This window comes from Sodalis sp. (in: enterobacteria), from assembly GCF_036327475.1.
Lineage (GTDB): Bacteria > Pseudomonadota > Gammaproteobacteria > Enterobacterales > Enterobacteriaceae.
Window position 1 is genome coordinate 1,268,363 of the sequence record NZ_CP132913.1, and the last position, 461,373, is coordinate 1,729,735.

The following is a 461,373-nucleotide window of genomic DNA, read 5'->3' on the forward strand; positions in this document are numbered from 1 at the left end:
ACGTTAATCTTGATCTCTTTGACGATTCCCGCAAACGGAGCCGGCACTTCCATGGACGCTTTGTCGCCTTCCACGGTAATCAGTGACTGCTCGGCGTCAACTTTATCGCCCACGCTGACCAGAACTTCGGTGACTTCCACCTCATCTGCACCGATATTCGGTACGTTGATTTCAATAGTCATGATTTACTCTACCTCTTACGTCAGACGCGGGTTGACTTTGTCAGCGTCGATGCCGAATTTTCTGATGGCCTGCGCCACCACATCAGCGCCGATATCGCCGCGTTTAGCCAATTCACTCAGCGCCGCAACCACCACATAGCTGGCGTTCACTTCAAAGTGATGACGCAGGTTCGCGCGGCTGTCGGAACGACCGAAACCGTCGGTGCCCAAAGCGTGGAACTCGCTAGCAGGGATGAAGTTACGGATCTGCTCGACGAACAGTTTCATATAATCGGTGGACGCTATCGCCGGAGCATCATTTAGCACGGTGGCCACATAGGGTACGCGCGGCGTTTCGGTTGGATGCAGCATGTTCCAGCGTTTGCAATCCTGGCCATCGCGCGCCAGTTCAGTGAACGAGGTTACGCTGTACACGTCGGAACCCACCTCATACTCTTTCGACAGGATCTGCGCCGCTTCGCGCACGTGGCGCAGGATTGCTCCCGAGCCCATCAGCTGCACTTTGCCTTTGCCGCCTTCCAGCGTTTCCAGCTTGTAGATCCCTTTGCGAATCCCCTCTTCTGCGCCTTTCGGCATGGCGGGCATAGCGTAGTTTTCGTTCAGCGTGGTCAAATAGTAGTAGACGTTTTCTGGCTTATCGCCGTACATCCGGGTTAAACCGTCATGCATAATGATAGCGACTTCATAGGCATAGGCCGGATCGTAGGAAATGCAGTTTGGGATGGTCAGTGACTGAATATGGCTGTGGCCGTCTTCATGCTGCAAGCCTTCACCGTTCAGCGTGGTCCGCCCAGACGTGCCGCCGATAAGGAAGCCGCGCGCCTGCTGATCGCCCGCCGCCCAGCACAGATCGCCGATACGCTGGAAACCGAACATTGAATAGTAGATGTAGAACGGAATCATCGGTAAATCGTTGGTGCTATATGAGGTCGCTGCCGCCAACCAGGAAGACGCCGCGCCCAGCTCGTTGATTCCTTCTTGCAGGATCTGCCCCTTTTCGTCTTCGCGGTAGTAGGCGACCTGCTCGCGGTCCTGCGGCATGTACTGCTGACCGTTAGGGCTATAGATGCCTATTTGGCGAAACAAACCTTCCATGCCGAAAGTACGGGCTTCGTCGGCGATGATCGGCACCAAGCGATCTTTGATCGACCTGTTCTTCAGCATCACGTTCAGCACGCGAACAAAAGCGATGGTGGTGGAGATCTCTTTCTTCTGCTCTTCCAGAAGTGGTGCTAAATCCTCAAGCGTCGGCAGTTCCAGCTGCTCGGTGAAATCCTTCAGGCGGCTCGGCAAATAGCCGTGCAGCGCTTTGCGGTGCTCATGTAGATAGTTGTACTCTTCGGACCCTTCTGCAAAAGTGATATAGGGCAGCGCTTCAATATTATCGTCAGTAATGGCGCTCAGGTTGAAGCGATCGCGGAAGTAGCGTACCCCTTCTATATTCATTTTCTTCACCTGGTGCGCGATATTCATGCCTTCCGCGGTCACACCCATGCCGTAACCTTTGATGGTGTGGGCAAGGATGACCACTGGCTTGCCGGTTGTGTTCTTGGCTTTTTGCAGCGCGGCGTAGATTTTTTTCGGATCGTGTCCACCGCGATTCAGCGCCCATATCTTATCGTCGCTCATGTCTTTCACCAGTGCGGCGGTTTCCGGATATTTACCGAAGAAGTGCTCGCGCACGTAGGCGCCGTTCTTTGATTTAAAGGTCTGGTAGTCGCCGTCGACGGTTTCGTTCATTAATTGAATTAGCTTGCCAGAGGTGTCTTTACGTAGCAGCTCGTCCCAGTGGCCACCCCAGACCACCTTGATCACTTCCCAGCCAGCGCCGCCAAACACACCTTCCAGCTCGTTGATGATCTTACCGTTACCGGTGACCGGCCCATCCAGACGCTGTAGATTGCAGTTGATGATGAACACCAGATTGTCCAGCTTCTCGCGCATCGCGATGGTGATGGCGCCTTTGGATTCCGGCTCATCCATCTCGCCGTCGCCCAGGAAGGCGTAAACTGTCTGATTACTGGTGTCCTTCAGCGAGCGGTGATGCAAATATTTAAGGAATTTAGCCTGATAGATAGCGCTTATGGCCCCCAGACCCATCGACACCGTCGGGAACTGCCAGAACTCCGGCATCAGCTTGGGATGCGGATAGGACGAGAGGCCCTTTCCGCCTACTTCCTGACGGAAGTTGTTCATCTGATCTTCGCTCAGGCGGCCCTCCAGGAAGGCGCGAGCGTAGATGCCAGGGGAAACGTGGCCCTGGAAATAGACCAGGTCGCCGCCGTCTTTGTCGTTGCGAGCACGGAAGAAGTGGTTAAAGCATACTTCATAAATCGTGGCAGAGGACTGGAATGACGCCATATGGCCACCCAGCTCTAAATCTTTCTTCGACGCGTGCAGCACGGTCATGACGGCATTCCAGCGTATAGCGGAGCGGATACGGCGCTCCAGCTCTAAATTGCCCGGATACTCAGGCTCTTCCTCGACCGGAATCGTATTGATGTAATCGCGTCCGGCGGCACCTTGCGCGATGCTTACCCCACCTTTGCGCGCTTCGTTCAACACCTGATCAATCAGGAATTGCGCGCGTTCAATACCTTCTTCACGGATAACCGATTCGATCGCCTGCAACCAGTCGCGTGTTTCGATCGGATCCACGTCATTGTACAAACGTTCTGACATGGTGGTGTTCCTTATCTATCTTTAATATTGGTTTAGTTGGAGCCTATCCTCCTATGCTCTGGCGGCCAGAGCATAGGAGGATAGGCTCATAGCTCCCGCTGCCGTGTAGGCCGCCGTTCCCGGGGCTTAATCCTTACGTTGCTGGAGACGTCGAAGTGATCGTTCGCGCCGGCTATGTTCCCGGCCAAGGTCCAGCAAAATCTCCTCAATAAACTCCAGATGGCGATGTGACGCCTCGCGCGCCTTTTCCGGCTCGCGCGCGACTATCGCGGCGAAAATCTCGGCACGGTGGGTGCTCACTTGAGCCAGCATTTCCCGACGATAGTAAAGCAATTTAAAATTTTGACGCACGCTGTTTTCTAGCATCGGCTCTATACTGCGCACAAGATGCAATAAAACCGTATTATGCGCGGCTTCGGTGACGGCGATTTGATAATTCATGACGGCATCAGCTTCCGCATCGAGATCGACGCTATCCTGCGCCGCCTGAATCGCCTGATGGCACTCACGGATATGCTCGAAATCCTGTTCGGTTCCGCGCAGCGCCGCATAATAGGCGGCAATGCCTTCAAGGGCGTGGCGGGTTTCCAGCAGGTCATATTGTGATTCAGGATGTTCTGCAAATAGTTCGGTCAGCGGATCACTGAAGCTTTGCCACAAATTACTTTGTACAAACGTCCCTCCCCCCTGCCGCCGCAGTAGCAGGCCTTTAGCTTCCAATCGCTGGATGGCTTCCCGCAGCGATGGGCGAGAAACGTCAAATTGCTTTGCCAGTTCACGCTCGGAAGGCAATTTTTCGCCTGGGCGCAGAGTCCCTTCTAGAATCAAATATTTCAATTGCTGTTCTATGACATCCGATAACTTGGGTTGGCGGATCTTACTATAGGCCATTTCTTGTCTTCTCAGCGGATGGCGCATGGTAAATTGGTAATACCAATTAAATTTTAACGGTGCTAAAAGTAGCAAAGTATTCACCTTCTGTCTATCGTGGCTTTAACCTAAATCATCAAATCGCGCACATTCTCACAAAAGCCTGACATCTAAGCTGCGTCAGGTCCGCTGCGTAGCAAAATTATTTTCATACGAAAGGTTATTATTAACGACCATGAAGCGTTCCGTGTAAGCCATGGAAGATGATCTACACTGGGAACCAAGAAAAACACCGCCAAATACATAATTATACAACCCTGATACGACCTTACGAACCCCGGCGATTTTCCGATCGCCGTTACGCCAATCGTCCAGCAAACGACGGCGCCGGTTTATTGCGCGCAAATGTCATAAATCCAGTGCAATGCCACACCGTGACGCGTAAATTAAAACATACAACAACCGTAACTTTGGATAGACACAGCGCTGATTCGGAATCCAGATATCTGCCCGCCATAACGACAGACCATAACGACAAAGATGATTCGATGATGGAAGGCTAACAGCGTGCCGAGACGCTGAAACGCAGGCCAAATCGCCATACTGAGGATTGCGCAAACCATACAAATAGCCGGCCATTCGGTTATTTTGGCTACGCTATTCTGCGGCGTTATCCCTTGGGGCGGCAGAGACTGGACCAGCGTCAGCCTAGTGCTAGCGCAGCACCTAGTGCACTAACTCTGCCACGACTTCCGACGCGCTTTTTGGAGCGGCGAGCTTATCACACGCTGAATGAGGTCCTGGCGCAGTGTCATGGCGAGCAGGCACGGCAAAAGGCCGAATGGTTGGCGCAACTGGCCGAGCCCGCGCTGCTGCTGATGGGCACTATGGTGTGCGGACTGGTGATAATACTTTATGTGCCGCTGCTGTAGTTGGGGGAAGTTTTGACCAATTTAAGCGCAGGACAGCCGTTACCGTCGCGCTCGGCGGCGAGCTAGGAAATATGCAGGTCGACCACGCTTTGCCGCGTTACCCGCGCGAGCTCGACGGCACCAGCATAGCTGAGGTAAACGACAGTTAGGGCGCATCAACGTCACATTAAGGCGTCGCAGGTTACAGTTGAGTGAAGTCCGATTTTCCTGCTCAGCGACACGGATGAAAGTGGTGTGTTTGGTCAACTCCCTCAAGCGCGATGCCCCAACTGATCCACGCTATAATGCTTATACATCGCGGTCAGCACGTCGAAGACGTCAGCACCTTTGCCATGAGAAAAGTTACAACGATATCCATGTTCGCGGCGATAACCGACACGCCGGATCAGCGAAGGTCAGGATATTTGAAGGTGAAATCACGCTGCAGTTCAACATCGGATCAACTTTTCAGCGTGGAGCTTTCAGTCGGATAAGCACGTCCCTGAAACATAACGTTACATCTCCTATACACATAGGGTTTTCCTGATGAAAAGTGGTGAGTCGCTAATCAAGATCAGATACAATTTGTCTGTTCCAGTAGCGGCATCATGCGCGTGCGCGGGATTAAGGTTAGAGCAAGACTGCAGAATCTGCCCGTTTTACGGTACAATCGTACCAATTATCTTGGGTCACGAGAGCCCTTCAGAGTGAGGCAGTTAACGTGATGCAATACATTGTTGCTATGACCGGCGGTATCGGCAGCGGTAAAAGCACGATGGCTAACGCCTTCACTGCCCTCGGCGTGCCAGTAGTGGATGCCGACGTAATTGCACGGAAGGTGGTCGAGCTAGGCAGCCCGTCCCTGCGTGCCATCGCGCAACGATTTGGTCCGGCGGTGCTGAACATGGACGGGTCACTGGATCGCGCCGCGCTTAGAGCGCGTATTTTCAGCGATCCAGAAAAGAAAGCCTGGCTTAACGGTCTACTCCATCCGCTTATTAAACGGCAAACCGAGCAGCAGTTGCGCTCCGCCTGCGCGCCGTACGTGTTGTGGGTCGTGCCGCTGCTTATTGAGAATAAGCTGCAACAACGCGCCGATCGGGTGCTGGTGGTGGATGTGGCACGCGAGGTGCAGATCGCGCGCACACTCAGCCGGGACGACGTCAGCCGCGAGCAGGTAGAGAACATTTTGGCGGCGCAAGTGCCGCGTCAGCGGCGTCTGGCCTGTGCGGACGATATTATTGATAATAGCGGGCGCCCAGAGGAAGTAACGGATTGCGTTGCTACTTTGCATCGACGCTATCTTGCGCTTGCGGCATCAGCAACCCGACAGGATAAATCACTTATGAGTGACGTTTACTAGACAACAGCGCTACTTGAATATCCGTTAGATGAAAATGCGGACTTGTCTGCGGTTGACGTTCCTATGGATGCTTATCTCCAAACGCGGGATTCGCTCGACGCCGCGCTGACCCGTATTCTGAATATCGTGCACCACATTCCAGACCCGTTCAAAAACAAATCAGCCTGAACGGCTTCTTCCAGGATAACGCTAGAGGAGGGGATTTGCTGTGGTTGTGCGTTCCTGTCGAGTATTAACTCTATCTGCAAGCTTTCGGCCATAAAATCCGTTGTGCTATCAGCTTATCCCTGGACAGCGCGAGCGGCGTGATGCCGAATTATCTCCCTGTTTGAACTGGCCAGTTGTGAGGAGTAATTACATGAGCGACGATATTGTTAACGTCACCTGTCCAACCTGCAGCCAAGGGGTGGAGTGGAGCCAGAAAAGCCCGTTCCGACCGTTTTGCAGCAAACGCTGCCAGTTGATAGATCTTGGCGAATGGGTGGAAGAGGAAAAGCGTATTTCAAGCGATGTGCAAATCACTGATAGCGACGAGTAGAGTACACCCGCCACGAGCGAACGGCGACAGCGGCGGCAATGCGTTACACCGTCGCTTGCGGTACATCTTAGCGGTAGGTGTCGCGTCCACCGCCTCTTTCCCTCGGTTTTCTTTTATATAGAACCGCTAATGTCACGCCGACCCCGTCGAGAAATAAACACGTTTGCCGTGCAGGAACCGCCGCCTACCGAGACATCGCGCCGCAGGGGAGTGCCACGCCAGTGCTCCGCCAAAGAAATAAAACGCCAACTGTCGCTCGGCGAAGTGATTCTGGATCGTCGCCAGCAAATGGGTCTGCTTGACATCAAGCCGGTCTCTTCACAGGTTCACGGTACAGAGCCTGTTCGTGGCTCTCTCCTAGCTCAACTGTACCGCCGAAAAACTCCCAAAAACCGCCCATACGGACTTCTGCCGGGCGGCGCGGGCGATAAATATTTCCCGCCTGGCGCTACAGATGATACCACCGAGATGGTTCGTATCGTCATAGCTGTCAGCGCTCCTTAAGATCCACACGCCTTTTTAATAAAATACCCGGCGAACCGGGCGTAGATGAACGACTGCTGGCCGCTTGACATCAAGCTTACCGCAATTTACCGTGACAGTATTTGAATTTCTTGCCGGAACCGCACGGGCAAGGATCGTTGCGCCCGACTTTGTGGCCTTTCTGCGCCAAAGAAGCGCTGCTGGAGGCGAGTTCCGCTATCGACGCCTGATGGCTGAGCTGCTGCTGTTTAGCCAGACGCTCAGCTTCTTCGCGCCGTTGCTGCTTCATTGCCTCTACCTCTTCCGGCACGCGTACCTGCACCTTGCTCAGGGTGCTGATTGCTTCATATTTCAGCGACTCCAGCATAGCGGTGAACATCACAAAGGATTCGCGCTTGTACTCCTGCTTCGGATCTTTTTGCACATAGCCGCGCAGATGGATGCCCTGACGCAAGTAGTCCATCGCCACCAAATGCTCTTTCCAAAAGGAATCAAGCGTTTGCAACATAACACCTTTCTCGAAGTTGCGCATCATGTCGCTTCCGACAATCTCCTCCTTACGCTGATATTGCACCAACATCTGTTCAAGCACGCGCTCACGCAGGGCCTCTTCGTGCGGGCCCGGCTCATCGTCCAGCCATTGGCCGATAGGCATCTCCAGATCAAAATCATCTTTCAAACGCTGCTCAAGTCCGGGCACATTCCACATTTCTTCCAGCGATTGCGGCGGAATGTAGCTATCGAGAATAGTTTTCAACACATCCTCGCGGATGCCCTTAATAGTCTCGCTAATATCCGCCACATCGAGCAATTCGTTTCGCTTGGTGTAGATCGCACGACGCTGATCGTTGGCGACGTCATCATACTCCAACAGTTGCTTACGGATATCAAAGTTGCGGCTTTCCACCTTACGCTGGGCATTGGCAATCGCCTTTGTGACCCACGGGTGCTCAATGGCTTCGCCCGGTTTCATACCCAATTTACGCATCATGCCGGAGATGCGATCTGATGCAAAAATGCGCATCAGAGCATCTTCCATCGACAAGTAAAAACGGGATGAGCCGGCATCACCTTGGCGGCCGGAGCGGCCGCGCAGCTGATTGTCGATACGGCGCGATTCATGACGCTCGGTGCCGATGATGTGCAGGCCACCGGCGGCCAGCACCGCCTCATGGCGCCGCTGCCAAGCATCTTTGATAGCGGTGATCTGCTGCTCATCCGGCGCTTCCAGGGCTGCGATTTCCGCCTCCCAGCTGCCGCCAAGTACGATATCGGTACCTCGGCCGGCCATGTTGGTAGCGATGGTCACTGCCCCTGGCTGGCCAGCTTGAGCGACGATCTCTGCCTCCATGGCGTGGAATTTGGCGTTGAGCACTTTATGCGCGATGCCGGCTTTTTCCAGCTCGCCGGAAACCAACTCTGATTTTTCAATAGAGATGGTCCCTACCAGAACCGGCTGGCCACGTTTGGTACAGGTTTTGATGTCCTCGATTATCGCGTCGATTTTTTCTTTTTCCGTCATGTAAACCAGATCGGCCAAATCTTTGCGGATCATCGGACGGTTAGTGGGCACAACGATGGTATCAAGTTTATAGATAGAGCTGAATTCAAACGCTTCGGTATTGGCAGTGCCGGTCATTCCGGCAAGTTTCTCATACAGGCGGAAGTAGTTCTGGAAAGTGATAGACGCCAGCGTCTGGTTTTCATTCTGGATCGCCACGTTTTCTTTCGCCTCCACCGCCTGGTGCAGCCCGTCGGACCAGCGGCGGCCCGGCATGGTGCGGCCCGTGTGTTCGTCAACGATAAGAACTTCACCATCTTTGACGATATAATCCACATCTCGGGCTAGCAACACGTGGGCGCGCAGAGCGGAGGTCACATGATGCATCAGCATGATGTTGGCGGGAGAGTAGAGCGATTCGCCCTCCTCCATGATCCCGGCTTTCACCAGTAGTTCTTCAATCAGCACTAGCCCCCGTTCGGTCAGGTTCACCTGGCGGGATTTCTCATCCACCGAGAAGTGCCCCTCGCCCTGAAAGCTTTCGGAATCCTCTTTGTCCTGGCGAATCAAATGCGGGATCAATTTGTCGACGCGGCGATACATATCGGAGCTGTCTTCCGCCGGGCCGGAGATAATCAGGGGGGTGCGGGCTTCATCGATCAGAATAGAATCCACTTCATCCACCAGCGCGTAATATAATTTACGCTGCACCCGCTCCTCCGGGCTGAATGCCATATTGTCGCGCAGATAGTCAAAGCCGTACTCGTTGTTGGTGCCGTAGGTGATATCGGCGGCGTACGCGGCTCGCTTGGCCGGAGCCGGCAGCCCCGACAAGTTGATGCCGACACTCAACCCAAGAAACTCAAATAGCGGACGGTTGTTTTCCGCATCGCGCTGCGCCAAATAATCGTTCACCGTGACCACATGGACGCCTTTGCCGCCGAGGGCGTTAAGGTAGGCCGGCAGTGTGGCTGTCAAGGTTTTCCCTTCACCTGTGCGCATTTCGGCGATACAGCATTTGTTAAGCACTATACCGCCCATCAATTGCACATCGAAATGACGCATACCGAATACACGCTTGCTGGCCTCGCGCACTACGGCAAAGGCTTCCGGCAGCAGGCTGTCGACGGTCGCCCCTTTGGCAATACGCTCACGGAATTCGATGGTTTTGGCCGTGAGCTGTTTGTCGCTCAACTGCTCCATTGCCGATTCCATCTGGTTGATAGCGTCTACCGCCTTACTCATGCTACGCATGGTACGATCATTACGGCTGCCAAAAATTTTGGTAAGTAATTTTGCTAGCATAGTCAGTTACATCTCATCACGGCCACGCCCATCGGCGGCCAAAAGGGTTAAGCGGCCTCGTGCGCAGCTGTCCGCCAAATCTGGCCGTGACCATCCAAACAGGAGGTGCGGCTAGAAATAACGTCTGCCAAATTGTCGTCAACGATTTAAAATACCCATTGCACGATAATGTCTTCTGCCGGAGTGTTGTTATGCGCCATAGTCGTCCACACCCCATCGACAGCCTATTTGGCGATGCCGCTGAGACGGGCCGCCAGTCCCTCTCAAAGATTAAGCAGCGGGCCATCATGTTGCTTAATCTCAACCACGCGGTTAGCACGTTGTTGCCGGCACCGCTGCGCCCCTGGTGCTGCGTTGCCAACGTCCGCCAGAGCGTGATGGTGCTGGAAACTGCCAATGCCAGCTGGAAGATGCGGTTGCTATATGAACAACCTCAATTATTATCCGCATTAAGAGCGAAAATTCTACCATCATTGTCGTCCATCGACATCAGGATTAACCCTGGCTTGGAGAGAAAACAGGAATTAAACGCGCAAAATAACGACAGCGGCCGGCAACATCGCCGGCCGCTCAAGGAAAAGCCGAGGCAATTGAGCGCGCAGAGCGCGGTATCTATTCGCCATGTGGCGGCACGCAGCGAAGGGAAATTAAAGAGCGCGCTGGAACGACTGGCAGAGCTGGCCGGAGAGAGTGCCAACCCCGCCAGTCGTGGGAAATAGACGCCCAACCACTACCCCTGCCGGCGTAAGCCGGAACGCCGTCTTGAAACGCTACGCCACTGTGCACCGACGACCCTCATGCCATAACGAGGGAAGGTTCCTTGAACGCCAACGGCAGTTCCGCCTCGTCCTCGAAGGTCACCAGTTCCCAAGCTTCCTGGCACGCTAGCACCGCCTGCAACAGCTTGTTGTTCATGGCGTGGCCGGATTTGAAAGCAGTAAAAGCGCCAATGATGTTATGGCCGCACATAAACAGGTCGCCTATGGCGTCGAGCATTTTATGGCGGACAAACTCATCTTCAAAGCGCAGGCCATCTTCATTCAGTACCCGGTAGTCATCGACCACGATAGCGCAGTCGAAACTGCCGCCAAGGGCTAGCCCGCGAGATTGCAGGTACTCAATATCGCGTATGAAGCCAAAGGTGCGTGCGCGGCTTATCTGGCGAACGAACGACTCCGCGGAGAAGTTCAGAAAATAACGTTGCGAGCTGGCATCAATCGCAGGATGTTTGAAGTCGATGGTGAAATCGAGCGTAAAGCCGTTATACGGCGCCAGCTCGGCCCATTTATCCCCATCCTCAACGCGCACCGCCTGTTTAAGACGCAAGAATTTTTTGGCGCAGTTAAGTTCCTCAATACCGGCATCCAGCAGAAGGTAAACGAAGGGGCTGGCGCTACCGTCCATGATCGGGATTTCAGGTGCATCCACTTCAACGATGATGTTGTCGATCCCCGATCCCGCCAGCGCTGCGTTCAGGTGCTCAACGGTGGAAATGCGCACGTTATGCTCACTCACCAAGCAAGTGCACAGCATAGTGTCGCGCACCGACCTGGCGTCTGCGGGGAAATCCACCGGCGGGTTTAAATCGGTTCGACGATAGATGACCCCGGTGTTTGCCGGTGCAGAACGTAGTGTAAGTGTGACCTTTTTGCCGGTATGTAATCCCACACCGGCGGCTTGCACGATACGTTTTAATGTCCGCTGTTTGATCATCTATTTTTCTCGTAATGTTTAACCACACCGCTTACCCTGCCTAGTACAGAGGAGAGTGGACTGGCCAGTGTAGCACAAAGAGCGATGCTTCCCAAAGCGGCACGGTTTAATCTGCCTGTTTACGTAGAAACGCCGGAATATCCAGATAGTCAGGTTCCTTACTTCCCTGGACGTTTTGCTCATTGAGCGCCTTGACCACCGTCTTCTGCTCCTGAGCGAGTGAAGACAAGCCCGCGGCATGATCGCGGTAGCGGTTATCCATAACCGGCGGGTTGTTCTGCTTGTTAGTCACTAGCGTGATTTCTGGGCGCTTATCCATGCCGATGCCGGTGGCCACGACGGTAACGCGCAGTTCGTCGTTCATATCTGGATCCAGCGAGGTACCGATGACAACGGTGGCGTTGTCGGAGGCGAAAGCGCGAATAGTGTTACCTACAGTTTCAAATTCGTCCAGACGCAGGTCGAAGCCGGCGGTGATGTTGACTAGTACACCACGGGCGCCGGACAGATCGATATCTTCAAGTAGCGGGCTGGAAATCGCTATTTCCGCCGCTTCTTCCGCGCGATCCTCGCCGCAAGCGACGCCGGACCCCATCATAGCGTAACCCATCTCCGACATGACGGTGCGCACGTCGGCGAAGTCGACGTTCATCAGGCCCGGACGAGTGATAAGTTCAGCGATACCTTGCACCGCACCTTTCAGTACGTCGTTGGCGGCGCCGAAAGCGTCCAGCAGCGAAATGCCGCGGCCCAGAACTTTCAGCAGTTTATCATTAGGTATGGTGATAAGCGAGTCGACATACTTTGAGAGTTCAGCAATGCCCTGTTCGGCGAACGCCATGCGTTTTTTGCCTTCAAAGTTGAAGGGCTTGGTAACCACGGCAACGGTCAAGATACCCAGATCCTTAGCGACTTCCGCGACAACCGGCGCGGCGCCCGTGCCAGTGCCCCCGCCCATGCCAGCGGCGATAAACACCATGTCGGCGCCCTCAAGAGCAGCCCGCAGCGCTTCGCGGTCCTCCTCGGCGGAGTTGCGGCCGACTTCAGGATTGGCGCCGGCTCCGAGCCCTTTAGTGATACTGCTACCGATCTGGATAGTCTGGCCAACGGACGTCTTACGCAATGCCTGTGCATCGGTATTTACTGCGAAAAAGTCCACGCCTTCGATGCGCTCGCGCACCATATGCTCGACCGCGTTGCCACCGCCGCCGCCGACACCGATGACTTTAATCACCGCGTCGTTGGTTAATTCCATAGGTTCAAACATAATTTCTCTCCGTTTTGTACCTGTCGCTTCGGAATCGGCCGCCTGTACAGCCGGATTCCGTCTTAAAAATCGTTAAAATTCTTTGCGCAGCCAGCCACTGAACCGATTCAACCATGTGCCGACCGACGTTCGTCTTTCCACATCCACTTCGCCGTTTAAATATGACTCTTTACCGTAATGCAGTAACCCAACGGCGGTCGAATAATAGGGCTCCTGCGCATAATCCGTCAGACCGGTGATATTCAGGGGCTGGCCGATGCGTACCTGGGTATGGAATACCCGCTGTGCGCAGGCTGCCAGACCGTCGATTTGCGCCGCGCCGCCGGTCAGCACGATGCCCGCGGCCAGATGATTCTTTACCCCCTGCGCCCGCAGCTGTTCTTGTAGCTGTAAAATTTCATCATTGACCAGGTTCAACAGCTCGGTATAACGCGGCTCGATCACCTCGGCCAGGGTCTGGCGCTGTAGGCTGCGCGGCGGTCGTCCGCCGACGCTCGGCACTTCAACGCTTTCGTCCTTACTGACCACTGACCCTAGCGCGCAGCCGTGGCGAACTTTGATCGCCTCAGCGTCGGTGGGCGGCGTACCGAAGGCATAGGCGATGTCGCTAGTAACTACGTTACCGGCATAGGGGATCACCTTGGTGTGGCGCAGCGCGCCGGCGGTATAGATCGCCATGTCCATGGCGCCGCCACCAATATCCACTACACACACGCCCAGCTCGCGTTCATCTTCCGTCAGCACAGCATAGCTTGATGCCAGACCTGCGAAAATCAGTTGGTCAACTTTCAGTCCGCAACGTTCAACCGCTTTAACAATGTTCTTCGCCATATCATTATGGCAGGTAATCAGGTGAACTTTGGCCTGCATCCGCACGCCAGACAGGCCAATCGGGTTTTTTATTCCTTCCTGATGGTCAATCGCGTAATCCTGCGGAATCACGTGTAAGATGCGGTGCTCGTCACGCACACGCACCGATTTGGCAGTATGCACCACATTCTCGACGTCTTCCTGCGTTACTTCTTCTTCGGAAATCGGCACCATGCCGATTTCATTCTGGCAGCTGATATGTTTGCCGGACAGGGCAAGATACACCGACGAGATCTGGCAGTCCGCCATCAACTCCGCCTGATCGATGGCGCGCTGCACGCATTTCACCACCGATTCCAAATCGTTAACGCCACCTTTATCCATGCCGCGCGACGGGCAATTGCCGGCACCGATGATATTCACCATACCATCTGGCAACACCTCCCCTACCAGCGCGGCTACCTTGGCCGTGCCGATCTCTAGTCCCACTACCAGTTTTCTGTCCGTCGCCTTGATCATTGTTGTTCTGCCTGTACCTGAATCTGTTGCTGATTACTGCCTTCCGGCTCGATATGGGCCGCTGCCCATCCGACGGCTAAGCCCGAGTCATAGCGCAGGTCCACGTAACTTATGTGCTTATTCTTGGCCTGCTGGAGTAGAACCGGATAAATCCCTATAAAGCGCTGCAGGCGCCTGGCCCTGTTCTCACGACCGAGCTCCAACCGGGTATCGTCCTTTAGCGTTAACTGCCACGAATGGCGGGCGCTCATGCTGACTGCCTTAAGCTGAAACTTGGCGGCCGTCAGCACTTCATTCATAGTACGGTAGACGGTCAAGACGTCTTGCTCGCTGCCTTCCGGACCATAAAGCATCGGCATGAGCTGATTGTCGATGCTCTGCGCCGGCGCGCTGAACACCTTGCCGCTGCCGTCCAACAGATGTAAATCATTCCAACGCGCTACCGGCACATACTCCAGCACGTGGATTTTCAACTCGTCCGGCCATTGTTTACGCACGCTCACCTGCTTAATCCACGGCATGCGCTCTATCTGCTGCTGGATGACATTGACGTCCTGGGTCATAAAGGCACCCGGCGCTCTCAGCGCCAGAATCGCCTGGCGAATGTCGTCATTGGTGGTGTAATGGCGCTCGCCGGTCACCACCAGCCGGGACAGCGGTAAACGATGGGGAGCTTTCATCCAGTCCACAACCATCCAGCCTCCCCAGACGATGGCACCAAGTACCATCAGCAGGAAAATCGACCCCCTGAGCTGGCCACCGCCGCTGCGTTCTGCAGCGGCCCTTTCCGTCTCACGGTTGCGTACATTTATCGCCGCCTGCGACATGTCAGACCGCTCCCGCCGCAATAACCGTCGGCGCATGTCGGAACTGGCCAGGCCGTTTAACCATGATGTCCCTCGCCCAGCTGCGGCTGCAGCTTGCTATCGGCCAGTTTACGGGCGATTTTGCCCACCGTGCCGGCACCCTGCATCAGCACCAAATCGTTATCCTGCAAGACCTGTGCCAGCGTCGATAGCAGCGCATCTATATCCAGTACCAAAATCGGGTCCACCTTACCACGCCCGCGTATGGTGCGGCACAGAGAGCGGCTGTCAGCGCCGGGAATTGGCGCTTCGCCGGCAGGATACACATCCAGCATCAACAGCACATCCACACCGGACAAGACGTTGGCAAAGTCGTCGTATAAATCCCGCGTGCGAGTGTAGCGGTGCGGCTGAAACACCATTACCAGCCGTTTGTTCGGCCAGCCTGCTCGAGCCGCTTTGATGGTGGCATCCACTTCGGTCGGGTGATGACCATAATCGTCAACCAGCATGACCTCGCCCGTTTTACCGTTGACGTGGGTCAAATCATAGCGGCCCAAATCGTCAAAGCGGCGGCCCGTCCCTTGAAATTGCAGCATCGCCCGCAAAATACTCTCGTCATTGATGCCCTCTTCGGTCGCCACCGCAATCGCCGCCATCGCATTCAGCGCATTGTGTCGGCCTGGCGCATTGAGCTCTACGCGCAAATCGGGCTTATCCTGGCGAGTGAAGGCAAAACTGCTGCGCAGGCCCTCCTGACGGTAATCGGTAATGCATAAATCAGCGTCGTCGCTAAAACCATAGGTGGTAATCTGTCGCCCAACGCGGGGCAGCAGTTCGCGGATCACCGGATCGTCGGTACACACCACCGCACGGCCGTAAAACGGCAAATTGTGCAGAAAGTTGATGAATGTCTGCTTCAAATTCTCAAAGTCGCCCTGGTAAGTATCCATGTGGTCGGCTTCGATATTGGTGATAATCGCCACCATCGGCTGCAAATGCAGGAAAGAGGCGTCGCTTTCGTCGGCCTCGGCAATCAGGTAACGGCTACAACCCAGGCGGGCATGGGCGCCGGCGGCTTTTACTAGGCCGCCGTTAATAAAGGTCGGATCCAGGCCGGCCTCGGCGTAAATACTGGCCACCATCGCGGTCGTGGTGGTTTTGCCGTGGGTGCCAGCGATGGCGATACCGTGACGAAAACGCATCAACTCCGCTAACATTTCTGCGCGCTGAATCACCGGAATACGCGCCTCTTTGGCCGCTACAATCTCCGGGTTATCGGGGGCGATAGCGCTCGACACCACCACCACGCTGACGTTGTTGATATTCTCAGGACGGTGGTTAAAAAAGATCTGCGCGCCCAGGTCAGTCAGTTGCTGCGTCACCGCGTTCGGCGCCAGATCGGAACCGCTGATTTGATAGCCCTCGTTTGCCAGCACTTCCGCGATACCACCCATACCGGCACCACCGATGCCAACAAAATGGATTTGCCTGACGCGGCGCATCTCGGGGACAAAAGTTCGCAATTTAGCCAGTTGTTGTGTATTCACAGTATTATCGCTTAAGTCAAAAACGCTCTGGACGGCACGGCCTGTCCGGTCTTGTCGACGTGCGACTTAGGCGCCAGCCGCCGCCACTTCCCGCGCCACCCGCTCCGTCGCGTCGGGAATAGCCGTTGCCCTGGCGCGCTGCGCCATACGCAGAAGCGTCAGTCGATCCCAACCTGCCAGCACGTCGCTGACCCGCTCGGCGGTAAAGGCCGGCTGTTCGATGATTTTTGCCGCGCCCGCCTGCTCCAGCGGCCGCGCGTTCCAATACTGTTGACGATCTTTGTGCATAAATGGCACAAACAGCGCCGGCAAACCGGCGGCGGCGATTTCGCTCACCGTCAGCGCACCGGCGCGACATACTACCACATCCGCCCAGGTGTAGGCGGCGGCCATATCGTCGATAAACTCCACCACCAGGTGCTGAGTCTCGCCGGCCGTTGCGTAGGCTCGGTTGACCTCATCCAGCGCCCCTTTACCCACCTGATGCCACATAGTCAAGGTGTTCGCCAAGCGGGCGGCAACCGCTGGCATGGTCTGATTCAGCACCCGTGCACCTTGGCTACCGCCGATCACTAAGACCCGAATCGGGCCGGTGCGTTCGAGAAAGCGCACGTCGGGCGCCGGCAGCGCCAGTACCGCATCACGCACCGGATTGCCCACCACATCGGCATGAGGGAACGCGCCGGAAAACGCTTGTAGCACTTTGTGTGCGATTTTCGCCAGACTACGATTGGTCAGGCCGGCAATGCCGTTCTGCTCATGCAGCACGACCGGGATGCCGCAGCTCCAGGCCGCCAGACCGCCTGGTCCAGAGACATAGCCGCCCATCCCCAGTACCACATCTGGCCGCCAGGAACGCATGATGCACCGCGCCTGACGCCAGGCGCGCCAGATACGCATCGGCGCTATCAGCTGCGCTTTCATACCTTTGCCGCGCAGGCCACTGATGCGAATAAAATCGATGTCGATGCCGTGTTGCGGCACCAAACTGGCCTCCATACGATCGGCGGTGCCGAGCCAGCGAACCTGCCAGCCTTGCGCCATTAGGTGATGGGCAACCGCCAACCCCGGGAACACATGTCCACCGGTACCGCCCGCCATCACCATCAGCCGCCTGGTCTTTTCCATCATCGCGTCCATCATCGCGGTCCCCTCGTAAATGCTTGCGCCTTGGCCAAGCGCGTCTCAAAATCCACTCTCAGCAGCATTACAATCGCCGTCGACATAATAAGCAAGCTTGAGCCGCCGTAGCTGATTAACGGCAGCGTCAGCCCTTTTGTGGGCAGCATGCCGGCGGCGGCACCCACATTGACCAGCGCCTGGAAGCTAAACCAGATACCGATGGAGCAGGCTAGGAAACCGGAAAAGCGCCGGTCGATTTCCAGCGCTTTGCGGCCGATGGACATCGCGCGGAACGAGACTAAAAAGACCATCAGTAGTGCCAGCACCACGCCAAAATAACCCAGTTCTTCCCCCAAAATGGCGAAAATAAAGTCGGTATGGGCTTCCGGCAAATACTCTAGTTTCTGTATTGAATTGCCCAGTCCTTGCCCCCAAAACTCGCCACGACCAAAGGCCATCAGCGATTGGGTAAGCTGGTACCCACTGCCGAAAGAATCATCCCACGGGTTCCAGAACGAGATCACGCGCCGCATACGATACGGCTCGGCGATAATCAACAGCACCACCGCGACAATACCCGCACCGATAATCGATAAAAATTGCCACAGTTTGGCGCCGGCCAAGAACAGCATCGCCAGAGTGGTGACAAACAGTACCACCACGGTCCCGAGGTCAGGCTGCGCCAGCAGTAGTACCGCCAGCACCATCATCACGCCCATGGGTTTGCAAAATCCCCAGAAGTTAGTACGCACTTCCTCTACTTTGCGCACCAGATAACTGGCCAAGTAGCAAAACAACGCCAGCTTGGACAATTCCGCCGGCTGGATACGCAGCGGACCGAGCGTAATCCAGCGCGACGCGCCATTAACTGAGCTGCCAACCACCAGCACCACCAGTAGCATCACCAAGGTGATAAGCAACATTACCGAGCTATAGCGCTGCCAGACCACCATTGGGATCCTAAGCGTTGTCAGCGACAACACAAACGCCAGACCGAGGTAGAAGGCATCGTGCTTGGCGAAATAGAGCGGGTCGCCCAACAGGCGCGCCCCGATGGGCATCGACGCCGAGGTCACCATCACAAAACCGATACCGGCCAGCCCCAACGTCAGCCACAGCAGCGTGCGGTCATACAGCACATGAGCCGGCGCTTCTGGCTCGCGCGGCCCCATCACCCATGCCTTTAGGCATGAAATCAATCCCAGATCGGAAATGCGCATCAGCCCACCTCCTGCGCCAGGCGCGTGAAGACCTCACCGCGCGCTTCAAAATTGCTAAATTGGTCCAGACTGGCGCAGGCCGGCGACAGCAACACCAAATCCCCTGCCCTCACCCGCGTACCAATGATGCGCATCGCCTGCTCCAACGTCTCAGTGAGAGTGGCGGCGTCGGGACGCAGGGACGCCAGCTGCTCGCCATCCTGCCCGAAACAGTACAGCTGCACCCGATCGCCCTGTACCAAAGGCGAAAGCGGGGTGAAATCAGCGGATTTACCATCGCCGCCCAGCAGCAAATGCAACGTACCCGCCACTGCTAGCCCGTTCAGCGCCGCTTCCGTGCTGCCCACGTTAGTGGCTTTAGAGTCATTAATCCAGCGTACACCATAGCGGTCGTGCACTAGCTCAAAGCGATGCGCCAGACCGCGAAACTGCCGCAGCGCCGCCTGGCTGGCCACCCGCGGAAGACCAATGGCGTCCGCCAGCGCTAGCGCTGCCAGGGCATTGGTATAATTATGACGGCTGCCGACGGTCATTTCGGCGCAATCCAACAGCGGTTCGCCGCGCGCCATTAACCAGGTGTTGCCCGCACGTTGGCTAAGATAATAATCGCCGCGCTCAACACCGAAGCTGACGCAGCGCATGTCATGTCCGCGTTCCGGCAGAGTGAGCGCATCGTCAGCGTTGACCACGCACACCGCTGCATTGCGATAAACTTTCAGTTTGGCCGCCCGGTACTGTTGCAAGCCTAGCGGATAACGGTTCATATGATCTTCGCTGATATTCAGTACGGTCGCCGCCACCGCTTTCAGGCTTTGGGTAGTTTCCAATTGAAAACTCGATAGCTCCAGCACATCCAACTGGCGTGGTGCTTCTAGCAACATCAGCGCCGGCAGGCCGATATTACCGCCGACGCCCACCCGCCAACCGGCGGCGGCGGCCATTTCGCTCACCATGCGGGTGACGGTGCTTTTGCCGTTGGAACCGGTTACCGCCACCATCGGCGTTTGCGTCTCGCGTGCAAACAGTTCAATATCGCCGACAACGGCTATGCCGGCCGCTGCCGCGGCGGCCAACGCGGGATGCGATAGGGGGATGCCGGGGCTGGCGACGATTAGGGTAGCATCGAGCAGCCACGCCTCGTTTAACGATCCCAGCTGACGCGGAACATCGGCTGACAGATGCTCCAGACCCGGTGGCGTAAAGCAAGTGTCCATCACCCGCGGTGTCACGCCGCGGTGGCGAAAGAAGTCAACGCAGGAAAGGCCGGTAAGTCCCAGTCCGATGATGACCACTTGTTCGCCACGATAGTCCGTCATGATTACCGTACCTTTAGCGTCGCCAGTCCTATAAGGACCAACATCAGCGAAATTATCCAAAAACGCACAATAACGCGCGGCTCCGGCCAGCCCTCCAATTCATAATGGTGATGAATAGGCGCCATACGGAAAATGCGCTGACCGCGCAATTTGAACGACCCCACCTGTAAAATCACCGACAGGGTTTCCAGCACGAATACCCCGCCCATAATCAGCAGTAAAAATTCCTGGCGCAGCAGCACGGCGATAGTGCCGAGCGCGCCGCCAAGCGCCAGTGAGCCGACATCACCCATAAAGACCTGCGCCGGGTAGGTGTTGAACCATAAAAACCCCAGACCAGCACCGACGATCGCCGTACACACCACAACCAACTCCCCGGAGAAGCGTACGTAGGGAATATGCAGGTAGCCCGCGAAGTTCATGTTACCGGTCACCCACGCCGCCAGCGCCAGGCCGGCGGCAACGAATACCGTCGGCATGATCGCCAGGCCGTCAAGACCGTCGGTCAGATTAACCGCGTTGCTGGTGCCGACGATAACAAAGTAGGCCAACAGCACATACCACAACCCCAGCTGCGGCATAATGTCTTTGAAAAACGGTACCACCAGCTGGGTAGCCGGCGTATCTTTTCCCACCGTGAACATGGTGAACGCCACCGCCAGTGCTATCAAGGATTGCCAGAAATACTTCCAGTGAGCGATAAGCCCCTTGATGTCTTTGCGCACCACTTTGCGATAGTCGTCGATAAAACCCACAGTGCCGTAACCCACCAGCACAAACAGCACACACCACACATATGGATTGAACGGATAGGCCCACATCAGCACCGAAACCGTAATCGACGCAAGGATCATCAGCCCACCCATGGTCGGTGTACCGCGCTTTCTGAAATGCGATTCCGGGCCGTCATTGCGTACCACTTGCCCGATCTGCAATTTTCGAAGCCAGTCGATAAGGCACGGCCCCATCCAGAGCGACAAGAATAACGCGGTCAGCAGGCTGACGATGGCGCGGAACGTCAAGTATGAAAAGATATTGAACCCCGAATAAAATTGGATCAGATATTCGGCTAGCCAGACTAACATGAAGTTTTCTCCCGTAACGCACGCACCACTTGCTCCATTGCGGCACTACGTGAACCCTTCACCAATACGGTCATTACTACCTGCTCTGACAACAACTGCGCCAGACGGGCGGTGAGCGCCGCTTTGTCCTGAAAATGCTCGCCCCGATCGCTGGGCTCACCGATAAGGTGGCTCAGATTGCCGACGCTTAATACCTTGTCGATACCGGCCAGGGCGACGGCTTCGCCCACCTGCCGATGGCGCTCGGCCGCTTCATCACCCAACTCCGCCATATCGCCCACTACCATCACCCGGTAGCCCGGCATTTCCGCCAGCACCTGCGCAGCGGTGGTCATGGAGTCGACGTTGGCGTTATAGCTATCGTCCAGCAGCAGTTGTCCGGCGCCGAGCGCGATGGGGAACAGCCGTCCTGGCACGGGCGTGAGCTGAGCTAGGCCGGCAGCGATGGCCGGTAATCCGGCGCCCACCGATAGCGCCAGCGCGCTGGCGGCCAAGGCATTGGCGACATTATGCCGTCCCGATAGCGGCAGTCGCACCGGATACTCACCGTGCGGGCTGTGTAGGATGAAGCGCACCCCCTTCTGATCGCCTACGATGTCGCTGGCAAAGAAATCCACGCCTTCAGCGGCGTGTAAGGCGAAACGCCAGATCGCTTTGTGACCCAAAACCTGTTGCCAGCGCGACCAGTCGTTGCTATCGGCATTAAGGATGCCGCGGCCGTTGGCCGGCAGTCCGGTGAAAATTTCACCCTTGGCCTGCGCGACGCCCGACAGCGAACCAAACCCGGTCAGATGCGCGGCGGAGAGGTTGTTTACCAGCGCGGTTTCCGGCCGCACTAGGTCGGTCGTCCAGGCAATTTCGCGGAGATGATTGGCGCCTAGCTCAATTACTGCGAAATCATGCTCCGGCGTCAGACGCAATAGCATCAGTGGTACACCGATATCATTATTGAAATTTCCCTCGGTCGCCAGAACGTGCCCGCACTGCCGCAGGACAGCGGCGGTCATCTCTTTGACCGAGGTTTTGCCAGAGGACCCCGTCAGGGCCACCACCCGCGCCGGCACCTGCTGGCGCACCCAGGCACCCAATTGTCCCAGCGCGCGGCGGGTATCGGCGACAATCAGCTGCGGCACATCCAGAAGTAGCCGGCGATTAACCAGCAGCGCCACGGCGCCGCTGGCGACCGCCTGTTCGGCGAAATCATGAGCGTCGAACTGCTCACCCATCAGCGCGACAAATACACTACCTTCGGTCTCGCTCGACGCCCGCGAGTCGGTGACCACAGACAGGATAGTGCGATCGTCGCCCACCCATTCGGCATTGAGCACCGGTGCAATAGCGCTGAGAGTAAATGGGATCATGCCATCACTCCCAGTAGCCGCGCCACAGTGGTGCGGTCAGAGAAGCCAAGCCGCTGCTGACCGATGATTTGGCAATCCTCATGGCCCTTACCGGCCACTAGCACCAGATCCGCCGGCGCGGCCTGGATAATGGCGCTGGTTACTGCCTCGGCGCGGCCTGAAATCGCCTGGGCGCGGCTCGCATCCAGCAGACCGCTCTTAATGTCGTTGATAATGTCCTGCGCTGCTTCTCCGCGCGGGTTATCGTCGGTAATAATTACTCGGTCGGCGTACTGTTCAGCGATAGCGCCCATCAGCGGCCGCTTGCCTTTATCGCGATCGCCGCCGCAGCCGAACACACACCAGAGTTTACCGTGGCAATACAGTCTGGCCGCCATTAGCGCCTTTTTCAGCGCGTCAGGAGTATGAGCATAGTCTACTAGCACCGTGGGGCGGCCTTTGGCGTGAAAGACTTCCATACGGCCACAAACCGATTGCAGGCGGCTGGCGCTGTCAAGTAGCGCCGGTAGTGGGTAGCCGAGCGCCAACAACGTAGTCAACGCCAGTAACAGGTTACTGGCGTTGAATTCCCCGATTAATTGACTGTGGACGATCCCCTCCCCCCAGCTGGAGCGGAACGGGATATCCGCGCCGCGCGCATAATAGCGCACCTTGCCCGCACACAACCAGTCGCTCTGCCGTTCCGGTGGCAGCGCACCGCTAACCGCTACCGCAATCGCCCGCGGCAATTGGTGCAACCAGCGACGGCCGGTGGCGTCATCGGCATTGATAATGCGCTGACCAACGTCAAACTCGCCGAACAGCCGCCATTTAGCCGCTTCGTACTGCGCCATATCGCCGTGATAATCTAAATGGTCGCGACTCAGATTGGTAAAGACCGCAGCGGTGAAATGCAGACTACTAACCCGGTGCTGCACCAGGCCGTGGGACGAGACTTCCATCGCCGCAAAGGTCGCGGCCTGGCGCTGCAATTGCGACAACAGCTGCTGGACTTCGACCGGTGAGCCGGTAGTGTTGTTGGCCGGATGGATGCGGCCCAGCACACCATTGCCGACGGTGCCCATCACCGCACTGGTCTCGCCCAATAACTGCGCCCATTGCGCCAAAAGATGCGTGGTGGTGGTTTTGCCGTTGGTGCCAGTGACGCCAATCAGACGCAGCGCGTGTGACGGTTGCTGATAAAAGCGCCCCGCCAACGCCGATAACCGCTCTTGCAACCGGTGGAGGTAGATGACAGGCACGCCATGCAGCTCACGTATTTCACCTTCTTCAGCCTCGCCTTCCGCTTGTGCCACGACGGCGGCAACGCCTTGCGCGATCGCCTGAGAAATATAGCGGCACCCGCCTGTTTGATGGCCGGCGACGGCCACAAATAGATCGCCCGCAGCCGCGGTGCGGCTGTCCAGCGTCATTTCCCTCAGCACGCGTCCCGGCGCGTTAGGCACCCATGGCGCGAGTAGCTCACGTAAATTACGATCGGTCACCTGATGCCTCTTTTTGATTATTGACGACCATGTCGGATTTCTCGCCAGGCTGCGGCAACGCATCCGGCTCTACGTTCATTGTACGTAAGACGCCGCCCATGATGGCACCAAATACCGGCGCGGAGACCGCCCCGCCGTAGTATTTGCCGCCCTGTGGATCTTGTATCACTACTACTAGCGCAAAGCGCGGATTACTGGCTGGCGCGATTCCGGCGGTATAGGCGATATATTTATTGATATAATTACCGTCCGGTCCGACCTTTTTGGCGGTGCCGGTCTTGATGGCGATGCGATAACCCTTAATCGCGGCTTTGGTACCGCCGCCACCCGGCAGCGCAACGCTTTCCATCATGTGCACTACGGTACGCACAAGCGATTCGGGAAATACTCGCTCTCCCGTCACCGGGGGATCGACCCGGGTAATAGAAAGCGGGCGTAAAACGCCCATACTGCCGATCGTAGCGTAGACCCGCGCCAATTGTAACGGCGTTACCATTAGACCATAGCCGTAAGAGAAGGCTGCCCTCTCCATGTCGGACCACCGTTGTTTATGGGGATAGAAGCCGCTGCTTTCCCCGACCAACCCCAAATTGGTCGCCTTACCTAATCCAAAGCGCGAGTAAGTTTCTACCAGCGCCGAGGAGGGCATCGCTAATGCCAACTTAGACACACCGACGTTACTCGATTTCTGCAAAATACCTGTCACGGTCAATTCAGCATAGCGCACCACATCCTTGATTTGGTGGCTGCCAATCATGTAGGGCAGCGTATTGAGTACGCTGTTTTCCCGAACTACGCCGCGCTGCAACGCGGTCATCACCACCATAGGCTTGACCGTCGAACCCGGCTCGAAAATATCGGTGATAGCGCGGTTTCGCATCACGTCCATGGTGGTGCCGGTCAAATTATTGGGGTTGTAGGAGGGGCTGTTGACCATGGCCAGCACTTCGCCGGTGTTGACATCCACCAGAACCGCCGTGCCCGATTCAGCCTTATTGAACGCCACGGCGTTATTCAGCTCGCGATACGCCAGCGCCTGTAGCCGTTCGTCGATACTCAGCGCCAAGTTGTGTGCCGCCTGACTATCCACCAAGGAAATATCCTCAATAACTCGGCCAAACCGGTCTTTACGCACCGTACGCTTGCCGGGCTGGCCTGTCAGCCAGTGGTCGAAGCTTTTTTCGATGCCCTCAATGCCCTGGCTATCGATATTGGTTACGCCGATAAGATGCGCGGTTACCTGACCGGCAGGGTAATAACGCCGTGACTCCTGACTCAGATAAATACCAGGAAGTTTAAGTTTATGGATGTAATCGCCGATAGCAGGGTCAACCTGGCGCGCCAAATAGACAAAACGCCCTTTTGGATTGGCGTTGATGCGTAATGAGAGCTGATCGAGGGGAATAGAAAGCGTATCGGACAGTGCTTTCCAGCGGCTGTCGGCGCTAATACCGCCATGATTGTTGAGCTCTTTCGGATCGGCCCAGATGGCGTTGACCGGCACGCTTACCGCCAGGGGACGGCCGGAGCGGTCGCTTATCATGCCGCGTGCGGTGGGAACTTGCTGCACGCGCAGCGAGCGCATATCCCCTTCACGCACCAGCTTGTCAGGATTGATAACCTGCAAATAAGCCACCCGCAGTATCAGCCCAACCAGCGCCAGCAGGATGCAACCGCACACCAAGGCGAAACGCCAGCTGACAAAGCTGGTTTGATTCTCTTGGCGTTTCAGTTTCATCGTGCGTGCTACGGCTTTCATGTATTGCTAGCGATCCCTATGTAGATTACGGTTGAACCACAATATTCTCTTGTGACGGATCCACATGCTGCATTTGCAGCTTCTCGGTGGCGACACGCTCAACGCGGCTGTGATCGCCCAGCGCGTTTTCCTCCAGGATCAGGTTGCGCCACTCAATATCCAGCGCGTCGTTCTCCAGAACCATCTGTTCACGTTCAGCAGTCAGCCGCCGAGTCTGGTAGGTGGTGGTCACCACCAGACCTGCCGAGACCAGGACCGCAATTAACAGCAGCAGCGGCAGCTTGCCGTGGCACAACAGATCGCTTCCGATGATTCCGATAAGGCCGTGTCGATCGTTGCCGATCATGGCGCCAGCTTCTCAGCGAAGCGCAACACCGAACTGCGCGCGCGCGGGTTATCGTTAATCTCCTGCGCCGACGGCTGTATTTTCCCGGCCGCTTTCAGTTGGCGCCGATCCTGGTGCTGCGCGGCGATCTGCGCTTCCGTGAGTGGCAGACCCGTCGGCAGCTGCGGCCCACGGCTATGTTGACGGATAAAATGTTTCACCAGTCGATCCTCTAACGAATGGAAGCTGATAACCGACAACCTACCGCCGGGGGCCAACACTGTCAGAGCACTGTCAAGCGCCCGTTCAACCTCTTCCAGCTCGCTATTGATATAAATGCGGATCGCCTGGAAACTACGCGTCGCTGGATGTTTATGCTTATCGCGAAATGGAGTGGCGTCGGCAACCAACGCCGCCAGTTCGCGGGTGCGGGTCATCGGCTGCTGGCGATTTCGCGCTACGATAGCCTGAGCAATGCGCTTGGCGAAGCGCTCTTCGCCAAAAGTTTTCAATACCCAAGCAATATCTTCCGCCGACGCTTGTGCCAACCACTGCGCGGCGGACTGGCCGCGCGTGGTGTCCATGCGCATATCCAGTGGTCCATCGCGCACAAACGAAAAGCCGCGTTCCGGATCGTCAAGCTGCGGCGACGAGACGCCCAGATCCAGCAATACACCGTCAACCTGGCCCAGTAGACCCCTTTCCGCCATGTAATCCGCCATGGCGGAAAACGGCCCATGAATAATGGTAAAACGCGCATCTTCAATGGCCCGCGCCGCTTCTATGGCCGCGGGATCGCGATCAATCGCGAACAGTCGTCCCTGCGCATTCAACTTTGACAAAATGAGACGTGAATGCCCGCCGCGCCCGAAGGTTCCGTCCAAATAAACGCCATCTGGCCGGAGGTTCTCCTTCACCGCTTCGTCCAGCAATACGGTGGTATGTAAATAATTCTCTGACATGGCTATAGCGATAAGTCTTGTAGCCGGTCGGTAGGCGGTAGTTCCGCCGACACCTCAGCGTCGATGTTATCCTTGACTTGTTGATACCAGATCTGTTCGTCCAACAACTCTAACTTATTGAATTGACAAGCATCATCACTTCTTTTTGACGGTCCCGCATGCTGCCGGAGCGTCGGTGCGAGCAGCATTCTGCTTGCGCCATCCATCTGAATACTCACCCCAACAATAACCGCTGCATCTGGCGTTTCGAGGGGTTCATGCTCGACAATCGCGACAGCTTTTGTTCAACGATTTTCCGTGTCGGCAAGGGTAAAACAGCAGACATGGCTGATGGAGATCAATGGTACACACCATTAAATCTGCCGATTCCTCATTCAACTTTTCCAGATGACGGGTAGGCACGGCGAGCCAGCCTTTGCTGTCAGGGTTAACCAAGGCCGCGCCACGAAACACGCGTTCGCTTACCTCTTAAAAACCTTAATCACTACTTTGCCCCAGAAATTTCCACGTAAAAGAGTGTACGAATGGTGTCAAAACATTGTCAAGCGACTAAATGACTCAGAAGGGATTATTTACATCGAAAATTACCATTTGGCAGGTGAATGTGTAATACATCGCAAAAAAAGCTAAAAATAACATCACTCTATACATCTTATATTCTGTACAAATTAAAATATAAATGTTCGCGCCTATCAAAACCCCTGATGGCCAAAAATCAGGGTATAACGTACAGGAAGCGGGAAAGCGCCGAGCGACGCTTTGGCGAATAAATCACAGGGGAGCAACAGAAAGGTTTACCATTCCTCTTTTTTATACTGCGCAGTTATTTTAACGTCTTTATTAATCTGGTAGAAGCGTTCTGTTCGGCGACTTAAATACACATTCGCTTTTATATGCCCTAATCTTTGTTGATTTTATCATCAGATATTTATTGGTTAAACGTCGGCTTTATTTTACGGCTAGACTATTCCTAAAATCGACGTAATTCATTTTTCTTACCGCGCTGGTGCATTAAAAGGTCGGCAGGGTCAGCGGCAAACCTTTCACATAAAACAAATTGATTATCATCATTTTTTGTCCCAAAGCCCTCAGGGGGTCATTTTTGGCATAAATATCACATTTAACATTTAACATTTAACATTTAACATTTAACATTTAAATAAAAATTATAAGCCACTTAACTTAGCGCTTGTGGTTTACTCTATGCAGCATAAATAATACCTTACAAATAACTTTATCTGCCGCTTCCCTCGCTGCACGCCCAGTGATTTTTTCGCACTGGAACCGTCACTTCATGTTTTATGATATAATTCAGTTTACGCAGTGCCCATGGCGGATACTTTTACCCTAATGGTGTCTGTTTTTACTTGGATGGAAATTGAGATCCTACTGCCTAGCATGAAGGCTATAGCAGCGCTGTCGTCACGACTACTGGCGATTCCGAACAATGCGATTATCGCCTGACCGTTTGGCCAGTATCGCGACATAGTGCTACGTCTGGCGCGGTTGCACGGGAAACAATTCTGGCCCCGTAATTTGTCGGATTTGCTAGCATATGTCAGCTTTCAATAACCAGTTTACGCAATATACTCTTCTGGCGGTATAGGAGGAATGGCAGCAGCTGATAGCGGCGGTGGATAGCAATGCGGTGATCTTTATTGTGCTTGGTGTAATGTACGGCCACTGCTTGGAAGATTGCCGCCCTCTGTTCCGTGTGACTTGGACATTGCCGGTCACCTCAGCACCGTCCAAACAGTAACGTCGACGCCCGGCCTGGCGCCGCGTGATTAATCCGGCTAAACGGAACAGGCTGCGGCGAATACGCGTCAGGCTCGACTGAGTCGACAGGGCTCGTCGAAGTCGGCGAGCCCAGCCCCAGCACTCTCTCCGGCACTTTCCGATGGAGCTGGGCAGCCGCCAGCACGGACATTCAAGAAAATCCAGCAGCTCGTTATCACCGAACATGGCGATAGCCAGATGAGTCGGCAGCCGGCCCGCCGCGTTTCAGCGTTACGTCCATCACACCTTGCGGCAGTAAAACGATGTGGTGAGATGTAGTGAACAGCACCTGCGGCATCGGATTGCTCTCCAGATAGCAGTCAAACAACCCCGCTGCCGCTGAACGTTCATAGCTGTTGACATAGAAAAGCCCGGCTTGCGCCGATCCTGAGCGCAGTCGCAGCGAACACCCTGTTCGCGCAGAAAACTCACCGACAGCTCCGATAGCGCACCAAGATATAGCACGTGCTCCCCGGAACTGGCTGAGCTCCTTGGACAACATTCCGCATCTTCCTCATCCGCCCCAACGACGCTGATAAAATGCTCGTGATCCAACACGCACGTGTCGGGTGCGGCGATAAGGAAAGGCGTCATTGGTCCAGCGCTGATAGATTGGCACCGACCCCTCAATCACCAGACCCAACTGAGCATCCGCGCGTTCGACGATTACTTCGGTTACCGGGGCGCTGATTGAGAGGTTAATATCTGGGTGCTCTTCTATACCACTGCCCGCAAGCCAGCATTTCTGGTCGCCGACTTGCGGACTGTTGCCGCGCTGGCACCATTCGCCGTAATGGGCTGCCGGCGACTAAACCACCAGAACTGACCCGACTGACCCTCACCTTATACCGCAATCATTTTAAATTCGACGTGCTTGCCGCCGCGCTGACTGCGCTGTTGGCGGCGCAGCATCTATCGAGGCGACGCGCCGATTTCTCGTTGCCGCTGGCGTTTGCGCTGTTTGCCACCCTTAAAATACCGCTGCTGCATCGTTACCTTCCGCCGACGCTTCGCGACGCGGCTGAGCGTTGGCGCCATCGTCAACTTGCCGATGGCGGAGTGGTGCCGGTCGCTAGTTGACGAACATGAATTTCATCTACTGTACCACAACTGGCTCAGCCTGCAGGGCAGCAGTAGGAGGAACATCCTGGGCTGGTTCAATTTCAATTTCAAATCGGCCTTGTTCGCGCCGCCGGCACCCTAGCTACACATGGGCTATCGGTGCCATGGTTACCATTTCCCTTGTTTTCCGTATTTCCGACTTCAAAGTCGGGATTTGCTGTTAATACGATTCGTAAGCGTTTACAATCAATGTCGTCCCTAAGGAAGTGTCACTCCACGTCGGAAGTCAGATGGGAGAAGACCCGCCTTGATCCGGTTAATACTGGCGAAGGGATTTGAGAGTATGCTCTTGCCTCAAAAACCTTTACCACCCTCATCTAAGGAGTGTAACGTGTTGAAAAAACAGTTATTCTGTCTGTTACTGGCCTCCGTCACGCCGGCGTGGGCCAAACCGACCCTGACGCTGTACACCCATAACTCCTTTTCTTCCGAATGGGGTCCTGGACCGGCGATAAAAACGGAGTTTGAAAAAGAGTGCAGCTGCGAGCTGAAATTCGTCGCGCTGGAAGACGGGGTGGCGCTACTGAACCGCTTACGCCTGGAAGGTAAGAATAGCCGTGCTGACATCGTGTTAGGCCTGGATAACAACCTACTGCACGCGGCGCACGATACCGGCCTATTCAACCCCCATCGGGTCGCTACCGACGCCCTTACGCTGCCAGGCGGCTGGCATGACGACACATTTCTCCCTTACGACTACGGTTATTTCGCGTTTGTCTATGACCAGACCAAACTTAAAAACCCGCCCCGAAGCCTGCATGAGCTGGTGGACGGCCCCGCATCATTAAAAATCATCTATGAAGATCCACGCACCAGCACCTCTGGGCTGGGGCTACTGCTGTGGGTGCAGAAAGTCTATGGCGACGGCGCGCAGGCAGCCTGGGAAAAACTGGCCGCGAAAACCGTTACTGTAACCAAAGGCTGGAGCGAAGCCTATGGCCTGTTCCTGAGAGGGGAAGCGGACATGGTGCTTAGTTACACTACCTCGCCGTCGTACCACATTATCGAAGAGAAGAAAAATCAGTACGCGGCGGCGGACTTCAGCGAAGAGTATTATCAGCAGGTGGAAGTGGCCGGGCAACTCGCGGCCAGCAAGCAACCGGAACTCGCCCATCGCTTTATGCAATTCATCCTCACGCCGGCGTTCCAGCAGGCCATTCCCACCGGCAACTGGATGTATCCGGTGACCCATACCCCATTGCCGCCCGGCTTCTCTGCCCCCGCGCGGCGGGCATTGAGTTACACCCCGCAACAGGTAGCCGTCGAGCGCGCTGGCTGGATCAGCGCTTGGCAGCAGGCCGTCAGCCGCTGATGATGGACCGCAGCGTCGGCTTTCCAGGCTGGTTATGGCCCGGCATCGCGGCAGCGACGGTCATTACAATCATCGCCATTGCCTCCTTCAGCACCCTATGGCGCCATGCGCTCACGCATCCCTGGCGCACGCTGCTGGCCGACAGTTATTTGTGGCATGTGGTGTCTTTTACCTTTATCCAGGCGCTATTGTCCGCGCTGTGCTCTACTTTGCCGGCCGTAGCGCTGGCCCGGTCCCTCTACCGCCTGTGGTTTCCCGGCCGCACTCTGCTACTGCGTTTTTGCGGTATGACGCTGGTACTACCAGTGCTCGTGGGCGTCTTTGGCATTATGAGCGTGTTTGGCCAGCAGGGCTGGCTGGCGCAGCTGTGCCGCTTGCTGCACGTGGAATATGGGTTTTCCCCCTACGGCCTGAGCGGTATCCTGCTGGCGCACGTCTTTTTCAATCTACCGCTGGCAACGCGATTATTGCTGCAGGCGCTGGAGAGCATTCCTGTGGAGCAGCGGCAACTGGCGGCTCAGTTGGGTATGTCCGCCTGGCCGTTTTTTCGACTGGTCGAATGGCCCTACTTACGCCGTCAGCTTTTACCGGCGGCCGCGCTGATTTTCATGTTGTGTTTCGCCAGCTTCTCCACCGTGTTAGCACTGGGCGGCGGCCCGCGGGCGACGACGATCGAGTTGGCAATTTATCAGGCCCTTAGTTATGACTTCGATGTCGGTCGCGCCGCCCTTCTGGCGCTCATACAAATGGTCTGCTGCCTTGGACTGGTGATGCTGAGCCAGCGCCTGGCCGGGGCGCTGCCGGCAGGCCATAGCCAGCACGCTCACTGGCGTAAACGCCAAACGACGCCGGGCGGGATCATGTGCGACGGTCTGATTATTCTGGCTGCGCTGCTGTTTCTGGTGCCGCCACTACTGGCGGTGGTCATTGGCGGTCTGAGCGGCAGCCTGCTGACGGTGTTAACGCAAACCGCGCTGTGGCGGGCGGTGTTCATCTCGCTGTCTATTGCCCTGTGCGCTGGCCTGCTGTGTCTGCTGCTCACTGGTATGCTGCTTTGGAGCAGCCGCGAGTTGCGCCTGCTCCAGCGCCACCTTGGCGCCCAGGTCTTGGATTTGAGCGGCATGGTGATCCTAGCGATGCCCGGTATCGTGCTGGCGACGGGTTTTTTTCTGCTCGCAATGGACAGCGGCGGATTGCCCGCGTCGCCCGCGCCGGTGGTTATCCTGGCGAATGCGCTGATGGCCATTCCTTATGCGCTGAAGGTATTGGAAAGTCCCATGCAGGACGTAGCCGACCGCTACCGTCAACTGTGTCTGGCGCTCAACCTCCGCGGCCTTAAGCGGCTACGCCTGGTGGAGTGGCGCGCGCTACGCCAGGCGGCAGGGCAGGCGCTAGCCTTCGCCAGCATCTTATCCCTTGGGGACTTTGGCGTGATTGCCCTTTTTGGCAGCGAGGATTTCTGTACCTTACCGCTTTATCTCTATCAGCAAATAGGCGCCTACCGCGGCCAGGATGGCGCGGTGACCGCGCTGCTATTGCTGCTACTCTGCCTGCTGTTATTTAGCTTGTTTGAAACCTTGTCTGGGGCCCATGATAACGCTGGATAACGTCACATGGCTTTACCGCCATTCATCTATGCGCTTCGATGTCCATCTCGACGCCGGCGAAAAGGTGGCGGTACTGGGCCCGAACGGCGCCGGTAAAAGCACACTGCTGAATTTGATCGCCGGCCTCCTGACGCCGTGCAGCGGCAGTCTATGGCTGGATGGCGTGCAGCATCACCAGACGCCACCGGCGCGGCGGCCGGTATCGATGCTGTTTCAGGAAAACAACCTGTTTTCGCATCTGACAGTGGCGGAAAATATAGGGCTTGGTATGCATCCCGGCCTGCGTTTGACGCCGGCGCAGCGCACCCAATTAGCGCAAGCGGCGCGGCAAGTCGGGCTGGAAAACGTGCTGGACCGGCTGCCGGCGACCATCTCAGGCGGCCAGCGTCAACGCACTGCGCTTGCCCGTTGTCTGGTGCGCCAGCAGCCGATTCTCCTGCTTGATGAGCCTTTTTCCGCGCTGGATCCGGCTCTGCGCGCTGAGATGGCGGGATTGCTCAATGACGTTTGCGCAACGCGCCGCCTAACGCTTTTGATGGTATCCCATAGCCTGGAGGACGCCCTGCGGCTGGCGCCGCGCACCCTATTGGTGGTGGACGGTCGGATTTGTTATGACTGTCCCACTACGGCGCTGGCGAGCGGCGAGTCGCCGGCGGCGGCGATACTGGGTATCAGTCGCTAAGCATTACCACGCCGCCCAACCACCGCAGGCGATTCCCTTACTGAGAAGACGCCAGCGGCCACACCGTCGGACGTCGCATTGCCGCCACCTCACTCGGGGACTAACGGAGCGGCTTATCTTGGGTATACCACGCAGAGTAGTGTAGTTGCCGCGCCGCCTAATATCATGCTCAGCCAATCCGCTCAATTCTACCCATAATCACAATCCAAGAGAAAATTCACAATCCAAGAGAAAATGCTGAGCAACGCCATGCTGCCAACAAACTGGTCGGCGCGGTGCAGCAAAAGATGCACGGGATGCTAATGCGCGGCGAACCCCTGTGAGCAACGGACACTAACGCTGATTGACGACGCCATGGCGCAGGCGGACCAACGCCTCGGCGCCGAACTGTGCCGGTTGCAGACGCTGCGGGGTCAACCCGGTTATCCGCGACAACGAACTGGAGGTGGTGGCGGCTATTGTTTCACGCCAAAACCCCTGGCCATTACTCATCCCTATTACGGCTCGCTGATTCATTTCCATTGCGAAGCGGATTTTTAAACTAAACTGCCGCTCTGGCTTTAGCTACTACGGCGAGCGCCGGGTACGACATGCCAACCTCGGCGCGCCATGCCACGACTACCCTAGCGCGACCTGCGCCAGGGTGGTTAGCTCTTGGCGTCATTTACCGCTTAGCGAAAACCCTTTTCCCGTTTTAAGAGATCATAGGCCTGCTGGATAGCTTGCGCTTTCTGTTTGGCCATTTCCACCATTTCCGGCGGCGGCCCTTTCGCCACCAGCTTGTCGGGATGATGCTCGCTCATCAACTTGCGGTAGGCGCGCTTAATTGTCGGGCCATCGTCCTGGGGGCTGACGCCGAGCACTTTGCAGGCGTTCTCCAGCGTCGGCCCATGCGCCCGCCCCGGCTGGCGGTAGCTGCCCTGGTAAAAATCATGTTGACTGCCGAACTGCGCGCTACCCCCAATCATGCTGAGGAACTGATCAAACTGGCCGCGGCTGATGCCCAGCTCTTCGGCGATGATGTACAGCACCTGTCTCTCGTTGGGGTGCAGCGAGCCATCCGCGAAGGCCGCCTGGATTTGGATTTCCAAAAACATGCGAATGAGATCGAAGCGGCCAAAGCAGACTTGGCGAAATTCGCGCAGCCGGGCGCGCAACGGGAAATCGCTATCTTTTCCTTCGCGGAACGCCTCCTGTGCGGCGCTTTTTAGCGCATCATTCAGCTGCATCCGCGTCATTAATCGATTGGCGTTTACGATGTCGGCCTCGGTGACCCGCCCTTTTGATTTAGTCAAATGGCCCATCACATGGAAAGTGGTGCGAAAAAAAACATTTTGCCGAGTTTGTTGATCGGGAAAATAGCTGGGATTGGTCACGCGGGCGCCACGCGCCTTATCCACCATATAGCCAATCAACAAACCCAATACGATGGCCCAAAAACCGCCGCCAGACCAAATCGCCACAATAACACCCAACAACTTACCCCAATAACGCATATACTCCTCAATTCATCGCGCCGTCGGTACAAAATTGCTTTATCATACCTGTCATTTAACACCAAGCCTAACGGTACGCGGTAGAATGGCAGGATGTAACACTGTCGCAACGCTTATGAGTGGCATAGTCCACGGCCGTTTTCGCGATAAGCCATGGATGACAGAACACCTGAAAACGCTTATGAAAAAACGTTTACCCATACTGTTGGCCGGCCTTATCTGGCCCGCTTTTTATGGCCAGCAGGCGCTGGCCGATCTGGCGGATCAATGTCTGTTAGGCGTGCCGACCTATGCCAAACCTCTTGTTAATGGCGACCCAAACGCGCTGCCGGTGCATATACAGGCCGATAAAGCCACGGCGAATTATCCCGAATATGTGCTATTTAGCGGCAACGTGGGTATTGAACAAGGCAACAACACGCTCACCGCCGATGAAGTGCAGCTCACGCAGCGCCAGGAGCAAAACCAGGCGCCGTTGCGTACCGTTACTGCTACCGGAAACGTCAATTATGTCAGCAATGAGATCAAATTGCAGGGTCCGAAAGCCTGGTCTAATCTCAACACTAAAGATACCGACGTCTATCAGGGTAATTACCAGATGGTGGGCAGGCAGGGCCGCGGCGACGCCGATACCATGAAGCAGCGCGGCGATAACCGCTACACGGCATTGGAAAACGGCAGTTTTACCTCCTGCCCGCCGGGGGACGACAGCTGGAGCGTAGTCGGGTCGGAGATAATCCACGACCGCGAGGAGCAAATCGCCGAGATTCGGAACGCGCGCTTTAAAATCGGTAAGGTGCCAGTCTTCTACAGTCCATATTTGCAAATGCCGGTGGGCGACAAGCGCCGTTCCGGTTTCCTTATCCCAAATGCTAAATACGACAGTAACAACAGCTTCGGGTTCAGCACGCCCTACTACCTGAACCTGGCGCCCAACTACGACGCCACTATCACGCCGAATTACATGAGTAAACGCGGTACCCAGATCCAGACCGAGTTCCGCTACCTGACGACCCCAGGCGAAGGACTGCTGGGATTCTACTGGCTGCCAAAAGATCGTGTTTACAGCAGCGAACACGCGAGCGATGGCGATAGTGACCGTTGGCTGCTCTATTGGCATCATAACGACATCATGGATCAGGTGTGGCGTTTCAATGTCGACTATACCAAAGTTAGCGACTCCAGTTATTTCGACGATCTGGATTCCAAGCACGGCAGTACTACCGACGGCTACGCCACACAAAAATTCAGCTTCGGCCATGCTGATGAAAACTGGGATTCCGCCCTTTCGTACAAGCAGTTCCAAGTATTTGACACCAATAGCAGCAATGCTTACCGCGCCGCACCACAGTTCGATTTGACCTATTATAAAAACGGCATCGATCTCTTTGACCTCAAGGTATTCAGCCAAGCAGCCAAATTTACCAACGTTAACAACAACTATCCAGAAGCCACTCGACTGCATGTCGAGCCCATACTCAACCTGCCTCTGGCCAACCGTTGGGGCAGTCTGAATACCGAAGCCAAGCTAATGGTCACACACTATCAGCAGGAAAATATCGATTATTACAACGAGAATACCACCACCGGCCGTCACCTGAATAGCTCTGTCAACCGGGTTTTGCCTCAGTTTAAAACCGACGGCAAAACGGTGTTCGAGCGCAATATGGATTACGCACCCGATTACACCGAGAGGCTTGAGCCGCGGCTGCAATACCTGTATGTCCCATATCGTAATCAGAACGATATCGGCGTTTACGACTCCACTATCCTACAAATCGACTACTCCGGCCTGTTCCGCGATCGCACCTACAGCGGCCTTGACCGTATTTCGCCCGCCAACCAATTGGCGGGCGGTGTGACCACCCGAATTTATGACGATCAGCGCATGGAACGATTTAACGCTTCCGTTGGTCAAATCTACTACTTCTCGCGGCCCCGTACCGGTGATATCACCGGTACCCGGGATAATTATGATAATACCGGCAGTGTAGTTTGGGCGGGAGATAGCTACTGGCGTATCAGCAATCAGTGGTGGGTCCGCGGTGGCCTACAGTATGATTCCCGTCTGAACAGCGTTGCGCTGGGCGATGTGGTGCTGGAGTGCCGGCACGACGAGAACCGCATCTTACAGCTGAATTACCGTTACGCCAGCCCGCAATATATTGAGCGGGTGCTGTCCGACATTAGCCACCCCGACTATCAACAGGGCATTTCGCAGGTAGGAGTCACTGGTAATTGGCCACTGGTTGACCGCTGGTCGCTGGTCGGCGCATATTATTATGGTACTAAGGCCAACCAACTGGCGAATCAGTTGATCGGGCTGCAATACAACACCTGCTGCTGGGCTATCAATGTGGGCTATGAGCGAAAGATCACCGGTTGGAACAATACCAACAGTTCTAGCCAGTACGACAACAAAGTATCGTTTAATATTGAACTGCGCGGTTTGAGCAGAAATTATGGCCTAAGTACAGATAAGATGCTGGAATCCGGCATTCTCCCTTATCAGCAGGCGTTTTAATGCTGTAGTCCCGACGCAAACATTGAACTTAATCTGCGTATGCGGCTTATTTATATATATGGGAAAATTATGAAAAACCGGAGAACATTTATCCTCGGCCTCGCCCTGTGTGCCCAAGGCGCATTCGCCGCCCTGCAGATCGTAGATAAAGTTGCCGCCATAGTGGACAACGGCGTCATTCTGGAAAGTGATGTGAACAGCATGCTGTTCACGGTAAAACGCGGCGCGCAGCAAGCCAATCAACAGCTGCCGAACGACGCGACGCTACGCCGTCATATCCTCGACCGGCTGATTATGGATAACATTATTTTGCAACTGGCCCAGCGCACTAACATCGCCATCAGTGACAAGCAATTGGATCAGGCCATCGGCAATATTGCTGCCAAGAACCACATGACCCTCGATCAGTTGCGCGGCCGCCTGGCCCATGACGGCATAGACTACAATACCTACCTGGCGCAAATCCGCAAAGAGATGCTGATTGCCGAAGTACGCAACAACGAAGTTCGTCGCCGTGTGACTATTTTGCCGCAGGAAGTGGAGTCGCTAGCACGGCAGATCGCCACCCAAACCAGCAACGGTGCAGAATTTAATCTTAGCCATATTCTGATTCCGCTGCCGGAAAACCCGCGCCAGGATCAGGTGGATAAAGCGGAAGCGCTGGCCAATGCTTTAGTCGAGCAAAGTAAAAGCGGCACGGACTTCGGAAAGTTGGCAATCACGTACCCTGATGACCCGCAGGTGCTGAAAGGCGGTCAAATGAGCTGGGGGAAACTTGAAGAGCTGCCGTCGCTGTTCACGGCGCGCCTGCAGGGCGCTCAGAAGGGCAGCATTGTCGGCCCGATCCGCTCCGGCGTCGGTTTTCATATCCTGAAAGTCAACGACATTCGCGACGGCGATCAGAAAGTGGCAGTTACCGAAGTACATGCGCGCCACATTCTTTTGCGCACCTCGGTGGTGATGACCGATCAGCAGGCTCGCGCCAAGCTTGAAGATATCGCGGCGCAAATAAAGGGTCGTCGCATCAGCTTTGGCGCTGCTGCTAAACAGCTGTCGGAGGATCCGGGTTCCGCCAATCAGGGCGGCGATCTGGGCTGGAGTTCCGCCGATGCCTTCGACTCGGCCTTCCGCGATGCACTGATGCATCTGAAGAAAGGGGACATCAGCGCGCCGCTGCGTTCATCCTTCGGCTGGCATTTGATTCAGGTTATCGACACCCGTCAGGTGGACCGCACTGACGCCGCCAAGAAAGACCACGCCTATCGCCTGCTGTTCAACCGTAAGTTCGTCGAAGAGGCACAAACCTGGATGCAGGAGCAGCGCGCGTCCGCCTATGTGAAAATTATCGACAACAATGAGCAATAACCAACGCATTGTTATCACTCCCGGCGAACCCGCCGGAATAGGTCTCGATCTCGTCGCTATGCTGGCCCAAGAGATGTGGCCGGTCGAGCTGGTGATCTGCGCTGATCCGGCACTGTTAACGGCGCGAGCGCGGCAGCTCAATCTGCCGCTGCAGCTGTACCCCTACTGTCCTGAAGAGCCGGCTATGTCGCGCCGGGCTGGAGAAGTGACGGTGTTGGCCATTGAGGCGCCGGCGCCGGTCACTACCGGTAAACTCAATGCCGCCAATAGCCATTATGTGATAGCGACCCTGGCCCGCGCCTGCGACGGCTGCCTCAGCGGCGAGTTCGCCGCGCTGCTCACCGGTCCGGTGCATAAGGGCGTCATTAACGACGGCGGCCTGCCATTTAGCGGCCATACCGAATATTTCGCCGAACGCAGCGGTCGTGATCGCGTCGTTATGATGTTGGCCACCGAGTCACTGCGCGTCGCGCTCGCCACCACTCACTTGCCGCTGCTGGCGGTGCCTGGCGCCATCACCCGCCAGTCCCTGAATGAAGTCATTACGATTTTGGTCCAGGATCTCAAGCGGCAATTCAGTATCACACAGCCGTGCATCCATGTTTGCGGGCTTAACCCCCACGCCGGCGAAGGCGGCCATATGGGTCGGGAAGAAATCGAAGTGATCATACCTGCCCTGGATACGCTGCGCGCCAAAGGATATAATCTGGTCGGTCCGTTGCCTGCCGATACTCTATTTCAACCAAAATATTTACAGCAGGCGGATGCAGTGCTAGCAATGTATCACGATCAGGGTCTGCCTGTGCTGAAATATCAGGGATTCGGCCGGGCGGTCAATATCACGCTTGGCCTCCCATTCATCCGTACCTCCGTCGATCACGGCACCGCCCTGGAGCTGGCCGGGTCGGGACAGGCTGAGGCCGGCAGTATCAACACGGCGCTTAATCTCGCCATCGACATGATAAAACGTCGTAATGAATAACCGCGTTCATCTGGGGCATCTGGCGCGCAAACGTTTCGGCCAGAACTTTCTGCACGATAGCTCAATTATTGACGCTATTGTTGCCGCCATTCATCCTGAGCCCGGCCAGGCCATAGTAGAAATCGGCCCCGGCTTAGGCGCCCTGACCGAGCCGGTGGCAGAGTGCATCGACGCCATGACCGTTATCGAGCTTGACCGTGATTTAGCTGCCCGCCTAGCCAAGCAGCCTTTTTTGCAGCCCAAGCTCAACATCGTACAGCAGGACGCGATGACGGTGGATTTCGCCGCACTGTCCGCCGGACGGGGCCAGCTGCGAGTATTCGGCAATCTACCCTACAACATTTCCACGCCGCTTATGTTCCACCTTTTCAGCTATACCCATACCATTCGCGATATGCACTTTATGCTGCAAAAAGAGGTAGTCAACCGGCTCGTGGCGGGCCCGAACAACAAAGCCTATAGCCGGTTGAGCGTGATAGCGCAGTACTACTGCAACATCATCCCGGTACTGGAAGTGCTGCCGACTGCGTTCCGTCCGGCACCGAAAGTGGATTCGGCGGTGGTGCGGCTGGTGCCCTATGCTACGCTGCCGTTTCCGGTCCGCGATTTAAGTAAACTGGTCACGTTGACCAGCCTGGCGTTCAACCAGCGCCGCAAGACGCTGCGAAACAGTCTGGGCAACCTTTTCAGTGCGCAACAGTTGGCGGAACAGGGTATCGACGCGATGCTGCGCGCGGAAAATTTAAGCGTTGAGCATTACTGCCGGTTGGCTAACGTGCTGGCGGAGCGCCCAGTTTCACAGGACTAACAGGAGTGCTTTGATGATAAACTCGCCCCGTGTCTGTGTTCAAGTTCAGAGCATGTATATAGAAACCCAGTCTCAGCCGGAAAAGAATCGTTACGTTTTCGCCTATACCATCACGCTTCACAATCTGGGACGGCACCCCGTGCAGCTGATGGGGCGCTACTGGCTTATCACCAACGCCAACGGTCAGGAGATCGAGGTGCAGGGCGAAGGGGTAGTGGGCGAGAAGCCGCGCATCCTTCCCGGCGGCGAATTTCAATACACCAGCGGCGCGGTGTTGGAAACTCCGCTCGGCACCATGCAGGGCCATTACGATATGGTCGATGATCAGGGACAAGGGTTTCACATTGCGATCCCCGTCTTTCGCCTGGCGATTCCTTCTCTAATAAATTAACTATGTCGACTTATTTAATTGGTGATATTCACGGCTGCTTCGATGAATTGAGAATCATGTTGTCCCAGGTTGAGTTCAATCCGGCGCTAGACACCCTGTGGCTAACCGGCGATCTGGTCGCACGTGGCCCCGGCTCGCTAGAGGTGCTGCGCCTGGTGCGCAGTTTTGGCGATAGCGTATATATGGTGCTGGGCAATCACGATCTGCATTTACTGGCGGTCTATGCTGGTATCGGCCGCAAGAAGCCGAAAGATCGCATCACAGCGCTGCTGAAAGCGCCTGACGCCGATGAATTAATCAACTGGCTGCGCCGCCAGCCCGTGCTACAGGTGAATGAGGAGAAAAAGTTGGTGATGGCCCATGCCGGCATTACGCCGCAGTGGGATCTCGCGACGGCGCTCCAGTGCGCACGGGAAGTAGAGTCGGTGCTCAGCAGCGACAGTTATCCGCTGTTCCTCGACGCCATGTACGGCGATATGCCGAATAACTGGAGCCCGGAGCTCAGCGGTCTAGCACGTTTGCGATTCAGCACTAATGTGTTCACCCGCATGCGCTACTGCTTTCCAAATGGCCAGTTGGAAATGAACTGCAAGGATATACCGGAGAAAGCGCCGGCACCGCTGCGACCCTGGTTTGCGCTTCAAGGGTCGGTGCCCGAATGCTATAACATCATTTTCGGCCACTGGGCTTCGCTAATGGGGCAGGGAACACCGGCGAATATCTACGGGCTCGACACCGGCTGCTGCTGGGGCGGCAAACTGACTCTGCTGCGCTGGGAGGATAAAACCTTTATCCGTGTACCCTCCAGCCGGCAGCCGGTAAAACGAGACAGGCATTGAAAATCCCATCAGCGCTTAAGGCCAACCCCGGCGCGAGCGACACCAGCGCTATAGGTCGGATCGCGTATCAGCCGCGGCCACAGGCCGGCTCGCACGACACGCGCGGTCGAGGATAAGCCGCGCACAGCCGCGGCGCTCCAGAATTTCAAAGCAGTAACTGTGAGTGTTTTTCTCGTCATCGTCATGGAATTCACTGAAGGTGGATTGCCATTCATCCAGCTCATAATCTGGAAACCAGGTATCGCCATCCACTTCCGCATCGACATGGGTCAGATAGAGCCGCCCGGCCTGCGGTAAAAAGATCTCATAAACTTCTCCACCGCCGATGACCATCACTTCTGCCACCGTACCCGCCGCGGCCAGCGCTTGCGCAGGTGTTGACACCCAGGTCACCACGTCATTACCGCCGGGATGACTGCTCAGCACGATATTGTGTCTTCTCGGCAATGCCTTGCCAATGGACTCAAACGTCCGGCGCCCCATGATAATCGGTTTGTCGAGCGTGTTACGTTTAAACCAAGCCAGATCGGCGGAAAGATGCCATGGCATGGCATTTCCCATCCCAATCACACGATCTACCGTCAGGGCGGCAATCAGGCTAATAATCATAAAAACCTTATAGGCAACAAAATTGCTGACACTATACGGAAAGAGATCCTGAGCGTCGATAGTTGGCTTTTGTAAAGCGTGAAAATTTCAGAAAGCACTTAAAAGTGCCGCACCGACAGAAGGAAATCGGTTAAACTGGAGCGAAACAGCCATAAAAGGATGCTTTCGCACCCTTTTAACACCGTTACACGCGGATTCAGCCGATGCTTTGCGCATGCATTTCCTGCATCGAAATTACCTGAGCACTGACGTCAGAGTTGAGGAACATCGCGGTAACGAACCCACCATTTAGCATTGTGTCGAAATGGACTTTATACTGCAAGGCGCTGCGCCAGCGGATGAGTTTGGAATCCTCAAGCTCCTAAGACGGCCGAAGATGGCATTAGCTGTATTCGCTGTTTTTAATCCGGATATGTGGCCGTTCCTCATGGACTTTATTTACCAGACGAGAATTGATACCGGTCTCACACAGGATTACTGTCGTGCCGTGGGTAGTGTCCAGATCAAAGCTGTGTTTCATCAGCAGTTTGGAAATCTACCACCTGGCTTTGTCGCCTCACGCACCGACAGCAGCGCATGGCCGCTTTTGCGCAACTGACTGCCGAGCATCACCTTGGAGAACGCCTTGGCGAAGGTCCGCCACACGCCCATGACCTTGCCGATAGAACGCACCTCCGGTCCCCAAATCGTGTCCACGCAGGGGAATTTGTAAACGGCAGTACCACTTCTTTCGTCGGGTAGTGCTGGAGATGACTTCACGCGCGCGTCACTCCCTGTGCCATCGAGGATTTGCCGACCATCACTCGGGCGGGCCACCTTTGCCAAGGCCACGCCAGTGGCTTTGAAACACATGGCGCTGTGCGCGCGGCGCGGAGATTGACTTCGATGAGCTACACCTCATTATCCTTCATCGCGCATCGCGAACTGGAGGTTCATCAGCCATATGACCTGCAGCTTAAGCACCAGTTCTCCACATGCTGTCGTATGACATCCTGAATTTCACGGCTCGGCATATACGCCGGCAGTGAACAGGCCGAGTCGCCGGAGTGCATCCCAGCCTATTCAATGTGCTCCATGATATCGCCATCGACATCCACTTCCCTTCCACCGTATCATCCAGGAATGGTCAAGCAGCACCGGCGCATCATTGGACACGCTAACCGCGCTATTGCCTTATCGAACGTTGGCGGTGTTCCGCTTTGTCGATCGCATCAGCGATGGCGTCGATCATCTCCACGTCGAACGCTTTCAGCGCCCCTTACGCTTGAGCTCCAGGGCACAGTTGAGCACCGTCTGGCTACCCCATGATTGTCAACAGCGCATCAGGCCGCTCTTTTTCGATTATCGCGCCATGCGATAGCCATCTTCGCGCAGGGCCTTGCACACTTGCGCACCGGAATAATCGAACTCGCACGCCTGACCGATAAAGATAGGGAGGCTGGCGCCCAGGACCTCAGGATGTCCCTGTAAACTGAACTCCGGTTTGTCGGTGCGGTACAGGCTCTGAAGCGTGCCGTCAAACAGTGAGATATGGGTTACCCTGAGCGTGGGCAACGTTTTTTCATCCGCCGCGAAGCCGTGGTTCTGGGCGGTGATCATCACCCAATCGGCCGCCAAATTTTTACAGAATGGTTGCCGTCGTGGTGACCGATTTCATCTTTACCATCTTGGCGCCACTGGCCAGCGCCAGCAATTGATGGCTCAGGCAAATGCCGAACAGCGGAATATCGGCGGAAAGGTTGGATGACTGCGTCGCATAAGCGTAGAGCGCTGGATTCCCTGCCATCGGGTTCATGGCCAGCACCGTTTCAGCCGGCGCTTGCGTCAGTATCATCGTTAAGCGGCAGCCCGATCCACCAGTGTGCGCATGATATTGCGCTTGATCCCAATATTGCGCTTGACCCATATAGTCATAAGCACTACATGGTAAGGCAGATCAGTCGCTGGCGCAGGTAATCCCCATCCAGAGTCCAACTGCCCTGGGTCTAGCTGTACTGTTCGGTAGTACTCACCTCTTGCGCCAGGTCTATTCCATGCCGTTCAGGTCGGGGAATTCGCGAACTTTCGTAGCACCAGCTGCGTATCCGGATTATCACCTGCGATGGTACAGCCGTTTTGTGCCCTTTTCCCAGCAGCAGACGCGTCAGCTTACGAGTATCGATATCGGCGATGCAGACAATATTCTGCTGCTTCGGATAATTCGAGAGCGATAGCGCATCGTAAAAGTTGCTGGCGATGAAGGCAGGTCGCCGGATCATCAGCGCCTGCACGTTGAAAATTCGTCGTCTGTTTCAAAAGAATATTAAGTCATTATGTTGCATATTCATTCAAATGACATGAATCAATGCAAAAACAACCTGTAAGGTAAAATTTCGGCAAATTTGGCGAGTTTTAAATACGGCTCAATAGTTTGTCTACCCTCAAGGGGTATTTTATTTGCTTTCATCCGCGTTAGCGTTAATGAGAGCATGAACAGCGTAAAAAGAGAACAAACAACCTAGGAAAACGGTTACTCGCTATTTTCGTAGTGCCAGAACGGCAAACGGTGCTCTTCGGCATCTTTGGCAACAGAAACCGCTGACGGTGCCGTATAATTCCCTGTTAATATTAACAGGGGAGTCTAACGAGGGAATCAACTTAAATTGGCAAAAACTAGACAACTTAAACGGCCAGCCCCTGATTATTCAATATGAATAAAAATAATTCAGAAGAAACCCTATAATTTGTCAAGACCAATCACATTCACCATATCAAAAAGGCCATTTTTCTGGCCCCAAAGCCAAACGGCAGCACGTACCGCTCCGCTGGCGAAAGTCATTCTACTTGACGCTTTGTGAGTGATCTCCAGGCGCTCGCCGACCTCGGCAAACATGGCGGTATGCTCACCCACGATGTCACCGGCCCGCACCGTGGCAAAGCCGATGCTTTTCGCTTTGCGCTCACCAGTATGGCCTTCACGGCTGTACACCGCGCAATCAGCAAGATCGCGCCCGAGGGCGTCAGCAATCGCTTCCCCATGGCTAGCGCTGTGCCTGACGGGGCATCTACTTTATGGCGGTGATGCGCCTCGATAATTTCAATATCGGCCTCTTCTCCCATCACCTGCGCCACTTTCTCCAGCAACTTAAGCATCAGATTGATCCCGACGCTGAAGTTGGCGGCGAAAACAATGCCCGTCTCCTGCGCTGCTGCGTAAATAGCCTCTTTCTGCGCATCGCTAAATCCAGTGGTGCCGATGACAATGCCTTTGTGATGCTGACGGCAAAACTCCAGGTACGTCAGGCTAGCGTCGGGTCGGGTAAAATCAATGAGGACATCAAAATCCTCTTTGGCCGCCGCGAGATCGTCGCTTATCGTGACACCAAGAGCGCCGATATCGGCTAGCTCACCGGCGTCTATCCCGCACAATCCTGAACCGTCGCGGCTTAACGCCACGCCCAGCGACGCCTGTTCAGACCGCGCCACCGCCTGGATTAGCTGGCGCCCCATACGGCCACCCGCGCCGGCGACCGCGATGCGGATTGGTGTGTTGCTCATGGATTCTCTCACTTTGTTGTCTGTTATTCCCAGGTTAACCGTGCCGGAGCGCCGCCGCCAGCAGAAATCCGTGGTGACGATAAATTTGCGCTCGGGCGCGCAAAGGATGAGCTAAACGGCTGGCCGACGATATTTTACGCCACGCAGCGCATTTGAATGCTTATTCATAGCCAAGGCGTTGTTACACTTTCCCCATCCGTAAAGTCGCTACACACTTAGCGCCTATCGACAAGCCAAAGTGAGATCAGGATGTAGATACTTTTAGCGGTAAGGTACGTCCGGTGTGCGATTATTGCGCCGAGTTTGGGCAATTCCCGATCCAGTGTAACCAAGGTCGTTCCCTGTTGTAGATCGATATTTTACAACGCCGATATTGACCGGAGCGGGATGCCATCTCCCCTGATGGTTCCCTGTGGTTCAGCACCATGGACGTTAACGAAGCGGCACCCCTCGGCGTCTGCTTTCGGTTTGCCCCGAGCGATACCCGGCCGGTCAAAATGGCCGGCGCCGTAACCATTCCAAACTGTTTTTCTTAGCCAGCGGCCTGGGAATTCTGCCGTAGGAGATGCGCAACCACGCCATCGCTGATATGACGCTTGACGGGTGGAGCACTCAGTCATGAGGGGGATTTGATAACGTCCTCTTCAGCCACAGGAGTCTTAGCCGCTACCGTATCCGCCACCTCGCCGAGCAGTGCCCTGCCGGTCCGCGACCCAGCTGCTGCGCCTTTAGCGGCCACAGAGGTGCGACGCTGTTTATCACCGGCGGTAAGCAGCTGGTGACCCCATGGCGAGCTGGACGGCGCATCTACAGGTTGCCACCAGCACCTGTGGAGCACCAACCTACCGTTTTCGGCTCGACTGACTCGTGGCTTAGGAGGGTTCGTTACGAAAACGTTGGGTAAGACGGTGATGATAGCATTACTCCACCATCTTCACGTCGACCGCAGCTCTTTCGGCACTTCAAAGACGATATTTTCCTCGCGACCGATGAGCTCTTCAGCATCTTCGGCGCCCAGCGAGCGCAGACGTTCGATTACCTGCTGCACTAGGATGTCGGGTGCCGAGGCGCCGGCGGCAACGCCAATTGCTTGCATGCCCTGCAGCCAGCGTTCCTGTATATCGCCGGCGCTGTCAATCAGATAGGCCGGCTTGCCAGCCCGCCGTGCTAGTTCTGCCAGCCGGTTGGAGTTGGAGGAGTTTCTCGAACCGACCACTAGCACCACATCGGCATCGGTAGCCAGATTGCGCACCGCTTCTTGGCGGTTGGTGGTCGCGTAGCAAATATCATCTTTGCGCGGTGCGATAATCGCTGGAAATCGCGCGCGCAGCGCGTCAATCACGTCAGAAGCATCATCTACCGATAGCGTGGTCTGGGTCATAAGGCATAGATTATCAACGTTTTTGACGTTAAGCCGCCAGACATCCTCTGGCGATTCGACTAGATACATCCCGCCGTCGGGGTTGTTGTATTGCCCCATGGTGCCTTCCACTTCAGGATGACCGGTATGGCCAATTAGAATGGCCTCGGTTCCATTACGGCTGGCGCGGGCGACTTCCATATGCACTTTAGTCACCAGCGGGCAGGTAGCGTCAAATACGGTCAAATCGCGACTAAGCGCTTCTGCCCTCACTGCCTTGGAGACGCCGTGGGCGGAGAAAATCAGGACGGAGCCATCAGGCACTTCAGCGGCTTGCTCGATGAAAATCGCTCCCCGCTGGCGCAGCATATCGACCACATAGCGGTTATGCACTACCTCATGGCGCACATAGATGGGCGCACCATAGATTTTCAGCGCGCACTCAACGATACTGATTGCCCGGTCAACGCCGGCGCAAAATCCGCGCGGATTAGCCAGCAGTATGCGCATCGTTCGCCTCCAGTTTGGGTCTATTCCACCTTACCGGCGAGCTGATGATTAAAATCGACGGCGATAGAATCGTCCGCCACGTCACTTATCAGCCCAGGCATTTCGCTGCCGTTGATGCCGGTAAACAACATAATGGTACCCACGTCCGGCACGCCGTTCTCAATAAAATTGCGGTGCGAATAAAACTGAATGAGATCGGGATTGGGCGGACTGAACGCCGACTCCAGCACCAAGGAGAAGCTTTTCTCGGTCCCCGTCCGCAGGCCGAACAGCGTCCACTCCAACTCGACAGACATGTTGCCGTCCCTTAAGCCGAAAAGGGCCGGTTTGCTCTCACGCCCGATCCAAGATCAAAATGCAACAACATCACGCTGTCCGGTTGCACGGCGTGATTGGCTATCACTTCACCCTTTCTGCATGGCGGTTTTGCCGACTGGACGGCAAAACCCTCCAGCACAAATCAGTACGGCGCCAATACAAATGCCTGCATCCGCCACGTTGAACGTAGGCCAGTGCCAATCACCGACATAGAAATCAATAAAGTCGATTACCACGCCGTGCACCATCCTGTCGAATAGATTGCCAAGCGCGCCGCCGATAATCATCGCATAGGCGGCGTTAGACAGCCTGGCCCGCTTGTCTGAACGATAGATCATGACCAGCAGCACCACCGCGATGATCACAGTTATGGCGGAAAACGCCCAACGTTGCCATCCTCCCTTGTTCGCCAGGAGACTGAAGGCGGCGCCCGGATTGTGGACATAGGTAAGATTAATAAACGAGACGACCGACATCGACTCGCCAAGCCAAAAATGCGCCATGATCCACTGCTTGCTGCCGAGATCCAGCGCCAGCACCACCAGTGCTAGCCAAAGCCAGCGCAGTCCCGTGGACATCATCGTTTTATTCATCAGACAAACCTACGCTCTTCACCCAGGCTGGCCACATTGGTGACACAGCGACCACAAATTTCTGGATGATCGGCGTGTTGACCGATATCCGTTTCATAATGCCAGCAGCGCGGGCATTTTTCCCCCTCGGCTTTTGCCAAGGCAATCTTTAGCCCCCTCAGCCCCTCGCACTGCACCGCGTCATCACTGGCGTCGCCATAATCTGCTACGACCGCGCTTGAGGTCAGTAATGCAAAGTAGAGTTCATCGCCTAATTCGCGCAGTGAAGCGGCAAGATCCGGTTCCGCGTACAGCGTGACACTAGCCTCTAGTGAGGCGCCGATGCGCTTGTCCGCCCTCGCCTGCTCGATAACCTTGTTGGTTTCGCTGCGCACCTGCAACAGGGTCTGCCAATAAGCATTGTTCAACGGCTGGGCGGCGGCGTCCAGTCCGAACAGGTCATCACACCACTCTTCGGTAAAGACATATCGCGCCCGTTCCCCAGGCATAAAGCCCCAGATCTCATCGGCGGTAAACGACATGATGGGCGCCATCCAGCGTACTAGGGCTTCAATGATATGATACAGCGCAGTCTGGCAGCTGCGGCGGGCGATACTGTCCACTTTAGTGGTGTACTGACGGTCCTTGATGATATCCAGATAAAAAGAGCCCATCTCGACGGAACAGAACTGCATCATGCGCTGTACGACATTATGGAAATCATAGCTGTCGTAAGCGGCAACGATCTCCGCCTGCGCTGCCTGCGCCCGGCCAACCGCCCAGCGATCCAGCACCACCATCTGCTCCGGGCTGACGCTGTGGCGCGCCGGATCAAAACCGTTCAGGTTGGCCAGCAGGAAACGGGCGGTGTTGCGGATGCGGCGATAGGCATCGGCGGATCGCTTGAGGATCTCATCGGACACCGCCATCTCGCTAGTGTAATCGGTGGAAGCGACCCATAGACGCAAAATATCCGCTCCAAACTTGTTCATGACCTGCTGCGGGCTAACTACGTTACCCACCGATTTGGACATTTTCCGTCCCTCCCCATCAACGGTAAAGCCGTGGGTCATCACCTGACAATACGGCGCCTTGCCGTGCATGGCGGTAGAGATCATCAGCGACGACATGAACCAGCCGCGATGCTGGTCGGACCCTTCCAGATACATGTCTGGCGCATGACCTTCAAATTCCGGCCGCACCGCCACCACGGAGGAGTGGGTGGAGCCGGAGTCGAACCAAACGTCGAGGGTATCCGGTACTTTATGATAATATGCAGCGTCGTCACCCAAAATCTCGGCCGGATCCAAATCCCACCAGGCCTGAATGCCATCCTGCTCAACCCGCTGCGCCACCGCTTCCATCAGTTCAATAGTACGCGGATGTAGCGCTTCGGTCTCGTTATGCACGAACAGCGCCATCGGCACGCCCCAAGTGCGCTGACGCGAAACGCACCAGTCGGGACGGTTGGAGACCATGGTTTCAATGCGCGCCTGGCCCCATCTGGGGATCCACTGCACGTTCTTGATTTCTGCCAACGACTGCTTACGCAGGCCGCGCTGGTCCATGCTGATGAACCACTGCGGCGTGGCGCGAAAGACAATCGGCGTTTTATGACGCCAGCAGTGCGGATAACTGTGCTTTAACTTTTCCACGTGCAGCAGGGCGCCGCTGTCACGCAGCAGATCGATGACCACACCATTGGCTTTAAACACCTGCAAACCGTCCAACGCCGGCAGCGTATTCGATAGATAGCAGCCATCGGGACCGACAAGATTGGCGACCTCCAGACCGTATTGCTGGCCAATGACATAGTCGTCAGGGCCATGGCTTGGGGCAGTATGCACCGCACCGGTACCTGCGTCCAGAGTCACGTGCTGACCTAGAATGACCGGTACATCGAAGCCCATGAACGGATGACGAAACCGCAGCAGCTCCAGTGCACTACCTTTGGCGCTGCCGAGCACCGTCCAACCCATGATGCCGGCGCGCGCCATGACGCTGTCCACTAGATCGGCAGCCAGAATATAGGCTTGCCCGTCAACCTCGGCCCATTGATAGTCGAAGTCGGGATGGACGGCGATGGCGCGGTTGGCCGGCAGGGTCCACGGCGTAGTGGTCCAGATAACCAGTGACACTTGACCGGTAAAATCAGCGATGCCAAACTTGGCGGCGACCGCGGCGGCGTCTGCGGTCGCGAAAGTTACATCGATGGACGGCGAAATCCGGTCATAATACTCTACTTCCGCCTCCGCCAGCGCGGAGCGGCAGTCGATGCACCAGTGCACCGGCTTGGCGCCTTTGTGCAGATGACCGTTGGCGATAATCTTGCCGAGGGCGCGAATAATATTCGCCTCGGTAGTGAAATCCATCGTCAGATACGGGTGCTCCCAGTCGCCAAGCACGCCAAGACGAATGAAATCCTTTTTCTGCCCCTCCATCTGTTCAGCAGCAAAACGACGGCAGGCGGCGCGGAATTCCGCGACGCTGACCCTCTCGCCCGGCTTGCCGATCAGTTGTTCCACCTTCAGCTCAATCGGCAGGCCATGGCAATCCCAACCCGGGATATAAGGTGAGTCATAGCCCATCAACCCTTTTGATTTAATGATAATATCTTTAAGAATTTTATTGACAGAGTGACCGATATGAATGCTGCCGTTCGCGTACGGTGGGCCATCGTGCAAAATGAAAGTTTTCTTGCCCTTCCTAGCGTGACGAATAATGCCGTACAAATCCTGTTCATACCAGCGTTGTAGCACGCCAAGTTCACGCTTGGCCAAATCGCCGCGCATAGGAAACCCTGTGTCCGGCAAATTCAGGGTGTTTTTATAATCAGCCATTCAATTCTCGGTTCCGTTTTCGGTTTGAGCATTATTGAGGCGTCGCCAGCCCGAAATAGTCGCGGGCGCTCACCACATCATTCACGATTTGCCGCTTTAAGTCGTCAAGCGAGGCAAATCGTTGTTCATTGCGCACTTTTTCGCGAATCACCACTTCGATATGGCAACCGTACAGGTTTATGTTCACATCCAGCAAATGCACTTCCAGTCGCTGGCGCACACCAGCCACCGTGGGCCGGATGCCGATACTCGCCACGCCGGGCAGCGAGCGGTCAGTGATGCCGTAGACTTCCACCGCATATACGCCGTTGATGGGAGCCTGCCGCCCTTTCAACGACACGTTGGCGGTTGGGAAGCCGATCGTCCGCCCCAGCGCGTCGCCATGTACCACACGACCGGAAAGGCGATAGGGATGACCAAGAAGCATTCCCGCCTCCATCAGACGATCCTGCGCCAGCGCCTCGCGCACGGCAGTGCTGCTTATGCGCTGACCCCTTTCGGCGTAGGTGGCGATGCTCATCACCTCGAATCCAGCCGCTTTCCCCACCTGCTGGAGCAGTGCGTAATCCCCCTGACGCCGAGCGCCAAAGCGAAAATCGTCGCCGACGCCGATAAAACGCACGCCCAGTTTTTGCACTAGCAGATCAGTCACGAAAGCGCCGGCGCTGAGTGCTGCAAACCGCTTGTTGAAAGTGACGCAGACCACCATGTCCACGCCGGCGGCCGCCAGGTATTTCACTTTGTCGCGCAGTCGGGTCAAGCGCGCCGGCGCGGCATCGCCGGCGAAATGCTCCTGCGGCTGAGGCTCAAAAATCATCACCATTACTGGCAGACCGCGACGGCTGGCCTCAGCCTGCAATTCCGCTATGAGCGCCTGGTGTCCGCGGTGAAAGCCGTCGAAATTACCAATGGTAAGCACGCACCCATGGTGACGTGGCTGTAAATTATGTATGCCGCGAATAAGCTCCATATCGGGCTCAAACACCTAAACAGTGGAAATCGGCGGATTATACCTTATACCACCGCTAAGGTTAACCCGCGATTCCAATCTTTGACACTGCGCGCAGAGAAAGCCGCGCTTATTTCCGCCCTGTTTTCACGTAGGTTATGCTGCCGCGAAACGCTTGTGGACGGCGCGTCCGCCCTTGCCCACGGGCGAATCGCCGGCTCAGCACGCCGGTAAACGCTTTTTCGCATGAAACACTTATTGTATCAGCCTGTAACAGGCATCGCACGTTTAGGCGGCACTTATTTGCACAAATCCATTGACAAAAGAAGACCGAACGGGCATATTCCCAGGCCTTTGAATTGTCTCATGGAACAAGTTTGGGAGTTTAACCTTGGCTAATATCAAATCAGCTAGGAAACGCGCTGTACAGTCTGAGAAGCGTCGTCACCATAATGCAAGCCGTCGCTCCATGATGCGCACCTTTGTGAAAAAGGTTTACGCGGCTATCGCCGCCGGCGACAAAGAAGCTGCGCAGAATGCCTTTTCTGCCATGCAACCGATTGTTGATCGTCAGGCCAGCAAAGGGTTGATCCACAAAAACAAAGCTGCACGTCATAAATCGAACCTGACCGCGCAAATCAACGTCATGCAGTAATGGAGTTGTGCTTTGTTAAGAAAATCGCCCTAGCCGGTTTTACAAGCCGGCGTTAAACGCTTGTCGAGCGCAAACGGAATTGCCCAGTTAGCTTTATCTCCTAGCGGGCAAGCGGATCTGGCAATGACCCTGTCTACAGCTACTGGTTTGTGATTAGGTGCGAGTATCTCCTTTCCCTGGCAACGCCCGAGCGACAAACGCGCTGCTCCCCTGCGGTCGCGGTAGAACCGCGCGTAATAACAGGTAGCCCAAAAGCGCCGCGATCACTGAGCCGGATAAAATGCCGACCTTTGCCAGCATGATAGTGGTCGGATCCCCCTGCCCAAACGCCAAATTGGTGATAAAGATCGACATTGTAAACCCGATACCGCACAGCACCCCCACTGCGGCAATGTGGTAAAACGCCATGCCGGCGGGCAGTCGGGCCAAGCGAAGCTTCACGGCTGCGGCGGTAAACAGCACTATCCCTAGCGGTTTGCCGACTACTAACCCAACGGCAATCCCCAATGTCAGCAGTGAAACTAAATGCCACGGCGCTGCACACCGCAGCGAGATACCGGCGTTAGCGAAAGCAAATAGCGGCAAAATCAAATACACCACCCACGGCTGCAGCCAGTGCTCCAGGGCACGCGCTGGCGATTTGTCGGTTGCCGGCAGCGTGAGCGGGATAAGCCCTCCTACTATTACGCCGGCGAGTGTAGGGTGAATACCCGAAAGCAAGATACAGCCCCACAGTGCCGTCCCCAGCAGCAAGTAAAGCACGAGAAGCCGGACGTTGGCGCGATTCATCAGCGCCATTACCCCGATGATGCCTCCTGCCGCGGCTAGCGCCAGCGGATTAGGCGCGCCATTGTAGAACAGCGCGATAATCACTATCGCACCAAGATCATCAATAATCGCCAGCGCCAGCAAAAACACTTTCAAGCTAGCCGGCACCCGCGTTCCCAACAGGGCCAACACGCCGACGGCGAAGGAGATATCGGTGGCGGCCGGAATTGCCCAGCCGGCGCGCAATGCCGGCGCGCCGGCGGTGATCAGGCCATAAATCAACGCCGGCGCAGCCATTCCTCCCAGCGCGGCAATGACAGGAAACGCCGCCCGCGCGCGGCTATTGAGTGCCCCCCGCAACAGTTCGTACTTGACTTCCAGGCCGACGGATAAGAAAAACACAGCCATTAGACCATCGTTAACGATCAGCTGCACGGTTAGATGTGCGGGGGTTTCGCCCCCGGGCCGTACTGGAAAATGAATGATGGCGTCATAGAGCGTGCTGGCGTCACTATTGACCATCACAATAGCTGCAAGCGCGGCGACAAAAAGCAAGACGCCGCCGGCAGCTGGGTGGTCAAACATGCGGTGTAAAGACGCAGCGAACATAACGATCCTCAATTTTGGCTGAGAAGGAATTTTGTGTGGCAAGGGTAAATGAAAAGCCTCTTTTCTGACGAAAATTCGCTTAGGGCGCCGGCGGCGCGGCAAAACCCGGCGCAGGGTCTGGGAGATTTACGCCACACTAGAGGCAGAGCCTATTCAGTGGGTCAAATCGTCAAAAAACCTTTTCACACCGTCGAGAAAGCTTTTCGAGCGCGGACTGTTCTGATCGCCGCTCGGCCCACCAAAGCTCTCTTCCAGTTCGCGGAGTAGCTGTTTCTGGCGCTCGTTGAGTTTTACGGGCGTCTCCACCACGACCCGGCACAGCAAATCGCCTTGCGACCCGCCACGCACGGACTTCACGCCTTTGCCGCGCATACGAAATAATTTACCGGTTTGCGTTTCCGCCGGCACTTTCAGCTTGACCCGGCCGTTGAGCGTCGGGACTTCGATCTCGCCACCCAGCGCCGCCATGGCGAAGTTGATCGGCACTTCACAGTAAAGGTTGTTTTCTTCGCGTTCAAAAATAGAATGTTTACGCACCTGGACCTGTACGTACAGATCCCCCGCACCCACCCCATGCTCGCCGGTTTCGCCTTCGCCAGTTAAGCGGATACGATCGCCTGTACCCACGCCGGCCGGGATCTTTACCGACAGCGTCTTGGACTTTTCTATCCGGCCATGGCCGTGACATTTGGCGCAAGGATTTTTAATGATCTTGCCATGCCCCTGACAGGTTGGACACGTCTGCTGTACGGCGAAAAAACCCTGGCGCATCTGCACCTGGCCCTGGCCGTGACAGGTCGGACAAGTTACAGCCGAAGTACCCGGCTTCGCGCCGCTGCCGTAGCAAACATCACACTCTTCAAGCGTAGGGATACGAATTTCACGAGTAACGCCGTGCACCGCTTCCTCAAGGGAAAGCTCTATGTTATAGCGTAAATCCGCGCCCCGGCCGGCGCCTTGACGCCGGCCGCCGCCAAAGATGTCGCCAAAAACATCGCCGAAAATATCACTGAAATCCGCGCCGCCGGCACTGCCGCTGAAACCGCCGCCGCTCATGCCGCCCTGTTCAAAGGCCGCATGACCATATTGGTCGTAGGCAGCGCGCTTTTGTACGTCTGTTAGCACTTCATAGGCTTTTTTGATCTCTTTGAATTTCGCTTCGGCTTCAGCATTCCCTGGGTTGCGATCCGGGTGGAATTTTATCGCCAGGCGTTTATAGGCCTTTTTGATTTCACGCTCTTCCGCATCCGGAGAAACACCTAAAATCTCGTAGTAGTCTGATTTCGCCATCGTCGTCTCTTTCTGTCCTCAACACGCTTGCACGGGCGCAGAGTTCGACGCCCGTGCCTATTACGGCGGGTGTGCGCCTCCGTGCCTATTCAGGACGATTATTTTTTGTCTTTAACTTCTTCAAATTCGGCGTCGACCACATCGTCGTCCGCCTTGGCGATGCCATCCGTGCCGCCTTCGCCAGCCGACTGAGCCTGCTTCTGAGCCACTTCGAGCAGTTTGCCGGAGACCTGAATAAGCGCCTGCATTTTCGCTTCGATGTCGGCTTTATCTTCGTCTTTCAGCGCGGTGTCGAGATTTTTCAGAGCTTCTTTGATAGCGGCCTTATCGTCAGCCTGCAGTTTGTCGTCCGCGCCTTCCAGCTGCTTACGGGTGCTGTGCAGTAGATGATCGGCCTGGTTACGGGTCTGAACTAGCTCTTCAAACTTGCGGTCAGATTCGGCATTGGCTTCCGCTTCCTGCACCATTCTCTGGATTTCCTCTTCGTTCAGACCCGAGGAAGCCTTGATGGTGATTTTCTGTTCGCGGCCACTGTTCTTGTCTTTGGCGGAGACATGCAGAATCCCGTCGGCGTCGATATCAAATGTCACTTCAATCTGCGGTATGCCTCGCATGGCCGCTGCAATGCCGTCCAGGTTGAATTGGCCTAGGGATTTGTTATCTCCGGCGCGCTTACGTTCGCCTTGAAGAACATGGATGGTTACGGCGGACTGATTATCTTCCGCAGTGGAGAACACCTGGCTGTGCTTGGTCGGGATGGTGGTGTTCTTGGCAATCAGAGGCGTCATTACGCCACCCATAGTTTCGATACCCAGCGACAACGGGGTCACGTCCAGCAGTAGCACGTCTTTCACATCGCCAGCCAGCACACCGCCCTGAACCGCAGCGCCAATGGCAACTGCTTCATCCGGGTTAACGTCTTTACGCGGCTCTTTGCCGAAGAAGTCGGTCACTTTCTTCTGCACCAGCGGCATGCGGGTCTGCCCACCCACCAGAATAACGTCTTTGATGTCCGAAACCGATAAGCTAGCATCTTTCAGTGCCACTTTCAGCGGCTCAAGCGTGTGATTGACCAGCTCTTCCACCAGCGACTCCAGCTTGGCGCGAGTCACTTTCAGGTTCATGTGTTTCGGACCAGAACCGTCGGCCGTGATGTAGGGTAGGTTGACATCGGTCTGTTGTGCGGAAGATAGTTCGATCTTAGCTTTTTCAGCGGCGTCTTTCAGGCGCTGCATCGCCAGCGGATCGTTGCGCAGATCGATACCCTGATCTTTCTTGAATTCATCCACCAGATGATTGATTAAGCGGCTGTCAAAGTCTTCACCGCCTAGATGGGTATCGCCGTTGGTCGCCAGGACTTCGAAGGTTTTTTCGCCGTCGACATCGTCGATTTCGATAATCGAAATATCAAATGTCCCGCCGCCCAGGTCATATACCGCGATAGTACGGTTACCAGTTTCTTTGTCGAGGCCATAGGCCAGCGCGGCGGCGGTCGGTTCGTTGATGATACGCTTAACATCCAGGCCGGCGATACGGCCGGCGTCTTTGGTCGCCTGGCGCTGCGTATCGTTAAAATAAGCTGGCACAGTAATAACCGCTTCGGTAACCGGCTCGCCCAGATAATCTTCCGCGGTCTTTTTCATCTTCTTAAGGATTTCAGCTGAAATCTGCGGCGGCGCCATTTTCTGGCCTTTGATTTCCAACCAGGCGTCGCCATTGTCAGCTGCGATGATTTTGTATGGCATAATGCTAACATCGCGCTGCACTTCTTCATCCTTAAAACAACGGCCAATCAGACGCTTGATGGCGAACAAGGTATTTTGCGGGTTAGTAACGGACTGACGTTTAGCCGGTTGGCCAACCAGAATTTCACCATCCTGCGTATAGGCAATGATGGAAGGAGTCGTACGATCGCCTTCGCTGTTTTCAAGTACGCGAGGTTTGCTGCCTTCGATAATTGCGATGCAGGAGTTGGTCGTACCCAAGTCGATACCAATGATTTTTCCCATCTAAACATCTCCACTAAAAGTTCAATTTCATTGTGGTCGTAAACCTGATATGCGGCTGCAAATGAACTTTTCAAGTTTTCGCCGCCCGATTATTTCCCAGGTTCAACAACGTTGGATGCAAGGTAAGATGAGGTCATATCGTCCTGCATCAATGGGTAACGGCAAAAGTCACGCGATAGGGCCTTATGCGCCGGACGTCCCCTATGACGCGCGCTGTTATCCGCCGCCGGTCAGCAGTTGCTGCCCTCTGGCCTAAGTCTTGCGCGGTCAAACCGGCAATTGGCCACTCCTACAACATCCCGCTTCAGCCCCATCGCTGCTGGGCAGCATACGCTTCGCGCTTCCCAGCAGCACCAGCCCAACCCCGATCAACGTCAGCACCAGCACGCACCAGGACGGCGGGCGCCATCGGTGTAATAAAGATTGCGCGCCAAAACCGATCAATCACCACATCGGCGACGATGTAGCCGAACGCCAGGGTGATAATTGCCACGCGATTGGCCTCCAGCGCGACGGGCGCGCTAATGCCGCGCACCAGAAGCGTTGCCAACACAGCTAATACCCTCATCCAGTTTGCCGAAAATAAACGGTAACGAGCCGGAAAGAATACCGGAAAACCGGGTCAACTCGTCACCGGAATTTAATAAGTTCTGTAAATTTTCGAAAACCGACAGCGCGCATTTTGATGGTAAAATAATCCATTGAGGCGGCATTGGCTTTTATTGAGCGTTACCACCTGGAAACCATCCGACAGGAAATTCTCATACTGGTTGGCCACCGACCTCACTACTGGTGCAATCGACGATCACCGGGTTAAGTAGGTGATACCGCCCCGGGTTGAACGGCTTGCACGCCTCCGCCAACGCTCCTGCCAGTTAACCAAGTCATGCCGTGCAGATTGGTCACAAAGCGCGCGAGTTGACTATACCCGTAAATCTATACACTGATCCTTTAGCCACGTGTGCTGACGGAGGATCTACTCGATCAGCGCGCCACCAACGTCCCCGAGCTGATGATGAAAACTTCAATAACCTAATCGGTATTGAACAGCATCTCATGCACGACCCGTGCACCGGTAAGGTGGTGCTGCCATTGTACACCACTACCAAGATGGAATACTCAGAGAGGATCCCCGGGCGATACGACGATGTTGATATTGGCGCGCGCCAGCGCCGCAAGAAGTTTGGCGGACAGATCGCGCTGAATGCGCATTCCGTCGCCGACCGCCGAAATAATCGCCAAGCGGGAAACCACACCTATCGGCTCTAGTAAGTCGTCTTCAACTCCAGGTTCAGCGCGCCGCTGGCGCCTCGTCAACTCATGCTGCGACACGCAAAAACTGATTACATTCCGAGAGGATTGCGTAATCAGCACCACGGAGCTGCCGGAGCGCGGCATTGCCGCGAAACCCGCGCTGCCATGCCAATCATGCCTTTCATTTTCAGGCTGGAAACATTGATCATTGCCATATTATTCAGATGGGTGAACCTTGACTGGGTTACCTTCCTCAGCGCTTGTGGGCCAGATTAACGTGCCTGGCGCCTGAGGATTGGTGGTTTTTGATAAGACAAGGAATTTGGAACTGCGCGATAGGGACGATAGTTCGGGGATGAAGAACTTTGGCGCCAAAGTAGAAAAGTTCCATCGCTTCTTGATAGAATAGCCGACTGAGTAAACCCGCGCATCTGGAACCTGATTGGGATCGCAGGTATAAACGCCGTTTACATTCATCCAGATTTCGCAGCAACCGGCGCGCAGAAAGGCCGCCGGAACCGCCGCCGAGTAATCGGATCTGCGGCCAGGTACTACCAGTTCACCGCGCTCGTTACCAGCGGTAAAGCCCGCCATTAGGATAGATCGGCGGGGGATATCGTTAAGGCGCCGGGTAGACTCGGCGATATCTATCGTCGATCCAAGATAGCCCATGCGCCATCAGCCTCTCCACCGAGTCGAATGACCGTCACGTTGTTGAAGCCGCGAGCGCGCAATAGCGCTTCCATTGGCGTGATGGAGAGTTATGGAGAGTTTTCGCGGCTGATGATCGCGGCGTTAACGCTATCAGCGCGGTATTGCGCAGTGAAATGCCGTGCAGTAACTATTTGAGCTGCGGAACTCCTACCCTACCTGGCTACGCAGCACCGGATGAGCAAACTCCGGCTTGGCTGTGGCCAACCCGTTCAACAGTCGGATAAAGATCTGTTCGGCGTCAAGGATATTCAGCTGGATATCAATGTCGTTTAGGGTATAGTATGCCACCGCAACCAAGTGGTTTGTGATTTTTGCCGGCGCGAATAATACCGCCGCCACCTTCCCTGGCGGATATTACTCTCAAAGATGTCGGCGATGCGGATAAAACGCTCCTCGTTGGCGACGGAGGAGGTACCACCGAATTTTCAGTGCTTGCATTTCTGTTTCATCTCCTGAATTAAGCTTAAAAATCGCACTGTCAAGATGCGAGCTTTTTCTGGGTTCCTATATACGTCAGTCCGCGCCGCTACCCGTGGTGGTATCAGTGATGGTAAATAATGGTGCCGTGGCTGAAGAGAGTACGCATGATGGTTGGCATTATCACTGTTTTTATTAGTATTCTGTTGGCTAAAGCAATCAGACGCTAAAGCCAATGAATATCTGCTTTACGGCCGGCTGCATGACTTGAGTCGGACCAGTCGATACCGTGCGATACCACGCACCTGCGCCAAAGGCACGCGGAAACGCATTATTATTACCGATAATGCAGGCTAATATGCCTAGCCATTATCGCTCACAGCATCGGGCCAAACGCCGGGCTGCGTCCCTCCGGCGGCCGTTCAGTTGCCTTATTTCACTCGAACGTCTTGTCGGGTTAAACAATAATAAGACAATGGCGCATAAAGAGACGTGAAAATTATCTAGCGTGCCACGCTGTTAACCTTATCTACAGAAATAGAACAGGTGTTAGGGTTTATTTTGATATACGTCAGAAAATGATATTATTCTTGAATAATAAATTCTGTTGACTCTGTTGTATTATTGTTAATAAGAGTAAGCTATGCAGCGTTTAAGCTCGAGAAAACAGGCCTCCAAGTAGGTGTCGCCGGTAACAGAGCGTTAATCACGATATGGCACGATATGCTTAGGCCTGAAGCCTTTGGGATACGTCTTATTCCTCCGCTCCGTTAAGGACTGACCAGCGGTTTGAGTACCTCCTCTTCTAAGTAGCAAAATATGCAGACACCGCCGTCAGTTACTCGTAATATCCTCAAAAGCATTTTGAAGCCGAAGGCTATATGGTCCATGAAGCTATCCACGACGCAGGGATACACCACGTTCTGTCAGAACGTGACATTAATTTGATTATGCTGAAATCAGCCTGCCAGGTAAAATGGTTTATTGCTGGCGTGAGAACTTTGTGAGCATGCCAGCGTCGCTTTGGTGTTTCTCACCGGCCGCTATCACGAAGCTGACAAGATCCTTGGGCTGAAAATCGGCGTCGACGATTCTATAGCCCTTCAACCCCCGCGAACTCCCTATTGTGTGCACGCAATTTGCTATCCCGCACCATAAGTTTGGGCGACATGCTTGGGGAGCGAAAATTGGTGAAGAGCTATAAATTCAATTGTAGCTTAATATCAATAGCCGTTCGCTGCTTAGCTCAGAGTGAGAGTTACAAGCTACCGCACAGCGAATTCCGCTCCATGCTGCATTTTGCGAGAATCTAGGCAAGATACGCTAGAAATCATCGCCACCACTCATGGCGAAGATTATCGTTTCTGCAGCGATTTGGCAGGCGGCCGATGTCTTTCCTCACCAACCTGTAAACGGCTTCCTGCCCCCTTGTAACCAAATTCCTTAGTGCGGGTAGGCTGCACAGGTGGTACCGCTGCTGAAAAGGTGATTACGGACGAGATTCGCCAAAGAGCATAATCGGCACCGCGCTCAGCGCATTTTGGGTGAAACCTCCATCACCCGAATCCGAATAGGAGAGACACACCAGCGCGTTGCGTTTTGGATCACAAAAGCGTACCGCCTGTAGGCGTTTGAAAATCAGCGAGGTGCATTTTGAAACATTACACTCCGTACTCAGGACGACTTTTGATCTCGTCACTTAAGGTGATTGACCCCGCTTTCTGGCAGGAGATCGCCGCATCGGAAGTATCCTCCGTCAGGCCGGGGCCGCCTTTGATGCCACTGGTATTGGCGCGGCTGAGAGATAGCAGGTCACATTGGGCACGTCGGGATCGTCAAACGCTTCCATCACGATTTTATGATCTGGTTCGAACAGCTTAGGCCCGAGCCATCCCGAGGCAGAAGGTGTAGCCCATCAGGGCGATAACGTTTTTTATTCGTAGTTCAGCATATTTTCGTATAGCGCCCATGGCTTCCGGGCGAGGGCACCGGTTGAACTCCTCAGTATTAACTGGCAATAATAAACTTGTAAATCTTTTGCAACTTGTTAGCTAAAATATTGCCATTATGCATCGACGCTTTTTAACGACACATCACCGCCTTCTGAGGATTGTTATGACTCAAGCCGGTATCGTTCGTGACCTGTTAAGCTAGCTCGGTAGCTAGCTGGATCAGCCGTTGTCGATAGACAACGTCGCCGCCAAAGTGGGCTATTCCAAATGGAGCCTGCAGTGCATGTTCAAAGAAGTGACCGGCCTGCCATCGGCGCCTACGTTCGCGCACGCAGATTATCCAAGGCGGCGGTGGCCTTATGGCTGACGAGCCGGCCAACACTGGATATCACGATCCAGCGCCGTTTTAATTCCCAGCAAACCCTACCCGCGTGCTCAAGAAACAATTCCGCCGGCATGCATTGCTGTTAAAGAAGAGTCGGATTCCACCGACATCCGACAGTCGATTCGTCTGGATCAAAGCGCGCTGCCCCAAGCCGAGTTCATTCGGCTATCGGCAATGAAACTGATCGGCGTCGCGCAAAGTTACACCTGCACGTTGGAGCAGCTCGGCAGCTTCCGTACCGAGCCAGACGCTATACAGTCTAAACACACACCCTAGAGAAAGAGGATAAACAGGAGGTGCTTTGTAGCCCGTTCATCTAGATGATGGAGAATACGCCCGCTCTAATTTATCAAGGCCTGCCCCCACAACCTATAAGATTTTATTCTACGGCATCTGCCCGCCGTCGCAAAGCCTGGTGCACCGCAAGAGATTCGACACCGAATGATTCACACGGAGCGCAAACCGAATACGGAGTTGCCGACACCATCCACTGCTAATATCTGATTCCCGTGCACCGTTAACGCTGCGGTTCGTCCAGGGCGGGCGTATCCAGATGAGACACATCACCTGCCGTTTCCACCACCCAACCAGGCGCTAACCACGGGCTTTGTTGGTAATCCATGCGGGAGAGGGAACAGTTACGCAGCCTGAGTCGGCGCTCGGCATAGGCCGGCAGGCCCAAAACGGTGCTTATCAGACAGCCAAGCGCCATGCCGTGGCTGACCAGCATCGGCGTACTACCCGACGGCAGCGTCAAGCAGTGGTTAAGGGCGGCATGCATGCGCATCGCCATTTCGGTCATCGACTCACCGCCCGGAATACGCCCGCCTTCGGTGCCGTTGACCAATTGCCGACGCCAATTATCTTCTTCACGGGTCAGGGTAGAGATATCGCGGGTTTCCAGTACCCCCATATCCAGCTCGCGCAGCCGCGCGTCCACCGTCATCGGGCAGCCGCAGCCGGCGGCAATGATCTCTGCGGTACGGCGTGTACGCCCCAGATCGCTGCTGATAATATGGGTGATACCCAATGATACGGCCCGTTCAGCGACCTGTTCTGCCTGGCGTTCACCCTTGGCGGTCAATGCACTGTCGGATTGCCCCTGAATACGGCGCAACGCATTCCATTCAGTTTCGCCATGACGAACAAGATAAACATGTAACATACTTTTTTTCCGTTATTCTGCGTGAGAAACGGGGTTAACCAAACACCATGTACAATGTAATCGCTGCCACCAATAACCCGGCCAAGATTGACGCCTTCAGCACGCCTTTTGACAATACGTTCGGTACGGATAATTGCCAAGTGACAGGCATTGATATTGCCAAGTGACGGGCATTGATGTTGACAGCAGCGTGCTGTTTCTGGCCGACGAGCGATCATCAGACCCGCAGCAACGCACGCAACCGGGCGACGACCACCCGCCAGGTAATCCCGAGACGGACTTTTGGTCGGCGTCGAGGCCGGCGTTGAGATGATAGGCCTTTGCCTGGATGGTGATTGAAAATGCACATCTGCGCTCCGCCAGCTTAATGTTACCTAGTAGTATATTACAGGGAATCACAGAAGGGCGAGAATTGGGTTATGAAATGGCACGATTAACTGGTATTGTGGACATTAAGCACCGCGGTGGCGACATTTGCGTGTTTACGGAAGGCCGCCTGACGCGCAGCAGCGTGTGCCAACAAACGCTATTTCTGGCGCTGGTACTTTCCATGACGCGATTATCAAGAACCTCGCCGACCGTGCAACTAGACTGGTGTATTCAGCAGCTACTGCATCAGCCAGCGTTTCAGCTCCGGCGGCACCGACTTCAGGCTATTCGTTCTCAAGTAGTGATCGTGATACCGGTTCCAAGCCCGTTTTTCAGTTCTCGTTGGCTGGCGTCGCCCAGACCAGCACAGGGCCTGAATAATGCGGATACGCATCGCCAGCGCCTCGCGTTCGTCGAGCGTAAGCATCAACTACAGTACGTGCAGTTCATCGGCATAGGTCTGGCTCAGCAGGCTGGCGCAGGAAATAGCAGTAAAACACACGCATAGGCCAGGACGTTCTTGACATAGCTGCGCGTTTCGAAAAAGAGAATACTTTCTGAACGCGATGGCGGCGGCGCGTCCGGCGCTAGGGCGCTAGTGTTAAACCAGCTGTTGACTCTGCCGGGCCGGCATTGTAAGCGATGTTTGGAGAATACCGTTACGGCCGAACATCTGATAGACATATTCCCAGTAGGCCGTGCCGAGAGCGATGCTAATTTGTGTTCCAATAGCCAGCCAGGCCGGGTAGGTTTTCCATATTAAACATCTGTGCCTCAATTACACAGGCAACCGGTATCCACCGGTGAACGCACCTTTTAGATTCCACGCGCTCTTCTGACGGGCGAAGGCCTGGCGTAATCTTGGCTGATTCCTTTACGTTGGTCGCCTGACAGAACGTTTAGTGACAGGCCAGCGGGAAGCACTCTTCCAGATAGTCGCACAGCTTGCCGGTGACATCAGCTCGCGCACCTGGGCGATAACCGGCTCCAACGCGCCAAAGCCTGGTCCGGCGTTGCGGCGTGCGCCACGTTAATGACATAGCGTTGGCCCAACGCCTACGTCGCCATGGGATAAAACTCGCGCGCTTGCATCAGAGAACGCAATAACGCCATTCATTCCTTTTTCGGTAACTGTTCCAACCAGGCGGGACCTCCTACATATGGCCCTGGTCAAATATGCGGGTGCGTCGTTCCAATAATTCAGTGAAATGGCCACGCAGAATAACCCCATCGTGCTAGCGCTCCCGTTCGGGATTTCGGTGCCAATCAGTCGCCAGGCGACGCTCTCTCTTCAAGCGCTAGGCGTTCGCTGTCGCGCATTCGCTGCGCGCTGACCACTATCGTGATCAGGGAACGGGCGTTTTCCACTCGGTGCGGGCCAGGCGGGCAAAGACAATTTGCGTCGCTTGGCAGGTTAAATCGGTAGGCCGACGTTGCGGGCGAAATCCGACAATGTCGCCGGGTTATCTTGTAGCGTCGCTAGTGCGTTGCCTATAGTTTGGTACTCGGCCGGCAGCTGCTTTGGCAGGTAGTTGACAAGACCGGTATTACCCTTCTCATCGGCAGTCGTATCCGTTCGAGAGTGACCCACAGGCTGCATTCGCCAGCCTGGACTCAAACGCCGAACAGTTTGTTGCAGCTGTCAGGAAGAAAATGCCCGTTAAGCCAGACGTCGCGGGCATCGTCCCAGGTCTCCTGTCGGCGGCTGCGGGCTAAAAGCCAGCAGGCTACATCAGTCCTGACGGTTCGTCAGTAGTTCGTAACATAGCGCGCTGTCAAGAAGCTGGCCGACAGCAGCGTCGGGTTGGCCTGGATAAGGACAGTGATTTGATCGGGACTGACCTGGGAGAGATCTTGTGATAGCTGCTGGTACGACAGATAAGGATGCGCAGGGTGGGTAGCATTGCGCTACCACGTCCATTTACTGCGCGTCCCAAGCCAAACAAACTGATAGCGCTGCCGTTGGGCCTCAAGGGAATCCGTCTATACCAGCACGGGCAGTGTCATCACCGATCGCCGTTACCTACAACCGCCATCTGTCCACCTTGACCGTTATTACTCATCCTCAGCTGATTACCCGTTCCGCCGCGGGGCATTGTTGCAAGCTTAACCAACCGGTTTGCGCCCACGACGCGTTCCTTTTCCCTTCTCCGTGGGCGGCAGCGGCGTTCTTTAACCGTGGTCGCAAGCCGGTGGTCGCCTTTTCCCATCCCGCGTTGTCTTGCCCAGCTCATTCCAGCCGTCGCGCGGGACAGTCAAAACCCATCAACATGAGGCTTATCGCAACATGGCTCAATTCGTCTACACTATGCACCGCGTTAGCAAAATCGTTCCGCCAAAATGCCATATTTTCCGGCGCCAAAATCGGCGCGCCAGGTCTTAGTGGCGGAAATTGACGCTGCTCCGCATCATGTCCGGCATCGATACCGACATCGGGGTGAACCCTGGCCGCAACTCGGCATTAATATCGGTTATTTGCCGCAGGAGCCTCGGTTTGACGATGAGAAAACCACGCCCGAAGAGTATTCTACCTAGAATAACCGGACGCCAACGTTTATAAACTGCCCAATAGAGCACAGAGAGCTGGAAACTATCACCCAGCCCTACGACGGCCACAATCTGGAATCTGGCAACCAACTGGAACGCGCCGCCGACACACTGCGCCTGCCGCCCTGGGATGCAAAATCGGCACCCTATTCGGTGGCAAACGCCGACGGAGCGCTATGTACTGCTGGAAAACTGGATATGCTGCTGCTCGACGAACCACCAACTATCTGGACACCGAGCCTGTCGCCTGTATTGAACGTTTCTTGCACAACTATGCAGGTATCGTGGTAGCGATTACCCATGACCGTTATTTCTGGATGATGTCGCCGACCGGATCCTGGAGCTGGGCCGTAGTAAGGGAATCCTTGGAGAGGCAACTATTTGTTCTAGCTGGAACAAAAAGATCAGCGCCTGGCACAAGAAGCCTCATTCGAGACAGTGTGGCACAAATCCATCAAAAGGAATTGGAATGGGTTCGGTCGAATGCCAAAGGTCGCCAGTTGAAAGGTAAAGTCAGCCTGGCCCTCTTTGAGGAGCTCAATAATGTCGAGTACCAAAAGCGCAATGAGACCAGCGAATTGCTTATCCTGCTCGAACCCCGTCTAGGTGACAAGGTACTGGAAGTCAGCCAGCTGCGTAATCCTACGGTGACCGACTTACTTATCGATGGTTTGTCTTTCTCCCTGCCAAAAGGGGGCGATAGTCGGCATCATCGGCCCCAACTGCGCCGGTAAACCCATAAACCACGCTGTTCTGATCGCTATCTAGCAAAGAACAGCCAGACAGCGGCAGCATCATGCTGTGGAATACCGTACAGTTAGCCTCGGTAGACCAGTTCCGCGACAATATGGATAACGGCAAAACCGTAATAGAAGGAGATCTCCAGCAGCTGCTCGATGAGCCGGCCAATGATTTGGGCGTCGAAACACTGCACGCGCTGGAAAACGCCCTGTTGGGGTTCCCCGGCTGCGCTATACTCATCTCCAATGACCGTTAGTTCCTCGAGTGCATTGCCACGCACATTATCGACTACCAGGATGAAAGAAACATCGAATTCTTTGAGGGAAACTTTACCGAATGCGAAGGGTATAATAAGGGACGCTGGGCGCGGAAGCGCTGCAACCGCACCGCATCAAGTACAAGAAAATGGCCTGACGGCCAGCAGTATGTTACAGCGCCTTCTTACGCCTGCGCCATACGAGTGACCTGCGCCAAACGCTGGTCGATGTGCTCGATAGTGCCGCGCGTTGGCCTCTACGCCTCTCGGAGGCGCTTGCAAATTTGGCGTCGGCGTCGGCCGACGGTGCCGTCAGCGCTCCCACAGCAGCTCTTCTTTTACTAAAGTAATGCGCTGTAAAAACGCTAGTCATAATCCGCCACGTCCACCAACACGTAAGGGATATGATTATCCAAGTAAGCGCTGGAACTCATCACAATCCGTCGGCGCGTCGAGACCACGAAGACCATCGACGACCCAAGTATTGTTCTTTCACTGAGATAACCAAATCGAAGCGGTACGCATCAGTCATTGCCTGCACGAAAGGGTGCTCACGGCGGTGATATTTTTGAAAAACGCCTAGTTGATGACGAAATCAATATCAATACAGGTCACCTCATTGGCGTATTTCACGGCGAAATCGATGAACTAGGACTGGCCATGGCAATTTATCGTAATCGGAATATTGCAGTGCCATTTCATTGCCGGCAAGGTTTATTAGCAAGCTTGTTGACCATGGTAGATTTGCCACTAGACTACTCGATAATCAACGCCGCAGTGCGAACGAAGAAGTGTTTGACCTCTATTGGAATATAGTTCCAATAGAGGAAGGGATCCTGACAGATTTGCTCTCTGCTGACGGACATAAACAAACGGTCGGAATCGATTAATGACGGTTTCAACCTCCAGATATTCACAATAGTGCGCGAGATTCTGTTTTCGCTTGAATAAATAAAATCCGCTTCGATGCCTTTGCCTTTGTTGGCCATGAAACCCTTTCGCCTCGGCTCCAGACATTGCAAACTGTTGGAGTAATGCTCCATCCCTTGCTCATTGAACGCATAATATGGATATTTTGGGTACTTGAAAGTTTGCAGCAATCAGCGCAGCCTACTCGTTGAGCGTGCGCTGCTGGGACATGGCGCCGTCCTAAACAGCCGCAGATCGCGCTAATCGTCGTAGTTAAGGATCATATGCAACTCATACATCGGATTAAGCCTGCTGAATCAAATAGATGTGCCCGGTATGCACAGGATAGAACTTGCCGAAATCACCCCGACCGTTTTCTACCGCCAGGGAAACTCCAATCCCAGGAAACGGCAGATGACCTCGAGCTTCTGGCGCTTGGGCTTTTGTTTTTTGCGTTCAGCAGCTGGCCAAGGTGGCCTTTGGTGACGCCGCAGGCTTCCGCCACCTGCTGTAAGGCGCATCCCTGCTGCTTGATAGCGCTTTTTAGATAGTTGAGCGACGACATAGTTTCCTCGGCGTCAAAGTTCTTCCAGTATCGCCAGCGCGTCGGCCAGTTTTTTTGCACCGAAGATCTGCATATTTTCCGGCATTTTTTTCGGCACGTTGAACTGCGGCACGATGGCGCGGCGAAAACCGTGTTTGGCGGCCTCGGTGATCCGCTCCTGTCCACTTGGAACCGGGCGGATCTCCCCTGCCAGACCGACTTCGCCAAATACCACCAGATCTTTTGGCAACGGTAGGTCGCGCAGACTGGATACCATCGCCAGCATCAGCGCCAAATCGGCGCTGGTTTCACTAACCTTTACCCCGCCGACCACGTTGACAAAGACATCCTGATCCGCCATCTGCAGCCCACCGTGGCGATGTAGCACCGCCAGCAGGATCGCCAGCCGATTTTGCTCCAGTCCCACCGCCACCCGGCGTGGATTGGCCATCATCGAGTGATCCACTAGCGCTTGGATCTCGACTAGCAGCGGGCGGGTGCCTTCCCACACCACCATCACGCTGCTGCCGGGCGTCATCTCCTTCCCGCGGCTTAGGAATATCGCCGAGGGGTTGCTGACTTCACGCAGCCCCTGCTCGGTCATGGCGAATACGCCAAGCTCATTCACTGCGCCGAACCGGTTTTTATGGCTGCGCAGCGTACGAAAACTGGAATCGGAATCGCCGTCCAGCATAATGGAGCAATCGATACAGTGCTCAAGCACCTTCGGCCCCGCCAATGAGCCATCTTTGGTCACATGACCAACTATGATTATCGCCACGCCATGGGTTTTGGCGAAGCGGGTCAAATAGGCGGCGGATTCCCGTACCTGGGCAACGCTGCCCGGAGAGGACTGCACATCGGCCATGTGCATGACCTGAATCGAGTCAATAACCATCAAGCGCGGTTTTTCCTGCGAGGCAATCAGGCAAATTTTTTCGATACTGGTTTCCGACAGCATCTTCAGATCAGCGGTGAGCAACCCGAGTCTGTGCGCACGCATCGCCACCTGCTGGAGGGACTCCTCGCCGGTGACGTACAGGGTTTTCATTTCGCCAGCCAGCTTGCAGAGCGTTTGCAGCAGCAGCGTACTTTTCCCGGCTCCGGGGCTGCCGCCAATCAAAATGGCGCTCCCCGGCACCATACCGCCGCCCAGCACACGATCTAGCTCGCTAAAACCCGCAGAGAAGCGAGGTAGCGTGTCCGGGCTGATGTCAGAAAGTTTTTGCACTCTGCTCACGCTGCTCTCGCCGGCATAGCCGCTGAACCGTTCGTTGCGCGTCACCGCCGGCGTGGCCGCAAGGCGCACTTCGGTGATGGTGTTCCAGGCATGGCAAACGGTACATTGCCCCTGCCAGCGGGGGTAATCCGCACCGCATTCGTTACATACAAAAGCGCGTTTTACCGCTTTAGCCACAGATTACCTCTTACCTCGGCAAGATAGGGCGCGCCGGACGCCGCGATCGATACGCCGCGGCGAGCACGCTCAGCGTTCATCGTGTTTGCTGCTCAGGATGCACAGCGCTCTCAGCAGATCGAATCGTTACTTTACTCTGTTCGTTGACTTTCGGCTTGGCGTGGAACGTCAGACCTACTGATTGTATCATCAATGAATCATTTGCACTGTCGCCAATAGCCACTATCTGGCTATGGGATGGCCAAGGGATGGGCAACCTGTCCGCTAGGCGCGTCAATCCGCGCTTTGTAACCAGCATCTACCATCAAGCGACCATCGCGAATTGAGGCGATAGCGACTGCCAGCCCAGACTCTGCAGCTTTTTAGTTGGATCAGGCCGGGCATCAGCGGTAACACCTCGCACACCTGCCTCAAAATATCGGCATCGGCCCATTGTCGGCATCGACCCCTTGAAAGCTGGCGGTGAAATCCAGCTCGCCGCGCATTTCCCGCTCGGTGACCTCGGCCGTCTCTGTACGTCAAGCCAGTTTCATGATGCGCTCGATTGTATCACCGTGGAGTCTATATCCACAATCAGCAGGCCCGGCGCGCGAAATGGGACGTCTTGCCAAAGAGGACCACGCCAGGCCGTGATCATGGGACAGCCGCGCGACGCACGCGGTCAGCGACCAAGCCAGACGCACCACTCGATAGTCGTCTATTTGCGGAAACCAATACTATCGCCGCGCCTAGCGCGCTAATACCACCGACAGGACTCTGTTTATCCAAATTTTGCTATCGGCCAGCGTGAAATTCTCTCGGACAGATCGTAACAGGTCAAACTATTTGGCATTTTGACTCCTGCGCTAGCAACGCTCAACAAGCTATTCTATCATTGGCTCTTCTGGCAACATAAAACGTCTAAAAGAGAAAGGAAACCTATAAGCCAGATCCGTTTATACCGCATGGTTATCGTGCTGATTTGCGTCGCACTGCTAGTGGTGTTGATGTAGGGCGCGATCTATTTCAGCCCGAGCCACCAAACGGCCCGCTCGGCGCAGGTGGAGGAGTTGGCGGATACGTTGATTCGCCAGGTCATCGGAGAGCTGACACCCTTGCCATTGATGACCAGCCGTGACAACAACAGCGCACCATCAAATCCTGGGTTGCCTCACGCGCGATAGCCGCATTCTCGATGCCAGCGTGTATAACATGGACGGCAGTCTAGTGGCCCGCTTGGGCGAAAACATCAGCGTACGCGATCGGCTGGCTATCGGCAACCAGCAGGCGGGCAGCTTCTTCAATCACCAGTTGGTGCGGACAATCGAAGAGATGACAAAGGCCGAGCGGTTTTGTCCGACTAACGCTGGATACCCACGTGTTGGATATTGAGGTCAAACAGTCGGATAACATCACTAACTTGATGCGTCTCATGATACTGCTGGCGCGCGCCATCGGCATTATCCTAGCACGCACGCTGCTGAAAACCGCCGCAGCTGCTGGCTGGCAACAGCAGTCGCCTCACCCGCTCACCGCCAATACGCCGCGCCGCTGGAGAAAACGACGCGCGGAAGAAGATAACGTCGTGTCACGGTCGACGCCAAGCCACCGACGTGCCATGAGTCGGCGCTGCCCCACAACTTTAGCGTGCGTCGCCCAATCACACCGATTCCAGCGCTTTATGCGCGATAATACGGAATGTATGCTGCCCGCGCGCGCTATTAAGTTACGCGTTACACAGTTTTGGGGCCGAACAGCGCTTTGCCCTCAGGTACGTGCCCTCTCGCTTTTATGGCGCCGCCCGGCGGGCGGATGACTTTTCACGGCAGGCTTTGCCAGCAGCACGAACAGACGCAGGCTATTATGATAAAGGGTCTCGGCAATCTCCGCCGGCGGCTCGCGGCGCAGATCACATAGCGTAGCGAAGGCTGGCGGATCCGCCGGGCAAGTTAGGCCGGCTTTGGTAACCTGACAGTGGCATATCAGGTGCATCCGTTCTCCAACAGCAGGCACGACAACGGCAATCTCGCCATGACATCACGGGCTTTACTGGCGCAGGAATACGTGATGGGTACCGCCAAGCGCAGTTGCGCCAATAACACAAGTTGGCGCAGTAGCTGCGGCTGCGGCATATGAGCATCCAGGCCGATTTCTCAGACCGCCGTCAGCCTCTTACGGTCTGGCGTAAATGCCGCTCTAATAAGTCGACATCCTCATCCTAACACTATTCGATGGCGGAAAACCGAGCGCGACATGCAGCATTGGATGCCGCTCTGTCAGCGCCAACACTCGCCCAAAACGACGGGAAATCGAAATGACAATGCATATCGATAAAGCGTGATGGGTTCATGAGACTCCCCCATGCCAGCGGCCGCGTGTTAGTAGGCCGAGCCGTGTTCCTCAACAAGCTTATAACATAAAGCACCTTCTGGCAGTGCGCGCTTTCACTCCTACGAACAGCTGGCAACCGGCTGTGCATCCTGCGCATCGCAGTAGCCACATGTCGATAAGCCACAGCGCCCTGCAGTACTTCAAGGTGGTCGCAACGCGTGGGGTGATAGTTAAAAGGTCAGGCTCGGCGCCGCAAGATTGCCTTTAATGACAGAGTCTATCTTGAGCAGCATAATGACGCCAGGGTTACGGTCAACGCAATACGCTAGAGAGGGAAAAAGGTGACGATGGCGGTAGTAAGTTGACAAAAGCGAAGCTTAAGTGAAGAACGGCGTCACAATAATCTGTCGCTGACGTGCGCGAACAGGCCACGGAATGGTGATTCAGTGGCAGGATTTGCTGGCCATCGGCGATACCGGTTTTGCCAATTTACGTAACCTTTCTGTAAAACGCCGGAGAGGTAATCATTGCTTCATGCAACCCGGCACAGTCGCTATCAAACCACCTGTCCATAACAACCACATCTGACTTTCCACTGTTTCAATCCGCCTATCACGATGTCATTATTCATAACCGGAAATAGCCGTTCTGTCGCGACGGCCGGTAAATGGGCTTATCAGGAACAGGAAATAACGACGAATACGATTTTCAAACCCCAATGCAGTTGCAATCAGGTAATAAACAGAAAATAATACCCCGAAGAAATACACTTCCTATGACGATACCGGTTGTTTTAGTCCCTTTAATCGCAAATTGACCGCGGTTACTTTACAAGCTGACCGGACGTCGTGTGATCTGTGTCGCATTTTCCACTTTACCGCTCAACTGCACGATACCGTCTATGGTTTCCACTGTAATCATCTGCGACTTAATCATCTGCGACGGTAGCTCTTGTTGGCCAGGAATTTCGCTTTCACTTCGCTTGTACTTCACTGCATCGCTGGCGTAGGTCTTAATCAACGTTTTGTTGGTTTCCTTGATGTGCCAGTTATCGATAACCGATTTCACGCCCTTCATCCGGGCTTTGGTTGGCGACAAAACTGCTCAGCATCACCACGTCTTCATTAGTTTCAACGAAAATGTCGTTAGTTTCAACGAAAATGTCGTTGTTGTTAACGACTTCATTGCCGACCAGCGCGCTTTTGACTTTCGCGGTACGCGGTAATGACGATATCGCCCATGTGTACCCCGACGCTGACTTCATTGAGCTATCGATCCTCTACCTCGTGGTGTTAGCCGCGGACTTGGCGTCCTGCATCACGGAGATATCCGCCATTGTGGTTGCACCAGCCGGCCAGAACTGAACCTAGTACGATAGCCGTCAGCGATTGCAATCTTGCTCTTATTCATCAATGTTTTCCTTTTGCCACCCAATGCCTGGGCAATAATGCGCCGCCGCTTAACGAGCTGGTCTGGCATCCAACAATTTCCGCGTCCTGCAACCTTACAGTGACCCTTCATTAAAAACGTAAGGTGACATCCACGCTTGCTGCGGTCTGATCTCCTTTTGGTCTCATTCTCTTCTAGAGACCGAATAACAGCCCATCTTCACGGCGCTTAAACAGCGAACTGCTCTGACTTCACTGGATTGATTAACATAATTAACCGCTCCGTCAGTGACAATTTAACTATAGACTGCCATAAGTAATTTGCATGCTAATGGAAAAGAAAATCGTCGAATCAAAAGCAGAAACAAGGAGTCAGTAGCTTTTCGTGACGCAAGCATCGGCCGCCGCGGGCCTGAACATCCAACGACTAACGCTTCGACGAGCAGGCATAAACGCAGGCGCACGGCAGGAACGTCGCGACAGTCGCCAGTGCTGATACAGAGGCGCGCCGGTATATTGGCTGGGAAGAGACCGACCGGTTATCAACAGTCGGCGGCGCCCGACGCGGTGCCAAAACAGCCATACGTCATCCACAACAACGTCACCGTGCGACGCTGCCTGATAAGGAAAGTATGACGCCGCTGCTTTCGCGGCGGCCCAGGACAGACGCGATTAGTGTTCGCGCATTTTATGGAACCGAACATCCGGATATCGTTCCAAGGTCAGATTTAAGTTTACCATGCTCGGGGCGATATAGGAGAGGTTATTGTCGCCGTCGAGAGCCAAATTGAGTTCATTTTTGTGCTTGAATTCTTTTAACTTTTTTGTGTCGCCACACTCCACCCAGCGAGCAGCAGAAACGTTTACTGACTCATACAGCGCTTCAACGTTATATTCGCTCTTCAGCCGCGCCACGACTACATCAAACTGCAGCACGCCGACCGCGCCGACAATAAGATCATTATTGGCCAGTGGGCGAAAGACCTGCACCGCCCCCTCTTCAGACAGCTGTATCAGCCCTTTAAGTAACTGTTTTTGCTTAAGCGGATCGCGCAGGCGGATACGACGGAACAATTCCGGCGCAAAATGGGGGATACCGATGAATTTCAGCTCTTCACCCTGGGTAAAGGTATCGCCAATTTCGATAGCCCCGTGGTTATGTAGGCCGATAATATCACCAGCATAGGCTTCTTCGATATGGGAGCGGTCGCCCGCCATAAAGGTCAGCGCATCGGCGATAACGACATCCTTGCCGGTACGCACCTGGCGCAGTTTCATGCCCTTTTCAAAACGGCCGGAGACAACGCGCAAAAACGCCACTCGATCCCGGTGCCGTGGATCCATATTAGCCTGGATTTTAAAAACGAAGCCTGTGAACTTCTCTTCGTCCGCGCGCACCATCCGAACGTCTGTTTGACGTGGCATGGGCGGCGGCGCCCATGCCACCAGACCATCCAGCATATGATCAACGCCAAAGTTGCCCAGCGCGGTACCAAAAAAGACCGGCGTCAACTTGCCAGCCAGGAAAGCCTGTTCGTCAAAGGGATGGGACGCGCCCTGCACCAGCTCTAGCTCTTCTCGCAGTTGCGCGGCCAGATTCTCGCCCAGCGCTTGATCCAGTTCCGGGTTGTCCAGCCCTTTTACCACCCTCACTGCCTGGATGGTATGACCCTGACCGCTTTGATAAAGGTAGGTTTTATCTTTCGCTAAATGACAAATGCCCTTGAACAGCTTACCGCAGCCGATAGGCCACGTGATCGGCGCGCAGATAATGCGCAACTCGCTTTCCACTTCATCAAGCAATTCCATCGGATCGCGTATATCGCAGTCTACCTTGTTCATAAAGGTCAGGATCGGCGTGTCGCGCAGGCGAGTAACTTCCATCAGTTTTCGAGTCCGATCTTCAACTCCTTTGGCGGCGTCGATCACCATTAAACAGCAATCCACCGCCGTCAGGGTGCGGTAGGTGTCCTCGGAGAAATCCTCATGCCCTGGCGTATCCAGCAGATTGACCAGCGCTTGGCGGTAAGAAAATTGCATCGCAGATGTGGAAATGGAAATACCGCGCTGCTTTTCCATTTCCATCCAGTCGGATTTAGCGTGCTGACTGGAGCCGCGACCCTTCACAGTACCGGCGGTTTGAATCGCCTGTCCGAACAGTAGCACTTTTTCAGTGATTGTCGTTTTACCGGCGTCAGGATGCGAAATAATCGCGAAGGTGCGCCGTGCCGCAATTTTGTCGACGTAGAGGTCACTCTTCATGGTCATGGTCACTTTCTCGATGAGCGCACGGCAAGCACGCGCCACAGTGTCTCTCTAAAAGGGATTTACTAGTTGCAGATTCTACATGGTAGCTCTCCGGCCAGCGGCGGCGTTAGCCCAACGGCAGCGCCATGATAACGGCATCCTCCCGGCCGTCCGCCGACGGGTAGTAATGGCGCCGAATCGAGACTTCATTAAACCCATCGCGCGATACAGGGCGATGGCCGGTCATTGGATTGACGCACTTCCAAGCAAGGCGTCAATGCTTGCCGCTGTTCCAGATTGGTGATCAAATAACCGAGCAGCGCCTGGCCGCGACCTTGCCGCTGAAAGTCGGGGTGAACTGCGATGTTAGAGTGATGGCAAGCTGCGATGCGATCGCCCACGCACAGTTTGAAATTTAAATAGCCTTCGCCTTGATTGCCGACAAAGGTCTTAGCTCTCTAAGGAAAGGCGTGGCTAACTTGTTCTATGTGCCAGGCTTCGGTGAGATCAGTCGGCAGCAGTGATAGTATAGTATTCATCATCACTTATCCGGCGCCATAGCTCGCGCTTAGCACCGGCATCCCCTGAAAGCGCCGCCAGTGGCGGCGTATGGAAAGAGATTCCCTTAAATTCACGCAGGGCGTCAAGGCCGAGCCACCAGCAATGGCAATGGACATTATCCGGCAGCATCATCGCCTGTAAAGGCGTCACCACGTAGAGCTGCGCTGGCGTCAGCGCCATGCTGCGAGCCACATCGGCCACCAGTGGATGATCTAGCGGCGGCGCCACATCGGCCACTAGCAATAAACGAACACGCCCCGGTAAGATGATTGCAACCTCCCCCCGTAACACAGCCGGGCGCCGGAGCGTCCATTGCGTAATGCCCAGTTGTTGTAACAGCCAATCGCGCCTTGTCGTCATTGTTCATCCCGTTGGCGATCTCGATTCCGCGCCGCTATGCTACCAAACTCATCGAACCCAGGGCAATAGAGCACTATACCACTCCCTGCTCGAATTATTGAGGGGCGTTTGTCGCATGTCTGCATTAACCCCACCATCTGCATTAACCCTCACCGTTGAAGTCATCAGTGTCAGGATACATTCTCAGATAAACAGGTATTAAGCCGGCAATGTGCAAATTTGCTGCCGGGCAAGCCTTGAGGCGTGAAGTACACGGGTTCATACCGCCGCCTGGTTTCACCAAGCGTATTCAGCCCTTCATAAACGAATTGGCGGCCGATACCTGCCCACGCCAGGCGTCGTCTACCGCCAGCGGCGCCAGCGCTACACACTGGTGATCCTCGCCATCTATATCAAACCGAGCAATAGGCGGCATAGCCGATCAGCCCGCCTTCGTCATCGGTCGCCACCGCGCCCAGGGTCAGCAGCCCGCCTTCCTTCCTTGAGTACGCGCACCAAGGCGGCTTCACTCTCCCGATTGAACGCCCGCTTGAGCAGACTGTCAATCCCCGTCGCATCAACTGAGATTTCCTTCGAATCAGCAGAGGACGCGGTGCAGCAGGGTCGGTTGTGCCCGGGATCGATGGTGTCCAACAGGTTTTGACCGTCAGGCCAAGTTCCGTATCTCCTTCGATAGGCAGTCGGCGAATGCGAAACCTGACGTCTCCATTACCCAAGCGGTAACCTGTGATGACGCATTCCATGGCAGGGCTGGTGGAGTGGTGCGCCTGTTGCCCTAGGACCTGTTTAGCGTTTCGCGCTATCAACAACATGACGCGCTGCTAAGCGGTCAGAAAGAATGACATGGCCATTAGTGACGCATTCCCGGCCTGGCGCTGACGTAAGGGCATCAATGCCAATGATGTTGAGCGTTAGTACCTGCGGCGAGGCGCGTCAACGTTGATGATATTGGCCTTCACGCCGGCGCCGCAACCGGCCACCGACTCATTAGAGGCAACACCCCTGGCGTCGCACCGCCCTATGAACTATCGTCAGCCTATCAACCATAATAAATAATGGGTTATTGCTGCCCATATTTTTAGTTAATACTCATAGTTACCATTAGCAAAGTTATGGCACAAACCTGTGAGTATGCCATCATAACTAAATAGATACTGATTTTGTCCTGGCTCTCGCTCTGGTGCTGCGCAGGGCGCAACGCCGCATGATACGCTCCATGCCTCCCTGGAAGCGCCCACGCTGAACGATTGGGCTACCACCGCCACTGAATGGTGGAACATCATAATAGACCGGCATCACCAGCGCTGCCACCTCGGTAACGCAACGCCCGCTTCTTGTTCACTTCGATGCAGCAACAAGTTATCAATCTGCGTCGTGGCCGGCTGGGCCCGTTGCCTCCGCCGGTGGAAGAATTGAGGCGCTGTGGTCATCGGGTGCGCAATACCGCGTTAATTAAGCTTTGCGGCTGTCGGTAGTTGGCGATGCAGCGCAGGTCAAGGGCGAGCTAATGCCCTGATATGATAACAGAGACCAGCGCCGACGAACTGATGATTAATAGCTAGATTTTGATCATCAGGCACATCTACGTTCATTTGAGATTGCCATGGCGGCACGGGAACACCTGAAGGATTAACAGTGGCGGCTGAGTCAATACCTATTGACGCCACCGGCGCGGCACACCATAAAACCGCCTGTCGGCGGATTTTTGATCATCAGCGGCACGGCATGAACGCTGGGCACACCTGGGTCTTAGGCACGGAGCCTGTCGCCTACCTTCATCATCCAGCGCACAATGCCGCCCGACGGCGACGTGCGTCATGCCTGATGACGGCCTCGACGACTATACATTTCCACCGAAACGGCAGCAGTCGACCGGTACACCGCACACTGATCGTCACAACATTCACCGCTGTGCGACCGCGCTTCACCGACAAACTGCATATTCATTGGCTTGTTCAGCATATACGTGCGGATGAAGTGAGGCAGCATTTTCCCGGCAACTCACATGGTCGAATGGGAGGCGAACAATTTAATGTTACCGATATAGCCGCTCCTGATATCCCCTTTGTTGGCGATTACCCCGATGAGCGCTCGTGCGATACATATCCAGATCGCTGCGTTCCAACTGATTTACACTTTGGCGGAAAACTTTGCCAGGCGACGGATGCTTAGCACCTCGGCGGCCGGTAGCTCCACTTCGGAGATGGTCAGTTTCATGATACGCTCAATATTGCACAACAGACAGCGCTCGCGGTTTTCCACGAACAGCAGCGCCAGACCGGTACGATCCAAATGATCAAGCGCCTGTTCGCGCCGCGCCTGGTTCATGTCGCCGTTCAGGGTAGCGCCATTGTGTAACCACTGCGCGCCGGCGCTTCAGCCACTTTCAGCGTGGCATTTTGTACGTACGAATAATGGCGGCGCGAAAGCTTCCGCCTCCAGGAACCACTCTGGCATGGTGACGGAGAACAGCGCGGCCTGATGCTGCGCGGGCGCCTGCGTCAGAACATTTTCTACATCTTCGATAAAGCCCATGCGCAACATCTCATCGGTTTCATCCGGTACCAGCCCGCTCAAATTGGACAAATCCAGAGTACCGCAGCTTCAGATGATCCAGCGGGTGGCCCGTGGTACAAGCCACAACCTGAGGCCCTTGGCGCAGCGCGTAATTGCACGTCATAACGCTGTCCGCCGTACAGGGCGACCACGTTAACACCTTTCATATGCTTGGCAAGTTGACCCAGGCTTCCACGATCTGTGCCGCCAATTCGCGGGTCGGCGCCAGCACTAGCACCTGCGGCGCGGCCAGTTCGGGATCGGCCGCGGTTTTACCGCTACCGGGCTGCGCCATGCCCGGTACGTCACGGCCGGCCAACAGATGCAGCATACAGACGGCCTGGATGGATGACGACTTTTAACCTAGATCGGTTAGTGCATTAAGGATAGGAGCTTTCAGCCATAGATCGGCAAAAGAGGTTGCTATTTTAGACATGTACACGTGTCTCATTTCTTAATGGAGGCTAGTCTACATATCTCGTCGTGAAAACTTTCATTCATTTTCATTACAAGTATGAAGCAGCTCAAATTGGATTTAAAACAAAAACAAACCTCACCCTCTCAGGTGAGAAGAGTAGTGTGGACTATGCATATCTTGTTCGTAGCTATTCCTGGTCTGATTCTTGGTCCAAAGTGCTAATTCCGACAATGCATAGAGGCGCTCAACAAATTATGCACGTTGTTAGCAATCGTCAGCTTGAACAGCGCAGAAGCGGCGTTCTTAACCTCGGACTCAAGTGGTGTTTACCTAAATAGAAGCCAGTTTCACTGAGATGCTCGGCGAGCGAAGTGTTATCCGTTGCATTGAGGCACGCCATCAGCGTCGATTCGCTAATGTCTCCCAGGTAGAACTCGACAATACTCCATCCCCATTGCGCTTTATTCGCCTTCACATAACGGCTTTGCAGCGCGTTACTGTTTTATCAACATCGATTTTCTCAAGAAAAAGCCATAGCGAACGGAAGAGATTGTTTGGGTCGATCATCCTGCACTAAGCTGTAGCGGCCGCCATAATACAGGGCAATGCCGCGATTAAAATACGTATAGTTGTAAGTTGGATCAAGCTCTACTAGTAAAGAATCAAACGCTTCATAGGCGGCATCGTAATTGACTGCCTGCGTTAAGTAATATGCCAAGACAATTAAAAACTTCCGGCATATCGGGCCGGATTGCCAGTACCTATGAAAAATCATTGCGCGTCAGCGCTCTCAACCCGAGACTATCATGCAGCACTCCGCGCTCATATAATAGCTGTGCTCGTTCATCACCGGTAAGGGTCGAGCTCGCCAGCATGAGCTGCAAAGTACGGGCAAAACGCTATCTGTATACTACACTAATCACTGTTGCATCCTGCCAACAGTAGCGCCATTGCAACGAACCATCAGCGCAAGCAAGGCCTCATTCCTACTCCTGAAGAAAGCATGAATGAACACCCTGTCTATCATCTGCTTAACACAAGGCGTCCCCACCCTTGTGACACGAACAGCCCCACCTTGGGTAAGGGGCTGTTAAATGCGCTAACAGTTTAGCGCTATCCTGCTTCAGTCAACACGATAATCCTGGCTGGTAGCACTTCCTGGATGCTCAGACGAACACGACCCTGACGGTCCACTTCCAGAACCTTGACCGGCACTTCCTGGCCTAGCTCAAGATAATCAGCCACTTTCTCTACACGCTTATCGGCAATCTGGGAAATACGCACCAATCCTTCTTTGCCGCTGCCGATGGCAAGAAGGGCGCCGAAGCCGACGATGCGGGGCACTAAAATCCGGCCTACTTCGATTTCACAGTGATCTCTTCAATGCGGCGAGTAACGGGCTTTAATCTTATCGGAACTGATCTCAATGGTATGAATGCCCGCCACGAATAATATAATCCCGCGGCGAGCTGATTGCCTGCTCCATTACGCCGAGAACGTGCATACGCGCGCCTTGTTCTGATTCAGTGCCATCTGCAAAATTTCGCGTGTGATGCCTTCAATTTTCATGTCCATTTGCAGTGCGGTGAGGCATTCACGACTGCCGGCAACTTTAAAATCCATATCGCCAAGATGATCTTCATCACCAAGAATATCGGATAACGCCATGAAGTTGTCGCCTTCTTACACCAGCCCCATGACGACACCGGCAACGGCCACCTTGATAGTTCTCGGGCATCCACCAGCGCCAGCGACGCGCGCTGCACACGGAAGCCATGAAGGAGGAACGGTTGGGATTCGGTGATTTCTGATACTGCATGCACGGTGTACAGGAACTCGCTGGCGTTCGGCATTACTGCCTGAACTCCGCGCTTCGCCAGACGGCCGTGACCGATTTCCCGGTGCTTCGGCGACCCAACCATCATGCCGGTTTCACCGACGCAGTACGGAGGGGAATTATGGTGTAACAGGAAACGGTCTGCCCGTTCACCCGTCAATTCATCAATATTCTGCGCATCGCGTTCAGTACCGAGAGTGGCAACTTTAATGCTATCCACCGCGGCATAGCGCTCTTGCGCTCTTGTTTTTCAGTGATGTGATAGGCGTCGGCCAAAATGAGACTCCGCCAGCTCACGTCCTGCGCCTACCATGACCACCTCGGCTTGCCGACTTCAACCACCACCAGATTAATGTTATCGATCATCACCTGCTGCTGATCGCGGCCGTACATCACAGCGCCAAGCATTTGGTCTTCATTTGGTCTTCATTAACAGTTGCGCTTTGGATCCCGCCATCAGCACCGCATTTTAGGTATTGACTACCACCAGATCTAGGCGGCTTGTAGCCAACCCAGCCTGATCACGTACTGACCGTTGATGTAGCCCACGTGCGCGGCGCTGACAGGGCCGCTGAACGGAATACCGAACAGGCTCAGCGCAGCAGAAGCGTCAATCGTCGCCACGATATCGGACTCACCTTCAGGTTAACCGATACTGCGGCGGCGATATAATCTGCATTTCGTTCAGGAATCCTTCCGGGAACAGCGGACGGATTGGACGGTCGAACAGACGCAAAATTAGCGTTGGCCTTCATGGCAGAAGAACGCGCCTGGGAAACGGCCAACGGCGTACACCAACTGATAGTTGACTTTGCTTGCGTGATGTTTACAGTGGTTAAAATACCACCGTTTCGTCCACGCTTACCATGACTGCGGTAGTTGCCTACGGGTCATCATACCAGTTTTAGTATGGCGGTATAATTTAACAAAACAATTCCGAGCGTGCAGCGCAAACCCACTGTTCACCATTGACGAACAACCTTCCCATCAACATCCTCGCGACTAAATCTTTATCTCTCAGTAGCCGCGCGCCACTCACCAACGGAAGAACCTACTTAGAGTCCATCGTTGTGCGGGCGAAACTATCCCCGCCCATCGTGGTGGAGCTGCCCAGAAGAAAGGGGCCACATAAGGAACTGTCTAGTTTAGCGACGCAGACCCAGGCGTTCAATAAGGCTAGTGTAACGCGCTACATCTTTGCCTTTCAGATAATCGAGCAGCTTTCGACGCTGTGAAACCATACGCAGCAAACCACGGCGGCTGTGGTGATCTTTTTTATGCTCCGCAAAATGCCCCTGTAAATGACTAATCTGAGCGGTTAAAAGAGCAACCTGAACTTCAGTGGAACCGCTGTCTTTGGCATCACGACCGAAATCAGAAACAATCTTCGCTTTCGCTTTAACGCTTAGAGACATTACAACACTCCAAAATGATTGTGAAGCAGATGGGCGCCAATCTCTAATTCAGCCATCCGCCTCATAAGTTACACTATTCTACTCTTAGCTCATAGCGATCGCAAGGCGATTATATGATCAGGCACGCGGTTCCACTATCAAGCGGCGCGGCGTCAGCCGGCCTGGCGCGGCGATTTCGCCGATGCCGAAAAAACGCCCGGTATCCCCCTCGGTTAAGCGTACCAGACCGGCTTGCGGCTGCGCTGTAACCGCTACCGTTTGTCCAAGCCGGGCCCGCGCGGCAACATCAGACGGCAGATTAACCGCCGGCATATCCACCACCGCGCTATCCATTGGCAACAATAACGCATCCAGTTGCGCCAGGGTTTCCGCCGTCTCCGGCGCGTCGGCGGCGATGGCTTGCAGTGCTCTAAGCGTTACCATACGCTCAGTGGGATAGTGGGCGACTGCCAACCGACGCAGCGCCGTGACGTGCGCGCCGCAACCGAGGCGTTCACCTAAATCATCGACAATAGTGCGGATGTAGGTGCCTTTGGAGCAATGAATTTCCAGTTCCACCTCCGCCAGGTCCCAGTGGTGTATCTGCAAATCGTATACGTGGATGGGGCGCGCCTCGCGCTCTACGGTAATACCTTTGCGGGCGTACTCGTACAGCGGGCGCCCCTGATGCTTCAGCGCCGAAAACATCGACGGCACCTGACGGCTTTCACCGCGGAAGTGGTTCACCGCAGCCTCCAACCGCGTTTTGTCGAGCGATACTGGCCGGACGCTGATCGTCTGGCCTTCAGCATCGGAGGTATCGATGCGTTCGCCGAGCCGGGCGGTCACCCGGTAGCGTTTATCGGCCTCTAGCAAATGTTGGGAAAACTTGGTCGCCTCGCCGAGGCAGACGGGCAGCATGCCGGTCGCCAGCGGATCCAGCGCGCCGGTATGCCCAGCTTTATTAGCGCGAAACAGGCGTTTTACCTTTTGCAGCAGATCGTTGGACGAAAGCCCGATCGGTTTATCCAGCAAGACGATGCCGTCGATATCACGGCCACGGCGACTTGGACGGCCCATCAGTAGTCTTCCTTCCCTTCGCCGCCTTCATCCGCCGTCGGGGTTGTGCCGCGACGGAGGTAGTCGTTTTGCATAATCTGGCTGACCAAGTTGGACATGCGCATGCCCTCTACCAGCGAATTATCGTAGGTGAACGTCAACTCCGGCACAACGCGTAGACGCATGGCTTTACCGAGCAGGCTACGGATAAAACCCACTGCATCCTGTAGCGCCCGGACGCCGGTTTTCACTTGTTCGTGGGTATTGTCATTCAAAAAAGTGACGAACACTTTGGCATAAGCCAGATCGCGCGAGACTTCGACACCGGATATCGTCGCCATGCCGACGCGAGGATCTTTGATTTCGCGCTGCAGGATGATGGCGATTTCCTTTTGCATCTCTTGTGCGACACGCTGGGTGCGGCTATATTCTTTAGTCATGATCAATTCTCCGAACAAGCAGGGGGTTTTCTGCCCCCCCCTGTGATGTGCGCTGACGATAACGCGTCATTAGACAATGGTACGTTGGATCTCGATAGTTTCAAAAACTTCAATCATGTCGCCTGAGCGCACGTCATTATAATTCTTCACGCCGATGCCGCACTCCATGCCGTTACGCACTTCGTTAACGTCATCTTTGAAGCGACGCAGCGATTCTAGTTCACCTTCGTAGATCACCACGTTTTCACGTAGCACACGGATTTTGTTGTGACGCTTCACCACGCCTTCCGTTACAATACAGCCGGCGATAGCGCCGAATTTCGGTGAACGAAACACATCGCGCACTTCCGCCAGGCCGATGATTTCCTGTTTGTATTCCGGCGTTAGCATGCCGCTCATCGCCTGTTTGACTTCAGCAATCAAATCGTAGATGACCGAGTAATAGCGCAGATCCAGGTTTTCCGTTTCGATGATGCGGCGAGCGGAGGTATCGGCACGCACGTTAAAGCCCAGTAGGATGGCGTTGGAAGCCGCCGCCAGCGTCGCGTCGGTCTCGGTAATGCCGCCCACGCCAGAGCCGACAATCTTCACCTTCACTTCGTCAGTGAACAAATTCTCCAGCGCGTCGCTGATGGCTTCGGCGGAACCCTGTACGTCAGACTTCAGCACAATGTTCAGCTCGGACACCTCCCCTTCGGCCATGTTGGCGAACATATTTTCCAGTTTGGACTTCTGCTGGCGCGCCAGTTTGACTGCGCGGAATTTGCCTTGACGATACATCGCCACTTCGCGCGCTTTCTTCTCATCGCGCACTACTGTCGCTTCATCACCAGCGGCCGGCACCCCGGACAAACCGAGGATTTCGACCGGAATCGACGGGCCGGCGGAAACCACATCGCGGCCCACTTCATCGCGCATGGCGCGCACGCGGCCGTACTCGAAACCACACAGGACAATATCGCCCCGATTCAGGGTACCTTCACGTACCAGCACCGTTGCCAACGGGCCACGGCCCTTGTCCAGGAAAGATTCGATGACGACACCGCTGGCCATACCATTGCGGATCGCTTTTAGCTCCAATATTTCCGCCTGCAGCAAGATAATGTCCAGCAGTTCGTCAATGCCCGCGCCGGATTTGGCGGAAACATGCACGAACTGGCTTTCACCGCCCCACTCTTCAGGAATGACGCCATATTGGATCAGCTCATTCTTGACCCGATCCGGATCCGCTTCTGGCTTATCAATCTTGTTGACCGCCACCACCACCGGTACTTTGGCCGCTTTGGCGTGCTGGATGGCTTCGATGGTCTGCGGCATCACGCCGTCATCGGCAGCAACCACTAGCACCACGATATCCGTCGCCTGTGCACCGCGGGCGCGCATTGCGGTAAAGGCCGCATGCCCCGGAGTATCAAGGAAGGTTATCATGCCGTTATCGGTTTCCACGTGGTAGGCGCCGATATGCTGAGTAATGCCCCCCGCCTCGCCTGACGCCACTTTGGTGGAGCGGATATAATCCAGGAGCGAGGTTTTGCCGTGGTCGACGTGACCCATGATGGTCACCACCGGTGCGCGCGATTCCGCAGCGGCGGAGCTGCCGGTATCGCGGTCAGACATCACCAACTCTTCCAGCTCGTTCTCACGGCGTAAAATCACCTTATGACCCATCTCTTTCGCCACCAGTTGCGCGGTTTCCTGATCGATTATCTGGTTGATGGTCGCCATGGTGCCGAGCTTCATCATCGCTTTGATGACCTGCGATCCTTTCACCGCCATTTTGTTGGCCAGTTCCGCCACGGTGATGGTTTCGCCGATGATAACGTCGCGGTTCACCGTCTGCGCCGGCTTGTTAAAGCCCTGCGTTAGCATGCTCGGTTTACGCTTGCCCTTGCCACCACGGCCAATGGCACGTGCTTCTTCGCGATCGGCCTTGGATTCGGACAAACGGCTAATCTTCTTTTGTTTAGTGGCTTTACCACCACGGGCACGGCTGCGGCGATCGCCTTCCACTTTGCGATCGTTTTCGTCTTCAGCTTCCCTAGCGTGGTGGGAGGTCGTAACATGGTAATCGGTGGTATCTTCCTCCACCGACTCAGGCGCGTTATCCCATGTGCCACCGCGCCCTTCGGCCATACGACACGCTTCTTCCGAGACCTGGAGAGCTTTTTCTTTGACCTTTCGACACGTTTCCTCTTCCGCTTTGCGTCTGAGCCCCACGGCTTCGGCTTCACGGCGAGCTTTTTCAGCCGCCTGTGATGACTTGGTCATAGTATTGATCTGCTGGTTAGTCAACTTATCACATTCCGCCGCCACACGTTTCGCTTGTTCAGCGACATCACGCTTGACATTCTCCTCGGCCGCGCGTTTTGCTTTTTCTGCGGCGTCACGTTTCTCGGTGATTTCACACTGGACCTGCTTTTCCGCTTCAGCCTGCTCTTTCGCCTGTGGATTGCGTTGCACATAGGTGCGCTTCTTGCGCACTTCGATTTGCACCGACTTACTTTTACCGCCGGTGCTGGGAATATTCAACGTGCTGCGTGTTTTGCGCTGCAAAGTTAATTTATTGAGCGTCGCGCCGCGATCGCGGTTCAGGTACGCTAGTAAGACTTCCTTCTCCCGTTGGGTCACAGAATCCACTGCGGTTTTATCAATGCCCGCATCAGCAAATTGCTGTACTAAGCGATCGACCGGAGTCTGTATTTCTGCGGCGAGCGATTTTATGGACACATCTGTCATGCTATTCCTTTCCTGCTACAATTTATTACGCGTTGTCGCCAAACCAGCAAATATTGCGCGCGGCCATAATCAGCTCACCGGCTTTTTCACTACTGAGCCCTTCAATATCTGACAGGTCGTCAACACTTTGTTCGGCAAGATCTTCTAGCGTACAAACACCACGCGCTGCCAGCTTGAACGCCATGTCGCGCTCAAGTTCAGGCAGACCCAGCATGTCTTCAGCCGGTACGCCCGCGCCGCGATTCTCTTCCTGCGCCAAAGCAAGCGTTGTCAGCACACTCTTAGCCCGTTCGCGCAGCGCTTTTACCGTCTCTTTATCGAGCCCTTGAATTTCAAGCAGTTCGTTTATCGGTACATAGGCCAGCTCCTCAAGAGATGAGAAACCTTCCTCTACCAGTACCTCGGCGAACTCTTCATCAATATCCAGATTTCGTGTAAAAATATCGATGGCCGCATAAGCTTCAGCTTGATGTTTTGCCTGCAGATCCTCTACCGTCATTACGTTCAACTCCCAGCCGCTAAGCTGAGAAGCCAGCCGGACGTTTTGTCCGTTGCGACCGATGGCCTGGGCAAGATTACCCGCTTCTACCGCGATATCCATGGTGTGCTTGTCCTCGTCCACCACGATGGAGGCGACATCAGCAGGAGCCATGGCGTTAATAACGAACTGGGCCGGATTGTCATCCCACAGCACGACATCGATGCGTTCACCGCCCAATTCACTGGACACCGCCTGGACGCGCGCGCCGCACATGCCGACGCAGGCGCCGACTGGATCAATACGCCTGTCGTTGGTCTTCACGGCGATTTTCGCCCGTGAGCCCGGATCGCGAGCGGCGGCCTTGATTTCAATCACTTCTTCGCCGATTTCCGGTACTTCAATGCGGAATAGTTCTACCAGCATCTCCGACCGCGACCGGCTGACAAACAGCTGCGCGCCGCGCGCTTCCGGACGCACAGAATATAGCACGCCGCGAATACGGTCGCCTGGACGGAAATTTTCACGCGGCAGCATGTCTTCACAGCTGAGCACCGCTTCGGCATTGCTGCCCAGATCGAGACTGATGCTATCTCGGTTAACTTTTTTCACCACGCCTGTGACAATTTCGCCTTCATGACTGCGGAACTGATCGACCACCATCGCCCGTTCGGCTTCACGCACTTTTTGCACGATGACTTGCTTGGCGGTCTGGGTGGTAATACGGTCAAACACTACTGATTCAATTTCATCTTCAATGTAGCCGCCAAGCTCTGCCTCAGGGTCATCAAATTGCGCCGCGTCCAAGGTGATTTCCCGGGTAGGCTGAGTCACTTCATCTACGATGAACCAACGGCGAAAGGTATCGAAATCCCCCGATTTGCGGTCGATGCTGACGCGGACTTCGATTTCCTGTTCGTATTTTTTCTTCGTTGCCGTGGCCAATGCCGTCTCTAGTGCTTCAAAAATCTTTTCCCGCGGGACGGCTTTCTCGTTGGACACCGCCTCAACAACAGCCAGAATTTCTTTATTCATCCTAGTTGCCTCAGTGAAACGTTAAAAGTGTGGCACCAGGTTCGCTTTCTGTATATTGTTCAAAGCGAACACATCATCTTTTCCTTCCACCGTCACGGTGATCATGTCACCGTCAACCGCTTTGATGATCCCCTTCCATTTACGGCGGTTTTGTACCGCGATACGGAGCACTACGCTGATGTTGCTACCGGTAAATTGGCGATAATGCGCGGTGGTAAACAGCGGGCGATCCAGGCCTGGTGATGAGACTTCAAGGTTATAGGCCGCAGAGATAGGGTCTTCGACATCCAGTACCGCGCTGACCTGGTAGCTTACATCAGCACAATCATCAACGGTGATGCCTCCGTCGCCATCGATATAAATGCGCAGCGTCGACTGGCGGTCACGAATAAATTCAACGCCCACCAGCTCGAACCCCATGGCTTCCACGGGTGCTGTGATCATCCCTGTTAATTTTTGTTCTAATGTGGACAAGGCCGCCTCCAAGGCATAAAAGGACCCATTAGCCCAGTATTACTGTAGTGGAATAACAAAAAACCCCGAAAATTCGGGGGTTAAGTGACTGGACTCTGTAAACCGCAAGCGGTTTTGAACCCATCCCAAAGAATCATTTTCAAAAGGCCTGTGACGGTAAACGTAACGCCTATAGGCAGCATATTTGAAAAAGCATTTTAATGGAATGTGGTTGCGGGGGTCGGATTCGAACCGACGACCTTCGGGTTATGAGCCCGACGAGCTACCAGGCTGCTCCACCCCGCGTCTGAAAACGCCAAAATATTACGCTGATAACCCTGAAAAAGCAAGTTATCTTTGGGATTGGTACCGAGGACGGGACTTGAACCCGCAAGCCCAACCGGGCACCACCACCTCAAGGTAGCGTGTCTACCAATTCCACCACCTCGGCACTTTCTATTGACTCTTATGCTGCTGTTTCGTTACGTTGCCTGGCAACGCTTAACGCTTGCTACCTGGTTCCGGCGCTTCGACTGGTCCTTTATCCGCCTGCTGAGTCTGACTCAAATTATCCCACTGGCTACCTTTTTGCCCATGATTTCTGCTCAGGTTGCCCAGCACTAGGCTGAGAACGAAGAACAGCGTCGCCAGCACGGCCGTCATACGGGCCATGTAGTTACCGGAACCGCTTGAACCAAACAGGGCGCCAGAAGCACCTGCACCGAACGAGGCTCCCATATCAGCACCTTTACCTTGTTGCAGCATGATCAGCGCAACTAAACCAACCGCTACCAACAGGAATATGACTAACAGAGCTTGGTACATAATCTCTCAATATCCGTGCGTCTACCACAGTACGTTAAGCTACCGCAGCCTTCAAGGCGGCACTCAGCATTGCCGACTGAAGCGAGTGTGAATACTAACCAAAGCGACCTTTGCGTGCAAGGGTGTTTTACGGCTGACTGACCCTTTGCGAAAACCCCAATGCCGTTCGCCGCTTAATCGCCGACGCCGGTTGACGGGGCTGGCCAAAGCCGCAGCGAACGCTGACGCGCTGCTTATGCTGACGGCCGGTGCAAGGCAGCGGCCGTCAGCATAAGCAGCGTCAACCTGCATATCCGTATGGGAGTGTTCACTGTATCAGTGTTGAAAATCTTACGTCTCGCAGCCCGTAGGTTTCATCATATTAACATCAAAAAGTTTGGCGTTTCAGTTCGCGGCTTAATCGGCATCAATATCAGGAGTCTAAGGCTTTAGCTCATCACATCCACCACATACGCGCCGACCTTTCGTACATTTTAGCCTGCGGCTTTTACGGTATCCGCGATCTGGTGCGCTAGCCGGCTGACCTGCTCGGTGTCATCCCCTTCCACCATAACGCGGATCAGGGGTTCGGTGCCCGACTTACGCAGCAACACCCGCCCGCGCCCGGCGAGCTGCTGCTCCACCTCGGCGCTGGCCTGTTTTACCGCCGTCGATTCCAGCGGATTGTGAAGTCCCGCAAAGCGTACATTGACCAGAATCTGCGGCAACAGGCGCATACTGCTGCAAAGGTCGTGTAAATTCATGTGATTACCGACCATCGCCGACAACACTTGCAGCCCGGCGATAATACCGTCGCCGGTGGTGGTTTTGTCCAGCAAAATGACATGGCCGGAGTTCTCCGCGCCGATACGCCAGCCTTTTTCCTGCATTTTTTCAAGTACATAGCGGTCTCCAACACGTGCGCGCGCGAACGGCACCCCCAACTGCTTAAGCGCCAGTTCCAAGCCCATATTGCTCATCAACGTACCGACCACGCCGCCGGATAATTGGCCCTGACGTAATTTTTCCCGCGCGATGACATATAGGATTTGATCGCCATCCACTTTCTGCTCCAGATGATCCACCATAATCACCCGATCTCCGTCGCCGTCATAGGCAATGCCCAGATCGGCTTTTTCCGCCAGCACCCGGCTTTGCAATAGACGCACATCGGTGGCGCCGCATTCCTGGTTGATGTTCATGCCATCCGGTTGGCAGCCAAGGGTCACCACTGTCGCGCCGAGTTCGCGCAGCACGCTGGGAGCGATATGATAGGTTGCGCCGTTGGCGCAATCTACAACAATCTTTAATCCCTTAAGACTCAGATCGCCCGGGAAAGTCCCTTTGCAAAACTCGATGTAGCGTCCGGCCGCATCGACAATCCGGCTGGCTTTGCCCAGTTCCGCCGATTCGACGCAGGTTAACGGCTTGGCCAGCTCCACTTCGATAGCCTCTTCCACCGCGTCAGGCAGTTTCGTGCCGTCGATGGAAAAAAATTTAATGCCGTTATCGTAGAACGGATTGTGGGAGGCGGAGATAACAATGCCCGCCTCAGCACGAAAGGTGCGGGTCAAATAGGCGATAGCTGGCGTCGGCATAGGGCCTGTAAAAGCGGCGGACAGACCGGCCGCGGCCAGTCCCGCCTCCAGCGCCGACTCCAGCATATAGCCGGAGATTCGAGTATCTTTTCCGATGATAATTTTACGCGAGCCGTGGCGCGCTAACACCTTACCGGCGGCCCACCCTAGCTTGAGGACAAAATCCGGCGTAATGGGGGAATCACCGACCTTGCCGCGGATGCCGTCAGTGCCAAAATATTGATGATTGCTCATTGGAAATAAGTTTCCTTCGCTGAAAGCGTGGCTTGCACCACGCGCATTGCTTCCACGGTTTGCTTGACGTCATGAACCCGGATAATTTGCGCCCCCTGCAGCGCGGCGATAACCGCGCAGGCAACGCTGCCTGTAACTCGCTGCTCTGGCGGAATGCCCAACAATTGACCTATCATCGATTTGCGCGACATCCCCACCAGCAACGGCAGGCCGAGATGATGAAAATTCCCCAGCTTGGCCAGTAGTCGATAATTATGCTTCAACCTCTTGCCGAAACCGAAACCCGGATCAAGCAGCAGACGATCTTTGGTGATGCCGGCCGCTTCGCAGCGCTCAATTTGCTGCACAAAATACGCCTCTATCTCCGACAGCACATTCTCATAGTGCGGCGCCTGCTGCATGGTGCTCGGGTCGCCCTGCATATGCATCAGACAGACGTGCAACTGGCTGGCGGCGGCAGCGGCCAGGGCGCCCGGCTCGCTCAGCGAGCGGACATCATTAATCAGATGGGCGCCGGCCGCCGCGCTTTCGCGCATAACCAGTGCTTTAGAGGTATCCACCGAAATGAAGGTGTCGAAGCGCTGCGCCAGCGCCGCCACCACAGGCACCACCCGTGCCGCTTCCTCTTCTGCGCTGACCGTCTCCGCCCCCGGGCGGGTGGATTCGCCACCGATATCGATAATGGCCGCGCCGGCATGCAGCATCGCCGCGGCATGATCGATTGCGGCGGCCAGATGCTGGTATTTGCCGCCGTCGGAGAATGAGTCCGGAGTTACGTTGAGGATCCCCATGACGCGTGGAATAGAAAGACTAAGGGTACGCTCTCGCGCTTTAAGTTGCATAACGCGGTTTCCTTGTTCTGCGCAAACTGTAAGGCCGCTATCTTAGCATCTCTTGCGCAAAAGTCCCGGCGTGTCTACTATGTAGGGTTGTCTGTAGTACTGCGCCGAAGCCTTGGCCCGCTGGCACGTGATGGAACCATTAACGGTTGCCGAACTGCTCCGACATAGTATCACCGGGATTCGGCGTGCGCGGCTCATCCACCGGCGTCGGCACGCCGCCGCTATTGCCGGAGACTGTATCGTCCCAGCCTGCGGGCGGGCGGACCGCCTTGCGGCTGATCAGATCCTCTATTTGCGGCGCATCGATGGTTTCATATTTCATCAGCGCATCTTTCATGGCATGCAGGATATCCATATTTTCCATCAGCAGCGTGCGGGCACGGATATAATTTCGCTCAATCAGCGACTTCACTTCCTGATCGATGATGCGCGCCGTTTCATCAGACATATGCTTCGCCTTGGCCACCGAACGACCGAGGAAAACTTCACCCTCTTCCTCTGCATACAGCAGCGGGCCCAGTTTTTCTGAGAAACCCCATTGGGTCACCATGTTACGAGCAATCGATGTCGCCACTTTAATATCGTTGGAAGCCCCAGTAGACACTTTCGCTGGGCCGTAAATGATCTCCTCGGCCAGCCGGCCTCCGTACAGAGTGGAGATTTGGCTTTCCAGCTTCTGGCGGCTTGCGCTGATAGCATCCCCTTCCGGTAAGAAAAAGGTCACCCCCAAGGCGCGGCTACGCGGGATAATCGTCACTTTATGCACAGGATCGTGATCCGGCACCAGGCGTCCGATTATCGCATGACCAGCTTCGTGGTAAGCAGTGGACTCTTTTTGCGCTTCGGTCATCACCATAGAACGGCGCTCGGCGCCCATCATGATTTTATCCTTGGCCTTCTCAAATTCCACCATCGACACCACGCGCTTGCTGCCACGGGCGGCAAACAGTGCTGCTTCGTTTACCAGGTTGGCCAAATCGGCGCCCGAGAAGCCGGGCGTGCCGCGCGCAATAACCGATGCATCCATGTCGGGCGCCAACGGGACGCGGCGCATGTGGACTTTCAGAATCTGTTCGCGGCCGCGCACATCAGGCAGGCCCACTACCACCTGGCGGTCGAAACGGCCCGGGCGCAGTAGCGCCGGGTCCAGCACATCAGGGCGGTTGGTCGCGGCGATGACAATGATACCTTCATTCCCCTCAAAGCCGTCCATTTCCACCAACATCTGGTTCAGGGTCTGTTCGCGCTCATCATGACCACCGCCGAGACCAGCGCCACGCTGACGCCCGACAGCGTCGATTTCATCGATAAAGATAATGCAGGGCGCTGCTTTTTTCGCCTGCTCGAACATATCACGCACGCGGGAGGCGCCTACGCCGACGAACATTTCCACGAAGTCGGAGCCGGAAATGGTGAAGAACGGAACCTTTGCTTCCCCCGCAATGGCTTTAGCCAACAGCGTTTTACCTGTTCCTGGCGGCCCCACCATCAGCACGCCTTTCGGAATCTTGCCGCCTAGCTTTTGAAAACGACTCGGCTCACGCAGATAATCCACCAGCTCGCTAACCTCTTCCTTCGCTTCATCGCAACCGGCAACATCGGCGAACGTCGTTTTAATCTGGTCTTCCGTCAGCATACGCGCCTTGCTCTTGCCGAATGACATGGCGCCTTTACCACCGCCGCCCTGCATTTGACGCATAAAGAAGATCCAGACCCCAATCAACAATAGCATCGGGAACCAAGAGATAAAGATCGATACCAGCAGGCTGGGTTCTTCTGGCGGCTCGCCCACAACTTTGACGTTTTTGGTCAACAAGATATCGAGCAGCTTGGAATCGTTGACCGGGATATAGGTGGTGTAGCGGCTACTGTCTTTTTTAGTGACGGCAATTTCACGACCGTTAATACGCGCTTCCCTAACCTGATCCTGATTCAATTCGGACATAAAGGTGGAATAATCCACTTTACGCCCATTGGACTCGCTGGGCCCAAAGCTCTGGAATACCGACATCAGCACGACTGCGATAACTAGCCAGAGAATCAGGTTCTTCGCCATGCCACTCAAGAGATTAACCTCATATTACAACGGTGTTAACAATTAGCGTAGGATACTATATTTTGCGCCCTGTCGCCACAATATACGCTTCGCGTGAGCGGGCCCGAGAAGCGTCTGGCTTACGGATTTTTGCCTTCGTAAACAGAGAGCGTATTTCCCGCAAGTACTCATCGAAACCTTCTCCCTGAAAGACTTTAACCAAAAAACTCCCACCCGCCGCCAGAACATCCCGACACATATCGAGCGCCAGCTCCACGAGATATATGGATTTGGAAACATCGACCGCCGGGATACCACTCATATTAGGCGCCATGTCGGATAGCACCACTTGCACCTTCTGCTCGCCTATGCGCTCAAGTAAAGCCCGCAGCACCAGGAGGTCACGGAAATCCCCCTGCAGAAAGTCAACGCCCACTATTGGTTCCATCGGTAGGATATCACAGGCGATGACACGCCCTTTGTCGCCGATTTGCGTGGCGACGTATTGCGACCAGCCGCCGGGGGCCGCGCCCAGATCCACCACGGTCATCCCCGGACTAAATAGCTTGTCGCTCTGCTGTATTTCATCAAGTTTAAACCAGGCACGGGAACGGAGTCCCCTTTCTTGTGCCTGCTGGACATATTTATCGCTAAAGTGTTCCTGCAGCCAGCGGCTGGAGCTTGTAGAACGCTTTTTGGTCACCATCTTATTTTCCAACTATCTTATATAAAGTGCAACGGTGGAAAGATTTGGCCACCATGCGCCGATATCGATGGACGCCGATTTAGCGATATATGTGAAATGGCGGTAAATATGCCGTTTCAATCCAACCTACCCAACCTAAGCAAAAACACACATGAATCTGAATAATAAGCAAAGCAGCATCTTAAAGAGCTAACCCATTTGCTGAAACCTATCGTCATGCTTGGCAATAACGGCTTGGCGGAAGGTGTGTTCGCCGAAATCAAACAGGCATTGGAGCATCATGAGCTCCTCAAGCAAATTACCACGGAAGAGCGTGAGACAAAAACGTTGATCGCCGACGCCATCGTTCGTGAAAGCGGTGCCGGCAAGGTACAGATTATTCTGGTGTTGTATCGGTCGGCTACAGAACAGAAAATTACGCTGTCCCACTAACATCATTTTTCGATAGAAAATACCACTCTCCGACCCACAGCAAAGGCCACTCGCGGCCTTTTGCTTTTCTTTACAAAGCCAGCGACGGCGCTGCCAGGATGCTTACAGATACTCCACCTTAAGGATTTCGTATTCCACCTCACCGCCAGGGGTTTGGATGACGACGATATCCCCCGCTTCCCTGCCCACTAACCCGCGGGCGATGGGAGAATGAATGGAAATCAGGTTTTGCTTAAAATCGGCCTCATCGTCGCCGACGATGCGGTAGGTTTGCTTCTCTTCGTTATCCAGGTTTTCCACGCTGACCGTAGCGCCGAAAATGACCCGGCCGCTCGGGGCCAGTTTGGTCACATCGATCACCTGCGCATTGGACAATTTGGCTTCAATTTCCTGGATTCGGCCTTCGCAAAAGCCTTGTTGTTCCCGTGCGGCATGATACTCGGCGTTTTCTTTTAAATCGCCGTGCTCGCGGGCCTCGGCAATAGACCGGATAATTTCAGAGCGACGGACGCTTTTAAGATTTTTGAGCTCTTCCCGCAGTTTTTCAGCGCCGCGCAGAGTCATCGGAACCTGATTCATAATTGTACCTCTATGCATCTTCCTGCTAAAATAATCGCCGTTCTGGGGCGGGCGGCGCTGGCGCGACGCGCGTTTCATACACCTCCCTTCAAACGAAAAGCAAAAGGAAACGATCCTAGAATTACTTCCCAGGCTAGCCCCAATTTTGCATTTTCATACGTATTTTATCGCAGAGTTCGGTGTAGGTCATCGTTTACTTTATCCCTGCTTGCACCGTAGTATGACAGCACGTTACATTGCTGTTGCTCAAATTATGTGTTTTAGGATTAGTCATAGGATTGACCAGTGTTGTCATGCGTTCCGCACAGGCGACGAAAACTATACGGAATATTTGCCCGACGGCGCTAACCTGGCGCTGGTGGTGCAAAAGCGGGGCCGCGGCCCGTTATTGATTATCACAGTTAGCAGCTGGCCTTGCCAGCTAGCGCCATAGAAGCTGCGCACTGCACTGGCAGCGCTGTTGAAGCTGGGCCTGTCGCTTTTACCACCGCCATCGAAGCGGCCTCCGCGCTGGTTGGCAGCGCGCTGCAAGGCAACCTGACCACGCACTTCGGCGGCGATCCTACGTTTACTTGACAGCGTTTGCGCAATCATGGTGGCCGAGCTGTGTAAGCAAGACATCAAAAAAAATCACCGGTAACCTAATTATCGACACCTCTGTGTTTGCCAGCCATGACAGAGCCCTCAGCTGGCCATTGAACGATCTGAAGCGGCGCTTTAGCGCCCCGCCGAGCGCGGCCATTGTCGATCGCAACTGTCTCTCGGTGTCGTTCTACAGCGCCCGGACGACCGGGGAGCCAACGTTTATCTACGTCGCCTCGTGTACCCAGTGCATATGTTCAGTCAGGTGCGAGCATGGGCCGCGGCGCAACATTGCGAGCTGGAGATGGTGCCGGAAGGGCTTGACCGCTATACCCTTACTAGCTGCATGACCGAGCTCAGCCCGCCGGGACACATTTGAGTGCAATCCTCTTCCGCGCGGCTGCACAATTTACTACATATTATGCTGATTACTACATATTATGCTGAAAATCCGGCAATATGATTGCCGACACGGTTTTCGCATGATTGGCCACGAACGCTTTAATGTGCCGGGCACCCAGCGCACGGACTCGGATGCGACGCACCAGATCCTGCATCAGCAGGCGGGAATCGATCTGGACAACAGTATCAGGGCGGATGGTTCCGGTCTGTCGCGCCACGATTTGATTTCCCCTCCACCATGATGCAAGTGCTGCAATATATTAGTCAGCACGATCAGACGTTGGACTTTATCTCCACGCTGACACTGGCGGGTTATGAGCACGCTCATGTACCACGCGGGTCTGCATGAAACTGTGGTCGACGGCAAAGTGGTTGGCGAAAACCGGCTCGCTATAAGGGCTACGGCCTAACGGGCTTTTTCGCCACTGCCAGCGGTCAACGTATGGCGTTTGTGCAATATCTCTCCGGCTATACCTCTCCGACTATGCAGCCGGTAGAATAACCAGCCGTTTCGCGCCAAGTTGGCCCACACGCCGACCAGGTGACACTCTTCTTTCCTACAAGCGGTCGGCGATGATTTTCAATTTCCGCAGATCATGGCAGCAGATGGCAGGCATCAGGTGTTCGATGTGCCACTGTCGTCGTTATCGTTGAAGCGACAGTGGTGACCTTGACCGATCTCGACGACATGCCATAGGAATGCACATGAACTGTGAAGCTATGCAGATACGCCATTACTCTGCCCTCCCCAATCTGCCCCTCACAACGTCGAATTTCGTTCCGCGCACAGTACGCTCTTGCCGTGGCATCTAAATCTTCGGTCAGTCCTGCTTACGCTCGAACAGGAATTACTCCTCGTGGAATGAATGAAACTAGCCAATCGCGACATAGGAAGAGGGGTGGCAAGTAGCTCGCCAGGGAAAAGCGACACGCCATACGCTATTGTGACGGCATCAGGTCATAGGTCGGCGGTAGGCGTCCGCAGGAGTAAGGCGGCCGATCCAGAGAGCATAGCGGCATCCACTACGCAACGAATGGGCGCTACTCTGTACCGCGCTTTGGTTCCCTCAATGACTTCGGCAAGGCATGTCAAAACAGTATCACATCCCACGTTATGTGTATTGAGGTACGAAAGCGTTCGCCAGCAGACGCAGCCATAGCCGGTGAACGCTTGCGGAGCAACAGAGATATTAGTAGCTCACGTGACACGGCAACGGCGAACGGGAATGCGGTGACAGACAAGTCCGCGGCAGCGGTGCAGCATGGGCCGGCGTGCCCTTAACATTAAGGGGCGCGGAGCGCTACTGGGCGCGCGACGGAGTGCTCACAGGCTCGCTCTTCGCCATAGCGACAGACGTCGCCGTAGCCCATGGCCTCTTGGGCGTCCGACATGTTGTCGTTGATGTCGGTCGCTACGGCTAATGCCCCTCGTACCAAGGGCGGCGGCGTCGCCGAGATCGGTAACCGCATCGCCAGAATACTGGTCATATCGGTCCTCAGCGGTCCTCAGCGGGCGTTAGGGGCCTGTACGGTCCATCAGCGTAGGGGCGCACGCGCGCGGCACCGGACGCAAGGCGTGTCCTTTGCCTCCGGTGCCGCGCCACTGGAATTTTAGCGGATTCTTCAGCGATAGTAGAAATACATTACAGCCTGAAAAGACATTCTCCCGGGCGCAATGCGCGGTTAGGCAGCGCTATCGTGTGGCTGGGCGGGCAAAGCCAGTAAACCAGCTATCGCCAACCGGGCCATGCCTTGACCACCGAGGGGAAAAGTTAATGATTCTCAGCGCTAATAGATCGTTTCCACGTCCTTATCCCCATTATCATCCAGAACCTCTTCGGCTTCCGTCTGCATGAGCTGATAGATCGCGGTGATAATCAGCTACATGCATTCCACTTTTTCTAATCCTGCCTCGGGCGTCGCCTGCTCTTTAGGATGTGCGTTGATAAACGCCATCAGATCCCGGCACAGCGCCTTTACGCCGTCGCGATTGCCGGCGGAAATCAGATAGTATTGCGTTTTCCAACCCAACGCCTCGGCAATAGCCTTGGCGCGCGCTGTCCCTTCCTCAGCGCCAAGCAGATCCACCTTGCTGAATACCAGCCAGCGCGGTTTGGCGGCCAGCTTTTCACTGCAGCGTTCCAGCTCAGTGACGATAATGCGGGCGTTTTCGAGCGGATCGGACTCGTCCACCGGTGCCAGATCGACAAGATGCAGCAACACCCGGCAGCGCTCCAGATGCTTAAGGAAACGCATACCCAAGCCAGCGCCATCGGCCGCGCCTTCGATCAGTCCGGGAATATCCGCCACTACGAAGCTCTGCTCGTTATCCATGCGTACCACGCCAAGGCTTGGTACCAGCGTGGTAAACGGATAATCCGCTACCTTCGGCTTGGCCGCCGATACTGCGCGGATAAACGTAGACTTACCAGCATTGGGCAAGCCGAGCATACCGACGTCTGCCAACAGAATCAGCTCAAGCTGGATCTCGCGGATCTCGCCTTTGGTACCGTCGGTTTTCTGTCGCGGCGCCCGATTGACTGACGATTTAAAACGCGTGTTGCCCAAGCCGTGAAAACCGCCTTTGGCCACCATCAGCCGCTGCTCGTGGCTGGTCATATCGCCAATGACTTCATTGGTACCCAAATCTAGTACCCGGGTACCCACCGGAACTTTGATAACGATGTCTTTGCCGCGCTTACCAGTACAATCCCGGCTCTGGCCGTTTTGTCCGCGCTCGGCGCGAAAGTTTCTCTCAAATCGGTAATCGATAAGGGTGTTCAGATTTTCATCCGCTAGTAGCCACACATCGCCGCCATCACCGCCATCACCGCCGTCCGGTCTACCGCGGGGGATGTATTTTTCCCGGCGAAAGCTGACACAGCCGTCGCCGCCATCGCCAGCCGCCGCCAAAATGGCGGCTTCGTCAACAAACTTCATGATAAGTCTCCATACCCATTTGCAGGACAGCTTATATAACGGCGATCGAGACCCGTCTGTTTCAGCCCGGGCCACCAGTGGTGACCGACAGCGAAACACATCGCACCTTGACCGCACTGCTATGGCCGACAAAGTTCAGCGACGGCGGCACGAAAGCTGCAGGTCAGAACAACGCCAGCAAATTAGAAAAATCATGGCAAACAACGGTGTCAGGGTAATAATTGCTCACTTGCGCCGCCTGCCAGTCCGATGACCTGGGAGGCGATAGGGTCCCAGCATTGTAGTGGCGTACCGAAAGACAAGGTTGCTCAAAAGCCGTGTGGTCTCTGCCGCGCCGCGAGCGCCGCCAGGCACCACTAGCGGAAAAATAACCGCGCCTGATACCGATCATAGTACCACTACGGTGTAAAGCTCCATGGTAGTAAAGACCCGCTTCATGGCATGGGGAGCCGCCCAGCACATAGCAGTGGTCAATGTGAGCGTAGCGCCGGTGCCAGCCTGCTATGCAGGCTGCTGCGTATTTTCATGATGAACAGTGAGCATAAGACAATGGAACAAGGCAAAAGGCCTCGTAACCAGGTGCGAGGCTTTACTCGGCTGTCGGAGAACGCAAAATTTATTCAGCAACGATGCTAACAAATTTACGGTTCTTCGGGCCCTTCGCTTCAAACTGAATTTTACCCGTCGTCAAAGCAAACAGCGTGTGATCTTTACCACAACCTACGTTGATCCCCGGGTGGAACTTGGTTCCACGCTGGCGGACGATAATGCTGCCGGCATTTACCGTTTCGCCGCCGAAGTGTTTAACACCCAGGCGTTTACCTGCTGAGTCGCGACCGTTACGTGTAGAGCCGCCAGCCTTTTTGTGTGCCATGAGTCTGCCCTTCTGTTAAGTGCTAATAGCGGTGATTTTAACGTCAGTAAACCATTGACGGTGCCCCTGATGCTTACGGAAGTGCTTACGGCGACGAAATTTTACAATCATAACTTTATCGCTGCGACCGTGAGCTACAGCTTCTGCCGTGATCTTGCCACCGTTCACGAAAGGACCGCCAATCTGGATGTTGTCGCCGTTAGCGATCATCATAACCTGGTCAAACTCAACAGCTTCACCCGTTGCAATGTCCAGCTTTTCAAGACGAACGGTCTGACCTTCGCTCACCCTGTGTTGTTTACCACCACTTTGGAAAACCGCGTACATAAAAACTCCGCTTTCCGCATGCTCAATCTGTAATCGTCTAGAGCGTGCTATAAATATTTACAACAGAACGTGGATTCTAGGCAAGAATCTCACTAAAGACAAGTACAGAATACATGCAAAAGCGAAAAGTGCAGTTTCTTCATCGCCATTTATCTCTTACATTTTTCAAGTACAATCAAGCAACACTCTTTCCGCCATTCGGTCCCGTGTACGGCATTACACTGACGGTATACCTATAAACCGATAGAAAATAATGAATCTTGAAAAAATTACTGAACTGACCGCGCAGGATATGGCGGAGGTAAACACGGCAATTCGCGAGCAGATAAACTCAGAGGTCGCCCTGATAAATCAGCTCAGCCACTACATTATCAACGGCGGCGGCAAACGCATCCGGCCCATGATTGCGGTGCTAGCGGCACGTGCGCTGCACTATGATGGCAATCAGCATGTTACCGTTGCCGCGCTGATCGAATTTATCCATACTGCCACGTTGTTGCATGATGACGTGGTGGATGAATCAGACATGCGCCGTGGCAAAGCGACGGCCAACGCAGCGTTTGGCAACGCCGCCAGTGTCTTGGTCGGCGATTTCATCTATACACGCGCTTTTCAAATGATGACCGCGCTGAAATCCCTGCGTGTGCTGAAGCTGATGTCTGAAGCGGTTAACATTATCGCTGAAGGAGAAGTGCTACAATTAATAAACCGTAACGATCCGGATATCACAATCGACAGTTATATGCGGGTTATCTATAGTAAGACTGCGCGGCTGTTCGAGGCGGCGGCGCAGTCCTCTGCCATATTGGCCGGCGCTGATGCCCGCCAAGAGGCGGCGCTGCGCGATTACGGCCGTTATCTGGGCACTGCCTTTCAACTCATTGATGACCTGCTGGATTACGGCGCGGACGGGAAAACGCTGGGTAAAAATACAGGCGATGACTTAAACGAAGGTAAGCCGACGCTCCCGTTGCTACACGCCATGCGTAACGGCACGCCAGAACAAGCGGCACTGATCCGCCAGGCGATCGAACAGGGCAATGGACGCCACCTGCTGGAGACAGTACTGGACACCATGCACCAGCACGATTCCCTGGGGTACACGCGCCGGTGTGCGGAAGAGGAAGCAGATAAAGCTATCGCCTGTTTAGACTGTCTGTCGTCTTCCCCTTACCGCGATGCGCTAGAGGACCTGGCCCACGTGGCGGTACAGCGTGGCGCTTGAAAGCGTAATCGTCATGAAGAAAGGAATCTCTCTAGAAAATTCTGTTACTCTTCTTGCAGCCCCAGCCGTACGATAAATGTGCTTGTTGCCTTCACGCGCAACAAAAGCAATCACCCGCTCTTTCACGGTCAACTACCTGTAGATGATTTTCAGGTAGGGCCACTGACCTCTTAGCGCTTCAAGAGCCCATTCGACGTCGTTCCTCGTCCCGTATTTTCCAGCGGATCGAACACATACTCCACGCTCCTGCCCCTTCTCCCTTTTGCGCCACCGGTGCCGTTTTCACGTCTGGCAAGATCACAAAGCCCTTGATGGGTACCGGGTAGTCCGTTGATGGGTACTGGGTAGTCCGGCGACGGACAGCAGGTTCTGCGTGTTGAATCAGGCATGTTTCATGAGATTTCATGCTAAATTTGACCTGCACAACAAATTAGAATTTATTTGGAAAATTAAAAGCTTTTAGGAATTTTTGTGCTATATATTTTAACTAAAGGCTATGATCATTGTCATCATTTTATCTGCATTGATCAGTTATACCATTAACCCGTGTTTGTCTCACAGCGCTAGAAATATGGGTGCAAGAAATATATTGGCGCCTGTGGATATCATCGCGGCACTCTGTAAATACGGAGCCTGCCTGGCTGCGGTACCGCGTGCGTCGGGATTGAGTTCATCCACGCTGACGGACGCCAAGTCCTGGCCAAAGATGAATGGTTCATCGCCGATGTACTGGAAGTCTATTCTCCGGTGATATGGCCCAGCCGCTGCTCGATAGAAAAAGCCTGATACGCCAGCGTTGATCCTCGGCGCCAAGGAAGAGCCATGCCTTTCCTGGCGCATTATTTCATTCCGGCCTGAGGTCGTTAACTGGCTCATCCGGATAGTCTAGAGCTTTAACATGTTCAACACACCTTCACGCACGATATAAAGAGACGATAAAAACGAAAAATCGCGCTCCGCATCGGAAAGTTGCCGATGAATTTCGTTCCAGGTTGCTGACGCCTCCTGTGAAGCCCTAAAGAAAGCGTCCTGTTATGTCGGCAAACTGTGCTAGGCACACGCTACTGCTTTGCCGCGCGCACCTTCGCGCCGCCTTTTTTCGCCTTCCTCCTTGGCTCGCCGATTCAATTCCTGTCGTGTTTTACCCAATCAATTCGTGTGTTGTAATCCATTCTTTTTTATTTCTGTTTTAATCCCCTCCTTGTATTGTGGCAAGCCTGGCGCTATCGCCATCGCGCGGTTTAGGCGGATACTGTGTTTAGGCGGATACTGTGGAACTTACAGCACCTGATTCCCATTCCGCTATTACGACAATATTTAACGTATGACATTACATGTTGTCGTAACGCTCATTACAATACAAAAAGCGTATTGGATCAAAGGTAGCATTAAAAAATAAGATCAATGCCAGCTATTAGAATAGAACATAAAATTTATATAATATTCTTTCTCTTAAGAAATAAGTTTTATGTGAAAACGAATGACAACCGGTTCACCATGAATAGCGCCTCGCCGATAGCGGCCCTACTTGACGCCTAGGCACGCCGCGCCAGCCAGCGCTTTGGCGTAGCAATACCCCTATCCGGGCGAAACGCTCGACGAAACAATGGCGGCTGTGACTATAAATGGCCACGCCGACGCAAGGATCATAGCACTATATCCTCACGGCAGCAGCAGGCTGCTGCTGCAGGAACTGGTCACCGAGCGCAATGTCATGATTGAGCGCCGCGCGCATTCCTATAATTCCTGCTGCGCGAAGTCACTTGAGGATGCCAAGCGGCTTCCGTTCGCTAACCCTACAGCCCCAGTAGCAATGGTTGGACAAAAGCGGGAAAACGCCGATTTGCTTACTGACATAGGCGCATTCGATAATGCCCTGCTTCCCCTCCTGCAGCGTCCGCACCAGCGATAGCGTAAAGCAGCGGGCTGCAGCTTATCCCACTGTAAACGTGGCCGATCCGGCGCCGGATTTAGCCTCCACTACCTCGGTGCCGTCGTTGCGGATGCGCCACGTCAGGAGATTCACTTCTTCATCACTGAAAGTGATCCCACACATGCGATAACAAAGGCAGAATGATAACGCCTGACAATTGCCTGCCACCGGCACCTCTATTTGATCCGGTCGCTGCCCTTTCATGTCCACTACATAACTGTCGGCACGGATGGCGTCTAGTGTGGTGATACAAAAAGCTTTTGCGGCTGATAGACTCCGGCCTGCGCCAGCACGCCAACGGCGATGGCAACCAGGGCATTCACCGGATATAATACCGATGAGCCCGCCACAATCAGCACGATATCGGCCCGAGTGACGCCGGTGACGTGTCTGGACCGCAAAAACACGCACCTTCACCGGCTCGATGTCATACAGCGAGAGTTCCCTATCCTAAACGGGTTGTCAGCACCAGCGCCTAGCCGATGCTGCCTGCCGCGACGAGCAGTGTGGCCTCCATTATAATCTTCTTATATCCCTACGAAGAACGGCATCTCATGCTCTACTGAAAAGTTAAAGGCATCGCCTAATGAAGACAATTGATGAATACCAGGATTGCGACAGCGCATGGAGAAGCAGGGCATCTGTAGACGTGTTGCAAGTTGTAGGCTTTTCACCCACCCATGGATAGCGAAAGCCGTCTTCTGTAGCAATTTCATTGCATAAAAATTCATAAACATGCACAATAATCTGTTAGATAATTGGCTTTCTCTGCGGTAAACATGCGAAATCAATCGAAACAGAAAGAACTGGCCAGGGCGTTCAATGCGCCACTGGAAGAGAAAAAATCAGCCCTCAGGGCGAGATTGTGCTTGCGCTGCAGGAGACGGGCTTTGAGAACATTAATCAATGCAAGGTCGCGCGCATGCTGACTGAATTCGGCGCCGTACGCACTCACCATGCCAAGATGGAAATGGTATATTGCCTGCAGGCGAAGCTGGGCGTTCCCGCCGCCAGCAGCGCGCTGCTGGCGATGATACGATCTTTACCACGCCCACGCCTGGCTTCTCGGTCAAACGACTGTAGAAATTATTCTAGTCCACTTTAACAAGAGCTCTGACGCCCAGCCGATCGTGTCCCGGCGCCTGCTAGCCTATGCTTGCCGCTCGGGCGCCGCCATTGCCGTGGCGGTCGCACGCGTGCCAAGAAGCTACCGCGCTTTCCTGCTAAATAACACAACGCCCGCGCGCCCTAATCTGCCATCATGCGCAAAGCCAGGTCCGATAAGTTCAACGGCGTTTTAAATATTGTCTTTACCCGGTAGGTTTTCACCTCGGCAAATAGCGTGAGATCGGATGCTACATGGCAGAATAAGGGACTTTATCTGTAGGCCAACAGGAAATCAGACTGCACTTTTAGCCACATCAACTTATTCGCATGCTTCTACAAGATTTTACATGATTTTACAAAATGCGCTTATTTTTTACGCATAGTTGATAACTTTTTCTTCTAACACAAAAACTATTAGTAAACTACGTCGCTAGTGTGTGCTTAGCTTCATGATAAGCACACACTAGGAGAAAGATGAGCATTATAAAGGGGTTAAAATGATGAAAACCAGAATGTACCGTGTAACCGAAGCCTACGCACACGCCACCGCAAATAATCAGTTCGCCAGAATCCGGACGGTTGCCCGCGGCAACGCCTGGCAGATTAGCGCCACCTGGCGGGCATGCTTTTGATAGCACCATACAATGTGTCATGTTGTGAAATACTATAGACGATGAGGGAATCATTTGAAGTCTAGCAATGAGTTACCCCGCTAGCGGGGTTGTCCTGGCGCAGAGCGCTTCCCTTCCTGCCGCGAGAAAGCGCTGTCCGGGTCTAACACCCCTCAGGAGTGACGGCGCCAGCTTATTTTTACACATTTCATGGTGTTGGAACGGGGCTCCAGTACCGCCAAGATTCGTGCCGTGCCACCGATTTTGCTGCGCAGCGCCGCAAGCGGCGCCAGGATAACCGTGGGATTGGGCAAAATCATCGTAAACCGTCACGCCGTTGGCGGTACCTTTCATCTCCAACAGCCGGCAGGCATTGATAAAGCAGTCCAGCGCCTGGCATGAGTCCGCCGGCTGTACGCCGACGTGGCGAACGGCGGCAATAGCCATCAGCCATCAGCGAGTTATGCGTACGCCCACCAGTTGCCAACTGACCGCGCCAACGGGCTCATCGTGCAAATACGCCATACACCTTCTTCACCGGTGTATTCCGTTTCGCTCTCGCATCCCCATTGCCAGGGTATGTTTAAGATTGGCGTCATTATCCGCAAAATGTTCTTTCCCTTATCAGTCACTAGCCGGATCAGATGGTGGAACTGTTTCTAGATCGCTTTGAGATCATCAAATATAAGCGTGGTCAAATTCCAGATTATTCAGAATAAGGGTCGCGGACAGTAATTGGACGGACTTGAGCCGTTTATCGAAAAAGGCGCAATCGTATTTATCCTCCTCAACCACAAAGAACGGACCCAAGTCTAGCGGAGACAGAGAAATTGTCCGGCACACCACCAACTCCGAGCCGATGGCCTCACGTCTAAGAGAACGCACCAGTATCGCCAGGACCACATATAGCCTGTAAAGATGCCGCAGATAGCAAGAATTAGCTGCGTGTACCGCCTGTTCTAGCGCCTTGGTCGATTGATAGAAATGGTATTTAATGATGTACTAGCAATCTGTTTAAGCAAAATTGAATAAACTGACTTGTAGCGGTAAAAGAATTGCACCGCTTTTCATCTGTAGTTTCATGGTCCTTTTAAGGTACAGGAAATATATCATGAAAGCGTTAGGCGAATTTATTGTTGAGAAGCAACATGATTTTCCGCATGTCACCGACGAGATAATCACGTTATTTGAGCGATAAAGTTCGGAACTAAATTATTCATTGTGATATTAACAAAACAGAGTTGGTGGATATCCTCGGTATTAGCGGGTTGGAAACATGCAGGCGAAGTCCAAAGAGACTGGATCTGTTCGCGAACGAAAGGCTAAAGGCCCGTGGCCAGGTCGCGGGACATTTGCCTCTGGGGAAGGAGATGAAATTGTCGTCTTTGAAAGGATGAAACGGCAAGTACGTAGTGTTGGTGGATCCATCGGACAGTGCGTCCGATATCGACGTCAATTGTCTCGGTTGCTACTATTTTCTCTATCTATCCAGCGCGTCGCGTCGACCGGTACGCCGGTAACCAAAGAAGATTTCCTCAACCTGGCAATAAACAGGTCGCCGCCGACTATGTGGTCTACGAACCCCTCCACGATGCTGGTGTACACTACCGGCTGTAGCATACACGCTTTTACCTACGATCCATCACAGAAGTCTTTTATCTGCCCCATGAAAGCATGCGCCTTCCCGGGACTGGCAGATACACTCCGGAAACTACATTAAGTTTCTCAGCGGGAAATATATCAAATACTGCCAGGAGACGGACGATAACTTATGAGTGCAATCCGATAGAGTTTCTGGTCGAGCAGGCCAGTGGCAGGATCAGCGATGACAAAATCGCACACTGAATATTGAGCCGTACGAGCTGCATCAGCGTTTCGCATTCTTCACTGGCACCGAGTCCACGATTGATGATGTTGAATGCTTTGACCGCGATTACTCGAATAACGTTTAAACCTGGGAGCCGCCGGTGAGCATCGCGGGATATCCGTGCCGTGCTACTTTGCGTCCGCGTCACGGGCCGGAGACGGCGCCGCATTGGTCGACGCAACAGAGTGAACCATCCGCGGACGACAAGCTTCCCACAGCAGCAATCGGTTATACTAGCCGTTTCGCCATTCTTGAGAAATGTAAGGAAAACGACATGAGTTTGAATCAGGTACCAGCAGGCAAAGATCTCCCGGAAGATATTTATGTTGTTATTGAAATTTCGGCTAACGCGTTCCCCATTAAACATGAGGTTGACAAGAAAAGCGGCGTCTTGTTTGTCGATCGTTTCATATCCACCACGATGTTCTATCCCTGTAACTACGGCTATATTAACAACACTCTCTCCCTGGATGGCGATCCAGTGGACGTGCTGGTGCCGACGCCGTATCCGCTACAGCCTGGCGCCGTGGCGCGCTGCCGTCCTGTCGGCCTGTTGAAAATGATCGATGAATCCGGCGAAGATGCCAAACTGGTGGCGGTACCGCACACTAAGCTGTCGAAAGAATATGACAACATTAAAGACGTCGATGATCTGCCCCAGCTGCTGCGGGAACAAATCACCCATTTCTTCGAACATTACAAAGATCTCGAAGCCGGCAAATGGGTGAAGGTTGGCGGCTGGGATAATGCCGAAGCAGCCAAAGCCGAAATTCTCGCCTCTTTCGAGCGCGCTAAAAAGAAATGACACCGCCGAAAACCGCTTACACTGAGCGGTTTTCGGCCATTAACCAACGGTCGGAAGGTCTTCATATCGGCCCATCCAATCGCTTTTGGTGCACAGCGTATTAGTTTCCAGGACGGTGGAAACGTGCGGTACACCTTGCCATAGACCGCATCGTCGCCTCCAACTACCGTCGGATAATGGCCGAGATCGCGAAGCGCAATAGCCTGGAATAGTGTAATCTCCCAACTATTGGGCGTTGGTCATCCAGTAACTACTCCCCTGCTTGCGTTGCAGATTACCGTATGGTTAAAACTCAAACCAATAGAGCAAATCTAATGCCTGATTAAGACCAGACACGGCTTCCAGGTAAAGTTTCGGCATTAAACGATAACGCAGCGTTAACGTTATCAGTGAGTCAAAAATACCAATACCGTATTTGACCTGCAAACCGGGCGCGATATAGCCACTGACAACGACCTGAGAGCGGTCGCCAACCCCTTGCGTGTCCAGCGATAAATCGCTGACCCCGAATGCTTGTCCGATTTTACCCACAACTTGCCCGCTTTGTGCAACTCCCATTCCAATTAACATCGATGTCATTATATTGCTATCGGTACCGGAGGCATCCAGACCCTGTCCGCGCAGCAAATAAGACAGCGCCTCCTGTTGCGATTTGACCGGATCGGAAAAGACTTCCACTTTCGGCTGGTCGGCCAAGCCGGTGACACGTACCCCTACCGTGACATCATCCTCGGTGGAATCCGGATTGCGGATGGCCTCGATGTTAAGATAAGGCTGATCAACCGGGTCGGAAAACAACAACTGTCCTTTGTTGACGATCAAATCCTGTCCATAGGCGTGGAAGCGGCCGGAGGGAATATCGATTTGCCCGTTAAGCCCCAACCCATGCTTATCCCGCACTATTTTCAAATCACCTTTAAGCTTGGCTTTAAGGCCAAAAGCGTCCAGGTGCACATCGTCGCCGACATGCACCAGCAAGTTGGAAGTAATGGGGATAGCGGTGCTCTTCTTCCGCAGATTATCGTCCAGTAGCACTTCATCACTGGAGACGCCGACCGCGCTCTGCGGCATATCCTTCACTTCAATATGTGCCGAGGGAATATCAACCTTGCCATTAAAGGCGAACAGCGTCGGCATAGCCTCGAACACAATATCCGGCGATATGTCCAGCCGTACCATGGGCGGCACGGTAATGCGCACCCGATTACCCTGGGCATTGATACGCGCACGCCAGGCTGCCATCTGCCTCCAGTCGGCATCGCCTCTAAGGTTGACCTGGCCGTGGGTGGTCCCGATAAGCCCCTGTAGCGTAGAACGGGTCCCAGTGAAAGAGAGCGCCAGGCGACTGTCGGTCATGACAAAGGGCATGAAGTTGCCTTTAATAACCAGACGCTCCAGCTCCAGTTGACCGTATAGCTGCGGCCGCTGCACATCGCCACAGAGACGCAACGCGACATTGACCAGTCCATCGACGTTCTCGCCCCGTGACATTAACGGTTTTAACAGCCCCAGCGAAAGTTGATTGATGTTGACGTTGCCGGACAGCGCCCGACGATTTTGGAGATCCGCCATCTGCACCTGACCGTTGAACTGGCCATTGTCAGCGATTTTGAAAAGCCAGTCGAGATGGGCCAATCTGCTATCCAGAACGACATTGAGCATCAGCGTCTCAAACGCTACCGGCAGAGTCTTGCCCTGCACCGTTTGACTGATCTTTACGCCGTTGCCCACTAACGCCAATTTGCCCTGCGGTAGGCCGCCCCCCGTGGTCCAACGCATATCGGCCCGGCCGGTGAAGATGCCGCTGACATGTGTTTCCGCCGGTAGCATGGGTTTCAACATCGCCAAATCGAAGTGGTTCAGCAGCAAACTAGCCTGACCGGATGCCCCTATCTCACTGTTTTGCGGTGCGCAGATTTGCGCGTTAGGGTGCTGCCAGCAATGCGGGCCGACAATGAGATTGTTCATAATAGCCTGATAATCCAGCATCATTGCACGCGTCAACCGCCATTCCCCTATCGGCGTGGCGAAACTGGTTTGGCTGAGCGTTCCTTGCCAGCGTTGCTGTTGCCGATCGAAACCGCCGTTTAATTGCAACTGGCCGGCAACCGGCTCACCCTGCATCGCCAGCTTGAGCTTATGCTGCTTTTCATCGCCGCTCGCGTCCAGGGTCAGTTGGGCGATGGATAGCGCCCCTTGTAGAAACCTATCCAGCTGCAGTCGAACGTTACCGCGCACGATTTCGCTGAAATGAACATCGCCATGCAACGCAATGCGTTCGACGGTTAACTTTCCCCAGCGCAGTGCATATGCGTTGAGATCCATCAGCAACTGCGGCGCACGCAGATTGCCACGTAGTTTGATATCACCCGCCGCCCGGCCGCCTAGCCCTGGCAAAGCACCGTTCAGCGACGGTGCGTTGAACGCAGCGTCCAGCGCGAAGGCATCGTTCAATTCGCCTTTTACCGTCAACTTGTTGCGCCCCAACGTCAACAGTAATTGTTGCACCTGCCATTGGCCGGCGGCGTTACCTCCGAGCGACCCCTTAGCGGTGAGCGCGTTTTGCCGGATATGGCCATGGAGATCCAGTTCAGGCACCTGTAGTTGCCAATTGCCGCCATACAGACTGCCGAGGCTGATGAGTTTTCCGTCCAGTCGCACGGGCCAGTCCGGCCACTGGCGGGCAGTATTAATCCCGCTTAACGACAGTTCGCTACGCCAGCTAATGACGTGCCGCCAATCCACTACCGCGCTCAGATCGGTATTGCCTTGTAGCGCCGCCAGCCGTAGGCGCGATAGCGTAAAGCCGTCGGTATTGCCCTTTGCGTCCAGACTCACATCCGCCGGCGGCAGACCATCACCACTGAGCGCCGCTTTCAACGTCAGCCGATAATCCCGCGCCGCGCCGTCTAAGCGCAGGGCTAGACCTCGCGCCTGATATTGCGGCGTACCGGTTAACGGCCACTGCACGGACTGGCCATCAAGCGTCAATGTCAGCGGTAGACCCGCCTGCGCAAGGCGCGTTTTCAGCGCCAACTGTGCGGTGAGCGGACCGGAGAGATTGAGCGCGGCGCGCAGTTCATCGCGCATGTCGCCGTCCACTGCGAGGTCGATCTTCTCGCCTTTTAATTGTGCGCTATTTACAATAATGTTGATCCTCATCGACACCGGCCAACGTCCGCTAAATTCGGCGTTGCCGGACACGTTGAGCAAGCCCTTGGGCGAGTCGATGTCCAGCAGTTTCAATTCGGCATACCGATCGCGGGTCGCTGCCTGTAAACGTAAGCGGGTAATAAGCAGATTAGTATCTCCGGAGAAACGCAGATTTTCTCCTTCAATATCCTCAACCGTCAGATTCAACGGCAGGGTAAATGAAAGCGGCGGCAGGAGCGGCTTGGCGAACAGTGCGCGCAGCGTCTCGGCCAGCGGCGGCTGTACGCGAATTGCCGCCAGCGCCACCTCAGCATCAGTAGTGCGTTTTTGTACCGGTGTGCGTATGTTGGGTTTTATCGCCTGCGCGATGGTGGTCGCCGCCTTATCCACCACCTGTGCTGCCGTCGGCAACACCACCGCCAAACCGGCGATACGCGTTGGCGTCACCGTCAGATTATTGCCCTGAAACTGAAGGCCGGTGCTAAATTCGTTAAGGGTAATGCGGGTATTATCCACTTTGACCTGCACATTATTCAGTGTCAGACGGCGCAGGTTAAGCGGATATGGGGTCGATATGGAACCGCCGCCTGACGCCTTCGGTGCTGGTGACACGAATTCGGCGGTGTTTATGCCAACATTCACATCGCGCAGAAAGAGACCGTTGAGGCACAGCTGGCGATTCCGCAGACAACCAAAATCCAGCACAAGACGAAATTCGCCGACGCAGACTGTAACACCAGGTATCTGGTAACGTAACTGCTTAATGATTAAATTTCGCCAACCGCCGCTTACGGAGGCCATTTCCAGTCCCGATACCCAGCGAGCCGCGCCGTTCAACATCAAGTACAACCCGCTAGTGGTGCTCACTAGAAACGCTAGCGTACCCACTAGCAGCACAACTCCCAGGCAGATTTTCTTAACTATATTCAAAATTCCGGCCCCAGCCCAACATAGAGTTGCACACCGTGCTCATGTTCATCCGCCACCGGAGCGGCGATATCCAGCTTGATGGGTCCGACGAGCGATTGCCAGCGCACGCCGACGCCGGCACCGGTCTTGAAGTTGCTCTGTTTGATATCATTAACCGCCTCGCCACTGTCCACAAATACCGCGCCCCACAATTTGCCGGTGACGTTATATTGATACTCCAACGATCCGGTGGCCAGTTTGGAGGCGCCGGTCAATTTGCCGTCATCGTCGCGCGGCGACAGGGATTTGTATTTATAGCCGCGAATACTGCGATCGCCGCCGACAAAAAAGCGCAGCGAAGGCGGGACGCATTCAAAATCGTTGGTTTCGATCCAGCCTAAGTTGCCGCGGGCTACGAAGCGATGTTTCTCCGCCAGCGTGCGGATCCAGACGTTCTGTGCCTGCAGAATGACAAAATTGATATCCGAACCCCAGATGGTATTGGAAACATCCACTGAATAGCGCTGGCTGTCGCCCCAGGTGGGCATCAGTCCACCACGCTGGCGAGTCCGATTGATGCTGACGCCGGGATGGATAAGCATCGTAGTATCGGTAACGTTGGTCTGGGTAAAGTGACCTAGACTCCAGCGCAAATTGATAGCCCGCTGCCAGTCGTTGGACAGATCCCAATAGCGCGCCACATTCAGCGTGGTGGAATCCGCCTGGATATCACCGAGGTCTTCGCGTTTGAAGCCGCCTTGCAGCAAATAATATTGCTCCAACGGATCTTTGAGCAGCGAAATTTTATGGCTGACATCGGCCGCTTGCTCCGGCGTCGACAAGCTAAGGCTGGTCTGCAAACTGTGGCCGCGCGAGTTAAGCCACGGTTTGTTCCAGATGGTTTTTACCCGCGGTCCCACACCGGTGAGGTAGCCGACACCGATTTCGAGACTGTTACGACTACGCGGCGTCACGACCGCGTCCAGCGGCAGCGTTTTGCTCTGCTTACCTGAGGAAAAGTTAGGGGAGATCACCACCGAATTAAACCAGTTGGTGGCCGCCAGCCGGCGGTTTATCTCCGCCAGCAATTCGGCGCTGTAAGGTTCGCCCTCGCGTACTTTGGCGAGATTTTGCAGGTAATCTTCGCGGATCTGGGCGCCGTGGAAGCGCGCTTTACCGAAGCGATAGCGCTGGCCGCTATCAAAATCGATATCCCAATAAGCCTGGTAGCGCGACGGCGCTATAACCAACTGGCTTTTGCGAAACTCAGCGTCGAAATATCCCTTACGCAGCGCCAGGCTGGCAAAACCGTTTTTGAATCTATCGTAAGCGCCGTGGTTCAATACGGTACCAAGGGTGGGCTTGCCGTCTGACACCCACTGGCGATAATCGCTATCCTGCCACGCCTCGCCATGCAAAATGACATTGACGCCGGCGATTTTTACCGGCTTACCCGGTGTGATGCGGGCGATAAGTACATCGCGACCGCCGTTCACTGCCGGCTTAAAGACGAAATCGATGGTGGGCGAATAATAGCCAAGCGCCCGCAGCCCCTCGCGCACCACGTTATCCACCCGGCTTTGGAAGCTCGCGGAGGCGGTCACCTCATCGCTGCCAATAGTGGACAGGCGCGCGCGTACATTGCGCTGCAGGTCGCAGCTGAGCATCTCCACCTGCAGGCGGACGTTGGCGCTATGGGCCTGCGGCATCAGCAACAGCACGCAGAAAAATAAGGATTTTCGGCCACACCGTACTTTCACGCTGATGACCTCTGATTGTTTCTTTCCTGGCAAAATCTCTCCATCCGAGGGCATTAATGATATTATTAGTAGACTCAATTTGCCATTGGCAAAATTGCCGGGTGGGTCTTGCACGGCCGCAGCCGTCTCTTCGTCGGGCGCTGAGTAGCACTTACTCACCCAATGCTCAGGTGTATCAACCCTCTATGGTCAGTGATTTCCAGTAAAATTGATTTATCTTCACAGCATCATGTAATGATGCACTTTATTGTCGGTAAAGTGTGCCGATTAAACAACCCCTGAGGGGTTCAAGGCGGCGCAAATTTCTCACGCTCATTACGCGAAGTGAGTGCTATCGGAGCGCATGACGCCCATGCCCTTTTCCCCCACGCATCCGGTGCTGTACCCATTTCATGAACCACGTCCTGGAGGCATGGCGCTAGCTATATTCACCATGGGCTGTTTGGGGGCATGGAGCGGCTGTTCTGGCAATGGCCCGGTAACAGTACTGCAGCTGGCTATACCGGCGGCTATATCCCAACCCTACCACTCGCATCATCCCCTACACGGCTTTACTGGGTTATTCTTGCAGAACCACTTCGACCTATCGGCAACCAGTACCGCTCGGCGCTCTTTCTCCAGGATGATGCACAGTGCGAGGCCACGTGTGCAAGCCCGGCCGCTTTGCCAAAACGATGGCCGCCGTCGGCGATAATTAGCCCATCACGACTGCGCTGGAACCCGCGACGCCCTTTTATTATGTCGAGAATAAACATAAATAATATCATATAAACATAACAGCGGCTATCGCGCCCTCGAGGGCATTGGCGTGTGCCTGCCGCCGGCCCGTTAAGCGGTATTGGCAGCGCGATGACAGACGCTACTATGCTGTTCGTGCAATACAGTCGCCGTAGCGTTGAGACGATATGTTCACGCACATTCGCCATTATAGGGCGCCGGCGCTTCCTTATGAACTGGTTAACTTATGCTAAATAGTTTTTTCGATATCAGAGATATCACTGGCCGCTTCGTGCAAAATAAAATTGAAATTGTTGGCCGACAAGGGGGTTATTAATGAGCAGCGCGTACTCAAATTATAAGAGACGCCGGGCGTGTTTTTACCGCGATTCAGATAGCCCCAACGTCGCAGCTATCCTCGGAAGCATCGTTGGCGACGCTGCCTTTTCCGTTTGCCTAGGTATTCGCTTACTTCATGTCACCCAAGCTGGCGTAACAGTTGAACTTCCTTTGTCCCTTCTCGCTGATGACCGGCATGTTTATTCTGCTTGCCGATTTGACATCGAAACGCATCACGTTAATCTCCCGGAAAGTTATGCCGTCAAGATCATCAAACCCAATACGCTTCTGCTCGCTGGTATTCTGTCCGCTGGTGTGGCTGTTTAACAGTCTGGCCAGCATCGTTTTCAGATTCAGAATGCTAAAATTGCCCATAGTGCACAAAGGCGATATTACTTCCGACGATATTTACGCGGTGTTGGAGGCCGTGGACGCTGGTCGGCGTACTGCGCAAGGCAAGAACATGAACTTATCAAATGGTCGGTAATTACTCTTAATGATGTGACAACCACGCTTATGAGGGATTTTATGAGACAGGGGCTGGAGGAACAGATTGTCGCTCGCGACGAAATCCTGGCTGATTGAGGGCGGTACGCCGATTGATGATGTGATGCGGGCGCTGCACATCGATAAGTTTCCGCGATCAGGCAACTACAAAACCATCAACGGCTTCATGAGTTTATGCTACACAAAATCCCAAAACGCACCGATTTTGCCTGATATGCTGGCCACGAGTTTGGGGTGTGTGGATATCGACAACTAAATAGATCAGCTGCTAGTTATGTGTGGCGAGGAGAAATCCCCTGTTATTGTCGCCGGCGTCCTACAACAATGCCCATGTCGCCTGAGATTATGGCCGCAGTGATGAAAAGCCCCGACGCGCGGCGGAGGCGTAATAGCTACAGTGGCGGTTCACCGTAAAGCTTCTTAGACCATGCCTAGCTGGAGTCGTTGGCCTGACGATTGATTTCAGACATGACGCTGAGATGTTGTCTATCTCACACCTTTGGCAACAAAATTTTACTTTTATCAAACTAAAAAGCGCCGATGCCCTTGATGTAAGGTGTGTCGCGAAATAAGGCCTTTACGTAATTGGCTACTTTTATTGCGTTATAGCGATGGAAGATTCTCATTTTTGTACTTTCCTCCCACAGGATTACTTCTTCCTATGGTACTGACTACTACGATTGGAAGTTCGACAACACTACAGTTCACGCTCTCACAGGATGCATTGTTGCTTTTACATATTTAACAGTATGGTATAAAAAAATTCCTACAAACAGTAATTGTCCCAAATGTGCTTGCACACACTGGGTCAAAGAGGACCCTGTTAGATCCTAATAACAAGGGTTTTATGCGCTATCTCATCGATCTACCGGTATGTTACCTCTTCCTCCCTTTGCATGCACATCTGCTGCGCACCGGTGAACTGGTTCCGCCTTGTAAGGGTCATGCATTAGGGGCAGTAATCTGCGATCATAATGGCCCGTACCTCGGCGCGCAAAATAAATACCGCGTTGATTGAAACACTACGCAAGGTAAGATTACCGTGAGAATATTACCAAACGACGACAATCATCAATCATCGTCGATCGCGGCTACGCCTTTTCGCCACCAGCTGATTCATCCGCCACCAAATCGAGGCGAGTCCGCAGCGCTATCCCTGGTAGCAGATTATCGACGACACTAACAGCGTTGTGCGTCATGGCTGGCAGTTGAAAAGCAAAAGTTCGACCATAGTGCTGCTTAACGCTCGAGGAGATGTGTGATGGGCCGAAGAGAGACTGTTAACGATGGAGGAAATACGCCCGGTCGTCAGTCGTATCCAGCGCCCCCTTGCGCGAACAGGACCGATGAATGCCGGCGAGCCAGAAGCGGCTGTCGGCGGGGCGAGATTGGCAGTGGATAGACCGCCCGCGGCATGATCGCCGCCGGCGCTCAGCGCCAGAACAACGACACCTGAAAGCCGGAATTCAAGAAAGATTCTCGCGGACTATAATCTAGTGCCAATCCCTGTCAATCATTGACTTGAACCCCGGCCTCCATGGCCACCGTGTGCCCTGCGGCGGTATCCCAGACACCGGTCGCCCAAAAGCGCGGATAAGGCTGCATCGTCCTCCCGTCACCAGACAGAGTTTCGATGCTCGCCCAGGCGGGCGAACCGGATAATCCTATAGCTCCGCATTGTTACCGTACGAACGGCTCAGCACCACCAGCGACGGGCGCGCTTCTCTCACCTCTATGGCTCACGCTCGCCGTGCTCGTCAATACGCCAGGCTTTCCGTCCGCTGCGGCATAAAGCCAATTTGTGACCGGCACATAGACCACGCCCATCACCGGCTTACCGCCCTCGAAGCGCAATCTTGACCGAAAATTCACCATTACGGCGTAGAAACCCATTAGTGCCGTCCAAGCGTCAGCGCCTGTAAACTGGCGGTGATGACCCAATGTACAACAGATCTGCGGCGGTAACCGGCGAATCGTTCTGATTCAGCTCCATCAGCTTTTCGTCGTTGTGGACCTGCATGATGGCAGCGCTGGCGTCGTGTGAAAGGGTAATTATCAATCATAATCCACCTCGAAGATGAGCCTTAAGATAATAATAATAATAATAATAATATTTTATCCGGAGTGAATAACTCTTTGACTCCCCAAACGGGAGAAGTTGCATAACGCTACGCCGTCAAGAGGACTGCCGACATATAGAGAGGAGAAACGCGTCGGCGCGCGTCCCACAGGTTTACAGAATTTCAAACGGCTCCACTTTAAAAATCAACGCGGAGAAAGGCGAAATGGACGCGCCCGTGCCGCGTTCACCGTAGGTCAGTTTGTGGGGAATATACAACTCCCACCGCAAGCCGACCGGCATCAACGTCAGCGCTTCGAACCGTTAAACACGATACCATCCAGTAGCCAGCCGGCGCGATCCTGGCGAGAGGGGGATTGCCCTGTCCTTTTGGTCAGGACTTTAAATTGCAGGCCTGATTCGGTCAGTATAACGCCCTCCTTAGTCGGCATTGTCCGCTAGGAACTTATTGCCTTCTATCGCCAAACGCCCACCGGCAACCGGATTCCACCAATTGCAGGCCTACCTGTAGACCGATACCGTAGCTCGCCTGGGCTTCAACGCTGTTGTAAGAGGAGCTAGTTATGACATGTCCTTTAACAGCGAAAGATGCGGCATAGCAGCGCGGGCGGTTAGGGTAAAATCCCACGTGCAAATAGTATGACGTCTCACTTTAACGTCAGTGTCACTGTATAAAATAGAGATGGAGCTTCATCTCACACCGTTCTATACTTCTCGGGTTACGGCACAGTTTTGCAAGAGATGTGATCATGGGTAGATTGCTCCAAGGGAAAACACGTCAACGAGCTTTCGCTGCCGAGCCTGGACGGCCTGCGGGGTATGCCATCTCCGTTTGTTCTCGCTGATGACATCAGCCGGCCTGCCGTTGAGGGCGATGAACGCGCGCCAATCGGCGCTGGCTGCTGATTATCGCATTACTGGTAGCTATCGGTTTACTTGTCCCTACGGTCCAACGAAACTCCGGCACCGGTGGTTCACAATGATGCAACATCCTCTGCCGTTCCGAAACGGCAAGGCGCTGGCTCAGTTGCCCCGCGCGTATAACTGCCAGTAGCGGATGTCTTCCATGGCCCGGGTAGAGGGCAACGATAAACCGATAAGTAGCATGAGCCGGGCAGGAGTTCGCATCGTGCAAAACGATACAGGGCGTCCTGACGCTGCTGGAATAGAATAGCCGGCTCAGCCAGCCTGATGCGTTGCGATCCAGCTCGACATCAGCCACCAGTGACGATGGCCATTCTGTCGGCGTCGCCTTAACGCCGCTGCCCCTACGCGCCAGCAAAAACCAGCGCTCAGCCGGCCGGTTGCTGCCCTCTGTGCAGGCGAAATAGCAAAGTGCTGGCACGGAGAAGGCATTTTAAGATTGCATAATCTCTTACGTTTCTGGCACAATCACCACATTCAGGGTAACGAAAACATTCCTGTGCACCTGAATGCTAACGTCGTGGTCGCCAGTTGTGCGCAGAGCACCGCTCGGCAGACGCACTTCGCTTTTCTCGACGTTGACGCCGGCGGCAGTAATCGCGTCCGCAATGTCGCGAGTACCAATAGATCCGAACAGTTTACCTTCATCGCCTGCTTTCGACGCGATGGTGACGCTGCCAAGTTCATTAATTTTCGCAGCGCGTGCTTCGGCTTCAGCCTGAACGTCCGCCAGTTTGGCTCTCAGTTCAGCACGGCGCGCCTCGAAATACTCTACGTTTTTCTTGGTGGCCGGCACGGCTTTTCCTTGCGGCACCAGGAAGTTACGAGCATAACCCGCCTTAACATTAACCTGATCACCCACACCGCCCAAGTTGGTAACTTTATCAAGTAGAATAACTCGCATTATCATCCTCTCAAAGAATTAGTGAACAATGACCGATTACTTATGACGATCAGTGTACGGCAACAGGGAAAGGTAGCGCGCACGCTTGATTGCGCGGGCTAGCTGACGTTGGTATTTAGCGCGAGTACCGGTAATCCGGCTCGGGACAATTTTACCGCTTTCGGTTATATAGTTTTTCAGAGTAGCGATGTCTTTATGGTCGATTTCAACAACGCCTTCCGCGGTGAAACGGCAGAACTTGCGACGACGGAAATAACGTGTCATATGGCTAGTCTCCAGAATCTATCAAACCAATCTGCTCGGCATGTAGAACTATCTTGCTGAGGCCATTACGTCCTTGATGGCAACTGATGAACCCCCGCACGGTGATTTGCGTGCCAACCGTTATACTGCGAATTATATCTAGAGTATCTTTTCCACTGACCACTACAGACAGTCGGCACCATGCCTGGCGTGAAAAACCAGCTTCTTGCTGCATAGAACGGTGCTCAAGCACGAACTGGCAATGCGGAATACCTGACGGGCTAACTTTACGGATGGGTGTCTTGCACACACTGCCCGACAGTATCAGACGGTTCGCCGTCATCATCGATTACTCTTCAGAATCCTCAGCATCGGAGTCTTCGTTGGTTTCAGTGGCGAAATCTTCATGGCGTTCGCTGCGTTCGTCTTTCGCTTTAACCATAGGAGACGCTTCAGTCACAGCGTGCTTAACGCGCATAATCATGCTGCGGATAACAGCGTCATTGAAGCGGAAAGCCGTTTCTAGCTCGTCGATCACTTCTTGCGGCGCTTCTACGTTCAGTAAAACATAGTGCGCTTTATGCAGTTTGTTGATCGGATAAGCCAACTGACGGCGGCCCCAGTCTTCCAGGCGATGGATCCGGCCTTTAGCACCGGTAATAAGGGTGCCGTAGCGTTCGATCATGCCGGCAACCTGTTCGCTTTGGTCAGGATGAACCATAAAAACGATTTCGTAATGACACATAGAACTGCTCCTTACGGATTATTCAGCCTCCTGTTAGTTGTCAACCGCAGCCCATGGAAGCAAGAAACGTGATAAGTGTGCGGTCGAAAAATGACGCGCAATTGTACTTACCCAGTCGACTAAACACAAGGATCTCGGCGGATTATTTCTGAGTTACGCGGCTTTCGCTCGGCGTTCAGCCACAACACTAAAGGACGTCCCAAAAAAAAGCGACAGTGGGCCGCGAGAGCACCAACGATAATTTTAAATCTACAGCTCGGTAAATAGTGTACCCGATGATGGGCTCCGCGCGTTACTAGCGTCTGATACAGTCGTGCGCTTTCCGCCGACCGGTACCAGCGGATCCGCATCGCCATGCCAAAGCAGCAACAGTCGATCACTCAATTTATCCAGCTGCTGAAAGACATCGTAGTCCACCAGCGGCGCCAGCGCCCATAGCGCCGTTCACAATTCGGCGCATCCTCCAGCGTCACCGGCGGAAAGAGTGTGCGGCTGAGCCGCATAAAATCGCCGGATCCCATCAGTGCCGCGGCAGACGATAGCCAACCATAACGCGCCAGCGCCCATAGCGCCGTCATGCCGCTCATCGACGCGCCGTAGAGATGCCGACGCGTTGCCCATCAGTCTGCTAAAATATCCTAAACAAGCGGGCACCATGGCATAAGAGCATCCGGCAGGATCACATGGAACCCGGCTAGCGCCAGCGGAAATAACCACAGACCTCTTTGGAGAAAGTATGGCCATCGTAAAACAGTATTGGCAGCCCTAAAGTATAACCGCCCACCGGCACCGCATGTATCACTTCGATGTAGCCAACGTACTCCTGATGTATCTCTACTCATTGTTCCCGCGTTCGCCGTAACACGTCGCGCCACGTCATCCTGTCGCCACAGCGTCCGGTCATTATCATGACCACTGCGGCCGGTTTCACTATACTTTAATCGACTAAGCACTGCGGATATTTAGCTATGAAATGGCTTCTTTTGACGATCGTCTTTTGCTGCTTGCCGTTAGCGAAATGTAGCGCGTTCAACGACAAACCAGCGCCTGAAAAATAGGCGGTGAAAAGTGGAAATCAGCCGCAATAAGGTAAATTCGCTGACCTGAACAGGAAAAATCACCGTGAATGACGTCACAGTCCGAAAAACGCCATTCAACGTCAGGCGGATGAACGTCAGGCGCATTATTACCAGATCCCGATGATCGAACGGCACTTCCAGGCGTCTGGCACACAGAGGGGATGGTGCGGCGCACGCACGCATTTAGGGGCTCATCGGCGCGAATACCCCGGACGGCGCGCGTTACGTCGTCAAGGTGAAAACGGACAACAACGAGGACACAAACATTTACTTGGCGTTTATGCCGCCATGGCCGTGGTGCGGCGAACATACGTATAGCTCATAGAGTGGGTATAATTGAAAAGCGCCTTAGCCCACCGAGTCGATAGCGCCCACCGGCGTCCGCGAGAAGATGTCTAACCTCGCTGCCGCACGGCTTCAAATAGACATACTCCGGCAGCAACCGATACATTAAGGGACGAAACCTCGCCAGCCATGGGAATACTGATGAGCTCATCGCAATATTCACGGGTCAGGCGCCGCATGCCTTCACCTTCCGCACCCATCACCAGCGCCAGCGGCCCGGTAAGTTTGCTTTGATAAAGATGCTGATCTGCCTCGCCGGAGGTGCCGACGATCCACACATTATGCTCTTGCAGCAAGCGCAGCGTACGTGCCAGATTAGTGACGCGGATCAGCGGTACGCTTTCCGCGGCACCGCTAGCGACCTTTTTGGCGGTGGCGTTCAGCGGCGCAGAGCGATCGCGCAGTACTATTACCGCATGGACACCGGCGGCGTCGGCGCAGCGCAGGCAGGCGCCAAGATTATGCGGATCTGTAACGCCATCCAAAACCAGCAGCAGCGGCGCGGCCTGTTGTGCCAGTAGCGCTGGCAGATCGTTCTCTTGGAACTGCTGGCCTGCCTGCACGCTGGCAACGATACCCTGATGTGCCGCGCCCTCTGCTTTCTCATTCAGCCACTGGCGACTGGCCATCTGAATAACGATGCCGGCCTGTTCGAGTTGCTGAACCAGGGGCCGCAAGCGGCGGTCGTCGCGTCCTTTTAACAAATACACATACAGGAAACGCTGAGGATCGCGCTTCAACAGGGCCTGTACGGCATGAATGCCGTAAATAATTTCACTCATGATCGTCTCGTCAACGGGCCTGCCGGCCCGTTTAGGCTTGTGCTAATAAACGTCGCAGTTAATAGTTTTCTGAGCGACCGGAAGCCACGTCGGGTTTCCTGCGGCGGCGCGTTTTACCGCTAGCGGCTTTATTACGGGTAGTGCTCTCGATGGAGGTTTTCTTGCGCGAAGTGTCCTCGGTTGGTAGTTTGGCCGGCGCCGAAGAGGCGTGACTGCTTTTGCCGCGCCCTGCGTCGTGCGCCGCAGGCTGAGTTGTCTGAGCACCCTGGGCCGTTTGCACGCCGCCGCGCTGATGCCCGGTTTTGCCGGCACTACGCGGCTGACGGCGGCTGGAAATCAATGAAAAATCGATTTTACGTTCGTCCATATGCACGGCTTCAACACGGATTTCTACTGCGTCCCCGAGCCGGTACACCCTGCCGCCGGACTCGCCTATCAGCCGTTGGCCGATGTTGTCATAGCGATAATAATCATTATCCAGCGATGAGACATGTACTAATCCGTCGATAAACAGCTCATCGAGACGCACAAAGAAACCGAAACTGGTAACGCTGGTAATAATGCCGCTGAATACTTGCCCAACGTGATCATGCATAAAATCGCACTTCAGCCAGTCCGCCACGTCGCGAGTCGCTTCATCGGCGCGACGCTCGCTGAGCGAACATTGCTGGCCTAGCTGCAACATCTCTTCCAGTTCGGAGTGCCAACCGCCGGTCAGTGTGGCCCGTCCACTGACGTCGCCATTCTGTCGGTCGAGAAGATATTTGATCGCCCGATGCAGCGCAAGATCTGGATAACGGCGGATAGGCGAGGTGAAGTGAGCATATTCCTGCAGGGCCAGTCCGAAGTGGCCACGGTTTTCAGGATCATAAATCGCCTGTTTCATCGATCGCAGCAGCATGGTTTGCAGCATTTCGTGGTCAGGACGGCCAATGACCAAATTCATCATATCGGCATAATCTTTAGGCTCAGGTTTATCGCCGCCCCCCAATGTCAGCCCCAGTTCGCCTAATACCGTGCGCAACGAGGTAATATGGTCATTGCTTGGCCGGTCATGCACACGATAAAGTGCAGGCTCTTTGTGCTTCTCGACAAAGCGCGCCGCGGCAATATTCGTCAGGATCATGCATTCTTCGATGAGCTTATGAGCATCATTGCGCTTCACCGACTCAATGCGCTCGATACGGCGCTCCGCGTTGAAGATGAACTTAGCCTCTTCGGTTTCAAAGGAGATGCCGCCGCGCTGCAACCTGGCCTGTTCCAGTGTCTGATACATTTCATGCAGTTGAGTCAATGGCTGGATGAGCGGCGCGTAATGGCTACGCAATTCCTGCTCGCCCTGCAAGATCTGCCAAACCTTGTTGTAAGTCAGGCGCGCGTGAGAATTCATCACTGCTTCGTAAAATTTATAAGAAGAGAGACGCCCCTGGGCGGAAATGTTCATCTCACAGACCATACACAGCCTGTCCACCTGCGGATTGAGGGAGCACAGCCCGTTGGACAGCACCTCAGGCAGCATCGGGATCACCTGCGAGGGGAAATAGATCGAAGTTGCGCGACGGCTTGCTTCCTGGTCCAGCGGCGTATGTGGCCGGACATAATAGCTCACATCAGCAATCGCCACCCATAGATGCCAACCTCCGCTGCATTTTTTTTCGCAGTATACCGCGTCATCGAAGTCGCGCGCATCCTCGCCATCGATGGTCATCAAGGGCAGTGCGCGTAAATCGATACGGCCGTGCTTTGCCGCTTCCGGCACCTCTTCCTTTAAATCCGCCAATTGCTGTTCGACCTCCGGCGGCCAGACATAGGGAATATCGTGGGTGCGCAGTGCAATATCCACCGCCATGCCGGTTCCCATATTATCGCCGAGCACCTCTACCACTTTACCAATAGCTTTGGTGCGCCGTGTCGGGCGCTGGGTCAGCTCCACAACCACCACGAACCCCATGCGGGCGCGCTGAGTCGATTCTGGCGGGATTAAGATATCGAAACTGAGACGGCTATCGTCTGGCACAACGAACGAGCTACCGGCGTCAATGAAAAAGCGGCCCACAATCTGGCTAGTTTTCGGCACCAGCACACGCACAATGCGCGCCTCGCGGCGGCCTTTGCGGTCAGCGCCCTGCGGCTGCGCCATGACGACATCGCCGTGAATGGCCATTTTCATCTGTTCGGCGGACAAATAATAATCATCCTTGCTACCTTCGACGCGCAGGAAACCGAAACCGTCTCGATGACCGATGACTGTACCGCGCAACAAATCCAGACGCTCCGGTAGCGCATAGCACTGCCGACGGGTGAAAATCAGTTGCCCGTCACGCTCCATTGCACGTAGGCGACGGCGTAAGCCTTCCAGTTGGTCTTCACCACTGATATCCAGTTCCTGCGCCAACTCCTCGTGGCTGGCTGGCTTTTCCCGCTTAGCTAAATGGGCGAGTATAAATTCTCGGCTTGGCACCGGGAACGCGTATTTTTCTACCTCTCTTTCCAGAAAGGGATCTTGTGACATTGAGCTATCTCCATAATGTCAAAACAGATTACCGTGCCGCTAGCAGGTACGCGCACGTTTTTTGTGGAGCGGTGGTTAGGGCCATCATGCCGGCCACGCCAGGCACAAAATGATGGATGGACTCTATGAGTGCCTGCGGCAACACCTGTTTTCAACGGCAGGCAATATGTCAACCTCTGTTTCCGCGCTACAACCAATACGCTATCCTTGGTAAGCCCACCAAACCCTAGCGGGGTATTCGTACCGGTAAAAAGGAAAACATAATAATAGTAACCCTTGAGAACCAAACAGGCCATAAAACTTGTTGGTCGGCAATAAGGGAAGGATAACGTATTGACATATAAAAACAAACCGGGCGTAGCCCGGTTTGCTCTCTCTCTTTTTGCTGATTTACGCCCGATGGCCGTTAATCGTCAAACGGATCGCGTAAGATCATGATTTCGCTACGTTCAGGCCCGGTCGAAACGATATCAACTGGCACGCCGATCACCTCTTCTACACGCTTGATATAGCGACGTGCCGCTTCGGGCAGCTTGTCGAACTGCTTCACACCGAAAGTGCTCTCGCTCCAGCCCGGCAACGTCTCATAAATCGGATCAATACCTTCCCAGTTTTCCGCCGCCAATGGGGTGCTTTCTACCACGCGGCCGTCAGGCAGGCGATAAGCGGTACAGATTTTCACCTCTTGCAGGCCGTCAAGCACGTCGAGCTTAGTGAGGCAGAAACCGGAAAGAGAGTTGATCTGCACTGCGCGGCGTACTGCTACCGCATCCAGCCAGCCGGTACGGCGGCGGCGGCCGGTGGTGGCGCCGAATTCATTACCCTTGGCGCACAGAAACTCGCCCGTGTCGTCAAACAGCTCAGTGGGAAACGGGCCAGCGCCGACGCGGGTGGTATACGCCTTGACGATGCCGAGGACATAATCCACATAGCGCGGACCGAGGCCGGAGCCGGTTGCGACACCGCCGGCGGTGGTGTTAGAGGAGGTAACGTATGGATAGGTGCCGTGGTCGATATCCAGCAGCGTTCCCTGGGCGCCTTCAAACATCACCAAATCGCCGCGTTTGCGAGCGGTGTCTAGCAGCTCGGAGACATCTACCACCATCCCAGTCAGAACGTTCGCCGCCTCCAGGATGTCGTCCAGCACCGTTTGATAATCCACCGCTTCAGCTTGGTAATACTGCACCAGTTGGAAGTTATAGTAGTCAACAACCTCTTTCAGATTGGCGGCGAAGGTGTCTTTATTGAACAGATCGCCTACGCGCAGCGCGCGACGCGCCACTTTGTCTTCATAGGCCGGGCCGATACCGCGGCCGGTGGTGCCGATGGCTTTGGCGCCGCGGGCCTTTTCGCGCGCGACGTCCATCGCTACATGATAGGCAAGAATGAGTGGACACGCCTCGGAAATCAGCATGCGTTCGCGCACTGGAATATCCCGCGCCTCCAGCGCTCCCATCTCTTTTATCAGCGCTTCCAGCGATAGCACGACGCCATTGGCGATGATACTGACGACATTTTCACGCAGAATGCCTGAGGGAATCAAATGAAGGACGGTTTTTTTACCGTTGATAACCAAAGTATGACCGGCGTTGTGTCCGCCCTGATAGCGAACAACATATTTAGCCCGCTCGATCAGCAGGTCGACGACCTTGCCCTTACCTTCGTCACCCCATTGGGTGCCCAGCACAACGACGTTCTTACCCATCTCTTCACTTCACCAAATTGCTTAAAAATGAATTCTACCATCTGAATCCATGACTTTCAGTACTTTTTCGAGCCGGTTCGCGCTGTTTTTACGCTGCGATCAACGCGCCCATTTTTCTATCCGGCGGCGTCGTCACGAATTTATCATCTTGCGCCAGACGCCGGGAAACAACATCGGCCTTAATCCCTTCAGCACCACACTGAGCGTCATCCAAATTGTCAGATTTATGACATAACCTCAAAGAAAAAGGCCCGAATAATTTAATATTATTACATTAAGCGCGAGCAATTTCAAAGAGCCTATGGAAATTCTTGTTGGAGGTTATCATCATGTTTAAATAAGGCGCTAGGGAAGGACGTACGGCAAGCACAGCCACTGACGTGTGATTCTCACTACGAATTATCCTAGCCATGTCAGGTACCGCTACGCCAGCGCGAAGGCAAAGCCGACACCGTATGTCTATGGACGGCAGTGACCAACGGCAGGACAGAGGCGTCAACGTCTTCTGTGACGCCGTTGCCCATCCTAAGCATGGCGAAAACTGTTCAGCCCACCCCGCTCCGCAACCGTTATTTGTGGATCCATATGAATTGCGGTGTTAATTACGAGTATGACTAAGGAGTGGATTTCCACGCAGAAAGTGAAGAAAGCGATTCATAAGATCCCTGGGCGATTTGTTTCATAATTCTTGGCATTGATTCAAACGCTTTAGAAGCACAGGAATCGGGTGGAAAAGGTCAATAGTAGTGTCTGTTGTGATACCGATTAGAAAAGGTAGCTCTTATAATGTGTATTTCCCTGTCCAGAAATGTGAAAATTCATAATTGTCAAGGCAGAATGTTATATTGCCTATTTGCAAGTGTTCTTACGGACATCTGTACAAGACATTATGAACCGTTACACATCTATTCGCAGTCCTTTTTACGGCACTGAGACATGAATCTTGCCATATAGCAGACTCCTACCAATATTGATCATTCTATGCTATATCAAGTCGTTCAGCATGTTAAATGGCAACACTATAATACCCATAATCCATACATTCAAAATATCATCACTCACCAGGCGAGATTTACATGCCATCTCTTATTCAGCCTACCTTCAAGGCTAAGACCGTTTATGACTTAAGCGCTAGCGACATAAAAGAATTAAGCAAACCTATATTCATTACGACTTAAGCTATTTATCGACACGTCTCGTTAGCTGATTAAATGACATCTAAACGTCAGTTCAACGAACTCATAACATAAGACGCTTCTTTCAATCTGCCTAAAAGGTATTATCGTGAACTGTATTTCATCATATTTATTAACCACCAATTGTTGATTTGTAAAACAGTAGGTTTATTAGATTTGGAGACATAAGAGCTAATCGTTGAGGCTATGTTCTGGATGACACAGCACAATCAATGGCAGAAACCAGCGAGATCAGAAACCATTGATTTGCTCAAACATAGACGATAGCGAAACCGGCGACTAGGATGACTAGCAGAAAAAGAGGTAAGTAAAAATAGCGCTAAGTGTTCAGAAGTAGGCTAAAATAAGGATAGCGGATACTAATAGTCAATGGTCTTATACAGTCTGCTTCTGTTCCTCAGTTATAATACTTAAAGGTAATACGAGGTTCCCGTTTATCAAGTTTTAGGTCAATAAAGCTGCTGTTCGCTCAATGTTATTGAAAATGAGCTTGTTGACGATCGCGATACGCCCCCACGGCCACTCTTTGAAAAATCCTCTTACTCGCCTTACTAAGTGTATGCGTAACAGATGTACATAATAAGCGTCAGGCTGTTGCCCTCGATCTTCTCATCACAGAGGATTAGACACACGTTCCAGAGTGTGCGCTCTGCATTGAATGATGGGAGGACACCTTAATTCACAATATTTGATTGTTGAACAAACAATGTCGCCAAAGGTATTCGATACTGCGTTTTAGGTTCATTGAGGCACCGAGTCTGAGTATGCCGGGAAGCGCCCCCGCAAACGCATCGTCAGTCGCAGGTCGATTTTTAATAGGCTGAATTTTTGGCACGCTCAATCAGGATATCGTATCGTTAGATAACAGGTTCGCCAGTAAGATAGGTCTCCCTACATCAAGCCTTCTTTCCTCGCTCCAGACCATTGCGATAGAGGCTATCGTATAAACTTCATGACTTTGACATGGGAAATGGATGACTTGCATTCTTTCTTGGTACAGGTAGTATCATGCAAGCTCGCTATCCTCCGCCAACGAGTCCGCTTTAATAGGCTAAATGGGCTAATGAGCTATTATTATTAATAAAGGAAGAGTACTATTTATATCGATTTCAATAACAGTTTACTCCAGGCAAATCCAATAGCCTTGCTGTTTCTTGGTACTGTTTTGAATAATCTCTAGGATGCAGAGAGAGTCTCGCTTGGCCTGCATCTAGACTGTGCATCTTCTTTGATTCATAGTCTCAACATTGATTATAAAAACCTCCAATGCACAAGGATTAAGTGGACACGGTATGGTATATATAGGTGATTATCCTTATGTTAACCTCTTTGCTCGAGAATTCATAGCGTGGAAACTCATAATCGTTATTTTATGATTCACCTGACAGCACCTCTCTTCGCTTGATTGGCATCTGCATGAGACATTATTTACAGGAGCAAATCTCTCTGTAATTTTTTCTTTCGACAATCGGATAATCGTTCGGTATGTATCATCTCTAATGTTGACCAACCGTGAAGTGAGCGTTCATAGAGATCATGAACATTTTAAATGCTGATTTAAACCTAGAGACGATTCAATTTTTATCAAAATGAAAACCAATGCGATGCAGTGAACGCAATGCATCATCAAGTTTCATCATGTTGAGTTCAATCTTGGAGTCATCACGTCGCTGGGGGTAAAATCGCGAATAGGGAAACCGGTCCCCGTCCAGGCGCAAAGCTCTGCGCAATTCTTAGCGATATTACCTAGCACGGCTATATGCTCAAGCAAAGGCCGGCAAAGTGGCGAGTGAGGTGAATACCAGTGTTGTTGCTATTAATAACGCTTCAAGTGATTTAATCATAGAGTGCATATCACTACATCAGTGAAACACGTTAAATTAGATGATGAATAGCCTCTTTAAATAGCCGTTAAATTTATACCATTAATTATTTTATTAATCGTAGAAACGAGCTGATTGTTGCGTAATTGTTTAAAAAATGTCTCAGTGACGAAAATATCCGCAAAACGGGGCAACCACTAGGATAGCGGATGCTCATCAGTATTTCGGTTCGTGGATGCTATCAAACACAACCGTGTAGCGATGCGAATCACATCAGTTGCAGAAGGTTTACCGGTTCGTGGCGGGATAAGCTTATTACTACCTGCCTGCACTCAAACCAAAAGAGTGGAACGCTAGCGAAAAGGCGGGTTAGGGAGAAAGTGCCTCGCACACTCGAGCCTGATTGAATGTGCGAGGCAACCGTTATGGACGACGGCTGAGCGCGGTATCTTCCGGCGACTTCATGAATCGAAAGAAATCACCTTCCGGGCTCAGCACCATAACATCATTATTGCTGTTAAAGCTGTTTTCATACGCCCGCAGACTGCGAATAAAGGCGTAGAACGCCGGATCCCGACTGAACGCATCGGCATACAGCTTGGCGGTTTCCGCATCCGCTTCACCACGAGTAATCAGCGCCTGCCGCTCGGCCTCGGCCAACGTACGGGTCACTTCGTAATCCGCGGCAGCACGCAGCTTCTCCGCCTCTTCCTGACCCTGGGACCGGTGGCGGCGGGCGACGGCTTCACGTTCTGCACGCATGCGCTGATAAATCGCGTCTGACACTTCTGTCGGCAAGTTGATCTGCTTGATACGCACATCGACAACTTCAATACCCAGCGCCGCCATGCTGTTCGGGTTAACCGCAGACTGCGGGGCGTTGGTTTCGCGCTCTACCCGTGCGGCGGCGGAAGCGATGGCGTTATCGGCTGCGGTCGCCTGCGTCTCTTCATCGTCGCCGGAGGTCCCGTTATTAAGCGCTTCGCGTACATCGGTCATCAGGCGGTTGCGGGAGTCGGTGACGATCCCCTTCACATCCAGCCGGCCGAGCTCCGAGCGCAAACGGTCGGAAAACTTCCGCTTCAGCAACACTTCCGCCTGCGACACATCACCGCCGCCGGTCGCCAGATAATACCGGCTGAAGTCGCTGATACGCCATTTGATACAGGAGTCAACAATCAGGTCTTTCTTCTCCATCGTCACAAAACGATCCGCCTGGTTTTCCATGGTCTGAATGCGTGCATCGAGATTTTTGACCGTTTCAATAAACGGTATTTTTATGTGCAGACCGGGATTGTAAATCAACGGTTTGTTGTCGCCATCGCGCAATACTTTACCAAAGCGCAGAACGATGCCGCGCTGGCCTTCTTGCACCACAAACAGTGACGCATACAACACCACTAGTACTATCGCCACAATAAGCAATAAAGGCTTACGCATCCGATTACTCCCTCCCTTCACGCGTTGTATCGTTACGCTGTGCATTGGCACGTCGCTGATCCATGACCGTTCCGCTAGCATTGCTGTCCGCTGCACCGCTGTTGGCGCCCCCGGCAGGCAGTCGCAACAAATTAAGCGTCTCATTGCTTGAGCGGCTTGAGTGCGTCTTGCTATTGCCTGGTGACGCCGATAGATTGCGCAACATCTGATCTAGCGGCAGCACCATCAAATTATTACTACCCTTGTCGTTGACCAGAATTTTGCGGGTATTGCTCAGCACGCGCTCCATAGCGTCGATATACAGGCGTTCGCGAGTAATTTCCGGTGCTGCTTTATATTCCGGCAGCACCTTGGCGAAACGTTGCACTTCCCCCTGCGCCTCAAGAATGGTGCGGGCTTTATAGGCTCGGCTCTCTTCCAGGATGCGTTGTGCCTGGCCGTTAGCACGCGGCTGCACTTCATTGGAATACGCTTCGGCTTCGCGAATATACTGCTGTTCGTTTTCCCGCGCGGCAATGGCGTCGTCAAAGGCTGCTTTCACCTCTTCCGGCGGCCGGGCTGCCTGGAAGTTGACGTCCAGCAGAGCTATACCCATGTTGTATGGCTGAATAATTTCTTCTAGCACCCGCTGGGTGTCGCTGCGCACCACGGTACGGCCTTCGGTCAGGATGCGATCCATGGTGTATTTACCGATGACACCGCGTAGAGCGCTGTCGGTAGCCTGGTGCAGGCTATCGTCGGCGTTGGTGACGCTAAACAAATAGCGTTCTGGATCGGTCACGCGATACTGCACGTTCATTTCGACGCGCACCACGTTCTCATCGGAGGTGAGCATGATGCCGGACGCTGCCAGCTCCCGTACCGACTCCACGTTAACCGCGGTCACGGTATCAATGAACGTCGGCTTCCAATTCAGGCCAGGCTGAACTAGATGATCGAATTTGCCGAAACGCAGCACTACACCGCGCTCCGCCTCTTTAATCGTGTAGAAGCCACTGCCTGCCCAGATGACCACCACGGCCGCCACTGCCAGACTGATATAATGGCCGCTTCTGCCCAGCGCGCTAGCGCCACTACCGCCGCCTTTATTACCAAACCCGCTCAGCTTGCGGCTGAGTTTGCGGAAGATATCATCCAGATCGGGCGGCCCTTGTTCTCGTCCGCCTTTATGGTTATTTCCGCCAGAATTGCCGCTATTATTATTGCTGCTCCCCCACGGGTCGAGCTCATGTCCGTTATTACCGGGCTGGTTCCACGCCATGTTTTCGCTCCATTTTTACTTTAATTGGTATTCTTCAGGTTTGAGTTCCCAAAGGACAGTCAGACAAAAGATAATCGGCCAACGTCATTTCCTGCTTACATAAACGATGCCAGTCGATGATGGGCAGCCTTACCACCAGTCCTATGCTGCCATCTTCCTCAACCCACTCTTTTTCTATGGCATGCAGCTGGTAAAAACGGCTGAGCAGCCGGCCAGCCTGCGGGGGCAAACGGAGCTCATGGCGCGCGATCTCGCACGTCAGTCGCTCAGTTAGTGCCTGCATCAATAGTGTGACCCCTTCACCACTGTGGGCGGAAAGCCACACCCGAACCGGTCGATTCTCTTCATCGCGATCGATGCGTGGCGCGAAATCGTCAAGCAGATCGATTTTATTCATCACCAATAGCGTCGGAATATCGTTGGCTTCTATCTCAGCCAGTACCTGGTCCACCGCATCGATATTTTCATTAATTCGCGTATCGGCGGCATCGACGATGTGCAACAGCAGAGCGGCCCGCTGCGTTTCTTTCAGCGTCGCTTTAAACGCTGCCACTAGGTCGTGTGGCAGATGGCGGATAAAACCTACCGTATCTGCCAGTACGGTATCTCCTACATCACCGACGTTGATACGCCGAAGCGTCGGATCGAGGGTGGCAAACAGCCGATCAGCCACATACACCTCGGCCTCGGTCATCAAATTAAACAGAGTGGACTTACCGGCGTTGGTATAGCCCACCAGCGAGATTGTAGGGACATTCGCCCGAGTGCGGGCGCGCCGGCTCTGTTCGCGCTGTTTCTCCACCCGTTCCAGATGGGAAAGGATCTGGCTGATGCGGTTCCGCAACAGACGGCGATCGATCTCGAGCTGGGTTTCCCCTGGCCCGCGCAGCCCAATGCCGCCCTTTTGCCGCTCAAGGTGCGTCCAGCCGCGCACCAAACGCGTGGCAAGATGACGCAGTTTGGCCAGCTCCACCTGCAGCTTCCCCTCATAGGTGCACGCTCGCTGAGCAAAAATGTCCAGGATCAACCCCGTGCGGTCGATAACCCGGCACTCGCACAAGCGTTCAAGGTTATGCTCCTGGGCTGGGGATAAAGCATGATCGAATAGGACCACAGAGGCGCCACTGGTTTTAACCACCTCCGCGATCTCTTTCGCTTTTCCCTCTCCGACAAAATATTTTGGATGCGGTGCCTTGCGGCTGCCGGTAACGACGCGCAGCGCCGCTACCCCGGCGGAAGAGACAAGGGATTCAAACTCCTGTAAATCTTCCATATCCTTGTCTTGTGAAAAAAAGATGTGGACCAGTAAGGCCTGCTCACCGGCATTATAACGGTCAAACAAGCGTACAACCTCTCATGCGGATATACTGTAGCTATAATCTGGCCTTAGCGCCAACAGCATGCTAAGGCGCCACTATTAGGCGTCATCGCTTTCCGGCTGCGACAATTGTGAAGCCGAGGTGCTGCCGTGGTGATAATTACTGGAATCACCGCTCGGATTGTTACTGTGATGCGATACAGGGCGAGATGGTACGACGGTGGAAATGGCGTGCTTGTAAACCATCTGGCTGACCGTGTTCTTTAACAAAATGACAAACTGATCGAAAGATTCAATCTGGCCCTGCAGTTTAATGCCATTCACTAAATAAATAGAAACAAGAACACGTTCCCGACGCAACGCGTTCAAGAACGGATCTTGCAAAGATTGCCCCTTAGCCATTCTGTTTTTCCTTATGTGCTTGTTGTTTGTAACAAGAACCATACGGCTCTAAATAAAATAATTGTTGTAAAAGCGCGTTCAATACCATTAATTGTACACAACCACCCAACCTACCCAACCTATACACTAACAACCTGTAATACCCTGTCAAGGGCGGCGGGTTCATCGCTATCCAGCCAATGAAGATCGCGCCACCCACGTAGCCAGGTCATTTGGCGCTTGGCGAGCTGTCGTGTCGCGCAAATTCCGCGAAACACCATGTCATTATAATCGGTTTCGCCGGTCAGATATGACCACATCTGTCGGTAGCCGACGCAACGAAGGGACGGCATCTCCCGGTGAAAATCACCTCGGGCAAAAAGTGCACTGACCTCGCCCTCAAAACCGCTGGCCAACATCTGATGAAAGCGTCGTGCAATACGCTGATGCAGCAATGCGCGGTCAAGTGGCGCAATGGCGAATTGATGCACTCGATACGCCAGCGCTTCACCGGATATTTTTGTCAGTTCCGTTAGGGTGTTATCTGAAACGAAAAAAACCTCCAGCGCCCGCGACAGTCTCTGTGGATCATTAGGATGAATACGATTTGCCGCAATCGGATCGATCTGTTGCAATTTCCGGTGCAACGCCTGCCACCCAACTGCTTCCGCCTCGCGTTCAATGCGTGTGCGTACCTCTAGGTCTGCTGGGGGCAAGGGGGATAATCCCTCCAGCAGTGCCTTAAAGTAAAGCATGGTCCCACCAACCAGCAACGGAATACGGCCGGCCATGGTGATTCCTGCCATTTCCTTAAGCGCATCACGGAGGAAATCCGCCACTGAATAAGACTCCGTCGGATCGCGGATATCTATCAGTCGATGCGGTGCCCGCGCCAGCTCGTCGGCGCTGGGCTTGGCCGTACCGATATCCATACCGCGATATATTAGCGCAGAATCGACGCTGATGATCTCCACCGGCAGGTGCCGACGCAACGCCATCGCGAGCGCAGTTTTACCGGAGGCGGTAGGCCCCATCAGGAAAATGGCCTGGGGCTGGCGCGGAAATGTTGGCTCAGTCATGGTTTATGGCTTTAATGGCAGCCGCAAAATTCAGTGTTACGGGCGGGGCTTTCACCCAGCGCGGACAAAGCCGCTCCACCTAGGCAAGCAATTGTATCGCCCGGGAATGGCTCCAGACGACCGATTTGCGCCGTAGTCGGCGGGCAAGCTAGACCGCAACCTGGTGATGCGTCACCGACGTTTCACCGTGCCGGTAGCCTAACAGGTCTGAAATCAAGTTTTGTAAATTTTGTTGGCGTAATGGTAAAGGTACCGCATTCAGTATTGCCTGATGAGGATGCATCTGTAGAGTGATTTCCATTTCCTGAAGCAGTGGCTGATAGCGTTTAAGCACTACGGCTCCTTTATCGCGCAGCGTCATACGCAGCAGAATCAGCGGCGGCTGAGCGCGCAACTGTTCCGTACCGGGCGCAGTTTACGTTCAGCCAACCCGCGTTCGGTAACCGGCAGCGAGAGCATCGCCAAGCCGCTCGTCGACTCTACCAACGCATGGCAGGGCGTGATCAGGCTTACCACCCTGCCAACTGCGGGGATTACCAGCGACGGTCGACCCGGTGCTGACGGACGTCTACCTATGATGGTGCTGGACGAGAAGGCGGCGTCGGTGTGTGTCGTGTTGTTGTCGCCGGCCAGCGAACCGCTATCCGCTGGCCGAGGCGAAATATCGCGCGGTGTCGTTTGCCCCCTGTGCCAGCGGCGCGGTCTGCACCAACTGCCGGTACAGCGCGCCTTCTTTGTGCTGATGACCGGAGCGCCAGCATAGCTGGCGCTCCGGTCCCGTGCTCGGCCGCCGCGAGCCGTCGCGCCGGAAGACTACTGCGGAGAAGCATGCTCATCAACTACCTTTACCGACCAGCGGTCATGATCGTATCCCCGCTCATCTCGCTCGCCGCACGACGCTCCTCGCCGGCCGCAACGACCGCATGCCGCGACGCCGCCAACCCAGATGCGGAAGCATCCTCCGGCAGCCGGAATGGCTCGCCGGCAGATAGGGAAAAATGATTGCGCTCGGATTCCTGGCGATTCTCCGGGCGCGCTCGTCGGCCTCACGCCATCGTCGCCGATCGGCAGGCGTGACACCGCGCTTTGCTGCAAGATGGTCACCACTACCTGATATATAAATCATGCACCAGCCGCCCCTGATAAAGCCGTACTTCGTGCTTGGCGAGGTGGACATTGACGTCAACCTGATACGGATCCACATCGAGAAACACCACAAATGCTGGCCGCTGCGTTCTCGCCAGCTGATTCTGATAGGCCTGCCGTATAGCGTAATTGATCAATTTGTCGTGCGCCGATTAACATAGCTGTACTGTATCTCGGGCAGCCCGCCGGATCTGCTACACAACCGTGTATCGCCAGATCGCCGTGCTGCCAGGAAACGCCCAAGGCTCGCGCGGCAATGCTGGACCGCAAAGACAGCCCAACCGCGCAGATGCTGGCTGACAACGTGGTGCTGGCACACTGTTTTGCCGTCGTGCTGTAAAATGAATGTCACGTCGAATCGGACCAGCGCGATATAGCGAATGACCTCATCGATATGGGTGAACTCGGTCTTTCGGTGCGCATGAACTTGTGCCGAGCCGGTGTATTGTAAAACAGATCCACCATATCCGCCGTCGTTCCCACCGAATGGGTGGCGGATTTGAGCGTACCGCTAATTCGCGCCCTCGGCGTAGGCTTGCCAGGTTCGCTCTGCGCGGCAGTGTTCGAGGCAAAGTCAGACATGACATGGAGCTTACGCTGGCCAATGCAAACCCACACTAGTGATGCTTTCAATCCAGGCTGGCGATTTTGCTGATCGCATGACAGGTTAGCGCCAGCGTCAGCTCTTCTTTAGCGATACCACTGCCATTATCACGAATACGGATACGTTCAGCGCCGGCGCGCTCAATTACCATCGGACGCGGGCGTTTCCACGACTTCACTGGTGGCGATTTGGTTTGCAAGCTGTGGCGTCAGTACCTGAATTGGCACGATAATCGAGTCCTCTGGCCTTAAGCGGGCGGTATGGTCAATGTTTGTCCAAGCATCACGTTATTTGATATCATATTATTAGCATGCTTGATATCGATGGCGGATACACCATAGCGTGCGGCGATTGCAGTTAATGTATCGCCATGCGCCACTTGATGTCGTCGCGGACCGCTCTTCTGTGTAGCAGCGGGCGGCGGTGCGGCCTGAGCGCTTCCTCCCGCGGGAATGCGCAGCCGTTGCCCGACCAAGACATTCTCTTTTTTCAACTTGTTCAGAGTACGGATCTCCTCCATGCTTACCCCATATTGGCGAGCGATGGAGGAGAGCGTCTCACCCCGCTTGACGACATGGCGTCCTGCGGCGGCAGGCGCTAGCGCGCCAGCGTGGGACTGGACCACCGCTTGAGTCCCGCTGGCTCTGACGTCGGCCGCGGAGCTGACGCCCTGCATTCGATTTTTGAGCTTTAGGCCGGTTTGCAGCGGATGTGATAAGAAATAAGCACGCAGTCCCAGGTACAGGGCGTTAGCGATCTTATCCTGGTGCGCGCTGCTACCGAGTAGCCGCTCCTCCCGAGTATTACTAATGAAACCGGTTTCCACCAGTAGCGACGGAATATCCGGCGAGCGCAGTACGCCGAGACTGGCGTGTTCCGGCCGGCGTTTATGCAGAGCGCCTACCGGCTGCAGCTGGCCCAGCACCTTCATCGCGATGTCGTATCCCACCCGCTGCGAATGGCCGAACTGCAGATCCAGCACCGCCTGGCTGAGGTAGGGATCGGCCTGGCTGTTGGCTAGCAGATCACCCGCCCCCCCCAGCAGCTCCGACTGTTTCTCATGCTGCTCAAGCCAGTTTGCCATTTCGCTATTGGCGCGTCGGTTGGACAACACCCAAACCGACGCACCGCTGGCGCTGCGATTGGGTGCAGCATCGGCATGAATGGACACCAGCACGCTGGCGCCTTTTTTGCGCGCGACGTCGGAACGGCCCATGACCGAAATAAAATAATCGCCGTCGCGGGTTAGTACCGGCTTGAACATCTTGTCTCCATCGAGCAGCGTTTTCAGCTTGCGAGTGATAGCGATGGTCACATTTTTCTCGTGCAGGCCATGAGGGCCAGTAGCTCCCGGATCCTGACCACCGTGACCGGCATCGATGGCCACCACTACCGGCTCGGCGCCCGCCGGCGGCCGGCGACGCGGTGCCGATGCCGACCTCGCCACCGTGGCGGAGCTCTCAATCACCGTCACCCGGTTGGTAAAGGGGTTTTTTACCGATCTTGACAGCGACGGCGCGCTTGAGGTCGGCATGGCGGTGCTTGTCCGCAGAGCAGAGGCAACGGCAGTCGGTTGCAGGCTCGTCACGGTCAGCACGATATTGTAGCGCCCGTCCACCTGCCGTATCGTGGCTTGCTCGCGAGATTTGCGGGTCAGCTCGAACACCAGGCGTATACTCTGCTTATCCACCGGCGTACTGGTGCGAATACGTTTAATTACATTTTCACCACTAAAATCGAGCGGTAGTCCTTGCACCGGGCCGCTTTGGCGAATATCCACCACAACTCGTTCTGGGTTGTGCAGCGAGAAAAAGGCGTAAACCGGCCGTTGATTAAACCCGAGGGTGACCGTCGATTGATTGGCGCTGTTGGCAATGTTAATATCGCTGAGCTTCGCCGCCATTGTCCGCCCTACGATTAAACACACTATTAACGCCAGCATTATCCCGAACTTCAACATCATACAGGCGTTCCTTGCCGCGGTGCCAGCTGCGTCAGAATGCGTTCGCCGGTGGCGCTAAGAGCCCGCGCATGCGCCTGCCGGCCGTCCTCTTGGTAGGTGAGCGTCAAGGCGATATCCGCCGCCGGCAGTATGCCCTTCCCACGCCGCGGCCATTCCACCAAACACAAGGCGGTATTATCGAAATAGTCCCGTACTCCCATAAATTCAAGCTCTTCCGGATCGACCAGGCGATAAAGGTCAAAATGATAAACCGTCCAGCGCGGCAGCGCGTAGGGTTCGACCAGGGTGAAGGTGGGGCTTTTTACATTGCCCTGGTGTCCCAGCGCGCGAAGAAACCCGCGGCAGAATGTCGTTTTGCCGGCCCCAAGGTCACCATAAAGATAAAACACACAAGCTTGTCGGCAGGCGTCAGCCAATGCTGCGCCGAAGGCGACGGTTGTTGTTTCATCCGCCAGGAATATTTCACGTTTTTCCATGTCTGATTTTTGTGCGGTAAGCTCTTGGTTGCTATGTAGGTACAATGCCAGCGGTAAATCTGTGGCCCAAACATGCCACGCCTTCCTTTCTCGCCGCCAGACGGTCGGCGGTAGCGCTATGGACTACGCAGCCGGCACAGGCTGCATCATACAGCGACAGCTTTTGCGTGAGCAAACCGCCGATGATACTGGACAATGTATCCCATTCCCCTGAGGCCATGCCCGTGTTACCGACATCGGCGATTAGGCCATCTTTAGCAACCAGCAAGGTCCCCGTGCCTTTCAGTACTAGCAATGCCGCCGTAGCGCCTCGCCAGTTTGCGCGCTGAAAGTAAATGGTCACTTTCAATGGCGACGACATTGCCATTCATCAAACGGGCGGCCTCGACCGGGTGAGGCGTCATGATTTGATTCTGACGTTTCTCAGAATTAAATGCCAGCAAGCTAAGCACATCCATATTATACGGCATTGGTTTGTCACAATTTTCCTCCTCGCGCAGCGTATTTTCCCCGCTGTCCTGTCCGAGGTCCAGACCGATTACCATCACATCCACCCATTCCAGACCCGGCTGAAAGGTGCTGCGCGTCAGTGGCGCTACTATAAGCTCCAGCCAGGCAGTCAACAACGGGGTATTCTCCTCGCGGGTCAGCACGCTGACAAGTCCGGCGCCGCGGTGCAGTGCAATCTCTCCCAGCATGCGAATCGCGCCGGCAAATCCATGATCCCCACCACAATCAACAGACGGCCGTTGTCGCTTTTATGTGCACAGTGAGCCGGCGCGGCAACAGTTCCACGCTGAGCCACTCCATTAGTGGCGTTTCATGCTCGGGCCATTTTCTCCAAATCATCATAATGCACGTGTCCGGTCACGCTGGTGCGCCTTGCCGGTCAGCGATTCCGGTTTAAGAGCGATGAACGCACGGTATGTTCGGCAGACATCACCTCTCCAGGTTGTCGCGCCAGTCTCGGCCAACAGATTGGTGGGATATCCAGAACAGATTGGTGGCGCGGGATGCCAGTTGCTGCGGCGATAAGCGAGCAATAGGGATCGCGCGACGCCGCCTTTAGGCCCGTTCCAAGCAGCGCATCGACAACACCTCTGCTCCTCCCTGCGCGCCGGCTGCCAAGCCATGCCTCTTTAGCCTGCTTTGCTTCGGCAGACAAAGGAGAGTTGCCGCCGCACGCCAGCATCGTGACTTATTTACCGGTGGCGGCAAGCTGCGCCACCACTGAACCGTCCCCGCCGTTGTTACCATGGCCCGCTAGCACCAGCCAGCGATGGGCGCCTGGATACAGCCAAAGAATATGTTGGAACGCTGCTGTGCCGGCGCGCTGCATCAGCTGATAGAGCGCACGCTGGCCAGATTTGTGTAAACTTTGTAGGGAAAATGTGTTGGCACGGTCAGTCATGCCTTGTCGTTTTAATTTTACAGAATTAGTCCGGCAAATTCAGTGCTTGGGTAGGAATTGGGCTTTTGCAAGTCGTGATTTGCGACATCGACCTTGCCGCCCATGAGCCAACACTACAGCCTGGCTTGATCGCCAATACTACGGCGAGATGCCTGGATGGCGCGTCACGGCATGCTATTGGGTGGCGTCGGAATTGCAAATCCTTCATCAGAATATGATATTCGTTATGCGCTGGGCCGTGATAAAGTTTTACGCAATCGTCTAAAACAACAACTAGGCGAGCGGATCCGCGACGCCTGAGGCGAGGTGAATTTCCGCCCCTTTGTCAATTCAGCGCCGATCATGAAGCGCCTGCTGGCGACTAAAGCGGGAATCAGCTGTATAGGTATTCTTATTCTCAGTCGTTAAGCCGGTTCGTGGTTTTTCTCGGCGAATTGCTGATGAATTTGTTGTTGCCGGTTAACGCACCACTGGTCGAACAGTGCGGCCGCCGTATCGTGTGTATCACACCCGCTCACCGGCGCCATCGTCGAGCCTTATACTCTTGATGCTTGCCGCTGTATCTCCTATCTGACGATTGAGTTGGAGGAGGAAATTCCCGATGTACTAGGCCCACTGATATGAGCCGGACTTCAGTCCGTACGCGGTATTGCATACCACTGAACTGGTGGAACTTCTTGACTGGAATGAGGCCACATTTCTGCGCGTTACCGAAGGGTCAGTCATTCGGCGCATTAGCCACGTGCGCTGGTCAAACAATATTACGGTCGCGCTGGGTAATGTATCCTATCAGGACGAGAGCGTGCTGGTGCTGTGGGCGTCGTCCGGGAGAACTGCCGCTGCTGGATGCCATATTCATTGGGCTCTGGAAAGAGAAGATGGTACGCCAAGAGGCCGCCGCCTGGGCGATACAAAACGCGCCGCAAACGCGTTGGTCAGGGCTATCGAAAAGAATTAACCCGCGACGCTTAGACAAATTCTCGTGAAAAGTTCTCCCGCAATAAGCACATTGCCGCTGTGTATAAAAACAAAAATCCCTTGTCAATAAATCGTCACAAAAACGCACAATCGTCACAAAAACGCAAGAGATCGATCTTATGTTTCATAATAAAAATTTATCTTTCTTTTCAAATGGATATGGCAGAGCGAAATTTTCAATAGCCGAACGCGCATGGTCGATGGTCCGAAGAAGTCTGTGAATAGCTCTGTTTAAAAGATTACAACGGAGCATAACGAAGCATACGCGGCAGACGCTGCGTTGCCTTTAACGGTGGATAAATCATTCACGCAATTAATTCGTCTGTAAAAGGTAGCGAACGATTGTCCCGCGGGCGCTTGAACGGCTACGCCTTAATAGCCTTCGTGACGACAAATGGCATGATGTACCGGATACCTCAACTTGGCACGCTTTTATCGGTCGCGTGCGCGGATCCGTTTACCGTCAAGGGGGTAATGGCGGCGAATGGCGCTCATGAAAGAGCGTGTCAGCCACGGCATTACGCGCGCTCAAGACCGCCGCCTAACGTTTTCCAGCAGAGCAATTGACAGGCAGTGACGTTACTTAGCATCATTGCGCTGTGACAAGAGAATTAAGCGTGTTGCTTATCGCATTTGCCTGCCATGGTAAGAGAGGCGATGGCAGCGTCGGCCATGCATAGCATGTAACCGCTCGTGCTTAATTCTGTGGAAAATCTTAACATTAGGGTTTGATGACATCGATAAGACGCAAATAAAAGTCACGGTGGCAAGGACGCCATGCCTATTTCTTGGCTTTAATACACCGTATTGATACTAGACCTCGGTAACCGTTAATCGACAGTGCCATGCGCGACCTTTCAGGCACTTTAGTGCCAATAACAGCGCCGAGATAAATGCCATGGACCTCATCGGCCAGGGCGTGCCAGTGGGTTGCCATCGTGCGGGTGATTTCCGCACCTTTGTTCATCACCAAATGCACTTCAACCCGTTTGAAGTCGGCATTCAAAGTGCGTCTTGAGGTGCCAGGGAGTGGTACAGTCAAAAATCGTCTTGCACGTCACTCCTTACTACTGGAAATGTTCGGACCAGTATTTGCGATGGGTGGTCACATTCCCTTTGGAAAAAAAATCTCGATCGCCCGCTCCGCGCTATCGCCGATGAACTTTGCCCTGCTTGAGACGCACTAGCAGATCGTCCGGCGACAGGTCCACCAGCGCCACTTCCGTGGCGGCATTGAAAACGGATCCGGTACCGTTTCACACACCCGTACGCCGGTCACGCTACGCCGACCACGTCGTTGAGGCTTTCCAGATGCTTCTTGACAGTGGTCAGCATGTCGATACCCGTCTCCAGCAGTTCCTCGACAGCCTGACAACGCTTGGGATGCTGGGCGCCCGTGGCGTTGGAATAAACAAACTCGTCCATCAAGATTACAGCGGGACGGCGCGCCAGAGCGGCGTCTAAACCAAATACCTGATGGCGGCACTGTCCGGTAGCGCGTGGCTTGAACATCTCCAACCACTCAAGCAAAGCACGGCCTCCTGACGACCGTAGGTTTCCAGAACGCCGGCCACCACATCCAGCCACTGCGTTAGCAGCCGGCGCACCTCTTGCAGCATCGCCCAAGTTTTGCCACCATGCGCAGACACCAAGTAGATTTTCAGCTTACCGCGGCCGTCATTATCGGCCTACACCAGCAGGACGTCCGGATCGGGACGCAGGGGTTCATCAAGATTCCTTAACCTTTCGCGCGCATTCAACGCCTCATTCGGCTCAAGCGCATTGACCACCGGCTCGCCGATAAATACAGAAACGGCCGCCTGGTGTAGCCGTACACCAGGCGGCGCGGCTCCGCCTGCGGCATTTGCCGGCTTCGGCGACGTGCAGCACCTGCCACGGCGCAGCGGCGTGATTGATACATGGACTCAGACCACGGGTAGGGGAGGTAACTCACTCAACCGGCACTGGTGCATTCGCGTGCGGATTGGCCTGCATATAGAGCCCAACCCGCTGTTTCACCGCGTCGTTCTGGACCGTGCCGATTGACCGCCAGATTACTGCCCGACTAGGCCAGCGCATTATAAGGCGTCAGTGTTGTCGCCGACGGCCGCCCCTGAAATAGCCAACGCGGGTAAACACCTGACCAATTTAGCGCGTAACTACACGGTTGGCCGTTTAGCGCGTAACTACACGGTTGGCCGTCTTGCATTACCAGTGAACCTTGCGCCGTGCCGAGAAACTACCGCCAGGCGACGGTGGTTACCAACACAAGAATGAAGCGCCATTATATTGAGTCGATTCAGCGACGGACAAGTTACTGCAAAGTCGCCGGAATAATGACAAAACATCTCGCCAGATCATTGGCGACACTGAAGGTGGTTAGCGTCCCGCGTGTCATCAGCGTCTGTTTACCAATATGTACCACCTCCAACAGCTTGGCTGGTTGGAATTCAAATCAACCATATTCCGCTTCTTGGCAACCTAGGTCTCTGAATTCATCGCCATCGCGATATCGGCCGGAGCCAACGCCGGCGCGTCATTAGTGCCGTCGCCGGTCATGGCGACCATTCGGCCCTCACTCTGATGCTGGCGAATAAGCGCCGACTTGGCCGCGGGCGTGGCCTCCGACAGGAAATCATCCACCTCTTACCGGCCACCATCACCGTGTTGCGGTGTTTTTCGGCTACCATCAACAGCGTATCCCCTGACACGCCACTGCCCCGCCTGCGCTTCCATTCCATATCGCGCGGGAAGCCGCTCGCCCATGACTTTTACATGGCGGCAATAGCCTCAGCCTCCACTGCCCCTTTACGTACGAGTTTTGACTCAATGTTCACGCCGCTCATTCGCGTCCGGGCAGAGAAGGCAATTAAAGGTGGCGTTCAGACTTTGAAACTGCGCTTATGCAAGTTGTACTGGGTTTTCGCTAGTATAACAATACTGCGTCCCTTCGGATTTCAGCGCCAGCGATGCCAACTGCGCCGCGTTAGCCAGCGCGTCCTCGCGACCCATGCGCTGGTAAACTCACTGGCCTGGCGATTACCCAACGTGATGGCGATGGCTAGGCACGTCGTCAGAATACTGCTAAAATACACGATAAACATCACCGGATTGCGAACTGTGCTCGTGGGAACGAGCTTATACAAGCACGCCATGGGTCGGCAACGTTCCAGGACTCGCTATATCGCGCGGGAAGCCGCCCGCCAGCGACCGACAATCACCATCAGCGGTACAAACAGCGCGAAACGCCCAAGCAGCATGCTCTCACTGTCAGCAAGACATTTCAAAACGGCGTATTGGCGGACAGACCGGCGAAGGCGCTGCCGTTATTGTTAGTCGCAGAGGAGACCGCGTATAGCACTTCGCTGAAACCGTGCGCTCCTGGGTTGGCATGCCGGCGCGCCTCACGTCGGTCATCATCGCCAGTGTCGTTCCAAGCAGTGCCATCGCGGGGTAATAAAAATATAAATGGCCGCCATTTTCATTTCCGGTACGCCAATTTCCGGTGTGCGCCCTATCATTAACTCGGCAATAAACACCGCCACATTGATCAACATGCTATATGGCCCCGAGAATTGTATCAGCCACAGCGGAATCAGGCTACCGAGCGCGGTGAAAGAGTCATGCATCGTATTAACCGCAAGTAGGAAACTTCGGTGGCGAGCACCGCGAACAGGCTAGAGGTCAAAATGCTGAACTGACTTTCCTTTCCAATTCATCGCGCTGTCCGCTCCCAACACTGAGATGCTCATTGCTGTGAGCTTCGGCCAACATGGCCAGCACCGCCAAAACAAACATCAATACCATTGCCTACAAAACCGTTTTTCCCTGACGTCTATCGCCCATCGCCTCGCTAAAGTACAGCACCGTCGGCATAAGGAATATCGCCAGCATCTGCACAAAATTGCTTAGTGCTATCGAGTTTTAAAGAGATGGGAGTTGGAGTTAAGCAGGTCGCCGCTGTTAGTGCCGGGCATTTTATGGCTTTTGTGAGGCGACCTGCCCAATGTGCAGCGTCTGCTGCGCGCCTTCCAGCGTGAGACCATCAGTAAAGGCTAATGTTTTCAGGCGTTATCGAGATCCTGGGTACTGTGCCGGGCGAAACCCCGAATCAGCGCGAATAGAAAATTCTGCGAGGCCAGCCGGGTGTTGAAGTAGCTGATGGTGGTTTCAGCAGAATAAGATTGCCAATTGGTATTGGTGAAATTTATCGCGGTATTTAAGCTACATGCCAGGATAAGCTGGGAAAATGCTGCGGATTGAGTGGCAGCAGGCCATGAAGCAGCAAAATCGCCAACAGCAGCGCGCCGCACAGCGATTAATAGCAGGTGGCCCACGGATAGACGCTAGTGCATGGGCGCCAACCCGCACGGTCTCCAGAGAGTCCGCTTAAAGCCCGTCGTCAGCTGTAGCGGACGACGGGCACCAGCCCGCTATCAAATGCCGCAACGGTTGCACCAGCAATAGCAGCACCGCTACAAAAACTGACCAGCAGAATAAAAACTCTTCGGCGGCCATTAGAATTCCTCTGCCCGAAATAGGGCATAAAAAACACCAACACAATGTCGGCGATCCCCCCCTATATTCTCACAGCGATTCTCCAAAAGAGTTAGAGTAAGGAAAGTCTAAACAAATAAAAATAAATATCGTCAATATTGTCGGGCTGGTACTGAGACAACATGCTGAGGCGCTGATGCTCGAGCGAATCACACGGCGTCATAGCAGGGGCTAGCACCAGTGAGGATTCGCATGCCGTTAGGCCATGATGACTGGATTTATCACTACACTGGAATCATAGCTAAACGGGTTCATCAATATATCGTGTTTAGGGCAATACCGAAATTATAGAGTGAGCGACATTATAAAATAGCGGGCTGCCCCGTTCTCTTGCCTTAGGAAAAAGTGTGAATAGGTTGAACCAGCTGAAAATAGCCACAAAGTAAACGCGACGGTAGATGACAAATTAAGCAGGCGCCTGCCATCCAACGACTATCGGATATTGATCATTTTCTGCGATTAATAGAAACGTTCAAAACGCTAATGACAAGTCGTTATTTTGCGATGATGCGGTGTGTAAGCGCGACAGCAGCAATGAGAATGGAGAATTGGAATGGGAAATGCAAGGCCCGCAGTCGCGACCCCAACTTTAGTAAAGTTGTGTTCTGACACTGAGCTATTACCGCTTGGCGTAACGTGAAAATCTGGTGTCACGGGAAGTGCATTATACGGGAAACGCCACCGCATTTTCACCGCAAAGCGGCTATAGACGAATAAAATGCTCGCGATAGTAGGCCAATTCCGCTACCGACTCGCGGATATCGTCCAGCGCCTGATGGGTGTTTTTTTTCTTCAGTCCAGCCAGAATTTCCGGCTTCCAGCGGCGAGCCAGTTCTTTAAGCGTACTGACATCCAGATAACGGTAGTGGAAATATGCTTCCAGCACTGGCATATAGCGGAATAAGAAACGCCGGTCCTGGCCGATGCTGTTGCCGCAAATCGGTGACTTGCCGGCAGGGACCCATTCGGCCAAGAAGGCCAGCGTCTTCGCCACCGCTGCCTCTTCATCCAGTTGGCTGTGACGGACACGGTCAAGCAGCCCGCTGGAAGTGTGGGTACGCACATTCCATTCATCCATCAGTGCTAACTGGGCGTCGGATTGATGTATCGCCAGCACCGGCCCTTCCGCTAGAATAGCCAGATTGGCGTCTGTGACAAGCGTCGCGATTTCAATAATACGATCGCGCTCGGGATCCAGACCGGTCATTTCCAGATCGATAAAAATAAGGTTGTCATCATTTACCAGCATGATTTTCTCGTAGCAAGGAATTTACGGCCTATCTGTGATAGGATACCCTGCATAATAGCCGTTTTCGTCGCCACGAGCGATGCATACGTACTTACTAAGGAGGCATAGTGAGCAAAATAACTACCCAAAGGTCAGGAGCGCCGGGTACAAGCCAACGATCAGCGCCGCCTGCAGCAGCATGAGCGCAGCGCTGTCCAAATGGGGCAGCAGCAATTAGGAGAGGGGCGGTCGTTATCCAGCTCGGCATCCATGGCCGAATGGAAGACACCGCGGGCCGCATTTATCGTTGCAATCTATGCTGTGCGATGAAATCCCTAGTCACGCGTGATTGGGCGGTCTGTCGCTCCGGTGGCCCACGGCCGTCCAGGGTCAGCTATGGAAGCAGTCCATCCGTGCCGTTCGGTGCTGACTCGTCCTGATGTGTATGACGGCGTCAAACCTATCGCGGTAAATATGGACCAAATAATCATTGTCCCCGCGCTTTTACCCAAGCTGTCTTTTGAGTATTATCGATCACTATCTGGTGGCGTGCGAAACAGTGGAGGTGAATCCGCTCATCGTTTTGAATAACATGAATCTCTTGACGTCGGCGTCAAGGGCGGACGTAGAGCGTCGAATGGCTGTCTATCGCCGTATCAGCTACTTGATGCTGATGGTGTCAAGCCATACCGGCGAAGGACATGGATCCTTTCCGGGAGATGCTGGCCGCCGGGCAAATCAGTGTTTTCGCCGGTTAGTCGTGGTGAGTCAATCGAGCCTACTCAATGCGCTTGCTTACCGCAGGATCAGGAGAAGATTTTGCTCAATATCGTCCCCAATAGCTCTGAGCTCGGGCAGCACACCGCCACTACCGCCCCAGCCTTATCATTTCAGCCACGGAAGTCATTTAACTGGCTCCCTGGGGCACGGGAATTTGGTTTGTAGCATCTGACGCCGGAACTTATTGCTCGCGGCTTCGTCGAATTCATGGATTATTTGGGCACTTGTACATTCCGCGACTGCCGCCATGATATCGATCCCGCCTGCGCGATCCGTGAGGCGGTGGAAAGCAGCGCTATCGCCTACGAACCTTCGATAACTGCCATCGTGTTCTCGACAGCATAAACGCAGGTCAACGCCCGCAAGACGTTTTGGTGGACCGATCGCTGACATTTATTGCTGCTGCCTGTACAATGAGATCTCCTTTGGCTATTCATTGAAACAGGAAAGAGATCCCAGTGCTGGACAGGATAAAGATAGCTCTACAACACCTACTACCTAAGCGCTGGCTAACGGAGCTGGCCGGATGGGGTGCAGAACGCCGCGGCGGCTGGCTTACCCGTTGGGTTATTACGCTGTTCGTGCGCTGTTATAAGGTCGATATGCAGGAAGCGCAGCAGCCGGATGTCGCCGCCTATCCCACCTTTAACGCCTTCTTTGTCCGGCCGCTGCGCGACGACGCGCGACCCATTGATGCCGACCCGGCTGTAATGGTCTGGCCGGCGGATGGGATCATCTCGCAGCTCGGCCACATTGAGGTGGAGCAGATATTCCAGGCGAAGGGGCACCATTACAGTCTGGAAGCGCTGCTGGCCGGCAATGAGCCGATGATTGCCCGCTTTCGCAACGGCAACTTTGCCACGACCTATCTGACCCCACGCGATTACCATCGCGTGCATATGCCTTGCAATGGCGTGCTGCGCGAAATGCTTTACGTGCCGGGCGAGTTGTTTTCGGTGAATCCGTTGACCGCGGCCAATATCCCCAACCTGTTCGCCCGTAACGAGCGCGTTATCTGCCTGTTCGATACCGATTTCGGCCCGATGGCGCAAATTTTGGTGAGTGCGACTATTGTCGGCAGTATCGAGACCATCTGGGCGGGCACCGTCACGCCACCGCGGAAGGGGATTATTAAACACTGGCGCTATCCGCGGGCGGACGCCGACGAGGCGGTTGTACTGCTGAAAGGACAAGAAATGGGGCGTTTCAAGTTGGGTTCCACCGTCATCAACCTGTTTGCCGGAAAAAACGTGCTGCTGGGCGATTATCTGTCCACCCACTATGTCACCCGCGTGGGCCAGAGGCTGGCCACGGCACAACGCAAACTGACAGCCCTCTGACCTGAATCCCCTACGGTTAACAGGAGAGTCCTCACCTTGCGCTCGATTACACTTTTTCTCCTGGGGTGGCTGCTGGCCTCCCCGGCCTTCGCCGCCAATCTGCCAGACGAGGGTAAGCTTAAAAAGGAACTGCAGCAGGCGCAGGATGATAAAACCGCGCCGAACCAGGCGGCGATGGTCGAGGCGCTACAGTCAGCGCTGAACGCCCTCGCTGAGAGTAAAGCGTCCGACGCCAAAATACGGGAATATCAGAAAGCCATCGACGACTTTCCGACGCTGACACGCCAATTGCGGGATGAAAAAGACAGAGAACCGGATAAACCCGATCCTCTTAACCTCAAACTTGCCAGCAGTGAACTGAATCAACGGCTGCTACAAGCTAATAGTCAATTGATGGATTTGGCCAGCCAGTTACAGCAAGAGCAGGATCAAGCACGCGCCATCAGCGACTCGCTGGGTCTGCTGCCGCAGCATCAGACCGAAGCGCGTAGGGCCTTAAGCGATGTGAAACAACAGCTCCAAGCGCTGCCCACCCCCGGCACGCCGCTGGAGCAGGCGCAGGCCACCGCGCTACAGGCTGAACAGACCGCCCGTCGCCTCAAGGTGGAGGAGCTGGATCTTGCCCAATTAAGCGCCAATAACCGCCAGGAGTTATCGCGCCTGCGCGCCGAGCTGCTCAAGAAACGTCATGACCGTGTGGATCAAGCGCTACAAGCGCTGCGCAACCAGCTTAATAGTCTGCGTCAGCAGGAGGCAGAGCAAGCCATCGAACACACCGAAATGCTGGCAGAACAGGCCGGCGAGCTGCCAGAGTCGATCGGCACCCCACTGCAAACTAATCGCGAATTGTCCATTGCACTAAATCAACAGGCGCAGCGCATGGATCTTATCGCCTCGCAGCAGCGTCAGGCTGCTTCGCAAACATTGCAGGTCCGTCAAGCTCTTACGACGCTACGCGAGCAGGCGCAATGGCTGGATGAGTCGCCGGCACTCGGGGAAACTCTGCGCGCACAGGTATCCAGGTTACCAAAGATGCCCAAACCACAGCAGATCGACAGCGATATGGCGCAGTTGCGCGTGCAGCGCCTGCATTTTGAAGACTTAATGAACAAACTGCCGCAGCTTGCTCAGGGAACGCAGGACGACGATTCCCCGCTGACGCCGGCGCAGCGCCGCCTTCTTGACGCACAGCTCGCCACCCAGCGCAACCTGCTCAATGCGCTGCTGACCGGTTGTGATACCCAAATCCTGGAGCTTACTAAGCTGAAGGTGGCCAATAGCCAGCTTGAAGAGGCGATGAATGAGATCCAGGAAGCGGCCCATCGCTATCTGTTCTGGGTGGCCGACGTCAGCTCGATTGGCCTTTCCTACCCCTTGCATGTCGGTCAGGATCTGCGCCGACTGGTGACCTTAGACACATTCAGCCAACTGACCCACGCGCTTGATATGATGCTGACCAGCCAGGAAACGCTCATTCCGCTGTTCGGCGCACTGTTGCTAGTTGGATTTAGCCTCAGTTCCCGCCGGCATTATCATACCTTTCTTGAGCGCTCCAGCGGCCGAGTGGGGAAAGTCGATCAGGACCATTTTTCCTTGACCCTGTGCAATGTGTTCTGGTCTGTGCTGGTTGCCTTGCCCCTGCCGGTCCTGTGGGCGGCCCTAGGGTATGGCTTGCGCCACGCCTGGCCCTATCCGGTGGCGGTCGCTATCGGTGACGGCGTCAGCGCTACAGTGCCGGTGCTGTGGGTGTTCGTGGTATGCGCCCACTTCGCCCGCCCGCAAGGACTGTTTATCGTCCATTTTGGATGGCCACAACAGCAAGTAAAGCGCGCGCTGCGCTACTACACGTTGTCTATCGGCATGATCGTACCGTTAATTATGGCGCTGATATCGTTTGATGATTACAGTGAGCGAGAATTTGCCGGCACCCTGGGCAGATTATGTTTTTTCCTGTTGTGTGCCTGTCTGGCACTGGTGACTAGCAGCCTGAAACGCGCTGGCTTGCCGCTGTATCTTGATAAACACGGCGCCAGCGATAATGTCGTCAACCGTTCGCTGTGGAATCTGATGATCTGCGCCCCCATCGCCGCCGCCGCGGCGGCGGCGATGGGGCATCTGGCGACCGCGCAGGCGCTGTTGGCGCGGCTGGAAACCTCGGTTGCGATCTGGTTCTTCCTGCTGATTATTTATCATATTATTCGCCGCTGGATGTTCATTCAGCGGCGGCGCATCGCTTTCGAACGCGCCAAGCAGCGCCGTGCGGAGATGCTGGCCCAGCGGGCGCGCAATGAAGAAGATTTGTCGCAATCCCAGCTTAATGAGGCCGTCGCCGAAGTCGATGAAAAGGTATTGGATCTCAATACAATCAGCGCGCAATCGCTACAGCTGGTACGTTCCATATTGACGCTGATTGCGCTACTATCGGTGATTTTACTGTGGTCGGAGTTGCACTCGGCATTCGGCTTCCTGGAAAACATTACCCTTTGGGATGCCACTTCCACTACTCAAGGCGTCGATAGCATCCAGCCGATTACGCTCGGCGCAGTGCTGATCGCCATTCTGGTCTTCATTATCACCACCCAGATGGTGCGCAATTTGCCCGCACTGTTGGAGCTGGCGCTGCTGCAGCATTTGGATTTAACCCCTGGCACAGGATATGCTATTACCACCTTGACCAAATATGGCCTGATGCTGTTGGGAGGAATAATTGGTTTCTCCATGATAGGCATCGAGTGGTCGAAACTACAGTGGCTGGTGGCGGCATTGGGTGTAGGGCTGGGATTTGGCCTGCAGGAGATCTTCGCCAACTTTATCTCTGGCCTGATGATCCTGTTTGAAAAACCGATTCGAATTGGCGATACCGTTACCATTCGCAATATGACCGGCAACATTACCCGTATTAACACCCGGGCCACCACCATTACCGACTGGGATCGAAAGGAGATCATCGTGCCTAACAAGGCCTTTATCACCGAACAGTTCGTCAACTGGTCGCTATCCGACACCGTCACGCGCGTCGTATTGAACGTGCCCGCTCCCGCTGGGGCCAATATCGAGCAAGTAGCGCACATTCTAGTGCAGTCGGCACGCCGCTGCCCGCTGGTGTTGGAGCTGCCGGCGCCGGAAGCTTTCCTGGTAGATTTACAGCAGGGTTTACCGCTATTTGAGCTGCGTATGCACGCCGCCGAAATGGGGCACAGGATGCCGCTGCGCCATCAGGTCCACGCGCTGATCTTAGAAAGCTATCGCGAGCACGGCATAGAATTGCCATTCCCACCCTTCCAGTTGCGCAAGGATCAAATCAAGGCCGACGATGCCCCTGGCAGTCTCATCAATCCGGAAAGCGGCTCGCTCTGACGGGAACTACAGCTTGCCGTCCTTTTACACTTGTCGAACGGGCGGCGAAACGCATCAGCCACTTTGCGAGTAAACGGGGCAAAGCCGGGCGCGGCATCTAGCGGCGCCAGCGGGCAGTCAGTAACGGCGGTGCTCCCGTCAACACGGAGCGGACGGAACCTGCGATAGCGCTTGTACTGGAAAAGGCCATCGGCGCTACCGCGCCAACGTGGCACTTAGGCGCGCTCCACCGAAAAGGCGATCACATCACTCAAGCGCTCGGCCTTCAGCGCTAGCATGAGCAGTCGATCCACGCCTAACGCCACCCCGGAACACTCCGGCATGCCCTGCGCCAGGGCCGCCAGTAAATTTTCATCGATGGGCTGTTTAGCCAGGCTCATCGCCACCCGCTTGCGGTTATCCCGCTCGAAGCGCTGGCGCTGCTCGTGCGCATCGGTTAATTCACGGAAACCATTGGCCAGCTCAATGCCCTTAAAATAGACTTCAAATCGGTCCGCCACTCGATGATCCTCGGTGCTGATTTCCGCTAGCGCAGCCTGAGAAGCAGGAAAATTGTAAACAAAAGCCGGTTTATCGCGCCCGACATTGGGTTCGACCACCATAGCAAACAGTAATTGCAGCAGGGTATCGCGATCGTCATCGGCAGACGTTGCCTCACCGAGATCCCATTTAACTACCGCCTCATGCAACTGTTCGTTGTCCGCCGACAAAGGATCAATACCAACATGTCGAGTAAAGGCCTGCTGATAAGAAAGCATTTCCGTACTGTCGCAATCCAGGATCTGCTGCAGGAGATCGTCAACCTCATTCATCAGGTGGTACATATCACAATGAGGGCGATACCACTCAAGCATGGTAAATTCTGGATTATGATAACGACCGGCTTCCTCATTACGAAAGCTGCGGCAAAGCTGAAATATAGGGCCGCTACCGGCCGCCAGCAGACGCTTCATGTGATATTCTGGACTGGTCATCAAATACAGCGGCATACCGCCGGCCACGCCTGGCCCGACAAAGCGGGTCTGGAATGGAACCAGATGAATATCTGTCACCGTTGCCTGACTCATGGCCGGCGTTTCTACTTCAAGTAATCCGCGATCGCTAAAAAACCTCCGGATCTGGCTCACAATTGCAGCACGCTTTAACAAATTGGTAATGGGTGCGCTTGGTTGCCAGCTGACCGAATCGCTCATATTTTCCCTCTCCTAAACAGGAAATACAGTCTACTCGTATCTTTTTGTAGGCCACGCCTTAGAAAGGGGTGAATTAGTGCTTTCCATTTTCCATTCTTAATACAACGATTTGTGTCGTTTCGCATCAGTCGCCTGCCCCGCTTTGTCGAACCGGCTACACATTCGCGGCAGATTACTACATTTATTTCTTTTCTGATCCTCCAATGGATTTGCTATATCTCTGCATGAGGATCTTTCGCTGCTCATCTCTTTGCTGCTGTCTTTATCCTGTAGCGTAGACCGCCATTTGGAAACTTAGCATGAAATGCTCCGTCTCGATCATCCCTTTGAGCGCGGCCTGGATCGTGTTTTCGTCCAATATATCTTTCGTTCTGATTAGGGTATCAAGGTTATCAATTCAAGATTCCCCTCCGTCAAACAACGTTGGAAGCAAAGTATCGAAAAAGCGCGTTTCTTGGATCTAAAGGGCTCTTTTCCGGCCTTTTACGGTGGCCATCACCTAATCACCCTGGATGAAGATTACCGTTATGCGCTGGTTGCTAGACCGAGCTGGATTTTATCGCTCACACCAACAAGCGTTGCTACAGACCTCAAGGGAACTCAACTTTCCGATGGGCAGTCTGGTTTGAGTTAAGCAGGATATGACGCCGCCGGCATAAGCGTTGTGGGCGCCTCATGGTGAAACGCGTTAACGCTGGCAAGGAAGCCGAAAAGAACACGCTCCGGGAAACGGCAATAGGCGGCAGGCGCTCCGGCTGTTCGAGGCGGGAGTAGACTGAGAAAACGGCTGACCACATTGATAACGGTCAGAAAATTACAAGTAATGTCACAATCAGCCTCAATGAGTATCATCAACCCAGCTTCAGTGTCAATGTGAGCGTGAATAAAGAAGACGATCGGTGAAAAGAAATATCATATAATACAAAGAAAAGAGACACGGCCAAGCACTTTTTCTGATCATACTTCTCTGACATCGCTTTTGCTACATCATCCTAAGCCTTTAGAGGGCACGGGCGCGCAAAGGTGAAGCTTTAATCGCTACCGAATTGCCGCTACTGCGAATCGCCCCTCTACTCGCAGAGACATCCTTATCGACACTACGAGTGGCGTTACACGCGGTCAGAGAAGACAACACCACAACTGATAACAAGGCAATGATAGTTTTCAACATAGTATTATACTTGAACATCAAATGTGATTCGCTGTATTTATTATTTCTGTAGCCAACATGCTCAATTTCAAACTTTTTGTACGCTAAAATCAGTTGGCGACATAGAAATGGCCCCGCCGAGATGTTGTACATCTTCGCTGAAGCCGCAGGTGGTACACGCGCTTAAAGTCGTTAATGCCAGAACGGCGAATACAATAGCTTGGTCATTTTGCCAATCAGGTTCCAAAATCCACGAATGCCAAAAGCCGGTTGCGGCCGCCTCTGGAATGGCGTTTCCCGTAACGCGTTATTTAGCCCGAGAGACATACTCGCCGGAGCGCGTATCGACCTTGATCACTTCACCAACTTGAACGAACAGCGGTACTTTCACCACTGCGCCGGTGGTCACCGTAGCGAGTTTGCCGCCGGTGCCGGCGGTATCACCTTTGAGGCCCGGATCGGTTTCGGTGATTTCCAGCTCCACGAAGTTAGGCGGTGTCACGGCGATTGGCTGGCCATTCCACAATGTCAGCACGCATTCTGCCTGTTCGACCATCCATTTGGCGTTGTCGCCGACGGCTTTGGTATCGGCGGCCAGTTGTTCAAAGTTTTCATTATTCATAAAATGCCAAAACTCACCGTCGTTGTACAGGTAAGTCAGGTTGATATCTACCACATCGGCGGTTTCCACCGAGTCACCGGATTTGAAGGTTTTTTCCAGCACTTTACCGGAAACCAGCTTGCGCAGACGGACCCGGTTGAACGCTTGACCTTTGCCGGGCTTCACGAATTCATTCTCAATGATCGCGCACGGCTCGCCATCAAGCATGATTTTAAGACCAGAACGAAATTCATTGGTACTATAAGACGCCATGGTAGTCCCCTAAATATAAACTTTGTAATGAAAATGGCACATATTATGACCAGAAATACGCCTGCTAGAGAAGAATGGTTACACCAACTTGCCGATGTCATCACCGACCCCATTCAACTTCTAGAGTATCTTGGGCTCGAGCAATACACTGACCTGCGCGAGGGTGCTGAAGCGCGGCGCCTGTTCCCATTTCGCGTCCCCCGCGCTTTTGCGGCGCGCATGCTGCCGGGCGACCCAAACGATCCACTCTTGCGTCAAGTAATTACGGCACGAGAGGAATTCGATCTAGCGCCGGGATTTAGCGCCGATCCGCTGGACGAACAGCATAGCGTGGTGCCCGGTCTTCTGCATAAATACCAAAACCGTGCGCTGATGCTGGTGAAAGGCAGTTGCGCGGTCAATTGCCGCTACTGTTTTCGGCGCCATTTCCCCTACCAGGAAAATCAGGGCAACAAAACGAATTGGCTGCGCGCCGTGGCCTATATCCGGCAGCATCCTGAATTGAATGAGATCATTCTTTCCGGCGGCGATCCGTTAATGGCTAAAGATCATGAGCTGGATGAGCTGATTTGTCTGTTGGAAGAACTCCCCCACCTGACCACCTTACGCATTCACAGCAGGCTGCTGGTCGTCATCCCGACACGCATTACCGCGCATCTTTGCCAACGGCTGGCCGGCTGCCGGCTGAAGGTGGTGCTAGTGACCCACATCAACCACGCCCGCGAAATCGATGCCACTGTATGTGACAGTATGACACGGTTGCTAAATGCGCGAGTGACATTACTCAACCAAAGCGTACTGCTGCACGGCGTCAATGACAACGCAGTTACGCTGGCCGCGCTCAGTGAGACGCTTTTTGCCGCCGGCATTTTGCCCTATTACCTGCATGTGCTGGATAGGGTACAGGGGGCTGCGCATTTTATGGTGCAGGATACCCAAGCACGAGAAATTATGCAGCAACTGCTGGAGAAAGTATCAGGCTATCTGGTGCCACGGCTGGCGCGGGAAATCAGCGGCGAGCGCAGCAAGACACCGCTTGATCTGGGACTGCGGCACGCTAACGGCATTGGCTGCCCAGCGGCTACGCGCCAGAGTGGTGAGAATGGCCCCAGCTTGGCGTCAGTGGCTGTCCGGGAGACTGGCGCCGATGCGCCGGAGAGTAATCGGCAGCCTGGCAGTGGTTGCGCATCCGATCCGATGCGTGCGGGATTGCCAGGTTGTGCCCCTGCCCAGTCTGGGTCGAGTGGCACGTCATTACCCTAGTCTTGAGGACGCGCCATGGCCCGATACCTGACGGCGGTAAACGGTCTCTACTGTGGCCGCTGGGTATATCGGTAGCGCGGGCTTACGGTTTTACGGACAGTGACAGTTATATACCTAGCCTTTAATCTTACTTGTTCAGCGGCACAAGCTGAACAGATAAGTTGCTTTTACTGACCGGGCTGGTGGCGCCGTAGATACCGTTGCGGCCCATTGCGGCCGCACGGTTCCTCAAATCATTCGCAGCCCCACGCACGGTGCTATCTTCGGCTGGAAAACCAGTTACCCTGAGTACTAGTAGGCTCACCCAAAAGGCAGCACTCGCTGCCAGGCTGGTATCGGTGAAACGCACTTATGACCGACTGCTGTTAAATCATGCGTACTGCTTACATCCCGCTACCAACAGACTGCCGGCACAAGGCATCATTAAGAATTTGGTCTACATTTCTCATGAATTCCTGAAGGGTATGGCAAATTTGCTGTGCGCGCCACACTGCCCGCTGGCACAGCCGGCCTATTTATCAGGCTGGCCCGTCCTGCGGACACTCTGAATCTATACTCTAAATCCCGCTTGGTGATAATTTTTACCAAAAACCCCCGGCTTGCCGGGGGGTTCACAACGCCATTAGCGATACGGGGGAATTACATCATACCACCCATACCACCCATACCGCCCATACCGCCTGCGCCGCCCATGTCAGGTTTGTCTTCCTTCGGCAGATCGGTCACCATACATTCGGTGGTGATCATCAGACCGGCGATGGAAGCCGCATACTGCAGCGCGGAGCGGGTTACCTTGGTCGGATCTAGGATACCCATGTCGATCATGTTACCGTACTCTTCAGTCGCCGCGTTGTAACCGGTATTACCTTCGCCCGCTTTCACTTTATTGGCAATGACGGACGGCTCCTCACCGGCGTTGGCCACGATCTGACGCAACGGCGCTTCCATTGCGCGACGCGCAACCTTGATACCGACGTTCTGATCTTCATTGTCGCCAAGCAGTTCAGCAACGTTGTTAGCTACGCGAATCAGCGCCACGCCGCCGCCGGCGACCACACCTTCTTCCACTGCGGCGCGAGTAGCGTGCAGGGCGTCTTCGACCCGGGCTTTCTTCTCTTTCATTTCGACTTCGGTGGCGGCACCTACTTTAATAACCGCAACGCCACCAGCCAGTTTGGCCACGCGCTCTTGCAGTTTTTCACGATCGTAATCGGAGGTGGCTTCGTCGCGCTGCTGGTTGATTTGCGCAACTCGGCTATCGATAAGGGCTTTGTCGCCTACGCCGTCGATGATGGTAGTGGTGTCTTTGGTAATAACAACACGTTTGGCCTGCCCCATATCTTCAAGGGTAGCTTTTTCCAGCTCAAGGCCGATTTCTTCGGAAATAACGGTACCTGCGGTCAGAATAGCGATATCCTGCAGCATGGCCTTACGGCGATCGCCGAAGCCCGGCGCCTTCACGGCGGCGACTTTAACGATACCGCGCATGGTGTTTACAACAAGCGTAGCCAGCGCCTCGCCTTCAACATCTTCAGCAATAACTAGCAGTGGTTTGCTTGCTTTGGCAACGGCTTCTAGCACCGGCAGCATTTCGCGGATATTGGAGATTTTCTTATCAGCCAGCAGAATGAACGGGCTTTCCAGTTCAACGGCGCCGGTTTCCGGTTTGTTGACAAAATAAGGGGAAAGATAACCACGATCGAACTGCATCCCTTCAACCACGTCCAGTTCGTCCTGCAGACCAGAACCCTCTTCCACGGTGATAACGCCTTCTTTGCCGACTTTTGCCATGGCTTCGGCAATGAGGGTGCCGACGGTTTCATCGGAGTTGGCGGAAATGGTACCCACCTGAGCGATCGCTTTGGCATCAGAGCAAGGTACGGAAAGTTTTTTCAGCTCCTCTACAGCGGCGATAACAGCTTTATCGATACCGCGCTTGAGGTCCATCGGGTTCATGCCAGCGGCCACGGCTTTCAGGCCTTCATTAACGATAGACTGAGCCAACACGGTCGCGGTGGTGGTGCCGTCGCCTGCGGCGTCATTAGCTTTAGAAGCAACTTCTTTCACCATCTGGGCGCCCATGTTCTCGAATTTATCTTCCAGTTCGATTTCACGTGCGACTGACACGCCGTCTTTGGTGATAATCGGCGCGCCGAAGGATTTGTCCAGCACTACATTGCGGCCCTTAGGACCCAGTGTCACTTTTACTGCGTCGGCCAGAACGTTTACGCCGCGAAGCATTTTTACGCGAGCGTCGTTACCGAATTTTACGTCTTTAGCTGCCATTTCGATTTCCCTTAAATTCATTCAGTTCAGATAATTTACACATTGATTACTGCTCAACGATAGCCAGAATATCGCTTTCAGACATAATCAGCACTTCATCGTTGTCGATTTTCTCAGCCTTTACGCCATATCCATCATTGAAAATCACTATATCGCCAACTTTCACGTCCAGCGCTTTCACTTCGCCGTTTTCCAGAATACGACCATGGCCCACAGCCAGTACTTCACCGCGAGTGGACTTGCCCGCTGCGGAGCCAGTCAGCATGATGCCGCCCGCAGACTTGGCTTCAACTTCTTTACGCTTGACGATAACGCGATCATGTAATGGACGAATTTTCATTGAAAGCTCTCCTTGAGAAAGTCTGTATCAGTTTTTGGGGATGAACGCCGGATATGATGCCATGCCCGGCCTTGTAGTTAATACAATGGGGGCGTTCAGAGAAGCTTCAAGGGGGGGGGTGGATTTTTTTTTCACTTAAGCGATGGAATTTTAGCCAAAATAAATTTAACACTAATTTAATCAATATGATATATGGTATCATTCTACCTTTTTCCGATCATTTAATCGGTCATGATGAAAATCATGGCGACGGTACTCGCCCTTAAAGATCCCGCCGCCGCCGCCGGCGGCGGCGGGACACCGTGCTGAAAGCGCAAATAAAGCAGCAAGCTAGCGTCAACAGATTCTGTATCGGGCGTCAATAACAGTAACAGGCCGAGGAAATCAATGAAAGCCGGGCAGCAACAGAAATTCCGCAAGCAACAGCGAGACGCTTTTGATCATCTCACCGACGAAACGCTCACCGCGGGCCTTGGGCCTGTACCAGCGATGCACCGATAAATGATGTCGCGATCACTAGCAGCAACAACGTTGCCAGTACACCAAGCAAGCTGGCAACCTGGATGAAAAGGGAAGTCTCAATGTAGGTGACAACCAAAATGATTAAGAACGGGATCCAACGCAGCGAATTCTCTTATGTTATCGATTGCCGCCGCGAGAGTATCTGTCCCAAGCGATAAAATTCGCCACCGCAAAATGCGCCTTGTTGCCGGCTTAGTCTTAGTGCAATAGTATCCCTTAAGACAATTTTCAAAGAATATGCCGAGTCGTTGCCTGCAAGCGCTCTTCGCCTCCCGCGATAACTGGTTAAATAAAAACGCTTAACTAAGCGTGATCGGCCTAGTGACCTTGTCTTAATAACAGAGTATAATGGCAAAAGTAAAATCAACGTCAGTTTAAGGCTCTTAATGATTGCAAGGAGAGCGCATATCAACCCTCTTCCGTACAGAAGAAGACTTGCTCGGCACCCGTGAAGTGCCGGCCGACGCCTATTATGGCATTCATACCCTACGTACCAGTGAAAATTTCTACATCAGCAATATGCGTATCAACGATATTCCCGCGGAATGGTGATGGTTAAAAAGCCGCCGCACTGGCCAAAATAAAGAACTTAAAACGCTACCGCGGGATATCGCCGATATCATCGGCCAAGCCTGTGATGAAGTTCTGGTTCGGGGGCGCTACATGGATCAGTTTCCGGTAGATGTATTTCAGGGTGGCGCCGGCACCTCCGTTAATATGAATATCAATGAAGTGCTGACGAATATCGCCTTGGGGCTGATGGGGCACCAAAAGGGGGAATACCAATTCCTTAATCCCAACGATCACCTCAACTTATGTCAGTCCACTAATGACGCCGAAAAAGCGCAGCAATTCAACGGCATTCTAAAATGGGCAGAACCCAGTTGCAGGACACGATCCAATGACGCTCGGCCAGGAGTTCCACGCCTTTAACGTGCTGCTGAAGGAAGAAAACAAAAAAACCTACTGCGCACCGCGCAATTACTGCTGGAGGTGAACCTCGGCGCGACCGCCATCGATACCCGCCTGAATACCCCTGAAGGGTGCCAGATACTGGCGGTGGAGAAACTGGCGGAGATAAGCGGGATGCCCTGCATCCCGGCCGAGGATTTAATTGAGGCCACCTCAGACTGCGGTGCTTATGTCACGGTTTACAGCGCGCTGAAACGCCTGGCGGTGAAACTGTCTAAAATATGCAACGACCTGCGGCTGCTGTCATTCTGTCCGCGAGCCGGCTTGAATGAGATCAATCCGCCCAAACTGTAGGCAGGATCGTCTATCATGCCAGCCAAGGTCAACCCCGTGCTGCCGGAGGTGGTAAATCAGGTGTGCTTCAAGGTGATCGGCGACGATACCTGCATCACCATGGCGGCGGCAGCGGGGCAGTTACAGTTAAACGTCATGAAGCCGGTTATTAGTCAGGCCATGTTCGAGTCGATGTATATTCTTACCAATGCCTGTTTCAATCTACAGGACAGATGCATTGGCGAGATTGCCACTCACCAGGCTATTTGTGAACAATATGTTTTTAATCCCATCGGTATCATGATCTATACTTAACCCGTTTATCAGCCACCACAACGGTGGTATCGTCGGTAAAATCTGTGCCGAAGCCGGTAGAAGCGTGCGCGAGGCCGCGCTCGAGCGCGGCCTGCTCACCGAGGCGCAACTGGATGATATCTTCTCGCTGCAAAACCTGATGCATTCTAAATACAAAGCCAAACGCTACCCTGACGATACCCCGTCCTGACCTTGCACTGTCGCTAGCGGCGCGAACAGGCTATAATGCCCGCCGGCGTTTTCCACACAGGGATGATAATGGCAGATAATCCAGACGGCAAGCCGGAAGGCGTTCTCCCGCAGCCCAATGATACCGGATTGTGTATCATTCTCTGCACCGCGCCAGACGAAGCCTACGCCTGCGCCATCGCTCAACGCTTATTGGCCGGCAATCTCGCCGCGTGCGTCACGCTATTGCCTGGCGCCACGTCGCTTTACTACTGGCAGGGGGCGCTCCAGCGGCAGGCCGAGGTTCAACTGCTTATCAAAAGCCGCATGGCTCTGCGGCAGGCGGTATTCACGCATATCAAAGCCCATCATCCTTATCAAACCCCGGAGTTATTGGTACTGCCCGTCACCGGCGGCGACCCCGATTATCTATCATGGCTCAACGACTCTTTACGCTGATCGTGTTGACGTGGCTAGCATGCCTACCGCGCCGCCCGCCCAGGCCGTCTTGTTCGGCAATACTCACGGCAACCAGCTCATTCCAGTGGGACCAGGCGTGCCGCTTCGATTTTCGTCAGCAGAGATCGCAATTGACACTGAGCCGGGGCGTTCATCCCGGCTACTGCTTATACCGTCAACAGATCTGACGGGAGCTGGTAAACGCCACCCTTAGTGCCTTCACACTACCCGCCCAGAGCGTCATTACAATAGGTTTTACGGCACCGGCTGACGCGAAAGCCCCGGCGATCGGCCAAGGAATGATTATACCCCAAAGCACTCTGCTCCAAAGTGACAGAGTGCCATTTTTCGGTATCGCCTTCACGCCATTCGTACTGCCGATGTATCCCTTGATTTCCGCCGTCGTTCTCGGCAATCGCGTGCGCTGTTGGCGGTGGTCTACGTTATGGGGATGGCCATTACCCTGCTGGGCGTAGCAGTGGCGGCCGCTGACCTGCAATTTCAGGCGGCGCTGCAACAGCCTGCACTGCCGATTGGGCTTGCCGTGTTGTTTATCCTGCCGGCGTTGTCGATGCTCGGCGTGTTTACCCTGCAACACCGGCGCTACAGACCCGCCTGACGCTTTGGAGCAACTGTCAGTGCAAGACACCTTGCCATCGTCTTTGTCGACGTTCCAGCCGGTGAAACACTTGAGAAAATCACGCGTAAATACACCTTCAGCGATCCCGCCGTGGCCGAGCAAATACATCGCCTGACTCTGCTTCAAGTGGATGTTACCGCCAATGCTCCTGCGCAAAATGGCTGCCGACAATTTTGTTTTTCGATAGCCACGGCAACGAGATCCCCGGCTCGCTGGGAACTGGTTTTGCCTTTGCGGAAGCTGGCGCCGTGAGCGACACTCAGCTAAGCAACCGCAGGTTAACTAAGAGGAAATGTGCAACGGAACATATACGGAACCGGACGTTGAGCCTGCTTGAGCAACGGGGTTTTGTGCGGTGTATCACTGTCGATGCTGGCCGATGAGCTTGGGCTGCCGCTAGCGCAGTTGAGCGTCTACTGGCCGAATCGCGAGGCGTTAGACTGCTCACTCCACCATGCCGTCCAAGTAGACGAATGATGCGATGAATGCGCAGCAAATGAAGCTAACGTTGACTGCTGGTCAAACATAACACTCAGGATGTAGCGGTAGCGTACCGTCCTGGAGGAAGGTATTTTACGTCTGGCACTGTGCCGGAAAACGGCGCTTTGAGTTGAATTTTTGCCTGAAAACTCACGTCGGTTTCACGTAATTCTCGGATAAACCCGTTGACGAAATCGAGCCAATACAGTCTAATGCGGCCCGTTGCCCGGATAGCTCAGTCGGTAGAGCAGGGGACTGAAAATCCCCGTGTCCTTGGTTCGATTCCAAGTCCGGGCACCATTCTTTTCCTTGCTTCTCCCCTCCCTACGCATTGCACTTGATGAAAGCCCGTTCATTGAAGCGATGCTGACGTAAACGACTATGCATCAGAGATTTGACCGCCCGCTCAATCGCTACGCCAGCCCATGCCGTTGGCTTGAATGGCCGAAACTTGGCCAGTCAGATATTCCCATGATATGATAGATACAATGGGGTTGTTGTTACATGTGTTGTTCTCTACAGCCACGGGCACTATGAAAGTATCTGATTCGCACGCGCGGAAACACCGGTAAAGTATCGGGCGCACGCTTCGTCCACACCCGCTGGTGCGCAAGAAATTGTCTGAGATGGTGGAGATGGTGGAAGCAAAGAGCTTGAGCAGATGATCCCTGTCGCCGAGAATTTGCCGAAGGCGGGCCACTGCCTTCAGAGTGTGAGGTGATGGTTTTCAATGTTGGCCGCCCCTCGGTGCGGAAAGCGCTGGGGGCGCTGAAGCGTAAAGGTCTAAGGTCTAGTGCAAATCAGCGACGGGTAGCGAGCCTATCTGCCGACATCATCATTAGCGAATTATTCGGTATGGCAAAGGATTTTCTCTCACGTTTCGGCGGTATCGCCCATTTTGAGCAATTACGCCCGTTTTTCGAGTTCAGTCTGGAGAGCATGCGACGGACGCCAAAATTGAACGCTTAGGAAAAGCGCTAAAACTCAACAATCAAGCGCTGGACAAAAACGATCTTTTCATTCGTTCCGATGTTTCCGAGACACTGGACAATCCCCTCTTCTTGGTGATACAGATTGCCTTGCCTGATTAGCTAATCGCCGTTTGTCCAAAGGGAAAATGAGTTACATTAGCAATAATGTCAGTTAGCGGTATATTGCGATCATTTCGCGATCCGCCAGCGCACCTCGATGCTGCTGATCACGCTTTGCATACCCATCTCAACAGCGTTTTCCGCCATATACTTTCAATAAATAGCATCAATCCCGTTCCCCTGATAGCGCTATCCCTTCTGGTATACGGCAGGATCGTCTGCCGATCGTTTAGTGTGTTAAATCCCGCTCAACATTTTCTCATGGCAAAATCGATTACACTGGCATAACAGGTATAAAGGTATATAGTCATGAAAACTATTACTGCAGGAGAAGGGGATGGATGCTCAATTGGGGAGTGATGGCCGCGCTACCACCCCTTTGATACCAACGAAAACTAGATACGGCAGTCTGTGTCGCCTAGTTCACTTCAACATTAATCAAGGTGTTAGCGGGCTATATGTGGGCGGTTCCACGGGTGAAGCGTTTTCCAGCACCTTGCCGGGCGCACGTACTTGATGTCGTGGCTAAAGAAGCAAAGGGAAAGCTTACGTTAATTGCCCACTTCGGTGCCGTCAGCACCCATGAAATCCAGCAGCTAGCGCAAGCGGCCTGTCGTTATGGTTTCGATGCCATCTCCGTCGTCACCCCGTTTTATTATCTTTTTAGCTTTCATGAACATTGCGAACATTATCGCGCTATAACTGACGCGGCTAATAGGCGGCCGATGGTGGTCTATAACATTCCCTCGTTGAGCGGGGTCACGTTCATGCTTGCGCAAGATAGCCACTTTAGTAACGCTACCGTTGCGCTGAAACGGACCTCTGGCGATCTGTTTCAGATGCAGCAGATCCGCCGAGGATTTGATTCTCTATAACGAATGTAACGAAACCTTTGCCCGGCCTGCTTATCGGCGCCGATAGTGGCGTTGTGAGCACCTACAACATTATGGGCTGGCGCCATTTTGGTACTGCGCGCGCAGGGGGTTCCGCGGGCTAAAAACGGTTTTGTGCTATAACAGGTGTACTGACCATGCCGCTGTGTCGAAAGCCCTTCGCACCAATAGCGGAAATATCTGCCTGAACTTTGAAGTCCTTGTGGTAAATCTGTTGCGTGAAAAGGGCAATAGCCCTGATGAAACCCCTTGTGCCCGCGGGCAACGCGCCTGCTGGATATTCGGAACAGCTTTTTAATCCGTACATCGACCAAAGCTATGGGCAAAGCCCATCGCGGGAGTATCACATGAGCCATGTTATGCAACCTATCCCGTGATGCCGCTATCTCGACCGTGCGCAAAGATGGGCTTTTGCCGCCTGACTAGGTCATCTCCTCGACGGTGTCGACTTCGTACTCATTGCCTTTGTGTTGACAGAAATTCAGCACGAATTCAGGCTCACGACGGTGTAAACGGTAGTAAGTCTTATCGTGACGGCATTTATCTCACGCTGATTTGGCGGCTTAATACTGGGCTCCATATACTGGGCCCATGGGTGACCGCTACGACCGGCGATGCTGTCCAGCATCCTGCTGTTTTCAGCAGAACACTATCTTGTAGTCTGGCGCCCAGTTTTACCACACTGTTTATCGCCCGCCTGGTGATCGGGATTGGAATGGCGGGAGAATACGGCGCTATGTGATTGAGAGCTGGCCGAGGCATTTGCGTATGCGTAATAAGACGAGTGGAATTTTTGATCTCTAGCTTTTCCATCGGCGCGGTGGCAACGGCACAAATTTACGGTATGGGGCTGGAGTGCGCTTTTCTACCCATCATCTTTGCTTTCTGGATTAGAAAAACATCCCGCAGGCAAAAGACTGAAAACACGCAGTCAAAACGCCAGTGCGCACCATGGTCGATATCTTCTACCGAGGAATATGGCGTGCTGAATGACGTAATGACGGCAGTTGCCGCGACGTCGCTAGAATATGTTTCGCGGGCGAAATGAGCGACAAGCGCTGGCTGCTCCCAGAAGCGCTACGTACACATGATGTCATTGGACAGGCCGTTTAAGCGTGATAACGCACGGTAGTAAAATGGCTTATTAAAAACGAAGGGGTAACGGATATGCCGATGATAACGCCAATAAGAGTTATGACGTATATTGTTGCGAGGTGTAAAGATCTTGTATCTTTTGTGCTGAATTTCGTCGCTAGTTAATGTCATTAGTAATGAATGAAATTCATATGCGGCCGTTGGAATACACAGCATTGGCTAAAAACCAATGCATCACAGATCAATACGACGCGTCAACTGATTTCATCATAGTTAAGTCTTTAAACCAAGATCAAAAGATTTTTTCAAAACGGTAAGGAATGACATATATACACTAGACGTAGCTAGGCAAGGTGCGGATGTGAATTCTTATCGACCCTCTTATTCTTGCTATAGACTGTAAAAATTCCACTGTTCAATATCACTATATTCGTGATAATTTTATAAATCGTCTAAATTCATCATCGAACTAAAGCCACTATTCGCACTTAAATTATCACGCCGCCGGGCAAATCGTTGATATTATTAAAGAGCACATCGGATCGAAATCAAGCACCGTTACTGATGTCATCTTGCCGATTGCAGCCACGGCGGGGATGGTGGTTGATACAGTGGCATTATTCTACGTACAGAAAATTAGACGGCATTGCCGTAAGAGTTTAGCAGGCTATTCAACTTATCGTATATACACCTAATATGCTATTATCCCACGCGCTCAGCTCTTACTGCAGCTGTTTCTGAATTTGCTGACACGGGAGAGGATTCAATTGCACCTCCAAATCCAAAAATAAACTTTTATTAAGCTCTTCTACCGATCGGAAATGCTTATAAACGCATTAGTGCATATAATAGCTAGAGCCATGGATTAGCTTTCTAGGTTTTTCATCGCATCTTGTCTCGCTTGTTTAGTTCTCTTTTATACGGTCAGCTCCGAAACAGCAGATCCTGTAACTACGCCAATAACATATCAATTACTTGTTCAGTCACTGGAGACAATGCATCAACCACTTTACCAGCAACGCTCTCAGTTGTACTACCGAAGCCGGCACTGATGACAGCATTAGCCGGATCTTCACCGTTAATCCTGTTGCCAATTGCGCCATCATGCTAGAAATAATTGTATCCACATAACTGAACGGGTCGTTCTCGTTGAGCTGAACATCGGTATTTTCACCTACGCCTATTTCTGCATTAAGCGCATGCTCTTTTATCGTGATGCCTAGCACACTAGCACTAAATATCGATGGCGCGTCACTAATGTTAGAATTGGATTTATGATATCCCCATATTCATTGTTTTCTAATCAGTACCCATCGTTTCAGAATCAGGATTACGTTTGACGTAGTTGGCTCCATGACATCACTCCTTTAACCAGTTCATACGCAACCGTAGGACCGTATTCCTTTTCCATTTTCAACTCGCAGATAACCTGCTAACTCAGTACGTTCTGAATTGGTCAGTTGTGAAGGATCTTTGGTAAATTCAGACACCAGTGCATCGCTACGTTTGCCGGAATTTCCAGCTTAATTAACTTATTGGCAGTGGCTAATATCTTGTCGCCGCTCTCAATTTTCTCAACAATTTTGTCCACGCTGTCGGAAGATATTGTCCTTATGAGGTTATTTTCTACTGCATTCTTTCCGGTCTGAGCCGTCGTCACCACGCCGCCAGCATCCCCCGTCACCAGGCCCGTCAGAAAGTTCAGCGGCCAGTTGGACTAACCTGCTGTTTTTCGCTTACGCTTAGTTGCTCCAGCGTTTTACCCACCAACATCCGACGCCGGCGACTGCCGATTGATAATTCAGTTGTGTCGTCAACGCGCTGGTAGCGCGTGCGCCATTCCTGTTAACGGGCGGTAGTCAGGTGCTAATCTCCGTTGCCAGGTTTGGCGAGGCACCGCTCGTCAGCGCCACAACAGGTCACTTCTCGCCAGCGCCGTGAGCGTGCCCCTCATGCACCTTCTTTCCGTCCCTCTGCAATTGCTCTCGAGCCCGGGAACAGCGCGGTTGGGCCCTTTGCGCTTTCAACGGCTTGAGCGCCAAGGTTGCCTATCAGCTGTGCTTTTGGCCGGCCCTGCCCTCAAAGAGTGAACTAATGCCGGCGTTGCCAAGCCATGCCTCCCGCTTAAGCTGTGCTACGTCCTGTTATTGCCTGCCATGATCATAGATGAAGGTGCCTTCGCTAATCCTGAAGTGAGTGGTGCCCTCATTGTCTCTACTGTTGTTGGCGCCTGAGAGCATGCTGCCGACCATATTGGTCAAGAGATCTTTGTCGACCGGCCCTCCGATGAATCAGTTATCGCTATGCTTCACTTGAACACCGCCTGATTATGGATATCGCGCCAGCCGAGCGTACCGGTATCAAGACGATTGTACCCTTTTCCCGCCTGATTGGCTATCACTGCGCCATCAAGTGTGAAACGTGTCTGTGCCTGAACTTATATCCGTCCTCACCCACAAATGGCCCGGTCTGCGCCTTCACGTCGTCAAAGTGACTTTGAAGCTTATCTTGGCCAGTACTGACAAGGTCGAACCGGTCATCGCACCAAACGTGAAGCTGCCCGCCAGCGGTGCGTCTTGTTGTTTGGCACATCATCATAGCGGTCGCTGTCCTGAGCGCTTCATGGCCCTGACCTACATTGACGCCAACGGAAACGCTGATGCCACAGCCGCCTGAATCAGCGCCGATGCCTACGCCAAACATGGCTATCTTCGATGCTATTCAACGGTATTTTCGATGTTCTGCACGGACTGCAGAATAATGTCCCGCCCCGTATCCAGCTTCATGTCCATGCCAGCAGTCAAGGTGCTGCCCTTGGACTGGCGACTCTCGGTGCGCGACTTGCTCCTCGACGACTTGCTGCCATAGGATGCCAACTGTGTTGGCGGCGCCCCGCGCGGTGTCTTAGTGCCGGCCTGCAGACCCGGCGGTGTTCCGTCGTGAGGTAAGCGGACAGGATGTCGCCCGTAAGCGCATCGCCCATGCGCCTTCTGCGCTTGCCGAGCATCGACGGTACGCGAGGCGCTCGTTGAGGCGTCATGGATGCATTCTAGCGACACAACTCATGGTCGTGATGGCGCAGGGTCGTGGAAAGACAAGGCAATAGCCTTTCCGGTAGAAAACAAAGCAAAATGCACTAAACAACAATAAAAACGACAAACCTAGGGTCACCCGCGGTCGACGAGACCACGCCGATCGTCATGACAGGGCGGTAATTGACACTTATCCCCATGAGAGAAGCTGTTATAACAATAACATTTATTGCCGCACAGGGCATCCTCGCTGATTTTAACTCAGTCCAGCATAAGGAGAGGGCGACGGCGGGACGCGCCAACAGTGAGCTGTTTTATGACTGGCGAGGTACGTCTACTCATTTTTCATTGCAGCAAGCGATGGTGGAGTTCGAAGGAGGTGCCGGTTACGCGCTCTATCCCTGCGGTACCACAGAGATAGAGCGCGGATATTGGCCCTCTAATCAACCATGGAAATGCGGAACGCGTGCGGTGCGGGCCAGAAATCCAGATATCGTCATTGTGCTGGATATACCTGGCGACAGACATATTACTTAAGGCGCTGGATTTTGGCGTCGATATCTCCCCTCAAGCCGGCACTAAGTATCTGATCAGCCATTCCGATGCGATGATCGGTACCGCGGTAGCCAACGCACGCTGCTGGGACCAATTGCGCAAGCAATTCTATCTGGATGGGATAGATGATTGGCGCCGATACTGCGTATATGGCGCGCGGGGCTGCGTACGTTCTGTATCTGGCTAAAACACAGCATGAGGAAACGGCCCGCGCGTGTGGCGCGCTGGTTGGCGCAGCGTCCTGAGGTGGCGGTAATCAATCACTCGACACTGCCAAGCAGCAAAGGGCATGACGTCTTTGTGCGCGACCTCGCCGGGCCAGCAGGCTGTTCTCTTTTGCATTATCTGGACCGCTTCACTCATTTCAGCATGGCTTACTCATGTGGAGTTTCGAGTCGCTGATATTGGCGAATCAGCCGGAAGAGCTGGTGACCACACGGCCCGCCACTTGCCGGGTGATAGTCGTCTACTGCTGCTCTCGGGCACGATGGTCGCCAAAGGTGTCATGGCGTTTTCCCTCACGCTCATCACTCTCAGCGCGGCGGCTGGTTTCGGCTGCTGGCTCAGCTACCTGCGCAGGGACGCTGGCTTGGTGATATGCGTATCGTCAGAAGCGGATTGCCCATCTGCCCGCCCACCATCACCTGCGCGCTTGCAACCCTGTTTGATCGTCACGGGCTGACCATGCTGCTGGCTGTTCAATTGGTTAAGCCGTGCTAATCTGAGTTACCGTGCTGGTGTCCTTGGCTATGCTATCAGCCATGTGCCGGTTGTGAAACATCATAAAGATCAGGTGATGATGGCGCTAATCGCCCTGCCCGTGATGATGCTGGTCCACTGGTCTGACAGGCAGCGTGCTGCTGATTATCTGCCGGCGGTGACTGAAAACGCCACCAGGCCCGTCACGCAGGCAATTCTGTTACAGCCTGCCTTTCCCCCCTCGCCGTAGCGTGAAGCGGGTCACCACCCAATATCACTGCGCGCACAGTGGCCCTAACGCATCGCCGATGCCGCGGCGGGCTCTTTTTCCACCAAAACTAAACTTATCCCATCACTCGTGGCCACCGCCGTCCGGGTGCGGCGCTTGGGCAAAAGGAGAAAGCATGGCGACACAACTTATGGTCATATTTCACGATGAACATACCATGCCGCAGTTGGGTTTATGTGGGTCTGGAAAGCCAGTAACCAGAAGTGGTCACCGCAATCGAGGAGGCGCTGGAGGTCGGCTATCACTCTATTGATACCGCGGCTATTTACAAAAACGAAGAGGGTGTCGGCCAGGTACTGCAGAGCGCCACGGTGGCGCGGGAAGATCTGTTTATTTCCACTAAACTGTGGAGCAGCGATCAAAACCATGGCCGATCTTTATTTAACGCACCGGCCGGTACCGAGCAAGGATAACCATGTACAGGCCTGGCGCAACATGGTGAAACTGAAGGAAGAAGGACTGGCAAAAGCATCGGAGTGTGTAATCGCGAGCCGCACCGTTTCAACGCCTACTGGACGAAACCGGCGTGATGCCAGTGATAAACCAAATTGAGTTGTATCCGCTGTTGCAGCAACAGGCGTTACGAGACTTCGATGCCTGGCACCAGATTTTGACCGAATCCTGGAGTCCTCTGGCGAAGGGTGGTAATGGGGTGTTTAACCGGGCGATTGGGCGCCTCGAGGGTGGCAGCGCGGTTGCAGCGGTACCTCACGGCCGTGTCGCACTCTTCGCTGCCGGTTAGTCCAGGGCTGCGGGCCGTACGATAAATTGCCCCGCAGCGCCGCGATCGGCCATTTCCAGCATCTGGCTGTAATAAAGATAAGGAAAGTGCTCCGGCGCTACCTGTGGAAACCAAACCAGCAGTTCCACTTCGTTATCCACCCATACCGTATCTTTCCAACCCTGATCTTCTGGCAATGGCGTGCTGCCATTACCGCGTTTGATCAGAAAAGCCACCCCCTGAATATGGAATGCCTGTGGGGTGTTAGTATGGACTATCCAGCGTTCGAAACTGCCCTGTAAACTTTGAAAGTCGTTGCGGTTCATATTCCACAACACACCATTGATATCGGGTGTAGCCCCCCCGAGGTAGAATTCGCGGGTGCGGCTGATGCCATCGTCGATTAGCTGATCGGACAACAAACGCATCGGCAGGTTATCGGTGACCAATGGTAACAGCCCGGTCGGTTTAAGCGTCAGCACCGTGGTATTGACCAGTATTGATGAGGGTTCAAAAAGGCCGCGTACCCGGTCTATCAGACCAGCCGCTTCGCCGGCGGTGATGGCCACGTTTTTCCCTTTGGACATATCGATGAGAATTTCACGCCGCTCGCCAGGCGCTAGCGATAGCCGGGTGACCGGCACCGGCGCACGCAAGAACCCCTGGTCGCCGGCAACGACCTGTATGGTGCGACCGTCGTTGAGTTGCAACTGATAACGCCTAGCGTTGGAGGCATTGAGCAGTCGCAGACGCACCCAACCGCGCGACACTTCCACAAAGGGACTCTGCGCGCCGTTCACCAGCAGAGTATCACCAAGGAAACCGCCGCTGGCGGGTGGGTTGTACACTGGCTGACCGAAATTATCCAGCCGTTTGTCCTGGATGATAAGCGGGAAGTCATCGACGCCGTAATGATTCGGTAACGGCAGAACTTTGCTTAGAGCATCCTCCACCAACCATAGCCCCGCCAGGCCGTTATAGACATGCGGTGCCATACGATTGGGAGTATTGGCATGATACCAACAGGTGGCCGCCGATTGACGGATCGGCAACACAGGCGACCAGTCCGTGCCTGGCGACATCATCCGCGCCGCGCCACCCATTAGCGTGCCGGGCATCTGCAGACCACTGACGGTCATCGCCACAGATTCATTCAGCCGATTGTTATAAATAAGTTTTACGTCATCACCGTTGAACACTCGAACCGTCGGGCCGAGATAACCGCCGTTGATGCCCCAGGTGGCGGCGCGTCGGCCGGCGGCAAAGGTCCAGTGCGAACTCTGCAGTGTCAAAAATAACGGCTGCCCGCGGCGTGATTCCAGCAAGGGTGGGATCGGCAGCGCCACGGGCGCATCGGCGGCTCGCGTCCGCAGCGGTAGCGCGCTGGCCATAAGCGTACCCCCGTATATCTGAATAAACCGACGCCGACTGAGTAACATATCTGCTCCGTTAGACACGGCAAAACTTCTCTTGTTATGTCCGACCTGCGTCAGGCCGGGAAATTATCAACTGTACATCGTGACCAAATTGCCCCCATGTCTCTATTCGTCGTAGCCACAAACATCGTTACGGCCGACATTAAAGGAAAAGGCTTCAACACCCGCCGTTCGTGACAGACGGTCTGAGGTTTAAAAGCTTTCAGCGCTCCAGCGTTTCTCGCCTGGCCACTTCCGTGTTCAAATCGTCGATTTTATTTTTCATCACTTCCTGACAGTGTCGGGTCAATTCGCGTACCTGCTTACGGCTGTAACCGGCCGTTTCAACCGACGGCAAAATTTCGATGATGACCAAGCCGTTAGACCAGCGATTGAGTTTTATTTTGTTCGAGGTGTTGGAGACGCAAATCGGCACAATAGGAACCTCGGCGGCAATCGCGCTATAGAACGCTCCGGTTTTAAAGGGTAGCAAACCGCGACCGCGGCTGCGGGTCCCTTCTGGAAACATCCAAATGGAAATATTGCGCTTTTTGATACTTTGTACGATTTTGGTAAGTGTGCTATAGGCGTGGGCACTGTTATCGCGATCGATAAGCAAATTGCCGGTCAACCAGTAAAGCGGCCCAAACAGCGGAATCCATAGTAGGCTTTTTTTCCCCACCGTTACAGTGCGCGGCTGCACGACATGAGTCGCGGTTACCATATCGTAGTTGTTCTGATGATTGGCAATATAAATGCAATTCTGCGGCAGCGTCACGCCTTTGGGATGACGAACTTCCACTCGTATACCAAGCAGGGGTGACATACGGCCAAACCAGCGGCCGAAGGTAGCGACATGACAAGGGTCTCGCGGGCTGAACAAGCAATAAATCAAGCCAAAAACACAGATGATTATCGACAACAGCACCACCAAAATGGTGCGAATAATAGCGAGCATAGTTACCCCCTAACATTCAGCCGTCGCTAGTATACCGGCTTTCTGACAAAATACACGGCTATTCCCCTCGGCCGTCTAGCAGTGTTAAACAACACAGTGGATTATCGCCTGTCACCGTAGAGAAAATTGAGCGTGGATACTCGGCCGGCACAGGTATTATGCGCTAGCGCCAGCCAGCGGATCGTTGATTTCCACCCGATCGATTTGTTGCAGTCCGCGTGGCAACAACGTTCCCTTGCGCCCGCGTTTAGCGCTGAATTGCTGCAAGTCTTCCGGGCGAAGAGTGAGCTTGCGTTTGCCGACATAGAAAGTAACGGAGGCTTTGGTGGACAGCAGATACAGACCGGTAAGACGATCCTTACCCGCCGCCGCATCCGCAGAGGGGATGGAAATGATTTTATTGCCTTTTCCTTTAGACAACTGCGGCAGATCGTCGACTGGAAACATCAGCAAACGCCCGGCTTGGGTGAATGCCAACAACTTATCGGCGGCGCCTTTTATCCATAGCGGCGGCATGACTTTGGCATTTTCCGGCAGTGTCAACAGCGCCTTACCAGCGCGATTGCGCGCCACTAAGTTGCTAAAACTGCACACGAAACCGTAGCCAGCATCGGAGGCCATCAGCAATTTCTGATCGTCAGCGCCGGTGAGCATTTGCTCCACCGAGGCGCCCGGCGGTAGCGCTAGTTTACCGGTTAGCGGCTCTCCCTGGCCGCGCGCCGACGGTAGACTGGCAGGCTCTAGGGCGTAGCTGCGTCCCGTAGAGTCGATAAACACCACCGGTTGGTTGCTCTTGCCACGTACCGACGATAGGTAATTGTCGCCGGATCGGTAGCCGAGCCCGCTCGGATCGATATCGTGGCCTTTGGCGCTGCGCACCCAGCCCATGGTCGACAAGATCACCGTCACCGGCTCCAACGGAATCAACTCATTTTCGCTCAGCACTTTCGCTTCGTCGCGTTCCACCAGCGGCGAGCGGCGCGCATCGCCATAAGCGGCGGCATCCACCTCGATTTCTTTTTTCAGCAGGTTGCTCAGCTTGCGTTCCGAGGCCAGAATCGCCTGAATTTTGTCGCGTTCCTTCCCAAGATCATCCTGTTCGCGGCGAAGCTTCATTTCTTCCAATGTGACTAAGTGGCGGAGTTTTAATTCGAGAATGGCATCAGCCTGGGTTTCGCTCAGCCCGAATCTCTGCATCAGAACCTGTTTCGACTCATCCTCGGTGCGGATAATGTGGATAACCTCATCTAAGTTGAGGTAGGACACCAATAGGCCGTGCAGGATATGCAACCGGCGCAGGACTTTCTCCCGGCGGAAGTTCAGCCTGCGGCGTACAGTGTCGCGACGATAAACCAACCATTCTGACAAAATCTCGTGCAGGTTTTTCACCGCCGGTCGGCCGTCTAACCCGATCATGTTCATATTGACGCGATAGCTGCGTTCCAAATCGGTAGTGGCGAAAAGATGGTTCATGACCTGAACCAGGTCAACGCGGTTGGAGCGCGGGACAATAACCAAGCGGGTTGGGTTTTTATGGTCTGATTCGTCGCGCAAATCCTCCACCATCGGCAATTTTTTCGCGCGCATTTGACTGGCTATCTGCTCTAGAACCTTAGCGCCGGACACTTGATGCGGCAACGCGCTGATAATTGCCTCACCCTCCTCGATGGTCCATAGCGCGCGCATGCGCACGGAGCCACGGCCGGTTTGATAAATCTTGCGCAGATCGTCATGGGGAGTAATGATCTCCGCCTCGGTGGGAAAATCCGGCCCCTTTACATATTCCAGCAAGTTTTCCAACGTGGCGGAAGGGTTGTCCAGCAGCACAATCGCCGCGGCGGCCACCTCATTAATGTTATGGGGCGGTATATCGGTCGCCATCCCGACCGCGATACCGGTCGTGCCGTTCAGCAACACATTCGGTAACCGCGCCGGCAGCATCTTCGGCTCTTCCAGGGTTCCGTCGAAGTTGGATACGTAATCCACCGTGCCTTGCCCCAACTCGCCGAGCAGCACTTCGGCATAGCGAGACAGGCGCGATTCCGTGTAGCGCATGGCAGCGAAGGATTTGGGATCGTCCGGTGCCCCCCAGTTACCTTGGCCATCCACCATCGGATAGCGATATGAAAAGGGTTGCGCCATCAGTACCATGGCTTCGTAGCAGGCGCTATCGCCGTGGGGATGATATTTACCCAGTACGTCGCCGACGGTGCGCGCCGACTTTTTGTATTTCGCGCTGGCGTTCAGTCCTAGCTCCGACATCGCATAAACGATGCGGCGTTGCACCGGCTTGAGCCCGTCGCCGATAAACGGTAGCGCACGATCCATGATGACGTACATGGAATAATTGAGGTAGGCGTTTTCGGTAAATTTATGCAGCGCCAGGTGTTCGGCGCCGTCATGAGTCAGTTCGCTCATTAATTATTGTTTCCTCTGGCCGCGGTATGGCCATGTGAGTAGTCACATCGCATACGCTACGGATATGGGGTTCGTGAGCATGATACTACCCTATCCGCCCCTTGCTGTCACAAGACTCGCGCGGGCGCCAATACGTCAGCGTGGCTTAGGTCCTGTTGCATCCGGTATAATAAGTGGTCGCGGATGCGATAAAATATCACGGGCATCCAGCCCGCGTCTTTGCTTAACCAATGGCGCTCACAAACGAAAGTGAAATAAGAGAAGCGGTTTTAGCCGTTATTGAAGTTCTCAGGCCGAACGTGCTGACAGAAGATAGATGTGGCGAATATTGCTTACCGACCATAAAGCGCAAGTATCGTGGCGTAAAGCCGCTCCTGACTCCATTTCTATGCTAGAACAATGAAGAGATTCGGCATTTGGAGGAACACCAAAAAATCGCACATATGGATGCCCATCGCGCCAATGTTCGCGATGACGTGGTGGATGTCACATTTCATATTTTAGAGAGATGCACGAGAGCGTAACAGGCGCCACACGTATGGGCCGGCTGCGACGATCGGCTGCGACGATATTATTGTCGTTGATCGCACTAAAACAAGGGGAAGGGAGGCTGGCGCTAATGGGCGTGCCGTTAGCGCCAGTCGGAATCAGAGGATCAATTTCAAGACACCAGTCAACGTCAGCAGGCTAACGATAAAAATAGTGGCAATTATCCACAGAAATATTTTTTCATTAAGTGATTATTATTTTGACATAAGTCGATGGTATCGTTATTTGAGTATAGAAGAACCAGGATTTACCGTATCGGCCGTAAGAAAATCGTCCGTCGCGAAAGGGGCGCCCGCCCGACAGAAAGTCGCTTTGCGTAACCGGGCGCGCGTGAAAATCCCGCGGCGGCGGCCCAGGCCGCTTAGGCATGTTGGCGACACGGGCGTCCAACGAGGTGGCGTCGGTTGTGTGCGGCGCGGCCGACAGCGGTAAATTTGATGAATAATCTACATGGCGCATGCGTTGGCGCAGTCTGATTTCGTCACTGCAATGGGGCTGCAAGCGCTGTAATTGATGTGCAAGCGCTGTAATTGATGGAGAAAGAGAAGATCGGACGCCGTACGACACCATTGCCCGGTATGGTGCCGCGCTGATCAAACACGGAAGCCGCCTGTTGACCCCTGCAATACTGGCTGGCTGGCAACGACCGGCACCGGCACCACTCTGGGCGTGATTACTCTCGCTCATTGCCAAGGCAACATCGCGCAGGTATTGGTGGGCAAAACCCGGCCAGGCCACTGCTACAGGGCGGCCGTCTTACCGCCTGGAAACTAGGAGAGCTGGGAGTACCTTAACGGCTGATATGCGATGCGATGGCCGTGGATCTGATGGTACGTGGAAAGGTGGACGCCGTTTTGGTCGTCGAGGAAGAATCGCCGCCAACGGGCGATGTCGCCAATAAAATCTGTACCTATAAGCCTGGCGGTGCTAGCCCGTTGGCATCGTGTGCCATTCTACGTGGCGGCGCCCCATACCATTTGTGACATCAGTTGTCCCAGCAGCGATGTCGTTTCCATTGAGCAGCGCGACGCTGCTGAAGTGACCGGCGAACAGGTAGCTTTCGGCGCGGACGTTTACAATCCCGCCCTTGATGTCACCCGGCAGCGCTGATTGACGGCTGGGTGCTTGGATACCGGCATGTTACATTGCGGCAGGTAGGAGAGGGAACCGGCCGTTGCGTTCAGAGAGGAACCGTCTGAGGCCACCGACGACGGTTGACGGCGAATGATGGCTGCATTGATTGATAGACTTGCGGAACCAGCCTAGCATACGGCCGACCTGAACTAACGATGCTGCTAGCTCAGCGCCCCAGGCGCGGTACGCGAATGCGCTCATTTAAAACTCCTGTAGAAGGATCTCGTCAATAACGACACGCCTTGCGGATGGCTGCCGCTGGCACAATGATCGTCGTGAATCAATTGACATGTGCGCCATCATCCGGCATCACGGGTGCCATCAAGCTCCTGTGATAGATATCGGATAAAAATAAAATAGCTTAGCACCGCCGCCAAAATAGTAGCTGAACCGCCAACGTAAATTATCGATTTCGAGGAATGAACGCCGAGCGCTACCCCTGCCGACGCCAGGCCGGCAGTTGCGGCATCACATCATTGCAAACACGACCGAAAAGTCTCCTTGTCGGTAGCCCTCACACCAGAGATAATACCCAGCAAAGCTTTAGCGGGTGGGGATCCTTTACCACAAAGCCGTACAGCACCGTCAACAAATCATCAGCATCTGGCCAGCCAATCTCGGTGCGTAGAACTTGTAGTACCAGCGCGATCTCGCTGGCGTTGACACGCTGTGGTATCAGCCATCCGTTGCCGGGTGTAGGGAAATAGCACCTCATGGACGAAACGAACATCGCTTGTGGTACCTTCGGTATCGGTGATAACCGCCTGGATCATTTGGCCTCCAACAAACGGTGACGCCATTCGCATTGGTGCGCCGATTGACCAGCTAGCGTTTTTGCATCTTGTAACCGGACAGCCGCAGGACATTTCCTTGCTCCACTCGCGATAGCACGGTGGCGCTGACCGAATGAGTATGGAGCACGCAACCGGACCTTAGGAAAACACCGATAGAGGAAAGCATGCAAGCTGGTTTCTGCGGAAGGCCGGAGCCAGGACTGGGTTTCGCTGGTATGGATATCCACCGCAACAAAATCGTCGGGGCTGATGTCGCCCTTGTTCAGCCCGGAGGTGGTGATAAAACAACTGTGCGCATCTCGCCGCTGTGACATGTTGCCGCCTGTAGCCGAGCCCCAACCCGCGCGCCTATCCAGCGGCAGGCAGCGACCAGTTCAGCTAAAGGTTTATTTTCGCGTCCTTGTTACGATCCGCCAACATCAGTGCCGTCCTGGAATCTAGCCATCTTTACGTCTTAGCAGTCAAATACTACCATCGACGCCTGGCGGCAGCAACCGACAGACTGAGGCATCCGCTATCCGCACAAAGGCTGGGTCGAGAGTGTAGCGTTAATACTCTTCAATGGTGAAACACAGACGATAGGAGGCTGAAAGTCGGAAAGATTGAGGCGGCGTTCTGCAGCCTCCGGTGCGGCGCGTTACGCCAGCCATTATCGCCAGAACGTCAGCGCTAGTATGGACCCTGAAATAGAACGACCCCTCATGGCTATGCACGACAGGGAACATTCGGCATGCTATGCATAGACTATAAAGCAGGTGTTTAACGCACTGAAAGTAGCAACGCCGTGAAATGCCTCGCTATACGCCTAGGAAGACGCACAGCATAGTGACACGGAATCGACTACCCATCCCTTAGCCGCAAGAAAGCCGGTTGTCGCGGCCAGAAGCCTGTGGCACTCTGAGACCGAACGCCGGAGATCCCTCAAGATTTACACCTCGATTTCCGCTTCGTCACCCCTTTCCTGCAACCAGTTGCGGCGGTCTTCGGCGCGCTTTTTCGCCAGCAGCATATCCATCATCGCCAGCGTCTGCTTCACATCGTCCGCCCCTACCGTTAATTGCACCAACCGGCGGGTATTAGGGTTGAGCGTGGTTTCACGCAACTGCAACGGGTTCATCTCCCCCAGCCCTTTAAATCGCTGTACGTTGGGTTTACCCTTTTTGCGTCTCAACTGCTCCAGCACGCCAGTCTTCTCTTCCTCATCCAGGGCGTAATAAACCTCTTTACCCAAATCGATGCGGTAGAGCGGCGGCATCGCCACGTAAACATGCCCATCCTCCACCAGCTTGCGGAAATGCTGCATAAACAAGGCACACAGCAGCGTGGCGATATGCAGGCCATCAGAGTCGGCATCTGCCAGGATACAAATTTTACCATAGCGCAGCTGGCTAAGATCGTTGCTATCAGGATCGATACCCAACGCCACCGAAATATCATGGACTTCCTGCGATGCCAGCACCTCGTCGGAGGAGACCTCCCAAGTATTGAGGATCTTCCCCTTTAGCGGCATGATCGCTTGATATTCTCGATCGCGCGCCTGTTTGGCGGACCCGCCCGCCGAATCCCCTTCCACCAGGAACAATTCCGTACGCGCTAGATCCTGGGCAGTACAATCGGCCAACTTGCCCGGCAGAGCCGGCCCGCTGGTCAATTTTTTACGCACCACCTTCTTCGCCGCGCGCAAGCGACGCTGGGCGTTGGCGATAGCCAGTTCCGCCAGTTGCTCCGCCACCTGGATATTCTGATTCAACCAAAGAATAAAGGCATCTTTCACCACTCCGGAAACGAAGGCGGCGCTTTGCCGCGACGACAGCCGCTCTTTGGTTTGGCCGGCAAACTGCGGATCCTGCGTTTTCACCGATAGGACATAGGCGCAGCGCTCCCAAATATCGTCAGCCGACAGCTTGACGCCGCGCGGCAAAATATTGCGGTATTCGCAAAACCCGCGCATCGCGTCCAGCAGCCCCTGACGCAGTCCGTTAACGTGGGTCCCACCCTGCGGTGTGGGGATCAGATTCACATAGCTTTCGGTCAGAAGTTCCCCTCCTTCCGGCAGCCACAAGAGCGCCCAATCCACCATTTCAGTATCACCGCTTACCGCGCCCACAAATGGCGCTTCTGGCAGCGTGATAAGCCCATTTATCGCTTCGTTGAGGTAATCTGTCAGGCCCGCTTGGTAGCACCAGCGCTGCTCGGTGTCATTGACCTGATCCTGGAAGACGATTTCCATGCCCGGACACAGCACCGCTTTCGCCTTCAGTGAATGGGTCAAACGGGATATCGAAAAGCGGGGGCTATCGAAGAAGCGCTCGTCCGGCCAGAAATGGACACTGGTGCCGGTGTTGCGCTTAGGACAGGTGCCGACCACGCTCAGATCTTCGACTTTATCGCCATTCTCGAACGCAATGCGGTAGACATTGCCGTTGCGGCGCACCGTCACCTCGAGCCGGGTGGACAGGGCGTTGACCACCGAAACCCCAACCCCGTTCAGACCGCCGGAAAACTGATAGTTTTTATTGGAGAACTTGCCACCGGCGTGTAGACGGCAGAGGATTAACTCCACAGCCGGTACGCCCTCTTCAGGATGGATATCCACCGGCATACCGCGGCCGTCGTCGGTGATCTCCAGCGACTGATCGGCATGCAAAATCACATCAATGCGTCGGGCGTGGCCGGCAAGCACCTCGTCGACGCTATTATCGATGACTTCCTGTCCAAGGTGATTGGGCCGCGAGGTGTCGGTGTACATCCCAGGACGGCGGCGGACCGGTTCCAGTCCGCTCAGCACTTCTATCGCGTTAGCGTTATAGCTTGATTGAGTCATGGTTTGAATCATATTTCGTGACAAATTGTTGGAGAGCCTACCGCAAAGACCGGCCTTCGGGAAGCAGATATTCTGTGAACCAAAAATGCATGAAAATAATTCTCAAAACCGACAAAAGCGTGGTTGCCGCCCGACTGTTGGGTCGGGCGGCAATGGGTGTAATAGGCCACTCATGGCGATAATCGAGGATCTTGTCGCCGCTTTGCACTAGCAACCAGATAAGATCTGGCGACTCTAACACTGCAACCTGCATCACCTTTAAATCATAGGCGCCGCGGCGCCAAAACAATTTCTCGCTGACTCGCTGAATATAAGCCAATCAAACGACCGCACCGCCGGATTGACTACCACCGCCGGCAACAGAAACGATTGCGATGGTCGGGTGGCAAAATAACCGACGAGGGGACGAGCCCACCAGCCCCAGCATGTCCCCGGCCCGCTCCATCATCAGCGTTTCCATCATTTCCGCCGTATTGGCAGGGCACACCGGCAACTGCGGCACCAGCAGCTCGATATCGGGATGGTGGCGCGCCAGCCAGGACCGAGGGCGGTGGCTTTGGCGGAAAGAGGAGGCTATTGAAACCGTGGATATACAAAAGTGTCGCCATCAGTAACCTCCATAATCGCTGTTGGGCAGATATTCAGTCCCATCCAGACGACGGACTTCGGTCTGTACCGCGCCGCCAGGCAGCAGGTCGAGATAGCGCCAGCCTGGCCCCAGGGTGTCGATGGTGAAGTTGGTGCAGTGCGGTTTAAACTGCACGCAGGTGGAAGGCGTTGCCAGCACGCGCCGGCCTAGCCAATCAACGTCCAATTCCTGATGAATGTGGCCGCACAGCAGAGTCTTTACCCGCTGATGGGATTGTAGCACCTTCGCCAGCATGTGTGAGTTGCGCAGACTGTGCTGATCAAGCCAGATGCAGTTAGAAGGGAAAGGATGATGGTGCAGCAACAGCAGCGTATGGCGTTTAGGCTGGCCGACCAGCGCCTGCGCCAACCATTCCAGCTGATAGTCGCTCAATTCACCATGTGGCACGCCGTAGACCTGGCTGTCCAGCAGCAGCAACTGCCACTCGTCGCCGATTAACACCTGTTTGGCGCAGGAAATCCCGCACTCCGCTAGCACATTGACCATCGCCGGCTGAAAGTCATGATTGCCAGGCAGCCAGACACAGGGTACGGGCAGGCGCGCGATCCGGATGGCAAAATGCCGATATGCCTGGCGCGAGTGATCCTGTGCCAGGTCACCCGTGGCAACCACTAAATCAAAATGCCGCTGTTCAGCCTGTACCGCCCTCAGCACCGCGCTGAAGCTGTTCAAGGTATTCACCCCAAGCAACGTCTCGTCCTCACTCGCAAACAGGTGAGTATCGGTGATTTGTAAAATCCTGATATTGGCTCCACGCGCCACAGGAAGTTTCAACAGGCTTTCCAAAGATTGTCCTTTGTTCTTGAAATCTGCCTAACAAACAGGCGCCGCCATGGCACCATACGCCAAACAATAGCGCAACCAGTCCGCGAGGAACTGGTTGATTTAGTGTTTCTCATCACATTGATGTAACTTTTGTTCGGATAATCATGACGTGCTTTGAAGCAAGAGACCTGCTGACTGAAACACAGCTCCACAACGTGGCGTTATGGAGCCTGACAATCTCATCGAGGATAGCGGTCTGGGTGATTTCCACAAAACGCTGTGTATCGGGTGGACTCCTGAATGGTCAACCGGTAGCTGACGCCATGCGCCTAAGAGGCGACGGTTTCACCCACCTGATTCATCGGCGGCAGCAACCGGCGTGTAGTTGGGCAAAGTTGGTTTCGTACAACCACATCATTTCAGGGAAATCGGCGTGCAGCGCTTTATCATTAATCGGCCCATTGCAGAACAACGACAGAGGCGGCGTTATCGATCACGTCCTCCGGCGGCACACCTGTTCGCGGCTCACCGCATGCAGACAGATATCTTCATTTTCCTCCACCAGTCCATGGATACCCTCGGCTTTTAGCGCGTCCACTTCCCCACCGCAACCATCGCCGTCAGGCGTTCGCTGGAGCCGCTATGATTGGCCAGATAGCTGAGGCATCCGTTTGCGGCAGCCCACCGCTAGTCCCATCTCCTCAACGGCTTCACGCCAGGCAACCTGCTAATAGCACCTGGTTACGCCGCACATCATAGGGTAATAAGACAATCGCATACCTGCGCTCAAAGATTTCCTGAGTTACCATCTGGCTCATTCTGCCATTAAACAATCGGGAAGTGGTAAAGCTTCATCTTGAAAAGCCATTATATAACGTCTCATGGGAAAGCATTTCAACATCATTACGGCTAAATGTGAAGAGGTCATTATAGCGCTCCCATTGGCAGATAACGCCGCGGCCGACTAGCTAAGTCAGCCTGCCGGAAACTGACGGTTTATGATAGATTTTGTAAATAGCTCCGGTACGGGCGCATTAAGCCACCCATTCCGTCCGCCAGTGTTTGCTAGAATTAACCACCATTTTTAGTAGCGCTACCACACTAGCAATTTTGCTGTTTCAAAAGGAAGAAACTGCTCCCTCTCCTCATTGCACTGAATCTTGATGGCTTCAGTGCAATGAATCAGACATACTACAGGTGTATCAGCAGGCGAGACTGTTCAATCGGGATCTTCGCCGCTCTGGATGCAGCCTTTGGAAAATCAATGAAGGACACGCCCTGAATTGGTGTGCCCTGACACTCCAGGAAAAACGGTGGTTGCAAACCGGCGAGCAATCATTAATCCTTAATACCGCTGCTTATTTAATGTATTGAGCGCCATTGACACACTGTCTTATACCGAAGCGAAGAAGCAGGCGCTTTAACGTTGGGCCTAGTGGCCATTACGAGTGTGCAGAATGCGCACTCGTAATATGACACGGTTCTGGCCTCAGAAGTGAGCGCCCGTAATGATCCGGACAATGCACTAGAAGTGCTGCACTAGATAACCGGCATTGATTATCCGCAGTTTGCGACGCTGAATATCGCAAGCCTTAAGGCCAAGTGTATCAATGCGATTACTAATGCCAAAGGAATCGGAAAACCGAAACCTCAGCCTGTTATCGGCGCCATCTGTCGCAGGAGCTAGCCCATGAACGAATTTGCTATACCACGCTTTATGATCGCAAGCGGAATATTTCCCAAGCGCGCTACGGTTGTCTGTTTAATCAATTAAACCTCAAATCTGCTTCTCGGCACGCTGAACGAAGCGGATCTGGTGACACTGAATAATACGCTCGGCAAAATAGTCCAGACCGATCCGCAGACGGTGGCGCCGATACGTCGCGTAACGCCAATACTGCGCGCGGCCAGTTCGTCGACACCAGCGGCCGCTCGATGACCGCATCCAAGACTGTCATGGCGCCTGAGCCGGCAATCACTCAGACCATCACCCTCGCGGCGGCTTCGGCGAGACATCAAACAGAGCGCCATGCGCACCAGCAGCGGCACGCATCGCGTCATGGGTGCTAACAGGAGATGAAACGAATTACCCCCCAGAGAAAGGCCGGACTGGCGCGAGAAAGCCACCGAGTACGGCTTGAATTTTCATACCCTATACGGCGAGCCTTACTGGTGTGAGGGCGCTTACTATCAGTTTACCCTGACGCAAATCGAAACACTGAAGGAGGCTACCGCCGAGATTCATCAGATGTGCTTGCAGATGGTGGATAAAGTGGTGGCCAGCGACGAGCGCATGACCAAATTCCGGATCCCCCGATATACCTGGTCGTTTGTACGCAACGCCTGGCAAACGCATCAGCCGTCGCTCTATTCACGTCTAGATCTGATCGTATGAGGCAAGCACCCACCAAAACTGTTGGGAAACAATGCTGATACGCTCACCTCTCTGTACGAAGCAGCGTTCTTTCAATGGATTTGGCTGGCAGATCAATTAAATGCCGGGCAGTTGCCGGCTGACGCCGACCAGTATAATAGCCTTCAGGAGAAGCTTATCGCCCGCTTCGCCGAACTTCAGTCGCAACACGGTTTCAGCCTACTTCACTGACCTGCTGCCAGAATACCGAAGAGGATCGCGGCACGGTACAGTATCTCCAAGATTGCGCCACGGAAGCCGGGTTACCTAATACGTATTGAAGAGCTGGGGCTGGGTGAGTGGGGGTAATTTACCGATATGCAGGATCAGGTTATCAGCAACCTGTTCAAGCTCTATCCGTGGGAGCTCATGCTGTGCGAAATTTCTCTATCAAGCTAGAAGACGCCGGCGTGCGCTGGCTAGAACCCGCCTGGAAATGCATTGTATCCAACAAGGCGCTGCTGCCGATGCTTTGGTAGATATTTCCCGGCCATCCCAATTTGCTGCCGGCCTATTTTGAAGACGATTTTCCGCCGATGAACAACTATGTCATGAAACCACTGTTCTCGCGGGAAGGCGCTAACGTACGGGTCTTTGAGCAAGGGCGAGAGGCCACACGGGTGGACGCCCTTACGGAGAAAAGGGATCAATTGTCCAGGCCTTTTGCCACTATCCCGCTTTGGCGACAGCTATACGGTGATCGGTAGCTGGCTGGTTAACGGATCAACCTTGCGGCATCGGTCTGCGCGAAGACGGGCAAATCATTACCCAAGATCTCTCCCGTTTTTATCCGCACATCATCGTTGACTGATTCTGCGGCGGCACAATAACATCGTGCTACCTTAGCCACCTACACCGACGGCAAAAGTGCTTCGGTAACGGGTTGGACAGCGCAGCATCCCGATGCTTCCGATACGCTATAAGCGGATATGCTTCCTCTTGCACACCTGGGTTTCCAGCACACGAACTGACGAACGACAGTACCCACAAGTAAGGTTTAACCTCGTCCTGCCAGCGTACTGTGGATTATGCACTACATTGCCACTGGCCATCAGTATCACACTTTCATCGCGTAGCGCGGCCAGTTTTTTCCGATGGCAAAATAGTAAGCAGTATCGCGCGTTGTGTCGATACTGAGTTGCGCCACTGGAATACGCGCCTCGGATACATGCACCGCCACCGGCGCCGCCAGCATACTTGTTGCGTCAGCGCAGGCGATCCAGGCGCCGGGTAACGCTTATCGAAAGCTCCTGCGGAAACCCGCCGAAATCGTGTAGAGTGCGTGGCTGCGCTATGGTGGTGACGGTAGTGCCCTGCGTATACCAATGGCAGAAATGGCCACGATGTCCTTCGGCCACGACAGTGTCTGACCAAGCTGTTGCCAGATGCGGGTGTAGCAGTTGTCTTCCTGCACGTTCACCGGACTGCAGTGACAGAGGGAAAGGACGGCATGTTGGTGTGTTACTCATTGGATATCCTTATTTGTGGTGCGTTACTTACGGCGGCTGATGACATCAGATCAGCGCTTTCACCGTGCAAAGAACTGAGATAACGATGATGAAGATAATCAGGAAAATTGAATAACCGAAATGAAAACAGCATTGCTATTTGGCGCCAGCGGATTAGTGGGTAGTAATCTCTTGTCCATCTTGTTAGGACATCGCGTCTACGAGCAAGGTCAGCGGTAGTTGGGCGAAAGCTGCCATTGCGCCACGCCCTCGGGACTACGCGCAAACGGCCCCGAAACAGGGCACGCGTCCACCATCGCTGGTGTCAGCGGTAGACGTGAGCGTCGGTTCTTACGCGCCGTATCCGCGTTTAAAGGAGCGGAACGGATATCGTTGTCCTGCGCGCTGCGCAGACGCTTTTCACCGATATGATCCTGGGCAAGCAGCAAGAGCGCCGCCCGCTGGAGAGCGGGTTCAACCATGTTTTGCCGCGGCACGGTACTGCGGGAACGGGCGAAAATACCGCGCTATAACGGCGGCGGATACCGCGGCAGTGATGATTGCTGCCGCGCAGCACTTTACAGATGAGGTGATGGCTTACACTTGGCAGAAATGCGGAGCCTAGCGCTGGCGACTCACTGACACCCTCTGCCTAGCAGGACGGTCCGCTTGCTTTTCACGCCAGAGAGCGACGATAGGTCACCAGATCTTTAATAATGAGCACCGGCATGCCGTGGTGCCTGGCAAAGGCCACAATTTCCGGCATGCGCGCCATAGTTCCATCATCATTGGTCACTTCGCACAGCACACCCGCCGGCTTCAGGCCGGCGAGGGTAGTTAAATCTACAGCTGCTTCGGTATGCCCGCCGCGCACCAGTACGCCGCCCGGCTGCGCGAGCAGTGGGAACACATGCCCAGGACGGTTAAGATCGGTGGGTTTGGCGTTATCTTTGATGGCGGCCTGAATTGTCGTCAGACGATCGGCGGCGGATACTCCAGTGCTAACCCCTTCAGCAGCTTCGATAGTGACGGTAAACGCGGTCCGATAATGGCTGCTGTTACGTTCAACCATCATCGGCAGCGCCAATTGCTGGCGGCGCTCTTCGGTCAGGCACAGGCACACGATACCGCTCCCGTGACGGATGGTTAGCGCCATCTGCTCAACAGTCATGTTTTCCGCGGCGAATACCATATCGCCTTCATTTTCACGATCTTCATCGTCCAGTACAAGTACTCCGCGACCGTTTCGCAGCGCCTCCAGCGCTTTTTCCACGCGCTGGAGCGGAGAACCGAATTCGGAAAGAAGCGTCTGATTCATGGTAAATAAACCTCATAATTAATATGGATTACCAGAATCAGGGCAGACTTAGGAGTAACCGCAAACGGACCAAAAACAACGACAGCGGGCTATAAGCCCGCCTGGACGTCGTTACTCTCTCCCATCCCGACTATCACCGTCGGCCTCGGGATCTGCTGATCTCAGATTGCACGCAATCTGAGTGCTTGCAGGCTTCCTGTGCAATAATTTAGCCAGGTTTACCGCCGAGTGAATTGCACCCCGCCCTGAGAATAAACAAGAATACTATAGCGCCAACCCGCTGCCGAAGCAATTAGCAACCGCATAATTTCAATGAATGCTTTCCACTCAGGGGAACTGGCATTACACTTAATGCATTCTGACCAACTAGGGAACCTACGATGATTGATCTAAAGAAACTTGAACAGCTTGCCCGCCAGGTGCAGGAATCGCTACCGAAAGGCATCCGCGATTTAGGCGACGACGTGGAAACAAAGATCCGTCAGGCGCTGCAAAACCAGCTGAGCCGAATGGACTTGGTCAGCCGCGAAAAATTTGACGTGCAGACCCAGGTACTGTTGCGCACCCGAGAAAAACTGAGTCAATTGGAACTTCGCCTTAACGCGCTGGAAACCATGCCTAAGAGCGATCCACCGGTCAGCCCGGCAGCACCTGCCGGAGCCGCAGCGGGATCGAAACTCGCGGGCATAAGTAGCGTGGACGACACCATCAACGTTTCCTCCATGGAACAGGTAGTGCCTGAGGTCGGCGGCGCAGACGACAAGCCGGCCAAAAACACCTTCAAGAAGCTATAACGACCCTAGCCCCTTACGGCGTCAGCGGAAACGCTGCCAGACTGACGTGCCGCTCGCCTCGACCAGGACACCCACCGGCGCGCTCCTTATCCCCGCTCGCCGCGTTTAATGGCGTTGATGATATCGGTTGTGGAATAGCCGTCTTCAAAATTCAGTACCAGCACGTCGCCCCCGTTGTCCAAGACCTCTCTACTGCCAGCGATCTGATGCGGCTGATAGTCGCCGCCCTTGACCAGTACATCCGGCAGCACGCTGGCAATTAACCGCTGCGGCGTGTCCTCGCTAAAAGGCACTACCCAGTCCACGGCTTCGAGCGCCGCCAGGACGGCCATGCGCTGCGCCAGAGGATTTACCGGGCGACCTTCCCCCTTGAGACGTTCGGTGGAATCATCACTGTTTACCGCCACGATAAGCCGGTCGCCCAACCTGCTGGCGTTGGCGAGATAGCTGACGTGGCCCGTATGCAAGATGTCGAAGATACCGTTGGTCATCACTACCTTTTCGCCGCGCTGGCGCGCCAGCGCCACGGCCTTCCTCAATTCGCTTTCTGTCATTACGCCAAAGCCCGTTTCGGCGCGGCCGCGGATGGCGTTTTCCAGCTCGATAGGGCTGACGGTCGACGTACCCAATTTCCCGACCACCACGCCCGCCGCGGCATTGGCCAGAAAACAGGACTCCTCTAGGCTATTACCAGCGGCCAGCGCGGCGGCCAGCACGCCAATGACCGTATCCCCGGCGCCGGTCACGTCGTAGATCTCCTGCGCCTGGGTCGGTAAATTTAACGGATCTTTACCCGGCTGCAGTAGGGTCATCCCCTGCTCCGACCGGGTAATCAACAGCGCCGAAAGCTGATAGTCGGCGATGATTTTCATGCCGCGGCTCACCAGCGTTTCCTCATCTTTGCAAGCCCCTGCCACCGCCTCAAACTCGGACAGGTTTGGTGTCAGCAGCGTGGCCCCACGATAGCGACTGAAGTCGGTGCCTTTCGGGTCGACAAGCACCGGCACGCCGGCGGCCCGAGCCAGTGCAATCATCTCGCGCACGCGCGCTAGCGCGCCTTTTGTGTAGTCGGACAGCACCAGCGCGCCGGTTTTCGGCAACGCGAGCTGGATACGCTCTAACATGGGAGCGGAGTCAACATTGTCGAAGCCATGCTCGAAATCCAGGCGAATAAGCTGCTGATTACGTGATAACACCCGTAGCTTAGTTATCGTGGGGTGGATGGCAACGGCAACAAAATCGCAAATCACTGCCACTTCACTAAGCCGCGCGCCCAGTGCGCGGGCGGCATCGTCAATACCGGTTAGGCCGACCAGGCGCGAATGGCAGCCCAGCGCGCCGATATTCATCGCGACGTTAGCGGCCCCGCCTGGGCGTTCCTCAATAACGTTCACTTTTACGATAGGTACCGGCGCTTCCGGTGAAATCCGGCTGGTAAGACCGTACCAGTATCGGTCCAACATCACATCGCCAACGACCAGCACATCCGCCCGGCGGAAATCAGGCAAGGTCACTTTCATTCACGCACTCCAAAGAGATCCTGTTCATGAGCGCAATAATATCACAGGCGGGAAAAATCGCCTCCTGCGCGCCTGGCTCTAGTTCGCCCACGGCAGATAGATCGCTACACAGCCAAGCCGCTGCCGTAAGCGGTCGTCGAGGGTATTACGACCCACGAATACATGGCGCTCCGCGATTACGGCAGCCACAGTGCACCTCGGTCCGACCACTGGTACCAGCAGAGGCTGATCAAGGCGCGCTAGCGGGCGAACTGCGCTACCGGCACCTGACTGACGCAGCGTGGTGTAACTGGCGCACAGCCCATCGGCATCGTCGCCATCAATAATCCCTGTTTGGCCATCCGCTCGAAGATACGCACATTATCCGACCAGCGCGTCAGTCGGGTTTTTAGCGGCGTGGTGCAACACCAGATACTGCGCTAAAATTCGATATCGGTAATACCGCCACGTCTGTTTTGATATCGAAAACGTTAGATTACTGACTGGCCAAATGTTGCCGTATCTCGGCACGCACTTTACTGACCTCACGGCGCAGCGTAGCGGGATCGCCACCCGCAGCACAGTACGCTAGGCTTCATGAGCTGATAATCCTCGAATGCTGCAAGCGTACTGAACAGTATACCAACGGCGACAGGGCGCAGCCTTGCGTCCACTTCATGCAGTACCCCGTCGAAGTTCGAGTGCTGAATAAATGCATAACCTGCTGCGCCAGCCGCAGATAAAGCAGTTGCTACGCCTGCTTGCCATAGGTCGAGGCGGTAGTAGGGGGTAGCAGAATCGAGTAATTCATCCAGAAGCAGCGGATATCGTGCCAGCTGGCTAGCGATCATCGACGACGCGGCGCACAGGCAAACCAAGTACCTCGGCGCGCCGGGGTACTCCAACAGCAGCTCTAGATACGTGGTGCGAGAGACGATACTGAGCAGCACTGGCACTGAGCAGCACTGGCGCCAAGCGTTCAAACGCCACGTCCGCTGTGTCGCCATCACCGATATGCGTTAGCAGCTGCGGCATCTCGCCACATCGCAACGGAAATCGACGACATGCTGTTCCAGGCGGGCCAGGAAATCCATGCGACGTCGGCCTCAGACGCTTGCAATGTCTCGGATGTATTATCGCCTATGAGCCAATCAAACACCGCCCTCATCGACTGCATGTGGGCGGCCAGTTTGCCTCGTCGTACCCCAGGCCGGACGTGCCTGATTAAGCGCGTCGGTGGGTAGCATTTTGGTCTGCTGGTCGTCGGAATGCCCTGCAACAGATTTTCAGCCGCCGCCAGTAAAGATAGTTTCACCCAGGCGCGCGCTTTGCGCCGGCGCGAGCAGACCCAGTTCGCCTATTGCCGCAAGCGTCTGCTATTGCCGCAAGCGTCTGCAATAGCGCACGCGTGGAGATGCAGTCCGCGACCGCCGCGGATCAATGAAATATCTGGATGATAAACCCCATTTTACAGATATCGCCGGCGCCCAGTTTGGCCATACCAAAAATTAGCAGCGGTTGAAGGGTTCCATCAGCACCGTAGAACACGCCCCATTCGCGACAACACGCATGCCACACTCAGTCTCGTGCGGCGATCATTGGGGTTTCTGCCAGCTAGCTAAGCTGGGTCAGCGTTTCGCCAGTATCACACAGACCGAGGATCTACGCCCAGCCGATACGCACCAACATACGACGCTGGAACAGTCGCAGCTCGCGCACTAGCCCCGCCTCATCATCCACCGCCGCAATGGGAGAGGCCAACAGTCTGGCATAATCCAGCCACCTCGCCAGTCGAGGTGGCTGCGCCGCCAGCTCCCGCGGCCATGCCGGATGATTTATCAGCGCGTCGTTGAGAAATTGCTCACAGCTAGCGCAGAGATGGTTTCGTCCGCCGGCAGTAGAGGTTGCGTCATCATCAAAACTCCTTGCAGACAAGCAAGACCTAATAGCGGCCCGGTGGCCGGCAACGGTCAGAATTCCACCTGCGCCAGCACTTGTCAACGTAAATGTTCCCTATCCTCGGGTCCTTGCTGCGCGGTTGATTGATGCAGCGCTTTCCGGTGCATCAGATGGGTTACGACTTCGGTTGGCCGATAAACGAGCGCCGGAGAGTTTTTCAGCGGTATTCTGCCAGACGCTGAACATTAGCCAGGCGTTAAGGCACAACATCTGCCAGCAGCGCGGTCATCACTTTCAGAAGCACCAGGTTACCCATCATGCGGAAGGTCTCGCGTACCAGCGTAATACCCTCCAGCAGCCGACCTTGGCCTGCGGATCGCTACACAGCCAGAGTTCTTTATGATATTGCCAATTGAGCGGCGGAATTTAAGTGGCAGTAATGGTCGGATGGCGCGCAGAATTTCCCCGCTGAAGATGATAACCGCGCGCGGCTTTGCTCAGCCTACCTATAATGAAGGCCGGCAGCATCGCTTAGTGTCCTGGAAAAGGTAGAGAGATCGCGCGCGTTGCCGCTCAGCCACCCCATTTCACAGATCGCCTCACTGAGATGGCCAGCACTGACCTCACCTCGATCTGGCTTTCACCCTGCGTCACCCGCTGTTTCTCACGGATGTAACCCGTCGATAATCTGCCCAGCGGTTTTCATCGTCATCTCATATTGCCCTTCTACCTGACGGATACGTAACCCTATGCCATGGCGGCGTAAATCAAAACTGTCTGTCTCAAAATAAGGTATTGATCAATCGCCGGAGCGCATGACCGTCATGGCCCGTCGCCGATAACCACTGCCGCAGTGCTGGCAGCATCTCGGGCGGCTCGATAAGCTTTAATTCGATTTCGTAACCCGCCATCGGCGGCGAAGAATGAACGTCGCGCCCGTGGATGCCACCTCATCGTGTGGCGGCAGCGGCAACGGGCCCGGTGCGAGTCCGAGAGTAAGAGTATTCTCATTTCGGACACGACGTTGCGTCGTCAAACTGAGGCCGCCACTAATCGTGCAACATTGCTAAAAAATGACGGAATAATGCTGAGATTATGCCATATTGACTTCGTCGCGCTCAATCTGGGTCTCGCCTGCGTTGTCAGCGCCGGCGAGCAACGTTTTCCGACGGCCTGCTTGTCAGCACCTTGAATTCTGGCGATGCCGTTACGCTTGTCGGCCCTTGTCGGCCAAAACAACGACGCCGGCTTGACGCAGATGTGCAATGAAAAGAGTCGCAATGCATGGGTCCCGCTGGACAGGTTGAGCGCACAGCCCAGCCTACGTACCAGGATGCCGGCGCTGGAGCAGCAGGTGCGGAATCTGACGCAAAACTCAGTATCCTCGATACCGGTTGGAATCAGTGTACCGACATGCAGAAAAGTGGTTATCAGCGATGGTATTATCAATGATCTCAAAAAGCAGAATCAGGCGCTGAAGGATCAACTCACGACGGCTCAGAAAAAATCAACGCAGCGGCGGTTCAGCTTGACGATAAACAGCGCACCATTATCTGCAGTGGTTCAGTATGGGGCGGCGTGGTCAGCGTTGGCCTGTTGGGCCTGCTGCTGCCCACATCATTCCAGCCGCAAAAAGACAACCACGGGGTGAACTGAGCCGCGTATCCGCTACAGCACCGGTGAATCGCGTGCAAAATACGGCTACACTCAATAGATAGTACCGGTAAGGTAACACTGGCTTTGCCAGGAGTGAATTGTGAAAAAATATCTGGTGGGCGGCGCCGTGCGTGACGATATCTTACAGCTCCCCGTCACGGAAAGGGATTGGGTCGTGGTCGGCGCGACGCCGCAAGATATGCTGGCGCAGGGTTATCAGCAGATTGGCAAGGACTTCCCGGTTTTCCTGCACCCGGAAAGCCGCGAAGAGTATGCGCTGGCGCGTACTGAGCGCAAATCCGGTCAAGGGTATACTGGTTTCATTTGCCACTCATCGCCGGAAGTTACGCTGGAAGAGGATTTGCGCCGCCGCGATCTCACCATCAACGCCATCGCCCGAGATGACCAGGGCAATCTGATCGATCCCTATCAGGGGCGGCGCGATATCCGCCAGCGCTGGCTACGTCATGTCTCCGATGCCTTCGGCGAAGATCCATTACGGGTGCTGCGGGTCGCTCGTTTTGCTGCGCGTTTTGCTCATCTGAATTTTCGCATTGCGCCGGAAACGCTGGCGCTGATGCAGCATATGACCGATGAGCTGTCGCTGCTAGCTCCCGAGCGGGTCTGGAAAGAGACCGAGCGGGCGCTGGAAACCCGTAACCCACAAGTTTATTTTCAGGTATTGCGCAACTGCGGGTCATTGAAAACGTTGTTCCCGGAAGTCGATGCGCTGTTTGGCGTCCCTGCGCCGGCAAAATGGCATCCGGAAATTGATACCGGCACTCATACCCTCATGACGGTATCGATGGCAGCCAGGCTATCGGACGATATCGCGGTACGTTTCGCCACGCTTTGCCATGATGTGGGCAAAGCGCTGACCCCGCGCGAATTGTGGCCCAGCCATCATGGCCACGGCCAGGCTGGGGTAAAGGTGGTGGAAGAACTGTGCCAGCGTCTGAAGGTACCTAATTCGCTGCGTAATTTAGCGAAGATCGTAACCCAATACCATGACTTGTTGCACAGCGCCGAAAATCTGACGCCGAAGACGCTGATAAAATTCTTCAGCGCCATTGATGTCTGGCGCCGGCCGGAGCGTTTGGAGCAAGTGATCCTCGCCAGCGAAGCTGACGCTCGCGGACGTACCGGTTGCGAAAACCATCTCTATCCGCAGGGAAATTTCCTACGTGAAGCGCTCAATGTGGCTGCGTCGGTTACCACGCGCGACGTTATGGCGGCGGGATTCAACGGCGCCGAGATCGGCGAGGAGCTTACCCAGCGGCGTCAGCAGGCTCTGGCCAGTTGGAAGCGACAGCAGGCAAGCAGCGACACTGAAGCCATTTGGGACTGAGCCGCCGCCGTGAACGCTGCATCCAGAACGCCACGCAGCCGCGAATTAAGTCTAGCGCCTATCGGCGGCATCCGCTGCACTTCTCCGCCCTGCCCACGGTCTGGCGTTATTGCCACATCCTGGCGACGGGTCGGGCGCTGTTGCACTCCTTGGCGACATTTGACGCTTTATCGTTTGGCTGCCCACGTGCTAGGCGTGACGTCGGCGTTGGCTCCCATTGCTCGGCCAGCATCGACGCAGCGAAAGAAGCCGATGACGCCCGATCAGTCGATCAAGATCAAGTCACGATATACCACCGCCGCCGGCATAAAGCAATAGATGGCAATGGCGCGATGAGATGCGCTTGATGATTTGTAGGAAGAAGTTTGATGGCAGGGCCAACGAAGGCGGTGACGAAGCCGATGGTGAACATCGGATAATCCTACCAAGCGAGAAAGGCAAGTTTTTGTAGAGATAAAACACCGTAGTGCCCAGCATCATCGGCATCGCCAATATCAATGAAAACTCAGATGCGACATAACAGCTGACGCCGACAAAGACCGCCTCTGATGGTGGCGTCGGAGTGGAAAAAGCTCGGCCACAGCGCCAAACACTGGAAACGGCCGATCCAAATCATCAATGCCTGCCCGCACGTGGTTGCTTGGGTTTCAGCCATTCCCCTCTAGCAGAGGCAAACTCCCACCAGAGCATGCATGATATACTACGGCGTGAAGATGGATTTAATCTGCTCATGAAAGACCAATCCCAGCACCGCCGCCGGGATCATGCCAACAAGATATGCCACAAATGCGAACGACTGCTGCCGGCCCCATCGTGAGGTACCTGCCTAAAATGAATACCGATAAGACAAAACAGCCGGCGCCAAAACACTACTACCGTCAGGATCGACCCCAATAGGAGAAGGCCTTAGGCTTGTCATCTGTAAACCGGCAGAAATTCCATCATTAATCCTTCTACCACCACAGAATGAACGTGATAACCTACTCATGCATATCCGCCATACAACGTTTCCATCAAAGTCACGATAATAAAAGCGGCGGTGTGTAAATAGACCAGCCACTAAATCTCCCGCTCATTGAGACAAACATACGATAATTTGGTTGCAACCGTATGGCCAAGTGATTACCGCTGTGCTATTTCAGAATTTTTGCCGACTGCGCTCGATGACGACGCCGACATTTGCCGCCTGCGGTACCGCACTGGATTTACCGATTTTGACGCATATCCATGGCAATTCAAACTGGGTCATTAGCCGCTCCGCCGTCTCCTCGGCGACCCGCTCCACCAGAGCAAAACGCCTGCCGTTCACGAGCGACAGCACGGCTTCGGTGACATCCGCATAGTTCAGGCAGTCCGCAACATCATCGCTACGTGCCGCCGGGCGGGTGTCCCAGCCCATTTCCAGGTCGAAAACTAATTTCTGAAGGCGTTGCTGCTCCCAATCATAGACGCCTATTGCCGCCATTATCGTTAATTGCTCAATAAATACAATGTCCATGTGCCATACTCGGTTTTTGTGGTTATCGGATACTACTTCCTCGGTAATATGCGCATTATCCACAGATAGCGAAATAAAACGAATGTTGATGAATGGAATGTGATTATGAATGCTATCGGATTGGCATGATAATCTTCGCCTAGCTGTGCGGCTCAGTATCCAGCGCGATCCTGATCTGCAAAATCGCGTGTCTGTCGGAGCCACGTGCCAGCGGCTCCGACAATCCCGGCGCCACCAATGCGCTGCGGCTTAGCGACAAACCGGCGGCCACGGCATGATGGTATTCGATATACCCAAGGGGACGATCTAGGTGTGTATAGGCTACGGCCTCAAGCTGCTGCCGTTCTGGCTGAGCCCAATGATGATTGCCATCTGTCTTGGCCATATTTATCCGGTATTCTTTCACTTTCGCGGCGCAAAGGGGTTGCTACCACCTTGGGAGCTATTCAATTGGCTATGATCTATACAGCCTGATGATAGGCACCTGGCTTCTGACGGTACTGCTCTCCGGTTATTCTTTGCTGGGGAGATGTCAGCGCCTTGATCGCGCCCTTCTATGTCTGGTGGTTCAAGCCGCAATTCACCTTTCCGGTCGCAAGACTCCCTGTCATGGTGCTCTTACACCACCATGACAATATTCAGCGGCTGTGGTGCGGTCAAGAAAGCCGAATCTGGCGCCGCCGGCAAAAGACCGAGATACCGCCAGCAACAAAGCAAAATTGATTCAGGTGACGAGCGCCGGCAATTCCTCAAGCAGCCAGCGAGGCCGTACTGACACCGCCAGATCCTCCCGCGCCCCACCCTGCAGTCGCACCATGCCGGCATAGGCGATCATCGCGCCATTATCCGTACAAAACTCAGGACGGGCGTAGAACACCTTCCCGCCACGCTGGCGCATCATTTCCCCCAGGCTGGCGCGTAGGGAGCAATTGGCGCTGACGCCGCCGGCCATCACCAACCGTGAGAAACCGGTAAGATCGAGCGCGCGCCGGCATTTGATCATCAGTGTCTCCACCACGGCGTCTTCGAATGCCCGCGCGATGTCTGCGCGCGTCTGATGATCATCGGCGCCGGCACGAACGGTGTTGGCGGCGAAGGTTTTCAATCCAGAGAAGCTGAATGCCATCCCCGGCCGGCCGGTCATCGGGCGCGGGAACGTGTAACGTCCCGGAACGCCCTGCTGTGCCAGACGCGCAAGCATCGGCCCGCCGGGATAATCCAGTCCTAGGAGCTTGGCAGTTTTATCGAACGCCTCACCGACGGAATCATCAACAGACTCACCCAACAGTCGATATTCGCCAATACCTGTCACCGCGATAAGCTGGGTATGGCTGCCGGAAACAAGCAGTGCCACGAACGGAAACGCTGGCGGGTTTGCCTCCAGCATGGGCGCCAGCAGATGCGCTTCCATGTGATGCACGGCGACCGCCGGGACCCGCCAGGCATAAGCCAGTGCGCGACCGACGGTGGCGCCGACCATCAATGCACCAACCAAACCCGGTCCGGCGGTGTAGGCCACCCCATGGATATCCGACGCCCGCATACCGACCCGCAGCTGTGCCAGCACCGCCTGAATCAGCGGCACGATTTTGATGATGTGATCGCGGGAGGCCAGCTCCGGCACCACCCCACCATAATCGGCGTGCAGTTTCACCTGACTGTACAGTTGATTAACCAGCAACCCTTGATGCTGATCGTAAATCGCCACGCCGGTTTCATCGCATGACGTCTCAATACCCAATACGCGCATATGTCATTACCATCCTTTTGCGGCGCACAGTCTATCATAATTCTACGCGCGATGAGGCGTTGGAATCACTCTTGGCGTAAACTGCTATCTTTCCAGCGGCCATCATGATATTAATTAAACGATTACGCCGATTGATGTTGGCTTTTCTTTTTGCGCGCCTTTGGCGCTTTTACCGCTAACATCATATAATTATGCCGTACACGGCGGGAGGATCATGAGATCGTACAGCGTGGCGCTTTACAAAGCGAGCAGGCTCAAAGTAAAATCTGGCGCCATATTAAAAAGACTGGCGCAGGTCAGCGACAAAATCCGAATTCTATCGAGGTGAGAAGCACATGCCGGTAATTAAAGTACGTGAAAACGAGCCCTTCGATGTAGCACTGCGTCGCTTCAAGCGTTCCTGCGAAAAAGCAGGTATTCTGGCAGAAGTTCGTCGTCGCAAGTTTTATGAAAAACCGACGACTGAACGTAAACGCGCTAGAGCGTCCGCCGTTAAACGTCATGCCAAAAAACTGGCTCGCGAAAACGCACGCCGCACTCGTCTGTATTGATTTTCCGAGGTACGAGCTACCCCGACCGCGTGATTAATCCGCAGACTTAACTGTTGCATATGAAGGCCGTGCTGTCCGGAAGGGTTGCGCGGCTCGTTGTTGTTCAAGTGCTACTTGACAAGGCTATGGTTGGACGAATCCCACGTGTCTTTATCAAAGACTTGTTGGCACGTACCGACATTGTCGATCTGATCGATGCACGGGTAAAGCTCAGAAAACAGGGCAAGAACTTTCACGCCTGCTGTCCATTCCATCATGATAAAACCCCGTCGTTTAGCGTGAACGGCGAAAAGCAGTTTTACCATTGTTTTGGCTGCGGCGCCCACGGCAATGCTATCGACTTTTTGATGAATTACGATCGGTTGGAATTCGTTGAATCCATCGAGGAACTGGCAGTCCAGCACGGTCTGGAAGTGCCGTATGAAACCGGCTCTAGCCCGAATCAACAGGAGCGCCATCAGCGTCAAAGTCTGTATCAGCTGATGGACAAACTCAGCGGTTTTTACCAGCAGGCGTTAAGGGCGCCAACAGCGACGCGGGCCGATCACTATTTGCAACGGCGCGGACTAAGCAAAGCGGTCATCGCGCATTTCGCCATTGGCTTCGCGCCGCCTGGTTGGGATAATGTCATTAAGCGTTTCGGCCGTTCGGCGGAGGATCGCGCCGGGCTCAACGATGCCGGCATGCTGGTGGTCAACGAAAACGGTCGAACCTACGATCGTTTTCGTGAACGCATCATGTTTCCGATCCGCGACAGACACGGCCGCGTTATCGCCTTCGGCGGGCGGATATTGGGCGATGGGCAGCCAAAGTACCTAAACTCTCCGGAAACCGACATTTTCCATAAAAGCCGCCAGCTGTACGGTCTGTATGAGGCCCAACGACAGCATCCGGAATTATCCCGGCTGCTCGTAGTCGAAGGGTATATGGACGTAGTGGCGCTGGCGCAGTTCGGTATCGACTATGCGGTGGCTTCGTTGGGCACCTCGACTACCACTGACCATATTCAACTGCTTTATCGCGTCACCGATCGTGTGATCTGCTGTTATGATGGCGATCGCGCCGGACGTGAAGCGGCCTGGCGTACACTGAAAAACGCGCTGCCCTACCTAAGCGACGGCCGCCAACTGCGTTTTATGTTCCTGCCGGAAGGAGAAGATCCCGATACGCTGGTTCACAAAATTGGTAAAGAGGCGTTTGAACAGCGCATCGAACGGGCGCTGGTGCTGTCAACGTTCCTATTTGAAACACTGATGACACAGGTTGATTTAAGCAGCCCTGACGGCCGTGCTAAACTCAGTACCCTGGCGCTGCCGCTGATAGGACAAGTGCCCGGGGAGACATTGCGTCTTTATCTGCGCCAGCAGCTAGGCAATAAACTGGGAATCCTTGACGACAGTCAGTTAGAGAAACTGCTGTCCAAGGCGACGCTAAAGGCAAATATTTCACCGCAGACGCGGATAAAACGCACAACCATGCGTATCCTGATAGGATTGCTGGTGCAACATCCGCGGCTTTCCGCCTTGGTTCCCACGGTCCAGGGACTTGAGCAGACAAGTCTGCCGGGCGTGCCGTTGTTTATCGAGTTAGTAGAGGCCTGCCAGGCCCAGCCGGGGTTAACGACCGGCCAATTGCTGGAGCATTATCGGGAGAGTAAGTCTTCCTCACAACTTGAAACTTTGGCGACCTGGAACCACATGATCATCGATGAGATGATCGAGGCGACATTTGTCGACACCCTGGCAAGTCTTTACGACTCCATACTTGAACACCGCCAGGAAGCGCTTATCGCCCGCGACCGGACCCACAGCCTAACGGCCGAAGAACGCCAGGAGCTCTGGTCGCTGAACCAAGCGCTGGCGAAAAAAACCTGAATGCTGTATTGGGCTAGGGCACGAAACGAAGCCTAGATCTCTTGTTGGTGATGCGCTTTCACCAACCAACACCGATCATTACTCTGAAGTGTGGATACCGTCTTATGGAGCAAAACTCGCAGTCACAGCTCAAGCTGCTTGTCATGCGTGGTAAGGAGCAAGGCTATTTGACTTTTGCTGAAGTCAATGACCATCTGCCGGAGGATATCGTCGACTCCGATCAGATCGAAGATATCATCCAGATGATAAACGACATGGGCATCAAGGTGATGGAAGAAGCACCGGACGCCGATGACCTGCTGCTGGCAGAAACCACCTCCGACACCGACGAAGATGCGGCAGAAGCCGCGGCGCAGGTCTTGTCCAGCGTCGAGTCCGAGATTGGCCGCACCACCGACCCGGTACGCATGTATATGCGTGAAATGGGTACCGTGGAGTTGCTGACCCGTGAAGGTGAGATCGATATCGCCAAACGTATCGAAGATGGTATTAATCAGGTTCAGTGCTCAGTCGCCGAATACCCTGAAGCCATCGCCTACCTGCTGGAACAGTATGACCGCGTCGAGGCCGGCGAGGCCCGCCTGTCCGATCTTATCACTGGCTTTGTCGATCCTAACGCGGAAGAAAATATGGCATCCAGCGCAACCCATATCGGCTCTGAACTCTCCGCCGAGGAAATCGCCGATGACGACGACGAGGATAAAGAGAACGGCGACGACGACAGCACGGATGACAACAGCATCGATCCGGAGCTGGCGCGCCAAAAATTTATCGAGCTGCGTGAGCAGTACGAAATCACCCGCAACGTCATCAAAACAAACGGGCGCAGCCATGCCAAATCGGCCGCGGAGATTCTAAATCTTTCCGATGTGTTCAAACAGCTCCGCCTGGTGCCGAAACAGTTCGATTACCTGGTCAATAACATGCGCACCATGATGGATCGCGTGCGTACCCAGGAACGTTTGATCATGAAGCTGTGCGTTGAAATCAGCAAGATGCCGAAGAAAAACTTCGTCACGCTGTTCGCTGGCAATGAAACCAGCGAAAGCTGGTTCAAAGCCGCGTTGGCCATGAATAAGCCCTGGTCAGAAAAACTGCATGAGGTCGATGATGATGTGCATCGCAGCCTGCGAAAGCTGCGGCAGATTGAAGAAGAAACCGGCTTGACCATCGAGCAGGTGAAGGATATCAACCGCCGTATGTCGATCGGCGAAGCCAAGGCGCGGCGCGCCAAGAAAGAAATGGTTGAAGCGAATCTGCGTCTGGTTATTTCTATCGCCAAAAAATACACTAATCGCGGCCTACAGTTCCTGGATCTGATTCAGGAGGGGAACATCGGTTTGATGAAGGCTGTGGACAAATTTGAATATCGCCGCGGCTACAAGTTCTCGACCTACGCCACGTGGTGGATCCGCCAGGCCATCACTCGCTCTATCGCCGACCAAGCGCGCACCATCCGCATCCCGGTGCATATGATTGAGACCATCAACAAGCTCAACCGTATCTCCAGACAGATGCTGCAGAAAATGGGACGCGAACCGACGCCAGAAGAGCTGGCCGAACGCATGCTGATGCCGGAAGATAAAATCCGTAAGGTACTGAAAATCGCTAAAGAGCCTATCTCCATGGAAACGCCTATCGGCGACGATGAAGATTCGCATCTGGGGGATTTCATCGAGGATACGACCCTCGAACTTCCGCTGGATTCCGCCACTTCCGAGAGCCTGCGTTCAGCGACCCATGATGTATTAGCCGGCCTTACAGCGCGCGAAGCCAAGGTGTTGCGCATGCGCTTCGGTATCGACATGAATACCGACCATACGCTTGAGGAAGTGGGGAAACAGTTCGACGTCACCCGCGAGCGCATTCGTCAGATCGAAGCGAAAGCGCTGCGTAAACTGCGACACCCAAGCCGGTCTGAAGTGCTGCGCAGCTTCCTGGACGATTAAGTCCCATGGTGGCAGAGCTATTCCCCCCCTGCTTACAACGCACGATAAACCCTGTAGACACTCGTATAGCCCGTGCGCTGGTCAGCAGAGAGGGTGTGTTGGCCAGGGCGCGATAGGCCGACAGCAGCGAATCACCCCCTCAAACGATCAGGCTGCTGGGATTGGGCATTACCCAGAGCTGCGTCACTCTAATGCGCCATTCCTGCCATTTCCAGGAGCGTTCATTACCTGAAACGCCGGTAGTACGCTTGCTTAAAAATTGTCAGCACCTGAGGCTGATAGGTTTTTATCTCGCTCATCAGCCGCTCGCTACCCTGACTGTATTCCGTCAGCGACAGTCCAAAAGCTTCGTTAGTGGGTCGCGCCACCAGCGCGTGGTGCAGACACAGCTGGCTTGACGTAAACCCCGCCAAATGAATCGTTTTCCAAACCGGTTGTTAGATTAACGAAATTCCCCCTTTATATGCGCTGTATAACTCGGATTGATGCCGTAAAACATCACCCGTATACATGAGAATATCTTCTATTATTGATCCCCATCATTTATCTTTGGCCTTGGGAAGTATTAACGATACTAACCAAAAACGGCGATAAATCATCCATCTGGCAAGAGGGAGACTATAGACCCCATTGGTTCCATCATTTATAATCAGTGCCCACTCGGCCCCTTAGCTCAGTGGTTAGAGCAGACGACTCATAATCGCTTGGTCGCTGGTTCAAATCCAGCAGGGGCCATCATGATTTCATTTAAAATCAATAAGTTAATAAACCTCTTACAGCAGTTTTGTTCTTTATTTACTAAATATCTAAGTGTATCACGAACTTTCTTCCAAATTAATTTTGTTCATCCTGCCTTATATTAATTTATAAACGCTCAAAGCTCGTACTCCGTACAACTTCCTGTTGACAGTCGTGCTCTATACGAGTCTTATGGAGAAGATAGGACACTTCAGATTTATAGAAACATCGGTTTTCATAAACAGCGCTCAGAACTGATTGATGATGACAGTTTTCAGAAGCGTCAGACTTTTTGCTGCGAGGTGGTATGAGGGTTATTTGCCGCTACCTTGCTGAGCATACCACTAGTTTATTTAAAAAATCGCAAGATCATTTGTCCGAGCAAAAGAAGAAAGTACCAAACAAGATTTCTAATGAAATTAGTACGATGGAAAAAGAACTCTTTGACCAACTTACTAAAATGGAACAAATGGTGGCCATCGAAAAGGTGAACTGGCCCCAGCCACTATTCACCGCCACTACTCACGTGACGTTAAAAGCATGCGGGAATCACGCGAACTGACGCAAGGTGGATTTGCTGCAGCTGTAGGCGTTAGCCCTTCTCGCGTGCCGTTCGGCTCTTCTTTGAAATTATTGCTAAAGATTGAACGCGACCCTTCTTCGCGACTCTTCTTTGCTAACTGAGTTGTGCGCGATATAATTAAACTACTTTTCAGTTTACAAAACGCCGCCCCATCCCGCCACAGGTTTTTCCAATTTGCTTAACTTGACGTTATCTAATCCCCTCTGAATAAAGATTTTCATCATGTTTTTCAACTTATTGAATTCTCCATCGATTCTACCGCGGACCACTTTCTGGGAAAAACTGTAATCACTTTCACTCTTTTCAATTTACACAGGCTGGCCAGATGATTTGTATCCTCGAAAAACTGAAATTATTTTCATATCGATAACCACAGGCAGGTGCGGTATAGCACCATTTTGTCACTTTCTTGTTCATTGCGGGCAGGCCGCATAAACGCGGCAGTATACCGCGAGAAATGGTTTCGCGATCGGATTTGGCACTACGTTTCTCTGAGCGCGTTCTGGGAGGCTTGACAGATTTAGTACCTGGTGAGGATTGTGTGGTTTTCGAGGCTTAAGTGTACTATATTACTTCTTAATGCCTTATGTATATACAGGAAGGTTATCTCTTTTTTTAATAGCGATTTTGTTGAAGAATGTTTTTATTAACAAATATCATCGCACCGATGATGACATCATCTCCTATACTGATGTCATTGCCAAAATATATAATCTAACCGGCATGACGAACTCCGACAGTTAGGTTCTGCTTAACACAAAATTTTACCGGGCTTGCACTAATTAACACATCTTGTATTATACAAATAATTTAAAGTAACAATTAGTGCCAAATTGAATCCAAATTGGCTCTGTGAATGGGTATGTTGAGCGGACTACTTACTGATAACAGGTGTATTTTCCTCGGCCAGCGCTTCGGCCCTTATCTACTTTGCGCAAACGCATCATTGTTAGTCGGCTGACTGCTTGACGGGTGCAGCAGCTGGCTAATTGCTTTGCCAGCTGCTGCACAAAGGTAACAGTGTTTGGCATCAAATGCACCATGTTAATTTATTCCGACCCAATCCATGCCGTGATGAGATCATATTCTGCATTACCGCTTACTGCAATTAAGATGGCCTCCATTAACCTCAATGCTGTAATGACCCGTTGTAACCTGATGAATAGTGCTTGTAAACAGCGATGCCGTGCTGATCACAGTGGTTTGTCTGCCGCCTGGAAGTTGTTCACGGCTAATCAGTTCGCGTTTCACTGTCTGCCGTCACTTTACGCATCATCAAGGTTTCACGGATGACCTGATTAGTTTTTCGCTTCCAGTCACTCGCTCGCGTGACGCGCTGCGATACCTCGGCGCACTGCTGCTGTAACTGCTCTCCCGGTTTCACGCTCGGCAAGCTTGTGCCATCCACATCTGACGAATGAAGGGCTCATCCGACCTTGCCGCCGGTAAAACCGACGGAATCACTACCGGCAACGGCATGATGGAATCGACCGGCGTTACATTATCCGATTTTCCCTCTGCATCTAATAGTTAGATATATCTGCTGTTAGCCAAACACATCAGAATATGGAAAATATTCTGAGCAATTGAAAGGTGTAGCGCTGTAGCGCGGGCGCTTTATTTAAAACGTTATACCCCGCAGGAAATCGCCAGCGAGCTTAATTTGCCAAATCGACGTATCGTCTATTATTAGGCAGTAAATAGCGCTGGTCTGAGTTGCTCTCTCACGGATCAACAGAAGAAGCATTGCATCATCGCATTCAAACGTTAACATTACATGATGGCAAATCAAAACTTGAGCTTCAAGCACTGAACAGCAAGAACTGAACAACCTGATGGCCCATCTGGTTAAGATGCGCGCTCAGCATAATAAACATCAGGAAGATTTGGTAGAAGCTCGCTATATCAAGGTGATTATCAACCGGGACGAGCAAAGACGATAAACCACACAAGCCTGGCAAATTCGTGGATAGCAAAGACTGTGTATTGCGTCCGATTGCAACTGTGAGGTGTGGCGAGGTAGAAAAATTCCGCGTGTTAGGTGTGTTTCACTGACAGGGGATGAACTGGAGCTGGTAAGCGGCACAGATTAAGAAATTGTTTGGCCAATACAATATGACGCACATCGATGTAGACACTACCGGCCTGGGCAGCGGTGGTTTTGAAAGCATACAACATGTTGCCATACGTCAGACCGTGGCAACCTGTTATGGCGTTGAAACAAAAAATCGCCTTTGATAAAGATGATCGACATCGACGTTGTTGGCGCGGAGTGGAATGAGGAAGAAGAAACCGAAATCGCCGCCAGCTTTATGACAATACGCTGCGCGTCCACCGCCAGCGGTAACGCCATGGTATTTATCGCCGACCGCATCGCCGAAACTGGCCACGCTTTTGACCGGTTGACGTTCGGTGCGTAGCAATTTTAGAGGCCCACAACGGCTGGGGCGGTGATCGCTCTCTATCCATTACCGGCGTTATATACTCGCCAGTGCAAAACCGAGGAAGTTGTGATGCTACAATAGGAACGGCCAATGATTTACCCGCTGGAGAATATCATATTTCGGATTACATCGGCGGCATTCGTTTCGCATTGCTGAATGGTGAAGCACCAATATTCAGGCGCCGCTACTATCACAGCGGTACCCATACCGACGGCGTGTTCTATTCTAATGATCCGAATATGACGGAAAATTATACAGAAGCTTGAACAATCAAAAGAGATCGGCAACTTTAGCGCGATATTTGATATACCGAACAGGCGATCCTAACGGTATTAAATTTGTCCACATAGTGGATATTAGTGCAAAAGATGAGTTTTAGAACGTCAAAGTATCAGCGCGCAAGATGTTTTGACGGCTCACTGATTTTAGGCTGGGCTTGCTGGGATAATCCCGACAAATGTTGATTTTGAAAAGGGGAGACGCAAGAGAGTGAGCGATTCATTATAATCAGTTAAAATCATAAAATATTTCCAAAGCAATAAACATGCGTGTAATGAGAATTGAGTGCCCATCATGTGGAGCAAAGTCAATAATCAGAAAAACAACATAAAAGCACCGTGAATTAACAAATCCATAGCGTGACTTGTACTGACTATGAATGCGGTCATACTTTCATAATGAATATCACCTTTCCCTACATGATTAGCCCTTGCACTCAAAGAAGGATAATTTCTTTGAGCAGCACTGACAATTGTACGATGCAAGAGCGGCTCACACCGTCGAGGCCGGAGCAGAACGTGTTGGATCAGGTATAACCTACCCCTTCAATTGCCAAATGCAATGTGATCATCGCCGTTTATGCGGCGCCTTCCAGGGAGAGCTCAGGTCGCAACTATCTACGAAATGGGATGGCGCTATAGTGTGTTCAATCCCGGTTCGCCGATGAGTGCGGCATCACCGGGCGCATTGACACAATACACGCCATCAGGCAGAATACCGATCTGGTCACTATCATGTTGAAGTCGACCATGTCTGGATGCACAGTCAAAAGAAGAGCACTTCATTCGTTCAGTCGCATTCATAAGGTTCACTGAAAATTACTGGCTGATAGACTGGCGCAGTTCAATGATCGAGAGTATGAACTCTTTACTCTTCCTTACTCGGCAGGATTAGCGTAACCATCGGTGGAAATTATTACGGTAAGTCAAAGACACGACGGTTTGCCAAGGTTTCGATAAAACAGGATTCAATAATCCGGTAGTACCTTTATATTCCGTGGCTAACGTGGGCTGCTTTCCGCGGAGATCGCGGAGATACATAATTTTATCCATATATTGCAATTCAACTCCGTAAAACATCAATGGTTAACCGCAAATACATCTGATTAATTTTGTCATCAGCGTCATTAGCGACAAGATCCTGATCCTCTCCCTCAATCCATTGAAACCCATCGCCGGTGCCATCAGCCTATGGTGTTGCCCATACATTGCCGATCGACCCCAACTTTGACGTCAGCGCTGTTGACGTAGCGAACGCCCGGCATCCGACGATTTCCATGTCTTTGTGAGTCAACAAGCAGCCGAAGGTCAGCACATCCTTATTGTCGATTACGGAAACGGAGGGTTCTGGCATATGGTGAACCAAGTCTCAATCTGCAATAATACAGGCTATCGGGTACCGGCATACGTTTAAAGGTACCGGCATACGTTTAATCGCCAACGTACTCCTGTGGGCTGGCGTAGGTGCCCATCATCGGAAAGATAGCGGACTAAAGCATTGTCGGCTCCCAGTAAATAAGGTCAATTTCTTCAGAATGCGAGCAAGAATAACCACGGTTGCGTCAATCTGCAATCTGCTTATTTGCGGTGGTGTCCAGCCTGTCAACAGCAGGGTACAGTATATCGGTATTGGCCCTGGCGGCATACAAAACAGAAAGACGTCGGTATGACCCTATTATCCTATGGTGAGCCAGCGGGTTAGCATGAGCATGGGCCATTGACGGTTGCGCATTATGCGCGGCGCCGGCGTCATGAGGCTTTAAACTTTAGACTTCAGGCACGAAGTGAGTGGAAGGAGGTGGGGCGTCAAAGGAAAGAGATAAACAGTACAAGGCGTCGAGCATTAAGCAACAGGAGGCAGGAATTATCTATTTGAAGGATTCTGTAGTCTGAGGCCATCTTGATCCATGGAGCATTCCATTTTATCGACTCCCACACCGTATGGCTGCCGACCATTACGCCAGCAACCGCCGCTTCGAGACGACTTTCTTCTGGCCGCAGCGCCCCAGTTCTTTTCCCTGTAGATCGCCATCTGCGTTGATCCGCAATGCAACCGTGCAACTAAGGCCAAAACGTCTATGTTATCCAGGCTGGAAAATGCCGCGCTAACATTGTTCACGGCCTTCTTGTTTTTCAGCACTCTGTTTTGCAATGTCACGAAAGTCAACAACCTGTCCATGTGTTCTGCGCGCTGCTGCTGGTGAGTCTGTTGATGCGCGGGCAGCTCTATCGTGACCTGCGGCAGGATCGGATAACGTTACAAGGGCTGAGCTTGAAGCCTATTGGTGGTCTATTTCGCAATTAGCGTGGTACAAACTTCCTCTACGTTAACCCACAGATTGTACCTGATTATATTCATTCTACTGGGGTCGCTGGCGCTGCAGGATGCGAGTCGTCATATGATGATGTTCGCCATGATCACCGGGGTTACGGTGCTGTCGGTGTTTACCATCGCCCCGATGCCGGCAAAGTCCTTTATTTGCGCAAAGTTTCCGACCGCAATCCCAGCCCTGACAACGTGATCGATCTAGCGAACTTTGCGCCATCGCTATCATGCTGAGCATGTGTTGGTGGTCATCCAGCGGTCATGCTGGTGATAACTCAAAGCCGCTGTCCCTTGCTAGCGTTGGCGCTGGCGGCGTCCAGCGCCGCGTCGCGCGCTATGGCTGGGTGCGCTGCTGGCGGCGCTAATGCTGATTTTCACTCCGCTCGGCGAGCTGTTGTTGCGTTTTAAGAGCTTAAGCAATGAATCCGAACTGCGTATCAGTATCTGACATCATATTTTGATGGAAGTAAGCCTGCATCCCTGGTTCGGGCTGGGTTTCAAGCACGAGCTGGGTTTCATCAATTACGACAGCACGCACATCAATACCGCCCATAGCGTCTATCTCGGTGCGCTTTACAGGGGCGCTGTCGGCCTGGCGTTGCTGGCCTCGTCAGAATATCGCCTGGACACGGTGCTGTATTTTTTATGCTGTTGTTTATCGCTTTGCAGGGCATGCTTATGATAAGTAATTCGCGCGAGATGTGGATTTTATTTGGTTACCGTTGGCAATAGTGTTCAGCGCCGGCAGCCGTGCGTCTTCCGGATAATCCCCATCGCGACGGTGGTAGACGACAAGCGAGCCATGTCGGCCGGTTTGTCATCCACACAATAACGTCTCCAGCGGCAGCTCGCGCACCGCGAGACGATCGATGACCTAACTATATCGCATTATCGTAATGCGGTGCTCAGATGTTATAGGCTACCAACCCGTTTTAAGCCGACGTGTGTTGTATACCACGACCAATGGAGTGTTAAACGTATCGCGGCGCCAGGTGGTGCAGGAGCCGTAGCCTTTCTTAGTTCGCTACATCATCAAAATCGGATATTCGCTTATCGTAGCAGTAGGTTTGATGTACAGCATCGTAACGGGCCAGCAATGTCTGGCACGCGACCGGTTAGTACCGAGATATGATAGCCATTGTCGGCCAACTGTCTAGCGGTGCCGGTGGTAATTACCATGCCGCCGATCGTCCAAACGCAGCAACAGGATCCGCTTGATCTTGTCCAGTGCCCAGGACTGCGGTCGACAGGTCAAATTTAGCCAAGCATTTAGCGCCTTAAATTTCAGTTAGCGAAGCGCCGCTTTTCGCTGCGATCAATTTCTCTTAAGGTATACATACCTGTCCGCCAAGCTGGAGCAATTCAGTGCCCAGGAAAATACCAAGATAACAAGCATGCTAACTAACTGCAAGAAAGCGCTTACTACAACCAGTAAACCACCACGATTATAAACTCGATTACTATTAGCAATGAATAACGGTTACAGTCGATTAATGAGCTTGGCGCATAGACGCATGCACAGGAAGGCGACTAATAGGTTGTCGCCGATTCAGATATCATCTTGCTAAACCAATCTTGGCCAATAAGTGTTGACGCTTTCGCTGCCGTGCGCGAACCGCCAGCGTCTGGCGGGCGTAGAATAAGAGAGGAAAACCTGATGCAGAGCACAACACTAATAACGGCATCGCCATCCCATTAGTGGGATTTTGAGTCTACCAGATCGCTAAACTTTTCGAATGCGAGCACGTGGTGCTGGATACCATCACTGTGGGTATCGCCTAATAATAGATACTCGTATCAAAATGAAATTCAGGTGGCAGCGTATTAAAACAAAGCGGTTTGCCGCATTATAAGTTGTTTATGATGACTAAACTTTGGCTATAGTATGCCAGGTAGCCAAGGCGCGATTCGAGCAATCCCTTAATCGCTTGCAACTTGAACCCGTACCTACAGCGATGTCCACGGCGCCTGGTGAGCAATGAAGGAATCGTACCAGGCAGGCGGGTAAGATACGAGTGATTGGCACGAGCAATTTCCATCCTGATCGCCTTGCCTAGCGTATCGTCACCTGGATGAAAAGCAAGGCATCTAACCAGGGCCTAGGCCTCTTCGCTGAAAAGCGTCAGGAGGTATTCCAACACTTCAGCTGGCGGCAATCGCCAATTCGACAACCGGTCGGCTTAATGCGCAGGACTCATCCTGTCGGCTGTCATTGATCGGTAGCAAAACCCGATTAATAATGATTTATTCAAAACTATTTGAATTACCTATGCACATTAAGTACAATGTCTTTAACGCAGCGTCCAAAGACTACCAGGCGTATGTCGCTATTATTAATATAGATATAAATAGCCGCACATTTTATAGAATAAAATTAACAATACCTAGAGATGAAAAATGAATATCTCAGCAGCAATTTCGAGCGCTCAGATAAACGTATTGCACTCTCTTCGAGAGGATATCATCAAGGGAGATGACTTAGCAAATAGTTAATTTTCTCAGCGCATTAACTATTCGTTGTGCTATCCTCTAGCGATAAACCGTTAATTAAACTTATTCACTAAGTCATAAAGGCATATCAATCTGCATGAGTGACAACGACAAAGCAACCGTTTACTTGTTGGAGTTGGACCCGTTAGCCAGGGTGAATTACAGTCTTTTCAACGGGTTTCGTGGCAAGCAATGTCACCATTGCCACAGCCAACTCACACCGTCACTAATAGCAATATAGTGGATTTGAGAACCGCTCGCGAATTGAGCCTGTCGCGCTTTTGCCGCTGCGCTGCTCGTCTATAGCAGAGAAGTCTGAGGCACGCTGCTTTCCCGATCCGCAAATACTGTTGACTTAGTCGCTCGCGCTACCCTCTTCTGCTTATCATTAAGCGACCTCAGCCCATTAAGTCCTAAGGGGACTGTGCTGATAGAAGGTAAGGCTCTTTTATTCAGCGTCTACGCGTCCGCCGATAATGACACCATCCCCGCAAGCCCATTTTCCCGCACTGGCAGGCCGCATTTTCGCAGGGTGTAGTGGTTTAATTAATACACAGCCGCAGCAGAGGTTACTCATCATAAGGCGGAACAAAATAGTGCTGAGAAAAACGCTTACCGCTCTGGATCCTGCCGGAAAACGTCTGGCCTTATCGATGAGAACGAGCTTGCCGCTAATGTTGGTCGTGAAGGCTCATAATGTCATCGATTAATCTCAACATGACTATTGACTGCTATGAGACACCTGACTCAATAAAACGAAAGAGAGTAATATTTTGACTGTTATAGTGGAATAAATAAGTAATCCACGGTAATAGATTCAGCGTTTTGTAGCTTGAGCATCAGTAATGCGCCATCATGAAATACAATACATTCGATGATTCTGCTTTAGATACCATTCCTTTTCTTTTGACGCATTCGTAACGCTTACCAATTAACAATAATTTGCATATATTATCAAGAAGAAATAATAAAAATTAACCACTAATACGAATAAACGACCACTATGATACAGGGTCGTACAATCCATCAACACTTACCCTCCATATTGGTGAAACTAAGAATCATAGCCATTACATTGATAACGTATTAATGATCTTTATTAACCTTCTCATGAAAACCGGCACAGCCTTCCATGGAAGTAGTCAATCTAACAATTAACTCCATGCGCTCTAACGGCACTAACTCATCAAACGTGAGGTCTATTGACCCTTATCGTTACAACATGATTTTTTGTAAATTGTCGCATCACCCAGATAATAGATAGTTAATATATCAGGCGAAATACTACCTTTATAATGTTAAAATTGTAAAAGCGCAACCACAATTCATCCGTATTCCTGCATAGAGAAATAGGCTCGATACAACAGCGAAATCCTGGAGGGTAGCCCGTGAAGATTCCTTTTATAATGGAACAAAATATTTCCATTACACTTCTTTAGTTTTTATAAGGAGAGAAATGAATGAGGGCTCATCATGCGATTAATTGCGCCGGGGGAGCGCCTGGTTGGCGATGCACCCGAAGGGCATACACAGTTTGCCGGCGATAGGGCGAAAACATCGCACCATCGCTATGTTTTTGGCCTACGCCCCATCTTCGATCTGAGATCGAGCAGAATCAGTTTTGAGCTGTCCCGTTTCTGACGTTGGGAGGCTTGTGACGTTGCGTCGAGGTCAAAAATCGCGAATAATGACGCTGTCAACCTGAGCGATTGACATCAATGGCAATCATTACACATAGGGATGAAATCCTAGAACAATTAAATCTTCAGAGTAGGCGGTGCTTTCCAGCCGCCATGTCAGCTCATGGTAGCCCGTTTTTGCTAGCTTCATAAGCTATCACTTTTTATTAAAAACCAGAAGAATAAGCGATTAAAATTAAGCGTTAATCTAAGCGATCAATAACAATTTACAAGAAATAATGTTTCTTTGTGGAAGCCATGCCATGTTAAGTGTAAATTTTCCAACCTTAAAATTGAGTATTGTGAGCATCTCAATATCACGGCCTAAATCTTTCAGTGTGCTATAAAAGAGACTTATACATCTTCTGATGTAGTGGTTAAATGCCTGGCAAATACGAGCGTCCGTCTAGAATAGCTCACCGAACGCGCGAAATCAAAGTTAGAAACAAACACTCGCAGTTCCAGCAAGTAACCTTAATCAATGGTGAAATCTATGATGCAAGCACATTTGCCTTGATATTTGTTGGTTTAAACTCGATCGTGATATCCACGCCCGGCCCGGCGTACTGTTGGAGGGTAGTAAACGATTTATCACCAATTATCAGTTCAGTGAACTTAGCAACAGCCAGTGGCTAATTGAATTGAAGGCCGCCTTCTGATACGGGACCTGTTCTGCACCCTGAATTGAAGGATCAAAGTCTAAAAATGCCTTTTGTGCAAGATATTCGTATCCTTGCCAGAGTGATAAATGTCCTCTGGACATTTCATTGAAAGTGCCACTTTTATTGTTTCTCTTTTACGCATCTTGAGTCGGTGTGCGGTAACAGGCCCGACAGTGGCTAATCGTATCAAATACATTTAACTCAATATAAATTTCGTATAAAGTTATTCACTGCACACGAAAAATCTTTTTCTTATTTTGGCTTATTCATCTATTCAATTCGAGCCGCGTTTTATGCAACCTACTCTTTGCTCTCGCCAGTATCACCGCAAATTTTTTCCGCCGCCACACGAGGAGCAGGCGCTGCAGCGCCGTTTGGAAAATTATTTCAACCGATTCACCCAACCGACAAAGCGGACGTCATTGCACAACTGTTGGCCGCGCCACCTAAACCCGGCGGAGCGCTCAAACCTAGCATTTCCAGGCGAGACGCCAGGTTTGAGCCTCGCGCTGTACGATCGCATGGTATAAAATGGAGAATACACTGTGTCATATGGGGTTAAAATGGCAAACAATACAACCGACGGTGACCGGCGGAAGCCGCACTTAACGATGTGTGGAAAAATTTCTGTCAATTGACCCAGTTGTCGGCAGATTTAGCGCCATCGCACTAGCGAGAAACAGATCGACTGACATGTGCTGCATCAGAGCATTTCGCTCCGTGAGCGTCCCATGACAATGTAGTAATGTAGTGGTGAGTCCAACCGTGCTCTACAATCCGATACACCAGAACAGCATCAAAGATGTTGCGCGCTACCTGCGCGATGAATTGACTCTGCGCTTCAACCCTGGCGCGGGAGAAGTTAAAACAATCTATGGAGTGGGTGAGTGCTGCTGTTGCTGATGATGTCCACCCCATTTGAAGGAACTGTGCTGATCGGGTATTTCAGCGCGGTCGTCGCGATGAAAAGATAAGTATTGGCATTTCGCCATTTTTGACAGTCGGACGACAGCGACACTGAATCACACACTGAACCACTACCAAAGGAAGGGCTACTCGCTCAGTTAGTACCCAAAAGCGCGAGCACTATTATACAACTGCGCCACTCATGCCTTTTTCTCAGTCGCTATTTACCTTAAAGAAAAAGAAAACGTATTGGCGCGGACCGGAGCAATGGGCAGTTGTTTAAGACTACTGCCAAGAGACCGCGGATTTAACACCCATGCTGGGTCAAGAAGCGCCTTAAGCAGCATGATGTTGCGTCGCTATTGTTAGAGCACCCAATAAACGGCTATCATTCCGACGAGTGGGCAATGATGCAAAATGAACTAGTTTTACAGCGCGCGCCTAACGCGGCACAGCACAGGTGCACCACCGGGGAACCGGACAAGCGCTTATCCTGCCCATCAGTGCTGGCATGACTGGCGCAACGCCGCGACCTCTTTCGCTAACGCAGCAATACGCGCGCTGATAATTTTATCTTGTAAAGCAGGCCATTGCGATCCGGCGAGCTGTTCAGGCTATTTGTTTACCCACAAGCATAGCATTATGCTCCCGCAGCCGCACTTCAGTGCCAAACATGCTCTAACTGGTGCTGCAACGACTGGTACTCCTGTCGTCACACATGCTGGCGCTGTATTAGTGTTCCAGCAGTGAAAGGCCGCATCATAAATGCGTCTCCAACCCTTGCAACAACATGCCTCTTCCTTTCATCGGTCTTTAGCGCAGTATGATGATTGTCCAGCACGGAAACAAACCCATTGTCGCCGACCGCCCTGTCAGCGTCCTTGGCGCATCTTTACGCTCTTAGCACCACAATTTCTGACTAGCGCCGAGGGCCTGGCAGTTGCCATACAGGCGTTCAAGTTGACGAAAATAATCCAAATGATGATTACGATGGCAGCTCACCGCTCTACTGCAGGCTGCGCCGAGCACCGCGAACACTTGCTGGGCGAGGTAATCCGTTCGCCTACGGTTGCTGAAAAGGCGGATACAGACAATGGCCTATACACTGTCAGCCGCTGGGACGCCATCCAAGCCGCTATCAACCCGAAACCAGCAGCGCGGCAGATCCGCCGGCCGGTTTTCGCTTATGTCAATCCGGCTAGAGGCGTTGCCATACAGGACTCATTGACAAAATGTGCTCGGCCGCGGGTTGACCGTCAGCACCATCAACCCCAAGATACCGTTGTCATACCCAGTCCACCAGCGTCCCCTCAACCTCTTGCGACAAATTAGGACATCAATACGCGCAGATATCCAGCGATGTGAGGGAGAAGACATTGACGTGGTGGATCTGATACGGCGTATGCCCCAGCGGCCAGATGCAGGGAGTCGACGGCGATAAGGGCGCCTATTCGGCCAAGGTGTTGTAGATAGCCGCACTTTTTGCGCCAGCGAGGTGTAAGGTTAGGCTGATAATGTCGCTAAACAGCGCCAGCGTGGAACGATGAATCTCGCGTATTTTGCCAGTCGGCAAGAAAGTGTATCAGGACCCGCTACCTGGCGTACGGCGCGCAGTTGCTGTTCAAACAACACGAGAGTTTGGGCACTCTTAACAGCACTAGCCCGGGCGGCGGCAAAGGCGCCAAACTATTCAGCAGAATGACCTGTCAGCAGAATGACCTGCTCTACCTGCGTGTTTTACGTCAGGTTATAACGGGTTGTGAGCTGGCTCATGTACGAATCGCTGACGCAAAACGGCGCGCGCCCTTGCAACGCACAGGTCAGTGCACCGAATGCGTCATTGAAAATCAACGTCGGCCCGGTTAATCGCTTGCGCTGACAGGTACACCTGTAAGTCAATGCATTCGCGGTGCAACAGGCCTGTATGGTGTCACTGGTCGCGCCAGGCGGATATGTCCAGCCGCTCTCTGGAGCAGCTTTCTGCCTCAAACCGGATTAACGCTGTGTATATCGCCTAACGTCCAGCATTGTCAACAACCGCTCGCCTCCACTCTAGCTGAGGCGAAATAGGTAATTGTCTGCGCCCCTGAGCATCAGATGGCGCGCTGCTGACGGCGCTTCCCGGCGCTTTGGCGCTAATCTGGTGCATTGTCAGTGCTTACTTTGCAGGCGCTACGGTGCTTGTCCTATGGGCCCAACGTTTCAATCACCCAGTTTCATCCTGAGTTCCAGCCGTTATGCACAGCTATTGGCGCGTATGATGGCGAAAGAGCCGGAACGGTGCGACCCCTTACCAGCGTCTAGAGGGTAAAATTGCCGCTACACCTCACAGCCAAGGTCTACTAGCTGCTTCATGCGTCGCTGTTTGCGCGGTGATTTTACGGTTTGATATTGACGGTTGCGTTTTTGCATTAATGTGATTCACAGCAAGCCGAGCAACTGCAGAATTTTCATGCGGGCTGTAAGTGAGATCTTGCAAGAAGGCGAGACTTACTTACGTTGTTCATTGTAGAAGGACTATCTTAGATGCATACCGTCGGCAATCCTTTCTTATGGGGCAGCTTTGCTGTCATGGTGATAAATCATGCTGGCCATGGATTTATTAATGCAGGGCCCTCTCCGAGGACAAACCCCGTCAATGAAATAGGCGGAGCTATGGTCGCTGCTGTGGGTCGCGCTGGCGCTGGCATTTACGCCCTGCTATGAGCCTATTGCTCCAGACAGAAAGATGGGTGGTAGCCGGTAGCCGATAGTCAAGCGCTGGCATTCCTTATCGGCTACCTGTTAGAAAAACTCGGGCGGCCGATTCACGGTCTGTATCTGTACAAAATTACCGCACTGTGATTGGTGCTGAACAGCACCATGTGGCATCGTGCCCGGCACGCTCAGGAGATTAAGACCTGCTACGCTTCACCGCTCACCGTATTTCAACACGTCTACCACCTTGCTCTGACCGGCTTTCTATGTGTACCAAGGGATTTCTCTTCAAGCATTGTGATACCGCCGGTTTTATTGCCTGTGGGGTTGCATAAATCGGCTGCTGATGGGCGATAAAGTACTGTTTGAAATCGTTGACTATATGCACGATCTTTCAAAGGTGACTTCATCTCAGTAGCAGCTCATCAGGATCCGTTCGGCGCCGAACATTTCCGGCACTTCCGTCAGCACGGTAGTGCTGACATTAGCGATCAGATAATTCGAAAAACGCCCGAGCATGGATCTGGCGGTAATCCTTGACAGGTCGGTCTGAATCGCTGCATTCCAGTCTAAAATTTCAGTTCGCTAAGCTTGCCCAGTTGGAGCAGGTCGTCGCGTATGCGCTGATAAAGAGCGCGCAAACACTCCAGTTCGTCCTCCACTTCACCGATGCTGGCAAATCATGAAGGTAACCCGCTCGCTATCGAACTCGCCGAGGGTGGTGCAGAAACATCAACTTGGTTATTCTCGCAGTCAGCCAGATGACCAGTACTACGCCGGCGTTTGGGTTGCGCACCATGTTGTCTGCCCCAGCTGCAAACAGTCGAACAGGCGGGTGACAAATGCACGCTGTCGATATCTTCCGCGCCAAAGGTCTCCATGAGGAATCGCTGCTGGATCTGGCGGGCGATGCCGTTGTTGACGCAGCCCGCGGTCGGTAGGATCCACAGCTCGTTGCGAATACCAACCTGGCCGTTGCGGCGCCAGTAAACTGCACCTTGCTGCCGGGCATTTGCGGCGGCAGCACGCATCCAGAACATTGAGATTGGTTTTCGCGCTCTGCAGTAAATATGTTCTTCGGCTGGATGAGGCTTTGGCGTGCCTGATGGGCACATATTTGATAATCATATCCCCTCGCCACCATGGGCGTTATGGCAAACACGGGCTGACGTAGCGTGACGCGGTCATTACCGATAGTACACGCCTGGTCAGCTGCAGACCTTGCAGAGCGACCGCTACATTGTCGAAATTTTAATAATATTCGTGATGAACCTTTGGGTTTCAGCAATAGGCGGAAACGGCGTCCCGCATGCCCACAGGCCAACCTACGGTTGTTATTCAACCTGTGTGGCAGGATGCGGGTGCGAAATTTGGTCATACCGTTGAGCGCGATGGATAACAGTTGATGCTCAATAAACGGATTGCGAAATGCCTCTGTGCCACCTCAGCAAAAGAGATAAGTTCGTCGTGAGGTAAAATCCAGCAGACGATGCAAATGTTCAGGTTGAGCTGATCCAAACGTAACGCCTGGCCAGCCAGGTCGGCCCCTGAATAACGAACAGATAAAAATTCGGCGGTGTCGAGGAAAATACCCTGATAGCCGAGCTCCGTTTGCAGCGTCTGCACTTTGCTTCATTGTACGGGTAACCCCCGTGACGATGCGGTTCACTAGCGTCGAGCAGGAGGTATTGCTATCGTTTAACCAGTGGACAAATTCTGCAGCCAGCGCTAACAGGTCAGCATAGTGCAGCACCATTTCGCGCGTCGCCGTTATAATCGATAAGTTCGCAGAGGATAAGCACCCACTCTTATCCTCCACATCGCCAAAATGGCAGAAACGTTCGTACAGCAAACGCGTCAGTTTGACTGCATAACTTGCGGCGGCGCATCCTGCAGTCGGTCGTCCTTAAAGCTAATATCGGCCTCGATGGTGTTGGAGAAGACAAAACAGATGTTAGCATCATGAGCCAGCGCCAGATAGTCATCGAATTGGCGGCATAATCTCGCGACCGACAGACTGGATAATGCGCGACTGGCGCACCGCGCCTCCCTGCTCGTTCGTCCTGGGTCGACAACGACGTGGGGGAATCGGTATCGATCGGGAGTACGACGACAATGCCGGCATCAAGTTCAGTGTGTTCGTTCAGCAAATCCAGTTGTCAGTCAAAAAGGCGCGCAAAAAATTCGCTTCGCCGAACTGGATAAGGCGATCCGGTATACCGGCGACCTGGAAAATTTTGACGATTTAGCGTTTGCATTCAAGAGTTATCTTCAATAATACACGAGTGGACCGTCGTCGATCCGCCAGGCTTAATCAGAGGTTCAATGGCAAAGTAATTTTTGGCATTGTCGAAGCAAATGTTTTCACCATTTCGCCCAACAGCTTTATGTCCGCTGGTCGTTGACTGAATCGAAACCAGTATCGTGGCTGAGCAGTTTCAGCATGCGGCTATTGTGCGATTTTGAATTGCGCGATTTCCTCGGCATTCGGCAGCTTACCGTCTAGACGACGAGCCAGAATGCCATCGCACGTGTTGGCATAGTTTCCCATCGCACGTGTTGGCATAGTTTCGCCAATGGACCACCACTCAAGCGCGTGGTCAGAGACGCGGCAGTCGTGGGCGGCGAAATGACCAAGACGTTTCGACAATGCGTCGCAAAGCGCCCTGAATCCGCTGATGGCGGTGTCCGAGTCGCCCTCGAGTAACCTTCAGCTTCAATATTGATTGAAGGACTTATCCGGGCGCAAGTTGGGCAGCACTTTGATAGAGAAGCTGCTGTCTTGCGCGACGGCTTTATGATGTACAGGTCATCGATCGAATCATCGGTGGTGCCGACCATTTTCATGTTCAGCTGATGCTGAACGGACGGCGCAGTTCCAGATTGGTCCAGTGATAGAGGGATTGATGGTGTGCGGCACAGTCTGCGCCAGGCTTCAATTTTCACAGTCGCCGGCGTCGCTAGTACAAAAACGTTCAGCCACGCCGTTGGTGTGTGCATCGCGCACCATTTATGGTTGTCACCTTTCTGGTTGTCATACAGGTTTTGCGGTAATTTTGCGCGATCTGTTCCGGCGGTAAATGGCAGTGACTTTCGTATAGTCATAATACAAACAGCGGGCGAATTCGATGTCCAGCAAAATCTTCAGTTAAAAACACGGTCATAACAGGCCCGTTATCTTCTTTTAGTAATATTTCCAAAGGAATATGTTATACCAATTTAGAACAAACTGATTGGATTCTAAGTCCTGTTGTAGCAAACACCCTTCATGAATCAATAGAAATGTCACATCTTTACGCCAATTCCGCCTAAAAGACGGCTGGTGGGACAGAATTATTATCCATGAAATTATTAATTGTTTTTGTCCTCAACTTTTAAATATATATGATAAATTATTGTAACGCCGCTTTCAGTCAGGGCCTAAAATTTTGTTTATTGGCGAGGACCTCGTGAGTTTAGCGATACCCAAGTGGGGTGGATGGGATTCGAAAGAGCCGGAAATTAACCGGCCAGCTGAAAGCCATACCGACAGGACGCAGTACCCTGGGCAGCCTGATAAAACAAACATCTAGGGGACACCCTACAGCGCCGGTGAACCACCGACTGAGCAGTTGGATTGAAGGCACTACTATTGGAAGAAGCTTTAATACATAAGATTAAAGGGTTACGCGGGTATATGATCTCCCTGGTTACCTTGGGCGCGCGCTGGGCTACCTAGCGGCGTAACGCCATTGCGGCGGCAGCGGCCCCGACGTTGCATGACAAGCCGCACATTACCACACAGCAATACTCTTAATCATCGTCACTTATTCCACCTGTTACTGGACATGCTTGGCACTAAAGTATGTGGTGTTCGCGATTCTGTGGGCGGTATTCTAATGGCCACCGCGCTGACTAGCAGTTTGGGCCTGGCTATCGCCCGAGGTACGGTAGGGAAACCGCGATGATCCAGGCCGGTCTGAAGGCAAGTAACGAATGGCTTCCGTCAACAGAGCCCTCTATTTGCGGTCGGCTACTTTAACGTTGGCTCCTCCACGGCGCCATGGTTGTTCCGCCGTTGATGATTTGGGCGATTATGATTCACAGCCGGGAAATGGTTTGTTAGGTGGAAATTGACAGAAGAAGAACGGGATTGCACATACTGGCCAGGGAATCCCAGCACCAGGTCAATAACGGTAAGAAAATGAGCGCCCGGGAAATCCTGTACAGCCGCCAATTCTTGGGCATCGCGCTGCTGCGTTTTCTCGCCGAGCCAGCCTGAGGCCTTTTAACGCCTAGATCCCGCTGTTCATGTTTAAAGTTTACGGCTTTAACCTGAAAGAAATCGCTATGTTCGCCTTGATGCTGATGTTGTTCGTTGATTTGGGTTGTAGCGTCGTGACGCTGAGGCGCTCTTGATGATTGACCCCGACATGATTGGCCTGATTTACCGGCCCGTAATGTGGCTATCGGCCTGCTGTGTATCGGCGGCTTCACCCATCAGTCGTGGCACGCTGGATTACCCTGTCCTCGGGCGTCTTTGGCCGCAATAGTGGCGACCGCCAAGGCCTGACCGGCATGGCCGCGTGGCTGGCGAATACCATCCGGCTTAGTCTACCATTCGCGGTCCTGTCGCTGTTCGATTTGTTAGGCGACCTGTACATCTGGACCATTCTGAAAAACCGTCCGGCGCAAATCTGAAAAACCGTCCGGTGCAAAGAACCACGGCGACAGTGTAACGTCGCCCAGGCGCGCCGTGATATAATAAGCACATGCGGCCATCCCTTCTTGTACCCGCCGGCGCCGGCCGCTAAACGTCAGCATGCACTTTCTTGTATTGTGAAGAGCAAAACCCACGGAGACTCGCAGATTATACCAGCAGCTAGTGGTCGAACTGAAACAGCGCAGCGTATTGAATCTGGTATCTATCTGGTCAGCGAGAAGCTGTCAGCGGAACGCTATATCTCCAGGGAGATGAACATCAGCCACACGGTGGTATGGGAAGTGATTATCATGCAGGAGGAAAGTTGCGTAGAAGTGCGCAAAAGCTCGGGTATCCATATTAATCAGCACAGCATGTGTGTTGCCCGCCGGCGAAACTCAGGTCGCCACGCTTGGTCCGTTTGGGGATGCTGCAAGCGCGGCAGTTTATTGCAAGTAATCAGGTGGCGCTGGACACTGGCAACAGCGGGCGTCCATCGTTGAAGATATGAACCCAGCTTATATAACCCTTATTGGTCAAGTTGCACGAGCAGACGATGAGGCGGCAGAAAGCTAGCGCGAAGAGCATGACTCATTCAAAGCGCTGATCCGCGAGGATTCCATATGCGGCCAAGCTAGCGATGTGGCAACATTTGGAAAACACCAAGCAGGTGCTGTTCCACGCCACCGCCGACGATTTTGAATCCAGCGTTAACCGCTATGTGTTCAGCGATACCCCGTGGTACGCTTGAACACCGTGACTAGCGGGGTAAAACAACCGGCGTACCGTCGCCTCAGGTCTCGAAGATTAGCAAAGCGGTAGATGGCCAGCCAGTTAACGCCCGTATGATTAGTGTCTAAATGCACCAGCTCGGCGTGCAGATGCGCCGCGGCTACTTGCTGTAGCCCATAAATCCGGCACTGCTCCCACTGCTGGGCGAGGATGCGCCAGCATCAGAAAACCAGGTGGAACAGCGTCTGAGGTTGTTCCGCGTTAAACCGCGGAAGGAACATAAGCCGCGGAAGGAACACCTGCCACCCAGGCGCTAAACGCCGTAGCCGAGAGATTCCACTTTTATCAGCGTCGGCGATAAGATTCATCTCTCGCCGACGCTGCTTTTCGCCATCGACCAGCACCGCTTCCGGCGCCGCATCCTGGCTGACTCGCACGTAATCCAGCACCCGCATACCGGAAAAGCGCCATTAAAGTGCATACCCGGTGCGAGTAGGGTAGGTTCACAGCGTCCAAATTTTTTAAAACTCGTCACCATTTGATCCGCCAGCGCCTCGGCGGTAGCGGCTGATATGATCGTCATGACCGGCGTCAAACTTCAGCCACCAGTTTTAACCAATCAGGCCAAACCGTATGGACGCTCAAAACTGCTTGATAACCCCCTGCTGGTCGGAAAACTCAAGTGGTGCGGCCCAATATTAAAATTGGCCGCTACCATTAGTGTGCCGCAAATCCCACCATCATGCCAATAGCGGACATGATAGCCAGATTGCTGCCCATATAGCCGACGATAATGGGTAAACTGATGCCGGCAGTCATGATGGGAAATGCCGCAAAGGCGTTTCCCATAATAACGGTGAGCAGGGCTATGCCAATGCAGTAGGCGGCAACCGCGACAACGGACAGTCCCAGAGGGATGGTAATCAGCTCGTTATCAGCTTTACCCACCCTGGCCAAGGCGAAATTCCCCAAGCGACGTCATCGGCAGGACGCTGGCCCAGCCGATGGCGTCAAGCAAGCCGCCGACCTTCGTTCATCTCGCTTGCAGGCGTCTCATACAATATCATCAGACTCAGCACGACGAAAAACGCAACAATAATGCCCAGACCAAGCGCAGCCAGGGTGGAGGAGCCGCCTGGGATCAGCAGCGTCACCAGCGGGATCAGCACGCCGAAATGAACAATCGGTTGCTAAGACGACTGGCGCACACTTCCCAGCCGTTCAACAGACGCCTCGGAATGAAAATAATCGCATTAATGCCTAAAAAACAGGCGCTTTTCCAACGTCTTGGGTTAGAACTATCACGCAAGTTAATTATAGCCGTGGAAAACATGATACCCACCAACACACAAAGCGCATTCAGAATCGTCATCCTTCATCTCCCTTGCCGCCCGCGTTTTGTTCTGTGCGGCATGAATAAGCGCGCGCTGGTAAAATGCCACGCGGCAACTATTGTTGCTTGCTGTGGCCCAATTCACCGAGCCCAGCGGGCAGTACCATGACTATCACCAAAATAGGCCAGTGCCGGCAAACAACTACCAAAAATGATAAATGCAAAAGTGGTGGGAATCAAAATGCAGCGATTCGCCAATATAACTAATCCTTTCATCAATAAGATCAAGCTGATACATATGTCTTCGTCAAAAAGCACGTCGATATTATCTACCGTCGCACAGTGCGCATGGATTTTTTTTCACGCCCCGCATGGGGTAAATCCTTCAACCATTTATGCGACGCCCCTTCCCTTCGGCCATGGGGCTATCAGTGGCCGCACTATTTGTGTATGGCGTCGAGCGCGGTCAAGCCCAGTGCGGTAGTTGACTGCCGCATCAGCATACAGAGAATCAAAATGCGCGACAGCGACGCGGAGTGGATGCGTGTCACCCCAGGCGCTGCGCCTGCTCGCGCAGTCCGTTGCGCTCCCGCAACTCGATGTAGGCGGTGCCAAATCGCTTATTACCGCAGGAAATCCAGGTCTCTGCCGGTGATAAATCCTACAAGCGGTTATGATCTACTAAAGGCCATATAATGATACCCCAAGAATGGTGAGAATGGCTTTCACCAGAGAGATTGAAGGCTTAAGGAATAGCCTTCCACTGGCCAGCCAGATAAACTCACTTTTAAGTTATTTCAAAAGAATTTGGAATATTAAATTACCGATCCTTTTTAACAGAATAAAAGCGCTCACCTGTGTCGATGCATAACCGGCCTGACGAGCGGGAAATTATCTAGCTGCACATAAGGGATTACCGCACGCGCGCAAGATAGCTACGGCGTTAATTATCTGCTAAGCAAAGAAGTCTATCGGCATAAATATCTTTACTGCTGTTTTATGCTGTTTTATCACCGTATATTGCAGGCTTCCAGACCAGACTTTTGCCAACCAACGCGATCTCTTCTGTTTGGTAATGCTCTGCCATCCTCAACGCTGTCGCGCCGATCGCCCACCTTAGACCCGTTTTCCACGCCCGAGGAAGGGTGCCGCCGCTCGTCATAAAGGTTTGGTCGGCGCTATTTTGCAGCGCAAAGCGGGTGGGCGCGAACAATTAAAGTCAGTAAGCGTTTTATGTCAGCCGATGTAAAACTGACAGCGCAGGGTCTATTTTCCCCTTAAAGCGCCCATCACGTGGCATTTCGGCCATGTTTCACTGTCTCAATGGGGTTGGTTTTGTTACAGTACGGGTTATTTCTTTACACTTTGGCCGGTTCGCTAGCCACCGTTTCGCGCGTGGTTTTTCTCTCACTGCAGATGCAGTGACAGGTTTCGCCGGCGCGGATAGAGCAGCGTTTGCCTTGCCGTTCGTGGTTGATAGGCGCGTAAGCGTGCATTCCGAAGCCAACGCCGCGAGCTCGCTTCCTCTATTCCGATTCGGTAACGGGCAGTAAATGACATGTTGTCAATGATTGAGAATACACAATGGATATCTTTAAGGAGCTGCTGCACGCCCTATGGCAACAGGATTTTGAAACACTTTCCGATCCCAGCCTGGTTTGGATCATTTATTTATTGGTATTTGTCATCCTTTTTTTGGAGAACGGCCTGCTGCCTGCCGCCTTTTTACCCGGCGACAGTTTATTAATACTGATCGGCGTGCTGATTGCAAAAGGGACGCTGAATTTTCCTCTCGTACTGCTGCTTCTGACCGTCGCCGCTAGCTTGGGCAGTTGGATTAGTTACATACAGGGGAAATGGCTGGAAAATAACCGGCTGGTGAAGGGCTGGCTAGCGCATCTGCCGGCGCGCCATCATCAGCGGGCCCATCAGATGTTTCATCGCCATGGACTTTCGGCTTTGCTTATTGGTCGGTTTGTCGCGTTTGCGCGAACGCTGCTGCCGACTATCGCCGGTCTGTCCGGCCTAGGCAGTTCTCGTTTTCATGTTTTTAATTGGATCAGCGTCTTTCTATGGGTGTTTATCTTAACACTCGTCGGGTTCATCCTTGGGAAAATGCCGGTGTTTCAGCGCTATGAAGAGGAATTGATGCTATGCCTGATGCTGCTGCCGCTGGCGCTGTTGACTATCGGGTTTGTGAGTTCGTTGGTGGTTATCTGGCGCCGTAAACGGCTTGCCGATTCAGATAAAGAATGATGAAAGTGTCAGGTTTAGCCTTACGACACGCTTCCGTTTCGGTTTGCTGGCGGTGGCGGTGCTGGATGTTGCTGACGCTGTTATTTCCGATGCTGTGCCGCGACGACAGCATGCTACAAATCACCGTTGCCAACGAACACGGTTCGCTGCCGGACGGCTTTGCTCTATCAGTTTCCTGAAGATCGCGGTATCCGCGTGAAAGCATTACCCCGCCAAGGACAGCATGATTGTTCGTCTAGATACCCCGGAACAAGCGCAGACGGCACAATTGGTGCTGCAAGCACCCGCCTGAGGACTATGCGATCCTGAAAGCCGCCGCTACAGCGCCTGGCGGGGCTATACCGTCCCGCCGCTTCGGCGCGCCGTCCTTGTCAAGTGGGCGCGCTATCCAACCCTCGGCCCACTACCGCTGTCGGGTGGTCTGGTCTTTAACCGGATTAGCCCTAAGAAATTGTTACCACTTTTGCTGTTTAGCGGATCGCCCCGCCCGATGCCAAAACCTTGAAGGAGCCGAACCATGGTCAAAGATGCTACTTCTGAATATTTACGTTCGGAATTGAAATCACTGGCGGATACGCTGGAAAAAGTGTTGCGTGAATGTGATTATTAGAGCGGTTAAATGAAAGATAAAAACACGGTGGAAGTGCGTTTATCTGTATCCCTTCGGTCATAGGGTCAGATGCAAAATATGACGTGTGGTTGCCATAGCCGTGACAGGGTTGGCTATCACGAGCTATCTTGATCATGACGTTGGCACTTAGCCATAACTGGTAGAGGCTTAGCGCAATTTCCGCCACGCCATCTTCAATGGCGTGCGCCAGTCGACGAGTAACGCCAGAGGTCCCGCGCGCCAGCGCCAGCCGCATCACCTCGGATAGATCCGCTGCCTACACGCCCAACTTGACCGCCAGACACTTGCCCTGACAATCGTAAAAGACTGCGTGTCCTGCCAATTCTGCCAGTACGCCATCAGACGATGCGCCATGTTTTCTCTGGTCATGTGCGTTCAGCTGGCGTCAAGATAAGCGAGATAGTCCGTGACATAACGCTCCAGCAGCCCTTCGCCAAACGCCTATTTTGAACTGAAGTATGATAAAATGCCCACCTCGGCACGCGAGCAGCAGCTAGAATTTCATTAAGCCCAACAGCGGAAACCCTTTGCAGGCTATTGATCCGCTGATCGTGCGCCAGAACGCTATCCCGAACGGGGGTTGGTTTCAGTGTTTGTCGACATGTTCATACTTTAAAGGTAGAATCGATTAGATCGGTCGCCTAGAAGTGTTTTTATCGCCCACGCATTATTCAATTTTTCTGATCGACCCTGACAGTTTTACTCGCTCTCACCGGTCAGAAAGGCGCATTATACTGCCTGTATCTAATATCCTCTTCCCGTTGACTGATCCGTGAGACGCGTCTCACAGAAGCCTTAGCGTGCATTACACCGGCAGACACAAATCAAGAAAGAATCATGAAAAAATTAGATCATGATAGCACCTTTCAGGTGGCGCGTGTATTGGTGTCTATACTGTTTATTCTGGCCGGCTACGGCAAAGTAGGCGCCGGTTATGCCGCGATACCCAGCAGTACATGGCAGCAACGATGGCCGCACCGGGTTTATTGCTGTTGACTATTTGCTTGAAGTCGGCGGCGGTCTGGCGGTTCTGTTCGGCTTACTTGACCTGCAGTGTGTCGCTTATCACCGTGATATTTACGTTGTTGACAGCGTTTCTTTTCCATGCGGATTTTACCCAGGCAGGTAACCAGATCAATTTTATGAAAAATCTGCCCATCTCCGACGGTTTATTTGCTGCTGGCTAAAAGGGTAACCGAGGCTACCCCTCGTCTGCTGGCTAAAATGGTAACCGAGGCTACCCCTAACATCCGCCGGCCCAAGCTAGTCAGGGGTATAAGCGAGTAAAACCGATATCCCGCCCTTTCCGCTGACGATGGTAGGGACGTAAAAAGCGAGCGGCATGATGTTGAGGGGAATGTGGCATGGGCTTGCTCGTCGATGGGAAGTGGCGGGACAAATTGTACGATACCTCCGCTATAACGGACGGTTTTATCGCTCGGCGTCAGTGTTCCGCATTGGAGAGCGCCCGGCGGCAATACCGGTCCTGAAGGGTGCGGCGGCTTTCGCGCCGAAGGCGGCCGCTGCCATTACCATCTTTATGTGTCATTAGCGGTACCGCACCCTACTGATGCGTTAGTTGAAAGGCTTAACCTAGTTAATTCCCGTTTCGGTGGCCCACCCGCTAATGCCCGAGAACGGCTGGACCTTCAGCCAGGATTTTCCCGGCGCTACCGGCGATCCCCGATTTAACAAAGCGTTTCTTTATCAACTCTATTTACAGCCGGATCCCGGCTATAACGGCTGCGTACGGTACCGGTGCGGTAGGATAAGCAGCGGATCATTGTCAGCAATGAATCGGCGAATATCCTGCAGGCGGATGTTCAATAGCACCTTCGACGGCGCCGGCACGCTGGCCGGTAACTATTTACCCCTTGACCTGCGCGCCGCCATTGATGAGATCAACGGCTAGGTATACCTGCAGGTCAATAATGGCGTCTACAAAGCCAGCCTCGCTACCCGTCAGGAGGTTTTCGCTGTTCTGGGTGCGACTAATGGATTTACAGCTATTCAGATATTGCCGAAACGGTGGATTTCGCCCATATTCATATTATTTCCGCAGTCATCCGACCCTCAATCCGCACAGTATTATTTCTATCGAGCCGCAGTTCGATCTCGGCGAACCCCACAGTCGCGCAGCGCGTTTCGGCGTCCGTGAAGCGTGAGCGTCGACCACCGGACGACAACGTCGGGCGCCAGGCCATAGTGGTATCGCTACCGGCCCTGCACTACGGGCTAAACCACCAGCAACCGCTCGGCGGCGATATCCGTCTCCACCAGCGGATAGGGCATCGTCGCCACCCATGGCCCAGCGAGCCACCTTGTGCTTATCCGCCATCGTGCTCACCGTTTAGGTGCTGCTGTTTATCGTTGCGCCGTTAACACCGACCGTTTGCTGGCGGTATTGGCGATGGCGATCCTGCGATATTTGACGCGGGTGACTTCGGACAGTGATTCGAGCTTCTAGTGGAGGCTGTTGATTTCCGAGGACGCGAAGAAATGCAAATCCAGCACGATGACGATATCAACCCGCCTTTATTCAGACGCTCCCAGGCACCGGACAGCACTACTTCACTACTAATAATGGAAATTTGAGTGTTGGCTTTGCGCGCCGCTTTGTCTATCCGCGGACATTGGTGAATTTAGTGCGATAGCCAGAGCGGCCGAACAAAACCACATTCGGCCCTCCCTCTAATTTTTTCTGCATAGTGTAACTTAGCGCCGCAGGCACCTGTCCCAATTCATCCGGCGCGGGGCAAAGCTACCGCGCCTATCGATCGCATCGTATTACCCGCAGGGCTTCAAGCGTCAATTGCCCGGCCTTTAGCCATCGGATCTTCTTATTCGGGATTTTGAATGTGGTATCCAGATTAAATTGCTAACAATCCGCTGGTTCAGGCATTCTACCTTTTCGACCACTACGCTGACGCTGAACCAAGAAGTGCGGGCGATCGGCGCCGCCTTTCAGCCGCGAACCTATCCCGATGTGTTGAATATCCTCTTGCTAGGCGAAGCCGAACACCGCGATAGCAACGGTCATGCCGTCCGCATGGCTGCCGACGACGCATTGGCGCTGGCGTGCTTATGTGCAATCAGTGTATGACCATGTAGAGATTGGCGGTATACAGGGCGCGCGGGCAACTTTCCTGCAGAGACGGCGTGTTTATGCATGATGAATGACCCATGATATTTGACATTGCGAGCCACTACGCTGCGCCGTTGCAGGCACAGTTGATTGATTTGGCCGGTGACGACCAATCGGTGCCGTAAGCCAGCGAACGCCAACGGTAAAACCCCGCGCCAGGATGAGGCGCTAGGTTAACACAAGAGTGGAGTTGACCGTTAAGCCGGGTTCTGTCGTGGACAGTCATTCATCTAGGCCAGCGCTCGTGCACTGGCTCAAGCAGCCTACCCGGGTTCAGTACGGGCCGTACCATGTGAACCCCTATTTGGCCTTGCTCCGGGTGGAGTTTACCGTGCCGCGAACTGTTACCAGCCGCGCGGTGCGCTCTTACCGCACCCTTTCACCCTTACCTGTTCCCGCCTGCGCGGGCCATCGGCGGTTTTCTCTCTGTTGCACTTGTCGTGGGTTTGCACCCCCCAGGCGTTACCTGGCACCCTGCCCTATGGAGCCCGGACTTTCCTCCCCTCCTCGGCTTCCCCTTGCGAGTATGACGGCGAAGCGGCGACTGTCTAGTCAACTCCAGTGCGAAGTATAGGCACGTTCCCGACACTTGTCATCCGCGATACGCGTTCCAGGAATGATGCCGCCGCATCGCGTTACGCTTTTGTTGCCGATCGAGGGCGTATCGGTACAACGTATTCTTTTTCACGCCGTGGATCTCCGCAGTCAGCGCTGCGGCTTTTTTCAGCGGCAACTCGACCAGCAACAGCGCTAACGTACGCAGCGCCTCCGGCGGTAGCGTATCGTCCGGCGCACGATAACCTTCGACGATGAGCACTATTTCACCGCGGCGGCGCATGTCGTCCTCCCGCACCCATGCCAATAGCTCCCCGACGGGCGCACCATGAAGGGACTCCCGGGTTTTGGTCAGCTCCCGCGCCAGCACCATGTAGCGTAGCGGCCCCCAGGCGGTGACCATATCCTCCAGGCTCTCTAGCAACCGGTGGGTAGACTCGTAGAAAATCAGCGTGCGCGGCTCCAGTGCCAACCCTTGTAGGGAATCGAGGCGCGCTTTGCGCTTCGCCGGCAGAAAACCTTCATAACAAAAACGATCGGAAGGCAGCCCGGCGGCGGACAGGGCGGTAATAGCCGCACAGGCGCCAGGTAGAGGCACGACGCGAATTCCGGCCTCACGGCAGCGGCGTACCAAATGATATCCCGGGTCGTTGATAAGCGGCGTACCGGCGTCAGAGACCAGCGCTATACTTTGTCCGTCCTGCAGTTTCGCCAAAAGGACGTCCGCCTTTTGCTGTTCATTATAGTTATGCAACGCGAACAGCCGCGCATTTATGGCAAAATGTTGTAATAGCAGACCGGTATTACGAGTATCCTCAGCGGCAATAAGATCAACGCCCTGCAGGACAGATAATGACCGCCGGGTGATATCCTCCAAATTACCAATGGCAGTCGGTACCACATATAGCGTTGTTGCGGAAATATCCGCTTGTTGGTATTGATTCATTGTTTAATCCGGATTGCTGATTTAACATTGAGCGCTTTGAACAACATCACCAGATACAGTATGCCTTCCTCTTGTGTATTGGGTTTTAAAACAGGCGCCTACTTCCTGTCTTGCTGCCCTCGTCGATACTGGCCGCGTGTCTATTTCAGTCAACGCCAACGCTGACTATTATTTACAGCAGATGCAGCAAAGCCGCAATGATACCAAGACCTAGCTACTAATTATTCGCCATTCACGCGTTCATTTAAAGAAAGACACCTACTGCTGAGCGCGGAACTTGCGCTGGTCTCGCGTCAGCCACAAAGCGCCGCCGCTCCTACGGCGAACCTTCACTAGCTCTGGTATTGACCTATGTTGCTCAGATGTCGCTGCTGAGCGACTCGGTCGCCGATCATAAAATATCGATAAAACCTGGCAAACGCTAGTATCGTTTCCGTCACAGCAAGGCAATCTGGTGATCAACACCAACAGGACGACCGCCAGGACCTAGCCTGCTGCAGGCGGAAATAAAAGACTGGTAGGCCATCTATCTGCAAAACTCGGAAAACCCCGCCACCCCTGGGGCCAACTGCAAAACTACTCATCGTCATCGGTGTGGGCATTGCTTTGCTGTTGTTACTGAACGGTCAGACGCAGGTATTTCAACGTGATTCAGCAGGGGCTTACGGTGGTGCAAAACGGTCTGACCGCGTAAAAAAGCGCCCCGGTTCAGGCCATTACCACCGCCGAGCAGATCGCCGATGGCACCAACCTTAACGACGGCGTGGAGGACACGCCGCCCGACGGCGGTCACGCAAATCAGAACAGACCGGTAACCGCTCTAGGTATACGCCGGTCGCGTCGGGAGACGGTAAGCGTGACGGCGCCAGTATGATAATCGGTCCACTCCTGAAGAACGACGTGGAGCAGTTGTACAACGATAACGCTCAATCAGCTGAAGCACCTGCAATCGCGGCCCAATATTTGCTATTTGCCCTGTCACTGTAAGATGAAGCGCGCGACGTGGCCAACATATTCACCAGTAGGGCCATGGGGACAGAGTGCCAATGCGTTTTCCGACGATAGCCGATGGAGAAGCGCCGGCCAACACGGCGGCACCAACCACGGTCCTACCATCCTCGCACAACAGGATAACGGCGCGGTGCCGACATCCGCCAATGCCAACGACGGTATCGCGACGCGGCCTATATTATCGCCACCCCGACGAGCTGGCGCTGATTAAGACCAGCGCTATCCCGCTACTAACCGGATACATCCGGTGCTGCTGTTGCAGATAAGCGCCCAGTTCCGCGGTGATTATTCGATGGTTCGGCTGTGCGCCATGGTATGGACGTCTGGACGCTGGCCAATCACTTAAGCGAAATGCGCCAGCTTCCGAGCTTTCAGGTTGCGGACGAAATCGACACGCTGTATCGGCAACGCCGCATTGCGTAATCAACAGGACGTTGTCATGCCTGAAATGCCCGTGGGGCAACTCATATAGCACCGCCGCCGTTCGTTTACTGCTGGTGGCGAAAGTCTGGCTGGTACAGCGCTAGTTTTAACATTTCTATCTGTCGCTTCGACATTGTCGCCATTATCAGAAGTTGGGTAGAATGACTGAAGACGCCTTTGGCAGCAAGTATCCAAACCCAAATAGCGGCGGCGGAAGCGCTGCTGGCGCCATCGCCCATGCTGCCAATGTATTAGCGTAGGCGCTGCTCAACGATAAAAATCTTATACTGCGGCAATGGTACCTCTGCCGCCAACGCGCAGCACGTCGCTGCCTGTATGCTGAATCGCTTTGAAGTCGAGCGCCCCGCCTGCCAGCAATGGCGTTGAATGCCGATACTGTAGCGTTGACCGCCCATCGCCAATGATCACCTGTATGGCGAGATCTACGTCATGCAGGTGCGCGCGCTCAGATGAGGTCGGCGATATCCTGCTGGCGATTTTCACCCGAGAAAATTATCGCCATGACGGACTACGACGACGGCGAATTGGCCGACATGCTTGGTCAGCAGGACATTGAAATCCGTATCCCATCCCATCGCAGTGTACGGATTCAAGAGATGCATATGCTCACCGTAAACTGTCTATGTGATTTGATAGATAATAAGTTGTTCCACCCACCTGGACGATTAAGGAGCCCAGATGAAGGTTCATACGCCACTAATACTGCTGTGTACCGCTTTGATGCTGCAAGGATGCGTCGGCGCGGTAGTGGTTGGTGCCGCCGCGGTCGCCACCAAAACCGCTACCGATCCCCGCACCGTCGGCACCCAAGTCGATGATGGCACGCTTGAAGCCAGGATCGCCAATGCACTAGCCAAAGATCAGCAACTGAAGAAAGAGGCGCATATCGTCAATACGGCCTATCAGGGCAAAGTTCTACTAACCGGCCAGGCGCTGACCCCCGAACTGGCCGAACGCGCCAAGCAGATTGCAATGGGCGTCGACGGAGCCACCGAGGTCTATAACGAAATCCGTCAGGGGCAGCCGATATCGCTCGGACGTGCGTCAATGGATACCTGGATCACCACCAAGATCCGCTGGCAGCTGCTGGCCAGCGACGCGGTCAAGTCCTCCAACGTCAAAGTGACTACGGAGAACGGCGAAGTCTTCCTGTTGGGGCTGGTGACCAACGCCGAGGGCAAGGCCGCGGCTGAAGTCGCCAGTAAGGTGAGCAGCGTGAAACATGTCACGACCGCCTTCACCTATTTACAATAGTCGCGGTTTGAGCCGACCGTTGTTAACCGCGACTAACGCAGGCCCGTCTGCGCCCGATAATCATCACCGTCCGTTTGCCACATCTGGCACAGGATCCAAGCGCTGCCGTTGGTGAATGTAGACGCTGGGAGCGTCGGTACGTAAGCTCAGCGGATTGGGTAGTGCTGCTGCTAGCGGCGTCGCCTCCACGCCAAATATGCCCTCGCCAAATTCCACAATATTCAAATATACGGTCAAAATGCACTGCTTGGTCCGCATCCCCTATCCCGCCAATCCCTTACATCGCGGATAGCAGTGATACCAAGGCGAACCTTGGGTCCTCGGCCGACATCACTGCCAAGACCATCGACAGGGCAACAGCCCGCATCGGCACCCAGCGCGAATGGGCGACATAGCGAAAATCCCCCTCTTACGCTAGTGGTCCATCTACCATTCCGCCATAACGACGCTGAAAGGCGTCGGCACAAAGGCAAAACATTATCGCCAACAGCCACAGCGCCACCAGGGCCAGACAGTCTCTTAAATAGCCAGTGCCGTGCGCTGCAGCACGGAGCGTCGCCAGCGCGCCGCCAGCTCGTCGATACATTTGACTGCCTCGAGGTCTCCGAGGTCTCCTGGGCTAGCGTGGTTATGATGTTGTTATCGCTATCAATATTGCTTTGTCACACCGAAGCCACTAGGGACGAAGCGCATCGAGTTCATCGGCGCTAGCCGCCGATAGCGGCTAGATATGCCCGCGCGAGATCCACGCTGCTTCCAGCAGCACATTGCGCCGTTCGTCGTACGGCTCACCTCTAAGATGATTTATCACCTGCAACTGCGGTTATCGAGCGCAAAACAGAGCGCGTCGCCCCGCGGTCGATGAAACGCAAGCACAGCTTCATGAATGTCATTTCCATCATTGACGCCGTAACCGCTCGACACGACACCGATCCGTTTCATTGGCTAGATTCCCCCTATCTGGTAGGCGGACTTGTTATTTCAATTGATAAAATCTGTACTACATCCCAAAGTTTAATGGATCTTAAAATATTATTTTGTTGTTTACTATAGTTTATTCTCTGTCCCCTACCGCCGCTGAGCCTTCTCGGTGGTAAACAGTGTCCTTGGTATTGGCGCAATCTCCGCGCACCATGGCACATAAGTCAGGGCCATTTCTGCTTACTGAACCTAATTACGCAACGTTTGCACATCGTGGTGCCATTCGTGCTTCAACTCGTTGATCCACTCCTGGACGTTATCCCACCAGGCCGGCAGCTCAGGGCCTTGGAGCTGCTGCGCCAACTGCCGCAAAGACGTAGCCCTACCGAGCCCGCCGCGACCTTGTTTTGTGCCCCTGCCGTGATGTCATGCCGATCGCTAGCGCAAATAGCCGGGCACCATCTCAAGCATCGCCAGACTTTCGGTAATCAATGCCGGCCCCACCAATTCCAGATATTGTTCCAGCATAGCTGGTGTCCAATATCTACCGGTTTTTACACCGCCACCATCTCTGCCGGCGCCACGATAGCTAGCGCAAAGCAAGAGCCTTGGCCTGGTTGGCTCTTAACAGTGATATCTCGCCCATTGCCTACGCTAGCCATTTGGAGACAGCCAGGCCAATTCCGGTGCCGGTCGCCGGCTTGCCATCGTGCTGACCTTTACCTGGTAGTACATAGCGAAAATCTTCTCTTGCTCCTCTTCGGAAATGTCGATGCCGGAGTTCTGCACATCAGAGCATAAACGATCCCGCTGTTCACGTCAGATGCGGATCACAATCTCACCTTATCGGGTGAATTTCACTGCGTTGTCGATGAGGTTCCACAGAATTTTCCGCAGATGGGTGCCGTCGGCGATCTCGGCGCACGCTACGGCGTCAAAGTGCGGTGTCAAATGAGGCGCCTAGTCGTCAATGTCGCCGCGCGCGTGGGATGACCGGTAAATGCGTACAAAAAGTAAGCGGTCACAAATAATATGCGGCGACAGGGAGCCACAAAGGTGTGTCGATGGCGCTACCCTGCGTTCCTTGTTCCAGTAAATAGTGATACACGGCTAGCATGCCGTCCAAACGATTTGCGCACCATTGTGGCGCAAGCAGTAGGGCACGATGGGCATTGGCGAATACGCGATGAAAGATAATGTCAGCGAATCATTTTCCATTAACGATATGTAGCGGATGCAATTTTAAACCCGCTACGCCCTTAGCTACGACTTTGCTGAGGGTGTCGAGGCACGCTGTCGCGTTCTCGCTGGGAAAACCAATAACGATGTGAGTGCACATCAGTCCCCACTCTCGTGCCAAGGCAGCGGTGCGCTGAAACAGGAAAATCATGGCCGCAGTTGATGCGTCGTAGGGTTTTCCTGTATGCTCTGTAAACCCAACTCCGGCTAGATTTCATAGCCCTTATCCTGATACCAGGTCAGCAGATCCAACACTGACAGCGGTACGCAATCGGATCAAGTGACAACATATAAGTCGGCGATATTCCCTTAGCTAAGCGCTTGTTGATATGGATTGTACTCGCACGTCTACATAAGTACTGGTACAGGCCTTGAAGTAGGTGAGATAGCGTTTGGCGCGATCCACCCAGCCACCTGGTTGGGCCAACTGTTCGGCGATAGGAGAATATTACCAATGCGGATCGCCGAGCGCCGTGACATTGTAGAAGGTGCGATCTCCCCCTCCCCGTGTACTGTATCGATTTGGGCAGCTAAAACCGTCTGTAGGCTAAGTTTATGGATCTTCTCGCCGCAGCACCAATGGAGATCGTTGCCAAACATATTAATTAATTTTTGTAACTGCATAGGCTTATGCATCCGGTGCCCTAAATGCTGACCGCGATCATAAAATATGCATTATAATCAATAATTTAAACATTTTCTTATGGATTAATAATTCCTGCCATTGTGATTTACTCAAATATGCGCCAATCCTGAAAAACAGTGGCATCTGTCGCAAAAATCGCGATTACAGAATAACGTGCTATCAAAGCACTCCGCACTAGCGAGGTGCTTTGATAGCAGCGCTGCACCACGTGATATAGCGCAATACCCAAGCACCTCAACAACACCTTATTAAGAGGTAAAGATACACTTTATTATTATCTCTTAATGGCTAGTTCACAAATTCCCATTATCACTGTCCTTTGCATGTATATTTGAACTACGTGGTTAATATCATTAACTTATGAATATCATTAAATTAGAAAGCTGCTGGAAGAAATCCTTACGAAGCAACGACTCGTCATATTTATGCAGTTATTGAGGACTCCTTCTTAATACTAGTCGTTTATCAATGTCACAGACCGTCGCGAGAGGTATTGAGTGAAAGTGTGACAGCAGAGCGCAGAAAGGGTTCATCCTGTCATCCGCTGCCGTTCCATAATAAAGATGCACCTCCTCGCAGCAGGTTGTGTGAGTTATCGGGAGGCTGGAGGAGTTCACGATATGTTGTGCGATTCTACGCACGAGAAGGACAACTGCGGCTTTGGCCTGATTGCCCATATAAATGGCGAGCCCAGCCATAAGGTCGTACGCACTGTTATTCATGCGCTGATCCGTATGCAACATCGTGGTGCGATCCCGGTCGACGGCAAAACCGGTGATGCCCGCAATTTGCTTTGCAAAACTTGATCGCTTCTATCGTATGGCGGCGCAGGAACGCGGATGGCGGCTAAAACTACTCCATCGGCATGATGTTCCTGAGCTAGGATGAAGAGGAAGCTCGCACCAAGCTCGCCGTATCGTGGAAGAAGAGATGTATCAAGAGACGCTGTCCATAGTTGGGCAATAGCGGTGTCTTCACCGCCGCGTATCGAGCAAATTTTCGCTAACGCCCCTGCCAGCTGGCGCTAGCACGATAATGAAGCTCTGCTTGTATGGGGCGCGCCGCCGCATCGAAAGCGCGTCACCGACGACAGTTTCTACGTCTGTAACGTCTGTAATCTGTCCAATTTGGTGATCGTGTATAAAGACCTCTGCGTACGGCGGACCTGCCGTGCTTTTATCTCGACTTGGCGGATTTGCGGCCAGAATCGACCATCTGCCCGTTCCATTGGTGCTTTCAACCAACATCGTGCCGCGCTGGCCGCTGGCCCAGCCATGCCGTTACTTTGGCCATAATAAATACTACTACCGGTAACCGGCAGTGAGACGCGCCCCCATCAGCTGAAGCTGAAAACGCCTCTGATCCGCGATTTGCAAGATGCCGCGCCGTTCGTCAATGAAACCGGATGCGGACTCCAGTTCGCTAGGTAATATGCTGGGGGTGTTTTTAAACGGCGCGATGGATCTCATCAGCGAGCCTGTGGGTGCCGCCAGCCTGGCAGAACACCCGGAATATGGATCCCGAGCTGCGCGCCTTTTCGACTTTAACTCGATGCATCTCGATGCATATGGAGCCCTGGGATAGTTCGGCCTGTCTGGCATGTCCGATGCTCTCTTCGCTGCTTGTAACCCGGATCGTAACGGCCTGCGCCAGGCGCACTACGTCATTACCACCGATAAGCTCATCACCTTCGCCTGCGGATCGGTATATGGGACTACTCAACCAGACGAAATCGTGGAAAAGGTCGCATCAGCCCCGGCGGACTGATGGCAATGGACATCACCAGCGGGCGCATTCTGCACTCAAAACTGATAACGATCTCAAAAGCCGCTCCCTTCCGCAACGTGCACTACCTCACGCCGTTCGAAGATCTGCCGGACAATCAGGTTGGGTTCCGCGCGAAAAACAGTTCGGGTATATTTTGAAGAGCTAGACGCCATCGCGCGCGTGCTGGGGGAAGAGAAGCCACCTGGTCAATGGGCGAGATACGCCGTTCGCCGTGCTTCCCAGCCGACCATAAGTGATTTATGACTGTTTCCGCCAGCAGTTTGCTTAGGTGATCAATCCGCCTATCTCGTTGCGCGAGGCCCAGGTGATGTCCTGGTCACCTGCATCAGCCGTAATATGTTTAGCGAAGCGGAAGGTTAAGCGTACTGTTTGGCGTTCAAATCGCCCATTTTACTCTATTCTGACACTTTACTCAGCTCGCGATGCAGGCTGTAGATCACTATCGCGCCAACAAGCTTGATATTACCTTTAAGCCGACGCAGGCGCGCCTGCACGACACGATCTTAGGCTCACAGTGTACTGGTACTGACCGACCGCGCCATCTCCAGGGCCGCATACCGGTGCCGACGCCGATGGTAGCGGGGCCATCCATCACTCGCCAGGTGGAAAAAACATGCGCTGCGATGCCAACTTGATTGTTGAACCTGCCAGCGCCAGCGATCCGCACCACTTTGGGGTGCTGCTGGGCTTCGTCGCCGGGAAAGCTTGGCCGGGATGGTGGATAACGGTGCCATCGAGAAAGATGATCGTACGGATATGCTGAACTTCCAATAAGGGGTTGTACAAGATCATGTACAAATAGGCATTTCTACCGTCGTCTCGTGCCGCTGCTCAAAGCCGTTTGAAGCGGTAGGCCTAACAGAATCTGTGCTTCCATGGCGTAGTTAGCCGTATCGGTGGTGCCAACTTTAGCGATTTCGAGCCGGATTTACTGAACATGTCGAAACGAGCCTGGCTGAAACGCAAAACCCTCGACAGGGGTCGGCGTTGAAATACGTCTGAAAGAATATCACGCCTACAATCCTAATGTGGTGCGCACTCTACAACAGGCTGTACAGAGCGGCGATAGGCAAGATATCGTCAGTATACCGATCTGGTAACCAGTGGCCAGTCGCGACGCCACAAGATTTGCTGCCACTGAAGCCTAACGGTCGAGTGGTCGCATTGGGTCAGGTTAAGCTAGCCGAAACGCCATTTAAACGGTTCGACACCGCCGCGATGTCCACCGACACGCTCAACCCAAAGGCCCACGAGTCACTGGCCTAGGCCATGAATGGGCTTAGCGGTTTCTCCAACTTCGACAAGGTTAGCCATTCACGAAGAGCATCACCTGCGTGGGCTGATAACCGAACACATTCATCTGACCGACTCCCACCGTAGCGAGGAGCTGCCGGCCAATTGGCGGGTTTGGGCTGACCGCTGCGCGCTGGTGAAGCAAAACAAGCGATGTGAAAGTGTTGCTCTGACTCGCAGTCCAAAGCGCGGGCGGACCGTCATCTCTCCTGCGGCAACCCTTACTGTGAATGGAAATGTCCGGTCCACAACCACATTCCGAAACTGAGCTTTCGCACTAGACCAACAGTCTACCGGAAGTGTACGGACGCGTCTTCCAGCAGGACAGGTTGAGTGAGGGCCTCTGGACGCTCAACGATAAGTTCGGCACGGTCACTATCAGCAATATTGAACGCTATATTAACGACAAAACCATAAAACCATTGAAATGGGCTGGAAACCTCGCGTTGCCAGCGTCGTTCCCACTGAAAAACGGGTAACGATTATCAAATCGGTGGCTTATTGACCTTCGACATCCGTGCCTTTAAGCCGGAAAGGGGTGATAAAGCGCCGCGAAATCTTTAGCGACACAGGTATTTGGTTCCCATTGAATACCGAAATCGGTCAAGATGTGCAGTTGGGCGATCTGTTCGGAGAATGCGATGCGGTGTTCTTTGGCGTCGGTACCTATCCGATGTGAGGCGGTTTTGGCAATGACGACGCGCCTGACGTGTATAACACGTTGCGCCAATACCCGTGAAACTGATGGGCTGCGGCAACCCCGCCGAAGTGTCCTATGTCAACATGAGCGGGGAAACAGTGGCTGTGCTGGGCGGAGGCGATACCGCCATGGACTGTGTCAGGACCTCTATTCGTCACGGCGGCCAGCCAGGTTGTCTGCGTCTGTCGTCGCGATGAGGAAAACATGCCCGGCTCATGCCGTGAGGTAAAACTCGCGCGAGGAAGGGTGGAGTTCATGTTGAATCTACAGCCGGTAAGTATCGAGGTGGTCGCAGATGGCCGGACCTGCGGCGTGAAAATAGCCCCTACCGCCATGGGCGCGCCAGATGCCCATGGACGCCGACGCGCAGAAATCGTTGCGGGCTCTGAGCATATTCTTGATGCCGATGCGGTGGTAGTCACCTTCGGCTTCCGTCCGAACACATGAGCTGACTGGCCAATTTCAGCGTTGAACTGGACAACCAAGGTCGGATCATGACGCCGGAACACGGAGAGGCCGCCTTTCAGGCTAGCAATCCCTAGCAATCCGAACTAGCAATCCGAATATCCTCGCCGGCGGCGATGCGGTGCGCGGCTCTGATCTGGTAGCCACCGCCATTGCTGAAAGGCATAAAGAGATCGAAGAAGAGGTCGAAGCATCACGTTACCTGGAAGTGTAAGCGCTTCCATTCACGCTAGGGCCAAAGACACACGCCGATCCCGCCGCAATACCAGGACGGCGTCTTGTTGTGTGGCTTGAAGCCGGCGTGTTTCTGGTAAAATCGGTAAGGTAGGCCAAGCTGCAAATCGGCGGCCTTGGGCTGGTAGAGCCGTAACGTCGTCGAGCAAGTACTTCGCCACGCGCAATGAAGGACGGCCAGCGCCAGTCGCTCGTATGCTATTGTTATATCGGGCTCAAACATCGTGCCGGCACCGTTTCACGGGCGCAAATCACCAGCACAGCCGCCATCAGCACTACCATCTGACACGAAACCCCGCTAAAGTGGGCGTTAAATTGCGCTCACTATTGCTCAGCGCCAAATTCGTCACCGCGCGCGGCGCAATACTGAGCACGATTTGCCCGGCATGGGCAAATTCTATCGGCACCGTCACATCATCCACGTCGACATTCACCATGGGCTGAGGCGTCAGCTGATTATCAAACAACTGCTCGTAAACGCCCGTAGCAAGCAAGGCCGACTCGGCGAAAGCTGAGTTACTTACACCCCCTTACTCTTGGATCTATAGGCGCATTTCCCGTTCGGCATCAGTCAGCGAGGCCAGGAAGGCATCGCGTTCAAATACGCGCGTCATATACCCTTTCAGCTCTTTGGCGCCCGCGCCGGCCAGTTCAATGCCCGGCTGTGGCAAACGCCACAGCAGCGGCGCAAGGTAGCAATCCACTAGGCTGAACTCTTCGCTCATGAAAAACGGCGCTTCGTTGAACACCGGCGCCATCACCAGCAGCTCCTCGCGCAGCTGCCGGCGCGCGTTATCCGCTTCGCTGCCGCTGCTTTGCTCGATTTTGCGCATCAGCGTGTACCAATCGTTCTCGATGCGGTGCATCATCAGGCGGCTGGTGCCGCGCGCTACAGGGTACACCGGCATCAGCGGCGGATGAGGGAACCGTTCATCTAAGTATTCCATGATAATGCGTGACTCGTAAAGCGTCAGTTCGCGATCGACCAGCGTCGGCACGGTGCGGTAGGGGTTGAGGTCAATCAGGTCTTGCGGCAGATTATCCATCTCAACCTGCTCAATTTCGACACTTACCCCCTTTTCTGCCAGCACGATGCGCACTTGATGGCTAGAAATGTCGGTCGTGCCGGAAAATAGCGTCATCACCGAACGTTTATTGGCAGCGACAGCCATGAAAACCTCCAAGTTTATTGAGAAATACCGCGAATAACACTAACCCAGGGTTATTTTCCTGATTTGTCCGCCGTTGCCCCATAGCACCTTGCCCGCTACAACCTGGCCTGGAAAGTCTGCAGCCGGTCGACAAAACGCCAGCCAAGTAAACAGGTAATATAAGCACTAGCTAGTTTATCAGATTTTGCTTGTTTTTTTGGGATATGGCAAATCAGCGTGAATAACTAGCCGCGGTTGATATTCCAGGCGGGTCGTGACGCAATAAATAAAAAGCTGTGGAAATGAATCCTATGAAGTTAACGTTTCGAGAACTGCGGACGACGGCGTGCTTTACGCAGACCGACTTTCTTACGTTCAACCTGACGGGCATCACGGGTAACAAAACCAGCCTTGTGCAGATTGGCGCGCAGCGTTTCGTCATATTTCATCAGTGCACGGGCGAGACCGTGGCGAATGGCGCCTGCCTGACCGGAGATGCCGCCACCTTTAACGGTGATGTACAGATCCAATTTGCTCACCATGCCGACCAGCTCCAGAGGTTGGCGAACGACCATGCGGGCGGTTTCGCGACCAAAGTACTGATCCAGATTACGCTGGTTAATAACGATGTTGCCGCTGCCCGCCTTAACGAAGACGCGAGCGGAAGAGCTCTTACGGCGACCAGTGCCGTAATATTGATTTACAGCCATTGCCTATAATCCCGATTAAATGTCCAGAACTTGTGGGTGCTGTGCCGCGTGGTTGTGCTCGTTGCCGGCGTAAACTTTCAGTTTACGGAACATAGCACGACCGAGCGGGCCTTTTGGCAGCATGCCTTTAACTGCGATTTCAATCACTCGCTCAGGGCGGCGAGAAATCATCTCTTCAAGGGTCGCTTGTTTGATACCACCAACGTGACCAGTGTAGTGATAGTAGATCTTATCGTTACGCCTGTTGCCGGTAACAGCCACCTTATCAGCGTTCAGAACAATGAGATAATCACCGGTATCCACATGCGGCGTATATTCCGCTTTATGTTTGCCGCGCAGACGACGAGCCAGTTCGGTAGCAAAACGACCAAGTGTTTTCCCTTCAGCATCAACAATATACCAGCCACGTTTGATCATTTCCGGCTTTGCTGTAAAAGTTTTCATTAAAAGCTTACCCAATTTCAGTTACACGTTGGTACAATGAATAGTTATGAGACCCACACGGCTTCCAGTCTGGAAAACCACCCCTTCGAGTAGCCGTTGCTCAATTGAAGTTTTAGGAAAAACCTCAATGTAACGTAGGATTGCAAGATTATATAGAAGTCATCCGCAAAGATCGATCATCTTCACGTCATCAGGGCTGATGCGTCAACCGGAGATATTCCTCGCTTTGCATTTCCTGCAAACGCGACAAGCAGCGCTGGTACTCGAAACGCAGCAACTGCCCCTGATAGAGCACGGCCATCGGCACACTGGTGGCGACCACCAACTTGACGCGGCGCTCGTAGAATTCATCCACACAGCGCTAAAAATCGGCGGGCGGTATTTTCTCGTTGCTCATCGGCCGTACATTGTGTAACAGGACGCTATGAAAGAGTTCAGAGAGCACGATATAGTTGTTTTGACTGCGCGCGACACCGCACAGATCGGCGAAATCTAGCGCACCACTCCGTCGGTCACGCCCAGAGTCGGTAGCAGCCGATGATTGATCCAGCGCTGGGGGTCGCCCTCAAGCGCGAGATGTTTCCCCGTCAGGGCGCTGACATCCACGCTATCGCCCTGTCCGTCTTGTCGCCGATTGGCGGCCACAAACTAGCCTGCATCAAGGTGCGCAGCCAGTAATCGATGCCGGCATCGATACTCATCACTTCGCAATGGCGTTTAATAAGTTCTATGGCCGTCAGGAGACGCGTGCGCTATAACCCGTTGTGGTAAAGATCGTCCGGCGAAATATTGGAGGTGGTCACAAGCGTAATGCCGCGGGCAAACAGTACCTGCATCAGGGTACCAAGCAGCACCGCGTCGGTCTAGGCCTTGAAGCCGTCGGCAATGATCTCCAGCGGACCCTGGTGCCCCTGGAGGACAGGTCATCTCTTCATGCACCCGCAGCATAAAACGGTGGAAATGCAGCCGCAGTTCACGCTCACTGTGCAGGCTGCGATAAAATAAATCAATCAGCCAGGTCTTGCCTCTGCCTACCCCGCCCCACATATATAGTCCCTGGACCGGCTCGTCCGTTGCGCGCTTACCCTTGCTAAGCCATTTTGCCAGCAGGCGTAACACCGAGGGCCGCTGGTGGCGGCGTGTTGCACCGCGCCAAACTGCTGGTGGATCCGGTCCAGCCGGGCAATGGCAGCGGCCTGGACGTCATCAGGCTGGTATTCCCCTTGCGCAAGCATCTGCTGACAAAGGGACAGGGTGAGGTGACCTGAATGTGACTGACGTTCCCTGAATGAACGTGAAAGGCAAAAGCGCGTGCCACACATCCTAAGCAGCGGCGCGGTCGAATGCCATCGCCCCGCGCCCAAGCTGGTAACCCGTCGTCACACGCTCCGGTTCCACTGATGGCGCGTTACCGGCTATAGTAAAGGTAACTGTGTATTAAACCCTACGGGACAACGAAGTCAAAACAGGAGCCATTATGACCTGGGAATATACGCTGGTTGGATTGGTGGCGGGCATTATCATCGGCGCGGTCGCCATGCGGTTTGGCAATCGTAAACTGCGTCAGCAGCAAACACTTGAGCACGAGCTGGAGAAGAGTAAAGCCGAGCTGGACGAGTATAGTGAAGAGCTGACCAGCCATTTCGCCCGCAGCGCCGAATTATTGGACAATATGGCAGACGATTACCGTCAGTTGTATCAGCATATGGCCAAAAGCTCCAATAGTCTGCTGCCAGAGCAGCGCCGCAAAGATAATCCGTTCCGTTATCGTTTAACCGAAGCGGAAGCGGACAGCGATCAAATCCTGGCGGAAATGCAGCCGCGGGATTACTCGGAAAGCGCCAGCGGCTTGCTGCGCACTACGCGTGGCTTGCGTGCCAGACCAGCGCCGCCAGCCGCGTTTTGCCGGCGTCGCGCGCGCCATGGCTGAGCTTTTCCGTACCCGGCAGGGTCATAATGGCGATTATGCCACCGTCACCAGGTGGCTGAAGCAGGGTATCTGATACGAAAACGAGCGAGTTAACGTTACGATGAAAACAACACCTCTATTCAGCATATTGGTTCTCAGTATCTGGCTGAGTCTACTCCCTTTTTCTGCACCCCTGGCGGCGTTGCCGGCCGAAGTGGCGGGGCAGTCCATGCTCAGTCTGGCGCCGATGCTGACCAAAGTCTTGCCGGCGGTGGTAAGCGTCCATGTGGAAGGCTATCAACCCATTCGGCGTCCTATGCGGCCAAAGGAATTCAAATACTTCTTCGGTCCAGATACCCCTGGCGGCAACGGTGGAACGCGTCCGTTTGAAGGGCTGGGGTCAGGGGTCATCATCAACGCCGCGAAGGGTTATGTAATAACCAACAACCATGTGGTTAACGGCGCGGACAAGATCAAAATACAGCTCAATGACGGTCGCGAATTCGACGCCAAGCTGGTAGGGCACGACGAGCAGACCGATCTGGCGCTGCTGCAGTTGCCCTCCCCGAAAAACCTCAGCGAGGTGACCATGGCCGACTCCGACGCCATTAAGGTCGGCGATTTTGCGATTGCGGTGGGTAACCCGTTCGGCCTCGGGCAGACAGCCACATCAGGTATCGTATCCGCCCTTGGCCGAAGCGGTCTTAATTTAGATGGCCTGGAAAACTTCATTCAGACCGATGCCTCTATCAACCGCGGCAATTCTGGCGGTGCGCTAGTTAACCTCAACGGTGAGCTTATCGGCATTAACACCGCCATTCTGGCGCCGGGGGGCGGCAATATCGGCATCGGTTTCGCCATCCCCAGTAATATCGTCAAAAATCTAAGTCAGCAACTGATTGAATACGGCGAAGTCAAGCGCGGCCAGTTGGGTATTAAGGGTACTGAGCTGACCGCCGATATCGCTAAAGCCTTTAACATCGACGCCCAGCGCGGCGCGTTCGTCAGCGAAGTATTGCCGAATTCCGCCGCGGCCAAGGCCGGTATCAAAGCCGGCGATATCATCATCTCAGTGGAAAACAAGCCGATTCAGAGTTTCGCCGAACTGCGGGTGAAAGTCGGCACGACCGCCCCAGGTAAAATCGTCAAGCTCGGCCTACTGCACAACGGCAAGCCGCAAACGGCGTCGGTAGTCCTGGATGACAGCGCGTCCGCCACCACCAGCGAAGAGATTCTCACTCCGGAGCTGCGGGGAGCCTCTCTGAGTAATGGTCAGTTGAAAGACGGCACCAAGGGCGTTCAGGTAAAGGATGTGGTGAAAGATTCCCCTGCCGCCGCGATCGGCCTGCAGAAAGGCGATGTGATCGTGGGCCTGAACCGCGAACGGGTACAAAGCCTAGCACAACTGCGCAAAGTGTTGGACGCCAAACCGGCGGTCATGGCGCTAAATATCGTGCGTGGCGACACGAGTATTTTCCTGTTACTGCGCTAAGGGATCAAAAAAGGGACGCCGGCGCCGCGGTGTCCGTTTAACTCATGTTACCATGCTCCTCAAGTTGTTGCGTTCCGTCAAGCATGTCATCAACGACGCCGAGCAAATTATCGTCGTGCTGCAGGACTGGCCTGTATACACAGGCGCTGTCGGTCGGTTTAGTCAGTCTGACCGATCTGGCGCTGCTGAAACGCCAACAACCTGCCGTGATCCCCATCAATCACGACCGACAGCCACATATCAGCGATGTAGTGATGGCGATTTGCAACCCCTACAATCTAGGGTAGACGATTACCAAAGCATTTTTAGCGCCATCGGCCGCATCGGTTTTGAGCCCGTCAGAGCGGCAGAATTTCTTGCAAATCGTTATCGTTTGATAAGAGCAATAACGGCGAAAGGTATCGGTTTGGCCATTCCAACCGTGCTGACCACCAAGGTGGTGAACAAGCTAATTCGCGATGGTCGAGTGACCCACGGCTATATCGGTATCGGTAGCCGTGAAGTAGCGCTGATACACAACGGCGGCGGCCCTCGCGCATTCAAGGCATCATCGTCAATGAAGTGACGCTAGATAGCCCGGCGATGTAGGCCGGTATTCGGGTGGAAGGTGTGATCCTAAGCGTCAACCATAAGCCAGCCATTTCCGCGATCGAAACGATGGATCAGGTGGCGGAAATTCGTCCAGGATCGCGCCGACGCCTTAAACTAAAGCGCTGTGCGCGCATTGCCAGATGCCAGAACCGCCGCATGGGGTGACGCCAACGAGCGGCAAGCCGTACGCTCTGATGCTAATTTGGTGCGCCGTACAGCAGGCGGTAGAGGCGACACCGGCGAGCAACATGTCAATCACTCAAAGCGCTCCGGTGAACACTGCGGCCGGGCACGGCGGTTGACTACTCACTGCTGATTCGTTCGATATTGGCACCCATACGCCGCAGCTTTTCCTCGATACAATCATAACCACGATCGATATGGTAAATACGATCCACCACCGTCACCCCCTCAGCGATACAGCCGGCCAGCACTAGGCTAGCGGAAGCACGCAGATCAGTCGCCATGACCTGTGAGCCAGACAGCGCATCGACACCGTGGCAGATCACGGTGTTGCTTTCGATTTCCGCATGTGCCCCCATCCGAATCAGTTCGGGGACGTGCATGAAACGATTTTCAAAAATGGTTTCGGTAATCACCCCCGTGCCGTCGGCCACCAAATTCAGCAAGCTGAACTGCGCCTGCATATCGGTAGGGAAGCCGGGATAAGGGGCGGTGCGCACTGTCACGGCTTTCGGACGCTGGCCGCGCATATCCAGGCTGATCCAGTCGTCGCCGGCGGCAATATCCGCGCCCGCTTCTCGCAATTTTGCCAGCACGACATCCAGCATATCTGGACGCGTAGCGTGGCAGACCACGCTACCGCGGGATACAGCCGCTGCGACCAGGAAGGTGCCGGTTTCGATGCGATCGGGCAGTACGCGATAGACGCCGCCACCGAGGCGCTTAACCCCTTCGACAGTAATTTTATCGGTACCGGCGCCGCTGATTTTCGCACCCAGCGTGGTAAGGAAATTGGCGGTATCGACAATCTCCGGCTCGCGGGCGGCGTTTTCGATAATGGTGGTGCCGGTCGCCAACGTCGCAGCGCTCATGATCGTGACCGTGGCACCGACGCTAACTTTGTCCATGACGATATGTGCTCCGAGCAGACGGCCATCTACGGAGGCTTTGACGTAACCCTCTTCCAGCTTAATGGTGGCGCCAAGTTGCTCCAAGGCACTGATGTGTAGATCCACCGGGCGCGCGCCGATGGCGCAGCCGCCAGGCAAGGATACCTGCCCTTGGCCGAAGCGCGCCACCAGAGGCCCTAGCGCCCAAATCGACGCACGCATGGTCTTCACTAACTCATAGGACGCGCAATAAACGTTAACGCCACTGGCGTCCACATGCACCGAACCATTGCGTTCAACCCTGGCGCCGAGCTGGCCCAACAGTTTCATGGCGGTGTCGATATCTTTCAGCTTGGGGACGTTTTGGATTTCAACTGGTTCTTCCGCCAGCAACGAGGCAAATAAAATCGGTAACGCGGCATTTTTGGCCCCCAAAATGGTGACTTCGCCGCTTAACCGAGTGGGGCCATGGACACGAAATTTATCCATTATGACTGCTCTCTATTAAATAGGAAGACTGTTATCCGCCAGGGTCAACATTCAAAACCCGTTTAGCTTGCGATCGCGCTGCCACTCTTTTGGAGTGTAGGCCTTTATCGATAAGGCATGGATGCGGTTGTCTGAAATATATTCCATCAGTGGCTCATAAATCGTCTGCTGTTTTTTAACTCGGCTCATACCGGCGAACTGGTCGCTGACCGCAATAACCTGAAAATGGCTACCGTCGCCGCTTACGTGGACTTCGTCCAGTTTTAAGGCTTCCATTAGCATCGCTTTGATTTCACTCGTTTCCATATAACGTCCTACTTTGTGGGGTCGGAAATCAGACCGACATTTTAAAGGAAACCATCACGCTCGGGAACAGGCAATAAGATTAACCGCAATTCTTTACGTCACGCACTCAATGGCCAGGCGCCGGTTCCCCACATCAGCAGGCAGGGGGTTTAGCGGGTTTCGCGGCATGGTCTTCCGGCGGCGTGAAAAGCGCCGCCGGGATGCTAGATTAAATGCTTGCGGATGGCGCACAGGGCAGGATCGCCTGCAGCTTGTATAAGGCGATCAAGGTGCGTAGCCGATCGGTGACGCCGGTGAGAGCGAGCGTCGCTCCCCGCTGCTGCTGGTGGTAAAAATGCAGCATCAGTGCTACACCGGCGGAATCGACACGTTTTAGGCCGGATACATCCAGAAATCGGATACCGTCAAGCAACTCCTGGCGCTGCAGCCAAAGCGTCGGCAGTGTGTCGCGATCCAGCTCGCCCCGTAGAATTAACGTTTGTCCCTGTGTGTGCCAGCTTAGCTCATCAGCCATTGCGTTGCTTATCCAGGGTAATGGGCAGACCGGAGGCGGCCTGCAATTGCCGGGTCAGCCCGTCAATGCCCTTGGTGCGCAGCGTGGAGGCCCACTCGTTTTGCTTGGTGGTAATCATACCGACCCCTTCAACAATCATGTCGTAGACCTGCCAGTTGCCTGAGACGCTATTTTTGCGCCACTGAAAATCAAGACGTACCGGCGGCCGGCCGCCCTGATCGATAATCGTGACGCGTATAGCTACAATCGTTGCATCACCCAACGGCTTTTCCGGCGCGATTTGATAGGTTTGATTACTGTAAAGCGCTAACGCTTGGCTGTAAGCCTGCTCCAGATAGACCTGGAAGGCTTTAAAATAGGCGTCGCGCTGCGCCGGCGTGGCTTCGCCATAATAGCGTCCTAGCACTAGCGCGCCAGCGTATTTCACTTGCATATGGGGAAGTAACTCTTCACGTACCACGGTGCGCAGATAGTTGGGATCCTGGTGAATTTTGCCCTGTTCATTCTTCAAGCGGTCAAAGGTTTTTCTCGCCACATCGTTCATCAAATGATAAGGGTTGGTCTGATCGGCAGCCTGTGTCAGTGGTGCGGTCACCAGCAGCGCCACTATTAATAAACGTTTAAACATGTATTCCTCCTGTTGAGGTTACCCCGCTGCGGCCGCTGACAGCATCTTATTGCCCGGCCGAGGTGCCACTGCTCTGAACCGCGCCAGCACTATTATTGTCACAGCCGCTTTTATACAAGAACTGGCCAATCAGGTCTTCTAGCACGATGGCGGACTTGGTATCGTGTATCACGCCACCGTCTTTTAGAATAGACGTCCCCGTCTCCGGATCCTCGAAACCGATATTCAATGCCAAGTATTGCTCCCCCAGCAGCCCCAAGGTGTGAATCGCAAGGGAACTGCTATCTGGTATATTATTATAGGTCTGTTCAATATCCATGATGACCTTCGGCGCATACGTTTTCGGATCGAGGATGATATCCGCAACTCGGCCAATGACTACCCCGCCAACCCTCACCGGCGAGCGCACCTTGAGTCCACCGATATTATCGAAAGATGCGCTGATCCGATAGGTTGCGGCATTGCTCACCAAACGGATATCCGCGACCTTGAGACAAAGAGACATGATGGCGCAGAAGGCGATAATCATAAACACGCCGACCCAGATTTCACTTTTTTTGGTTTGCATTCACTCAGTTCCCAAACATCAGTGCTGTCAGCACAAAATCCAAACCCAATATCGCCAACGAGGCGTGAACCACCGTGCGGGTCGTTGCGCGGCCGATACCCTCGGAGGTTGGGATCGCGTCGTAACCATCGAACAGCGCAATCCAAGTGACGACGATAGCGAAAACAATGCTCTTGATTACACAGTTAACCAAATCTTGCCGCCAGTTCACGGCGCTTTGTATCGCGGACCAGAAGAACCCACTGTCGACACCTTTCCATTCCACGCCGACTACGGCACCGCCCCAGATGCCGACCGCGACGAAAATTGCCGTGAGCAGCGGCATACTAATCACGCCGGCCCAAAAACGCGGCGCCACCACTCGGCGCAGCGGATCCACCGCCATCATCTCCAGACTAGACAGCTGCTCGGTGGCCTTCATCAACCCTATTTCGGCGGTAAGCGCTGATCCCGCCCGACCGGCGAACAACAGCGCAGTCACAGCTGGTCCCAGCTCGCGCAGTAGCGACAGCGCGACCAACATCCCAAGACTGGACTCCGCGCTGTAGGTCGTGAGAATAATGTAGCTCTGCATCCCAAGCACCATACCGATGAACAGGCCAGAAACTATAATAATCACCAGCGATAATACGCCGACGCCGTAAAGTTGCTTCACCAGCAGCGGCCATTGTTCGCGCAGAGCCGGTTTACCTATCAGTGCGCTAAACAGCATGACACCGGCCCGGCCAAAACCGTGGCAGAAGCTGATCCCAAGGCGCCCGAAGGACGCTATAGCTTCTAATACCATGGCTGAGATTAACCCCCTGCGCCCAATAGCTGGGTCTGGTAATCTTCGGCGGAAACGTTAAATGGCATTGGCCCGTCGGCGATGCCGTCGAGAAATTGTCTCACTCGGGGATTCTGGTTATCACGCAAACTTGCCGGGGTGCCTTCCGCCACGACGTGCTGGTCGGCGACCATATAGGCGTAATCAGCGATACTCAACACCTCCGGCACGTCGTGGGACACGACGATGCAGGTGATGCCGAGCGCGCGATTTAGCTCGTCGATAAGCTTGACCAGCACTCCCATGGTAATCGGGTCCTGTCCTGCGAACGGTTCATCGAACATAATCAGCTCAGGATCCAATGCAATGGCGCGCGCCAGCGCCGCACGGCGCGCCATACCGCCGGAAAGCTCGGCAGGCATCAGCGCGGCCGCCCCCCGTAAACCTACCGCCTCAAGCTTCATTAGCACCGTGCTGCGCAGCACCGGCTCCGGCAAACGGGTATGGCGCCGCAGCGGAAACGCCACGTTCTCAAAAACGTTAATATCGGTAAATAGCGCACCGGATTGAAACAGCATGCTGATTTTTTTACGTGCCTCGTAGAGGAGTCGGCGCGACAACGTGGGAATATTATTACCGTCCACCCAAATTTCACCGCTGTCCGGTGGCAGTTGCCCGCCGATGAGGCGCAGCAAGGTGGTTTTACCAATGCCCGACGGCCCCATGATCGCGGTGACTTTGCCGCGCGGAAACTGCATGCTGATATCATCGAAAATAACGCGATCGTCCCGACGAAAGCTTAATCCGCGAATCTCGACCAGGTTATCGCTCTGGTTCATAGCTTACTGCCCTTTTCCACACCCATGGTCTGCAGTAATGATAGTAAAGCAAGCTGACCATTTCATCGAACTTTTCTCGCCCCATCCAGGCCCAGCAATCCAAAACAACATTATCGCCTCGTTTTACTTTTATCTGTCAGGTGGGCAAATTAATGCCAGTTTACGTTTATTTCCCTTTTGGGCTATGTTGCGTCAACGAAATAGATTTTTAATCCAATGATTTATCACGCTTTTACCACGTTATTATTAATTATTGGCCTTGTGCTATTGGTTTATGACGCGGACAGATTGGTCTATAGTGCAGCGTATTGAGCCGCTCGCTCGGCGTTACGCTCTGGCTTATCGGCTGTACCATCGTCGCTTTCGGACCTCGCTGCCAGAATTACTGGTATCGGTGACCGCCGCGCTGAATAATCAAATCGATATGACGGCGGCAATATCCTGGGCAGGCTTGATGGAGTCTTGCTCTGGCGGCGACTACTTACCTGCTGATTATCATCACCATGACACACTAATTAGTGAACAGCTGGCGAAGCTGCCGAAGGATAGTAATAATACCGCGACGATCCCGTGGCTAGTACCGGCGTTTATTATTATGCCCATTTCGGAGCGGATGGTGATTGATAACACTAGCGTCCTGGCGCGTTTTTTGGCTTAAACGATTTGAGGGTCGGCCTGACGGTACCGGCGATCGTGGCAAGCCTACCAGAGCTGACGCCTACCGTCAGCACACCGCCGCAATAGTGATGGGCGACGCCATAGCAGTAGCCCTATTGCGGGCACAAGGACTCACCGCCAAAGATCCGCCCCGTCTCATCTCGACGACGCATTGGGACGCGAACTGCTGCTGCACGTGAGCGATATCATGTACAGCGGCGACGATATTCCGCAGATCGTCCGCACGGTCTCTATTTTTACCAACGGCGTCTGCGGCGAGGTTTGTATGGGCATCGACCTTAACCGGGCACGCATCGCCGATGTTGACCCCGACGGCGTGCGCATCGTCCCCGACATGCTGGCGGTGGAGGCGCTCAACCTGATGCAAGTGCACCACATTGCCTCGCTGCTGGCTGCTGGTAGTGCAGAACGACCGCTTGATAGGGTGGTGTACTGCATGAATAGACCCCATCGTTGAGACGTGTTATGGACCGGTCGCGCAGTAGGTGTTGCAGCGGGTCCACCATATTCGTCTACTGATTTGTGATGTGGGATGGTGTGATGTCCGACAGCCTGATTTGTATGGGCAATCACGGTGAGAACCCAAAGCCTTCAATGTCCGCGATGGCTACGGCATTCGCTGTCTGCTGACATTGGGTATTGAGGTCGCTATTATACGGCCACTCCGCCAGGCTGCTAGAGGGCCACTGCACCACGCTTGGCATTACGTACCTTTACCAGGGGCAGTCTGATAACACTATCTGATAACACTATGGCCTTTAAGGCGCTTCTAAGTAAACTGACATTAGCGGCGGAACAGGTCGCCTATGTTGGCGACGACCTGATTGATGCTCCGGTGATGGGGCAGGTTGGCCTGAGCGCGGCGGTGACGGATGCGCGCCCGCTATTGCAGCCCAGGGCCGATTACCTTACCAGCATCGCCGGTGGTCGCGGTGCCGCGCGGGCAGTCTGCGACCTGCTGCTGGTGCAGGGAAAGCTGGAGGATACCAAAGGGCAGTCGGTATGAGTAAGAATGTGCGTTTTACAACGGCACTGCTGGGATTATTGGTACTGGTGCTTATCGGCCGGAATCTGGCGGATATCGACTCGGCGCTGGTTAATACCGGCGAGCCAACCTACCAAAGCGAATATACCACCACAGTGGTGTATAACCCGGCTGGGGGGCTTAAGTATAAACTGGCGGCCAATCACGTGAATCACTACGCCGAACAACAGATAACCTGGTTTACTCTTCCGGTCGCCACTACGTTCGATGAAGACAAAATGCCAACCTGGACGGCAAAGGCCGATAAGGGCAAGCTGACCCAAGACAGGAGACTTTATCTGTATGGCCATGTTCAGGTGGATAGCCTGACCGACGCCTCGCAGCTTAAATGCATTACAACAGATAACGCGGTGGTTAATCTAGTCACGCAAGACGTCTCCTCGGATGATGAGGTCACCTTACATGGTGCCGGCTTTAACTCCACCGGCATGAAGATGCGCGGCAATCTGCGCAACAAGACCGCTGAGTTGATTGAAAAGGTTAAAACCTCTTATGAAATCCAGAATTCACAACATACGCCCCAGCCTGCTTCTAGCCGGCGTCTTAATGCTGGTCAACGCACAGACGCTGGCGCTCACCAGCGACAACCAGCAGCCGATTCAGATCGACTCCGCGCAGCAGGCGGTAGATATGGCGACCAATATCGTGACCTTAACCGGTGATGTGGTGGTCAAGCGCGGTTCCATCGATATTCGCGCCGATAAGGTGGTTATTAGCCGTCCTGATGCTAAGAACGGTAACGAAGTGGTGGAAGGTTTCGGTAATCCGGTGACCTTCTATCAGTTGCAGGACGACGGCAAGCCGGTCCACGGTCATTCACAGAAAGTGCGCTATGAGACGGCTAATGATCTGGTGATCCTGACCGGCAATGCCTATCTGGAGCAGTTGGACAGCAACGTCAAGGGCGATTGTATCACCTATCTGGTCAAGGAGCAGCAGATGGAGGCATTCAGCGACAAAGGCAAACGGGTCACTACCGTGCTGATGCCGGCGCAGTTGCAGGATAAAAGCGGCGCTAAAGCGTCGGCGAAATCAGCCAAATAAACAGGTATAGAGATGTATGGCAACATTAATCGCAGAAAATTTGGCTAAAGCTTATAAAGGGCGCCGCGTGGTGGAAGATGTCAGCCTTAAGGTAAGCTCTGGCGAAATTGTGGGATTGCTGGGGCCAAACGGAGCGGGAAAAACCACCACGTTTTATATGGTTGTGGGTATTATTCCCCGCGACAGCGGCCGCATTGTGATCGACAAAGACGATATCAGCCTTCTGCCGCTACACACCCGCGCCCAGCGCGGTATCGGCTATTTGCCGCAGGAAGTCTCGATCTTCCGCCGTCTGAGCGTGTTCGACAATCTGATGGCAGTGCTACAAATCCGCCGGAATCTGACAAGCGAACAGCGCAACGATCGCGCGAAAGAGTTGATGGAAGAGTTTCATATCAGCCACCTGCGCGACAACCTCGGCCAGTCGCTATCCGGCGGTGAACGACGCCGGGTGGAGATCGCGCGCGCACTGGCCGCCAATCCTAAATTTATCCTGCTTGACGAACCTTTTGCCGGCGTCGATCCGATTTCGGTCATCGACATCAAAAAAGTCATTGAACATTTGCGCGACAGCGGCCTTGGCGTGCTGATTACCGACCACAACGTGCGTGAAACCCTTGACGTGTGCGAACGGGCCTATATCGTCAGTCAGGGTAAGCTTATTGCTCACGGCTCCCCCGCCGACATCCTGCTCGACAAACAGGTCAAGCGGTTTTATCTGGGTGAAGAGTTCCGCCTCTGATAAGGTGACGTTACCGCCGTGGTTCGTGAGGATATTGACGCATTATATGAAGCAAGGTTTACAACTCAGGCTGAGTCAGCAGTTAGCTATGGCCATATAGTTGCAACAGGTCGTCTGTCTGTTGCAACTGTCCACGCTTGAACCCCAGCGGAAAATTCAGACGGCGCTAGAACGTAACCTCCTGCTTGAGCAGGCCAGTTTGCATGACGAGGTGAAGGTGCGTGATGGACACGACAGTGAATCGTTAGACACTCACGGGCGATGGAACAAAAGGGCATGCCGAAAGAGCTGTCGCGAAACCACTCACTTCAGGATTACTTGATGTGGCAGGTGAAGCTCACCCCACCCTCTAGTCCCGATAAAACCATCGCCTTCTCGATAATCGACGCCGTGGACAAAAACGTGACCACAAAATAGAAGTGGTGCCAGAACGCATCCAGCGCTTTGATCCGGTTGGCGTGGTAGCGCGGGGTTTGCGCGATTGCCTGCTGATTCTGCCTTATCTCAACGAAGCGCAGCTCATGGTCAACAATTATCTTAATCTGCTGGGCAGCTAGATGCGTTCAGCCAAGCTGAAAGAAGTGGTGCTGAAACCCGTGATGGGGCTGATACAGTCGCTTAATCCGTGTCCAGGGTAGTCCGTCAATACCGGCGAGTCGCACTATGTCATTCCTGACGTGCTGATGCGAAAACTGCAAAACTACTGTGTAGTGAAACTTAATACCGACAGTATCCCAGTCCTGCGTATCAATCAGCAGTACGCGGTGTTGAGTAGCAATGATTAGGACGGTCAGTTAATTCGCAGCCATTTGCAGGAGATGCGCTGGCTGATTAAAAGCCTGAAAGCCGAAATGAAACGCTGCTGAAAGTGACGCGCTGCATTGTCGAATGACAGAGAGCGTTTTAAACAAGGGGAAGAGTTTATGTGACTGATGGTGTTGACGGACATTGCCAAGGCGGCAGATATGTACGAGTTCACAATCTTGCACGTCACCACCAAGAAATGGCTACACAGCCAGAGCAGCATCTTTGAATTGAAATATTTTTCTCAAATCACGTCAATATCGAAAGTGGAGGCGAAGCATCCTCAACGGCTGTTCGTGCGTTGGTAAAAACTCATTTCTGCGGAAAACCCGATAAAGCCGCTTAGCGACAGCCTGTTTTCTGATGGTAGCGCGACGCGCCGCAGTTAAAGTACAGAGAGTATTTATCCATCCCGCCGTCAAACCAGCGAAAACAATTGGTTTGACCTCTACAGAGAAGGAAGGCACTATGCAGCTGAGCGTTACCGGACAGCATGTTGACATCACCGACACCTTACGAGAATTTATCACCATCAAATTCTCAATATTGTCCTGAAGGTGGGGAAAGTTCAGAAGATTGCCGACAATGGCGCGATGAGTGCGCGCGACTGCGGAAGAGGATGATATATATGCCGCCGTCGATCTATTGATCTATAAACTCACGCGACAGCCGAACAAGTATACAAGGAAAGCTGAAACAATATTAATTTAACCGTAGCCGACAACGCTACCTAAACCTCACATCGGCTTGTTATTCCTACGGTAAACAGACCGATGAGTCTTAAAGGTTAACTAGCGCCTAAGTGACTTGAAATGACTAACGATACAGCAATGCAAATTGATTCAGTGTTAAACATTGAATGTACCCGCAGCGACGTCCACTGCCAGAGCAAGAAAAGAGCGCTAGAAATCATCAGCGAACTAGCGGCGAAACGGCTCAACTTGGCGCCGCAAGTGGTATTTGACGCCGTATTGACGCGTGAACGCATGGGAAGTACAGGTATCGGTAATGGTATCGCCATTCCGCACGGTAAGCTGGAAGAGGACACGCTGCGCGCGGTCGGGGTTTTTATCCGGCTTGAACAGCCCATCGCCTTTGACGCCATTGATAATCAGCCCGTGGACCTGCTGTTCGCGCTGCTGGTGCCGGCGGAACAGTGCAAGGTCCATTTGCACACCCTATCGCTGGTTGCCAAGCGGTTGGCGGACAAAACCGTTTCTCGCCGCTTGCGCGCCGCACAAAGCGACGAAGAGCTGTATCAGATTATGACAGAGACGGATGACAGCGACTGATGTTGTGGCATCGTCTCGACAGAACGGGCGAGGTATAGCTGCATCGCCAGGGGATGAGATAAGTAAGGCAAGGGGTGGGCGTCATGGTGCTGATGATAGTCAGCGGTCGTTCCGGCTCAGGTAAATCCGTTGCGCTACGCGCACTGGAGGACATGGGTTTTTATTGCGTCGATAATATACCGGTGGTGCTGCTGCCGCAGCTTGCCAGTACGCTGGCGGCGAGCAATATCTCCGCCGCGGTGAGTATCGATGTGCGCAATATGCCCGAATCGCCGGAAGTTTTTGAGCAGGCCATGGATAACCTGGCGCAGGCCTTTTCCCCACAGCTCCTGTTTCTGGACGCCGATCGCAACACGCTCATCCGCCGCTATAGCGACACCCGCCGGCTACACCCGCTCTCCGCCAGGAACCTGTCGCTAGAAAGCGCCATCGATGAAGAGGATTCGCTGCTTGAGCCGCTGCGCTCGCACGCCGATTTGGTGATCAACACCTCCGAGATGTCGGTGCATGAGCTGGCCGAAATGCTGCGCGCCCGCTTGTTGGGCAAGCGCGAGCGGGAACTGACCATGGTGTTTGAATCCTTTGGCTACAAACACGGCATCCCCATCGACGCCGACTATGTGTTCGACGTGCGCTTTTTGCCCAATCCCCACTGGGATCCCAAGCTTAGGCCGATGAGCGGCCTGGATCGCCCCGTAGCGGCATTTTTAGATCGCCATACCGAAGTACATAATTTCATCTATCAGACACGCAGCTATCTAGCGCTGTGGCTGCCAATGTTCGAAACCAACAACCACAGTTATCTCACGGTGGCGATAGGCTGTACAGGCGGCAAGCACCGTTCGGTCTATATCGCTGAACGGCTGGCAGATTATTTCCGTTCTCGCGGCAAGAATGTCCAGTCCCGCCACCGCACTTTGGAAAAGCGTAAATCATGACGGTCAAACAAACGGTAGAGATAAAAAACCGCCTGGGGATGCACGCCCGTCCGGCAATGAAGTTGTTTGAATTAATACAGAGTTTTGATGCCGAAGTGCTGTTGCGCAACGACAGCGGCACCGAAGTAGAAGCCAGCAGCGTTATCGGTTTGCTAATGCTCGATTCCGCCAAAGGGCGGATGATTGAAGTCGAGGCTACCGGGCCTGACGAGGTACAAGCGCTGGCGGCAGTGATCGAGCTGTTTAATGCCGGGTTTGATGAGGATTAACCACGACCCCGTCCGCCACCCGCTCCCCGCCCTTCTGCGGTTCAAGCCTGTTCGGGCACCGCTCTCGCCGTGTATAGCTTCCCCGTCTTGCATCGGCATTTGAGCCGACAAACCTTTGTCCGCCTAGAATGTACCAGGCGGTCGACGCCGCCGGGTAGTTTCGATGCGCATCCGGTCTGGCTATCCGCACCCGAATGCAGGAAAATGCGATCTCCCGAACGACGACCACCCCGGCACCGAAGTGCGCACCATTTACGATTGTGGAATAGATTCAAGTTAAGCATAAAACCAAAACCCAAGCCCAAGTCTTGTATTTAGTTTAAGTTTACATTCTAGTCACCGTTTTAGTATTGATTTTTAATCGTCTTCAATAATCAATTCACAATACACGTAGAAACTACCGTTTTATTGGCCGAGTTCCACCGTTAAATATCGCTATAAATGGGGCGGCCCCGCTCAGCCTTATCGAGTCGTTGAGCTATATGACCGCCAATGCCTAGCCTGCAGCTGCTAGGTTTCTAAAATAGTTTTAAAAAGGATGCTCGATATCGCTATAGCGCGGTTTCATTGACGGCATGGCCTGCCTATATCCCTGGTTAGCGGTATTGCATGGCAAACGCCCTTCCCCATCGCGCCCAGCGTTCCCCGTTTATTGGCGCGTGAATGTCTGACAGATATTGTCACCGCGCTCGCGCTGGTGTGGGAGGTGATCTCCTGTTTGGTCATCGCCGGCGTCGACCACAAAGTCAACTGCCTTGTGGCATCGATTGTGCTGTGTATAGTGACCTCGCTACTCGGCGGGCCTCCGCCGGCTCGGTGGTGTTGGTTAATGGCGCATGTCTACGGCGTGGCGCGTATTTTCCAGCGGTGCTTTTGCGGGCAGTATGTAGATCCTGTTTTCTGGCGGATCTGGCGCGCATGATGCGTCATATCCCGCGCCCGGTAATGATGGGCTTGGTCAACGCGTTGGGCATCCTGATTTTTGTCGCTCAGATTCTGCACCTACTGCATCATGCTTGGCAAGTTTAGCTTCTGTTTGCACTAACGGGGTGATCATGTTCGCATGGCCGCGCCTGACATCTTCGTCGCTGGTGGTGATCGTTGTCGTGATCATCATCGCGGTCTGGACGGCTGGCTGGTGCCAGCCGTCTGGGATGTAGGCCCTATGATGGCCGAACGCCAGGCTTCAGTGGCGCGTGCCGTTAATCGCCGAAACCCTGCGGATTACTGGCCCACGACCCCAGTGTGGCTTGTTAGCCTACTGGAACCGTTGCTGACGACCAACCTGGTGGATGAGTTGACCGACAGGCGCTCGAGCAAGCGCCGCGAGTCATGCATGGGAGCTGGGCAGTCAACCTCTGCGCCGGCGATATGGCAGAATTACCGGCTGCCTTATGATAGGACAAAGCTCGTCTACAACTGGGATAATCGCGCACCCGCCTTTCCACTTCACGGCGGCGCTCGTCTTGCTGTTGTTGGTGACCGCGTTAAGCGGCGTGATGGTGCGTATTCCGATGGGCGGTACTGGCGACGCTGATGATTGTGGTACTCAAAACCGTCAACTGGCACAGCGTTAGCTCGGACGTGCTACGCAAATGCTCTTTTCGGAAACGCTAGTGATGGGCGTAACCGTTGCGGCAACGGTCTGGACAGACAATCTGGCAGTGGGCGTGGGCGGCGTGGTGCTGGCAACGATACTGTTTGCCCACCGCGTGGCGCACGTGATCAATGCCGAGCGAAAGAAAGCTGGCCGCCGAGACAGCAGCAACGATCTCATTCTCATCTCATTGAGCAATTCACGTATGGTCAGGATCTCAGCGACGGTGATTGTTGTTTGATACATAAAGTTGGAATGCCTCCAGTGTTGCCGCCGCTGGAGGCCATTGTCACCAAATATCAAGCGCAGGGCGCCGAAGTAACCTTTATACTGGCCCTGACTCACGCAACAACGTTTCGGCACTTGACAGATCGCTTGCCGTTACTATTGGGCGCTGGACCGACTGCGGCGACAGGATAGCGAACAGTGGGCTGGTAGTACGTCATGCTCTTAACCCGCAGGCCACCTCGTGGAAAAGGCAAGTAAGCGAAGAACGCGGCCGGTCTATTATTTGATCACCTCCTTTCCGTATACCGGCGGCGAATAGGGCATGATAGCGGTGGTAAACATAGGCATACACAGCATTTACCGCCGTTATACTCCGCAAACCCAACCTCACGCTCACCAGCGCCACGCCCAACGATGTCGCCATATCGAGGGGGAAATAAACGCCCATAAGTACCATGATCAAGAAGACCGGCACACTAACCGCAAACAGAGCTGGCCCTGCCTAAGGGTGATGGCGAAAGCCAGCGACGTATGATCGTTTTGGAGAGCACGGTTTTCGCGCCTTGCCGCGCCAAAACCAATTGAATGGCAACACCATGGGAAACAGCGCTACGGCGTCGCTGGAAAAGAATGCTCCCACCCGCGCAGCTTGCCGGCACTGACGATGGCAAGATGTTGATAAATAAATGTTAAGCTGTTCCAAAGCTGGCGTGAAAGTTGTCATAGCTTCTATCCCTAATTGAGCAATGCAGGGGAATTCGCGCATCGTGTGCGTCGTAGTGTGGGTCATCGAGCCCCATGCCCTGCGTCGCCGGCTCGAAGTGGCCTATTATGCCGCCATGAGCTGAAGGCAACATTAGAAAATTAGCAAGGCGCGGCGCAGCGTCCTTCTTCCGACTGGGTGGGCAAATCAGCAGTAGGCCGCCGCAAATCAACGCCACACCCACCAGACGCGATAGCGTAAGCCGCTCATGAAATTCAGGGATCATCAACGCATAGGCCGCCACTGGGGCATAGCTGAGGCTGAGCAATGGATAGGTTTTATTCAGCGGCAAGCGGCGCAGTGCCATAAACCAACAGCCTGTAACATGCATAGGTCAGTAATTCGCCAGACAACAGCACAATAGTTGCCGCGTTGCCAGTGTCAAGCCACAAGCGGGGAGCGTAAAGCGGCGGCAAATGCATCATCGACAAGCCATAACCCCTCACAGATTGACCCCCATGACTATCACTCCTGCCACGATTAACAGCAGGCCGACGCCGTGACGCCATTCTACTGGCTTTCGCCACAGCAAACGGGCGGCCAGGGACCAGCCAAATTAAGGCTGAACATCGGGTAGGCGATACCTACTGGCATCCACTGCAGTACCCATAGCCACACCAACATGACGACGTCAAGCAACAGCACACTTGTCGCCAGCCGAGGAAAGCCAGTAGATAAATCATGGCCGGTGTTGATGGTATGACAATAGCACCAGTCGTCCGCGACGAAAAGTTTCATCCGCGCGCAACAGGTGGTCAATCTGCGACTCACCGCTTGGAAGCATCAGCAGCAATGCAACCGAACCTTCTTTGCAGCGTTCACGCAGCCAGTCAGAAAACCCCTTCTCGCGGATAAAACGGCCTGCAGCGTCGGAATAGCTCAGGCCATAGGCCAGCTCTCCCTGGCGTTCAAATAACCCAATATCGCTGCGCTGTAGCTCCCAAGCGAGTCCAGCCGCCACGCCAACGCTATCGGCGAGAATAAAGCGGCTATTCTCCAGCTGCAGACGCACCGTCTGGATAAATGACTGGGGCTGCTTGGCATCGATCACCCGCTGCGGTATCGCCTGCCCAACTAACAGCGCAATCCCCAGCGGACACAGCGCCGCCAAGCGCCAGCGTACCGCTGGCGCACGCAAGGTCAGCCCTCCCACGGCTGCCCAGATCACAAAGCTCAGCACTCCTAGCAGCACTTTGCTACCTTCATCGGGGCCGAAAAGTGGATGCTGCGCCAGCCCCCAGGGGGCGAATACGCCGGCTAGCGCGACGACGCACAGTAGACCGAACAGCAGATTGGTCGCCCCGTTGACCTTCAGTGCCCGCCCATCCCACGCCATCGCATAGCGTGCCATCAGTAGGGACAACGGCGCGAAGCAGGGCAGGATATAGGTAGGCAGTTTGCCTTTCGAAAGGCTGAAAAACAGCAGCGGCATCACGACCCAACCCAGCAGATAGAACGCCCCGCTTTGCGTCCGACGTTCACGCCAGGCGCCGTGCAGCGCACCAGGTAGCAGCGCCAACCAAGGCAGCGTCCCTGCCAACAGCACCGGCAGGTAATACCAGAAAGGGGCTTTATGCTGGGCATTATCTTCCGCAAAGCGCTGTATATGCTCGACCCAGATGAAATAATGCCAGAAATCCAGCTCGCGACGCGCGATGGCGATAACCCAGGGTAAACTTGTCGCGACGGCGCCGACTACTGCCAGCAACCCGTAAGATGACACCTCTTTCCAGCGTTTTTGCACGATGATCCACGGCAGCACGCCGAGCACCGGCACCGCCAGCGCCAGAAAGCCTTTGGTCATGACCCCCAGCCCGCAGGCAACGCCAACTGCTAGATAGCCCAGGCCTTTACCCCAACCATGGAGCGCCTGCGCCGCCTGCCAGAAAATACACATAGCGGCCGCTAACCATAAGGCAACCATCGGATCAAGCACTGCATAGGTCCCGATACTATAGACCAGCAGACAGGAGCTGAAAATCGTCGCCGCCGTTAGCCCCAGGCGATGATCCTGCCATAAACGCAGCGCCAACCAGTACACCATGAGCGCCGTCAGAGCAATGGAGAACGTGGAACCAAAATGCACGGCGAAATTGGTGTGGCCAAACACCCACTGACTGAGGTTATTGATCCAATAGCCGGCGGCCGGTTTCTCAAAATAACGCAGGCCCAGGAAATGGGGGACGATCCAATCGCCGCTCGCCAGCATCTCGCGGCTTATCTCGGCGTAGCGCGTTTCATCTGGTTGCCACAGGCCGCGAAACGCCAGCGGCAGAAGATAATACAGGGCGATGACGAGCAACAGCCAGACACCGGCTTTGGTGGCTTTCATTCTCGATTCACTTTAACAAGCACTGACATCCGACCCAGCCCTCCCGTCCAGGCAGAACGCCACGCACCACCCGACCGATCGGCAGGGCAGCGATGTCCAGAGGGATAAGCTCCTGCAATGGACAAAAGCGGATCCCCTCTGCCGCTGCCATCGACAACAATTCCAGAAACATGCCACTGAGTGCCATGCCTTCCACTTCGGCATGAATGGTGTAAACCGGCGTTCCGCCATCCGCTTTGATACTATCGAGAATGAAACGGTTGTAGTCTGCGTGGGTGGTGCTCCGACCGACGGCCTCGTCAAACGTAGGCTGCGTTACCGGTATTTGTACCGCGCCGAAAGCGCCGTTCGGCATCAGCGGTCGAAAGGGGCCCGTGCCGCGACAATCGCTATTGTAACGAAAGCCAAATGGCTGTTTAGCCTGCACCACGCGATCGTCCGCGCGCCAGCCCGCCACCGCGGAACAGGTTACCGGTCGGTTGATAATCGTTGTTAATGCATCCCGCGCCAAGTGAATCTGCTCCGTCAACTGACCTTCGCTCCACACTCCGACCAAGGTTTGCCAGGCAAAATGATCCCAGGCGTGCAACCCGACTTCATGGTCGGCTGCGGCGGCGCGGATCGGCGCGGCCAGCCCTTGGCCGATATTTCTGCCGGGCCAGGCGGTGCCGGCCAGCAGAATATCCCAGCCGTAGAGCGAAACAGCGCGCGAGCGCAGCATCTTCAGCAAAAATTGTGGTTTTGCCAGACGCCACAAATGGCGTCCCATATTGTCTGGCCCCGCGCTGAAAAAGAACGTCGCCTGGATCTGCTGCGCCGCTAGCATCTCCAACAGGCGCGGCACACCGTCGCGGGTGCCGCGCCAGGTATCGACATCAATACGCAGACCGACGTTTTTCATTACGACAGGTCCGGAAAATCGACGGTTTGCAGGAAAAAGTCCAGCGTTTCGTCGATGGTCTGCGCCATGGGCACCATAGGCACCCAATCCAAGAGACGCTTGGCGTTACGAATGCTCGGCTTGCGGTGCTCGACATCCTGATAACCTTTGCCGTAATAGCTGCTGCTTTCCACATCGCGGAAACCGGCGAACGGAGGGAAATGCTGGCGCAGCGAATGGCGCTCGAAACTTGCCACCAACAACTCCGCCAACTGCCGAATGCTGGCTTCGTTGTCCGGATTGCCGATATTAATTATCTGGCCGTCGCAATTCTGGTCCTTGTTCTCAATGATGCGGAACAGCGCCTCGATACCGTCACTGATATCGGTAAAGCAGCGTTTCTGCGCGCCGCCGTCCACTAATTTGATCGGCGATCCCTCCACCAGATTTAGGATTAGCTGAGTAATGGCGCGCGAGCTGCCGATACGCGCAGCATGAAGATTATCCAGACGCGGTCCCATCCAGTTAAAGGGACGAAATAGCGTGAAACGCAGCCCATCTTTTTCACCGTATGCCCACAGGACGCGGTCCAGCAGCTGTTTCGACACCGAATAAATCCAGCGCTGTTTATTGATAGGCCCGACAATCAAGCTGGAATCGTCTTCGTCGAATACTGGGTCAGTACACATACCGTAGACTTCGGACGTCGATGGGAAAATGATGCGTTTTTGGTATTTGACGCAATGACGAATAATTTTTAAGTTTTCTTCGAAGTCGAGTTCAAACACCCGCAGCGGATTGCGCGTATATTCAATAGGTGTGGCGATCGCCACCAGCGGCAGAACAACATCGCATTGTTTGATGTGATATTCGATCCACTCCGAATGAATACTGATATCGCCCTCGACGAAATGAAACAGCGGGTTCATCATAAAACGGCTTATCGCATCGGTGCCGATATCCAAACCGTAGATTTCATAATTGCCGTCGCGCAGCAAACGTTCGGTCAAATGGTTACCGATGAAGCCGTTCACCCCCAGGACAAGCACGCGGGTACGGCGCTTATGGCTGACCAGAAGGCGCGAGTTCAACAGAGCGCCATTGACCAGTCCTAACGCCTGAGCCAATTGGCCGCCCTGCATATACACCCCTTGCTGGCTCTGGCCGGTTTGAATCTCCAGCGCATCGCTGCCGCAAGCGATAACCAGCGGATCAACGAACAAAACGGTGCCGGGCCGTACGGCGTCGCTGTTCGGACGCACTTGTGCCTTCCAGACAATAAATTTTTCTCCGCCGACATAGCTGAAGGCACCCGGCCAAGGATCGGTCACGGCACGCACTAAATTGGCGAGGGTCTCGGCGGGCTGACACCAGTCCAGGCGGCCATCTTCCGACGTACGGCGGCCCACATAGCTGGCGGCGCTATCGTCCTGGGGCGTTTCGCTAAATCGTTGTTCACGGATGGCCGGCAAAATGCTCTCCAGCACAGCCGCTGCCGCCTCGCACAGTTTGCGGTGCAGCGACGGCGCATCGTCTTGCGGCGTAATCGCCACGCCGCGCTGCGCCAGGATGTTGCCGGCATCGGCCAACGCCGTCATGCGATGCAGGGTTACGCCAGTTTCCTCTTCGCCGTTGACCAGCACCCAGTTCAGGGGCGAGCGGCCGCGATAGCGCGGCAGCAGCGAACCGTGCAGATTGAATGCGCCCACCGTCGGCAGACTTAGAATCTCCTGGCAAAGCAGCTGGCGATAATAAAAGGAAAATATCACGTCCGGCGCCATTGCTTTGATTCGCGCTACCCACAGCGGATGGTTAACATCATCCGGCGCAAACACCGGAATACCGTGTTCCGCGGCAATGCGCGCCACCGAGCCAAAAAAAGGTTTTTCCGTAGGGGCATCAGGATAGGTGATGATGGCCTCGATAGTAAAACCTGCTTTAATCAGGGCGGTGACGCCTACGTAGCCCATATCATGATAAGCAAAAATGACAGCTTTCATTGTGTTTCCTGTTGAAATGATAGTGGATCTTGGCTGACCACACGCTGGACAAAATAGCGAGGACGGGCGCGCACATCGTTATAGATACGGCCAATGTATTCTCCCAATAGTCCCATGCCGATAAATTGCGCGCCGATAAAAATGAACAGCACCGCAAACAGCATAAATACGCCCTCGGCCGCCCAATGGGAGCCGAAAAACAGGCGTAGCGCGATAAGCAGCAAGGAAAATGCGAATCCAAGCAGGGCAATAATACTGCCGATAACGCTCAGCATACGCAGCGGCGTAGTCGTCAGACAGGTGATGAGGTCATACATCAAATTGATAAGCTTCATCAGGCTGTATTTGGAATCGCCGAATTCTCGTTCCGAATGCATCACCGGTATTTCGATGGTTTTGCGAGCAAATGTATTGGCCAAAACCGGAATGAAGGTACTGCGCTCGTGGCAGTACAGCATGGCATCGATAATATGGCGGCGATAGGCGCGCAGCATGCAGCCGTAATCGCCCATCGCTTTTCCGGTTGTGCGCTGAATTAAGGCATTGATCATGCGTGAGGCGCGCTTGCGGAACCAGCTGTCCTGCCGATTCTGGCGCACGGTACCTACTACGTCGTAGCCTTTGGCCGCAATCTCAACCAGCCGAGGGATCTCTTCCGGCGGGTTCTGTAAATCCGCATCGAGAGTAATCACCAAATCGCCGTTCACGTGGCTGAACCCGGCCATGATGGCAGAGTGCTGACCGTAATTGCGGTTAAGCAATACCGCGACAATATGGCTGCCTGGCGCTTCGGCCGCGGCAATTAATACGGCTGCGGAGTCGTCGCTACTGCCGTCATCCACCAACAAAATTTCATAGGCGGCGTCGAGCCTCTCGCAGGCCGCCGCCGTGCGACGCATCAGTTCTGGCAAGCTTTCTTGCTCATTATAGACCGGAATTACGATCGAAATTTTGTCTATTTTCATGGGCGTTGTCATATCAAACCTTCGAAATGGCGCGCAGCGCAGCAATCACGCGCTCAACTTCGTCATCATTCACGGAGGGAAAAGTGGCAGCGAATACATGCGCACGGAGTTCCACTCGGTGTCCGACAGAACCAAATCGGGAAACGCTCGCGGTAATAACACTGCGTATGGGCGGCGCGGAAATGCAGGCCGGTGTCGATGCCGCATTCTTTCAGCACCTACATCAGACCGTCGGGATCAATGTCGCACCGCCGTTCGTTGACGCGGATGATAAACAGATGCTAAGCGTGGCGGTGTTCCCAAGTGGGCACCGCAAGCGGAGAAAACGGCGTATCGGCTAGCCCGTTCAGATAGCACTTCGCCAGGGCCGCACGACGCGTGTTATGCTGCAGTTTATCAAGCTGCAGCAGCGCTATGGCGGCATTGATATCGGCCAGGTTGTATTTGTAACTCGACGACATCATCTCCGCCTGCGGAGCCCAACCCTGCATATTGCGATCGAACGCATCAACTGACAGATCGTGAAACTTAAGACTGCGAATGCGATGTGCTAGCGCATCGTCCACGTGGCGGCTTTTGTAGCCGGTGCCCTACATGCGCCGTATCCTCAATCTCAATCACCGGGATGCCGTAGCGTGCGCCTAGTGCGCGAACAGCACCGAATCCGCCGGCGCACCGGCGTAATGAACGAGCACAATGGCGCAGGTACGCGCGGTGATCGCCGCTTTGATAATCGCCGGCGTCACCATCAGCGTGTCGAGGTTGACATCGACCATAACCGGCTCAGCCCGAGCAAGTAGATCATATTTAGGGTGGAACCCACCTCAAAAGCGTAATCACCTCATCACCCGGCCACAGCCCTCAAAGACATGAGCGTGTGCATACTGCCGGTCGCCGAGCTCATGGCAATTGCCAGTTAATTGCAGAACGCCTGTTCCAGCTCTGCGCATTTCGGCCGGGCGGTAATCCAGCCAGACTGCAATACCTCACCGACGGCGGCGAGGTCGGCCTCACCCAGCACAGGTCGAGGGAACGGCAAAAATTCAGACATTATTCGGTTTCTCTTCAAAATGATGCAAGTGATATGATTGGCGCGAACGGTATTACCGCTGAACGGTAACCTTCTGTAATGAATGACTGCGCTACAAACCGAAAAGATCTTAACTGAATTTCCTTAAATGAAAATTAGGAGCGGCAATGAATAAGGCCATTTTAAATGTTTGTTTAAGTTTTGTTTACCATTCATATGCGGGTATTCTATCATCACGCCATGCAACATTTTTCTTATCGCTGTATCGACTGCAATTAGTCTATGCTTAGATAAGATAAGTTAGCGTAATAAACGAAATCGTTACCCTCACCCTGTATCGGTTTTTCTCAACTTTGTATATGGAAATAATTCAAATACTCCTTAATGAAATCAATAATCTTGGCGTATTATCTGTCATTAACATTTGCAGTGGTTGCGTCCATAAAAAGCAAAGCGCGTGACTTTTCCGCGAATATCCTCATTTCTCTTTTGCATAGGTAAGCCACTCGGTACGTGTAAACGAACCTCGGCATGGGGGAAACCGCGTGCCATCGGCATTGGGAAACTTGAACCATAGGCAAAGGGGCCGCCAGCAACAGGCGTAAGTGGAGCACAAACCCCAGGTGTCTGGAATATCAGCCTAGGCAATGGGAAGTGTCGCGCGTAGCCGTAGATGAGCGGCGGCGCAGGCGTGATAACGAACGGATTGCCCGGCCTGGCTTGAAAGCCGGCGGTATGCCTCTTTACCGCTAGTCCCCATGGCGCTGCCTTTCCTAACCGCCTGGTGCTGTGGAAGGCAGCACGGTTTTATAACGGTGTTCATTGTTCATGGTGCGGGCATAGATTGTAATAATATGATGATAAGCGTGGAATCCAGGCAGGTGAACGCCTGTTGGATAAAGATCTTCACTAGAACTCCCATACCGATGATATTATATTGATACTTATAAAAGATGCTAGACCCTGCATACTACCCGTCTTGATAGGCGACATTGCATTTAATCCGGTTCGGCAAATAAGCATATTAAAGACCGCACTAACCTGCTTATGGGTGACACCGTACACGAACAGAAACATATTATTATTCATATGGTTAGATTCGATCATGATATAGGCGTCCGGCTTCATGGCAATGATTTTTCCAGTGAAACAAACCCGGACACGCCCGGTAACAGCGTGTAACCTACATTTTACGTCTACCGATTCTACCGTCCACCTCAACCATTATTGCCATGAGTAAAACAGCAGTTGTCGCTATTGTCGGAAATAGGCTCAATAAATACCGTGGGTTTGCATGCTGGCGAGCTTTGAGGATAAAAGCGGCGTATTCGCCGGGGCGCGCCTCCTGATTCAACGTCTTGCCCAATAACGTAGCGGCGGTATTCTTTTCTGGATGCAGTTTATAATCGATAAACATCACCGGGATACCGAGCCAGAGAGGCTATCGCAGCCGTCCTGCATATGATACTCTGGAACCCTTTCGCCAGCGTAAGAGTTTGGCCGTCCATATCAGTGACCGTCAGCGGATAAGTGCTCGCCAGGTAGTCGGCCGAGACGCATAGCGCGTCAACCGTCATCATCTTGATTTTTAATACATATATTGATACTAATTATTAGTAATAAAGCAAAGCGCCTGTACCTGTTATCGTATTTGTAACCATAACGAGTCTTTGCCATTAAGCTTTTGTCGCGCGACACCACCATCTTGCGGCGACACAGGCAGGTGACAGAAAGAAAGTTCATTCATGAATCAACGGCAGAAAACTCTCTCACCAGCCTCCAAGGCCAGTTTGCTGTGGGTGGCAACCGTCGTTTCGTGATAATTTAACTTTAATGATTCAGCCATAATCAACCGCACCATCCTGGCTTTGCCGTAACTTAAACCTACAGTAGTAGACGCGCATTATGGCAAGATCCTCTTTCTCGTTCTCTTTTTGTTCTGACTCTGGCGGTCATCCTCATCTGACTTGTCGTCATCACTAGCAGCATGCTGCTAGTGATGCTGCTTCATGCTATGCATTATGCATGGCTTGCCGCACATCATCAGCCAAGAGAGCTTTTTACAGGGAGACCGCCACCCACTACTGCGGCCGCGCCGGCGTGCCGATGTCACGCGGTCTGGTGACGGGCGGCGTGCTATTTGTATTTGTACTGGAAGTGCTGATGGGAACGTTCAGCTTCACGGTGATGATCCCGGCACTAGCCTGCTGCCCTAATCACGGCGATGGTCGCCTGGGCGGAGCTTGGCAATGAAACGCGGTTCATTTGCTTGCCATGGCGGCGATGCTCGCACCTCTGGTCTCGGCGTTGCTGGTCGACCGCTGTGTGGCTAGCTGCCTACGCTTTAGCTGCCTCACCCGCAGCGCCAGGAACGTGGCGCAGCGAAACGCGCCCTGTTGCCCGTGCTATGCCTGTTGAATTTTAGCGTTATCGGGTTGCTGGCGGCGACGTCCCCTACTTTACTGGGCAACGCTAAGGGTCCCGCGCAAACGGTTTCACCAGGAACATGATCAAACCAATCGCCAGAGTAATGGCCCAATAGCGCAACGGCAGCGCCGCGGCACAAAGCAGCTTCAGAAAAATGGAGCATGGATGATAAGCAGCTGAAACAGCAGCACAGCACTGATCACCCAAATGCCGCGGTTGGCAGCAAACTTTATATTCAGCGAGAAGTCGTTTAACAGTACATTGCGAATGAATTCAGCCGAATGTCCGGCAGCTGTTGCTAGGCTTCCAGTACAAAGGCAAAGGCGCTAAGTGGTATCATGCCACTAACAAACACCGCGCACCAATGGCAAAGCAGTCCATGACATGCAGGCAGGAATTGCGAGGCGGCCGCCGGCCATACCGACGATCTCTTGACTACTTTGCAGCGCCTGCCAGGACAGGACGGAATTTATCATCCTGGCTGGTACATGCAAAATATTATAGGTCTGCTCTGCTTCGCTAAGTTGTGTTTCGTCCATAATCTCCGGTTTGCGACCAGTAATGGCCTGATGCGCGCTGCCGATACCGAGCATATTGTCTGTGCCCATCGCCGTCTGCGGGTGGTCGCCGGTGCATTTTCACCCGCATGCCGGTCTGCCAGCAGTTGCGAATTGCGGCGATCGCTTCCGGGGCGCGGAGGATCCATCATACTGCTTATGCCGAGGAAAATAGCTCCATGTTCAAGATCCTGATGTGTCAGACGTAATCCTTCGCGCGCATACTCGGCGATTTTACTTTCCAAATAGGGTAGGTCGATAACGCCTGCAGGCCTTTTCCGTCTGCTATTCACGGCACAGCCTGAGACAGCACATCCGGCGCGCCGGTGAGCAAAATGCGCTCTTTATCGCCGACAAGGTGATGCGTCGCCATATACTTATGTCGAAAGTGATCTTATCTGCGCAATGCGCTGGCGACGAGGGGAAGCGTCATCTTGGTGGCCGGCACTTTCAGCACGCCTTCCGTCGGACCGCCGGTCACTTGCCAGTGGCCGTTTTCATCTTGCATCAGTTGACCGTCATTAGAGAGATCGATGATGCGCAAATAGCGCTCCAGCAGCGAATCGGAGACGGGCGTCTGACTATCTCCGAGATGCATCGCACTCACCGGTGCATAACTGTCCCCTCCACGCGATAAACCCGATCGGCGGTAATCATCGCTTGCACCGTCACTTCATTCATGGTCAACGTGCCGGTTTTATCGTGATAGATAACTGTCATCGCACCTAAGGTTTCTACGGTTGGCAACTTGCGAATGATGGCATGCTGGCGCGCCATGGTCACCACGCCAAGGATAAAATAACAGAAATGATAGCGGATAGCCCTTCAGACACCGGAGGCGACGACCAGGATGATAAGCGACGACAGCGATTCCGTCATCGGCATCTCGAGAAACAGTGGGCTGAAGGCGAACAGCGCGGCCATCATAACCAAGATGCTGATAAAATGCTTTTGCTGAGTTTGTCCATTTGTACCAGCAACAGCGTACGGTGCTGCTCAATGTCAGACATCATCTGGTGGATATAACCCAGTTCGGTGACGCCGATGGTTTTGACCACCACGCCTTTGCCCGTGACCGGAACTCACGGTTGTCTAGGAGAACACTAGATTGGTGCGGTCGCCGAGCGAAAGTTCGCACGTCAGCGCGGCGGTCGTTTTTCCGTTGACTCGCCGGTGAGAATAGCCTCTTCGACGCGCGGGCCGTAAGCCTCGTGATTCCCGATCCGCCGAGATGCGGTCGCCAGCGCGGATCTCTACCACATCACTCGGTACCAGCGCTGCGGTAGGCGCCGTTTCATGCGCGCCCTGCCGGATCGCCACCGCTCGTTAGGGAGCATACAAATTCGTTATCCGCCCGTTAATCAGCCATTTTCTACAGCGTTATCCGCAGGTGGATGTTGCCCTTACAGTTGACCAATGCCCTGCCGGATTTGTTGGCCAGCGACTTGGGCATGCTTATCATCATCGGTAACTGGCCGCCGGCGCAGAGCAACTGCCGGAGGTTTAGCGCAGCACGATTGTATTTTGTTGGGGGAAATGCTAGAGGGTAACCGCCAGTGATTCCGTCAGGGTAAATAGCGGCGGTAGGTCGAGGTGTACGGTCGTTTTGTGAGCAACCGCCGTGAAGCGCGTATGGCGGTAGTCATCGAGCATTTGCGCATTACCTGCCTGCCGCACTTTACCACCGCCACGCTAGCAGAGGGGACGCTGGTGCCGATATTGCCACAATGGCGTTTGATGACCCCATCAAGGCATGACCTGGGTGCCATCTCACCTCAATCCCCAGTTGCCGCCCAACATGCTGGTATTTATAGATTTTCTGTCGACGTCCTTGACCGATAATGCCGGCGATCGCTCTTCTTTTCACTGGTGAATAACCCTGTCAAGCGCCGACGAACGCAAAGACCTTGATGGGAATAAGCGGTTACTTCAATCGCTTTTCAACCCAATCAACGCACAGGAAAATGTGTTTATCACATTTCTGAGCGGGTAGACTTTATTCGCCGCTACTGCGCGTCTTGCTTACACAACAGGAGATGGTATTTTTTCCACGCGCGAAAAGTGGTAGTCTTGAAGTTTGATTACTTGGTTAGAGTCATCTATGGCTTATCTCTATTTATTTGTTGCTATCATTGCGGAAGTCATTGCTACCTCGTCTATCAAAGCATCTGCGGGCTTTAGCAAACTGGTGCCTTCTCTTTTAGTGATAATCGGTTACGCCATCTCGTTTACTCTGTTGTCGCTTGTCCTTAAAACCGTACCTATCGGCATCGCTTATGCCAGTTGGTGCGGTTTAGGCATTGTTTTTGTCGCTATCGTAAGCTATTTCCTGTATGGGCAAAAATTGGATGTCGTGTCAATATGTGGTATTACCATGATCATCGCCGGCGTTTTGATTATTAATCTATTCTCCAAAACCGCCGATTATTGATCGGCTTTATTATATCTTAACTCAACTAACCGAAAATGTGTTAATGAAAACAACAAGCCAAGTTTCAGAGGATCATCATATTAAGCTGCGCTTGTTGGAACGTGAAGATCTGTACTTTATTCATCAGCTCAATAGTAATGAGATGATGATGTGCTACTGGTTTGAGGAACCATGCTGTAGCGACTCATCTGGCGCTGACTTTCGGATTTATGGTACTTAATCTGTATAAACTGTATTTTATCGTTGACGAAGAGAACACTAAAGCCATCCATATCTATACCAAGTTGGATGTCAAACAAGAAGAGGTTTTGTTGCAGGAATTTTTCATCAACAACCAATAGCGTAATACGCTGAGAATATACTTGTTTCAGCACTAAATATCAGAATGTCCGTGCGACAGCGCTAAAAACGCTAACAGGCCTTCGGATCCCGACCTGGAAAATGGCCGCACGTCAGCGCGCAACGGCACCTGGATTATCATTAAAAGACACGGCCCACAACAGCTCTTAGATAGAGCAACGCTGAACGGCCACCGCCAAAATCCAGCCGGCTGCCGTCGCGCCACTGGCCACTATCAATAGATAGCAACCAGCGAGTAATGCCGATGATCATAGGCTAGGGCCAGAATATGGCTGGAGGCGATAACATTATTGCTGCGTGTACCGCCGACGTTGTCGACTAAATCATAGCCAAAGTCAAAGCTAGTGAAACCGATATAACTTAGACAGACGATCTATATTGTGGTGAGAGGATAGAAATATTTTATTTTGACGCGATACCCATCCAAGCTATTTTCATTGCTGACGCCATAATTTTTTACTTTGTATAAATATTCAATGACAGCGCTAGATCACTGTGGTAGCGATATCAACGTAATGATTGGCTCCATGAATGGCGACTACCCTTTTATCCAAAAGACCACGATCGGCGCTATTACCGACACAAACCACTCTTTGTGGGTCAATGCCTCATATTCTAGATAAACGTCATATTTAGTTCCGGAACGAAGTTTGTATGATAGCTACCGACAACGCTTACGCTCTGGTGCCACTAGTCAGAAAGATCTTGATCGCTGTGGTTACCGCTACCCGCCACAGCTGAGGCGCTACAGATTAAGGCGAAAGTGCCCCACCGCTTTATTCTTTATTTTCATTTTATGAAATGACACCAAAGCAGCCATGAGAATTGAACATATAATATACTGATGAAACGTTTCAAAAGGATAATCCTCGTAATATCAGTCGGTCGTAACTCGAAACACCTTTAGCGGCTTTCCGCCGCCGTGCTTCCCTGACTAAATAAGCTTTTAATCCAACGCTGTCTCGATCACCGTTAACGGTTCAGCATTACCCTAAATGTCTTGTCTTTTAAGAAAAAATACTAGGATATGTCGCAGATAAAATAACCAGAATGGATAATTATGTTTTATCCGGCTTGCAGCTTAATCTGAAGCCATGCCGGAACCGTGAAAGAGAGAGGTCGTGTCACCGTTTCGTCTCGCCGAATCCGTCCAGGAGATGACGGGCCCAACGCCACCGACCGCCCCTGTCATCTGGCTTTGATGCGTATCTTAAACGCGGTTAGAGCTGGAGTGAAATGCCTTTTAGCGTCTTGGCTCTACGCATACTGTTGAGTGGGGGGATTGCCCTATAGCATCCCGATCACTTCTCGTGCTAACAGCAGCGAGGAATAGGTAGCGGTCGGCATCCATATTGTCACCGACGGGGAACAGTCCAAGACCGGTTACGTGCGTGAACGCATTGAGGGTTTTGAACTTCGGCCGGGCGCGGGCTACACAGCGTTTGATGCCGAAGTTGAAGCGTTTCCTGTGTGCTATAAACACTATTTCGGTGAAGCAATGCCGGGCGACAATTTGACGCCGTTCGTGCCGGCGAATCTGAAGTTGGCACGCTAGCAACGACCGCCTGTCAAGAGGCGTTTACCCTTAGTAGCGCCGACCGGCGTGAGCAGTAATGATTTACCGCAGTAAAGATGATCGCCGTTGCGGACGCGCTGCGCGTAGGATATTAAACTATCATCGATGCTGGCTTCAAGCGCGAAAATCGACAGCGGTGCGCGGAACACGTCTTCAGGCAAGCGCTGCTCGATAATTGATCCATTAACCATAAAAAGGCCACCCTTGTCTATTAAAGCCCACCCTATCGTCCACCTCACGGGAGAAGTCCATTTCGTGCGTGACTTCGCGCGTGACCATCGTCATCCCCTGCTTCGCCAGATCTTTCATCATGTCCAGTACCACCACTACCTGCTCCGGATCCAGTGTGCTGGTCGGCTCACCGAACAGTATCAGACTGGGTTCATTGGCACGTGCGATCGTCACCCGTCGCCGCTGCTTGGTCGCCAGATAGACACGATGGATAGGCATTCAGTCGATACGACAAGTCGGCACGTCAAGCAGCGCTTCGTCTTGCTCCACCGTCTCAGCGCGGGCCAAGGGCCATCGCTAACACTGTTTTTCTCGATGCCGTAACGACGCGTGACATTGTATCAGGCGGAACTGACCGCACAAACTGCCATTGTCCAATGACGTTCCGTCATGAAACGCCCTATCCACCCAGGAGCAACAAGAACCGGATATTTACCCCGAGTCAATGCCCATACTCTGTATGAAGAGGCGGCATTTCCAATATCATATTTATTTTATAGCAGCGTTACACGCCCGTTCCTACAGCTCGATGTTCTCCACCCCCTGTTCCATGACGCATGTTCCACCCCCTGTTCCATGACGCATGTTGGATACCGCTTATCGCTGGAGAAAAGAGAATGGCGGTGCTGCAAAATAAGGCAGCTATTATTCTACGTCATTATCAACATAATAATCTGCAATCATTCTTATTTTATTCTAACTCCTTTGTTTTATTCCGGCTTCTATTTACCAATGTATTATTAGTACAATGTATTGTTCCAGTAAAAGCAAGCTGACTAATACCACAGATTTGATTCACCTTATTATTGCGGTACACAGATATCGGTTATAAATTTCAGCGCAGGTGGATGTTGCCCTTACAGTTGACCAATGCCCTGCCGGATTTGTTGGCCAGCGACTTCTGGCGGCGGCAACCGCCCTGGAGCGACGAAGACGGTCAAGTTGTTCGCCTATGGCCTGCTGTTGGCCTGCTGTAGGATCTCCATGAGAATGAGCTAACCTACAGCGCCGCGCTGTATGATGACGTCGATTGGACCTAGGACGTCACTGCTTTTTACATAATGCCAATAATGCATTGATAAATCTCAGTTATAAAGCACTGTTTCCGGCTTAGATGACTGCCATCAATCTCGCCATGCTTTCGGCCCTGTCGCCAAACGCGGATGAGAATCATGACTTATTCCCTGGCTCTATCTCCTCCTATATGATGGGGCGTGTGGTCAATATAGCAGATGAGGATAGATAAGCCGAAATTGCGGCACCGGCTAGATTCCCCAGCAGGCAATCGTGTTTTCCTGCAGACAAGTTGGTAAACAGTGAGATTGATACCTGACAATTTCACTTCTTAGGCATAAGCCGTGCTCCTACATTTCTTATTTCTCTTCTTCGCCACATCTGTAATGCCGTATTTCTTTCGCTCAAAACCATAATACTTGACTGATTTCTGACCCGATATTAAACGTAATGCGCGAATATTCCATTATGGCGATTGACTGGGTAAAACGCTCCATCTTGTAGCCAGGCACTATTATGCTTGCGCAAAAGAACCGTGGTAAGTACATTATTGCACACTTCCTCACTGATAGAACCGATACGGAGCGAGACCGAAACGGATACATATCCGCAAGCGGTCTCTCCACACCGCATTTTGCTGCTGATATCGAAGATAATATTTGCCGCAAGCCCTTATCTGCCGTAGTGGATCAGGCTGGAATAGGCTATTCGTGTCATGAACTATCTTTAAGACGGCTGGAGGTTGTCTCAGAATCTCTACATGTTAGTATGTAGAGCGTTTTAATTTGGTTATGATTATTTTATATAGTAGATACTATACGGGAAAACTATAATTTCATGGCAGTAAAACTTGAAATAAAAGCCTTTATAAAATATTTATTTTGTGAACACTATGAACAGGGCATTCAAATTGATTAACGCAGAGCAAGACAAAGATACCATATTTTTAAAACCTGTCTGACGGTTAACGTAAAATGCTAGTCTTTATGGGATTATCCGGCTCAATGCTGATTGACGGCGAAAACATCGCGAATATCACAGATGTCGCCCTGCGCGAGTGCGACGTAAAAAGCGCTGGAAGCCCTGTCGCAGGTGGGGCTGGAACAGTATGCACACTCCTAGCCAGATAAGCTGTCTGGCGACATGCGCCATCGTATCGGCTTGGCGTGCACTAGCCATCAATCCCGATAGATCCGCTTATTCGTACCCAAATGCAGGACGAACTTATTAAGTCACAGCCCCGCTATCAGCGCGCCATCATCTTTATCTCTCGTGAACGTGACAAAGCGATGCGCATCAGCGATCGCATCGCTATCATGCAAGGGTGCGAGGTGGTGCAGGTGAGCACGCCGGATGAGATCTTCAATAGTGGCGTGGATATATCGCAGGTATTTAGCGCCAAAGATAAAGATATCGCCCGTCGCCGGCCGGTAACCCTGATCTGTCAACCCGGGCGATTGGCCCGCGCTCCGCGCTGAGGCTGCTGCAAGATGAGGATCGTGATTTCGACTATGTGCTGAACACGGTCTCCATTGATTCGCTGAAGGCCGCCCTTTCCGCCAACGGTACTCTGAAAGACGCGTTGCTGTCATCGCCGGCCACCATCCCCGCAAAGGGATGCTACTGCAGACGCTGGATAATAAAAATGGGATGAATAATGAGTAACACCACAATCGATCCATGTGCGCCCGCGCATTTTCAATGTGCTTGCCTACTTTAAATCAAACGCTTATCCCCTCGAACGCTTATCCCCTCGTTCGCCGGGTCACCGAAGGCATGGATGGGTAGTATTACATTTTCGTTCGCTGTTCCAGAGCATCCGCGTCCCGGTGGACTTCACCCTAAACGGCTTTCAACATCTACTGCTTAGCCTACCGGCCCCGTGGTGATAATTATTTTCGCGCTGATAGCCTGGTAAATGTCGATGCTCGGCATGGGCGTGGCCACCATCGGCGGCGTTGGTATTGTGATCCTGGCGATTATCCTCGATCGTCTCCCCGAGGAGCGGGCAACGGCAGCGTATTGCGCCGAGACAAGCCATAAACAGCATAAACAGAACAGGAATTCCCCATCATTATACAGTTATCTGTGCGCTCGCGCTCACCGTCGTATTTACCCAGTGTGTCTGCGCTACCGCGCTGCCAGGTAAAGGCGTAGTGGTAAAGAGCAGTGAAAAGCGCTGCCGGAAGAATCATTTCAAACCGAGCTGGTTAATCAGGCGCTGCAGAAACTTGGCTACGACGCTCAAGCCCACTAATGAAGTGGATTACAACGTTACCACCCAGCCATCGCTAACGGCAATGCGACCTATCTGGCGGTGAACCAGAAACCTCGGATAGATAGAGATGTACGACCACGCTAGCAAAGATGGCAAACCCTACCGTCAGGGTACCTACTGCCTCTCAGCGATAAATTTGAACGCTGCAGTATGATCGTGATGATGGTGATTACCTCGACGCCATCCCTGCTGATGATGCTATTGGGCACCGCTTCTCTGACCGGCTTTTCCATGATGGCGCAGTCATGGTACCCTTCATGGCGGTCTGCTGCTCAGCATCCTGCTGGCGCGCTGGTGGATCTCGGCGGCTGGCAAACCGTATACTGGCTGGCGAGCGCGTTGATGGTGGTCATGGCAGTAATATACTGTGGTTTGCCCTGCCGCGGTATAAACAGTGCTCAATTACCGCCAACTACTCAGTTCAACAGCATTTATCGGTAATCGCCGATATTACGCAACCGTGCTCTGCCGGGCTACCTCAGCTTTGCTTGTTTTAGTAAACTTTGGACCTTCATGGCGTTTTGCTGACCGCGCCACCTTTATTTTAGCGAGTAGCGAGTCGAAAATCGGCCTGTTTGACCTGGTTGGCGCTGCGGGCGCATTAGCTGTCACTCGCGCCGGCGCGCTGGTAGACCGAGATAAAGTCAAAATGGCCATGCGGGGGGCTATTGCTGCCGTTCTTCTGGGTAGTGGCTATATCTCATTGGCTGTTGCTAGTGCTCGGGTATCATTGCCCTCGATTTGGTGGTGTATGGGCTGAACATCTCTAACCAAAGAGACGAACTAAAGAGTGATTTACCGCGTATGCCGGAGGCGCGTAACTGCTTAATCTCCGATTACATGAACAGCTATTTCGCCGGAGGCGCCTCCGAGTCGCGGGTATCCACCATGGCTTACCAAAGCGCCGGCTGGAACGGCGTCAGCCTCGCCGTCGGTCCATTTTGCCAGACCAATTTGTTATTGTGAATGCGCGACAGCTGTCACGAAGAGTCCAGCCTTCCTCGCATCCGATTCACGCGTGCGCCGCTGGTATTGATAAGATTCGCCGCCACGGCGCGTGGCGGCGTGCTCCTGGCTCCTGTAAGCCATCAAGGAAAGAAAGCGATTCATCATGGAGTATAACATTTCCGGTCTGCCGGCCACTACCGCACTCGCGACATTCCATCAGGACATGAAAGATAGCCTGCCGATTGTCATCAGGTATATGCCGATGGTGTTCGCCTTTGGGCTGAATACCGAAAAATTCGGCTTAACGCCGCTGAAAGTGGTATTGAAAGTGCTGTTCATCTTCTGCATCATTTACGTTGGCGCCAGCCAGTTTGTAATTACTATCCTGTTCAGCGCCGGCGTTTTACTGTGGATAGCAGTGCTGACGGTCATGGCGATGGACGTGCGTCTTTATTGAACCAGCACTGCGAACGCATTCCTTGCGCGTTGGCGCCCTGTAAAACCACCTTCTGGGCTTTCGGCCTGACCGATGAAGTCTTCGCCGCCGCCATCAGCCGCTTCAGTCGGGATAACTGCAACTGGAAGACTGGATACTAGGCGTCGCGCTATGTGCTTGGTTATCGTGGGTGGCCGGCACGCTGTCTGGCGTCTGTTCCGGCATGGTCTGCTCGATGATTGGCCCGCTGTCTCGGCGATACTAGGCTTTATGCTACCGGCGCTGGTCAGCGCCTTGGTGGGCCTCTGGTTGGTATCGATCCCCATGACATTCTGGGTTCGGCGACAGCTGTCTGGCAGCGTTGCTGTCGTTGTTACAGGAGGAGAGCGGTGACCAGTACCGTGTTGATCATTGGCTGCACGGTCTGGACGGCGATACGGCGATTTTCTGTTTCGCTGGTTACCGCTTTGCCTGGCGGGCAGCGCCGGCGGCCAGCCGTTATGCAACGGCCGCCCTAGATCGGATACTGGACAGTATCGGCATTACCGCCATTGTGCATTGCTGGTGGTCTCCACCTTACCTGACATCCCCCATCCTCCAGGAGTCGCAGCAGCGTAGCCGACCTGCGTTGGCGGGCGTTAACGGCGTTGTTTCGCCGCACTCGTAGTACCGTCGTAGTACCGTTATGGCGACACTCTTCTCAGCACGCTGACGTATGGAGTGGTGTACAAGTACCCGCCGACATTTTGATCGTAGCAGTTAAGAAGCAGGTGAATTGACATTACCTCAACACTTATATAGACGTCAAAACTTTTAGTTATTATATAACCTGAAACTAATGAGGTACAGGTTACCGATGGAAAGTTCGTTTACCTTCAAATGTTAACGCTGCGCGCGCAGCAAAAACGATTTTCCTTTCCAGGAAATGTTATTAACCCGTTTGTGCATGTGCATGTTTATGGCGTTGGTAACCCTGGAATCCTGGGTCAGCTGCAATATATCAGCCGTCAGAATTGAGTTCCCTCGTACCAACGCCACCTGCATACCGACGCGGCTAGATTGAACGTAAAGAGAGCGAAAATGACCGCCGTTGTTTGCAGTTGCATACAACGAACGTCAGGGCAGATGTTTCTCGATAATCTCTTGTCGCCGTAGACACTGCTCACTTTCCCTGTGATCGATGTTGAATGAAGCGGAAAAGCAGCAAATTGGAAAGCCTGACCCGCAAGCTATTAAACAAGCTGGACATGCATATCTCAGAGAGGATATGCTGGAGTGGGTTTTGTCGCTTGCCACAGCAAGCGACAAAAGGATCCTCCGCGACGTTTTGCGTCCCGCCACCGTCAACCGCGGTTTTGCCGCCACCACTCCGCCAATAAAATGCCGGCGCTAACGGACACATTCAAATTGGGTACACGACCAGTGCCGTTGATGACCACCGCGATATCCGCCTGCGACAGTATAGCTTGTGAGAGCGCACCGCCCTCTTCCGCTAATACCAGCACCGACCGGGCGGGCATCTTCACTTTGGAAAGTGGCGTGCCGCCACTACCGGCCAACGTCACCACGGTGTAACCTGCGCACTGAAAACGCTGCATGTCCTGCAACATATCGTCGCATTGAATGGCTTTGACGTACTCTGCCCCGCCTTCTGCGGTGCGCACCGCGGCGCCGGACTCCAATAGGGCGCTATCGCTCATCATCACGCCATTTACGCCGAAGTGCGCGCAACTGCGCAAGATTGCGCCGAGATTGTGAGGGTTATTAATCTGTTCAAGCGCCATAACACAAGCGTGTTGTTTTGCAGCGACGCTAGTCAAGTAACCGTCAGCGTCAAGACCGGCACGTTTTTTAATCAGAAAACAGACACCGCCGTGATGATCTGTGCCAGAGGCTTTGGCCAACTCATTATCCTCCACCACATGATAAGCCTTGCGGTTTGCCGCCATCCAGCGCAGTGTATCACGAAACCGCAGCGTCACCGATTGCTCGAACCAGGCTCGAACGATGGCATCTGGTCGATTGCGAAACAGCGCCTGACAGGCATTTTCCCCGTAAACGCGGGTTTCTTCGGCGCGCTGGCGGCGCAGCTGTTCGGGATCAATCTGACTTTTGCCGCTGATGCCTCCATGATTGTGTACGGCAACGTCATTCCCTGCGTAAAAGGTTTTCCACGGCGAGTCCGAGGTTTCGCCGCACGGCCGGCGGCCGGCACTGTCGTCGCAGGGCGGAGCATCCTGCCGGGCGCAACGCAGTGCGTCACCTGAAGAGGAGGTGCGTTCGGCACGTGCACCGCCACTGGCGCGGTCGCCGGGCACTCTCCACGGATTACGATCCTCATCACGCTGACCGCTCTTGCAATTGGTGGTGGAGCTGCGCGTGACAGTGCGGCGCGTTGACGCCTGGCATTCCTCTTTTCGCACATACATCACGCGGACTTTGCCATTCTTACCCTTTAACGTATCGCTATCGCTCATATTGTCCTTCCCTCTCTGATGGGCGCGAAGATTACCCGATCTCCGCCTATATGGCTACCGGGTTAATGTCAAAGCCGGCAACTATCGAAACTATTGAACAAATCATTTTGTCACCCGTTATTTCTTTTGCCACACTTCAAAGACTGTTCCACTACTAACTGACCCACTAAAGTGCGAATACTGTCCAGTCGCAAATTCCCGGTGTGGCGGTTACGCTCATTAGAGACAACATTATGAACACAGTTTGTGCATCCTGCCTGGCCACCAACCGCCTGCCGGACAACAGGATCAATGATGCCGCTAAATGCGGCCGCTGTGCTGAATTGCTGCTGGACGGTTCAGTTATTCACGCCACCGGCGCTACGCTTGACAAGCTGCTGCAAGACGATCTGCCTATCGTCATCGATTTCTGGGCCCCGTGGTGCAGCCCCTGCGTAGGTTTCGCGCCGGTGTTTAATGCCGTCGCCGGCGAACGTCGCGATAAAGTGCGCTTCATCAAGATCAATATCGAAGCCGAACCGGCGCTCAGCAGCCGTTTTGGTATTCGCAGTATTCCAACCATTATGTTATTCAAGCAAGGGCAGAAAGTAGACTCGCTTCATGGTGCAATACCGAAAGCGCCATTCAAGGAGTGGCTGGATGAAGGCCTCTCCCTCTAGGACACAACCTCCTAAACACACGCCGGCCCGTCATAAAGTGGGTCAGCGCAGTCAGACGACCTTCTCCAGGGGCGGTCCCGATACGGTAAGTAAAGCCCCTAAACTTATGCCGTAAGAAAACCGCCTTGATCGAATGGGCTGATGCACCCAGAAAGCCCAGACCGTGAGGCAAAAGCATTACCCTTCCTTAAGCGCTTTGGTAAATTCATCCTCTTTTTCCACCACTGGCCACGCCATGACCTTAAACGCTGCACGCCCATTTGCGCTTACAACACTCCACGCGCCCTTTTCGTGCCCACTGGCTAGGTCTTCCAGGTGCTGCGCTGCGATCTCTTCTGCTGCGTCGGCGCTGTTTGTGCAACACTATCATGCCCAAGCAGACCAACAGCTGATTCTGTCTGTGGGTATTCGACCCTGAACCCATCAAGGTCAGCAACACCGGGCGGGGTTAATCACCGATATTCTGCCGACGATACAAAATTCGTCTTGTCGCGTACCGAACCGGATCCGGCCATGCTGTGGGCGGTAGCCGATCCGCTCCATCAACCGTATCTCAACCGTATCTCGTGTTTCCCGCCGGCCCTACGTCGTGGGAAGCACGCGTGGTCAATCATGCGTTACCCAACGCCCGGCCGCCACGGCGAGGGCCACCATTGTGCCACGGAAGTGGACGCCGCCTCGCTTACCCTGGTGGGAGACAGGGCCGCCGCTGACGCGCTGATGGCGCATTTATCCTCTTTCACAGCCGCATCTGGCGGGTAAACCCCATGCGCCGCGCCTAGCGCCCCTAACAGCCATCTCCGCTGGCGATGGCGTTTATCGGTCTTAGTCTACCCAGCACGCGCCACTGTCCCACCCAGACAACGTGTCCGCGTCGATGCTTCATCGCTTCGCCGCACGGCTCCCTAGGGCTACCGTCAGCAGGAATGAATAAAACGCCTGCACTTATCCCGTTAACCAGCAAGGGATGCATAGATGAGTTTACGGCGACGGGACGGTACAGGTCTGTGCTGCCGATGACGCTGAATATCAGGCGGTCTGCGGCGTGCTCAGCTATCCTTTGATGGCATTGCTGCCGCTGACGTCGGCTCTGGCGGTAGTGTGTACCCACGCCAGGCTAAACAGCGCTGCTGACTGCGCTCGGCGAACGAGGCTGTAAAGCGGCCATCGTGCTTATAGAGCAGGACTCCGTCCTCGGCTCGCTGATTTTGTTAGGCGATAGCGAAGAGGTAGGTAGTGCTGACGCAGCTTAATATGGCCTGGCTATCATCTGCTGCAGGGATTAAAGACGGGCGCTCTGCGCAATAACCGCCCGCAGTATCCGCTGGAACCGCTACGCTCAGTCAACTGCTGGTGCAGGTGTCTGATTTAGTAGCTGATTGTTAGTAGCTGATTGCCAGAAAATTATCTGCTGCTGGCCTACGGCAGCGGATATGACGGCGCTAGATGCCAGTTTGCATTTAAGCGAATACCATGGCTACGCCGACGCGCGGCTGTCTATTCGGCCTTATCCCGGCCGATTTTGTCAGAAGATGAACCGCCACTGAAAGCTTTCAGTGGCTAACTGACCCGTAAAGATCTTTTATTACCGCTACTTCTGAAGATTTGGGCTATATGACACAAATTGACTACGATCGGGGAAAGGCGTTTGTAGTAGTCACGCAGCAACAAGAAGGTGAAGTCATCATCGGCGTCACCCGCGCTATTTTCCGATAGTAATGATGCGGAATTCGCGGTGCTGATGCGTGCCGATTTGAAAGCTGGGACTCGGGGCGCATGCTGCTGGAACATACCCAACAGCATGATAACGCTGGCGCGCAAATTAGGCTTCACGGTAGATATTTTAATTACAGGATGGCATCGGTTGCGCTGTCGTTAGCACTGGAACTTCTACAGAGAGCATTGCATCGATAGCGGCAAGGATTCGCCGGGCAAATTGAAACACCACAAGCAACGGAAGTAGTGGTATTATAACCTTATAACCAATGCAACGCAACTACCTGTTTGCACAGGGTCATTCCAACTTTCTATGACAAGAGAAGAAGCGCGCTGTGATGTTGTCAACTTTCAAACGCAGAAAACACCAACAACACCTTGCACAACTGCCAAAAATCCCCCAGACGGTTGCAGATGTTGAAACGCTTTTCAACCCTGAAGATTTCTATCAAGCGCTCATACGGGCCATCGCCGGTGCCCGACAGCGGATTTATCTTGTCGCGCTGTATCTAGAGCAGGACCAAGGCGGCCAACAGATCCTTGAGGCCACATATCAGGCAAAACGCACTGACCCTACGCTTGAAATAGGGATTCTCGTTGATTGGCACCGGGCGCAGCGCGGCCGCATCGGCGACGCCGCCGCCGATACCAACGCTGACTGGTACTGCCGGATGGCTCAAGCTCATCCAGGCGTGGACGTACCAGTCTATGGCGTACCGGTCAATACCCGTGAAGCGTTGGGCGTGTTGCATTTGAAGGGTTTTATCATCGACGACGAGGTTATCTACAGCGGCGCCAGCCTGAACGATGTCTATCTGCATCAGAAGGATAAATACCGCTACGATCGCTATCAGATTATCCGCAATCAGTCGCTGGCAGACACGCTGCTCGACTATATCACACAACACTTGCTCACGGCACCGGCAGTGAACCGACTGGACAACACCGCCCGACCGAAAAGTTTGGAAATAAAAAACGATACCCGATTGTTTCGTCAGACTCTGCGGGGGGCAGGCTATCGTTATCGAGGTGAGGCAGGCCACAATGAATTGGCCATTACCCCGCTGGTAGGATTGGGCAAACAAAGCCTGCTAAACAAAACAATCCACCATTTATTGTGCTCGACTCGCGATACCTTGACGCTGTGCACTCCTTATTTCAATTTGCCCACGCTGCTGGTACGCGATCTCATCAGGCTGCTACGCCTGGGAAGGCAAGTGGAGATCATTGTTGGCGACAAAACAGCTAACGATTTCTATATCCCGGAAGATCAGCCGTTTAAAATCATCGGTGCCCTACCTTACCTGTATGAAATCAACCTGCGCCGCTTTCTTATCCGTTTGCAGCGTTATGTAGACAACGGTCAACTGGTGGTGCGTCTATGGAAAGACGACGACAATAGCTATCACTTAAAAGGCGTTTGGGTGGACCAAGAGTGGCAATTACTGACCGGTAATAACCTGAACCCGCGGGCCTGGCGGCTCGATCTGGAGAATGCACTGCTGATTCACGATCCCACGCAGGCGCTGCGGGCACAGCGCCTGCGTGAACTCGCACTGATCCGTACCCACACTTTGGCGGTACGGCACTTCACCGAGTTGCAAAGCATCGCCGACTATCCGGTCAAAGTGCGTAAGCTTATCCGTCGTTTACGCCGTATCCGCATCGACCGTTTGATCAGACAGATACTCTGAACAGGCTGCGTTTTCTCCCCCGGCATGTTTACAGATTGGTCGCGCCCTTGGAAGCCAGAAGGCATCAAGGATGCTGACCTGCCACTGGAGTGCTAGTTGCAGCCATCTAGTCCAGGGTAGTTCGACCGGCCGTCGGCCGTAACACAACACTCCATTAGATCCGTGCACTACTGGCGTTGGCTAGCAGTGCGATCGCCGAACATCAATCGGCCTTGCCGGCGCGCAGTCGTAATATTGGCTTTGAACTCACCACCCGCACTCGCGTCGTTACTCGTTTCCATTGCAGAGGCATCGCACCCCATAAAGCGTCGTGCCAACAATATCGAAACTCTGACGTTCAGCCACGCGTGCCTATACTACGCTTGCAATATCGGCCATCAATAGTAATTGCGGATAATATCGGAACAAGCCACCTATTGTGCCAGCGAGTCGCCGCCGAAACGCGACTATTGGTGACGTCCATGACAACCAATAGGCCACTGAGTCGCCATAAGCTCATCTTTGCGGTATATTCAGTTGCTGTTGAGATAATCTCGTTTGATGATAGCGATAACCGGCAGCGCAACCTATCGTCGCACCGCCGCCACATCCACCAAGACTGTTGGTGCGGATCGCAGCAACCCACCTTGCTGTACTAACAACGCCATACATGCCATGTCTGGGCACCGTGCAGCGGTTCTCAGTTTGCCTGTAATTATCGTCAGCATGGATTCACGCGGTCTCTTTCTCTATTATTTCACAATTTCCGTCACATGGGAGCATAGATGACTTGCACAACACGTTGCCGCGTTTAATCACCCCGCAGGCGCTGACTTGCTTACGGGCCTCCGCCTGCAGAATATAGGCCAGCAAACTATCGAACACGGCGTGCAACACATACAGCGCAGCAATAAAGAGGAATGAAACTCGATAGGCTCAGTAATGCCGGTCAAGAAAGAAGTGAGCGCAGCCGACAGCAGCAGCCCTCCCACACCATCATTGTAATAAAATGTCCGGACATAAAACACGCTGTGCCGATATAATAATGCTGGTATTGGAATCCCCGCTAATTTCGTAAAGAAAGTGCGCTGAATCCCTCCACACAGCCAGCAGTATATCATCTCGCTGCCGCTAAGTGCTACGACCAGAACGGCAAATAGAAAATATGATGTAAGCCAAACTAGCCCAGCATCTGCAATACAAAACTATAGATAAAGGTCCCCAGAAATAGCCGGTTGCATCCACTAGACCGGCCGATTGGCGCAAAGTGCGAGCTACCGAAAAGCCGAGAAATTGCGGCAACACAATTTTGTTGCAACGGTTATCAGCCAATGAGACACCAAACCAATGACCACCCCGCCGAATATGCCCATCTCCAACGTCTGGATCCTAAGTGCTATCCCCTGACGTGAGCACTGGGATTGCTGATCGCCAGTTTATCACCTGCTGCATAGAGTATTAATCGCGGCATTCATCATTAAGATAGGTCAGCAGAGCCGCCATGCTGAGCCTCCCCTGATCCGTCTTTGCTAGCCCTACCGCCACATTGGATATTGCTCTCCGATACTCAGCAACAAAAACAAACCCACCCATTGTCAGAACGGCAATATATTCGGCGCCTGTAAATTTACCGCTTTATCTACGGTATAGCCTGGAAAATGCTAGCCCGATATTAACCAGCACAACCTTTTTAAAATGGATACCTGGCAGTTTCCTACTCTCGCATGGGGAAAACCCCACACTACCATCGGCGCTACGGCGTTTCACTTCTGAGTTCGGCATGGGGTCAGGTGGGACCACCGCGCTAGTGTCGCCAGGCAAATTCGTTGTCTGCACCGCTTTCGCCGTACGGAGGGCTCCGGGCTCTGGCTACCCAACCCTCACTTACGTGATCATCGGGCGTTATCCGGAACATCACTGATGGTGTCTCGTGTCTTGTCTCTTAGCACATGAGCGACCACATTTTGCCTGCATTTGCTGCAGGTGTTGGTGGTATTACCTGCACTTTTGTGGCTCGCTCTCAAACAGCTCAGGTGTTGTAAGGTTAAGTCTCACGGGTCATTAGTATCGGTTAGCTCAACGCCTCGCAGCGCTTACACACCCGACCTATCAACGTCATCGTCTTTAACGTCCCTTCAGGAGGCTCTAGACCTCAGGGAAGACTCATCTTGAGGCAAGTTTCCCGCTTAGATGCTTTCAGCGGTTATCTCTTCCGCACGTAGTTACCGGGCAATACCATTGGCATGACAACCCGAACACCAGTGGTGCGTCCACTCCGGTCCTCTCGTACTAGGAGCAGCCCCTCTCAATCTTCCAGCGCCCACGGCAGATAGGGACCGAACTGTCTCACGACGTTCTAAACCCAGCTCGCGTACCACTTTAAATGGCGAACAGCCATACCCTTGGGACCTACTTCAGCCCCAGGATGTGATGAGCCGACATCGAGGTGCCAAACACCGCCGTCGATATGAACTCTTGGGCGGTATCAGCCTGTTATCCCCGGAGTACCTTTTATTCGTTGAGCGATGGCCCTTCCATGCAGAACCACCGGATCACTAAGACCTGCTTTCGCACCTGCTCGAGCTGTCACTCTCACAGTCAAGCTAGCTTATGCCTTTACACTAACCTCACGATGTCCGACCGTGATTAGCTAACCTTCGTGCTCCTCCGTTACTCTTTGGGAGGAGACCGCCCCAGTCAAACTACCTACCAGACACTGTCCTCGGTCCGGATGACGGGCCTGAGTGAGAACATCAAACATTAAAGGGTGGTATTTCAAGATTGGCTCCATGCAGACTGGCGTCCGCACTTCAAAGCCTCCCACCTATCCTACACATCAAGGCTCAATGTTCTGTGTCAAGCTATAGTAAAGGTTCACGGGGTCTTTCCGTCTTGCCGCGGGTACACCGCATCTTCACGGCGAGTTCAATTTCACTGAGTCTCGGGTGGAGACAGCCTGGCCATCATTACGCCATTCGTGCAGGTCGGAACTTACCCGACAAGGAATTTCGCTACCTTAGGACCGTTATAGTTACGGCCGCCGTTTACCGGGGCTTCGATCAAGAGCTTCTCGCAAGCGATAACCCCATCAATTAACCTTCCGGCACCGGGCAGGCGTCACACCGTATACGTCCACTTTCGTGTTTGCACAGTGCTGTGTTTTTAATAAACAGTTGCAGCCAGCTGGTATCTGCGACTGGCTTCAGCTCGGGGCGCAAGGCCCTCCACCTACACACCAGCGTGCCTTCTCCCGAAGTTACGGCACCATTTTGCCTAGTTCCTTCACCCGAGTTCTCTCAAGCGCCTTGGTATTCTCTACCTGACCACCTGTGTCGGTTTGGGGTACGATTCGATGTGACCTGGAGCTTAGAGGCTTTTCCTGGAAGCGTAGCATCAATTCCTTCACCACCGTAGTGGCTCGTCATCACGCCTCAATGTTAAGAATGAGCGGATTTGCCTGCTCATTCCACCTTCACGCTTGAACCGGGACAACCGTCCCCCGGCGAACCTAGCTTTCTCCGTCCCCCCTTCGCAGTCACACCCAGTACAGGAATATTAACCTGTTTCCCATCGACTACGCCTTTCGGCCTCGCCTTAGGGGTCGACTCACCCTGCTCCGATTAACGTTGAACAGGAACCCTTGGTCTTCCGGCGAGCGGGCTTTTCACCCGCTTTATCGTTACTTATGTCAGCATTCGCACTTCTGATACCTCCAGCAGCCCTCACAGGTCACCTTCACAGGCTTACAGAACGCTCCCCTACCCAACAACACATACGTGTCGCTGCCGCAGCTTCGGTGTATGGTTTAGCCCCGTTACATCTTCCGCGCAGGCCGACTCGACCAGTGAGCTATTACGCTTTCTTTAAATGATGGCTGCTTCTAAGCCAACATCCTGGCTGTCTGGGCCTTCCCACATCGTTTCCCACTTAACCATGACTTTGGGACCTTAGCTGGCGGTCTGGGTTGTTTCCCTCTTCACGACGGACGTTAGCACCCGCCGTGTGTCTCCCGTGATAACATTCTACGGTATTCGCAGTTTGCATCGGATTGGTAATCCGGGATGGACCCCTAGCCGAAACAGTGCTCTACCCCCGTAGATGACTTCACGAGGCGCTACCTAAATAGCTTTCGGGGAGAACCAGCTATCTCCCGGTTTGATTGGCCTTTCACCCCCAGCCACCAGTCATCCGCTAATTTTTCAACATTAGTCGGTTCGGTCCTCCAGTTAGTACTACCCAACCTTCAACCTGCCAATGGCTAGATCACCGGGTTTCGGGTCTATATCCTGCAACTAAACGCCCAGTTAAGACTCGGTTTCCCTACGGCTCCCCTATATGGTTAACCTTGCTACAGAATATAAGTCGCTGACCCATTATACAAAAGGTACGCAGTCACACCCCGAAGGATGCTCCCACTGCTTGTACGTACACGGTTTCAGGTTCTATTTCACTCCCCTTGCCGGGGTTCTTTTCACCTTTCCCTCACGGTACTGGTTCACTATCGGTCAGTCAGGAGTATTTAGCCTTGGAGGATGGTCCCCCCATCTTCAGACAGGATATCACGTGTCCCGCCCTACTCATTGAGCTCACAACAAGCGCACCTTCGGATACGGGGCTATCACCCTCTGTCGCCGGACTTTCCAGACCGTTCTCCTGATGCGCAAGCTGATGATGGCTCTGGGCTGTTCCCCATTCGCTCGCCGCTACTGGGGGAATCTCGGTTGATTTCTTTTCCTCAGGGTACTGAGATGTTTCAGTTCCCCTGGTTCGCTTCGTCAGGCTATGGATTCACCTGACGATGATGCAACGAATTGCATCGGGTTTCCCCATTCGGACATCGCCGGCTGATAACGCTTCATATCAGCTCACCGGCGCTTTTCGCAGATTAACGCGTCCTTCATCGCCTTTGACTGCCTAGGCATCCACCGTATACGCTTAGTTACTTAACCTCACAACCCTGAGCTGTCTGCATTTGGTTCGACGGTCTGCCACGACTTCCGGGCTTTCAGTCACTTGCGTCGTCTCGCTTGAGTCTCACCATACAGGCGAGACTCGGCACAGTCTGTGAGGACCGGGCTGAAACGACAGCGCCTATCGCACGACAGTGATAACGTTAAGCGTTATCTCAGGTTTGCTTACTTCGTTTGAGAGACTCACATGCTGAGCTTGCACTTCAGCATGTGTTTCAAATTTTCAGCTTATTCCGGATTGTTAAAGAGCACGATATTTCAGAGCGCGTTTATCAAACGCGCTCTGAAACAAATCAACGACAGAAAAATCGCTCATCCCACAAATACATTCCATGAATGGTGGAGCTAAGCGGGATCGAACCGCTGACCTCCTGCGTGCAAAGCAGGCGCTCTCCCAATTGAGCTATAGCCCCAAGTCGTTCATCTTGCATATGCCTGGTCTACCTGCATGCCAGGTAATGCTTCGTTCACCACAGTCAATAAACAGGGCGACAGCCAATCTTCTTTTCACCGCATGCTGAACACAGCCTGACACGTTTGCCTGACAACAACACGCTGCGGTCTCATTCATCGGGATAAGTGTAACTGGTAGGCCTGAGTGGACTTGAACCACCGACCTCACCCTTATCAGGGGTGCGCTCTAACCACCTGAGCTACAAGCCTATAGGAGGTTTCTTGCTCGTGGTAGTTATCAGACAATCTGTGTGGGCACGTCACTTAACGTATCGTTTAGGTAAGGAGGTGATCCAACCGCAGGTTCCCCTACGGTTACCTTGTTACGACTTCACCCCAGTTATGAATCACAAAGTGGTAAGCGCCCTCCCGAAGGTTAAGCTACCTACTTCTTTTGCAACCCACTCCCATGGTGTGACGGGCGGTGTGTACAAGGCCCGGGAACGTATTCACCGTGGCGTTCTGATCCACGATTACTAGCGATTCCGACTTCATGGAGTCGAGTTGCAGACTCCAATCCGGACTACGACGCACTTTATGAGGTCCGCTGACTCTCGCAAGATCGCTTCTCTTTGTATGCGCCATTGTAGCACGTGTGTAGCCCTACTCGTAAGGGCCATGATGACTTGACGTCATCCCCACCTTCCTCCGGTTTATCACCGGCAGTCTCCCTTGAGTTCCCGACCGAATCGCTGGTAACAAAGGATAAGGGTTGCGCTCGTTGCGGGACTTAACCCAACATTTCACAACACGAACTGACGACAGCCATGCAGCACCTGTCTCAGAGCTCCCGAAGGCACCTAGGCATCTCTGCCTAGTTCTCTGGATGTCAAGAGTAGGTAAGGTTCTTCGCGTTGCATCGAATTAAACCACATGCTCCACCGCTTGTGCGGGCCCCCGTCAATTCATTTGAGTTTTAACCTTGCGGCCGTACTCCCCAGGCGGTCGATTTAACGCGTTAGCTCCGAAAGCCACGGCTCAAGGCCGCAACCTTCAAATCGACATCGTTTACGGCGTGGACTACCAGGGTATCTAATCCTGTTTGCTCCCCACGCTTTCGTACCTGAGCGTCAGTCTTCGTCCAGGGGGCCGCCTTCGCCACTGGTATTCCTCCAGATCTCTACGCATTTCACCGCTACACCTGGAATTCTACCCCCCTCTACGAGACTCTAGCCTACCAGTTTCAAATGCAGTTCCCAGGTTGAGCCCGGGGATTTCACATCTGACTTAATAGACCGCCTGCGTACGCTTTACGCCCAGTAATTCCGATTAACGCTTGCACCCTCCGTATTACCGCGGCTGCTGGCACGGAGTTAGCCGGTGCTTCTTCTTCGGGTAACGTCAACAGATGGCGCTATTAACGCCATCGCCTTCCTTCCCGCTGAAAGTGCTTTACAACCCGAAGGCCTTCTTCACACACGCGGCATGACTGCATCAGGGTTTCCCCCATTGTGCAATATTCCCCACTGCTGCCTCCCGTAGGAGTCTGGACCGTGTCTCAGTTCCAGTGTGGCTGGTCATCCTCTCAGACCAGCTAGGGATCGTCGCCTAGGTGAGCCATTACCCCACCTACTAGCTAATCCCATCTGGGTTCATCCGATGGTGTGAGGCCAGAAGGTCCCCCACTTTGGTCTTGCGACGTTATGTGGTATTAGCTACCGTTTCCAGCAGTTATCCCCCTCCATCGGGCAGATCCCCAGACATTACTCACCCGTCCGCCGCTCGCCGGCAAAGAAGCAAGCTTCTTTCCGTTGCCGCTCGACTTGCATGTGTTAGGCCTGCCGCCAGCGTTCAATCTGAGCCATGATCAAACTCTTCAATTAAAAGCTTGATGCTCAAAGAATTAAAACTGGTATTCCTATGAATATTCGTTGTTCACTCTTCAAGACTTGATATTTCGTGTATCGATACTGTCTTATGAGTGCCCACACAGATTGTCTGATAAATTGTTAAAGAGCGTGTCCGGGAGGGTAATTCCTCTACCGGTACAAGTGGCGTATACTACGCTTTTCCGCTGCAGAGTCAAGCTTTTATTTAACCTTCGTGGACCGCTTGCCTCTGGCTCAAATACGATCTGATTGATTTATTTTTCAGCAAAACCCTCATTTAGTAGCGCTGCGTCGCCTGTTTGACGGTTAATGCGCTAAATCAGCGGCAAAAGCGGAAACTGCTGCCAATCCGTATATTTCACTTCCTTGGTGCGATCGACTTCACTGCCGGTCACATGCATTATCAGCTGGATCATGACCCGATCAAACCAGCGGTTATCGGGCTTGCACGCCTCAAATTAACGAAACAAAACGCAATCGGTAAGATTAAGCTGCGATAGCACGCGCGATTTGTACCTTTGGCCGTCGTGGCTCGAGTAGAGCATCAATGTTTTCATGGCAAATCTTGTATCACTCATGCCAACGTCGGTGTAAACAGGACCAATCGGTGTAAACAGGACCAATAAAGTAAATATCTCCAGTCGGCCAAATATCATGGTCAAAAATGAGGATTCACTTGGTAACTGTGTTTATGGAGCTAAAGTTATCTACTACAACCCCATGGCATGGTCCAGGGTTGTTAAGCGTTGCCAAAAATTGTCGGCGCCGGTGGTGACCACCGCCAGCATACTGAGGATAAACACTAGCGCATAAACGGGAAAAACTAAGCTGCTTCGAGAATCCGCTCGCTCCGGCAGCGTCCGGTTGTCCAATGTAGTAGTGGTACAAATAGCGTTGTAATGCACCAAACATTTTAGTTCTCGCGAGCCATGCAAGCAGCGGGAATCACCTTCAATCCGCCGCCGGTAGAACCGGCAACATCGTTAGAAACAGCAGACACTGGGCGATACTGTCGGTAGCAAACCCGCCTGTAGTCGCCAGAGTACCACCTGAAAGAAAGCCTTGTTAAGCGTTTGCAGGCTGCAATCGTATACATCGTAGCGCAAAATACAGACCACCGTTAGCGGAAATGTAAACCGCAGTTGCGCCCGGATATCAGTAAAACACTGCCGAGGGCGATCGTATTGATAAGCGGGCTATGGTCATGGCCGATACCGGCATTGTTGGTGGAAAAACCCGCCGATGGCAATCGAGAAAAGCTGTGGTCTATCGCGTCGAACGCCGGCATGCCCGCGCCTCACAGCGCCAGCGCGCGGGCAATTGTCAGCGCGTATAGATAAACCATAAGGTCTTGGCGGTTTCCGCAGGCTTAAGGCTTGAAGTTTTCGATGCGCAACCAGTTGAAATGCCGGCTGAAGTAGCTGTAGTCGCCAAGGCGCCAGCAGTGTTTCTAAAATAAAGACCAGGTTCGATCTCAACACCATGCGCGGTTTTAGAACGGGTGTACAGCGCAGGCGGGGATAGCGTGACGGCGTCGCCAGGGATGTACCACGATCATCTTGCATGAAGCCGGCAAGATCGTGTACCTGTAATTCCAGCGCATACGGGCAGGAACGGCACAACGCCCTCCACCACTATGGTGTCCTCGCTAAGGTCGCTGATAATATCGAACTGCTGCAGCAATTTGGCGATTCTGCCGTGCATTTGTACATGGTAGTCGATGTAATTAATACCGGTTTCAATGGTGACGATAGCGCCCGCTGCTCATTATTCACATCGCCGTAATTAGCGCGGCGAAATCGCTGTCTTTTCGCCGCATAGGTACCGGTCAGGTCGGCGGCGTAACCGTTACATTCTGGCACATTCAGGGCGATATATTATAAGGCACATCGGTGTCGCGGTGACCGCAGGCGCTAAGGTAGGTGATATTAATATTAAATTTGCACATGCCGGACAAGAGGTTTCTTTCGCCGCTTGATAGCCGTTTACTCTACTGATTTTTGCGCCTCGCGCATGCAAGCGAGTTCATAGTCGGTTTTAGGCGCGGTGAAAATGCAATAATCCAGCACAGGCTGCGGGTTGATATATTTACTTTCAATCCCCAGGTGGGAGGTGCGCTGCGGCGTCGAACACAAGTAAGCGACCCTCGCGCGTGGCGACAACAGCATAGTCATCTCGTCCGGATCGGCGAACGGCACAATATTCTAAACACCAGTAATCTACCGGCGGGTAATACCAGAGTTTCGGCTTGTTTACACCCATAGCCAGCAGTGCGGTAGCGGTACGCGAGTGACTGGTAGTCAGGTTCTGAAATGGGGATTAACTTTAAACGGGTAGTTATGTTCATCAAGAAAGCGGCCTATCGGCTCGCCGGCATACATCACCAATCCATCCAACTGTTGGCGCCGCGCTATCTCCTGAATGCGCTGTTTGAGTGTGGCGATGATATAACGAAGAAAGTGATTCCATGCTCAGGCCTTATACGGAACGTAATTGGCCCATAATTATCATAACGCTCCGTCTGTCGGGCCGTCGTCGCGAATGCAACGGCACTGATGCGGATGAACCTGCTTAAACAAAGGCGAAAGCATCACCAAAAATGCGATCGATCACGGCGCTGCGCTCGGCACAAAAACGTTCACGAGCGATTTTTGCCATTTCAAAGCGCCCCGCGATATAGATATCGTAGGGTTCCAGGGAGTCATAGTCCTGCATCATCGCCATCAGGACGGTACCGGAACGGCCCTTCCATTGTTCATCCGGCTGTTCGACCACGGGTACTACGGACAATTGCGGGTGCTGTAGAGTGAGCACCTCCAGTTCGCCTAAATCGTAGAGATGACCCCGTTCACGACCGCCCCAGTATATCGCCACTTTACGCTCGGGCTGGCACGCCAGCACCGTCAATAAAATCGAGCGCGCGTAGGAGAAACCGGTACCCCCGGCGATCAGCACGATGGGCCTGTCGGTATCATCACGCAACCAGGCTTCGCCTTGAGGGACTTCGACGGTAATTTCCCTCTTTTTCAGGATACGATCCATGACGGCCATCGCATATAAATTGAGTTCGGAAGCGCCGATATGTAGATCGATAAACGACGTTTCCATGGGCGTTGACGCCAAGGAAAAGGGGCGTTTATCGCGCTCATCCATCACCACCATCAGGTACTGTCCGGCGCGGAAGTGGAAAGCCGCTTTCGGTGCCAGTCGTACGCGGTAAACGGTATTAGTGATGGCATCCACGGAAGAGACCTCACAGGTCAATGTTGTCATGCAGTCCCTCTGTCGGATCATTAAGCAATGGCATTTTTAGGATAGCTAGAGTTGGTCCCAGATGGCGTCAACGCGCGCACCGTCCGATCCATTTCAATTGGGGTACCCTATTCGCAAAGGGTTTCTCCCGGCCATTTCTTTGTCGCGTCCATGCTCATTTCGAGCCCAGCCCGAAAACCGGCGCAGCGAAATCGAGATAATCTATCAGTGTGTTTTCTATCAAGACTGCGCCCCATACGGGTCGTCATCGCCCATATCACGTCTTTCCAATTACGTGCATTGATATCATCATCGTACACGATATATATGAATTGATGCAGGAATGACCAGCCCCATCATTACCCGTTTGGCGTGGCCGGCATATTGCTTTTGATGGTCACTACCGCCAGGTTGTGGGGAGCCCTTTCAGCGGCAGAAATCCACGATTTCTGGAAATTGCTTTTGCAATATTGGACGAAAACTTCATTAAGCGCTTTCCCCTATAGCCCTTCGGTCGCCGTTTCTCTCGCTTCAAGGTAACCTTCCAAAATGATCTCCGCGCTGGCCAGGTACCTTCAAATCGCAGGAAACACACTTGGCCACTTCGGTTTTGTAATCCTGCAGCAGGCTGGCGAATGTGCATTCTGAGAACGCATCAGGCACAGGCGTCACCGCGGCCAAATTGTCGCCGGATCGGCGCTGAGAGCGACTGCGCCGGGAAAACGCTTCAGCATGCGCAGTACTTGGCGGAATTGAGAACTTTGTCCAGCAGGTCGCGAAAGCCTTTGGTCAGCACTGGCTCTTTAAAAAATGCCAGTAATTTCCCAATATTCCGCAGTGTGCTGACGCTCCCCTGTCCCATACCGAGCGCCACCCGTTCCGGGGTGCCGAGCAGATTGTACAGTACCGGCATGATGTCGGCACGCGGCGTGCGGTTGGTGATTTCCGTCATTTCCAATAGGGATCGATTGGCAAGATGATTCATTTAATTCCCACTCTACAGCTCCAGCAGAGCGAGGAGGGCGCGCAACTCACTGTATTTCATAGCATCATCAGGAACAGTATTTACATTATAAGATCTGTTTATCAGCCTTGCTGGTCTTTTGTCAAAGATCGGAAAATAAGCCCCAGTACCTCACGGCGGTTGGCGTCCTGTGCTATACATCTGTTATGGCTTTCGTGCGAAGTCTTCAAAAATTATCCGAGGCAAGCCGTACAGAAACCTGTGAGCCGCTGTTTCCAAATTATTTGTTTATTGAATTCGATCCGAAAACCATTCATGCCACCATCAGTGGTAGAGGCGTCCACTTTATGCCTGTAATCATCCTCACCGAGGTCATTCAAGAACTGCGCGACAATAGTTTTGATAACGTGACCAATCCCGAAACGCCTTCAAATACCCGACGACAAGGTGGTGATCATCGCCGGGTATTTGAAGGATGACAGGCTATTTATACCGAACCTGACGGCGCAGCGCGCTCCATTCTGCTGAATTTGTTAAATAAACAGGTGCATCAAAGCCCGGATAATCGCCAGTTTCATCAGATCCAATAGCCGGTCCCGGCGAGGATGATGACCCCACATCGCTGCAGGTGTGATCTGATAAACCTGGAAATCGCTATACCCTAACAGCAACCCTTCTCGCCATGACGGTGTTAGTATTGCCAATGTCACGGCGTTATTCCGGCTCACCCCCTTCTAGATCGCCTTCTTCCTCAGCGCCTTTGCGCCCTTTACCGACGTAAAACCGGGTGAAGAGCACGCCGATCTCAAACAGCAGGTACATGGGTATCGCCAATAACATTTGGGAGAGGACATCTGGTGGCGTCAACAACATACCAATCACAAAGGCGCAGACGAGAACATGGGGCCGCTTCTTGCGCAGAACCTCCGGCATCACCACGCCGCTCCGGCACAATAGTACGATGGCTACTGGCACTTCAAACGACACCCCGAACGCTATAAATAGCGCCATAACGAAGTCGAGATAGTTGTTAATATCGGTTGAGATAAGTACGCCGCGCGGGGCGGCATGGGCAAAAAAGCTGAAGGCCAGCGGGAATACGACGAAGTAGGCGAAAGCCATACCGGTATAAAATAGCAGGGTGCTGAAAAATAGCAGCAGAATCATCAACCGGCGTTCATGTTTATATAGTGCTGGGGCCACGAAGGCCCATAGCTGGTAAAGTAACAGAGGCGCGGAGACAAATACCGAGACGATGATAGTTAGTTTGATCGGTGTAAAGAACGGCGACGCGACATCGGTCGCTATCATGCTGGCACCCGCTGGCAAGTGCTTAATAAGCGGCGCGGATATCAGCTGATATATATCATTAGCGAAATAAAGCAGCGCCAGAAAGACCACTAGTACGCTGATGATGCAATAAAGTAGCCGCTTGCGTAATTCGATTAAGTGGCTGATCAGGGGTTTGGTGTCATCAACGGCCATGGATTAGCGATCATTATTCAGTGGAGAAGTGGACGATGCCGGCTGCACTGGCGGGCTGCCCTTGGGCGGGCGCCGCGGTCTGGACGACCGAATTCGATACGGAATCGGTGACACATCGGCCTGGCGATCGCCCTCTGCCGGGTCCACACCGTCATGCAACGCCTCGGGATCGGTCACCAGTGGATCGTGAATCGTATTCGACTTAGCCGGGTTCAGTGCTGTACCATTGATGCCATTAAATTCCTTCCTCATGGACCCTGCTGCTTCACGCAGCTCTTCCATAGAGGCTGTCAACTCCGGTGATAGGTTGTTTTTATTGGTCTTTTCAACTTTCTTCAGGCTATCCTGCAACTCTTGCAGCTTAAACTCCTGCCTTAATTCATTCTGCACTGTCGACGCCATGAATCGTATTGCCTTGATCCAATCCGCCACTGTTCTGACCGCAACCGGCAAGCGTTCTGGACCTAGAACCACCAGTTCGATCACGAATACCAGCATCAGTTCACCAAATCCAATATCGAACACGGCTTATACCTGCCTTTTATCTTTATTTTTAGCTTCATCCGGTCGTGCTGGGTCGACTTTCGGCGCGATGGGCGGCGGGGTGAAGTCAGCATCCTGGGAAGACTCATCCGACGATTTCGTCGCTGCGTTGTCATCTTCGCTCATGGATTTTTTGAATCCTTTAATCGAGGCGCCTAAATCCGATCCCAGGCCGCGTAGCTTTTTAGTACCGAATAACAGCACCACGATAGCCGCAATGATCAATAATTGTGTAATGCTGATACCACCCATAAATTTACCTCTGTTAAAGAGGGCAACCCCTGTTATAGGTCCACTGACGGCTACGCGGTACGTCTCCAGCCGATAATCCAACTGACGATACCGGCGGCTATAAACCAAGTCGGCAGAGAGCTCTCTTCAGCGCTTTGCGTCATTAAAAACGCGCCACTAAGTAGCAGCGTGGCCCCAATGCCGAACAAAAAACGAGATTGGCTTTGTCGCACATAATGAACCCGCATTTCCACAGATAGACGATCGATACTTTTTTGCAACAGGCGATGTTGCTTGAAACCGTCATAGACGAGTTCTGGCAATTCGGGTAGTTTCTCTGCCCAATAGGGCGCCTTCTCCTTCAGCGCACGCAGCATAGCCGGCAGACCAACCTGATCCTTGATCCACTCTTCCAAAAAGGGCTTGGCCGTTTTCCACAAATCCAACTGGGGATAAAGCAGTCGCCCGACACCTTCAATATACAGTAGCGTTTTTTGCAGTAAAACCAGCTGCGGTTGCACTTCCATATTGAAGCGACGCGCGGTATTAAACAGATTCAGCAGCACATGACCAAATGAAATCTCCGCCAGCGGCTTTTCAAAAATAGGCTCGCAGACGGTACGAATAGCAAACTCGAAATCTTCGACATTGGTATCCGGCGGCACCCATCCGGAATCCACGTGCAGCTCCGCTACCTTCCGATAATCGCGGTTGAAAAAGGCGATAAAATTTTCCGCCAAATAGAGCTTATCTTCTTTGTTCAGCGATCCGACGATGCCACAATCGATACCAATATATTGGGGATTCTCCGGGTGTTCAAAACTGACGAAAATGTTGCCCGGATGCATATCGCCATGGAAAAAACTATCACGAAAAACCTGAGTAAAAAAGACCTGTACTCCGCGCTCCGCGAGCAGCTTCATGTTGGTGCCCTGCTCCTCCAGCGCGGCTACATCGTTGACCGGCACACCATAGATGCGCTCCATCACCATCATGGTTTCGCTGCAATAATCCGAATAGACCTCCGGAATATAGAGCATCGGGCTACCCTCGAAATTTCGTCGTAGCTGGATGGCATTGGCCGCCTCGCGTAGCAGATTGAGCTCATCGAGCAATGTTTTTTCATACTCCAACACGACCTCCACCGGCCGCAATCGCCGACCGTCCGGCAGCAAATGCGGCACCCAACTCGCCAGACGGTACATCAGTCGCATATCGGCCTTGATCATCGGTAAGATATCCGGGCGGATAACCTTGATGATCACCTCTTTGCCGTTTTTCAGCCGGGCTGTATGCACTTGCGCGATGGAGGCGGAAGCCAGCGGCTCCTGTTGGAAATCGTCGAACCAGTTTTCCAGCGGCTGTCCCATCGAGCGTTCGATATGCGCACGCGCGAGGGCGCCATCAAAAGGCTGTACCTTATCTTGCAACATCGCCAATTGATCGACGATGGCTGGCGAGAACAGATCGTGGCGGATCGAGAGCATTTGGCCAAACTTAATCCACACCGGTCCTAGCTCTTGCAACGCCAGGCGCAAACGTTCGCCCAGTATGCGCTGTCCACGGTTGTTCGGCATCCAAAACAGCAAATTGCGTCCCAGTTGCAGCGGCAACGTCAACCGCGTTTCGGGGATAAGCTCATCCAGTCCGTAGCTGAGCATGACGCGAATAATCAGATAGAGGCGGCGTATCTCACCGAATATCATCTGCTGGCCTCCAGCTTGTCCAAGCGGGTCGCCAGATTTTCAGCGAACCGGGTGACATCATCCACTTCGTCAAAAAACCACGCCAGTTCAAGAGCCGAAGGCGCTAGGTGCCATTCGTCGGTCATCGCCTGCACCACCCGCCCCTGGCCGATGCGCAAAAGCTGCCGCGCTTTGGTCAGCTGCCGCGCGGCGGATTGGGTGACGCCTTCAGCGACAATATCGCCGACCAAGGGCGCCAGCAGCTCCGCTGCATCGAATTCAGCCATATCCAGAAGCATGGCGAACTGCTGTATGCACTGTGGATCGCCCTCCACATCGAGAAAGCCCTGCTTGATGAGCTGCGTCAGCCGTTGGCGTTTTAGCAGCACTGGCAGCGTAGCGAGATGGGTGCGCACCGTGCAGTCCGCGACGTCATCCCACGCGTTCAGCACATCCACCTGGCGTGCACTGAATGCCATGATAACCGGCGTCTCCCATTCGACCAACTCAAACCGTAAAAGTTTACCTTTCAGACGCTCACGGGCGGCGGACATGGCGCGATCTTGATAAAGCAACCGTTTAAGCACGGCTTCCAGCGTTGCGCTTATTAGTGGCATCAGCAACATCTCATATCCGATCAGAATTTATAACCACGGTGCAGGGCCACGATGCCGCCGGTCATATTGAAATATTCAGCGCTGTCGAACCCGGCGTCCAGCATCATCGACTTCAGCGTTTCTTGATCCGGATGCATACGGATGGATTCCGCCAGGTAGTGATAGCTGCTGGCATCGCTGGTCACCATTTCGCCAATACGTGGCAGAACGTGAAAAGAATAGAGATCATACGCTTTGTTTAGCGGTTTGAAGCGCGGAGTGGAAAACTCGAGGATCAGCAATCGCCCGCCGGGTTTCAGCGCCCGGTACATCGACCTCAGCGCCTGCTCTTTTTCGGTCACGTTGCGCAGGCCGAACGAAATGGTGATGCAGTTGAAGGTATCGTCCGGGAACGGCAGGGCTTCTGCGTTGGCTTGGATATAGCTGACGTTGCCCAGAATTCCGCGGTTGCGCAGCTTTTCACGCCCCACTTTAAGCATGGAGTCGTTGATATCCGCCAGTACTACTTCCCCTTCTTCACCCACCAGCCGCGAAAACTTGGCGGTCAGATCGCCAGTGCCGCCCGCCAGATCCAGCACCTTTTGCCCGCGGTGTACGCCGCTGCACTGGATAGCGAAACGTTTCCAAATGCGGTGAATGCCGAAGGACATCAGATCATTCATCAGATCGTATTTTGCTGCGACGGAGTGAAAGACATCCGCTACCATCAACGATTTCTGATCCTTCGCCACGGTGCGGAAACCAAAATGGGTTGTTTCAGGCTTATCTTCATCTGCCATGTTCGTCGTCCTGCTCAATTAGTTTTCAGATAAGTGTAACAGATGCGTGGTGAAAGCCTAACCGCGGCGCGTCACTCCCGCGGCGGACATTCCTCGTGCGCCTGCCGTGACAGGGCAGGCGCGTCTTGCACCCCGTCCTTCGACTGTTCGCAGTTCTCGTCCCACGCGGGCACGTCAGCGGCTGGCGAACCGGTTATCGATGCTAGTTTCGGTCCCGCTGCATCCTCGCCGGGGTGATCGGTAAAAGGAACATGAGCGCCTGGCTCAGAGACGATGGGGCGCTTGATTTCCACGCCCAGGGCGCGGAACCCTTCCGCCTGGCCGACAATATTACCACGCCCGTCGAACAATTTATTCCTCGCCAGCCGATAGCTGGCTTGTGCTTTATCAAGGCTTTGGCCAATAGCGTTGATATCGTCGACAAACAGCCGCAATTTATCGTAGAGGCGCGCCGCGCGATCGGCAATATGCTGGGCGTTCCGGCTTTGATGCTCGTAGCGCCAAAGATTATTTATCGTGCGTAGCGCAACCAGCAGCGTGGTTGGACTGACCAGCATAATATTGTGCGCCAACGCTTCGCTAATCAGCTCAGGCTGTCGGTCGACCGCCACCATAAAGGCCGGCTCGATCGGGACAAACATCAAGACGTAATCCAGCGAGCGAAATCCTTTAAGTTGCTGATAATTTTTACGACCCAGCGATTTCATATGGGCGCGCAGTGAATTAACATGTTCGACTAGCGCCAGTTGGCGCTCCGCCTCATTCTCGCTGTTGAAATAACGTTCATAGGCCACCAGTGACATTTTCGCGTCGATGACCACATCATTCCCCTGCGGCAGACGCACCACCACATCGGGCTGCAGCCGCCGGCCGTCCCTTTGCTGAATGCTGATCTGGGTTTCAAATTCATGGCCTTCGCGCAGACCTGATGCTTCAAGTACCCTGCTGAGCACCATTTCGCCCCAATTACCCTGCACCTTGTTATCGCCCTTAAGCGCACGGGTCAGGTTGACGGCCTCTTGCGCCATTTGCACATTGAGCTGCTGCAAATTCCGGATTTCATGAGCCAGCGTGTGACGTTCGCGCGCTTCTTGGCTGAAACTGTCTTGCACCTGACGACGAAAGCCGTCCAGTTGTTCGCGCAGCGGCATCAGCAACCGGTCAAGACTTTGGCGGTTTTGCTCATCCACCTTACGTCCGCTGTGTTCAAAGATGCGATTGGCCAGATTTTCAAACTGCGCCGACAACCGCTGCTCGCTATTGATTAATAAACGCTGCTTTTCTTCCGCCGCCAGCCGGGTTTCCTCCAAACGAATGGCCACCTCACGCAGCTCCGCTTCCTGGCTGCTGTTGATTTCCCGCTGCGCCCGCAGTTCTTGATTAAGCTGCGCGCACTCCTGGCGGAAATGCGCGAGGGAGGTCAAACGCTCCTCGGCGGCGGCCAGCCGACCGTACTGTTCGCGCTGCGCCCGTTCGCCGTCGCGCAGCGCGAGATCAGCCTGGCGTCGGGCATGTTGTTCGTCGGCCAACGCCTGGCGGGCTGCCTGCACTCCCTGCTCTAGGCTTACCCGTTCCGCTTCCTGCGCCAAATGCCGTTGATGCTGCCGGACGTTGGCGATAAGCCAACCTAGCAATGCGCCAATAAGTGCGCCGCCTATACCGTAAAACAGGTCGTAATCCATATTACCTCCGCCTAACCTCTGCTAACAGCCACGTTAAAGAGGAACTGTATAGATGTTTCGATCCTTTTTGGCCGACGAAATGCGCCAGCCAGCGCAAGCTGAATGCGTCGGACGCCAGCGGACTGAACGCTCATGGTACCGCGGACAACAGATTGGTGAACTGAAATCCTAGCCGCGGCATACAGTACAGCCCGACAACGAGCGGCACTGACAGCGCCCGCAGCAGACCAAAAGTAGCCTAGAAAGACGCCGGCTATCCCCGGCGCATAAAAATGTGTAGCCCCACTCTAGCATAGAGGGGTTGTGGGTGAACGGCCACGGGTGATAGGCCTGCAGCTGGCAGTAGGTCGCCTAGCCAACCAATTAAGAGAGCTAGTTACCGAAAACCGCCAGCGGAGGCAGTAAAACCAGCCAAAAGGGATACTGGCCTCGCCTATTAATGTGCCCAACCAGAACAAAATCATCATCGCCGGCAACAAGCCGGCAACAATAATGACGAAACGCCAGCGATTCGCCGAAGGCCAGCAAAAATTACCGGTACAAAATAGACAATATGGGAAATCCAGTTTTCCACCGACGCATAATCCTGACGCATGCTGCAAGTTGAGCACCAAAACGTGGTGCTGTCACCCGCGGTCAAAGGGACAAAACGGCGAAAGCACCACCCCTGGACGCGGGACCGCCGCCAGTGGCTCTATCGCGTCGTCAGGCGGTCAACAGCAGTCGGGCGGCCTCCACAACGATAGTTACGGCATCGCTTTCCGCTTGTTGCAACATCACCGAATCGGGGGTCTCTTGCTGCATCCGGTTGACGATAACCCCTGCCACCATACCTGCACGCAGCCCCTGCGTCGCGCACATCGTTAACAACGTAGCGGATTCCATCTCGTAGTTCATCACCCCCATGTTCTGCCACTCCTGCATCGACCCTCTGAACTGCCTCACTACCCGACCAGAGTAAGTGTCGTAGCGCTCTTGCCCAGGATAAAAGGTATCAGAGGAAGCCGTCACTCCAACATGTAATCGGGCGCCGCTCTGTTTCGCCGCCTGCACCAGCGCGGTGGTGCAGGCAAAATCCGCCACCGCTGGAAATGCCAGAGGAGCGAAGTGCTGGCTGGCACCGTCCAAACGCACGGCGGCGGTGTTCACCAGCACATCACCGACATTGATGGCCTTCTGGATGGCGCCGGTGGTGCCCACTCGCAAAAAGGTACGGATACCAAGCTGGGACAGCTCCTCTATCGCGATAGAAGTAGAGGAACCGCCGATACCGGTGGAGCACACGACCACTGCCTTTCCCGCCAGCTCCGCGCGCCAGGTGGTAAATTCGCGATGGGTCGCCAGATGTACCGGGTTCGCCATCAGCCGGGCGATTTTTTCCACCCGCTGGGGATCGCCCGGAACAATGGCAAGGGTTGCGCCTACAAGATCAGAAAATGTCAGGCCAAGATGGAAAACGTCGGACTGCTCCACGGCATATGCCTCTATAAAGAATTAGTTATTTCACCAAAATATCATTAATGATTCGGATTTACCGTGATAAAACCCCATTTTAACGTCTTCACAGTGCCTAAAGTCAGGTCCGCGCGCCGCAAATGACGACGGCGCGGCAAGTACGGTCCAGATTCACATCGAGAGACATTGCCAGAACCAGCTTCGGCGGCCTCAGTTGACAGGTGTAGCTGTTCCAATTGTGATAATGACAAAAGTTAATGCCAATGAGCCCTAACGAAACCTTACCCTTCCGCGCCGGCTAGCGGTTTTGCTCGCGCCGCGGGCGTATCATCCGCCACCGCGATCGTGACCGACGGTGAAAACGTGCTTTCCGGCCTCACCACCGTTTGTCCGCGTGGATGACCTGACCCGCCGGCTTGCTACCGTCTGGCCAAAGTCGGCTATCTGGCCATTGCCCCTTTCATAACCGCGGTGCCGGCACGAGCGACTGCATCACCATCGGGCGTTAGCTATAGGTTCACGCATCGCGCGTTTCCTCGTGATGTATTGCCGTTGATACCACCCAGCTCTGATAGACCGACAGCGAGGCTTAATGACCACTCCGCCAACGATAAAACTTGGGCAGCGCGGGTTGTGCCTGCCAGATAGCCAAATTGACCAGTAAGCTCGCCGGAACGTGGAGATTATTCATGATACCAAACGTACCGACGTCCGCCTGAGTGGTACAATAGTTCCGCATGAAATAGCCCATGGCGGACACGCCAACACTCAGTCAAGTAAGGATCCTCTATTGCAGCATAGTGGTGGCAATGAAACCGCATTACCGAACAAGCACCATGCGATAAAACGCGCTGAGATAAAACCAGGAGAACGCCATATGCTGCACAATCGTTTACAACCCACCATGTGACGGAAATGTTGGCCGTCTGCACCAGCATTAATCCCAACCAGGATGCTGGCTCAAGTGGTCGTAACGGATTGTTGTCGCACCAGCGATCGCCAGCAGTGCACTGCTCAAATCACCTAACCGCAAACGCTGGTCGTGCAACAGATCGCAGATGAGCGTGACATACAGCGGCGTCAGTACTGTAACAGCAAGAATTCCTGCACAGTTAAATAAAGGTGGTCCTGGTAGCTGAACAAATGCATGATGCCGAGCTGGCAGGTGCCCGCCTCATATACGCCAGCAGTTGCGCGCGGTAACCGCGCCAGCGAACAAACGGCAGAAAGACCAACACCACAGTACCGACCGCACCAATACTGAAAAAGGTACTGTCCACTTGGCCGGAGAAGTATTGCCAATCAAACTAAAGGAAAAACCCACAGATAGTGGTGATGATCAACAGCAGCACGTTGCGCAATCTCGCCAACAGAAAACGCCAGTGTAACTGAAAGCGATGAAGAATATGGCTATCGGGTTGACATCTGCTCACAAATTGAGCATCTTTGGCACCTACCGGTTGCAGCGCGCTGGTATCTGATCTTTTCTTGCAGCAAGCGAAGTGTGTCGTGGCTAAACCCCTTCTCCAGGTGTAACTCATCGGGCCCACTGTTGATGAAATCGCGGCGCCGCCGTGGCTTTGGCGATATTCATCACAAAATCAATGGTATTGACCACCATTTGTAACACGGTGGTGATGATATGGCTTCCGCCAGGGCTGCCCGTCATCAGCCAAATTTTACTGTCCTTCACCACCAGCGTCGGTGACATGGAGGAGAGTGGATGCTTGCGCGGGGCAACAATGGCGTTGGCATCTGCGTCCACCAGGCCAAAGAGATTGAGTGAGCTAGGTTGCGAAATTACTATTTCATTATTTAGCAAAATACCACTATTAAATGCTGCTACCGAAGTAAGTATTAAACGTATAGGTGACCGCTACCACGCAACCGTGTTTATCGATCGGCGAGTAATGGGTGGTTTGATCGCTTTCATAAGGCTGTAACTGCCCAAGTCGAATGGCGGAAGAGGGTCGCTCATGGTTCGGACGATACGCTGCACCAGCGTTTAGCGTAGACCTTGCTAGTCATGGTCTGCACAGGGACCGAGACAAAACTCGGGCCGCCCAGATATTACGGATAATGGGCGTAGGCATATTTTATCGCCTCAAGACATCACCTGTACATATAATAGATTTCATAGTCACGATAGTTTGCCATCACCGCCCGGCGCTCCAGCGCTTGGTAATTAGCCAAATCCTGGCAGTTAATCAGGTCGCCGCGCCGCCGCACCTCCGCGACAATCTGGCGGGCAATAGCCCCGTGATACACACGCTCCTTGATGGGCAATAAGCATAACTGCGCGCTGGCTCCAGCTGCCACAACCTCTCCCACGCTGCGTAGGGTTGTCGCCTTAAAAACGTGCGCCTATTGACATAATGAGCCAGATTTCCCTAGTTGACGATGAAACCATATTCTAGCAGGCGAACCGCCGGCTGCATTACCCGCATCAAATTCATTAAACCGCGGCGACTAAACGCCAGGGTCAGACCCGCTACGGTTCTTGACGCACCTGAAGCCAGCGGGCTGCTCGGGGAGCGCACTAATAAACATTGTGCACGCGGCGCTCTGCAGCGCCCATCTCGCGAAAAGCGATCGCCACGGTCTGCCAAGTCGACGTACGGCATGAAGCCGCCACCCAAATTATCGGCCTGGAAATAGGTGACCGCCAACACGAATCCCACTGTTACTACGGCATCTACCGCGTTCCCATATTGGCGCAGGATAGCTACCCCACCTCAGCACCGTTTATCCACACTTGCCACTGCGGTAACGGGATGAAAGATATCGTTTTCAACGCAGTAGCTAAGTGGTGCCGCTGACTGCATCTGGGCAAATGGCGCAGCCGTCACCAGCAACGTCAACGCTATGATCCAGACGTTAACGTGCGGCGGGGAAGTAACTTCATAATGATTCCTGTTGATGAATGATGAGCTAATCATTGACACGTTACCAATATCCCCCTCTTTTCCATCAATGATAGGCTGAACACCGGCATATTGCGTGTTTAAGGTGTCAAATAATGGTTGAATTACGGCAGGAGAGCATCATGAAAATTCTGATAAAGCTGAGTTGGGTAGAACCGCTTTTATTGCTCGCACCGCTGACGCTGGCGGCAAAAAACCTTGGCTGCCGGTGGAGCATCCCCAACCGGGCGCAGCAATAATTAAAAGATCAAAAACCCACTTTCAGCAACAACGGTAGCAGTAAAACCCTAGCCAGCGATGTAGCGTCACCAGCGCTCGCGCGGGGTGTGGATGAGCATCCTCGCAACTGAAATAAGCAATGTCATCAACATTTCGGGGTGCCGTTGGCATCGTCGCTTAGTCGGCAGAGAGCGGGGGTGGCCTAAACGAGCGGGGCTGAGCAACCACTGACTTCCAGCGTTTCAGCTTTAGGAATTGGCGAAATTAGCGTCAATCAGGTCAATGCGATCGGTGCAACGGGTATCGACGCCCCACCCCAGCAGCACGCGGGCGCGGTAGGGACTGTTAACGGTCCAGGCTATAAATGCAGTCCGCTGGCTTTAATGGCCTCGACCCTATCTTCGTCAGTGCCTTATGCTGCAAGTGCAAAGCCAGGCAGGCGAATTGGCCTGCCAGCGTCTCCCAGTCTTCCCGCCATTCTTCCAGCAGCAGTCCGCGCGGCAACTCCGGCGCCACCCGTTGAGCGGCCGCTAGCGCCGATGGGGAAAACGAGGACAACAGCGGCGGCGTCATTCCCTGCCACAGCTGGCGCGCGGCCAGCGCCACGGCACAGCCGGTCTCCTCGTCAGTGCCAGCGGTGGGTTTGATTTCGATATTAATCGCCAATCCGTATTGCTGGCAACGCTCCGCTACCGAAGAAGCAGCGGCAATCGCTCGCCACGAAACGCCTCCTCAAACCACTCCCCGGCCTCGATTTGCGACAGGGCTTGCCAATCTAACAGACCAGCAATGCCGCTGCCTTGGCTGGTTCGTTCCAGTGTGTCGTCATGCAAAAGAAAGACTCGACCATCGGCGGACAGTTTAGCATCCACTTCTATCATCTGCTGACCATAACGGACGCTGGTATCAATGGCGGCAAGCGTATTCTCCGGCGCAAGCGATCCGCCGCCACGGTGGGCCACGATGGTCGGATAAAGCCATTTCCTGGTCATATTCCCATCCAGGTTCCGTTTTGCGAGTCGCAATAGTGCCATACGTCGACGGGACAATGCAAATGCAGCGTCGCGCCGAGATCGAGAAGATCGTCATTGGCCAGATGTATCACCAGCGCACAACCTTACCAATACCCATGGGCCAAATTATCTGTGCCTCGCCACTCAAGCGTGGCCACTTCCAGGCGGCACATCTCCTCCGTTTGTGTCGTCGGCGCAGCGGCAGAGGGCGCCAGACAAAGGGGCCGATCAGGGGGGAGATTACGCCTGCGGCTGTCGCCGGCTGAATCCGTGGTTGCAGCTCCGCGCTGGATCTGCGGATCTGCTCGGGATGAATGCCGGCGGTCCGACCGGCAATACTAATGTGGGTCCGTTATCTAGCCGTAGCCAGCACCCGTTGACGCTAACGCATCCCAGCAGCAAATTCGTGGCTGGCGAGTCCATAAAGCCGGTAACAAAATGGGTTGCCGGCCGGCGGTAGATCTCCGTCGGCGTACCGAATCGCCGCCATCACCTGGTTCCATTGTGTGGCACCGTCCCCACTGACAATCATGCTCTGCATGCCCGCACCGCCGTGCTCAGCGAGGCGTCGTGAATAATCAGCAGCGGCCAGAGAGATTGGCTCCTGCCGTAGATAAAAGGTGATCACAAACAGCGCCGCCAGATTGGTTTTTTGACAGCGGCAGTTAGGATATCCCACCAAAACGTCGGCGCCGTTGATGCGCCCTGCCTCAAGCGGCTCATGGGCACGATTATAAAGAACTGCCATCAGCGTCATGAAAATGAGCTAAACACCTAAGCCGACAATAGCGACACGCTGATTTTTCCAACGGTGATGCTAAACGTCATAATCATGCTGTTCAATAACAGGCGTCTGAGTGGTGCGGCCTGACCGCTGACCCCTGCGACCATACGTGACGTAGGTTCTTCCATAGGTGTCCACGGGCAGCACAAGCGCAGTAGAATCTGAAATACCTGATGTGTATCCAGCGATTCCGCAATCAGCGCGACATATAATGGAAACAGGATCAACACGCTGCCCCGCCCCGGCCAGAGACAATGGCTAAAGGATATCTAGACCGCGCCGCTGCCCTATCATTGATAGCACATATTACGCTCGACAAAGTGAAATTGAACAATCGTCAACACGATGACAAATACTGTTAACACCACCGACTGCAGAACTGGTCAGATCTAGGCCAGGTGAAACCTTCGCGATAGATCTTGTAAATCAGCGTGGTCGTGGCCCGAACAGAACCGCCGATTCATTGCGTCCTCAATGGCGGAAACGTATCGAAAAGGCATAAACTAGATTCACCACCAACAAAGGCTGACCGAAAGAAACGGCGTACCTGCCAGGTACCGTCAATGGCCGCCGTTTCTATCAGAGAACAGGGGATGGACGCAGCGCAGTCATGAAAAAACAGCAAGTTATAACTGATCTGCTTCCACACTGAGATGACCATCACCAACAACATCGCCTGTCCGGCGTTGCGGGCATGACTCCACTCATAACCTAAACCGTTCAGTAACTAGCTGATAAGCCTGAAGCTTGGGCTGAAGAGAAACAGCCATAGCATTGCCGCTATGGCCAGCGCCACCGTGTAAGGCAGCAGCCGCGTTTGGTAAAACCGCTTAGCGCGCAGCACATGATCGACCGGTGCAGCAAACAGCAGCACTCATGGCAGTCCACTGGCTATCACCAGCCCGCTAAACCCTAGCGTTGTGCAAAGGACACCAAGATAGCCAGGATCGACAAACAAGCGGCGGAAATTTTCCAGACCTGAAAACCCGCCGACTAGACCGCATGGATCGATATCCTGCAGCGAATACCACAGCGCCTTACCGACCGGCCAAAGAACAAATACCGCGGTTACCGTCAGCTGCGGCAGGACCAGCAGTTAGGGCAACACACGGTGGCGAAAGCCGCGATGGCCGGCGGTCATCATGCCCCTCGTATGGCGTCGTCACGCCCGCGCAGTAATAATGTGTGGATTGTTCAAAACGACACAGTAATTGATTGCCGCGCACCACCACGTTACCAAAAGCCTGCTTATTGGGTGGCCTTGCCGCCAAAAACTCGTTCCAGCTCCTCATCAACCACTGTTAGGATCTGCGGCATATGGCCCAGGCGCATCTCTTTGGTGAACAGCAGTGGCGGTTTGTTCATCATTTGGCGAATGGCGATATCGGCACCTGGCTGTGGTCGTAATAGTGCTTTGTTTATTCAGCGTATACCGGCAGTGGTCACCGGCAGATAACCGGTTTACTGATGCCATTCGGCCACGATTTCTGGTTTAGCCAGGAATTGCAGGAATTTCGCTACGCCATGATAGGTTCCCGGACTCTTACCGGCCATAACCCACAGGCCGTCGCCGCCAATCATCGCGTTTTGCGGCACGCCCTTCACTCAGCACCAATAGGACATCATACCGACACCATAATTGAGTTTGACTTACTGCCAAACAGTCGACAGCGAGCCCGAGAAGCCAATGACTATGCCAGCAGTCGCCGCCGCCGTTCTTGAGCATATCCGCAAATCGCTGGATGTGTTTGATCTGTAGCGGACCGTTGAAGTTTCCAATTGGCCATTGATAGCCATGTTGGCATAATCGCAGATCAGGGCGGCTTCGCGCAATTTGACCGTGTTCGCCGCCAATGCTGCCAGGTTTGTGGCGACCGCTCGTAGTCAAGACTTCTCGCTTAAAGGTGTCTTTGTTGTAGTACAGTACCGAGGTGGAGTCGTTGGACAGCTGGGAGATAAGATGGCCAGTTTTACTGTCACTGCAATAGGCCAGTACCGTTGGCACAAAGACAAATTCGTCATTATTTATACCAGCGTCGCTGAACACCTGATAAACCGATTTGATGGCGTGGCTAACCATCATTGTAGCAGCACCTACTTCGTACACTTGTAAAATAGCCGGCGCATTGCCGGTGTGTCAGAGGGCGATGCCTGCAGCCAACCCTTGCGATTAAGCGCCCTTATAAATTGACATGATGCGATAAGGTACAGAGGGTAAATCAACCCTGCCGCTTTACGCCCTCTGCCGCCATGTAGAAAACGAAGCGGCCGATGAATTTAAAACGCCGTACTGTCGTTAACCCTCAATCGCCAGACGCATTTTTTTCATGGCATTTTTTTCAAGCTGACGCACACGCTCTGCGGAAACACCGTACCGATCGGCCAGCTCCTGCAGCGTGCTTTTGTTGTCATCATCCAGCCAGCGCGCGCGGATGATGTCCTGGCTGCGCTCATCGAGACCCTCCAGGGCCGCACTTAGCTTGTCGGCGGCATGATCGTCCCAATTGTCCTCTTCAATGCCGTCGGCGAAATCAGACGCTTTGTCCTGTAGGTAAAGCATAGGCGGCATCGATTGTCCTTCGCGGGTGTTATCTTCCGGTATGGGATCGAAGGTCATATCCTGCGCGGCCATGCGAGACTCCATTTCACGGACATCCTTGCTGGTCACGCCCAGCTCTTTAGCCACCATTTCCACTTCGTCCTGGTTAAACCAGCCCAAGCGCTGTTTAGTTTTACGAAGGTTAAAGAACAGTTTGCGCTGCGCCTTGGTGGTCGCCACTTTTACAATACGCCAGTTGCGCAGCACGTATTCGTGGATCTCCGCTTTGATCCAATGGACCGCAAACGACACCAGCCGCACGCCTACTTCCGGGTTAAAACGGCGAACGGCTTTCATCAGGCCGATGTTGCCTTCTTGAATCAGGTCAGCCTGAGGCAGGCCATAACCGGAATAGTTACGCGCAATATGAACAACAAAGCGTAGGTGAGACAAGATCAGCTGCTTGGCCGCCTTCAAATCGCCCTGGTAATGCAGCCGTTCAGCCAGCGCCCGTTCTTCCTCCACCGTCAGCATCGGATAGGTATTGGTGGCCCTCATATAAGCTTCCAGACTGCCCTGTGGAACATGGGATAAAACTTGTATATCTTTGATCATTCATGACCTCTCGCTAGAAACTTGGACGCCGTTCTACAGAACAGCTGCACCAGGACGCGACTTCCCGTTATTGAACGGCCGATAATCTAAGACGGCGATCCCGCCGGTGAGTTTAGTAATCGCGACCTCTATCTAGATCCCATTATACCAAAAAAATGTTAATCAGGCGTAAACCGCCGTAAATGTTGCACCGTCGCTAGCCAGGCCGCAGCCAGCCGCATCATGGACGAAATCAACAGCAAGAGGATGGCTTTATCCCAACTCAAGCCATGCAGCACGAACGCGGTGCCAAATACCGCCGCCACGTTCGCCACCATCAATTCAAGCCGACCAACCAGTGTACTTGACAAGATCAGCGACAGCACCGCGCCGCCCATCCCCAGAGCGCCCTGCCGTTTAAAAAGGGCCTTAGGATAAACCTATCGGTGGCACTGATCAATTTCATGACGTTGATGGTATCGCGCCGGCTGAAAATACTCAGACGGATGTTGTTGCCGATAACCAGGAAAACCGTGATGACCATCAGGATACCTATCAATCATGCATGGGGAGATCATGCATGGGGAGACCTTGCCGACCAGGCCAGTCAACACCGCCAGACGTGCGAACCAGCTGTCGTCCATGCGCACTTCGTTCAGCCTTTGGTGACGGCGACACGGTCGCGCAGCGTCTTAAGCGCGTCAACGCTCTGGAAATTGACCTTTGGCGTGATAATGGCCACCGCCAGCAGCGAATCTCCTTCAGCATGCCCATCGCGCCGCCAAAACCCGGCCAGTCGCGGAACTCGCCTTTCGCCTCTTGAAAGGTAGCTAACCTTGGCGACGTCGTCCTCCCGCCTAAGGACGCCCATCGCCTTCAAAGCGGCATCGTTATCCAGCACTTTTCCAGGTACATCGTCAGCTGCGGCCGTCAGCTGCGGCGCGGGGTATCACTGCTACGTCGCCTGGCTGACGTTTTCCATACTAGATAACATAAACTGGGTAACGTCAATGAAATGGCAATCACCATCATGGTTAAACAGTGTAGCCAGGGCTGACGCCTTGGATTTCGCCGCTTTCGCCACCACTGTCTGCGAGCGCGGCGCTTTGCCAGTTTGTTCACGCGCCTGCCCCGGTTGAATTTATTCGCCACAGACTCCCCAGATACCATGATTGAGCGTAAAGATATTGTAATTCCGGCGCGCAATCAGCTCGGTATCGTGAGTCGCCATTAGCACCGTCACGCCGACACGGTTAAATTCTTCAAACAGACGCAATATGCCCTCGGACAGCGCGTCGTCCAAGTTACCCGTCGGCTCGTCCGCTAACAATACCGCCGGCTTGTTGACCACGGCGCGAGCAATACCGATGCGCTGCTGTTCGCCGCCCGATAATTGCACCGGGAAACTGCGCGCTTTATCCAACGGGCCGACTTTATCCGGCGCCGCCAAGACCCGGCGACGGATATCCTCAAAGCTGGCACCGGCGATCACCGCGGCATCGCCACATTGTCATAAACGGTCCGGTCCATGAGCAGATGATGATCTTGAAAGATCATCCCGATCTGACGGCGCAGAAATTGGATTTCGCTGTTTTCAGTCGGCTGATATCGTGACCGCCGAATAAAATATGCCCCGCTCTCGGGCGTTCAATGCCACATATCAGTTTCAGTAGAGCACTTTTCCACGCCCCGGAATGGCCGGTCAGAAACGCCACCTCAGCCGAACGGAGGTGAAGGTCCACCCATTGCAGTGCCTGTCGTCCGCCAAGATAGGCTTTGCTGACTTGTTTAAAGCGAATAATCCTTTTTAATCCTCTCAGGCAAAAGTGCCTCAATAAAATCGTCGGCTTTGAACAGCCGCAAATCCTCAACACCCTCCCCGACGCCAATATAGCGAATCGGGATGCCGAAGCAGTCCGCCACGGCAAAAATGACACCGCCTTTTGCAGTGCCGTCCAATTTGGTCAGTGTGATGCCGGTCAATCCCACTGCATCATTGAATAAGTTGGCTTGGCTGACAGCATTCTGCCCAGTGCTGGCATCGATGGTCAGCATAATCTCATGGGGGGCCTCAATGTCCAGCTTTTTCATTACTCGAACAATTTTCTTCAGCTCGTCCATCAGGTGCGCTTTATTCTGCAATCGCCCCGCGGTGTCTGCTATCAGCACATCAGTACCGCGCGCTTTGGCTGCCTGAATTGTGTCGAAAATAACCGACGCGGAGTCGGCGCCGGTCTGTTGCGCCACCACCGGAATATGGTTGCGCTCGCCCCAGACCTGAAGCTGCTCCACCGCCGCGGCGCGGAAAGTATCCCCCGCCGCCAGCATGACGCTTTTGCCTTCTGCCTGATATTGCAGGGCGAGTTTGCCAATGGTGGTGGTTTTCCCCACGCCGTTAACGCCAACCATCAGTATAACGAACGGCGTCTTACACGCTACCTCCAGTGGCCGCTCAACATTAGCGAGGATTGCCGCCATATCCACGCGCAATTTGCTGTACAGCGCTTCGGCGTCCCTGAGATGGTGGCGTTCGGCATGGGCAATCAAACCCCCGATTATTTTGCGCGTAGTCTTGACGCCCACGTCAGCGACCAGCAACCGCTCTTCCAATTCCTCGAATAAATCATCATCGATTTTTTTGCCACTGAACAATCCGATAAATCCGGATCCCAGGTTCTGTCGCGTTTTCACCAGACTGTTTTTCAGTTGGGCAAAGAACCCGGCGCACTCGGGTGCTGGAGGTATGCCGTCTTTTGCCGGCCGCGGTACAGTATCCTCATTGGGGATGATATCTGCGGCCGGCATTATCGCCACGCTGACATCCTGATGGTTCTCCGGCGCCGTGGCATCGGCAATCACGATCGACGAAGCGACGGCGTCTACATGTTTGCATAGCGGAGCAATACTGTTATCCCTGGATGGCGAAGCGACGGCGCCGTTCTCGGCGGCAGCCATCGGCGTTTTATCGCTGGCGCCGGCGCGACCCCTCTGCGTCACCACCTGTGCGGTAAGAGACACAATTTCAGTGGCGATGCGCTGTGCGTCATGCTCGCGAGCAGGAACATTCGGCGCCGAAATCCGCTCAGCAGCGGGCGTTTGCGCCTTCGCCTCCGCTAACGCTCCTTCGGTGGCATCCGCCACCTTCCCGCGCGCCACGGTAGTAGCAATTGGCGCGCCGGTTTCCCATCCGGTTTCCGGCTCGCTGACCGTGTCATCGACCTGACGGCTAAAGCCTAACCAGGAAAGGAAACCACGTTTTTTCTCTTTTGCCATTTGCGACTACACTCCTCGCCCAAGATAAAGGGCGAATAACCTATCTGATAATGCTTAGAGTTTACCACTTTACCCCAGCGGGCAACATGTGTCGCGGCGGTTTTTGACTTGCAGGACTAGTCAAATGCGATTACATTTCCACCACCTCTTTGCCAAGCTAGAATAGGCTATCGTTGACATTCGTTGTGGTCTTTAGGCGCTTTGACTCATAACAAAATATCTATGGCAAATAACAATATCGCCCGCTCCGCCGGACAAATTCGCATCATCGGCGGGCGCTGGCGCGGTCGTAAGTTGCCGGTGCCAAACAGTCCAGGTCTGAGGCCAACCACCGATCGCGTGCGTGAAACGCTGTTCAACTGGCTGGCGCCCGTTATACAGGAGGCCCGCTGCCTAGATTGTTTCGCCGGCAGCGGCGCGTTGGGTCTGGAGGCGCTTTCGCGCGGTGCCGCCAGTGTCACGCTGTTGGAGCAGGATCGTGCTGTCGGCGCACAGCTCGCCAAGAATCTGCAGGTATTGCAGGCGCAGCAGTGTCAGGTCATCACCACCGACAGCATGCGTTGGCTCGTGCAGCCGGGTGATGCGTTCAATGTGGTCTTTATCGACCCCCCCTTCCGGCAAGGCATGATAACCAACACCGTGGCCATTCTGGAGCGGCACCGGCGTTTGGCTGACGACGCCTGGATTTACATTGAAACCGAAACGAAAGGCCCCTCGCCCGAAGTGCCGCTCCACTGGCAGCTGCATCGGAAAAAAATCGCCGGGCACGTAGCGTACCGGCTCTACATCCGTCACGCTACGCCGGATAAGCACCATGATATTGATTAATTTTGGCCGTCTGTTAACGCTGACGGCATGGGGATTTTGTTGTTCAACCTGACCAACCGCTCCCTAAACCGCTTAAACATTTCCTTGATATTGGTCTTTCATGGTAGTAATGCATGCGCTGCAACTGACGCGCTGAAAGCCACGATGATCAAAGATCAAATCAAAATCAGCACTGTTTTCAGACACAGGTGTTTCTTTTCAGCGTGTTTAAAAGGTTGCCTGGCAAAAACAGCGGGCACAGCGCCCGCTCGCGGCCGTGGCCGCCAATGCCTCAAGACTACGCCGAAACACTATCACTCCGCAGGCGGGGCAACGGCGGTTTAACGGCATCTTGCTGAAGGATTACGGATTCTTCCCGGGCAAATAGGAAAACATTTGTCACGTTATTGCCCAGATCGAAATGCGGGCGCTGCCCTTTTCCGTCGCGACGTCGATACGAATAACCGCCTGCAGCGGAATGTAATTGCGGCTAACGCCGCTGAACTCCGTCTTCAGTTTTTCTTCGGAGGGATCGACCACCAGGCTATCGTGGCTGCTGAACATAAAATCGCCGGTTTCGATAAAGCCGAACAGGGGCTTTAGCTCACATACAACTAACTGGTAATTTTTCCATTATCAATAAACTGAGTGCGATAGGCTGCTCGCTGCTCATCAGCCTGCTGTCTCCCGTAAGTATATGCACGCATGAATTACGCAGGAAAAGTAGCACTAACGTAGCATGTTAACCGACAATGCGCATCTGCCTCGTCAAGGATGTCAAAGTCAGGACACACCAGTGCTGCTGCGCGATGCTCCAGACGGCCGCTATCGCGGGCAAGATCGCCGATATTTACTCACCGCGCACCAAAAGGAACGCCAATGCTTTGGTCTTTCATGGCCGTGTCTTCTCTGGATAGCTGTACGTGGACGCCTCTTACCGTGGACCGACTGGCAGCGCTGGTTGTTTCAGCCTATCACGCTGTTGCTGCTGGTAGTGCTCGCCTGGTAGGGGTCAGGCCTCACCGCCACCGGCTATCGAGTGAACGGCTCTTTACACCGTCGGCGCGTTTTTTCTCTGCCATGCACCGTACACCATTACGTCGGCGCGTTTTTTCTCTGCCATGCACCGTACACCATTCGTTTCGCCAGCCATATACCGCTGGCGATATTCTGGCCGTTACTGCTGACGCTGCTGATCCTCGGCGCGGTGCTGATTATGTTACTCTGGTGCAGGCTTGACGAGTTGCGCTGGCCCGTGTGCACCTATATTAGTTAGTGTCACGCTTTTGATGGTGTGGGTCACGGGCGAACAATCTCTTCAGCTCGGTAACGATGACACCTTCTCACTGCTGACGGGACCGTGTTGCTACTGGTGGCGGCGAGCGTGTGCTTAATCAGTCATTACCGCTTCCAGTTCAATGCTGCGAGCGCGCTTAATGCTGCCCGCGCGCTTATCGCCGCGTGCCACTTCGCCAGCCATTTTCTGATCGTGCGTTCGTTGTATCTTTAACGCGTCCCGATGCGCGGCCGTGGGCCGTCAGGCCGCCGTCAAGCCCTTACACAGCAGGTAGCGGTAAGGCAGTTGTTCCGTAGCCTGCGCCAGCAGGGTATGTTCCATGAACCGACAAAAACCGGGAATATCGCGGGTAGTGGCCGGATCGTCAGCGATAACAAGTAAGGTCTGTCCGTCGGCCATATGGCGCACGGCTTTACGCACCATCATTACGGGTTCGGGGCATCGCAGGCCGCGAGCGTCCAAGGTTTGATCCGCGGTGGCAAAAGCATCAGACATACATGATTCCGTATTAATCTTTAAACACAAAGCATCAGGGCGCCTGTTTACGCCGGTAAACGGCAGCTGCAAGCGGCGCAACGGTTAAACGATTCTCCCGTTGCATTGATGGCACAAAACGGTATCATGCCTGTCGCGTGCTGAAAAATGCGCTGGGAATTCTGGGTGCTCCCATTGTTTAAAAGATTACATCATGTTGAGATTTTCGCCACAGCAGCGGCTACACGCCTTGATAGGGCTAGCGCTGTTCCATTTGTTGGTAATTACCTCAAGTAATTACCTGGTGCAGCTGCCGGTATCGATTTTTGGCTTCACCACGACCTGGGGCGCGTTTAGCTTTCCCTTCATCTTTCTCGCCACCGACTTGACGGTACGGATTTTTGGCGCCCCGCTGGCGCGCAGAATCATACTCACGGTGATGGTACCGGCGTTGCTGATATCTTACTGCGTCTCGTCGCTATTTTATCAAGGAGAGTGGCAGCGGTTTGCCGCACTAGGAACGTTCAATCTGTTTGTGGCCCGTATCTCCTGCGCCAGTTTTATGGCTTATGCTCTCGGCCAAATTCTGGATGTACACGTTTTTAACCGCCTGCGCCAGTGCGGAAATTGGTGGATCGCGCCAGCCGTTTCTACACTATTTGGCAACACCTCCGACACCGCGGCATTTTTTTTCATCGCCTTCTACCAAAGCCCGGATCCGTTTATGGCTGCGCACTGGGTCGAAATGGCCGCGGTGGATTACAGCTTTAAACTTCTAATAAGCATGATTTTCTTCCTGCCTATGTATGGCGTACTGCTTGGCTTGTTGCTTAAACGTTTTGCTCTCCGGAACAATTCCGGATTACCCCGCTTGAGTTAATCCTGCCTTTGTGCTAGAATCTGCGCGGGGTGAGCCGCTTGCGTGCGGTGCTGACCCTTTATAGGTTTGTGAACGCTTATATGCTTGCGTGACGCATCACAAGCTCTACTTAAAAGACTCAACCGTCGGCAGGCAATGCTATGTTTCGCCGGTCAGTGTATATCAAGGCGCAGGAATAAGGGGTGGTAGCGTTATCTGCTCATGGTACCACCGCCTAGACAGCGGGATAATATGGAGTGAGAGGGTAAATTTATGCACAAAATAGCAAAGTGTTTGGGTATGAGGATGCTGGCCCTCAGCCTGTCGGACTGTGATAATAGCAAAGATCAAGAGACATCCGGTGCACCTGCAGGTACAGCCAGATCCACAGGCGTAAAATCAGCCTGCTAGATGGTAAATTTTTAGTATTGCTTGGGGATATGCGCGATCAAAGCAGTAAGGTCTGGACGCAAGCGAACAACATGCATGTATACGTGGATTCGAAAGCGGTGATCATCATCTTGAGCGACGATACACTGCAGGGACTGGATACGCTGACGAGCAGCGCGCGCTAACGATCCGGATTTACAAGTGGTCATCAATAAAGCGATCACTGTCGACGGCAATCGCTACAGCAGCTAGACAGCATTATCGCCAGCGGCGGCAACAAGCCTATCCGGCGGTCGTGTTGGGTAAGGTGCATCTGTTAATGAGATCAACAGAAAGCGAAAAACGTGGTGGAAAAAGCACCATTCATACGCTTAATTTTGAATGGTGCCGGTAACGCCGCGTTTTTTAGTAACGCGGCCCGCGTGAGTTAACGCCTTGCGGCAGGGACAAAATCATGAGCAGCTCCGCAAACATCAGCAGGGCGGAAATGAGGTAAATGAAAGCAGCCCGCCACGCGCCATCAGCATCTTCGCCAGCGGGTCAATTATATCCAACGCCAAATCCATAAAGCGGTGAACGGCGACGGAATAGGCCGATAATCTCGACTGTACACTAGCGAGACCAGCAAACCACCGTAGCGGTTAATGCTGTTGGGAAGCAGAAGCCGGGTGCCGACAAAAGCGGCGCGCTAACAACGGCCATGGCGCCAAGCTGGCGCCGCTGTTCCACGAGATGAACCAGGCGATAAACCCAACCGCGCCCGCGCCACAAAGTATCACACCGGAAGAGAAGAAACAAAAAGTGTCAGCGCCATTATGGCAGGGACTCGATCCACAACGACAAAAGGTGACACGCATCGCTCAGCAGCAGGCAGCCGCCCAGTCCAAGCCAACAATGCGCTTAGGGCCGACCCGTCGACATGGCGCCCGGCGTAAGGGCAGCTTAAACAGCGGGGTCAGGCATTGCAAACTGACTACCAACTCCACTCAAAAGGTGCTATACCCCACACGATCATGCACATAACCCAGTAAAACGACAAGAGGCAAGTCGATGGTGAGATAGTTAACGAAGTTGAACACCACTACAGAAAGAAATCGAAAACTTGCGGCAAAGGACAAAAGGACAAATATAATAAAAGTTATGAATGTACTTATCGAGAATTATACGTGCTATGAGAGTTCGATAAAATGTGTAGTGACAGCTCTGATGAGGGAGGTATTCCGCTCGAGCACATGCGTTTGCTTGGCGCCACCCCTTCTCCCCGCTAAACACATTCTGCGTCGGCAAGAACTATTAATTATGTGGCTATAACTCTAGCGCCGCCGCAGGCAACTACCGACTCACCCGATAATTTCAGCAAGTCATGTACGTCCGTAAGCGACCAGGATGATGAGATTAGCAGTATGCTCGACCTCTATGACACACTTGATTACAAAGCCGAGCTAGCTGGCGGTGGTTCTGGGTAAAAAAGGTGCGTCGCGCAAAGTGACGATCTCTGTCATATATTTTGTTACACCTTGGTAAATGACACGACGTCACCTACAGAAACAGCATCGCCAATGGCGATTGGGTAAAGACTGTGTGGATTTTGCTCATAGGCGCCCTGGTGTAGCCACGCATGAATTTTGGGCGCTCGGTTCGTAAATCTTTTCCCACACCGTCAACGGTGAAAAGACAGTGAGCCGCCATTCGTGATTTGATCTTTGACATTCCTGCTCTGATTAAAACCAAAATGTCATGTTGTTGCCTGGAGATATTATCGCCACCTGTATGCCTGCCGGCGTTGGTTTAGGTTTCTCTCCGCCAAAATGTTTGAGCCGGGGCGATAAGGTGGTGGTAACTAGAATTAACCAATAGCATTATCTGACGATCGCGAGTCATGTTTTACTCATCGAGCTCGGTATTGCATCGGATAACCTATCTGTATCGATACCGATTAACTCTGCCATGTCTTTTGTCTTTTGAATTAATCGAAATAGCAAAGGGTATTACAGCCCTGTTATCTTTTAATAATCAGAAACTAATGATTTAATGAGGTACTATATGGTCAAGATTGTAAGTGCAATCAACATCTCTCATTATTGCCTTTTAGATGATCATTTTGAAGACAATTTCCTCAATTTAATGCCAACGTTAGGCATGCCGGTGAGCGATGCGAATATCGAACCAGCGGAATACGTAATGAAGGCGCTGAAGTTTGATGAATGGTACAACGTTACCAGTAACGCGGAAATTGCGTAAATGCCACCGGAGAGACTGATGCACGGCGGTTTTTATGCGACGCGAATTGGGGTATCGAATATGCTAATAACCTGATGATGCCGCTTTTCTTTATGCAGCGCATAAAAGTCTATCAGACCGTCGGCAAGAGCGCCCTTATCAACGTTCCTACGCTACTTCAATTTCGCCAAATATGAAATGAACATGATAAGCAGGATGGATGCCCCTGTGTCACAACTATCAGCTTGTCAATAAAGAGTGGGAGCGCGAAATACTGGAGCGTTTCGAGGCTTGCTTTATGGGGAAGTGGGGAAGTGGAGGAGCGTGATGACCACGATGGACATGAGGCGTAAACTGGGTAGCGCTGATGAGCGCGATATAAAGGGGCTCGTCCTGATCACGTTGCTTATGAATCCGTGCCGAAATGGATGACAGGTACAAAGCTGATGTTTATTGTCTGAAAAACATTTATCTCCAGGAGATAGCAAGCAAATATCGTCTTGTCAATAAGGCTTCCTGCCCTAGGTGCCTTGATCTGGGACGTTGCCGATAGTTATGGCGTGCGCCTGGAGATAATTTTCCTCGGATCGTTATGTAGCTTTCTTGCGCCGAATGACGCGGCGCCCTACGTTTATCGAAAATGGCTGGAGAATACCCCGATGGCAGGAACGGAAACGGGCTATTTTGTAATGAAGACGGCAGAGTGGGCGGCCTACCAGCGGCCGGCTGGCGCGTGATAATCAATGCCAAAATAAGTACGGCTATTCCTACTGTGACGCCTTTAGAACCGATTGTCAGGCCGCGCTGCTGGATGTCGTCGGCCGCGAAACTATCTGGCTCGGTAAATAACTGACTCGACTGGATGATGCCGGCGATGAAGTTAAGCTGTACAGGGCTGATGGTGCAATGGCTAGCACTGATTTGTGATGGGGCCAAATGATAAGCGATGACGGTCGGCCGGTATTTACCGGGAATAGCGCTTTTCACGGTCTGGCCAAGACGCCGTCTTGGACCGCTTTCCCGAGCCATATGCCTTATATGGACCGGATGGGCGACAGGATGCACGCGCTCAATTTCCCGTAGGTAAAGACTTTGCCGACGATCGTGATGTTCATGGATGTCCCGGAAAATGGGAGCATGACGCTTGGTGGGTCCTTGCCGACGTTGCAGGCATCGGCAAAAGTTCGCCCATTGACTCCCATGGCCGGGCAACTGCCTGAGCACGCCAAGCCCGCTGAACACTGTGGCGTTCTTACGCTAGGGTATGTTCTAGGTTACTCCCATAACCCCATGGCATCGCATGCGCGCGGTGTTAATCGGTGATGCCGCATCACGGTCAGGTGACGATTTCTTTGTTCGAAAATGCCGTCGCCCTTGCTTATGTGATCAATAACGACGCACTCTTATCTGTGCAAGCGCAGCTTCACACCTTTGAGCGGGAGCGTAAAGCTCCCGCTGAGCACATTCAAAAATCATCGCGCAGTGCCAATGATTGCCTGCATCTACCTGAGGGGCGAGCGCATGGAACGTAACCTGAGATGGTGGAGCTCCAGGCCCACTGAAAATTATAGTCACTCAGCCAACCGATAATATCAACCACTTCGCCGATAAAATACAGCCTTGGCACAGCATTGCATAAAATACAGCCTTGGCACAGCATTGCATACAAACAAACCGGTCCTGAACCACTTTGACGGTGCGGTAATCTTCGGTGCCGTTTGGCTGAATTCGCCACTGCTGCAACGGCGATACCCACTGCGAGATATGACGCGGTGTCAGCTGTTGCAGGCTGATATCCGGGATACCGTGCGGCTGGACCAGCATTCTATTAGCTGTACGGTAGCAGTTTTGCCAAGGTATTTTCAGACTCTTGTTAGGATGGGCAGCGAGTTTCCTCGCGCAGCATGTCCGGCAGCACCACATCCGGCAGTAAATCAATCGTCAAAACACTCACACATTTGCCAGAAGTTGGAAATCTGTAAGATGGCCAGTCCAGACAGACCGCGGTCAGTAAAGAGGACATTTTCGCGAAACCGGGTACTCTCCTTGGCGCTGACGATCGCCAACGCCGACAGCGTCGGCATGACGTCCAGATTAAGCTCTTGGGTAAGATGGTAGTCAAACGGCGTAGCGCCCAGACTGGGCATCGGCAGCTCGCCTGTGGCAACAGCCAGTGCGAAGGTCTAAAGATCTCCCTTGGCGGCGTCAGCAGAAAACCGCCGCTTGTCGGGTGGTCGACAAGCACTTCGCTACACAAACGTAACGTGACCTGTCCTTGAGCCGGCACTCCGCCAGCAAGAGATCCACGATCCGCTGCGCCGATTCATTGCAAACAACTGCCAGAGTGTCTTTTCAGGCGACGCCGTGGCGCTGCACCAGATGAAATCCCATTGCGTATAGTGGAAAATGGGGATTTTGAGGCAAAGAGGCGGCCATTGCGATGTACAGGTTTAAATTGCAGCGGCCGCCGACCGATATCAGGATCTTGCGGCTCGTTTTGCCGTTATACAGCAACAGCATGCGGCGACCCAATTGAGCCTGGGCGGCGCAAGACATGCCTGCCGCGCCAGCGGCCGATGACCACCATTCAAACTGTTCTGCCATTATTTCACTCTGCCAATACTCTTAATGGGCGACCTGACCACGCGGCCGACAAGACTGCGGCCCGATTGCAATAGACCTGGCAGCACATTGCTATGGTAACAAAATGCCCGATTAGGTAAAAGCGTATCTTGCTGAATTTGAAAGATTATGTGGGATAGTACATGTTTATCGACAGCAAGTTTATTGAAAATGTCATATTTTCCTTTTCCACTGGCTCTCTTGTCGCAGATAATGCGGCCCGTTCATGTCCAAACAATGGCGTAATTCTCTATGCTACATCTATTCACCGGCCTGGAATTCCATACCGGTCTAATGTTAGTACTCGCACTAATCTTTGTTCTGGTTTATGAGGCCATTAATGGCTTTCATGATACGGCCAATGCCGTAGCCACCGTTATTTACACCCGCGCGCTGCGCTCTCAGCTGGCGGTCGCCATGTCCGGGTTGTTTAACTTCCTCGGGGTCCTGATGGGCGGGTTGAGCGTAGCCTATGCTATCATTCATCTCTTGCCGACCGACCTTTTGCTTAACGTCAGTTCCATTCACGGTCTGGCAATGATGTTCTCCATGCTGCTGGCAGCTATTTTGTGGAACCTTGGTACCTGGTATTTCGGCCTGCCGGCCTCCAGCTCGCACACCCTCATCGGCGCAATTATCGGCATCGGTCTGACCAATGCTCTGGTGAGTGATGGTTCGCTGGTGCAGGCGCTGAATATCCTCAAACTGATTGAGATCTTTTTTTCGCTCATTGTCTCTCCACTGGTGGGGTTGGTGCTGTCGGGCACGATGGTTTTCGTTCTGCGCCGCTACTGGAGCAGCACCAAAAAACGCCGCCGAATCCATCTAACCCCGGCAGAGCGTGAGAAAAAGGACGGTAAGCGCAAGCCGCCATTCTGGACCCGTATCGCCTTGATCTTCTCCGCCGCCGGGGTGAGTTTTTCACACGGCGCTAATGACGGCCAGAAAGGCATCGGGCTTATTATGCTAGTGCTGATAGGAGTTGCGCCGGCAGGTTTTGTGGTCAATATGAACGCCAGTGGCTACGATATCAGCCGTACTCGCGATGCGGTTAATCATTTGCAGCGGTATTATATGCAGAACCCTGACGCGTTCACCCACATCGTCAGCTCGGACGAGGCGCCGATGCCGCCGCCGGCCTCGGCAATCCCCGCCCCCGCCACACCTTTACCCGGCGCCTCTGGCAGCCACACTGCCCCCCCAGCCGCTATCGGCGTGCCGATGGCGAATGGTCAAATACTGGATCCAAGTATCGCCCCGCAAACGCATGGATTCCATTGTGACCTGTCGCGGGCGTCGTTCGCCATTAATCGCGCCTCGTTGCTGCTGTGCAATCTGGACAGCTACGAAATGCTCAATGCTGATCAGCGTTCCCACGTACGTCGCCTGCTGATGTGCATCGCCGATACCGCCGATAAAGTGGCGAAGCTGCCGGAAATTTCCGCCGCGGATAAACATTTACTGTCCAACCTGCGTCATGATCTGCTGTATACCGTGGAATACGCGCCAATGTGGATCATTGTCGCCGTGGCGTTGGCGTTATCGTTGGGCACCATGGTTGGTTGGCGCCGGATCGCTACGACTATTGGCGAGAAAATCGGTAAAAAAGGCATGACTTATGCCCAAGGGCTATCAGCGCAAATGACCGCGGCGGTGTCCATCGGCGTCGCCAGCTATACCGGCATGCCGGTGTCGACCACCCATGTGCTGTCGTCCGCGGTAACTGGCACCATGGTAGTGGACGGTAGTGGCGTACAGGGCGAGACCGTGAAAAACATCCTATTGGCCTGGGTGTTGACACTGCCGGTGGCGATCATTCTGGCTGGCGGCCTCTATTGGTTGGCGATAAAGCTGATCTAACCGCCGCTGCAGAAGTAGGGCGAGCAATCGACCTCTTTTTTGTCTATGATTCAGTGCCAAATTGCAGGGGCGATGAGGACTACAATGAGACTACACAATGCACTGGTCAACATAAACTGTCCCGCACGCGCTCACAGCAGCGCTTGCCGGGATGCCCATGAGTGGTAAAACCACTGCCACCAATACACTGATACAGCGGCGAATCGCAGCCGTACAACACTCACAGCAATGCTCACAACGCAGAATAATATCGAGCCATACTAACAGTGCATATGACACATAAAGCCTAGAACAGAGCAACAGTGTTTACGGGGTAGACGGCGGTTATAACCGATATAAGTAAGCTTACGACTGACAGACCATCCGAAGTTTGTTGCTATGCGCAGGGGAGCAGCTCGGACGAGAACCGTGAGATGACATACTGTTCAGTGTAGAAAAATTTTGACAAAAGCCGCCAACTGAAGCGATAGAAATTATGCGTTTTCGCAAAAAGTTTTACCGCGGCCATCAGCTGATGGCCGCCGGCCTCATAGTAGGGGAGGGATATCGTGACCACTCTCGCAGTTGCATGGGTTAGCTGCTTCGTTACCAGGTCGAGTGCGGTTAGACTGGAGATATGCGTCCACTGTCGCTCGGGGTCGCGAATTGAAACGAGAATAGACGAGTGACATTTTTGCAAGGAGTCTGATTATGGCTTACAAACACATCTTAATAGCCGTCGACCTTTCACCGGAAAGTAACGTGCTGGTCGAAAAAGCCGTATCGATGGCCAGACCATATAATGCCAAAGTTTCCTTGATTCACGTTGATATCAACTACTCCAACCTGTACACTGATCTTATTGATGTCAATTTCGGCGATACGCAAAGGCGCATCTCAGAAGAAACGCAGCGCGCCATGACCCAGCTGGCGCAAAACGCTAACTACCCGATTGCCGAAACGCTGAACGGCAACGGCGATTTGGGGCAGGTGCTGGTGGACGCCATCAATAAATACGACGTGGACCTAGTCCTGTGTGGACATCACCAGGATTTCTGGAGTAAATTGATGTCCTCAGCGCGCCAGCTTATTAACACGGTCCATGTGGACATGTTAATCGTACCGCTCAGCTATGACGGCGACAATGAGGAAGATTGGCGCCTGATGGGCGCGCAACGGCACTCCACGCCGGCCTAGTGACGCGCTGAAGACAGAGGGTGGAATACGTACACAAGGGTTTGAGCTGGAGTGGACAGAGGTTGGTCAATTCCCTTTGTGCCTCTTCAATCACGAAATGTATAATCGCCGGATTATCGAATACGCCTTCTAGTAGGCGGGTGTAAGCCCAACAGGTAGTCGTTGAAACCAATGCGCTCGACGTGCTTTATGAGATGGTAAGCCGCGGCTGGGTTTTCAGCATGGCCCCCATTAACGCGGTACCAATCTATTTTTCACCCATGGCATAGGGATCATCTCATCGTGTCGCAACCAGCGCTCCTTTGCAGGTTATGACTCCGCAATGTCATCCGCAGCAGGCGATAACCCGCCACGCCAGATAGGGGCAGCTTCCAGATAGGGGCAGCTTCTATGTAGAAGATTGTGCGATGTTACCTGGAAGGCCACGAAACTGCTTGTCACCAGCGATAAAGAGGGGCGAACTCCATTCTGATCACCATTTTCCCCGACACTGTCGTGATTTTACAGCCGTTCTGGCCAACTTATCTCACCGCCAAGCGCATTGCCAAAGCCCTCCAGCTCAACTTGCCCTGACCGCCGGCATCGCCACTGACCATGTCGATCTTAAGGCCGCGGCTAGTCGGGGTATCACCGTGGCCGAGGTCACCTTTTCAAACTTCATCAGCGTGGCGAAGCACATGGCGATGACTATTCTGGTGATAGTCCGAAGCCATCTTCCCGCGCACCTGATAGCAAAACAGTGTTGTAACATCGCCGACTGCGCGGTCCGCAGCTACGATATCGAAGGTATGCACCTTGGTGCATTGGGTACTTGGCGCATCGGCCAAGCGGTTATCCGTCGACTCAAACCTTTCGATACGAAATTACACCACTACGATCCACACCGTCTGCCGGATTAAGAAACAACTTAGCCTGACTTACCATGAAACGCCCGCATCCCTTGTCAAGGTCTACGACGTCATCAATCTCCAGATATCTCTCTATCCCTCTGTTCAAGGGTACGTTAATGACACCTTTATTTGATGAATACCGCGCATGGCACACTCTGCGATCGCGATGCCATCGCCTGGATATTAACCTCGGGGCAACCGGCAGGCTACGGTAGCGATGTATAGTTCCCTAATGGCACTGGTTGATTACCCCTGACGCAGTATACTGAATCACGGCATGACGCCATATTATCTCCAGTACCTTACTATCAGCACAAGCGTGTTACGCAGCGGGAACATTGGAGATTCTGCAAAACGTCTTTGACGATAAACCTGTCCGCAAGGCGTATTTGATTGTTGACGGCGGAAGCCTGGTCGGGCAGATGCAAGCGCCCATAGATCCCTAAGCTTACCTGCAGCGACGGCAGCCTCAAAACGATGTTCTTAGTGGTGATAGATGCCTGCCCGCCAACAGTTGAAATACCCGCATCTCCTTTTCACCAGCGCGCTTTTCTGCCGCTGCGGAAACATCGGATCGAGATAGACCACATCTGGCGCGGGGCGCAGCTGTGCCAGCGCGTTCAGGCTAGAGCCGTGATGATGCAGTGTCAGACGCTCCTTCAGCCAGGTCCAATTCGGGATCGGCATACGAGCGGCCCAGGCAGGCAAGCACAAGAGCTCACGCCCCAGTCCGGCGGTGGCGTCAACCACATCCGGCAACCATTGGCCTTTGACGCCCACCGCTTTGGCGACTGCTTCGCTGTGCCCGCCACCGTAGCGACGCTGTGCGCCATGGCGCCAGTAACGAAGTAACAGAAACCGCGCCCAGTTTCGGCTCGTCCCGCTTGCGCAGTTCCAGACAGCCTGAGGATTGCTTATCAAGCCCAGCGCGCGGCCAGCATCTGCAAACACAAAGAATCGACGCCGGCCTCACTTTGACAACCCCACTCAAGCCCCATATTCCCGGATGCCGTAATGATGTAGCATGGCATCCAGTTGCGGCTCACGGCCGCGAAAGCGGGCGAAGAGTACCATCGGTTCCTCGGAACCGCCGCGCGACAAGATTGTATCAAGGAAGGATTCGCCGGTATCCCGGTTGAAGATACCTTCCTCCTCGAAACGTGACCAGGCATCCGCCGCCAGGACATCCGCCCATAGGTAACTGTAATACCCCGCTGCATAGCCGCCAGCAAAAATATGGCTGAAGGTATGGGGAAAACGTCCCCATGCCACCGTCGGTACTACTGCCACTTGTTTTTTAACTTCCGCCAGGGTCTCCAGCACGCGTGCACCATGTTCTGGTTGGTATTGATAATGCATGCGGAAATCGAACAGGCCGAACTCCAGTTGACGCAAAATAAACAGCGCTGCCTGATAATTTTTTGCCTCAAGCAACTTACTCAACAGTTCATCAGGTAGCGGCTCACCGGTTTCATAATGGCCGGAGATCAACACCAGTGCCTCTGGCTGCCAGCAGTAATTTTCCATAAGCTGGCTCGGCAACTCCACCGCATCCCAGGGTACGCCGCTGATACCGGCTACTCCCGGGGTATCGATACGGGTCAGCATATGGTGAAGCCCGTGACCGAATTCATGAAATAGCGTGGTGACCTCATTATGGGTAAATAGCGCCGGCTTGTCGCTTATCGGCCGACTGAAATTACACGTGAGATAAGCCACCGGCTTTTGCAACTCGCCGTTGGCTTTACGCATCATGCCTACGCAATTGTCCATCCAGGCGCCGCCCCGTTTATTATCGCGGGCGTACAAATCAAGATAAAAACTGCCGCGCAACTCGCCATGCTCATCAAATAAATCGAAGAAACGGACATCCGGGTGCCAGGTGTCCACATTGGTACGCTCTTTGGTCGTGATGCCGTAAATGCGTTTAACCACCTCAAATAGTCCGCTGACGACCCGCGGCTCCGGGAAATAGGGACGCATTTGCTCGTCGTTAATGGAGAACAGGTGCTGTTTTTGTTTTTCACCATAATAGGCGATATCCCACGGCTCTAGCCGATCGCAGCCGAAGTGGCTTTGCGCAAAGGCGCGTAACTGCGCCAATTCCTGTTCGCCTTGTGGACGCGCTCGCCTGGCCAGATCGGTCAGGAAATCCAGCACCTGCTGGGGATCCTTCGCCATTTTGGTGGCCAGCGATTTATCGGCATAGCTTTCGAATCCCAACAATTGCGCCAGCTCATGGCGTAGCGCCAGAATTTCACTCATCAGGGGGCCATTGTCCCATTTGCCAGCATCCGGCCCCTGATCGGAGGCTCGGGTGTTATAGGCGCGATAGAGTTCTTCTCGCAGCGTGGCGTTGTCGCAATAGGTCAGTAACGGCAGATAGCTGGGGATATCCAGCGTTAATAGCCAACCCTCCTGCTCGCGGGCCTGCGCCTGGGCGCGAGCGGCGGTAAGCGCGCTTTCTGGCATGCCGGCCAGCGCCTGTTCATCGGTTATCAATTTGCTCCAGCCCATGGTCGCGTCCAGCACATTATTACTGTAGGTCGAACCTAGCTCAGAAAGACAGGCGACGATCTGCCCATAGCGCTGCTGTTTTTCCGTCGGCAGTCTGATACCGGATAATTCAAAATCGCGCAGCGCGTTATCCACGGCTTTTTTTTGCGCTACGCTCAGCTGTACATAATGCTGGCCGTCGCGCAGATTCCGATAGGCGCGATACAGGCCCTTATGTTGCCCTACCCAGGTGCTATATTCAGATAGCAGAGGCAGGCTTTGTTCATAAACTTCGCGCAGTTCCTGACTGTTCTTCACCGCATTCAAATGGCTCACCGACGACCAAATCCGGCTCAAACGATCATCCGCATCCGCCAGCGGCTGGCAGAGATTCTCCCAGGTGAACGGGTCGGGCTGGGCCACGACTTCCTCAATGATGTGGCGACAGTACTCAAGCGCGACCCTTACCGCCGGCACGACGTGCTCAGGACGAATGGCAGTAAAAGGGGGTAATAAAAACGAGGTCAGTAGCGGATTGGTCATAGCGCAGTCCTGATGTTCATGAAGAGCCAAGAGGATTAAGGTAAGGCTAACTATAGAGAAAATCAATGGTGAGAGAAGTGTATCGGCCGCCACGCGGCGCGACTGGTCATTTTTCCCGCTGGGTGTCGGACCAGGACCACGGCGTGATTAAACGATAGTTTCCGGTATTTGTCGCGGATTAGCGATTAATTGCTTGATCTGATGCAGGTGAATGTTCGAAGTTAAATATTTATTATTCACATACAATACGCATCTCCCGTTATCTGAGGACGGGCATCACTATGCTAACTGCCTTTAATCGAATGTTGGACAAGGCGGCTCTGGGAAAATTGCTGCTACGGTTTACCTTTGGCGTCATGATGCTGTTTTACAGCATTACATCGTCGCCTATGGTGTATTCCTGGGAGAGATCATTGTACCATTGATGTTTATTTCGGCATTCTGGTGCGATCTGCCTTGCTCAGTCCTCTCAGCGCCGTCTCAGACCAAGGCTTTCAGAGTACAGGTTAACATCATTCATTTGATGACGGAAAGGATTGCGATAACTAAACCAATCCAGCCGGCGCTATGGAACATGATAGTGACCACATCCGCCGTTCCGAGCGTGTAGGCGACAATAATGGATATACAGCCTATAATTAAATATAGATAAAGTAATCATAAACAAAACGTGGTTCTTATTTTACAATAGCGACTGATATCGAGAGAAATTAACGCGCCAACAATGCATTCACCCGCCACTATGGTAGCCCACGGACTTAATGACATCATCGGTCAAGAAAAGAATGGGACGGAGATTTTCGCTGTCCAATTGAGTGAGGAAAACTGCATAAAACCAACGATATGATGATCAATCCGGATACAACAGCGGCGATGAGATAATTAAGCATACCCTGAAAAGCGTGCAGCAATCCATCGGCCAGTACCGAATTCCGCGCGCCAAACCAGTCGCATTTAACAGGCTCGCCGGGAACTTGCTGGAACCCAATTATAGACATGGTTATTTTTATTAATATCTGCTCTCTGCATTATACTCCTTTATCAAAAACCGGCTGGTACCCTGAAGCGGTCTAGCATCACATGCACTAAATAATATTAATATTAAATGATTTTATATTTGAAGCGACGACATGATGAAATACACTAATGAGCATTTCAGTTCTTGAACACGACTAAGTTAGCCGCGACGCAATGATACGTTAAAATAAATAACGCCACAATAAACGGACACGACATTTAGCAATCGCGTAACCAGGGCGTGCACCTGCCCCTATCAAGCCACTGTCGTCACGTTATCGCAAGCGATTCTCACATTTGTCGAAAAGAGAGTAACACGCAGATATTAAGTCGTTTATCCCGCTGCTTCCCGATTGGTGCTGGTGCCAGGCCATCGCTGCCTGACACCTGATGACAAATGACCGATTGCCTCTCATCCATCGAGGGGCGAGACGACACATCTACTGTTATCTAATCCCTCTAAGACAAAGTGAATACTGCCATTAACCCTCGTAAGCCTCCCTTTTCACGCATCTGTACGCCCTGTATGTATTGGCGCGCTTTTGCGCCACGCGCGGCGATGATGGCTGAAAACCTTTGCGCCCGGCGCGGGATCATGATGAGAGCGGGTGTACTTTTGCGCCTCATGCTACAAGCTCCGAAGCGTAGAGAAGCTTCTAACCCCTTTCCATCCTGATATAATCTTTCCCCTGGCCTGGTATTTCGATGCCATTGGTTCTTTGGTGATGTGCGCGGGTCCTTGAACATACTGGGGCCGGTAGTGGCTAATGACAGCATCGGCATTAAATACAAGAATCATCCGATCTCAAGTAGATATTAAACCTATGCTCAGCTATCGCCGCAGCTTTCACACCGGCAATCACGCCGATGTGCTCAAACATACTGCGCTCAGTCTCATCATGAGCGCGATGAAGGAAAAGGAAAAATCCTTCCTTTATCTCGATAGCCATGCCGGCGCAGGTCGCCCGGATCTGGCAACGTGACGATACCCCGGCTTTGTTGGAGCCTTATCTTGAGGTGGTCCGTCGTTTAACCGCGCCGACCAATTGCGTTATTATCCTGGTTCGTCCCTGCTGGCCTACCAACTGCTGCGCGGAGAAGATCAGTTACATTTGACTGAGCTGCACCTCAGTGACTGTCCACTGTTGCGCGGTGAGTTTCACAAAGATCCTCTGGTCGGTGTCATGGGCTAACGGTTGTCAACAACTGAAGTTGCAACTACCGCTAGCTTCCCGTCGCAGTGTAGTGCTGATCGATCTGCCTTATGAGTTGAAAATCGACTATCAGGACGGGATTGGTGCGATTCAGGAAGGCTATAAGTGTTTCGCCACCGGCATCTATGCGCTGTGGTATCCAGTGGTGCCGAGCCAGCAGGTAAAGCGCACCTTGTCGGCGTTGGAGCAAGGTGGCATTCGCTGTATTCTGCAATATTGAACTGGAGGCCGTCCCGATGGCGACAATGACTACCTCACAGGCATGATGTCATCAACCTCCTGGAAACTGGAACAACATATGAACGCGTTGCTGCCGCGACTTCGTAGCTTCACCAGACGCTGGCGCCTTCTGACCAGAGTTACGCTTTACTTGCTGGCTGGTGCCGGAGTAAAAATCAGGCGGCCTATCAAAGGGATTAATGCAACGCTGAAGGAAACGCTAGAATGACAAGACATTACGATTACCTAGCCATTGGCGGTGGTAGCGGTGGCATTGCGTCAATTAATCGCGCCGCCCAATATGGCCGTAAATGCGCGCTGATTGAAGCCAAATACCTCGGCGGCACCTGTGTCAACGTGGGCTGTGTCCCGAAGAAAGTGATGTGGTACGCCGCGCAAATCGCCGAAGCGGTGAGGTTGTATGCCCACGATTACGGGTTTAGCACGACCATGGAAAAATTCGACTGGCGTACCCTGGTCAAGAGTCGCAGCGCCTATATCGATCGCATCCATCAATCCTACGACCGAGTGCTGGGCAATAATCACGTTGACGTCATCCACGGCCTTGCTCGTTTTGTCGATGCCCATACCGTAGAAGTTAATGGCGAGCGTATCACTGCCGATCACATTTTAATCGCCACCGGTGGTCGTCCCAGTAAAGTCGCCATCCGTGGGGCGGAATACGGCATTGATTCCGATGGGTTTTTCGCGTTGGACGCCATGCCGGAACGCGTAGCGGTGGTGGGCGCCGGCTATGTCGCAGTAGAGATCGCCAGTATGCTAAATGGGCTGGGGGCCCAAACCCATTTGTTTGTCCGCAAACACGCACCGCTACATACCTTTGATCCGCTGATTGTCGAGACGTTACTCGAGGTCATGCAGATGGAAGGGCCGACGTTACATGCCGGCTCGGTGCCGCGCTCGGTGATGAAAAACCAGGACGGAAGCCTGACTCTGATGCTGCACAATAATCAGCAATTCACCGTCGATGTCTTGATATGGGCCATTGGCCGAGAGCCGGCCACGGATAATCTTAATCTGGCGGCGGCGGGAGTCGAAACCGACAGCACGGGCCATATTCGGGTGGATAAATACCAAAATACCAACGTGCCGGGCATTTACGCCGTCGGCGATAATACCGGCGTGGCGGCGCTTACGCCGGTGGCGGTTGCCGCCGGTCGCCGGCTGTCGGAGCGGCTGTTTAACAATAAGCCGGAAGAGCATCTGGACTATACGCTTATACCAACGGTGATATTTGGCCACCCCCCCATCGGCGCAATTGGCCTGACCGAGCCGGAAGCCATTGAAAAATATGGTGAGAAGGAGGTCAAGGTCTATAAAACCTCCTTCACCTCCATGTATACGGCGGTCACCCAACATCGTCAACCGTGTCGAATGAAGCTGGTTTGTACCAGTCCGCAAGAAAGGATTGTGGGCCTGCACGGTATCGGTTTCGGCATGGATGAAATACTACAGGGTTTTGCGGTAGCCATTAAAATGGGCGCAACCAAACAAGACTTCGACAATACTGTAGCGATTCACCCGACCGCGGCGGAAGAGCTGGTGACGATGCGGTAAACCGTTTAACTCCCGCACGGGCCAGCCTAGCTGGCCGTATGTTCCGCCTTACCCCCCTGATTGCTGTGGCGTGTGGGGTCGACCTCCTACACTGCGGGCAGGATGGTGGACTCGCGCGAAAGACGTCGGCGGCATACTGGCCTCCTAGTTGGGAACATTGGCTATAATTATTTTGACTACAACAATAACTTATAGGCTGATGTTGAGAGGGATTATGGCCGAAAAACCGTATGCCGCGAAAACTACCATACCGCTAACCGCACTACATACCAGAAATGAGCCGATTGATAGCGGACGGCTTATCGAAAAGATCAGTACTTATCCGGTGGTGGCACATATGACCTTTCCATGATCCCTATACTGATGGTGTAGTTTGGCATCCAATTCCGAATATTCTCACCGACTTGATTAAAAAATCGCCAACAGCATCAGCGAGCAAACGCTGGCGAGCACGCTAAAGGACACAGTCCGAATCGCCATAAACAAACGCACGACGGTGGGGTGACCGGTTTGCTAGTAGCGCTTTATTCGGGTCTGAGCTATGGATGAGAAACCTGCTCGAAGCCATCCGCGCCCAGCCGAGTAACGCATGGGAGCGCAATCCCCAGGGAGCAGGAGAAATTTTACCTGAATACCTGCGCGACTTGGTTTCGCTGATAGGGTTGGTGGTAGCGCTCATCGTCACGCCGTCGCTGACGTTTGTTTTCGCCAGGGCACAGTGATGGCTAATTTTTGGGTCATTCCGCGGCACAAACCGCGGTTTTGAGGTGAACAAAATCTTATGACCATGATGCTACCTCAACTGCTCACATCGCCCTCTGGTGCCGCCTTCGGCTCGGTCATTTGGCTCAGGCGTTCTTCTATTTTGCCCGCCTCACGCTGTTCTGTGCCGCATGAATAAGCACCGCCGACTATGCCAGCGAAGATGATAATCGAGAGGAAACGGATGTTCCTTCAGGATGACGCTGATATCGACGCCGGTGGAACACAGCAGCGCCTCACCACTTCGCTAGGCAAAGTGATTGCTCCTTCCTTGATCGGCGCCGCCATCAAATTCTTCGATTTCTATAATCTACGCGATTGCCGCGGTCCATTTTTTCCACCATATCTTTTCTCGCAGGGAAACACCACCACCGCGACGCTACAATCGCCAAGGCGCAGGTGCGCATGGCCATCGGCACCCTGCGAAACAGTATCACATGACGGTGTTTCAATGAAATATGAAACTACTCTCCCTGCCGTGCGGTCTTGGTTTCTTGCTCAAGGATTTTCTGTTGATGCTGATGATTAGCGTCATTGGTTTTGGCCTGATGGTCCCCGTCACCGGTCAATTGGCGGATAATTTGGCCGCTGGCACACCATAGGTAGCCATTACAGTATTGATTATGGACTTTGCGCTGGTGTTCACGTTGCTCTTGGGCTCCGGCAATATTTGGGTAGCCATGGCGTTTTTATTGATAGGATTTATGGTGATAGGCCTCACATCTTGGCGCGCTACTGCCAGAGTTATTTCCTATCGAAGTTCGCTATACTGGCGCCTCTTTTTCTATAATGTGGCCGCAATCATCGGCGCATCGGTCGCCCCGCATATTGCCGCTTGGCTCACCGTCCAGTACGGGTTATTGCGGGTATCTACTTGTACTTGCATTGCTAGCGCTACTAGCGGCACCTGAAACACGATGCCTGACGCTATAAATTGCGCGGCTAAGCGACCTACTGGTAGAATAGTAACAATGATGGACTGTCATCCCAGCGGATGCAGTCCGTTTTTAATGCGACGTAGAGAACACTGAGCTATTGGTGATTGTTATTCTGTTGCGTCGCTGGCGATCAATTCCGCCTACGGGCGGACGCAAAATCAGCTGCATATTCATATCTCTTGCCTGCGGCCCGATATTCGCGAAAACGGCCGGACAACGATGCCACCAGCATCAGCACCGATTGGCAGCCGGTGCTCGGCCATAAAATATTTGGCCAAATGTATTTTCGCTGGGCTGGCAGCGCAAAGCCCGTTTGCTGTTGGCGCGCGAAGCACCAGAAGCCAGAGGAAATGAGGGGATTCGGATGGCCGTCAGTCACCCCAATCAGTGTATCAATCAGTATGAAACCGGTCAGAGGCTAGTTGTCATCGAGAAACACCGTATCCCACATCCGGCCGGATACCGGCGTAAAGTTCAAATGCACCGACACCAGCATAATCAACATCATGCACAATCAAAAATGGGCATCGAATAGCCGGCTAACGAGATAGCAACCGCGTGATCGAAAATTGAACCGAGCTTCACCGCCGCCAGCACCTCCACGGGAACGACTACTAGTATAGGCGAAAATCATGGCGCAAACCTCCAGCTCAAAGGTCGCCTGGAAACGCGGGAAAATTCCTGATATATCGACAGCTGGTTTTAAAGCGAGGTGCCCAGATCCCAATTTTGTACCGCCGCATCAGCGCCTGCTCTAACGCCATATCCAGGCCAATGTCTGGATATCCCCGATGCCGGGAAACCAGTGTTTGGTAATGGCACGGGCCATTTATGGTGTACCAGACTGGTTAACATGTCCACATCGTTTGCTGCGGCGCATGTTCCGCCAGGCACTCTACTATCGAGCGCATATCACGAATAGAAACCTGCTCAGCCAGTAAATTCTGTAATACTTTAGGATATAAGCGAGAGCACATCCGGGATTAAATCCTTCGTAAGCTTTGGCATTTCACGACCCAAATGTGCCAGCAACTGCTGCGTTCTCTGGCGGCTAAACAGCTCCTTGGCATGTTGCATGAACAATTGACCGAATGAGTCGCGACTGCTGTGCTGGCATCCACCATAGTATAGCCCAGCGTCTTGGCCGCATCACACAGTACTTGGGTTACCCATACGACCGGCAAGCAAACGCGTGTTCCTGACAGGGATCGCCTGGCAGCGTATCACTGATGTTACCGGAATTAATAGCCATCCAACACTCGGGATATGTATCCTCGCAGCCGACTTCCACGTTGTGAAGTAAGATATAGTAGTGGGTCAGCGGTATTTCCAAATTATAGCGAATATGTGCCAACTAGCGGCAGATATCCCATTTCACGAGCGAATTTTTGCGGATCCACCGTATGTACTTCAACAGCTCCATCTCCTGACTGCCGTCCACCATCGGGTCAGCCGATAACTTACCTCAAGTTGCGTCACCTCCGCGCGCCGCTGCTTGGCTTCTTCTTCGCAGAGAAGGCCAGCATTGAGATCGGCGTCGACGGCCATTTGTTTTTCCTGCTTCCAACACAGGGCGTGCGCTCACTTCAGCTACACAGTCCGCGCCAAAGCGACATGAGCGCCAACCGAAGCAATCATCATCGACAAAATCATGATAATCACAACCTGGCTCGCAAAGATTTGCCACCTGGTCTGACTGAAATCGGTTAATGCAGTTTAGCTACTAGATTTATTATTAAAAATACTCCCCCTGCACAATCCAATGCTTTCGGTGCGGTGAGTTTGCTCGGTTGCCGGGGCCGAAACCCCTTGCTTGCGCCAGCGACGCAAGCTAATATCCCATAGAGCTCCATCGGAATGACGCGCCTATCTCGCAGTGCCAGTAAATGACGCGCCTATCTCGCAGTGCCAGTAGAGGGCGCAGACCAGCGCTGCCGCTTCCAGAATGGGGATCCCCTCTGCTGCCCGCCCGCTGACGAATATTGAGAGTCACGACGCTAGTTCCTTTCGCCAATGGCTGTTCTTTGTATTCTTTGCGAATATCATGGCGCAGCATCCGCACAAAATGTCGAACCCCACCACGGGTATCAAGGGCTAAAGATGATAAGCAACACGCACTGGTGGATAAGCGACAGACTTTCCGCCATGACCGTAATGGGCGGCCCCTTGAGCGAACTGCATCATCCGCGGCCAAACAAACCACAACGCGGTGCCGCAGGCGCCCACCACCAGATAGACTTTGACAGCGTCTTGGTAAGTTCAGCCATCATCTGCATGAAAAACAGGCGTTTCAGCCCGCTAAATGGTTGCAATTGTTGAGATCTAGATTGACGGCCTTGTTGCAAACAACATGCCACCGATCAACATCGGCGACCCGGTGGCCACCAACGTCACACCAAGGAATAGCGGCGCGCTCGCCAGCAGCGCCTTACCGCAGCAGGCTGGAAAATTAGGCCAGTAACCAACTCTCATCGCCGTTGAGGTGCAGATAAATGATAGCCTGCGCAGCATCCGACCCATACCGCGAGCCAGATGCTCTACCGTCAGCCATAGCAGGTTCCATCCGACAGCAACTCAGCCACGACACTAGTCCTTGGAACGTGGTATTTGGCCTTCTTTGCGCGCTTGTTGTAATCAATGGTGGTGGGTGCTTCGCTTTTTCCAGATTGCTTTCTTCCGCCACGGCACTCTGCACTCGTAGTGAGTGATTTCATGGCTTTTAGTCTACGTTAGGAAATGAGATCCGATAGGTGAAAAGCGCCGATCCACGCGGTTTTTAGCAGACTAATCACCCGCCTGCGGCGAGCGTCTGCGATGGCCGACCGCACGGTCAGTTAGCACATCGTACGCTGCCGTATCCTGGTCGCCGTCAACCACTTCGCTATGGTTCCGGTATTTTCCTGGCGGATTGCCTCTTCCTGCTCGCGGATCAAAATAACGATACTAATGCGGCGCGGCGCCATGGTATTCGCCATGCCGATGACTCGGAAATTTTCTCACTCATCAACCCGCCTTCCCAGCAATTCACGGCGCGACGCATTGGCACGATCGGCGAACAGCTCCCGGTTGCCGTGGCCACGCCAGCCATTTAAATAAGGCTGATTATCCGTATGTCCGGCCAGGTTTGTACGATTGGGCAAATCGTTAAGCACCGGAGTAATGATATGCATAACACTGTATATGTAGGGCGCAGTTTATGTAGGGCGTAGTTTCCGTGTCCGCCGGTAGCGAACATCGGTCTTCTTTTTACTGTCGACAATTTCAATACGCAATCCCTCTATTAGTGTAATGCGCATATTCAGCTGCAGTTCCTGCAGCCGCGGATCGTTGAGCAACATCTACTGCAAGCGCAGGCGGGTATCATTCATCCTTTGGATATCCCGCTAGTGTTCCAGTTGGAGCTGACACTGACGCGTCGGCCCGGCGGCGTCGTTTGCGTTAGTGGGCAGTGGGAAATTATTGATGCTGAATTTGCGGTTGTGGGTAATCGCTTCACTCAACGGCATTTTGAAATATTCGGCGGTCTACTCGCGCTGCTGCTGCGTCGCCCTGCCACGGCAATCACATCACTAAAACGCCACCATCGCGGTTATAAAATCGGCATAGGCTTCTTCTGAGAGCCGACATAATGATTGCGTCCTGCGCCATTTGATCGCAACCGAGGTGACGTTTTTTCATGAATTGACCGTCATATCAGCAGATTCCATCAGATTGGTTGTAGCCGAACTCTATCGCGATCGGTGGCGCATAGCCGCTAAAACTGAAGCGCAATATTACACAAATGCAGTGCACGAGTTCGCCCGCAAGCCGGCCCGTCGTGGCCAGGGCATTTACCGCGCCCATTACCGCCGCGCAGCGATAGCAAAGTATCACCTATCTGCATCAGACTGTTTATCGGGATATCATTTTCTTATTTATATGTCTCTATCTCCTTATTCATCAGCGCTTCAATTTTATTAAGCATTGAGATTACCGTTGATCATAAGATGTAGGTAATCAATAAGAAAATCAATAATTATCCGCGAGCAACGAAGAGTGATTGAAATAACGCTGTTATGCGGATCGTCAACCTTTTTCCAGCGTTATCATCCGGACTGACGACTTTTTGACAGTAGACGATATATCAGCGCCATGATATCAATATACATCGCTTTATTATAACGCGATGGACGGCACAATCGCGGAATTGACTTTACGGTAGCATAAGACAGCTTTTCATTATTTCCTGCAACAAAGATACACAAACCCACGCGATGATCATAAATTTCGCAGACTGAAATAAGACGCCGAGTTGTCCTTCAGCTAACAGAATCCACTAACCAACGATAACTAGCACCGCATTCTCTTACAAGACAGTAACATCCAGAAAATGAACGTTGTTGTCAGTGATGGAATAATCCGTTTGTATATTCCGTTATCTTAAATTATATATGCGATTATCGGTGGTGACATGTGAAAGTTTACGCTTTTTAACCGTCTTTGATGGTGGGTGATAATTGGCTGTCGATAAAACGTAGCAATATCTAGGCAAAGGTCAAACACAGCACTAGCCCGCCGTCCTGGCGCTGCGCGCAGAGTTCGATATACAGCCGATACGCTTTTATCATTGTCTCGATGGCCGTGATATTTCCTATATGAATCAGGCAGAGATAAGCGTTGTAGAGCGCGGAGGAGTGGATATTCTGCTCCCAAGTAGAGAAACTAATCAGCGGAGAATAGCAATAGTAGGAGTCGGCGTCCCTTTAACTTCCTTAGAGAGCACCAAGCGCAATCAGCTCCATGGCCAGCTGTATACCCCTAGATTTCTACACGCAATCATTCCTTAAGCAAATCGATAGGATCGGGAGTTGCTGAATTAAGCAATTACGTAGACAGCGCAATCCCTATGCTGTAGCTCATACGGGATTCGCGCGTCAGGCAATTGATGATCTACTCCTCATCCGGGCACAGGAGACAAATAATCTGGTTTATTTCGCCAAGCTTTATCAATTCAGACGAGAAAGTCTCGCTAGTTTATTGCGTGTCTTCGCTTACCATAAGGCGGAATCACACTACTTATCTTTTTGATAGGCTCTTAAGCAAACAAAAGATAGGATAGATTTATGCATATTCCTGAGAAGGTTATCACTACTCATCATCTATGCATCATCTATGCATCCTTTTTATTTTAATAGCGAAGGAGGATTAAGCATTAATTACCGACAAGCATTAGACGCATCGGCCACCTGGCACTTATTTTACACTAATCATGTTAAAACTATTCAATTACTAACCGTTGACTCTATTTATATAATAGCCTAGCCGAAAACATCATTATCTTAGCCACGCAACCCATGCAAACATATTGATCAACCGCAAGAGACAATTAATGGTAAGCATCGGCCACCCTACGCGCTAATTTAGCGTACAACAACACTTTATTATTTAGCTACTGATCAAAAAAGAAATTACATCACTTCCTCATTGGTAAATTTACAATCCACCGATCTAATGCATCGACGGATATTTATGTTACATGATCTGCGACGCTTGCTATTGAAATATACATACTAGTTACAATATAAATAAAACATCCTACTCGCTAACCAGTCATTAAACACGCCTGTAACTTACATTAAACGCGGCTTTAATCATCGCCTATTGTGACAATTCAGTATCGGTTCGGCCGGTTAAAATCATCGGCTATTATTTATGCTGATGATTAGCAACGCTATCTTAATTTTCCTCCAGAGGAGAAATTGAAACTGTCGTAATAACACGAGAGCATCACCGGTGATGCGATAATAATCGCCATTTGACTACCGCAATCCAAAGCGGTAACGCACAGGATAGCACCGCTGGCGGGTCATTGCGTCTAACGGTGCCATCGCTGCCCCGGCGGGTAATGCTGAAATTTGGTCGGTGAGAGAGGATTCGAACCTCCGACCCATACGTCCCGAACGTATTGCGCTACCAGGCTGCGCCACTCACCGTAACGCGCGCACATGCTACTGCGTCTCGCTACAGGCGTCAATCCCTTTTAGTAATTGCCATCAACTGTTTACAAACCTATCAGCAATGATTAACCGTGGCAGCCGGCTGCGCCGCCGACGGTTTCTGACTCCCGCTACTTCCCGCTTTAATACCACCATTCTAGGACTGATACCAAGGCGTCTCAAACAGGTTATCAAAAATTCTTCATGACGATGCACCGTGCCGGCGCGCCATTGCGTCTGCGGCCGCGCAAAGGCGCATGATTCTCTGGACTAGCTAGAAAGCGTCTAAAGCCCAAACCATCATTGGTGCGCAGAACTGCTCCGGCGGAACCATGTCGCGCGGTGTACCGTGCAAGTGATAGTTTTTCGTTAATTGACTCACCATGGTCAGCGGCATAGAACACTGGCGCTTTTTATCGCGGACTTTGTCGATAAAACTGTCGGTATACAGGATACTGTTATCGAACGTGTTAATCAGATGCAAATAGTGTGAGCCTTTGGTATGCAAAATAACCAAGTGTTTGCCTTGGGGATGGCGGGCCAGCGCCTCCTTCAGCTCGTCAACGGGCAGCGCATCGTCCACGGATTCACCATTATTGCACTTCTCTGACGCGATCATTTCGCGAAAGGCATAATTGTTGGCGTCGGTGTTATTGTAGGGCCATACTTTTGCACACATGAACATACAGAGAGAATTTTGTGGAAGTATCACAAGAATGCCAGCGAAACGCCGCCAGATTCTTTTCGTGGGAGAATTTTGGCGTCGTATCGCGTTCATGGCCCAGTAAAACCATATGATCCCAATGAGTCGTCTCACCAATAATAAACACCACGTAGGTATTACCGATGCCCGCTGGTGGCGGATAGGCAGACTGCTTGGCGGGATCGAACAGGCTCTCGTTATCCTGGCTATCATCGAGCCGCGCATAAGCAAACAGCCCGCGCGCCGCCAGCCAGTTCGACGGCAAGTCGGAGTACGCTACCAAACGCCATAGCTGGGCATATTAATGTTGGTGATACGTTCACGCAGATTCTGCGCCACCAGTAGCCCCAGCAAAGATTTCACCCGTCTGCCCGGCGTTTGCGTTTACTGGAACAGGGTGTCGCGAGGGCATTTGCCAAACAGCAATAGTGGCAAGGCGCTTATCCCTACCATCCATACCAGGAATGTGATGCTACGACTTTGCGTGACAGATCGATATCGGTCGTCATCACCGAGGCGGTAATGCCGAAACCGATAACGACGTTGAAATTGGTCATGTAGTAACTGGCAACCGACATCAGCACCAGTAGCGACGCCGCGATGCGACAGAACAGGTGACCGCCGAACGGCGGCGGTGATTTGTTAACGTGATGATCATGTGCCCGACGCTGGAGGACAGATGCAGTATATCGAATCGTCTGATGAAGACCGAGAGATTGAGGAACAGGCCGATATAGATGGCAAGAAACAGAGAAACGGAGCTTAGCTGCTGATGCAGCAACAGGCTAAATCCGACGATAATTGAGTGGCGCAATAGTGGCCGATTGAATTTTTTTGACAAGGAAAATTGCAAAAATTCTCACCAGCTCTTCCACCAAGGCTAGGCAGGTGGATCTCAAGTTGAGCCTCAATGTGGGAAAATGGTTGTGCAACATCCCTAATTGGCGTTTCAGGGCGCTAAGTTCATCGGCGCTGTACGAGATGCGCAGAGCACGTCCATCGAGATAGTGGTCGCCAGAGCGCGCAGCGAACGCCTATGCTCGGTTAAGCAAATGATCACCTGTCGCTTGGTAGCGGGCGTAACGAAAACTCCCCAACAGGCCAGCGCCTTCCAGACGTTTGAGCGATGGCGTCAGCGTCGCGGAGTCGCGAAATAGCCAATCGCTGATTTCCAAAACCATCACAGCATTCCGCTCCCACAGTACCAGCATCATCGGGTAGGGGACAGATTAAACTTGGCAAATATAATTTACAATAAACCTTATTCAGCGCCAGATTGGCCGAATAAATGGAAAGGCAAAACTGCGGATCCAACAGCAGCGGTACGTTAAATCGGAGGGTATGCCATGCCGACACTTGAGCAGCTAGCGCGACGTTTCTCGAGGTTCACGGTAGGCGTGTCAGCGCCGTAAATATACCTAGGAGCCGTACATCATCCCCTATACTGCTGTAGTGGAGTGGGTGCGTCAGGTGCAGCACAATGAAGCCATTCTGGCCGCCGCCTGGCTCCATGATACCGTCGAGAATACCTGCATCAGCCTAACGCAAATTTAGCAGTAGTTCGGCGTCGAGGTGGCAGAACTAATAGCCATACTGACGCTGCCGGCCTTCCCGACCTATATCCAGAGTGATCAAGCATCAAGCGGCCCTGCGTTATTATTTGGCCAGCGACTGCAATGAAGCCAAGACCATTAAATCGGCGGATATACCTTACTCGCCTATTCGCTATGACGCCAATTTTGCTAGCGTCTATCTCGTTAAAAAACTGCATCTAGAGGTGTTATCCGGCGGCAACAACCGTTTTTGGCGCGAAGCGGAGCGGACGCTGGACAAAGGTCTGCAAACATTACGCCAGCCGCCTCATTGGATAATAGAAGAGTAGTTTAAACAATTAACCATCAGCTATCAGGGCGGCGCCCGGCGGCTGCACGGCGGGTAAAACAGCGCAAGGAAAATTTCGATGGGGCGTCATGTGTGCAACTGGTACCATATATTCCACCCTACTTTTCGCACGGCGTTTACCGGTCTGGCCGTGAGCCAAATCCTGCCGTTTGGTCGCTGTATGTGAAACGGCTCGGTGTACACTATCACGAATCACTGAATCTCTGGTCAGGCATGGTGTTCAGCGCCGCCTTTTGGTCTCGGCCGTTGTGTCACCATTATGGGGCAGTATAGCTGACCGGCGCGGGCGCAAGCTGATACTGCCGCGCTCACTGATGAGCGACGTCGGAATATATTCCCAACGTCATGGCGCTGGTGGCGTCGCAGATACCGCGGAAAAAACGGCTGGGCGCTCTTGCCACGCTGTCGACCGGCCAGGTTTCCGGCGTGATTAGCGGCCCGCTGCTAGGCGGTTTTATGGTCGACCATTTTAGCTTGCGGGGTCTTTCTTAATCATCGTCAGTATAATGACGGTCAATTTTCTCGTCACGCCACTGTTAATCAAAGAGCGTGCGGTGATGGCGAAAAGGCCGATCAGCTGCATTGGCGTCGGTATTCGCCGCGCTGTCCTATCCGCGATTAATTCATCACCACCATGATGATGCAGTTGACTAACAGCTCCATCAGCCAGATTTTAAGCTTATTTATCAAATAACTATCCGATAATCGCGATAATCTGGCGTTTATCAGCGGTGTCATTACTGCGGTGCCGGGGTGTCGGCGTTATATTGGTCGCTCCGCGCCTTGGCCAGTTGGGGAACGTATTGGCATGGCTCACGTCCTAATGACCGCGTTATGCTGCTTAATTGCGCTGTTTTGCATGAGGTTTTCGGAAGGCGCATTGATGCCGGCAAACCTTGCTGATGAAGTATTCAAGCGATCAGGCAACCGGCCGTATTTTCATCCATCATCAGTCTCCTATGTATTTGTGGAGCGTCGCCGGCCAGTCGGTGGGCCCAGCATTTCAGCGCTACTGGTTCGCTAGGTCTTCTTCATCGCCAGCGCCGCGCTGGTGCTGAATGCCGGTATACGTAACTTGGCGCCGCGCGCGAGCAGAAATCCGTCTGAAAGCAGCAGTCTGAATTCAGATCCACAAATAATGGCCACCCATTTGCACCACGCCGGCACACACGGCGATAAAAAATAAAAACACCAGGCATTCTGGTCATTTGTTGCTCTCCTCCTGTCGGTTTACGGGTGAAATCAGCGTTCCCTGACGAGTAATATTCCACATCTACGGCGCCGGTTCCGTTCGGAATCGTCCGTTTTTTGGCCTGGACTATAACGATGGCCGCATCGCGCGAAAGTAAACCAATCATTGCAGGGGGGTGAGAAAGACCAGTGTGCAGACCAGTCCCGCTTAGCCGGGCGCCGCCGACTATTTAAATACCTTGAGGCGGGTTTAGCAGTTTTCCGCCGGCGGGGTTTCAATGGAATCAAACAACATTTGCGCCCGAAATTTCCAGCTCGCTGACAGATTCCACGTGCTTTTAACCTCATCGTCGATAAGCGAATTATAGTGTTGCAGGCTGGCGTCTGGGCCAGAGTCACGCCAAAAGGCGAACTGCGTAATCCCGGCGGAGTGTTATAACCAAATCTGGAAGTTATCAGCATGGGGACAAATTGTTTTAATGACCGTAAATTGTACCTGCATCGGTGGCAAAGGACGACGGTTTGTTTGCGTGCTTTGATGGTGTTCCATAGGGTTTCATGCGCGTGACAAAACAACCTTCTTTCATCAGCGCGGTAATGGCGTACGACGACAGTGATACGTTCTTGTTGAGGGCATAAATGGAGCGAGCGGCGCGCAGCAATGGCGAAAAGCATTACTCATAATGGAGTGCTGCAAAAGAATAAGAGAAAAACGGCAATACTCCAGCCATCATCATTCATTGAATGGCCTAAGCCCTATTAGCGTGCTCTGTAAAACATCCCCTTGGCGCAAAATGTTGACTATCCTGATAGGGATCCACGCAAAAATTCTGAATGTCACGCGCTATGAAAATTAAAACGCTTTTCTTAGCCGAAACTGCCAAGGGTGCGTTCAACGATGTCTTACCGGCAGTGATCTATCGCGAGGTTATTCCAGGGTGGGGACATCCCATCCCAGTGTGGCTGGAGAGGTATTTCGCTTCGAACGGCTGGCCGGCGCAGATGGCGCTACGACATCTATCCGTTTACCCATCTCCACAGCAATACCCATGAGTTGCTTGGCATTCACTCCTGGCCGGCGCAGATTTAGCTAGGTGGCGAAACCGGGCCGTTGGTGACCCTCGCAGCAAGGGATGTGGTTCTGATCCACGCTGACATGGGTCATAAAATTATCGACACCAAAGGGGATTTCATGGTGGTTGGCGCCTATCCGCCGGATATCCGCGCCGATTTTTATCGCGACGACGTGGTAATTTGGACCCAGCGCGACCAGAGTAGCCCAGTGCCGCTGCCGGCGACCAATTCCGTTAAGCGGCGATAGCGGCAGCATCACCACGCTTTGGCATAACGCCGAACAGGTATAATCGTCGCAGCTCTCGATAAGCGGAGGAAGAGATTAGTCCCTAGTCACAGGTCGTCGATCATCTGGTCATCAGCGTCAGCGATATCGCACGCTCCAAGAACTTTGATCGCGAACTCTTCGCGTTTCTTGGCTGCGAGGTCATAGATGAAATGAACAACGCCATGGGGCGGCATCACGCGTCCAGCCGGTTTTGGATTTACCAGGCCGACGCGCGGGGCTGCCGTAAGGGGGATGTCGGCTGGTCGCTTAAAGCCGGCAGGATGTGGATGTGCCACAGCGTTGACGGCGAGGGCCCTTCGTAGACGCCGTTTGATATCCCTGACGCTAACGCACTACCGATATACCGATCCGCTGCCTTGACGCTGCCAACTACCGGCTCCCGAGCCATCGGTACCGTTTGCCCCTTGTCCTCTGGCTTACTACCGAGCGCAACAGGGGATTTTCCGCACGTGGCAATGGATTTGCCCACATGATGGACGACTCCGACACGCCTGACCGCCGAGGAGTATTCGTCGTGCGACAGCTTTTCGCGATACAGACAGGTGGCAAACAGCGCAGCATTAATCTGAGATATACTCTCTATCCTTTGATTACGCAGGTTTAACCGTTATCCAACGACAAGACGATTTTGCTGATTTTACACCTTGCCCTGCGCGGGAAAAGCGAACCTGCTAACGGCCAAGTGGACTACATCGCGTTCAACGTCAGCGATATCGCGCGCAGTAAACGCTTTGCAGTGAGGTTTTTTGGCTGGTTTTACCGATTACCGATGACCGCATCACCGAAGGATTTACCTACACCGAAGCGGTGACGCCCAGTGGATAGTCCACTGATAGTATTTTATGCAACCAACCTGCAAGAAATCCACGAAACTACAGTTTCTGGGCGATTAGTGTTTCATTTTAAGGATCTGGATGATTATATTCTGGGCGAAAATTGACCTTAGCGTGATAGACAGCATCAGGTGATTAGCTCTCGCTTTCACGCCAGGTACGCTAGGTAGGATCACGGCGTCTGACGGGTTGCGCGCTCCTGCGGGAAGACAGGCCACTACGGCCGTTTTTAAAACAATATTCTATTTTTGGAAATCATCGTGCTGTTCTTTTTGGCCGGGCATTTGCTATACAGGACGAGCATTGGTATAATGAGCAGACTCATTGCTATTTTACTGGGAAAAGCTGGCTTGTCAGAAGAGTCTTGAATTGCTTAGCTGTCCCGTATTTTGCGGACGCGCTGCCGAGTAATCGCGCCAAGAACTCTACGCTTCGGTAGTGATTCCAGGCGGCCAGGAGGGGACGGAATTTGACTGCCAATCCGCAGGTGACCGACGGCCTATGTGAATCAAAAGGTCGTCGAATACAGTAATCTTTATAAGCGATAAAAAAGAGATTAGGCGTCGCTTTCGACTTCGCGTTTTCCCTGGCATCGCGCTTGAGCGGCGATGCTGAGTGGACCAACTTCCAGGCTGAGCATGTTCCCCATTGACTTAAAGCCGGCCTAGGCGGCGTGTGCCCGTCATCAACGCTCGTCAATCGACTCGCCCTGGCCGTCGTCATCATTCCGACTAGCGCCCCGCTTGAGAGGTCTCAAGGTAAACTGCTGACCCAGGATGCAGTTTATCATTTAACCCCTCTCTAACCATGCATGCCGGTCAGACATCTCCTCGGGAGCGCGTCGTCGAGGCACAGGCCAAACACCGGTCCTTAACAGCTCCGTTATGTCCTTTTAGCCTGTTGCTTATGACCAAACTACTATACAAACTACTAATGACCAAACTACTATAGGCCACATAGCGAATAGCAAGAGTCCGAAAATGTAGAGCGCATATTGATCATCGATGTTCAGCAATCATTTGTCGTCCATTCTGGTCGAAAACCGAATGACCGGCCTGTCAGCAGGCATGTTGGAGCTGGTTGGAAATGCCAGACGCGTGGCGTGGCGCCTGGTGGATGTCTTCTGTACCGCCAACAGCAGCCCCTTTCATCCAGACTCAGGCTGGGTCAGGCCGATGTCCGCATCACCAAGCGCGTGCATAATGCCCTGACAGACTCCGGTCTGCATGAATGATTGTCAGTGCCGATGCACCGCCGACGCCGGCGGCCTTTCGTCTCTAGCCTAATTAACTGTGGTAGATTACTCAGCAAGAACTGCTTACCCTGAGTGGTTGGTGGCTGAAGCGCTATCGCCTGTGGCATGGCTACAGCTCACCGCGTAGCTGCCTCCTGACGCGCAACATGCGGACAGCGCCGGGGCGTCATGATTGAATCAGGGCCTGGAACGCGACTATTTTTTGGGCCGTGGGACAATGAGAACGGGCTGCGTATCAAGATCTGGGTGACTGACGGCGGAAGCTGGCGGCTGGCGTGCAACGAATCGTTCTGCATCTGGGATATGCAGGTTCTGGCGTTTGAAGGTAATGCCTACGTCAGCACCATGCTATGCTGACAGCCTAATGCGGACGTCCAACTGGTACGCACTCTACGCAGCGACGTGGAATGAAGGCGATGCGCAAGGTTTATTTTCTATTGCTGCCGCATGCCATGTCTCTGAATATCACCGGGCCGATGGAAGAGGTGCTGACTCTGGCTAGTGGGCTCCGTCTGTACTATATCGGTCCGCAGTCAGATGTGGTGACTTTCCCAGTCTAACGCTAATGACAGTTTGATGTTTGTGCCCGACGTCAGCGACTAGCAGACAGCTTGAGACTCTGCAGACACAATCAGCCCAGCGATGGTTGCAACAGCACCGGACACGCTTTCACTCACGGCTTGGACGCTGGTCTTATCCGGCGCAGGTGATGGCGCGCCTGCGTCAACATGTGCCGGCGGCCCCACCACAAGACAATCGCATTTTTGTCGAGGACAGAGGGTCTATACTAGCGCCGGCATTACCGCCGGCATTGATCCTGGCGCTGCATCTCGTGAGCTAATACGTGAGGCCGCAAGAGCGGATGTCTGCAGCACGGGGAATGGCGTGTATTTCTCGCCCTAGCTGCGCTATCATTTTGCATTCGGCTGTGCGTCGATCGGGCACAGGATATTCTTTCCCGCGAGCCGGAGACCGAAATTCTGAGCAACTAGCGCAGCGGGTTTTCATGAGCGATCGCCATCTTAGTGAGCAGTTGCGCCTAGCGGTAGACGAGCAACGACCACACACCAGGGATGGAAAAGCGGCGCTGTGGGTCGGTTTTACCTCTGGTCGTCAACTGCATTGAAAGACTCGTAGAGCTGAGCGGCGACTGCCCGTACGCTGCAAACGGACGGCGCATCGGCAAGCAATAACGTCCTCTACACCGACAACGCTGACGCCGCCGGCGTACATGGCGGCCTAAGCTCGAGACGCCACTGAAACGCCTTCACCGGCGCCGGCGACCGTCCGCGGCATCTACCTGATGCACCGTCTGGTATCTATTTCCACTACCGATAGCCCCATATTTAGCAGCAACGTGGCAGCAAATCAGCGGAATATTCAGTATCGCCCACTGTTTCATATCCAGGTCATATGCGCGAAGAAAATGAATAATAAAGGTGTGGAATTCGTAAATGCCCAGCGAATGACGCGAGACACAAGACAGTAGAACTAGCGTCGCCGATGGTCCAAGACGGATTTAAATCAGACAAACAAACTCACTGCGGCGATTAAAGACTAATGGTCCGCAAAACTTCTAAAACGTATTGGCGAAGTCGCCGTTAATAATAAGCTGCTTTTAGTGCCCGCCGTGATCAGCGCAACGGCAACCAGGCATGCCAGCGCCGACAGCAGCGGTACGCGTTTGTTATCTAGCGTCAACATACCAATGGTATGCCAGAGAATAGCGTGCAGAAAATAATAAATCATGTCGCCATTAATAAATAAATTTGTCGGCGAGAATTTTACCCCTGCCAGACCCCTGCCAGAGATGAAGCGCTGAGCTATGGGGTTGTCAGTACCGCTACCAGCAGGATAATCACCGCCAGGAGGCCAGCGTTTAATGCTTTGATCAAAATTAATGGTGAGAGCGAATAAAGGATGATAGCAGTATGAAAGTACCAATATGATAAAATGCCGGCTTTTGCAACATGCATATCAGCGCCTTATGCGCGCTGATATGATAGGAGTAGCCATATATCTAGCCCCACCGCACTGTAAAACAGTGAACAGCCACCAGCCTGAGCAGGTTTTTTAGTCGCCGCCCGCTCACCGTAGAACAGATACCCAGAAATAATCATAAACAGCGGGGCTGAATTAAGCATATTGGCGAGCATCCAATTATGTTCACCTACGGTATTACCGTGAGCTCAGCAGACGGTTAACAGCTTGATAAATATAAAGTTATGTTAGATTAACTTGGCTTATTATTGTACGAAATGTGTCCGCAGCAACGTTGGAGCTGAAATTGGTTGCAAAGCGGCAGACTTGTGCCTTTGATGCAGGCGAGCGTCGTGTTTTATCATCTAATTTTAAATGGACGATCACGGCCTCACCGCTGGAATGCGGGTTTTACAGCTGCTGATATTTTAATCGTGTGTAACGTCATGTTAGCACGCTATAGTGGCCGGCGCACGTAGGCGCCGGCCCCACCCTCGGCGGTTTGCTGCTTGCCACTGCCGCTACGCTGCTGTCTCCCGGCGTCTATTCGTGGATGACCGCCATGATGAGCTTCTGCGCTTTCGGCGTCTAGGCTGACGCTGCTTTCCTGCAACATCAGCAAGGGCGCCGTTTCCGCCGTACTGGCGTACCTTTGGTATTGAGCTAGCGAAAACTTTATATACCATCAGCGACAGCAGATGATTCAAAATTTCCTCAATTTGCCAGAGTTCTGGCCTGGTTCGTACTCATGCGGCGCTTTAATTCGCCGGCGCGCGGCGCAGCACATTACCAAGGTGGCATCGGCGGCCTGACCGCCGTTTTGGCTCAGAACAGATCTATCGCGCTATCGACAGCTGACCAGCATGCATTTCGTTTGCTGATAATACTCAAGCATCATTTTGTGGGTTTCCCGAGCAATGCCCGATGCCTATAACCGCAAAGGCAAGGTGGGCCGGATGAGTATGATAGCAATTGAACCAGATGCGCCCAGCCTGAATACCTCGCCCATCCGGTATGGCGGTATTGATGTCACGACTCCAGGCCCCGACGCCAAGGCCGTAACCAGAGTCGTTGGCCGGGGCCAGCGCCTCGTCCATGTCCATATCCTTAAAAGTTGTGACCGCAAGCACTGGACAAAGATTTTCCTTGGAAAACCCGCATGCTGTTGTTGCTGAACAAAATCGTCGGCTCAAGATAATATCTCGCCGCTAAATCACCCGTCATCGGCTTGCGATGTCCTCCGGCAAGCATTTCCACCCCCTCTCGCTTTCTGGCATCAATATAGTTGAGGATGGTTTCCAGCTAGCCGCTGGAAACCTGCGCGCGCATCATTGTGTCACGATCGAGCGGGTTACCGGTTTTTGGTCTCAACCCGCTTGATAGCACACCCCATAGAGCGCTCGTAAATCGACGTCAGCACCAGTGCTCTGCTGGGGCGCGAGTTCATTATCTGATGTCCGAGCTTCCTGCTCCGTTTTGACCGCATTGACCACACCCGACAACAGCAGATCGTCAATGAGCTCCATCAACACCAACACCGGCCGGCGGCCAGCGCCGGTGCCATGTTCCAGCAGGCTATCAGCAGTGGTGAATTCACGGCTCGTGGAAGTGGTAATCACCGTCGATTTCGCTGATTCCGCCCTCCTGCGCGCGGATACGAGCGGCGAGGAAATGGCCAATCGCAAGAGGCACGTTGGCCACCAGGGTTTCGCGAATGGGCTTACAGTTATCCCAGATTTCGCTGCCAGCGGCGCAAGGTTTTGCTCCATGCGGTCGGCGATGCGATGTAGTAGCGCGGCGGTCGGCGATGCGATGTAGTAGCGCGGCCCGCTCCTGTACCGACGTCGCCCCCAGCCGGGGCGGGCGGCATGGGCGGCGTCAAGCGTCAATCGATGTCGCCTAGACCGGAACTAGCGACCTCGCACAGCGGCTTGCTGGTGACCGGCGTCAAATTGACAAAATAATCGCCGGACAGCGTGCGTGTTTTTATCCGAAAAGGATACCTGTATTCGCCGGGAATCGGGTTTGTGATAAGGGGATTGTGCGCCATGACTCTCTCCTTCACACACGCGGCGATGAGCGGTCTAAATGCTAAATGCTATATTTGTAACATTGGCGCCACGTCGAGACAATGAACAGGGCTGACGGAAAGGAAAATTGCGGTTATCAGAGCGGCTTTACACTCTGGCGGCGACGGTTTCATCGCCATACAATCCGGCCGTCGCCGGCGGCAGAGTTCGTTGGGCATTAGAGCTGGACGTTGATAAAACCAAGCATGCAGGCAGCCACCACATTCGCCACCGACAGCATAGATGTGTTCAGCCAGCGACCTTCCGTAGTATAGCTGCTGTTCCTGTTGAGCGTCTGCGCTGCGATGGCATTCGTTCACCGGCGCACAGCGCCGCCGACGTGATGCCATCGGCTAAGGCCGCCCATCCTCTTATCCTAAGAGCGTCACTGGCGTCAGCCGGCCGTGGTGCCGGTTCAGGCTGTGGTCATTCCAGATGCTCGGCAATCAGCGAAGGATGGCTGTGTTTTCACCTTGCGCATCAATCAATACCGGCGCACTACCTAGCGAGTTTATCGCACTGGATAGCGTGTTATCCACCGTGTGAATCAACGTAAACGGCAAGTTTTCTCAAGCAGAATTACCGAAATTTTGCACACAAAAGGACAGGAATAGCTGTCGATGAGTTTCATGAACGCGAAATAAAAGCGGTCTTGCTACTAGCTCTTTAACTAGAATAAAGGCGGCTTTACGGCTCGTCCGATAGATTTAATCCTAGCGTGTCGACGGGGTCATGGGGGATCATGCCGGTGTGCACCCCGGTAAATGACAGCAAGGTGCCGGCACGGGCCGTTTGGCGCATGTAACGCCGGGTGGCCTACGGCCTCGCCGGATGGATAACAACAAGGCGTCGTCGCAGACGACCTGGCAAATTCAACTTCGAAGAACGCATGCACTGTCTCGGGCGAGCGCAAAGGGGAAACCGTCGTTGACCCCACACCGAAGTTAATGAAACGCCACCGCCCCCGGCACTTGCTTCACCAAACCGATTGTGCTACGCTCTATGTTAGCGCTTGAATGGTCAACATATTGCCCGCATAGCGTGGTGATAGTGGAACCGAGCATGGCGTTACCTTTAACCGATTGACGGGTATCTGCACATCCTTATGCTGGATTTTCAGACCGGCGAGCCGCTGGTATCATTTGCATCGCTGCCTTTGCATGATGGTGTCTTCGCGGCTTTGATAAACGAAAGCCGCCGGCACTTGCAGAATCACTTTGCCGTTCAGTGCGGCGATGTTGAGTTGATCGACGGAGCGGCGCGATCTTGAAGGTAGTGCCTGGTCATAGCTCTCGATTCTTATCCGCAATGATGTTCCATTAATCGTAGCAACGGCCGGCGGATTACGCAACTAACTGAACTGTTTACATTATGCCGTTCTGCGGCGAATACGGGAGAGACCCCTTGATGAAACACGTCACTTTCACGCCAATGGCGCCTAACCGGGTATTTGCCAGTCACGCGTCCGCCGCGCGGCCGGCCTAATCGAACGAAGCCGTATTGACTGGACGAGGAAGTATCGGTCACGCTGGTCCATAATGGCATCTTCCATGTGATATGGCGTCGCCGAAAGAACTGGGCATTTTCACCTTTGTCTTTTCATCATCCGAAGACATAATCGACTTGCCGACGGATATTTACAATATTGATGTCGTGCTTACCCGTCAAGGCCTAGAGGTGGAGGTCGAGCTTTCCAGTCGCTGTTGTGGTTTTGAAAGTGCAGCGTTGGGTGTTGGCCGGGCACACCGGTTGCGGTACACGCGGTGAGAGCAACTGGATGAAATCGGCAAGCCGCTGCCATGCTGCCATTATTACCCTTCACGCAACGTTGGTCCTGGTGCAGTTGGATCGAGCGCTCTTGCAATTGCAAGAGATGCAACTCATGACCGACTCATACGGACTGCACCCATGCCGAGGCCTGGATCTCGCCCAAGGGGGACTTAAACTATGACGCCGAAGACGTCGAGTGCCACACAGCGCTGGATAAATTGCTTGGTATGCGCGGAGGTGAAAACACCCTGAGCCGCGCCAGCTATGAAATAGTTCACAGGAAATAGTTCACAGAAAGCGGCCATCTGCTGGTGATAGGGGTAGCTGAGCGCTGCGGCCTTAACGCTGATGGGATTCAGTAAACCTGGGCGCGCTATGGTCTTTACCTATCCGACGCGGATGGCTGAAGACATCAGTTAAACATGTTCTTTTTAAGGTAACCGATAAACGTTTTATTCAACGTTTAATTAACTATAATGATCGGATTGCTTACGAGACCCTAGCATGCTTTTAGAGGGGTCGGTTCAATTAGAAATGGAGAGATTGTTATGAGCTTTACGCTACCTTCCCTGCCCTATGCCTATGACGCCATGGAACCACATTTCGACAAAGAAACGATGAAAATTCATCATACTAAACACCATCAGACCTATGTCGACAACGCCAACGGCGTCTTGGAAAGCTTGCCGGAATTCGCCAATTTGCCGGTCGACGATCTGATTCAGAAATTAGACCAGTTCCAGGCGAATCAAAAGACCGTACTGCGCAATAACGCCGGTGGTCATGCCAACCACAGTCTGTTCTGGAAGGGTCTAAAGCAAGGCACCACCTTGCAAGGCGAATTGAAAAGCGCTATCGAGCGTGATTTCGGCAGCGTTGACACTTTTCAAGAAGTGTTCGAGAAAGCTGCCGCGACCCGTTTCGGTTCCGGCTGGGCCTGGCTTGTGAAAAAAGACGGCAAATTGGCCGTAGTGTCCACCGCCAACCAGGATAACCCACTGATGGGTGAAGTGATTTCCGGTACCTCCGGCTACCCAATTTTGGGTCTGGACGTATGGGAGCATGCTTATTATTTGAAATACAAGAACTGTCGCCAGGACTACATCAGGTCATTTTGGAACGTGGTGAGCTGGGATGAAGCGGCCGCACGTTTTAGCCACGTCTGATTTATCCCTGCCGCGCGCCGCCAGCAAATAACGAACACGAAAGAAGGTGTCAGTATGTAGATTAATACTACCCTTTCCATGGGTAAAGGGTGGGTAAAGCGGGCACAAGCCCCTCTATTCAGCGGCAGCCGATCGGAGAACGCTTTTGGTGCTGATCCGTACCAGATGTTCGGTAGCGAAAAGGGCCATCGTTGAGCACACCATTTACTGATGATCCCCGCTTTTCCGGACGCATGGTCAAAGCGCTACAAAGCTGGCTGTCGAGAAAATTTTCAGCGAGATATGCTGCGCCTGCGGCGTATGACGCACCGCGCACTCGGTCAGATCGCATCACCAAATCCACATTGTCGTGAAGATTATTGATGGCGCTTGTTAGTCACACCGATGTTCTTCGGCTAGGCCTCATTCATCTTTGATGGCAGCCAGGTTAGCGAATAGGTGCCTTTGGGATCATGGCTAGCACGGCCAGAATGGAGTAAACCAGAACACTGTCCAGGAGATTCAATGTGAAAACGCCGGTTATGCCGCCAAGAAGAATCATCGCAATCAATAAACGCGAGCTTGTCAGCACGTAGGGGAAGTAAATTTCGTGAATATCGCCCAGGAAATGATGATGGAGGCGCCATTGGCGGATTGTTTGGCGTTACCGCAACAGCATATACGCCACAGCACATCCATGCTCGGACTGGGGTTGGCTTCAATCAGGAAGATATTTTCCCGGTCTCCGCTACTTGTTGAATACACATCGAAGATATCGTGATTGATGACATTATTCAGGAATAGGATTTTGTCGGCCCGACGAAGATGGAAGTCAGTGGCAGCATGTTGTGGGTCACCATCAAATGAATGCCGGCCGCCCAGAGCTCTTTACAACGGCTCAACCAGCGGATAAATGGCCAGGGAGGCTGCAATCGCCAGCAACATACCGATAATACCAAGAAGTTGTTCACCAGCATCTCTTTTTGATTTTACCGTCAATCAGGCGGTCGAAGCGTTTGATAGCCAAGCCGCCCACGCCGACGATCACCCCTACCATCTCTGACTGCCGGTATAGCCAATCAGCAACGGTAGCAGGTAGGTAATCATTGGCGAGACCAGTTTGGCTAACGTCGCGTTTGATGTCCAGCGCGTAAGTATAAACAGCGCGGTGTAATACCCCGGGCGGATATGTAATACCCCGGGCGATAAAGGCGCCAATATTGGGTATCACCGTATTGCTCAGAAAGCGGCCAAAGTTCTGAGCTCTGACCTTTATATTTGCAGAAGACATAAAAACTCCAACTATTGAGACACGCGACACAATAAAGCGTGTGAAATTTTTTGTGGTAGTGTTGCATCATTCGCCGATATTGCTATTAGCAGCACTACTCTACGCCACGCTCTTTTGCGATAGTATAGCTAGATAAATTATTATGATGCTAATCGCGAGGACGCCCTCCATAGACGCCCTCCATAAAATAACGCTGAAATAAAAGCACATTTATGCGGAACCAGCTTAATTTACATAGTTATTGTGATCTATCTCACATCATAAGGTGGCGAATTTGTAATAGAAACGTGACTTAAATCACAAAATACTTGTTGGCACGGTCCACACTTTCAGGACAGTGGCGCGATTGTGCTGTTTTGCGTCTGTACCAGCTGCTGAGCCCGGCGTGCAGGCCGGTCATGAGCTCGTATACTGCTTGACCTGCAGCTGCGTTGGGAAGCTTGCCGATCCACCCTCATGGCTGGGCTACCCCTGTCCCGTCTGCATGGCGAGGAAATCCCCCATGTAGATCAGCTACTCCGCCAAAGAGGAGATGGTACCGATCGCCGGAGTGGCCCTGTTACCAGCTTGTCGTACGCCTGGTTGTAAACCTTTTCCGGTTGCTTAAGTGCAGCGCGGCCATTGTTGGGCTGTCTTTGGCCCGCGCCAGATCGGGAGCCAGCATATTAAGCGCACCGACCTGCGCAAGCGTCTGCCGATGGGACATATATCCTGCGGCACGCGAATTTAACTTATTTTATCGAGCACCGGTACCAGCGAGACATTAACCGAGCTAAGGAATTTGTCGCTAACGGTTTGTAAAAGCTGGTAGCCATTGGCGCCAGGGCCAAACCGCTCCTTTTACGCCGGGCTCAGCGTGAGGATTCGTTCACCGCCCGGCAGAACCTATTTAAAGCATTGCATAAAGGCCTGCCGCCGCTCCGCTCCGGCTCTTTATTGCCGCGGCTGGCCCAGTTGAAAGACGCCAAAAAGCAAAACCAGAATTGCCAGAAGCGGTCGATAGAGGCTCATGCGCCCCTAAAGTCATAACCATTTACTTCTCTAAATGAAAACTCATTTTCCCGGTATAGGCATTCATTTCGCCTTCCTTCACTTCTCCTTCCTTGACTCAGTAACAATGATAGTGCAGTTTCCCGATGCGTGTCGGCGGGCAACACGCAGCCTATTGCAACAGCGAAATATCCGCGACCCGTAAGAATAGTTCGCGCAGCTGCGATAGCAACGTCAGGCGATTCGCCCGCACCTGATTATCCTTCGCCATCACTATGACGCTATCAAAGAAGGTATCCACCGGCTCACGAAGTGCTGCCAGCTCCACTAGCGCGTCTTGATAGCGTCCGGCCTCGAACATCGGCTGCAATTTTTCGCGAAGCACCACCAAATGGGTTGCCAACGTGATTTCGGCCGGATCCTTAAGTAACGAGGCTTGCAGATTCGCGTGGGCCGAATCGTCGGCTTTAGCCAAAATGTTTGATACCCGCTTGTTAGCCGCCGCCAGCGCCGCGGCTTCCTTCAAGGTGCGGAAATAGCTCACCGCGCGCACACGGGCGTCGAAATCCGTCGGGCGGGTTGGGCGACGCGCTAGTACCGCCTGAATGGTGTCGACGCTGTGTCCCTGCTCTTGATACCAGGCGCGGAAACGGCCGAGCATGAAGTCGATAACCGTCTCCACCACCGCGCCGTTGGTCAGCTTTTCGCCGTACAGGCGCGCAGCTTCTTCCGTCAACGTCTGCAGGTTGAGGTGAAGCTGTTTTCCCACGATAATACGCAGTACGCCGAGGGCGGCGCGGCGCAGAGCGAAAGGATCTTTATCCCCTTTAGGATGCTGGCCAATACCAAAAATGCCGGCCAGCGTGTCCATCTTGTCAGCGATGGCCACCGCGCAGGACACCAGCGTTGTGGGCAGCGCATCACCGGCGAAGCGCGGCTGATATTGCTCTTTTTGCGCCAGCGCCAGTGCTTCCGACTCACCGTCATGACGGGCGTAATACATACCCATCACGCCCTGGGTGTCGGTAAACTCAAACACCATATTGGTCATCAAATCGCATTTGGACAACAAGCCGGCACGCGCCGCCTGCGGCACATCCGCGCCGATTTTAGCGGCGATCCAGGACGCCAGGGCTTCGATGCGATCGCTTTTATCACGCATGGTACCGAGCTGCTTTTGGAACAGCACCGAATCCAGGCGCGGCAGGCGATCTTCCAACCGCTGTTTACGGTCTGCATTGAAGAAGAATTCCGCATCCGCCAACCGCGGGCGGACGGCTTTTTCATTACCGGCGATAATCCGTTGCGGATCTTTCGACTCAATATTGGCGACGAAGATGAAGTGCGGCATCAGATTGCCCGTAGTGTCATACACCGGGAAGTATTTTTGGTCGCTTGTCATGGTGTGGACCAGCGCTTCCGCTGGCACCGCCAGGAACTTCTCTTCAAAACGGGCGGTAAGCACTACCGGCCATTCCACCAACGAGGTAACCTCTTCCAGTAGGTTATCTCTCAAATCGGCCACGCCGCCTAATCGTTTGGCCGCTGCTTCCACGTATTGACGAATCATTTCTTTACGCTGAAAATAGTCGGCCATTACCCGGCCGCGCGCCAGCAGCACTTGCGCATATCGGTCCGCATGTTCGAGGCTGATTTCCCGCTCACCCATAAAGCGATGGCCGTGCAGAAGGCGATCGGCGTCAATACCAAGCACTCTGCCAGGTATTACACTATCGTCCAACAGCATCGTCACCGTATGCACCGGTCGAATGAATTGGGTCCCGTTATCGCCCCAGCGCATCATTTTCGGAATCGGCAACTTACCCAGCGCGCGGCCGACTATATCACACAGCAGGGCCTGCACAGGCTGCCCTTTTATCCGGGCGCGATAAACCAGCCATGCGCCTTTCTTAGTCGTAAGACGCTCGGCCTGACTGACCGTAATGCCGCAGCCGCGCGCCCAGCCCTCGGCCGCTTTCGTCGGGTTGCCGTCGGCGTCGAACGCCTTGGCGACAGCTGGGCCGCGCTTCTCAACGTCGCTATCGGCCTGAGCGCCCTCAAGTTCAGCAATCTTAATCGCTAGCCGGCGCGGCGCAGCAAACCAGCTCACCTCGCCGTGGCAAACGCTGACCGCATCAAGTTCACTGCTAATTTGGGTGGCGAAGGCCTCAGCCAAAGCGCGCAATACCTTTGGCGGTAGCTCTTCCGTGCCGATTTCCACCAGAAAAGTGTGTTGCGTCATGGCTGCCTCTTATTTCTCATTCTCTTTGCACATCGGAAAACCTAATGCTTCGCGTGAAGCGTAGTAGGCTTCCGCCACGGCTTTGGTCAAGGTGCGGATCCGTAGAATATAGCGCTGGCGTTCTGTGACAGAAATCACCTTACGAGCGTCCAGCAAATTGAAGCTGTGCACCGCCTTGAGGATGCGTTCATAGGCCGGCAGCGGTAGAGGTTTTTCAAGGGCGAGCAGGGTTTGCGTCTCTTTTTCGTACTGTTCAAAGCAGATGAACAGAAAATCCACGTCGGCATATTCAAAATTGTAGGTCGATTGCTCGACTTCGTTTTGGTGGAATACGTCGCCATAGGTAGTACAACCCAGCGGACCGTCGCTCCAGACCAGATCATAGACGCTGTCGACGCCTTGCAAATACATCGCCAAACGCTCAAGCCCGTAGGTAACTTCCCCCATGACCGGCCGACATTCCAATCCACCCACCTGCTGAAAATAGGTAAACTGCGTCACCTCCATGCCGTTAAGCCAGACTTCCCAGCCCAGACCCCAGGCCCCCAATGTCGGGTTTTCCCAGTCATCCTCTACAAAACGGATATCGTGAATGGTGGGATCCAGACCAACTGCTCTTAGCGAACCGAGATATAATTCCTGGATATTCTCCGGCGAAGGTTTGATGATGACCTGAAACTGGTAATAATGCTGAAGCCGGTTGGGGTTTTCGCCGTAGCGGCCATCGCTAGGACGACGCGAAGGCTGTACATAGGCGGCGGCGATTGGCTCCGGGCCAAGCGCCCGCAGACAGGTCATGGGATGGGAAGTCCCCGCGCCGATTTCCATATCCAGTGGCTGAACGATGGTGCAGCCCTGACACGCCCAATGATCCTGGAGCGTCAGGATCAGGTCCTGAAAGGTCTTGGGATCAAACTTTTTCATGTTGAATTCGCAAGCGTTGCAATTGGATGTAATGAGAAGGCGCCAGTATACCCTCTGGTGTTCAGATATACAGCCCGGATCCGGCAACAACTATAAATACGCGCCGCAGATTTAACTATAATGGCTAACGTCGCGCTTATTCGCCGAACAGCAGAGGAGTCTATGTAACCTTATTTGCACGATCCAGCCTAATGCGCCAGCAGGATTTGCCGGCGATGCTGACGCTGTGGCTGAAGAGCGCCACCTACGTGCATCCTTTCATTCCACCCTCCTATTTGGCAGGAGAGTCTGCTGTCGGTGCGCGACGACTATCTGCCTGCCACCCTTACCCGGGTGGCAGGGCGGGAATTTGCCCTAGCTGGCTTTCCTGGCCGACTTTCAGCGTGTTGCGTGACAAGGTGGTGAGGCGCTGTTCATGGCCCGCCCATCAGCATGCTTGGGCTGATGGGCGGGCAACAGGCTTATCCTACGCGATGCTGAAAATTTACCGGCTCAACCGCCACGCCCGCCGATTTTATCACCACCGCGGATTCATCCCGATTGCGAAGCCGCTCAATGCGGAAATCGGCCATCTCATCCTCACCTTGCACTGGCGCGCTGGCGGCACACAGCAGCACGCTTCATCACCCATTAACCCTCCACGACTCCGTTATCGTTCCATAGCCCTACTGCGAGGCATCCTGCGCTACTTGTTTCGTCTTGACCTCCCCAGCAGCGCGTCTGTTCCCCGCGATGCAAAGTGGTATGCTGATTCAAAGGTCTCGATGAGTATTTTAGCGTCATGCAGAACACACGCAGACCCTGGCGAACGCGGTGGGCCTCATCGGAGTCGGCGGCAAGATGAATAATTCCCTGCTTGACAGCATGCCAGCGCTAAAAGCCACCTCGACGATTTCCGTGGATTATTTTGATGTACAGGCGCTTCGCGCGGTATACTCCTGATACCATACCCGACCGTTCTAATCGACATCGTGGCGCATGCGCTGATGACGCTGGTGCTTGCCACTGCACGGTGGGTGACTGAATCGGCCGAGCGGGTCAAAGCCAGCAAATGGCAGCACAGCATTGACGATACAACGTCAATGTCCATCACAAAGCCCTTAGCATAGTGGCACGACGCCCATTACCACGCTCTCGATACCTTGTTGGCGCAATCGGATTTCATCTGCCTGATTTTACCCTTGACGAAACAGACGCACCATTTAATCGACGTCGGCAAACTAGCGAAAATAAGCCCGTCGGCATCCTTATCAATGCACGCCGTGGCCCGCCCGGTGGTGGATGAAGCAACGCTGATTACAGCACTAGAAAACCGCCGTCTTCTCGCCACCGGACTCGATGTATTCGAGCAAGAGCCGCTGCCGGCCACCCACCTACCGCTGCTGCGCCTGCCCAATAATCGTGGTGCTGCCGCACATTGATCTCGCCACCCATGAGACCCTCTACAATATGGCCGACGATGCGGTGAACAATCTCATCACCGCCCTTAATCAGGCATTACCCCGCTGGCAAGTTTGAAGTTCATCGCGTCCGTCGGCCATCGCCAAGCAGGGCAACGCGGGCAAATTAAACCTCTGAACCGGTGACCGCCCGCGACGACCGTGGCATTATTTCAATCGCTCGGCATCAACCGATGGCGCTGCGATTTAAGCTGTCGGTGCTATGATTACCGCCTATGCTTTTTGCTAAACGCGTAACAAAGGAACCGGACATTAATAAAAGGAAAGAAGAATGAGCGTAAGTGAAACACGGTTGAAAGCGACCTCTTACCTGTTGATGTTTCTTTTTATCACCCTGATCATCCCGCTACATTTGTTTCCATGCTTTATCGCTGGCTTTCTGGCATATGAGGTGATTATATCTCTGACGCCGTGCTTTGAACGGCTGGTCGGCAGCGCTCGCGCCCGCTTGGTAGTGGTGACGCTGATTGCCACATTTGTGGTCATTGCCATGACGCTGAGTATCGTGAGCTTAGTAAGCTTTTTGACCTCGGACATTCATCGCGGTATCGACATTACCGCCGAAACCAACCGCATTTTTTCTGATGTGAAAAGCCGCATACCAAATTATCTACCCTCACTTCTGCCCGAAAGCGCGGAAGAACTGAAAGATCAGCTCTTCGCCCTAATCGAATCCAATTTGATCATTATCCGCAATATGGGTCGCTCTTTCTTGCACGGACTGATTACTATTTTCATCGGCCTTATAATCGGCGCTGTGATTTCGCTCAATAAACCGTCCGGTTGTAATACCTGCTTCACGCGGTATCTGCTGGAACGCCTGCGTTATCTTTCTCAGGCATTTCGCAATATCGTCTTCGCTCAAATCAAAGTATCGCTGGTCAACACTCTGCTGACGTCCATGATAATTCTGGTCCTGTTCCCGCTGTTCGGTGTACATCTGCCGCTGGGTAAGACGCTGATTGTGGCAACCTTTATTTTCGGACTGCTGCCAATTATTGGTAATCTTATTTCCAATTTTATGGCCATCATCTCGGCGCTCTCCATCTCCTTAAGCGCGGGCGGCGTGATGGCGCTGTACCTCATTTTGATTCACAAGCTGGAATATTTTCTCAATGCCGAGATCGTCGGTAGCAGCATTAATGCCAAATCCTGGGAGCTGCTGCTGGCGATGCTTATCCTCGAGGCGGCGTTTGGTTTGGAGGGGTTGGTGGCGGCGCCGATTTATTACGCCTATCTGAAAACCGAATTACGGGCTCAGGAACTTATCTGAGCGCTGACCGCGCGGGTGGTGCCTGACCACCACTTCCCCGGGCTTGATCAAGGGCAGAATCACAAGTGGCATTACAGCCATCAGTACCTGCGTATGAATGACCGGAAAAACCAACCGCGGCATTGGCATTCTGTCAGAAGAAGCGGCGCGTGCCCGTCGCGAGACGGTGTGGTAAACGTGCCTCAACAGGCCTGCCAGGCGAATGAGGGCTTGTTGCGCCGCAATGGTATCGCGGTAGGGACTGCGCAACGATGCGGTCCGTTTGGGCTCATTCAGCATCCAGCGTGCGATCTTGTAGTGCCGACTGCTGTGTCGAGGTCCGAATGGCCACGCGTCTCGGCTGCAAAGATTCGGGAATATGCCGCTCTAAATCGATATTAAGCAGACCGTGGGTGAAATCAGCTTGAGTTACCGTCATATGCTCCGCCAATGTGAAGCTGAGAGAGAATTCTTTGCAGACAAGCCCTTGATGCAAATAATGCACCTCTTTGTCTGTCAGCGCGGGTTTACCTTTAATGGTCAAGCGCGGGCCTTCCAGCTCAATCGACAATTCCTGCTGAGTAAAACCGGCTAGCGCCAGCGTAATGCGATAATGATTATCATCACCTTTTTCAATATTGTACGGGGGATAATTCACCCCCTGAAAATCGTCTTGTATATTGCTAGCCAATTTATCAAAGCCGATCCACTGACGAAATAATGGGGAAAGATCATAGTTACGCATGCTATTAACTCCTTTCATGAAGCGAGACAACCCACTCAATCCGCGGGTTAAGTTATCCTGCACGGACGGGCGTATGAAATTGTTGCCGTCGGGCGTTATTTATTTCAATACGGCGCAGCTTTAAGGTTTCTCACGCGTTCACAGCCTACAAAATCAGGCCATTCGCTAACTGAGCGCCTTTTATTTGTACATGTTCAGCTAATTGGAATTTACGCTCAAAATTGCGCTCGGCAGTGCCTTTAAATACTGACGTCCGTACAGCGGTGAAAAATCGAAATGACACGTAGTTTTAAACGCCTCCAAATAACCTTCCTATTAGACAGGTCAGCAACCGGAATACCCATACGGTGTATCCTTTCTGCCCTCGTAAACGAAAATGGGATCGCTGCTTGGTTTTTCAAGAGGCAATGAGAAAAAATATCAGGTAAAATTTACATTGGGTTTGTTTAATCTCTATTACACTGATTGCTGTAGCTTAGCAGGGTGGTTCAAGCGTAATTTCATTTGATCCTGAGAGCAGATTGCTTTGCGAGTGTAAACCCAACGGATGCGGAATAGGTTATGCTAAGAAAAGTCTTATTTGTCGTAACAACAGGATGCACCGTGCTTGGCACTAGCGGGCACTCCAGCATCATGGCGCATACCGGCCCCTATCAGGGCTATGATCCCGGCACTCGCGCCAGTATGCAGGTTTTACGCGACAAAGACAGTAACTGGTGCATCCGCCCACTGGCGGCCATAGACTTACCATTCTCAGCGGTATGTTGTTACCCTATGACTACTTTTCTGCCGTGATATCAATACCGATGAGGAGCCTCCCCGTTCGCGCATGTTGAACAGCCACCATGCATGAGTGCACAACTCCACTTAAGGGCGACTAAGCCAACTCAGGCCGTCTTATATGTCGGTGCTATAGCCATCCTACTCTTCGTTGAGCGCGGCTTCAGACGCACGAGAATGATAGCTCTTCCGGCAATTGATGGTCCTCTGACCCCTGCGCGGCCGGGCGCCGGGATAGTTTATGGATACCTGCCCGAACTTTTGAGTCTCATTTTTCCAAACTCGATCTCCGCAGCCTGTTTGTGATATCGCAAGCGCATCCCCATCTACGCTCCCGCTCGCCAAGCCTACCGGCGCTATCGGCTGAGTGTTTACCGAAGGCCATCACCGCGCTCATTGACCAGCATAGCCTGCCGCTACTGCACTTTTGCCAGCTCAGCGGATTAATATAGCCCAGGTGATAAACCGGACGTTGGCATCAGACACCTGATGACGCTTTTGATGTGCAACGGTGAGGACGACCTGCTGGCCACGCTGTTGGCGACACCTTGCCGCTGGCGCAGGCACTGCTGGCTTGCCCTGAAACTAACGACGGATGCTGATACAGGTGGCGCTGCAAGGCGATAGCGCGCTGGACGCCGCATTTCTGCGCCGTCCCTTGTGCCCTCGGCACGATATGCCGTCAGGGTAATAACGCGCCGATGTCGACGGCAGCGTAGGGTCCGTCAGCGGGTAACAGCATTGATCCAAGACGGCCGCCAGTGCGCGATCAGGCCAACTGGGAGAGCCTTTTCGCGCTGTGGCGGGCTGTGACGACTGATCAGTTCTTGCGGTCGAAATGCTGCTAAAGCATCCCGTCATCGCCATTGCGGCGCAGAACGCCCGCAGCCATTGCGTGTTACGCGGGCGGTCATCAATGGTCAGTACCGGATGGTGAATACCCCGCTCACATATCCCCACATGCCAGTGACGCAGCGGGACGCTAGAGATCGTACCCTGCTGCACTTAACGGCAAGAGATATGGCCATAGCTTGGTTATTAGGATACTGCCGACGTGCACGCGACTGGATCGAAACAACAGCCGAGATCATCAGAGCTAGACGGTGCTGGGACTGGCGGCGACGGGAAATCACATCAGCGCGCTCACGGCGCTTTGCCTTGCCCGCAAAGCGAGCTCAACACCAGGGATATCTGGGCCGGACAGCTCTACTGCTGGCCCATTCGGCGACGCCGGTCAAGGCCCACGATCGCACTGGTACCAGCGCACTTGTGTGGGGCTGTGTATAGAGCTCATTAGCGCTGGTACGATTTACCCACCCGACCGTTATACCCAACCTGGCGTGCGGCGCCACTCCCCTGTTGGTCGCCTGCGAGCAAAGACAGCACCAAACGGTAACCGTACTGCTTTCGGTTGCTGGCGGTCAACGTCGCTGACGACCAGGGTAAAACCGCGCCCATTAGCATCGTACAGGTTCTGATGTTCCCGCAACATGCGGGGCATATTGCCTTCATCAGGTATAGAGGTACGTTAAAACATAGCACGCGAACTTATTACCACGCCCAGCTGCTGAAAAATCAGATGATGCACGACATCGGGCACTGCTTCGTGAAAACGAACATGTGCTTCGTTGCATGCATAGCGATTGTTATGGTTAGTTATCATGCCATTGAGAACGTCCTCAATAAACGGCCACTTCGCTGAAGGTGGCTCGTTCAGCAGCCCAGCGTGTAATGGTGGCTCCGCCAGATTCCGCACTTCGGTCATGAACGCGATAAACCGTGGATCACAATCACAGGCGAGCACCCACTGTAGGACACCTCTACAAATAGTTCCATTTGTTGCGCGCGGTGACGAACGCACCGCGATAACGGATAATCTCGATGAACCACGTAGCCGTCAGCGAACGCAAGACTTCGCGAATGATATTGCGCGGTGTACTAAATTCCTCACATAATTCTGCTTCAGGAGCAACCCGCTGCCAGGAATATACTTACATGATCTGCTGGCCTAATAGTTCGGTTTTGCTAAGAGAGTACTTAACAGCTTTTCTACACGACCTGGGCCCTGAAGATTTATCGCACAACAATGAGCGTTGATAGCGAAACCCGACCTAAATTGTTGCACCATTATTGTTTGCCGAAATATGGATCGCGCTTTACTCACCCGGTGAAAGACAGCCTTGGTTCAGACCCAACACCAGCGGACGGCTACGTGTCCAGGACAAATTTCCAGGACAAATTTCTGAATGGCTAGCGCCAAACCATCTTCTAGATTGGTCCGGGTGACAAATTGACTAGTGGCTTCGATTTCATCGAAGGTATTCCCATCGCTACGCCGGTGCCGGCATACTCAATCATTGCCAGATCGTTAGGCTGATCGCCAAGAGTCATCACCTCATCACGATTCAATCTCAGATGTTCCGCCAATGCTTTTGCTGCCGTGCCCTTATTGCCCTATTTGCTTAGCCACTCCGGATAAGTAAGGTGCGTTTTCATAATTGTATAGCGCTAGAACGCTTCCTGCGGGATGCATTTGATGGCCGTATTCAGAATATCAGGATCGTCTATCATCATGACTTTCGGGAAGCGTAGTGACGTACCCATTTCCGCAACGGTACGAAACTTAAAAGATATGCTGGTTAATAAGGCTTTATAAACGGTACAATGGCTCTCGCTTTGCGAAATGGACCTCACGTTACCGGGACAAAACCTCCTGGTAGTGGTAATCGTTAATGTCCAACGCTGTTTGCGAAATATACGACCCGTCTACCATTGCGACCCGTCTACCATTCGCTCTACCAGCGCGCCGTTATTGATAATACAGGAATTCCCATCTACTCGTAAACTCAGCTCCACAAGACACCGTTTTATACCAATACAAGGCCTGCCGGTCGCCAGCACAACGTAAACGTCCTCGGGTGCCGCGGCCGATAGTCTCTTCAGTGCCGGGGTATTTCGTGATTTAATCAATTGCAATCAATTTTATCGCCATCGTATCCTATTGGATTGCGCCACAAGCATAAATAATGCCTGCCATTTGTTTTTAAGCGCTTTGGAGCATAGGGAAGCGATTACTTTAACCTATATGACCCGACAACGCTGTCAACCGTTGTCGCGCCGGCGATATTGGCGATCGGTATTGCCATAGCATCCGCCAGGGATAATTTTGAGCCATGACAAGAGAGAGGCGATTTTATTAAGCGGAGAGCCAGAACGCTCAGTGAATAGAGTGCCATCCTGATCAACGCCGGCGTAATGATCCACCGCCCTGGTTGTGGGAGGCGCAATAAGCTGCCTTCGCGTGGGTCAATATCGCTTATCGGTTAAACGGGGTAAAATCCTGGCGCTGATTCCCTGATGTTGAAGAGGCACGTAGCCGCCGTTAAATATCGATATTCGCCACCTTTAGCGCGTTCTTTTCAATAAACGCGCGCCGTGGCTCGACCGCATCCCCCATCAGTGTGGTAAAAAGCTGATCGGCGGCGATGGCGTCTTGCACCGTGACGCGCAACATGCGCCGGCTATCCGGGTCCATGGTAGTTTCCCACAACTGTTCTGGGTTCATTTCGCCCAGCCCTTTATAGCGCTGCACTGCCAGGCCGCGACGCGACTCTTTTACCAGCCATTCCAACACCTGTTCAAAGCTGGTAACCGGTTGGCGGCGTTCACCTCGCTCGATATAGGCATCTGCCTCGATGAGATCGCTGAGCTTTTCGCCGAGCGTCACCAGTCTGCGATACTCACCACTGTGGATAAAATCGTAATCCAGCAGATAATCGGTATCGACGCCATGCGTTCGCACGCGCATCAGAGGCTCGAACAGCTGATGCTCGCGATTTTCCTGCACTTTGAAGCTATAGCTGCTGCCGTGCTTTTCGTTTTCATTCAGCGCTTGCGCCAGCGACGCTATCCAGCTCGTAACCTGCTCCTGATGATGCAGCTGTGCTTCAGTCAACACCGGCTGGTAAATCAGATGATTAAGCAGCGCACACGGGAAACGACGCTTCATGCGGCCTATCATCTTTTGCACGACATAATGTTCGGCGATCAGATTCTCCAGAAGCTCACCGGCCAGCGCCGGGGCATGGGCGTTGGCGTGCAGTGTAGCGCCATCCATCGCCAGCGCTATCTGATACTGGTCCATCGCCTCGTCATCTTTAATGTATTGCTCCTGCTTTCCCTTCCTGACTTTATACAGCGGCGGCTGGGCGATAAATACATGGCCGCGCTCGATAATTTCCGGCATCTGACGATAAAAAAAGGTTAACAACAGGGTGCGAATATGAGAACCATCGACGTCGGCATCGGTCATGATAATGATGTTGTGATAACGCAGTTTATCCGGATTATATTCATCACGGCCGATACCGCAGCCGAGGGCAGTTATCAGCGTAGCGACCTCCTGGGAAGAGAGCATTTTGTCAAAGCGGGCTTTTTCAACGTTAAGAATCTTCCCTTTCAGCGGTAATATCGCCTGATTTTTGCGGTTGCGGCCCTGTTTGGCGGAACCGCCGGCGGAATCACCCTCCACCAGGTATAGCTCGGACAGCGTCGGATCACGCTCCTGGCAGTCGGCCAGTTTACCGGGCAAACCGGCCAGATCCAGCGCCCCCTTGCGGCGGGTCATCTCGCGCGCCTTACGGGCGGCTTCGCGGGCGCGGGCGGCATCGATGATTTTACCCACAACAATTTTGGCATCGTTGGGATGTTCCAGCAGATACTCGACTAGTCGTTCATTCATCAATGACTCCACCGCAGATTTCACCTCAGAGGAAACCAGCTTGTCCTTAGTTTGGGAAGAGAACTTGGGATCCGGCACCTTGACCGAAACGACGGCGATAAGACCTTCACGGGCGTCGTCACCGGTGGCGCTGACTTTGGCCTTCTTACTGTAGCCCTCTTTATCCATATAGGAATTCAGCGTACGGGTCATGGCGGCGCGGAAGCCGGCCAGATGGGTACCGCCATCTCGCTGAGGAATATTGTTGGTGAAGCAGTAAATATTTTCTTGGAACCCATCGTTCCATTGTAGTGCGATTTCCACGCCGATACTGTCTTTTTCAGTAGAAAAATAGAACACGTTTGGGTGGATAGGCGTTTTGTTCTTGTTCAAATATTCCACGAAAGCCTTAATGCCGCCTTCGTAATGGAAGTGATCTTCTTTGTCGTTTCGCTTGTCCTGCAAACGAATAGACACCCCGGAGTTAAGGAAGGATAACTCACGAAGCCGCTTAGCTAGGATTTCGTACTGGAACTCGGTGTTATTGGTGAAAATGGCAAAGCTCGGCCAGAACCGCACGGTGGTGCCGGTTTGGTCGGTCTCGCCAACCACTTCCAGCGGCGATTGCGGCACGCCGCCATTATAGATCTGCTGATGCACTTTGCCTTCGCGTTTGATCATCAGCTCGAGTTTTTCCGACAAGGCGTTCACCACCGACACGCCGACGCCGTGCAAACCACCAGACACTTTATAAGAGTTGTCGTCAAACTTCCCACCTGCGTGCAGTACGGTCATGATGACTTCGGCGGCGGAGACGCCCTCCTCTTCGTGAATGCCGGTCGGAATACCGCGACCATCATCCTGGACGGAAACCGAATTATCCTCGTGGATCATGACCACGATTTCTTTGCAGTGACCGGCAAGGCCTTCGTCAATAGCGTTGTCCACAACCTCGAATACCATATGATGCAGACCGGTACCATCATCGGTATCGCCGATATACATACCCGGGCGCTTACGTACCGCGTCCAGTCCTTTGAGTACTTTGATACTTGAAGAGTCATAAGAATTCGACATCAACGTTTCCTGCTCATTTTAAACTCCAGATTGGAGGCTTATTTTACCCTGTTCCACTTTGAATATCTTTCCCTTTTCATCGGTAATATCACGGATTTGATCCGCACTGACCGCACTGACAAAAACCTGGGCTTGAGTGGCTTTTAGACGCTCCGCCAATAAGCGGCGACGTTCAGTGTCAAGTTCGGAAGCGAAGTCGTCGATAAGATACAGACAACGCCGGCCGTTCCGGTGAGTCAGGAATTCGCCCTGCGCCAAACGCAGAGCGCACATTAATAATTTCAGCTGACCGCGCGAGAGGATATCCTCCACCGGTACGCCTTCGGCACGGACCCGGAAATCCGCTTTATGTGGCCCCAACGTGGTGTAGGTCAGCGCGCGATCACGCTCGAACTGGCGTTCCAGCAGCTCGCCAAAATCGCTTTCTTTGTCCCAGCCGCGCTGGAAGCTGAAATCAAGGCGAAACTCCGGCAAAAATTGCGCACAGGTGGCGCTAATATCCGTCGCGATAGCCTCGCTGTAGTCGGAGCGCCATTGACTGATGCGATTCGCCAACGGTATCAACTCCTGATCCCACGCGCGCAGCTGCTGATAACGACTGACCTGACGCAAAGCGACATTGCGCTGTTTTAGCAACCGACGCAGGTTACTCCAGGCGGTAAAAAAACCCGGTTCATTATGGAAACAGCCCCAGTCCATAAATGCGCGCCGGTATTTAGGGCCACCGTTAAGCAGTGTGAACCCCTCAGGCGTAATTAGCTGCATTGGTAAGAGTTGGGCCAGTTCCGCCACCTTATGACCATCGCTGCCGTTAATACGCACTGTGCTGTCGCCCGGTCGATTTCGCAACAACCCAACAGAAGTCGCGCGCGCATCGGTCTCTCCGACATCAATACGCCCGTGCAGCACAAACTCCGACTGCTCATGGCGAATAACGCACCCAGATTGCACACTGCGAAACGCACGGCCGTGGCCAAGCGTGTAGATCGCCTCTAAAACGCTAGTTTTCCCGCTACCGTTGCCGCCCACTAGAAAGTTAAAATCGGCGGCCAAGGACAAATCGGCGGAGGCGATGTTACGAAAATCACGAATCAACAGACGCGACAGAGCCATTAACTCACACTACCTTACTTTACCACGTGGCTACAGACGCATCGGCATAACAACATAGGCAGCTGCCTGGCTGGCGCTGTCTTCAATCTGCACACTGGACATCCCATCGGTCAGCAGCAGCCGCACTTCTTCGCATCTCAGGACGTTTAGCACATCAAGTACATAGTTGACGTTGAAACCGATTTCCATTTCGCTGCCCTGATAAACGACATTGAGGATCTCTTCCGCTTCTTCCTGTTCGGGATTATTAGCGGTGATTTTCAGCTGATTGGCGCTGAGATAAAGCCGCACGCCGCGAAATTTTTCATTAGAGAGGATGGCGACCCGAGTGAAGGCTTGCTTGAGCACATCGCAGCTCGCCTCAAGAGTTTTATCGGGATTCTTTGGCAACACGCGGCGATAATCAGGGAAACGGCCGTCGACCAGCTTGGAAGTGAAGATACAATCACCGACACTGGCGCGAATATTGTTGCTGCCGATTTGCAGCCTGACGGGGTTTTCGCCGCCGTCCAGCATGCGCACCAACTCTATCACCCCTTTGCGTGGCACAATGACAGAGTGGGGCGGCAGCGCCTCGCCAACGGACATGGTGCAGACCGCCAGGCGGTGCCCGTCGGTGGCCACGGTACGCAATTTCTCGCCTTCGGTTTCAAAGAGCATACCGTTGAAATAGTAACGCACATCCTGATGAGCCATCGAGAACTGTGTCGATTCGATCAATCGTTTCAGAATTGACTGCGACAGAGTAAGTTCCACCTCGCTTTGCCAATCCTCCAAATTAGGAAAGTTGGAGGCGGGCAGCGTGGAAAGCGAATAGCGACTGCGCTCCGAGCGAATCAGCATTCGTTCACCTTCCAACGTCACGGCAATTTCCACCCCTTCCGGCAAACCGCGACAAATATCAAAAAACTTGCGCGCCGGCACCGTGGTGGCGCCCGGCTCATGATCGGCGCTCAGCTTCACCCGCGCAATCATTTCCATTTCCAAATCGGTACCTGTCAGATGCAAGCGGTCTTCCGTCACCTGCAATAGCAGGTTACCCAAAATCGGTAATGTGGGGCGACCTCCCAACGGGCTGCTGGCCTGTTGCAGGGGCTTAAGCAAATGCTCACGTGCAACGATAAATTTCATAGTTAGGAAGACAATGTTCTGATTAAGTTGGAGAAATCCTCTTTAATATCGCAGCTCTTTTCACGCAATTGCTCGATTTTCCGGCAGGCGTGCAACACTGTTGTGTGATCGCGTCCGTCGAACGCGTCGCCAATTTCTGGCAGACTATGGTTGGTTAATTCTTTCGATAACGCCATCGCCATCTGTCGGGGGCGGGCCACCGAGCGTGAACGCCGCTTGGAGAGCAAATCGACCACCTTGATTTTATAGTATTCAGCGACGGTTTTCTGGATATTATCAATAGTGACCAGCTTTTCCTGTAGTGCTAGGAGATCTCGCAGCGCTTCGCGCACAAAGTCAATGGTAATCGCCCGGCCGGTGAAGTTAGCATTTGCAATGACGCGGTTCAACGCCCCTTCGATTTCGCTGACGTTGGAACGTAAACGTTTGGCGATGAAAAAAGCCACTTCCCCCGGAAGGCGAACCGAGTTCTCATCAGCTTTCTTCATTAATATCGCCACGCGCGTCTCAAGCTCCGGCGGCTCAATCGCCACCGTCAGCCCCCAGCCAAAACGCGACTTCAACCTGTCCTCGACGCCGTTTATTTCTTTGGGATAGCGATCGGAAGTCAGAATAATCTGCTGATTGCCTTCCAGCAGTGCATTGAAGGTATGGAAAAACTCCTCTTGCGAGCGCTCTTTATTGGCGAAAAACTGAATATCATCGATAAGCAACGCGCCTACCGACCGGTAATGGCGTTTAAATTCCTCGATGGCGTTATTTTGTAATGCCTTGACCATATCCTGGACAAAGCGCTCTGAATGCATATACACCACTTTGGCATTGGCCTTGCGCGCTATGATTCCATTGCCCACCGCGTGCAGCAGATGGGTCTTGCCCAAACCAGTGCCACCGTAAAGGAACAGCGGATTATAAGCGCCGCCGGGATTGTCGGCGACCTGCCGCGCCGCGGTGCGCGCCAACTGGTTCGATTTACCCTCAATGAAATTGTCAAAGTTGTGTTTGGTATTCACGTTGGAACGATAAGAAAGCTCCGATTGCAGTGGAGTATTATCCCAGCTTGGCCGACTGGGCCGCGGACAGGTGATCACCGCTTGGGACGTGAGCCCGCTGGCGTGATGGCTCGCGGGCTGAAGCACAGCCATTCGCAGCGGCTTGCTACCCACCTCAAAGCGAAGTAGCGGCGCATCGGTGCCACAAAAATCATTTAGCAACCCATTGATGTTGTTCAAATACTTATCCCGCACCCAATCCAGCACGAACCGATTAGGGGCGTAAAGTGCCAGAGTGTTGTCACTCAGCTCCGCCTGTAGGGGGCGTATCCACATACTGAATTCTGTGGCAGGTAACTCATCCTGCAACCGGGCAACACATTGCTGCCAAAGCGAAAGTGACACGGCGGACTCCAATCGAACAAGAACAAAAAAGAAAAGAAACAAAACTGTATGATTCAGGCCCATCTTTTGACACAGATTGCTGTGCAACCTGCGAACCGCCTTAAACGGTTTTCCCGCAACGGATTTTAGTGGAAATCCCGTCAGGCAGTGCGGATCATAACGCAAACCGTGCCGCAGATCCTCCTTTTCTACACAGTTTTCAACCTTTTTATCCACAGGGTGATCGAGCGCTTTGGCATGTACCTGATTCTATCCCGTTGGATAAAAAGTAAGCCTTATGATCGACGAGAAATTAAGTGTAGTCTAAATTTTTCAGTCGGGATCGCGGACATGTGTGCCAGGAATAGAGTAGATCCTGCATGATCCTTGCGTTTTTGCGCGAACCTTGTATAATTCCCAATTCTGCGCGTGACGTCTGTTCTATCCAACTTGCTGGACGGAGTTCTGGCCGGAACACGGGTGTTCAGGCGGGCATGCGCAATGTGAATTGACTCGAGGCTGTACAATTATTACAATCCCGCCTCTTCAATCGTGATTGAAGCATTAGTGGTTTTTCGCCAAGCGGCGAAATGCGTTTACTGATCAGTAATCATCAAGTTTAGGTAGAAATCGCTATGAAACGCACTTTCCAACCGTCCGTATTAAAACGCAATCGTACACACGGTTTCCGTGCTCGTATGGCAACGAAGAACGGTCGTCAAGTTTTAGCACGTCGCCGTGCAAAAGGCCGTACACGCCTGACTGTATTTTCCAAGTAAGAAAGCTTGCCCACCGGGTGGTTAAACTCGCATTTCCCCGGGAGTTACGGTTGTTAACTCCCAGTCATTTTACTTTCGTCTTCCAGCAGCCTCAACGGGCCGGCACGCCGCATGTCACTATCCTCGGCCGCCTGAACACGCTGGGGCATCCCCGCATCGGTCTCACGGTCGCTAAAAAACATGTAAAGCGGGCCCATGAACGAAACCGGATCAAGCGCCTGACGCGCGAAAGTTTCCGGCTACATCAGCACGCCCTGCCCGCCATGGATTTTGTGGTCATCACCAAGAAAGGCGTGGCCGATCTGGATAACCATGCCGTGACGGAAGCGTTAGAAAAATTATGGCGCCGCCATTGTCGCCAGTCCCAAAGCTGCTGATCGGGTTGATACGCGGTTATCAGCTCGTGATCAGCCCGTTGCTAGGGCTTCATTGCCGATTTCATCCCACTTGTTCGCAGTATGGAATTGAGGTGATGCGCAGGTTTGGTATGTTAAAAGGCGGTTGGTTGACATTAAAACGCGTATTAAAATGCCACCCTTTAAACCCAGGTGGCGAAGATCCCGTGCCGCCAAAAACCTTTGACAACAGAGAACATTAACAATGGATTCGCAACGCAATCTTCTTGTCATTGCTCTGCTGTTCGTGTCTTTCATGATCTGGCAGGCCTGGCAGACGGAACATGCTCTCAAGCCTACCGCCCAGACTACGCAACAGAACGCGAACACCACAGCGGTAGACTCGGACAGCCAGATCGTGCCGACCAGCGGACAGGGCCAGCTAATTACGGTGAAAACCGACGTACTATCGCTGAAAATCAATACCCGCGGCGGTGACATTGAACAGGCTTTCCTGCTGTCCTATCCTGATAAACTGGGTTCGCCGCAACCTTTCCATTTGCTGGAAACCTCCGCTGAGTTCATCTATCACGCACAAAGCGGTCTGACTGGCAAAAACGGTCCGGATAACCCCACCAACAGCGAACGCCCACTGTATACCACCAACCAGGACATCTATGTTCTGGCGGATAACCAGAGCAAATTGCGCGTGCCGCTGACCTACACCGCGCCAGACGGCGCGGTGTACACCAAGACATTCATCTTGAAACGCGGCGATTTTGCGTTAAACGTCCATTACGATATCAATAACGCCAGCGCGAAACCGCTTGAGTTGACGTTGTTCGGTCAACTAAAACAATCCATTGATTTGCCCAAGGCGCGCGATACCGGCAACAGCAACTTTGCGTTACACACTTACCGTGGCGCGGCGTATTCTACTGCCAACGACAAATATCATAAGTACAGCTTCAAAGATATCAAAAGCGAGAATCTCTCCGTCAGCACCGAGGGGGGCTGGGTCGCCATGTTGCAGCAGTATTTCGCCACTGCCTGGGTGCCTTTCACCCAAGGCAAAAACACTTTTTATACCACGGACCAGGGTAACGGCCAGGCGGCTATCGGCTTCAAATCCACCCCTGTCACCGTCGCGGCCAGCGGCCAAAGCGAGCTGAAAGCCACGCTGTGGCTCGGCCCGGAAATCCAGGACAAAATGGCGACCATCGCCCCACACCTGGATTTGGTGGTTGATTACGGCTGGCTATGGTTTATTTCCCAGCCACTGTTCAAGCTGTTGAAATTTATCCACGGCTATATCGGCAACTGGGGCTTTTCCATTATTATCATTACTTTTATCCTTCGCGGCATCATGTACCCGCTGACCAAGGCGCAGTACACATCGATGGCCAAGATGCACATGCTGCAGCCGAAACTGGCGGCGATGCGTGAGCGCCTGGGTGACGATAAACAGCGTCAAAGCCAGGAAATGATGGCGCTGTACAAGGCGGAAAAGGTTAATCCACTTGGCGGCTGTCTGCCGCTGGTGATTCAGATGCCGATCTTCCTGGCGCTGTATTACATGTTGTCAGGCTCGATCGAATTGCGTCATGCTCCGTTCGCCCTGTGGATCCATGACCTTTCGGCCAAGGATCCCTACTACATCCTACCGGTACTAATGGGCATTACCATATTCTTCATCCAGAAGATGTCGCCCACCACCGTCACTGACCCGATGCAGCAGAAGATCATGACCTTTACACCGGTGATTTTCACCGTGTTCTTCCTGTGGTTTCCGTCAGGTCTGGTGTTGTACTATATCGTCAGCAACCTGGTGACCATTATCCAGCAGCAGCTTATTTATCACGGCCTGGAAAAGCGCGGCCTGCACAGCAGGAATAAAAAACCAAATAACGGTGCACGCATCAGACGGTTATAACCATGACTGTCCTAATTTTTCGATCACGCCCCACGGCGCTAAGCGAGCGTTTCAATGAGCCAGACGGATACTATCACAGCCATTGCCACCCCGCCCGGACGCGGCGGTGTCGGCATTCTGCGCGTCTCGGGCTCCCTGGCCGCTACGGTGGCCCACACACTGCTAGGTAAGTTACCGCGGGCGCGTCAGGCGGAATACCTACCCTTTCGCGCTGATGGCGGCGCTACGCTTGATCAGGGCATTGCCCTGTTCTTCCCTGGCCCCCATTCCTTTACAGGTGAAGATGTCCTGGAACTGCAAGGGCATGGCGGCCCGGTCATCTTGGATCTGTTGCTGCAGCGTATCCTATCACTGCCCGGTGTGCGCATTGCCCGCCCTGGCGAGTTTTCCGAGCGCGCCTTTCTCAATGACAAACTGGACCTCGCTCAGGCAGAAGCGATTGCCGACCTCATTGACGCTAGCTCTGAGCAAGCCGCCCGCTCAGCTATTAATTCGCTACAGGGCGCGTTTTCCGGGCGAATTCATGAATTAATGGAGGCACTCACTAACCTGCGCATCTACGTCGAAGCGGCTATCGACTTTCCTGATGAAGAAATCGATTTCCTCTCTGACGGCAAAATTGAAGCCAGCCTGAACGACGTCATCGCCAGTCTTGATGGAGTACGCATCAAAGCGCGCCAGGGTAACCTGCTGCGCGAAGGCATGAAAGTCGTGATTGCCGGTAAGCCGAACGCAGGTAAATCAAGCCTACTAAACGCGCTTGTGGGGCGCGAGGCCGCCATCGTCACTGCCATTGCGGGCACGACGCGCGACGTGCTGCGTGAACATATCCACCTGGACGGTATGCCGCTGCATATTGTCGATACCGCTGGCCTACGAGACGCTGGCGACGAGGTAGAGCGGATTGGCATTGATCGTGCCTGGCGTGAAATTGAACAGGCCGACCATGTGCTACTGATGGTGGACGGCGCCGTCACCCCACTTAATGACTCGAATATGCTTTGGCCGGCATTTATCGCTCGTTTGCCTTCCGGTATGCCGGTTACGGTAGTGCGTAATAAAGCCGACCTCACCGGCGAAAGCGTCGCCATAAGTGATGTGAGCGGTCACTTACTTATTACCCTTTCCGCCAAGTCTGGTATGGGCGTAGATCTGCTGCGTAACCATTTGAAACAGAGCATGGGTCTTACAGACAGCACCGAGGGGTTTTTGTTGGCTCGTCGACGCCATCTGGATGCGCTAGAAACCGCCGCCATGCATTTGCAGCAGGGAAAAGAACGGTTGGTAAGCGCTTACGCAGGAGAACTGCTGGCAGAAGAGTTACGACTAGCGCAACAGGCGCTGAGTGAAATTATCGGTGAATTCAGCTCCGACGATCTGCTCGGCAGGATTTTTTCCAGTTTCTGTATCGGAAAATAAATCTAGTTAGTAGTGTCCACTTCCTTTCTCTTGCCCTTGAGATTCACGGTTTCGGTTGAGTGCCAACCCAAACCGATATTCGGGCGCCTCATTATGGCGCCGAAAAGCTATCATCCCTGCCGAGATATCTTAATAATCCGTACGAGCAAAAATGGCCGCTTATTGGGTCCAAAATGCTGCCGCGCAGCAGCAAACACCCATTTTGGAGCCAGCGCGCCCGTAGGCGTCGCTCTGCCCTGGTCTAGTAAAATTCAGCCTGTTATTCGGCCCTGCGACGGAACACAATGAGGCGCAGCGGTCAATTTGGAGGCGGTGGCTTTCGTCCGCTCCGGTGCTTGTGAAACCTGCATGAAAGCAACAAGGCACCCTTTAATCAATTCAACAAAAGAGACCTCATGACAAATAAGCGCGTGCTATCATCACGAGAGCGAAGAGTAATCAGCTGTGCGGAGAAGGATCGCCGGTCCGTTCCTGGCTTAGCGACCCCGGGCGGCTGACAGCGGCGCGGCGACTCAGCGGCCAGAACAAGATGTGTTTCGGGCTTTAATCAGCGGCCGGGAGTTTGAAAAGCGCGAATTATGCTTATCGGCGGTCAATTAGCCTGATGGCGGTGTACTGATCCTGGTCACTGGCGCTAGCGGCGTAGGAAAAGCCACCTCGCCACTTTGTTGCACCGCTACGCCGGTGAAAACAACGTGATCCCCGCAGAGCGAGGCTAGTTGAGTTCAATTGCGCCGACTAGAAATTATTGTCCAGTGCGCTATTCGGTTATGTGAGGGGCCCTTTGCAGGCGCGGACAAAGAGAAAACCGGTCTGCTGGATGAAGCAGACAAAGGCTTTTCTTTCTCGACGAAGTTCACTGCCTATCCGCTGAAAACCAGGAAAAACTTTTCCTGTTTATGAATAAAGGCTACTTTATCGCTCGGGTGATAAGCGCCAAGCTTGTCGCGCCCATGTGCGTTTTCTTTTCGCCACCACCGAAAACAGCGAAAATATTTTGCCTACGACGTTCTACCGCCGTATCCAAGTGATTACCCTCGTCCTAATCACGCCCTTTGGTGAGAAACTGGCGCTGGTATCCACCTTTTCCAAGCTGAAGCGCAGCGATTCGCCATTTGATTACTTCCCCTGAACGGGGAAATATCGGTGAACTCAAAACCGCATCAAAGTTTTGCGCGCTTCCGCTTATATGTAGGGACGTAGGGACAAAAGAACGGCATGCGTCTTGTGTAATCCGCTGGCGCGAGATGATAGCGAAAACGTCATTTTCATTGGGACGAGAACACCTTCCGGCATTACTGTTTACACCGACAAGATCGGTGGCGCGAGAAACCCTACTAGAAAACTTTTGCCGATGATCCGATAATGTCCCGCTATTCGTTCGCAAGCTAGATGAGCATTATCTCGCAACTCTGGGCGGAAGCGGCCGCTGGGCGGCTCTACCAGCGAGCTGAGCGGTTTACGTATGGATTAATGATGGAAAGGCCGTATTCTATTGTCTGCAATAGTGCTTGCATAACACTGTTTCTTCCGCTTCTATCGAGCATCTCACCATGGTGACGGAATACATTCTCCTGCACGCTTGTTTGCTGGCTAGTGAAACCTTTCGTTGCTGCACACCGGCGCTTGCCGGAAACATCGGCGCCCCTGCAGCATCCCTTGCTGAGTACTGTTTTTGCCATCAAGTCGAGTAGGAGCCGCTTATCCAAAGCACTATCGTGGCTCACGGACTCACCACTGCCTCCGACATTACTGGAATGCGAATAATTTGCTAGGGGTTTTTATCTCAAAGTGTTTGATATGCCCCGTTCGTCGATATGGTGACTTTGTAGGCATGGGCTCGCTCGAGGATATTGACGCCGAAATTAAACTGCATATCCAGAGCAAATTGATCATCTCCTGTATTTTGGTGGGGTGTCAAAGCAGCTATAGGAAATCGCCAGGCGTTATGTAAATGATGAAATGATGTCGTAAAATGAACATGACGATCTAAAATGTGGAGGCTGGCAAAAGCGAAAGGTTAATCATTACCACTTATGAAATTGAATGCTAACGCCATCTCTATATCAATATCAGTATGATAAGCCTGACCAATTGTGGAAAATTATTGCTCAACCATGATGTTCGCCGACAGACAGGCCGCTTATTGTCAAATACCACTTTACCATGACCACAACGGAATTCATAATGACATATGAGCTCATAGAGACCTGGGTCACTATTGACCATTCCTTGCTAGTGTTAAACGCCCAACGAGATAGTATACAGGTTTCTGGCGATGCCTAAACATTAACTCTAACTCACTAATAATATTGTAAAATTTGGCACGCCTTTGTATTATCACTCACACAACTTAGCTTTAACTTCATCTTGAGAGAATGCAATGGCGTCGAAGAAGTGGATAGATCTGAATCAGCGGTGGTTATTCCATCTGGAGTTCCGGAATTGGCTCACATATTGTCAATCACCTGCTGGAGAATAATGCCAAGGTGATTGTTGCAAATATCCAAATACCGAGCTCCGCTTCCCGCGCGGCCTGAATGGATTACCGCTTGTGCGATGTTACTGATCGTACTGCATTCAAACAGTGTGTTAATGACGTATATCGCCAGTATCAACGTATCTATAGACTGATGAACAACGCGATGGTTAAACCGCGCCCGACTGTTGATCGACTATTATAGCAAAACGCCGCAATACGAGTTAAGCGACGACGATTTTTATTTTATGGTGAGATGAACCAAAAGAGACCTTTTATTTGCACTCAAGAAGTCACTCGCATCATGATCCGCAAAAACAGGTCGCAGTGGTACAAATTCTCTTCGAGGCCGGCATTGAGAGCGAAAGAAAACAGAGTTGTTATTCCTCAACCAAAGTCGCTGTACATAGTTTACCCTATCCCGGATGAAAGAGCTTGGTACATTTTGTATTCGGGCCGTGGGCGTTGCGCACGGCATCAATGAACCGACACTGATTGTGAGGGATGCCAGGCGCCGTGAAGCCGTGACATAAAGGTCACCAATATTGATGAAGATTGCAACCAAAAAATCCTCCTCGGCCGTCAGGGAAAGTTTGATGAAATCGCCAATTTGGTAATCTAGCTATTGTCCGACAGGTCAAATTATATTACATGTATCACAATAAACATCACAGGAGAAAAATCTCGCGACTACATTTTCCGTTTCTGGTAGGAAATTTTATGTAAACGTTGTCCAATGGTTATTCGTTATTTCAGATGGCCGTTTCGGCAACTAAGTGTTAATAACTGCGAAATAATCCTAGGTAAGATAGAGAATATTTATTGCTTGTTATTAGTGCCGAGTATGGCGCTAGAGCAGCTTATGGAAGAGATAGTAAGGTATTAAAACTGACCCCTACGCACAATATCATTTTATCGATATTTACGCCGGTACGCTGTCTAACGTGGCAGCGGTGCTTGCTAAACAAAAAAAGGTTTTCCGGTGATGTGCGGCATGAATTTACAAATGCTGATTGAAGCCGAGATGTATCGTAATGAACTGAGTATAGAAGAACTCATCAATCGCATTCTTGAAGTGGGCGGCGTAAGTATTAAAAACGTGACATCTATAGCCAACGTGAATAGATACGAATAATATTAAACTGTTACGAGTTGATTTTCGCCTAATTCATTGTCAGGTTATTACGAAGTGGCGAAATATGGCCGTTACTAAGTGGAGGACAAATTATATCAAGACCCCTGTTGGCCAATATCTATGTGATGTCGCCACCTGGCGTCGATGTTCATGTCATGGACGAAGAGCAATTCGTTAACGCCTCTCAAGAGAGACGCTTACACAGCAATAACGTACTGGCGTTATTAAATCCATTGGTAACGTCAGACATTTGATGTCATGGAATATTGTATTGTAAGTTCCTATTGGTGGAATCGGTGGCAGTGTCAATCTGCGCGGCGTGGTGAATAGAATATCCATTGATGATCAGGATTTACAGGATCTCACATTTATTCAGTCTCAGGGAACCGCCGCTTCTTTTTAGTCACAACAGATGAAGTCAAATTAACGTTGATAAAGCCATAACACGTCTGTCTGGAGGGCTGATTTGTAGGAAGTCGCGATTTTTACCGGGTTCTGGTACTGGATTTGTAGAGCTGACGTAGGTTATGCCATTATCCACACCATCCGACAGCCATTACTCGCCTAAGTACTGATTTGCTTGATAATGGATGACTCATGCGTGCGGTAATCATTTGTGCGGCCATACAGATCTTGTAGCGGCGGCAGACTCCAACTTGCCTGCCGATGATTACCCGGCCGTCATTATCACTATTACCACTCGCCTTAAACACCGACCTTTCGCCGACGCTGGCCATTGCCATGCGGTACCGGTCTGGATTATGGGCGTATTTCTTGATCAATTCAGAAAAACCGTCAACGCCGTTTCTTTACGTCAAAGACAGCATCAATGCCTTTCTAAACAGAATATACCGGAATGGCTGATTCATGGGTTCAGCGTTGCAGGGAGTCTGCTCCCTGCGCTCGGCTTTGTCTTGACCATTTTCGTTATCGGTAACAGAGCATTACTACCGTGGTTTGTCATTAGCTATGGTGCAGCGCGGCGATTTTTGTCTCAGCGCCGTATTACTTATTTCTTATTATCAAAATAAGAAATAAGCGTTAGGATTTAACCCATGCACCCTAAAGAGATAACAGAAAAGATATAAAGAATAGCTGGCTCAACACGTCTATTTTGCTTATCCTGCGAAGCTTACTCAGAAAAGGAGGATTTGAAGCTTGCCATCAAACGCCATTCGATGTTTTACAATACTGAAGCCGTGTTTAGTGCGCCGATTAACGGCATCGTCATCGCGATGGAAGAACAGAAAGCGAAAGGCGTAGACATTGATAATAACACCATTACCGACACAAAACAAAATTGATGGGATCGATGGCTAGAATTGGCAACTCAATTGACTGGGCGACGCGCTGAAAGCCAATCATCTTCAGTCTAGCGGTAAGGTTTCTGCTAATGGAAGTATTCTTGGCGCCTCTTTCTTGCTTCTGCCGATTATTCAGATTGTTGTTGGTCGTAGACTGGCGGCTTACGGCTCGTATGCTCATTACCGATGCCAGCACCCTTAGTCTGTTTACTTAGTTTGTTTATGATAAGTGCGTTGTCATAGATCTACGTGAAGCTCAGCGCATCGCTGCAATTCAGTTTTGGCGCGTTAAACCCTTCTTTCTGCAACAAGTGATCGACAACATTATTCCTGGTATTTTTGCGCTGCTGGTCATGTTCGGCATCTACTGGTGGATAGTAAAACGCAACTAAATTTCTGGGGATTACTGGAAATATTTCGTTTATAGAGAACAATGACGCTCTGGATGCACACGTAAATCAATGCAAAGACTATGGGTCACAGAAAAGGGTATCAGCGCAAGTGCATCCTGGTGGCCGCTGCCCTTTCGCCGGCGAAAGGGCAGCGCGCTGATCATGGAAAATAACGCAAGCGAGTCTTACCACGACGGCGGTGGGGTGGATAACCTCCGCCATATCGTGCGTTCCCTTGCCCGTTTCGAATTTCCACAACGAAATAACTATAACGAGTGGCTGACAATGGCTTACTCGTTTCAGGCGTGCGTTATCCGTCATCATCAGAAGCGGTGTCAGCGCACGGAAACCATCGCTCATTGCTAAATTTGCTATCGGATTTATATGCCAACTCGAGCAAAATCGATACCAGCTTTTCGTTTTCGCCTATCCTGTGAAAACAGCGTGACGGAAAATGGGATTTTCCAGCCTTATTTAAATGCACCAGGTGCTGTATTTTCGCTTTCACTTGAATGTAGAATAAAAGTATTTTTAGATAGTTAGCGAAAAAAAGCTGTGACCGCGCTCGCAACACGCTCGGGAACAGAACAACATAGCGCTGGACGCCCTGAGTCGCCGTGAAAAATCATCGAAATCTTATAGCAACATACGCTATCTAGAAAAGGCTGCGCGTTGCGATCCTATGGCTGGGTCATGCTTAATCAACAATTCGTCCTTGACAAGCCACTGCGCAAAGGACACATCAACCCCGACATCAAACTGCGCATCGACGCCAAAGAGGTGGAATATGTTCGTGACGATCAGGCGTGAATTATCGATTCCGGGTCCACAATTTGGTGGTGATAACCAGCGCGCTGAATATCGCCTACGAGCTGGCGGACTACGAACAGTTGGATGTCACGGTGCTGGGCGGCAGCGTGCGCCTGAACTCCTACTCACTGTATACTTGGCCGCGGAGCAGCAATTTTATCGTTTCAACACACTACTTCTCGGCTTCGATCTGCAAGCCGGCATCACCACTCCACGCCGGTGAGGCAAGTCCGAATCGAGTCATGTGTGAAGGCGCGCATGAAACATCGTCCCGGAGGACGCCAGTAAATTTGGCTGCAAGAGTTTTTGTCTTATTCGCCCGCCATTGGCATTCAGCGACTGATTACCGACACTCGAATCCCGATGATTACCGGCAAGTGCTGACCACTATTGGCAGAGGTCATTATCGCCGGTGATTAGCCCCCATCGACCCACAGAGATAAGCGGCATCATTAAGCGGCATCATGATGAAACAGCTGTATCCTATCCCGAGTAGTGGTTGGGCAGCGTCGGGCCTTGCACACCGCTCGCGAGATCCACTAGCAACCATGGCTGTTGGCGCCGATTGACCCAGCGGTTGCATCAGCTTCATCCGCAATAGCAGACCTTCTCGCAAACGCTGTTGCACCAGCCGGTTGCGCATCGTGCTGTGCGAGGGACCGGTCGTGATGTCGTCTCGCCTGCGCCACTACCGATATCGTGCCGTCCCCTCTGCACTACCTGCACACGACGCAACCAACGTTGCTGGTTTCCTGCGACCGCTCCTGCAATAGCCCCTAGAGTCTGACCGCGGTAACGCTGGCTGGCCGCATGCTGCGGCCAAAATCGACAACGCGCCCGTACTTTCATCATGCCGTCGGAAGCGCTGGATATCAGGGTTTCTCCATCACATTCAGCTTGGGCCGCATGCTACTGGCGACGCTGCTGACACTGGACCATTGGCCGCGGGTGCAGAGCGACGAAATGCTTCGATCGGTTGCTGATTGGTACGACCAGCAGTAGGCGTCATAAGCAGAAACAGTGTAAGTCATTGGCTCGCGGCGGATTCACACGCGTAATGTGTCTTAGCGCGGATTGTCCTATCTGGCGTCACACAAGAGGTGGCGCTGAAAATCCTCGAGCTGACGGCCCGTTTGGTTTTTCGCTGCTCATAAAGATCATATTGAAACAGCACTATGTGGCCTATTTCATTTTTGGATTTATCGCCGCGACGTTCCTTAAGCTACCGATTATCGCCTTCGCGCTCGGCACGCTGTCCACAGTCGAATGCCAGCTCGATCAGGAAAACGCGATGCCGAAACTGAGCGGCACCGCTATCAGCAAGGCAATAAACGAGGTCATCAGAATGCCGTAAACAGGCACCAGCGCGCCAAAACGTTCCGATGGCGCATCCCATCCAGGGGTCCACAAAAGAAAAAGCCAAACTTTTCTATACTTGGTAAAGGCGCGACCACCAGCGAGACGCTAATACCGAATTGAGCCATAACTTGCTCATATAAGCCACGCCGCGCGGATGCGGGAGTAACCGCATCAAGCAGTGCCTAGTCCAGTTCACCGGCTCATTACGTGCCGTAGCTATGGACCTCGGTCAAAGAATTTCAGCACTTCTTTTCCTTGCTCGAGACGATTTTGTTGTTTGTGCGGCAAAATGAAGATGGAAGGTAATCGGCCATGCGTTGTCTCTTGGCTGATTGGTCAAGTCCTGGGCGAATGAGCTTTCCAAATCGACACCATTAGTCGCCGCACTGAAATTTTGCTCGGTAGGCGATACCGGCTTGCCGTCAGAAGCGATCAATTTGGTATAGGCGAGATGGTTTTGTTTGGTGTAGGCATATTTTCGGGTAAGCGCGAAAGCGGCCACGGCTGTCGTTGCCTTTGCCACCCAATCCTACTGGCCAATTAACCGTCGAACCGGCGCCGATTTTTCCTTTTCAGTCAGGATTGAGCTGGTGAAAACAAACGAGGTGCCCGAACCATCGGCAATGCGCGCCACCGCAATCGCCTGATTCAGCAGTTTCAGCCCCAGGTTGAGTTTGATTGTCGCCTGGCATTTCATTTTTTTGATTTAACCGAGATGGATGTCACTCAGCCAGCGTTTTTCTCTTTCAGTGTCAGCTCGCCGCTCTTCATGCCCGGTATATTAATCGCTAGCACAACGTCGCTGATAACGGTGGGTTAGAACAAGCGTCTTTATTAGGCTTTTCATCGCTCAATGGCGCGTCAGATTCGCAGAAATCGACGGTATTAGCGATGATTTGCGCCGCCGAAGGAACCGATGTCTTGATAATTGACTTTTACGCCGGTGGGGTGGATTTTGATAGGAATTTGCCTAATTTAGCGTAAACCGGCGTCGGAAAGGTCGCACCTGTATCGGTTAGGCTAGCCGTAGCAAAAGCGGGCGCCGCCGCCAGAATGAAAGAGGCTGCAACCATACCGTCAGGGTGATACGAATCAGTTTCATAATCCCTCTTACTTGAATAAAATCGTCGACATTTTGTGCTTGTTGTTGGTAAAGATGTGCCGTACGGGAGGGAAAATAGGTCAGCTTGGTGACAGTAAGATTTACGAAATATGACAGTTAGATGACGATGCCCGATGTTGGCAGCGCCGAACCTTGCCGCTATAGCTGCAACGTGCGCCATTGCCGGCGTGCCCTCCAGTACTGAGCGGATGTCGCTTATCGCATTCGGCGTCAGTGTGGCCGTTGACTTCCCGTTTTCAGCCCGTAACGGGCAAGCCGCTGTGGCTAAAATTCCCACCCGCTGCTGGTAGAAGGCAGATGCCAATGTTCGCAAGGGCGCTTTATCATTGCGCGTAAAATGGCGAGCGTTGTAGCAAAATAGGATTTGGTCTGGCGCAAACAGATAACTTTCAAAGCGGCTGAAGAAATCTATGCCCAGATTATACATATCTTTTGTTGCCACTGATTTTTACGTGGCCTACCGACATACTGCAAGATGTCAGGTTGTCGATCAAATAGTCATTATCATGACCCAAGCCGCTGGCGGTGGCGCTGTGCGTTTGCCGGTAGTTCGTCGTGACATTGCGGTACTGCTTTTCATCTTACCGATAAGCTCTTCGCTGGCGAAACTCCGAAACTGGCCTCATAAATCAGACATTGCTGATACCCCATCAACGACGGAGAATGTCGCCAGGCAGTCAAGTGATAGCTACCGGTTGCGCCAAGCTCAACTGACGGAATACCTCCGCGCCTAACAATTGGCTGAATGTGTCAAAATCGATGGCTATCTAGGGATTAATTGCCCGGCAGCATATAACTGCCAAGCGTTATCGGTAGTGAATGCCATAGCGAAACTTGATCGGCGCCGAGCTTTCCCTAGGTACTGTGGACACCATTAGCTATAATTGTACGAAAGATAAGTGAGATCTCATCGGCACGACGAGTATAGCAGGTGAACCGGCTCGTGCAGTACGAGGATTGTCCTCGACCACCGGCGTCGCGAAGGTCGGTACGCACGGTGAGGTGGTTAGTACGACAGCCAGACAGGCCCAGAAAAGCCGAAAGCTTAACAGCTATCCATAGATATCACGTCCTCCGGCAGGTCAAGAAGTAGCGGCCCGACAGGAGTATCCCGTTGCTGCCAGCCGCGCCTTTCGAAGACAATGGCATGGTTTTAAAGTAAAACCACCGCCGCAAAAGCACCGCGGTGCGGTTGTGGCTGGATGCAACCACCATTAAGGTTATTCCACTGTTACCGATTTCGCCAGATTGCGCGGCTGATCAACGTCAGTCCCTTTAATCAAGGCAATGTGATAGGCCAGTAGTTGCATTGGTACGGTATAGAAAATGGGCGCCACAATCTGCTCCACGTGCGTCAGCGGGATAATTTTCATATTTTTACTGGCGATAAAACCGGCATCCTGCTCCGCGAAAACATACAACAACCCCCCCCTAGTGCGCACTTCTTCTATATTGGATTTCAGTTTTTCCAGCAGTTCATTGTTGGGAGCAATGACGATCACCGGAATATCGGCGTCAATAAGCGCCAACGGGCCATGTTTCAATTCCCCGGCGGCATAGGCTTCAGCGTGAATATAAGAGATTTCTTTCAGTTTCAGCGCCCCTTCCATAGCGATAGGGTAAAGAGCGCCGCGGCCTAAAAACAGCGCATGGTGTTTATCGGAAAACTCTTCTGCTAGCGTTTCAATGGGCTTATCCAGCGACAGCATCTGCTCGATGCGGCTCGGCAGCGCCTGTAGAGCATGAACGATATCTTCCTCTATCTCCTGGTCCATACCGCACAGGCGTCCGATGCGCGCCACCAGCATCAACAGCACCGTCAACTGGGTGGTGAACGCTTTAGTGGAAGCTACGCCGATTTCGGTGCCGGCACGGGTCATCAGCGCCATATCCGATTCGCGCACCAGCGAAGAGCCGGCGACATTACAGATGGCAAGCGAACCCAGATAGCCGAGGGATTTGGTCAATCGTAGCGCCGCTAGAGTATCTGCGGTCTCGCCGGACTGGGAGAGGGTGATCAGCAAACTGCCGGGGCGTACCGCGGGTTTGCGGTAGCGAAACTCGGAGGCGATCTCCACATCACAAGGCATGCCGGCCAGCGCTTCGAACCAATAGCGGGAGACCATGGCGGAGTGATAGGAGGTGCCACAAGCAATAATCTGCACGTGCTGCACCTGGCGTAGCAACATATCGGCGCCGTCGCCCAGTTCCGACAGCGTTACCTCTCCATGGCTAAAGCGACCTTCCAGCGTGTTTTTGATTGCTTGTGGCTGCTCAAAAATTTCCTTTTGCATATAGTGGCGGTATAGCCCTTTATCGCCGGCGTCGTATTTTACCTGGGATTCGATTTCCGGCCGCTCCACGCTCTCACCGGCCGGGTCCCACACCCGAATGGTACGGCGGGTAATTTCGGCGATGTCGCCCTCTTCGAGGAACATAAAGCGGCGAGTGACGGGCAGAAGCGCCAGTTGATCGGAAGCCAGGAAGTTCTCGCCGACGCCGCGGCCAATTACTAGTGGACTGCCGGAGCGTGCTGCCACCAGCACGCTTGGATCGCGGCTATCCATAATAACCGTGCCGTAGGCGCCACGCAGAGCGCCTACCACCCGCTGCATCACCTCAAAGAGCGCGCCGCCTTGTTGGCGCTGTTCCCAATGCGCCAAATGCGCGATCACTTCCGTGTCGGTTTGTGTAACGAACGAGTAGCCTCGTGCGCGTAACTGCTCGCGCAGCGGTTCATGATTTTCGATAATGCCGTTATGGACGACCGCGATGTGCCCCGAGACGTGGGGATGCGCGTTATTTTCCGTCGGCTCGCCGTGAGTCGCCCAACGGGTATGGGCAATGCCAGTACCACCGGAGAGCAGGTGCGTCTGTGCCACCTCGGTCAGTGCACTGACTTTTCCCACTCGACGCAGGCACTGCAGATGGCCGTGATTGTCCACCACAGCCAGCCCGGCGGAATCATATCCACGATACTCAAGACGACGTAATCCCTCCAACAGGATCTCAGCAATATCACGCTGCGCAACCGCACCCACTATTCCACACATTTTGGTTATTCCTGATTAAATGGCTGCAATCGCCGTTAGTAAGCTAGCACCAAATCCGATCGGCGCGGCGCCGATACGCGTCGCGGGTCTTACCGGCCGCTTTAGGGTAACGCGACAAAACCACCCGCTAATGGCGGTCGCACACTCATTTTTTCTTCACCGGCCGCGTCCAGTTAGCAATGGGAAACTGACGTATCCGACTGATGACCATTTCACCATCGGCCACATCGCGCGTAACGGTCGTGCCGGCGCCAATGGTGGCATCGCGGCCAAGGGTTACCGGCGCCACCAGCTGGCTATCGGAGCCAACGAAGACATTGTCGCCAATCACGGTTTTATGCTTGTTAGCGCCATCATAATTGCAGGTAATGGTACCGGCGCCGATATTGACTTGTGCTCCTATCTCGGCGTCCCCAAGGTAACTAAGATGACCGGCTTTCGACCCTTTACCCAAGCTGGCTTGTTTCATCTCGACAAAATTACCCACGTGCGCGCCCTCCTCTAGCTCGCTGCCGGCGCGAAGTCGGGCGAAGGGACCGAGAGTACTGCGCGCCGCCACGCGGGCATCCTCGATAACGGTATAGGGGCTAACGACCACATCATTACCGATAACCACATTTTTCAGGACGCAACCGGTACCAATTATCACCCTGTTGCCGAGCGTCACCCGGCCCTCAAGAATAACGTTGGTGTCGATGAAGACATCCTGTCCATGGCACAGTTCGCCACGCAAATCGAAACGCATTGGATCGGACAGCATCACACCGGCCAACAAAAGACGCTCTGCCTGCTCTTGCTGAAATAGTCGCTCCAGACGCGCAAGCTGTAGCCGGTTATTCACCCCTTCGACTTCGCTATGCCGCGATGGCTGCACCGCATTAATTTTCCGTCCTTCGTGCCAGGCCATGGCGATAATGTCCGTCAAATAGAATTCGCTCTGCACGTTATGGTTGGTTAACTGCCCCAGCCAGCGTTTCAAATCACCGCCGCCGACCACCAGAATACCGGTATTGATTTCCTTTATTTGCCGCTGCTGTTCGTTGGCGTCTTTCTGCTCGACAATACCGACCACCTCGCCGTCGGCGTTGCGTACGATACGACCATAGCCCTCAGGATTGTCCAGCGTTACTGTCAGCAGGCCAATACCGTCCTCCGGCCTTGCCGTCAGCAAGCGCTGCAAGGTGTCTGGAGAAATAAGCGGGACATCGCCGTATAGGATCAGGACATCTTCCTTGTCGCGCAGATCCGCCAGTATCTGCTGTACGGCATGGCCGGTGCCATGTTGCTCGGCCTGCAACACCCAATTTAAGGGAGCATTCTGACGGGCGAGCCGTTCACGCAACAATTCGCCGCCGTAACCGTAGACCATATGGATGCACGCCGCGCCCAGCTGGGTTGCGGCATCAATAACGTGCTGCACCAGAGCTTTACCGGCCAGGGGATGCAGCACTTTCGGCAAGGCTGAAAACATTCGATTTCCCTTGCCTGCGGCAAGGACAACCACTCTTAATGCTCGATTCGACACAACCATCTTGTGAAATCCTGTTTATCAGACGAAAGTAAACCCGTTCGCAGATGGGATTACTGCGTGATTGCTACATATTTGGCATGAAAAACACTTTACAGGGCGTAGCCGCCCGGTGCTAAGGCTATTTGTCACGATTGTGTTGCCAGAAAGGAAATAGCGGCACAACTGGAGTTTTCAACGGCGCGGAGCTGAAATTACCCACATTGACCGGTGAATATTTCGCAACTTAATTAAAGATAAAGCTGGTCATCGCAACCGGCCTTTCATGATTCACTCTTGATTACATCGCTTTTGGTCAGTTCGATGACCCGCAGTTTCGCCAGCGCTTTGGAGAGCTCGGCTGACGCTTGGGCATATCAATACACCGTGGGATTTATTGATATGCTCTTCTGCCTTGCGCTTGGACTCCATCGCCCTCTCTTCATCAAGATCCTTGTCGTGAATGGCGGTATCGGCCGGTATGGTTACCGTGCTGGGCTGCACCTCAAGTATACCGCCGGACAAGTAGATATACTCTTCGTTGTTGTGCCCCTTAATGATACGCGCCATACCTGGCTTAATGGCGGTGAGCAGAAGGGCGTGACCAGGGAAAATCCCCAATTCGCCCTCACTACCCGTCACCTGAATTTTCTCAAGCCACCCGGAAAACATCTGTTTTTCAGCGCTGACCACATCAAGATGATAAGTTTTACAACCATATCACCCTCCTCTCAAGGCGTTACAGTTTCTTTTCCACGGCTTCATCGATGGAGCCCGCCATGTAGAACGCCTGTTCCGGCAGATGATCGTATTCACCGTCCATGATGCCTTTAAAGCCACGGATCGTATCTTTCAGCGCCACGTACTTACCGGGTGAGCCGGTGAACACTTCCGCCACGAAGAACGGCTGAGATAGGAAGCGCTGAATCTTACGCGCGCGCGACACCACTAGCTTGTCATCTTCGGACAGATCGTCCATGCCGAGGATAGCTATGATATCTTTCAGCTCCTGATAGCGCTGGAGAATGGACTGCACGCCGCGCACCACATCATAATGCTCCTGCCCTACCACTAACGGACCAGCTGACGGCTAGTGGAGTCGAGCGGGTCAACCACTGGGTAAATCTCCACAGAGGCGATTTGACGGCTCAGAACCACAACGAAATTTCTCCACCATGGTCAGACCGGTCAGCGCCACGCGTAGACGGTTGCACTAGCGAAACCTTATCGATAACGTTGGAATCGGTCATTGCATGATAGAAGTCATTACGGGTACGTTCACCCACTCCAGCGAACACGGAATAACCGGAGTGTTCGATGGCGATGTTTCGAATAAGCTCTATCATATTAACGGTTTTGCCCACGCCAGCGCCGCCGAACAGGCCGACTTTACCACCCTTGGCGAACGGACACATCAGGTCGATAACCTTAATACCAGTTTCCAGCAAATCCTGGGAATTGGCCAGCTCTTCAATAGCTCGGCACCGGACGTGAATAGACCAACGTTCTCGTGCGTTCGAGAGCGGCGCCGTTTTCCACCTCCAGTGCGCTGTACACATTTGGTACAGCGTCTTGTGGGAACTCGACGTCGACCACGGGGTAACCTGGATGACATTTCCAGTAGCCATCTTCAATCCTCTACGTAATTCATGACCTAAACTTAAACCACAGCGGCTCTCGAGACGATTTCGGTGAGTTCCTGAGTGATGCTGGTCTGTCGAACTTTATCGCAAACAAGTTGTAACGCTTTAATCAGGCTGCCGCCGTTGTCCGTTGCAACTTTCATTGCTATCACACGCGCAGCCTGTTCGCTTGCCAGGTTTTCAACGACGCCCTAATAAACCTGCGATTCCACGTAACGACGCAGCAGAGTATCCAACAGCGTTTTGGGATCGGATTCATACAGATAATCCCAGGATCTGGTCTTTACATCCGCCCCTTCCGCTAGCGGAAGGGGCAGGATTTGCAGAATCCGCGGCACCTGTGTCAGTGTATTGACAAATTTATTGCTGACAATATAAAGCTTGTCCAAGCGGCCTTCGTCATAGGCCTGTAGCATAACATTTGCTGGCCCGATCAATTCAGACAGTGTGGGATTGTCCCCCATACCTGTCACCTGAGCAACCACTTTGCTACCAACTGAATTGAAGAAAGACACCGCCTTGGAGCCAATCAGCGCTAGTTCGTTTCCCATTCTACTCTTTCATGTCCACCAATAGCTTTTTGAACAAATTAATGCCCAGACCGCCCGCCACCAGACCACGGTCGGCGGCTACCACCAGGCAACCCACTTGCTTTACGTCACGCTAGCTCAGGTAGGGGTGTTTGTATTCCAGATTACCCAGTACAAGGTGACCAATCACTTTGCGCATCGTTATAAGGACGGCCGGACGCCATGCGTTCCTGCGTTTTACGCATTTTGGAAGCGGCGATCTTTCCATCGCTTTGGTGATCTTTTGCGTATTCTGGACGCTTGCAATCTTATTACGTATCTCTATTTGGGCCATTTCCTCCTCATTGTTCTATGACCTGCCAGAGCAGGGCCATAGAGCGTTACCAGAATTGGGTTGCATTGAAGGTATCGAGAATACCTTTCAGCTTGCCTGCGATATCATCGTTATAAGCGCCGGTCTGGTTGATTTGTTGCATCAATTCGCTCTGCTCACGGTCCACGTAGGCTATTAACACTGCCTCAGCTCAACATCCTCCAGATACCGTGTTCCGCCGCGAACAGTACCAGAGCCTGCTGGGCGACCGTGATTCAGCTGTTTGCGAGTTGCGTCATCCAGATCGGAGACGAACTGGGAGAAAGCGGCCAATTCACGATGCTGCGCCAGTGCGGTACGGATACCGCCGGACAGTTTTTCATGATCTTGCTCTGGGCGGCGGCGCCGACGCGAGAAACTGCGATCCCCGGGTTAACGGCAGGACAGGTAGGACAGATACTGGAATTAAACAGGTTCGATTCCAGGAAGATCTGACCATTGGTGATGGAAATCACGTTGGTCGGAATGAAGGCGGAAACATCACCCGCCTGGGTTTCGATGATAGGCAGTGCAGTTAACGAACCGGTTTTGCCCTTTACTTCGCCCTTAGTGTAGTTTTCAACGTATTCCGCGTTAACGCAGGAAGCGCGCTCCAGCAAACGGGAGTGCAGGTAGAACACGTCGCCGGGATAGGCTTCACGGCCGGGTGAGCAGCAGGGAGATTTGGCGATACGCCACGGCCTGCTTGGAAAGAACATCATAAATGATCAGCGCGTCTTCGCCGCGATCGCAGAAGTATTCACCCATGGCGCAACCGGTATACGGCGCTAGATATTGCAATGCGGCGGATTCAGATTCGGTGGCGACTATCACGATGGTGTTCGCTAGTGCGCCGTACTCTTCTAGCTTACGCACCACGTTGGCGATAGTGGATGCTTTCTGGCCGATGGCGACATAGATACATTTAATGCCGCTGTCACGCTGGTTTATGATGGCATCGATGGCCAGCGCCGATTTTCCTGTCTGACGGTCGCCAATGATCAGCTCGCGCTGACCGCGGCCGATAGGAATCATGGCGTCGACAGATTTATAACCGGTCTGTACCGGTTCATCGACCGACTGACGTTCAATAACGCCCGGCGCAATGGCTTCAACGCCGGAAAAGCCGTCGTGCTCCACCGGGCCTTTATCGTCAATGGGCGCACCCAGGGTATTGACCACGCGGCCAAGCAGGCCACGGCCGACCGGCACTTCAAGAATACGCCCGGTGCATTTGACTTTCATGCTTTCGGCCAGATCCGCATACGGTCCCATGACCACGGCACTGACGGAGTCGCGTTCCAGGTTTAGGGCGATGGCGCAACGATTGCCGGGCAGTGCGATCATTTTACCCTGCCTGACTTTGGTCAGGCCGTGTACGCGGATGATCCAGTCGCTGACGGAAATGATGGTCCCTTCATTGTGAGTTTCGCTCACTACATTAAACTGAGCAATGCGCCGCTTGATCAGTTCGCTGATTTCGGTGGAATTCAGTTGCATGCTCCGGTCCCCTAATATAAGCCTGCAAGGCGTCTGCCAGACGCTCCAGACGACCACGTACGCTACCGTCTATCACCATGCCAGCGCGTATCACGACGCCGGCCACGACAGACTTATCAATTTTGCGATTCATCTCAATTTTGCGATTCATCTTAACTTTGCATGACAGGCGTTGCTCCATCGCGGCGCTAATTTTTACCAATTGCTTCTTTTAACACGCTGGCAGAAATGACATCCACTTCCACAGTACCTCCTGCGCCGCGCGCAGAAGAATAAACTGCTCTAGCACGTCGGGCAGAATCGCTAGACGCCAGTTTTCCGCCATGACCCGAATTAGGTTCTGACCGGAGACATCAAGCGCCTCGCCACAGACCGCAATAAACTTTTGCGCCAGCTTTTCGGGCACAACGGCGCCCGAGAGTAGTTCAGCTATCTGCTCATTGCGGCTCATCTCGGCAGAGAATGCCAGCATCGACTGCCAATGCGCCACATCCTGGAGCTCGACGACAAAGTCAAAAGCCGCTTTGGCGTAGGGGCGAGCTACAGTTACCAGTTCAAACATTGCTCCTCCCTCCCTTACAGCCCCTACAGTTCAGTGATAATTTATCGACGATGTCGCTGTTGGTGGCTTCATCCACGGAACGTTCGTGATCTTCTCGGCACCCGACAAAATCAGCATAGCGACCTACTTGCGTAACTCCTCGCGGGCGCGCTTGCGTTCGGCGTTAATTTCCGCCTGTGCCTGTGCCTGTGCCTGTGCCAGGATTTTGTTGCGTTCCGCTTCGGCTTCAGCTTTGGCTTCATCAACCACTTGCGTTTTCGCTTGTTGGCTTGTTCGATTATAGCCTTGGCTTCCACCTTCGTTTGCTTCAAACGATCGGTTGCTTCGGCCTGGGCGATGTCCAGATCTTTTTTGCGCGTCCTGTGGAAGCCAAACCATCAGCAAGTTCTTTCTGACGCCTCTCGATGGCGGTCATTAACGGTGGCCACACATACTTCATACAGAGCAGCACAAACAGGACAAACGCGAAGGTCTGGCCGAGGATTGTTGCGTTAATATTCACAGCACAATAACTTTTGTAAAGTTAACGGTTCGATGGTGGTTAGCTTGACACTAGGCGACGGCGAACATCACGTAGATCAGATCAGGCTGACGCGCGGCCCCTTCCAAAAATTTGTCACCTAGGCTGCCGATACCGATCGCAGCACCGATTGCCGCCATACCCATCATCACAGCAGAAGCCATGTACAGCAGATCTATATTCGGATTTTCCATGACAGTCTCCTGTTTGTTTCGGTTAAACGCAGTATTAAGCTATAAAAATCAATGTTCTTCAGATGCTATCGCGAGATAGACAATCGTCAGAACCATGAAGATAAAGGCTTGCAATAATCAGGATATGAAAATGGCCCAGGGCACATTCAGAATCCATTGTGACCACCACGGCAACAGACAGGCAATCAGGATGAAGATCAACTCACTTGCATACATGTTGCCAAACAACCGAAGGCCCAGCGACACTGGCTTGGACAGCAGGCTGACGCCTTCGAGAATCAGGTTAATAGGAATGAAAATCGGGTGATTGAACGGCTGAAGGGTAAGTTCTTTGACAAAGCCGCTGATCCCTTTCATCGTCACGCTACAATACAGGATGAGGATAAGCACGCTGAACGCCATCGACAGCGTAATGTTAACGTCAGCCGAGGGCACCACACGCAGCACCGATAAGCCCAGCACGTGCTGGCCGAGATAGGGCAGCGCGTGCTGGGCAGCAAATCCATCAGGTTCATTAAAAAGACCCAGACGCAGTTGGTCAACGCCAACGGAGTAATAAGTTTGCTTTTACCGTGGAACGGACAAAGCCGACCACCAGCTCGACGAAGGTTTGCATTTTCCAGAGATGCCGCTGGTGTCACCCTTAGCAATGCGGCCAAAGATCAGCAGGAAAATTGCGCCCAGCAGCAGCGAGAAGAACATGGAATCAATGTTCAGGACCCAGAATGACGCCGCCGAGTGGGGACTAACTAGTTCAAACGTAAGCAGGTCCAACTGAAGGTTGTTCAGGTGGTAATCTATGTATTCCTGTGGAGTAGTGATTTCTTCTGATGCGGACATGATGCCTCTTACCCTTTGTTGTTAATTACGACCGGTTGCCAATATACTGCACAATCGGCACCGATAAATAGGTTAGGCACAATGGGATAAACGCGGCCTTGAATATCTCAAGTGCGACGACCAGCAGGCGATGGAACGATAAGCGGCAAAAAGGTGAATAATAATTTAAAGAATGCAGATCTCATCTTTTTACCGCAAAAGCGCTGGATCGTAACATGTAAAATTTCCAACGCTTCACCAATTATCGTCTGTAAAACTGTGGAAAAGATCACACTACGATGGATTTAAAAGCGCGAGCCGGAAGCTAATTTAGCCATTGCAGCATTTAAAAATGAATTATTCTCAATAACACACAACCACTTGAATATTAATTTTTATAAAATTGCCCCTATTTGGATGCATCTCTTACACTTCAGACGTCTCGCACGTTTACTATTAGTACGTGTACAGCGATAGGATTCAATTGCTAACGAAATATAAAAGAGAGGTAAATAATTCTCAGGATAGCTAAATTACCGCCAGCGGTTTGTTTAATAAAGTGCGCGACGGTTTTTTTGCCTTTTATTGACGAAAAGCAACCACGATATGCCACTCACCCTCCAGGCCACATGAAGCACGATCACCGATTCTGACCGCAAGCCCAATGGTAGCACTGTCAGCTCCACCTCGGAAAGCCAGCCTTTCGGCGTATAAATCGGCCTTTTCTTTACCCGGGAGCGCAGCGCATCGGGTCAGCACGTCGCCGAGGGAGGCGAAAGCGCGGCTTATGACGCTGTCAAAGCCCACGGACGGCGTGAAGCTCTCCACCCGGCCATGCGGCCAGCATCATCGAGACCCAGTTCATGCTGTACCTGGCGCAGAAAGCGTACGCGCTTGCCCAAGGCTGTCTAGTGAAATGCGCTTCTGGCCGCACAATAGTCAGCAGAACGTCCGCCAGCCCGGGCCGGTGCCGACGTCGACAATGTTTCAAGCATTAATGATTCCGTTGTTGCCAGGCACCGCAGCGCAGCAGCCCCTGTTTTTTCAGCCAAACCAGCAAGATGGAAATCGCCGCCGGCGTGACACCAGATATCCGTGAAGCCTGGCCGATAGAATTGGGTTTATGATCGTTAAGTTTGGCGATCACTTCGTTGGATAGGCCCGATACAACGCTGAAATCCATATCCACCGATAACAGGGTATGTTCATTGCGCATCTGGCGCGCGATCTCCTCTTGCTGACGAGCGATGTAGCCATGGTATTTGATCTGGATCTCGACCTGTTCCGCTGCCTGATTGTCGGTCAGCGCTGGACTGAAGCGGTCTAGGCCGGTCAGTCGCGCATAATCCACCTCCGGGCGGCGCAGGAGCTCTTCCCCGTTGGCTTCGCGCGTCAACGGCGCTTTAAGCAGCGAATTAAGTTGTTCAACATCTTCGCTGCCAGGATGCACCCAGATATCGCGCAGACGCTGACGCTCCAGTGCGATCTGTTCTTGCTTGGCGCAGAAGCGCGCCCAGCGCACTTCATTCACTAAACCGAGCTGCCGGCCGATTTCCGTTAGCCGAAGATCGGCGTTATCTTCGCGCAACAGCAGCCGATATTCGGCGCGAGCGGTAAACATACGGTAAGGCTCTTTAGTGCCCAACGTGCATAAATCATCCACTAGCACGCCCAGATAGGCCTGATCGCGCCGCGGTGACCATCCCTCTTGGTTTGTGGCAAGCCTAGCGGCGTTCAGACCGGCGAGCATGCCTTGGGCGGCAGCCTCTTCGTATCCGGTGGTTCCGTTGATCTGGCCGGCGAAAAACAGTCCCGCGATCAATTTGCTTTCCAGCGTCAGCTTGAGATCGCGCGGATCAAAAAAGTCGTACTCGATCGCATAGCCAGGACGCACGATGCGCGCGTTCTCCAATCCCTGTATAGAGTGGACGATTTTTATCTGTACATCGAACGGCAGGCTAGTCGAGATGCCGTTGGGATAAATTTCGTTGCTGGTCAACCCTTCCGGCTCGAGGAAGATCTGGTGGGCATCGCGATTGGCGAAACGCATGACCTTATCTTCAATGGACGGGCAATAGCGCGGCCCGACGCCTTCGATAATACCGGCGTACATCGGGCTGCGATCCAAATTTTGGCGGATGACCTCATGGGTCTTTGTGTTGGTATGGGTGATATAGCAGGGGATCTGGCGCGGATGCTGATCCGCCGAGCCCAAAAAAGAGAAGACGGGCAGCGGATCGTCGCCATGCTGTGTTGCCAGTTGCGAAAAATCAATACTGCGCGCATCAATACGCGGCGGTGTTCCGGTTTTCAGGCGGTTCACCCGGAACGGTAGCTCGCGCAGACAGCGCGACAGAGAAATCGACGGCGGATCCCCTGCCCGACCGCCGCTGTAGTGATCCATGCCGATGTGGATCTTACCGTCCAGAAAGGTCCCCACGGTCAACACCACCGCGCTGGCGCTGAATTTTAGCCCCATTTGCGTAACGACACCGACGACCCGATCGCCATCCACGACCAGATCCTCTACCACCTGCTGGAAGATCACCAGGTTAGGCTGGTTCTCCAGTGCGCCGCGCACCGCCTGACGGTAAAGCACGCGATCCGCTTGTGCGCGGGTCGCTCTAGTCGCTGGCCCTTTACTAGCGTTCAATATCCTGAACTGAATGCCGGCCTTGTCGATGGCCTGTGCCATCAAACCACCCATCGCATCAACTTCCTTGACCAAATGCCCTTTGCCGATACCGCCGATCGCCGGGTTACAAGACATTTGTCCAAGCGTATCAATATCATGTGTCATCAACAGGGTTTTGCATCCCATCCGTGCCGACGCCATTACCGCTTCCGTACCGGCATGACCGCCACCAATGACGATGACGTCAAAATGATCGGGATAAAACATGGTAAAACACCTCACGCGAAAGCGAAGGATAGTCAAGGAGCCTGAAGGAGAGGATTCTACTCAAGTTTAGACGGAATACAAGCCAGGAAGATCCGCCGGTGGTTAAAGAAAGATCTTTTATTTATAGATCCCTTGTTATATCTAATACTAGAACCGCAATCCTCTGTGGATAAGCCATTTTGGTTGACTTATTCAAGGGATTATCGATCCTCCGAGCCTGTGAATGACCGGTGTCCAGGCCGGCATAAGCTCTGTCGCACTTACCCATAAGGTTCAGAGACTCTTAAGATTGTAAATTAGATAATTACCGGTTTCCAGCGGATTTTAGTCGCAGCTATACATAAAAGAGACTATCGGAGCGCTTTTATCTGCACGATCCATTCCGCTACCCAAGCTTCCGCCGGATCCTCGGGAATTTCGTGCTGAGTAATGTCGATCTTCAGCACATTTCCGATCCGGTTGGCGCCGAGCGTCGTAAGCTGGCGATCCAAGGTATCGATCGCGCCGCAAAACGTATCGTATTCGCTGCTGCCGATGCCGATTGCGCCATAGGCGACCTCGGCGAGTGAGGGCGCTTGCGCCGTCAACGCTCCTAACAGCGGTTGGAGATTCTCCGGAAGCTCGCCTGCGCCGTGGGTGGAAGTAACCAGGAGCCACAGACCCTCTGGACTTAATTCTGCCAGCTCGGCGCCATGCAGGACATGGGTGGTGACTCCATGCTGTTCAAGGATGCCGGCGACGTGCTCGGCAACATATTCGGCGCTACCCAATGTGCTGCCGCTGATGATGGTTACGTCAGCCATGATGGTCCCGTCAGATAAATAAGTCAGTATTATACGCTGTGTACCGGCTGGGATCTACCTGTGGATAATTGTAGGTATTAATCGGGCCTCTATGGCACGATAGTCCGGCTGATGGGGTTTTGCATCGAGATGAAGGTTTCGGTGGATTGGATCTCGCCGATGGCCTGAATCTTGTTGATAAGTACCTGTTGCAGGGCATCGATAGAGCGGCACGCCACCTTAATAAAGATGCTGTAGGCCGGTGGCATAAATGCCTCCGCCACTTCGTCCAGCGCGCCCAGCTTCTTGAGCGCGTAAGAGTAATTCTTGGCGCTTTCAAGAAAAATGCCGATAAAGCAGCAGACGACGGTAAAACTCGTACTCCAGTTCATCGATGCCGAGGGCGGACAACTCTCCCGGTAGCAGCCGCAATACCGCTAATTTCTTTAGACGGAACCGCCGGCTCGTGCACGCGATTCTCCACTTCGCGCTCAAGCGAATGGGGAGCGGCGGTGAAACGCGCTTCACAGCTGCGCCCCAATTGTTCCGCCAACCGCAGAAGTTCAGGACACCGTGTAGAAATGCGTCATAGTGTACCAGGATAATCGCCTTGTCGTAGTGTACCTGCCCGACGGCCATATCCCACAATCGGCCGGCAGCGTGTTGATTCTACGCCAGCAGCGGCGCCGTAGGCCGCTCATCGCGAGCTGCTGCTGTGGCTCGTCAAGCAGAAATCTACCGCCCTTTCCAGGTTGATGTTGCGCCGTAGTGGCCCGCAACGTCAAACTGGTGCGACAACGCTGTAAACAGGGTTTGGAGCGCGTTATCGTAGCAATCCATTTCTGTTGATGCGACCTGATGGAACCGTTGCGCTTCTGGATAAAAGGGCGATAAGATGGCTTGTAGGCCGCATCAGGGTGTCCGGAAAATGGGCGGAAAATCCTGATGAGCCCACAGCTGGTTTTGTTGAAACAGATAAAATTCGCTGGCCAGTGCTTAGGCACTTTACCCCGACGCAGCACCTATTCCAGCCGTGGTTTCATCAGCGGCGCACGTTTCATCAATTCCTTCTTCGGCACCGGAAACTGTTCCAGTAGTAAGGCCATTGGCGGGCTGTCAATCAAGATCAAGATAAGGTCACTCATCAGTTTCCCTGGTCAATGGCTAACAGCAGACTGACGTATCCAGCGTCCACCATCGTGCGTCAATCCTGTCCGGTCTGGGCTAATTGTTGGGAAAGGTTCAGCAGACCGGCTTCAATCTTCGCGATGACAATCCTCGCGACCACTCTCTGATAATCAAAGAGGCAACTTTGCTGTTCGTGGAACAGACAGCGCTGTTGGTGGTAGAGTTGTTGACTTCCTCAAGATCATCCATCAGCGCAGCCAGCGCCGCCTGTGCCAGCAATGAGGACTGAAGACTAATATCGACTATTTCAAACTGATGCTGAACGTTAATGCGTGCCTCGAGCCCCAAACCGTACCCCTTAGCCTTGCCTTGCACCCCCCTTTATTCAGCCACTGTTGCAGAGCTTCACGCTCAATGGTGATGTGATCGATGTGGATATCGTGCAATACTCGCTGCGTTTGCAATATGAAAGTCAACGCCGGTTCCGTCAGCGATGACGGCAGGGTGTGATGGGGTTTACGGCTCATAAGGGCTTTGGAGACGCAAATGTAAGCGCCAGCTTGGCCTGGGTTTTAGCGATATGCTGACGTTTTATCGGTTGAAGTTCTGTGTTTTACAGAATCTACCACGCTCGACCATCAGTTGCTCAAGTTGCTGATTAATGAGCTGGTGACTGGCCGGATCGTGCAACAGGCATTTCTTTAGCAGGATGATATCTACCGGGGAAATGCTTTGGCGATCACTGAAAACTCGCTGACCTGCAGCAAACGCAACGCCTTTTCCAGTACCGGTCAGAGATATGGGGCATCTCGGGCGGCGCTTCCAGCCGCTGACGTAATAGACATATCAGCTCAAAACAAGCCGCCGGAAGTGTCACCTTGTTAATCTGCCGTTGTCAGGATTTGGTACTTCGTTGCTCACTCGTAGTGGCGAGATAACTGCTTGCGACTGGCTGTCCGCATGACTGATCAGCAATACATGAAAATTACTCTTCTCTTTGACCTTGTCCAGCCGCAGGCGGATTAGCATTCGGTCATGCCACAAACCGTCGTTTGTTGATGGCGGCAAGCATGGTGTTCAAAATGGCCGGACAATTTCCGCCTCCGGCAAATACCCTTGTGTCATCTGATGACAGCGGCCATCCACTTTCAGCGCCTGAATGGACAGTAGGACGAATACCTCTTCCGATGTTGAAAGCAGGCCATCAGATAATCGAAGGTACGCGTATGGCTGAACGCCAGCTTCAGGCGATTGGCGATAAGACTTTTGGCGATGACGGGCGGCCTCAGCGAAATACACTTTCCCGGAAAGTGCTGTCAGCACAGAGCCGCATGGCATGCTGCCACTCGTACAGCCCGATTTCTAATAGCTGCTGAGGCGAGGAATTCTCTCTGCCGGAAGAGGTGTGAGCGCCATAATCAGATCGGTTATCCCTATGAGTAGTGAGAAAGACACAATAAATAAGTGCATTTTATAAATAAATGCTCGCATAAATTTATCCTTTATCAACTTTTTGCGTTAATCGCCCCTCAATGGGGGATAATTAGAATTAGTGTTTCGGCATTTTTCAGGCATACTGTGCGCTTTTAGTTTTTGAGGAAGTGCATCACCGCATGCTCCTAGAAAAATAATGCAAAGAAAAGGTTATGAATAAAGATCATAAGCAGTCGCTTCCGGCCGTCACGCTTGCCGCAATAGGCGTCGTGTATGGTGATATTGGTACCAGTCCTTTATATACCTTACGTGAATGTCTTGTTGCCGGCTATTATGGTTTTGGAGTTGAACGCGTGGCGGTGTTTGGTTTTTTATCTCTCATTTTCTGGCTCCTGATCCTGATTGTCTCGCTGAAATACCTTCTCTTCGTCATGTGCGCCGACAACGCCGGCGAAGGCGGCATTCTGACGCTGATGTCGCTCGCGGGTAGAAATACCGGCGCTAAATTGACGCCGATATTAGTGATGATTGGCCTTATCGGCGGCAGCTTCTTTTATGGCGAAGTAGTGATCACGCCTGCTATCTCGGTCATGTCGGCGATAGAGGGCTTACAGATTGCCGCGCCATCGCTACAGGAATTTATTGTACCGCTCTCCGTAGTGGTGCTAACCCTACTGTTTTTCATTCAAAAGAAAGGCACCGGCAGCGTCGGCAAACTTTTTGCACCGGTAATGCTGGTATGGTTTCTCACGCTGGGTGTTCTGGGTGTGCGTAGCATTATCGGTAATCCTGAAGTGCTGTATGCCCTCAATCCGAAATGGGCTATCGCCTTTTTTGCTGAATATCAAACCGTTTCTTTTTTTGCTCTCGGGGCAGTGGTGCTGGCCATTACCGGCGTGGAAGCGCTGTATGCCGATATGGGGCATTTCGGTAAATTGCCCATCCGCATCGCCTGGTTTAGCGCAGTGCTGCCGTCCCTAGTACTGAATTATTTCGGTCAGGGCGCGCTGTTACTGTCATCACCGATGGCAATCAAAAACCCTTTCTTTTTACTCGCTCCCGATTGGGCGATGATTCCTCTTCTTATTCTCGCGACGCTTGCCACGGTTATCGCTTCTCAGGCGGTGATTTCCGGCGTGTTTTCCTTGACCCGCCAAGCGGTGCGTCTTGGATATTTGCCGCCGATGCGCATCATCCATACCTCCGATATGGAAGTTGGGCAGATTTATATTCCTTTCATCAACTGGTTGCTGTATATCGCCGTGGTACTGGTGATTGTCAGTTTCGAGCATTCCAGTAATCTGGCGGCGACCTACGGTATCGCAGTGACCGGTGCCATGGTACTAACCAGCATCCTGTCTTGTACCGTGGCCAGAAAAAACTGGCATTGGAACCTGTTGCTGGTAGCAGTGCTGTTGCTGGCGCTATTGTGTCTCGATGTGCCCATGTTCGCCGCCAATGCGCCCAAGATTTTCTCCGGCGGCTGGCTACCGCTGCTGTTGGGATTCCTGATGTTTGTCGCCATGACGACCTGGAAAAGCGAGCGATTCCATTTGCTGCGCCGAATCCACGAGCACGGGAATTCCCTGGAGGCGCTCATTGCCTCATTGGAAAAATCGCCGCCGATGCGGGTACCTGGCACCGCCGTGTTTATGTCGCGCGCCATGAACGTCATTCCTTTTGCCCTGCTGCATAACCTAAAACACAACAAAGTCCTGCATGAGCGCGTGGTATTGCTGACACTGTGCACAGAAGATGCACCTTTTGTGCATAATGTACGACGGGTCACCATTGAAGCACTGTCGCCAACTTTCTGGCGCGTGGTAGCCAATTATGGTTACAAAGAGACGCCAGATATGGAGGAGATCTTCCACCGCTGCGGGTTGGAGGGACTATCATGCCGGATGATAGAAACGTCTTTCTTTATGTCCCATGAATCGCTGATTCTAGGGAAGCGGCCCTGGTACCTCATGGTGAGGGGGAAGCTGTTCATGGCCTTAAGCCGCAATGCCCTGCACGCGCCGGATCAATATCTCATCCCGCCTAACAGGGTCATTGAGTTGGGAACGCAGATAGAGATCTAGAGGTTTAATCATTCTCATCCAGCAGTTGCTGGCAGATGGCGAAGGCCCGGGCCCTCCCCAGTGAGAATGGTGTCCACGATGGCCTGATGAAGGCCCAGTTTGATGACATCACCATGGCATTAGAGCGAAAGTAATTTTGGTAAATCGAGCCAAGTGGTAAGGATATTATCGACGTGCTGCCAGCAGGCATGAGCGCGACCCTGTCGGCCACGGCACAAACAACATGATCATTCCGTCTTCAGCCAATTCTATCATGGTATCTAGCACCCCTTTCAATTTCAAGGTCCAGTGCCGCGGTTGGTTCATCGAATAATATGATTCTCGGCTTCATGCACAGCAAACTGGCGATCGCGACCCATTGCTGCTGTCCGCCCGACAATTGTCCGGGGAATTTTGCGCATGTTCGGCAATGCGTACCCGCTCCAATAGTGCATCGCCAGCGCCTCGGCCTCTTTGTTGGCATCTTGCGTACCCGGGTATAGGCGCCAGAATGCGGTTTTGCAGGACGGTTAGGTGCGAAAATAGATTGACAGGACGGTTAGGTGCGAAAATAGATTGAAGTGCTGAAATACCATACCGACTTCAGTGCGCACGCACTCGATATTGCAGAGAACGTCATTAAGCGGGGTACCGTCAACTACAATGTGGTCCTGTTGATGCTCTTCAAGATAGTTGATACAGCGGATCATCGTGAAGTTACCCGACCCGGAGGGGCCGCATAACACGATAAAACATGGCACTACCCATACCATTATTGATGTTTCCTATTGTAATTATCAAGTTACCCGAAGAGGCGGCGTTATTATTCATGTTCATACAAACCTTAATGCTGGAGTCCGGAAAACGCATTTCCAAATGTTGGCTATAGAAACAGAAAATCCAATAAACGAGCGCACCTAAGACATAACCTTCAGTGGACATGTACCGTTGCCTGTTTGCACGTTGCTAAACAGATCGAACGACCCGATAATGACCACCAGGCTGGTCTTTTTAATAACGCAATGATGGTATTGACCAGTCCGTGGGTTTTTCAATGGCCGAGCGCCATGGATTTCGCCGCCTCGGTTTGATCATTTTGTAGCGTCTGTAGCCAGGCCGCGTACGACTTCCGTTATATAGGTGGATTGGAATATGAAACACTCACCAGCGCGCAGAAGTTTATCGATTTGGGTTCCTATGGAGAAAAGTCATAGTTATCGTGATCTTTCAACTTTCCACTAGTGCTTGCGTTTGTTATAAATATTTATCAGCAACGAATAGCTAGGGTGATAATAAAACGGCGTCGGTGGCTAAGTAACCTACCTTTACGTCCAACATGTTATCCACTTCGTTCAACGGCTGAGTGTTTGAAGTGACTGCTCTTTCTTTACCATAATTCTACTAGATTGTTATCACGGTTAATTTGCAATCCAATTCCCTTTGCCGAATTACGTAGCACATTGTGCGCTTCGTCAACGTCTTTGCTGCTCGTCACTTTCAACTGATAAGTGTCTACATGTTGTAAGCAATTAACATGCAATTGGAAATGTTAGGGCTGTTCCTTGATAGCGTCGCGCCTTCGGACAGACTGGAGAAATTACTTATATTTACCGTCGGCAGCTCGACTTTCATTGATTTCTCCTGAGTGAACAGGTCACCGACTTCACTAAACCGCTAAAATAAATGGTGGTTGAAGAGTGCATTGCGCCTGCCGCGTTCAAGTCGGTACGGGTATGTCATGGAAGAAATACTACCCACCATCATTATTGCAACTGTCAAAACAGTTATTTTTTTTCATCTTCACATACCTTTATTTTAATGATTTTACAACACTATCGATGAAATCTTCTCGTTGATATCGCCAAAGTCAGTCAGGGTGTCATAAACGATTTTGCCTACCCTGGCGACGTTTATGTTTTTACAGGGCATCGCTTTGCCGGTAAAGGTGTGACCATATTGATGGGTAATACTTGTTGGACGCCTGCCAGGGCTTACTCACAGTGATAAAATAGGGCGTTAGGTTATAAACTATTAATTTCTCACTTTGATAATCTCATTCGATATTTTTCCAGAAAAGGCAATTGCGTTAAAGGTGAGAAAGCAAGAGGCTAACCGATTCCGCGATAACGGCGGCCTAGATGCGGAGAAATGCACAAGGCCTACGGTGCGCCGAAGGGGAGTCTAGCCTGTCTGTGCCTGGTTATTTAAAAGTGGGGACGTGACCAGAATGAAAGCGTCGCTGGTGCTGGGAAGGGAATGAGAACACAGCGTAGGGAATGCATGAAGCGATGAGGGAGCGAGTGAAACAGAAAGTTTACATTAGCTGCTCCGAAAAAACCATTTGCTGTTTATCGTAATATTCGGACTGACACCCCACCTCCATCATATCCGTGGAGACAAAATGACAAACTTGCTTCTGATGGAAGCACTATGGAGAGACCAACGCCTCTAGCGAGCAAATTTAATGCGAGAGGAAACTTATTCGCCAATTTCACAAATTATTACAAAGTGGCGCTGCCATTTTAAACCGCAATTGGCAGGCGAGCAAATTCGCGAAGCAAAAGCGGAAATGTCATCGTAGACCGTAACCTCTGTTGCTAAAGGAACGATGGTATTTTGGAGCAGGGAGTAGATTCGTTTATCCATAATTTAATTAAATTTTCCTTTAGTAATCTCTGTTTCCAAAAGCGAGTAAGGCAGTGTGAACGTTACACCAAAAAACAGAGGATTATCATTGTCAATTATCTTCACTCTAGTGCCGTTATGCAAGCGCTGGCATGCATAACAGTGGGTCACGTCACATTCTCATTCTTTGTTAGAAGTTCAATTATGCCTAAAAATAAATTAATAAATTAAAAAATATTACGCGTGATTAAATCTAAACTATGGGAAATACGTTCTATTCCCAAAGGGCACCATTGCGAAGAGGATCATCTCCGGCTATATCTAAATTCTCATCACGACCGTGCAGTGCATCATAAATATTCCGTTAATGCGCAGTAAACTAAAGGAACCGTAATGATTCATTTCAATCTATGCAGGCAATAAGGCCAAAAATGAATATCGACGCTCAGATAAAATGGGCACTCCTACACAAAAATGGGGCACTCTTGTGGCTAAGAGAAAGCCAAAATAGAAATCGCCGAGCCTTGGCCGATGCCCAGCAGGGTTCTGCATCCCGTTGTCTTTTTCCTCCTCGGTACAGCGAATTTCACAGGGGACGAAGAGACGCCGGGCGGCGAGCGCGGCGGAGGCGATTGGCCAGGAGATACAAAAGGTGTGATGTTTCTGAGCAAAACAAATCAGTGCGATATGAACTAATTAGTTCGTGCTGTATTTTTTCAGTTTCTTACGCAAGGTGCCGCGGTTGATGCCCATCATCTGTGCCGCACGTGTCTGATTGCCGCGGGTGTATTGCATCACCATGTCCAATAAAGGCTGCTCTACTTCAGCCAACACAAGTTCATACAGGTCGTTGACGTCCTGACCGTTCAATTGAGCAAAATAGTTCTTCAGTGCTTGCTTTACCGAATCGCGCAGGGGTTTTTGCGTTACCTGATCCTGAGGGTTAACGGTAGAAACGGTCAGTACGTCAGAATTTACGCGTTGTTCGAACATAGTTCTGTCTGCTCTTTTCTATTACGTAAGATTTGCAAAGTGTGCCTCCAGCGCCTCCAAGCTGTTCGCTGGGACCTCAATGGCGTTGAATGCACCTAAACTCGTTGTCGTGGGCACACGCCTGTAAAGCCAGGGTACGTGCTTACTAGCGATGCGAAAGTTTGCCTGGACTATAAAAGTCGTGCAATTTCCTGATATGCTCCATCAACAAATGCATCACCTCGCCCAACGGCAGCGGTGACAGTTCCACATTATCCAGATAATGCTGGATTTCCCGGAAGATCCAGGGTCTTTCCTGCGCGGTGCGGATCATCATCATGGTATTCGCCCCGGTGTAATCCAGCACCGCTCAGGCTTTCTGCGGGTCAGTAATGTCTCTAAATACTGTCGTACTCCGTAGCGTCGTTAAACAGGTAAACACAAGTGTGGCCATGAATCGTGATGGCCTGTATACCACAATCTTCGGCCGATTTGGCGATTTGTATCTGTGATCCGGCGTCCAGTTTGTGCGAATTTAAGGCTCTGAACAAGCGGTTCGTCACACCGGTCATCGGAGCCGCCATCAAGCAATTAGTGTAGCTGGAAGCGTCTAACACGCATAAACTAAAGAGAGACCATACTGTATCCGCAAGGGCGCGTATATTACGCATTTTTTTCATCAGATGAAAGGCCAAACTTTGAACAATGCAGTGTCTGTGATCAATGATTTCGGTCTTTTTGCGCGCGGGAAAACCACTTTTTCATTAAATACATAACGTTAACAAAACTCGTCTATTTTGTGCATTAACAAATTTTTCCTCACCCGCCTTTCAGCACGAGCGCATCATTAAAGTACAGATGACTGCGGCGCGGACCTGGCAGCGTCGCGCCCAAGTTCGCCTTCAGTGCTACTGGCCGGTAATGTGGCACTGCTCGTCTTTTCTGCCACCGGGAAAGCCGTGACATACGCCTGCACCACGCTCTGCGCCTGGCTGGCCAAAATGCCGGACAGCTCAAGAACCTCGGCCGCAGCAAATCAATAATGAGCGACACCAGTTCGCACAGCTGTCCGGAGAGGATATTTGCCGTCACCACGTCGGCATGCAGCTCTCGTGGCTGCGCTTGCGGCAAATACAGTACTAAAGGTCCGTCACGCCGTTACGCTGGGCCGTTGTCGCGGCTGGCCTAAATCGCTTGCGGGTCGATCTCGATGCCGATAGCCTGCGCCGCGCCGAATTTAAGGGCGGCGATAGCTAGATACCCAAACCACAGCCGATTACTGTCTTGCCGCGCAGCTCAAGACTGTCCAGCCATTGCAGGCACAACGCGGTTGTCGGGTGCGTACCGGCACGAAAGCCAGGCAAGGACCCATCGCATTGACCGCCTGTGGGTCCGGCTCTGGGAGCCAACTGTGGCAGATTCACAGTTGCTCACCGAAGCGCATTTGTCCTCCCACTGTTCGTTTATGGGTGAAACCGGCGCCCAGTAGCAGATGCCCCTGGAGAGCGTCCACGGCGACCGTCATGCCAACTGTGCATCGGTATCTCCCAACAAGTGTGTCTCGCTCGGTGGCGGCTCATATACAGGGGTATCGTGAGTATCTTCAAAAGTAACCGAGCGCTGCTTTCCGTCAGCGCGTTGCTTCAGGTATCGGCCAGGTTGGCCGGTGGTGGTGATTTTCAGTTGCATCCGGGGCGTAGCGGCTTGGCCGTCCACAACGGTTGCTTGCCAGGAACGCCAGCAGGCTTAGCACCAGCGCCAGTACGATCGAGTGAAAGCTGCCCGGCTGCAGGTTGAAACCGGCCAAGAGGGTATAGCTTGTGCCGCCGGTTATTATGCTGCTTAAGGCGCCGACGGCGTTGGCCAGCTCCCAGTAAAGACCCAGCACCAGCAGCCACAGAAAGACTGCTTCCATGCCACCGAACGCCAGCAGGTTGAGCCAAATGATCGTTCTCGGCGGACGCCAGGCGGCCAGCAGTAAGACCAGCACTAGCGTGACTAGGCTAGATTGCGCTTAAGCCGGTGTTCGTTTGTCGCCTGCTTGGGCTGTAGGCTCAATAGAGGTCTTTGATAATGGTGGCTGAAGATTACAAAATCGCGCGTTAATCGTCGACATGATGGCCGCCAACGGCGCCGCTAGAAAATGTCCGTCAATAGCGGCGTGGTCGCACCATCAGGGTAGAACCACAAAGGTTAGGCACGTTCAGTTCGGGCAATACCGCACGTCCCAAGGCGCCCGGCTAGGTGCATGCATAGCATTATGCCCCTACCACCACCGTGCCGAGAATTATGCCGCGGTGGACCACTTTACTGTCGCAATAGGATATACAGCGCACTGCGGCATGATGGGGCAGGCCGATGACACCGAAACACACCAGGAGCCAAAACGAGGTCATGAATTTTGTCGAGGGGATGCCACTCAACGCCTGAAGGTGAAATAAGCGCCGGATCAATGTGCCGCAATGTTGCCACCGCCGCGCACATACCGTCTGCGGCATGGACCACCGCCACCACAAATGGCGCTGCCCGAGCAACATCACCAGCCTCGGAAGGCATCATTGAGCACAATTGAGCACACTGGCGCGAAAGCCTCTGAAAGTAGCATAGAACGTGATACTGATCTTGGCAGGCGAGCGCCGCCGATAAATTGCACTGCCATGGCGTCGATAAATGTCACTAGCAGGCTGGCGCTGACAAACCATACCAATAGTGGGCTACCAAACCAAAGCGAGCCAAGGGGCGAATTTCTTACCTAGGACACCGAGGGATAACCATACCGCCGGCAACTAAATTATCGATAACAGTACCTAGCCGAGACCATATTTATACGCCATTCCTGGACCGCCGATGAACGAGATGTCGCTGACAAGGGTGACGTGTAACGCGCAAATATAAAGGGCCTTGCCCTGGCGTTTAGGTTTCTTGCAATCTAGGTTTCTTGCAATCTGAGCTTCTTCTCCAGATGATGTATATTGGTGCCGCCTTGCTGGAAATGCTCGTCATTTATGATCTTCAACTGCAAATCGATATTGGTTTTAATACCGTCAATAATCAGCTCCGACAGCGCATTTTTCATGCGAGCGATGGCCACGTCGCGGGTTTCACCAAAACAGATAAGCTTGCCTATCATGGAGTCATAGAACGGCGGTACAGAGTAACCTGCATAAATATGCGACTCCCAGCGCACGCCCAAGCCGCCTGGCGCATGAAACCGGGTAATTTTGCCTGGGCTCGGCAGGAAGCTTGTCGGATCTTCGGCGTTGATACGGCATTCCATCGCGTGGCCGGACACCTTGACATCCTCCTGCTTCAAGGACAAGGGCAGCCCGGCGGCGATGCGCAGTTGTTCTTTGATCAAATCCACACTGGTTATCATTTCGGTAACCGGATGCTCCACTTGGATGCGGGTATTCATCTCGATAAAGAAAAATTCACCGTTCTCGTAGAGGAATTCAAAGGTGCCGGCACCTCGATAGCTGATTTCCATACAGGCTTTGACGCAGCGCTCGCCGATAAAGTGGCGCAATTCTTCTGTAATACCTGGCGCCGGCGCTTCTTCCACCACCTTTTGATGACGACGCTGCATGGAGCAATCGCGCTCCGCCAGGTAAAGGGCGTTGCCTTGACAGTCAGCTAGCACCTGGATCTCAATATGGCGCGGATTCTCCAGGTACTTCTCCATATAGACTATATCGTTATTGAACGCGGCCTTTGCTTCGGCACGGGTCATAGGGATGGAAGCGTCCAGCTCTTTGTCGCTGCAAACCACGCGCATCCCGCGCCCGCCGCCGCCGCCGGAAGCCTTGATGATTACTGGATAGCCGATGTGGTTGGCGATGGCGCGGTTTTTGTCCATATCCTCACCCAACGGTCCGTTAGAACCGGGGACGCAAGGGACGCCGGCCTTTCTCATCGCGTTAATGGCCGAAACTTTATCGCCCATCAGCCTAATGGTTTCTGCGCGTGGGCCGATAAAGATGAAGCCTGAGCGCTCAACCTGCTCGGCGAAATCGGCGCTCTCAGAGAGGAAACCATATCCCGGGTGGATGGCCACCGAGCCGGTGATCTCCGCCGCGGAGATGATGGCGGGGATATTGAGGTAGCTTTTCACTGACGGCGGCTGGCCAATACAGATTGTCTCATCGGCCAACAGCACATGTTTTAAGTCACGGTCGGCGGTGGAGTGTACCGCCACGGTTTTGATGCCCAGTTCTTTACATGCGCGCAGAATGCGCAATGCAATTTCACCACGGTTTGCGATGACGATTTTATCTAGCATTTGGCGCCTCGTTATTCGATGACGATCAGCGGCTCGTCGAATTCAACCGGTTGGCCATTGTCCAGCAGGATGGCTTTTACCACGCCAGCTTTATCTGATTCAATCTGATTCATCATTTTCATCGCTTCAACGATACAAAGGGTGTCGCCAATGTTGACCTTCTGACCGACCTCAACGAAAGGTTTCGCATCCGGGCTCGGGGTGCGGTAGAAGGTTCCCACCATCGGCGAACGCACAAGGTGACCGCTTATAGTCGCAGGCACGGCAGCAGCCGGGATAGCGGACTGCTGCACCGCAGGGATATAAGCCTGCTGCATCATCGGGTAGACCGGTTGCACTGTAGCACGACTGATACGAACCGATTCTTCACCTTCAGAAATTTCCAGCTCGGAAATGCCGGATTCTTCAACCAGTTCAATCACTTTCTTGATCTTACGAATATCCATGAGTGGGGTTCCATGCTCTAATTAGTTGGATGTGAACAGGTGTTTGACCGCTGTCTGTAAAGCAAAGTGATACCCATCGGCGCCGAGGCCGCATATCACGCCAACCGCAATATCGGACAGATAGGAGTGATGACGGAAAGGCTCCCGCGCATGCACATTAGAGAGATGAATCTCAATGAACGGGATGTTTACCGCGAACAGCGCATCGCGCAGGGCGACGCTGGTATGAGTAAATGCTGCGGGATTGATAATGATAAAATCGGTGTTCCCCCTGGCCTGATGGATGCGGTCGATCAGCGCATGTTCCGCGTTGGACTGAAAATGGCTGAATTCTACCCCCAGGTTGCCGGCCAGCGTGCCCAGACTCGCGATGACGTCGGTAAGTGTGGTATGACCATACCTGTCCTGTTCACGGGTACCAAGCAAATTCAGGTTTGGCCCATTGAGAAGCAAAATGTGGAACTTATCGGACACTATGCGGCGATCTCTCTTCAATTTACGTTACTCCGTAGAAAATAACCAACGGTAAGCGATTTGTCATCTTTTTGCTGACATTTTGATGCTGATTCGCCATTAGGGTCGGGTATTATAGCGGATTTTCGTAGCAAATTACTGGCGGTATCCGCAAAGTTATCTTTTAACGACCTATTTCTGGCGAGAGCCAGATAACGCAACTGATTACTATAACGGAAGTAAAATTGATCTTTCACCACAACTATGGGCGAAATTTCTTATGGTGTAGAGCCAGGAGCGCCAGCGCCGCCACGGTATACAACATTGGCTGCGATAGAATTTTAACTGACTGCAAGTAGTGAATCGGCGTTAGGATGGCCGCTATATGGATCAGGTTGTGCAGAATTTTGCCAGCGATTTTTAATTTGCGCTACGCTCACAGGGTAAGGGGGTGCCGGCCAGCAACAATATTACCCAACTGGCAATGCCGAGCACTAGACAGGGGCGGGTCACCAGCTACCGGCTGAGTAAACGCGGGTTGTCGATCCCGAGTTCCTGCGGCGCATAACTGTCCAAATGTAACGTGGCTCAGACAAAACACCGCAGTCCGAGCAACCGCCGGCAACGGACAAGCAGCGGATGGCACGCAGGCGGGCCAGGAGCGCCGCCAATCGCAAGGCTAGCAGCAACCTAAGCGCCACGCTGCTGGTGAAATGCTCGATATCTTTGGCGGGATTGGTGCTGAAGTCACCTTGGCTGACGACATAGACCAGCCATAGCAGCAGTATCATGGCGGCCAAGTGTTTAGCCAGAATAGGTGCTTTAAATTTTCGATCGGCATGGCCATTATACAGCAGCGTCAGTTGTCGTTCAACGTCCAGAACCACCGCTGCCAATAACCCCCCCTCCGTCGCCTGCGACCAGCGAGGATGATCCACATGCAGGTTCACGTTGACGTTGGTGTAAAAACCATTGGATTTGATTCCCTTAAAACCGTATTCAAAGTCGTAATCAGCCTAATGGGCGCGCTGTTTTGCGGCGGTAGCGTTTTACGGTCATGACGCCAGCGGATGCATGACTTCGTCCAGCCGAAAAGCTTATACATGGGGATATCCAGGGCTGCTGCCTATGAAGCTGTCTTTTTCTCCCGGCATCTGTGCGGGATCATCAATGGCCTGGAAGGCAACAAAACGCGCCTGACCAGTGATTCCACCAGCTTTAACAACTAATTGATCTCAAATCCTATCCAGTGGATTACCATCGACCAGGCCTCGACGCAGCACAGTCGGTAAATACGTTCTTCCAGCGCGAACCGCTCGAATAAGATCCGCCATGTTCAGCGTCATCGGTTTTGCGACCGCGCCGTCAATACGTATCTGCCACCATTCGGTTTTCAGACCGCCTGCGTGCGCGGCGCTTGTGTATGCCACGCTGTGTGGCGCGTAAAGTTAACGGTTTGCCAGGATAAGGCGGCTTCACCGCCTTATCCTGGCAGAAAAGAGAACAGATTCACACGCGTCGCGGGAAAAAGGCTGAGAGAGGTAGCGATGATACAAAGCACTTTCGCAGTAACATCGGCCGCGCATAATCTAGACAAAGAAATCATGGCGAACTCCATCGAGATAATTTAGTGCCGGTTTAAGTATGACGTATAAATCGCGTTTTTATTCGCTGACGGAAACGGCTATTTTAAAAGTGCCCCGCTTAAGAATATCGGTAATCCCCTTTTTGTTGTGGAGTTCAGGGATAGGACTCAACGTCCGACTCTCGACCATGACGGCCATGCTTTATGCCCTATGACGCTGCTGATGATGGCAGGGTAGCACATTGAGTTATTTCAGGCTGCAGCAGCAACGGCTAGACAGACAGTTGACTGTGATGGGCGACTGGAGCTGTTGCGTAGTGGGGCGTTTACCACCTGCCGATCCGGTTGGCAGCGGCAGCGTCGACCCGCTGTCAGACACTCAAGGTATTTTGTTTCTCGCTCCGCGCTGGCTGCTCCGGCAAATGCAACCACAAGAATTGCAGGAAACGCGGAGCAGGCACATTATTACGGCGGGTGCGAGAATGTGGGCGCGCAGCCGGGTGGATATTCTGATATGTGCTTTCGCCGCCCATGGTGTGCGTACCTGGCTGACCAATCGACTGTCGTTCGATAGCCAGCTGGCTCTGCAATTGGAGGAGCATCAGGATGTAATCGCCCACGGCGTGGTAGTGCTGATTATGCGCCCGGACCCCGAGCGCCTTGGGTCAGCGCATGCCGCAGCGATTGACGGTGCGCTAATCAATTTACTGTCAGTCTCGGTCAAGCGTTATCCAGACACGTTGTTGGCGCACTATTTCGCGACGATATCGTCACCAACCGCATCCGGGATGGTGTTGATGCCTTGACCGCGACTAAACTTGCCGGTGATGACAAATTGAGGCTGGCGCAGCGCTATGAACGCCAGCAGCTGCTGTGGTTGATCCCGCTGCTATCCCAACTACCGGGATGGTTCTATTGATGGAGACAAGTTTGTACTTACTATTGATGCACAGCTTTCGTCACTGGTTCCGCGATACTCTCATGCAGTGCGGTAATCCGTGCGAAGCTAAATTATGTTTGAATTGGTTGAGGCGAATCTCTGCCAACATTTTGAACCTCTACGTCCGGCGCTACGTCTTGTTGACCGGGCCGGTTACTAACGGTTGCCGAGCCGGAATAACCCTGATCGGTACCGACTACATCAGCATTGTACCGATTTTAGTTATCAAACTGCATCCCAGCCTGGTGCGCGATATCGCCCGCTGGCAGGAGAATCAACTGTTCATGCAAAGTTTGCCGGAAGCCTGCAATCAGCACCTGGACGCCAGCACCTGGACGCGGGTTTTTGCGACCGACGTGCACAGCATACGCGAGTGACAGACCTTTCTGGATCATACCGTAGCGGGCGGCGCAGGCGATTTCTTCGCACCGATTTTGCCGTTAGGAGAGTTGCTAAAATATTCACGATTTGATCCGAGATCAGTATAAAGTCCATGCAAAATTAACGTACAATGTGCTTCAATAGCATCATGAATTAGCGTGTGCTTACAATGCACGAATGGGTCAATTTACACGATTTTTATCCTCATATTCGTCATCATCAGATGTCAGCAAAAATGATAATCGCGCACTTCGCCTGACTAAAATCCACAAAGGAATTTTCTTCAGTTGGTGGAAATGTTAACGGCATAACGGCATAGAAGTCGCGCGTTTTACGCCTTGTCGCTGCTTTTCGTGGTTGGTAAAGTAGGCAGATTGTATTTTTGCCAGATTGCAGGATTATCCTTCAGTTATGTTTAAAAAATTTCGTGGCATGTTTTCCAATGACTTGTCCATTGACCTAGGTACCGCCAACACCCTCATTTATGTGAAAGGACAGGGCATTGTCCTGAACGAACCGTCCGTCGTAGCCATTCGTCAGGACCGAGCTGGTTCGCCGAAAAGCGTTGCGGCCGTCGGCCATGAAGCGAAGCAGATGCTGGGGCGTACGCCCGGCAACATCGCGGCTATCCGGCCGATGAAGGATGGCGTCATCGCTGACTTCTTCGTTACCGAGAAAATGCTACAACACTTCATCAAACAGGTTCACAGCAACAACTTCATGCGTCCCAGCCCGCGCGTGCTTGTGTGCGTGCCAGTGGGGGCGACCCAGGTGGAACGTCGCGCAATTCGTGAATCCGCTCAGGGAGCAGGTGCGCGTGAAGTCTTTCTGATCGAAGAACCAATGGCCGCCGCGATCGGCGCCGGCCTGCCGGTCTCCGAGGCTACAGGCTCAATGGTAGTAGATATCGGAGGCGGTACCACGGAGGTCGCGGTCATCTCGCTTAATGGCGTAGTGTACTCTTCTTCCGTGCGCATTGGTGGCGATCGCTTCGATGAAGCTATCATTAACTACGTGCGCCGCAATTACGGCTCGCTGATTGGCGAGGCCACGGCAGAACGGATCAAACACGGAATTGGTTCCGCCTATTCTGACGATGAGGTGCACGAGATTGAAGTGCGCGGCCGTAATCTGGCTGAGGGCGTGCCACGCGGTTTCACTCTGAACTCGAACGAGATCCTTGAAGCGTTGCAAGAACCGTTAACCGGTATCGTGAGCGCGGTGATGGTAGCGCTAGAACAGTGCCCGCCGGAGCTGGCTTCCGATATTTCCGAGCGCGGCATGGTGCTTACCGGCGGCGGCGCTCTGCTGCGTAATCTCGATCGTCTATTGATGGAGGAAACAGGCATTCCGGTGGTGGTGGCGGAAGATCCGCTTACCTGCGTCGCCCGCGGTGGCGGAAAGGCGCTAGAGATGATCGATATGCACGGCGGTGATTTGTTCAGCGAAGAATAATTTGCCTCGAAAAGGAGAGCCGTCCGGGTAAATGCTCAATGGGCTGTCCCGTACGGCTCCACTTTTGTGAGGAAAATGCATAGTTTATGAAGCCGATTTTCAGCAGAGGGCCTTCTCTGCAACTGCGACTTTTTCTGGCAATCATGGTGGCTATCGCCGTCATTATCGTCGACAGCCGGCTGGGGACGTTTGTTAAAATCCGTACCTATATGGATACCGCCGTCAGTCCCTTTTATTTTCTGGCCAATGGTTCGCGCCAGATATTGGATAATGTGTCGCAGACGCTGGCGACCCGCGCCCAGCTGACGCTGGAAAACCGGGCGCTGCGACAGGAATTGCTTCTGAAGAACAGTGAGCAGCTGCTGTTGGGCCAGTACAAGCAGGAAAACGCCCGGCTGCGTGAGCTGCTGGGGTCGCCGCTGCGCCAGGATGAACAGAAAATGGTCAGCCAGGTGATCTCCACCAGCACCGATCCCTATAGCGATCAGGTGGTAATCGACAAAGGGCTGGATAATGGCGTTTATGTCGGCCAGCCGGTCATCAGCGATAAAGGAGTGGTAGGTCAGGTGATCGCCGCCAGCAAGCTCACCAGCCGTGTGTTGCTGATTTGCGATGCGTCCCACGCGCTGCCGATACAGGTACTGCGCAACGATATTCGTGCGATCGTTGCGGGTAATGGTTGTAGCGAGGATTTACAGCTGGAGCATTTGCCTGGCAATACCGACATTCGCGTCGGCGACGTGCTGGTGACTTCCGGTTTGGGGGGGCGCTTTCCGGAAGGGTATCCAGTGGCGGTTGTGTCATCGGTGAAAGTCGATATGCAGCGCGCCTATATCGTCATCCAGGCGCGCCCCATGGCCGACCTGCAGCATCTGCACTATTTGCTGTTGCTGTGGGGTGCCGATTTGCGCGGCGAGGTGCCGCTACCGCCTGACAAGGTGCATAGGGTGGCTAATGAACGCTTGATGCAAATGATACTGCAGATGTTACCGCCGTTTGATGCTATGGGCCCGCCGCCGGCCGGTGCCGTGGCCCAGCCTGCCGCGAGCGGCTCGTCGCTGAACAGCGTGGGCGTAACCCCCTCCGTCGCAGCGGCCAATCGCGGCGCAGCGGCGAGAGAGGATGAGGCTCAGGGCAGCTCGACGACGTCGCATCAGCAGAGGAAGAGCGCCCGCACTGACGCGACACGGCACGTGGGTGAAAGCGCCTCTCACACAGAACGTCCGGCCAGTGGCGCCAGCCACGCGATGGGAACCAGAAGCAACGGCGTCAGCCAGGATGCCTCTGGTGCTTCCCCAAACACCACACCGCCACGTCGGCCCCTATTTGGCGGCGCGAGAGAGGGGCAATGAACCGCTATCACCACCACGGTAGCTGGATTATTTGGCTCTCCTTCCTTATCGCGATTGCTTTACAAATCATGCCGTGGCCGCCGCAGCTGTACCTTTTTCGTCCCTCTTGGCTTAATTTGCTGCTCATTTACTGGGTGATGGCGCTGCCGCACCGGATCAATATAGGCACCGGTTTTATTCTCGGGCTGATTCTGGATCTGATGCTCGGCTCAACCCTGGGTGTGCGTGCCATGGCGCTGAGTATTCTCGCGTATCTGGTGGTGTTCAAATTTCAGTTATTTCGCAACATGGCTCTTTGGCAGCAGGCTCTGATTGTGATACTGCTGTCATTAACAACTCAGGTGATCGTATTCTGGGTGTGGGGGTTGGTAATTAATATTTCATTCCGTCCGGAAATACTCTGGGGCAGTGTGGTGGATGGCGTATTGTGGCCCTGGTTGTTTCTGCTGATGCGCAAAATACGTCGTCAATTTGCCGTGCAGTAGCGAGAAAAGGAAACCACGGATGAAGGCGATTTATCTGGCGTCCGGATCGCCACGGCGTAGAGAATTACTGGCCAACTGAATGTTCTTTTGCGGTGATTAGCGCTCTGGTGGAGGAGCGACGCCGCGCTGGCGAAAGCGCGGTAGACTAACCAATGGATAAGGCCGACGCCTATGGTATTCAGGGAAAGAGTGACCCTTCGTGCGTTCGATTCACGGCGGCTACCCTACCGTGGTGGACCTGCTGCTAGTGGAAACCTTGGAGCTGTCGAATTCAACGCTCTGGCGTGAACAAGAGTAATCTATGATAGCTGAATTACTTGTCAATATCACACCCCTGAAACACGGGTTGCCTATGTCGACAGCGGCATCTTGCAGGAGATCCATATCGAGCGGGAAGCGCAGTGCGGCATTGTCGGTAATATCTACATAAGGACGGGTTAGCGGCGTGCTGCCGGGCGTGCAGGCGGCGTTTGTCGATATCGGGCTGAATAAAGTGTCTTCCTGCACGCCTCGGATATTATGCTTCATACCGAATGCGTAGCCGGTGAAAAACAAAAGAATTTTAGGTGCGCGATATCGCCGAGCTGGTGCGCTAAGTATAGGATATTATGGTGCGGGTGGTGAAAGATCACCTCGGAATAAAAGTGGCTCGGCTGACCGCCGATATTGCGCTGCCGTCGCGCTATTTGGTCTTCATGTCGGGGGCCCGCCCCGCCCACGTCAGCGTGTCGAAGCGTATCGACAGCGAGGTGGAGCGTGAGCGTTTAAAACAGATCGTGGCGCACTATCGCGGCGAGCAGGGTGGTTTTATCTACTGCGGCTGAAGCATCGGCAATAAAGAGTGGTCCCAGGACGCCGTCTTTACTCAAGCGGCTGTGGACAAAAGTCATGGAGTGCAAGCGTTGCAATCAAATCTGCTATATGTTGTATGGCGAGTTGGCCCTCGCCCAGCGCACATTGCGTGATTTCGCTGGGGCGGCGTTGAACCGTATCCGTGTCGACTCACGGCTGACGCACGAATTGCTGCTGGAGTTTGCTGCCGAATATATTCCGGACATGACTGCCAAGCTATAGTATTACAGCGGCATCGAGCTTAAATCCGGCGGCTATCTGATCATTGATCAAACTGAAGCGATGACGGCTATCGATATCAATACAGGCGCCTTTGTCGGTCACCGCAATCTCAACGAAACGATCTTCAACACAAATATTACGCAGGCCATTGCGCGCCAGCTGCGACTGCGTAATCTCGGCGGCGTTATTATTGATTTTATCGATATGGGCAATGAGAAGCACCGTCGGCGGATGCTGCATTCCATTATCAGGCGCTAAGTAAAGATCGAGTGAAGACCGGTATCAAGGGGTTTTCACAATTGGGACTACTGGAGATGACGCGCAAACGCACGTGTGAAAGTATTGAACATGTTCTGTGTAGCGAGTGCCCTACTTGTCACTGCCGCGGGACGGTGAAAACTATTGAGACAGTTTGCTATGAAATCATGCGTGAAATCGTGCGCGTATACCATGCGTGCGACTTCGAGCGTTTTCTGGTCTATGCGTTGGTCGCGGTACACGCTGGCGCGATCTCGGTTGGCAGCCCTGGGAAGTTCTGCTGGGGCATGTTTCTGGTGAGGCAAAAGGCTCACTGGCCGCGGGGCGGCTGCAGCCCGGCCCGCCTGGAGACAGCATGCTGCTCTGTCAGGGTATGCTCCACGCGCAGGCGGCCCTATCCTGTTCTCACGCAACCTTTGACTGGTGCCACAACCAGTAGAACGGGCTGGTATTATGGAGATAAACATCGATGCCTAGGCGTGATCGATTTGGGCCAACGGCGATTTCTATTTCCATACATCGGTGAAAGGCGAGCCCTGGCTGGACATTCTTGCTGGTCTGCACCTGGATTAATGCCGTTGACGCCAGGCGTTTATTTCCCAAATCCGCTGAATATGGGGACCGTCTGGTGGACTATCTGATCGGCGTGCTTAAAGGTGGCCAGGTAAGAATGCCTCTTTGCTGTTTGCAGGCAACCCCTGTCGATTTCCGTTTAAGCATAACGACGGCCAGTTTGAGATGTGTGCCGTTATAAGCGGGCTAAATGTCCATTTGACTCCGACTGGACGGCGCAACTGAACATCGACCTGGATTTCGTCAATAACGGCATGTTTACGCATGCGCTGCAAACCGCGCTCGGCGAAACTTACGGTTACAATAGCGTCGCCGGTATTCCTGACTATTCCGAAGAAAAATTGTTAATTGATGCCGGCATCAGCGACGTCGACATCGCCATCCGCGACTATTTTCCCAGACGCCGCTCAAGGCGTCGCTTGGCAAAACGCTTGATGAACTGGAAGTTGGCGAGCCGATGAATGGCGACTTGCATTTGGAAAAAATCGTTGGACATGACCTTCAGGGGCTAAGCGGCACTTTCCACTATAATAACGGCAATGGGGATAGCACCCTCTTGATGGGCAATGGTTTGGCCGGCCGATAGCGGTGAATTTCACCACCCGAGAAAACTCACCGAGTTTGATGTTAACGTGGACTGGAAGAGGACTTGGGGAAGAGGACTTGGTGCCTAATCAATTTCCCGCGCTGCCAGCCGCGCTGGTGGAGTCGGTCAACAGCCGCGCGGCTTGGCAGAACGATATCACTGTTGCTTACCGCTGGTTGCTTACCGCTGATAGAGCAAAAGATGTAAGCGCACTTGCCCTGCCGCTGGATAAATCGGGCTGGCAGCCTTTCTCGCTCGCGGTAAACGCCTCTCGCTCTCGGTAAACGCCAATAGGGACATGCATGCCTTCCTGTTCAGCGGCCATGCCGGTAGCTGCAATAATTCCAATAGCCAAGGTTGTTGGGACGCCAACTCTCCTTGAAGTGTGACGCTTGGACGTAGGGCAGCAAGACACCTCCGCTGTCGGCTTCACGCTTTCGTTTCAGTAATGCGCTGACGCTGGGCGGGTAGGTGTGGCACACTGGTATTGACACGCAATAACGTGGCCGGTGAGAGTAGGGTAGCGGCGAAAGGAAAGGAATTAATGGCGTACTTAACCGCGAATGCGCCCTGGCGCGACGATCTGGACTATCTCTACTACAAACCCAGCTTTCGTCGATGCCAGCACTGGTTTCGTTGACTAGCCAGCGCTGGATTAAAGGCCAAAATCTGGTGCGTCAGCGGCAATATCAAGCCACAGCAGGAACAACTGTTATTGACCGGTGGCGTAATCGATATCGGCAACGCCAAACTGACTATCGAAGGCAGCTGGCTCAGCCGCCGCGGGAACCGGATATCGCTACAAGGGGAGCTGAAAAGGAAAGATATTGGCACCGCGGCAGATTATATCGACATTGGATACGTCGTTGCGCGCAGCATCCTTTCACCTGAATTATGCTTTGTATTAATGGGTTTTACTTTGATTCGTCAAAGGCACTGCCTGGTTGAAAGACGGCATCTTGCATACCAACGATCCGTTGATTGATGGCCTGGAAGAGGATATTATCATGGCCACGGTTAGGATGACGACATCATTTATGATTAACCCAGTAGTGGCGCTGCGGTTTTTGCCGCCAGCAAGGTGTTGGCACCGTTTGTAAAATAAGGCAGCAGCTCGGACGCGCCTGAAAAGTAGGAAGTTCTGCGCCAGCCGCGCGGTCAAGAGGCAAAGTTAAAATAACGGGCTGTCATTTAAGGTGATGCATGTCTCTATTCGCGTCGTGGCGGATCGAATCCATTTTTAAGAGTGAGTACTTATGAGTTTGATGTTAGTCAGTGAATATTTGCTCTATAACAATCAACTGCAGCATGGCTATCTGTTCTCTTTAATTGGAACAGATGAGTGCATGACATCTGGGCTATGCCGATCTCTATTTCTAATTTAAGCTATCATGAAGAATGGGTCGCTAAAGACGGAATCATCAAGGAAGGGTCATACAGTATCGACCAGGGCGTCGGCGCGCGCGATAAGCGGCGAAAAACCGGTTTCGCCTATGCCGACCAAATTACGATAGCGGCGTTGAACCAAAGCGTGATGGCTGTGTGCAGCATCGTCAGTGAAGCGGGCAATGGCCGGGTACGTTACTTTGGCTGCGGTTGCTCACCGTCCAATCTATTGACTATTGGATCCGATCCGCTCGCCAATCTGCCGCACGAGGAGAAAAGCGCGCTGCTGCACCGGGTGGATAAAGCGGCGCACGCCGCCGATGCGTGCGTCCAGGAAGTTATAGCCAGCCTGTCGGGGTGTAGAGCAGTTCTGGTCGTCGCAACTGGGTGTTGGGAAGCGGTGCGTACAGTGGCGACGATGGTACGCTCGCTTGTCTGATCGGATCGCTAACTGCCGATGATAAAGGTGATAAAGGTGTGTCGAAGCAATACAATGTGCTGATTGAAATACACCGGCAGCCATGGCAGTGAATTTTGCCGGCTTCGGTCAGGTCGATACTGCAGGTGCTGTAGTTAAGTAGCCTTACCTGTAAGTCATTTTCCAATTCCGCCACGGTCTGACTGGCGGAAGCGGCGCTCGTTTGCAGTCGGCGCGCGGCGCTAGTAAACGAGTTGACCTCCCCAGGCGAATATCAACATGTGTTTAGCCTTTCCATTATTCACTCTGCTTTCAAAGTGACGAATTGTATAAGGTAAAATAGCGATGTCGATTCTCCTTATCGTATTCGCTAATCTGAAATAGTTTGCCGTTTTGTTAGCTATTAAATAGCAACAATTTGAGTGGGCTGTAAACATTTTGCTAACGCCCCTTTCCAGGAAAGGTCTGGGGGTTCTATGCTCATTCTGAGCACGACTGGGGCGGCCTTTTGTCGCGACACCCCCGTTAAGGCGGCGACAGGCGGTACAGGAATCGATATGGGTTACAACTAAAAAAGTATAAGTTTGCTTCCGGTCATGGCAATCTTTGATCTGTCCTTTTCACCGGTATTTTCGAGCTGAGGCTATTTCGCGGAATCTATGATTTTGTCTGGCATCCAGCCTTATTCAATACCACACTGTATTGTTGCGTTTTACCTGATTTCTTGTTTGCTCGTTTGAGGTTGTCGTGAAAACCTTTGCCACTAAAATTGTCCGCATCGCTCTTCACCCTGGTGCTGATAGCCGCCATCGCTATTTCCGCACCTGGTCGTTTACCGAGTCGCCCTGGACTCACGACACCGAGTTCAGTGCCGATATGGTGGCCATTGCGCCGGGCGTCGGCGATTTGATTACTGAAGTGCCTATTCTCGATAATTGGCAGGTAAAGAAAATCGCATCATCGACAACCCGCGTTTTTGAGGCAGTGGTGGAGAGGCAGCGCGAGGTGTCGCGTCGGCGTAGTCTGGGGTCACGCCATATTCCAAGAACAGATCGATCAGGCCAGTAACGATCTTTCGACCGTCAACCATCAGTTGGCCTAAGCCATCTCGGTGAGAAATTTAGCCAAGTTAGACTTGGCGCGCACTGAAGTGAGGGCGCCGGCGGACGGTTGGGTGACCAATTTTAACGTTCATGCCGGTGAGTTCATCACCCGCGGCTCGGTTGTGGCGGCCCTTGTGAAGAAAAATACCTTCTATCTGCTGAAGTATCTGGAAGAAACCAAGCTGGAAGGGCGCGGCCGGAGTATTGGTGGAGATCACCCCTCTTGGCAGTAACTGAATTATCACCGCTACCATCGACAGTAGCGCCGCCGGTGTGAATAACGGCAGCGGCGCAGTGGACAGTAAAGTTGCCAGCGTCGACTCTAATCTGGAATGGGTCCGCCTGGCACTGCGCGTTCCGGTAAAAATCGTGCTTGATAAGCAGAAAGGGGATCTTTTCCGGCAGGGACCACGGCCACGGTGTGATTACCGGTCGACGCGATGGCTACTTCGGGCGGGTCTCGCCCCTGATGCAACTTATCCATCGCCTGCGCGAGTTCGGTTAACCGGTGGCTTATGCTGCAATCTCTGTTTTTTCGCTGGCACTTGCCTTTAAGCTGACGTTTGCGATTTTGCTGGCGTTAGTCCTCGGCTTTTATCTTCAGCTGCAAACGCTGTGCTGGTCAGTATTGACCGTTGCCATCATCGTCGCCGGCCAGACATTTGCCGCCGGCGGTGAGTCGTTCGCGGGCGCAATCTATCACCACAGTATGCTGGGGATCATCGGTACCTTTAATCGGCTATTTGGGCGCGCTGGTTATTATTATCCTGACGATCCGCGCGCCGTGGTGATACTGATGTTAAGCTGCCTCTTGGCCGGCCTGTACACTGCGCTCATTAGCCCGGGCCCTGTACACTGCGCTCATTATCATCGTCGTATCTATTGTCCTCGGCATTATTTGCACCATCTTGGCCGATATCCTTTTTCGCAGCGCTCCATCAAGTGCGATATCGATCGCGCGCTGGATAATCTTTTGATCCATTATCGGCCACTGCAACTGTGCGTGAATAATGCGCCAAAAGAAGAGGTGGACAACACCAAATTGTCTTTGCAACTTGTTGATATCTAAAGAAATTACATGCGTTCACAAATAGCGCTGAATTCAGGGAGTATTTTGTCGGCGAGTTTCTGGGCTCCGGTATTGCAGTCTCAATCTGTCGATAAGCATCGGCTGGCCGGTTTTGAAAGCACCCAGCAGTGGTGGGGCTGGTATGCGTTACAGTGATCGCAATTGCCATCTTGCTTGCGTTATTGATTGGCTATATCTCTTTAGCACACTCCTTTCCTTAACCTTGGAACTCATTTGTTGAGGCAGCGAATAAAGCAAATGTTTAATCTCGACAACCGATAATCTCTCCCAGGCAGCCACTTTACTGTCGATCATCTGTAGCCATTGCTACTGTTGGTACTATCGCGTTAATTAATAACAATTTCGATTCTACCACCCCGTAGCGTTGTTACATAAGTGCTGGAAGTCTTGTGTGGAAAGGGATTGTAGAGGCGTAAAATCGTCCCTGCCCATGTGGTGAATGTACTGATTTTCCTGGCCATCGCCATCTATGTTTTACACTTGACCAGACTCTGGCTGGAGAAAGATTGCCTGCCGCAGACCATGATGGAGCCGGCGTTCCTCGCTGGTGACGCTGTTTAGTAATGTCGACTATGTACTGGTGATCCTGTTAACTTTATTCACACTTGGTATCCAGTGGAATGATCTGGCCTGGATCGTCAGCGCGCCGTCGGTGGGGATCGGTTTCAGCCCACAAGAAATAGTGAAACATTTTCTTTCCTGCCTGATCCTGCTGACGGAACACCCGGTAAAGTTGGCGATCGCATCAGTATCAGCGGTATAGAAGGCGATATACGCCGCATTAACGTGCGCGCCACCGAGATCCAGCTTGGCGACCACTCAACGGTAATCGTGTCCAATTTCCAACTGATTTCCAAGAAGGCGCACAATACCACTATGGATAACGCGCAAGGCGTAGTCTTCTGACGTTCCCGCTGGATATCGAGACAAGGTTCGCGCGCTGCTGCCAGCAGCCTGCCGCATGAGGTGGTACAAAGCGCGCTCGCGCCGTCGGTAGCTTTCAGCTAACCGAATCGGGTATCGTATTGAGCGTTACCGGTTTTGTCAGTAGTCCGCGCGGCGTGCCATCCACCAAAAGCAATGCGCTGTTCGAGATCTTAAAGCGCCGGCGCGCCGACGGCATAACGTTGTCGATACCGCAGAAAATGATAGTCGAGAACGCTAACCTATCGCCTACGATACTGCCCGAACCCTGATCTTTTATCTGCCGGCGTAGAAGCAGGTCCGCGTGCGTCTCACGCCGCAACCCTGCAAGCGTCGGACAGCCCAGGTCAGCCCATCTGTTCTTCGCGGCAAGTCAGTTTAAGTCGGCGTTGGCGCATTGGGCGGCTTCAAAGTGATGGATCACATCATCTATAATGGGCGCAGCCGCGGCGTCTTTGGATCAGTAGGCAGTGAATTGTCAACAATCTCGCAAATGCCTCTACCACGGGGTTTCGTAGCCAGCTGTCCACTGCGCACGCGGTATCGGTGGAGGGGAAGCTGCCGACGTACCCTGAGCGTGGCCTCGACGCCGGACGCGCTGATAACGTCAGGACCGATTGAGACCACTGACGATCGTTTGAATCGCACTCGACGGCGATGGATTCCTGGCGGTACAGGGCTTCCGCTAATAGGGCAGAACGACCCACTGATAGTGCCGACGCAAGTTTCTCTCACCATCGACAACGGCGATGTGTTAAATACAGTCGGTGGGGCAACTGAAACGCGTCACTTGCCGATGCCGGTACGTTGGTGCGCGGCGATGACGACCTGTTCTACTTCAACGATGATGCGTAGGGCGCGCAGGCGATGCTGCCGAATGACACAACGCCGTCAGCGCTGCCCTGCGGGCCAATCACGTTTATCCCTCAGCTAATTGCAGGAGGGCCAACGGATGACCCGTTTTATATGGATTACCAAAACCGGTCTTGATGCCCGGCAGACTAATATGGATGTGATATCGAACAACCTGGCCAACATTACTACCAACGGCTTTAAAGCGCCAGCGCGCGGTATTTAGGGATTTACTGTATCAAGCCGTCCGCCAGTCAGGGCGCGCAATCGTCGTACAGACTATGCTGCCCTCGTGGCTGTAACTGGGTACCGCACAGTCAGCACCGAGCTACTGCCATAGCCGGGGTAACCCGAAGGGGTAACCTGGAGAAGACCAACAATAGCAAGGATATGGCCATTAGCGGTAAAGGTTTTCAGGTGCAATGCCGGACGGCACTACGGCTTATGCGCGCGATGGCTCGTTTCAGATTGATCAGAACGACCAGATGGTGATTTCCAGTGATTATCCGATTCAGCTTGCTGCATCACACCATTCCTGATAACACGCTCACCATGACCATCGCCCGCGACGGCGTAGTGAGCGTCACGGTACAGGAGCAAACCAACGCCACGCAGGTAGTGGTGGAAGAGCTCGTGGATATGTCAGGTACAGCACGCCTAATAGCAAGGCGGTCAGCACTTCTGAGCAAGGCGGTCAGCACTTCTGAATCCATGCTGCAAAAACTGACGCAACTTTAACATGATGAACGCGTACGGAGAGGGTATAGCCCGCTCGCCGGGTAGAGAGATTTGGCCTGCGCCAGCGATCCGGCGCTAAACGTTTAGATTGAGATACCCCATCGATGATGATAACAATTTTAACATCCGAGTTCGGCCGTCGGCCAGCGTGTTTTAACTGGCCGGTGCGAGCGCCATGTGCCTGGCAGGCTTCGTTACCTGCCACATAAAGATTTAGTGGAGGAAGCGACCTCCGCCGAGCTGGCTCTCGCGTCGATGCCTGTGGCCAACGGTTCGATTTTTCCACCTCACAGAAACGTCAGCGCCAGAAAAAGTTCATCTGTCAACGCCACGCATAAGTGGAGCAATACGCTGGCGTTCGACGGTTCTGAAAATTCTTAACTGGCTGGTTTCAAATAGAAGTATGGCCGAAAAATGCCTGTACCGGCACCATGCCCGTAATGGTGGCGGAAGCCTGGTCAACAGCAACCTGAAAGTGGTGGGTGAAAAGCAGATCTCCACCAACCAGAGTACCGAATACATCCGTTTCTCAGGTGTTGTCAACTCGTGCACCATCAACGGCGATAACACGGTGGTGTCCACGCAGGTGGCGGACATCCGAATCTAATATGTGGAAGGTTATATCGACGAAGCGTAGGCGACGGGTGTACTCCACTGTTAGAGGCTTCATGACCAGAACCCCGACCTTCATCAGCCGCAGTGGCCTGTTTTTTTTGCCGCCGCCGCGCTGCTTCTCTTGCTTCTTAGCGCGCTCGCTGCCGCTGAACGCCTGCGAGATTTATGGATATACAGAGCGTACGGGACAGACGCCGTTTACTATCCACATCTTGGAACATGTTATCGCAGTTAGGGATCACCATGCCGAACAGTACCAATATGCAACTGAAAAACGTCGCAGCGGTGATGGTGACCGTGAGTTATCCGGCATTCGCCCACACCGGGCAGACGATTAACGTGATGGTAATCGTCTATGGGCTCGGCAAAAAGCTTGCGCGGTGGCACGCTGTTGATGGTGCCGCTCAAAGGGGCTGACAGTCAGGTGTATGCGCTGGCACAAGGCAATCTACTGGTGTACAGCACGGGCGCCGGCGGCAGCCGAGTGCAAATCAATCAACTGTCGGGTGAACGGATTAATCATGGCGCGGTAATTGAGCGGGAATTACCCAGCACCTTCGGCTACAGTCCGCTGTTGTTACAGTAAATTAAAACGGAAAACTTCAGTTTGCCCTAAGCGCATCAGCGATGCCATTAATCGCTTTAACAGCATGGACGTCGCCCGGGCGCTAGATGCCCGCACCGTTAAGTCATCCTGCCAGCCGACAACAGCGCGCAGGTTCGTTTTCTAGCGCAAATCCAGGATATCGATATCGCCGTCGGCCAGATGGATACCAGGTGATTATCAACTCGCGTACTGGTTCGGTCGTGGTGAACAGGAATGTCACCCTGGATAATTGCGCGGTGGCGCAGGGCAATCTTTCCGTGGTGGTGTTAGCCAATACCCTCCTTACCAATGGTAATACCGTGGTTACGTCGCATACCTAGATTTCCATGCTAAAGCTGAATCCAGCGACAGCCTCAGCCTCAATAATGTTATTCGCGCGATGAACGCCCTGGGTGCGACGCCAAACGATTTGAGTCGTTCTGCAGATGAAAAGCGCCGACTGTCTGCAGGCCAACTGGAGATCATCTGATGACGCTTATGCGGAGCATAGTCCTTGTCCTTTCCTCCCACCTATGCGCCAATGCGCTGAATAAACTGCATCAGCAGGCGGTGGCGCAATCGCTACAGGCTCTGAAAGCGGTGGGAACAGGTTGATGACCTGTTCGTGCAGATGATGATGCTGAAAAGCATGCGCGATGCATTGCCCCAGAAGGGGTTGCTGGATGGCCACCAAACGCAACTCTACATCAGATTGTGTGCTCAGCAGATAGCCAGCAACTTTTCGCCAAATAGCTGAGCTGGCGGATATAATGATGAAGCAACTAAACCACGCCTAGGTGGCGGCTACGCTAGACGGCACGACTACCGCCCAGGGCGGGACTGTCCACGCTGGCCCCGGCGCTGACGCCTATATGCCATGCTCTACTCGAGGAAATACTACGGCGCGAAAAGACGAGGAGGCGACGCCAGCGGCAACGGCATCCCATCATTCCATCATTTAATTTTCTGGCGGCACTGGAAACCGGCTGTGGTAAGCGTAAATCCCCACCACAGACGGCAAACTCAGCCACAACCTGTTCGGGATTAAGGCCACCAGCGATTGTCAGGGCGCATCGACCACCACAATGACCAAAACGGCCAAGCGATGAAAGTTCCCCAGCATTGTACAACTCTTATTTAGTGGCAATTGAAGATTATATTCAATTGCTTACCACCAATCCCCGCGATCGCGAAGTAGTGAGCGCCAAATATCCTGAAGAGTGGCCTGTGCGTTACAGCGCGCCGGCCATGCACCAACCCCGGCTACGGGAAAACTAGTACAGATTATCCACCCGGCGGTAAAAGCCTATACCCATGCTTTAAGCTCACTGTTCTAATAATGCCCGACGAATTCTTTTTTACGCACTCTAAAGTTTTATCCCTTAGCGTCGTTATTTTTTAATTTCAGTAGTGATTCGTTGGTTTTTATTCATCATATATCTGGAATAAAGGAAATGACATTTCAGCCCATTACACAATATCGCTTTCTCCGAATTAAAAGCCGCGCAGATAGCATTGGCCACGACCTCAAACAATATTAGCAACGCCTATGTCGACGGCTATAATTTGTAGGGGTGACGATGAGCAAGGCTCAGCAAAGCGATGTGCCGGGAACGGCGTCATCGTCACCGGCATCAGCCGCGCCCATGACTCGCTGGTGGTTGGCAGCTACGTACGGCGTCTGCGTCCGATTCGGATGCGTACTTATTCACCAAGATGAGCACCTTTTCGCCTCGCTACAGGCGTTATCCTCGGCCGCCAGCCATAGCGAGCGCGGCGCGTCAGATGGTGATTAGCAGAGGGCAGAATCTGATGGCCAGCTCAGTAACCTGAGCAATACTCTATGCGATATGGATATCGCCATCGATAGCCAGCTCTTCGCCACCGCCGCTCAAATCAACAGCTATGCAAAACAGATTGCCACTCTTAATGGCCAGATGGCCCGTCAGGGTACCGGTTCAGAGCCCAACTGAATCAGCACGACCAGCTGGTCAAGTTGCTTGATAATTGGTCGGCGTCAATGTGACGGTGCAAGACGATAGTACCCTCAGCCCAACATTGGTAGCGGCCTGACCCTGGTGCAGAGTAGCAGTGTCTATTGCAGTGGTGCCGTTCTCAGCCGATGCGTCGAAAATGGCGCTGCTCGGGTGTGGTGCCTGGCGAAATGTTGGTCGAGCCGGCGTGGCGTTATTTCTTGACACTGGAGGAGAGGCTGAAACCAATTGCCAGGCTTTCAGCCGGAGCTGCAGGGGATCTATATCCAGCAAGACGCCTGTGACACCCGGCGGCTACATTGTCATGTGGTTTGCCGCTGATGGCGCTGGTTTCTCTACCGTAATTGGCTGAGGCAATGGTGCGCGCGATTGCCGCAACTGCCGCAACGCTCGCGGCCTTGGCTACGGATCCCGTCTGCGTAGTGGGCCTTTGAGGTATTAAAGTGGCATGCCCGCGCGCGACACGCAATAGTCGGCAACTGTGCTTGCCTTGGCCGCAGATCACTCCTACGTATTGACCCTTATGGCGTTAAGATGGCGACATCAGCGCGCCGCGCGCCGATGCTATTCACCCGCCGATAGCTTTTCTGTAGATTATTCACTTTATACAGGTAGCGACGCGATTCCACTGAGGGATGCTGCGTGGACAACGTTTGATAAACCTCGTCAGGCTGCATGCTGTTGATTATCTGGAACGCCAGGTTCGGGTCGCGTGAGAAAACCCGTAGCACACTACTGGCGCCACCGTTATATGCGGTGATCACCGCATATCGCCGCGACGTTGGGTTGAGAATGCTGCCCAAGTAACTGTTTTGCAACATCGCCAGATAGGCAGTGCCGGTATCGATATTGTTTTTCGGATCGAATAGATAGCTGCGACTCGGCTGGCCACATTTGCCTTTCATTTTGAACACGTCGCGTCCCGCGCTGTGCTGCACCACCTGCATGAGTCCCAAGGCATCTGCGTGACTCACCGCATAAGGGTTGAAGCTTGATTCCGTCTGCATGATCGCCAAGATCAGTGACTGATCGACGCCATATTGATGCGAGGCTTTGCGCACCATGCCTGAGTATTTATGGGAACGCTTGTCCACATGGTTCGGCACCAGTTGAATAGTGATGGACCATATTTGCCGCAGGCCAGTGGTGCGGGTTTGCAAGCGGGTTTGCAGAAGATAATCGGCGAAATAGGCAGCGCGCCACTTCAAGCGAATCGGTTCGCCGTTATTATCCAGCACCTGCCCATAGAGGAAGGGCTCTTTGCTAACAGGAATATCGTCCGCATCCGAATAAAGATCGATATTGCCGGGATCGTTACCTATCAATAGGGTTCTGATAATCGCCTGCCGCAGATGCGCGCTCGGATTATTGCCAGCGATGGTTTCGACGGTAATGGTACCGGCATCAAAGTTGATATGGCTGCGGGTATCGTATTGATCAGTGTATTTGACGTAGTCTTTCGGCCCGGCAATCAGAACTTCATTCAGCCCCCAGAGATTTTCAATGTTATGAGCAAACTGGCCCATCAAAATATCGAAACCGTTTGTATCTTTTATGTGGGCTTTATTTTCGGCATTGTTTTTGCTACTGGAACAGGAGATTAATAACGGGGTAATGATCACTAACGGTAATATTTTCTTCATGTTACGGTCCGTGCCAGGGCTAGAAATTTCCATGGCATAGGCACATCGAAAGGCGTTATCAGCCCGGCGGGGTATACCCCTGGATATGCAAATCCTGCCCTTCAAACAGGAAATTAATCATCTCCTGCTCCAACACTTTACGATCAGCGACGTCCATCATGTTGAGTTTCTTTTCGTTAATCAGCATCGTTTGCTTGATTTGCCACTGCGACCAGGCTTCTTTAGAAATTGAGTCATAAATGCGCTTACCCAGTTCACCCGGATAAATTTGATAATCCGACCCTTCGGCTTCACACTTAAGAAAAGTACAGTAAATCGTTCTGCTCATCATTGCTCCTCTTTAGTTGGCAGCCGCAGGCAACAAGGTAGCCTGTCGAGGCCGGCGCAATTGCAATAGCAAGCGCTCGACCGGTGCCGCTAGTCCGACCGCCGGCGGCTGAGCTAAGTTATACCAGAGTCCGCCACCTTCATCCATACAGCGTTGAATCGTGCTAACCTTTTGCCACATCGGTACGATATCCAAATGGAAATGACTGAAGGTATGACGGAACGCCGTTAGTTGTTTACATTGGCCGTTAGGCAAACCGCGCTGAGACAGCCAGAGCGACAATGCCTGCGTATCAGCAAACTGCGGAAAACAAAACAGCCCGCCCCACAGGCCCACCGCCGGGCGCTGCTCAAGCCATACGCAATTGCCATCCTGTAGCAGCAGAAACCAGGTGGTTTTTTCCGGCAAAGTCTGCTTCGGTTTTTTACTGGGATAGCTGGTCCAGCTATGGGAGGCGTAGGCCTGGCAACTTCGGTGCAGCGGGCAGAGTTCGCATTTCGGCCGCGAGCGGGTGCACACCATCGCACCCAAATCCATCATGGCCTGATTGAATTGCGCCACGCCTCGCGCTGGCGTGACCTGTTCACTGTGCCGCCACAGCTGCTTCTCCACCTCTTTTCTCCCGGGCCAGCCGGCAACGGCACAGTAGCGGGCGAGAACCCGTTTCACGTTGCCATCAAGAATGGGATAGTGCCTGTCCAGCGCCAGCGATAATATGGCGCCCGCGGTGGAGCGGCCAATGCCGGGTAGGGCGCAGACGGCGTCAAAGTCTTCAGGAAATTCGCCGCCGTGGCGCTCGCTGATGAGCTGGGCCGCTTTATGCAAATTGCGCGCGCGGGCGTAATAGCCGAGGCCGGTCCACAAATGCAACACTTCATCCAGCGGCGACACAGCGAGTTGGCTGACGGTGGGGAATTTGGCCGTGAAGCGTTGAAAATAGGGGATGACAGTCATCACCTGCGTTTGTTGTAGCATGACTTCCGATAACCAGACTTTGTATGGCGTTTTTTCCAACTGCCAAGGCAGGGTTTTACGGCCGAACTGCTGGTACCAGTCAAGAACGCATTGCGCGAATGGTAGCACTTGCGTCATTGGGAAACCGTTACCTGTGGGCGAAGATCCGCGTCGTTGTTCTAATGCGTGATTGCAGCATAGTGCGCACAGATTGTAAACAGGAACTTTCCTCCGTTGCGCTAAACAGCGCTATTTTTGCATAATACGCATTTGTCAACCCTTTTACATTGTGGAATTTTATGAGCAACAATGTCCTCTCACCCGAATTCTATGAGCAGGGACGCGCGCTGCGACGGATCCGTAGTTTCGTCCGCCGACAGGGCAGGCTGACCAAGGGACAGCAGTATGCACTGGAGACGCTATGGCCGGCGATGGGAATTGATTATCAGGCGCAGTCGCTCGATCTTAAGGTGTTATTCGGCCGCGCGGCGCCGGTGACGCTGGAAATCGGTTTTGGCATGGGAGCGTCCTTGGTGATCATGGCGACGGCGCATCCCGAGCAAAATTTCATCGGTATTGAGGTCCACATGCCTGGCGTCGGCGCCTGCCTTGCCAGCGCGGAGGAAGCCGGCGTTAGTAATTTACGCCTGATATGTCATGATGCGGTGGAAGTGCTGGAGCAGATGATCCCGGAGGCGTCTTTGGCGCTGGTGCAGCTGTTTTTCCCTGATCCATGGCACAAAGCACGACACAATAAACGCCGTATTATACAGGCGCCGTTTGTCGAGCTAGTCGGGCGCAAACTCGCCGCCGGCGGGGTTTTTCATATGGCGACCGACTGGCAACCTTATGCCGAGCATATGCTGGTGGTCATGTCGGCTGCCGATACTTTCCGTAACCTTTCCTCCGCCGGAGACTATGTGCCGCGGCCGGCGAGCCGCCCGTTAACCAAGTTTGAACAGCGCGGTCAGCGGTTAGGTCACGGCGTTTGGGATTTAATGTTTGAGAAGAAGTCTGAGCAAACAAGCAGGAACGATTCTGGTTTTCTTCATGCAGGTCAATATCAGGGGAAGGTATGTTGTGCAAAGCAATGCCAATGCTTGGGTGATTGTTGAGACCGCCTGGCAGGCCTAGGCAGTTATCAATGCCCGGCAAACCCCAGGACGACTTCATCATTGCCTCGCAGGCGGTACAGATGATAAGCCAAAGCGGCACGTTGACCATCATTCCGGTTGGTGAGGTGCAGCAAACGATACGCTTGTGCCTCTTTAGACTTATCAAAGCGCTCTGCAGAGGGATTTACTCTGAATTGACGAGGGCGCCCGCGCCTATCCGGAAAGGACTACAGGCGCTGGATAAGATCATCGTGCAACAGCTCGGCTGCGACAGTAACGTGCGCATCGGCTCACCACGTTGGATGAGCAGCTGAAACGGCAGATGGACCGCATTATCAAACACACCACAGCGATGGGCTCACTTTCCATCATCGGATCACTAGTCAGGTCAAGCAGGACGCCGGCAATCGTGGGAAGGCATGGGCGGTGTGATTCATGACAGCCTTGATGAGTGAGCATATGCCAGGCGGTTAACGGCATAATCCATCGCAATCGGTGATGGAGTAGCCTGGGCGGCCTGCAGTGGGCGCTACAGGCCGAATGGAATAATCAAGAACAAGACAAGCAGTTCTGACGGCAAGTGTGTCAGCGGGTAACCTCCCTTGAGCACCAGCGCCAAACGCTGGTGGAGGCGCTGCCCTGATCTGAGACTGTGCAACAGTAAAGGGTGAGCCTTGCCGCAGCGCGGCTAACGCCCCAGGCGCCGCCGAGAGCTACAGGGCTTGGAACGGCCAGGAAGAGGAGCGGACGATTAGCCTTATCACGCGCCCTGGCGGCGATAGGTACTATGATAAGTATGATAAGGAACAGCGATTTACCGCAGCCTATTCCTGCACTAGCGTTGCGATCTTACAGAAATAGCTCGAGCAGGGAGTTGAGAAACAGCTTTCCTTTGTTCGTGACTTGCCAATGACTGTCGCTTTCGCTGATATACCCGCCGGCCAGCGCCTGATCCAGCGCGTGGCGCACCGTGGTTTCCGCCAGCCCGGTAAAAGAGGTGAATTCCACGCGCGGTGCTGCTTCTAACAGTCGGAAACGGTTCATAAAATATTCAAACGGCAAATCAGCTGGCGCAACCGGATAGCATTTTTCCAGATAATTGCCCTGCATATAACCGCGCGGATGGCGGGTTTTCACCGTGCGTAAAACCGTGCCGTCCGGCTGGGTCAGCTTGCCGTGGGCACCGCAGCCGATGCCAAGATAATCGCCAAAGCGCCAATAGTTGAGATTATGACGGCATTGAAAGCCAGGCTTGGCGTAGGCGGAGGTTTCATACTGGTGATAACCCGCCGCGGTGAGTAGCTTGTTGCCGTGCTGGTAGATATCCCAGAGCGCATCATCATCCGGCAGCGACGGCGGCCGCGAGCCAAATAACGTATTCGGCTCGATGGTCAATTGATACCAGGACAAATGCGGCGGAGCCAGAGCGATGGCCTGGACCAAATCATCAAGAGCGCCAGCAAGCGACTGGTCCGGCAGGCCATGCATCAAGTCAAGATTAAAACTGCACAGGTCGAGCGAGGCCGCCAACCGCGCTGCGCGCCGGGCCTCCTCCGCGCCATGGATGCGGCCGAGACGGACGAGCTTCTCCGGCTCGAAGCTCTGTACTCCAATGGAAATGCGATGGATACCTGCCTGCTGATAAGCCGCGAAACGATCCGCCTCAACGGTACTCGGATTGGCTTCCATGGTAATTTCGGCGTCCTGGGCCAGCGGTAGCCGCTGGCGCACGCCGTCAAGCAGCGACCGCATGGCGCTAGACGAAAGCAGGCTGGGGGTGCCGCCGCCGATGAACAGGGTATTGACGCCGCGGCCTGACGTTAGCGATAGGTCATGACTCAAATCCGCCAGCAGGTGATCGACATAGTCTTGGTGCGGCACTTCACATTTCAGTGCATGGGAATTGAAATCGCAATAAGGGCATTTTTGCACACACCAGGGAATATGCAGATACAGGCTGAGCGGCGGTAAATTAGGCATGGCGCAGGGCTCCAGCAAGCAGGCCAGCGCCTGACCGCGGTGGGAAAGCGCCTGCTTTCTTCCGCGTTAAGGTTGGCAGCGATGTGGCCTTGCTCAGTCAACAGTAAAACAGGATCGTAGCCAAAACCGCCGGCGCCGGACGGCTGGCGATAATCTCGCCGGACCAACTGCCGTGGCACACCAGCAGTGTTGGGACGTCCGGTATAACGTAGAGAAACCAGGACACAGTGAAAACTGGGCGCCACGCTGACTGTTCGGCACCAAGGCCATCTCCGGCATAATTGGCTGAATAGATGCCAGCGCGCCGGCGAGCGCATCCACCACCAAGCCTGAATCGTTGGTGATGACCGGTAGACCGGTGACCAAAACCGCTCCGGCGGGCCTTGATAAACGCATTTTCAATAAACGTCAAGCTGGTTTCCTCCACCGACGTCACGTCCAACGCGCTCTACGCCACTATCCGCCACCGCAGCGTCCAATAGACGTGCAATGGGCTCGGGAATTTGCCGGGGCTGGTCGATCCGAATCTGTTTATGGCGCCCCAGCTCCCCCCTTTCAGGATGACGCGACTTTTCGCCACGCCAAATTCTTTCTCCAGAAAACGAATCAAAATGGCTGTTTGCCTGACCGTCCACAGGCGGTGCTGTGATGGCGACCTTGTTTCATCGTCGTTGATCGCCAGCGATAGGTTGTGGCTGGCCCTGAGTTGGATATAGAGCCGCAGCACCAGCGTATCACCCTCGCGCCAAACGCCGATCATAGGCGTTACCACATTCCCGGGAACAGACTCATACCAAGATAACTCAGGGCATAAAGGATGAGGATCACCACCATTGCCGAAAAATCGATGCTGCCCATAGCCGGCAGAATGCGGCGAATCGGATACATTAGCGGTTCAGTTAATTGATAAAGCACCACATCCATCGGGCTGCGCCCTTGGCTGACCCAGCTGAGCAAGGAACGAATAATTACTACCCAGAACACCAGTTCGCCGGCTACTTTCAGTAGCGTCAGCAGGCCGGCCAGTAAAAAAATGGGTTCAAGGATCAGAACGTGCACTTCGATGAGCATCAGCAGTGGAATTTTGATCACCGCCAGAATTAACGCCAGCAACAACGAAGCACTGTCCAGCGGACCGAGGGTGGGAATAACTCGGCGCAGTGGCCCAATCAGTGGCTGGGTGATTTTGACAATCAGTTGTGAAAACGGATTATAGAAATCGCATCGCGTCCACTGCATCCAAATGCGTAACAACATCACCATAATATAAAGATCGATTAGCGTTTTAAACAAAACTGTCGGCATAAGAGCTAAATGTCCTTAATCAGATTAACAAGCGCCGCGTCGGCGACAAACCATCAGAATAATTTTTTCATCTCTTCGACACGTGCGACCGCCGCCTGCATCGCGCTTGCGACAGAGCGGGGCAGCTCCTGCTGCTCAAAACTTGAAGAGCCAAGTTTGCAGCACCGGGTACGGGCATGCAGGGCGCATTGGGCATTAAACGCACAATGGCAATATCTTCGCCTAGCAGCGCATAAAGCGCTTCACGGTAACACCTGCGGTAATGGAAAGCACCACTTTGCCGAAAAAATCTATCTCTTGGCGCAGCGATTCGCAGACCTGGGTGATAAGCTGCAGCTTCATCCTGCCAGAACCACTACATCAGCCTCGTGCGTGCCGCGCAGATTATCGCCACTGCTTTGTACGCCGTAACGCTCGACCAACGCGTCGTGATGCGTGGTGGAAGGAGCGAAAACCTAATAAAATGAGCGTGAAGCTGTTATCCACCAGACTGGTGGTGATGGCCTGTGCCATATTATCGGCGCTGATAAAGGTGATTTTACACTGTTGCATACAGTTCCTCGTTAAGCTGTTTAGGAGATGCATAACTCTAGTCTCTGGCGCCGAAAATCGCGGTGCCGATACGCACCAGCGTACTGCCGGCGGCGATAGCTGCAGGCATATCGTCCGTCATGCCCAGCGATAGCGTGTCGACGACGGGATGGACACGTTGTAAGGCCTCATACAAGTCGGACATGTACTTAAATACCGCCAATTGCCGCTGGAAGTCGCTCTCCGGCGCCGGGATCGCCATCAAACCGCGCAACCGCAAACGTGGGTGCTCCACGATAAGCGTCGCAAGGGACAGCATGTCCTCAGGTGCAATACCGGCTTTCGTCTGTTCGTCACTGATGTTGATTTGGATTAATACATTGAGCGGCGCACGTTGCGCCGGCCGCTGATTGTTTAGTCGCCTGACCAGCTGCGGGCGATCCAGGGTATGGCACCAATCGAAATTTTCCGCTACTAGACGACTTTTATTGGATTGTAGCGGACCGATGAAGTGCCAAATCAGCCCCGCGCTCCCAAATCGCTCCCCAAGCCAGCCTATTTTTTCCACGCCTTCTTGCACATAATTTTCCCCAAAGGCCCGCTGACCAGCTGCGATGGCGGTTTCGATCACCCTCACGGGTTTGGTTTTACTGACGGCGAGCAAGGTTATCTGCCGGGGATCGCGGCCACAATCCTGCGCAGCCGTGCGGATTTGCTGATGAACGCGCTGTAGATTCTGCTCGATAGTACTCATGGTTTTTGGAGGTTGTATAGAATTGAATAAACCGGTTGGCCATAGTGTAAAACATAGTGCCTCTGATCTGTACTTTTGTGTCCCGGTCAGCTGCCGATAATGTGCGTGGATGACCTACTGCGGCCGCTTGGAGACACCAGCTTTTCAGAGAGCGGCATCGCCGGCAAGCGCCCGGCGCTATCGCTATCTTGACACACGCCAGCAAGACCTGATGGCGTGTGCCCGGTCAGGGGAGGCGGTCCTGACACTAGCCGGAGGAACGGCGGGTGCGAGCCCACCTTTTTCAGCAGGGCAGCCTATCCCTAAGCCTGCATCTTACCCCTTCCCGGTCGCCGTGTATCGCGGAACGGGGCTGTCGGCGGCGTGAGGCTGCTGGCACGGTCACGGGGCTGATGCTGGTGACCGGGCAGTCGGACGGCGGGATCGAGTTCTCTGGCGGCGGTTGTCAATGAGCCAAACGACAGCCAGGCACTAACATCATTACACTTGAGAGTCCCATCGAGCATCTACATACCTCAAGACATTGTCTTATCCATTAGCGGGAAATAGGGCGCTACTGCAACTGGTTTCGCGCGTGCCCGCCCTACGCGAGGATCCCGACGTTATCTTGCTTGGCAAGCTGCGCAATGCTCGCCAGCAACCTGCTGGGGTGATGGCGCAGCAATTGGTCAAACGCCAATGGCGAATAGGACTCTTTAAACTGCTGACCATGACGCCCACGGGGCGTTATCTCATCCGCGAAAGGAAAATCCATCTGCTGCCGGGACTACAGATGGGCTGTCAGCGTTCGAGAAGCCAGCATTCGCCCGCTGCGTCCTGAAATGCGACATTACAGCGTCCGTACAGCTTTTCTTGCGCTTTCGCTGGCAATGACAATGTCCTGGCGGACATGATGCAACACGCCCCGGCGCCGTGACGCTTGACACTGGGCACTGGGCACTGGGCACTGGGCGGCGATTTATTGCTATGTGAAGATCACCTTGGCTACGGATTGTTTTGCTTCTTTGTCATGCAATCTCGTGTGCTGCTGTTCCCCGGCGCTGACCAGCGCCGAAAGAGCGAGCGGCGGAGGAGAGATAACTAGATAAAAATCAAGCAAATGCTTATAGCCGCGGCGTGTTTGGCGACGCCGTTCGCCGGCGTTGTTTGCCATTCAACCACTGTAAAATCGATTTAAGCAAAGGTCGGTAGTCATGAATTATCCGACAGCGCGGGTTTAATTGCCCTGACATTGGTAGCAAAGCCATTCCGGCAATGACACAGGACGGCTGGCAAATGGTCTCAGTGACCGAGCAGAGCGGATCTATCAGGTTGGCTATAACACTGCTAAAAAAGATGGCATGATCCGAGGGCGTTACGCCCAGCAAGATCCCTAATTGCGCTGCCTTGCAGTTCGACGCCGCCGGCGATCTCATTTTGCAGACAGGAGCTTGTCCATGGGTAGTTCTATTGCACTGGGGATCTTCTGGCATTTCATCGTCGCCCACCAGTGCCACCTGTTTTATGCCTGGTTCAAAAGTTCGTTATCGGGGCTGGTAAACCATGTGGTCCCTTAGCGGTTTCTTCGCCTATCCTGGGTCGTCAGTTGGATGCCACTATCGGACTTCTGTGCCTACTACCGCAGTTTTCCCTGAGGTACGTTGTTGCCGGTTTTCCTGCTTGTGGCGATGTGGAGCATCGGCAATATTTTAACTACGGTTTGACGATGCGCTACCTTGGGATGTCGATGGGAATCGATATTGTCATTGGCATTACGCTTATTGTCGGCACATTACTAATACTTCTCATCCAGGGGAAATGCGGCATCCTGCTCAACACCACCGACGGATGGATTACCTTGGTCTGGGTGCTAGTGGCGGTCATCGGCGTGGGTATTGTCAGCTATGCCGGCCCGTTAAAAACTGGCACAGAGGAGCCGGACGAAAGAATGCACCTTAAAAGGACTATTTCTCGATCGTTTGCGGCTTCTTTTTAGCGGGCATGTCGCTTGTTGGACGTGGCGGTACCGATGCATGAAGCGGCGAAAACGCCGGAATTAGTCTACTTTATGCGCTGCCCAGCCATGTGGTGATTATGGGAGATGGCGCTATTGTCAACCCGGGCTACTTGCTTTACCTGGCTCGTTACGCGCCGGGAATATCCATGAAGGCCGATCTCTCGGTTGGGAAATCGCTGCTGATAGCCAATGCATTGTTCTCAATTCTCGCCGGCGTCATGCAGTATCTGCAATTCTTTTTCTATTCCCAGGGCTATGCCAATCCATCCTAGTACGCGTTCGTTAGCTGAATGCTGCATATGAACAGCTATCCGCCGTGCGATGGCATCGTCGGACTAGTGCTGAAAGAGTAACTGGGCGTTGGCAAAACACCCGTAAGCTGGTTATGTTCGGCGCACTGGTGATTTCTTGGTCGCCAAGATCGTAGGCTTGGAGATGGCCTCCTGAGCTCCGCGTGGTAAACGGCGGTCGAGTGACAGTTATAGAATTAACCGGTTGGATGCGTTACAGGCCTCGAGTGCCGCCGGCGCAAGCGCCATAGGTGCGGCCTAGCGGCGTGATAAACCGTTAATCTGGGCTGAGGACTTCCGAAAGCGCTGGCGATATTGGTTCGGCGACAGCACGTAAGCCTGGTTTGGTTGAGGTTGAACGCTACTGAAAGTAGTTGTTATTATCGAAGCAGCACAGCGATGCGACATCGCCTATTCTATCGCCTGCTAACTGTGGCGCAACAGGTCTATCGCTTTGCACAGACGTAACTGACGCAAATAATGATGTATACTCATACAGGTATAGTTTTACATCACCAACAACGTGCGGGTGTTAAGGTCATACTGGCGGCAAAACATCCAGCCTGAAAGGCGCTCTGATATTTCTGATATTGACGCGCAACACTATCAGCAGCAGATTCAACTGTTCGGCGTCGAAAAATGAGCTGTCCGGGGCATGATGGAAACGTTTAGTTCTCAGAGCCAACTGCAAAACAGAGTGTCACACAGCAGCAGCGATAGCGCATCGGCTTTCATGTACCCCTGTGTCAGCATATCGACGCTCTGGCGAAAGAAAGATGGTCATACCTGGCGTGCTTAACGAATACTGTCACGTCTCCGTCCCCGAAGCATGGCCTGGGAAGCGGATCTTGCCAGTTTACGTTGAGGGTAAGCAGTTTGCGCCGGTACGGAACGTTGTCCAGTTCTAAATCGTTGACCGCTTCATAACTGTGGCGGTCACGGGCGTTGATATAGAAAGGTTGATATAGAAAGATCGCCACAGGTGATGGGATAGGGCGCTTCATTAAGAATACGCAGACCATTGCTGCGCCAGACAAAGACGATTTCGTCAAACCCATGATTATGCCGTGGAAAAGCGGGCTACGGTCGATGATCGGCAACGGTGACCGCGTTTTGTCGGTCAAGAAATAGTCGGAAACCTGCGGTTTAAGGCTATTAAGGCTATTTATGTCATCATCCCTATGTCGTCATCCCCTAAAAAACGGAGTGATATTCTGCAAAAGACGAAACACGTTGGGGCGCGGTACAGCACGTTGAACATACCCATCCGACTCTACGCTTTCAAACAGGTGGTGGTCATCGGATCGGACAAAACAAACGGCACTGCTACACAGCGTGTGGGGTTGATCGTTGAAAACATGTATGCCCGATCCGTTTCCAGCGCCATCTCCTAGAAATCGTGATAATGCTCGAGAAAATCCCACTGCGGCAGGCGAGGTTCGATGGCAACCGTAGCGTTTGGGGAAACAAAAATCATCACCGTACATGCCGCGATAATGCGGTGCGTCTTTAATCCAAACCATCGAACACCGCATTGCGGTTTTTCAAATTTTGCGGCCCCGTGATGGATTTTGCGGCGAAGATCACAGGCGGCCGGAGGGACGAGATAACAAACGGAGGCGATATTGCTTTTGTGATCGAATTCACATTCATTTTGACGATTTTGCCAACCGCCACCGGAAGGTATATTCCTGCTTACATTGCCACCAAAATGGGCGCCATCAGAGGCCTAGTAATGCTGGCGACCTGGAGATAGCGCTGTGCAGCGGTAAGATTGCTGGAAGTTCAACGCTTCGCTAACGGCTTTGTTAAGCAGCAGGGGCGGATTGTTGGGACTTGGACCGCCTCGAGAAGGAAATCCTTATTTCGGTTAGTTGGATCGCAACGACACAATGCTAGACAGCATTGGTTTGATACTTGGGGTGTCGATTATGTGTTACTTTATGGGGTGCGCGTCGTCTTGGTCGGCGGAATCCAATTTCCGCCGTTTAACACTCTCTATCAGAAGAGCCTGACGTTGCCAAGTACCACGCAACCGCTTAATCTGTCGACAAACGCTTGGGATAAGCCCTATTGGACTATCTGGGCCCCGCCATTAGCTCGGTACCCATCACCCGTCTGGCATACGTCCGGTTATGCATTAGCTCGTCAGGACAACGTGTGGCTGTTATCGCCGCGGCTACTATCGCCGCGGCTACTTGTGACACCGCCAGCGCGGTGGTCGCCTCGTCCCTGTAAAATATTATGGACCTGTGGTTATTGAACCGCATCACCCAGGAGCTGGGGATTGCAAGTCTGCCGGCTCTGCTGGAGGAGGCCGCCGCGTTGCTGCCCTCGCCCGTTTGATCAATCTTAACGATGAGCGCTTTATCAATCCCATCTCGATGGTAGACGCCATCCGCGAGGCCTGCTGCTGAATGGCATATCGTCGGCGGTGACAGCCAAAACCGCTGGGTTAACTAGTTCATGGCGCTTCGTCAAATGCAGTTTTCCGCTGGCGCACTACCTGCCCGGCCCGATACCAGATTTGCCCATCACTGGCAACATTGTCAGATGCCTTGCTATCCGTAAGAGGAAACCCTGTTATGAGCTCATCCCTTGAACAACAAGCCTAGCAACCGGCAAGTGATGTCAACGTGAAGCAGGCGGCTGGCGCCGCTGGATGCGCTGCCCGTTTCGATGCATGTCTGGCAAGGCGACGATGTTGCCGGTTTTGAGAACCCACCGGTACATTGACCTGGGATTCAGGTCACCGATAATTATCTCGGTAAAGCCACCAAATGCTCAGCAACCGCGCGCCGATCTGGAGCAAGCGTTTAGCCTGATCCAGGGACCGAAGCAGCTCGGTCTGCACGTCATTTATCTGGAGGCGGGGCACCGGTAGAGCACAACGTCATCTCGAGCCGGCACATTTCGCCCGCTGGATCTTACCTGCCTCCCATCTGTTGAGCACTGATGGCTTCACCCTTTTCCATGCCGATGACAAGATTCGTCAATTTTAGATTAGGCACTGCCAGGCTAGCCGTCGTATTTCCGTCTATTTTGGCCGTGAATTGGGAACGACATCGTGAATATCTAGATACCAGGCGGGATGAAAGATCTCACAAGTGAAGTGATCGGCTGGCGTCGCGCGAGCGACTGCTGGCAGCGCTGGATACGGTTAAAACTGGATCCGCGCCGTCACCACTCGGTGGAAAGGCCCACTCTACCAGCTGCGGTACCGCGCTGCGCTTAGCCGCCTGTCACTTCCATTCACCAAGGTTATCTCCGATAAAATCTCCAGCGGGCCAGCCTGTTTGTCCCGTGTTTTCTCATGTGGTTCTGCTGGACGATGAAACACAGGCTATCGCCAGAGAGATCGTGTAGCAATAGCTGTTCAGTTCAACCGGGCCCGCATCTGCCTGGACTTTTTGGATACCCCCATTAACTGTACGCCGCCTGAGTTATCGGCACCCGTAATATGAAAAAGCGATGCTGGCGTAGGCGTGTGAATGTGAACAAACCGTGTTAAGTCAACACTAAGGATACTTTGTTATCAATCATTTACTTTCTTTCTGGTTCATTCAATGGCATAGTCAAGGCGATTAGCGATATGTAGCTCAAAGGCTGGGACGAACGCAAAGGTGGTAACATAAGCTTGCGCATGGCGCAAGAAGATGTCGCCCCACGCAAGAGAGTTAACCCGCGGCTGCACAGCGAAATATTGTCGGCGCCGGCCGGCAGTTATTTTCTTGTCAGAGGACGACACCGGTTACCATATCCTGCGGGGCTTATCGCCAGTGGACTGCCAACTTCTGAGCTGGCCACACACCTGTAGTCCCATACCGTGCGTAAACAGGTGACTGGAGGCAGCGATCTGGCCATCATCCACCAATCTCCTTGCCTTACGCTATGTGCTGGAGCTGGACCTGCCCGCTCTATTCGCGAGCTGTGGGAAGATGGTACAAAATGTTTAGTGGTGTTTCCCAGACGAAGTAGGCATCATTCCCTGGATGGTCTCTCCGGGACCGACGGTTTGGCGCCGCTACTTCGGAAAACGCACGCGCATTCGCTGGATGCTCTGGCCTTTTCATGGTATTTTCGTCAGCGGTCCTTCGTTGAATGATGCTTTCGTTCTGCTCGATACCGCGGAAAAATCCGCCGAGGTGATGATAAAGGTCTGCTCGATGGGGCGGGCAAAAGCAGATCATCAATCGCCTTGAACTCGTCGGGTTCGGCGAGTGTTTCGGCATGACACCGATGACGGCGGCGCTGGACGTTGAGTCGCATTAAACGGAGTAATGTGATGATAAGAAAGCCTTTGTTATGCGTGTCAATACAGAAGCGCATCAGGAGTATGAACGCCGGCACAATCCGATATGGCCTGAGCTGTCGCAGGCTTTAAAGTAGCACGGGCGCCCAATCACTACGGTATTTTTCTTTATTAATAGCGTCATCTACTGTTCGCCTATGTAAAGATTGAATTCGAAGTGCGTTGGGATGCGGTGATGGAGATGGAAGTGTGCCGGCGTGGTAGCGCCATATGCCGACGCCATGCCCGCCAACGTCGATAACAGCCCGATAAGTGCAGCCCTGCGGCAGGTGTGGACTAGCATAAGTAGGCATATGGCAGTGGCAAGGGAGACGCGCCGTTGCTCTGCATTATGATATCGCCACTGTTGCGAGCCAGGAGACTTTCCTGAGGGCTGTAGAGGTGCCGCGAGCGGCGTATAGGTTATCTCTGTCGGTGATGACGCTGCAGGTGACTGACGATGGTGCCGCAGCGTTATTCGGGAAATTGCTTGAGCCAGCTTTCCAAAATGATGGCCGCTGATCCTGCGTCCACATTGCTTTTCTCCAGCGCGCGATAGCCGCCGCGCGCAAACAAACTCGCGCGGACATCGACGGTGCTGAGGCGTTCATCGTGCAGCACCACTTGCACGCCAAATCGGCCGTGCAGCCGGTTGGCGAACTTGCGCGCCAGGGCAGTCAGCGGCTGTTCGCTGCCGTCCATGTTCAGCGGTAACCCCACCACTACCGTATCCGGCCGCCACTCGTTGAGCAATTTTTCGATCTGCTGCCAATCAGGCACGCCGTCACGGACCTTTAACGCCGTCAGCGGTCGGGCAGTACAGGTAACGCGTTGACCAATGGCTACGCCGATGCTGCGCGTACCGAAATCGAAAGCCATGATGCTGCTAGCGTCGAGCATTAGGTATAACCCGCTTAGTTGGCGATATTATGAATAATCGATGCCGAGGGTTTTTGCCGCTTCACGACGGCGAGCGGTGACGAGGGTATGGAACAGAATTTCGCTGTCGGCACAGGAGTTTTCCAGCAGCTCGCGCTCTAGCTAGCACTACTCCCAGACGGAGTAGTCGAGCGTCTCCAGCACACCCTTTGAGGTGGTTATTATCGTTTGCGACGAAATGCCGATACTGGATCCGAAACCCTCTGGCGGCGTATACAGGATAAGCCGCGGTTACCCGCCAACGTGCCGCCGGAAAACACCGATTCGTTCAGCCGGATGGCCGGATCGCGGTTGGTGGGCACGATTTTAAGCTTGTGGAGCACGTTTTCGACGATGAATTGCTCAACGAGCTTGTTGATGACGATACCCATGGCGCCGTCACTGTTATGCTCACAAACGTAGACCACAGAACACTCGCTTGAACAGTGGATTTTGCAACGATGGCATGGCGATGAAAATAGTGCTGTAAGTTCATGCTTTAAATAGATAATATCAGTAAGTTTAACAGCGTCCGGTACACTGGCAAAATAGTGATAAGTCACTGGCCGCAAGCGAAATCAGATTGCGGCCACGTCACATGCATCAGCGTTGTTGCGCCGCCAGGCGTTTTTCTATTGCGTCCATCAACATACCGGTGATAGAAATAGGGAAGGCTGTTTCGATATCCCGTATGCAGGTGGGGCTGGTGACGTTAATCTCCGTCAGGCGGTCGCCAATGATATCCAGACCGACGAAAATCAGCCCTTTCTTCTTCAGCACTGGCGCCACGTCGCGGGCGATTTTCCAGTCGCTGTCGCTGAGCGGGCGGGCTTCTCCGCGGCCGCCGGCGGCCAGATTGCCGCGGGTTTCGCCGCTTTTGGGAATACGCGCCAGGCAATAGGGAATCGGTTCGCCATCTACCACCAGCACCCGCTTATCGCCGTCTTTGATGGCCGGCAGATAATTTTGTGCTATACAGAAATGGCGGTCGTATCCGGTCAAGGTCTCAATAATGACCGTCAGATTGGGATCATCTTGCTTGACATGAAAAATCGATGTGCCGCCCATGCCGTCCAGCGGTTTCAGGATGACGTCGCCGTGCTCCTGCAAGAAGGCGCGAATGTGGTCGTCGCGGCGACTTACCAGTGTGTCCGGCGTGTGGAGCGCGAACCAGGCGGTGAACAATTTTTCGTTACAGTCCCGCAGGCTCTGCGGTTTATTGACGATAAGCGCCCCCTCATCTTCCGCGCGTTCCAGAATGTAGGTGGCATAGATAAATTCGGTATCGAATGGCGGATCCTTGCGCATCAGGATCACATCCAGTTCGCCCAGATTGATATCTTGTTCGCCGTTAAAGCTGTACCAGGTATCATAATCCTGTTTTACCGATAGCAGGCGGGTGGTGGCCCGCGCCTCGCCGCCGCGCAGATACAGAGAGCTCATTTCCATATAGTGAATTTCATAGCCGCGGCGCTGCGCTTCCAGCAGCATGGCGAAGCTACTGTCTTTTTTAATATTGATGGAGGAAATCGGATCCATCACGATACCAAGCTTAGTCATTGTCTTCTCCCTTACCCCAAATCGCCGAAACGCACTTGCAGAGCGGTGAGTGCGATGCTCTCAGTACGTAACATGTGTAGCGCCTAGCAGAATATCGCTAAATCCATAATTAGCGGTCAACGCAACTCCCTCCGCAGACAGGCCGTCCTTTGGCCCGATCAACAGGCGAACACTGTCCGCTGTCAACAGCAGCGTATTAATGCGCTGCTCTGCACAGCACGCCTCAAACGTTATCGTGGAGCGACTCCGTCAGGCGATTGTGGCTGCACTGTTCACAGGCGCAGATGACGATTTTGCGCCACTACTGCAACTTCTTTTCCAGCCGCTCGCCCTCCAGCTTGACGTCACAGCATGCCGAAAACAATGGCGGGATTACATTTGCCCTAATTCAATGGATTTCTGGATAGTGAATTCCATTTTCACCGCGAAACATCACCTATCCAAAGTGCAAATGCCGCGGCGATTCGCGATTTCCGTGTGTACTGACAGCACTTTGGCCTCGACGGTTTTGTCCGCTCGACTTAAACGAGCGCCAACAACCTGATTACTGACATCAAATAGCTCAAACGGCGCATTGATGGTTATGCTCAACACCCAGTCTAAATGATGCGCCGTGTCTTCGCTAACGTCAAGGACGTCGCCGACGGCCATCGGTGCCGGAGATATATGCGAAGTATTCGCATAAAGCGTGGTTATAATTCTGGCTGTCTAGCTGCTCGGGCGGAATTAACCCTGCCGGCGTAACGGCTGGGCACTTCAGTGTAGAGCAGTACTTTCATTGGCTGCAGGCTGGCGTCGATACGCTTGCATTCCTACCCAGTCCCACC

Annotated in this window: 317 protein-coding genes, 7 tRNA genes, 3 rRNA genes, 1 other RNA gene and 160 pseudogenes (1 of these 488 running past the window's edge); 189 read left to right on the forward strand and 299 right to left on the reverse strand. The window is 53.3% G+C overall.

Annotated features, from left to right (window positions below):
• The 3 genes and pseudogenes from aceF to pdhR all read right to left on the reverse strand — a co-directional run.
• Window positions 1–170 (reverse strand): annotated as a pseudogene (gene aceF / locus GPOALKHO_RS06920) (dihydrolipoyllysine-residue acetyltransferase) (its annotated part extends 1,066 nt beyond the left edge of the window); the annotation flags it as partial.
• A gap of 27 nt (window positions 171–197) precedes the next feature.
• The gene (aceE, locus tag GPOALKHO_RS06925; RefSeq protein WP_406701863.1) at window positions 198–2,864 is read right to left on the reverse strand and encodes a pyruvate dehydrogenase (acetyl-transferring), homodimeric type; all 2,667 of its coding nucleotides are present in this window, start codon (window positions 2,862–2,864) and stop codon (window positions 198–200) included.
• Window positions 2,865–2,990: 126 nt separating this feature from the next.
• Complete coding sequence (pdhR, locus tag GPOALKHO_RS06930; protein WP_406703429.1) at window positions 2,991–3,755, reverse strand: pyruvate dehydrogenase complex transcriptional repressor PdhR; 765 nt, start codon at window positions 3,753–3,755, stop codon at window positions 2,991–2,993.
• A 743-nt stretch (window positions 3,756–4,498) separates the two neighbouring features.
• On the opposite strand from pdhR, the gene GPOALKHO_RS06935 reads away from it, so the two are divergent.
• Entirely contained in the window at window positions 4,499–4,666 is a 168-nt protein-coding gene (locus GPOALKHO_RS06935; protein ID WP_406701864.1) for a hypothetical protein, read from the forward strand.
• A 269-nt stretch (window positions 4,667–4,935) separates the two neighbouring features.
• Here GPOALKHO_RS06935 and GPOALKHO_RS06940 read toward each other — a convergent pair.
• A pseudogene (locus GPOALKHO_RS06940) lies at window positions 4,936–5,179 on the reverse strand (GMP reductase); the annotation flags it as partial.
• 190 nt (window positions 5,180–5,369) lie between these two features.
• Here GPOALKHO_RS06940 and coaE point away from each other — a divergent pair.
• The 3 genes from coaE to GPOALKHO_RS06955 all read left to right on the forward strand — a co-directional run bounded on the left by coaE (window position 5,370) and on the right by GPOALKHO_RS06955 (window position 7,050).
• The gene (gene coaE / locus GPOALKHO_RS06945) at window positions 5,370–6,008 is read left to right on the forward strand and encodes a dephospho-CoA kinase (RefSeq protein WP_406703431.1); all 639 of its coding nucleotides are present in this window, start codon (window positions 5,370–5,372) and stop codon (window positions 6,006–6,008) included.
• Between the two features lie 358 nt (window positions 6,009–6,366).
• A complete protein-coding gene (yacG, locus tag GPOALKHO_RS06950) occupies window positions 6,367–6,546 on the forward strand; it encodes a DNA gyrase inhibitor YacG (protein ID WP_406701865.1) in 180 nt (59 codons plus the stop codon).
• A gap of 129 nt (window positions 6,547–6,675) precedes the next feature.
• Window positions 6,676–7,050: a hypothetical protein gene (locus GPOALKHO_RS06955; RefSeq protein WP_406701867.1), complete on the forward strand. Its 375-nt coding sequence runs from the start codon at window positions 6,676–6,678 to the stop codon at window positions 7,048–7,050.
• A 76-nt stretch (window positions 7,051–7,126) separates the two neighbouring features.
• Here the strand turns inward: GPOALKHO_RS06955 and secA are convergent, their stop codons facing one another.
• Window positions 7,127–9,835: a preprotein translocase subunit SecA gene (gene secA, locus GPOALKHO_RS06960; RefSeq protein ID WP_406701868.1), complete on the reverse strand. Its 2,709-nt coding sequence runs from the start codon at window positions 9,833–9,835 to the stop codon at window positions 7,127–7,129.
• Window positions 9,836–10,026: 191 nt separating this feature from the next.
• Between secA and GPOALKHO_RS06965 the strand changes: the two genes are divergently transcribed.
• A complete protein-coding gene (locus GPOALKHO_RS06965; protein ID WP_406701869.1) occupies window positions 10,027–10,554 on the forward strand; it encodes a DUF721 domain-containing protein in 528 nt (175 codons plus the stop codon).
• Window positions 10,555–10,630: 76 nt separating this feature from the next.
• Here the strand turns inward: GPOALKHO_RS06965 and lpxC are convergent, their stop codons facing one another.
• From lpxC to mraZ, 15 genes and pseudogenes are all read right to left on the reverse strand, one after another.
• Window positions 10,631–11,548 (reverse strand): UDP-3-O-acyl-N-acetylglucosamine deacetylase, encoded by a 918-nt coding sequence (gene lpxC, locus GPOALKHO_RS06970; RefSeq protein WP_406701871.1) that lies wholly within the window; start codon window positions 11,546–11,548, stop codon window positions 10,631–10,633.
• Window positions 11,549–11,654: 106 nt separating this feature from the next.
• Window positions 11,655–12,815, reverse strand: coding sequence for a cell division protein FtsZ (gene ftsZ / locus GPOALKHO_RS06975; RefSeq protein WP_406701873.1), 1,161 nt, complete (start codon window positions 12,813–12,815; stop codon window positions 11,655–11,657).
• Window positions 12,816–12,887: 72 nt separating this feature from the next.
• The gene (ftsA, locus tag GPOALKHO_RS06980; protein WP_406701875.1) at window positions 12,888–14,144 is read right to left on the reverse strand and encodes a cell division protein FtsA; all 1,257 of its coding nucleotides are present in this window, start codon (window positions 14,142–14,144) and stop codon (window positions 12,888–12,890) included.
• Window positions 14,141–14,971, reverse strand: a complete 831-nt coding sequence (gene ftsQ / locus GPOALKHO_RS06985; protein ID WP_406701876.1) for a cell division protein FtsQ — start codon at window positions 14,969–14,971, stop codon at window positions 14,141–14,143. The genes ftsA and ftsQ overlap by 4 nt, the downstream gene beginning before the upstream one ends.
• Window positions 14,972–15,027: 56 nt before the next feature.
• A complete protein-coding gene (gene murC / locus GPOALKHO_RS06990; RefSeq protein ID WP_406701878.1) occupies window positions 15,028–16,500 on the reverse strand; it encodes a UDP-N-acetylmuramate--L-alanine ligase in 1,473 nt (490 codons plus the stop codon).
• 66 nt (window positions 16,501–16,566) lie between these two features.
• A complete protein-coding gene (gene murG, locus GPOALKHO_RS06995) occupies window positions 16,567–17,631 on the reverse strand; it encodes an undecaprenyldiphospho-muramoylpentapeptide beta-N-acetylglucosaminyltransferase (RefSeq protein ID WP_406703432.1) in 1,065 nt (354 codons plus the stop codon).
• Window positions 17,632–17,639: 8 nt separating this feature from the next.
• The gene (gene ftsW, locus GPOALKHO_RS07000; protein WP_406701879.1) at window positions 17,640–18,842 is read right to left on the reverse strand and encodes a cell division protein FtsW; all 1,203 of its coding nucleotides are present in this window, start codon (window positions 18,840–18,842) and stop codon (window positions 17,640–17,642) included.
• Window positions 18,842–20,158 (reverse strand): UDP-N-acetylmuramoyl-L-alanine--D-glutamate ligase, encoded by a 1,317-nt coding sequence (gene murD / locus GPOALKHO_RS07005; protein ID WP_406701880.1) that lies wholly within the window; start codon window positions 20,156–20,158, stop codon window positions 18,842–18,844. Before murD ends, ftsW begins: the two co-directional genes overlap by 1 nt.
• A gap of 2 nt (window positions 20,159–20,160) precedes the next feature.
• Complete coding sequence (gene mraY / locus GPOALKHO_RS07010) at window positions 20,161–21,243, reverse strand: phospho-N-acetylmuramoyl-pentapeptide-transferase (RefSeq protein ID WP_406701882.1); 1,083 nt, start codon at window positions 21,241–21,243, stop codon at window positions 20,161–20,163.
• Window positions 21,237–22,604 carry a UDP-N-acetylmuramoyl-tripeptide--D-alanyl-D-alanine ligase gene (gene murF, locus GPOALKHO_RS07015; protein ID WP_406701883.1) on the reverse strand — a complete coding sequence of 456 codons (1,368 nt, stop codon included), beginning with the start codon at window positions 22,602–22,604 and terminating at the stop codon, window positions 21,237–21,239. Before murF ends, mraY begins: the two co-directional genes overlap by 7 nt.
• Window positions 22,601–24,088, reverse strand: coding sequence for a UDP-N-acetylmuramoyl-L-alanyl-D-glutamate--2,6-diaminopimelate ligase (gene murE / locus GPOALKHO_RS07020; RefSeq protein WP_406701884.1), 1,488 nt, complete (start codon window positions 24,086–24,088; stop codon window positions 22,601–22,603). Before murE ends, murF begins: the two co-directional genes overlap by 4 nt.
• Window positions 24,075–25,847, reverse strand: a complete 1,773-nt coding sequence (locus GPOALKHO_RS07025; RefSeq protein WP_406701885.1) for a peptidoglycan glycosyltransferase FtsI — start codon at window positions 25,845–25,847, stop codon at window positions 24,075–24,077. The genes murE and GPOALKHO_RS07025 overlap by 14 nt, the downstream gene beginning before the upstream one ends.
• A gap of 25 nt (window positions 25,848–25,872) precedes the next feature.
• Window positions 25,873–26,193, reverse strand: coding sequence for a cell division protein FtsL (gene ftsL / locus GPOALKHO_RS07030; RefSeq protein WP_406701886.1), 321 nt, complete (start codon window positions 26,191–26,193; stop codon window positions 25,873–25,875).
• Window positions 26,190–27,134 carry a 16S rRNA (cytosine(1402)-N(4))-methyltransferase RsmH gene (gene rsmH / locus GPOALKHO_RS07035; protein ID WP_406701888.1) on the reverse strand — a complete coding sequence of 315 codons (945 nt, stop codon included), beginning with the start codon at window positions 27,132–27,134 and terminating at the stop codon, window positions 26,190–26,192. The genes ftsL and rsmH overlap by 4 nt, the downstream gene beginning before the upstream one ends.
• A 2-nt stretch (window positions 27,135–27,136) precedes the next feature.
• Window positions 27,137–27,587, reverse strand: a pseudogene (mraZ, locus tag GPOALKHO_RS07040) (division/cell wall cluster transcriptional repressor MraZ).
• Window positions 27,588–28,463: 876 nt separating this feature from the next.
• Here mraZ and alaE point away from each other — a divergent pair.
• Window positions 28,464–28,893, forward strand: a pseudogene (alaE, locus tag GPOALKHO_RS07045) (L-alanine exporter AlaE).
• A gap of 20 nt (window positions 28,894–28,913) precedes the next feature.
• Here alaE and GPOALKHO_RS07050 read toward each other — a convergent pair.
• Window positions 28,914–29,529: pseudogene (locus tag GPOALKHO_RS07050) on the reverse strand (hypothetical protein); the annotation flags it as partial.
• Between the two features lie 254 nt (window positions 29,530–29,783).
• On the opposite strand from GPOALKHO_RS07050, the gene GPOALKHO_RS07055 reads away from it, so the two are divergent.
• From GPOALKHO_RS07055 to thiQ, 4 genes are all read left to right on the forward strand, one after another.
• Window positions 29,784–29,993 carry a hypothetical protein gene (locus tag GPOALKHO_RS07055; RefSeq protein WP_406701889.1) on the forward strand — a complete coding sequence of 70 codons (210 nt, stop codon included), beginning with the start codon at window positions 29,784–29,786 and terminating at the stop codon, window positions 29,991–29,993.
• Between the two features lie 373 nt (window positions 29,994–30,366).
• Window positions 30,367–31,347, forward strand: coding sequence for a thiamine ABC transporter substrate binding subunit (gene thiB, locus GPOALKHO_RS07060; protein ID WP_406701891.1), 981 nt, complete (start codon window positions 30,367–30,369; stop codon window positions 31,345–31,347).
• Window positions 31,323–32,954: a thiamine/thiamine pyrophosphate ABC transporter permease ThiP gene (thiP, locus tag GPOALKHO_RS07065; RefSeq protein WP_406701892.1), complete on the forward strand. Its 1,632-nt coding sequence runs from the start codon at window positions 31,323–31,325 to the stop codon at window positions 32,952–32,954. Before thiB ends, thiP begins: the two co-directional genes overlap by 25 nt.
• Entirely contained in the window at window positions 32,938–33,636 is a 699-nt protein-coding gene (thiQ, locus tag GPOALKHO_RS07070) for a thiamine ABC transporter ATP-binding protein ThiQ (protein WP_406701893.1), read from the forward strand. Before thiP ends, thiQ begins: the two co-directional genes overlap by 17 nt.
• 333 nt (window positions 33,637–33,969) lie before the next feature.
• On the opposite strand, the gene GPOALKHO_RS07075 is transcribed toward thiQ, so the two are convergent.
• Both GPOALKHO_RS07075 and djlA read right to left on the reverse strand, forming a co-directional pair.
• On the reverse strand, window positions 33,970–34,152 hold the full coding sequence (locus GPOALKHO_RS07075) for a hypothetical protein (protein WP_406701895.1): 183 nt from the start codon (window positions 34,150–34,152) through the stop codon (window positions 33,970–33,972).
• 155 nt (window positions 34,153–34,307) lie between these two features.
• Window positions 34,308–35,132: a co-chaperone DjlA gene (gene djlA, locus GPOALKHO_RS07080; RefSeq protein WP_406701896.1), complete on the reverse strand. Its 825-nt coding sequence runs from the start codon at window positions 35,130–35,132 to the stop codon at window positions 34,308–34,310.
• Between the two features lie 181 nt (window positions 35,133–35,313).
• Between djlA and lptD the strand changes: the two genes are divergently transcribed.
• The 6 genes from lptD (at window position 35,314) to apaH (ending at window position 42,041) form a co-directional block, all read left to right on the forward strand.
• The gene (gene lptD / locus GPOALKHO_RS07085) at window positions 35,314–37,656 is read left to right on the forward strand and encodes an LPS assembly protein LptD (protein ID WP_406701897.1); all 2,343 of its coding nucleotides are present in this window, start codon (window positions 35,314–35,316) and stop codon (window positions 37,654–37,656) included.
• Window positions 37,657–37,725: 69 nt separating this feature from the next.
• Window positions 37,726–39,021, forward strand: a complete 1,296-nt coding sequence (gene surA, locus GPOALKHO_RS07090; protein ID WP_406701898.1) for a peptidylprolyl isomerase SurA — start codon at window positions 37,726–37,728, stop codon at window positions 39,019–39,021.
• Window positions 39,011–40,003 (forward strand): 4-hydroxythreonine-4-phosphate dehydrogenase PdxA, encoded by a 993-nt coding sequence (pdxA, locus tag GPOALKHO_RS07095; RefSeq protein WP_406701900.1) that lies wholly within the window; start codon window positions 39,011–39,013, stop codon window positions 40,001–40,003. Before surA ends, pdxA begins: the two co-directional genes overlap by 11 nt.
• A complete protein-coding gene (gene rsmA / locus GPOALKHO_RS07100; RefSeq protein WP_406701902.1) occupies window positions 39,996–40,811 on the forward strand; it encodes a 16S rRNA (adenine(1518)-N(6)/adenine(1519)-N(6))-dimethyltransferase RsmA in 816 nt (271 codons plus the stop codon). The genes pdxA and rsmA overlap by 8 nt, the downstream gene beginning before the upstream one ends.
• Before the next feature lie 13 nt (window positions 40,812–40,824).
• The gene (gene apaG, locus GPOALKHO_RS07105) at window positions 40,825–41,202 is read left to right on the forward strand and encodes a Co2+/Mg2+ efflux protein ApaG (protein WP_406701903.1); all 378 of its coding nucleotides are present in this window, start codon (window positions 40,825–40,827) and stop codon (window positions 41,200–41,202) included.
• Window positions 41,203–41,204: 2 nt separating this feature from the next.
• Entirely contained in the window at window positions 41,205–42,041 is an 837-nt protein-coding gene (gene apaH, locus GPOALKHO_RS07110) for a bis(5'-nucleosyl)-tetraphosphatase (symmetrical) ApaH (protein ID WP_406701904.1), read from the forward strand.
• 129 nt (window positions 42,042–42,170) lie between these two features.
• Here apaH and folA read toward each other — a convergent pair.
• Both folA and carB read right to left on the reverse strand, forming a co-directional pair.
• Window positions 42,171–42,650 (reverse strand): annotated as a pseudogene (gene folA / locus GPOALKHO_RS07115) (type 3 dihydrofolate reductase); the annotation flags it as partial.
• Between the two features lie 196 nt (window positions 42,651–42,846).
• Window positions 42,847–43,817 (reverse strand): annotated as a pseudogene (carB, locus tag GPOALKHO_RS07120) (carbamoyl phosphate synthase large subunit); the annotation flags it as partial.
• Between carB and GPOALKHO_RS07125 the strand changes: the two are divergent.
• The gene (locus GPOALKHO_RS07125; RefSeq protein WP_406701906.1) at window positions 43,798–44,010 is read left to right on the forward strand and encodes a hypothetical protein; all 213 of its coding nucleotides are present in this window, start codon (window positions 43,798–43,800) and stop codon (window positions 44,008–44,010) included. The pseudogene carB and the gene GPOALKHO_RS07125 overlap by 20 nt on opposite strands.
• Before the next feature lie 92 nt (window positions 44,011–44,102).
• On the opposite strand, the pseudogene GPOALKHO_RS07130 reads toward GPOALKHO_RS07125, so the two are convergent.
• The 7 genes and pseudogenes from GPOALKHO_RS07130 to ribF form a co-directional block, all read right to left on the reverse strand.
• Window positions 44,103–44,923, reverse strand: a pseudogene (locus GPOALKHO_RS07130) (glutamine amidotransferase-related protein); the annotation flags it as partial.
• 443 nt (window positions 44,924–45,366) lie between these two features.
• Window positions 45,367–46,187, reverse strand: a pseudogene (dapB, locus tag GPOALKHO_RS07135) (4-hydroxy-tetrahydrodipicolinate reductase).
• A 934-nt stretch (window positions 46,188–47,121) separates the two neighbouring features.
• Window positions 47,122–48,057 carry a 4-hydroxy-3-methylbut-2-enyl diphosphate reductase gene (gene ispH, locus GPOALKHO_RS07140; protein WP_406701907.1) on the reverse strand — a complete coding sequence of 312 codons (936 nt, stop codon included), beginning with the start codon at window positions 48,055–48,057 and terminating at the stop codon, window positions 47,122–47,124.
• Window positions 48,058–48,077: 20 nt separating this feature from the next.
• Window positions 48,078–48,353: an FKBP-type peptidyl-prolyl cis-trans isomerase gene (gene fkpB, locus GPOALKHO_RS07145; RefSeq protein WP_406701908.1), complete on the reverse strand. Its 276-nt coding sequence runs from the start codon at window positions 48,351–48,353 to the stop codon at window positions 48,078–48,080.
• Between the two features lie 108 nt (window positions 48,354–48,461).
• Entirely contained in the window at window positions 48,462–48,968 is a 507-nt protein-coding gene (gene lspA / locus GPOALKHO_RS07150) for a signal peptidase II (RefSeq protein ID WP_406701910.1), read from the reverse strand.
• Window positions 48,968–51,787, reverse strand: a complete 2,820-nt coding sequence (ileS, locus tag GPOALKHO_RS07155; protein ID WP_406701911.1) for an isoleucine--tRNA ligase — start codon at window positions 51,785–51,787, stop codon at window positions 48,968–48,970. The genes lspA and ileS overlap by 1 nt, the downstream gene beginning before the upstream one ends.
• A 31-nt stretch (window positions 51,788–51,818) precedes the next feature.
• The gene (gene ribF, locus GPOALKHO_RS07160) at window positions 51,819–52,757 is read right to left on the reverse strand and encodes a bifunctional riboflavin kinase/FAD synthetase (RefSeq protein WP_406703434.1); all 939 of its coding nucleotides are present in this window, start codon (window positions 52,755–52,757) and stop codon (window positions 51,819–51,821) included.
• A 370-nt stretch (window positions 52,758–53,127) separates the two neighbouring features.
• Here ribF and rpsT point away from each other — a divergent pair, with 370 nt between their 5' ends.
• Complete coding sequence (gene rpsT, locus GPOALKHO_RS07165; protein ID WP_406701913.1) at window positions 53,128–53,391, forward strand: 30S ribosomal protein S20; 264 nt, start codon at window positions 53,128–53,130, stop codon at window positions 53,389–53,391.
• A gap of 153 nt (window positions 53,392–53,544) precedes the next feature.
• Here the strand turns inward: rpsT and nhaA are convergent, their stop codons facing one another.
• The 5 genes and pseudogenes from nhaA to GPOALKHO_RS07190 form a co-directional block, all read right to left on the reverse strand.
• Window positions 53,545–54,768: a Na+/H+ antiporter NhaA gene (gene nhaA / locus GPOALKHO_RS07170; protein WP_406701914.1), complete on the reverse strand. Its 1,224-nt coding sequence runs from the start codon at window positions 54,766–54,768 to the stop codon at window positions 53,545–53,547.
• 153 nt (window positions 54,769–54,921) lie between these two features.
• The gene (gene dnaJ, locus GPOALKHO_RS07175) at window positions 54,922–56,058 is read right to left on the reverse strand and encodes a molecular chaperone DnaJ (RefSeq protein WP_406701915.1); all 1,137 of its coding nucleotides are present in this window, start codon (window positions 56,056–56,058) and stop codon (window positions 54,922–54,924) included.
• 98 nt (window positions 56,059–56,156) lie between these two features.
• On the reverse strand, window positions 56,157–58,067 hold the full coding sequence (gene dnaK, locus GPOALKHO_RS07180; RefSeq protein WP_406701916.1) for a molecular chaperone DnaK: 1,911 nt from the start codon (window positions 58,065–58,067) through the stop codon (window positions 56,157–56,159).
• Window positions 58,068–58,371: 304 nt separating this feature from the next.
• Complete coding sequence (locus tag GPOALKHO_RS07185; protein WP_406701917.1) at window positions 58,372–58,620, reverse strand: hypothetical protein; 249 nt, start codon at window positions 58,618–58,620, stop codon at window positions 58,372–58,374.
• 1 nt (window position 58,621) lies between these two features.
• Window positions 58,622–60,418, reverse strand: a pseudogene (locus tag GPOALKHO_RS07190) (aspartate kinase); the annotation flags it as partial.
• Between the two features lie 853 nt (window positions 60,419–61,271).
• Here GPOALKHO_RS07190 and GPOALKHO_RS07195 point away from each other — a divergent pair.
• Window positions 61,272–61,886: pseudogene (locus GPOALKHO_RS07195) on the forward strand (response regulator).
• 55 nt (window positions 61,887–61,941) lie between these two features.
• Here the strand turns inward: GPOALKHO_RS07195 and GPOALKHO_RS07200 are convergent.
• Genes GPOALKHO_RS07200 through GPOALKHO_RS07210 form a run of 3 tightly spaced genes read right to left on the reverse strand, consistent with a single transcriptional unit; the run spans window position 61,942 to window position 62,328 of the window.
• Entirely contained in the window at window positions 61,942–62,151 is a 210-nt protein-coding gene (locus tag GPOALKHO_RS07200) for a CreA family protein (RefSeq protein WP_406701918.1), read from the reverse strand.
• The gene (locus GPOALKHO_RS07205; RefSeq protein ID WP_406703435.1) at window positions 62,114–62,263 is read right to left on the reverse strand and encodes a CreA family protein; all 150 of its coding nucleotides are present in this window, start codon (window positions 62,261–62,263) and stop codon (window positions 62,114–62,116) included. Before GPOALKHO_RS07205 ends, GPOALKHO_RS07200 begins: the two co-directional genes overlap by 38 nt.
• Window positions 62,209–62,328 (reverse strand): CreA family protein, encoded by a 120-nt coding sequence (locus tag GPOALKHO_RS07210; protein WP_406703436.1) that lies wholly within the window; start codon window positions 62,326–62,328, stop codon window positions 62,209–62,211. Before GPOALKHO_RS07210 ends, GPOALKHO_RS07205 begins: the two co-directional genes overlap by 55 nt.
• 290 nt (window positions 62,329–62,618) lie before the next feature.
• On the opposite strand from GPOALKHO_RS07210, the pseudogene GPOALKHO_RS07215 reads away from it, so the two are divergent.
• Window positions 62,619–62,857, forward strand: a pseudogene (locus GPOALKHO_RS07215) (helix-turn-helix domain-containing protein); the annotation flags it as partial.
• A 449-nt stretch (window positions 62,858–63,306) separates the two neighbouring features.
• On the opposite strand, the gene gpmB reads toward GPOALKHO_RS07215, so the two are convergent.
• On the reverse strand, window positions 63,307–63,954 hold the full coding sequence (gene gpmB, locus GPOALKHO_RS07220; RefSeq protein WP_406701920.1) for a 2,3-diphosphoglycerate-dependent phosphoglycerate mutase GpmB: 648 nt from the start codon (window positions 63,952–63,954) through the stop codon (window positions 63,307–63,309).
• Window positions 63,955–64,001: 47 nt separating this feature from the next.
• On the opposite strand from gpmB, the pseudogene GPOALKHO_RS07225 reads away from it, so the two are divergent.
• A pseudogene (locus tag GPOALKHO_RS07225) lies at window positions 64,002–64,498 on the forward strand (DUF84 family protein); the annotation flags it as partial.
• 63 nt (window positions 64,499–64,561) lie between these two features.
• Here the strand turns inward: GPOALKHO_RS07225 and GPOALKHO_RS07230 are convergent.
• A pseudogene (locus GPOALKHO_RS07230) lies at window positions 64,562–64,810 on the reverse strand (Trp family transcriptional regulator).
• A gap of 927 nt (window positions 64,811–65,737) precedes the next feature.
• Window positions 65,738–65,914 (reverse strand): hypothetical protein, encoded by a 177-nt coding sequence (locus GPOALKHO_RS07235; protein WP_406701921.1) that lies wholly within the window; start codon window positions 65,912–65,914, stop codon window positions 65,738–65,740.
• A gap of 696 nt (window positions 65,915–66,610) precedes the next feature.
• On the opposite strand from GPOALKHO_RS07235, the pseudogene GPOALKHO_RS07240 reads away from it, so the two are divergent.
• Window positions 66,611–68,025: pseudogene (locus GPOALKHO_RS07240) on the forward strand (ATP-binding cassette domain-containing protein).
• Between the two features lie 154 nt (window positions 68,026–68,179).
• Here GPOALKHO_RS07240 and nadR read toward each other — a convergent pair.
• The 3 genes and pseudogenes from nadR to serB form a co-directional block, all read right to left on the reverse strand.
• A pseudogene (nadR, locus tag GPOALKHO_RS07245) lies at window positions 68,180–69,341 on the reverse strand (multifunctional transcriptional regulator/nicotinamide-nucleotide adenylyltransferase/ribosylnicotinamide kinase NadR).
• 13 nt (window positions 69,342–69,354) lie between these two features.
• The gene (radA, locus tag GPOALKHO_RS07250; RefSeq protein WP_406701923.1) at window positions 69,355–70,737 is read right to left on the reverse strand and encodes a DNA repair protein RadA; all 1,383 of its coding nucleotides are present in this window, start codon (window positions 70,735–70,737) and stop codon (window positions 69,355–69,357) included.
• Window positions 70,738–70,813: 76 nt separating this feature from the next.
• Window positions 70,814–71,569 (reverse strand): annotated as a pseudogene (gene serB, locus GPOALKHO_RS07255) (phosphoserine phosphatase).
• A gap of 112 nt (window positions 71,570–71,681) precedes the next feature.
• Between serB and GPOALKHO_RS07260 the strand changes: the two are divergent.
• Window positions 71,682–72,340: pseudogene (locus GPOALKHO_RS07260) on the forward strand (AhpA/YtjB family protein); the annotation flags it as partial.
• Window positions 72,341–72,483: 143 nt separating this feature from the next.
• Here the strand turns inward: GPOALKHO_RS07260 and GPOALKHO_RS07265 are convergent.
• The 24 genes and pseudogenes from GPOALKHO_RS07265 to rlmE form a co-directional block, all read right to left on the reverse strand.
• Window positions 72,484–72,785: pseudogene (locus GPOALKHO_RS07265) on the reverse strand (TatD family hydrolase); the annotation flags it as partial.
• A 1,090-nt stretch (window positions 72,786–73,875) separates the two neighbouring features.
• A complete protein-coding gene (locus tag GPOALKHO_RS07270; RefSeq protein ID WP_406701924.1) occupies window positions 73,876–74,145 on the reverse strand; it encodes a hypothetical protein in 270 nt (89 codons plus the stop codon).
• Window positions 74,096–74,311 carry a hypothetical protein gene (locus GPOALKHO_RS07275; protein ID WP_406701926.1) on the reverse strand — a complete coding sequence of 72 codons (216 nt, stop codon included), beginning with the start codon at window positions 74,309–74,311 and terminating at the stop codon, window positions 74,096–74,098. The genes GPOALKHO_RS07270 and GPOALKHO_RS07275 overlap by 50 nt, the downstream gene beginning before the upstream one ends.
• Before the next feature lie 796 nt (window positions 74,312–75,107).
• Window positions 75,108–76,697 carry a peptide chain release factor 3 gene (gene prfC / locus GPOALKHO_RS07280; RefSeq protein WP_406703437.1) on the reverse strand — a complete coding sequence of 530 codons (1,590 nt, stop codon included), beginning with the start codon at window positions 76,695–76,697 and terminating at the stop codon, window positions 75,108–75,110.
• Between the two features lie 112 nt (window positions 76,698–76,809).
• A pseudogene (locus GPOALKHO_RS07285) lies at window positions 76,810–77,221 on the reverse strand (GNAT family N-acetyltransferase).
• Window positions 77,190–77,603 (reverse strand): DNA polymerase III subunit psi, encoded by a 414-nt coding sequence (locus GPOALKHO_RS07290; RefSeq protein ID WP_406701928.1) that lies wholly within the window; start codon window positions 77,601–77,603, stop codon window positions 77,190–77,192. The pseudogene GPOALKHO_RS07285 and the gene GPOALKHO_RS07290 overlap by 32 nt, the downstream one beginning before the upstream one ends.
• A gap of 275 nt (window positions 77,604–77,878) precedes the next feature.
• Window positions 77,879–78,227, reverse strand: a pseudogene (locus GPOALKHO_RS07295) (GNAT family N-acetyltransferase); the annotation flags it as partial.
• 1,471 nt (window positions 78,228–79,698) lie between these two features.
• A pseudogene (locus GPOALKHO_RS07300) lies at window positions 79,699–80,595 on the reverse strand (DEAD/DEAH box helicase); the annotation flags it as partial.
• Between the two features lie 11 nt (window positions 80,596–80,606).
• Window positions 80,607–80,666, reverse strand: coding sequence for a protein YrbN (yrbN, locus tag GPOALKHO_RS07305; RefSeq protein ID WP_406703439.1), 60 nt, complete (start codon window positions 80,664–80,666; stop codon window positions 80,607–80,609).
• 46 nt (window positions 80,667–80,712) lie between these two features.
• Window positions 80,713–81,461 (reverse strand): annotated as a pseudogene (gene nlpI / locus GPOALKHO_RS07310) (lipoprotein NlpI); the annotation flags it as partial.
• A gap of 229 nt (window positions 81,462–81,690) precedes the next feature.
• Window positions 81,691–83,114: pseudogene (locus GPOALKHO_RS07315) on the reverse strand (S1 RNA-binding domain-containing protein); the annotation flags it as partial.
• 445 nt (window positions 83,115–83,559) lie between these two features.
• A complete protein-coding gene (gene rpsO / locus GPOALKHO_RS07320; protein ID WP_406701929.1) occupies window positions 83,560–83,829 on the reverse strand; it encodes a 30S ribosomal protein S15 in 270 nt (89 codons plus the stop codon).
• Window positions 83,830–83,946: 117 nt separating this feature from the next.
• A complete protein-coding gene (gene truB, locus GPOALKHO_RS07325; protein WP_406701931.1) occupies window positions 83,947–84,888 on the reverse strand; it encodes a tRNA pseudouridine(55) synthase TruB in 942 nt (313 codons plus the stop codon).
• A complete protein-coding gene (gene rbfA / locus GPOALKHO_RS07330) occupies window positions 84,888–85,307 on the reverse strand; it encodes a 30S ribosome-binding factor RbfA (RefSeq protein ID WP_406701933.1) in 420 nt (139 codons plus the stop codon). Before rbfA ends, truB begins: the two co-directional genes overlap by 1 nt.
• Before the next feature lie 69 nt (window positions 85,308–85,376).
• Window positions 85,377–88,043 carry a translation initiation factor IF-2 gene (gene infB, locus GPOALKHO_RS07335; protein WP_406701934.1) on the reverse strand — a complete coding sequence of 889 codons (2,667 nt, stop codon included), beginning with the start codon at window positions 88,041–88,043 and terminating at the stop codon, window positions 85,377–85,379.
• Window positions 88,044–88,068: 25 nt separating this feature from the next.
• On the reverse strand, window positions 88,069–89,556 hold the full coding sequence (gene nusA, locus GPOALKHO_RS07340; protein WP_406701935.1) for a transcription termination factor NusA: 1,488 nt from the start codon (window positions 89,554–89,556) through the stop codon (window positions 88,069–88,071).
• Between the two features lie 21 nt (window positions 89,557–89,577).
• Complete coding sequence (gene rimP, locus GPOALKHO_RS07345) at window positions 89,578–90,030, reverse strand: ribosome maturation factor RimP (protein ID WP_406701937.1); 453 nt, start codon at window positions 90,028–90,030, stop codon at window positions 89,578–89,580.
• A 208-nt stretch (window positions 90,031–90,238) separates the two neighbouring features.
• Window positions 90,239–90,315 (reverse strand) — tRNA-Met (locus GPOALKHO_RS07350).
• A gap of 58 nt (window positions 90,316–90,373) precedes the next feature.
• Window positions 90,374–90,460, reverse strand: a tRNA-Leu gene (locus tag GPOALKHO_RS07355).
• A gap of 50 nt (window positions 90,461–90,510) precedes the next feature.
• Window positions 90,511–90,834 carry a preprotein translocase subunit SecG gene (gene secG / locus GPOALKHO_RS07360; protein WP_406701938.1) on the reverse strand — a complete coding sequence of 108 codons (324 nt, stop codon included), beginning with the start codon at window positions 90,832–90,834 and terminating at the stop codon, window positions 90,511–90,513.
• Window positions 90,835–91,307: 473 nt separating this feature from the next.
• Window positions 91,308–92,645, reverse strand: coding sequence for a phosphoglucosamine mutase (gene glmM / locus GPOALKHO_RS07365; RefSeq protein ID WP_406701940.1), 1,338 nt, complete (start codon window positions 92,643–92,645; stop codon window positions 91,308–91,310).
• Window positions 92,642–93,487, reverse strand: a complete 846-nt coding sequence (folP, locus tag GPOALKHO_RS07370; protein ID WP_406701942.1) for a dihydropteroate synthase — start codon at window positions 93,485–93,487, stop codon at window positions 92,642–92,644. Before folP ends, glmM begins: the two co-directional genes overlap by 4 nt.
• Before the next feature lie 139 nt (window positions 93,488–93,626).
• A complete protein-coding gene (gene ftsH / locus GPOALKHO_RS07375; protein ID WP_406701943.1) occupies window positions 93,627–95,543 on the reverse strand; it encodes an ATP-dependent zinc metalloprotease FtsH in 1,917 nt (638 codons plus the stop codon).
• A 55-nt stretch (window positions 95,544–95,598) separates the two neighbouring features.
• Window positions 95,599–96,228, reverse strand: coding sequence for a 23S rRNA (uridine(2552)-2'-O)-methyltransferase RlmE (rlmE, locus tag GPOALKHO_RS07380; protein WP_406703440.1), 630 nt, complete (start codon window positions 96,226–96,228; stop codon window positions 95,599–95,601).
• Window positions 96,229–96,379: 151 nt separating this feature from the next.
• Here rlmE and yhbY point away from each other — a divergent pair.
• Window positions 96,380–96,660: pseudogene (gene yhbY, locus GPOALKHO_RS07385) on the forward strand (ribosome assembly RNA-binding protein YhbY).
• Between the two features lie 102 nt (window positions 96,661–96,762).
• Here the strand turns inward: yhbY and greA are convergent.
• Entirely contained in the window at window positions 96,763–97,239 is a 477-nt protein-coding gene (greA, locus tag GPOALKHO_RS07390) for a transcription elongation factor GreA (RefSeq protein WP_406701944.1), read from the reverse strand.
• Window positions 97,240–97,492: 253 nt separating this feature from the next.
• On the opposite strand from greA, the pseudogene dacB reads away from it, so the two are divergent.
• Window positions 97,493–98,704: pseudogene (dacB, locus tag GPOALKHO_RS07395) on the forward strand (D-alanyl-D-alanine carboxypeptidase/D-alanyl-D-alanine-endopeptidase); the annotation flags it as partial.
• Window positions 98,705–99,507: 803 nt separating this feature from the next.
• Here the strand turns inward: dacB and GPOALKHO_RS07400 are convergent.
• The 4 genes and pseudogenes from GPOALKHO_RS07400 to rplU form a co-directional block, all read right to left on the reverse strand.
• The gene (locus GPOALKHO_RS07400) at window positions 99,508–99,711 is read right to left on the reverse strand and encodes a hypothetical protein (RefSeq protein WP_406701945.1); all 204 of its coding nucleotides are present in this window, start codon (window positions 99,709–99,711) and stop codon (window positions 99,508–99,510) included.
• 300 nt (window positions 99,712–100,011) lie between these two features.
• A pseudogene (cgtA, locus tag GPOALKHO_RS07405) lies at window positions 100,012–101,163 on the reverse strand (Obg family GTPase CgtA).
• 616 nt (window positions 101,164–101,779) lie between these two features.
• A complete protein-coding gene (gene rpmA / locus GPOALKHO_RS07410; protein ID WP_406701947.1) occupies window positions 101,780–102,037 on the reverse strand; it encodes a 50S ribosomal protein L27 in 258 nt (85 codons plus the stop codon).
• Between the two features lie 15 nt (window positions 102,038–102,052).
• Window positions 102,053–102,364, reverse strand: coding sequence for a 50S ribosomal protein L21 (gene rplU / locus GPOALKHO_RS07415; RefSeq protein ID WP_406701949.1), 312 nt, complete (start codon window positions 102,362–102,364; stop codon window positions 102,053–102,055).
• A gap of 253 nt (window positions 102,365–102,617) precedes the next feature.
• Here rplU and ispB point away from each other — a divergent pair, with 253 nt between their 5' ends.
• Both ispB and GPOALKHO_RS07425 read left to right on the forward strand, forming a co-directional pair.
• Window positions 102,618–103,589 (forward strand): octaprenyl diphosphate synthase, encoded by a 972-nt coding sequence (gene ispB / locus GPOALKHO_RS07420; RefSeq protein ID WP_406701950.1) that lies wholly within the window; start codon window positions 102,618–102,620, stop codon window positions 103,587–103,589.
• A gap of 571 nt (window positions 103,590–104,160) precedes the next feature.
• A complete protein-coding gene (locus GPOALKHO_RS07425; protein WP_406703442.1) occupies window positions 104,161–104,340 on the forward strand; it encodes a helix-turn-helix domain-containing protein in 180 nt (59 codons plus the stop codon).
• A gap of 1,008 nt (window positions 104,341–105,348) precedes the next feature.
• On the opposite strand, the gene GPOALKHO_RS07430 is transcribed toward GPOALKHO_RS07425, so the two are convergent.
• The 4 genes from GPOALKHO_RS07430 to GPOALKHO_RS07445 form a co-directional block, all read right to left on the reverse strand.
• On the reverse strand, window positions 105,349–105,492 hold the full coding sequence (locus tag GPOALKHO_RS07430) for a hypothetical protein (RefSeq protein ID WP_406701951.1): 144 nt from the start codon (window positions 105,490–105,492) through the stop codon (window positions 105,349–105,351).
• A 30-nt stretch (window positions 105,493–105,522) separates the two neighbouring features.
• Window positions 105,523–105,726, reverse strand: coding sequence for a hypothetical protein (locus GPOALKHO_RS07435; RefSeq protein ID WP_406701952.1), 204 nt, complete (start codon window positions 105,724–105,726; stop codon window positions 105,523–105,525).
• A gap of 32 nt (window positions 105,727–105,758) precedes the next feature.
• Window positions 105,759–105,923 carry a hypothetical protein gene (locus tag GPOALKHO_RS07440; RefSeq protein WP_406701954.1) on the reverse strand — a complete coding sequence of 55 codons (165 nt, stop codon included), beginning with the start codon at window positions 105,921–105,923 and terminating at the stop codon, window positions 105,759–105,761.
• Window positions 105,924–106,049: 126 nt separating this feature from the next.
• Window positions 106,050–106,253: a hypothetical protein gene (locus GPOALKHO_RS07445; RefSeq protein ID WP_406701955.1), complete on the reverse strand. Its 204-nt coding sequence runs from the start codon at window positions 106,251–106,253 to the stop codon at window positions 106,050–106,052.
• 48 nt (window positions 106,254–106,301) lie between these two features.
• On the opposite strand from GPOALKHO_RS07445, the pseudogene GPOALKHO_RS07450 reads away from it, so the two are divergent.
• Window positions 106,302–106,558 (forward strand): annotated as a pseudogene (locus GPOALKHO_RS07450) (arginine repressor); the annotation flags it as partial.
• 853 nt (window positions 106,559–107,411) lie between these two features.
• Here the strand turns inward: GPOALKHO_RS07450 and GPOALKHO_RS07455 are convergent.
• Window positions 107,412–108,090 (reverse strand): annotated as a pseudogene (locus GPOALKHO_RS07455) (UDP-N-acetylmuramate:L-alanyl-gamma-D-glutamyl-meso-diaminopimelate ligase); the annotation flags it as partial.
• Window positions 108,091–108,351: 261 nt separating this feature from the next.
• On the opposite strand from GPOALKHO_RS07455, the pseudogene GPOALKHO_RS07460 reads away from it, so the two are divergent.
• Window positions 108,352–109,192, forward strand: a pseudogene (locus tag GPOALKHO_RS07460) (fructose-bisphosphatase class I).
• Window positions 109,193–109,381: 189 nt separating this feature from the next.
• Complete coding sequence (gene ppa / locus GPOALKHO_RS07465; RefSeq protein ID WP_406701956.1) at window positions 109,382–109,912, forward strand: inorganic diphosphatase; 531 nt, start codon at window positions 109,382–109,384, stop codon at window positions 109,910–109,912.
• 285 nt (window positions 109,913–110,197) lie between these two features.
• Here ppa and GPOALKHO_RS07470 read toward each other — a convergent pair whose 3' ends face one another.
• Window positions 110,198–113,995, reverse strand: a complete 3,798-nt coding sequence (locus GPOALKHO_RS07470; RefSeq protein WP_406701957.1) for a translocation/assembly module TamB domain-containing protein — start codon at window positions 113,993–113,995, stop codon at window positions 110,198–110,200.
• On the reverse strand, window positions 113,992–115,683 hold the full coding sequence (locus GPOALKHO_RS07475; protein WP_406703443.1) for an autotransporter assembly complex protein TamA: 1,692 nt from the start codon (window positions 115,681–115,683) through the stop codon (window positions 113,992–113,994). Before GPOALKHO_RS07475 ends, GPOALKHO_RS07470 begins: the two co-directional genes overlap by 4 nt.
• A gap of 1,022 nt (window positions 115,684–116,705) precedes the next feature.
• Between GPOALKHO_RS07475 and GPOALKHO_RS07480 the strand changes: the two are divergent.
• Window positions 116,706–117,655 (forward strand): annotated as a pseudogene (locus GPOALKHO_RS07480) (CNNM domain-containing protein).
• 136 nt (window positions 117,656–117,791) lie between these two features.
• On the opposite strand, the pseudogene GPOALKHO_RS07485 reads toward GPOALKHO_RS07480, so the two are convergent.
• Window positions 117,792–117,923, reverse strand: a pseudogene (locus tag GPOALKHO_RS07485) (DUF1107 family protein); the annotation flags it as partial.
• A 543-nt stretch (window positions 117,924–118,466) separates the two neighbouring features.
• On the opposite strand from GPOALKHO_RS07485, the gene GPOALKHO_RS07490 reads away from it, so the two are divergent.
• Window positions 118,467–118,559 (forward strand): hypothetical protein, encoded by a 93-nt coding sequence (locus tag GPOALKHO_RS07490; RefSeq protein WP_406703445.1) that lies wholly within the window; start codon window positions 118,467–118,469, stop codon window positions 118,557–118,559.
• Between the two features lie 169 nt (window positions 118,560–118,728).
• Here the strand turns inward: GPOALKHO_RS07490 and GPOALKHO_RS07495 are convergent.
• From GPOALKHO_RS07495 to GPOALKHO_RS07575, 17 genes and pseudogenes are all read right to left on the reverse strand, one after another.
• Window positions 118,729–119,317, reverse strand: a pseudogene (locus GPOALKHO_RS07495) (inositol monophosphatase family protein).
• A 213-nt stretch (window positions 119,318–119,530) separates the two neighbouring features.
• A pseudogene (locus tag GPOALKHO_RS07500) lies at window positions 119,531–119,942 on the reverse strand (FKBP-type peptidyl-prolyl cis-trans isomerase N-terminal domain-containing protein).
• Window positions 119,943–120,752: 810 nt separating this feature from the next.
• Complete coding sequence (rplI, locus tag GPOALKHO_RS07505; protein WP_406701958.1) at window positions 120,753–121,205, reverse strand: 50S ribosomal protein L9; 453 nt, start codon at window positions 121,203–121,205, stop codon at window positions 120,753–120,755.
• Between the two features lie 36 nt (window positions 121,206–121,241).
• Window positions 121,242–121,469 (reverse strand): 30S ribosomal protein S18, encoded by a 228-nt coding sequence (rpsR, locus tag GPOALKHO_RS07510; protein WP_406701960.1) that lies wholly within the window; start codon window positions 121,467–121,469, stop codon window positions 121,242–121,244.
• A gap of 4 nt (window positions 121,470–121,473) precedes the next feature.
• Window positions 121,474–121,791 (reverse strand): primosomal replication protein N, encoded by a 318-nt coding sequence (priB, locus tag GPOALKHO_RS07515; RefSeq protein ID WP_406703446.1) that lies wholly within the window; start codon window positions 121,789–121,791, stop codon window positions 121,474–121,476.
• 6 nt (window positions 121,792–121,797) lie between these two features.
• Complete coding sequence (gene rpsF / locus GPOALKHO_RS07520) at window positions 121,798–122,193, reverse strand: 30S ribosomal protein S6 (protein WP_406701961.1); 396 nt, start codon at window positions 122,191–122,193, stop codon at window positions 121,798–121,800.
• 380 nt (window positions 122,194–122,573) lie between these two features.
• Window positions 122,574–122,780: a hypothetical protein gene (locus GPOALKHO_RS07525; protein WP_406701963.1), complete on the reverse strand. Its 207-nt coding sequence runs from the start codon at window positions 122,778–122,780 to the stop codon at window positions 122,574–122,576.
• Window positions 122,781–123,667: 887 nt separating this feature from the next.
• Complete coding sequence (rlmB, locus tag GPOALKHO_RS07530; protein WP_406701964.1) at window positions 123,668–124,399, reverse strand: 23S rRNA (guanosine(2251)-2'-O)-methyltransferase RlmB; 732 nt, start codon at window positions 124,397–124,399, stop codon at window positions 123,668–123,670.
• Window positions 124,400–124,457: 58 nt separating this feature from the next.
• A complete protein-coding gene (rnr, locus tag GPOALKHO_RS07535; protein WP_406701965.1) occupies window positions 124,458–126,911 on the reverse strand; it encodes a ribonuclease R in 2,454 nt (817 codons plus the stop codon).
• Window positions 126,912–127,317: 406 nt separating this feature from the next.
• A complete protein-coding gene (locus GPOALKHO_RS07540) occupies window positions 127,318–128,616 on the reverse strand; it encodes an adenylosuccinate synthase (protein WP_406701967.1) in 1,299 nt (432 codons plus the stop codon).
• Window positions 128,617–128,757: 141 nt separating this feature from the next.
• Window positions 128,758–128,844, reverse strand: a pseudogene (locus GPOALKHO_RS07545) (DUF2065 domain-containing protein); the annotation flags it as partial.
• Window positions 128,845–132,058: 3,214 nt separating this feature from the next.
• Window positions 132,059–133,075, reverse strand: coding sequence for a protease modulator HflC (hflC, locus tag GPOALKHO_RS07550; protein ID WP_406701969.1), 1,017 nt, complete (start codon window positions 133,073–133,075; stop codon window positions 132,059–132,061).
• A 4-nt stretch (window positions 133,076–133,079) separates the two neighbouring features.
• Window positions 133,080–134,336, reverse strand: coding sequence for an FtsH protease activity modulator HflK (gene hflK / locus GPOALKHO_RS07555; RefSeq protein WP_406701970.1), 1,257 nt, complete (start codon window positions 134,334–134,336; stop codon window positions 133,080–133,082).
• Between the two features lie 34 nt (window positions 134,337–134,370).
• Entirely contained in the window at window positions 134,371–135,678 is a 1,308-nt protein-coding gene (gene hflX, locus GPOALKHO_RS07560) for a ribosome rescue GTPase HflX (RefSeq protein WP_406701972.1), read from the reverse strand.
• Between the two features lie 75 nt (window positions 135,679–135,753).
• The gene (hfq, locus tag GPOALKHO_RS07565; RefSeq protein WP_406701974.1) at window positions 135,754–136,056 is read right to left on the reverse strand and encodes an RNA chaperone Hfq; all 303 of its coding nucleotides are present in this window, start codon (window positions 136,054–136,056) and stop codon (window positions 135,754–135,756) included.
• A gap of 119 nt (window positions 136,057–136,175) precedes the next feature.
• Complete coding sequence (gene miaA / locus GPOALKHO_RS07570; RefSeq protein WP_406701976.1) at window positions 136,176–137,114, reverse strand: tRNA (adenosine(37)-N6)-dimethylallyltransferase MiaA; 939 nt, start codon at window positions 137,112–137,114, stop codon at window positions 136,176–136,178.
• A gap of 148 nt (window positions 137,115–137,262) precedes the next feature.
• Complete coding sequence (locus tag GPOALKHO_RS07575; protein ID WP_406701977.1) at window positions 137,263–137,508, reverse strand: hypothetical protein; 246 nt, start codon at window positions 137,506–137,508, stop codon at window positions 137,263–137,265.
• A 105-nt stretch (window positions 137,509–137,613) separates the two neighbouring features.
• On the opposite strand from GPOALKHO_RS07575, the gene GPOALKHO_RS07580 reads away from it, so the two are divergent.
• Complete coding sequence (locus GPOALKHO_RS07580; protein WP_406701978.1) at window positions 137,614–137,877, forward strand: hypothetical protein; 264 nt, start codon at window positions 137,614–137,616, stop codon at window positions 137,875–137,877.
• Between the two features lie 169 nt (window positions 137,878–138,046).
• Here the strand turns inward: GPOALKHO_RS07580 and mutL are convergent.
• The 6 genes and pseudogenes from mutL to GPOALKHO_RS07610 all read right to left on the reverse strand — a co-directional run.
• Window positions 138,047–139,091: pseudogene (mutL, locus tag GPOALKHO_RS07585) on the reverse strand (DNA mismatch repair endonuclease MutL); the annotation flags it as partial.
• Between the two features lie 20 nt (window positions 139,092–139,111).
• Window positions 139,112–140,827, reverse strand: a complete 1,716-nt coding sequence (amiB, locus tag GPOALKHO_RS07590) for an N-acetylmuramoyl-L-alanine amidase AmiB (RefSeq protein WP_406701979.1) — start codon at window positions 140,825–140,827, stop codon at window positions 139,112–139,114.
• Window positions 140,824–141,303 (reverse strand): tRNA (adenosine(37)-N6)-threonylcarbamoyltransferase complex ATPase subunit type 1 TsaE, encoded by a 480-nt coding sequence (tsaE, locus tag GPOALKHO_RS07595; protein ID WP_406701981.1) that lies wholly within the window; start codon window positions 141,301–141,303, stop codon window positions 140,824–140,826. The genes amiB and tsaE overlap by 4 nt, the downstream gene beginning before the upstream one ends.
• 31 nt (window positions 141,304–141,334) lie before the next feature.
• Window positions 141,335–141,670: an NAD(P)H-hydrate dehydratase gene (locus tag GPOALKHO_RS07600; RefSeq protein WP_406701983.1), complete on the reverse strand. Its 336-nt coding sequence runs from the start codon at window positions 141,668–141,670 to the stop codon at window positions 141,335–141,337.
• Entirely contained in the window at window positions 141,558–142,001 is a 444-nt protein-coding gene (locus tag GPOALKHO_RS07605) for an NAD(P)H-hydrate dehydratase (protein WP_406701984.1), read from the reverse strand. The genes GPOALKHO_RS07600 and GPOALKHO_RS07605 overlap by 113 nt, the downstream gene beginning before the upstream one ends.
• 500 nt (window positions 142,002–142,501) lie before the next feature.
• Complete coding sequence (locus GPOALKHO_RS07610; protein WP_406701986.1) at window positions 142,502–142,714, reverse strand: NAD(P)H-hydrate epimerase; 213 nt, start codon at window positions 142,712–142,714, stop codon at window positions 142,502–142,504.
• Between the two features lie 56 nt (window positions 142,715–142,770).
• Here GPOALKHO_RS07610 and GPOALKHO_RS07615 point away from each other — a divergent pair.
• Window positions 142,771–143,686, forward strand: a pseudogene (locus GPOALKHO_RS07615) (tRNA epoxyqueuosine(34) reductase QueG).
• 787 nt (window positions 143,687–144,473) lie between these two features.
• Here GPOALKHO_RS07615 and GPOALKHO_RS07620 read toward each other — a convergent pair.
• The 5 genes and pseudogenes from GPOALKHO_RS07620 to orn all read right to left on the reverse strand — a co-directional run bounded on the left by GPOALKHO_RS07620 (window position 144,474) and on the right by orn (window position 149,498).
• Window positions 144,474–144,698 (reverse strand): hypothetical protein, encoded by a 225-nt coding sequence (locus GPOALKHO_RS07620; protein WP_406701987.1) that lies wholly within the window; start codon window positions 144,696–144,698, stop codon window positions 144,474–144,476.
• Between the two features lie 105 nt (window positions 144,699–144,803).
• Window positions 144,804–145,452: pseudogene (locus GPOALKHO_RS07625) on the reverse strand (two-component system sensor histidine kinase KdbD); the annotation flags it as partial.
• 426 nt (window positions 145,453–145,878) lie between these two features.
• A pseudogene (locus tag GPOALKHO_RS07630) lies at window positions 145,879–146,745 on the reverse strand (HAD-IC family P-type ATPase); the annotation flags it as partial.
• Window positions 146,746–146,836: 91 nt separating this feature from the next.
• Window positions 146,837–147,995, reverse strand: a pseudogene (locus GPOALKHO_RS07635) (potassium-transporting ATPase subunit KdpA); the annotation flags it as partial.
• Between the two features lie 957 nt (window positions 147,996–148,952).
• Window positions 148,953–149,498, reverse strand: coding sequence for an oligoribonuclease (gene orn / locus GPOALKHO_RS07640; protein ID WP_406701989.1), 546 nt, complete (start codon window positions 149,496–149,498; stop codon window positions 148,953–148,955).
• A gap of 544 nt (window positions 149,499–150,042) precedes the next feature.
• On the opposite strand from orn, the gene GPOALKHO_RS07645 reads away from it, so the two are divergent.
• The 4 genes from GPOALKHO_RS07645 to mscM all read left to right on the forward strand — a co-directional run bounded on the left by GPOALKHO_RS07645 (window position 150,043) and on the right by mscM (window position 154,954).
• Window positions 150,043–150,429: a hypothetical protein gene (locus tag GPOALKHO_RS07645; RefSeq protein WP_406703448.1), complete on the forward strand. Its 387-nt coding sequence runs from the start codon at window positions 150,043–150,045 to the stop codon at window positions 150,427–150,429.
• 44 nt (window positions 150,430–150,473) lie between these two features.
• Window positions 150,474–150,602: a hypothetical protein gene (locus tag GPOALKHO_RS07650; RefSeq protein ID WP_406701991.1), complete on the forward strand. Its 129-nt coding sequence runs from the start codon at window positions 150,474–150,476 to the stop codon at window positions 150,600–150,602.
• Between the two features lie 113 nt (window positions 150,603–150,715).
• Entirely contained in the window at window positions 150,716–151,597 is an 882-nt protein-coding gene (asd, locus tag GPOALKHO_RS07655; RefSeq protein WP_406701993.1) for an archaetidylserine decarboxylase, read from the forward strand.
• A gap of 36 nt (window positions 151,598–151,633) precedes the next feature.
• Window positions 151,634–154,954 (forward strand): miniconductance mechanosensitive channel MscM, encoded by a 3,321-nt coding sequence (mscM, locus tag GPOALKHO_RS07660; RefSeq protein ID WP_406701994.1) that lies wholly within the window; start codon window positions 151,634–151,636, stop codon window positions 154,952–154,954.
• A gap of 215 nt (window positions 154,955–155,169) precedes the next feature.
• Here the strand turns inward: mscM and epmA are convergent, their stop codons facing one another.
• Complete coding sequence (gene epmA / locus GPOALKHO_RS07665) at window positions 155,170–156,147, reverse strand: elongation factor P--(R)-beta-lysine ligase (RefSeq protein WP_406701995.1); 978 nt, start codon at window positions 156,145–156,147, stop codon at window positions 155,170–155,172.
• Between the two features lie 1,457 nt (window positions 156,148–157,604).
• The gene (efp, locus tag GPOALKHO_RS07670; RefSeq protein ID WP_406701997.1) at window positions 157,605–158,171 is read right to left on the reverse strand and encodes an elongation factor P; all 567 of its coding nucleotides are present in this window, start codon (window positions 158,169–158,171) and stop codon (window positions 157,605–157,607) included.
• A 33-nt stretch (window positions 158,172–158,204) separates the two neighbouring features.
• Between efp and epmB the strand changes: the two are divergent.
• Window positions 158,205–159,221 (forward strand): annotated as a pseudogene (epmB, locus tag GPOALKHO_RS07675) (EF-P beta-lysylation protein EpmB); the annotation flags it as partial.
• A gap of 340 nt (window positions 159,222–159,561) precedes the next feature.
• On the opposite strand, the pseudogene GPOALKHO_RS07680 reads toward epmB, so the two are convergent.
• Window positions 159,562–159,858: pseudogene (locus tag GPOALKHO_RS07680) on the reverse strand (DUF4156 domain-containing protein).
• On the opposite strand from GPOALKHO_RS07680, the gene GPOALKHO_RS07685 reads away from it, so the two are divergent.
• Complete coding sequence (locus GPOALKHO_RS07685; protein WP_406703503.1) at window positions 159,773–159,982, forward strand: hypothetical protein; 210 nt, start codon at window positions 159,773–159,775, stop codon at window positions 159,980–159,982. The pseudogene GPOALKHO_RS07680 and the gene GPOALKHO_RS07685 sit on opposite strands and share 86 nt — an antisense overlap.
• A gap of 91 nt (window positions 159,983–160,073) precedes the next feature.
• Here the strand turns inward: GPOALKHO_RS07685 and groL are convergent, their stop codons facing one another.
• The 3 genes and pseudogenes from groL to GPOALKHO_RS07700 all read right to left on the reverse strand — a co-directional run bounded on the left by groL (window position 160,074) and on the right by GPOALKHO_RS07700 (window position 162,685).
• A complete protein-coding gene (gene groL, locus GPOALKHO_RS07690; protein WP_406701999.1) occupies window positions 160,074–161,720 on the reverse strand; it encodes a chaperonin GroEL in 1,647 nt (548 codons plus the stop codon).
• A 46-nt stretch (window positions 161,721–161,766) separates the two neighbouring features.
• Window positions 161,767–162,060, reverse strand: a complete 294-nt coding sequence (locus GPOALKHO_RS07695; protein ID WP_406702001.1) for a co-chaperone GroES — start codon at window positions 162,058–162,060, stop codon at window positions 161,767–161,769.
• A 198-nt stretch (window positions 162,061–162,258) separates the two neighbouring features.
• Window positions 162,259–162,685 (reverse strand): annotated as a pseudogene (locus GPOALKHO_RS07700) (FxsA family protein).
• A 302-nt stretch (window positions 162,686–162,987) separates the two neighbouring features.
• On the opposite strand from GPOALKHO_RS07700, the pseudogene GPOALKHO_RS07705 reads away from it, so the two are divergent.
• The 7 genes and pseudogenes from GPOALKHO_RS07705 to GPOALKHO_RS07735 form a co-directional block, all read left to right on the forward strand.
• Window positions 162,988–164,332 (forward strand): annotated as a pseudogene (locus tag GPOALKHO_RS07705) (aspartate ammonia-lyase).
• A 68-nt stretch (window positions 164,333–164,400) separates the two neighbouring features.
• Window positions 164,401–164,769: a divalent cation tolerance protein CutA gene (gene cutA, locus GPOALKHO_RS07710; protein ID WP_406702002.1), complete on the forward strand. Its 369-nt coding sequence runs from the start codon at window positions 164,401–164,403 to the stop codon at window positions 164,767–164,769.
• Between the two features lie 347 nt (window positions 164,770–165,116).
• A pseudogene (gene dipZ / locus GPOALKHO_RS07715) lies at window positions 165,117–165,408 on the forward strand (protein-disulfide reductase DsbD); the annotation flags it as partial.
• Between the two features lie 705 nt (window positions 165,409–166,113).
• Window positions 166,114–166,189: transfer RNA gene (locus GPOALKHO_RS07720), tRNA-Phe, on the forward strand.
• A 275-nt stretch (window positions 166,190–166,464) separates the two neighbouring features.
• Window positions 166,465–166,977 (forward strand): annotated as a pseudogene (locus tag GPOALKHO_RS07725) (GntR family transcriptional regulator); the annotation flags it as partial.
• Between the two features lie 409 nt (window positions 166,978–167,386).
• Window positions 167,387–168,171, forward strand: a pseudogene (locus tag GPOALKHO_RS07730) (dihydrodipicolinate synthase family protein); the annotation flags it as partial.
• 82 nt (window positions 168,172–168,253) lie between these two features.
• A pseudogene (locus tag GPOALKHO_RS07735) lies at window positions 168,254–168,926 on the forward strand (MFS transporter); the annotation flags it as partial.
• A gap of 1,025 nt (window positions 168,927–169,951) precedes the next feature.
• On the opposite strand, the gene GPOALKHO_RS07740 reads toward GPOALKHO_RS07735, so the two are convergent.
• The 3 genes from GPOALKHO_RS07740 to GPOALKHO_RS07750 form a co-directional block, all read right to left on the reverse strand.
• On the reverse strand, window positions 169,952–170,194 hold the full coding sequence (locus GPOALKHO_RS07740) for a hypothetical protein (RefSeq protein ID WP_406702003.1): 243 nt from the start codon (window positions 170,192–170,194) through the stop codon (window positions 169,952–169,954).
• Window positions 170,195–170,424: 230 nt separating this feature from the next.
• On the reverse strand, window positions 170,425–170,652 hold the full coding sequence (locus GPOALKHO_RS07745; protein WP_406702005.1) for a VENN motif pre-toxin domain-containing protein: 228 nt from the start codon (window positions 170,650–170,652) through the stop codon (window positions 170,425–170,427).
• 1,033 nt (window positions 170,653–171,685) lie between these two features.
• Entirely contained in the window at window positions 171,686–172,027 is a 342-nt protein-coding gene (locus GPOALKHO_RS07750; protein WP_406702006.1) for a hypothetical protein, read from the reverse strand.
• Between the two features lie 171 nt (window positions 172,028–172,198).
• Here GPOALKHO_RS07750 and GPOALKHO_RS07755 point away from each other — a divergent pair, with 171 nt between their 5' ends.
• From GPOALKHO_RS07755 to GPOALKHO_RS07770, 4 genes and pseudogenes are all read left to right on the forward strand, one after another.
• A complete protein-coding gene (locus GPOALKHO_RS07755; RefSeq protein WP_406703505.1) occupies window positions 172,199–172,537 on the forward strand; it encodes a hypothetical protein in 339 nt (112 codons plus the stop codon).
• Complete coding sequence (locus GPOALKHO_RS07760; RefSeq protein ID WP_406702008.1) at window positions 172,467–172,742, forward strand: PLP-dependent transferase; 276 nt, start codon at window positions 172,467–172,469, stop codon at window positions 172,740–172,742. The genes GPOALKHO_RS07755 and GPOALKHO_RS07760 overlap by 71 nt, the downstream gene beginning before the upstream one ends.
• A 585-nt stretch (window positions 172,743–173,327) precedes the next feature.
• A complete protein-coding gene (locus tag GPOALKHO_RS07765) occupies window positions 173,328–173,504 on the forward strand; it encodes a hypothetical protein (protein ID WP_406702010.1) in 177 nt (58 codons plus the stop codon).
• Between the two features lie 154 nt (window positions 173,505–173,658).
• Window positions 173,659–174,219 (forward strand): annotated as a pseudogene (locus tag GPOALKHO_RS07770) (aldo/keto reductase); the annotation flags it as partial.
• 62 nt (window positions 174,220–174,281) lie between these two features.
• On the opposite strand, the gene ftsP reads toward GPOALKHO_RS07770, so the two are convergent.
• The 3 genes from ftsP to parC all read right to left on the reverse strand — a co-directional run bounded on the left by ftsP (window position 174,282) and on the right by parC (window position 179,055).
• Entirely contained in the window at window positions 174,282–175,703 is a 1,422-nt protein-coding gene (gene ftsP / locus GPOALKHO_RS07775) for a cell division protein FtsP (RefSeq protein ID WP_406703449.1), read from the reverse strand.
• A gap of 199 nt (window positions 175,704–175,902) precedes the next feature.
• Entirely contained in the window at window positions 175,903–176,637 is a 735-nt protein-coding gene (locus GPOALKHO_RS07780) for a 1-acylglycerol-3-phosphate O-acyltransferase (RefSeq protein WP_406702011.1), read from the reverse strand.
• A 156-nt stretch (window positions 176,638–176,793) separates the two neighbouring features.
• Window positions 176,794–179,055: a DNA topoisomerase IV subunit A gene (gene parC, locus GPOALKHO_RS07785; protein ID WP_406702012.1), complete on the reverse strand. Its 2,262-nt coding sequence runs from the start codon at window positions 179,053–179,055 to the stop codon at window positions 176,794–176,796.
• A gap of 953 nt (window positions 179,056–180,008) precedes the next feature.
• Here parC and GPOALKHO_RS07790 point away from each other — a divergent pair.
• A pseudogene (locus GPOALKHO_RS07790) lies at window positions 180,009–180,803 on the forward strand (S-methyl-5-thioribose-1-phosphate isomerase); the annotation flags it as partial.
• Between the two features lie 449 nt (window positions 180,804–181,252).
• Here the strand turns inward: GPOALKHO_RS07790 and GPOALKHO_RS07795 are convergent.
• The 8 genes and pseudogenes from GPOALKHO_RS07795 to GPOALKHO_RS07830 all read right to left on the reverse strand — a co-directional run bounded on the left by GPOALKHO_RS07795 (window position 181,253) and on the right by GPOALKHO_RS07830 (window position 186,663).
• On the reverse strand, window positions 181,253–181,468 hold the full coding sequence (locus tag GPOALKHO_RS07795; protein WP_406702014.1) for a hypothetical protein: 216 nt from the start codon (window positions 181,466–181,468) through the stop codon (window positions 181,253–181,255).
• A 39-nt stretch (window positions 181,469–181,507) separates the two neighbouring features.
• Window positions 181,508–181,846: a class II aldolase/adducin family protein gene (locus GPOALKHO_RS07800; RefSeq protein ID WP_406702015.1), complete on the reverse strand. Its 339-nt coding sequence runs from the start codon at window positions 181,844–181,846 to the stop codon at window positions 181,508–181,510.
• A gap of 614 nt (window positions 181,847–182,460) precedes the next feature.
• Window positions 182,461–184,356, reverse strand: coding sequence for a DNA topoisomerase 4 subunit B (parE, locus tag GPOALKHO_RS07805; RefSeq protein WP_406702017.1), 1,896 nt, complete (start codon window positions 184,354–184,356; stop codon window positions 182,461–182,463).
• Between the two features lie 8 nt (window positions 184,357–184,364).
• A pseudogene (locus GPOALKHO_RS07810) lies at window positions 184,365–184,633 on the reverse strand (YqiA/YcfP family alpha/beta fold hydrolase); the annotation flags it as partial.
• Between the two features lie 43 nt (window positions 184,634–184,676).
• Window positions 184,677–184,964: pseudogene (locus tag GPOALKHO_RS07815) on the reverse strand (YqiA/YcfP family alpha/beta fold hydrolase); the annotation flags it as partial.
• A complete protein-coding gene (gene cpdA, locus GPOALKHO_RS07820) occupies window positions 184,964–185,791 on the reverse strand; it encodes a 3',5'-cyclic-AMP phosphodiesterase (protein ID WP_406702018.1) in 828 nt (275 codons plus the stop codon). The pseudogene GPOALKHO_RS07815 and the gene cpdA, both read right to left, overlap by 1 nt.
• A gap of 27 nt (window positions 185,792–185,818) precedes the next feature.
• Window positions 185,819–186,188: pseudogene (locus GPOALKHO_RS07825) on the reverse strand (DUF1249 domain-containing protein).
• A gap of 31 nt (window positions 186,189–186,219) precedes the next feature.
• Window positions 186,220–186,663, reverse strand: a pseudogene (locus GPOALKHO_RS07830) (ADP-ribose diphosphatase).
• 284 nt (window positions 186,664–186,947) lie between these two features.
• On the opposite strand from GPOALKHO_RS07830, the pseudogene GPOALKHO_RS07835 reads away from it, so the two are divergent.
• Together GPOALKHO_RS07835 and GPOALKHO_RS07840 are read left to right on the forward strand one after the other, a co-directional pair.
• A pseudogene (locus GPOALKHO_RS07835) lies at window positions 186,948–187,709 on the forward strand (hypothetical protein).
• A 198-nt stretch (window positions 187,710–187,907) separates the two neighbouring features.
• Window positions 187,908–188,994: pseudogene (locus GPOALKHO_RS07840) on the forward strand (glutathionylspermidine synthase family protein).
• Between the two features lie 246 nt (window positions 188,995–189,240).
• On the opposite strand, the gene GPOALKHO_RS07845 reads toward GPOALKHO_RS07840, so the two are convergent.
• The 4 genes and pseudogenes from GPOALKHO_RS07845 to ribB form a co-directional block, all read right to left on the reverse strand.
• Window positions 189,241–189,378, reverse strand: coding sequence for a hypothetical protein (locus GPOALKHO_RS07845; RefSeq protein ID WP_406703507.1), 138 nt, complete (start codon window positions 189,376–189,378; stop codon window positions 189,241–189,243).
• Between the two features lie 4 nt (window positions 189,379–189,382).
• A pseudogene (locus GPOALKHO_RS07850) lies at window positions 189,383–189,603 on the reverse strand (4,5-DOPA dioxygenase extradiol); the annotation flags it as partial.
• 258 nt (window positions 189,604–189,861) lie between these two features.
• Window positions 189,862–190,113, reverse strand: coding sequence for a hypothetical protein (locus GPOALKHO_RS07855; RefSeq protein ID WP_406702019.1), 252 nt, complete (start codon window positions 190,111–190,113; stop codon window positions 189,862–189,864).
• 194 nt (window positions 190,114–190,307) lie between these two features.
• Window positions 190,308–190,949 carry a 3,4-dihydroxy-2-butanone-4-phosphate synthase gene (gene ribB / locus GPOALKHO_RS07860; RefSeq protein ID WP_406702020.1) on the reverse strand — a complete coding sequence of 214 codons (642 nt, stop codon included), beginning with the start codon at window positions 190,947–190,949 and terminating at the stop codon, window positions 190,308–190,310.
• Window positions 190,950–191,329: 380 nt separating this feature from the next.
• Between ribB and GPOALKHO_RS07865 the strand changes: the two are divergent.
• Window positions 191,330–191,581, forward strand: a pseudogene (locus GPOALKHO_RS07865) (accessory factor UbiK family protein); the annotation flags it as partial.
• Between the two features lie 248 nt (window positions 191,582–191,829).
• On the opposite strand, the gene hldE reads toward GPOALKHO_RS07865, so the two are convergent.
• The 6 genes and pseudogenes from hldE to GPOALKHO_RS07895 form a co-directional block, all read right to left on the reverse strand.
• Complete coding sequence (gene hldE / locus GPOALKHO_RS07870; RefSeq protein WP_406702021.1) at window positions 191,830–193,263, reverse strand: bifunctional D-glycero-beta-D-manno-heptose-7-phosphate kinase/D-glycero-beta-D-manno-heptose 1-phosphate adenylyltransferase HldE; 1,434 nt, start codon at window positions 193,261–193,263, stop codon at window positions 191,830–191,832.
• Between the two features lie 524 nt (window positions 193,264–193,787).
• Window positions 193,788–193,916 (reverse strand): hypothetical protein, encoded by a 129-nt coding sequence (locus GPOALKHO_RS07875; RefSeq protein WP_406703451.1) that lies wholly within the window; start codon window positions 193,914–193,916, stop codon window positions 193,788–193,790.
• 108 nt (window positions 193,917–194,024) lie between these two features.
• Window positions 194,025–194,192, reverse strand: a pseudogene (locus GPOALKHO_RS07880) (hypothetical protein); the annotation flags it as partial.
• A gap of 712 nt (window positions 194,193–194,904) precedes the next feature.
• Window positions 194,905–195,177, reverse strand: a complete 273-nt coding sequence (locus tag GPOALKHO_RS07885) for a hypothetical protein (protein WP_406702022.1) — start codon at window positions 195,175–195,177, stop codon at window positions 194,905–194,907.
• A gap of 628 nt (window positions 195,178–195,805) precedes the next feature.
• Complete coding sequence (locus GPOALKHO_RS07890; RefSeq protein ID WP_406703453.1) at window positions 195,806–195,937, reverse strand: CYTH domain-containing protein; 132 nt, start codon at window positions 195,935–195,937, stop codon at window positions 195,806–195,808.
• A complete protein-coding gene (locus GPOALKHO_RS07895) occupies window positions 195,924–196,052 on the reverse strand; it encodes a hypothetical protein (RefSeq protein ID WP_406702024.1) in 129 nt (42 codons plus the stop codon). Before GPOALKHO_RS07895 ends, GPOALKHO_RS07890 begins: the two co-directional genes overlap by 14 nt.
• An 845-nt stretch (window positions 196,053–196,897) precedes the next feature.
• Here GPOALKHO_RS07895 and GPOALKHO_RS07900 point away from each other — a divergent pair.
• Window positions 196,898–198,145: a multifunctional CCA addition/repair protein gene (locus GPOALKHO_RS07900; RefSeq protein ID WP_406702026.1), complete on the forward strand. Its 1,248-nt coding sequence runs from the start codon at window positions 196,898–196,900 to the stop codon at window positions 198,143–198,145.
• A 263-nt stretch (window positions 198,146–198,408) separates the two neighbouring features.
• Here GPOALKHO_RS07900 and GPOALKHO_RS07905 read toward each other — a convergent pair.
• Together GPOALKHO_RS07905 and folB are read right to left on the reverse strand one after the other, a co-directional pair.
• Window positions 198,409–199,048 (reverse strand): annotated as a pseudogene (locus tag GPOALKHO_RS07905) (undecaprenyl-diphosphate phosphatase); the annotation flags it as partial.
• A 235-nt stretch (window positions 199,049–199,283) separates the two neighbouring features.
• Window positions 199,284–199,643 (reverse strand): dihydroneopterin aldolase, encoded by a 360-nt coding sequence (gene folB / locus GPOALKHO_RS07910; RefSeq protein ID WP_406703454.1) that lies wholly within the window; start codon window positions 199,641–199,643, stop codon window positions 199,284–199,286.
• A gap of 143 nt (window positions 199,644–199,786) precedes the next feature.
• Here folB and plsY point away from each other — a divergent pair.
• Window positions 199,787–200,366, forward strand: a pseudogene (gene plsY / locus GPOALKHO_RS07915) (glycerol-3-phosphate 1-O-acyltransferase PlsY).
• Window position 200,367: 1 nt separating this feature from the next.
• Here plsY and tsaD read toward each other — a convergent pair.
• Window positions 200,368–201,393, reverse strand: coding sequence for a tRNA (adenosine(37)-N6)-threonylcarbamoyltransferase complex transferase subunit TsaD (gene tsaD, locus GPOALKHO_RS07920; protein ID WP_406702027.1), 1,026 nt, complete (start codon window positions 201,391–201,393; stop codon window positions 200,368–200,370).
• A gap of 335 nt (window positions 201,394–201,728) precedes the next feature.
• Here tsaD and rpsU point away from each other — a divergent pair, with 335 nt between their 5' ends.
• The 3 genes from rpsU (at window position 201,729) to rpoD (ending at window position 205,767) form a co-directional block, all read left to right on the forward strand.
• On the forward strand, window positions 201,729–201,944 hold the full coding sequence (rpsU, locus tag GPOALKHO_RS07925) for a 30S ribosomal protein S21 (RefSeq protein ID WP_406702029.1): 216 nt from the start codon (window positions 201,729–201,731) through the stop codon (window positions 201,942–201,944).
• Window positions 201,945–202,069: 125 nt separating this feature from the next.
• A complete protein-coding gene (gene dnaG, locus GPOALKHO_RS07930) occupies window positions 202,070–203,818 on the forward strand; it encodes a DNA primase (RefSeq protein WP_406702031.1) in 1,749 nt (582 codons plus the stop codon).
• Window positions 203,819–203,922: 104 nt separating this feature from the next.
• The gene (rpoD, locus tag GPOALKHO_RS07935; RefSeq protein ID WP_406702033.1) at window positions 203,923–205,767 is read left to right on the forward strand and encodes an RNA polymerase sigma factor RpoD; all 1,845 of its coding nucleotides are present in this window, start codon (window positions 203,923–203,925) and stop codon (window positions 205,765–205,767) included.
• Between the two features lie 224 nt (window positions 205,768–205,991).
• Here rpoD and GPOALKHO_RS07940 read toward each other — a convergent pair whose 3' ends face one another.
• Window positions 205,992–206,180, reverse strand: coding sequence for a hypothetical protein (locus GPOALKHO_RS07940; RefSeq protein ID WP_406702034.1), 189 nt, complete (start codon window positions 206,178–206,180; stop codon window positions 205,992–205,994).
• 249 nt (window positions 206,181–206,429) lie between these two features.
• Here GPOALKHO_RS07940 and GPOALKHO_RS07945 point away from each other — a divergent pair.
• Both GPOALKHO_RS07945 and GPOALKHO_RS07950 read left to right on the forward strand, forming a co-directional pair.
• Window positions 206,430–206,502: transfer RNA gene (locus tag GPOALKHO_RS07945), tRNA-Ile, on the forward strand.
• A gap of 310 nt (window positions 206,503–206,812) precedes the next feature.
• Window positions 206,813–207,067 carry a hypothetical protein gene (locus GPOALKHO_RS07950; protein WP_406702036.1) on the forward strand — a complete coding sequence of 85 codons (255 nt, stop codon included), beginning with the start codon at window positions 206,813–206,815 and terminating at the stop codon, window positions 207,065–207,067.
• A 1,252-nt stretch (window positions 207,068–208,319) separates the two neighbouring features.
• Here GPOALKHO_RS07950 and GPOALKHO_RS07955 read toward each other — a convergent pair.
• Window positions 208,320–208,481: a hypothetical protein gene (locus GPOALKHO_RS07955; protein WP_406702037.1), complete on the reverse strand. Its 162-nt coding sequence runs from the start codon at window positions 208,479–208,481 to the stop codon at window positions 208,320–208,322.
• A gap of 192 nt (window positions 208,482–208,673) precedes the next feature.
• Here GPOALKHO_RS07955 and GPOALKHO_RS07960 point away from each other — a divergent pair, with 192 nt between their 5' ends.
• From GPOALKHO_RS07960 to GPOALKHO_RS07970, 3 genes are all read left to right on the forward strand, one after another.
• Window positions 208,674–208,781, forward strand: a complete 108-nt coding sequence (locus tag GPOALKHO_RS07960; RefSeq protein WP_406703456.1) for a terminase gpP N-terminus-related DNA-binding protein — start codon at window positions 208,674–208,676, stop codon at window positions 208,779–208,781.
• Between the two features lie 550 nt (window positions 208,782–209,331).
• The gene (locus GPOALKHO_RS07965) at window positions 209,332–209,508 is read left to right on the forward strand and encodes a hypothetical protein (protein WP_406702039.1); all 177 of its coding nucleotides are present in this window, start codon (window positions 209,332–209,334) and stop codon (window positions 209,506–209,508) included.
• A gap of 2,608 nt (window positions 209,509–212,116) precedes the next feature.
• Window positions 212,117–212,332, forward strand: coding sequence for a hypothetical protein (locus GPOALKHO_RS07970; protein WP_406702040.1), 216 nt, complete (start codon window positions 212,117–212,119; stop codon window positions 212,330–212,332).
• A gap of 216 nt (window positions 212,333–212,548) precedes the next feature.
• Here the strand turns inward: GPOALKHO_RS07970 and GPOALKHO_RS07975 are convergent, their stop codons facing one another.
• Window positions 212,549–212,689, reverse strand: coding sequence for a hypothetical protein (locus GPOALKHO_RS07975; RefSeq protein ID WP_406702042.1), 141 nt, complete (start codon window positions 212,687–212,689; stop codon window positions 212,549–212,551).
• Window positions 212,690–213,819: 1,130 nt separating this feature from the next.
• Here GPOALKHO_RS07975 and GPOALKHO_RS07980 point away from each other — a divergent pair.
• Window positions 213,820–214,190: pseudogene (locus GPOALKHO_RS07980) on the forward strand (aldo/keto reductase); the annotation flags it as partial.
• A gap of 2,660 nt (window positions 214,191–216,850) precedes the next feature.
• Entirely contained in the window at window positions 216,851–216,964 is a 114-nt protein-coding gene (locus GPOALKHO_RS07985; protein ID WP_406703457.1) for a hypothetical protein, read from the forward strand.
• A 3,822-nt stretch (window positions 216,965–220,786) separates the two neighbouring features.
• Here GPOALKHO_RS07985 and GPOALKHO_RS07990 read toward each other — a convergent pair.
• The 3 pseudogenes from GPOALKHO_RS07990 to GPOALKHO_RS08000 all read right to left on the reverse strand — a co-directional run.
• A pseudogene (locus tag GPOALKHO_RS07990) lies at window positions 220,787–221,797 on the reverse strand (UxaA family hydrolase); the annotation flags it as partial.
• A 112-nt stretch (window positions 221,798–221,909) separates the two neighbouring features.
• Window positions 221,910–222,828, reverse strand: a pseudogene (locus tag GPOALKHO_RS07995) (tagaturonate reductase); the annotation flags it as partial.
• A 136-nt stretch (window positions 222,829–222,964) separates the two neighbouring features.
• Window positions 222,965–223,734: pseudogene (locus GPOALKHO_RS08000) on the reverse strand (glucuronate isomerase); the annotation flags it as partial.
• Window positions 223,735–224,216: 482 nt separating this feature from the next.
• On the opposite strand from GPOALKHO_RS08000, the pseudogene GPOALKHO_RS08005 reads away from it, so the two are divergent.
• Window positions 224,217–225,250 (forward strand): annotated as a pseudogene (locus GPOALKHO_RS08005) (MFS transporter).
• Window positions 225,251–225,434: 184 nt separating this feature from the next.
• Window positions 225,435–226,002: pseudogene (locus GPOALKHO_RS08010) on the forward strand (hypothetical protein).
• A 202-nt stretch (window positions 226,003–226,204) separates the two neighbouring features.
• On the opposite strand, the gene GPOALKHO_RS08015 reads toward GPOALKHO_RS08010, so the two are convergent.
• The 3 genes from GPOALKHO_RS08015 to GPOALKHO_RS08025 form a co-directional block, all read right to left on the reverse strand.
• Window positions 226,205–226,432, reverse strand: a complete 228-nt coding sequence (locus GPOALKHO_RS08015) for a hypothetical protein (RefSeq protein WP_406702043.1) — start codon at window positions 226,430–226,432, stop codon at window positions 226,205–226,207.
• Window positions 226,433–226,700: 268 nt separating this feature from the next.
• Window positions 226,701–226,955: a 5-oxoproline transporter, DUF979 family subunit gene (locus GPOALKHO_RS08020; protein WP_406702044.1), complete on the reverse strand. Its 255-nt coding sequence runs from the start codon at window positions 226,953–226,955 to the stop codon at window positions 226,701–226,703.
• A gap of 38 nt (window positions 226,956–226,993) precedes the next feature.
• Window positions 226,994–227,152, reverse strand: coding sequence for a hypothetical protein (locus GPOALKHO_RS08025; RefSeq protein WP_406702046.1), 159 nt, complete (start codon window positions 227,150–227,152; stop codon window positions 226,994–226,996).
• A 1,748-nt stretch (window positions 227,153–228,900) separates the two neighbouring features.
• On the opposite strand from GPOALKHO_RS08025, the gene GPOALKHO_RS08030 reads away from it, so the two are divergent.
• Window positions 228,901–229,572 (forward strand): DedA family protein, encoded by a 672-nt coding sequence (locus tag GPOALKHO_RS08030; protein WP_406702047.1) that lies wholly within the window; start codon window positions 228,901–228,903, stop codon window positions 229,570–229,572.
• A gap of 530 nt (window positions 229,573–230,102) precedes the next feature.
• On the opposite strand, the gene GPOALKHO_RS08035 is transcribed toward GPOALKHO_RS08030, so the two are convergent.
• Window positions 230,103–230,438 (reverse strand): hypothetical protein, encoded by a 336-nt coding sequence (locus tag GPOALKHO_RS08035; RefSeq protein ID WP_406702049.1) that lies wholly within the window; start codon window positions 230,436–230,438, stop codon window positions 230,103–230,105.
• 602 nt (window positions 230,439–231,040) lie between these two features.
• On the opposite strand from GPOALKHO_RS08035, the pseudogene GPOALKHO_RS08040 reads away from it, so the two are divergent.
• Window positions 231,041–231,390, forward strand: a pseudogene (locus GPOALKHO_RS08040) (DoxX family protein).
• A gap of 177 nt (window positions 231,391–231,567) precedes the next feature.
• Window positions 231,568–232,368: pseudogene (locus GPOALKHO_RS08045) on the forward strand (glutathione S-transferase family protein).
• Between the two features lie 214 nt (window positions 232,369–232,582).
• Here the strand turns inward: GPOALKHO_RS08045 and GPOALKHO_RS08050 are convergent.
• Window positions 232,583–233,039: pseudogene (locus GPOALKHO_RS08050) on the reverse strand (LysR family transcriptional regulator); the annotation flags it as partial.
• A 93-nt stretch (window positions 233,040–233,132) separates the two neighbouring features.
• Here GPOALKHO_RS08050 and GPOALKHO_RS08055 point away from each other — a divergent pair.
• Window positions 233,133–233,300, forward strand: a pseudogene (locus GPOALKHO_RS08055) (pirin family protein); the annotation flags it as partial.
• Between the two features lie 230 nt (window positions 233,301–233,530).
• On the opposite strand, the gene rnpB reads toward GPOALKHO_RS08055, so the two are convergent.
• Both rnpB and rsmI read right to left on the reverse strand, forming a co-directional pair.
• An RNA gene (gene rnpB, locus GPOALKHO_RS08060) (RNase P RNA component class A) lies at window positions 233,531–233,908 on the reverse strand.
• A gap of 32 nt (window positions 233,909–233,940) precedes the next feature.
• Entirely contained in the window at window positions 233,941–234,849 is a 909-nt protein-coding gene (rsmI, locus tag GPOALKHO_RS08065) for a 16S rRNA (cytidine(1402)-2'-O)-methyltransferase (protein WP_406702050.1), read from the reverse strand.
• 1,599 nt (window positions 234,850–236,448) lie between these two features.
• Between rsmI and GPOALKHO_RS08070 the strand changes: the two are divergent.
• A pseudogene (locus tag GPOALKHO_RS08070) lies at window positions 236,449–236,954 on the forward strand (SIS domain-containing protein); the annotation flags it as partial.
• A 28-nt stretch (window positions 236,955–236,982) separates the two neighbouring features.
• Window positions 236,983–237,558 carry a division/outer membrane stress-associated lipid-binding lipoprotein gene (gene dolP, locus GPOALKHO_RS08075; protein WP_406702052.1) on the forward strand — a complete coding sequence of 192 codons (576 nt, stop codon included), beginning with the start codon at window positions 236,983–236,985 and terminating at the stop codon, window positions 237,556–237,558.
• A gap of 32 nt (window positions 237,559–237,590) precedes the next feature.
• Here the strand turns inward: dolP and GPOALKHO_RS08080 are convergent.
• From GPOALKHO_RS08080 to GPOALKHO_RS08090, 3 genes and pseudogenes are all read right to left on the reverse strand, one after another.
• Window positions 237,591–238,144 (reverse strand): annotated as a pseudogene (locus tag GPOALKHO_RS08080) (hypothetical protein).
• Between the two features lie 584 nt (window positions 238,145–238,728).
• Window positions 238,729–239,394: pseudogene (locus tag GPOALKHO_RS08085) on the reverse strand (ATP-binding protein); the annotation flags it as partial.
• Between the two features lie 344 nt (window positions 239,395–239,738).
• Complete coding sequence (locus GPOALKHO_RS08090; protein ID WP_406702054.1) at window positions 239,739–239,936, reverse strand: hypothetical protein; 198 nt, start codon at window positions 239,934–239,936, stop codon at window positions 239,739–239,741.
• Between the two features lie 1,048 nt (window positions 239,937–240,984).
• Between GPOALKHO_RS08090 and GPOALKHO_RS08095 the strand changes: the two genes are divergently transcribed.
• The 7 genes and pseudogenes from GPOALKHO_RS08095 to GPOALKHO_RS08125 form a co-directional block, all read left to right on the forward strand.
• Entirely contained in the window at window positions 240,985–241,170 is a 186-nt protein-coding gene (locus GPOALKHO_RS08095; RefSeq protein WP_406702056.1) for a hypothetical protein, read from the forward strand.
• Window positions 241,171–241,612: 442 nt separating this feature from the next.
• Window positions 241,613–241,678, forward strand: coding sequence for a hypothetical protein (locus tag GPOALKHO_RS08100; protein WP_406703458.1), 66 nt, complete (start codon window positions 241,613–241,615; stop codon window positions 241,676–241,678).
• A gap of 199 nt (window positions 241,679–241,877) precedes the next feature.
• Window positions 241,878–242,131, forward strand: a pseudogene (locus GPOALKHO_RS08105) (hypothetical protein).
• Entirely contained in the window at window positions 242,131–242,289 is a 159-nt protein-coding gene (locus GPOALKHO_RS08110) for a hypothetical protein (protein ID WP_406702058.1), read from the forward strand. Before GPOALKHO_RS08105 ends, GPOALKHO_RS08110 begins: the two are co-directional and overlap by 1 nt.
• 285 nt (window positions 242,290–242,574) lie before the next feature.
• Window positions 242,575–242,787 carry a hypothetical protein gene (locus tag GPOALKHO_RS08115; protein ID WP_406702060.1) on the forward strand — a complete coding sequence of 71 codons (213 nt, stop codon included), beginning with the start codon at window positions 242,575–242,577 and terminating at the stop codon, window positions 242,785–242,787.
• 493 nt (window positions 242,788–243,280) lie between these two features.
• Window positions 243,281–243,418 (forward strand): hypothetical protein, encoded by a 138-nt coding sequence (locus GPOALKHO_RS08120; RefSeq protein ID WP_406702062.1) that lies wholly within the window; start codon window positions 243,281–243,283, stop codon window positions 243,416–243,418.
• A gap of 195 nt (window positions 243,419–243,613) precedes the next feature.
• Window positions 243,614–244,824 (forward strand): annotated as a pseudogene (locus GPOALKHO_RS08125) (FAD-dependent oxidoreductase); the annotation flags it as partial.
• A 228-nt stretch (window positions 244,825–245,052) separates the two neighbouring features.
• Here the strand turns inward: GPOALKHO_RS08125 and GPOALKHO_RS08130 are convergent.
• The 8 genes and pseudogenes from GPOALKHO_RS08130 to zapE (GPOALKHO_RS08165) all read right to left on the reverse strand — a co-directional run.
• Window positions 245,053–245,334 (reverse strand): annotated as a pseudogene (locus GPOALKHO_RS08130) (ClpXP protease specificity-enhancing factor SspB); the annotation flags it as partial.
• A 52-nt stretch (window positions 245,335–245,386) separates the two neighbouring features.
• A complete protein-coding gene (sspA, locus tag GPOALKHO_RS08135; RefSeq protein ID WP_406702064.1) occupies window positions 245,387–246,016 on the reverse strand; it encodes a stringent starvation protein SspA in 630 nt (209 codons plus the stop codon).
• Window positions 246,017–246,312: 296 nt separating this feature from the next.
• Window positions 246,313–246,705, reverse strand: coding sequence for a 30S ribosomal protein S9 (gene rpsI, locus GPOALKHO_RS08140; RefSeq protein ID WP_406702065.1), 393 nt, complete (start codon window positions 246,703–246,705; stop codon window positions 246,313–246,315).
• Window positions 246,706–246,720: 15 nt separating this feature from the next.
• Window positions 246,721–247,149, reverse strand: coding sequence for a 50S ribosomal protein L13 (gene rplM, locus GPOALKHO_RS08145; protein WP_406703460.1), 429 nt, complete (start codon window positions 247,147–247,149; stop codon window positions 246,721–246,723).
• A gap of 190 nt (window positions 247,150–247,339) precedes the next feature.
• Window positions 247,340–247,594, reverse strand: a pseudogene (gene zapE / locus GPOALKHO_RS08150) (AFG1/ZapE family ATPase).
• 47 nt (window positions 247,595–247,641) lie between these two features.
• Window positions 247,642–247,794, reverse strand: coding sequence for a hypothetical protein (locus GPOALKHO_RS08155; protein WP_406703508.1), 153 nt, complete (start codon window positions 247,792–247,794; stop codon window positions 247,642–247,644).
• A pseudogene (gene zapE / locus GPOALKHO_RS08160) lies at window positions 247,737–247,985 on the reverse strand (AFG1/ZapE family ATPase). Before zapE (GPOALKHO_RS08160) ends, GPOALKHO_RS08155 begins: the two are co-directional and overlap by 58 nt.
• A gap of 142 nt (window positions 247,986–248,127) precedes the next feature.
• Window positions 248,128–248,268: pseudogene (gene zapE / locus GPOALKHO_RS08165) on the reverse strand (AFG1/ZapE family ATPase); the annotation flags it as partial.
• Window positions 248,269–248,288: 20 nt separating this feature from the next.
• On the opposite strand from zapE (GPOALKHO_RS08165), the gene GPOALKHO_RS08170 reads away from it, so the two are divergent.
• From GPOALKHO_RS08170 to GPOALKHO_RS08185, 4 genes and pseudogenes are all read left to right on the forward strand, one after another.
• Window positions 248,289–248,417 carry a hypothetical protein gene (locus GPOALKHO_RS08170; RefSeq protein WP_406702067.1) on the forward strand — a complete coding sequence of 43 codons (129 nt, stop codon included), beginning with the start codon at window positions 248,289–248,291 and terminating at the stop codon, window positions 248,415–248,417.
• A 209-nt stretch (window positions 248,418–248,626) separates the two neighbouring features.
• Complete coding sequence (gene zapG, locus GPOALKHO_RS08175; protein WP_406702069.1) at window positions 248,627–249,079, forward strand: Z-ring associated protein ZapG; 453 nt, start codon at window positions 248,627–248,629, stop codon at window positions 249,077–249,079.
• Window positions 249,080–249,179: 100 nt separating this feature from the next.
• On the forward strand, window positions 249,180–250,550 hold the full coding sequence (gene degQ, locus GPOALKHO_RS08180) for a serine endoprotease DegQ (protein WP_406702071.1): 1,371 nt from the start codon (window positions 249,180–249,182) through the stop codon (window positions 250,548–250,550).
• Window positions 250,551–250,629: 79 nt separating this feature from the next.
• A pseudogene (locus GPOALKHO_RS08185) lies at window positions 250,630–251,240 on the forward strand (PDZ domain-containing protein); the annotation flags it as partial.
• Window positions 251,241–251,443: 203 nt separating this feature from the next.
• Here GPOALKHO_RS08185 and murA read toward each other — a convergent pair.
• The 7 genes from murA to mlaF form a co-directional block, all read right to left on the reverse strand.
• The gene (gene murA, locus GPOALKHO_RS08190) at window positions 251,444–252,703 is read right to left on the reverse strand and encodes a UDP-N-acetylglucosamine 1-carboxyvinyltransferase (RefSeq protein ID WP_406702073.1); all 1,260 of its coding nucleotides are present in this window, start codon (window positions 252,701–252,703) and stop codon (window positions 251,444–251,446) included.
• Between the two features lie 51 nt (window positions 252,704–252,754).
• The gene (gene ibaG / locus GPOALKHO_RS08195; RefSeq protein ID WP_406702074.1) at window positions 252,755–253,009 is read right to left on the reverse strand and encodes a BolA family iron metabolism protein IbaG; all 255 of its coding nucleotides are present in this window, start codon (window positions 253,007–253,009) and stop codon (window positions 252,755–252,757) included.
• Between the two features lie 208 nt (window positions 253,010–253,217).
• Window positions 253,218–253,523 (reverse strand): lipid asymmetry maintenance protein MlaB, encoded by a 306-nt coding sequence (gene mlaB, locus GPOALKHO_RS08200; RefSeq protein ID WP_406702076.1) that lies wholly within the window; start codon window positions 253,521–253,523, stop codon window positions 253,218–253,220.
• Entirely contained in the window at window positions 253,516–254,151 is a 636-nt protein-coding gene (mlaC, locus tag GPOALKHO_RS08205) for a phospholipid-binding protein MlaC (protein WP_406702078.1), read from the reverse strand. Before mlaC ends, mlaB begins: the two co-directional genes overlap by 8 nt.
• Before the next feature lie 46 nt (window positions 254,152–254,197).
• Window positions 254,198–254,719, reverse strand: coding sequence for an outer membrane lipid asymmetry maintenance protein MlaD (mlaD, locus tag GPOALKHO_RS08210; RefSeq protein WP_406702079.1), 522 nt, complete (start codon window positions 254,717–254,719; stop codon window positions 254,198–254,200).
• Window positions 254,720–254,723: 4 nt separating this feature from the next.
• Complete coding sequence (mlaE, locus tag GPOALKHO_RS08215) at window positions 254,724–255,506, reverse strand: lipid asymmetry maintenance ABC transporter permease subunit MlaE (RefSeq protein ID WP_406702081.1); 783 nt, start codon at window positions 255,504–255,506, stop codon at window positions 254,724–254,726.
• An 8-nt stretch (window positions 255,507–255,514) separates the two neighbouring features.
• The gene (gene mlaF / locus GPOALKHO_RS08220) at window positions 255,515–256,324 is read right to left on the reverse strand and encodes a phospholipid ABC transporter ATP-binding protein MlaF (protein WP_406702083.1); all 810 of its coding nucleotides are present in this window, start codon (window positions 256,322–256,324) and stop codon (window positions 255,515–255,517) included.
• 216 nt (window positions 256,325–256,540) lie between these two features.
• On the opposite strand from mlaF, the pseudogene GPOALKHO_RS08225 reads away from it, so the two are divergent.
• The 14 genes and pseudogenes from GPOALKHO_RS08225 to GPOALKHO_RS08290 form a co-directional block, all read left to right on the forward strand.
• Window positions 256,541–256,751: pseudogene (locus GPOALKHO_RS08225) on the forward strand (calcium/sodium antiporter); the annotation flags it as partial.
• Window positions 256,752–257,055: 304 nt separating this feature from the next.
• Window positions 257,056–257,459: pseudogene (locus tag GPOALKHO_RS08230) on the forward strand (hypothetical protein); the annotation flags it as partial.
• Between the two features lie 28 nt (window positions 257,460–257,487).
• Window positions 257,488–258,008, forward strand: a pseudogene (kdsC, locus tag GPOALKHO_RS08235) (3-deoxy-manno-octulosonate-8-phosphatase KdsC).
• Window positions 258,005–258,568 (forward strand): annotated as a pseudogene (gene lptC, locus GPOALKHO_RS08240) (LPS export ABC transporter periplasmic protein LptC); the annotation flags it as partial. The pseudogenes kdsC and lptC, both read left to right, overlap by 4 nt.
• Window positions 258,540–259,091 (forward strand): lipopolysaccharide ABC transporter substrate-binding protein LptA, encoded by a 552-nt coding sequence (lptA, locus tag GPOALKHO_RS08245; RefSeq protein ID WP_406702085.1) that lies wholly within the window; start codon window positions 258,540–258,542, stop codon window positions 259,089–259,091. The pseudogene lptC and the gene lptA, both read left to right, overlap by 29 nt.
• 16 nt (window positions 259,092–259,107) lie before the next feature.
• Window positions 259,108–259,833 carry an LPS export ABC transporter ATP-binding protein gene (gene lptB / locus GPOALKHO_RS08250; RefSeq protein ID WP_406702087.1) on the forward strand — a complete coding sequence of 242 codons (726 nt, stop codon included), beginning with the start codon at window positions 259,108–259,110 and terminating at the stop codon, window positions 259,831–259,833.
• Between the two features lie 100 nt (window positions 259,834–259,933).
• Window positions 259,934–261,082 (forward strand): annotated as a pseudogene (locus GPOALKHO_RS08255) (RNA polymerase factor sigma-54).
• A gap of 152 nt (window positions 261,083–261,234) precedes the next feature.
• Entirely contained in the window at window positions 261,235–261,348 is a 114-nt protein-coding gene (locus tag GPOALKHO_RS08260) for a hypothetical protein (RefSeq protein WP_406702089.1), read from the forward strand.
• Window positions 261,349–261,449: 101 nt separating this feature from the next.
• A complete protein-coding gene (ptsN, locus tag GPOALKHO_RS08265; protein ID WP_406702090.1) occupies window positions 261,450–261,929 on the forward strand; it encodes a PTS IIA-like nitrogen regulatory protein PtsN in 480 nt (159 codons plus the stop codon).
• Window positions 261,930–262,012: 83 nt separating this feature from the next.
• Entirely contained in the window at window positions 262,013–262,867 is an 855-nt protein-coding gene (rapZ, locus tag GPOALKHO_RS08270; RefSeq protein ID WP_406703461.1) for an RNase adapter RapZ, read from the forward strand.
• On the forward strand, window positions 262,864–263,136 hold the full coding sequence (gene npr, locus GPOALKHO_RS08275; RefSeq protein WP_406702092.1) for a PTS phosphocarrier protein NPr: 273 nt from the start codon (window positions 262,864–262,866) through the stop codon (window positions 263,134–263,136). Before rapZ ends, npr begins: the two co-directional genes overlap by 4 nt.
• 816 nt (window positions 263,137–263,952) lie before the next feature.
• Window positions 263,953–264,165 carry a hypothetical protein gene (locus tag GPOALKHO_RS08280; protein ID WP_406702094.1) on the forward strand — a complete coding sequence of 71 codons (213 nt, stop codon included), beginning with the start codon at window positions 263,953–263,955 and terminating at the stop codon, window positions 264,163–264,165.
• A gap of 365 nt (window positions 264,166–264,530) precedes the next feature.
• On the forward strand, window positions 264,531–264,713 hold the full coding sequence (locus tag GPOALKHO_RS08285; protein ID WP_406702095.1) for a hypothetical protein: 183 nt from the start codon (window positions 264,531–264,533) through the stop codon (window positions 264,711–264,713).
• A gap of 18 nt (window positions 264,714–264,731) precedes the next feature.
• Window positions 264,732–264,974, forward strand: a complete 243-nt coding sequence (locus GPOALKHO_RS08290; RefSeq protein ID WP_406702096.1) for a hypothetical protein — start codon at window positions 264,732–264,734, stop codon at window positions 264,972–264,974.
• A 676-nt stretch (window positions 264,975–265,650) separates the two neighbouring features.
• On the opposite strand, the gene GPOALKHO_RS08295 is transcribed toward GPOALKHO_RS08290, so the two are convergent.
• The 7 genes and pseudogenes from GPOALKHO_RS08295 to GPOALKHO_RS08325 all read right to left on the reverse strand — a co-directional run bounded on the left by GPOALKHO_RS08295 (window position 265,651) and on the right by GPOALKHO_RS08325 (window position 274,348).
• On the reverse strand, window positions 265,651–266,031 hold the full coding sequence (locus GPOALKHO_RS08295; protein ID WP_406702098.1) for a hypothetical protein: 381 nt from the start codon (window positions 266,029–266,031) through the stop codon (window positions 265,651–265,653).
• Between the two features lie 372 nt (window positions 266,032–266,403).
• Entirely contained in the window at window positions 266,404–268,056 is a 1,653-nt protein-coding gene (arnT, locus tag GPOALKHO_RS08300; RefSeq protein WP_406702100.1) for a lipid IV(A) 4-amino-4-deoxy-L-arabinosyltransferase, read from the reverse strand.
• 7 nt (window positions 268,057–268,063) lie between these two features.
• A complete protein-coding gene (arnD, locus tag GPOALKHO_RS08305) occupies window positions 268,064–268,957 on the reverse strand; it encodes a 4-deoxy-4-formamido-L-arabinose-phosphoundecaprenol deformylase (RefSeq protein ID WP_406702102.1) in 894 nt (297 codons plus the stop codon).
• Window positions 268,957–270,936, reverse strand: coding sequence for a bifunctional UDP-4-amino-4-deoxy-L-arabinose formyltransferase/UDP-glucuronic acid oxidase ArnA (gene arnA, locus GPOALKHO_RS08310; RefSeq protein WP_406702103.1), 1,980 nt, complete (start codon window positions 270,934–270,936; stop codon window positions 268,957–268,959). Before arnA ends, arnD begins: the two co-directional genes overlap by 1 nt.
• A complete protein-coding gene (arnC, locus tag GPOALKHO_RS08315) occupies window positions 270,933–271,913 on the reverse strand; it encodes an undecaprenyl-phosphate 4-deoxy-4-formamido-L-arabinose transferase (protein WP_406702104.1) in 981 nt (326 codons plus the stop codon). Before arnC ends, arnA begins: the two co-directional genes overlap by 4 nt.
• A 1-nt stretch (window position 271,914) precedes the next feature.
• Window positions 271,915–272,952 (reverse strand): annotated as a pseudogene (locus GPOALKHO_RS08320) (DegT/DnrJ/EryC1/StrS family aminotransferase).
• A 1,162-nt stretch (window positions 272,953–274,114) separates the two neighbouring features.
• Window positions 274,115–274,348: a hypothetical protein gene (locus GPOALKHO_RS08325; protein WP_406702106.1), complete on the reverse strand. Its 234-nt coding sequence runs from the start codon at window positions 274,346–274,348 to the stop codon at window positions 274,115–274,117.
• A 689-nt stretch (window positions 274,349–275,037) separates the two neighbouring features.
• Here GPOALKHO_RS08325 and GPOALKHO_RS08330 point away from each other — a divergent pair.
• Window positions 275,038–275,184, forward strand: a complete 147-nt coding sequence (locus GPOALKHO_RS08330; protein ID WP_406702107.1) for a hypothetical protein — start codon at window positions 275,038–275,040, stop codon at window positions 275,182–275,184.
• 219 nt (window positions 275,185–275,403) lie between these two features.
• Here the strand turns inward: GPOALKHO_RS08330 and GPOALKHO_RS08335 are convergent.
• Window positions 275,404–277,238: pseudogene (locus GPOALKHO_RS08335) on the reverse strand (HAD-IC family P-type ATPase); the annotation flags it as partial.
• A 71-nt stretch (window positions 277,239–277,309) separates the two neighbouring features.
• On the opposite strand from GPOALKHO_RS08335, the gene GPOALKHO_RS08340 reads away from it, so the two are divergent.
• The 4 genes and pseudogenes from GPOALKHO_RS08340 (at window position 277,310) to GPOALKHO_RS08355 (ending at window position 278,687) form a co-directional block, all read left to right on the forward strand.
• Entirely contained in the window at window positions 277,310–277,465 is a 156-nt protein-coding gene (locus tag GPOALKHO_RS08340) for a hypothetical protein (protein WP_406702108.1), read from the forward strand.
• A gap of 58 nt (window positions 277,466–277,523) precedes the next feature.
• Window positions 277,524–277,757, forward strand: coding sequence for a hypothetical protein (locus GPOALKHO_RS08345; RefSeq protein WP_406702110.1), 234 nt, complete (start codon window positions 277,524–277,526; stop codon window positions 277,755–277,757).
• Between the two features lie 259 nt (window positions 277,758–278,016).
• Window positions 278,017–278,346: a DMT family transporter gene (locus tag GPOALKHO_RS08350; protein WP_406702112.1), complete on the forward strand. Its 330-nt coding sequence runs from the start codon at window positions 278,017–278,019 to the stop codon at window positions 278,344–278,346.
• A 43-nt stretch (window positions 278,347–278,389) separates the two neighbouring features.
• Window positions 278,390–278,687 (forward strand): annotated as a pseudogene (locus GPOALKHO_RS08355) (hypothetical protein).
• A 139-nt stretch (window positions 278,688–278,826) separates the two neighbouring features.
• Here GPOALKHO_RS08355 and GPOALKHO_RS08360 read toward each other — a convergent pair.
• Window positions 278,827–279,441: pseudogene (locus tag GPOALKHO_RS08360) on the reverse strand (outer membrane protein OmpK).
• A gap of 652 nt (window positions 279,442–280,093) precedes the next feature.
• Here GPOALKHO_RS08360 and GPOALKHO_RS08365 point away from each other — a divergent pair.
• Window positions 280,094–280,261 (forward strand): hypothetical protein, encoded by a 168-nt coding sequence (locus GPOALKHO_RS08365; RefSeq protein WP_406702114.1) that lies wholly within the window; start codon window positions 280,094–280,096, stop codon window positions 280,259–280,261.
• Here the strand turns inward: GPOALKHO_RS08365 and GPOALKHO_RS08370 are convergent.
• Both GPOALKHO_RS08370 and GPOALKHO_RS08375 read right to left on the reverse strand, forming a co-directional pair.
• A complete protein-coding gene (locus GPOALKHO_RS08370) occupies window positions 280,258–280,473 on the reverse strand; it encodes a hypothetical protein (RefSeq protein WP_406702116.1) in 216 nt (71 codons plus the stop codon). The two genes, GPOALKHO_RS08365 and GPOALKHO_RS08370, sit on opposite strands and share 4 nt — an antisense overlap.
• Window positions 280,466–280,732 carry a hypothetical protein gene (locus GPOALKHO_RS08375; RefSeq protein WP_406702118.1) on the reverse strand — a complete coding sequence of 89 codons (267 nt, stop codon included), beginning with the start codon at window positions 280,730–280,732 and terminating at the stop codon, window positions 280,466–280,468. The genes GPOALKHO_RS08370 and GPOALKHO_RS08375 overlap by 8 nt, the downstream gene beginning before the upstream one ends.
• Window positions 280,733–281,361: 629 nt before the next feature.
• Here GPOALKHO_RS08375 and GPOALKHO_RS08380 point away from each other — a divergent pair.
• The 8 genes and pseudogenes from GPOALKHO_RS08380 to GPOALKHO_RS08415 all read left to right on the forward strand — a co-directional run bounded on the left by GPOALKHO_RS08380 (window position 281,362) and on the right by GPOALKHO_RS08415 (window position 285,856).
• Window positions 281,362–281,490 carry a hypothetical protein gene (locus GPOALKHO_RS08380; RefSeq protein ID WP_406702119.1) on the forward strand — a complete coding sequence of 43 codons (129 nt, stop codon included), beginning with the start codon at window positions 281,362–281,364 and terminating at the stop codon, window positions 281,488–281,490.
• A gap of 3 nt (window positions 281,491–281,493) precedes the next feature.
• Window positions 281,494–281,759, forward strand: a pseudogene (locus GPOALKHO_RS08385) (ribonucleotide-diphosphate reductase subunit beta); the annotation flags it as partial.
• Window positions 281,760–282,364: 605 nt separating this feature from the next.
• A pseudogene (locus GPOALKHO_RS08390) lies at window positions 282,365–283,139 on the forward strand (glycine betaine/L-proline ABC transporter ATP-binding protein); the annotation flags it as partial.
• A 107-nt stretch (window positions 283,140–283,246) separates the two neighbouring features.
• A pseudogene (locus tag GPOALKHO_RS08395) lies at window positions 283,247–283,523 on the forward strand (proline/betaine ABC transporter permease ProW); the annotation flags it as partial.
• A gap of 438 nt (window positions 283,524–283,961) precedes the next feature.
• Entirely contained in the window at window positions 283,962–284,246 is a 285-nt protein-coding gene (locus GPOALKHO_RS08400) for a hypothetical protein (protein ID WP_406702121.1), read from the forward strand.
• 363 nt (window positions 284,247–284,609) lie between these two features.
• Window positions 284,610–284,771: a hypothetical protein gene (locus GPOALKHO_RS08405; protein ID WP_406702122.1), complete on the forward strand. Its 162-nt coding sequence runs from the start codon at window positions 284,610–284,612 to the stop codon at window positions 284,769–284,771.
• Between the two features lie 145 nt (window positions 284,772–284,916).
• Window positions 284,917–285,474: pseudogene (locus tag GPOALKHO_RS08410) on the forward strand (AzlC family ABC transporter permease); the annotation flags it as partial.
• Between the two features lie 76 nt (window positions 285,475–285,550).
• Window positions 285,551–285,856 (forward strand): hypothetical protein, encoded by a 306-nt coding sequence (locus GPOALKHO_RS08415; RefSeq protein WP_406703510.1) that lies wholly within the window; start codon window positions 285,551–285,553, stop codon window positions 285,854–285,856.
• Window positions 285,857–286,532: 676 nt separating this feature from the next.
• On the opposite strand, the gene GPOALKHO_RS08420 is transcribed toward GPOALKHO_RS08415, so the two are convergent.
• On the reverse strand, window positions 286,533–287,666 hold the full coding sequence (locus GPOALKHO_RS08420; RefSeq protein WP_406702123.1) for a tRNA/rRNA methyltransferase: 1,134 nt from the start codon (window positions 287,664–287,666) through the stop codon (window positions 286,533–286,535).
• A gap of 233 nt (window positions 287,667–287,899) precedes the next feature.
• On the opposite strand from GPOALKHO_RS08420, the gene trxC reads away from it, so the two are divergent.
• The 3 genes from trxC (at window position 287,900) to pssA (ending at window position 291,735) form a co-directional block, all read left to right on the forward strand.
• The gene (gene trxC, locus GPOALKHO_RS08425) at window positions 287,900–288,325 is read left to right on the forward strand and encodes a thioredoxin TrxC (protein WP_406702125.1); all 426 of its coding nucleotides are present in this window, start codon (window positions 287,900–287,902) and stop codon (window positions 288,323–288,325) included.
• Between the two features lie 486 nt (window positions 288,326–288,811).
• Window positions 288,812–289,087 (forward strand): hypothetical protein, encoded by a 276-nt coding sequence (locus GPOALKHO_RS08430; RefSeq protein WP_406702126.1) that lies wholly within the window; start codon window positions 288,812–288,814, stop codon window positions 289,085–289,087.
• A gap of 1,292 nt (window positions 289,088–290,379) precedes the next feature.
• Entirely contained in the window at window positions 290,380–291,735 is a 1,356-nt protein-coding gene (pssA, locus tag GPOALKHO_RS08435) for a CDP-diacylglycerol--serine O-phosphatidyltransferase (protein ID WP_406703463.1), read from the forward strand.
• 834 nt (window positions 291,736–292,569) lie between these two features.
• Here pssA and GPOALKHO_RS08440 read toward each other — a convergent pair.
• The 12 genes and pseudogenes from GPOALKHO_RS08440 to GPOALKHO_RS08495 form a co-directional block, all read right to left on the reverse strand.
• Window positions 292,570–293,313: pseudogene (locus GPOALKHO_RS08440) on the reverse strand (PTS transporter subunit EIIC); the annotation flags it as partial.
• 102 nt (window positions 293,314–293,415) lie between these two features.
• A 5S ribosomal RNA gene (rrf, locus tag GPOALKHO_RS08445) occupies window positions 293,416–293,532 on the reverse strand.
• A gap of 222 nt (window positions 293,533–293,754) precedes the next feature.
• Window positions 293,755–296,663: ribosomal RNA gene (locus tag GPOALKHO_RS08450) — 23S ribosomal RNA — on the reverse strand.
• Window positions 296,664–297,021: 358 nt separating this feature from the next.
• Window positions 297,022–297,097 (reverse strand) — tRNA-Ala (locus GPOALKHO_RS08455).
• A 173-nt stretch (window positions 297,098–297,270) separates the two neighbouring features.
• Window positions 297,271–297,347, reverse strand: a tRNA-Ile gene (locus GPOALKHO_RS08460).
• Window positions 297,348–297,418: 71 nt separating this feature from the next.
• Window positions 297,419–298,960 (reverse strand): 16S ribosomal RNA (locus GPOALKHO_RS08465).
• Together the 16S, 23S and 5S rRNA genes with 2 tRNA genes alongside form the textbook arrangement of a ribosomal RNA operon.
• Before the next feature lie 320 nt (window positions 298,961–299,280).
• A pseudogene (locus GPOALKHO_RS08470) lies at window positions 299,281–299,409 on the reverse strand (menaquinone-dependent protoporphyrinogen IX dehydrogenase); the annotation flags it as partial.
• A gap of 15 nt (window positions 299,410–299,424) precedes the next feature.
• A pseudogene (locus GPOALKHO_RS08475) lies at window positions 299,425–300,352 on the reverse strand (hypothetical protein); the annotation flags it as partial.
• Between the two features lie 599 nt (window positions 300,353–300,951).
• Window positions 300,952–301,164, reverse strand: coding sequence for a hypothetical protein (locus GPOALKHO_RS08480; RefSeq protein ID WP_406702128.1), 213 nt, complete (start codon window positions 301,162–301,164; stop codon window positions 300,952–300,954).
• A gap of 102 nt (window positions 301,165–301,266) precedes the next feature.
• Window positions 301,267–301,350: a hypothetical protein gene (locus GPOALKHO_RS08485; RefSeq protein ID WP_406703465.1), complete on the reverse strand. Its 84-nt coding sequence runs from the start codon at window positions 301,348–301,350 to the stop codon at window positions 301,267–301,269.
• Window positions 301,351–301,537: 187 nt separating this feature from the next.
• Entirely contained in the window at window positions 301,538–302,239 is a 702-nt protein-coding gene (gene fre, locus GPOALKHO_RS08490) for an NAD(P)H-flavin reductase (protein ID WP_406702130.1), read from the reverse strand.
• Between the two features lie 45 nt (window positions 302,240–302,284).
• Window positions 302,285–303,199: pseudogene (locus GPOALKHO_RS08495) on the reverse strand (UbiD family decarboxylase domain-containing protein); the annotation flags it as partial.
• A 111-nt stretch (window positions 303,200–303,310) separates the two neighbouring features.
• Here GPOALKHO_RS08495 and rfaH point away from each other — a divergent pair.
• Window positions 303,311–303,772: pseudogene (gene rfaH, locus GPOALKHO_RS08500) on the forward strand (transcription/translation regulatory transformer protein RfaH).
• On the opposite strand, the gene GPOALKHO_RS08505 reads toward rfaH, so the two are convergent.
• The 20 genes and pseudogenes from GPOALKHO_RS08505 to ftsY all read right to left on the reverse strand — a co-directional run bounded on the left by GPOALKHO_RS08505 (window position 303,716) and on the right by ftsY (window position 323,005).
• The gene (locus GPOALKHO_RS08505) at window positions 303,716–303,892 is read right to left on the reverse strand and encodes a hypothetical protein (RefSeq protein ID WP_406703512.1); all 177 of its coding nucleotides are present in this window, start codon (window positions 303,890–303,892) and stop codon (window positions 303,716–303,718) included. The pseudogene rfaH and the gene GPOALKHO_RS08505 sit on opposite strands and share 57 nt — an antisense overlap.
• A gap of 4 nt (window positions 303,893–303,896) precedes the next feature.
• A complete protein-coding gene (gene tatC, locus GPOALKHO_RS08510; protein ID WP_406702132.1) occupies window positions 303,897–304,667 on the reverse strand; it encodes a Sec-independent protein translocase subunit TatC in 771 nt (256 codons plus the stop codon).
• A 3-nt stretch (window positions 304,668–304,670) separates the two neighbouring features.
• Window positions 304,671–305,192 carry a Sec-independent protein translocase protein TatB gene (tatB, locus tag GPOALKHO_RS08515; protein ID WP_406702133.1) on the reverse strand — a complete coding sequence of 174 codons (522 nt, stop codon included), beginning with the start codon at window positions 305,190–305,192 and terminating at the stop codon, window positions 304,671–304,673.
• A gap of 3 nt (window positions 305,193–305,195) precedes the next feature.
• On the reverse strand, window positions 305,196–305,462 hold the full coding sequence (gene tatE / locus GPOALKHO_RS08520) for a twin-arginine translocase subunit TatE (RefSeq protein WP_406702134.1): 267 nt from the start codon (window positions 305,460–305,462) through the stop codon (window positions 305,196–305,198).
• 50 nt (window positions 305,463–305,512) lie between these two features.
• Window positions 305,513–307,147 carry a ubiquinone biosynthesis regulatory protein kinase UbiB gene (gene ubiB / locus GPOALKHO_RS08525; protein ID WP_406702135.1) on the reverse strand — a complete coding sequence of 545 codons (1,635 nt, stop codon included), beginning with the start codon at window positions 307,145–307,147 and terminating at the stop codon, window positions 305,513–305,515.
• Window positions 307,144–307,743: an SCP2 domain-containing protein gene (locus tag GPOALKHO_RS08530; protein ID WP_406702136.1), complete on the reverse strand. Its 600-nt coding sequence runs from the start codon at window positions 307,741–307,743 to the stop codon at window positions 307,144–307,146. The genes ubiB and GPOALKHO_RS08530 overlap by 4 nt, the downstream gene beginning before the upstream one ends.
• A 20-nt stretch (window positions 307,744–307,763) precedes the next feature.
• Window positions 307,764–308,522, reverse strand: a complete 759-nt coding sequence (ubiE, locus tag GPOALKHO_RS08535; RefSeq protein ID WP_406702137.1) for a bifunctional demethylmenaquinone methyltransferase/2-methoxy-6-polyprenyl-1,4-benzoquinol methylase UbiE — start codon at window positions 308,520–308,522, stop codon at window positions 307,764–307,766.
• Between the two features lie 71 nt (window positions 308,523–308,593).
• Window positions 308,594–310,204: a DNA recombination protein RmuC gene (gene rmuC, locus GPOALKHO_RS08540; protein ID WP_406702139.1), complete on the reverse strand. Its 1,611-nt coding sequence runs from the start codon at window positions 310,202–310,204 to the stop codon at window positions 308,594–308,596.
• A gap of 705 nt (window positions 310,205–310,909) precedes the next feature.
• Window positions 310,910–311,677, reverse strand: a complete 768-nt coding sequence (udp, locus tag GPOALKHO_RS08545) for a uridine phosphorylase (protein ID WP_406702140.1) — start codon at window positions 311,675–311,677, stop codon at window positions 310,910–310,912.
• 499 nt (window positions 311,678–312,176) lie between these two features.
• Window positions 312,177–313,011 (reverse strand): annotated as a pseudogene (locus GPOALKHO_RS08550) (EamA family transporter).
• A gap of 130 nt (window positions 313,012–313,141) precedes the next feature.
• Window positions 313,142–313,924, reverse strand: a pseudogene (locus GPOALKHO_RS08555) (gamma-glutamyltransferase); the annotation flags it as partial.
• A 125-nt stretch (window positions 313,925–314,049) separates the two neighbouring features.
• Window positions 314,050–314,382, reverse strand: a complete 333-nt coding sequence (locus tag GPOALKHO_RS08560) for a gamma-glutamyltransferase (protein ID WP_406703467.1) — start codon at window positions 314,380–314,382, stop codon at window positions 314,050–314,052.
• A gap of 668 nt (window positions 314,383–315,050) precedes the next feature.
• Window positions 315,051–315,794, reverse strand: a pseudogene (gene ugpQ, locus GPOALKHO_RS08565) (glycerophosphodiester phosphodiesterase).
• Window positions 315,795–316,197: 403 nt separating this feature from the next.
• Window positions 316,198–316,563: a hypothetical protein gene (locus tag GPOALKHO_RS08570; RefSeq protein ID WP_406702142.1), complete on the reverse strand. Its 366-nt coding sequence runs from the start codon at window positions 316,561–316,563 to the stop codon at window positions 316,198–316,200.
• A 326-nt stretch (window positions 316,564–316,889) separates the two neighbouring features.
• Window positions 316,890–317,695 (reverse strand): annotated as a pseudogene (gene ugpA / locus GPOALKHO_RS08575) (sn-glycerol-3-phosphate ABC transporter permease UgpA).
• Window positions 317,696–317,777: 82 nt separating this feature from the next.
• Window positions 317,778–318,802, reverse strand: a pseudogene (locus GPOALKHO_RS08580) (extracellular solute-binding protein); the annotation flags it as partial.
• Window positions 318,803–318,895: 93 nt separating this feature from the next.
• The gene (rpoH, locus tag GPOALKHO_RS08585; RefSeq protein WP_406702143.1) at window positions 318,896–319,753 is read right to left on the reverse strand and encodes an RNA polymerase sigma factor RpoH; all 858 of its coding nucleotides are present in this window, start codon (window positions 319,751–319,753) and stop codon (window positions 318,896–318,898) included.
• A gap of 158 nt (window positions 319,754–319,911) precedes the next feature.
• Window positions 319,912–320,902, reverse strand: a pseudogene (ftsX, locus tag GPOALKHO_RS08590) (cell division protein FtsX).
• Window positions 320,874–321,534: pseudogene (gene ftsE / locus GPOALKHO_RS08595) on the reverse strand (cell division ATP-binding protein FtsE). The pseudogenes ftsX and ftsE overlap by 29 nt, the downstream one beginning before the upstream one ends.
• Window positions 321,521–323,005: a signal recognition particle-docking protein FtsY gene (gene ftsY / locus GPOALKHO_RS08600; RefSeq protein ID WP_406702144.1), complete on the reverse strand. Its 1,485-nt coding sequence runs from the start codon at window positions 323,003–323,005 to the stop codon at window positions 321,521–321,523. Before ftsY ends, ftsE begins: the two are co-directional and overlap by 14 nt.
• Before the next feature lie 222 nt (window positions 323,006–323,227).
• Between ftsY and rsmD the strand changes: the two genes are divergently transcribed.
• Window positions 323,228–323,833 carry a 16S rRNA (guanine(966)-N(2))-methyltransferase gene (rsmD, locus tag GPOALKHO_RS08605; protein WP_406702146.1) on the forward strand — a complete coding sequence of 202 codons (606 nt, stop codon included), beginning with the start codon at window positions 323,228–323,230 and terminating at the stop codon, window positions 323,831–323,833.
• Window positions 323,834–324,175: 342 nt separating this feature from the next.
• On the opposite strand, the pseudogene GPOALKHO_RS08610 reads toward rsmD, so the two are convergent.
• A pseudogene (locus tag GPOALKHO_RS08610) lies at window positions 324,176–324,519 on the reverse strand (DUF1820 family protein).
• Window positions 324,520–324,691: 172 nt separating this feature from the next.
• Between GPOALKHO_RS08610 and GPOALKHO_RS08615 the strand changes: the two are divergent.
• Window positions 324,692–325,322 (forward strand): annotated as a pseudogene (locus GPOALKHO_RS08615) (lysoplasmalogenase).
• A 27-nt stretch (window positions 325,323–325,349) separates the two neighbouring features.
• Here GPOALKHO_RS08615 and tusA read toward each other — a convergent pair.
• The gene (gene tusA / locus GPOALKHO_RS08620; protein WP_406702148.1) at window positions 325,350–325,604 is read right to left on the reverse strand and encodes a sulfurtransferase TusA; all 255 of its coding nucleotides are present in this window, start codon (window positions 325,602–325,604) and stop codon (window positions 325,350–325,352) included.
• A gap of 193 nt (window positions 325,605–325,797) precedes the next feature.
• Here tusA and GPOALKHO_RS08625 point away from each other — a divergent pair, with 193 nt between their 5' ends.
• The 3 genes from GPOALKHO_RS08625 (at window position 325,798) to GPOALKHO_RS08635 (ending at window position 329,073) form a co-directional block, all read left to right on the forward strand.
• On the forward strand, window positions 325,798–326,463 hold the full coding sequence (locus GPOALKHO_RS08625) for a 7-cyano-7-deazaguanine/7-aminomethyl-7-deazaguanine transporter (protein ID WP_406702149.1): 666 nt from the start codon (window positions 325,798–325,800) through the stop codon (window positions 326,461–326,463).
• Between the two features lie 419 nt (window positions 326,464–326,882).
• Window positions 326,883–327,017, forward strand: a complete 135-nt coding sequence (locus GPOALKHO_RS08630; RefSeq protein ID WP_406702150.1) for a hypothetical protein — start codon at window positions 326,883–326,885, stop codon at window positions 327,015–327,017.
• A 1,858-nt stretch (window positions 327,018–328,875) separates the two neighbouring features.
• Window positions 328,876–329,073: a hypothetical protein gene (locus GPOALKHO_RS08635; RefSeq protein WP_406702152.1), complete on the forward strand. Its 198-nt coding sequence runs from the start codon at window positions 328,876–328,878 to the stop codon at window positions 329,071–329,073.
• Between the two features lie 447 nt (window positions 329,074–329,520).
• Here the strand turns inward: GPOALKHO_RS08635 and GPOALKHO_RS08640 are convergent, their stop codons facing one another.
• A complete protein-coding gene (locus GPOALKHO_RS08640; protein ID WP_406702153.1) occupies window positions 329,521–330,294 on the reverse strand; it encodes a hypothetical protein in 774 nt (257 codons plus the stop codon).
• 77 nt (window positions 330,295–330,371) lie between these two features.
• Here GPOALKHO_RS08640 and GPOALKHO_RS08645 point away from each other — a divergent pair, with 77 nt between their 5' ends.
• A complete protein-coding gene (locus GPOALKHO_RS08645; protein WP_406703513.1) occupies window positions 330,372–330,584 on the forward strand; it encodes a hypothetical protein in 213 nt (70 codons plus the stop codon).
• Here GPOALKHO_RS08645 and GPOALKHO_RS08650 read toward each other — a convergent pair.
• Window positions 330,518–331,656, reverse strand: a pseudogene (locus GPOALKHO_RS08650) (NAD(P)/FAD-dependent oxidoreductase). The gene GPOALKHO_RS08645 and the pseudogene GPOALKHO_RS08650 sit on opposite strands and share 67 nt — an antisense overlap.
• A gap of 270 nt (window positions 331,657–331,926) precedes the next feature.
• Here GPOALKHO_RS08650 and pitA point away from each other — a divergent pair.
• Window positions 331,927–333,534, forward strand: a complete 1,608-nt coding sequence (pitA, locus tag GPOALKHO_RS08655; RefSeq protein ID WP_406702155.1) for an inorganic phosphate transporter PitA — start codon at window positions 331,927–331,929, stop codon at window positions 333,532–333,534.
• A gap of 50 nt (window positions 333,535–333,584) precedes the next feature.
• Here pitA and GPOALKHO_RS08660 read toward each other — a convergent pair.
• A pseudogene (locus GPOALKHO_RS08660) lies at window positions 333,585–333,793 on the reverse strand (hypothetical protein).
• Between the two features lie 431 nt (window positions 333,794–334,224).
• On the opposite strand from GPOALKHO_RS08660, the gene uspA reads away from it, so the two are divergent.
• From uspA to GPOALKHO_RS08675, 3 genes and pseudogenes are all read left to right on the forward strand, one after another.
• Window positions 334,225–334,710 (forward strand): universal stress protein UspA, encoded by a 486-nt coding sequence (gene uspA, locus GPOALKHO_RS08665; protein ID WP_406702156.1) that lies wholly within the window; start codon window positions 334,225–334,227, stop codon window positions 334,708–334,710.
• A gap of 407 nt (window positions 334,711–335,117) precedes the next feature.
• A pseudogene (locus tag GPOALKHO_RS08670) lies at window positions 335,118–335,342 on the forward strand (hypothetical protein); the annotation flags it as partial.
• A complete protein-coding gene (locus tag GPOALKHO_RS08675) occupies window positions 335,343–335,609 on the forward strand; it encodes an NAD(P)-dependent oxidoreductase (protein ID WP_406703469.1) in 267 nt (88 codons plus the stop codon).
• A gap of 493 nt (window positions 335,610–336,102) precedes the next feature.
• Here GPOALKHO_RS08675 and GPOALKHO_RS08680 read toward each other — a convergent pair.
• Window positions 336,103–336,541: pseudogene (locus tag GPOALKHO_RS08680) on the reverse strand (class I SAM-dependent methyltransferase); the annotation flags it as partial.
• Window positions 336,542–336,587: 46 nt separating this feature from the next.
• Window positions 336,588–338,639, reverse strand: a complete 2,052-nt coding sequence (gene prlC / locus GPOALKHO_RS08685) for an oligopeptidase A (RefSeq protein ID WP_406702157.1) — start codon at window positions 338,637–338,639, stop codon at window positions 336,588–336,590.
• A 1,841-nt stretch (window positions 338,640–340,480) separates the two neighbouring features.
• Here prlC and rlmJ point away from each other — a divergent pair.
• From rlmJ to GPOALKHO_RS08715, 6 genes and pseudogenes are all read left to right on the forward strand, one after another.
• Window positions 340,481–341,318: pseudogene (gene rlmJ, locus GPOALKHO_RS08690) on the forward strand (23S rRNA (adenine(2030)-N(6))-methyltransferase RlmJ).
• Entirely contained in the window at window positions 341,315–342,667 is a 1,353-nt protein-coding gene (gene gorA, locus GPOALKHO_RS08695) for a glutathione-disulfide reductase (protein WP_406702158.1), read from the forward strand. The pseudogene rlmJ and the gene gorA overlap by 4 nt, the downstream one beginning before the upstream one ends.
• A 214-nt stretch (window positions 342,668–342,881) precedes the next feature.
• A complete protein-coding gene (locus tag GPOALKHO_RS08700; protein WP_406702160.1) occupies window positions 342,882–343,019 on the forward strand; it encodes a hypothetical protein in 138 nt (45 codons plus the stop codon).
• A 13-nt stretch (window positions 343,020–343,032) separates the two neighbouring features.
• Window positions 343,033–343,564 (forward strand): annotated as a pseudogene (locus GPOALKHO_RS08705) (YhjD/YihY/BrkB family envelope integrity protein); the annotation flags it as partial.
• A gap of 341 nt (window positions 343,565–343,905) precedes the next feature.
• Window positions 343,906–344,362, forward strand: a pseudogene (locus GPOALKHO_RS08710) (MFS transporter); the annotation flags it as partial.
• 119 nt (window positions 344,363–344,481) lie between these two features.
• Window positions 344,482–344,569, forward strand: a pseudogene (locus GPOALKHO_RS08715) (CDP-diacylglycerol diphosphatase); the annotation flags it as partial.
• A gap of 219 nt (window positions 344,570–344,788) precedes the next feature.
• Here GPOALKHO_RS08715 and GPOALKHO_RS08720 read toward each other — a convergent pair.
• The 4 genes and pseudogenes from GPOALKHO_RS08720 to GPOALKHO_RS08735 form a co-directional block, all read right to left on the reverse strand.
• A pseudogene (locus tag GPOALKHO_RS08720) lies at window positions 344,789–345,043 on the reverse strand (dipeptide ABC transporter permease DppB); the annotation flags it as partial.
• 172 nt (window positions 345,044–345,215) lie between these two features.
• Complete coding sequence (locus GPOALKHO_RS08725; protein WP_406702162.1) at window positions 345,216–345,344, reverse strand: FHIPEP family type III secretion protein; 129 nt, start codon at window positions 345,342–345,344, stop codon at window positions 345,216–345,218.
• 433 nt (window positions 345,345–345,777) lie between these two features.
• Window positions 345,778–345,915, reverse strand: a complete 138-nt coding sequence (locus GPOALKHO_RS08730) for a hypothetical protein (protein WP_406702163.1) — start codon at window positions 345,913–345,915, stop codon at window positions 345,778–345,780.
• A gap of 1,448 nt (window positions 345,916–347,363) precedes the next feature.
• Entirely contained in the window at window positions 347,364–347,537 is a 174-nt protein-coding gene (locus GPOALKHO_RS08735) for a hypothetical protein (protein WP_406702165.1), read from the reverse strand.
• Between the two features lie 201 nt (window positions 347,538–347,738).
• On the opposite strand from GPOALKHO_RS08735, the gene GPOALKHO_RS08740 reads away from it, so the two are divergent.
• On the forward strand, window positions 347,739–347,984 hold the full coding sequence (locus GPOALKHO_RS08740; protein WP_406702167.1) for a hypothetical protein: 246 nt from the start codon (window positions 347,739–347,741) through the stop codon (window positions 347,982–347,984).
• A 468-nt stretch (window positions 347,985–348,452) separates the two neighbouring features.
• Here the strand turns inward: GPOALKHO_RS08740 and GPOALKHO_RS08745 are convergent, their stop codons facing one another.
• The 8 genes and pseudogenes from GPOALKHO_RS08745 to GPOALKHO_RS08780 form a co-directional block, all read right to left on the reverse strand.
• Complete coding sequence (locus GPOALKHO_RS08745; RefSeq protein ID WP_406702168.1) at window positions 348,453–348,617, reverse strand: motility-associated protein; 165 nt, start codon at window positions 348,615–348,617, stop codon at window positions 348,453–348,455.
• A gap of 273 nt (window positions 348,618–348,890) precedes the next feature.
• Window positions 348,891–349,076 (reverse strand): FlhC family transcriptional regulator, encoded by a 186-nt coding sequence (locus GPOALKHO_RS08750; protein ID WP_406703470.1) that lies wholly within the window; start codon window positions 349,074–349,076, stop codon window positions 348,891–348,893.
• A 1,186-nt stretch (window positions 349,077–350,262) separates the two neighbouring features.
• Window positions 350,263–350,339: transfer RNA gene (locus GPOALKHO_RS08755), tRNA-Pro, on the reverse strand.
• Window positions 350,340–350,616: 277 nt separating this feature from the next.
• Window positions 350,617–351,027: a sulfatase-like hydrolase/transferase gene (locus GPOALKHO_RS08760; RefSeq protein ID WP_406702169.1), complete on the reverse strand. Its 411-nt coding sequence runs from the start codon at window positions 351,025–351,027 to the stop codon at window positions 350,617–350,619.
• The gene (locus GPOALKHO_RS08765) at window positions 350,993–351,328 is read right to left on the reverse strand and encodes a hypothetical protein (RefSeq protein ID WP_406702170.1); all 336 of its coding nucleotides are present in this window, start codon (window positions 351,326–351,328) and stop codon (window positions 350,993–350,995) included. Before GPOALKHO_RS08765 ends, GPOALKHO_RS08760 begins: the two co-directional genes overlap by 35 nt.
• 163 nt (window positions 351,329–351,491) lie before the next feature.
• Window positions 351,492–351,623 (reverse strand): hypothetical protein, encoded by a 132-nt coding sequence (locus tag GPOALKHO_RS08770; protein ID WP_406702172.1) that lies wholly within the window; start codon window positions 351,621–351,623, stop codon window positions 351,492–351,494.
• Complete coding sequence (locus tag GPOALKHO_RS08775) at window positions 351,623–351,898, reverse strand: hypothetical protein (RefSeq protein WP_406703515.1); 276 nt, start codon at window positions 351,896–351,898, stop codon at window positions 351,623–351,625. Before GPOALKHO_RS08775 ends, GPOALKHO_RS08770 begins: the two co-directional genes overlap by 1 nt.
• 76 nt (window positions 351,899–351,974) lie before the next feature.
• Window positions 351,975–352,401 (reverse strand): annotated as a pseudogene (locus GPOALKHO_RS08780) (MarR family winged helix-turn-helix transcriptional regulator); the annotation flags it as partial.
• Window positions 352,402–352,672: 271 nt separating this feature from the next.
• Between GPOALKHO_RS08780 and GPOALKHO_RS08785 the strand changes: the two are divergent.
• From GPOALKHO_RS08785 to GPOALKHO_RS08805, 5 genes are all read left to right on the forward strand, one after another.
• Window positions 352,673–352,927, forward strand: a complete 255-nt coding sequence (locus GPOALKHO_RS08785; protein ID WP_406702173.1) for a hypothetical protein — start codon at window positions 352,673–352,675, stop codon at window positions 352,925–352,927.
• A gap of 365 nt (window positions 352,928–353,292) precedes the next feature.
• A complete protein-coding gene (locus GPOALKHO_RS08790; RefSeq protein WP_406702175.1) occupies window positions 353,293–353,439 on the forward strand; it encodes a hypothetical protein in 147 nt (48 codons plus the stop codon).
• Between the two features lie 1,855 nt (window positions 353,440–355,294).
• Window positions 355,295–355,459 (forward strand): hypothetical protein, encoded by a 165-nt coding sequence (locus tag GPOALKHO_RS08795; protein ID WP_406702176.1) that lies wholly within the window; start codon window positions 355,295–355,297, stop codon window positions 355,457–355,459.
• 2,298 nt (window positions 355,460–357,757) lie between these two features.
• Window positions 357,758–357,946 (forward strand): hypothetical protein, encoded by a 189-nt coding sequence (locus GPOALKHO_RS08800; RefSeq protein WP_406702178.1) that lies wholly within the window; start codon window positions 357,758–357,760, stop codon window positions 357,944–357,946.
• A 59-nt stretch (window positions 357,947–358,005) separates the two neighbouring features.
• Window positions 358,006–358,149: a hypothetical protein gene (locus tag GPOALKHO_RS08805; protein ID WP_406702180.1), complete on the forward strand. Its 144-nt coding sequence runs from the start codon at window positions 358,006–358,008 to the stop codon at window positions 358,147–358,149.
• Between the two features lie 997 nt (window positions 358,150–359,146).
• Here GPOALKHO_RS08805 and GPOALKHO_RS08810 read toward each other — a convergent pair.
• The 3 genes and pseudogenes from GPOALKHO_RS08810 to GPOALKHO_RS08820 form a co-directional block, all read right to left on the reverse strand.
• A complete protein-coding gene (locus GPOALKHO_RS08810; protein WP_406702181.1) occupies window positions 359,147–359,533 on the reverse strand; it encodes a hypothetical protein in 387 nt (128 codons plus the stop codon).
• Window positions 359,534–360,413: 880 nt separating this feature from the next.
• A pseudogene (locus tag GPOALKHO_RS08815) lies at window positions 360,414–361,544 on the reverse strand (aldehyde dehydrogenase family protein).
• A gap of 1,232 nt (window positions 361,545–362,776) precedes the next feature.
• Window positions 362,777–362,947, reverse strand: coding sequence for a hypothetical protein (locus tag GPOALKHO_RS08820; RefSeq protein ID WP_406702183.1), 171 nt, complete (start codon window positions 362,945–362,947; stop codon window positions 362,777–362,779).
• 1,009 nt (window positions 362,948–363,956) lie between these two features.
• Here GPOALKHO_RS08820 and sodA point away from each other — a divergent pair.
• On the forward strand, window positions 363,957–364,574 hold the full coding sequence (gene sodA / locus GPOALKHO_RS08825; protein ID WP_406702184.1) for a superoxide dismutase [Mn]: 618 nt from the start codon (window positions 363,957–363,959) through the stop codon (window positions 364,572–364,574).
• Window positions 364,575–364,988: 414 nt separating this feature from the next.
• On the opposite strand, the pseudogene GPOALKHO_RS08830 reads toward sodA, so the two are convergent.
• The 4 genes and pseudogenes from GPOALKHO_RS08830 to GPOALKHO_RS08845 form a co-directional block, all read right to left on the reverse strand.
• Window positions 364,989–365,844 (reverse strand): annotated as a pseudogene (locus GPOALKHO_RS08830) (PTS mannitol transporter subunit IICBA); the annotation flags it as partial.
• A gap of 1,162 nt (window positions 365,845–367,006) precedes the next feature.
• Window positions 367,007–369,076 (reverse strand): glycine--tRNA ligase subunit beta, encoded by a 2,070-nt coding sequence (glyS, locus tag GPOALKHO_RS08835; protein ID WP_406702186.1) that lies wholly within the window; start codon window positions 369,074–369,076, stop codon window positions 367,007–367,009.
• Between the two features lie 9 nt (window positions 369,077–369,085).
• Entirely contained in the window at window positions 369,086–370,000 is a 915-nt protein-coding gene (gene glyQ / locus GPOALKHO_RS08840) for a glycine--tRNA ligase subunit alpha (RefSeq protein WP_406702187.1), read from the reverse strand.
• Between the two features lie 461 nt (window positions 370,001–370,461).
• Complete coding sequence (locus GPOALKHO_RS08845) at window positions 370,462–370,617, reverse strand: hypothetical protein (protein WP_406702189.1); 156 nt, start codon at window positions 370,615–370,617, stop codon at window positions 370,462–370,464.
• Between the two features lie 268 nt (window positions 370,618–370,885).
• Here GPOALKHO_RS08845 and GPOALKHO_RS08850 point away from each other — a divergent pair.
• Window positions 370,886–371,518 (forward strand): annotated as a pseudogene (locus tag GPOALKHO_RS08850) (NAD(P)-dependent oxidoreductase); the annotation flags it as partial.
• Window positions 371,519–371,731: 213 nt separating this feature from the next.
• Window positions 371,732–372,733 (forward strand): AI-2E family transporter, encoded by a 1,002-nt coding sequence (locus tag GPOALKHO_RS08855; protein WP_406702191.1) that lies wholly within the window; start codon window positions 371,732–371,734, stop codon window positions 372,731–372,733.
• Between the two features lie 268 nt (window positions 372,734–373,001).
• Here the strand turns inward: GPOALKHO_RS08855 and ibpB are convergent, their stop codons facing one another.
• Window positions 373,002–373,457 carry a small heat shock chaperone IbpB gene (gene ibpB / locus GPOALKHO_RS08860; RefSeq protein WP_406702192.1) on the reverse strand — a complete coding sequence of 152 codons (456 nt, stop codon included), beginning with the start codon at window positions 373,455–373,457 and terminating at the stop codon, window positions 373,002–373,004.
• A gap of 145 nt (window positions 373,458–373,602) precedes the next feature.
• Window positions 373,603–373,695 (reverse strand): annotated as a pseudogene (locus GPOALKHO_RS08865) (heat-shock protein IbpA); the annotation flags it as partial.
• A 365-nt stretch (window positions 373,696–374,060) separates the two neighbouring features.
• Here GPOALKHO_RS08865 and GPOALKHO_RS08870 point away from each other — a divergent pair.
• The gene (locus tag GPOALKHO_RS08870; protein ID WP_406702194.1) at window positions 374,061–374,252 is read left to right on the forward strand and encodes a hypothetical protein; all 192 of its coding nucleotides are present in this window, start codon (window positions 374,061–374,063) and stop codon (window positions 374,250–374,252) included.
• 1,278 nt (window positions 374,253–375,530) lie between these two features.
• On the opposite strand, the gene GPOALKHO_RS08875 is transcribed toward GPOALKHO_RS08870, so the two are convergent.
• The 7 genes from GPOALKHO_RS08875 to dnaA form a co-directional block, all read right to left on the reverse strand.
• Complete coding sequence (locus GPOALKHO_RS08875; RefSeq protein WP_406702196.1) at window positions 375,531–375,695, reverse strand: hypothetical protein; 165 nt, start codon at window positions 375,693–375,695, stop codon at window positions 375,531–375,533.
• An 810-nt stretch (window positions 375,696–376,505) separates the two neighbouring features.
• Window positions 376,506–376,631 (reverse strand): HAD hydrolase family protein, encoded by a 126-nt coding sequence (locus GPOALKHO_RS08880; protein WP_406703471.1) that lies wholly within the window; start codon window positions 376,629–376,631, stop codon window positions 376,506–376,508.
• A gap of 372 nt (window positions 376,632–377,003) precedes the next feature.
• Window positions 377,004–377,213, reverse strand: a complete 210-nt coding sequence (locus tag GPOALKHO_RS08885) for an HAD hydrolase family protein (RefSeq protein WP_406702197.1) — start codon at window positions 377,211–377,213, stop codon at window positions 377,004–377,006.
• A gap of 406 nt (window positions 377,214–377,619) precedes the next feature.
• A complete protein-coding gene (gyrB, locus tag GPOALKHO_RS08890) occupies window positions 377,620–380,034 on the reverse strand; it encodes a DNA topoisomerase (ATP-hydrolyzing) subunit B (protein ID WP_406702199.1) in 2,415 nt (804 codons plus the stop codon).
• An 18-nt stretch (window positions 380,035–380,052) separates the two neighbouring features.
• On the reverse strand, window positions 380,053–381,147 hold the full coding sequence (gene recF / locus GPOALKHO_RS08895) for a DNA replication/repair protein RecF (protein ID WP_406702200.1): 1,095 nt from the start codon (window positions 381,145–381,147) through the stop codon (window positions 380,053–380,055).
• A 30-nt stretch (window positions 381,148–381,177) separates the two neighbouring features.
• Window positions 381,178–382,278 (reverse strand): DNA polymerase III subunit beta, encoded by a 1,101-nt coding sequence (gene dnaN / locus GPOALKHO_RS08900; protein ID WP_406702201.1) that lies wholly within the window; start codon window positions 382,276–382,278, stop codon window positions 381,178–381,180.
• A 2-nt stretch (window positions 382,279–382,280) separates the two neighbouring features.
• Entirely contained in the window at window positions 382,281–383,675 is a 1,395-nt protein-coding gene (dnaA, locus tag GPOALKHO_RS08905; protein WP_406702203.1) for a chromosomal replication initiator protein DnaA, read from the reverse strand.
• 614 nt (window positions 383,676–384,289) lie between these two features.
• Here dnaA and rpmH point away from each other — a divergent pair.
• From rpmH to GPOALKHO_RS08960, 11 genes are all read left to right on the forward strand, one after another.
• Entirely contained in the window at window positions 384,290–384,433 is a 144-nt protein-coding gene (rpmH, locus tag GPOALKHO_RS08910; RefSeq protein WP_406702204.1) for a 50S ribosomal protein L34, read from the forward strand.
• 17 nt (window positions 384,434–384,450) lie between these two features.
• Window positions 384,451–384,810: a ribonuclease P protein component gene (gene rnpA / locus GPOALKHO_RS08915; RefSeq protein WP_406702205.1), complete on the forward strand. Its 360-nt coding sequence runs from the start codon at window positions 384,451–384,453 to the stop codon at window positions 384,808–384,810.
• Window positions 384,774–385,031 carry a membrane protein insertion efficiency factor YidD gene (yidD, locus tag GPOALKHO_RS08920; protein ID WP_406702206.1) on the forward strand — a complete coding sequence of 86 codons (258 nt, stop codon included), beginning with the start codon at window positions 384,774–384,776 and terminating at the stop codon, window positions 385,029–385,031. The genes rnpA and yidD overlap by 37 nt, the downstream gene beginning before the upstream one ends.
• 2 nt (window positions 385,032–385,033) lie before the next feature.
• The gene (yidC, locus tag GPOALKHO_RS08925; RefSeq protein WP_406702207.1) at window positions 385,034–386,701 is read left to right on the forward strand and encodes a membrane protein insertase YidC; all 1,668 of its coding nucleotides are present in this window, start codon (window positions 385,034–385,036) and stop codon (window positions 386,699–386,701) included.
• Between the two features lie 54 nt (window positions 386,702–386,755).
• A complete protein-coding gene (gene mnmE / locus GPOALKHO_RS08930; RefSeq protein WP_406702209.1) occupies window positions 386,756–388,120 on the forward strand; it encodes a tRNA uridine-5-carboxymethylaminomethyl(34) synthesis GTPase MnmE in 1,365 nt (454 codons plus the stop codon).
• Between the two features lie 955 nt (window positions 388,121–389,075).
• Window positions 389,076–389,252 (forward strand): hypothetical protein, encoded by a 177-nt coding sequence (locus GPOALKHO_RS08935; protein WP_406702211.1) that lies wholly within the window; start codon window positions 389,076–389,078, stop codon window positions 389,250–389,252.
• Between the two features lie 2,589 nt (window positions 389,253–391,841).
• Window positions 391,842–391,988 (forward strand): hypothetical protein, encoded by a 147-nt coding sequence (locus GPOALKHO_RS08940; protein WP_406702212.1) that lies wholly within the window; start codon window positions 391,842–391,844, stop codon window positions 391,986–391,988.
• Window positions 391,989–392,324: 336 nt separating this feature from the next.
• On the forward strand, window positions 392,325–392,765 hold the full coding sequence (locus tag GPOALKHO_RS08945) for a PTS sugar transporter subunit IIC (RefSeq protein WP_406702213.1): 441 nt from the start codon (window positions 392,325–392,327) through the stop codon (window positions 392,763–392,765).
• A gap of 60 nt (window positions 392,766–392,825) precedes the next feature.
• Window positions 392,826–393,038 (forward strand): PTS system mannose/fructose/sorbose family transporter subunit IID, encoded by a 213-nt coding sequence (locus tag GPOALKHO_RS08950; protein ID WP_406703473.1) that lies wholly within the window; start codon window positions 392,826–392,828, stop codon window positions 393,036–393,038.
• 554 nt (window positions 393,039–393,592) lie between these two features.
• Entirely contained in the window at window positions 393,593–393,796 is a 204-nt protein-coding gene (locus GPOALKHO_RS08955; RefSeq protein ID WP_406702215.1) for a hypothetical protein, read from the forward strand.
• A 1,501-nt stretch (window positions 393,797–395,297) separates the two neighbouring features.
• Window positions 395,298–395,594, forward strand: a complete 297-nt coding sequence (locus GPOALKHO_RS08960; RefSeq protein WP_406702217.1) for a PTS sugar transporter subunit IIC — start codon at window positions 395,298–395,300, stop codon at window positions 395,592–395,594.
• On the opposite strand, the pseudogene pstC reads toward GPOALKHO_RS08960, so the two are convergent.
• Both pstC and pstS read right to left on the reverse strand, forming a co-directional pair.
• Window positions 395,528–395,712: pseudogene (gene pstC, locus GPOALKHO_RS08965) on the reverse strand (phosphate ABC transporter permease PstC); the annotation flags it as partial. The gene GPOALKHO_RS08960 and the pseudogene pstC overlap by 67 nt on opposite strands.
• A 115-nt stretch (window positions 395,713–395,827) precedes the next feature.
• A pseudogene (gene pstS / locus GPOALKHO_RS08970) lies at window positions 395,828–396,701 on the reverse strand (phosphate ABC transporter substrate-binding protein PstS); the annotation flags it as partial.
• 473 nt (window positions 396,702–397,174) lie between these two features.
• Between pstS and GPOALKHO_RS08975 the strand changes: the two are divergent.
• Window positions 397,175–397,456 (forward strand): hypothetical protein, encoded by a 282-nt coding sequence (locus GPOALKHO_RS08975; RefSeq protein ID WP_406702218.1) that lies wholly within the window; start codon window positions 397,175–397,177, stop codon window positions 397,454–397,456.
• 486 nt (window positions 397,457–397,942) lie between these two features.
• Here GPOALKHO_RS08975 and glmS read toward each other — a convergent pair whose 3' ends face one another.
• The 17 genes and pseudogenes from glmS to GPOALKHO_RS09060 form a co-directional block, all read right to left on the reverse strand.
• A complete protein-coding gene (gene glmS / locus GPOALKHO_RS08980) occupies window positions 397,943–399,775 on the reverse strand; it encodes a glutamine--fructose-6-phosphate transaminase (isomerizing) (RefSeq protein ID WP_406702219.1) in 1,833 nt (610 codons plus the stop codon).
• A gap of 145 nt (window positions 399,776–399,920) precedes the next feature.
• On the reverse strand, window positions 399,921–401,306 hold the full coding sequence (gene glmU / locus GPOALKHO_RS08985; protein ID WP_406702220.1) for a bifunctional UDP-N-acetylglucosamine diphosphorylase/glucosamine-1-phosphate N-acetyltransferase GlmU: 1,386 nt from the start codon (window positions 401,304–401,306) through the stop codon (window positions 399,921–399,923).
• Between the two features lie 260 nt (window positions 401,307–401,566).
• Window positions 401,567–401,954, reverse strand: a pseudogene (locus GPOALKHO_RS08990) (F0F1 ATP synthase subunit epsilon).
• A 67-nt stretch (window positions 401,955–402,021) separates the two neighbouring features.
• Window positions 402,022–402,910 (reverse strand): annotated as a pseudogene (locus GPOALKHO_RS08995) (hypothetical protein).
• A gap of 32 nt (window positions 402,911–402,942) precedes the next feature.
• Window positions 402,943–403,789: pseudogene (gene atpG, locus GPOALKHO_RS09000) on the reverse strand (F0F1 ATP synthase subunit gamma).
• A 46-nt stretch (window positions 403,790–403,835) separates the two neighbouring features.
• Window positions 403,836–405,307: pseudogene (gene atpA / locus GPOALKHO_RS09005) on the reverse strand (F0F1 ATP synthase subunit alpha).
• A pseudogene (gene atpH, locus GPOALKHO_RS09010) lies at window positions 405,249–405,869 on the reverse strand (F0F1 ATP synthase subunit delta). Before atpH ends, atpA begins: the two co-directional pseudogenes overlap by 59 nt.
• Window positions 405,862–406,371, reverse strand: a pseudogene (gene atpF, locus GPOALKHO_RS09015) (F0F1 ATP synthase subunit B). Before atpF ends, atpH begins: the two co-directional pseudogenes overlap by 8 nt.
• A gap of 65 nt (window positions 406,372–406,436) precedes the next feature.
• A pseudogene (locus GPOALKHO_RS09020) lies at window positions 406,437–406,583 on the reverse strand (ATP F0F1 synthase subunit C); the annotation flags it as partial.
• Between the two features lie 48 nt (window positions 406,584–406,631).
• Window positions 406,632–407,423, reverse strand: a pseudogene (gene atpB, locus GPOALKHO_RS09025) (F0F1 ATP synthase subunit A).
• 8 nt (window positions 407,424–407,431) lie between these two features.
• A pseudogene (locus GPOALKHO_RS09030) lies at window positions 407,432–407,550 on the reverse strand (F0F1 ATP synthase subunit I); the annotation flags it as partial.
• A gap of 846 nt (window positions 407,551–408,396) precedes the next feature.
• Window positions 408,397–410,304, reverse strand: a complete 1,908-nt coding sequence (mnmG, locus tag GPOALKHO_RS09035; RefSeq protein ID WP_406702221.1) for a tRNA uridine-5-carboxymethylaminomethyl(34) synthesis enzyme MnmG — start codon at window positions 410,302–410,304, stop codon at window positions 408,397–408,399.
• A gap of 350 nt (window positions 410,305–410,654) precedes the next feature.
• A complete protein-coding gene (mioC, locus tag GPOALKHO_RS09040; protein ID WP_406702223.1) occupies window positions 410,655–411,107 on the reverse strand; it encodes an FMN-binding protein MioC in 453 nt (150 codons plus the stop codon).
• Window positions 411,108–411,196: 89 nt separating this feature from the next.
• A pseudogene (locus tag GPOALKHO_RS09045) lies at window positions 411,197–411,451 on the reverse strand (Lrp/AsnC ligand binding domain-containing protein); the annotation flags it as partial.
• Between the two features lie 657 nt (window positions 411,452–412,108).
• Window positions 412,109–412,231, reverse strand: a complete 123-nt coding sequence (locus GPOALKHO_RS09050; protein ID WP_406702225.1) for a hypothetical protein — start codon at window positions 412,229–412,231, stop codon at window positions 412,109–412,111.
• A 59-nt stretch (window positions 412,232–412,290) separates the two neighbouring features.
• Window positions 412,291–412,416, reverse strand: a complete 126-nt coding sequence (locus GPOALKHO_RS09055; protein WP_406703475.1) for a hypothetical protein — start codon at window positions 412,414–412,416, stop codon at window positions 412,291–412,293.
• Window positions 412,417–412,516: 100 nt separating this feature from the next.
• Window positions 412,517–412,741, reverse strand: coding sequence for a regulatory ATPase RavA LARA domain-containing protein (locus tag GPOALKHO_RS09060; protein WP_406702227.1), 225 nt, complete (start codon window positions 412,739–412,741; stop codon window positions 412,517–412,519).
• 1,119 nt (window positions 412,742–413,860) lie between these two features.
• Here GPOALKHO_RS09060 and kup point away from each other — a divergent pair.
• Window positions 413,861–415,732 carry a low affinity potassium transporter Kup gene (gene kup / locus GPOALKHO_RS09065; RefSeq protein ID WP_406702228.1) on the forward strand — a complete coding sequence of 624 codons (1,872 nt, stop codon included), beginning with the start codon at window positions 413,861–413,863 and terminating at the stop codon, window positions 415,730–415,732.
• A 198-nt stretch (window positions 415,733–415,930) separates the two neighbouring features.
• Here kup and GPOALKHO_RS09070 read toward each other — a convergent pair.
• From GPOALKHO_RS09070 to GPOALKHO_RS09120, 11 genes and pseudogenes are all read right to left on the reverse strand, one after another.
• A pseudogene (locus GPOALKHO_RS09070) lies at window positions 415,931–416,460 on the reverse strand (amino acid ABC transporter ATP-binding protein); the annotation flags it as partial.
• Between the two features lie 112 nt (window positions 416,461–416,572).
• Window positions 416,573–416,907: pseudogene (locus tag GPOALKHO_RS09075) on the reverse strand (amino acid ABC transporter permease); the annotation flags it as partial.
• A gap of 2,125 nt (window positions 416,908–419,032) precedes the next feature.
• Window positions 419,033–419,329 (reverse strand): DNA-binding transcriptional regulator Fis, encoded by a 297-nt coding sequence (gene fis, locus GPOALKHO_RS09080; RefSeq protein ID WP_406702230.1) that lies wholly within the window; start codon window positions 419,327–419,329, stop codon window positions 419,033–419,035.
• 21 nt (window positions 419,330–419,350) lie between these two features.
• Window positions 419,351–419,843, reverse strand: a pseudogene (locus GPOALKHO_RS09085) (tRNA-dihydrouridine synthase); the annotation flags it as partial.
• Between the two features lie 373 nt (window positions 419,844–420,216).
• Window positions 420,217–420,997 (reverse strand): annotated as a pseudogene (locus tag GPOALKHO_RS09090) (50S ribosomal protein L11 methyltransferase).
• Window positions 420,939–422,223: pseudogene (gene panF / locus GPOALKHO_RS09095) on the reverse strand (sodium/pantothenate symporter); the annotation flags it as partial. The pseudogenes GPOALKHO_RS09090 and panF, both read right to left, overlap by 59 nt.
• 14 nt (window positions 422,224–422,237) lie before the next feature.
• The gene (accC, locus tag GPOALKHO_RS09100) at window positions 422,238–423,587 is read right to left on the reverse strand and encodes an acetyl-CoA carboxylase biotin carboxylase subunit (RefSeq protein ID WP_406702231.1); all 1,350 of its coding nucleotides are present in this window, start codon (window positions 423,585–423,587) and stop codon (window positions 422,238–422,240) included.
• An 11-nt stretch (window positions 423,588–423,598) separates the two neighbouring features.
• On the reverse strand, window positions 423,599–424,033 hold the full coding sequence (gene accB / locus GPOALKHO_RS09105) for an acetyl-CoA carboxylase biotin carboxyl carrier protein (RefSeq protein ID WP_406702232.1): 435 nt from the start codon (window positions 424,031–424,033) through the stop codon (window positions 423,599–423,601).
• A 21-nt stretch (window positions 424,034–424,054) separates the two neighbouring features.
• Window positions 424,055–424,507: a type II 3-dehydroquinate dehydratase gene (aroQ, locus tag GPOALKHO_RS09110; protein ID WP_406702234.1), complete on the reverse strand. Its 453-nt coding sequence runs from the start codon at window positions 424,505–424,507 to the stop codon at window positions 424,055–424,057.
• Between the two features lie 241 nt (window positions 424,508–424,748).
• Window positions 424,749–425,277, reverse strand: a pseudogene (locus GPOALKHO_RS09115) (sulfoxide reductase heme-binding subunit YedZ).
• Window positions 425,278–425,316: 39 nt separating this feature from the next.
• Window positions 425,317–425,901, reverse strand: a pseudogene (locus GPOALKHO_RS09120) (molybdopterin-dependent oxidoreductase); the annotation flags it as partial.
• 412 nt (window positions 425,902–426,313) lie between these two features.
• On the opposite strand from GPOALKHO_RS09120, the gene GPOALKHO_RS09125 reads away from it, so the two are divergent.
• The 11 genes and pseudogenes from GPOALKHO_RS09125 (at window position 426,314) to GPOALKHO_RS09175 (ending at window position 435,000) form a co-directional block, all read left to right on the forward strand.
• Window positions 426,314–426,877: a hypothetical protein gene (locus GPOALKHO_RS09125; RefSeq protein WP_406702236.1), complete on the forward strand. Its 564-nt coding sequence runs from the start codon at window positions 426,314–426,316 to the stop codon at window positions 426,875–426,877.
• A gap of 112 nt (window positions 426,878–426,989) precedes the next feature.
• Window positions 426,990–427,388 (forward strand): hypothetical protein, encoded by a 399-nt coding sequence (locus GPOALKHO_RS09130; protein WP_406702238.1) that lies wholly within the window; start codon window positions 426,990–426,992, stop codon window positions 427,386–427,388.
• 415 nt (window positions 427,389–427,803) lie between these two features.
• Window positions 427,804–428,847: a rod shape-determining protein MreB gene (gene mreB, locus GPOALKHO_RS09135; RefSeq protein ID WP_406702239.1), complete on the forward strand. Its 1,044-nt coding sequence runs from the start codon at window positions 427,804–427,806 to the stop codon at window positions 428,845–428,847.
• An 86-nt stretch (window positions 428,848–428,933) separates the two neighbouring features.
• Window positions 428,934–429,938 (forward strand): annotated as a pseudogene (gene mreC / locus GPOALKHO_RS09140) (rod shape-determining protein MreC); the annotation flags it as partial.
• A gap of 257 nt (window positions 429,939–430,195) precedes the next feature.
• Window positions 430,196–430,684, forward strand: coding sequence for a rod shape-determining protein MreD (gene mreD / locus GPOALKHO_RS09145; protein ID WP_406702241.1), 489 nt, complete (start codon window positions 430,196–430,198; stop codon window positions 430,682–430,684).
• A 301-nt stretch (window positions 430,685–430,985) separates the two neighbouring features.
• A pseudogene (rng, locus tag GPOALKHO_RS09150) lies at window positions 430,986–432,255 on the forward strand (ribonuclease G); the annotation flags it as partial.
• Between the two features lie 501 nt (window positions 432,256–432,756).
• Window positions 432,757–433,050 carry a DUF3971 domain-containing protein gene (locus GPOALKHO_RS09155; RefSeq protein ID WP_406702243.1) on the forward strand — a complete coding sequence of 98 codons (294 nt, stop codon included), beginning with the start codon at window positions 432,757–432,759 and terminating at the stop codon, window positions 433,048–433,050.
• On the forward strand, window positions 433,047–433,175 hold the full coding sequence (locus GPOALKHO_RS09160; protein WP_406702244.1) for a hypothetical protein: 129 nt from the start codon (window positions 433,047–433,049) through the stop codon (window positions 433,173–433,175). The genes GPOALKHO_RS09155 and GPOALKHO_RS09160 overlap by 4 nt, the downstream gene beginning before the upstream one ends.
• Window positions 433,176–433,255: 80 nt before the next feature.
• Window positions 433,256–433,459, forward strand: a complete 204-nt coding sequence (locus GPOALKHO_RS09165) for a hypothetical protein (protein ID WP_406702245.1) — start codon at window positions 433,256–433,258, stop codon at window positions 433,457–433,459.
• 625 nt (window positions 433,460–434,084) lie between these two features.
• Window positions 434,085–434,268: pseudogene (locus GPOALKHO_RS09170) on the forward strand (hypothetical protein); the annotation flags it as partial.
• A gap of 249 nt (window positions 434,269–434,517) precedes the next feature.
• Complete coding sequence (locus GPOALKHO_RS09175; RefSeq protein WP_406702247.1) at window positions 434,518–435,000, forward strand: hypothetical protein; 483 nt, start codon at window positions 434,518–434,520, stop codon at window positions 434,998–435,000.
• Here the strand turns inward: GPOALKHO_RS09175 and GPOALKHO_RS09180 are convergent.
• Window positions 434,900–435,223 (reverse strand): annotated as a pseudogene (locus GPOALKHO_RS09180) (LysR family transcriptional regulator); the annotation flags it as partial. The gene GPOALKHO_RS09175 and the pseudogene GPOALKHO_RS09180 overlap by 101 nt on opposite strands.
• A 334-nt stretch (window positions 435,224–435,557) precedes the next feature.
• Between GPOALKHO_RS09180 and GPOALKHO_RS09185 the strand changes: the two are divergent.
• The 13 genes and pseudogenes from GPOALKHO_RS09185 (at window position 435,558) to GPOALKHO_RS09245 (ending at window position 442,860) form a co-directional block, all read left to right on the forward strand.
• Window positions 435,558–435,719: pseudogene (locus GPOALKHO_RS09185) on the forward strand (DUF1656 domain-containing protein).
• A gap of 7 nt (window positions 435,720–435,726) precedes the next feature.
• Window positions 435,727–436,587: pseudogene (locus GPOALKHO_RS09190) on the forward strand (HlyD family efflux transporter periplasmic adaptor subunit).
• 3 nt (window positions 436,588–436,590) lie between these two features.
• Window positions 436,591–437,115: pseudogene (locus tag GPOALKHO_RS09195) on the forward strand (FUSC family protein); the annotation flags it as partial.
• Window positions 437,116–437,160: 45 nt separating this feature from the next.
• Window positions 437,161–437,307, forward strand: coding sequence for a DUF3772 domain-containing protein (locus GPOALKHO_RS09200; protein WP_406702249.1), 147 nt, complete (start codon window positions 437,161–437,163; stop codon window positions 437,305–437,307).
• Between the two features lie 185 nt (window positions 437,308–437,492).
• Window positions 437,493–438,072, forward strand: a pseudogene (locus GPOALKHO_RS09205) (mechanosensitive ion channel family protein); the annotation flags it as partial.
• Between the two features lie 125 nt (window positions 438,073–438,197).
• Complete coding sequence (locus tag GPOALKHO_RS09210) at window positions 438,198–438,368, forward strand: hypothetical protein (protein ID WP_406702251.1); 171 nt, start codon at window positions 438,198–438,200, stop codon at window positions 438,366–438,368.
• Window positions 438,369–439,048: 680 nt separating this feature from the next.
• Window positions 439,049–439,686 (forward strand): annotated as a pseudogene (locus GPOALKHO_RS09215) (flagellar hook-basal body complex protein).
• 454 nt (window positions 439,687–440,140) lie between these two features.
• Window positions 440,141–440,290 (forward strand): annotated as a pseudogene (locus GPOALKHO_RS09220) (flagellar basal body L-ring protein FlgH); the annotation flags it as partial.
• Between the two features lie 178 nt (window positions 440,291–440,468).
• Window positions 440,469–441,360 (forward strand): annotated as a pseudogene (locus GPOALKHO_RS09225) (flagellar basal body P-ring protein FlgI); the annotation flags it as partial.
• Window positions 441,361–441,376: 16 nt separating this feature from the next.
• Entirely contained in the window at window positions 441,377–441,502 is a 126-nt protein-coding gene (locus GPOALKHO_RS09230; protein WP_406703516.1) for a hypothetical protein, read from the forward strand.
• Between the two features lie 507 nt (window positions 441,503–442,009).
• On the forward strand, window positions 442,010–442,165 hold the full coding sequence (locus tag GPOALKHO_RS09235; RefSeq protein WP_406702252.1) for a hypothetical protein: 156 nt from the start codon (window positions 442,010–442,012) through the stop codon (window positions 442,163–442,165).
• A 201-nt stretch (window positions 442,166–442,366) separates the two neighbouring features.
• Window positions 442,367–442,459, forward strand: a complete 93-nt coding sequence (locus tag GPOALKHO_RS09240; protein WP_406703476.1) for a flagellar basal body protein — start codon at window positions 442,367–442,369, stop codon at window positions 442,457–442,459.
• 257 nt (window positions 442,460–442,716) lie between these two features.
• Window positions 442,717–442,860, forward strand: a complete 144-nt coding sequence (locus GPOALKHO_RS09245; RefSeq protein ID WP_406703478.1) for a FlgK family flagellar hook-associated protein — start codon at window positions 442,717–442,719, stop codon at window positions 442,858–442,860.
• 542 nt (window positions 442,861–443,402) lie between these two features.
• On the opposite strand, the gene mltC is transcribed toward GPOALKHO_RS09245, so the two are convergent.
• From mltC to mutY, 3 genes are read right to left on the reverse strand one after another with little or no spacing between them, the layout of a single operon-like run.
• Window positions 443,403–444,524, reverse strand: a complete 1,122-nt coding sequence (mltC, locus tag GPOALKHO_RS09250; protein WP_406702253.1) for a membrane-bound lytic murein transglycosylase MltC — start codon at window positions 444,522–444,524, stop codon at window positions 443,403–443,405.
• A gap of 58 nt (window positions 444,525–444,582) precedes the next feature.
• Entirely contained in the window at window positions 444,583–444,852 is a 270-nt protein-coding gene (locus GPOALKHO_RS09255; RefSeq protein ID WP_406703479.1) for an oxidative damage protection protein, read from the reverse strand.
• A gap of 12 nt (window positions 444,853–444,864) precedes the next feature.
• Entirely contained in the window at window positions 444,865–445,944 is a 1,080-nt protein-coding gene (gene mutY, locus GPOALKHO_RS09260; protein WP_406702255.1) for an A/G-specific adenine glycosylase, read from the reverse strand.
• A gap of 161 nt (window positions 445,945–446,105) precedes the next feature.
• Here mutY and trmB point away from each other — a divergent pair.
• A pseudogene (gene trmB / locus GPOALKHO_RS09265) lies at window positions 446,106–446,819 on the forward strand (tRNA (guanosine(46)-N7)-methyltransferase TrmB); the annotation flags it as partial.
• A 131-nt stretch (window positions 446,820–446,950) separates the two neighbouring features.
• Window positions 446,951–447,235, forward strand: coding sequence for a hypothetical protein (locus GPOALKHO_RS09270; RefSeq protein WP_406702256.1), 285 nt, complete (start codon window positions 446,951–446,953; stop codon window positions 447,233–447,235).
• 535 nt (window positions 447,236–447,770) lie between these two features.
• Here GPOALKHO_RS09270 and hemW read toward each other — a convergent pair.
• From hemW to GPOALKHO_RS09295, 5 genes and pseudogenes are all read right to left on the reverse strand, one after another.
• Window positions 447,771–448,901 carry a radical SAM family heme chaperone HemW gene (gene hemW / locus GPOALKHO_RS09275; protein WP_406702258.1) on the reverse strand — a complete coding sequence of 377 codons (1,131 nt, stop codon included), beginning with the start codon at window positions 448,899–448,901 and terminating at the stop codon, window positions 447,771–447,773.
• Between the two features lie 473 nt (window positions 448,902–449,374).
• Window positions 449,375–449,661 (reverse strand): annotated as a pseudogene (locus tag GPOALKHO_RS09280) (DUF167 family protein); the annotation flags it as partial.
• Window positions 449,662–449,666: 5 nt separating this feature from the next.
• Entirely contained in the window at window positions 449,667–450,206 is a 540-nt protein-coding gene (locus GPOALKHO_RS09285; RefSeq protein WP_406702259.1) for a YggT family protein, read from the reverse strand.
• 384 nt (window positions 450,207–450,590) lie between these two features.
• Window positions 450,591–450,758 (reverse strand): hypothetical protein, encoded by a 168-nt coding sequence (locus GPOALKHO_RS09290; RefSeq protein WP_406702261.1) that lies wholly within the window; start codon window positions 450,756–450,758, stop codon window positions 450,591–450,593.
• A 37-nt stretch (window positions 450,759–450,795) separates the two neighbouring features.
• Window positions 450,796–451,491, reverse strand: coding sequence for a YggS family pyridoxal phosphate-dependent enzyme (locus tag GPOALKHO_RS09295; protein WP_406702262.1), 696 nt, complete (start codon window positions 451,489–451,491; stop codon window positions 450,796–450,798).
• Between the two features lie 523 nt (window positions 451,492–452,014).
• On the opposite strand from GPOALKHO_RS09295, the gene GPOALKHO_RS09300 reads away from it, so the two are divergent.
• Entirely contained in the window at window positions 452,015–452,311 is a 297-nt protein-coding gene (locus GPOALKHO_RS09300; RefSeq protein WP_406702264.1) for a hypothetical protein, read from the forward strand.
• A 144-nt stretch (window positions 452,312–452,455) separates the two neighbouring features.
• Here GPOALKHO_RS09300 and GPOALKHO_RS09305 read toward each other — a convergent pair whose 3' ends face one another.
• The gene (locus tag GPOALKHO_RS09305; RefSeq protein ID WP_406702266.1) at window positions 452,456–452,644 is read right to left on the reverse strand and encodes a hypothetical protein; all 189 of its coding nucleotides are present in this window, start codon (window positions 452,642–452,644) and stop codon (window positions 452,456–452,458) included.
• A 432-nt stretch (window positions 452,645–453,076) separates the two neighbouring features.
• Here GPOALKHO_RS09305 and GPOALKHO_RS09310 point away from each other — a divergent pair, with 432 nt between their 5' ends.
• Window positions 453,077–453,466 (forward strand): L-rhamnose/proton symporter RhaT, encoded by a 390-nt coding sequence (locus GPOALKHO_RS09310; protein ID WP_406702268.1) that lies wholly within the window; start codon window positions 453,077–453,079, stop codon window positions 453,464–453,466.
• 98 nt (window positions 453,467–453,564) lie between these two features.
• Window positions 453,565–453,759 (forward strand): L-rhamnose/proton symporter RhaT, encoded by a 195-nt coding sequence (locus GPOALKHO_RS09315; RefSeq protein ID WP_406703481.1) that lies wholly within the window; start codon window positions 453,565–453,567, stop codon window positions 453,757–453,759.
• Window positions 453,760–454,035: 276 nt separating this feature from the next.
• Here the strand turns inward: GPOALKHO_RS09315 and GPOALKHO_RS09320 are convergent.
• Window positions 454,036–454,946: pseudogene (locus GPOALKHO_RS09320) on the reverse strand (AraC family transcriptional regulator).
• A gap of 1,480 nt (window positions 454,947–456,426) precedes the next feature.
• Between GPOALKHO_RS09320 and GPOALKHO_RS09325 the strand changes: the two are divergent.
• From GPOALKHO_RS09325 to GPOALKHO_RS09335, 3 pseudogenes are all read left to right on the forward strand, one after another.
• Window positions 456,427–456,930 (forward strand): annotated as a pseudogene (locus GPOALKHO_RS09325) (L-rhamnose isomerase); the annotation flags it as partial.
• A 381-nt stretch (window positions 456,931–457,311) separates the two neighbouring features.
• Window positions 457,312–458,049, forward strand: a pseudogene (locus tag GPOALKHO_RS09330) (class II aldolase/adducin family protein).
• A gap of 33 nt (window positions 458,050–458,082) precedes the next feature.
• Window positions 458,083–458,424, forward strand: a pseudogene (locus tag GPOALKHO_RS09335) (L-rhamnose mutarotase).
• A 118-nt stretch (window positions 458,425–458,542) separates the two neighbouring features.
• Here the strand turns inward: GPOALKHO_RS09335 and ruvX are convergent.
• The 4 genes and pseudogenes from ruvX to GPOALKHO_RS09355 all read right to left on the reverse strand — a co-directional run bounded on the left by ruvX (window position 458,543) and on the right by GPOALKHO_RS09355 (window position 461,229).
• Entirely contained in the window at window positions 458,543–458,968 is a 426-nt protein-coding gene (gene ruvX, locus GPOALKHO_RS09340; protein ID WP_406702270.1) for a Holliday junction resolvase RuvX, read from the reverse strand.
• A 14-nt stretch (window positions 458,969–458,982) separates the two neighbouring features.
• Window positions 458,983–459,482 (reverse strand): annotated as a pseudogene (locus tag GPOALKHO_RS09345) (YqgE/AlgH family protein).
• Window positions 459,483–459,589: 107 nt separating this feature from the next.
• Window positions 459,590–460,546 (reverse strand): glutathione synthase, encoded by a 957-nt coding sequence (gene gshB, locus GPOALKHO_RS09350; RefSeq protein ID WP_406702271.1) that lies wholly within the window; start codon window positions 460,544–460,546, stop codon window positions 459,590–459,592.
• Window positions 460,547–460,557: 11 nt separating this feature from the next.
• Window positions 460,558–461,229 (reverse strand): annotated as a pseudogene (locus tag GPOALKHO_RS09355) (RsmE family RNA methyltransferase).
• Window positions 461,230–461,373 lie beyond the last annotated feature (144 nt).

Coding starts and splice junctions, on each gene's coding strand:
- glmS (WP_406702219.1), bottom strand. CDS start 399,775: ATGTGTGGAATAGTGGGTGCGGTTGCGCAGCGTGATATTGCTGAGATC.
- folB (WP_406703454.1), bottom strand. CDS start 199,643: ATGGACATTGTATTTATTGAGCAATTAACGATAATGGCGGCAATAGGC.
- GPOALKHO_RS08375 (WP_406702118.1), bottom strand. CDS start 280,732: ATGCCTATCCATCGTGTCTATCTGGCGACCAAGCAGCGGCGACGGGTG.
- mlaF (WP_406702083.1), bottom strand. CDS start 256,324: ATGAACCAGAGCGATAACCTGGTCGAGATTCGCGGATTAAGCTTTCGT.
- GPOALKHO_RS07780 (WP_406702011.1), bottom strand. CDS start 176,637: ATGCTCGCTATTATTCGCACCATTTTGGTGGTGCTGTTGTCGATAATC.
- coaE (WP_406703431.1), top strand. CDS start 5,370: ATGCAATACATTGTTGCTATGACCGGCGGTATCGGCAGCGGTAAAAGC.
- lpxC (WP_406701871.1), bottom strand. CDS start 11,548: ATGATCAAACAGCGGACATTAAAACGTATCGTGCAAGCCGCCGGTGTG.
- rpsO (WP_406701929.1), bottom strand. CDS start 83,829: ATGTCTCTAAGCGTTAAAGCGAAAGCGAAGATTGTTTCTGATTTCGGT.
- kup (WP_406702228.1), top strand. CDS start 413,861: ATGAATAAAGATCATAAGCAGTCGCTTCCGGCCGTCACGCTTGCCGCA.
- GPOALKHO_RS08800 (WP_406702178.1), top strand. CDS start 357,758: ATGATTGAATCAGGGCCTGGAACGCGACTATTTTTTGGGCCGTGGGAC.
- parC (WP_406702012.1), bottom strand. CDS start 179,055: ATGAGCGAACTGACTCATGACGGCGCCGAACACCTGGCGCTGCATAAA.
- murD (WP_406701880.1), bottom strand. CDS start 20,158: ATGACGGACTATCGTGGCGAACAAGTGGTCATCATCGGACTGGGACTT.
- hfq (WP_406701974.1), bottom strand. CDS start 136,056: ATGGCTAAGGGGCAATCTTTGCAAGATCCGTTCTTGAACGCGTTGCGT.
- dolP (WP_406702052.1), top strand. CDS start 236,983: ATGAAGGTTCATACGCCACTAATACTGCTGTGTACCGCTTTGATGCTG.
- GPOALKHO_RS08735 (WP_406702165.1), bottom strand. CDS start 347,537: ATGCATATCATTACTCCGGTGCTTAACGATTTGCCCAATCGTACAAAC.
- yidC (WP_406702207.1), top strand. CDS start 385,034: ATGGATTCGCAACGCAATCTTCTTGTCATTGCTCTGCTGTTCGTGTCT.
- arnT (WP_406702100.1), bottom strand. CDS start 268,056: ATGAAAGCCACCAAAGCCGGTGTCTGGCTGTTGCTCGTCATCGCCCTG.
- mlaD (WP_406702079.1), bottom strand. CDS start 254,719: ATGCAAACCAAAAAAAGTGAAATCTGGGTCGGCGTGTTTATGATTATC.
- fre (WP_406702130.1), bottom strand. CDS start 302,239: ATGACAACATTGACCTGTGAGGTCTCTTCCGTGGATGCCATCACTAAT.
- hldE (WP_406702021.1), bottom strand. CDS start 193,263: ATGAAAGTGACCTTGCCTGATTTCCGCCGGGCGGATGTGCTGGTCGTT.
- secG (WP_406701938.1), bottom strand. CDS start 90,834: ATGTACCAAGCTCTGTTAGTCATATTCCTGTTGGTAGCGGTTGGTTTA.
- rbfA (WP_406701933.1), bottom strand. CDS start 85,307: ATGACTAAAGAATATAGCCGCACCCAGCGTGTCGCACAAGAGATGCAA.
- GPOALKHO_RS07610 (WP_406701986.1), bottom strand. CDS start 142,714: ATGACTGACCGTGCCAACACATTTTCCCTACAAAGTTTACACAAATCT.
- murG (WP_406703432.1), bottom strand. CDS start 17,631: ATGATGGAAAAGACCAGGCGGCTGATGGTGATGGCGGGCGGTACCGGT.
- mnmG (WP_406702221.1), bottom strand. CDS start 410,304: ATGTTTTATCCCGATCATTTTGACGTCATCGTCATTGGTGGCGGTCAT.
- dnaN (WP_406702201.1), bottom strand. CDS start 382,278: ATGAAATTTATCGTTGCACGTGAGCATTTGCTTAAGCCCCTGCAACAG.
- apaG (WP_406701903.1), top strand. CDS start 40,825: ATGATAAACTCGCCCCGTGTCTGTGTTCAAGTTCAGAGCATGTATATA.
- amiB (WP_406701979.1), bottom strand. CDS start 140,827: ATGATGTTGAAGTTCGGGATAATGCTGGCGTTAATAGTGTGTTTAATC.
- GPOALKHO_RS07400 (WP_406701945.1), bottom strand. CDS start 99,711: ATGACCAGTATTCTGGCGATGCGGTTACCGATCTCGGCGACGCCGCCG.
- tsaD (WP_406702027.1), bottom strand. CDS start 201,393: ATGCGCGTATTGGGTATTGAGACGTCATGCGATGAAACCGGCGTGGCG.
- GPOALKHO_RS07290 (WP_406701928.1), bottom strand. CDS start 77,603: ATGACGACAAGGCGCGATTGGCTGTTACAACAACTGGGCATTACGCAA.
- GPOALKHO_RS08330 (WP_406702107.1), top strand. CDS start 275,038: ATGTCACGCGGTCTGGTGACGGGCGGCGTGCTATTTGTATTTGTACTG.
- dnaG (WP_406702031.1), top strand. CDS start 202,070: ATGGTTGGACGAATCCCACGTGTCTTTATCAAAGACTTGTTGGCACGT.
- rpmH (WP_406702204.1), top strand. CDS start 384,290: ATGAAACGCACTTTCCAACCGTCCGTATTAAAACGCAATCGTACACAC.
- arnC (WP_406702104.1), bottom strand. CDS start 271,913: ATGACAACGCCCATGAAAATAGACAAAATTTCGATCGTAATTCCGGTC.
- ubiE (WP_406702137.1), bottom strand. CDS start 308,522: ATGGCAGATGAAGATAAGCCTGAAACAACCCATTTTGGTTTCCGCACC.
- ftsH (WP_406701943.1), bottom strand. CDS start 95,543: ATGGCGAAGAACCTGATTCTCTGGCTAGTTATCGCAGTCGTGCTGATG.
- glmU (WP_406702220.1), bottom strand. CDS start 401,306: ATGGTTGTGTCGAATCGAGCATTAAGAGTGGTTGTCCTTGCCGCAGGC.
- epmA (WP_406701995.1), bottom strand. CDS start 156,147: ATGAGCGATTCGGTCAGCTGGCAACCAAGCGCACCCATTACCAATTTG.
- lptB (WP_406702087.1), top strand. CDS start 259,108: ATGGCAACATTAATCGCAGAAAATTTGGCTAAAGCTTATAAAGGGCGC.
- ispH (WP_406701907.1), bottom strand. CDS start 48,057: ATGCGCATACTGCTGGCTAATCCGCGCGGATTTTGCGCCGGCGTTGAC.
- ispB (WP_406701950.1), top strand. CDS start 102,618: ATGAATCTTGAAAAAATTACTGAACTGACCGCGCAGGATATGGCGGAG.
- glmM (WP_406701940.1), bottom strand. CDS start 92,645: ATGAGCAATCATCAATATTTTGGCACTGACGGCATCCGCGGCAAGGTC.
- GPOALKHO_RS07600 (WP_406701983.1), bottom strand. CDS start 141,670: ATGGCAATGTCGTCGCCATTGAAAGTGACCATTTACTTTCAGCGCGCA.
- rpoH (WP_406702143.1), bottom strand. CDS start 319,753: ATGATCAAAGATATACAAGTTTTATCCCATGTTCCACAGGGCAGTCTG.
- ftsW (WP_406701879.1), bottom strand. CDS start 18,842: ATGCGCATTTCCGATCTGGGATTGATTTCATGCCTAAAGGCATGGGTG.
- infB (WP_406701934.1), bottom strand. CDS start 88,043: ATGACAGATGTGTCCATAAAATCGCTCGCCGCAGAAATACAGACTCCG.
- GPOALKHO_RS09200 (WP_406702249.1), top strand. CDS start 437,161: ATGCGTTCACAAATAGCGCTGAATTCAGGGAGTATTTTGTCGGCGAGT.
- GPOALKHO_RS07845 (WP_406703507.1), bottom strand. CDS start 189,378: ATGCTGGCGGCGCCGGTGGCGGTGCATGTATCCGAGGCGCGTATTCCA.
- mioC (WP_406702223.1), bottom strand. CDS start 411,107: ATGGCTGACGTAACCATCATCAGCGGCAGCACATTGGGTAGCGCCGAA.
- gpmB (WP_406701920.1), bottom strand. CDS start 63,954: ATGTTACATGTTTATCTTGTTCGTCATGGCGAAACTGAATGGAATGCG.
- GPOALKHO_RS09130 (WP_406702238.1), top strand. CDS start 426,990: ATGGAGACAAGTTTGTACTTACTATTGATGCACAGCTTTCGTCACTGG.
- ftsZ (WP_406701873.1), bottom strand. CDS start 12,815: ATGTTTGAACCTATGGAATTAACCAACGACGCGGTGATTAAAGTCATC.
- GPOALKHO_RS07525 (WP_406701963.1), bottom strand. CDS start 122,780: ATGAGCGGCATGACGGCGCTATGGGCGCTGGCGCGTTATGGTTGGCTA.
- ftsA (WP_406701875.1), bottom strand. CDS start 14,144: ATGATCAAGGCGACGGACAGAAAACTGGTAGTGGGACTAGAGATCGGC.
- GPOALKHO_RS08960 (WP_406702217.1), top strand. CDS start 395,298: ATGTGTCTTAGCGCGGATTGTCCTATCTGGCGTCACACAAGAGGTGGC.
- rsmA (WP_406701902.1), top strand. CDS start 39,996: ATGAATAACCGCGTTCATCTGGGGCATCTGGCGCGCAAACGTTTCGGC.
- mreB (WP_406702239.1), top strand. CDS start 427,804: ATGTTTAAAAAATTTCGTGGCATGTTTTCCAATGACTTGTCCATTGAC.
- folP (WP_406701942.1), bottom strand. CDS start 93,487: ATGCAACTTAAAGCGCGAGAGCGTACCCTTAGTCTTTCTATTCCACGC.
- mraY (WP_406701882.1), bottom strand. CDS start 21,243: ATGTTAGTCTGGCTAGCCGAATATCTGATCCAATTTTATTCGGGGTTC.
- GPOALKHO_RS09270 (WP_406702256.1), top strand. CDS start 446,951: ATGCCCGGCAAACCCCAGGACGACTTCATCATTGCCTCGCAGGCGGTA.
- GPOALKHO_RS08730 (WP_406702163.1), bottom strand. CDS start 345,915: ATGGCCGTCGACGCCGATCTCAATGCTGGCCTTCTCTGCGAAGAAGAA.
- glyS (WP_406702186.1), bottom strand. CDS start 369,076: ATGACGCAACACACTTTTCTGGTGGAAATCGGCACGGAAGAGCTACCG.
- GPOALKHO_RS09315 (WP_406703481.1), top strand. CDS start 453,565: ATGGGAGATGGCGCTATTGTCAACCCGGGCTACTTGCTTTACCTGGCT.
- rsmH (WP_406701888.1), bottom strand. CDS start 27,134: ATGTCAGAGAATTATTTACATACCACCGTATTGCTGGACGAAGCGGTG.
- prfC (WP_406703437.1), bottom strand. CDS start 76,697: ATGAAGAGTGACCTCTACGTCGACAAAATTGCGGCACGGCGCACCTTC.
- mutY (WP_406702255.1), bottom strand. CDS start 445,944: ATGACGCAAGTGCTACCATTCGCGCAATGCGTTCTTGACTGGTACCAG.
- GPOALKHO_RS07950 (WP_406702036.1), top strand. CDS start 206,813: ATGAGGGTTATTTGCCGCTACCTTGCTGAGCATACCACTAGTTTATTT.
- ribF (WP_406703434.1), bottom strand. CDS start 52,757: ATGGAGCTTATTCGCGGCATACATAATTTACAGCCACGTCACCATGGG.
- priB (WP_406703446.1), bottom strand. CDS start 121,791: ATGACGGCGAACCGTCTGATACTGTCGGGCAGTGTGTGCAAGACACCC.
- hemW (WP_406702258.1), bottom strand. CDS start 448,901: ATGCCTAATTTACCGCCGCTCAGCCTGTATCTGCATATTCCCTGGTGT.
- rplM (WP_406703460.1), bottom strand. CDS start 247,149: ATGAAAACTTTTACAGCAAAGCCGGAAATGATCAAACGTGGCTGGTAT.
- GPOALKHO_RS08285 (WP_406702095.1), top strand. CDS start 264,531: ATGATAGGACAAAGCTCGTCTACAACTGGGATAATCGCGCACCCGCCT.
- rpoD (WP_406702033.1), top strand. CDS start 203,923: ATGGAGCAAAACTCGCAGTCACAGCTCAAGCTGCTTGTCATGCGTGGT.
- GPOALKHO_RS07975 (WP_406702042.1), bottom strand. CDS start 212,689: ATGGGCGGTATTGATGTGCGTGCTGTCGTAATTGATGAAACCCAGCTC.
- GPOALKHO_RS08875 (WP_406702196.1), bottom strand. CDS start 375,695: ATGGGCGCGGTTTTACCCTGGTCGTCAGCGACGTTGACCGCCAGCAAC.
- GPOALKHO_RS08115 (WP_406702060.1), top strand. CDS start 242,575: ATGCAGGCTGTAGATCACTATCGCGCCAACAAGCTTGATATTACCTTT.
- dnaJ (WP_406701915.1), bottom strand. CDS start 56,058: ATGGCGAAATCAGACTACTACGAGATTTTAGGTGTTTCTCCGGATGCG.
- rpsU (WP_406702029.1), top strand. CDS start 201,729: ATGCCGGTAATTAAAGTACGTGAAAACGAGCCCTTCGATGTAGCACTG.
- GPOALKHO_RS08350 (WP_406702112.1), top strand. CDS start 278,017: ATGGCTTATCTCTATTTATTTGTTGCTATCATTGCGGAAGTCATTGCT.
- GPOALKHO_RS08955 (WP_406702215.1), top strand. CDS start 393,593: ATGGAAAATAACGCAAGCGAGTCTTACCACGACGGCGGTGGGGTGGAT.
- GPOALKHO_RS08795 (WP_406702176.1), top strand. CDS start 355,295: ATGGGTCATAAAATTATCGACACCAAAGGGGATTTCATGGTGGTTGGC.
- hflC (WP_406701969.1), bottom strand. CDS start 133,075: ATGCGTAAGCCTTTATTGCTTATTGTGGCGATAGTACTAGTGGTGTTG.
- pitA (WP_406702155.1), top strand. CDS start 331,927: ATGCTACATCTATTCACCGGCCTGGAATTCCATACCGGTCTAATGTTA.
- ftsY (WP_406702144.1), bottom strand. CDS start 323,005: ATGGCAAAAGAGAAAAAACGTGGTTTCCTTTCCTGGTTAGGCTTTAGC.
- GPOALKHO_RS06955 (WP_406701867.1), top strand. CDS start 6,676: ATGTCACGCCGACCCCGTCGAGAAATAAACACGTTTGCCGTGCAGGAA.
- dnaK (WP_406701916.1), bottom strand. CDS start 58,067: ATGGGAAAAATCATTGGTATCGACTTGGGTACGACCAACTCCTGCATC.
- GPOALKHO_RS08420 (WP_406702123.1), bottom strand. CDS start 287,666: ATGAGCGATAGCGATACGTTAAAGGGTAAGAATGGCAAAGTCCGCGTG.
- rpsI (WP_406702065.1), bottom strand. CDS start 246,705: ATGGCTGTAAATCAATATTACGGCACTGGTCGCCGTAAGAGCTCTTCC.
- greA (WP_406701944.1), bottom strand. CDS start 97,239: ATGAATCAGGTTCCGATGACTCTGCGCGGCGCTGAAAAACTGCGGGAA.
- nusA (WP_406701935.1), bottom strand. CDS start 89,556: ATGAATAAAGAAATTCTGGCTGTTGTTGAGGCGGTGTCCAACGAGAAA.
- GPOALKHO_RS07475 (WP_406703443.1), bottom strand. CDS start 115,683: ATGCCGCAGGCCCATAGCGCCAACGTCCGCCTGCAGGTGGAGATGCTC.
- ptsN (WP_406702090.1), top strand. CDS start 261,450: ATGACTAACGATACAGCAATGCAAATTGATTCAGTGTTAAACATTGAA.
- hflK (WP_406701970.1), bottom strand. CDS start 134,336: ATGGCGTGGAACCAGCCCGGTAATAACGGACATGAGCTCGACCCGTGG.
- pdhR (WP_406703429.1), bottom strand. CDS start 3,755: ATGGCCTATAGTAAGATCCGCCAACCCAAGTTATCGGATGTCATAGAA.
- rnr (WP_406701965.1), bottom strand. CDS start 126,911: ATGTCACAAGATCCCTTTCTGGAAAGAGAGGTAGAAAAATACGCGTTC.
- ftsL (WP_406701886.1), bottom strand. CDS start 26,193: ATGATCGGCAACGATCGACACGGCCTTATCGGAATCATCGGAAGCGAT.
- lptA (WP_406702085.1), top strand. CDS start 258,540: ATGAAATCCAGAATTCACAACATACGCCCCAGCCTGCTTCTAGCCGGC.
- orn (WP_406701989.1), bottom strand. CDS start 149,498: ATGCTGGTAAATGATGACAACCTTATTTTTATCGATCTGGAAATGACC.
- ruvX (WP_406702270.1), bottom strand. CDS start 458,968: ATGCTCGACGCTAGCAGCATCATGGCTTTCGATTTCGGTACGCGCAGC.
- GPOALKHO_RS07425 (WP_406703442.1), top strand. CDS start 104,161: ATGGGTGCAAGAAATATATTGGCGCCTGTGGATATCATCGCGGCACTC.
- sspA (WP_406702064.1), bottom strand. CDS start 246,016: ATGGCTGTCGCTGCCAATAAACGTTCGGTGATGACGCTATTTTCCGGC.
- GPOALKHO_RS07435 (WP_406701952.1), bottom strand. CDS start 105,726: ATGAAAGGGCAGCGACCGGATCAAATAGAGGTGCCGGTGGCAGGCAAT.
- rpsR (WP_406701960.1), bottom strand. CDS start 121,469: ATGACACGTTATTTCCGTCGTCGCAAGTTCTGCCGTTTCACCGCGGAA.
- GPOALKHO_RS07540 (WP_406701967.1), bottom strand. CDS start 128,616: ATGGGTAAGAACGTCGTTGTGCTGGGCACCCAATGGGGTGACGAAGGT.
- cutA (WP_406702002.1), top strand. CDS start 164,401: ATGGCAGATAATCCAGACGGCAAGCCGGAAGGCGTTCTCCCGCAGCCC.
- mlaE (WP_406702081.1), bottom strand. CDS start 255,506: ATGGTATTAGAAGCTATAGCGTCCTTCGGGCGCCTTGGGATCAGCTTC.
- rapZ (WP_406703461.1), top strand. CDS start 262,013: ATGGTGCTGATGATAGTCAGCGGTCGTTCCGGCTCAGGTAAATCCGTT.
- GPOALKHO_RS08290 (WP_406702096.1), top strand. CDS start 264,732: ATGCTCTTTTCGGAAACGCTAGTGATGGGCGTAACCGTTGCGGCAACG.
- GPOALKHO_RS09255 (WP_406703479.1), bottom strand. CDS start 444,852: ATGAGCAGAACGATTTACTGTACTTTTCTTAAGTGTGAAGCCGAAGGG.
- ibpB (WP_406702192.1), bottom strand. CDS start 373,457: ATGCGTAACTATGATCTTTCCCCATTATTTCGTCAGTGGATCGGCTTT.
- GPOALKHO_RS08095 (WP_406702056.1), top strand. CDS start 240,985: ATGTTGTGCGATTCTACGCACGAGAAGGACAACTGCGGCTTTGGCCTG.
- GPOALKHO_RS08325 (WP_406702106.1), bottom strand. CDS start 274,348: ATGTTTATCGATTATAAACTGCATCCAGAAAAGAATACCGCCGCTACG.
- GPOALKHO_RS09060 (WP_406702227.1), bottom strand. CDS start 412,741: ATGAGCCGTAAACCCCATCACACCCTGCCGTCATCGCTGACGGAACCG.
- rpmA (WP_406701947.1), bottom strand. CDS start 102,037: ATGGCACACAAAAAGGCTGGCGGCTCTACACGTAACGGTCGCGACTCA.
- mnmE (WP_406702209.1), top strand. CDS start 386,756: ATGAGCCAGACGGATACTATCACAGCCATTGCCACCCCGCCCGGACGC.
- GPOALKHO_RS09290 (WP_406702261.1), bottom strand. CDS start 450,758: ATGCAACAGTGTAAAATCACCTTTATCAGCGCCGATAATATGGCACAG.
- GPOALKHO_RS08340 (WP_406702108.1), top strand. CDS start 277,310: ATGTTGCCCTTACAGTTGACCAATGCCCTGCCGGATTTGTTGGCCAGC.
- pssA (WP_406703463.1), top strand. CDS start 290,380: ATGTTGTCAACTTTCAAACGCAGAAAACACCAACAACACCTTGCACAA.
- surA (WP_406701898.1), top strand. CDS start 37,726: ATGAAAAACCGGAGAACATTTATCCTCGGCCTCGCCCTGTGTGCCCAA.
- GPOALKHO_RS09285 (WP_406702259.1), bottom strand. CDS start 450,206: ATGCCGACAGTTTTGTTTAAAACGCTAATCGATCTTTATATTATGGTG.
- ftsP (WP_406703449.1), bottom strand. CDS start 175,703: ATGTTACTCAGTCGGCGTCGGTTTATTCAGATATACGGGGGTACGCTT.
- GPOALKHO_RS07855 (WP_406702019.1), bottom strand. CDS start 190,113: ATGGTTGAACCCGCTCTCCAGCGGGCGGCGCTCTTGCTGCTTGCCCAG.
- GPOALKHO_RS07695 (WP_406702001.1), bottom strand. CDS start 162,060: ATGAAAATTCGTCCATTACATGATCGCGTTATCGTCAAGCGTAAAGAA.
- thiQ (WP_406701893.1), top strand. CDS start 32,938: ATGATAACGCTGGATAACGTCACATGGCTTTACCGCCATTCATCTATG.
- GPOALKHO_RS08855 (WP_406702191.1), top strand. CDS start 371,732: ATGAGCGTAAGTGAAACACGGTTGAAAGCGACCTCTTACCTGTTGATG.
- lptD (WP_406701897.1), top strand. CDS start 35,314: ATGAAAAAACGTTTACCCATACTGTTGGCCGGCCTTATCTGGCCCGCT.
- tusA (WP_406702148.1), bottom strand. CDS start 325,604: ATGTCTGATGCTTTTGCCACCGCGGATCAAACCTTGGACGCTCGCGGC.
- GPOALKHO_RS07275 (WP_406701926.1), bottom strand. CDS start 74,311: ATGAAGTCAGCGTCGGGGTACACATGGGCGATATCGTCATTACCGCGT.
- apaH (WP_406701904.1), top strand. CDS start 41,205: ATGTCGACTTATTTAATTGGTGATATTCACGGCTGCTTCGATGAATTG.
- tatC (WP_406702132.1), bottom strand. CDS start 304,667: ATGGCCGTTGATGACACCAAACCCCTGATCAGCCACTTAATCGAATTA.
- mlaB (WP_406702076.1), bottom strand. CDS start 253,523: ATGGCTGATGAGCTAAGCTGGCACACACAGGGACAAACGTTAATTCTA.
- pdxA (WP_406701900.1), top strand. CDS start 39,011: ATGAGCAATAACCAACGCATTGTTATCACTCCCGGCGAACCCGCCGGA.
- ppa (WP_406701956.1), top strand. CDS start 109,382: ATGAGTTTGAATCAGGTACCAGCAGGCAAAGATCTCCCGGAAGATATT.
- GPOALKHO_RS08295 (WP_406702098.1), bottom strand. CDS start 266,031: ATGGCACTGCGCCGCTTGCCGCTGAATAAAACCTATCCATTGCTCAGC.
- GPOALKHO_RS08725 (WP_406702162.1), bottom strand. CDS start 345,344: ATGTGCTCTCGCTTATATCCTAAAGTATTACAGAATTTACTGGCTGAG.
- GPOALKHO_RS09295 (WP_406702262.1), bottom strand. CDS start 451,491: ATGAGTACTATCGAGCAGAATCTACAGCGCGTTCATCAGCAAATCCGC.
- parE (WP_406702017.1), bottom strand. CDS start 184,356: ATGACTCAATCAAGCTATAACGCTAACGCGATAGAAGTGCTGAGCGGA.
- GPOALKHO_RS08090 (WP_406702054.1), bottom strand. CDS start 239,936: ATGAAATCTAGCCGGAGTTGGGTTTACAGAGCATACAGGAAAACCCTA.
- gorA (WP_406702158.1), top strand. CDS start 341,315: ATGACAAGACATTACGATTACCTAGCCATTGGCGGTGGTAGCGGTGGC.
- GPOALKHO_RS08790 (WP_406702175.1), top strand. CDS start 353,293: ATGGCGCTGGTGGCGTCGCAGATACCGCGGAAAAAACGGCTGGGCGCT.
- rplI (WP_406701958.1), bottom strand. CDS start 121,205: ATGCGAGTTATTCTACTTGATAAAGTTACCAACTTGGGCGGTGTGGGT.
- sodA (WP_406702184.1), top strand. CDS start 363,957: ATGAGCTTTACGCTACCTTCCCTGCCCTATGCCTATGACGCCATGGAA.
- GPOALKHO_RS08370 (WP_406702116.1), bottom strand. CDS start 280,473: ATGGTTAATGGATCAATTATCGAGCAGCGCTTGCCTGAAGACGTGTTC.
- rmuC (WP_406702139.1), bottom strand. CDS start 310,204: ATGGATTACGACCTGTTTTACGGTATAGGCGGCGCACTTATTGGCGCA.
- mreD (WP_406702241.1), top strand. CDS start 430,196: ATGAACCGCTATCACCACCACGGTAGCTGGATTATTTGGCTCTCCTTC.
- degQ (WP_406702071.1), top strand. CDS start 249,180: ATGAAAACAACACCTCTATTCAGCATATTGGTTCTCAGTATCTGGCTG.
- rsmI (WP_406702050.1), bottom strand. CDS start 234,849: ATGAATCAATACCAACAAGCGGATATTTCCGCAACAACGCTATATGTG.
- GPOALKHO_RS07895 (WP_406702024.1), bottom strand. CDS start 196,052: ATGGCGGGTTACGAAATCGAATTAAAGCTTATCGAGCCGCCCGAGATG.
- GPOALKHO_RS06965 (WP_406701869.1), top strand. CDS start 10,027: ATGCGCCATAGTCGTCCACACCCCATCGACAGCCTATTTGGCGATGCC.
- GPOALKHO_RS08380 (WP_406702119.1), top strand. CDS start 281,362: ATGTTGCCCTTACAGTTGACCAATGCCCTGCCGGATTTGTTGGCCAGC.
- aceE (WP_406701863.1), bottom strand. CDS start 2,864: ATGTCAGAACGTTTGTACAATGACGTGGATCCGATCGAAACACGCGAC.
- GPOALKHO_RS07755 (WP_406703505.1), top strand. CDS start 172,199: ATGAGAGAAGCTGTTATAACAATAACATTTATTGCCGCACAGGGCATC.
- glyQ (WP_406702187.1), bottom strand. CDS start 370,000: ATGAAAAAGTTTGATCCCAAGACCTTTCAGGACCTGATCCTGACGCTC.
- npr (WP_406702092.1), top strand. CDS start 262,864: ATGACGGTCAAACAAACGGTAGAGATAAAAAACCGCCTGGGGATGCAC.
- truB (WP_406701931.1), bottom strand. CDS start 84,888: ATGGGCCGTCCAAGTCGCCGTGGCCGTGATATCGACGGCATCGTCTTG.
- GPOALKHO_RS08405 (WP_406702122.1), top strand. CDS start 284,610: ATGCCGGAGGCGCGTAACTGCTTAATCTCCGATTACATGAACAGCTAT.
- rplU (WP_406701949.1), bottom strand. CDS start 102,364: ATGTACGCGGTTTTCCAAAGTGGTGGTAAACAACACAGGGTGAGCGAA.
- trxC (WP_406702125.1), top strand. CDS start 287,900: ATGAACACAGTTTGTGCATCCTGCCTGGCCACCAACCGCCTGCCGGAC.
- GPOALKHO_RS07605 (WP_406701984.1), bottom strand. CDS start 142,001: ATGCTGGGAGAGATTGCACTGCACCGCGGCGCCGGACTTGTCAGCGTG.
- nhaA (WP_406701914.1), bottom strand. CDS start 54,768: ATGTTCGCTGCGTCTTTACACCGCATGTTTGACCACCCAGCTGCCGGC.
- GPOALKHO_RS08700 (WP_406702160.1), top strand. CDS start 342,882: ATGGCCGAAAAACCGTATGCCGCGAAAACTACCATACCGCTAACCGCA.
- GPOALKHO_RS09160 (WP_406702244.1), top strand. CDS start 433,047: ATGAATGGCGACTTGCATTTGGAAAAAATCGTTGGACATGACCTTCAG.
- ibaG (WP_406702074.1), bottom strand. CDS start 253,009: ATGGAAACGAGTGAAATCAAAGCGATGCTAATGGAAGCCTTAAAACTG.
- uspA (WP_406702156.1), top strand. CDS start 334,225: ATGGCTTACAAACACATCTTAATAGCCGTCGACCTTTCACCGGAAAGT.
- GPOALKHO_RS08945 (WP_406702213.1), top strand. CDS start 392,325: ATGACTCATGCGTGCGGTAATCATTTGTGCGGCCATACAGATCTTGTA.
- GPOALKHO_RS08030 (WP_406702047.1), top strand. CDS start 228,901: ATGGATATCTTTAAGGAGCTGCTGCACGCCCTATGGCAACAGGATTTT.
- murA (WP_406702073.1), bottom strand. CDS start 252,703: ATGGATAAATTTCGTGTCCATGGCCCCACTCGGTTAAGCGGCGAAGTC.
- GPOALKHO_RS08630 (WP_406702150.1), top strand. CDS start 326,883: ATGCGCGATCAAAGCAGTAAGGTCTGGACGCAAGCGAACAACATGCAT.
- GPOALKHO_RS09050 (WP_406702225.1), bottom strand. CDS start 412,231: ATGAGTGACCTTATCTTGATCTTGATTGACAGCCCGCCAATGGCCTTA.
- GPOALKHO_RS08635 (WP_406702152.1), top strand. CDS start 328,876: ATGGTCAAGATTGTAAGTGCAATCAACATCTCTCATTATTGCCTTTTA.
- gyrB (WP_406702199.1), bottom strand. CDS start 380,034: ATGTCGAATTCTTATGACTCTTCAAGTATCAAAGTACTCAAAGGACTG.
- tsaE (WP_406701981.1), bottom strand. CDS start 141,303: ATGGAAAAACGTGAAATATTCCTGGCGGATGAAACAACAACCGTCGCC.
- ubiB (WP_406702135.1), bottom strand. CDS start 307,147: ATGATATTCGGTGAGATACGCCGCCTCTATCTGATTATTCGCGTCATG.
- arnD (WP_406702102.1), bottom strand. CDS start 268,957: ATGAAAAACGTCGGTCTGCGTATTGATGTCGATACCTGGCGCGGCACC.
- GPOALKHO_RS07795 (WP_406702014.1), bottom strand. CDS start 181,468: ATGTTCGTTTCGTCCATGAGGTGCTATTTCCCTACACCCGGCAACGGA.
- ileS (WP_406701911.1), bottom strand. CDS start 51,787: ATGGCTGATTATAAAAACACCCTGAATTTGCCGGACACAGGGTTTCCT.
- GPOALKHO_RS08625 (WP_406702149.1), top strand. CDS start 325,798: ATGTTGAGATTTTCGCCACAGCAGCGGCTACACGCCTTGATAGGGCTA.
- GPOALKHO_RS08035 (WP_406702049.1), bottom strand. CDS start 230,438: ATGCGGCTGGCGCTGGCGCGCGGGACCTCTGGCGTTACTCGTCGACTG.
- accC (WP_406702231.1), bottom strand. CDS start 423,587: ATGCTAGATAAAATCGTCATCGCAAACCGTGGTGAAATTGCATTGCGC.
- murF (WP_406701883.1), bottom strand. CDS start 22,604: ATGATCCCATTTACTCTCAGCGCTATTGCACCGGTGCTCAATGCCGAA.
- zapG (WP_406702069.1), top strand. CDS start 248,627: ATGACCTGGGAATATACGCTGGTTGGATTGGTGGCGGGCATTATCATC.
- GPOALKHO_RS07800 (WP_406702015.1), bottom strand. CDS start 181,846: ATGTCACAGCGGCGAGATGCGCACAGTTGTTTTATCACCACCTCCGGG.
- tatE (WP_406702134.1), bottom strand. CDS start 305,462: ATGGGTGGTATCAGCATTACACAATTATTGATCATTGCGGCTATCGTG.
- ftsQ (WP_406701876.1), bottom strand. CDS start 14,971: ATGTCGCAGGCGGCGATAAATGTACGCAACCGTGAGACGGAAAGGGCC.
- GPOALKHO_RS08530 (WP_406702136.1), bottom strand. CDS start 307,743: ATGCCACTAATAAGCGCAACGCTGGAAGCCGTGCTTAAACGGTTGCTT.
- GPOALKHO_RS07445 (WP_406701955.1), bottom strand. CDS start 106,253: ATGAATTTTTATGCAATGAAATTGCTACAGAAGACGGCTTTCGCTATC.
- rpsF (WP_406701961.1), bottom strand. CDS start 122,193: ATGTGTCATTACGAAATCGTTTTTATGGTTCATCCTGACCAAAGCGAA.
- accB (WP_406702232.1), bottom strand. CDS start 424,033: ATGGATATTCGTAAGATCAAGAAAGTGATTGAACTGGTTGAAGAATCC.
- GPOALKHO_RS07025 (WP_406701885.1), bottom strand. CDS start 25,847: ATGAAAGCCGTAGCACGCACGATGAAACTGAAACGCCAAGAGAATCAA.
- recF (WP_406702200.1), bottom strand. CDS start 381,147: ATGGCTCTGTCGCGTCTGTTGATTCGTGATTTTCGTAACATCGCCTCC.
- efp (WP_406701997.1), bottom strand. CDS start 158,171: ATGGCGTCTTATAGTACCAATGAATTTCGTTCTGGTCTTAAAATCATG.
- gshB (WP_406702271.1), bottom strand. CDS start 460,546: ATGACTAAGCTTGGTATCGTGATGGATCCGATTTCCTCCATCAATATT.
- secA (WP_406701868.1), bottom strand. CDS start 9,835: ATGCTAGCAAAATTACTTACCAAAATTTTTGGCAGCCGTAATGATCGT.
- ribB (WP_406702020.1), bottom strand. CDS start 190,949: ATGAATCAGACGCTTCTTTCCGAATTCGGTTCTCCGCTCCAGCGCGTG.
- GPOALKHO_RS08110 (WP_406702058.1), top strand. CDS start 242,131: ATGGCAATGGACATCACCAGCGGGCGCATTCTGCACTCAAAACTGATA.
- GPOALKHO_RS08770 (WP_406702172.1), bottom strand. CDS start 351,623: ATGTCGGTTGCCAGTTACTACATGACCAATTTCAACGTCGTTATCGGT.
- groL (WP_406701999.1), bottom strand. CDS start 161,720: ATGGCAGCTAAAGACGTAAAATTCGGTAACGACGCTCGCGTAAAAATG.
- miaA (WP_406701976.1), bottom strand. CDS start 137,114: ATGACTGAGCCAACATTTCCGCGCCAGCCCCAGGCCATTTTCCTGATG.
- arnA (WP_406702103.1), bottom strand. CDS start 270,936: ATGAAAGCTGTCATTTTTGCTTATCATGATATGGGCTACGTAGGCGTC.
- lspA (WP_406701910.1), bottom strand. CDS start 48,968: ATGAATAAAACGATGATGTCCACGGGACTGCGCTGGCTTTGGCTAGCA.
- prlC (WP_406702157.1), bottom strand. CDS start 338,639: ATGACCAATCCGCTACTGACCTCGTTTTTATTACCCCCTTTTACTGCC.
- GPOALKHO_RS07075 (WP_406701895.1), bottom strand. CDS start 34,152: ATGAATCAGCGAGCCGTAATAGGGATGAGTAATGGCCAGGGGTTTTGG.
- GPOALKHO_RS08805 (WP_406702180.1), top strand. CDS start 358,006: ATGCGCAAGGTTTATTTTCTATTGCTGCCGCATGCCATGTCTCTGAAT.
- GPOALKHO_RS08570 (WP_406702142.1), bottom strand. CDS start 316,563: ATGGCAGTTCTTTATAATCGTGCCCATGAGCCGCTTGAGGCAGGGCGC.
- fkpB (WP_406701908.1), bottom strand. CDS start 48,353: ATGTCTGTCGAGTTGGAGTGGACGCTGTTCGGCCTGCGGACGGGGACC.
- rlmE (WP_406703440.1), bottom strand. CDS start 96,228: ATGGTGACCAAAAAGCGTTCTACAAGCTCCAGCCGCTGGCTGCAGGAA.
- rsmD (WP_406702146.1), top strand. CDS start 323,228: ATGGCAAATAACAATATCGCCCGCTCCGCCGGACAAATTCGCATCATC.
- rlmB (WP_406701964.1), bottom strand. CDS start 124,399: ATGAGTGAAATTATTTACGGCATTCATGCCGTACAGGCCCTGTTGAAG.
- GPOALKHO_RS07965 (WP_406702039.1), top strand. CDS start 209,332: ATGATCGACATCGACGTTGTTGGCGCGGAGTGGAATGAGGAAGAAGAA.
- yidD (WP_406702206.1), top strand. CDS start 384,774: ATGGCGCCGCCATTGTCGCCAGTCCCAAAGCTGCTGATCGGGTTGATA.
- GPOALKHO_RS09305 (WP_406702266.1), bottom strand. CDS start 452,644: ATGGCAAACAACGCCGGCGAACGGCGTCGCCAAACACGCCGCGGCTAT.
- djlA (WP_406701896.1), bottom strand. CDS start 35,132: ATGCGTTATTGGGGTAAGTTGTTGGGTGTTATTGTGGCGATTTGGTCT.
- fis (WP_406702230.1), bottom strand. CDS start 419,329: ATGTTCGAACAACGCGTAAATTCTGACGTACTGACCGTTTCTACCGTT.
- yacG (WP_406701865.1), top strand. CDS start 6,367: ATGAGCGACGATATTGTTAACGTCACCTGTCCAACCTGCAGCCAAGGG.
- mlaC (WP_406702078.1), bottom strand. CDS start 254,151: ATGTTTAAACGTTTATTAATAGTGGCGCTGCTGGTGACCGCACCACTG.
- mltC (WP_406702253.1), bottom strand. CDS start 444,524: ATGAAGAAAATATTACCGTTAGTGATCATTACCCCGTTATTAATCTCC.
- GPOALKHO_RS09230 (WP_406703516.1), top strand. CDS start 441,377: ATGACGCTTATGCGGAGCATAGTCCTTGTCCTTTCCTCCCACCTATGC.
- GPOALKHO_RS08760 (WP_406702169.1), bottom strand. CDS start 351,027: ATGTTCATGTGTGCAAAAGTATGGCCCTACAATAACACCGACGCCAAC.